The sequence below is a fragment of the Vibrio metoecus genome (genome assembly GCF_009665255.1).
In the GTDB taxonomy this organism is placed as follows: domain Bacteria; phylum Pseudomonadota; class Gammaproteobacteria; order Enterobacterales; family Vibrionaceae; genus Vibrio; species Vibrio metoecus_B.
Genome location: NZ_CP035686.1, coordinates 2050001 through 2402500, shown reverse-complemented (window position 1 = coordinate 2402500; position 352500 = coordinate 2050001). Strand labels below are relative to the sequence as shown.

Genomic DNA, 352500 nt, shown 5'->3' with positions numbered 1-352500 from the left:
GTGACTGCGTACCTTTTGTATAATGGGTCAGCGACTTATATTCAGTGGCAAGGTTAACCGTATAGGGGAGCCGTAGCGAAAGCGAGTCTTAACTGGGCGCTCAGTCTCTGGATATAGACCCGAAACCGGGTGATCTAGCCATGGGCAGGTTGAAGGTTGAGTAACATCAACTGGAGGACCGAACCGACTAATGTTGAAAAATTAGCGGATGACTTGTGGCTAGGGGTGAAAGGCCAATCAAACTCGGAGATAGCTGGTTCTCCCCGAAAGCTATTTAGGTAGCGCCTCGGACGAATACTACTGGGGGTAGAGCACTGTTAAGGCTAGGGGGTCATCCCGACTTACCAACCCTTTGCAAACTCCGAATACCAGTAAGTACTATCCGGGAGACACACGGCGGGTGCTAACGTCCGTCGTGGAGAGGGAAACAACCCAGACCGCCAGCTAAGGTCCCAAAGTATTGCTAAGTGGGAAACGATGTGGGAAGGCTCAGACAGCTAGGATGTTGGCTTAGAAGCAGCCATCATTTAAAGAAAGCGTAATAGCTCACTAGTCGAGTCGGCCTGCGCGGAAGATGTAACGGGGCTAAGCAATACACCGAAGCTGCGGCAATGTCCTTTGGACATTGGGTAGGGGAGCGTTCTGTAAGCCGTTGAAGGTGAATCGTAAGGTTTGCTGGAGGTATCAGAAGTGCGAATGCTGACATGAGTAACGACAAGGGGGGTGAAAAACCTCCCCGCCGGAAGACCAAGGGTTCCTGTCCAACGTTAATCGGGGCAGGGTGAGTCGACCCCTAAGGCGAGGCTGAAAAGCGTAGTCGATGGGAAACGGGTTAATATTCCCGTACTCAATCAAATTGCGATGGGGGGACGGAGAAGGCTAGGTGGGCCAGGCGACGGTTGTCCTGGTTCAAGTGCGTAGGCTTAAGAGTTAGGTAAATCCGGCTCTTTCTAAGGCTGAGACACGACGTCGAGCTACTACGGTAGTGAAGTCATTGATGCCATGCTTCCAGGAAAAGCCTCTAAGCTTCAGATTTGATGGAATCGTACCCCAAACCGACACAGGTGGTCGGGTAGAGAATACCAAGGCGCTTGAGAGAACTCGGGTGAAGGAACTAGGCAAAATGGTACCGTAACTTCGGGAGAAGGTACGCTCTTGATGGTGAAGTCCCTCGCGGATGGAGCTGACGAGAGTCGCAGATACCAGGTGGCTGCAACTGTTTATTAAAAACACAGCACTGTGCAAAATCGCAAGATGACGTATACGGTGTGACGCCTGCCCGGTGCCGGAAGGTTAATTGATGGGGTTAGCGTAAGCGAAGCTCTTGATCGAAGCCCCGGTAAACGGCGGCCGTAACTATAACGGTCCTAAGGTAGCGAAATTCCTTGTCGGGTAAGTTCCGACCTGCACGAATGGCGTAATGATGGCCACGCTGTCTCCACCCGAGACTCAGTGAAATTGAAATCGCTGTGAAGATGCAGTGTACCCGCGGCTAGACGGAAAGACCCCGTGAACCTTTACTACAGCTTGGCACTGAACATTGAACCTACATGTGTAGGATAGGTGGGAGGCTATGAAGACGTGACGCTAGTTGCGTTGGAGCCGTCCTTGAAATACCACCCTTGTATGTTTGATGTTCTAACTTAGACCCATTATCTGGGTTGAGGACAGTGCCTGGTGGGTAGTTTGACTGGGGCGGTCTCCTCCCAAAGAGTAACGGAGGAGCACGAAGGTGGGCTAATCACGGTTGGACATCGTGAGGTTAGTGCAATGGCATAAGCCCGCTTAACTGCGAGAATGACGGTTCGAGCAGGTGCGAAAGCAGGTCATAGTGATCCGGTGGTTCTGTATGGAAGGGCCATCGCTCAACGGATAAAAGGTACTCCGGGGATAACAGGCTGATACCGCCCAAGAGTTCATATCGACGGCGGTGTTTGGCACCTCGATGTCGGCTCATCACATCCTGGGGCTGAAGTCGGTCCCAAGGGTATGGCTGTTCGCCATTTAAAGTGGTACGCGAGCTGGGTTTAGAACGTCGTGAGACAGTTCGGTCCCTATCTGCCGTGGGCGTTGGAAGATTGAAGGGGGCTGCTCCTAGTACGAGAGGACCGGAGTGGACGAACCTCTGGTGTTCGGGTTGTGTCGCCAGACGCATTGCCCGGTAGCTAAGTTCGGAATCGATAACCGCTGAAAGCATCTAAGCGGGAAGCGAGCCCTGAGATGAGTCTTCCCTGACAGTTTAACTGTCCTAAAGGGTTGTTCGAGACTAGAACGTTGATAGGCAGGGTGTGTAAGCGTTGTGAGGCGTTGAGCTAACCTGTACTAATTGCCCGTGAGGCTTAACCATACAACACCCAAGGGGTTTTGTAGTGGACTCAAAGCTAAGCGCATAAGAATGTGTGTGAGAACGAAAACAGCTTTCCAGATTTTAAAATTTTGCTTGGCGACCATAGCGTTTTGGACCCACCTGACTCCATCCCGAACTCAGAAGTGAAACGAAACAGCGTCGATGGTAGTGTGGGGTTTCCCCATGTGAGAGTAGAACATCGCCAGGCTTTTAATTTAGCACCAAGCGCTAACCAATGCGGAGCGGTAGTTCAGTTGGTTAGAATACCGGCCTGTCACGCCGGGGGTCGCGGGTTCGAGTCCCGTCCGCTCCGCCACTTATTTGAGAAACCCAGTCTTACGACTGGGTTTTTTGCTTTCTGGGCAATCCCAATCCCACCCTCTCTCTTAAACTCTAACTTCTAAGCTTCCCACTTCTTGATAGCATGATTTTTGGGGGAGCCACGCCTTGGTTATCTTCACCTCTACGCTGTATTGTGACTCAAACCTCAAGCGAATGGGGCTCTGTTGCTATTTGCAGTTGGGCGCGTACCGCGTTTAATACTCTGCGGGCTGCAGGGTGAGAAGTGGATATTCGTGTTGGGGCTCGTGCGAATGGGACGTAGGGCGATAAGAAAAAGCCGACGCACTGGGCATCGGCTAAAGGAGATGTGTTCGGTTTCTAGAATCTAGGTTTACAAGATTTTCTTTGAATGGTTTTTTAAGTGCCGTAAGTAGGCATGCTAGTAGCTGAGTACGCCTTGTTCATTACTCCATACTCTCCATATGAGAAGCATGTTCATGCTTTCGTATTTTGCTGGAATCATTGCTGAACGCTAACGACATGATAAACAGTAGCTAATAAAAAGCCGCAGTGTGATAAGTACACTGCGGCTTTTTAGTAAAGAAAGGTAATGGTTAGTTGTGGTTCTCTTGTTGAGTGAGTGGCTGCTCGCTCTCAGGTTCAAGCTCTGCTTGCATTGCTTTCTCGGTTTTTTTCGCTTTCTCAATCATCGGGGTAATAGTAGAGCCTTGTACTAGAATTGAAAAAACAACCACAGCGTAGGTCATGACGAGAATCAGCTCTTTTACATCGATAAGCTTCTCTGGGATGACCATGATTCCTGAAGGGATAGAGAGTGCCATCGCGAGTGCTAAACCACCGCGTAAGCCACCCCAAGTCAAAATGCGGATTGACCAAGGGTTGTAGGTACGGTAGCGCTTAAAACCAATGTAAGAGACAAACACACTCAGATAACGCCCACACAGAACAACAGGAATTGCAAATGCCATCAAGATCCAATCTTCTTGGTGGAATTCGAACAACAGCATCGACATGCCGATCAGTAGGAACAAGACGCCGTTGAGGAATTCATCGACCAATTCCCAGAAGTGATCGAGATGCTCTTCGCTCTCTTTTGAGAAGCCAATAAATCGAGTCCAGTTACCAATCATGATGCCAGAAACCACCATCGCCAGTGGACCTGAAACGTGAACTACGTCGGCAAAGGCATAGCCTGCAGTTGGAATACCTATGGTTAACAACAGCTCCATCGAGTGGTCATCGGTTGCCGAAATAAGGTAGTGAAACAATAACCCGAGCAAGAAGCCGTAAACAATGCCGCCAATGGCTTCTTGCATGAAGAGCAAGGTAACACTGCCGATGGTCGGAGTTTCATGACCAAAAGCAATCGTAAAGATCGTGACAAAGATAACCAGACCAAAACCATCGTTGAAGAGTGATTCACCTTCAATCTGGGTAGAAATGCGTTTTGGTGCTTTTAGCTTCTTCACAATCGCGAGAACGGCAATTGGGTCTGTGGGGGAAATGAGAGCACCGAACAGTAGACAGTAGACCAGATCAAACTGAATGCCGATCAACTGACAGAAACCGTACAGCGCAAATCCGATAAAGAAAGTCGAGAATAAGGTAGCACCAAGTGCTAGTACGGTAATTTCCCACTTTTGATCTTTTAGATTGGGTAGCTTAATCCCCAAACCACCAGCAAAAAGTAGGAAGCCTAGAATCCCTTTGAGCAGAAAATTTTCAAAGTTGATACTGGTGACGGTTTCTGTCGCGATTTGGGAGAGATGGAACCAGTTGTTTTGACCTGCGATGAGGATTAATAAAGACAACATCATCGAACCAGCAGTAATCGCGATGGTCGTTTGCATTTTGCTGATCTTGCTGTTTAAAAAAGCAATCAACATGGCTGCCGCCGAGAGGAAGCACAAAGTGTGATAGACGGACATTCTCTTCTCAGTGTGTGTAACAATTTGTGAACGAAATTGTCTTTCTCTGTTGAGTAAATAGCAAATACTTTTTAATCATACGAGGGTGAGCTCACACACAAAATATTTTGGTTGGTTTAATCATTTTTTAGACGTCTAGATTTCTGAAATTTGTGTGATAGGATGTCATCAAAGCAAAAGGAATGAGGCGGTATAGTGAGAATGGAAGTGAGACAACAACTTGAGCAACAACTGAAACAGCGTATCCTACTGATTGATGGTGGTATGGGAACGATGATTCAGAGTTATAAGTTACAAGAGGAGGATTATCGTGGTGATCGATTTGCAAATTGGCACTGTGATTTAAAAGGAAACAACGACCTCTTAGTGCTTACTCAACCGCAAATCATTAAAGACATTCATTCGGCTTATCTCGAAGCGGGGGCTGATATTCTTGAGACCAACACGTTTAACTCGACCACGATTGCCATGGCTGACTATGACATGCAGGCGCTCAGTGATGAGATTAATTTTGCCGCTGCCAAACTGGCGCGTGAAGTTGCTGATGAATGGACAGCTAAAAATCCTAATAAGCCACGCTATGTCGCTGGTGTGCTTGGTCCAACCAACCGTACGTGTTCTATTTCTCCTGATGTGAATGATCCGGGCTTTCGTAATGTTTCCTTTGACCAGCTTGTTCAGGCCTATTCCGAATCCACCCGTGCTTTGATCAACGGCGGAAGCGATCTGATCCTCATTGAAACCATCTTCGATACACTGAACGCCAAAGCCTGTGCGTTTGCGGTCGATAGCGTATTTGAAGAACTGGGCATCAACTTACCGGTGATGATTTCCGGTACGATTACCGATGCCTCAGGCCGTACTCTGTCTGGACAGACGACGGAAGCTTTCTACAACGCCTTGCGTCATGTACGGCCGATTTCGTTTGGCTTGAACTGTGCGTTAGGCCCTGATGAGCTGCGCCAGTATGTGGAAGAGCTTTCACGCATTTCGGAATGCTATGTTTCCGCGCACCCGAATGCGGGGTTACCGAATGCGTTTGGCGAATACGATCTCTCTGCCGAGGAGATGGCAGAACATATTGCCGAATGGGCGCAAGCAGGTTTTCTTAACTTAGTCGGTGGCTGCTGTGGTACTACTCCTGAGCATATCGCCGCCATTGCCAAAGCCGTCGAGGGTGTAAAACCAAGGGCTCTGCCAGATCTGAAAGTAGAATGTCGTCTCTCGGGTTTAGAGCCGCTCAATATTGGCCCTGAAACCTTGTTTGTTAACGTGGGCGAACGTACTAACGTCACCGGTTCAGCGCGTTTTAAGCGTTTAATTAAAGAAGAGCAATACGACGAAGCGCTCGATGTGGCGCGTGAGCAAGTCGAAAACGGCGCGCAGATCATTGATATCAACATGGATGAAGGCATGTTGGACGCCGAGGCGTGCATGGTGCGCTTTTTGAATCTATGCGCCTCTGAACCAGAAATCTCCAAAGTTCCGGTGATGGTCGACTCCTCGAAATGGGAGGTGATTGAAGCGGGTCTGAAATGCATTCAGGGTAAAGGCATCGTCAACTCTATTTCTTTAAAAGAAGGCAAAGAGAAGTTTATTGCCCAAGCCAAATTGGTGCGTCGCTATGGTGCCGCCGTGATTGTGATGGCGTTTGACGAAGTGGGCCAAGCCGATACCCGTGAGCGCAAATTGGAGATCTGTCGTCGGGCTTACCATATTTTGGTCGATGAAGTGGGCTTCCCACCGGAAGATATTATTTTTGACCCTAACATCTTTGCCGTTGCGACCGGAATTGATGAGCACAATAACTATGCGTTGGATTTCATTAATGCGGTGGCAGACATTAAGCGTGATCTGCCGCATGCGATGATTTCTGGCGGTGTGTCTAACGTTTCCTTCTCTTTCCGCGGCAACAACTATGTGCGTGAAGCGATCCATGCTGTTTTCCTTTATCACTGCTTCAAACACGGTATGGACATGGGGATTGTCAACGCAGGGCAGCTTGAAATCTACGATAACGTGCCGCTGAAACTGCGCGAGGCAGTGGAAGATGTAATCCTCAATCGACGTAACGATGGCACGGAAAGATTGCTTGAAATTGCCGAAGCGTATCGCGAAAACAGTGTCGGTAAAGAAGAGGATGCTTCTGCGTTAGAGTGGCGCGCATGGCCTGTGGCTAAGCGTCTAGAACACGCTTTAGTCAAAGGCATCACCGAATTTATCGTCCAAGACACTGAAGAAGCACGTCAGCAAGCCAGCAAACCGCTGGAAGTGATTGAAGGGCCGTTGATGGATGGCATGAACGTGGTCGGTGACTTGTTCGGGGAAGGGAAAATGTTCCTCCCACAAGTCGTAAAATCAGCGCGTGTCATGAAACAAGCCGTTGCGTATCTTGAGCCTTTCATTAATGCGCAAAAAAGTGGTAGCACCTCCAATGGCAAGATCTTGCTGGCGACTGTAAAAGGCGATGTGCATGACATTGGTAAGAACATTGTTGGCGTTGTGCTGCAGTGTAATAACTTCGAGATCATCGATCTTGGTGTGATGGTGCCTTGTGAACAGATCCTCAAAGTCGCGCGCGAGCAAAATGTCGATATCATCGGTCTCTCTGGGCTTATCACGCCGTCTTTGGATGAGATGGTGCACGTGGCGAAAGAGATGGAGCGACAAGGGTTTGAACTGCCACTTTTGATTGGTGGGGCAACGACGTCTAAAGCGCATACTGCGGTGAAGATCGAGCAGAATTATCATGCGCCTGTGGTGTACGTGAATAACGCATCGCGCGCGGTGGGGGTGTGTACTTCACTACTGTCTGATGAGCTGCGTCCCGGTTTTATCGAACGTTTGGATCTCGATTATGAGCGCACGCGTGATCAGCATGCTCATAAAACGCCCAAATCGCGGCCAGTCACATTAGAGCAGGCACGTGCTAATAAAGCGGCGCTGGATTGGGCAAATTACACGCCGCCCGCTCCTGCGAAACCGGGTGTGCATGTGTTTGAAAACATTGCGTTAGCCACACTACGTCCTTACATCGACTGGACGCCTTTCTTTATGACTTGGTCGCTTATGGGCAAATACCCTGCCATTTTGGAGCATGAAGAGGTTGGTGAAGAAGCCAAACGTCTATTTCATGATGCCAATGCCTTGCTTGATAAAGTAGAGCGAGAAGGGCTACTGAAAGCCAGTGGTATGTGTGCGCTGTTCCCAGCAGCGAGCGTGGGTGATGATATTGAGGTGTACAGCGACGAATCGCGTACGCAAGTGGCGCATGTGCTGTACAACTTGCGTCAGCAGACCGAAAAGCCGAAAGGAGCCAACTACTGTTTGTCAGACTATGTCGCTCCGAAAGAGAGCGGTAAGCGCGATTGGATTGGCGCGTTTGCGGTGACAGGTGGCATTGGTGAGCGAGCATTGGCCGATGCTTATAAAGCACAAGGTGATGATTACAATGCGATCATGATCCAAGCGGTGGCCGATCGTTTGGCGGAAGCCTTTGCGGAATATCTGCATGAAAAAATGCGTAAAGAGATTTGGGGCTACGCGAGCGATGAAAATCTCTCAAATGATGAGCTGATCCGAGAGCGTTATCAGGGGATTCGACCAGCACCGGGTTATCCTGCCTGTCCAGAGCACACCGAAAAAGCGACCTTGTGGCAGATGCTGAATGTTGAAGAGACCATCGGCATGTCACTGACCACTAGCTATGCGATGTGGCCGGGCGCTTCGGTATCCGGTTGGTATTTCTCGCATCCTGATTCTCGCTATTTTGCGGTCGCGCAGATCCAGCAAGATCAGCTGCACAGCTACGCTGAGCGTAAAGGTTGGAGTTTGCAAGAAGCCGAAAAATGGCTAGCGCCGAACCTCGATGCTTAATCAGTAAAACAGTAATCCACAATAACAAGAGGCCACATGATGTGGCCTCTTAGTTTTTATCTCGTGAGTTTGAGTTTTATTCTTGCTCAAACAGCTCTTTATGCAGTTTCTGCACCGCTTGCTTAGAGACAGATTCATGCAGCAAGAAGCAGAGGTTATGCGCGCTGGCGCCATAGCAAATCATACGGAGGTTGTAATCTTCCAATACGCTGAATACTTGTTTTGCGTAGCCGCGGCTCTCTTTCATCTTGTTGCCGATCAGAGCAATCAAACACAGGTTGTATTCGACTTCTACCGTACACAGCTCTTCCAACTCGGTGCGCACCGCTTCAGGCAATTCTGGTGCACCACCTGAGGTATCGGTTTTATCCAGTGTCAGTGACACGCTGATTTCTGATGTGGTGATGAGATCGACCGAAATTTTATGCTTGGCGAGAATTTCGAACACTTTGGCGAGGAAACCGTAAGCATGGAACATCTGCGCGCTACGCAGTGTCACCATGGTTTGATTACAGCGTAGTGCAAGTGCGCGATACAGTGGCGCGCTTTCGACTTGTTTACGGATCCAAGTGCCGCCTTTTTCTGGTTCTTTTGAAGAACCAACAAACACCGGAATGCCATGACGCACGGCTGGAAGCAATGTGGATGGATGCAGTATTTTGGCACCAAAATTGGCCATTTCTGAGGCTTCGCTAAAGCTTATCTCAGGAATCGGCGCTGCTTTTGGCGCGATACGTGGATCGGTACTGTAGATCCCCGGCACGTCTGTCCAAATTTCCAAGCCACAAGCTTGCACGGCTTCGGCAATCAAAGCTGCTGAATAATCACTGCCACCGCGGCCTAAGGTCGTTGTATTGCCTTGGGCATCAGAGCCGATAAAGCCTTGAGTCACCACCACATACTGTTCACACAATGGAACCAGTTTTTCTTTGGCCAACTGAGCGATTTCTGCCAGTTGTGGCTCGGCACGACCGTAGTGGTCATCCGTACGTAGCACTTCGCGGATATCAAAACGTACCGCATCAACACCACGCTCACGCATCAGTTGAGCCAAGATATAAGTAGAAATCAGCTCACCGCACGCCACTAAGTGGTCGGTCAATTTCTTGCTCGATTGAAATGAGGCGGCTTCTGCAGCACTCGCCACAGAATCTAGCACGGCTTTGACTTCTTTTTCGACGCGTGTCGGATCGGCGAGCTGGTCGATAATCACATAATGGATATCAGCCAGTTGTTGCAAAATCGCTTGGCGACGTTCCGCTGAGGCCACGCCATTGGCGAGTTCGACCAATAAATTGGTCACCCCAGAGCAGGCGCTGCTGACTACTAAGCGTGTTTGTGGATTGTTTTCGATAATGGCCGAACAACGGCTCATGGCTTCAAAGTTGGCGACACTAGTACCACCAAATTTGGCGACGTTAAATGTGCTCACGGCAATTCTCCCAGACTTCCTGAAAAACGAGTTGTTGGTAACCCAACGTCCAATGTTGTGAAGAGAGTGTTTTTTAATAGAGCAAAATAGAGGAGTGACTATAGAAAGATTTCCCTCAGAAGCTCTTCATCAGATTCGAGCTGATGACAGTTGAAGGGATTCAGCCCATTCAACCGATAAACCAAAGCCGCAACTTTAATTCACCTCGGCACTACTCCCCCTGAATGTTCTGTTTTGGAGTTGAGGCTCCACAAAACATCTGCCTGGGCAGTGCTCCTCTTCTGCTAGATAGCTCACACATTGAACGGTGTTGGTGAAATCTTGTCAACGACAAAATGTTCCAAAAGTGCAAATAAAAATGACATTAGTGTGACAAGGATTAACACTCTGGACATAGGTCGAATTGTTGCTGCAACTTAATTGCATTACTCTGATGGTTCTGGTCGCCACAACAAGGAGTCGTTATGACAATTCGCAGTTTTATCCCCCCGCATCGGATTTTGATGGGTCCCGGGCCTTCTGATATTTCTCCGCAAGTGTTACAAGCGCTAAGTCGCCCCACAGTCGGTCATCTTGATCCTCTGTTTATCGGCATGATGGATGAGCTAAAACAGCTGTTGAAATATGCTTTCCAAACTGAAAATGAATTCACCATTGCAGTATCTGCGCCGGGCAGTGCAGGGATGGAAGCCTGTTTTGTTAACCTCATCGAGCCGGGCGATAAAGTGATTGTATGTCGCAATGGCGTGTTTGGTGAGCGGATGCGCGATAACGCTGTGCGTTGTGGGGCCGAAGTTGTGGTGGTTGATGATGAATGGGGTTGCCCAATCAGCGTTGAACAAGTGCAAGCCGCGATAGATGAGCATCCGGATGCGAAAATACTGGCTTTTGTACAAGCAGAAACGTCAACCGGAGCCTTAAGTGATGCGCAAGCGTTAGGTGCTCTAGCGAAGCAGCATGGTTTGTTGACGATTGTTGATGCGGTGACCTCGCTCGGCGGCGTTCCCCTGCTGGTGGATGAGTGGCAACTGGATGCGGTGTATTCTGGCAGCCAAAAATGTCTCTCTTGTGTGCCGGGTTTGGCTCCGTTGACGTTTTCACCTCGTGCAATTGAGAAGATTCAATCACGAAAAGCACCGATTCAAAGCTGGTTCCTTGATCAGAGCTTGGTATTAGGTTATTGGAGTGGGGCGGGTAAGCGCAGCTATCACCACACCGCACCAGTCAATAGCTTGTACGCTCTGCACGAAGCACTATTGCTGTTGCAACAAGAAGGGCTAGAGCAAGCGTGGCAGCGCCATCGTGTGATGCACGGCAAGCTCAAACAAGGCTTAGAGCAACTGGGCTTTAAGTTTGTGGTAGCTGAGCCGTATCGTTTGCCGCAGTTGAACGCGATTTATGTTCCGGAAGGCATTGATGAAGCGAAAGTGCGTAGTCACCTGCTCAATGAATACAATTTGGAAATTGGTGCAGGGCTCGGGGCATTAGCTGGCAAAGCGTGGCGGATTGGCGTAATGGGCTACGGTGCGCGCTCGGAAAACATTGCGTTATGTTTACGTGCACTGGAAGAGTCACTGCGTTAATGCAAAGCGGTGTGAAATAGAAATCAGGGTGGCTTAGGCCACCCTGATTTCTATTTGAGATTAGGGGGTTACGGCAGAAGGGGCTTGTTCTGCGCCGGATGCCGTACTTGTCGCCTTGATGGGCGCTTGATATTGAACGGTGCTGAAGTCCTGATTGGGGAACAGAAATTCCGCTTCAGTGCGAATTTGCTGCGCGCGACTCGCATCGCCCAAGCCTTGGTAGGCTAAAATTAGGTTGGTATAGAAGGCTGGGCGTGGCTTGTGTTGAATCACCTGCAATGACCAATCCACATACGGTTGGATCAGTTCTGCTTTTTGTTCATACAGTCCGAGTTCTAGGTAGGTGCTGTAGATGTCCCAATCAAATCGATCTTGCCATACCAAGGGATTGGTAACTTGTTTGAGTAATTCGGGATCTCTCGGCTTCGATTTCTCAAACTGAGTGAGTACATAATTGGTGTGTAAAGCTGTGCCCATATACAAACTGGTCACAATCGGTAATACCAAACTGGTAATACGTAGTAGGGATTTACTCAGCCCACTGAAACGGACGATGCGATAACGTGCAACCCGCTGATCGACCCAGTAGATCAAAATAATAAAAGTGATCCAGTGAATGGCTGAGTGGTAAAACGGATACTCCAATTGAGCATGCAACGTGATAGGAACGAATAGCGCCAGCATGGCTAAACGTGTACCTCGTTTGGCGGCATAGATGCGCAAAGCGCAGAAGCAAGCGGCAAGTAAAATTCCCAACACGGGCAGTAAACCGCCTTCAACCCCCCAGTACAAGATCTCATTATGCGGATGATCCATCGCCGTAAGTCCAGCGGGATAGGTGTTATTCAACTGATGTTGACGAGCGGTATAAAGTAAATATTGCGCTTCAAATTTACCGTAGCCATAACCGGTAAAGGGTTTCTCGATGATCATGTCAACCGCTTGTGGAAAAGTGTAGCGGCGTGGGCTTTCGAGATCGGCTTTATTGGCCACAAACCCAGAGGTTTCTTGACTATACATCGCTGCAAATCCGGCGCAGACACCAATCACAATGGCTAACAACCAGAGGCTAAAGCGTTGGCGTGATGCAAATCGACGAAGATATGGCGCAACGAGAATAATGCTAAGTAAGCTGGCTATCCATCCTGTGCGTGACGCAAGCACCACCAAAAGAGGGGCGGTAAGCAGTGGAGTGAGATAAAGAAGGCCAATTTTACTTAAGGGAGAATCATATTTTTCTGGTTGTCTTGCCAGTAAATAACCAGAAAGCACTAATCCAGTGGCAAGAAAACTTGCCATGACATTCGGTTGTTGAAAAATACCATAAGGACGGTTGGCGAGGGTGTCATACCCAAACGGATTTCCCGGTTCTAACCAAAAATATTGGATAAGACCAATAATGGCCTCGATTACTGTGGCCAGCAGAATGAACCACAATAAACGTTGTTTATGTTTATTGCTAAACCGAAATTGTTGCAACATCACAAACAAGCTGAACCCTGCCCACAAGCCAATCAATCGACTTGTCGCATTGAGCCAATCTGCATTCGCATACACCAGTGGTAGGGTCAGCAAAGTACAACTGATCCAAAGACCAATGGTGAGTTTTGAATAACGCAGGGCTTGATTATTGGCAAGCTGATACAGACCCACTGCAAGTGTGATGCTCAGGGCGATCCACGTGGTATTGTTAAAGGAGAGAGCGAGCCCAGCTCCGCCTGGGTTGGGCATGAAGAAATGCATAGCAACGAGGTACAAAATTGCTAATGAGAAAAGAAATGGTTTATTGAGAGGAATGCTCGGCGCGTGAGGCTCTAACCGGGTTCCACTTAATAGCAACGTTGCCATGCAGCTCACCTTAAAAAAACGAAACCAGCGCAGAGTTCGCTGGTTTCGATACTTTAGCCTTTTTTTCTAATTCAACAAAGGCTTGAGGAAGCGTGCTGTGTGTGAAGCTTCGATCTGCGCCACATCTTCTGGAGTTCCCTCTGCAATAATAAGGCCGCCACCTTGACCACCTTCTGGGCCTAAGTCGATGATCCAGTCTGCAGTTTTGATCACATCCAAGTTATGTTCGATCACCACGACCGTGTTGCCATGATTACGTAGGCGATGCAGTACAGTAAGCAGTTGTTGAATATCGTGGAAGTGTAGCCCTGTGGTTGGCTCATCCAAAATATACAAGGTTTTGCCGGTATCGCGTTTGGAAAGCTCGCGCGCTAGTTTCACCCGCTGCGCTTCACCACCGGAGAGGGTTGTTGCGGATTGACCGAGACGAACATAAGACAGCCCGACATCCATCAGTGTTTGCAGTTTACGCGCAATCACTGGAACTGGGTCAAAGAATGCTCGCGCATCTTCTACGGTCATCTCAAGCACTTCATCAATGGTGCGACCTTTGTAACGAACTTCCAGTGTCTCACGGTTATAGCGCTTGCCTTTACAGACATCACACGGAACATACACATCCGGTAAGAAGTGCATTTCAACTTTGATCACACCATCACCTTGACATGCTTCACAGCGCCCACCACGCACGTTGAAGCTAAAGCGACCTGGCTGATAACCACGAGAGCGTGACTCTTGCGTTCCGGCAAATAATTCACGGATCGGGGTAAAGATGCCCGTGTAAGTCGCGGGGTTGGAACGTGGGGTGCGCCCAATTGGGCTCTGATCAATATCGATCACTTTGTCAAAGTGCTCTAGGCCTTGGATCGCACGATAAGGTGCTGGCGTGGCGGTCGTGGCACCATTGAGTGCGGTATGTGCGATCTTAAAGAAGGTGTCATTGATCAGGGTTGATTTACCGGAGCCCGAAACGCCTGTCACACAGGTAAACAGACCGACAGGGATCGATAAATCGACATTCTTCAGGTTATTCCCTACCGCGCCTTTCAGTTCAACGGTTTTGTTCTTATCGCGTGGTGTTCGCTCAGTCGGTACGGCAATTTTTTTCACACCACTGAGATACTGGCCAGTTAATGAGTTCGGGTTGGCAATGATTTCATCGACATTACCTTCGGCAACTACCATGCCGCCGTGCACTCCTGCACCTGGGCCGATGTCGATCACATGATCCGCCATACGAATCGCATCTTCATCATGCTCAACCACTAAAACGGTATTACCGAGATTGCGTAAGTGGGTCAGGGTTTGCAGCAAACGTTCGTTGTCACGTTGGTGGAGACCGATCGAGGGTTCATCAAGGACATACATCACTCCAACTAACCCTGCACCGATCTGGCTTGCTAATCGAATGCGCTGTGCTTCACCACCGGAGAGGGTTTCGGCGCTGCGTGACAAGTTTAAGTAGTTGAGGCCCACATTGACCAAAAATTGCAGGCGATCATTGATCTCTTTCATCACTTTTTCAGCGATTTGTGCACGTTGGCCTTCGAGTTTCAGCTCTTGGAAAAACGTCAGCGCATCGGCAATACTCAGCTCAACAATGGTCGGCAGCGCAGTATCATTGATAAACACATTGCGCGCTTCAATTTTCAAACGTGTGCCATCACAGCTACCACAAGGTTTGTTGGAGATGTATTTCGCGAGATCTTCACGCACAGAATTGGATTCAGTATCGCGATAACGGCGCTCTAGATTATGCAAAATGCCTTCAAAAGCATGTTTTTTGAGGCGGATATCTCCGCGATCATTGATGTACTTAAATTCAATCTCGGTACGACCAGAGCCGTGTAGGATGATGTCCTGAATCTTTTTACTCAGCTTATTGAAGGGCGTGTGCAGGTCAAAGTCGTAGTGCTCAGCCAGCGCAGTCAGCATCTGGAAATAATAAAAGTTCTTTTGATCCCAGCCACGAATTGCCCCTTGCGCCAAACTTAAGTTGGCATCTTGGATCACTCGATCTGGATCGAAATACTGTTGTACTCCTAGGCCGTCACAGGTTGGGCAAGCACCGGCTGGGTTGTTGAAAGAGAATAGGCGTGGCTCAAGCTCGCGCATGCTGTAGCCACAATGTGGACAAGCAAAGTTAGCCGAGAAAATCTGCTCTTCGCCTTCACCCTCCATAGGCGCTACCACCACGATCCCGCCGGAAAGTTCTAAGGCTGTTTCAAAGGACTCGGCCAAGCGCTGCTGTAGATCACTGCGCACTTTGAAACGGTCGACAATCACTTCAATGGTGTGCTTTTTGTGCAGCTCAAGCTTCGGTGGATCGGTCAGGTCACAAGTTTCACCATCGATCCGTGCACGAATAAATCCTTGAGCCGCTAAGTTTTCCAATGTCTTAACGTGTTCGCCTTTACGCTCTTTGACTATGGTGGCCAGCAGCATCATTTTGCTGCCTTCGGGTAACTCCAAAACCTTATCGACCATTTGGCTTACCGTTTGTGCTTTGAGTGGCACTTGGTGCTCAGGGCAACGTGGCTCGCCGACTCGGGCATAAAGCAGACGTAAATAGTCATACACTTCTGTGATCGTACCGACGGTGGAGCGTGGGTTATGCGAAGTGGACTTTTGCTCAATCGAAATCGCGGGCGACAACCCTTCAATGTGGTCAACATCCGGCTTTTCCATTAGGGAAAGGAATTGACGCGCGTAAGCTGAAAGGGACTCGACATAACGTCGTTGCCCTTCTGCGTATAACGTATCAAAAGCCAGAGATGACTTACCTGAGCCAGAAAGGCCAGTGATGACAATCAGTTTGTCACGTGGAATGGTCAGGTTGATATTTTTGAGGTTGTGGGTACGAGCGCCGCGTACTTCGATTTTGTCCATCTGATTTGCTCTTTGCTAAACGAAGTGCAGCAAGTATTACATAGCGTGAACAAAGTGCAAGCGAATACTGGATAAAAAAACAGTCATCTTAAAAGTGAAAAAGCCAATGGATAGCGTTACCCATTGGCTTTTAAAATCACGTTTTAACTAAGAATTACTGACCTTTGTGCGTTGACTGCTTAGCAAGTTCAACTTTTTGGTCGTTCTGTTTATACATATTCTCGTAGCAGAAATTGGTCGCTTCGATATAGCCTTCTACGCTACCACAGTCAAAGCGCTTACCTTTGAATTTGTAGGCAAGTACACAACCAGACTTCGCTTGCTTGAGTAGTGCATCGGTGATTTGAATTTCGCCACCTTTGCCCGGTTCCGTTTGTTCAATCAGATCAAAAATATCTGGAGTCAGGATGTAGCGACCGATAATCGCGAGATTACTTGGCGCGGTACCTGGCTCTGGTTTTTCCACCATGTTATCCACGCGGAATAGGTCGTCTTTGATCATTTCGCCTGCAATCACGCCGTATTTGTGGGTTTCATTTTCAGGGACTTCTTGTACCGCAACGATAGAGCAACGGAACTGTTTATACAGTGCGACCATTTGTGCCAAGACACCTTGCTGTTCATTGACACACAAGTCATCCGCTAGAACCACGGCAAATGGTTCGTCTCCGACCAACTCTTTACCGGTTAAAATCGCGTGACCCAAGCCTTTCATTTCGCGTTGGCGAATAAAAGTAAAGTTAGCGGTTTCGATGATGTTACGAATATCAACCAGTAGCTCTTCTTTGTTAGTGCCGCGGATCTGATGCTCTAACTCGTAGTTCATGTCAAAGTGATCCATGATCGAGTGTTTACCACGACCCGTCACAATACACATACCTGTAATACCCGCTTGAATCGCTTCGTCAACGCCGTATTCGATCAGTGGCTTGTTAACGACAGGCATCATCTCTTTAGGCATTGATTTCGTTGCGGGTAGGAATCGCGTTCCGTAACCAGCTGCCGGAAATAGACACTTCTTAATCATAATCTTGCTCTATGGTGTGCTAGGGAGAAATTTTTGCCGACTCTATCATTTCTGATTCGCGACTGCATTACGTTGGTGTTATCGACCAAAAAAATGTGTGTGCAGTCGCATTGTTACTACATTTTTCAGTACGAAATAGATAGAGCAATGTCTAGGATAATATTGAGTTTTTTCACAATAAATTCTGGTTTACCCAAGCAATCGCTTTGACTCTATTTTTCACATTTAACTTTTTAAAAATCTGGTAAAGATGCGATTTCACTGTGAACTCACTGATAAACAAACTCTCTGCGATTTGCATGTTGGAAGCGCCAGTTTGTAAGCAGCGTAAAATTTGGATTTCACGAGCGGTGAGATCGATCGTTACCTGTGTCTGATGAGTTTGAAATGCGTAACGATAATAATGCAACAGTTGGCTGCTGACATGGCGTGGTAACCAGTTTTGTCCATTAATGATTTCACCTAACCCATGAGCCATAAAGCCGGTTTCTTCATTGGCATAGAACAGGCCTTTTAAATTCCCATAAGTGAGTAAATCTTCCGTTTTTAAGCGTTTTTCTACATTGAATAAAATTGTTTCGAAGTATGGGCTGGTGAGTTTAAGAGGACCTAGTTTATGGCGAATAGCACTACTTTCGTTATGGTCGAGCAGTAAAATTTTGTGTTTATCAGACTGGTATTCACGCAGCAGGCGCTCTGGGTCAATAACCGGAACCGGAAGATTGAGTTTGGTTATCGCCGCCTGAATATTAGGATGTAAAGCCTCGGGTTGAGTCGTGAGTAAGTAAATGGTGCGTGCGTAGTTGGCTCGTTGCATGATGGATTGCATACCTAATTGATATGAAATAATGCACTTAATATGGCGAAAAATACGTTTACGCGCTATGGGACAAAAGCAGTTTGCGGAGCACCTCAATAGACAAGGTAACCGATAGGTTTGTCAGCAGGTTATTTCGGTGAGGTGCTCTTAAAAACTGCTAAACAAGGAGGGTGAAATAGCTCACGATGCAATGAGAATCTGGGAATTCGATTGGTTCAGTGGGCAAAACGATGTTATCCTTGCCGACTACTTGAAATTGATAGACATGAGTTGATTACGGAGCAAAACATGGCAAGCCGTGGCGTGAACAAAGTAATTTTGATTGGTAACTTAGGCCAAGATCCTGAAGTGCGTTATATGCCAAGCGGCGGCGCAGTTGCGAATATCACTATCGCGACCTCCGAAACTTGGCGTGATAAAACCACGGGTGAGCAAAAGGAAAAAACCGAGTGGCACCGTGTGACGCTGTATGGAAAATTAGCCGAAGTGGCGGGTGAGTACCTACGCAAAGGTTCTCAAGTCTACATTGAAGGTCAACTGCAAACACGTAAGTGGCAAGATCAAAGCGGTCAAGATCGTTATTCAACTGAAGTGGTTGTACAAGGTTATAACGGCATCATGCAGATGCTGGGTGGCCGTACTCAACAAGGTGGCATGCCAGCTCAACAAGGTGGTATGAATGCACCACAGCAAGGTGGTTGGGGACAACCTCAACAGCCAGCGAAGCAGCATCAGCCAATGCAACAATCGGCACCTCAGCAGTATGCTCAGCCGCAATACAATGAGCCGCCAATGGATTTTGATGACGACATCCCATTCTAGAACAGCTATTGACGAAAAAAGCCGCGGATTCCGCGGCTTTTTTATATAGTTATCTCAATTGTTTAATGTAAACTTCTCGCCTCTGAGAAATAGATAGCGGCGCACATAAGGAACGTGGCACAAATGAGGTATACACCGACGTTAAAACTGAGCACTCGGCTTGTTGCCTTTGTGACCATGACGGTGATCAGTGCCATGTTTATTCTGTTCCTCGGTGGTACGTTGTCTTTTCAGCGTCTTGGGCAGGAATACCTTAATCATTATCTGCAAGGAATCGTCGACGTTGTCGACAAGGAGATGGAAGATCCCGATGCGGCATATTCGATGCAGCGTTGGATGCCGAAAATGTTACAGGCCGGTGGGATCATTGAAATGCAGCTTTCGTCGGAGGCTGGAACCGTCTACCGTTTCAAAGATACCGCGAACACTATTGAACCGGCACGCTTATATCAAGTTGCCTTACCTCTCAAACGTAATCCTGATTACGTGATGCATTTTAAAGCCATACCTCCATACCTCAGCTACAACTATTCGTTGCAAGCCATGTGGTCGACTACGTTAGCGGTCTTGCTGATCATCTTTTTCTTATTACGAGGCGTTAAGTGGCTGAAAGAGCAGCTTTTAGGCTCGGAATTACTGGAAGAGCGTGGAAGGATGATCTTAGCTGGCCGCGTTGAGCAACATGCGAAAGGCGATCCTAGAGAGTGGCCGTATACGGCCAGTGAAGCGTTGGATCTTCTGATTGAAGAGTTGCAGGATGCGCGCCAAGAACGTAGCCGTTTTGACACCTTTATTCGCAGCCAAACCTTTTTAGACCAATTGACTGGTACTGCAAATCGCGTGTTGTACGACAGCAAGCTTGAATCGGCATTGTTGGAAAGTGGGGCTCATGGTGGCGTTATGATGCTACGTTTGGATGATCTTGAATCCACGCGTGAAGAGAGCCCAAAACGTTTGGTTGATGAGTTTATTATCGAAGTTGGCGAGTGTTTATCCAATATCGTCCAGCGTTATCCAGACGCCATTCTTTCTCGTTACTACGATGATGTGTTTGCCTTATTCATTCCTCATCAGGGCAGCAAAGATGTGGCGCAAGTGGCAACACAAGCGATTAAGCTACTTGAGCGAATTGTGCCTCCGCAGCCGCTTGCGGAAGAAAATTGGTTCCATATTGGTGTCACCATGTATCAAGAAGGTGAGCGGCGTGGGCGCATTATTGATGAAATGGAGACCGCACTAAAAAGCGCACAACTCCAAGGTGTGAATGCGTGGAGTCGTTTCCAAAAACCTAAGCAGTTACAAGAAGACCGTGGCAGTGTGCGCTGGCGGACTCTATTTGAACAAGCTCTACGCCCTGATGCGATTTTGTTGTATCGGCAGGCTTGTTACCTTCTCAGCGCCAATGGTGAACGGGAATTTGTGCATTATGAGTTGTTTGCGCGAATTCAAGATCCACAACAAGGTATTCTTAAAGCGTCACGCTTTAGCTCAGCATTAGAAACGGTCGGCTATGAAGCCATGTTAGATCGTGCCGTGTTTGGTTCGGTCGTGAGTTTTCTTAAGCAGGCGGAGCGAATTGAACCAGTCTCGGTTAACTTACACGTTGTCCCGTTTAGTGATAAACGGTATGCTCGCTGGATTCGTAACGAATTGATGCAGATGCCTTTTTATCTTAGAAGTGCGTTATCTTTTGAATTTGCAGAAGCGCATCTGGTCAAGCATTTGGATTATATGCGCCCGATTATTCGCATGTTAGCGGGGTTAGGGTGCAAAGTCGTGGTCGGGCAGGCAGGACGAACAATCGTCAGCACTCACTATATCAAAGACTTAAAAATCAACTATCTTAAACTTCATCGGAGTTTGATTAAGAAAATTGATCAACGCTATGAAAACCAGTTGTTTGTACGCAGCTTAGTGGGTGTGTGCGGTGGTACACAAACTGAAGTGATTGCGGTAGGGGTTGAGACCGAACAAGAGTGGCAAACCTTACAAATGCTTGGTGTTAAGGGAGTGCAGGGGCGGTTGTTTGATGATGAACAACAAATGTTGCCGCCACTACCTCGCGAACAAACGAAGCTACCCCAGCGTATGTCTTTGATACCCGTCGGTAAACGTAATCGATGGAGAACCAAATAGCCGTGGTTAGAACATGAAAAAACCAAGTTGGATAGAAAAACTGTTTGCCTCTAAGGTTGCCTCTCAGCAGCTCTATGTTGTCGTGCAACCAGAAAGTTTGTACTTCACGACAGACGATCTGCCGCCGATCCCTCCTCAGTCATTAAATCAACAAAATTGGCAATCGGTGTTAGTGCAAACACTGCAAAAACACGCGATTCATGATGTGCAGATCCACCTCGTACTTCATTCTCAGCTTTATCAGGCTTATCAAATTGAGCAACCTAGCGTACCACGTGAAGAGTGGTCAGCCGCTTTGCCTTTTTTACTTAAAGATATGCTCAGTGAGAAAGTGACCGATGTGGTGGCAGATGCTCACCCACTACCGGGCAGTGGTAAAGTTCAAGCCTATGTGATCAGCAAGCGCACTATTTTGGAGCTGCAAAGCATGGCGTTAGCGGCGGGGTTAACGCTTGGCCGAATTATTCCAGAGCAAGCGATATGGGGAATGGCAGGGGGAGAACTGAGTCATTTCTTATTGTTGCATCGTAGCTTGGGTGGCAGCTTTAAGTTAGATGCTTTTGTGGAGCGCCAATGCAGCTTTCAGAGAACACTGCGTGGAATTACGGCTCCGGTAACGGATAATGCGGTGAGTGCACTGCAATTAGATAGCTTGGCGTTGGAATTACAACGCTCGATTGATTATCTCTCCGCTCAGTTAAAAGGTGGTTCTTTACAGCAACTTAAAGTGTGTTGTGATGGAGAAGATAGAGAAGCACTGATTGAAGGACTGAATGCACGGTTAAGTGTCCGAGCTTCAGGATTGGATGGTAATGCTGTCCTTTCCTGTGGTGAGCAATTGGCGCGTTATGTGCGTAATGTGTCGCAAGAAACCATCAATTTTTATCCTGACCATTTAAAGCCCAAACAAGACAAATTCACATTAACCAACCTATTACTGATCTGGTTAGCGTTAAGTGCCATGCTGTTGCTAGGGTATGCAGGCGTTGGTTATCAAAATATGGTGAGCGATCAACAACTGCAACAGCTGCAGGATCAGAACCAAACGTTGACAGTGCAAGCCACGAACCTGCGTCAGCAAGCTGCCAATCATCTGCCCTCGGCAGGAAAATTAGCGGCGATTGAGCGTTTGAAAAAAGAAATTGTGGCTAAACAGGAAGCCAAACAGGCGATTGGTCAGTTTGATGCAGCACAGCAAACTGGGTATTCCGGCGTTTTAAATTCATTGGCACAGTTAGCGCGCAGTGATATCTCGTTAAGCAGTATTACCTTGGATGCGCTTCAGTTGAACGTACAAGGGTTGGCACGTGATCCCGCGGCGATTCCAAACTGGATAAATCAGTTCAAACAAGAGCTGCATTTGATGGGCCGAAGCTTCGAGCAACTGAAAATCGGTCGCAATGATCAGGATATGATCACCTTTGAATTGAATACCCAGCGAGGGAATCTGAAATGAGATCACGTTGGCAAACGATGGAAAAACAGTTTTCCGCGCTTTCACCGCGTGAAAAAGGGTTGATTGCGCTTTGTGGTGTCGTGGTGGTGGTGCTGTCATTGTGGGTGGGGTTGATTGAGCCTGCATTGAAGCAAAGTGAAGCGCGCCAATTACAAGTTCAAACCTTGACTTCTAGCAATCAGGTGTTGCAAGGAGAAATCATGGCGTTGCAAGCAAAGCTCGCAAGGAACCCAGATCAGGAATTGGATGTTGAGTTATCACAGTTGACGCTACAAAGTCAGGAAATCTCATTGCAATTGGCTGAGCAGATCACGGCGATGGTGGCACCTTCAGAGATGCCGAATTTATTGGAAAATGTACTCAGACAGGGTCAACAACTGAAATTGGTATCGCTAGAGTCCTTGCCTGCTGAACCTATCGTGCGTTCGAAAGAAACCAATGTGGAATCGGAATATTATTTGCATCCAGTACGAATGGAGTTTACGGGATCTTACTTCGCCATTCGTGACTATTTGCAAACCTTAGAAGCGTTACCTGTGAAATATTATTGGCGCCGTTTTCAGTATCAAGTGGAAAACTACCCACAGGCTCGGGTGATCCTAGAAGTCTATACTTTGGGCAGTCGAGAGGAGTTTATCGGTGGTTAAATATGCAGCGCTGTTGGCGCTAATCATCGCAACGCACAGTTACGCTAATGTTGACCCAACCGCCCCTTTAGGGTGGGAAAATCCAACAAAAAACGAGCAAAAAACAACACCAACTTACCCTGTGCCAGCCCTACAAAGTATTGTGTGTGCGGAGGGTAAGAGCTGTTATGCGATTATCGAACAAACCGTGGTAGCGCAAGGGGATGTGGTGAATGGCTATCGTGTTACAGCCATCCATCCCGATCAGGTGAAACTCACCCGAGCAGGGAAAGAGTGGCGGTTGGCACTCTTTGCGCTCGATATAAAACAATAAGGTAACAAAGTCTTATGCGTAAAATCGTACTCGCGTCAGTGGTCGCCTCTTTAGTGGGATGCTCAATGGGACACCGTGATCCGGTGGAGGCCAAACAAGCACTCAACCAAGCCATTAACGAGAAGAGCAGTCGCCAGATTGACCAATTACCGCCGTCAGTGGAAGCGGATTTGATGCCCGATATGGACACGCTTACCGCTAGTGAGCCTAAAACCTTGCAGCGTTTTCGCATTCAAGCCAAAGAGGTTGAGGCCAAAGCCTTTTTTACTAGCTTGGTGCAGGGAACCGAATACAGCGCCGCGCTTCATCCTGCGGTGACTGGGCGCATTACACTGAATCTCACGGATGTCACTTTGGATGAAGCACTTAACGTTGTCCGTGATTTGTATGGCTTTGATATCGTTAAAGAAGGAAAAGTCATTCAAGTGTATCCAGCAGGGCTTCGTACGGTAACGATTCCGGTCGACTACTTGCAATTTAAGCGTACTGGGCGCTCTTTAACCGCGATTACGACAGGAACGATCACCAATACCGATACTCAAAATAGCTCTAGTAGTACCAGTAACAGTTCGAGCAACTCGTCAAATAGCAGCAGTTCTAGCAACAACCCAACGGCTCGTGGTGGTACGGAGATTGAAACGACCAACGAAAGTGATTTCTGGCCTCAACTGGAAAAAGCCGTGGCTCAGTTGCTTGGAAACAGTGGTGGGCAAACGGTCGTGGCGAACCCACAAGCGGGAGTGCTGACCTTGCGCGCTTACCCTGATGAAATTCGTCAGGTTACCGAGTTTTTAGGTATTTCTCAGCAGCGCATGCAGCGCCAAGTTATCTTGGAAGCCAAAATTCTTGAAGTCACACTCAGTGATGGCTATGAACAAGGGATTAATTGGAGTAAAGCTTTCTCCGCAAATGGAACCAATTACCAGATCGGTACCGGAACGATCGCTCAAGACACCAATGGCAATCCAATCAGCTCTATTTTACCGGGACTCGATGCGATAGGTACTCTATTGGGAGGCCAATCGAATGTGGTGGTTTCTAGCGGCAGTTTTGAGGCCGTATTGAGCTTTATGTCCACGCAGGGCGACTTAAATGTGCTCTCAAGCCCACGCGTAACCGCATCCAATAACCAGAAAGCGGTGATTAAAGTCGGTACCGATGAATATTATGTAACGGATTTATCGAGTGTCGTGGGGACTGGCGATAACGCGCAAGCCTCCCCCGATATTACTTTGACCCCGTTTTTCTCGGGTATTTCATTAGATGTGACCCCGCAAATTGACGATAAAGGGAATGTGTTACTGCATGTTCACCCAGCGGTTATCGAAGTGGAACAACAGACCAAGCGCATCACCTACAATAGCCAGCAAATAGAGCTGCCGTTAGCGAGAAGCTCGATCCGGGAGTCAGATTCAGTGATCCGAGCGAAAGATGGTGATGTGGTAGTGATCGGTGGTTTGATGAAGTCCAATACGGTGGATCGGGTTGCCAAAGTGCCATTTCTTGGGGATGTTCCGGGGTTAGGTCATCTGTTTCGTAACACCTCTAAACAGACTCAAAAAACAGAGCTGGTGATTTTGCTCAAACCGACGGTGGTTGGTGTGAATACGTGGCAAAAAGAGTTGGAGCGTTCACGTAGCTTGTTGCAAGACTGGTTCCCTGAAAACAAGTAACTCTATGTATCTATCGCACTTTGGTCTGGAGCAGCTTCCTTTTCACCTAACCCCAGATACCGAATTGTTTCTGGGGTTAGCACCACATTTTGAGGCGATTCAAACCTTAAGTGCGGCAATAGAAATGGGAGAGGGAGTGACAAAGCTGACCGGCGAAGTGGGGACTGGGAAAACCATGGTGTGCCGGATGTTGCTTACTCACCTTGGTGATGAGGTGGCACTGATTTATCTGCCCAATCCCATGCTCAGTGGCGAAGAATTACGGCAGGCGGTGGCAGCAGAATTGCAGCTTGAAGTGGTTTCGGCGGTGCGAATTGTTGAGCAAATCCAGACTCGGTTGATTGAGCTGCATCAGCAAGGCAAACGCATTGTCGCTTTGGTGGATGAAGCACAGGCACTTTCTGATGAGGCGTTAGAAACGCTGAGACTATTTGGTAACTTGGAAACCGAGCAAACCAAGCTGTTACAGATTGTTCTTATTGGGCAACCTGAATTAGATGTTAGGTTAGCACAACATCATCTACGCCAATTTCGGCAGCGGATCACCTTTAATGCGCATTTACGCCCACTGAATCAAGCCGAGACCGAAGTGTACATTGAGAGTCGTTTAAACAAAGCGAAAGCACCTTATCCCCTGTTTAATCCAGCGCTGAAAAAAGCTGTATGGCGGGCATCACAAGGGACCCCGCGTTTGATCAACCAAATTTGTCATAAGGCTTTGTTACTGGCTTGGCACGAACAAAGCCCATTGATTAATCAGCATCACCTGTTTGCCGCGATTCATGATACCTATGACAGCTGCAAACCCAGATTTAAAACCCCAGTATTGTGGGGATGGAGTAAGCCATGAGTGCGGTGAATCAAGCATTGGCCAAAAGCGCCAAACCCAATCACTCTCGTCTATCGAGCATTGAACGGATTGAGGTTGCTCCTTCTAAAGCACGTCCTGCTTGGCTATGGGCGGTGTTGGGCTTCGGTATCAGTTTAGCCGTTGGTGGTTGGTCAGTCTCTTTACAAGCCCCTGCCGTATCTCAAACGGCAACCACTATGGTGGTGCAGGAGGATCTCCCATCCCCAACGCAAAAAACGACGCAGCAAGCCGTTGCCTTATATACCGCTCCTAGCAAAAGTGAGCTGGTCGCACAGGTGCAAGCCAAACCGCGACCGATCGCTCAGCTTGAAACGACGTTGACGACTTCTAAACCGGATCCTGAGTTGACCTTGGCGGCTAATGTTCAAGCGCCAGTCTCCACCTTCGAGGAGGAAGTCCTCCCGGCAACTCAACCAGTGATGATTGTGGAACAAGTGGCACTTACGCCAGAGCAACTGGCACAAAAAGCCTTACAACGAGCACAAAAAGCCATGGAAAGTAACGATTTCCAAACTGCTGTGAATGCTTATGGCGAAGCCCTACGCTATACCCCTGAGGATGAATCCACCCGACAAAAACTGGCTGCACTTTATTATGGCAAGGGGGATGGGAGAAAAGCGTTTGATTTGATGCAAGCGGGGATTGAACGTAATCCGGATGGGGAAGTGTTGCGTCTCGCGCTTGCCAAGTTATTGGCTAGAGAAAAGCAAGATGTTGCCGCGTTAGTGCCGTTAGCCTATTTGCCCCACCAGCCCACCGTCGAATACTTATCGCTACGTGCAGCGTTGGCGCAAAAGACTAAGCAAGATGAGATGGCCTTACAAAGCTATCAGCAGTTGACTGAAAAAGAGCCCAATAACGGTCGTTGGTGGCTCGGATTGGCCATTCAGCAAGAGCGTGCGCTGCAATGGGCTGCTGCACAGCAGGCGTATCAGCAAGCTTTGAATAACGTTGGGCTCTCTAGCCAATCCCAAGCCTTTATCCAGCAGCGCTTGCAATTACTGACCAGTTTACAGGAGACACAAAGTGCCAATTAATAAACTGCGTAAACGTCTGGGTGACTTGTTGGTTGAAGAAGGTATCGTCAGTGAGACACAACTTGAGCAAGCTCTGAATACTCAGAAAAATACAGGGCGTCGCTTAGGAGATACTTTGATTTCATTAGGCTTTCTCAGTGAAAGCCAACTGCTAAACTTTTTGGCGCAGCAGCTCGGTTTGCCAGTAATTGATCTGAGCCGAGCGAATGTGGATATCGATGCTGTCCCGTTATTGCCGGAAGTCCACGCTCGCCGTTTGCGAGCCTTAGTGATTGGACGCACTGGAGATACGTTGCGTATCGCGATGAGCGATCCTGCGGATCTTTTCGCGCAAGAAGCGCTGCTTAACCAACTGCCAGAGTATGGTTTTGAGTTTGTGATTGCGCCCGAAAAGCAGCTAGTAGATGGTTTTGATCGCTACTATCGCCGCACCAAAGAAATTGTTTCGTTTGCCGAACAGCTACACGCCGAACACAAAACCAACGATACCTTCGATTTTGAGATCACCGATTCAGACAGTGATGAAGTGACGGTGGTTAAGCTGATTAATTCGTTGTTTGAAGATGCGATTCAGGTCGGAGCTTCAGATATTCATATCGAACCCGATGCCAACGTATTGCGCTTGCGCCAGCGGATCGATGGCGTATTGCATGAAACCTTATTGCATGAAGTGAATATCGCTTCTGCCTTGGTGCTGCGTTTAAAACTGATGGCGAATCTAGATATTTCGGAAAAACGCATGCCGCAAGATGGTCGATTTAACATTCGTGTCAAAGGCCAGTCGGTTGATATCCGGATGTCAACGATGCCGATCCAACATGGCGAATCGGTGGTGATGCGCTTGCTTAACCAATCTACAGGCGTTCGTAAATTAGAAGAATCCGGAATCCCACCCCATTTATTAGTTCGCCTTCGTCAGCAACTTAAACGCCCACATGGCATGATTTTAGTTACCGGCCCAACCGGCTCGGGAAAAACCACCACCTTGTATGGTGCATTGAGTGAGCTCAATACGTCCGGTAAAAAAATCATCACCGCTGAAGATCCGGTCGAATATCGTATTTCTCGGGTTAACCAAGTGCAGGTGAATCCTAAAATTAACCTCGATTTTTCCACCTTACTACGAACTTTCTTGCGGCAAGACCCCGACATCATTCTGGTAGGGGAGATGCGCGACCAGGAAACGGTGGAAATCGGCTTGCGGGCGGCATTAACGGGCCACTTAGTATTGAGCACCTTACACACCAATGATGCCGTGGACAGTGCACTGCGTTTGATTGATATGGGGGCGCCGGGTTATCTGGTGGCGAGTGCGGTACGTGCCGTGGTCGCGCAGCGCTTGGTGCGTAAAGTTTGCCCAGATTGCAGTGGGGTTGATGATGTTGATGAAGCGCGACGTCAATGGTTAGCTACCCGCTTTCCTAACCAAGTTAAGGCTCCGTTTGCTCGTGGACGAGGCTGCCAAAACTGCAACTTGACCGGTTATCGTGGTCGGATCGGGGTATTTGAAATGCTCGAACTCGATCAACCTATGATGGACTGTTTACGCGCCAATGATGCTGTTGCATTCTCCAAAGCAGCACGCAGTAATTCAGAATATAAACCGTTGCTTGCCTCTGCGATGGAGTTGGCGTTGCAAGGGGTTGTGAGCCTTGATGAAGTCATGTCGTTGGGTGAAGGTGACTCCTCCGGTCTTGTTGAACCGATTTATCTGTAGGAGTAAGCATGGCGACTTTTTATTATCAGGGGCGTAATGCGGATGGCAGTAAAGCCTCCGGATTGGTCGAGGCTGCGAGCGAAGAGCTGGCCGCTGATATGTTGCTCAATAAAGGTATCGTGCCGATATCTATCACCCAGGGTGGTTCCTCGAAAAGTAGTTGGAATATCAACTGGCAAGCTTGGTTGACCCCATCTGTCCCCTTAGAAGTCTTGGTGATTTTTTGCCGACAGATGTTTAGCCTGACCAAGGCTGGAGTTCCCTTGTTGCGTTCAATGCGCGGTTTAACCCAAAATTGTCATAATAAACAACTGAAAGCGGCGTTAGAGTCTGTGTGTAACGAGTTGACCAATGGGCGCAATCTCTCCGCTTCGATGCAGATGTATCCCGGGGTATTTAGCCCATTATTTGTTTCCATGATTCAGGTTGGCGAGAACACGGGGCGTTTAGATCAGGCATTATTACAGCTGGCTAATTATTACGAACAAGAAGTTGAAACGCGCAAGCGGATAAAAACGGCAATGCGTTATCCTACTTTTGTGATCAGCTTTGTCGTAATGGCGATGTTTATTCTCAACGTTAAAGTGATCCCGCAATTTACCAGCATGTTCAGTCGTTTTGGGGTCGATTTGCCATTACCTACCCGTATTTTGATAGCTACTTCCGATTTTTTTGTGAACTACTGGGGCTTGCTACTCGGGGTAATGGTGGGCTTATTTTTTGCATTTCGGGCGTGGATAAACACCACTGATGGGCGGATCACGTGGGATCATTTACGTCTACGTATGCCGATTGTCGGTAGCATAGTGAACCGTGCTCAGTTATCTCGCTTTTCTCGGACATTTTCGCTAATGCTTTCGGCCGGCGTGCCGCTCAACCAATCTTTAGCGCTTTCTGCTGAGGCGATTGATAATAAATTTCTTGAGCAGCGCATTTTGGAAATGAAAAGCCAGATTGAATCGGGTGTTGCCATTTCGACCACAGCAGTGAATGCGGCAATTTTTACGCCTTTAGTCATCCAAATGATCAGTGTGGGGGAAGAAACTGGGCGAATCGATGAGCTTTTATTAGAAGTCTCAGATTTTTATGACCGAGAAGTGGATTATGATTTAAAAACCCTCACTGCACGTATTGAGCCTATTCTACTGGTATTTGTTGCTGGAATGGTATTGGTGTTGGCTCTGGGTATCTTCCTGCCGATGTGGGGCATGATGGATGCCATTAAAGGCCGCTAATGAAAAAAGGTTTTGAGCGTGCTCGTTTTGCGGTTTGGCTGCTGTTAGTGTTGGTTCTGATTAGCGCTCTTTTTTCGGTTTGGCGTTCCATGTCGCGAGAAACGATGCAGACCGCAATCGAGGTGACCAAGCAACGTATGGCAGAGCGCGCTAACATCTACAGGCAAGAATGGGTGTTGCAAGGTCGTCCAGAACAACTACGATTTGAACAGGATCGGGTTTTTATGCAGAACGGGTGGGTTTTTCCCAAGTTCGATCAAGGAGTTGACTGTGAAAAAGTGTTACTTTTGCTCTATCCTGATCGTAAGGTGCTCGACTGGTTACCTAAAGTGACTAGTATTAATTTAACCAATGGTTATCGTTGCGACTATCAATATAGCGAGATAGCTCAGATTGAAGTGGAATTGAAAGACCGTTTTTTTGCAGTGAATGTCAGATTTCTGATGTAAGAATTTTCTGACACTTTGGCGACATCAAAGCCACAAAACGGCGTATAATGCACGGCATACGTTAGGTAAGTGAGTAAAATATATGAAAAAAATGCAGCAAGGCTTTTCGTTGGTTGAATTAGTGATTGTCATCGTAGTCGTTGGGCTGCTTGCGGTTGCCGCGTTGCCCCGTTTTCTCGATGTGACTGATGAAGCGAAAAAAGCCAGCATTGAAGGCGTTGCTGGGGGCTTTGCCACTGGGGTACTTTCCGCGCGAGCACAATGGGAAGCGCAAGCCAGACCCACCGCCAATCAGTACCCGTCAATCAACTATGATGGTGTGGATTTCTGGTTAACTACGTCAGATACCAGCGGGTATCGTGATGGTTACCCTTTAGGGCTGAACACGGATAACACGACTTACCCTTCAAGTATTTCTGATCAAGCTTGTATTGATTTGATGGAGAATTTACTACAAAACCCACCGCAAGTCGGCACGGTGACACAAGCCGCTAGCAGTTCAGATTATAAATATTCGGCGAAAGCCGATACGGGCGCAGCCACCTGTACTTATGTGCAGAATGAAAAAGGCAGCCAACATGAGTTTGTTTATGAAGTCAAAACTGGTCGCGTGACCGTTACCTTGCAGTAATTCTGCGTATTCACATTGAAAGAGAGAAAGTAATAATGAAAAGACAAGGCGGTTTTACCCTGATTGAATTGGTCGTGGTGATTGTCATTCTCGGTATTTTGGCAGTGACGGCAGCTCCTCGTTTCTTAAACCTGCAAAATGATGCGCGCCAAGCATCACTGCAAGGTCTAAAAGGTGCAATTGATGGGGCGGCAGGTATTGTGTATGGCAAGGCTGCTATCGAAGGTAAAGATACTATAGCGAAAACCGTATCCCCAGCTCCTGCGACTGCTGAAGGTATCACCATACATTATGGTTATCCAACAGCTGACGCTAATGGTATAGGTAAGGCGGTTGTTGGAATAAGTACAGATTGGACAAGTAATCCGTCTGCAGCATCTGGAACAATGCAATACTCGTTCAAAGGTAATACTAAATGGCTTACTGATTCAACAGGTTGTAACGTTACTTATACAGAGGCTGCTAATAGCGCATCAGCGCCGACAACTAATGTATATACCAGCGGTTGTTAACAAAAAGGCCAGCTTGTCTGGCCTTTGTTCTCTAACGATTTGAGCTAAATTTATTCGCCATGCGGCAAAGCAGGATGGAATTCCCTCAGGGTAAGACACAAGGTTTTACCCTAATCGAACTGGTAGTGGTGATTATCCTACTAGGGATACTCTCTGCTTATGCGGCAAGCCGTTTTCTTGGTCCGTCTTCTTTTGCAGTCATTACGACACAAAGCGAAGTACTGGCATCATTACGTTTAACTCAAAGCCGCGCGATGCAGCGAACAGGCTACTGCAATCGTTGGTTACTGACGAGCACGGCCGCCATTCAAGTTTCTCCGCAGGCTATGCAAGATAATTGCCTCACTACCTCTCCCAGTAATACCTCAGATCCTTCGATGGTCGATGCCGCCGCCAGCGGTGTCAGCCTTTCTTTGAGTGGGAGTGGTGGTCAATCTTTTCTGGATTTTGACCGTTTAGGTCGCGCCACTCAATGTGTTGCTACAGGTTGTGTTGTGCGCATCCGTAGTGCGACGAATAACGACGTCCGCCAAGTCTGCGTGAACACCGAAGGGTATATCTATGCCTGTTAACTCTCCCAACCTATCACGTGGTTTTACGCTGATTGAAATGGTGATCGTCATTGTGGTGCTCGGAATCGCTTTGGTTGGCGTGACGACGGCACTGTACCCGCGATCCAAACAAACGGCAGAACAAGTGATGGCGGTTAAAGCCGCAGAGTTAGGCCGAGCGGTGTTGGATGAGATTCTTGGTCGGCAGTTTGATGAACACTCAGGGCCTAACGGTGGCTTACCGGAGTGCGTGATTGTTGCTGTGTCCGGTCGTCAAGATTGCACCGCTCCCTCTGCACTTGGCAAAGAGGGCATACTGAGTAATACCGAATACAACGATGTCGATGATTACATTACGTCGACTCCCATTTCTGTCATCGATGTATTGGGGAATGATCTTTCGAGCGAATATCAACGCTTTTCTGTCGCCATTCAAGTGTTTTATGAGGCGGATAATAGCGGGCAGTTTTCCGCGACGCCTGCTTCGGTGGCGACCCACTATAAGCGGATTGCGATTGTGATTTATGATCCGCAAGGTAATGCCTATCCATTTGCTGCCATAAAAGGGAACTACTGATGAGTCGTGGTTTTACCCTGATTGAAATGGTGATCACCATTATTTTACTCGGCATCGTTGGTTTGTTCTTAGGTAATATTCTAGGGCAAGCGATGGGGATTTATGCCGATACCTCAGCGCGCGAAGCGCTCATTCAGCAAGGTCGATTTATCACAGAGCGTATGAGCCGAGAATTGCGTGAAGCCGTTCCCAATAGTGTGATGGTTGCCAACGGCTGTATTGAATTTCTACCGATTGTGAATAGTGCGATCTATCAATCTTTTCCTACGACCAGTATTAATCAATTTCGTTTATTGCCCGTGAATAAACAAATTAACGCGGGAGAGCGTTTGGTGATTTCTCCTCTGTCGGCACAAGATCTGCGAGAAGCATTGTTACCAGCGGCTGGGCAAATTGCGGAAGTAGCGAGTGCAGTGGATTTTTCAGACCCTTTGAAGATGGTCAACGTTCCTTTAGTGCAATCCACCTTGTTTACTCGCCAGTCACCAGCTAATCGCGCGTATTTTTACCAGTCACCTATCGCCTATTGTTATGAGGAAGGCAGCCGTATATACCGTTATGCCAATTATGCGTTAAACCGAACATTATTGGCTCCAGCTTATTTAGGCAACGAACGGGTGTTAATGGCAGAAAATTTAAGTGCGGCAAATTTTGCTGTGCTGCCTGCCCAGTTGCAGCGCAATGGACTCATTAAAATAGAACTCACCTTTGCCGCTCAAGGCGAAACAGTAAGGTTTGATCATGATGCCTTGGTCTACAATACGCCGTAAGCATCAGGGCAATGCCTTGATTCTGGTGGTTTTTCTTATCGTTGTTGTTGGGGTTGTCGCGCTGGTGGCTAACCGAAATCAAGAGCGTAATAGCCAACAACTGGTGTCTATGGTGCTTGGTACTCGTGCAGAAATGGCCGCGCGTTCAGCACTCAATATCGAATTGAGCCGTTTTTATCAAACCACCACAGAAGGCAGTTGCCACACTAATGCCCAGCAAAACATGGACTTTGATGGGCAAGGGTTATCTCAGTGCGAAGCCAGTGTTATATGCAATAATTTAGGTATGTTAGACAGTGGTGAACAGGTTTATCAGTTAAAAGCGTCAGGTCGTTGCCAAGTAGGAGACTGGACACTACAACGCGTTGTTGAAGTAGGAGTAAGAAGTGAAAATTAAACTATACACGTTGTTGTTACTCTTATTCGCTTACTCAATACCTGCGTTTGCCGTACCTTTGTGTTCCGATATTTTTACCGATCCACCAAGCCAAAATCACTCTCCTAATGGGCTAGTTCCGCCCTCTAATTTACCGAGTTTGGGGAATCTAAACTGCAATGGGAGTAATTGTGGCGTCTGGGGACCCGGGGACTACCAATACAACTCAGGCACGCTATCAGGCTATGCGGTTTCGGTGGCTTCTGGCAAAACTGCGCGCTTATATTTCAATACACTCACGATTAGTGATAACACCTATCTCAATACCTCTGGTGATGCAGAAAACCTGATTATTTATGTTTCTGGTTCATTAGTGCTGAATGGCAATTTACATATCAACGGAATTTTGTATGTCACGGGTTCGGTAACGATTTCTGCCAATTCCACTATTACGGGCGCCATTGCGACGGGTGGTGGACTCGCTAATTCAGGAAGCACAGTCGTGGATCTTGAGGCGGTGGAGCTTGCCGACTTCAATGGTATGTGTCAAAGCGATAAGTTAGTTGCGCGCTATCATCTGGATGAGTCGGCATGGGCCGGTAATACTGGAGAAGTGAAGAATACGGTAGCGAATGCTTTGCACGGTGTGGCGGTTAACGGGGCGAATACTGCCAATCAAACACCAGCCTTGCCGGCTGATATCGATTCAAACGGGACATGTGGTTACGGTGTTTTTAATCAGTCCCAAGCGCAGTACGTGAATATTCCGAATGACTCGGCATTGAATTTTAAAGATGCGTTTACGATTTCAGCTTGGGTCTATCCCAAGAGTTATCCTAATTCCGATCTTATGACGATTGTTTCTAAAGATGGTAACTATGAATTTCACTTAGATAGCCAAGGTCGCGTGTATTGGTATTGGGAAAGAGATACCGGAGCGGCTTTAACGCTCACCTCCACGTCATCCATCCCTCGCAATCAGTGGTCACACATTACGATTCGTTATGACCGTTATCGCGGCAGTGAGCGGCAAGCTATTTTTATTAATGGCCAGCTGAATAAATCCTCGAACACGAATTATGCACTGTTGAACAATAACTTTCCGTTGCAAATAGGAACGGATCTAAGTTCTGCTTCACGGGCGTTTAATGGGTATATTGATGAGCTGTCGATATACGGCTCTGGCTTATCTAATTCAAAAATTGCACAGCTTGCTCAACTCCGCCATTCTTGTCAGCAATCTGGTTTACAGTGTTTTTCGGACGATTTTTCTTCACCTAGCCTTAGCGATCAATGGCGGGTCTTTAAAAGTAGTGGAAACTTTACCCCTTCGATTGTGAGTCAACGTTTACGTCTCACCGAGGCGAAGGTAAATCAAGCTACGGCCTCCACATTCCAGCGTATCTTCCCTGCCGCAGGAAACCGCGTCGAGCTTGAGTTCGATTATTTTGCGCATGGCGGAAATGGTGCGGATGGTATAGCGATTGTGTTCTCTGATGCTCAAGTTACCCCACAAGTAGGGGCTTTTGGGGGACCGCTTGGCTACGGCTATAAGACTAATGAGCAAAAGCCCGGCTTTGCGGGTGGATGGCTAGGTATTGGCTTAGACGAATACGGAAACTACTCGATCGAAGGGGGAGGGAATGGCCCAGGGGCGAGACGCCAATCGGTTGTTTTGCGTGGTTCAGGAACGGGCTATTCTGGATACAATTATTTGGCAGGGACGTGTTCAAATGGAACCGCGATGAATCCGAATGGTACTTGTTTGAGCCCCGCTGTTGATGGGACGAATGGTAGTCCTCAGCACCGTTATCAGATCGTTATTGACTCAACACAGGCGTCAACCTCGATGGTGACGGTAAGGCGTAAAATTGGCACTGGTGCTTGGAGTAACTTGATTGGCCCCTTGAATGTGATGAACTTTCAGGGACAGGAATCTGTCCCCAACGAGTTGATCATGTCCATCACTGGTTCCACGGGGTCTTACACTAACTATCATGAAATTGATAACTTCCAAGTGTGTGCGCTTAATTCAAGACCCGTGGGCGAACAAATTAACCATTTTCGACTGGTATTGCCAAGTCGTGGGCTTACATGTAGTGCCAGTGATGTGGCGATTCAAGCCTGTGCAAATGCCACCTGTAGCTCGTTATTTACTGACCCAGTCAGCGCGAATTTAGTTCCAGCCTCAACACCGAATGCAGATGGTGGATGGGTTGGCGGGTATAACGCATCACTGACTAACGGTGTGGGCACCAAACAGCTGCGCCGTAATACCGCGGGGCGAGTCACTGTCGATATCTCGGGCTCAACCCCTACGGCACAGGCTTATAATGAAAACTTGTGTAGCCGAACAGGGGCTGCGGGTTCCTTTTCAAAAAGTAACTGCTACATCGACTTCGCCGACAGCGGCTTGATTGTTGATGTGCCGAATGCTTATGCCAACCAAACGGTCACAGGTACCCTAAAAGCGGTGCGTAAAGACAACATTTCGCAGCAATGCTTACCCAGTTTTCAGAATGTGCAGAAATCCGTTGCTTTTTGGAGTGATTATTTAAATCCAAGCAGTGGTAGCTCCGGATTTAATGCTTTGTCGGTGGGGGTGAATGGAACGAATGTGGGACAAAGTGCCAATAATGCTCAGCCAATTAATCTGACTTTTGACCAAAATGGTACAGCGGCATTCACGGTTTCCTATCGTGAAGCGGGGAATGTGGCTTTAAATGCTCGTTTCACTGGCAGTGGTGATGAGCAAGATCTGCTTCTCGAAGGGCAAGATAGTTTTATTCGTGTCCCTAAGGCATTGGTTTTGAGTGCAAAAAGTTTTTATAACAGTGATGGCAAATGCGCTGCAGCGGATATGAGTTGTAATGTTTTTGCGAGAGCGGATGAATACTTTGATCTGAATGTCCGAGCGGTTGCCGCTGAGCCGGTTGAAGATAATGACTTCGCTAATAATTTAACGGTTAACAACTACCAGCAGCAAAATCTCACCCTGCAACATACGCTCGTGCAACCGGCAACGGGTGTGGCCGGCAATATCGGTACAGAAAGTTATGATCATGAGATTGGTGCGATGACGACAGTGGCACAAAAAGTGAGTGAAGTCGGAGTGTTTGATTTCTCTTTGGTTGCACCCACCCATTATCTTGGCCTGGATTTAGCGAGTGCCAATCTACCGATTGCCGTTGTATCAACAGGTTCCATTGGTCGCTTTATTCCTGCTTACTTTGCGATATCGCCGATGACAGTGACCTTAGATGCGGCATGTAAAACCGGCAATGCCTTTAGTTATCTCGGTCAGCCGTTCGAGTATTCCAATAGTCCGGGACTCTATTTACAGCCTAAATCCGCCAATAATGCGGATACGCAAAACTATCTCATCGACCCTTGGTGGCGTTATAACAATCAATGGAATGGTCGCACTTACAGTGATAGCGCAAACGGTGTGAATCTTGGTTTCGATAATCTGCAGACTTCGCCCATCAGCAGACAGGCATCAAACAACAGTGGCATTGTCTTAAATGGTGAAAGGGTGTGGTATCAAAAACCGTTACAACCTAAACCTGTGTTTAATGCAGCGTTTGATTTGACTTTGAATGCCTCTAACTTAACGGATCAGGATGGGGTTTGTTACCGACAAAATGCGTCATCCCCTTGTTTGGGATATACGTTTTCACACATTGATGGAGCCATGCCGCTGTATTGGGGTAAATTGGTCATTCAAGATGTGTATGGGCCAGAGACTCAAGCCTTAGAGCAACCCATGTATGTCGAACATTTCACCAACAATGGTTTTGTTCGTACGATTGAGGACAGTTGCACCGCACTGCCTGCGATCACAGGCTTTACCTTACAATCGGATCCTAATAACAACGGTTATACCGTGTTGACCACTGGTGTTGCGGTTCCTCCCCAAGTCTTGGCTGAGCATTCGGCGGCTAATTTAAGTTCAGGTAAGCGCGCTATCCGCTTTAGTGCGCCGGGAGCGGGTGCTCGTGGGGTGATTGACTCGGTGTTGGATCTCAATGCGCACAACTTACTGTGGCTCGCTGAAGACAAAGATGGTGACGGCAGCTTTGATCAAACCACCCAAGGTCGAGTGCAATTTGGTTTGTACCGTGGCAGTGATCGGGTGATCTGGTGGCGCGAATCAAATTAATGACTAAGCACTCAATGGATCCAGATTTCTCTCATTCCGTTAGAGAACTGTTAGAAATTGCGTGTTTCAGTCCATGTTTATGGATCAACGCCTTGCTGTGATGGCAAGGCATTGGTACATTTAGTGCAATTTTCCTTTTCTCATTTCTTGCAGGACGAACGAAGAATATGTTCAAAAAACTTCGTGGCATGTTTTCTAACGACCTATCGATCGATTTAGGTACCGCCAACACACTTATTTATGTCAAAGGACAGGGAATTGTTCTTGATGAACCTTCTGTTGTTGCAATTCGTCAGGACAAAGGCCGTGGCGGTAAAACCGTTGCAGCGGTTGGCCATGCCGCAAAACAGATGCTCGGTAGAACCCCTGGTAATATTTCTGCGATTCGCCCAATGAAAGATGGTGTGATCGCAGATTTCTATGTCACAGAAAAAATGCTGCAGCATTTTATTCGCCAAGTGCACGACAACAGCGTGTTAAAGCCAAGCCCACGCGTACTGGTGTGTGTGCCTTGTGGTTCAACCCAAGTTGAACGTCGTGCGATCCGTGAATCGGCACTGGGTGCGGGCGCTCGTGAGGTTTACTTGATTGATGAGCCAATGGCGGCTGCGATTGGTGCAGGTCTGCGCGTTTCTGAGCCAACCGGTTCAATGGTGATTGATATCGGTGGTGGTACAACGGAAGTGGCGGTGATCTCGCTCAATGGCGTGGTTTACTCTTCTTCTGTGCGTATCGGTGGTGACCGCTTTGATGAAGCGATCATTAATTATGTGCGCCGTAACTACGGCAGCTTGATTGGTGAAGCGACGGCAGAAAAGATCAAACACGAAATCGGCTCCGCTTACCCAGGTGATGACGTGCAAGAGATTGAAGTACGTGGTCGTAACCTAGCAGAAGGTGTGCCGCGCAGTTTCACGTTGAACTCGAACGAAATCCTTGAAGCACTGCAAGAGCCGCTGACGGGTATCGTATCTGCAGTGATGGTTGCATTGGAACAGTGTCCACCAGAGCTCGCATCTGACATCTCTGAAAACGGTATGGTTCTCACTGGCGGTGGTGCACTGCTGAAAGATCTGGATCGTCTGCTGATGGAAGAAACCGGTATCCCAGTGGTGATCGCCGATGATCCACTAACTTGTGTGGCTCGTGGCGGTGGTAAAGCCCTAGAAATGATCGACATGCACGGTGGCGATCTGTTTAGCGAAGAATAAACCGTAGTGTCGTGCCTCATGCATGGCATTTTGCTCAGCGCTAGGATGGTTATTGGATGAAACCTATCTTTGGTCGAGGACCTTCTCTGCAGCTGCGGCTATTTTTTGCGGTTATGCTATCAGCCAGCCTTATGCTGGCTGATAGTCGTTTAGGTGCATTCTCACATGTACGCTTTCTGCTCAATAGTCTGGTTGCGCCTATTCAGTACGCAGCGGATCTGCCGCGCGTACTGTTTGACGATTTTTATGACAGCATCAGCTCCCACCAGCAGTTACGGGAAAATAACCAACTGCTCAAGCGGGAAGTGCTGACGCTAAAAAGTAATTTGCTACTGCTTGAACAGTACAAAGAAGAAAACCAACGGTTTCGTAAGTTACTCGGTTCCTCCTTTTTGCGTGATGAGAAAAAGGTCGTGACGGAAGTGATGGCTGTCGATACCTCGCCTTATCGTCACCAAGTGGTGATTGATAAAGGCCGGATTGATGGTGTGTATGAAGGTCAGCCGATCATCAACGAAAAAGGCATTGTCGGTCAGGTCACTTTTGTGGCTGCGCACAATAGCCGAGTTTTACTGCTGATTGACCCTAATACGGCCATCCCAGTACAGAACATTCGTAATGATATTCGAGTGATCGCTTCGGGGAATGGGCAAACGGATCAAATCCAACTCGAACATATCCCTACCAGTACCGATATTGAAGTCGGCGATATGCTGGTGACTTCTGGCTTAGGCGGCGTTTACCCTGAAGGCTACCCAGTGGCGATTGTGTCACAAGTAGATAAAGATACGCGCCGTGAGTTCGCCTCGATCAAGGCGGATCCTGTGGTGGAGTTTGATCGCTTGCGCTATTTGCTACTGATCTGGCCAAACGAAGATCGTTTACAGAAAGTCATGCAGGCCGATCCGCAGCTGCTTTTAGAGGAAGAAGCCAATGATCAGCAGTGATATCAAAGGCCGTATGGTCATTATGGCCTCTTTTTTATTGGCATTAGTCCTCCAAACCATTCCATGGCCAGGAACGCTAGATCTGTTCCGCCCGCCATGGTTACTGCTGGTATGTTGCTACTGGGTACTGGCACTGCCGCATCGGGTTAATGTAGGCAGTGCCTTAGTCATGGGATTGTTGTGGGATCTGCTGTTAGGTTCTACTTTGGGGATCCGCGGCATGATGATGTCGATTGTCATCTACATTGTTGCGATGAACTTCTTGGTGTTACGTAACATGGCGCTATGGCAACAGGCGATTGTGATCGGCTTACTGTCGATGACATTAGAAGTCCTGATTTTCTGTGGTGAGTACCTCATTCAGAACGTGACATTCAATCCTTTATCACTCTGGAGTGGAGTGATTGCCTGTATACTTTGGCCGTGGATGTTTTTATTACTGCGCCGAGTTCGACGCCATTGGCATGTGAAATGACAATATCGAAATTAGTTCTGGCTTCGGGTTCACCACGACGACGTGAATTGTTAGCGCAAATGGGCTACCAATTTGACGTTGTGGTACCGAATGTCGAAGAGAGACGCGCAGCGGCTGAGTCGCCTGTGCAATATGTTGAACGGCTTTCTCGCGATAAAGCCTTAGCGGGAGCTGCGTTGGTTGTGGCCGAAGCGGTCGTGGTTGGTTCAGATACGATAGTCGTGAAAGATCAACAGGTGTTGGAAAAGCCGCGTGATTTTGCTGATGCAAAACGCATGTTACTCAAGCTTTCCGGTAGCCAACATCAAGTGATGACCGCAGTGAGCGTGACTTGCCGCGGCGTCATTCACTCCGTGGTGGTGACCACGGAGGTGTGGTTTAAAACTTTGTCAGAACAAGAGATAGAAGCGTATTGGCAAAGTGGTGAGCCCTGCGATAAAGCTGGCAGTTACGGCATTCAGGGATTGGGTGGACGATTTGTTACGAGGATTGAAGGCAGCTACCACGCGGTAGTCGGATTGCCACTCTACGAGACTGACCAGCTTCTGCACAAATTCTAATCATTTTAATCATTGAGGTGCGCTCATGAGTGCAGAGTTGCTGTTAAACGTCACCCCGAGTGAAACTCGGGTGGCGATGATTGAAGGGGGAATCCTTCAAGAAATCCATATTGAACGTGAAGCCAAACGCGGCATTGTTGGCAATATTTACAAAGGCAAAGTCAGCCGGGTGTTGCCGGGTATGCAAGCGGCGTTTGTGGATATTGGGCTCGACAAAGCCGCTTTCTTACATGCCTCAGATATTGTGCCGCATACAGAATGTGTTGCGGAAAGTGAAAAGCAGCAATTCCAAGTGCGTGATATTTCCGAGCTGGTGCGCCAAGGGCAAGATATTGTGGTGCAAGTGGTGAAAGATCCACTGGGTACTAAAGGTGCGCGCCTAACTACCGATATCACGCTCCCTTCTCGTTATCTGGTCTTTATGCCGGGGGCGAGCCATGTTGGTGTATCACAACGCATTGAAAGTGAAGCCGAACGTGAGCGACTAAAAAAAGTGGTGTCTCACTACTGTGATGAGCATGGTGGATTCATTATTCGTACTGCGGCAGAAGGCGCAAATGAAAAAGAACTCACCCAAGATGCCGCCTTTCTTAAGCGTTTATGGTCAAAAGTCATCGAACGGCGTAGCAAATACAAAAATCGCTCCATGCTGTATGGCGAACTTGGCTTGGCACAACGGATTTTGCGTGATTTTGTTGGCACAGAGCTGACCAAAATTCTGGTCGATTCAAGACAAGAGTACGAAAACCTAAAAGAATTCACCTCTGAATACGTGCCTGAACTCACCGCAAAGCTTGATTTGTACCACGGTGATAAACCGATTTTTGATATGTACGATACGGAGAACGAAATCCAGCGTTCTTTGGAGCGTAAAGTGGAACTGAAATCGGGTGGATATTTGATCATCGATCAGACCGAAGCCATGACCACCATCGACATCAATACGGGGGCGTTTGTTGGCCGTCGTAATCTCGAAGAAACCATTTTCAACACCAATATCGAAGCGACTCAGGCCATTGCTCGTCAGCTGCGTCTACGCAATCTGGGTGGCATCATTATCATCGACTTTATCGATATGGCTTCGGATGAACATCGTAAGCGAGTGCTCACCTCTTTAGAAACGGCGCTGATGAAAGATCGGGTAAAAACCAACATCAATGGTTTCACTCAGCTCGGCCTGGTGGAGATGACGCGCAAAAGAACCCGCGAAAGCATTGAACATGTGCTCTGTTCGACTTGTCCAACCTGTGAAGGTCGCGGCAGTGTCAAAACCGTGGAATCCGTCTGTTTTGAAATTCTCCGTGAAATCACTCGTGTTAATCGTGCGTATGATGCAGACAAATTTGTGGTCTACGCCTCTCCGGCCGTGGCAGATACTTTGCAAGGCGAAGAGTCACACGCATTAGCCGAGTTGGAAGTGTTCATTGGCAAAGAGGTACGCATTCAAGCTGAACCCCTCTACAACCAAGAACAGTTTGATGTAGTCATGATGTAAATAGGGCATCGGGTGATTTCGACAGTAACCCGCCTCGGGCGGATCCTTATGTGGCTGCTGGTCAGCCTGTTGATTGTGCTGGCTTTAGCCGTCACTGGTCTGCGTATTTTGCTGCCTCAGATGAACCGTTTTCAGGCGGAGATTCAGGATTGGCTGAACCAAAATTCGTCGGTACAAGTGGCGATTGCTGATGTTCAAGGTTACTGGCGCAACACCCATCCTTCTCTTTCTTTACAAACTCTGCAAGCCCACTGGCCGGACAGTAATGATATTCAACTGAATGCTGCCAGTATCGAGATCGAATTTGATTTATTGCAGTCGATTTGGCAGCGACAACCAGTGATTGCAGACCTCACCATCAATGGCATGGTGTTGGATCTGCGCGCCATTGACTGGTTGGCATTAGAGCAAAACCCTAACCCTCGACAATCTCGCCAAGGGCGAGTGGTAAAACAGCTAGACGATTTGCTGTTGCGTCAGTTGGACGACTTCAGCTTAAAAAACTCTGCCATTCTTTACCGCACTTTTACCGGAGATCTACGTCAGCTCGATATCGATAAATTACGTTGGCAAAATCGTGGACAGCGTCATTTTACGGAAGGGGTGGTGAGCATTGCAGGAACCAATATCAACTCTTTGTTAGTGAGTGCCAACTTTACCGACCATGGTTCGCTGCGTGATGTTTCGGGCGATTTTTATGTGAGTGCCGACAAAGTTCGCGTGTTGCCTTGGTTGACCCGTTATCTGAAAGACCAAACTGGAATTCAAAAAGGCCAACTGAGCTTTAATGCTTGGGCAACGCTTGAACATAATCAACCGGTTGATGGTTATGTCGAACTTAAGCCTTCGGAGCTGGTGTGGCAAAACGCTGAGCAGCGTCATGAGCTGCTGCTAGAATCAGGGATTGTTGAATTAAAACCGACCAAGCTTGGTTGGCAAGTGAATGCCCACTCACTGCGTTTGCGTAGTGATGATGCACTTTGGCCGCTGATGGATGTGGCGATGGATTGGCAGCCCGACGAGTGGCGGCTTAACCTCTCCCAATTGAATATCGAGAGCTTATTGCCACTGACGAAGCTGATTCCAGAATCTCAAACCCTCAACCACTGGTTAGAGATATTAAAACCCAAAGGCATGCTGGAAGATGTGCGCATTGCTAAAGGTGCCACGCTGGAATCGCTACACTACTCGGCATCACTCATTGATGGCGGCATTGCACAATGGGAATTACTGCCACAAGTGAATGCACTGCAAGCGCAAATTCAAGGCTCACTGAGTCAAGCTCGCATTCATGCCACCTTAGTGGATGATGTGCTGCCGTATGGGCAAGTGTTCCAAGCGCCACTCAATATTCGCCAAGGCGAAGTGGATATGGTATGGCAACAAGATGAGCAGGGGTGGTCACTGTGGGCGGATAAAGTCACGGTGGCGACGCCCGATTTGCAAGCACTTGGCGCATTTCGTCTAGATTTTCCGGATAATGCTAGCCCATTTCTCTCTTTTTACACCGAAGCCGATCTGTTTAACGCGGGGGAAACGTGGCGTTATTTACCGACGCTGGCTTTGGGGCAAGAGCTGACCGATTACCTCTCGACCGCGATTCAAGCAGGGCAAGTCAATACCGCGAAGCTGGTGTGGTATGGCGCGTTAGATCAGTTTCCTTATCGGATGCACAACGGTGTTTTTCAGGCTTGGGTGGGTTTAAAACAGGCCAAATTTGCCTTTGATACGGCGTGGCCGCCGATCACTGATTTACAGCTTGATCTCTTGTTCGAAAATGATGCCATGTATCTGGACTCGAACTCAGCCACCTTGATGGATGTGACTGCAGAGCGGATCACCGGTCGCATTCCTGAATTGGCCGAGCTAGGCCATATCGAAATTGAAGCAGTGGCGAGTGCCAAACAAGGTAACGCGATCCGCAACTACATGATGGCAACACCTTTGGTGGATTCGGTTGGGGCGGCGCTCACCACGATTCAAGTCAAAGGCCCAGTGCGTTCCGAATTTCAACTGAATATTCCATTCCACAGTGGCGTAGAGCCGCGTGCGTGGGGTTTTGCTGAACTGAATAACAACTCGGTGGATATTGATACTCCCCCGATGAGTCTGAAATCCGTTTCTGGAAAAATTGAATTTGATAATGACCGAGTCAGTGCGGCGGGGCTGGATGCTCGTTTATTGAAACAACCGGTGGCGATCGACTTCAAAGGCGAAGATGCCAAACGAGGCTACACCGTCAATATTGATATATTGGGTGACTGGGAAGTAAAACCGCTGATTCCTTTCGTGGGTGAGCGCTGGTTGAGTCGTGTGAAAGGCCATGCACCTTGGCAGGCGAGTGTCGATATTCAGCTCAACGATGTGGGTTTCACTTATCAGCTTGATGGCAAAGCGGATCTCCGAGCATTAGAAAGTCGCTATCCTTTTCCTCTCAAAAAAGCGCTCAAGGTGAAAGGCCAAGCGTTGCTGCAAGCCTCAGGCAATCAAGAAATGGTTTCGGCTCGATTGCAACTGCCGCAAGCGAAATACCAAGCAGAGATTGATTTAACACCGAAAGTGCCTACGTTGAAAGCGACCAATCTGGTGCTTGGACAAGGGAGTTTCAAAATCAGTCCTGTGGTTGGCCATCATGTGCAGTTGCGCAGCCAAGCCTTTAACCTTGATGAGTGGTTGAGTATTGCCCATGAAAAACCCGCACCGAAAGCGGGAAAATCTAAGTTAGCCAGTTTAAACACGCCAACTATACCTATGCCGGAGCGCATTGACGTAGGAGTGAAAGAACTGACATTCGCGGGTTTAGAGTGGCATGATGTGGATTTAAACGCACGACGTAAAGATTTAGGCTGGTTACTCAGTGTTGATAGCCAAGAAATCAAAGGCCAAGCGAACTATATTGAACCTTATGATCTGAGTATTGCTCTGGACCGTTTGCATCTGTTTTTACCTCAGTTGGAATCGGTTGGGGAAGAAACGTTGCTGGTGGATATTGATCGCAAGAAACTACCCAAAATTTCTGATTTCGACCGTCAGTTCCATCAATGGATGCCCAACCTCACCCTGACCATCAAAGACTTTTGGTTGCAGGGTTACAAGATCGGCCAAGCGAACGTCGATTTTCAGCGTCAAGGCGATACGTTGCTATGGAAAAGCATTGATTTCACCAGCGGGACCAACCAACTGCACGTGAACGGCACTTGGACGTTGACCGATACTCAGAGCCATACCCAAATGAATTTGGACATGAAAGGCGATAACAACAGCGATCTGATGGCACGCTTTGGGATTAACACAGGCATTCAACGCGCCCCATTTGAGATCACCGCACGAACACAGTGGGATGGTGCGCCGTGGTCAATGCAGGTCAATACCCTGCAAGGTAAGGTCGACACTAAACTCGGCAAAGGGGTCATTTCCGATGTGAGTGGTGCGGCACGGTTGTTAGGTTTGTTTAGCCTTGATTCGATTATTCGCAAAATGCAGCTCGATTTCAGTGATGTATTTGATAAGGGAATGGCGTTTGATTCGATCACAGGCAGTGGTGAAATTTCGCAAGGGGTTTTCGTCACGAATAACATCAAAATGGATGCTGTGGCCGGTGATATGACGATCAAAGGTTTAGCTGATCTCAACACCCGTACTGTGGATGCCGAAGTGAATTTCGTCCCAGATATTACCTCGGGAATCCCAGTGTTGACCGCCTTTGCCGTAACGCCTCAAACGGCGCTGTATGTGTTGGCGATTACTACCGTGATTTCTCCTGTGGTGGAAGTTTTCACTCAGGTCAACTATGAAGTTAAAGGACCGCTCGATTCGCCAACGGTGAAAGAGCTTTCGCGTAGCAAAGGTGAATTTAAGTTGCCGGAAAAGCTGCGCAAACTGGCAGAATAGGGAAGAAGATGCAACGAGTTGGACTGATCCAAATGACCTCAGGGTCAGAGGTAAGTGCCAATCTGGCTTACTTGCAAGAGCAGGTTGCGCTGCTCGCTCAGCAAGGAGCACAATGGATTGTGACACCGGAAAATGCACTGCTGCTGGGCAATCGTGAACAATACCATCAGCAAGCGGAACCATTGGATAACGGGCCGGTTCAGCACGCATTGTCGAACCTCGCCAAACAACATGGCGTGTGGCTACTCATTGGCAGTATGCCGATCCGTCATGCGAATGGCGTAACCACCAGCAGTCTGTTGTGGAATGCACAAGGTGAGCGAGTGGCGGTTTACGATAAACTGCACATGTTCGATGTAGATGTCGCCGATGGCCACCAGCGTTATCGCGAGTCGGAAACCTTTACTCCAGGACAACAAGTGGTGGTGGCGGAAACTCCGTTTGGTCAACTCGGCTTGTCGATTTGCTACGATGTGCGCTTCCCGCACTTATACGCAGAATTGCGTCGCCAAAGCGCACAGATTTTGTTGGTTCCAGCGGCCTTTACCGCGGTGACTGGTCAAGCGCATTGGGAAGTGCTACTGCGCGCCCGAGCGATTGAAACTCAATGTTGGGTGATTGCAGTCGGCCAGACCGGGCGCCATCCTTGCGGACGCGAAACTTGGGGACATTCGATGGTGATTAGCCCGTGGGGCGAAGTGATCGCTAATTTAGGCCCAACAGCACAAAGTAAAGTGGTAGAGTTTGATCTCACCACACTCGATTCTGTGAGACGCGCGATGCCGATTGAACAGCACACGCGTTTTACCCATCAATTAATAGAGAACACACACTGATGACGATGAACCACATTGAAGCGGCACTGCTAGCGCCTGCCGGACTGAGCGAACAAGATATTGCCGATACCCTGTCCAGTATTGCGACTCGCCAGATTGATTATGCGGATATTTATTTCCAGTCCAGTTGGCATGAATCTCTGGTGCTGGAAGACAGCATCATTAAAGATGGCTCATTCAATATTGATTGTGGGGTCGGTGTTCGTGCGGTCAGTGGTGAAAAAACCGGTTTTGCTTATTCCGACCAAATTCAGTTAGAAGGCTTAAAGCAAAGTGCTATCGCGGCGCGTGGTATTGCTCAGCAAGGCCAAAATCTGACGGTACAAGCCTTCAAACGTGCGCAGCATCCACAGTTTTATGGTGCGAATAACCCACTGGAAAGTTGGGAAAAACAGCAAAAAACGGAACTTCTGAAACAACTGGATGCGTACATTCGTACCAAAGAGCCACTCATCACCGAAGTGTCAGTCAGCTTAAGTGGTGTGCATGAACAGATTTTAGTAGCCGCAACCGATGGCACTTATGCCGGAGATGTTCGTCCTCTGGTACGCCTTTCGATCAGTGTGTTGGCGCAAAAAGGCGATCGCCGTGAGCGTGGTAGCGCCGGTGGTGGTGGCCGCTTTGGCTATGATTACTTTTTACAAGAAGAAGCCGGACAAAAAATCGCGTTTTCTTTCGCCGATGAAGCGATTCGCCAAGCGCTAGTTAACCTTGAAGCGGTAGCGGCTCCAGCGGGTACTATGCCTGTGGTATTAGGCTCTGGTTGGCCGGGTGTTCTGCTGCATGAAGCAGTCGGTCATGGCCTTGAAGGCGACTTCAACCGTAAAGGTTCGTCTGTTTTTGCGGGTAAAGTGGGTAAAAAAGTGACTTCCGATCTGTGTACGATCGTGGATGACGGTACGCTGAAAGATCTGCGTGGCTCACTCAACGTGGATGATGAAGGGGTGAGTGGTCAATACAACGTGCTGATCGAAAAAGGCATTTTGAAAGGCTACATCCAAGACAAACTCAATGCCCGTTTAATGGGTGTGGCACCGACGGGTAACGGACGACGTGAGTCTTACGCTCATCTGCCTATGCCGCGTATGACCAATACTTACATGCTGCCGGGTGAACACTCACCAGAAGAGATCATCGCTTCGGTGAAAAAAGGCATCTACGCCCCGAACTTTGGTGGCGGTCAGGTTGATATCACCTCCGGTAAGTTTGTGTTCTCTGCCTCTGAAGCTTACTTGATTGAAAATGGCAAAATCACCCGTCCAATCAAAGGTGCCACCCTGATTGGTTCTGGAATTGAAGCCATGCAACAGGTCTCTATGGTGGGTAACGATCTGGCGCTGGATCGCGGTGTTGGCGTGTGTGGTAAAGCGGGACAAAGCGTGCCTGTTGGCGTTGGTCAGCCTACATTGAAGTTGGATGCTCTGACAGTGGGTGGCACTGAGTAATTCAGCTCCAACAAAAATCACTGAAAAAGTATGCCGCAGCCGACATCGCTGCGGCTTTTTTTATCTCGTCTTTTATTCGTCTCGTTTTTATCTCGTCTTTTATTCGTCTCGTTTTTATCTCTATAAAAAACGTTTTTCAACGCGAATAATCGAAAGTGTCAATATGACTGTATCGAGTGATATTGTTTTTATTGCTTGGTCTAATTGACACAAAAAAGTTGTGTTTATTGTGTTAAATGCATTGAAAAACAAATAAATAGAATTTGGCACGTAATATGCGATGTCTTCAGTAAATCTAAGCTATCAAAGCTTATCAATGAAACTGGAGAAGCATAATGTTCTGTATTCAATGTGAGCAAACCATTCAAACCCCAATCGCGAAAGGGTGTGCCTATGCCCAAGGGATGTGCGGTAAAACCGCAGAGGTGTCGGACTTACAAGATGTGTTGGTTTACGCGCTGCAAGGTGTCTCTTTTTGGGCCAATCTAGGTCGTGCTTGTGGTGTGGCCATTCCTGAAATTGACCAATGGGCACCGAAAGCCTTTTTCGCCACGCTCACCAACGTTAACTTTGATCCAGAACGCATTGTTGAACTAGCGCAGCAAGCGGAAAGCTATAAACAGCAGCTAGAACAACAAGTCCGTGCGGCTGCGGTATTAACCGGTTTTGAGCTTCCTGCGTTGTCACCGGCGGCGCAATTTTCTCTACCGACCGATAAAACCGACATCTTGGCATTTGCTCCAGCAGCAGCGGTAAACCGCGGCAAAGAGAGTTTGCATGAAGATGTGATTGGTTTGCGCCTGCTCTGTTTGTATGGCTTGAAAGGGGCGGCGGCTTATCTGGAACATGCGCGTGTGTTAGGGCAAACGGATGCTGAGCTGTATGCGCAGTACCATCAAATCATGGCATGGTTGGGCACCGATCCTGTGGAGTTGAGTGCGCTCTTGGATACGGCGATGCAAATTGGCCTGATGAACTACCGCATCATGGAAATCTTAGATAAAGGCGAAACCGAAACCTTTGGTCATCCAGAGCCGACTACGGTGAACGTCAAACCCGTCAAAGGCAAATGTATTCTGGTGTCTGGCCATGATCTGCATGATTTAGAGAAAATCTTGCAACAGACCCAAGGCATGGGGATCAACGTCTACACCAATGGTGAAATGTTGCCTGCACATGCTTACCCAGAACTGAAAAAATACCCGCACTTGGTAGGTAACTACGGCAGTGCTTGGCAAAACCAGCAGAAAGAATTTGCGAACTTCCCCGGCGCGATCGTGATGACCTCGAACTGCCTGCTTAACCCCAATGTGGGGCAATATGCGGATCGCCTGTTTACTCGTAGCATTGTTGGCTGGCCGGGTGTGGCGCATATCGAAGGGGACGATTTCTCAACCGTGATTGAATGTGCACTGGCACAAGAAGGTTTTAAGCACGATGAGATTGAGCATCTGATCACCGTGGGTTTTGGACGTAATGCCTTAATGGCAGCAGCGCCTGCGGTGGTTGAGCAAGTCAAATTAGGCAACATCAAGCACTTCTTCTTGGTCGGCGGCTGTGACGGTGATAAAGCGGAGCGCAATTACTATCAAGACTTTACTGCGCAAGCGCCGGAAGACAGTGTGATTCTGACCTTGGCTTGCGGTAAGTTCCGCTTCAACAAAAATGAGTTCGGCGCGATCAACGGTATTCCACGTTTGCTCGATGTGGGTCAGTGCAATGATGCGTATTCTGCCATTCAACTGGCGCTTGCGCTTGCGGAAACTTTCGAGTGTGGAGTGAACGATCTGCCGCTGACTTTGGTGCTCTCGTGGTTCGAGCAAAAAGCGATCGTGATCCTGCTTACCTTGCTCGCGCTGGGTGTAAAAGGCATTTACACCGGTCCTACCGCGCCCGCTTTCCTCACGCCAAATCTGATGGCGATCCTGCAACAGCAGTTTGATCTACGCAGTATTACCACAGCGGAAGACGATCTGCGCACCATTCTGGCGGCATAAGTGGCCACTCAGCCCCACAATGTGGGGCTGATGCCGATGAGGAGAAATAACATGTCTGCATGGGCAGAACAAGACAATGAAACCTTGGTTTGTGTGCGTAAATGGCAAGAAACCCCAGATTGTGTGAGCTTTGAGTTGGCGGATCCGCATCGTGAGCGCCACTTCAACTTTAAGCCGGGGCAGTTCGCGAATTTAGGTTTTTCCATTAATGGGCAGACGGTGTACCGCTCTTACTCCATCAGCTCGCAGGCTCAGCAGCCGTATTTACGTTTTACGGTAAAGCGAGTCGCGCAGGGGTTGGTGTCGCAACATGTGGTGGATGAGTTGACGTTGGGGGATAGCGTAACGGCCATGAAACCCCAAGGCCGCTTCAATAGCACCGATTGTGCTCCCAAATCCCGTGTATTACTGATCAGCGCGGGGTGTGGCATCACGCCAGTCATGGCGATGGCCAAAGCTTGGTTAACCGAACAGAGCGATAAACAGAACGATGCAAGAGAGATCGATTTTCTGCATATCGCACGCAATCCAGAACAAACCATCTATTGGCAAGAGTTGCAGCAGTTAGCGGCGCAGCATTCGAATTTCCACTTGAAGCTGTTACTCAAAGACGCGGGTGAGAGTGGCTTTGCCCAAGGTCGTTTAACTCAGGAAACTTTGATTGAACAGGTTCCGGATGTGTTGGAAAGAAGCGTGTATCTGTGTGGGCCGGAAGGGTTTATGCAGGATGTGAGTGGTTATTTACAAGCACTTGGCTTTGATATGGCGCATTTCCATCAAGAGAGTTTTTCTCCTGAAATGACGTCACTCAATGAGGAGGATGCTGCTCCCACTGTTCGCCAGCAAGTGAAAATTCGCGTGCCTGCCTTTGGAGTAGAGGTGGATGCGCCGAGTGAAAAAGTGCTGTTAGAAGCGTTAGAAACCGGAAAGCTGCCGATCATTGCGGCTTGTCGCAGCGGTATTTGTGGTTCGTGTAAATGCCGCGTGCTAGATGGTCGTGTCCGTCGTTTAAGCCAAGAAACGCTGAGCGAAGAGGAGATTGAGCAAGGCTATGTGTTGGCTTGTTCGACGTTGGCGGAATCGGATGTGGAATTGGCACTCAACTGAAGCCTTGAGGCGTGCTTGGCACGCCTCACTGACGTTTAAATCCCGTCACGCTCAATCGGGCAACTCATACAACGTGCGCCACCACGGCCACGCCCCAACTCATTACCGGGAATGGTCAGTACCTTAATGCCTGCTTTATCGTACTTCTCATTGGTATAGACGTTACGCTCGTAGCCAATTACCACGCCCGGTTTGACGGTCAGGACATTGTTGGCATCATTCCATTGTTCGCGCTCCGCTTCATAGCTGTTGCCGCCAGTGGTAATGATTTTGAGATAATCCAGCCCCAGCGCCGATTCAATCGCATGGATATAGCTGGGTACTTGCTCCACGCGCATTTCACTGCCATCGCCTTTAGGCGTCAGTCGCCAAGTCGCGAGATCTTTGCGCATCACTTCGGGATAGACGGAGAAAGTATCGACATCCATATGGGTCATCACCGTATCTAAATGCATGCAGGATCGATGTTTTGGCAGGCTGACCGCAATCACTTCACGAGCTTCACCATGTTTGAACAAGGCGGCTGCTAAATTTTCTACGCCTTGGGAGAGGTGCGTTCAGACATTCCAATCAATACTGCGCCTTTCCCAATCACCAGTACATCACCACCTTCAATGTTGGCATTGTCGTAGTGCAGATCATCCAGACCAAAATAGTGAATAAAGGGCTGCTGAGCAAAAGTCGGGTGCCAGCGGTAAATGGCCCGCAAATGGTTGGTTTCACGCTGACGAGCGGCTTTCATCATTGGATTGAGTGACACGCCACCATAGACCCAGCAGGAGGTATCGCGAGTGAATAGGTGATTGGGCAGCGGCTCAATCACAAAATCGAGGGGCTGACGCATTTTCGGCAGCATGGAATCGGATTCTATTTGTAGCTCAGAATAAGCCAATCCACCCAATAATACGGTGGCTAAGTGGTGATCGTCTAATGCATCCAAATAATGGCGTAGATCGTGGGCAAAGGTCGGGCCGTAGCGAAAATCCCCAATTTGCGTTTCCAGTAGCCACTGTCTGGCTTCGGGAATGGCCAGCGTCTCTTCGAGTAAATCATGCAGCAGTAACACTTCCACATCTTGAGTGCGCAAGGTATTGGCAAAAGCATCGTGCTCAACGCCTGCTGCTTCCACGGCCAGCACATCATCAAACAAAAGCTCATGGCAGTTGGAAGGCGTTAAATGAGTCAACGCTCGCTCGGGACGATTTAACAGTACACGGCGCAGTTGCCCCACTTCAGATCCTACGTACAAACGGTTCATTGAGCTTCCTCTCTCTTCCTTTCACATGCGGCAGCAGGTTTAGCTTACGTTCACCTTGTCGTTTCTAGGCAAGCATCCCGCTTACCTGTAAACCCAAGCCACTGGATATAGTTATGAACAGCTTTTTATTAAGTTGCAAGTCGACCTTTTGTTATAAAAAACCACTCATAATAAATTTGCGATATATTTTATCGTCAGTGGTCGGTTTTATGATTTTGTATTCTGATTTTGAAAGTTAGGAGGATGCCCCTTAAATTGCTTAGCTATGCGCAGCATAACTGGGTGCTTTTATGCGTTATAAGTTTAAATTTTAACTATTTATTCACAATCTATGCGTTATTGAAGCTGAGGATGGAATTTTTTCCTATTTTGGCGATTTTTTAGCTATGCATTATCGCGCCATAAACAGGCAATTTGGGGATCCGTTTTCACAGGCTTATTGAACACAGATTATGCTGAATTGGTAAGTTGCTAAAAAAATGTTAAAAACAAGGTGTGAGGGATGGATCTGAAGCCAAGCGAAAGATCTTCTCAGATCGTTTTGTGGCTAGAAATTCCTTTCAATCCATGCGATAGTGCGCCGCACAAATTTCCGATCCTATTGACTATCTGGAGCACATTATGTCTCACCAAGATGATTATCTATCTGTAGAAGAATTAATCGAGATCCAAAAGGAAGAGACTCGCGACATCATTCAGGCCCTGCTCGAAGATGGTAGTGATCCAGATGCCTTGTATGAGATCGAACACCATCTGTTTGCAGAAGAATTCGATAAGCTGGAAAAAGCCGCAGTAGAAGCATTCAAAATGGGCTTTGAAGTGCTTGAAGCAGAAGAAACTGAAGATGAAGATGGTAACAAGCTGCTGTGCTTTGATGCGACCATGCAATCGGCTTTGGATGCCAAACTGATTGATGAACAAGTGGAAAAGCTGGTTAATCTGGCCGAAAAATTCGACATCATCTACGACGGTTGGGGTACTTACTACGAAGGTGAAGACGCCTTGTACCCTGACGAAGATGAGGATGAAGACGACGAGCAGTAATACTCGTATCGAAGATACCAGCCGCAGGGCTGGTATTTTTTTGCCTGTACTAATGGATTGTAAGCCGTAACCGCTGTGTTACACCAACAATGCAATAGATTTCACTTCAGGTATAATGCGCGCAAACCAACAGGAATTGGAACGCTATGCAGCTCTCACTCGCCGGTCTTTGGCAGCTTTCACCGCTGACGGATCTCTCTATCCCCCAAGATGACATTACCTTTCCTGCACCATTAAGTGCGGTGCTACCCAAAACGCTAAGTGAAGAGGAAATCGCTGAGCAAGAGTGGCATTTAATGCATGATATTGAAGTGGATGAAGACCTACTGAGCTTTGCGGCGATTGATCTGGTGTTGGAAGGCATTGATTACCATGCGGAAGTGCGCCTCAATGGCGGCGCGCTGTTTGACTGTGATGGCTCACAAGCGATTTACCGTAAAGACATTCGCCCCTTGTTAAAACTAGGGCGTAACCGATTTGAAATTTTGTTTTTGGAAGCGGATGAGGATTGGTTGCTAGATGAAGAGGCGACAGATCTCTGCTTTTTAGGTGAGCAGGATGCACCCAGTTACGATCAGCGAATCGGGATCTGGAAAGCGCCTTACCTGCAATGTATTCGGCATCTACGCCTAAACCATGTTTCAACCGAGCAAGTTTGGCACCACAGTGGCTGTGAGTTGTTGGTGAACCTGTTTTTCACCACTTACTCCCCTGGGCTAGTTTCTGCTGCGGTAAAATTTGATGGGCGGACTTATCAAGTGCCGATTGATGTGCGCAGTGATCACGCGAGCGTGCTGTTTCAGGTTGATGCCCCCAAGATTTACGATGTACATCATCCTCGACCTGAAGATCTTTACTTGGTCTCCGTACAACTGGATGGCCAAACTAAGCGTTTTCAGTTGGGGTTGAGTGAAGCGCACTGCGTCAGCCATTTTCCTCTGTAGTTTCCTGCGTATCGAAATGCAAAACGCCTTCAGCAAGAAGGCGTTTCAATCAATATTTTAATGTGTTAGTGAGCACAACCAAAATGGCCTGAATGTTTGCTTTGCCATACTTTCTCATGGAAGTAGTAGGCACAGGTATTGATGCTCGGTTCGATCATCGCCATCACCCCACCCACTAACCAACTTCCCGTCAACAGGTAAGCTACACTAAACGCCACGCTAAAGTGGATGGTCGCGAAGCTAGCGGTTTTGATTCGGGTATCGCCCGCAAAGCGGCGCAACGTTGGCGAATTGGCCCATGCTTTTTCATGGAAGTAAAACGCGACAGTGTTCACCATAGGTTCGAGCATCGCAATCAGGCTGCCGAGAAGGACATCACCTGTCAGTACATACGCTACCGTAAATGCGATGGTAAAATGTATTGCTGCAAAACTTAATGTCTTTTTCATGATTCAGTCCACCTGATCTTGTTTGATGGAGTTATTATTGATAATAATTCTCAATTCATCAAGAAGGAAAAACCAATCAATGCGATAGGAATCGGTGAATAAAAAAGGCGCTATGAAGCGCCTTGAGTGACATATTAAAAATTGTGGTCAATTAACCTTGTGGCTTAACGACCAATACGTTGATCGGGGAGTTTTCTACCACTTTGCTTGCCACAGAGCCGAGCATGACTTTATCAATGCGTGAACGTTTGTGGCTAGGCATGACGATAAGGTCCGCACCTAAACGCTCCGCATAATCAAGGATGGTCGCGTAAGCTTTGCCTTCTGCAATGTGCAGCTTGTAAACAATCTCTTCATCAATATGTTTATCAGCAAATGCTTTGAGCTGAGCACGCACATCATTTTTCATTTGTGCTGCGGCATCTTTTGGAAAATAGGTCGCCACCATCGACATGTGAATGCCTGGCAACACGTTCAGCAAGTGAATTTCGGCGTTGGAATGTTTGGCATGCCAGACTGCAAGCTGAACCGCTTTGTCAGCAAAGCCTTGTTCATTCAAATCAACCGGAACAAGAATATGTTTATACATGACGCTCTCTAGGGTTATTCCCTATCCTTATGAGTTTAGGGGATAGGTTGGCGATGATTCATTGACGCGTTAAGTATATGCCTGATTTGACTCAGGCATATTGACGCAGCACCTTGTTATGCCTTTTTTATCCGTCTTTTTTGGTTCCAAGCCAGCAGCAGAGTGAGCAAAATTGCTGGCAGGAATACCCACTCTTTCATCGGACGATCGCTATCGACCACGACTGAACGAATTTCCCAATCAAAGTCGATACCTGCCGCTTCGGCTGGGCTACCGAATTCCACCATTTCGACCAACATGCGGTTTTTATCATTGAGCAGGGTTAAGCCCATAGACGCAATCCGTGCTTGAGCGCCGACAGCGCGATCTTCAAACGGTAACTGTACGGTTTTGGAGGTGTATTCGCCTTTGAGATTTTCCCCAGCCACAATCATTTGGATCGGTTGGCCTACAGGCGTTTGCTCCACAATCTGCTCTAACTTGGTGCCGGCATACATGACTTGAGCTGGGTAGACCATGTCCCACCAAAAACCGGGGCGGAAGAAAGTAAAGGTCAGTACCAGTAGCGCGACGATTTCCCACCATTTGGTTTTGGTTAACCACCATCCCTGTGTTGCTGCGGAAAACAACAACATGGCCGTAATGGAAGAGAGTATGGTGAGCATTAAGTGCCACCAAGTATCAATCCCCATTAGTAAGAGTTGGGTGTTAAACACAAACATGAAAGGCAGGATCGCCGTCCGTATGTCGTAAGCGAAACCTTGAATACCCGTTCGGATAGGGTCCGATTTGGCGATCGCCGCGGCAGCAAAAGCAGCGAGACCAACCGGCGGTGTATCATCAGCCAAGATACCGAAGTAGAACACGAACAGATGCACCGCAATCAGAGGGATGATCAAGCCATGCTCAGCACCTAATGTGACGATCACGGGAGCCATCAAGGTGGAGACCACAATGTAGTTGGCTGTGGTTGGCAAACCCATACCGAGGATCAAGCTGATCACCGCGGTAAAAATCAACATCATGATGACGCTACCGCCAGAGATAAACTCGACAAAGTCAGTCATCACTAGGCCAATTCCTGTGAGGGTTACCACGCCCACAACTGTACCCGCAGCAGCCGTTGCTACCCCGATACCGATCATGTTACGCGCCCCAGAGACCAAGCTTTCGAAAAGATCGGTCACACCTTCTTTGGTGGCATCACCGAGTGAGCCTGTACGGTTAAATAAAGCCATTAGTGGACGTTGGGTGAGCAGAATGAACACCATAAAGATGGTTGCCCAAAATGCAGAGAGTCCTGGAGAGAATCGTTCAACCGTTAAACACCACACCAAAACCACAATCGGCAGTAAGTAGTGCAAGCCCGATTTTAACGTTGGAGCGATATCAGGGACGAACTGTAAGTCTTCATCAATTCCTAGTCCGTCTTTCGCATACGGCGCGGAAATTTTTACCAGCCCAACGTAAGCCACTAACAAGATAACCGTCAGTAGTGGTGTAGCCGCTGCGCCAAAGGCTTCTTTGGTCCAGCCGACACCGTAATAAACCAGTGCGCTGATCACGCATAAGCCTAGAATCGTGGCGGTAAAAGAGAGTAGCTTTTGAGCGAGTGTCGATTGGTTACGACGAGGAAGGCCACTCATGCCCGCCTTACAGGCTTCAAGGTGAACAATGTAGATCAAGGCGATATAGGAAATCAGCGCTGGTAGAATGGCGGCTTTGATCACTTCGACATAAGAAATTCCGACATATTCCACCATCAAGAAAGCGGCTGCTCCCATGATTGGCGGAGTCAACTGGCCGTTGGTGGATGCGGCTACTTCCACGGCCCCCGCTTTGGTTCCGGGAAAGCCAACGCGTTTCATGAGCGGAATGGTAAAGGTGCCTGTAGTCACCACGTTGGCGATCGAAGAACCGGACACAAGTCCAGAAAGTCCTGATGCAACCACCGCAGCTTTGGCTGGACCACCACGCATATGTCCGAGCATCGAGAAAGCGACTTTGATGAAGTAAGCCCCAGCCCCAGCTCGTTCTAACATGGCGCCAAACAGTACAAATAGGAAAACAAACGAGGTAGATACCCCAAGTGCAACACCAAATACCCCTTCAGTGGTTAGCCATAAGTGTGACATCGCCTTATTTAGGCTCGCCCCTTTGTGGGCAATTACGTCAGGCATGTAAGGGCCTGCGAAGGTGTAGAGTAAAAATAAAGCCGCTACCATCATCAGCGGTGGACCTAATGCGCGGCGGGTCGCCTCCAAAAGTAGGATCATGCCTATCACAGACATAATCACATCCATTTGGGTAGGAGCTCCTGAGCGGCTGGCGAGCTCTGCATAAAACAGGTAGATGTAAGCTGCCGCAAAACTGCCAGCTAGGGCTAAAACCCAATCCATTAACGGAATGCGATCGCGCGGTGAGCCTTTCATTGCAGGGTAAGCGGTAAAAGCGAGGAAAACGGCGAAAGATAAGTGAATCGAACGTGCTTGTGTGTCGTTCAGTACGCCAAAATCGAAAATAAAGGGTAGCGGTGAGGCGTACCAAAGCTGGAACAGTGACCAACAGAGCGGCACGAACCAAAGTATACGTCCCGGAAGACCTTTCGGGTTTCTGGCTCCGGTATCCGCCTGTGCCACCATCTCTTGCACATCGGGCGACGATGTTGTTGTCTGCGTCATGTACCTTATCCTTATTATTGATGTTCCATAGACTTATCATCGGTACTGAGAGTGTTGTACCTGAAAGTAGTATCACCAAAAGGTCACGTGATACTAATGAGGAGGCGATTGCCTCCTCTTGTGTTTTACTTTGTTAGATGAACGTTTTTAAACAAAGGTTTACTTCATCAAACCCACTTCTTTGTAGTACTTCACAGCACCAGGATGGAGAGGGATCGAGTTACCTGCCGTGACCATGTCCTCTTTCTTCAGGTTGGCGAAGGCTGGGTGGAGACGCGTGAAAGTATCAAAGTTTTCAAATACTGCTTTGGTCACGTTGTATACCACCGCTTCGGAGACATCTTCAGAAGTCACTAGTGTAGCGGCCACACCGAAGCTCTTCACATCTTGGTCGGTACCGCTGTACATGCCTGCAGGCACCACGCTGTAAGCATAGTAAGGGTTGTTGGCTACGATTTTTTCGATCTCAGGACCGGTAGCGGGGACTAGTTTAGCAGCGCAAGAAGTCGTTGCTTCTTTGATTGCACCATTTGGATGGCCCACCATGTAGATAAAGGCATCAATCTTGTTGTCACACAGAGCTTGAGAACGCTCAGAGCCTTTCAGCTCAGACGCCAGTTTAAAGCTGTCGTTGGTCCAACCGAAAGCATCCATTACCACTTGCATGGTCGCACGATCACCAGAACCAGGGTTGCCGATGTTAACGCGCTTACCTGCTAGGTCTTTCACGTTTTCAATACCTGAATCTGCACGCGCGATAATGTTGAACGGCTCGGTGTGGAGTGAGAACACGGCACGCAGTTTTTTGTATGGACCTTGCTCTGCAAATTCGCTAGTACCATTATAACCATGGTATTGCCAATCGGACTGCACGATGCCGAAGTCCAATTCACCAGAACGAATGGTGTTAACGTTGTAGATAGATCCGCCAGTGGATTCAACTGAACAGCGAATGTTGTGATCTTTACGGTCTTTATTTACCAACTTACAGATAGCGCCGCCCGTTGGATAATAAACACCCGTGACCGAGCCGGTACCGATCGTAATAAAATCTTGTGCGCTGGCGATACCTGAGCCGATAACAGCGGCTGCAATAGCACCCATCTTGATTATTTTAGGTAATGACATGAATTTCCCTTCCTTCATTGTAATGTGTCCCAAAGCGTCAGCGTGGCTTCGAGCTTTCCTGCCTGAGAAACGTGGCTTTATGCGCCAAAAAAAATGATAAAGCGGTGGAATCATACCAAAAAAACAACAGATAATTACACAACTGTTAAAATTTATAGTGTGATTGACTCATTTATTAAACAGCAAGATGTTGAGTATCCTATAAACATTGTTGTTTAGTTTCAAATGGTTAGTTTTTAATGGTGCGCGGGGACGATGTGTCTAAGATGTGAGTTTGGTCACGTGAATGATACGTGACCAAAAAATATTCAATAGATAAATGGGTTTAGCCTGCGTATTCAAACAGTTCACAAACCGAGTGGAATAACTCTTTGACTGGTACATCGAGTGTCGGTGTAATGAAAATCGTATCATCGCCAGCGACTACACCTAGAATCCCTTCCGATTTACCTAGCGAATCCAACAGGCGTGCAATCAACTGTGCAGCACCAGGACCAGTACGAATGACAACTAACGCGTTGTTGTAGTCCACATCGAGTACCAACTCACGTAGTGAACTGCTGGCGGTTGGAACGCCTAACTCGGCAGGCAAGCAGTAAACCATCTCCATTTTGGCATTACGGGTACGTACCGCGCCAAACTTAGTCAGCATACGCGATACTTTAGATTGGTTAATGTTGTCAAAACCTTCATTTTTCAGGGCTTCAACGATATCGCCTTGTGAACCAAAGCGCTCTTCTTTCAGCAAAGCTTTAAAAGCTCGGACGAGGTTGTCTTGTTTATCTACGTTACGCATTGTTCTTCTTACTTTGGTTAATTGATCAATTTGTGCATATTCTCGCATACCTATGCATGACACACCAAACGACTCGCTAAATTTGTCTTAACTGTCACTGTAAATGTTTTTGATATCAGGTTAGATCGCTTTATAACTCTTTGTCTAAATTGAACATTGACCGATAATCGTCTGCTATTCTGTAACGCTTAATTCCGCAGTATTGCGCAAAGTCGCAAAGCTGACGTTAATTGATTGTAATCAGATTGTGATTACTATAGCGTTTGACGGTCGGATACACCTAATCACCCTACAAACTTATAAGAGATTACTCTCAAGGAGATTTACGATGAAAGTCGCTGTTATTGGTGCCGCTGGCGGCATTGGTCAAGCCCTTGCTCTGTTACTCAAAAATCGTCTTCCTGCTGGTTCTGATCTAGCTCTGTATGATATCGCACCGGTTACTCCAGGTGTGGCAGCAGATCTGAGTCATATTCCAACACCAGTCTCCATCAAAGGTTATGCGGGTGAAGATCCAACGCCTGCACTGGAAGGTGCGGATGTGGTATTAGTTTCTGCTGGTGTTGCTCGTAAGCCGGGTATGGATCGTGCGGATTTGTTCAATGTGAACGCTGGTATTGTCAAAGCATTAGCAGAAAAAATCGCCGTGGTGTGTCCAAAAGCGTGTGTCGGCATCATTACTAACCCAGTAAACACCACAGTGCCAATCGCAGCGGAAGTGCTGAAGAAAGCAGGTGTGTATGACAAGCGTAAACTATTTGGTATTACCACTCTGGATGTGATCCGCTCTGAAACCTTCGTTGCTGCGCTGAAAGATAAAGATCCTGGTCAAGTCCGTGTACCTGTGATTGGCGGCCACTCCGGTGTCACCATTCTGCCTTTACTATCACAAGTGGAAGGCGTGAGCTTTACCGATGAAGAAGTCGCAGCGTTGACTAAGCGTATCCAAAATGCAGGTACTGAAGTCGTTGAAGCCAAAGCGGGTGGCGGTTCTGCAACTCTGTCTATGGGTCAAGCAGCATGTCGTTTTGGTCTTGCACTGGTTAAAGCAATGCAAGGTGAAGCGAATGTGGTTGAGTATGCTTATGTAGAAGGTGAGGGTGAACACGCTCCATTCTTTGCTCAACCGATCAAGCTAGGTAAAAATGGCGTTGAAGAGCTACTGGAAATCGGCAAATTGAGCGCTTATGAGCAAGCAGCCTTGGATGGCATGCTAGATACTCTGAAAGGCGACATTCAAATCGGTGTTGAGTTTGTAAAATAAGGCGACACCTCGGTCGACCATTTAAAAATACCGCTCTTAATGAGCGGTATTTTTTTATCTGGCATTTCTCATGGTGATTTAATTAATTGTTTGATTTAACAGTATTAAATGTCGCTCTGTGTTTTACCACTAGTGAATTCTTATGTTACTTATCTAATTATCATTTCATATCACTGCTTTTCGTGTAAGATGCGCTGTTTTTTCTATTCTTCAACTCGTAAGTTGTGAGTTGATTGGTTGCCCTTCAGTCATAACCAGAGGATTTTCTTCCTGCCTGTTATTGATTTCTGGAAGGGGAAGATGGCTTTTACTTCTGTTATTGGTGATTGAAAAATAATGGATAAAAAACTGGGTTTAGGCTCTCTCACTGCGTTAGTGATCGGATCCATGATTGGCGCGGGCGTGTTTAGCCTGCCACAAAATATGGCGGCAGTCGCTAGTCCACTGGCAGTGATGATCGGCTGGTCGATCACTGGGATCGGCATGATCTTTCTTGCACTCTCTTTTCAATACTTGGCCGTCAACAAGTCCCATGTAAACAGCGGTGTATTTGGCTTCGCTCGCGAAGGTTTTGGTGATTTTGCAGGATTTTGCTCGGCATGGGGCTATTGGTTTAGTGCCATGGTCGCGAATGTCTCTTATCTAGTAATTGTGTTCAGTACCCTAGGGCTGCTGTTTGATACGCCTGATCAGATTATCTTTGGCTCTGGCAATACTTGGTGGTCAATTGGTGGTGCTTCTCTATTATTGTGGGGAGTTCACAGCTTAGTATTAAGAGGGGTGCAAACCGCCGCGCTGATCAATCTCATCACCACCATGACTAAAATGGTGCCTTTGCTGCTTTTCATTGTTTTTGCGATTACTGCCTTCAATTGGTCAACATTTAGCTTAGATTTTTCCGGTATCCACCATATTTCAGGTGCGGATCTACTCGGGCAAGTCAAAGCAACCATGCTGATCACTGTTTGGGTCTTTGTGGGAATTGAAGGTGCAGTGGTTGTTTCAAGCCGAGCTCGTCAGCGTAAAGATATTGGGCGAGCCACTATTCTTGGCTTACTTACCGCTCTGTCGATTTATGTCTTAGTTACGCTATTGTCGATGGGAGTGATTCAGGTTAATGAATTAGCGCAATATCCTAATCCTTCAATGGCGCAAGTGTTGACTGCAATTATAGGCCCATGGGGTAAGTACATTATCGCGGTTGGGCTTTTGATCTCCGTGTGTGGCGCATTTTTAAGTTGGACGGTATTGGCTTCTGAAGCCCCTTTTCTTGCAGCCAAAGATAAAGTCTTTCCTCGTCGTTTCGCTAAACAGAACCCTGCTGGGAGCCCTGTGAATGCGTTGTTTTTAACGACTTCATGTATCCAAGTGTCATTGATTCTCGTACGTTACACCGCGAGCACTTACGATACCTTGCTGGTTTTTGCTTCCGAAATGATTTTGGTACCCTATTTTCTGGTTGGGGCATTTACGCTCAAGCTGGCTCTTGAGCAGCAAGACAGAGGTAAACTTCTGCTGATTGGCCTAGGTGCTACGATCTATGGTTTGTGGTTGCTATATGCATCAGGTTTACATTATTTAATGTTATCAACACTCTTATATGTGCCTGGTTTTGCGTTTTATCTGAAAGCGAAGCGTGAACAAGGTGCTAAAGCATTCTGTGGCCGAGAAAGGGTTGGTGCTTTTACATTATTACTTTTTGCATTGGGAGCGGCAGGTATGCTGTGGCAAGGTGCTTGGTAAAGGCGTTGATGTGATCATTGACGTCGTTTGAACAATGGATAAAAGAAACCCCTCAGCTTGTGGAGCTGAGGGGTTTTTTAGTAACAAAACATAGTCCATTTTTGAGTGAGTGGCGGTTGCTATCCCACCGAGTTTGCAGACTATTTATTTACTGCGATTGACCGACATATGAGCGAGCGTGATCAACGCTTGTTTGTATTCGCTTTCTGGCAGAATAGCTAACTCAGCGATGGCTTTATCTGCTTCACGCTGTGCTTTCTCAATCGTGTATTGCAGAGAGCCAGTTTGCTCCATTGCTGCGAGAATCTCATTGAGGCGAGACATGCCATTGGCCTTCTCAATCGCTTCACGAATCATCGCTGCTTGATCGGAATTTCCGTGCTGCATCGCATAAAGCAGTGGCAGGGTAGGTTTCCCTTCCGCCAGATCGTCGCCGACGTTTTTACCCATTTCTTCGCCGTCTGAAGTGTAATCCATCACATCATCAATCAGCTGAAATGCCGTGCCGAGGTACTTGCCGTAGTTTTGCATCGCTAACTCTACTTCCGGCGGAGCGTCACACAAGATCGCACCGATCTGGGTTGCCGCTTCAAACAGACGTGCAGTTTTCGAATAGATCACCTGCATGTAGCTGGCTTCGGTAGTATCAGGATCGTTACAGTTCATTAATTGCTGCACTTCACCTTCGGCGATCACGTTTACCGCATCACTCATTAGCTTCAGGATCTTCAAGGATCCTAATTCTGTCATCATCTGAAATGAGCGAGTGTAGATAAAGTCACCGACTAATACGCTAGCGGCATTACCAAAAGCGGCATTGGCGGTCGCTTTACCGCGGCGCAGATCTGACTCATCGACTACATCATCGTGCAACAAGGTTGCCGTATGAATGAATTCAATAAAAGCAGCTGCAGTCGTGTGATGTGAGCCCTGATAACCGAGCGCTTTGGCGGATAAAACCGCCAGCAATGGGCGTAAACGCTTCCCACCACCACTGATGATATAAAAACCAAGTTGGTTGATTAGGGAAACGTCAGAATTGAGTTGAGCGTGAATCGTTTCGTTCACTTTTGCCATGTCATTGGCAGTAAGCGCTTGGATAGCTTTAAAATCCATCGTAAATCCGGCTGAAATAAGAGCGTGTAAGGCATTTAGTCTTCTGGAATTGCTGCATAATACACTAAAAATCATTGATTAATACATGGCTTAAAGGCATGATTGCGGCACTTTTGTTTGGCGATTAGCTTTTCGCCATTTTTTTCAAAATATGGCTTGTCATAGGCACATCATTCACGTAGAATCTGCGCCCTATTGATGATTAGTTTAGCGCACACCCTTATCGCATAAAATATAAGCATAGGCTGTGCGGAAAGAGCGGAGTAAAATATGTACGCTGTTTTCCAATCTGGTGGTAAACAACACCGTGTAAGCGAAGGTCAAACTCTTCGTTTAGAGAAATTAGACGTTGAAACTGGCGCAACTGTAGAATTTGATAAAGTTCTGCTGGTTGCTAACGGTGAAGACATTAAAGTAGGTGCTCCTCTTGTTGAGGGCGGTAAAGTAGTTGCTGAAGTGGTACAACACGGTCGTGGCGATAAAGTAAAAATCGTTAAGTTCCGTCGTCGTAAGCACTCTCGTAAGCAACAAGGTCACCGTCAGTGGTTCACAGAAGTGAAAATCACTGGTATCAACGCTTAAGTTATTAGGAGAGTTCAACAATGGCACACAAAAAAGCTGGTGGTTCTACTCGTAACGGCCGCGATTCAGAAAGCAAACGTCTAGGTGTTAAGCGTTTCGGTGGTGAATCTGTACTTGCAGGTAACATCATTGTTCGTCAACGTGGTACTAAGTTCCACGCTGGTACTAACGTAGGCATCGGTAAAGACCACACTCTATTCGCTCTATCTGATGGTAAAGTGAAGTTCGAGGTTAAAGGTCCTAAGAACCGTAAATTCGTTAGCATCGAAACTGCTGAATAAGCAAAGTTTCTTGATGAATTCAAAAGCCCTGCCGTTTGGTGGGGTTTTTTATTTATCGAAAGTGTGGTCGACCCTAGACCCTAGACCCTAGACCCTAGACCTGAATGTAGCCTGATCCAAGCAGGCGATTGTTTTCTGGGATCTACGTTCTCAGGTTTACTAGACTGATTAAGATTTCCCACGAGATTGAGTGGAGGAAAAATGAAATTCGTAGATGAAGCGGTAATTAAAGTTCAAGCTGGTGATGGTGGCAACGGCGTTGTCAGCTTCTGGCGTGAAAAATTCATTACCAATGGCGGCCCTGATGGCGGCGATGGCGGTGATGGTGGCGATGTGTATATGGTCGCCGATGAAAACCTTAACACCTTGATTGACTATCGTTTCCAGCGTTTTTATGAAGCTGAACGCGGTAAAAATGGTGGTGGCGGTAACTGTACCGGTAAAAGCGGTAAAGACAAAGAACTGCGCGTACCGGTAGGCACCCGTGCTGTCGATATTCACACTAATGAAATCATTGGTGAAGTCGCAGAACACGGTAAGAAGATCATGATCGCTAAGGGCGGTTGGCATGGCTTGGGTAACGCTCGCTTTAAATCTTCGGTCAACCGTTCACCACGCCAAAAAACTATGGGTACTAAAGGTGAATTGCGTGATATCCGTTTAGAGCTGCTACTGCTAGCTGATGTTGGTATGCTGGGTATGCCAAATGCGGGTAAATCAACCTTTATTCGCGCCGTTTCAGCTGCTAAGCCGAAAGTCGCGGACTATCCGTTTACGACTCTTGTGCCAAGCCTTGGTGTGGTGAGCGTGCTGCCAGAGAAAAGCTTTGTAGTCGCTGATATCCCAGGGTTGATTGAGGGTGCGGCGGAAGGCGCTGGTTTAGGGATTCGTTTCTTGAAACACCTTGAACGTTGTCGCGTGCTGCTACATATGATTGATATTCTGCCTGCGGATCAAAGCGATCCTGCGCAGAATGCTTTGACCATCATTGATGAGCTTGAGCAGTACAGTGAAAAGCTGGCGAAGAAACCACGTTGGTTGGTGTTCAACAAAGTTGATCTGATGTCAGAAGAAGAAGCTGACGAGATCATTCAAGACATCGTTGATGCACTCGCATGGGAAGGTGACTACTTCAAAATTTCTGCTGCGAATCGTCAAGGTACCAAAGAGCTGTGCATGAAGCTGGCAGAGTTTATGGATACTTTACCGCGCGAAGCGGAAGAACAGACAGAAGCGGAAAAAGTCAACTTCACATGGGATTATAACCATAAAGATGGCTTGGCCGGTCAAGAAGTGATCACGGAAGATGATGACGATTGGGATGACTGGGACGACGAAGAAGATGACGGCCACGTTATCTATGTCCGTGACTAATCAACTTACTGATAATGCCGCAACTTTGTTGCGGCTTTTTTGTGTCTAAATCATATTCCTGCTGTGTGGTTTAAGGCACACTAAGTATCACCGTTAGGTATTATTTATCTTAGGCTTTTAGGAAAGGAATCATGGAAAGCAAACAGAGAGCCGTTTCTCGTTTGATCGCTCAGGCTGGGCAAATGCTGTTAGCACATGGTGCTGAGAGTACGTTAGTGGGCGATATGATGCGCCGCATGGGGCTTGCCAGTGGTATGAGTGAGGTTGAAGTCTCTCTCTCAGCAAGTTCTTTAGTCGTTACAACGGTTTATAAAGAGCATTGCATCACTACCGCGAGACGCAGCCCAGATCGTGGGATCAATATGCGGGTGGTGACTCAGATCCAGCGTATCTGTATCATGATGGAGAAAGGTATTCTCGATCACAGCTTAGCACAGAAAAAACTCAATCAAATCAGTCCAGAACGCTATAACCGATGGTTAGTCGTAGTCATGATTGGTCTATCCTGCGCGGCCTTTAGCCGTTTAGCGGGGGGGATTGGACGGTGTTTTTGATCACGTTGATCGCATCCTCAGTGGGCATGATCGTGCGTCAAGAAATCGGTCATCGTCAGTTCAATCCGTTGATCAACTTTGCCGCAACGGCTTTTGTGACTTCTGTTATTTCGGCTCAAGCAGTGATTTATCATCTCGGCAATAAACCTACGATAGTCATGGCTTCATCGGTACTGATGCTAGTCCCTGGGTTTCCTTTAATTAATGCGGTTGCTGATATGCTCAAAGGGTATATCAATATGGGTATTGCTCGTTTTGTGATGGCGAGTTTGCTGACATTGGCGACGGCTCTTGGAATTGTTGCGGCAATGGGTGTGACTGGGATTTGGGGGTGGTAATGCTAAGTTGGGATCTATTTTTCGGGCTACTCAACGACATGTTTTTTGCCGCAATTCCGGCGGTTGGGTTTGCCTTGGTATTTAATGTGCCTGCTCCTGCATTGAAGTATTGTGCGCTTGGTGGCGCGCTTGGACATGGATTGCGTTATTTAATGATGCAATTTGGCGTCCCGATCGAATGGGCGACCTTTTTTGCTGCAACACTGGTGGGGATGGTCGGGGTATATTGGTCTCGTCGATTCTTGGCACATCCCAAAGTGTTTACAGTAGCTGCGCTCATTCCTATGGTTCCTGGTGTCTTCGCTTTTAAAGCCATGATCGCTCTCGTGGAGATTAATCATCTTGGTTTTTCACCAGAGTTGCTAGAAGCACTCATGGAGAATTTCCTCAAGGCGATGTTTATTATTGCCGGTTTAGCGGTTGGTTTAGCGGTACCTGGGCTGTTATTCTACCGCCGCAAACCGATTATTTAAGGCGATAAAAATGATGATCAGTATGATTGCCGCGATGGCAGACAACCGCATTATTGGTAAAGATAACCAGATGCCTTGGCATCTGCCTGCAGATTTTGCATGGTTTAAACGCTGCACATTAGGCAAACCTGTGATTATGGGGCGCAAAACCTACCAATCGATTGGGCGACCTTTGCCGGGGCGGCACAATATTGTGATCTCTCGTGATGAGACTTTGCAGATTGATGGGGTTGATGTGGTGACATCTATCGATGCCGCGCTAGCAAAAGCCGGAGAAGTTGATGAGGTCATGATCATTGGCGGCGGAAGTTTGTATGCGGCTTGCCTGCCGATGGCCAATAAACTGTACATTACCGAGATCAATGCGGAACTTGATGGTGATACGCAGTTTCCTGAATGGGGAAGTGATTGGCAGGAGTGTTATCGTGAGCATTACTCCGTAGATGAAAAAAATACCTATGCGATGGATTTTGTGATTTTTGAACGGAAATAGCCGGATACAAAATCGTCAGCCCCCGTTTTAACGGGGGTTTTCTTTTTCAGTTTAAAGTGCGGCTTGAACGAAATAGCGTTTATCTTCCCAACGCAGCATAGTCAGGGTTCCGCCCCACACACAGCCTGTATCCAGTCCAATCACCTCATTACTGAAATAACCTTCCAGTGCAGCCCAATGGCCAAAAATCACGGTCTTTTCTAATCGAATCCGTTGCGGTAATTGAAACCAAGGTAATAAGCTACCATCGGTGACTTCGCTAGGAGGCAGTTTACATTGCATGTCCAAACGGCCATTAGGGAAACAAAAGCGCATGCGTGTGAAAGCGTTAATGATGTAACGTAGGCGATCTATGCCTTGCAGTTCAGCATCCCACATATCGGGTTCATCACTATACATCTGTACAATCAGGCTATCCCATTGTGCACTACGCAACACTTGTTCTACTTCTTGCGCTGCTTGGCGGGCGATGGCGAGATCCCATTGTGGTGAAATACCGGCATGGCAGAGCACAAATTCTTCATGTTCAGCTAGCAAGGGTTGCTGACGTAGCCAATCAAGTAATTGCGCGGCGTCGGGCGCATCTAAAATCGGTTGGGTTTGATCGCGGCGTTTGGCCGGATGAGTGCCAAGTGACACTGCGAGCAAATGCAAATCATGATTGCCCAGTACCACTCGTGCGGCATCACCGAGTTGATGGGCAAAGCGCAGTGTTTCGAGTGATTTGGGGCCTCTTGCGACTAAATCACCGGCAAACCAGAGAGTATCTTGGCTCGGATCAAAGTGAGCTTGTTCAAGCAGTAGCTGTAACTCATCAAAACAGCCTTGAATATCCCCAACGATGTAATTAGCCACACAAACTCCGTTAATTCAGGATATGAGGAACCGCTAGACGAAACGGTTCAATTTCTACCGAGAAAGACCCACCTTGTTCATCAACCATTAGGTACTGGCCTTGCATCACACCTATCGGTGTATCCAGTGCTGTACCACTGCTGTAGGTATATTCATCGTTGGCTTGAATGTATGGCTGTTCTCCCATCACACCATCACCTTCCACTACGGTCTGCTTACCATCGGCGTCTGTGATTAGCCAACGACGGCCTAATAGCTGCACGGTTTGAGTGCTGAGATTCTTAATCGTGATCAGATAAGCAAACACAAAGCGCTGATATTCAGGATCGGATTGTTCCTCAATGTAGCGAGTTTGAACCTGAATTTTGATGCAGGGAAGCGAAACATCCATGAGCGACTCCTCGGCCTAGTTGGGTATAACCTAGTGGCGATAAACAAAGGACGACTTAATGTCGTCCTATTGGATTATGCATGAGCTTTTTGATGCTGGGCATCAAGCCAGTTCGCTACTGCCACAAACTGAGCTAAGGTCAGGTTTTCTGGGCGCATGCCTGGGTTGATACCCAATGCCTCCAGCGTTTCTGGCTCAACCAAACCTTTGTAGCAGTTACGCACGGTTTTACGGCGTTGGTTAAAGCCTTCACGTACCACGCGATCTAACCACTCTAAGCTGGTCGCTGGGTGTGGGAGATCTTCATATGGCACCAGACGTACGACCGCAGAGTCCACTTTCGGTGGTGGCACAAACGCCGTTGGCGGCACTTCCAATACAGGAACCACTTTACAATAGTATTGCGCCATCACGGTTAGGCGGCCATAAGCTTTGCTGCCAGGGCCTGCCGCTAAACGGTTGACCACCTCTTTTTGCAGCATGAAGTGCATGTCTTGAATGTCACGGTGGAATTCAAACAGGTGGAACATCAGTGGTGTTGAAATGTTGTAAGGCAAGTTACCAAACACGCGAAGTTTGTTGTTTGGTTTAACCAGCTGTTTGAAGTCAAAACGCATGGCGTCGCCTTCGTGGATCGTCAGCTTGCTTGCTAATTCGGGATGATTACGCAAGCGCTCTGCGAGATCACGGTCAAGTTCGATGACAGTGAACTTATCCACTTCACGTCCTACCGGTTCTGTGATTGCGCCTAATCCTGGGCCGATTTCAACCAAGTTTTGCCCCGGTCTTGGATTAATCGCCGACACAATACCATCAATGATGTAAGGATCATTGAGGAAGTTTTGACCAAAGCGTTTACGTGCTTTGTGCCCTAAGTGGACATCATTTCTCATAGTGTTCTCGAAGTTATTTCGCTTTTTTATCAACTAATTCTATTGCGTAAGCCAATGCGGTCCAGAAGCTTCCTGCATCGGCTTGACCCGTTCCAGCAAGATCCAATGCGGTGCCGTGATCCACTGAAGTGCGGATAAAAGGCAGTCCCAGAGTAATATTGACTGAGCGGCCAAAGCCTTTGTATTTGAGCACGGGAAGTACTTGATCGTGGTACATCCCGAGTACGGCATCGGCTTGTTGCAAGTATTTTTCACTAAAAATGGTATCAGCTGGCAGTGGGCCAACCAATTGCATGCCATATTGCTCACGCAAACGCTGTAGGGTTGGAGTGATGGTTTCGATCTCCTCCATGCCTAACACGCCGTCTTCACCTGCATGTGGGTTTAAGCCACACACGTAAATTTTAGGCTCAGCAATGGCAAATTTCTCGACTAAATCCTTGTGGAGAATGTGAATGATCTGTTCTAGACGTTCACTGGTAACAGCTTTTGGCACTTCTGCGAGAGGCAGATGAGTGGTAACTAGAGCTGTTCGTAAGCCTTCTGTGGCAAGCATCATTACCACCAAAGGGGTGTTCGATTGCTCGGCAAAAAACTCAGTATGTCCACTGAAGGTAACACCCGCACGGTTGATTACCCCCTTGTGCACAGGGCCGGTGACAATAGCATCAAACTCGCCATTCATACAGCCTTTTGCCGCTCTTTCCAGTGTTTTTAACACATAGTGTCCATTGGCAGGATTGAGTTGGCCTGCGGACACGGGCTCTGCTAGAGGAATATGCTCGACTAAAAGAGTGCCGGCTTGTTGTGGTTGTACTGGATTATTGTGTTGATAATCCAGTAGCTTAACATGAATGCCTAGTTGTTCAGCACGTTCGGCAAGCAAGGTTTTATCGGCACATACTACCAGTTGATGTGGCCAATCCTGCGCTGAGAGGGCGAGAACGAGATCTGGGCCTATCCCCGCAGGTTCTCCCGCAGTAACAATAATTCGTTTACTGCTCATCCTTTTCGTCCTTCAGAACTTCCACAAAGGCACTGGCACGCAATTCTTGCAACCAAGCACTCGCTTCTTCATTGAATTTACGGTTGAACAGGATTCGGTACGCTTTATTTTTCAGGGCGGAGTCGGTGCGATCGACTTGACGGCGATCTAAAACCTCAACAATGTGCCAACCATGTACGGTTTTAAATGGCTCACTGATTTGTCCAACCGGTAAGGTTTCAACTTGGTGCTTAAACTCTGGAACATACAGATCTGGCGTTTGATAGCCTAGCTCACCTTTTTGTGCCGCTGAACCTGGATCTTGGCTGTACTGCTGAGCGAGTTCCGCAAAAGTGACTTCCCCATTTTTGATGCGCTGTACGAATTCATTGAGCTGTTTTTGTGCACCATCATCGCTAAGAATGATTGTTGGTTTGATCAGAATATGGCGAGCATTCACTTCCGTCACGGCAACGGTTTCTAAGCCTTTTACATCGTCAATTTTTAGAATGTGAAAACCGACGCCACTGCGGAATGGGCCGATAACGCTGCCTTTGTTTTGCATTTTGATCTGATCTGCAAAGATGGTCGGCATTTCTTCTTTACGCATCCATCCCCAGTCACCACCCTGTAGCGCTTTAGGCCCCTTGGAGTAGGTATAGGCCATTTTCGCAAAATCAGAGCCCTGCTTGAGTTCCGTCACCAGTTTGTTGGCTAGCGATTCCGCTTCACTCTTGTCCTGTCCATCTTCAACGCGAAGTTGGATATGACTAATTTTGTATTGCACCGTTGCATCGGTTTCTTTAGCCAATAGCTCGGCTAAGGTGTCGACCTCGGCGGGGAGAATATTGATTCGACGACGAACGAGTGCATTACGCGCATCACTGGCGGCCATCTCTTTACGCACTTGTTCACGAAATTCAGGGTAGGTTAGGCCTTCTTGGGCTACAGCGGCAATTAATTGCTCTTGGGTTTGTTGATTGCTTTTGGCGATCTCTTTAATCGCATCGTTTAAACGATTGTCATCAATTTTTACCCCGATTCTATCGGCTTCTTGCTGCTGCAAGGTATCGATGATCAGTTTTTCCAGCACTTGTTCACGCAAAACACTTTCTTGTGGTAAAGGTTGCTTATTTTGCTTGGCATTCGCCTTCACGGTTTTCAGTGCACCATCCACGTCACTTTGTAATATCACGCCACTATTGACGATAACGGCAACACTATCCAATTGCTGAAGTTCCGCGTGAGCATTAAACAGAGTCAGTGTGCCGAGGAGGCTAATTAATGTGGGTTTCCACAATTTCATGTGCAGTCCTATCTGAAATGTTGGTAGCCTGAGTTACTCTCAGGCTAAGCGAATTAGTTGTTTAGGAAGAATGGACGTCCGTAGCCGAGAGAGTTTCCTGCGCTATCTACGCCAGCCATGCTAGAACCTGCACCTATGCTGGTGCCAAAGCCAATAATCCCAATATTGAAACTGAAGTTATTTTCATAGATTGGAGTGGCGTATGGGTCGGTCACGAAGTTGCCATCCCAGCTTTTAAGTTGGTTACTGTAGGTGAACCCCATATACCAACAATCTGAGGTATAAGTGAGGTTAGCGAGCCACTCTAACGCTTCATCGGTTGTCAGGTCATAGTAATACTGGCCGCTGGCAGACCATTTACGGCTCAGTTGGTAACCCGCCAAGATCCCTGCTTGTGAAATACCGTCTTTGGTAATGTCATTAATGTTGGTAATGCTATCTCCTACAGTATTTAGAATGTAATCCTTCGCCACATAGCGATAGTTAGTTTGAATATAACCACCGTTAGAGCGATATTCTAACGTACTGTTTCCAAGCTGAATCCCTTGGCCGTCAATGTCATATTGAACCCCACCATGGTAGAACAGATAGTCGGCAAAGTTGAAATCCATTTCAACCGCCCAAGCCGAGTAGCTCGACTGGTTATCTGGGTTTTTCACCGATGGGTTGAAGTTGCCATCGAGATAGAAAATTTGACCGAACGCGATATTGAGGCGTTCTTTATAACTATCATCAAAGAAGCGAGTCGATGCGCCATAGCTGATTTGGTTAGCGGATTCGATGCGATCTACGCCGCTGTATTTACGGCTACGGAACAGGCCATAGTAGTCAGTTTGCAACAACGTGGAGTCATACAGGCCAATATTGCTCTGATCTTCTTTGGGAACATAGAGATACTGAATTTTTGGCTCCAGAGTTTGAGTGTAATTGTCCAGTAGCACCGTATCTCGTTCAAGCACAATACCGGCTACACTACGAATCTCAGGGATAACGCGTGTCACACTCTCTTCCAGTTTGGCATCCGTGGTCTTATCAATATCTTGTTGATAGTAGGTACCTAACACACGTGCTTCGGTTGTCCAGTTGCCCCACGTATTGCTAAATGGAATTTTTAGCCCCGGTTCAATATGTACTCGAGTCGCAGAAGGTTTGCCTCTTGCGTCTGTCTCAAAGCGCGAAATATGACTGATAAGGTCAAGATCCAGATATTTCATCGTCTCTGGAGCATAGTAGTTGTAGCTGAGCTGCGGCATTAAGCGATAAGGCAAGTTAGTGCTAGTGGTATCCTTGGTCAGCAGTTGGAAATCACGCACCAACAGCGCAGCATCCCAGTTATCGCTACGGTAAGTGGCGCGCCCCTCTTGGATGAGTTGTCCATCTTCACGGTTGCCGATACCAGAGTCTAAATCTGAAAAATAGTTGATATCACTGACTTTTGAGTAATCAATTTCAAATTTCCAAGCTTGTTGGAAAATGCCACTATGCTCATATTGAAGCGCCCAGCGATTCCCTTGTTCTGTATGAAGTTGATCATCTGGTAGATACTCTGACTTGATTTGTCCTTCACCCAAATCACTCAGATAACGAAATACACTATTGAGTTGTGTACCGCGCTTTTGCATGTAGTTGAAGGTGGTTTCTAAATCGTAATTAGGTGCCAAGTTCCAGTAGATAGGTACTTCAAATTCATAACCATCTCGTGAGCCGTAAGATGCGGTTGGGTACAAGAAGCCCGTTTTACGGGTGTCCCCAATCGGCACGGTTAAATAGGGGAGATAGAACACGGGTACATTTTGCACTTCAAGACGCGGGTTATAGAAAGTGGCAATCTCTTCATTCTGGTCCACATCAATGCTGGAAGCGCGCATGCGCCACGCATTATTGCCTTCTGGGCATGAGGTGATCGATCCATCTTCAATTTCATACACCGCTTTGCCCGTTTTAGATACGTACACCGCTTCGCCGCGCCCCGGTTCACACAAGAACTTGTAGCTCGTATTTTCTAGCGTCATTTCATCCGTATTAAGATGATTGGTTGCTTTGGTCGATAGGGTTTTGATCTCACCATCACTAAACTGAACATTGCCCTCAGCCACCACAACGTTTTCTTGTTGATGTAACGTAACGTTATCAGCAGCGATACGTTTTTTGCCTTGTACGACAACAACGTTGCCTGAATAGGTCGCCTTTTGTCCATTGATTGCCTCTAGCTTATCCGCTTCGACATTGATAGGCTGTTGGCTGGGGCTAGTTGGATCAGGCTGGCTGACTAAACACTGTTCGCCATTTGGCAGGTTCGAGCGATTGTCATCCACACTCGCTTCTGCTTGTGTTTGAGGAGCAAAGAGTGCAGCGCTAATTGAGGCGGCTAAAAACGTGCGGGAAAAGCATGACATTGGGTTGTACATCCTGTTGAACTTGTGGCCTGTTGAACTTGATGGATTCCGAACTTAGGAGCCTGAAATATGAACGGTCCTTATCATAAAGGAAATTGACGCTTGCGCCACTATCAGACCACTTCACTCCAGAAAAATTCATAGATTGAGAGCACATAATGCATATTTTTGGCAAAATTTTGGGCGCTTTTTTTGGCTTCCTGTTTGGTGGGCCTTTCGGCGCTATTTTTGGACTCTTTTTAGGGCATCAATTCGATAAAGCTCGCCGTCTAAATCAGGCGGGGTTTCAAAGTGGTCCTTTTGGTACGGGACCAAGTCAAGCGGAACGTCAGGACGAGTTTTTTAAAGCTGCCTTTTCGGTGATGGGGCATGTGGCAAAAGCCAAGGGGCAAGTCACCAAAGAAGAGATCCAACTCGCGACCATTATGATGGATCGCATGAACTTGACCGTAGAGCAAAAGCGGGCGGCACAAGAGGCTTTCCGTGAGGGAAAAGACGTGGATTTTCCACTTGAGCAGGTGCTAGCACGAGTGAAAATTGCCACGGGAGGGCGTTTCGATCTGCTACAGTTTTTCCTTGAGCTGCAAGTCTCTTCAGCTTTTGCCGATGGTGATGTACACCCTAGCGAACGCAATGTACTACACCGCATTGCGCGTGGTTTAGGTTTCTCTTCTGAACAGCTAGAACGGCGTTTACGCATGCAAGAAGCCGCGTTTCGCTTTCAGCAAGGAGGCGGTTTCGGTGGTTCGCAACAGCAATCTAGTGGTGGTCAGCAATGGCAGCAGCCTTCATCACGCAACCAGTTAGCCGATGCTTATGAAGTACTTGGGGTGAGTGAAACGGCTAGCTCACAAGAGGTGAAGCGGGCTTATCGCAAGCTGATGAATGAGCACCACCCAGATAAGCTGATGGCGAAAGGTTTACCGCCAGAGATGATGAACGTAGCGAAAGAGAAATCACAGCAAATCCAACATGCTTATGAGCTGATCCGAAAGGAGAAAGGCATCAAGTAAGACCATCATTAAGCACTAACCTTTCTAAGGCAAACCTAACCGTTTGCCTTTCTTTTGAATTTAAAAGAGCGGTTAGCGTTAGGTTTTAGAGTAGGACGGATTACGACAGATAAAATAAAACCCAGTCAAAGACTGGGTTTCTAAAAGTGGCTCCTCCTGCTGGACTTGAACCAGCGACCTGCGGATTAACAGTCCGTCGCTCTACCGACTGAGCTAAGGAGGAATTATTCTTTTTAATTTAATGGTGCCGACTACCGGAATCGAACTGGTGACCTACTGATTACAAGTCAGTTGCTCTACCTACTGAGCTAAGTCGGCAAGTCAACTTGCAATGCAAGTTGGAAATTGGCTCCTCCTGCTGGACTTGAACCAGCGACCTGCGGATTAACAGTCCGTCGCTCTACCGACTGAGCTAAGGAGGAATTATTCATTTTAATTTAATGGTGCCGACTACCGGAATCGAACTGGTGACCTACTGATTACAAGTCAGTTGCTCTACCTACTGAGCTAAGTCGGCACATTTATTATTGTTCGTGCAAGCACCAACAATCAAAATTGTGGTGCCCGGAGGCGGAATCGAACCACCGACACGAGGATTTTCAATCCTCTGCTCTACCGACTGAGCTATCCGGGCGACGAGGTGTATTAAAAGGGTTTTCGTGGTAGTCGTCAACATGAAAATCCAAAAAAAATGTTGTTTGTTGCTTTTCTATACTTAATGGCCTGTTTTTGTCCATTTTGCTTGCCAAATTATCGCCGAATCGGCAACAAAGTTCATTTTCAAAAGAGAGCAATGGGTTTTATCAAACCATAAAAACAAAAAAAGCACGTAAAAATACGTGCTTGATAAACATTTCTAGTAAACAACGGTGGATACCCAGTCAGTTCAGGGCTATTACTCCCCGTAGTTGCATTTAAAATACAATCTAACGTGTTACTGAAAAGTGTGCAGCCCACTGTTCTAACTCACGTGCTAGCTTAGTGAGGGTTTGGGTGCTGTTATGGCTTTCTGTCACCACATGGCTTAATTTTGTGCCACTTTCTTCAATCATATTGATGCGACGAGAAATATCATCACTGACTTGAGTTTGTTCTGCGGCTGCGGTGGCAATTTGATGACTCATCGAAGAGACGCTCTCCAACGCATCAACAATCAATGCTAGCGCAGAAGCGGCATTTTCTGATTCTTGCACGCTGCTTTGGCTGGTTTGCCCACAAATCTGGATGGTTTGAATCGCATTACGCGAGCCTTCCTGCAGATTGTGGATCATCTGTTGGATCTCTTTAGTGCTCGTTTGCGTTCGCCCCGCTAAGTTACGCACTTCATCAGCGACCACCGCAAAGCCTCGGCCTTGTTCACCGGCACGAGCCGCTTCAATGGCCGCATTGAGTGCCAGTAAATTAGTTTGCTCTGCAATATCGCCAATTACGTCTAGCACTTTGGCGATGTTTTTCACATCCTGATCCAGATCGGCAACCGCGGTGCTCGCGGTGTGTAATTGGGTCGCTAAGCCTTGAATGTTACTCACCGTGTTGTGGATGAGTTTTTGCGTATGCTGGCTTTGCTGATCCGCTTGATCGGTGTTGAATGCGGTATCGCGCGCTGAATCGGCGACTTGGTTCGCTGAAGAGGCCATTTCGGTCATCGCGGTGGCAATCATCGCGGTGGATTGCTGCTGGCTATCCGTTAATTCGGCAATGCTTTTGGCGCGAGTGCCTGCGCTAACTAATTCAGAACGTAGAGCGACCATGGATTGCTCAAGCTTGGTCACTAAATCTGCTAGTGAGCTGCTCATCTGTTGCACGGCACCATAAATGCTCTCTTTTGGTGCTTTGGTCGCGAATTCTGTGCGAATTCGGCCTTGCGCTACGGCTTGTACTGCGCTGCGTACCTCATTCGGTTCGCCGCCAATAATCAGCAGTATTTTACGAATCGCGATCAGTAGCAGAGATAAAATCGCAACGGCGATCACCACACATAAGCTTAATTGCCATTGCGCGGTAGACCAAAAACGCGCATTCACTTCGTTAAAGCCTATCCCAGTGCCGACAACCCAGCCCCAGTGCGGCGTTTTGCGCGCGATCGAGAGCTTTTCTTCAATCGAGCCATCTGCTTGCTTTTGTGTCCACGTATATTCCACCAACTTGCCGGATTGATTACGCAGTACATCTTGAATTAAGCGGCCAACGCTATTGCCTTTGCCATCTTTAAAATCATTGAAGCTCGTATCATGCAGCTGTGGGTCGAGTGGTGTGGCGACAAATGTCATATTCTCATCCGCCACATACACATATTCATTATCTTTGTAGAGATTGTTGCGCATTAAACGCGTTGCAAGGGCTTTGGCTTCAGGTTCAGACATTTTGCCTTCTTGGGCTAGCTTCTCAACCTCGGTCAAGATGCTATAGGCGCTGTTGAACAGTTCGGTCACTCGCGCTTTGTTATCTAAATTGCTCGCTACTCGCAAAGTCCATAGCCCAGTTGCGGTTAATGCAAGTAGAGCTGTAAGTATGAGGGCAGACAATAAATAGGCTTGGGTTTTTAGTTTCATAGTTTGACCCCTATGGGGAAGGTATAAACAGATTAAATTTTGATGACAGTTTTGTGTCGGCAGGGATAGTAATGAGCTTGCTTATTTATTGATACGAAGTAAGTGTGAAAGTATGAGTTGGATTAAATTTTTGCTTCGAAATAAAAGTGAATGGTGATGTTTAGGCGGGATTTGATGGGGGGAGCCGAGAAAACCCAAATGCACAAAACGCAGATAAAGAAAAACCCAGTCGAAGACTGGGTTTTTAAAAGTGGCTCCTCCTGCTGGACTTGAACCAGCGACCTGCGGATTAACAGTCCGTCGCTCTACCGACTGAGCTAAGGAGGAACAATTTTTATTGTGTCTATGGCACAACTTTTAATAGTGGTGCCTCGAGGCGGAATCGAACCACCGACACGAGGATTTTCAATCCTCTGCTCTACCGACTGAGCTATCGAGGCAAATTTTAAGTGGTGCCGGCTGCCGGAATCGAACTGGCGACCTACTGATTACAAGTCAGTTGCTCTACCTACTGAGCTAAGCCGGCACACGTAACCTTTGCTGTTTGTGTCTTACACCAACAATCTAAAATTCGTGGTGCCCGGAGGCGGAATCGAACCACCGACACGAGGATTTTCAATCCTCTGCTCTACCGACTGAGCTATCCGGGCAACGGAGCGCTATTAAACGGATTTTCCCTTTCTCCGTCAACTTGTTTTTTAAAAAAATTCGAAAAATCAGTTTGATTGTCGCTATTTTCAGCAAAGTGCGGTTTTTTTGTTATCCCGCGTTAAATTCCTTCTTAAATTTGGTCACTTTTTCCAGATAACGACGCGCTTCCGCATTCGGATGTTTTTTGGTTAACGCCCAATAGACTTGGTTGGGTTGCAGGGCATTTAGGTCGCGCATGGCGCGTTGGCGATCGCGACTAAAGGTATTTAATACACCACCAGTTCCACCGTTGTAGGCGGAAATCATGCTGTATTCGAGAGACGTGGGGTGACGTACCTCTTTCAAATAGCGATTTTTCAGGATGTAAAAATAGGCGGTACCCGTATCAATGTTGTTTTCTGGGTTAAATAGATACTCGGGGCTGGGTTCGCCCGAACGGTTTTTGACCAGCTTAAACACATCCCGTCCTGCGGTTTTAGGCACCACTTGCATCAAACCATAGGCGTTGGCCCAACTCACAGCGTAGGGGTTGAAACTGCTTTCGGTTTTGATGATCGCGTAGATCAGATCTTCGGGAATATCGTATTTCTGAGAGGCTTTACGCACTATGTTGGCGTATTTGTAGCCACGGATGTCGATTTGATCTTTGACCATTGGGATTTCGACATAATAGGCTTTCTTGAAGTCGACTTGCTTAACTTTCAAATGGTTAGCTATGAGGTAATCGGCGTAGCGGTTAGCGCGCCATGACCACTGGATCGGTTGTCCATCTTGATCAAGCACCTGTTGATACAAAAAGGGTTGGCCTTTGAGTTCGATATCTTTCGAGGAGAAAAGATCGACATGAGCGGGATCATCGGGAGTCAGTAAGGTGGTGATGATCGCATTACGCAAGTGAGCTTTAGGGTCGGTGGGAGAAACGGTTTCGACGATGATTTTACCTTCGGTGAAGTTGACTTCAGAACGGCTTAGGTAGTTATCTATGTATTTGACGTAGTTATTTTTGCCAGCGATTTTTAGCTCGCGGCGCCCCCAACGTTTTTCGATATTGCCAGAGAAACTATTGATCAATGCATCCAGTGCGGCGGTGTCTTTCTGAAATTGTCCGGGTAATCCGGCTAGATTTTTGGCGAAACGGTTAGTGGGTTCGTAGTCGACATCGTAAATTTTTTCGATAAATTCACGACTACAGCCGCTCAATAGTAGAGCGGTGATACATAACACTAACTTTCTCATGCGCCTCCTTAAAGCGAACTTTCGCTGCTCCTGATACGAAAATGACATCATAACCGAGCGGCATGATGTCATTTTTTGCGAGCAGATGAAATCCGAAATTTCCTACTTTGCAGGCGGGGTATAACCTTCGATATGGACTTCTTTACCTTCAAACAGGAAATTAACCATCTCTTGCTCAAGCAATTTGCGGTGCTCAGGATCCATCATGTTGAGTTTTTTCTCATTGATCAGCATGGTCTGTTTGCTTTGCCATTGTGCCCAAGCTTCTTTGCAGATGTTATCGAAAATACGTTTGCCCAGTTCGCCGGGATAGAGTTGGAAATCCAAGCCGTCGGCTTCTTTCTGCAATCGGGTACAAAATACGGTGCGAGCCATTCACTCTTCCTCTTTAAATGTGGCTATCAATGTCGAAAGGTAAGCTGTGCAACAGTTGTTTCACTGGTGCCGCAAGACCAATCTCATCGGGTTGGCTTAAGTTATACCAAAGACCTTTGCTCCCTTCCATGATGATGTCCGGTTTGCGGCTTAATTCTAGCAAGATCGGCGTGATGTCGAGATGGTAGTGGCTAAAGGTGTGGCGAAATGCGATCAGGGTTTTCTGCGATGTTATTGTGCTATCGCCGATGGCGCGCTGATCTATGGTGGTTTGAATATTGGCGATCTCTGATTGGGGAAAACAGTACAAACCGCCCCAAATTCCACTTTGCGGGCGCTGCTCAAGCCAGACTGCATTGTCGTGATAGAGCATGACAAACCAAGTGGCTTTGACGGGTTTATCTATTTTCGGTTTCTTGCCCGGATACTCTTGGGGATTGCCTTGCTGCTTGGCTAGGCAAAACGATTCCACTGGGCACAGGCTGCATTTGGGCTTGCTGCGAGTGCAGATCATTGCGCCCATATCCATCATGGCTTGATTGTATTTATCAACATCCACACTTGGCGTGTGCATTTCTGCATAATGCCAAAGCTGGTTCTCGACACTTTTTTGCCCCGGCCAGCCTTGAACAGCAAAGCAACGCGCCAAAGTGCGTTTTACATTACCATCCAAAATGGCGTGTGGTTTTTTATACACAGAAGAGAGCACGGCTGCCGCGGTTGAACGGCCGACACCGGGTAGCGCATTCATCAGCTCTAAATCAGTCGGAAACTCGCCGCCATATTGATTAACTACGGTTTGCGCCGCTTTATGTAGATTGCGCGCCCTTGCGTAGTAGCCAAGCCCCGTCCAGAAATGCAGCACTTCATCTTGCGGTGCTGCCGCGAGGGCTTGTACGGTCGGGAAGCGTTCTAAAAAGCGTTCAAAGTAGGGGATCACGGTCGCGACTTGGGTCTGCTGTAACATGATTTCCGATAACCAAACGCGATACGCATTTTTATTTTGTTGCCACGGCAGGTTTTTGCGGCCGTAGGCGTCATACCAAGTAAGGATGGCCTGTGCAAAAGGAGTCACGACTTGCTCATTATTATTGTCTAAACTAGTGGAGCAAAATTGCACCACAGATTGGTGGTGAAGTAAAACCGACAAACATTGGGGATATTCTCCTCCTTCCTGTTCGAAGCTGTGGCGGTGTTGGCGGCAGCGGCAAAGAGTTTGAGGGCAGGATAGTGAACGGTCAGTAATAACACTTGCACCGTTGACGATTCTTTGGATAATTCCCGCTCTGATTTAGCAATGTGCAGGCAATAGAAATGAGCGAAGTAATCACCCAGGAATTTACCGAAGATGGCAAAGTGCTGCGTCGTATTCGTAGCTTTGTTCGTCGTGAAGGTCGTTTGACCAAAGGCCAGGAAGCCGCAATGAAAGAGTGCTGGCCAACCATGGGTATTGATTACCAGCCAGAGCTGTTGGATTGGCAACAGGTGTTTGGTAACGACAATCCGGTTGTGTTGGAGATTGGTTTTGGCATGGGCGCGTCCTTGGTCGAAATGGCGAAAAACGCACCTGAGAAAAACTTCCTCGGCATTGAAGTACACAGCCCAGGTGTCGGTGCTTGTTTGGCTTCGGCGCGTGAAGCGGGTGTGACTAACTTGCGTGTGATGTGCCATGACGCGGTGGAAGTGTTTGCACACATGATCCCAGATAACAGCCTGCACACTTTGCAATTATTCTTCCCAGATCCTTGGCACAAGAAACGCCACCACAAGCGCCGTATCGTGCAGCTTGAATTTGCTGAAATGGTACGCCAAAAGCTGATCATCGGCAGCGGTGTATTCCATATGGCAACTGACTGGGAAAACTACGCAGAACACATGGTTGAAGTGATGAATCAAGCCCCCGGTTTTGCTAACTTGGCAACCGATGGCGATTACATTCCTCGCCCTGATGAGCGCCCACTGACCAAGTTTGAGCAGCGTGGTCACCGTTTAGGCCATGGCGTGTGGGACATTAAGTACCAACGCACTGCTTAAATATCCCCTTCCTATTTGAAGCTGCAGCGGTGTTGGCTACGTTCATTCACCCCAATCACATAGTCTGTCTATGCTCATGGGGATGAACTCACTTGCCGCCTAGCTGCAACTCCAAGTAGTTTGGGTATAGAGAATTTTGCTTAAGCCAACATTTGATGTTGGCTTTTTTGACCCTAATCCTCAAGCTATTGAACAACTGAAATAGCTTGAGACAAACTAATAATAAAGAGTCAACCATGAAGCCAACAGCAGACATTTTAGCCAGCATTCTTGACGAAGTTCGCCCACTCACCGTGCAAGGTCAAGTTGCCGATTACATCCCCGCACTAGCGAAAGTACCGAGTGATAAATTGGGTATTGCGGTGTTTACCAACCAAGGGGAAGTCATCACGGCAGGCGATGCGGAAGAAGGATTTTCGATTCAGTCGATCTCCAAAGTGCTGAGTCTGACTTTGGCTATGGGCTTGTATCAACCGGATGAACTGTGGAGTCGCGTGGGTAAAGAGCCTTCCGGCCAAGCATTCAACTCGTTAATTCAGCTTGAAATGGAGCAAGGGATTCCGCGTAATCCTTTTATCAATGCTGGCGCGATTGTCGTGTGCGATATGCTGCACAGTCGCCTCTCTGCTCCTCGCCAGCGTTTGTTGGAGTTTGTACGCCAGCTCAGCGGCGAACCGCAAATTGCTTATGACAAAGTCGTGGCTGCTTCGGAGATGATGCACAGTGATCGCAACGCCGCGATTGCGTATTTGATGCGTTCATTTGGCAATTTCCACAATGAGGTTATTCCAGTACTGCACAACTATTTTCACGCCTGCGCATTGAAAATGAGCTGTGTTGAGCTGGCGAAAACCTTCAGCTATCTGGCCAACAAAGGTGTTTCTGTGGCGACGGGGGAAACGGTGATCACGCCAACCCAAAGCAAACAAACTAATGCCTTACTCGCCACGTGCGGCTTGTATGATGGGGCAGGAGAGTTTGCCTATCGAGTCGGTATGCCGGGGAAATCAGGTGTTGGCGGCGGGATTATTGCTGTCGTTCCAGGTGAGATGACGATTGCGGTATGGTCCCCCGCGTTGGATCTATCGGGTAACTCGCTCGCGGGTACTCGCGCGTTAGAGCTTTTAGCGCAGCGGATTGGCCGTTCGATTTTTTAACGCCGATGATTTAACTTCGATTTTTTAAGCACATAGGGCAGGGAAGCCGATGGCAGAAAGTAACGAGCAACAGATCCATCAATATTTGTTGGCGCAGTGTGCCGATTTCCCTCATCTGTGTCAGGTTCTAGCTCACAACGGCCCGCGCAGCCTTGCCCCTCAAACGCCAGATCGTTTTTTGCCTTATCTCTGCCGAGCGGTGGCTGGGCAACAGTTATCGGTGACAGCCGCGAAAACCATTTGGGGACGAGTGGATGAGCTATGCCAACAACACGGCTCCTTACCAGCATTGTTAGTTGAAGAGCAGTATGCTGCGCTGCGTGCCTGTGGCTTATCCAATGCCAAAGTCAAAACCCTGATTGGAATTAATCGTGCACTGCTTGATGGCACCCTTTCGGAAGCGATCTTTCAACGCCACGAAGCAGATTTTATTACTCAGCAGTTAGTGCAATTGTGGGGTGTTGGTCAGTGGACTGCCGAGATGGCTCTGATGTTTTTCTTCGCATTACCTGATGTGTGGTCGTCAGGTGATGCCGCTTTGACACGCGGTTTAAATAGGTTGGCGCAAAAAGAAGGCGTTGCACCTGAAGATATCCTCACGGCAGCAACGCCATATCGTACTTATCTGGCTCTGCATATTTGGCAGATGTTAGACGCCGATCTTCTCTCTCAATAAATCACTCTTCATCATCGGCCATAAAGGCTTCGAGCAGATCATTAAGGAACAGTTTGCCCTTTTCCGTGATTTGCCAATGCTGATCATCTTCACTGAGATAGCCTTCACTGAGCGCCCAATCTAAGGTTGGGCGGATCACGTCAATCGCCAGTCCCGTGGTGGCGGTAAAATCGGCTTTTGGGCAGGGTTCAATCAAGCGAAAGCGGTTCATAAAAAACTCAAACGGCTTGTCTTGATCGGCAACCAACTGCTCGCTATCCAAATAGGCTTTGGCCAGATTGTTCAGCGCAGCCAAGTAACCGCGCGGATGCTTGGTTTTGGTGGTACGGACAATTCGCCCATCAGCAAAACTCAGTTTGCCGTGCGCGCCGCAGCCAATCCCGAGGTAATCACCAAAGCGCCAATAGTTGAGGTTGTGCTGACACTGATAGCCCGGCTTGCTGTAGCCAGAAATCTCATACTGCACATACCCTGCATCACTGAGCTTTTGATGGCCGAGTTCGAAAATATCCCATAGCGCATCTTCATCCGGCAGCTTAGGCGGTTTCGAGTAAAACAGCGTGTTGGGTTCAATAGTCAGTTGATACCAAGAGAGATGCGGCGGATTGAGCGCGATCGCCTGATCCAAATCAGCCAGTGCTTGCTCGGGCGTTTGATCCGGTAAGCCGTGCATCAAATCCAAATTAAAGCTGTTGAGGCCAATTTGGTGTGCTAACTGTGCGGCGCGCACCGCTTCTTGTTGGCCGTGAATGCGTCCTAAACGCGCTAATTTTTCTGGCTCAAAACTCTGCACACCAATCGAAATGCGAGTGACCCCAGCGGTGCGATAGCCAGCAAAACGCTGCGCTTCAATCGTGCCGGGGTTGGCTTCCATGGTGATCTCAATGTCCGGCTTAAACGCAATACGTTCGGCAACGCCTTGCAGCAAACGCGCGATGCCTTCAGCAGAGATAAGGCTCGGTGTGCCGCCGCCAATAAATATCGAATGCAGCAGGCGAGGATCACCCTTGAGCTGGTAACGTTCGATGTCGCGATCCAGATCTTCCAACAGCGCATCCAAATACTCTTGCTCAGGAATCTCGCCTTTCTGCGCGTGCGAGTTGAAATCGCAGTACGGGCATTTCTGCACGCACCACGGAATATGAATGTATAAGCTAAGCGGTGGAGGCGTTAGCATGTACGCTGCTCTTCAATCGCTTTGAACAGTTTTTGCAGGGCTTTGCCGCGGTGTGAAAGCTGTTTTTTGCGCACCGGTTCTAGTTCAGCAGAAGCGCAGTTTTCTTCCGGAACCCAGAAAATAGGGTCGTAACCAAAGCCATTGCTGCCGTGTGGTGCGGTGAGGATTTTGCCTTCCCACTTGCCGTGGCAAACGATAGGCGTTGGGTCATCCGCGTGGCGCATCAACACCAGTACACAATGAAAACGCGCACTGCGCTGGTCGTCTGGCACATCTTGCATCGCCACTAGCAGCTTATTGAGATTGTCACCGTCGTTGGCATGCTCGCCCGCGTAGCGCGCGGAATAGATGCCCGGCGCACCGTTTAGGTAGTCCACTTCCAAACCGGAATCATCGGCAATCGCCGGTAATCCGGTAATTTGCGAGGCATGACGTGCCTTGATGATCGCATTTTCGATAAAAGTGGTGCCTGTTTCTGCCACTTCAGGGACGTTGAATTCGCTTTGCGCGACGACATCAAACCCAAAATCGGACAATAGGTCCGCCATTTCACGCACCTTGCCTTGATTGCCCGTGGCTAAAACGATCTTTTTCATGCTGTTCTCTGTGGTTTATATGGGGAAAACCGACGGCTGCGTCGTAGATTCCCCATGTTTTCTATAAAATTACTGTTCGGTATAGAACTTTTGGCTGAAGGTTAGTTTTCCCGCCCCTTTCAGACCTGCATCGACATCAATATCAAACGTCAGCATCTCTTCATTGCTGATCGGCACTTCCGCCAAGTAGTAAATCGCGTTGCCTTCTTTGACTTGCTTAAAGCTCAGTTCACGCAAGTTACCAATCAGGTTTTTGGCATGGCCGGTCAGCTTGGCTTCGGTTGCAGGTTTACCCAATGAAGCACGATCTAACACACTGATATTGAGGATCGCGGTATAACCGTTGCGCGTCAGCTGATAACTGCTCGCCACCTTCGGGGTTAAAAAGGTTGAGTTGAATGCCGAATAGTGCACTTCAATATCTTTAATGGTTTTTAGCTGCTCAGCGCTCGCTGGCAAAGCCAATAGGGTGAGCAGTAGTGACATCATCCATTTACGCATAATCGATTCTCCTTGTGAAAAAACTCCCTCAGAGAGGGAGTGTGATTATTCAATCAGTGCTGCAATTTCAGGTGGGATCTGGCTTGGCTGTAGGATACGCACTTGTTTGTGGCGTCCCAGTTCGCCCTTTTCGATCACCACCGAACCTTTCGCCACTTTGCACTGCTTGGCGAGATATTTGCTCAAGTGTGCGTTGGCTTTACCATCAATCGGCGGCGCGGTGATGGCGACTTTGAGTTCCTCACCATGCAGACCGACAATGCTGTCGCGGCTCGCTTTCGGTTGAATATAGAGCCGCAGCAGTAGATCGTCACCTTCTCGCCATATGGCGCTCATTACAACTGATACCAGATTGGACCAATCAAATCGCCCATCAGGAAGTTGGCAAATTGCAGCACAATGAAGAGTACCAGCACACTTAAATCAAAGCCGCCCATCACCGGAATAATACGGCGGATCGGTGCGAGCATAGGTTCAGTGAGTTGATTGAACACGTACTCAATTGGGCTACGGCCTTGGCTGACCCAGCTCAGGATAGCGCGGATCAAGAGAACCCAGAACAACAAGCCGCCTGCGGCTTTGATCAGAGAAAGCAAGCCGAGGAAGAGGAAATCAGCACTGAAAGTGACAGCGCCGCCGGAGGCTATCAGTACCAAAGCCACATATTTCAGCACGCAGAGTACATAGGCAAACAGCACGGTGGCGAGGTCCATGCTGCCCAATGACGGGATCACGCGGCGTAGGGGACCAACCACAGGTTGTGTGGCTTTAACAATAAATTGAGAAAACGGATTGTAGAAATCAGCGCGCGCGGCTTGCAGCCAAATGCGCAAAATGACCACCATGATGTAGAGGTCAAACAGGGTATTGATGAGAAAGCTCATTGAATTCATAAGTTGCCCTTATTGATTTGGCGGCTGCTCATCTTGATGAGAGCTGCCTTAAGATTAAAATAGTTGTTCCATTTCCTGCGCGCGAGCAACGGCCGCTTGCATCGCTTTCGCGACAATGTCGCTAAGCTGGTGATCATTAAAAGTTTGGATCGCTTGCGCTGTCGTGCCGCCTTTTGATGTTACTTGTTCACGCAGTGTCGCCAGTGATGTTTCTGGATTTGCTTTGACCATTTCTGCGGCACCGAGCGCCGATTGTTGTACCAGCAAGCGCGCGGTTGCTTCATCAAAGCCTTGTGCCATGGCTTCTTGCTGCATGGCTTGCATAAACAAGAAGAAATAAGCGGGAGCGCTCCCTGCGGCGGCAATCACGCTGTTGATGCCGGATTCGTTTTCTACCCAGCACACTTCACCGACGCTTTGCATCAGTTGAGTGGTAAAAGTTTTATCTGTTTCGCTCACCGAATCTGGCGCATACAAGCCACTCATACCACGGTTCACCAGCGAAGGGGTATTGGGCATCACACGCACTAAATTGAGCTGGGTTGCCAGCATTTCATTGAGTCGATTCACCGACACGCCTGCTGCAATCGAGATAACCAATTTTCCAGAGAAATCGACCGCTTGCAGTGGCTTACACACCTCTGCCATCAGCTGCGGTTTGACCGCTAACACCACCACATCCGCTTGTTGCGCCGCAGCAAGGTTATCGCTGGTGGTGCGAATGCCATATTGCGCTTCAAGAGGCTCGCGGCGTGTGAGTGATGGAGCGGTCGCAACGATGTTATTCGCGGCATAACCACTGGCAATCAATCCCGCAATAATGGCGCGCGCCATGTTTCCTGCGCCGATAAAGGCGATGCTTCTCTGTTCCATTCGATGCTCTCAAATCTAAAATAGTGCACTCGTCGCAACGAGTATTCCAAACGTTAAGCGTTACGGCTGTAATCGCGCTCGCCAAAAATTGCCGTACCAATCCGCACTATGGTGCTGCCAGCTTCAATCGCCGCTTGCATATCGCCACTCATGCCCATGGATAAGGTATCAATCTGTGGGTATTTCTGAGCCAATTGTTGCTGCAATTCGGCTAATTGGATAAACGCTGCCAGCTGCGCAGGGTAATCCGGTACGTTTTCAGGAATTGACATCAGCCCTCTTAACGTGAGGTTTGGCAGGCCAGAAATCAATTCAGCTAATGTAAATAATTGCTGTGGTTCGATACCGGATTTCGAGGCTTCACCGCTGGTATTGACCTGAATCAGCACTTGCAGTGGCGGCATGCCCGCAGGGCGCTGTTCATTAAGGCGCAAGGCAATTTTCTCGCGCTCAATCGTGTGTACCCAGTCAAAATGTTCCGCGACTAAGCGCGTTTTATTCGACTGTAGTGGGCCGATAAAGTGCCACTCTAACGCTAATTGTGGATGATGCTCGGCAAAATAGCGGATTTTATCGACGCCTTCTTGCACATAATTTTCACCAAAGCAGCGTTGCCCTGCTTGAGTCGCTTCAAGAATTGCCTCGACGGGTTTGGTTTTGCTTACCGCGAGAAGTTGCACAGTGCTTCGAGCGCGTCCACACTTTTGTTGTGCGCTTTCGATCTGTGCAGTGATATGTTCAATGTTTTGTTGAATACTACGCATAGCCAGACTTTATTAAGGAATTTAAATGGATATCGCTGAGTTACTGGAATTTAGTGTAAAGCATAACGCGTCAGATCTACATCTTTCCGCCGGTGTTCCGCCTATGGTACGGATTGATGGTGAAGTTAGGAAGCTTGGCGTGCCTGCTTTTACCCATTCTGACGTACATCGCTTGGTATTTGAAATTATGAATGATGCCCAGCGCAGTGAATATGAAGAAAAATTAGAAGTCGATTTTTCTTTTGAACTGCCTAATGTTGGCCGTTTCCGGGTTAACGCGTTTCACCAATCGCGCGGATGCTCTGCGGTATTTCGTACCATTCCGACGGTGATACCGACGTTAGATCAGCTTGAAGCTCCTGAGATTTTTACCAAGATCGCCAATTATGAAAAAGGCTTAGTGCTGGTCACTGGACCTACCGGTTCGGGTAAATCCACCACGCTCGCGGCGATGGTTGATTACGTGAATGCCCACCATAACAAGCACATTTTGACCATTGAAGATCCGATTGAATTTGTACATAGCAACAATAAGTGTTTGATCAACCAACGCGAAGTGCACCGTGATACCCACAGTTTTAAAAACGCACTGCGTTCGGCACTGCGTGAAGATCCGGATGTGATTCTGGTTGGTGAGCTGCGTGACCAAGAAACTATTAGCTTGGCGCTCACCGCGGCAGAAACGGGTCACTTAGTATTTGGTACTTTGCACACCAGCTCGGCGGCGAAAACCATCGACCGTATTATCGACGTTTTTCCTGGCAGTGATAAAGACATGGTGCGCTCAATGCTTTCTGAATCTCTGCGTGCAGTTATCGCGCAAAAGCTCTTAAAACGCGTGGGTGGCGGTCGTGTCGCGTGCCATGAAATCATGCTGGCGACTCCGGCAATCCGTAACTTGATCCGTGAAGATAAAGTGGCGCAGATGTATTCAATCATCCAAACCGGTGCCGCTCATGGCATGCAAACCATGGAGCAAAACGCCAAACAGCTGATCGCGCGTGGTGTGGTGGATGCGCAAGAAGTGCAGAGCAAAATCGAGTTGGATTTAAAAGCATTTTAAGTAGGTAAACAGCGATGGAGTTAAATCAATATCTGGATGGGATGCTGAGCCATAAAGCATCGGATCTTTACATCACTGTTGGTGCGCCGATTTTATATCGAGTCGATGGTGAATTGCGTGCGCAAGGTGAAGTGCTCAGTTTGGCGGATGTGACGGCCTTATTGCATGCGATGATGGACGACGCGAGACAAGCGGAATTTAAGCAGACGCGTGAAGCGAACTTTGCTGTGGTGCGTGATAGTGGCCGTTTCCGGGTGAGTGCGTTTTTCCAACGTGAATTGCCGGGGGCGGTGATCCGCCGGATTGAAACGCGTATTCCCACCTTTGAAGAGCTGAAATTACCCGAGGTACTGCAAAATTTAGCGATTGCTAAACGCGGTTTAGTTTTGGTGGTAGGCGCAACCGGTTCGGGTAAATCGACCACTATGGCGGCCATGACTGGCTATCGTAACCAGCACCGTACTGGGCATATTTTGACGGTCGAAGATCCCATTGAGTTTGTACATGAACACAAGCGTTGCATCGTGACTCAGCGAGAAGTGGGGCTCGATACCGAAAGTTATGAAATCGCGCTGAAAAACTCGCTGCGCCAAGCACCAGATATGATTTTGATTGGTGAAATTCGCAGCCGAGAAACCATGGAATACGCAATGACTTTCGCGGAAACGGGTCATCTGTGTATGGCCACGCTGCACGCCAACAACGCTAACCAAGCGTTAGAGCGGATTTTGCATTTAGTGCCGAAAGAGCAGCGTGAGCAGTTCCTGCTCGACTTGTCACTCAATCTAAAAGGGGTGGTTGGTCAGCAGTTGCTACGTGATAAAAATGGCAAAGGACGGCATGGGGTGTTTGAAGTGTTGCTTAATAGCCCACGAGTCGCGGATTTGATTCGCCGTGGCGAACTGCATGAGCTGAAAACGACCATGGCGCGCTCCAAAGAAGTAGGTATGCAGACTTTCGACCAAGCCTTATACCAGCTAGTGGTGGATGACAAAATCAGTGAGCAAGATGCCCTGCACAGTGCGGATTCTGCCAACGATCTGCGTTTGATGCTCAAAACCAAGCGTGGTGATAACTACGGCAGCGGATCTTTGCAAAATGTGAAGATTGATATGGAGTAGCGGTTGGTTGCTTTGTGCGCTTTGCTTTCACTCCCTGCAACTCAAGCGAGTTTGGGATAGAGCTTCGAGTCTGGATTGGGCATACTGCCACTTTCTCGGCTGAATGGGTGGAGTGTACATGCAGATCACGACTCAAGAATATCTCGCATTAGGTGACGCGATTGCGGCGTTAAAGACGCCGCAATTTACGTCTCGCCTCGTGGCAGTGCTGCGTTGTATTGCCGATTTTGATTGCGCGGTGATCTTGGGCTATCGCCCCAACAAACATCCGATTTATCTGTATGACTCGCTCTCAGCTCAGCGTGAGCTTCTGTTTCAGCGTTATCTGACACATGCTTATCTCGATGATCCTTTCTACAGTGCTTTGCAGCACAACACGCGCTCAGGGGTGTTTCATCTCTCTGATTTAATGCCGCTCAATTCGCAGCAAAAAGCCTATCAACACCAGTTTTATGCGCAAACCGGTTGGCAGGATGAAGTGAGTTTGGTGGTCAACCTCGATGACGAGCGTTCGATTGTAGTGTATCTCGGCTGCTTTAAGCCACGCTCTTTTCCTCGTGAACAGATAGCCGCGTTGCAACAGCGGTTTACCGTGTTGCAAGCCTTGTGTCAGCAGCATTGGCAGCAGCAGCCACTGCGGTTAGCGGAAAGTGCGCAGCCCAACCAAGAGTTACGGACTTGGGTTGAGCAGGCGATCCAGAGTTTTGGCGCGCAGCGTTTAAGCCCGCGAGAGCAGGAGATCACCGCACTGCTTATCCAAGGTTTAGACTCACAAGAGATTGCCGAGGTACTGGCCATCAGCCACGGCACAGTCAAAAATCATCGCAAACGCATCTATGCGCAGCTGCATGTCAGCTCGTTAAGCGAGCTGTTTCAACTGTTTCTCAATCATCTGATTGGCGCAGCCGCGGATTAGGTTGTCTTTCCTCCTTAGGTCATCAATTACCAAGATTGTCCCTTTAGGGACATCGCTCCCGATGTTTAAAGTTGGTTACTCTGCTTGCCAAGACTTTTAGGAGGCAGAATGAATTCACAGCAACTTTTTGATGATTTACAGCAGCGCGGTTTGATCGCGCAAAGCACGCCACTGGAGGCGCTGGTTGAGCGCTTTACTACGCCGCAAGTGCTGTATTGCGGTTTTGACCCCACTGCAGGCAGTTTGCACATCGGTCATTTGGTGCCACTGCTGATGCTTAAGCGTTTTCAAAACGCCGGACATCAAGCGATTGCGCTCATCGGTGGTGCCACAGGCATGATTGGCGATCCAAGTTTTAAAGCCAACGAGCGGGTGCTCAATAGTGCGCAAACTGTGCAGCAGTGGGTGAGTGATTTAAGCCAGCAAATCACGCAATTGATGGCCTCGCAGAGCGAAAACTGCGCATCGCTGATGACCGTCAATAATGCTGATTGGATCGGCAAGATCAATCTGATCGATTTTTTCCGCGATGTGGGTAAGCATTTTTCAGTCAATACAATGATCAATCGTGAATCGGTGAAGCAGCGTTTAGCGCGTCCGGATCAAGGCATCTCCTTTACCGAGTTCAGTTACTCTTTGCTGCAATCTTATGACTTTGCGCATCTCAATCGTGAGTTTGGTTGCGCGCTGCAAATTGGTGGCAATGATCAGTGGGGCAATATTGTCAGCGGGATTGATTTGACTCGCCGCCTCAATGGTGCCGAAGTATGTGGTTTAACTTTGCCGCTGATCACCAAATCTGATGGAACTAAATTTGGCAAAACCGAAAGTGGTGCAGTGTGGCTTGAGAGCAGTAAAACCTCGCCGTACCGCTTCTACCAGTTTTGGTTAAACAGTGATGATGCGGATGTGTACCGCTTCTTGGCGTATTACACTTTTTTGAGCACTGCTGAGATTGAGGACATTCGCCAAGCCGATACGTTACGCGAAGGCAAGCCACAAGCGCAGCAGATTTTGGCAGAGCACGTGACCCGTTTTGTGCATGATGAAGAGGGACTCGCTGCGGCGCAGCGGATTACTCAAGCGCTGTTTAGCGGGGATGTCAGCTATCTCAGCTTAAGTGAGTTGGCTCAGTTAGAGTTAGATGGTCTGCCTTGTGTGGCGGCATCACGTACCGATTCCTTACTCGATTTGCTGCTCAATTCAGGTTTAGCCAGTTCCAAGCGCCAAGCGCGCGAGTGGTTGGAGAGTGGGGCGATCCGTGTCAATGGTGAGCGAGTACAGCAAGAGGGCGTGTTATCGGGCTTTGCTCTGTTTGATCGCTACTACGTGTTGCAACGCGGTAAGAAGCAGTTTGCTTTGATCAAATTGGAAGGTTTGGCTGAGTAAAATCGTTTGATAGAAGCAGTGGGGTTAGCCCCACTGACTTTCAAACCAACTCTCTAGAATGATCACCGCCGATTGGCAGTCCACATTGCCTTTGCTCAGTGCTTTGTAACCGCCCATGGCGAACAGTTCTGCGCGCGCTTCGGTGGTGGAAAGACGCTCATCATGCAGTTCTACGGGCAAACCAAAACGGCCATGCAAACGCTGAGCGAATTTCTTTGCGCGTGGGGTGATGGTGTCCAGATCTTTGCCGTGCAGATCGGTAGGCAGGCCAACAATCAATAAATTGGGTTGCCACTCTTTGATCTGTTTTTCAATTTCATCCCAATTGGGGATGCCATCATTGGCTTTAAACGCTTTTAGCGGTGACGCCGTGCCAGTGATCTCTTGGCCGATTGCACTGCCAATGCTTTTGGTGCCGTAATCAAAGGCCATAACGGTACGTGACATGGTGTTTCTCTTTTAATAAAAAATGTTCAATAAAAATGACAGTAAAAAATGAGGCTGCGTGATCGCAGCCTTGGATTTGGTTAGGCGTGTCCGGCGTCGCTGGAAAGCTGCGCAGGGGAGATGCCGAGTTTTTGGATCGCCTTTTGCCATTTCTCATGCACGGGCGTATTAAAAATCAGCTCAGGATCCGCTTCTATGGTGAGCCAAGAGTTTTCGGTGAGTTCCACCTCTAACTGTCCAGCAGACCAACCAGAATAGCCAAGCGCGACAATGTAGCCTTCAGGCTCCGCCTCGGTACCGAGTACAGTGAGAATATCCTTCGAGGTGGTGACGGCGATGTCATCGGTCATGTTCATGCTCGATTCGTAGTGATCGCGCGGACGATGCAGAATAAACCCACGATCTTCCGATACCGGACCACCATTGAACACCGGCTTTTTCAGACTTTCTTGGTGAGACTGTGGGTAAGCCGGTTCGATATCAACCTGCTTGAGCATGCCGCCGACCGTTATATCGATCGGCGCATTGATCATTAACCCCATCGCGCCATCTTGGTTGTGCTCGCAGATATAAATCACGCTGCGCTTGAAGTAAGGATCCTTCATGCTAGGCATGGCAACCAGAAAATGATTGGTAAGATTCATACTGTGTCCAACCTCTATTTCACTGCTGTGGCTGCTCACATTGCGGCCGCTTTAAGGCGACGTTCAATGGCATCCATCAACTTGCCTGTGATTGAAATATCGTACGCAGCTTCAATCTCTCGAATACAGGTTGGGCTGGTAACGTTAATTTCGGTCAGTTTATCGCCAATGACATCCAAGCCTACAAACAGTAGCCCTTTCTCTTTTAGGGTCGGAGCGACCGCTAGAGCAATTTTCTTATCGGTTTCACTCAGTGGGCGAGGCTCACCACGACCGCCGGCAGCCAAGTTACCGCGGGTTTCACCTTTGGCTGGAATTCGCGCCAAGCAGTAAGGCATAGGTTCACCATCGACCACCAAAATGCGTTTGTCACCGTTGCTGATATCTGGCACAAAGGTCTGAGCCATGCAGTAATTCTGGCCGTGGTTGGTTAAGGTTTCGATGATCACTGAGAGGTTAGGATCGCCCTCTTTAACGCGGAAAATCGAAGCTCCGCCCATACCATCGAGGGGTTTTAGAATCACATCCCCGTGCTGTTCACGGAAGGCTTTAATCTTCTCGGCTTTACGCGTCACCATGGTGATCGGCGTCAGCTCTGGGAACCAAGCGGTGAACAGTTTTTCATTACAATCGCGTAGGCTTTGTGGTTTGTTCACTACCAATACGCCTTCATCTTCCGCGCGCTCCAAAATGTAGGTTGCGTAGATGTATTCGGTGTCGAACGGCGGATCCTTACGCATTAAAATCGCATCCAATTCAGAAAGTGCGATGGTTTGCTCGGATTTGAATTGATACCAACCGCTCGGATCTTCTTTCAGCTCGACAACTTTAGTATCGGCCAGTGCCACACCTTGCTCTAAGTGTAGATCATTCATTTCCATATAATGGATTTCATAACCGCGACGCTGCGCTTCAAGCATCATGGCAAAGCTGGAATCTTTTTTGATGTTAATGGAAGCGATGGGATCCATCACAATACCGAGTTTAATCATGGTTTATCTCCATTTAGCCAAGATCGCCGAAACGAACTTGTAGTGCAGTTATCGCTGTGAGTGCCGCAGTTTCTGTGCGCAGTACGCGTGGGCCTAACAAGGTTTCTTCAAACTGGTAACGACGTGTCATATCAATTTCTTCCGCTGACAGACCGCCTTCAGGACCAATCAGCAAACGAACTTTGCTCACTGGGGTGGGTAAGGTGTTGACCGAGTATTTAGCGCGTGGGTGCAAATTGAGTTTCAGTGCCTCGGTTGGCTCTGCACACCAAGCTTCGAGATCCATAATTGGGCGGATTTCTGGCACGGTATTACGGCCACACTGCTCGCAAGCGCTGATCGCAATTTTCTGCCACTGCTGGATCTTCTTCTCGAAGCGTTTTTCATCCAACTTCACGCCACAACGCTCAGAAAGCAGAGGGGTGATGGTGGTTACGCCCAATTCCACCGATTTTTGGATGGTGAACTCCATCTTATCGCCGCGTGAAATCACCTGACCAAGATGCAGATCGAGGGGCGATTCAATACTGTTTTCCACGCGCGCTGTGATGTTGACCAGCACCTGCTTTTTGCCGACTTCACTGATCACGGCTGGGAATTCAGCCCCAAAGCCATCGAATAGCAGCACTTCTTGTTCAGCTTGCATACGCAATACGCGACCGATATGCCCAGCGGCATCTTCACTCAGGGCTACGGTGCAAAGCTGGTGGATCGGTTCTGGATGATAAATTCGTGGGATGCGCATGCGGATAATTCCTAATCATTAAACGAGGTTACCTTCTTCCAACTTAAAGCGGCAACTTCAGTTGGAAGAGGCATATCTGGCCTCTAACATGGATGCAAGTTGGGCAAAATACAAGGGGGCAGGGTGAGATTCTGCCAATCAGTTCGGGCATTGTTCACGCACAAAGCGGTTCGAGTTGCCTTGCACTTTTTCAATCCGTTGGTCACGGATACATTCCCATTCGCTGACCGGATATTGATTGTTCCATGCCTGCATTAATTGGTTTTGCGCTTTGGAAAGTCGCAAACCGTACTGCTCACTCATGTACAGATAAGTGCGCGCAATTGCCCCGCGTGCTCGTTCTGGCGGCATGGCTGCGCGCTCTTTGAAGTTCACTTGCATTTCGCACTGGCCGTAGGTGACACCATCGACACCATTCCATTGACTGAAACCGAAGTTGGAACGATCACCATTTACTTCGCCAATCGCTGGAGTGAGGTTGTGCAGATCGGCTTCCATCTGATTGAACTCTGGGCTAGTACGAGTGCAGTTTTTGCGGCCACCTTGTTGCCAGCATTGCAGCTGATGACCAAATTGCCAAGCTGGGACTACATGTTCCCATTCAATACGCGAAGCACGATTCTCATTTTTACGTACTTGATAGCCGCAACTCTCCAAATCAGGGATGCCTTTTTTGCCTTGCCAGCGAATGTCGCAGCCACAGTAAAAAGAGACCGGATGATCACGGTAAATCTTCACCGCTTCATTTTTCGCATGACTAAAAGACATGGGGGCGGCAAAGGTGAGGAGAGGCAAGCTCGCCATAAAAGCGGTTATTAAACGGATAATCAGCATGATAGACGTAGATAAGTAGGTTTTTTATCAGTCTAACACTCATAAATTACCTTTGTCGTTGATGCTTTTGTTAGTTTTTAGCGAGGGAAAGGCAAAGCCTATAGAGGTGGCCTCTGTCAATCAAAGGTTAGGCTTGGTAGATCAAGTTTTGTTGGCAGCTTTGGCAGCGATAGGTGGCTTCACCGCGCAGCACTTTATTGTGGCGACGAATGGTGAGGGGGTATTCGCGGCACGCACAGCGGTAGTGGAAGGTTTTGCCCTGTACTGAAGCAACAGAAAACGTGTGGGTGGTTTTGGGTTCGAGTTGAAACACCTGTTTCATCACTTGTTGCCATTCGGCACCGTGTGGACGTACTCGTCCATAAAGCTGATACGTAATCAGATGAGCGATTTCGTGTGGGATCACTTGCTGGAGGAAGTCATCGACGTTTTCGGCAAACAGCACCGGATTAAGGCGGATTTCCCACAGCTGTAAATAGGCTTTACCGGCGGCGCGCCCGCGTAAACGGTAGTTGAGCTTAGGTAGTTTAAAAGGGCGTTGCAAAGCCTCGCTGGCGGTGGCGATACACTGTTTGATTTTCTGCTCAGCTTGGCAGTGCAGATCAAAACGAACCATTAGCGAATTTCTACCTCTAAAAACCCTATCATCGAACTCATAAAAAAAGCCCTTTCATGAGAAAGGGCCTTGAACTCTATTGCAATCCTCGCCGTTTGTCAGCGGTGACTTGAAATAATGCTTATTTTAGACCAGCGAAGTCACGCAGCAGCGCGGCTTTGTCTGTCGCTTCCCAAGGGAACTCTTCGCGGCCGAAGTGACCGTAAGCTGCTGTTTTCTTGTAGATAGGTTGCAGCAGGTTCAGCATCTCTTGCAGACCGTATGGACGCAGGTCGAAGAACTGGCGAACGGCTTCGATGATGATCTCTTGAGATACTTTTTCAGTACCGAAAGTTTCCACCATGATAGACGTTGGATCAGCAACACCGATTGCGTAAGACAGTTGGATTTCACAACGATCAGCCATACCCGCCGCAACGATGTTTTTCGCAACGTAACGCGCTGCGTAAGCCGCTGAACGGTCAACCTTGGATGGATCCTTACCAGAGAATGCACCACCACCGTGACGCGCTGCGCCGCCGTAGGTATCAACGATGATCTTACGACCTGTCAGACCACAGTCACCCATAGGACCACCAATCACAAAACGACCGGTTGGGTTGATGAAGTATTTGGTCTCTTTGCTCAGCCATTCTGCTGGCAGAACAGGCTTGATGATCTCTTCCATTACCGCTTCACGCAGGTCAGGCGTTGAAATAGAGTCACAGTGCTGAGTAGACAGAACCACGGCATCAATACCCACGATCTTGCCTTGGTCGTACTGGAAGGTCACTTGAGATTTCGCATCTGGACGCAACCATGGCAGCGTACCGTTTTTGCGAACTTCTGCTTGGCGCTGCATCAGACGGTGTGCGTAGGTGATTGGTGCTGGCATCAGCACTTCAGTTTCGTTAGTTGCATAACCAAACATGATGCCTTGGTCGCCCGCGCCTTGCTCTTTAGGATCGGCTTTATCAACACCTTGGTTGATGTCTGGCGATTGCTTACCGATGGTGTTCAGTACTGCACAAGAGTTGGCATCAAAGCCCATGTCTGAGTGCACGTAACCAATTTCACGAACGGTTTGACGAGTTAACTCTTCGATATCAACCCAAGCGGAAGTAGTGATTTCACCACCCACCATCACCATGCCAGTTTTTACGTAAGTTTCGCAAGCAACGCGAGCTTTAGGATCTTGCTCAAGAATTGCGTCCAACACTGCATCAGAGATCTGGTCTGCAATTTTATCTGGATGGCCTTCTGATACTGATTCTGAAGTAAACAGGTGCTTAATCGCCATGATAGCTCCAATATTTGTGGTTATTCGGTAACGGCATGAAGTGGCGCTACCGATCAATTTCGTACATTTTGTAGGCGTTTCTACATCTAGACGGCTATTCTAGTGTCGAGCGCTCAAATTACAAGCTCTTTTTCTGTTTAGCCCATAACCAAACGTTTGCTTAAAAAAGTCAGCTTTGCCACTACAAAGCGAGAATGTGCTAAAAAGTGTGACAAAATCGGAGCAAAGCACCAGTAAATCGTTTGCAGCAGCAGGGGGGCTTTGCGACAATAGCCGCCACTGATTTTCCGCATCCATTCATTTCGCTTACTTCCCATTTAGGAGTCGACATGTCTTCTCGCAAACAACTTGCCAATGCTATCCGTGCCCTGAGCATGGACGGCGTTCAAAAAGCTAACTCTGGCCACCCGGGAGCCCCAATGGGCATGGCGGATATCGCCGAAGTACTGTGGCGTTCACACTTAAACCACAACCCACAAAACCCAAACTGGGCTGACCGCGACCGTTTTGTACTGTCTAACGGTCACGGATCTATGCTGATTTACTCGCTGCTGCACCTGAGCGGTTACCAGCTGTCGATTGACGATTTGAAAAATTTCCGTCAACTGCACTCAAAAACACCGGGTCACCCAGAGTACGGTTACGCACCGGGTATCGAAACCACCACGGGCCCTCTAGGCCAAGGCATCACTAATGCCGTAGGTATGGCGATGGCTGAGAAAGCACTGGCGGCGCAGTTCAACAAACCGGGTCACGACATCGTTGACCACTTCACTTATGTGTTCATGGGTGATGGCTGTTTGATGGAAGGTATCTCGCACGAAGCGTGTTCACTGGCGGGAACACTGGGTCTGGGCAAACTGATTGCATTCTGGGATGACAACGGTATTTCTATCGACGGTCACGTGGAAGGCTGGTTCTCAGACGACACACCAAAACGTTTTGAAGCGTACGGCTGGCATGTGATCCCTGCGGTTGATGGCCACGATGCAGATGCAATTAACGCTGCGATTGAAGCGGCGAAAGCAGAAACCTCTCGCCCAACGCTGATTTGTACCAAAACCATCATCGGTTTCGGCTCACCAAACAAAGCGGGCTCACACGACTGTCACGGCGCTCCTCTGGGCAACGATGAAATCAAAGCCGCGCGTGAATTCTTGGGTTGGGAATATGCTCCATTTGAAATCCCAGCTGACATTTACGCAGAGTGGGATGCCAAAGCCGCAGGCGCAAGCAAAGAAGCCGCTTGGGATGAGAAATTCGCCGCTTACGCGAAAGCTTACCCAGCCGAAGCTGCTGAATACAAGCGCCGCGTAGCCGGTGAGCTGCCAGCGAATTGGGAAGCAGCAACCAGCGAGATTATCGCCAACCTACAAGCTAACCCTGCCAACATCGCATCGCGTAAAGCATCACAAAATGCGCTGGAAGCGTTCGGCAAACTGCTGCCAGAATTTATGGGCGGCTCAGCTGACCTAGCGCCTTCTAACCTCACCATGTGGTCTGGCTCTAAGTCTCTCACAGCAGAAGACTTCTCAGGCAACTACATCCACTACGGTGTGCGTGAGTTTGGTATGACCGCCATCATCAACGGTATCGCGCTGCACGGTGGCTTTGTGCCTTACGGCGCGACCTTCCTGATGTTTATGGAATACGCGCGTAACGCGATGCGTATGGCAGCACTGATGAAAGTGCAAAACATCCAAGTGTACACCCATGACTCTATCGGTCTGGGTGAAGATGGCCCAACCCACCAACCGGTTGAGCAAATCGCTTCCCTGCGTATGACACCAAACATGAGCACATGGCGCCCATGTGACCAAGTAGAATCAGCGATGGCGTGGAAACTGGCGATTGAGCGTAAAGATGCGCCATCTGCGCTGATTTTCTCGCGTCAAAACCTCGCGCAGCAACCACGCAGCGCAGAGCAAGTCGCGAACATCGCCAAAGGTGGTTACATCCTGAAAGATTGTGCAGGTCAACCTGAACTCATTCTGATTGCAACAGGCTCTGAAGTTGAACTCGCGGTTGCCGCTTACGAGCAACTGAGCGCCGAAGGCAAAGCGGTTCGCGTGGTCTCTATGCCATCGACCGACGCATTTGATAAGCAAGATGCAGCCTACCGTGAAGCCGTTCTGCCATCTGCAGTCACCAAGCGTATCGCGATTGAAGCGGGCATTGCCGACTTCTGGTACAAGTACGTCGGCTTTGGCGGTCGCATCATCGGTATGACCAGCTTTGGTGAATCAGCACCAGCGGGTGAGCTGTTCAAACTGTTTGGCTTCACTACTGAAAATGTCGTGAAACAAGCCAAAGAACTGCTGGCGTAATTGAAAGCCATTCTTTGTGAAGCAAAGAAAAATCGATGATAAAAAATCCCGCTGCGGCGGGATTTTTTATTGCCACTCATCAGGCCTTGCTTGGCGGAGCGCATCAATGAATAGGCGCAGCCGAAGTGGGTGACGACCGAGCGGATAGAAGCAGTTGATTTCTGTTGGCTGTGATTGCCATCCGTTGACGCAAGGAATGAGGCTGCCCGGATGCGCCGTTTCAAAACCATTGGCAAACCAAGTGGGAAGCAAACCAATACCACGACCTTTAGCAATCGCATCGGCTTGCATGGCAAGATTATCGCTTTGTAAACGACTCTCTAGTGCTGGCAGTGAATAACTGCCGAACTCTGGATGGTGCAGTTCAAGCTCCGCGCGCCGACAAGCAATAAAATCAATCCATGGGTGATGAATCAGCTCACGAGGATGGGTGGGTTTATCTCGATGGGCCAAATATTTGGGAGAGGCGTAAGCGGCATAGCGCCAATAGCCTAAGCGCTCTTTGCGATAACCCATGGGGGCGGCGTGTTCAATCCAAATGATCAAATCGGGCTCAAATACCTCATCACTGTGTTGAAACTGGCTGAGTAAACGGATCTTCAATGTCGAATGCTGCTGCATAAACTCATCCAACACTTGGCTGAGCCAACCACGGATCAAATTCGGATGCACCACCAGCGTGAGTTCGCCAGTGACTTGATTGTTCAATTCTTGCAACGCTTCCTGACTTTTATTCGCCAGTTCAAGTAACTGTTCTGAGTAAACCGCAAACACTTCCCCCGCTTTGGTGAGCGTTAAGCGGTTGCCCTGCCGCATCAACAAACTTTGTCCTAAATCCTCCTCAAGCTGTGCCAAGCGGCGACTCAGGGTGGATTTAGGTTGTTCAAGTGCTTTGGCTGCGGCAGTCAGGCTCTTATGTTGGCAAAGCGCATGGAAAGCTTTTACGGCGCTGAGATCTTGCATAGGTATTTGACCTTTAAAGAATAATTACCACAGACGTTCCATATTTGGTCCGCACTATTCCATGTGTCGATCTATCTCCAATACAGAATATATGAATAATCCGCTTCTGAAATTAAGAATAATTATCATTTAAAGGAGAGGTAAATGTCCAGACACAATCCATCCCTCGTCAGTTTATCTGTGACGCTTGGCTTAATGTTTTCGGCTAGCGCTTTTGCTCAAGAAGCGACGAAAGCGGATGAAACCATGGTGGTCACTGCGGCGGGATACGCGCAAGCCATTCAAAATGCGCCAGCCAGTATCAGTGTGATTTCAAGAGAAGATCTGGAATCTCGCTATTACCGTGATGTGACCGATGCGCTAAAAGGCGTTCCAGGCGTAACCGTGACGGGTGGTGGCGATAAAACCGACATCAGCATTCGTGGTATGGGCTCAAGCTACACTTTGATTTTGGTGGATGGTAAACGTCAAACCTCACGTCAGACCCGTCCAAACAGCGATGGTCCGGGCATTGAGCAAGGTTGGCTGCCGCCTCTGCAAGCGATTGAACGCATTGAAGTGATCCGTGGCCCGATGTCTACGCTGTACGGCTCGGATGCGATTGGCGGCGTGATCAACATCATCACTCGTAAAGATCAGCAGCAGTGGTCAGGCAATGTGCAGCTATCGACCGTGGTGCAAGAAAATCGCGCCTCAGGCGATGAACAAAGCGCTAACTTTTTTGTGACAGGACCTTTAAGTGATGCTCTATCGCTGCAAGTCTACGGGCAAACCACACAACGCGATGAAGACGAAATTGAGCATGGTTACGGCGATAAATCACTGCGCAGCTTAACCTCAAAGCTCAACTACCAGCTCAATCCAGATCATCAACTGCAACTGGAAGCCGGTTTATCAGCCCAAGATCGCGAAAATAACGTGGGCAAGTCGGCGCAATCCAGCGGCAGCAAGACGGATAATGAGTATCGTCGCAATCATATTGCCGTTTCTCACCAAGGGGATTGGCAAAACGTTGGGCAATCCGATACCTATCTGCAATACGAAGAAAATACCAATCAGTCTCGTGAGATGAGCATTGACAACACTGTGTTCAAATCCACGTTAGTGGCTCCTATTGGTGAGCATAAGTTGAGCTTTGGTGTGGAAGGTAAACACGAAAGTTTAGAGGATAAAACCTCCAACAAAATTTCATCTCGCACGCATATCTCCAACGCTCAATGGGCGGGATTCATTGAAGATGAATGGGCGCTCGCAGAGCAATTCCGCCTGACTTTTGGTGGACGTCTGGATCATGATAAAAACTACGGCAGCCACTTCAGCCCACGTGTGTATGGCGTATGGAATCTCGATCCTCTATGGACAGTAAAAGGTGGTGTTTCTACTGGCTTCCGTGCACCGCAATTACGTGAAGTGACGCCGGATTGGGGACAAGTGAGTAAGGGCGGTAATATTTATGGCAACCCGAATCTCAAGCCTGAAACTTCCGTTAATAAAGAGTTGAGCTTGGTGTACAGCGCTGGCACGGGTCTCTCGGCATCGTTAACCGCTTTCCATAATGACTTTCAAGATAAGATCACTCGCGTCGCTTGCCCTGCCAATATCTGTACCGATGGGCCAAACCAATGGGGCGCAGATCCTACTTATCGTGTGAATATTGATGAAGCCGAAACCTATGGTGCAGAGGCAACCTTAAGCTTGCCAATTACGGAAACCATTGAGTTGTCATCTAGCTACACGTACACCCACTCGGAGCAGAAAACCGGGAATTTTGCTGGCCGTCCACTATTGCAGTTACCTAAGCATCTGTTTAATGCCAACTTGAGTTGGCAAACCACAGATCGCCTAAGCAGTTGGGCTAACCTCAACTATCGTGGCAAGGAGATGCAGCCGGAAGGTGGGGCATCGAACAATGATTTCATCGCGCCAAGCTACACCTTTATCGATACTGGCGTGACTTATGCGCTCACCGATACCGCAACGCTTAAAGCCGCGGTGTACAACCTGTTTGATCAGGAAGTGAACTATGCCGAATATGGTTATGTGGAAGATGGCCGCCGCTACTGGTTGGGCTTAGACATTGCCTTCTAATTATTAGAGGTAGAGGTTCAGAGGATTGGCGGCAGCGCCAATCCTCTGCTTGTTTTGCGATCGGTGGTGGAATCATTTATTGCACAGGATCGCCGTGCCAAAGCCTAGAGTATCGGTTACTATTGCCAACCAATCTGAGAGCGATAGGCGGTACAAGATGCTGAGGGTAGCAATTAACGGTTTTGGGCGCATTGGGCGTAACGTATTACGCGCTGTGTATGAAAGTGGCAAAAGTGATCGCATCCAAGTGGTTGCGGTTAATGAACTTGCCAAACCGGATGCGATGGCGCATCTCCTTCAGTACGATACTAGCCACGGTCGCTTTGGCAAAAAAATCAGCCATGATCAGCAGCATATCTACGTTCACCATCAAAATGGTGAGTATGACTCAATCCGCATTCTGCATCTTTCTGAAATTCCTCTCTTACCTTGGCGTGATTTAGGTGTGGACTTAGTCCTCGACTGTACTGGCGTATTTGGTTGTCAGGAAGATGGTCAAAAGCATATTGATGCGGGCGCGAAGTTAGTTTTATTTTCCCATCCGGGTGCTAGCGATCTCGACAACACCATCATTTATGGTGTGAATCATGAAACCCTAACCGCTGAGCATAAAATCGTTTCTAACGGATCTTGCACCACTAACTGCATAGTGCCGATCATCAAGGTATTGGATGACGCATTTGGCATTGATTCGGGCACCATTACCACGATTCACTCATCAATGAACGATCAACAAGTGATTGATGCGTACCATACTGACTTGCGCCGTACCCGTGCCGCGAGCCAATCCATCATTCCGGTTGATACCAAGCTGCACAAAGGTATAGAAAGAATATTTCCGAAATTTTCTAACAAATTTGAAGCGATTTCAGTGCGTGTTCCCACTGTAAATGTGACCGCGATGGATTTAAGTGTCACAATTAAATCAAATGTGAAAGTTAATGACGTAAATCAAACCATTGTGAACGCATCTCAGTGTACATTACGTGGCATTGTTGACTATACTGAAGCGCCTTTGGTTTCCATCGATTTTAACCATGATCCGCACAGCGCGATTGTGGATGGAACACAAACGAGAGTCAGTAACGGGCAGTTAGTGAAAATGCTCGTTTGGTGTGATAACGAATGGGGCTTTGCCAACCGGATGTTAGATACCGCTTTGGCAATGCAAGCCACGCAGTAAAGGCTAAGCATGCACTTCAAATCAGGTTTGGATATTGAAACCTGAAGAACGCATCCCCATATCGGTAAACAGCTAAGATTTTACCGACTCGGCAGGGTCGCCGAGTTGCAGAATTTTCATTTCTTTAAATAGTTTGAGAGGACAAATCATGTCTGTAATCAAGATGATTGACCTGGATCTTGCAGGTAAACGCGTATTTATTCGTGCTGACCTGAACGTACCAGTAAAAGACGGCAAAGTGACTTCTGATGCACGTATCCTTGCGTCTCTACCAACAATCAAGCACTGCTTGGAAGCGGGCGCTAAAGTAATGGTCACTTCTCACTTGGGTCGCCCAACTGAAGGTGAGTATGCTGAGGAGTTCTCTCTACTACCAGTGGTTAACTACCTGAACGATGCACTAGACTGCGAAGTTCGCCTAGTGAAAGACTACATCGATGGCGTTGAACTGAACGCAGGTGAACTGGTTGTTCTGGAAAACGTTCGCTTCAACAAAGGCGAAAAGAAAAACGAAGAAGCGCTGTCTAAGAAATACGCAGCACTGTGTGACGTATTCGTGATGGACGCTTTTGGTACTGCGCACCGTGCTCAAGCTTCTACTCACGGCGTTGGCATGTTTGCTCCTATCGCTTGTGCAGGCCCACTGCTGGCTGACGAACTTGAAGCACTAGGCAAAGCAATGGACAAACCAGCTCGCCCAATGGTAGCGATCGTTGGTGGTTCAAAAGTATCAACGAAACTGACTGTACTTGAGTCACTGTCAAAAATCGCTGACCAACTGGTTGTTGGCGGTGGCATCGCGAACACCTTCATCGCAGCAGCAGGTCACAACGTAGGTAAGTCTCTGTACGAAGCTGACCTTGTTGAAACAGCGAAGAAACTGATGGAAGAGTGTGCAATTCCAGTTGCGACTGACGTGGCGTGTGCCAAAGCATTCGATGAGAACGCAGAAGCAGAAATCAAACACGTTTCTGAAGTTCAAGACGACGACATGATTTTCGACTTGGGTCCAAACTCAACCGCTGAACTGGCTGAGATCCTGAAAAACGCGAAAACTATCCTGTGGAACGGCCCAGTAGGCGTATTCGAATTCAAGAACTTTGAAGCGGGTACTCGTGGTATCGCAGAAGCGATCGCGAAATCTGAAGGCTTCTCTGTTGCTGGTGGCGGTGACACGCTAGCCGCGATCGACAAGTTTGGCATCAAAGCCGATGTTTCTTACATCTCAACAGGCGGCGGTGCATTCCTTGAGTTCGTTGAAGGTAAAAAACTGCCTGCAGTTGAAATGCTGGAAGCGCGCGCTAAAGCGTAATGATCAAATGAGAGCGGGAGACAACTCCCGCTTTCTTGTTTGCTGCACGGCGAGTATTTCTTTGGTAGAATGCCGCGATTGGTGAGCAAACGTTTGCAAGAATTGAAACTTACCGTTTTTATTTTTAAAACGACAGAAAATAGGATTCCATCCATGTCTAAGATCTTTGATTTTGTAAAACCTGGTGTTATTTCTGGTGATGACGTACAGAAAGTTTTTGAAGTAGCAAAACAAAATGGCTTTGCACTTCCAGCAGTAAACTGTGTAGGTACTGACTCTGTAAACGGCGTTCTAGAAGCAGCAGCAAAAGTGAAAGCGCCTGTTATCGTTCAGTTCTCTAACGGTGGCGCAGCATTCTTTGCTGGTAAAGGTCTGAAACTTGAAGGTCAAAAAGCGCAAATCCTAGGCGCGATCGCAGGTGCAAAATACGTTCACTCTGTAGCAGAAGCTTACGGTATTCCAGTGATCCTGCACACTGACCACGCAGCGAAAAACCTACTACCTTGGATCGACGGTCTGCTAGACGCAGGTGAAAAACACTTCGCAGAAACTGGCAAACCACTGTTCTCTTCTCACATGATCGATCTGTCTGAAGAGTCTCTGGAAGAGAACATCGCAATCTCTGCAAAATACCTAGAGCGCATGGCGAAAATGAACATGACTCTGGAGATCGAACTGGGTTGTACTGGTGGTGAAGAAGACGGTGTTGATAACTCAGATATGGATTCTTCTGAGCTGTACACTTCTCCAGAAGACGTTGCATACGCTTACGAGAAACTGAACGCAATCAGCCATCGTTTCACTATCGCAGCTTCTTTCGGTAACGTACACGGCGTTTACAAGCCAGGTAACGTAGTTCTGACTCCAACTATCCTACGTGATTCTCAAAAATACGTTTCTGAGAAGTTTGGTCTGCCAGAAAACTCACTGAACTTCGTATTCCACGGTGGTTCAGGTTCTTCTTTGGAAGAAATCCGTGAGTCTATCTCTTACGGTGTAATCAAAATGAACATCGATACTGATACTCAGTGGGCAACATGGGATGGTATTCGTCTGTACGAAGCGAAAAACCATGACTACCTGCAAGGTCAAATCGGTAACCCAACGGGTGAAGATGCACCGAACAAGAAATACTACGATCCACGCGTATGGCTGCGTGCTGGTCAAGCGGCAATGGTTGCTCGCCTAGAGAAAGCATTTGCTGACCTGAATGCGATTGACGTACTGTAATTTGCATTAAGTCTTTATGATTAAGAAGCCCGCCTTGAGCGGGTTTCTTTTTTTACGCTATCTCATTTTGATGGATAGCGGAGTGCTAGAATATTGTTTAACCTGTAACCGTGACGTAGCAAATTCTACGTAACCGTTTGTGATTCTTTACCAAATCCTGACTTTGCGAAAGTTTGAGTTTGCGTTATTGTGCCAAAATTCTGACATTTGGCGGTTTCTTTGTGTGTTCTCTTGCTGAGATTTCGCAATTCCCGCTGATATTTCATTTATTCTGAGAGGAAAACACTATGGCTGGTGAATCGATTGGTGTTGAAGCACCTATCGTTGAGAGTTTTAATCAGGTCAACACTTGGTTAACCAATAATTCGGATCTTTTGATTCAGTATGGTGTGAATGTCATTTCCGCTATTCTGATCTTGTTTATCGGTAACCTTGTGGTTAAAGCGGTAGCAGGTAGCGTTGCCAACGTATTGAAAAAGAAAGAGATGGATAAGGCTGTCGTGGAGTTTATCCACGGTCTTGTACGTTACACGCTATTTATTATTGTGTTGATTGCAGCGTTGAGTCGTATTGGTGTCCAGACGGCTTCTGTCGTAGCGGTGATCGGTGCTGCGGGTTTGGCTGTTGGTTTAGCTCTACAAGGTTCGCTGTCTAATTTTGCAGCCGGTGTACTGATTGTGGCATTCCGTCCATTCAAATCCGGTGATTATGTGGAAATTGGTGGTGTAGCCGGCTCGGTTGATTCTATTCAAATTTTCCAAACTGTCCTGAAAAGCCCAGATAACAAAATGGTTGTGGTACCAAACTCAGCGGTCATTGGCGGTGCGATCACTAACTATTCACGTCATGAGACGCGTCGTGTCGATATGGTGATCGGTGTGTCTTACAAGTCTGATCTGCAGAAAACTAAGCGTGTTCTGCGTGAGACGCTGGAAAAAGATCCTCGTATCCTAAAAGATCCTGATATGACCATTGGTGTGCTGACTCTGGCGGATTCATCAATCAACTTTGTCGTACGTCCATGGTGTAAAACATCGGACTACTGGGCGGTGTACTTTGATTCAATGCAAGCGATCAAAGAAGCACTGGATGCCAACGGTATTGAAATTCCATTCCCACAAATGGATGTGCATCTCAACAAACTCAACTAATTGTTGTGCAATACAAAAAAGCGGAGTGTTTACTCCGCTTTTTTTATCTTTGAAATCCTTTTCCTACTTGAAGCTGCATCAATCTTGGCCACGTACAACTCCAAGTCGTTTGGTTATAACGTGAATCTTAATTAGTTTAGCCAGTGATTGAGATATAAGTTCTTAGTCAAAGCAAAGGCAATAATGAACATCATTGCTGCGACTGCCATATCAATCACTTGTCTCACCCTCGGTTTAGAGAGTGTAGTGCTGAGTTTAGCCGCACCGAGTGATAGGGTAAAAAACCACACGAATGAGGCGAGAATGGTACCAATGGCAAATGAGATACGCTCATCACCTTGGAATTGACCACCGATTGATCCCAAGATCACCACCGTATCCAAATAGAGATGTGGGTTAAACACGGTGACGGCAAAAGCACCGAAGATCACTGCTTTACGCCCAGTCGATGTAAGGCTAGAGGATGGATTCGAGGTTTGTGTGGGCTTGAGTGCGGCACGGAGTGAGAGGAAACCATAAGCACAGAGAAACAAAATGCCGCCCAAGGTGACACCAATTAACAAGCTGGTATTTTGCGAGATGAGAGCACCACCACCAAAAATCCCCAGCGTGATAAAAATCATATCCAGCACCCCACAAGTGGCTGCGGTGGTTAAGTGATGATGACGTTTAATCCCTTGATTTAATACATAAGCATTTTGAGCGCCAATGGGAATAATCATGGTTGCACCCAAGCTGAATCCTTGTAGCAGAATCCACCAGTTCATTTTTTACCTCATACCGCATGATTGGAGTGTTATTTCGTTCCGATTTGAAGCCGCAACGCTAAGTCGGAAAGGGATAGGCTGAGCAAGATAATAATTTGAAGTGGATAAGTATAATTAATGATTTTAATATCATATTAACTTGGCTAATAAGTGGAACGGAGAAGCAATGCGTGGTCTGGATTATCGATGGATTGAAGCTCTAGATAGTGTGGTGAGTAAAGGCAGTTTTGAACGAGCGGCTGAGCAGCTGTTTATCTCTCAATCTGCAGTATCTCAACGGATTAAACAGTTAGAAAAATATTTAGCCCAGCCAGTGTTGATTCGTGAGCAGCCACCAAGGCCGACTTTGGTTGGCAAAAAGTTGCTTGGACTCTATCGCCGAGTCTGTTTAATTGAGCAAGAGTTGGTTCCAGAGTTAACTAATCAAGAACATGTACGTCCGGTTTCTATGTCTATTGCGACCAATGCGGATAGTCTAGCGACTTGGTTGTTACCGGCGCTGGATAAGATGATGAAAAGCCGCCAAGTGGAATTAAATCTGGTGATTTATGGTGAGTCACGCACCCTCGATAAGCTCAAAAATGGTGAAGTGGTGGGCGCAATCAGTTTGGAACCACAACCGATCACTGGCTGTAGTGCTGAGTATTTAGGCCAGATGGAGTATCTGTGCGTCGCAAGCCCAGAGTTCTATCAAAAATACTTTGCTAAAGGTGTCAACCCTCGCTCATTAATCAAAGCACCTGCGGTGTCTTACGATCAATATGACGAATTGCACAATAAATTCTTATGGGATTACTTTGCAGTACCGCGCGATAAAGTCATCAACCACACGGTTGGTAGCTCAGAAGCTTTTGTCCGTTTAGCGCTTTCTGGTGCGGCTTATTGTTTGATCCCTCGTTTGCAGATTATTTCGGAATTGGAAAGCGGAGCGTTAATCAATATGACTCCGGAGTTTATGTTGTCATATCCGATATTTTGGCATCATTGGCAGCTAGAAACCGGCGTGTTGCTTGAGATCAGTCAAGCGATCACTGGGTATGCGAAGAGTGTTCTTCCCCAATAATTGGCAGAGTCAAAGTTGTGTGATTTTTATGCGTAGACACTGAATCTATGCACTGCTTAGCTTATGATGTGGACAGTCGATGACATTAAGGATCGAAACGATGAAATTATTTGCACCAGTGGTTTTACTTCTCTCTGTTCTTTCAGCCCCGACCTTTGCACAGGAATGGGATTTTCCACATATTTCAACTTCAGGCTATGGTGAAGTCACTGCAGTACCTGATATGGCCGAGTTTTCGGTTAAGGTTGTTGAATCGACAATGAATGCCGAGCAAGCGAAAGCGGCGGTGGATAAAGCGGTCACTGAATTCACTTCAAAATTGGTGAAATCAGGTGTCGCGCAACAGAATGTTTCTAGCTCGAATCTTTATATTAACCCGCAATATCACTACCCAGCAGACGGCAAGCCTGAGTTAGTAGGCTATCAAGCCTCTCGTTCGATTACCGTGAGAGTGGAAGAGGTGAGTAAGCTCAATCAATATCTCGACATTGCGTTAGAGTCTGGTATCAATCAAGTTAATAGCATTCAACTTAAGGTGCGTGATCAAGAGAAATACCAGCAGCAAGCACGCATGGCGGCGATTGAAGACGCGAAGTTAAAAGCACAATCTTTGGCTAAGGGTTTTGAACGTAAATTGGAAGGTGTTTGGCGAGTGGATTACAATACACCGAGTGTTGAGCCGATCATGATGCGCTCAGCGAATCTTAGCGAAAAAATGGATGTAGCGGATACCTATCAAGAGTCATCTTTAGTGATCCGTGACCGAGTTGATGTGGTGTACAAACTGGCTCCATAGTTGGTCGCTTACCAACAAGATGAATGAAAGAGAGGTGAATGAATCATCTCTCTTTTTTGTGGGGCTAAAACCGCCAGTTCGCGTAGTCGTGACTGTGCTCTTGACCCAAGCTTACCCGATCTTTCAGCCAGTAATTACAATCAGATTCTCTATCTCATTGTGATTACATATTAATTTGATGGTTGTCATATTTTTATTACAGTTAGACTAAAGTCTAATTTTGCTGAATTATTGAGCTAAGTTGAGCAATAAGTAAACTGCTGACTTTTCCATCAGTAACGCTCATTGATTGAAAGAAAGTCATGATGACTTTCTGCCCTGCTTAGGCATCGGAAATCAAACACACTGAGCAATTGAGAGGCAGTGTATGTTGAATCATCTCCTGGTCAGGCTAACGATAGGCTGTTTGTTGGTATTAGGTATTAAGCTCAGCGCACTTTATTTTTTACCTATGGTGCTTTTGCTCAATACTCATCACAAAGAGTTTTTCGGTTGGTAATAAAAAACGGAGCCCAATGGGCTCCGTTTTTGTATCGTTTTCAGCGGCGGTACTAAATCCGCCACATCATGCGATTACAGTACGTGTACTGAAGCAGTGTTCGTTGTGCCAGAAGCAACCAGTGCACCTGAAACCATCACTACGATGTCGCCTTTCTTGCCTAGGCCAGATTGCAGAGCAATCTCTTTACCTAAGTGGTAGAAAGCGTCAGTGTTGTCAATTGACTCAACCACAACAGGTGTTACGCCTTTAGACAGCACAAGCTGAGCAGCAGTTTTCTTGTTAGTGGTTACTGCAATGATGTTTGCAGTTGGGAAGTATTTACGGATTGAACGCGCTGATTTACCCGCTTCAGTTGCTACGATGATCAGTGGAGCAGCCAGTTTCTCAGCAGTGTCTACTGCACCTTTACATACTGCTTCAGTGATACGCAGACGTGGGCTATCCAAACGTGAACCCAGCTCAGCTTTCAGTACTGAGTCAGTACGGTTAGCAATTTGCGCCATGATTTTCACCGCTTCAACTGGGTACTTACCTTTTGCAGTTTCGCCAGACAGCATCACAGCATCAGTACCATCCATGATCGCGTTAGCTACGTCACCCGCTTCTGCACGAGTTGGACGTGGGTTCTTGATCATAGAATCCAGCATTTGAGTTGCTGTGATAACTACTTTACGTGCACGGTTACACTTCTCGATCATCATCTTTTGAGCGAAGATAACTTCTTCTGCTGGGATCTCAACACCTAGGTCGCCACGAGCAACCATGATGCCGTCAGATAGCTCAAGGATCTCATCGAAGTTGTCCAAGCCTTCTTGGTTTTCGATTTTAGAGATGATTTGAATGTTTTGACCGCCGTGAGCCGCTAGAACTTCACGGATTTCTTTAACGTCAGAACCTTTACGGATGAAAGAGGCAGCAACGAAATCAACGCCTTGCTCACAACCAAATTTCAGGTCATTTTTGTCTTTTTCAGACAGTGCTGGCAGGTTTACAGAAACGCCTGGCAGGTTAACACCTTTGTTTTCACCCAGAGCGCCGTTGTTCAGAACTTTACATTTCACTTCTGTGTCTGTTGTTGCAAGTACTTCCATTTCGATCAGACCATCGTCAACCAGAATACGGTTGCCAACGTTCAGGTCTTTCGCAAAGCCAGAGTAAGTTACCGCTACGCGATCTTTGTTACCTACAACAGCAATGTCTGTTGTAAAAGTGAACTGTTGACCTGCAACCAGATCCACATCATCACCGTTTTCCAGTTTGATAGTACGGATTTCAGGGCCTTTAGTATCTAGCAAAATCGCCAGTTGTTTACCGGTCACTTCCATTACTTTACGGAAGTTTGCGATACGAGTGCCGTGTTCAACGTAGTCACCGTGAGAGAAGTTCAGGCGCATTACGTTCATGCCTGAGTTAACTAGCTCAGTTAGCTTCTCTACAGACTCAGTTTTTGGGCCAATCGTACATACGATTTTGGTCTTTTTCATGGAAGAGTTTCTCCGATAAACAAAATGATTTTGAAGTTGGTTGTTAGCTCTGAAGTGTTCTCGGTGGTGGCAACTTTATTTCGTCAATTGCCAAGTCTAGCTCACGAGTCTCTCGCACTCCAAAACTGAAAGTCTTTCAACAGATTTAGTCATTTTATGACTGACTGTTTGATCAAAAATTTCAGAAAATTCGCCACTTGGCGCCGATTTAATGGGGGCTATAGGCGTATTTTTTACTCAGTTCTGTAATTTTTTTTCTTTTCGAGGCCGAATTCTACCACTGAATGATAGCAATATCACTGTCTAAGAATTGTCTTAGGACAAGGTTTTAGCGTGAAATATTAATTTTTTGGATCGAAATAAATGGACTTAATTGTTTCGACTTAACTATAATTGCTTTCGATTCGTAACTTAAAGTGTGCTGATAAATGTCGAAACGAAATACACAATTGAGAAGACACACCATTGTGAAGTTAGTAAACGAGCAAGGTGAGGTGAGCGTTGAGGCTCTCTCTTCTCAGTTTGAAACCTCAGAAGTCACTATTCGTAAAGATCTCGCTTCCCTTGAGAAAAATGGTCAGTTGTTACGACGCTATGGTGGTGCCATCGCGCTACCAAAAGAAGTCATGCACGATGAAATGAATGAAAAAGTTTCAGTTCGAAAGATATCTCTAGCTAAAGCTGCAGCGAAATTAATCCGTGATCATAATCGGATTGTGATTGATAGCGGCAGCACCACGGCGGCGTTAATTCAGCAACTGAATGACAAGCGAGGGCTGGTCGTGATGACCAACTCATTGCATGTCGCGAATGCACTCAATGAATTAGAAAACGAACCCACACTGCTGATGACTGGCGGTACTTGGGATACTCATTCTGAATCCTTTCAAGGCAAAGTCGCAGAATCGGTACTGCGCTCTTACGATTTTGACCAACTGTTTATCGGTGCCGATGGCATCGATCTCGACCGTGGCACAACTACGTTTAATGAGTTGGTTGGGCTAAGCAAAGTGATGGCCGAAGTCTCACGCGAAGTGATAGTGATGATTGAATCAGACAAAGTCGGCCGCAAAATCCCGAACTTAGAGTTGAGTTGGGATTGTATCGATGTGTTGGTCACTGATCATGAATTGAGTGACGAATTTGCCAAACAGATTGAATCTCACCAAGTACGAGTTATTCGCGCTGCGGTGAAATAACAAATCCTTCAGCGCTCTTCACGTTGAGTAAAAGCGCGACAGTATAAAAATATGGAGTTTTAATATGTGTGGAATTGTTGGTGCGGTTGCACAACGCGATGTTGCTGAAATTTTAGTACAAGGCTTACGCCGCCTTGAATACCGTGGTTATGACTCTGCGGGCGTAGCTGTCGTGGATAGCGATAAGCAGCTCACGCGTTTACGCCGTTTGGGTAAAGTGCAAGAGCTTGCCGATGCTGTTGATGCGGCGCAAGTGGCGGGCGGAACGGGTATTGCTCATACTCGTTGGGCGACGCATGGCGAACCTTCGGAAATCAATGCTCATCCCCATATTTCAGGTGATATTACGGTGGTGCATAACGGCATCATCGAAAACCATGAAATGTTGCGTTCCATGTTGCAAGAACGTGGCTATGTATTTGATTCTCAAACCGATACCGAAGTCATTGCCCATTTAGTGGAGTGGGAACTGCGCAGCGCGGCTTCTTTATTGGAAGCCGTACAAGCAACAGTGAAGCAGCTTACTGGTGCTTATGGCACGGTAGTGATGGATCGTAATGACCCTTCGCGCTTAGTGGTGGCGCGCTCAGGTAGCCCAATTGTGATTGGTTTTGGCATCGGTGAAAACTTCCTCGCCTCAGATCAGCTTGCGCTACTTAATGTGACGCGCCGCTTTATGTACCTAGAAGAAGGTGATGTCGCAGAAATGACTCGCCGTGAAGTTCGCGTGTTTGATCTGCTGGGTAATCCCGTACAGCGTGAAATCAGTGAATCGAAATTAGAGCATGATGCTGCGGATAAAGGTCACTACCGCCACTACATGCAAAAAGAGATTTTCGAGCAGCCAAAGGCGCTGATCAACACTATGGAAGGGCGTATTACCCATGACAGCGTGGTGGTCGAAAGCATTGGTGTACACGCGGCAGAAATTCTGGCGAAAGTGGAACATGTACAAATTGTGGCTTGTGGGACCTCTTACAACGCAGGGATGACAGCACGTTACTGGTTTGAATCGTTAGCGGGTGTAAGCTGTGATGTCGAAATCGCGTCTGAATTCCGCTACCGCAAATTTGTTACTCGTCCCAACAGCTTGTTGATTACCTTATCGCAATCCGGTGAAACGGCCGATACCTTAGCTGCGCTGCGTCTAGCGAAAGAGAAAGGTTACATGGCGGCGATGACGATTTGTAACGTTGCGGGCTCTTCTCTCGTGCGTGAATCGGATTTTGCGTTTATGACCCGTGCCGGAACGGAAATTGGTGTTGCCTCAACCAAAGCCTTTACCACTCAGCTAGTTACATTGTTGATGCTGGTGACTGCACTTGGTAAGCAACAACAGCGCATTGGTCGCGAGTTAGAAGCTGAGATCGTACACGCATTGCACCAACTGCCGAAGCAGATTGAAACCGCATTGTCGTTTGAAAAGCAGATCGAAACGCTCGCGGAAGACTTTGCTGATAAACACCACACGCTATTCTTGGGGCGTGGCGAATACTACCCGATTGCGGTAGAAGCCTCTCTCAAGCTAAAAGAGATCTCTTACATTCATGCGGAAGCGTATGCCGCAGGTGAATTGAAGCATGGTCCATTGGCATTGATCGATGCTGATATGCCGGTGGTTGTGGTTGCACCGAGCAATGAACTCTTAGAAAAGCTTAAATCCAATATTGAAGAAGTACGCGCGCGCGGTGGTTTATTGTATGTGTTTGCTGATGAAGTCGCGGGCTTTGAAGCCGACGAAACGATGAAAATCATTGCAATGCCGCATGTTAGCGAAATTGTGGCTCCGATTTATTACACCATCCCGATGCAACTGCTCTCTTACCATGTGGCTTTAATCAAAGGTACCGATGTTGACCAGCCTCGTAACCTTGCCAAAGCGGTAACGGTCGAGTAAATATTCAATAAATCAAAGGGCTACCTGTGTGAGTGGAATAAAGTATCATACTAAGTAATAAAGATGCATACCAAGTATTAAAGTATCATACTAAAATGGCAGCGATCGCATCGGTACGCTGCCATTCTAAATCAAAAATTCCCCAAGACGTTTTTAAAACGCATACGTTCTAACGGCACCTAGCTGATTTTGCTATACTGCAACTAATCTAAATCTTCTGTAAGGTTGTATGGTATGAGCAAGAAAAAGTTGACCGAAAAAGTGCTGTTAGAAGGGATGACTCCTTATAATACCCACAGTAATTTGCTCGCAAAGACCGAAACAAAGCCTGATTGGATATCTTTCTTTGACGAGGTTGAACGGGTTACAGATGATTTCATGGCTAACCGAAATGAGGTTTCCATGAGCCTAGTTCCGATTTGGTGAACCCAGATATTTTTCTTTCAAATCTCAAATTAGCACTTGATAACCTTCCAGATGGTGATATTGAGCTTTGTGACTTAGGTAATGAAATTAGTCGGATCATTGCTAATTTGAACTCACCAAATAAGACACTCTTACGTGAAATAATTTATGGTGTTGAACATGGATTTGACTTAGTTAGCAAAGAAAGAGGATCTTCGAATGGGTAAGCTTGATGAATGGGTTGAAAACAATATGACATTAACCGGTATCATCATAATGGTTGCTGGGTTAACGCTCGGATACATCCTTTTCTAACATCAATTTTTATGGCTTCGACAAAAATCTCAGCAGCTGCAAATTTTATATATACAGCAACTCCTAAAAGCTCCAATGGTGTAATAGGTTGCTGCCCCAAACTTTGCCAAAGTAATGTTATTTAAAGACGAACGCATTCTTGCTTGAATATAGACACCGCCACAAGGCAAGATTCAATTAGCTGATAGTCAATTTCTAAGGCAGAGTCGTTTGATTCTGCCTTTTCTGTATGGAAGCAATTTCTAGCTCAAAATGCCCAGAAATTGTGTATTATTGCTCCCATGGCTTTTGCGGCTTCAACAACGGTGTAGTTTTGATTGAGAACAAGTTGCGCTGTTTCTAGCTAAAATTCCACACTGAAAGTGAGTTTGGTACGCTTGGCCATATATAGTTTATACCATCCATGATGTAACTATATCTTCCGAGACTTCTGAATAAAAAATTAGAACTAAGTTTACAACACATATAATCAACGTCATCTCTATATAAATAAAAAGGCGAAGAAAACTATCGCAGCTTTTCTTTATTCGGCAGTAAAAAATCAACGGCCACCTTGTCCTAGTGGATTACAACGCCTTCCGCTAGGCTTGTTACCAGAAGTCTTGATAATTCGAGATCACAGGAAAGGACCAAGGACTGCTCTCTGATTCTTCCAACTGCTTCTTTGAGGCTGGAATAGCGTTGGCTTGCAGAAAATACTGCACAAGACACTTTCGGACGGACACTTTCCTGTTTTCTAGCAATCCATATTCGCGTCTAATTAAGCCCTGTCCCTCTTCTGATAAAGCAGGGTTAACAAACAACTCAATTTCAATTTTTTCAGCGTAGTTAATATCGTCAATTGGAAGCGTCTTTGGTTTTAGATGTTTCGGTTTTGTTAAAATTCGAGACAGAACAAAGTCTCGATATTCTTTATGTTCATAACAGTATGCTCGAATATGTAGTCGGTTACTGGTGTAGATTATTACTTTTGGGTGCATTCGGCGACGCTTACCTATAGGAGTAGAGGATGAAGCGTAGATAGTTTCAATATCAGATTTATTGTCGATGGCAGCTAAAATTGAAGGGATGACACCATCAATAATGCGGCGATGAAGTAATGGTACGGTGGCCACTTCGTTACCCTCGATACAATTAAAACCTCCCGCACGGACCACTTCTATCGGATCTTGTGAAATGAGTTTAGGTGTAAAGGCATAAGCAGGCCGATACGACTTTTCTGTTGGTTCATAAGGCGCTAGGTTGTTTGGATGCATCTCAATGTAGAGTTTTATGTCTTTAATCGCTTGGTAGCGAGATATGCCGTAACTATCAACAAGCATTCGAGTTTTAAGCCCTCGCCCCCAAAGAAGTTGGCGTTCAATGAATTTTAGCCTCTGCATTTGCGCCCATGGGACAGTATCTATCTTTGTTGTCACTATTTGGCCCTTATTACTACTAACAACGTTAGTTTATCTATGATACACATTGAGTCAATAAACTTGACGTGTCAATTTTGTTGACTCATTATAAGGAGAGTTGCACTGGGATATTATAGCCTTATGTTTTTTGATCATATCAATACAGACCTTTTCAGGCCGTTAGTTTCTAAGAATGCTCGTTTATATGGTACGGGCCTTATGGCTATATATGATTCCCTAGTCAACCAGTACATTGAAGGTGAATGTACGCCGAAACAAGCTAGGCAGGTTATATACAATGCTCTTTCTTCTGGTAACCAGAATGTCGAGTGGGTTTATGAAGCGGAAGATGAGGGTGAAGAAATTCTGGATCATACATCCATGGCTGCTCAGATCTACTCAGTACTGAAGAAAACCGGCTGGATTATTGAGATGGATGACGTGGGTTACCGCCGGATAGTGTATATACCACAACAGTCTTCTCGCTTGCTACAAGCTATCAAAAGTGTTAGCGATAGACGTGACTTTTCGATAGGCGCTACCTTTCAGGGGGTATATGGAGCTTTGTTATCCGTAGAAAAAAATCCTGTTGAATACAGCGCCCAAATAATCTTTGCATCAAAAGTAACCCGTGAGCTCAGTAATGAGCTTAAGTCTGTTGCAGCAAGTGCCCGAGAAGTGACACACAAGATGCGTGAACAAAGTGTTGATGCTCATTTGTTTCAAACCTTTTTTGATGAGTTCTTGACTGAGTGTCTTGGCAGTTTTGACCATATCAAGATTAATAGTCATCCGAATCGATACCGATCTGAAACTCTTTCGGTTGTTACACGCCTCCTCAACGATGAAGAAAAACTTGACCAGATCTCGGTAAAATTAGCCAGAGAGAATAGTCATATAGATTACAGACATCAGAAGCAGCTAGTCATAAATGATCTAAATGAAATATTCAGGGTTTTTAGCGGCATCCCTAGATTGATGGATATTATTGAGCGTTATAGAAGCGTCACAATTCGGCGTACCCGAGAAGCTATGCAGTACAGCTTCCAGGCTGTGCCAGAGATAGGCAGGAAAATCGAAACTGTTACGAAGGCATTAGCTAACTTTCCATTGTGTGAATCAAGTATGTTTTTGCCGGCACCTGTAGTTCATGAAGAGTATGTAGCAGGTTATAGGCTAACGTCACCGCGTAAGCCTAAACCTGAAGCACAACCGACAAAGCAGATAATTAAAACAGTAAATAATTGGGATATCGCATACGGTCGAGTTTATGACGAGTATTTAACTCGCAGAACAGATCAGCCACAACGGCTTGAAGACTACATATTAAGAGAGCTTGGCGACAAATCATCAATAACCACTTGTGAGATGTCTATTGATGGCCTAGAGGATCTATTGGCATTTTTACAGTTAAGAGAGTTGCTACATAACAGTGTTCCAATTGATAGCCCATTTGAGCAATTGTCTAAGACATATAAGGTTTCTCGCGTAGAAGGTGTGACAACAGATAACGAATACATTACTGCCCCATCACTACGAGTGGAACGGTTTTGCGACTAAGAAGAGGTATAAATGCTTAAAGAGTTAGGACATCTAGTTGACAAATACGAGAGCAGAAAAATTTCGGAGGACGACCTTATAGGCGCAGCCGCAGAACTGCGTGCCAAGCAATTCATATGGCAGTCAGGACATGGTCAAGGGCGGTATTATGAGATTTTGCGCCACCAGGATTTTCGAGAGTATTTTGAAAACTTGTTTGGTGCATTTGGTGATACTTTCTTTGTCGATGAACAATATGCTTATTGTGGCATTATCCCTAAAAAAAGCACTCCAGCCCTCAAACTTAACGAGTCTTTTTTCCTGCTTATATTGGCTAAGCTCCATGATGGCGAACTACGGAAAGGATGCTGTGATGAAGGTCGAACAAGTCCTAGTGAAGATTTACTTCTTGATGAATATGAGAGGCTGACTGGACGTATTAAGCCTAAATCGAGTGACACTCATGAAGCGCTTGCGCGATTGGCGAAGTATGGAGTCATTGAATTGGGTCCAAAGAACACTGAAACCGATATGCGTCAAATTACTATTCTCCCTTCAATAATGAAAGTGGTTTCTCAATCATATATTGAAGAAATGCTAGATTTGTGTGGAGTAGATGGCGAAGTCACGTCATATGATGAAGACGTTGAGTTTAGTTCTGGTGGTGGTGAGGTATCTGAAAATGAGTAGGCATTTTGATAAGTTGGTTCGAATAACGTTTGTTAACTGGTACTTATTTTCTGCTGAAGATATTGAAGTCTCACCGAATAGTACATTGTTCCGCGGGCAAAATGGAGTGGGAAAAAGCTCAATTCTAGACGGTATACAAACTTGTTTAGCCGGTGCAGATGAACACCTGATGTCAATGAATGCGGCCAGTAGTAATGGTAAACGATCGGGGCGTTCTGTGCGATCTTATGTATTGGGAGAGGTTGCTGAGTCGCCAGGACATTCTGCCAGTGAACCAAGGGTGGAATCCAACAGCTATATTGCCTTAACGTTTCAAAAAAAGAATGATGGCGGTTTTTATTCTTTTGGTGTTTCGTTGCACGCCAGAGAGAAGCATTCAGAAGTGACCAAAAAGTACTTTGCTCTTGATGGCGGTGAGATCAAAGCCGACGACTTTATGCTTGAAAGTGACCAAGTTATCACATGGAAAACCTTTGAACAGCGTCTCAGAGCAGGAAAAGGAACGTACTTGGCTGCAAATAGTGCTCGCGAATACCGTGATATTTGCTCAGGTCTTATGTCTGCACCTGGTGCATCTAATCAGATATCTTCCGTAGCTATGTTCCGTGCAATCAAGAATGGCCTAACGTTCAAAGAGCGCGATAGTATGTCTGAATTTTGTCGTGACTTTATATTACCTCAGCAAAATATTGATGTAGTTAGGATAGAAAACGACTACGAAAACTTTACAAGAATTCAAAAGACTATTGCAGAGGCGCTTGAGCGATTGAAAGCGCTTCGCAGTATTAACAATTTCTTAAAACAATACGAAACGAATACGAGGAAAATGCGAGCCTTCCAGTGGGCTGAACAAGAATCTCTAGTCATTTCTTCAGATACGAATAAAAATTTCTGTGAAGAGCGACTTGAACACAAAAATGGAAGGCTCCAAGATGTTTTGGAGCGCTTAGGGGAGTTAGATACCAAGATTCCAGAGCTTCAGAAAAAGCGTGATGAAGCGTTATTGAATTATACAAGTTCCGATTATGCGAGCTCAGTAAAGCAAATTGAAGAAGATATCGAAGCCCAAAACAAAATTAAGCGGGAAAAGATAACATCGCTTTCTCGTGCGAGAGGCCTTATTTCTGAATTAATTAAGGAGTATGCACCTCTTTACGTTGACGAAACTTTAAAGTCTCAGCTCAACCAGGCAATTGATGCCTTATGTTTTGCGTCAGGTAGCACTTTGGGTATGTTTGATTCTCTGTGGCCTCAGTCAAAACAAGACATCGAAGCTGTAGAAGAGGTTTTATTACAGTTCGAGGATATTGCTTCTGATGTCGCTGAGCAGTTACTTGAGCTGAAAGTAGAAAGAAGACCGCTTGACGATGAAATTAGAAAAAAAGGGGAAGTGCTTAGTAAGCTCAGCGAAGGTCAATCTAGTTTGAACCAGTCTACGTTAGCGTTAGTTAAGGTATTGGATGCTGAAGGCATTAATTCTTCACCTGTGTGCGACTTGGCTGAAGTCATAGACACGTCGTGGCAAAAAGGAATTGAACATTTTCTCGGTAACAATCGTGAAGCCCTTGTGATTATAGGCCCTGATGGCGGAGAAGCTTCACCCGAATTGATTGAGCGCGCAATCTCTATCTATAGGGTAGCTAAGACGACTGACTCGCGAGTTCGGCGTGCCAAATTAGTAAACCCCGAAAAAATACCAACAACACCTGAAAATCAAGTGCAAGGTTATGCTGCTGGCTTGATTAAAGCCAACCACCCTACTGCAGAGCGCTACTTACATGCCCAGCTAAGAAACCTTGATTTGGTAGAAACCGAGTCTGAATTACGGCAGGCAAAACGCGCGATTACCCGTGACGGAATGGTAGCCGCAAACGGTACCATTGGGGGGGGCAATAAAATTGATTTTGTTTTGCTTGGCGAGAAGGCTCGTAAGGATAGTTCTATAGTCTTATCTGAAGAAATTGAATTGCTCAAAGTCAAACTAGACAATATCGATCAGAAAATACACGGACTTTCTTTAGTCTACAATCATTTAAATACCGTTACAGATCTCAAGCGTCAGTGTGTAGTTCTATACGATACTCTGGCGAGCTACGATGAAGTTTGCGACTTTATATATGAGCTGACAGAATCTTTGGTGCAACTGAAAGGTTCTGAAGATAGTTATTTAGAAAATACTTACCGTGCTCTCGATAAGACGTTGCAAAACGCCAACGAAGAAAAAGGGAATCTGAATATTCAGCATGCCAACCTTGTTCGAGACATCAATGAAGAGAAGGAAAGGATCTCTAAGTTTAGAGCGATAGGTCAGGAAGCAATTGATAAACGGAGAGAGATAGAAGCACGAGAAGGACACGAAACTGAAGAGAGCATACATTGCTTAGAGGTACTTCAAGAAACCTTTGGTGAAGAAAATTACGATGAAATTATTAGTGAAGCTCAGTCAAAAACGAAGGAGCACGCTAACAGGGCTCAAGACAATTTAAACTCCGGAAAATCAAAGGCTATGGCTTATGCCGTAGAATATAACGTGCCCGACCGTCGTGAATTTGATGGTCTGTCGGATACGGAACTGTATGCTCGTTGCCGGGAACATGCTGAGCGAATTGAGAAGACTGATATCGTTCGATATAAAAATGATGCGGATATTGTACGCGAAAACATGATTAAGGGTTTCCGTTCAGAAGTTGTAGCTAAGTTGAAGGATAACTTCCAAAAAGTGGAAAGTACTTTCAAAGACTTGAACGATGCACTGACGGGTATTGTTTTCAACGGTAATACTTATCAATTCAAATACCCCTTGGTTGAAGATCGCACTCTTAAACAGGTTCACGCTTATGCTACGAGTACTAGTGATATAGAGCTGGCTAGTCCAGATGGCCTTTTCGCCACACCTGAAGACCATCCTGCTATCGAGCTAATTACCAAGACGCTCGAAGAAGGTCGGCTTATGGATCTATCTGATTATCGTGCTTTCTACAATTACGACTTAGAGTCAACATCAAAGGCCACTGGTACAAAACGAGGCTTTAGCGAATTGGTCTCCAAAGGCTCTGGTGGAGAGAAAGGAACACCATACTATGTCGCACTGGGTGCTGCTTTTATGACAGCGTTCAAGATTAGGATTTCAGGAAAAGAGGCCTTTGGTGGTGCAGCTATTGCAATATTTGATGAAGCGTTTTCAAAGATTGACGGAAGTAACTCCAAGGCGGCGCTACAGTTTTTTGAGGATATAGGGCTTCAGGTGATTTTAGCCGCACCACCTGAAAGTGAGGCAAAAATCGGCCCATACGTAGAAGAAAGCTATAATGTAATCCGGTCAGCTGATGCAATGTATTTGGATCCAAAGCGATATAAGGATGCGGCTAGGAAGATATTGCAAAGTGATGACCCAAGCATCAATCCACACTTGGTGGATGAACGTGTAGCTGAAATGGAAGGATACTAACTCCATGACTTATATCATAAATGCATTGTTCAATAACCTTGCTGGAAAGGTCAATAAACCTCAAGGGTTAAAACCTTCATTGGATGTGCCGATATCAGTGTCTGGATTTAAGTTCTATCATGAAGCTAGTATCGCTGAACGGGAGTCATTGCATGCATATTTAAATGATCTCACACATCAAGTTTCATGGTTAGATATAAGTTTTATTCCTAGAGGCTTTGATGACCATGAGCTGCTTCAACGCATAAAAATCTCTTCATCCAGAGACTTTTTAAGTTACTTTGAAAAGCCTGTCGTTGCGGATCAGATCTCAGAGGCTATTCGACATGTTGTAGATGCAAGGCTTGTGTTACCTTTACGATTCGAAAACTTAGAGGTGGGGCTGAGTAATAGTTGGAAGAAGGGAAAACGGTATTTCAGCTGTGATTTTACCTCATATGGAAAGCTTATTGATGCCTTGCGAGTTATTGAGTACTTACACCAACAACCAAGCAACTATTCCATAGATTATCGAACATTGTCGGTGAAGCTTTTTAAAGACTCTAAATGGTTGGAACAGCTTAAGTTAACGATTTCCAACCTTCTTAAACCTGAGACTCCGGAATTAGATGATTTAGAACCTGATGCTGTGTTGGCTTATTGGGGGCTATACCGCTTCCCCCCTTCTCTGAAAATGAAAGGTAATTTAACGATTAAAACAACAAAAGGCCTTCTTTGCGTAGATAATGCATGGCCATTTATTGGTATTCCACCTGATGCAATTAAGGACGTTGTTGTAACAACAGAGCCTAGTTATGTATTGTTCATCGAAAACAAAACGACATTTGAACGCTACTGTCGTGAAATTGATGATGGTGGTCTAATCATTTATACCAATGGCTTTCCTTCCCGCCGTTGGCACTCAGTCTTTAAATCTTTAGATACAGCGTTAAATAATTCAGTTAACTTCTACCATTGGGGGGATATCGATCTTGGTGGCTTCAAGATTTTGCGTTTCATGGAGGAGCTTTTTGAAAGACCTTTGTTCCCTCATCAAATGGATATAATTAAAAAGTCGGATGATGCTAATGGAGTGCCAGCTAAGGAATTGCTAGCGGTCATAACCAACCCAAATCGGTTAGTTATTTCGGACAAAATTGTATCCATGCTTTCCAAGCTGGGTGATGATAAAGTGATGCTAGTTGAACAAGAAACTTTAGACTTAATTACTCCTTTGGAAAAAAGTGAGTCGAGTGCTTTTGAAAAGTCGTTTCTATCCGTTACTCAAACACAAAGCGCATAATATTGGGCTGTGGACATTGTTTGAAATGAGGTTTTCATTCAAGTGTTATCACATAACAGTTTGGTTAACTAGCATCTGTGAACCAATATGCGCGAATTGACATCAAAGATGTGATGCGATGTGGCAAGGTTGCTAATTTGACCCTGACTGTAACTTAGGTTGATGCTATCGCCAGAGTCATTAGGACATAAGTCACACTTTTGCGTCTCCGTTCATCGTGTCATGCTCGCTTGTTTATACTGATTGAATAAAGGCTCTACCCAACCTCTATTCACTACCACGATTGATAAAACCTCAAAGCAGTCGCCGTTTGGCGGCTCTTTTTTTCAATAATTAAGCGCACAGTTATCATGCCATTTTCCCAAATTACATAAAAATTGGTGAGTAATAAAGTTGCATACTAAAACTGTTGTGCTTATGCTCATTTTATGACCGAGTTGTGATAGTTTATATGGCAAAATGCAAGTATGCACCCTCTGAAACAAAATACAAACGCTGGATAAAAGAAGGCCGGGGTAATGGCTTGGGTGCTGATTATCTTCCTTGGATAAATGTTCGTGATGTCCCATCCGATGGCCGTTCTCATCGTGTATTTGGCCATAAAAGCCAGCGTACTCATCATTTGCTATCTGATTTAGAACTTGCCGTATTCTTAACCCTCGAATGGAACTCCCAAACAACCGATATTCGCGAGCAGTTTCCTCTTAGGCGCGAAGAAACGCTTGATATTGCCCTTGATAGTGGAATTAAACATCCAGTCGAAGCCGGTGTGAAAACGTACATGTCATCCGATTTTTTGGTTGATAGCTTAGATCTCCAACTTCCACAGTATGTCATTCAAGCTAAGTACACTAATGTTTTAAAAGATCCCCGTGTTGTTGAAAAACTGGAAATTGAACGCCGTTATTGGTTATTGAAAAAGGTCCCTTGGTTTCTGGTTACGGAAAACGATGTATCCCCGACTCTTGTCCAGAATATTAGCTGGATATACCCGGCTGAGCAGGATGAGATTAAGGATGAAGTCTTGTTAGACAGGACGGCGTACTACAGTGACCTTTTTCGGCAAAATCCTAATAAAACGGTTACTGATATCTGTAAGTTGACTGACCGTATTTACAATCAGCCTGATGGTTCTTCTATCTATGAAATCAGACAATTACTGGCTAATCGCTGTTTCTACTTTGATATGTTGTCCCAACCGTTCCATCTGCTAAAAGGTAAGGATTTCGTTGTTGAGAATATGGGAAACTTAATAGGAGCTCGTCATGTTTCGAATCAATGAGGTCCTGGAGTATGAGAACGAGCGATTCCGGATTTTGAGCCGATTCGGGAACAATTTTGTTTGGATATCGATCGATAATAAAAGCGCTTTCCCCAGCATTATCGACTTATATTCGCTGGATTTGGCGATACAAGATGAATCTTTACACCGAATCGAAGATCCCTATTCCTATTTGATCATGATTTCGCCAGAAGATGGCAGTACTGCTCAAGTCAAACGAGATCAAAACTATGAACTGATAAGCTCCATTATCCATCTTGAAGAATACTATCAGCCGAAACAACGTGCTAAAGCCATTGATCTGGTCATGGCAAATCACAAAACAACCAAACAAACATTGTATCGATTAATTCGCCAATACTGGCAACGAGGGCAGATTGTTAACGCGCTTCTTCCTGATTACAAAAATTCCGGTGCAAAAGGCAAAAAACGCACACCGGGAGAGAAAAAATTAGGCCGCCCTAGAAAGTATGAGCCAGGTATTGGTGTTAACGTTGACGAATTCATTGAGAAGTTATTCCGGATTGCAATCCAGAAGTATTTGTTAACAGACAAGGGTTATTCATTTCCATACGCGCACCGGCGTTTTAAAGACATGTATGAAACCTATTTCCCGGATGTGCCCGAGGCAGAAATTCCAACCAATTGGCAGATGAAGCACTTCTATCAGCGTGAATATACCCAGGTAGAAAAAATCAAAAGCCGGGCAAGTCAAAATGCCTATAACAAAGATATTCGACCTTTGACCGGAACGGCCACTATGCATGCTTTGGGGCCGGGCTCCCGCTTTGAAATTGATGCGACCATCGCAGATATTTACGTGGTTTCCGACGTGAACCGAAGTTGGATTGTTGGGCGTCCGGTTGTTTACATCGTTATCGACGTATTCAGCCGCCTGATAGTTGGGTGTTACATTGGTTTTGAAAATCCCTCTTATGTAGCCGCTATGCAGGCTTTACAAGTTGCGATGACTGATAAGGTCGAGCTATGTCGTCAATATGGGATAGAAATCGAATCTCAAGATTGGCCCGCTATCGGATTTCCAGATGCTATTTTGGCAGACAGAGGTGAATTGCTTGGCTATCAGATAGAAAATCTCGAAAAAAGTTTCTCGGTGCGAATTGAAAATACGCCTCCGTTTCGAGGCGATGCCAAGGGCATTGTTGAACGTAATTTCAAGACGTTGCAAGCAGACTTTACTCCATTTGCTCCTGGTGTCGTGACGGGAACCATCGTTAAAAAACGTGGTGGTAAGGATTATCGTCTTGATGCCAAGTTATCTATTTCGGATTTTAAAGAGATTATTCTGTCCTCAATTCTTTATCACAATCTGTACCACGTGATGAAGACCTACGACAGATCTGCCGATATGCCGGTTGATTTGCCTTCTGTGCCACTAGAACTGTGGAGCTGGGGGATTCAACACCGTACTGGCCGCTTGCGCTCAGCTCCTGAAGAAGCAGTAAGATTAAGTTTACTTCCCAGAGCAGATGCAACGGTCTCTGATTTGGGGATATGCATTTTTGGTATCTACTATACCTGCCAAGAAGCGATTGTCGAAGGTTGGATGCATCGAGCCCAAGAAGTGACTCGTCCGCAAAAAATTTTGGTGGCATATGATCCCGATCTTGCCGATGAAATTTATCTGTTTCCTAGTCGAAACAGTGCCGAGCATTGGGTTTGCAAACTCTCTGGACGATCCAGGGAGTTTGTTAATTGCACTTTCTGGGAAGTGTGGCAGCGACAAGAGCAGAAAAAATTCACTCATGCTGAAAGTAAAGTCAGAGCTGATAAGCACAAACGAAAGCATGAACAGCGAGTGATGGACAAAATCAAACAAGCAGAGAAATTAAGTCCGGATACCTCAAGTATCCCGAATACTGAACGCATCGGTGATATTCGGTCGAACCGAAAGGTTGAGCTACAAAATGAACGCGACAGTAGAAAACCGAAAATACAAACAGATGTGAAAGACACGGCAGATATCATTCCTTTGCATGGTGTTCCAGAGGAAGATTATGACTATCCGAGCTATGTCGATGAGTTATTCGATGATGAGGATGGTAACGAATGAGTTTGCCGAGTGAATATGTCACTGCTGTTTATCAGGATACCGGTAATCCTTCCTACAACGGGAATCCGTTTATCGAGGCGTTGCCTCCAATCATGGAAATTAAGCAATTAAAAGAAGGATTGGAAGGCAAAGTTACTTTCTTGTTAAATAACCTGCAAGACAAACCACGACAAAGGGCTCACATGGTTGCTGCGTTGCTTCATGACTTCTTTCAGCCTTTATCCCAGCATGTCTTACTGGAAGAACGTATTTCAATCATGATGCGGCGTGGTTACGTTGGTCGAAACCTATTGGATGGATCACTTAATAAGCATCTGCAAAATGGTTACCAGAGAGTAATGAGTGGTGATCTACAGAGTTATAAATTCAAAAATGTGTCAACGACAGCGCTCTGTTTGTCTCTTATCGGATGTTCTGGTAGTGGTAAAAGTTCAACCCTAGAGCGCATTCTTGCTACCTACCCTCAGGTTATCTATCACGATCAACATAACTTTTTTCAACTCAGCTACCTGAAAATCGAATGCCCGAATAATGGGTCGCAACAAAGCTTGTGTCTGAATTTTTTCCGTGAGGTGGATAAGCGGTTGGGTACTAATTATGAAAATACGCATGGTCGCAAGCGTCACGGAGTGCCAACGTTACTGGCTCTTATGAGCCAGGTTGCGAATGAACGTGCTATTGGTGTTCTGGTTATCGATGAAATTCAACGCTTGAAAATTCGTAAGGCGGTTGGTCGAGAGCAAATGTTGGAGTTTTTCGTCGAACTGGTTAACACCGTCGGTATTCCGGTGATATTGGTTGGTACGCCGAAAGCTCGCCCTTTGTTTGAAGTCGAATTGCAGTCTGCAAGGCGAACCACCGGCATCGGTTCTGTTTATTGGCAACCCATGCCACAGTATCCGGAAAATCCGAATGCCAAAAGTGAATGGGTTGCTTTTACGAATAAGCTTTGGAAATACCAGTGGCTCAATCGGCGTGATGAAGTACTGACCGATGAAATCAGAGATTGTTGGTATGAGTTATCTCAAGGGGTTTTGGATATCGTGGTTAAGTTGTTTGTTCTGGCTCAGCTACGGGCCATAGCGTCAAAACTGGAGCGTATCACGGTTAACGTTTTACGCTCTGTTTACAACGATGAGCTTAAGCCGGTACATCCTATGTTGGATGCTATTCGTCGTGGTAACCCAATTTTGATAGCCAAATACTCGGATTTACGAGTAGAAGACATTGATAAGCGGCTTCTCAGTCTTCACCAAAAAATCAACGAGATCCCTGATGATCCGGAATTACCTTTCAGTAATAACGAACAAGCGATGCGGCTATACAAGCTACTTGTACAAACCGATTGTCAGTCTGAAATTCTCATTCCTTTGGTTGAAAAAATATTCCGTGAACAGCCCAAACTGACGATGCGCGAAATGATGCCGGTCGTACTTGATTGGTATGATGAAAGTAAGCAGTTTGTCGATCAACAACCGAAAACACCAAAAGCGATCGTAGTTAAATGCGCCGACTGGTCTAGCCTTGAAACTGGCGATTTGCGATTTGTGTATTCACAACTGACCAAGAAAGAAGATATGTACAGTGCGCTCAAGGCCAATAAACTTATCTTGGATTTGAAAAAGATCAGTTAAATGCTCGGTTTCCCCGTTCCGTATCCAAATGAGTTGATTTACAGCTTGGTTGCGAGGGCTGGGGTTCGTAGCGGAACCATATCGCCTAAGCAGCTATTGGATGAAGTTTATGGAGATCGCAAGGTTATCGCTACGGTTGACCTACCGAGCCACCTGGCTCAAATTTCCGGGCAATATCCATCGGTTTTGAATATTACGACGGCTTCATTGATATACCAGCACACGCTTTTCCCTATTTATGCGCCTTTTATTGAAGAAGGAAAAAGACAGGCCGGTATGCGCTGGATGGTAAATCAATCCAAAGGGCTCATACACTTGGTATTCGGAATTGCCGCTTCAATTGTTAAGCAGCCGAAGCTACTCAGATATTGTCCTCAGTGTTTTGAAGAGCAACTAGCCCAATATGGTGAGCGGTATTGGATGCGAGCTTGGCAAGTGTCTGGGGCTACTTGGTGCTTAAAACACTCAATCCCTTTGTCTGAATTTTCTATTCAGCCTCATTACGAACATCGCCATGAGTTTTATGCGGCGGACACAACACCGGATGACAGGCCATTACGGCATCATAAAAGGGAATCTTTACGCATAAGCCATGTTGTCAAACAACTTCTGCAAGTGGAACCTCAAACATCGCCAACTTTTTATCAATGGGGCTGCTATTACCATGATTTGGTTGTACTAGCTGGTTGTAACAGAGGTTCCAATGTAAAACATGATGAAGTTCGGGAGCGAATCCATTCGTTCTGGAGTAGAGGTTGGTTGACGGATAACCAACTCACACTGACGAAGCGAGATACCTGCTGGGCCAGAACTATTTTACGAAAGCACCGAAAAACCTTCAGTTTTATGCAACACCTGATCATTCAGTCCAGTTTACTAGATCAAGATACTTCACCATCTGACATTTTATCTAACGTAAAGCGTTACCCGCAAAAGCAAAGAAATGTCCATCCAGTGGTTTTGCCAAAGCAGATTAATAGAGACAAAAGAATTCAATGGCTGAAGTTGTTGAAAGAGCGCGGGTGCAAACACGCTCGATTACATGGCTCGCAAGGTTTGTACATGTGGTTGTACCGACATGATTATGAGTGGTTGATGAAAATAAATCGACGCTATCAGCACCCGATAATATATGAAGATAGGCGGGTCGATTGGCCTAAGCGAGATCGCTCGCTCGTTCGTCGATTATGTCAGTTACGACAGGAGTGTGAACAAGATGATTTTTCTCCCCGTATAACGAGTACTTTCTTGCTGTCAAAACTAAAGTTGGGTGCAATGCCGGAAAGGAAGTTTAGGTATTTACCTTTAACTAAGCAATTTCTTGCTAAGTATTCGGAATCGGTCGCTCAATACCAAATTCGGCGATTGGGTAGTCAGTACATCTCACTCTATTTACAAAATATTCAGATTGAACGGTGGCGTTTACTGCGAGGCTCAGGGCTGAGTGAGGAGCGTTTAACGCCACTGGCTCGATGTTTTTTGACAGGAATAACGGAAGGTATATGGGCGATTACAGATTTAAGCACATCCCAGAAGATGCGTTAGTGTTGGGTGTGGGTTCTTTGTTTAAGAAAAATAGTAATGTGTTTTGGGGAATTAACCTCAGCTTTTCAAAAAAACTTGATCGTCCATCAATTCCCATTGCTGGTGTTCCATTGATCCGACGCTACAAACCATTAAGTGCTAATCAATCTAATCAGTTAAAAGGAAGACCGTTAACTTTTACCATTAGGGATGCTCAGCAGTGGAGAAGAAAGCGTTTAAGGGACTGCCCAGCTTATCATTCTATGGGGAATGGGCACGATTCTGAACAGTGGTGCTTTGAATTTGATGTGCCTGATGGTCCAACTATTTTCCTACCTCAGCTTGAACTAGCGCGTGTTCTTTTTCTGCATGATAACTATATGTCTAGAATCTGTTTGGAACACGGAAAGCTGTCATCAGACTTCAATATCACCAATATAAACGGGCATTGGCAGATTGATGTGATGCCTAGTTCTAGCTATCCGATTGCTGCTTTTAATGATGAACGTTCACGACGATTCTTAAGTTGGATACTGATGGACCCTGAGGCTCGAACTTCATTTGAAAGTATTCACCAGACAATGATGAGAGAGCATACATCCAGTGGGCAGTATAAATTTTGGGATTTCTCTTTTGCACCTCCTCGCTTAAATAGAACAAAAATAGAAGTGTCAGGGTGGCACGACTGGAATAGTAACAGCTTTTTTGTCTGGGAAATTAGAAGGGTGGAAGACTTGCCATCGAGTATGCCTGATGAACTAGATTTTTATCACCCTGATTTTAAAAGGCAGGTAATAGGTCAAGGTAGCGGAGCTAATTCAGGTAGGCCTAAACGTCCGGAATTGCATGAACTTGATGATGAAGAAGATGCGGATCCTGATAAAAAACGCGTAGTGTTAGATACTGAATCTGTTGGCTTGTCATTTCGTAAGCCATTCAAGACTAATCGTGTGACAAATAAAACTCAGAAAGCTAATCGCGTTAAGTCCAATGATAGTGAACCTTGCGAACTACCCAATAAGCTATCTCCGAATGGTGATAATGCTACTGGTACAATTGCAGGTGCCAATTATGATGTTTTGAATGATGAAAGTAACGATTCATATTTATATGAAAGTAAATTCAATTGCTTTCTTGATATGATCGAGAGATTGGAGATAAATCACGGGTGTAATACGTATCGTCATCCGTTAAGAAAGTTGCCTAAACTTTCCCGATGTACAAAACATATGATGGTGGATGATGCAAACCCGAGATGTTTGGCTGTCGTAGAGTTGAATTATCAAGGGCAAATATATCACCTTGTTGAGGTGGACACTTCTGATGCGAAAAATTCAATATCGACCATGCTTATGAAGCTAAAAGATACCAGTGGTCTTTTAGAACAAATTACAGAGTTGGAAATCCGACTGCTTAAAAAGTCGTTATCGTGGCCTCGTGATTACATTGAAGTGATTTGTGGTGAAGGTAACTTTGATGGGATTTCGCATCCACCTAGTAAGCACAAAGGGTTAATTGATCCTGCTGATATCGATAAGTGGGCTGATAGGGTAATGGTGTGGTTGGATAGCTAATTAATATAAACTGGATGCATATCAAGTTAATTGATCTTCTGCCTTGGTAGTTTAGTAAAGCTAAGTTCAGTTATATGTTAGTTGGAACGTAAAAGGAGAAAAAATGTACTATCCAAATATACGATGGAAGCAAGGTGAGATTAGAGCTCTGGAGAATGCCCCAGGTGATTGGGCAGATAAGATTTGCCCTATTTGGATCGTTGAAAATCCGCAAGAGGGATTAGTCGATGCTGCATTAGGTATTGTTTCTCTTTGGAGTGGAGAGCAAATTTTAGATATGAGTCGGGCTGATATTGAAGAGATCGAGGACGATTTGTATATTGCGGCCCTATCAACGCAGATACCATTTTGTATTGCTCCACTTAGCTTACCTCATATGAGTGTTGCTTTACGCGACGTTTTTAAGAATCATCCATGTTTTCGCATTGCCATTTCTTCTTCACTTGAGGAAGCGCTCGACCTTAATGTCCATCAAGAGAACTTAAAACACATCATTCAATTCATCGATAACTCAGAGCTAAAGGTGATTTTAGACTTTGGGACAGTTGGAGAGCGCTATGTGGCGGAGGCTAATCGTTTAGCTAAAATTGTCGATGTTTACATCAGCTCTGGAGTTAAAACGCTTATTGTTTCCGGTGGTAGTTTCCCGAAAACGCTACAAGAGGTACAGGGTGTTGAGCATATCATTAGATATGAAAAACGGCTATACAATGGCTTATCCGAAAAAATTCCCCATCCGATTAATTATAGTGACTATGCTACTTTGAGCCCCGATTGGAGTCAGTCGGAAATTATGCGTAGTAAGCACATCAATATCAGATATACCCATGATGACTATTGGGTAGTACTACGACAACTAGGCAAAGATAAAGCGGCTATATATGAATTGACAAAGTTGCTTGTGTTGCAGAATGAGTTCAGAGGAGAAGACTTTTCTTGGGCTGATAAAGTATGGGCACAAAGAGCTGAAGAACCACCTTTGGTCGGCCCCGGTAATTCAACTTTTCATGTTTCAGAGTTTATCCATCACCATATAGCACAAGTCATAATATTTGGGTAAAGCGTATGGAGGTGCCAGAATAATTATGGCATGGCTCCCTTAATTGTGTAATTCATAGACATCCTTTCAACTATACTGGATGTCTATGAACAGAGAAATCCAACAAAGATTGCAGTGGGTAAAAATGTATGAGGGATGTGGTGATGCAGGTCTCGTATGTCGACGCTGTGGTATTTCTATACCAACATTACGTAAATGGGTGAAGCAGCGTGGAATCAGTGGTCTGGAAAGCCAGATCAAACGCCCTCATTCTTCTCCTGGTGCCAAGCTCACTGATGAACTTAGAGTATTAATCCTTGAGATGCGTGAAAAACGCAATTTAGGGGCGAGGCGTTTACAAACAGAGTTAATCCGACTTCACCAAGTACACCTAAGCACAGCGACACTCCATAAAGTTTTGTACGAAGCATCAGTCAAACCCATCGTAACTTACCGACGCAAAAAGATTTCCACAGATACGAGCGCCCAATCCCTGGTGATAGAGTCCAGATGGAAACCTGTAAAACAGCGCCTAGAAATTATCAGTATACAGTTATCGATGATTGCTCCCGCTATCGTGTTCTGATGTGCTACTCTCGGCGCACAGCGGCAAATACAGTCGATTTTATCGAATGTGTAGTGGAAGAGATGCCATTTCCTATTCAGCGCATTCAGACGGACAGAGGGCGTGAATTTTTTTGCTGAGAACGTCCTAGAAACAACTTATGACTTATGGAATACAGTTTCGCCCAAATAAGCCTGGCTCACCTCACTTGAATGGAAAAGTGGAACGCTCACAGAAAATAGATAAAAGTGAGTTCTATCCGACCATAGATGTCTCGGTGAGGTTGGAAGAACTGGATCTGCGGATAGCTGAATGGCAACACTACTACAACTGGGAACTGCCTTACAGCTCGTTAAAGGGCTAACACCTATAGACAGGGTTACTGAGAGCCTCTGTCTGAAGAGGTATCTCAGCACTACCAGATCAGGAAAGAGAGGTTTCAAGAGCAGACTTACAAACTCGATCTTCAGCTAAGAAAATTGAAACCATCTCTATGAATCACACATCTTAGTAAACTAGCTGTAGCTCTTGAGCTAATCGGCTACGAATGCTCGGTTTCCATGTCGCTTTTCGTTTTGGTAGAGTGTTTAAAATCCATTGTCGCAATGATGCTATAGTTGCAACCTCTTGAATTTTTGTTCTTAATTGTGAGTGAGACAGTCTGCTTATACCTGTACCATGACCAATTGATGTGAGGAATTGTTTTGATTCATCATTGGTCAGCGCATCAACCATTCCAGAAATACTTATATTTGGATTGGACTTTGCCCTTCTGATTGATTTCAGTGCCCCACTTTTTGTTACCTCAATTAATCCCCACCATTCAGGAATCATATCAAGCGCTGGCGATAAATGTTTTGTAGCACAAACAAGTGTAACTAAGTCGAATGATTGTTCGTATTGCCAACCTTGTGAAACAAGACGTTTTAAAGAGTCATTGTGACTTTTTATCTCAAAGCACTCGAGTTTATTTGAGCAATAAACAACATCCGCCCTGATTACACCGTTTTGCAATGCGACTTCTTCTAACAATCTTTCATTTGCAAATGATTTTCTTTTGCCAAGGCGAGAGATTAAAAGTTGTCTGATATCTGGATCGTTCATAGTTTCTAAATTTTCTATTTGACCTACCTACAGTATAACATTAACATAATTATGCGATTATGCAAAATTTATGGTGTCTATGAATATTGAATGTTTGCAAAATGACTTGAAAAAATTCTTCAAGAAGAAAGGATGTTCATCTTCTGTTTCTATCGCTGAGCTAGTTGGTATGCAACAAACCACAGTCTATCGTAGTCTATATCAAAACAGGCCCAAACTTACTCGTGGTTTGATTGAGTTATGCGATTATGCAAATTTTAATGCATCAGATTATCTCCAGAAAGATCCTGCATCTAATAAAGATTTGATGCAGGCACTGAGAGTTGTATGGAATGGAACGGATTCACACGCAAAGCAGTTGAGTAAGCTTTTATTAACAGCACATTCCTGTAAACTAAATGGAAGCCGAATTTGAAGCATAGGGAGTGGTGATGGAACAATTTAAACTTCCTTCAAAAACAACTATATATAAAAAGGTAAGAGAGTGTGGCCCTAGTAAGGCTATTCTGAAAAGAATTTTGCCTGAATGGTGGGATGATGATTTACTTCAAACAAATGCAGGACTGCTACAGTTTGCTCTCCTACTAAAAAACCGGCTTGGTATCCAGATGGATTTTGACCAATCTGGGGCTGTTAGTTTTCATCTATTGCCAGTTTCGCTTCAATTTAAAAAGCGCTCTACAACAGATTTAGATAAGTTATCTGATTCGTCTTTATTGATACAGGCTATAGGAAAAACATTTATCAGATCTCTCCGGTATAATGAGTTGGAACAAGATCTTGAACAATTTTTTAGTACATTGTCTCTAGTTAAGCATATTGACTTGGACCGTGTAGTTGGTCTCCTCTGGAAATATAATATCCCTGTTTTATATTTAGAAAATTTTCCTACATCTTTTTCTCGCCCTGCTGGAACCATTGTGCGCGATGGTGATTTGTTCGCAATTATTTTAAGCCATAAGCATAAGAGTCCATCAACTCAATTATTTGTGTTGCTTCATGAAATAGGACATATGAAGTTTGGTCATTTGAATAACTCGGGTCTTCTTACTGATGTGAGTATCTCGGCACTTGGTGAATCACTTAAAGAGGAAACCGATCAGCAAGAAATCGAAGCTGATAATTTTGCATTAGATGTATTAAGAAATGGCATTGATATTCAAAGAGTAATTAAAGAAATCGGGTTCATACAGCGACCTGCCGAACTAGCTTTGCATGCGCAGAAGATGAATAAGGAAATGGATGTTAATCCAGGACACTTTGCTTTGACCTATGGTAGAGAAACCCGAAATTGGCCTTTAGCCCATCAGGCTCTTAAATTTTTGGAACAGGGGGATGCTCAAAGTATTTTCAAAAAGCATTACTTAGGTGCAATAGAAAAGTTTGAGTTTAAAAAAGACGACCTTGAATTACTAGAACGCATGCAGTAGAAACAAGGGAATGAAATGTTGTTATTTGTTGATAATGATGTAGTTATTAAGCTTGCCGAGTACGAGTTACTGCTATCTCTGCATGAAATCGTTTCAAATTCAGGGCATGTAGTGCATGTACTTGAAAGCCTCCCGTATGTTGTTGGTGTGAACAACCCAATACGTTCGAATAAAGTTTTTTCTACAGAATCAAGTTTAGATCAGTTGAAACAGTTTTTAGATAAGGCGCATTTAGCTCGTATTGAGCTGGTTTCTACTATGCAGCTTATAAACTCGATAGATGACCCAAACTTGGATGAAGGGGAGTTGACTTTAATCGGATGTGCGATGGAGTCCGAGGATCCTGGATTTTGTTCTGGAGACAAGAGGGCTATTAGAGCCGTAAATAAGCTTGTTTCTGCACAAACACTGACATTAGATCACTGTATTATTATCATCCTTGAGCATACTTTGCACATGTTAGTTAGGGCTTTGGGGACTGACGTTCTTGAATGTGTTATTCGTAAGCCCAATGTAGATAAAGCAGTTAAGCTGTGTTTCCAAGGTGCAACAGTAGATACGATTGAACATGCTATTTCTGCATTAGAGAGCTATATCAATGACCTTAAGAGGAAATGCCCATCTCTTGTTTTCATTGAATTAGGTGATTTTATTTAGATGCTAGTATGATACTTTATTACTTAAATTTTTGTGTCGGACAAGGACTAATACTGATTTAGTATGATACTTTATTTTTATTCTCAGATTTAAGCCCCTTATAGAAAGAGGCTTAAGAAAGTTTGTAGTATGATACTTTATTTCACTCTCACACTACCATCCGATAGCCCTTTGTTTATCCGGTGCATTGCGATTAAGGATTGGTATTTAAGTAAGCCTGAGTGGAAATACGAGTCCAATCACGCACTTTGCTTAAGTAAGCTTGTTGAGATTCGATGATCTCTTTAGCGAGCGGATCGCTTGCTGCTTGCTCTTGCAGAAGTTCATTGTTGGCTTGGCGTAGCGCGGCAAGTACTGCGGGTGGAAAGTCACGAACTTTGATGTCTGGGTACTCACTTTTCATCGCTGCCCAGCTCGTCGCATTCGCATCGATCGCTTGGTTGTACATATCGAAAGCGGCGACACGGAAAGCGGTTTCTAAGATCACTTGAATATCTTTCGGTAGCGTATCCCATTTCTTTTTGTTGACCAGAAATTGGGTTTCTGAGCCAGGCTCATGCCATGCGCTGTAGTAATAAGGGGCAATTTTATGAAAGCCCATTCGCAGATCAAAGGCTGGGCCAACCCATTCCAGTGCGTCGATGGTGCCGCGCTCCAGTGATGTGTACAGTTCTCCCGGCGCGATGTTGGTGGGCTTAGCCCCGACTTTTGCTAACACTTCACCTGCGAATCCAGGGATGCGCATTTTCAGTCCCTGCAGATCATCAATACTGTTGATCTCTTTTTTAAACCAGCCGCCCATTTGAATATCTGAGTTTCCGCCAGGGAAGGAGAGCAGATTGTGTGGCGCGTACACTTTCTCCATCAACTGCATGCCACCACCATAGTAGAACCAAGCGTACTGCTCTGTGGCAATCATCCCAAATGGCATCGAAGAGAAAAAGAGAGTATTGGGTACCTTGCCTTTCCAATAATAAGAGCTGGAGTGACCGAGATCGTATTGACCAGATTTCACCATGTCAAACACACCTAATGGTGCTTTGTGTTTGTTAGCCGAATCGATACGAATTTGAATGCGGCCATTGGACATTTCAGCAGCCAACTTCGCCATGTTTTTTGGCGCATCACCAAGAATGGGAGTATTTGCCCCCCAAGTTTCGGCGAGAGTTAATTTATAGATAGGTTTATCGTCAGCTTGCGCAGTACCGAGAAGAGCACCCAGAATAAGCGTCAACGCTACGCGACTTTTCTTGAAATAGGTTGTGATTGGCATAACTTCCTCGTTGTTATCATTATTGAAGCTGTAGAGTCTAAGCTGCTGAAAAAAGAGTCAATCAAGCTACGTCATAAATCGAGAGGATAATTTAGTGTGAATCACTAACCGTGAGTGAAAAGTAAGCATGATAAGTTGTTCTGTTGGTTAAAAATCCAGAACACAGGGATAGTCTCATCAAAGACTAGTATTTTATTTTGATTAAAGAAGTGTCTGATAGGTCACGCCAAAATCGGAGGATCTTGGCGTGATGAGTTAAATTGCGCTGAAATATTGGTGCATCTCAAGATAGCTTTGTGCTTCTTTTTGCCCCATGTAGCGTGCGAGCGTTTTGGTTGGCACATTGCGCAGATCAACTACAATGAGCCCATCTAGCGCGTTATTGAATGCTGGATCGATATTAAAGCTGACCAGCTTACCATTTAGACCAAGATATTGACGCAAGAGAACAGGAATGCCTTTCCCTTCATCAATGCGGGCAATGACTCGCGACAGCAGCTGTAAATCGGCAAGAGAGGTCAATAGACTCGCGTTCCATTGTACTTGGTCGATAGGTAGTGGATTGCTAGCCATCACCAGTTCGGCTTGTTCGGTGTCGTAGTAGTGCAAGGTCATGGTATCGGCGAGTAAACGCCGAGCTTGTTCACTGTAGTCATTACTGATGCTCACTGGACCAAAGAGATGGGTGTATTGAGGGTTATGTTGAATGTAGGTGCCAATCCCTTTCCAGAGCAAAAGCAGCGCTGCCACGCTTTTTTGGTATTGGCTATCAATCACTGAGCGACCCATCTCAATTGCACCGTCCATTTTTGCCAGAAAACGCTGATCATAGTGAAACAGCGTGCTGGAATAGAGACCATCGATCCCTTTGGTCTGCATGAGGTGATCGATCAACCCTAAGCGGTAGGCTCCAACCAGTTGGTTTTGCTCGCGATCCCAAATAAACAGATGTAAATAATCGCGATCAAATCGATCAATATCCAAGGCGCAACCCGTGCCTTCTCCTACCGCACGAAAATTGATTTCACGAACTCGACCAATTTCATGCATTAACGATGGAATGTTTTCGGCGGTTGTACAGTACACATCGAACTGATTGTGGCGCAACATATGGTCGCGATAAGGCAGCTGAGCAATGTCTTCCAGCAAAACCTCTAAGGGCAGGCGCTCTGCAACGGGTGGCAAAGATTGATCATTGGCCGTCTTATTGCGCGCAGGAGAGGGCTGTAAAAGGTAAGTGTTGAGACGCAGATAATTAACCAACTGCTGATCACACAGATGTTGTATTTCATTGTGTGAGATGGTTTCGCCGAGCGCAATACGAATAGCCGCATCTTTTTTATTCAGTAGTTCGCGGCCGAGCATTAGAGTGCGCAGCATCGGGTGAATTTTCCCCGCCAGATAAAATGGAGTTGAGTTTTGTCCATCAATATAAACAGGTACGGTGTGAGCTTGGTGTTTTTTGACTAATCGACTAACGGATTGGCTCCACTCTTTATCTTCCAATCGACCTTGCTTACTGTCGACCAATTGGGAAACCTCACCAGCTGGGAACATGAGTAACAATCCACCTTGTTCTAAGTGCTTATGAGCTTGGCGTAGTGCATGCAGATTGGCTTTTGTGGCCTCAGTACCTTCAAACACATCCACCCCAATAAACAAAGAAGCGAGTTCAGGAACCAGTTTTAAATATTGATTGGCTAGGATCTGCACATCCGATCTCACCGAAAGCAGTAGCTCAGCCAGAATAACGCCTTCTACACAACCGAGAGGATGATTAGCGACGACGATAGTCGCACCCTGTGATGGCACATTGGTGAGCTGGCCGCGTACCACCTGATAATCAATCCCGAGGACATCGAGAGTAAAGCGTAGAAATTCGCGAGTATCACCGCCAGCTGGGCGTTGTGCGTAGAATTGATTGAGACGCTTCAATCCAGTAGCCCATTCTGCTAAGTGCTCACCTAAACCAAATGGGGTTTTTCGTGGTAAAACGAATGGTGAAGTAGAAAGCATAGCAACCTCTTATTTGATGAATTATCCAGAGGCTAGTGTGAGCAGATTGCAAAATGGCGACAGTCTGATGAGATTTTTATTGCGCGAGTGAGATGGATGAAAATTAACTGAAATACACGAAGCATTTTCAGAAATAAGTCCGATTGCTCACAACTTGTACAAAAAATGTGATGTAAAGAGAATTTTAGTGCTAGTTTATTTGAGCGGGTAAAACGCAACTAACGACAACGATATTACACCTTTGTTTTGCTGATCTGGAATAGACGGGAGCTGATGCTCCCGTTGCTTTTTATAGAGGCATCAATGCGATTCAAAGGGTAAGAGCTGGCGCTAGGAGCTGTCTGACCCATTACCTGACCCAAAATCGTCAAGTACAAAAAAAGGTTAGTAAAGACTACGTTTACTAACCTTCTGGAATTTGGTGGCCCCTCCCAGGTTCGAACTGGGGACCAAGCGATTATGAGTCGCCTGCTCTAACCACTGAGCTAAGGGGCCAAATTAGGTGTCAGATTATATTGGAAGGGGTTAGGTGTGTCTAGCCAAAGCGGGTTCAATAATGCTTACAATTTATTCACTTAGCTTGTATAAAAAAGAAAAGGTGAGCTCAGCTCACCTTTTCCAGTTCATAACCAACTTGAATTATTCATCCAAGAAGCTGCGCAGAGTCTCTGAGCGGCTTGGATGACGCAGTTTGCGCAGTGCTTTTGCTTCGATCTGACGGATACGTTCACGAGTTACGTCGAACTGTTTACCCACTTCTTCCAAAGTGTGGTCGGTATTCATGTCGATACCAAAGCGCATACGCAGCACTTTTGCTTCGCGAGGCGTTAGGCCAGCTAATACATCGCGGGTTGCAGCTTTAAGGCTAGTTGCGGTCGCTGAATCCAGTGGCAGTTCGAGGGTTGTATCCTCGATGAAATCACCCAGATGCGAATCTTCATCATCACCGATCGGTGTCTCCATGGAGATTGGCTCTTTTGCGATTTTCAGCACTTTACGGATCTTGTCTTCTGGCATCTGCATGCGTTCTGCCAATTCTTCAGGCAGAGGCTCACGACCCATTTCTTGTAGCATTTGACGTGAAATTCGATTCAGTTTGTTGATCGTTTCGATCATGTGTACTGGAATACGAATTGTACGTGCTTGGTCTGCAATAGAACGGGTGATCGCTTGGCGGATCCACCATGTCGCATAAGTTGAGAACTTATAGCCACGACGGTATTCAAACTTGTCTACAGCTTTCATCAGGCCGATGTTACCTTCTTGGATCAAATCCAAGAATTGCAGACCGCGGTTGGTGTATTTCTTAGCAATCGAAATAACCAGACGTAAGTTCGCTTCGACCATCTCTTTCTTCGCACGGCGAGCTTTTGCTTCACCGATTGACATACGACGACTGATGTCTTTGATGCGTTCAACAGACAGTGAAGTCTCTTGTTCGATCATTTGCAGTTTCTGGATAGAACGACGGATATCTTCTTCTTGATCACGTACTTTCGCTACGTAAGGCTTATCAGAAGCGAGGACTTTGTCTAGCCACTCTTCGTTCGATTCGTTGCCAGTAAACAGAGCAATAAACGATTTTTTTGGCATTTTCGCGATTTCAACAACCGCTTTCATCACTAAGCGTTCTTGAGTACGCACACGATCCATTGAAGTACGCAGCGTTTCAACCAAATGGTCAAATTGCTTTGGTGTTAGGCGGAATTCGCGGAAAATATCCAATACTAGGCCGGAAGCTTCAGAGGCTTGGTTACTGTCACGACCAAATTCATTCACTGCTAATTGCAGGTTTTGGAATTTACCGCGCAGCTCATTGAATTTTTCACGAGCGAGTTCAGGATCGATGCCGACTTCTTCTTCGCTGTCGCTGCTTTCGCCATCGCCGTTTTCGTCTTCATCCTCGTCTTCATCATCTTCTTCAGCGGCGATCTCGTCATCTTCATCGGCGAGATCGGCTTCAGAAAGTTCTGAACCGATATGAGTAGCAGTTGGTGCTTCGGTTTCCATATCATTAGGATCAACGAAACCCGAAATTAGATCTGTTAGGCGGAGTTCTTCTGCCTGAACGCGATCAAACTGCTCAAGAATGTAAGGGATGGTTCCAGGATACTCAGCAATCGCACTTTGAACTTGGTTAATACCATCTTCAATGCGCTTGGCGATATCGATTTCACCTTCACGTGTCAAAAGCTCAACCGTACCCATTTCACGCATGTACATACGTACTGGGTCGGTGGTGCGGCCAATCTCACTCTCTACGCTAGAAAGTGCCGCGGCTGCCGCTTCGGCAGCATCTTCGTCAGTGATGGTGGTATCATCGCTGAGGGCAAGATCATCGGCATCAGGAGCAGTTTCAACTACCTTGATACCCATGTCATTGATCATCTGAATAATATCTTCCACCTGCTCTGAATCAACGATTTCAGCAGGCAAGTGGTCATTTACTTCGGCGTAGGTCAGATAGCCCTGTTCCTTGCCACGTAGGACAAGTTGTTTAAGCTGTGACTGCGGATTTTGATCCATAGACGGTATCCAACTTCGTATCTGGTGAAGGAATAAGTATGCGCAATGCAAACCACGTATACTAACAAATTTATTCTTTGCTGACTATCTCAACAGGGTTACGCTTTCAAGCCTTTTAAGATCAAATCTTGGAGCTCCCTTCTTTCTTCGGTTGATAAACCGACACTTCGCGCTTTAGCCTGCAAATTTTCAATTTGTTTTTCTACGCACTGGGCAAGAATTTTGTCCAATGAGTCTAAAAATAGTTCTTCTTGATTGTCTTCGACAAGGGGAATATCCCAACTTGCTAGACGAGACAGAAGCGTCTCATTTTTTGAGTCTCGCCAATGTTCGAGCAATTGACCCGTAGTGATATGGGGATATTGTCGACATTTCTCAAGTACTTCACTGAAGGTATCGAGCCCTGGAAGCATTAAATGACGAACACTTGCGAGGTCGGGTACCAATTCAGCATAGCTTGGATTTTGTACTAAGAGCGCAATAACATCACGCATTGGCGTACGTTTTATTGCTTTATGTGGTGCGGGTCGATTTTCTGGATTACGCGCTTTTTTACGGCGTAGCTGGTGATCAAATCCCGTCCGTTCATCGAGTAATTTTTCTAGGATCTCTTGTAAAAAAGGATCCGGTATCTTGTCGATAAGTGGTGTTGCTAATGCGCGTAATGCCGATTTACCTTCATGGGATCCCAAGTTGAGCTGGTGAAGTTCAATAAGGTTATCAAACAAGTATTGTGAAAGCGGCGTTGCGTTAGCAAGCTGCTGTTCGAAATCTGCTTTACCGTATTTACGTACGTAGCTGTCAGGGTCTTCACCATCCGGCAAAAAAAGAAACTTTAAGATATTTCCACTTTTGAGATAGCTCAGTGCGTTTTCGAGCGCACGCCATGCAGCATCACGTCCAGCTCGGTCACCATCATAACAGCACACCACTTGGTTAGTTTGGCGAAACAGCAGTTGCAAGTGATCACCCGTGGTTGAGGTACCAAGAGAGGCGACGGAATAATCTACGCCATATTGAGCGAGTGCCACGACATCCATATAGCCTTCCACCACTAGGATTTGTGGTGGTTCACGGTATGCCTGCAGGACTTCATAAAGGCCATACAGCTCTTTGCCTTTATGGAAAATCGGTGTTTCTGGTGAGTTTAGGTATTTTGGCGTGCCTTGCTCGGTAATCCGCCCGCCAAAGCCGATCACTCTGCCACGACGATCGCGGATCGGGAACATCACTCGGCCACGAAAACGGTCATAGCGGCGGCCATTATCACTCTCAATCAGCATACCAGCGGTAACGAGCATGTCTTCGCTGTTTCGTTGTTGGCCAAAGTTGCGACGTACAAGATCCCATTCATCAGCCACGTAACCGATACCAAACTTTTGGACTATTTCACCGGATAACCCGCGATTTTTTAAATACTCGATCGCGTGCTTGTTGGTCGGTACTTTGAGTTGTTGACGATAAAATTGTGCGATGCTGCCCATGAGATCATACAGGCTGCGTTTCTCTTCACTTTTTACCGTTGGAGTATTCTTAGCAAATGGGCTTGAAGGCGTGCGTTCTTCACGCTCCACCTCCAGCCCTACTGTCGAGGCAAGTTCTTCAATGGCTTCAGGAAACTCCATTCGCTCGAATTCCATGACAAAGTCGATGGCATTACCATGCGCACCACAGCCGAAGCAGTGATAGAACTGTTTTTCCTGACTGACACTGAATGAAGGGGTTTTTTCGTTATGGAAAGGGCAGCAAGCACCGTAGTTTTTGCCCTTTTTCTTCAGTTTTACGCGTGCGTCAATGACGTCGACAATATCGAGTCGAGCGAGGAGACCATCAATAAAACTGCGTGGGATGTGTCCTGCCATAAATCTTGCGTGCACCGAAAACGAGAGGATCAAATACAAACAAGCCGTGCGTTCCAGAGGATTGCACGGCTTGCTGTAATTGGGTTGGGATTAAGCCAGTTTAGCGCGGACTAAACCGCTTACTTTACCCATGTCTGCACGCCCTTGAATGTGCGGTTTCAGTACAGCCATCACTTTGCCCATGTCTTGCATGCCAGTGGCGGAAGAGTCGGTTATCGCACTGTCAATCAATGCACTCACTTCTTCATCCGTCAAAGGTTGAGGCATAAATTCCTCAAGCACGGTGATTTCTATCTTTTCCGCATCAGCTAAATCTTGACGATTGGCTGCTTCGTATTGGCTTACAGAGTCGCGACGTTGTTTGACCATTTTGGTCAGCACGCCAACAATGTCGTCATCGCTCAGAGTGATCTGTTCATCGACTTCACGTTGTTTAATTGCGGCCAACGCTAAACGGATAGTGCCAAGGCGTTGTTTATCCTTGGCTTTCATCGCTAGTTTTTGCTCTTCTTTGAGACTATCAATCAGAGCCATAACAAATTCCTTAGTTTAGGAAATTGCTATTAGTACAGACGAACGCGACGTGCGTTTTCGCGAGCCAGCTTCTTAGCGTGACGCTTTTGAGCAGCTGCTTTAGCGCGTTTGCGAACGGTAGTTGGCTTTTCGTAGTGCTCACGACGACGCACTTCAGAAAGGATACCTGCTTTTTCGCAAGAGCGTTTGAAACGACGCAGAGCTACGTCGAACGGTTCGTTTTCACGTACTTTAACTACTGGCATATGCCTTTCACCTCAGGGGTTAATTCGTTAATGCTGATATTTTGGTGACCCGAGCAGCAAGAACTCTTGTGCGCCAAGTCGATAATCAGCTAGATCAAAATGGTGCGGAATTTTAATCCGATCGCCCTTCCTTTGTAAAGCACTTTGTCGCTTACATTCTGGACAAGGTTTGTTTGTCGCGCCAAGGCGAGGTAACATGAGGCCATATTTGATTTTTAATGGCAGCGTGCTGAGAAAACTATGCGCATTATTGGTATTGAAACCTCTTGTGATGAAACGGGTGTCGCGATTTACGATGACGAAAAAGGACTACTGTCTCATAAGCTCTACAGTCAGGTAAAACTTCACGCCGATTACGGTGGTGTCGTGCCGGAGTTGGCATCACGTGACCATGTTAAAAAAACCATTCCACTGATCAAAGCGGCGATGGAAGAGGCGAATGTGACGCCACAAGATTTAGATGGCGTAGCGTTCACCGCCGGCCCTGGTTTAGTGGGCGCTCTGTTGGTTGGAGCCACCATCGGACGTAGTTTGGCTTACGCATGGAATGTGCCTGCGGTGCCGGTTCATCATATGGAAGGGCATCTGCTGGCTCCGATGTTGGAAGACAATCCGCCGCCATTTCCTTTTGTCGCTTTGCTGGTATCGGGTGGTCACACCATGCTAGTTGAGGTGAAAAATATCGGTGAATACCGAATTTTAGGGGAATCGATTGATGATGCCGCAGGCGAAGCCTTTGATAAAACGGCTAAGTTGATGGGGCTGGATTACCCTGGTGGACCTCTACTGGCGAAGTTGGCGGAAAAAGGAACCGCTGGGCGCTTTAAATTCCCGCGTCCAATGACGGACAGACCAGGACTTGATATGAGTTTCTCTGGTTTAAAAACCTTTACCGCTAACACGATTGCCGCCAACGGTGATGATGAACAGACGCGCGCCGATATTGCCTACGCTTTCCAAGAAGCGGTGTGTGACACTTTGGTCATTAAGTGTCGACGTGCGTTGGAAGAAACCGGTTTAAAACGCGTGGTGATTGCAGGTGGTGTGAGTGCCAATAAGCAGCTGCGTGCGGATTTGGAAAAGCTTGCGAAAAAAATCGGTGGCGAAGTGTATTATCCGCGCACTGAGTTTTGTACCGATAACGGTGCAATGATCGCTTATGCCGGAATGCAGCGTTTGAAGAATGGTGATGTGTGTGAACTTGGCTTGCAAGCTCGCCCGCGTTGGCCGATTGATCAGTTAACGTCAATTCAGAAATAAGTACTACGAAATGGTATTGAAACGGTCGCGCTAGCGGCCGTTTTTTCTAAACAAAAGAATGAATTAGCGAAAGCTTACTTTCTGTTCCGACTTGTCTAAACCGCCCTTCGTGTTAGAGTCAGTTTCTATTTTTAATGATGGAAGTATAACTAAAATGAATTCGTGGTTTATTGATGGCCAAAAAATGGCTTACCTTGATGTCGGTGAAGGAGAAGTGCTGGTGTTTGGGCACAGTTATCTGTGGGATCATCAAATGTGGGCTCCGCAAATTGCTGAGTTGAGCCAGCATTATCGTTGTATTGTGCCGGATTTTTGGGCGCATGGTGATTCAGATTCGGCTCCCGCTTCGATGAATAACCTCAAAGATTATGCGCAGCATATTCTTGCGCTGATGGATCACTTGCAGATAGAGCAATTCTCAATCGTTGGTCTGTCTGTTGGCGGCATGTGGGGTGCAGAATTAGCTGTGTTGGCGCCAGCGCGCGTTAAATCACTGGTGATGATGGATACCTTTGTGGGGCTTGAACCTGAAGTCACGCATAAAAAATATTTTTCGATGCTTGATGCAATTACTCAGCTTCAAGCAGTGCCAGCACCGATTGTTGATGCGGTTGTGCCGATGTTTTTTGCATCCGACACCCTGAAAAATGAGTTGCCTGTGGTTACTCAGTTCCGTTCTGCACTTCAAAAGTTATCCGGTGAGCGCGCAGTTGAAGTGGCGCGTCTAGGCCGCATGATTTTTGGACGTCGCGATTTGATGGATGAGATTGAAAACTTAACACTGCCTGTGCTGATCATGGTGGGTAGTGAAGACACTCCTCGCCCAGTTTTAGAATCTTATCTGATGCAAGATGCAATTCGTGGCAGCGGACTTGAGGTGATTGATGGCGCGGGACATATCAGTAGCCTAGAGCAACCGGATCAGGTCATCCATCATTTAAGTGCGTTTTTCTTGAGCGTGTACTGATCGCTGTTGTTTGAAATCGCCGCTGATATGTTCTGAAGGTTGAGCGGTAGGCGGCGTTTCTTTTGAGCAGGAAGCCGAACCTTAAGATTGGTGACTTTTTTTCTCACCCACTTTCGGCTCAGTACCAGCAAACAGACGCTTTACGTTTTGATGATGGCGCAGCACGATCAAGCAGCACAGCATCGCAACCGGAAGCGTGTATTGTGGTTTGATAAGCCAAGTATAGAGTGGCGCAAGCAGCACAGTGACTAAAGCTGCAAGTGAAGAGTAGCGAAACAAAACAACCACGACTAACCACGTCGCTATCACCATTCCCGTTAAATCGAGTCCAATCGGAGCGATTGCTCCTAACGCGGTTGCCACGCCTTTTCCACCTTTGAAATGGAAAAAAATCGGGTACATATGCCCAAGGCAAGCGGCAATCGCCACCAATCCCAACATAAAAGGTTCAATATTGAGGAAGTAGCCGCCCCAGACAGGGATGGTGCCTTTGAGCATGTCACACAATAAAACGGCGACTGCGGCCTTTTTGCCGCCGATACGCAGCACATTGGTCGCTCCGGGGTTTTGTGAACCCACATCGCGTGGATCGGGCAGACGCAATACTCGGCAGATCAGCACCGCACTGGAGATTGACCCCAGTAGATAGGCAAAAATGATCATGCTGAGCGCCAGTGGAGTCATAACAGCCTCAAAGTGCGTGTTTCGAAAAGTTATCTCGAATAAGTATTTGTATTCCCTGTCGAATAAGAAAAAATCTTTTAGGATTTAGCATCTTGAACAGGTTTGGGTATATCATATCGCGATTGAGTGGATAGTACGATTTTTTCATTGGTTTGGGTATCCGACCTGTGAACAGGAAGCGATTGAGCATGGATAAAGTCTTTATTGAGCAGTTGGAAGTGATCACCACGATCGGTGTCTACGACTGGGAACAGCAGATCAAGCAGAAATTGGTGCTGGATTTGGAAATGGCGCACGACAACCGTCCTGCGGGTAAAAGTGATGACGTGGCAGATGCTTTGGATTATGCCCAAGTCAGCCAAGCGGTGATTGAGCATATTGAGCAAGGTCGTTTTCTGCTGGTTGAGCGAGTTGCTGAAGAAGTCGCAGAACTGATCATGATGCGTTTCTCTGTGCCTTGGATCCGCATTCGTTTGACCAAGCCGGGTGCAGTGCCGCAAGCCCAAGGGGTGGGTGTGATTATCGAGCGAGCGCGTGGATGATCACCGCTTATATTGGTGTGGGATCAAATCAAGATCGCCATCAGTCGATTGAAGCTGGAGTGCGAGCGCTGACTCAGCTCGCGAGCACTTCACGCATCTCAACCATTTATGAGTGCCCGTCAGTAGGTTTTGCTAGTCATCCCTTTTTTAATTTGATGGTAGAGATAGAAACGAAATTATCTCTATCAGAGCTTATTGCACATTTGAAAGCGATAGAGCTGCAGTATGGCCGTTTGCCAAATGCGCAAAAGTATCAAGATCGAACACTGGATCTTGATATTGTGTTGTACGGTGATTGTGTATCGGAGAGGGATCCTGTGTTACCTCGACCCGATATCTATCGTTACCCATTTGTGATCCAACCTTTATATGAGCTTTGCCCGCGACGAGTGATTGCTGGTGATGATCGAACTGTTGAGCAGATTTGGCAGCAAGCGCAGGGTTTAGCATCACTCACCCCTGTACCTATTTGGTTTTCTATTGAAGAGAAGAAACAATCATGAGTTATTTCGAGTCATTCATTCTGGCTTTAATTCAAGGTTTTACCGAGTTTTTACCGATTTCGAGTTCTGCACACCTGATTTTGCCTTCGGCGATTTTGGGCTGGGCAGATCAAGGTTTAGCCTTTGATGTCGCGGTACATCTTGGCACGCTAGCGGCGGTTGTTATCTATTTTCGCAAGGAAGTGGTTTCTCTACTGAGTGCTTTTTTCGCCTCAATATTTAAAGGTGATCGCAGTAAAGAAGCCAAATTGGCCTGGTTGATTATCTTAGCGACCATTCCTGCTTGTGTGTTTGGTTTCTTGATGAAAGACATCGTCGAAGTGTATTTGCGTAGTGCTTGGGTGATCGCGACTACCACCATCGTGTTTGGCCTTTTGCTATGGTATGTCGATAAGAACTCGGCACTCAACGCGGATGAGTATCAAGCGGATTGGAAAAAGGCACTGTTTATCGGTCTTGCTCAAGCGGTGGCGATCATTCCTGGTACATCGCGTTCAGGGGCAACCATTACCGCTGCGCTCTATCTTGGCTTTACTCGTGAGGCTGCGGCGCGTTTTTCTTTTTTAATGTCGATCCCAATTATTGTTCTGGCTGGTAGCTATCTTGGCTTGAAACTAGTGACCAGTGGTGAACCTATCCATGTTGGCTTTTTGCTCACCGGCATTATTACTTCATTTGTTAGTGCTTATATCTGTATTCATTTCTTCCTTAAGCTGATTTCTCGCATGGGAATGACCCCATTTGTGATCTACCGTTTATTGCTCGGTGCTGGCTTGTTTGCGTTTTTATTAACTCAATAATCACTAGCCTGCGAGCTCATTTTCTGGGCTTTGTGGTATAAATAGGCTGTATTCGAACTAATGACCAACGCCACGATCTTGTGGCGTTGGTTTTGAAAGATGGATTGGTTATGCGAGTCTTTGCTTTGACCCTGAGCCTACTACTGGTCTGGCTGCTTTATACCCTGATGTGGGGAAAAAACGGTGTGATGGATTTTCGGGCTGTGCAGTCAGAAATTGAGGTGCAGCAGCAAGTGAATGCCAACTTACATCTGCGCAATCAAGAGATGTTTGCTGAAATTGACGATCTACGCCAAGGGCTAGATGCCATTGAAGAACGCGCCCGTAATGAACTCGGCATGGTCAAAGATGGTGAGACCTTTTACCGCATCATTGGTGAGGAATCACGTCAATGAATAAGATGATTGCGATTGTGCCAGCCGCAGGTGTGGGGAGTCGAATGAAAGCCGACCGACCCAAGCAGTATTTAACCTTGCTCGGTAAAACGGTTCTCGAACATACCATTGAACATCTTTTAGGACACCCGCAAATCGAGCAAGTGGTGGTCGCCATTAGTGTCGATGACCCTTATTTTTCCACCCTGTCACTCGCGCAGGATCCTCGTGTCATTCGGGTTGCGGGGGGAAAGAGCGTGCTGATTCCGTCTTATCCGCACTTCACTATATTTGCCAACATGCGCTTAGTGAGTGGGTATTGGTGCACGATGCCGCGCGCCCTTGTGTGACTCACGCTGATATTTCTCAATTGATCGCCAGGGCTTTAGAGCACCCAGTCGGGGCGATTCTTGCCGCCCCAGTGCGCGATACCATGAAGCGAGGCGACAATACACAGCAGATTGATCATACCGTTGATCGCACAGCCTTGTGGCACGCCCTTACGCCACAAATGTTTCGTGCCGAGCCGCTGCGCAGTGCTTTGATTGAAGCGCTACAAAATAAGGTGTCGATTACCGATGAAGCTTCCGCTTTTGAATGGCGTGGCGAAAAGCCGGCCTTAGTGACGGGGCGTGCCGATAACCTTAAAATCACTCAACCTGAAGATCTCGCGTTGGCCGAGTTCTATTTAAGTCGTAATAAGGAAAAATCATGATCAGAATTGGCCACGGCTTTGATGTACACCGTTTTGGCGGTGAAGGTCCCATCATTATTGGTGGAGTGAAGATCCCTTATGAGCAAGGATTGATTGCCCATTCTGATGGCGATGTGGCACTGCACGCGTTAAGTGATGCCTTGCTCGGCGCGATTGCCGCGGGAGACATTGGCCGCCACTTCCCTGACACCGATGATAAATGGAAAGGGGCAGACAGCCGCGAGCTCCTCAAAGATGTGTATCGTCGAGTGAAAGAGCAAGGCTATGTGCTCGGTAATGCCGATGTCACGATCATTGCCCAAGCGCCGAAAATGGCTCCTTATATTCAGGCGATGTGCGCGGCGATTGCCGAAGATCTGGAAACCGATCTGGGCAACATCAATGTCAAAGCGACCACGACAGAAAAACTGGGTTTTACCGGACGTAAAGAAGGTATTGCCTGTGAAGCGGTTGTACTTTTGCGCAAAGCTTAACTCAGCCTATAAAAAATTTTGGAATTAAGATGACTGATATTCTCTCTCCTCTGGCTTATTTGTGCGGTAAACCGACTGCGAAGGCCAAACTCAAAGCGCTGCCAGAACACTTCCAAGTCAATGAAGTGTTGGGCTACTCCTTAACGGGACACGGCGAGCACTTGATGGTGCGTATTCGTAAGACAGGGGAGAACACCAGCTTTGTGGCCAATGAATTAGCCAAAGCCTGTGGCGTACCTTCACGCGCGGTGAGCTGGGCGGGTTTAAAAGACAGGCATGCCGTTACCGAGCAGTGGTTGAGTGTGCATCTGCCGAATGGCGAAACGCCGGATTTCTCTGCGTTTCTAGCACAATACCCTAGCATTGAAATTCTTGAGGTGACTCGCCACGACAAAAAGCTTCGTCCGGGTGATTTGCAAGGCAATGAATTTGTCGTCACCTTATCGGAAGTAAGCGATGTTGCAGCGGTATTAAGCCGTTTAGAAACGGTTGCTGAATTGGGCGTTCCCAATTACTTCGGTAGCCAGCGTTTTGGACGTCATGGCAATAACCTCAGTGAGGCTCGCCGTTGGGGGCGTGACAATGTCCGTTCGCGCAATCAGAATCAGCGCAGCTTATATCTGTCTGCGGCTCGTTCGTGGATTTTCAACCAGATTGTCTCAAAGCGAATTGAACAAGGCTGTTTTGCCCGCTTTATCGAAGGTGATATCGCTTTAGCTGAGCAGCAAATGTTTAATGTTGATGGTGATTTAGCCCTTTGGGATCAGCGTTTGCAAGCTGGAGAAGCGGCGATTTCAGCAGCTTTGGCAGGCGATAATGCCTTGCCGACATCCGGCCAAGCCTTGCAACTGGAACAAGCCGAATTGGATGCTGAGCCCGATTTAATGGCGCTGATCCGTGGTAACCGTATGCGCCATGATCGCCGTGCCATTGCTCTCAAGGCACAAAACTTAAGCTGGCAAGTGCAAGACGATCAAATCACCCTGCGTTTTGCATTGGATGCGGGTAGCTTTGCGACGTCACTGGTACGTGAATTGATCGAAGAGATCCCTGTGGTGCGTCATTACGATCAAAGCAATGAGCAAGAAAACCGCGATTCTGAGAGTGAAGATTAAGATGAAGATTCTGCTCAGTAACGACGATGGCGTTTACGCACAAGGCATTCATGCTTTGGCGGATGCATTACGTGATTTAGCGGAGATTGTGATTGTCGCGCCGGATCGTAACCGCAGTGGCGCTTCCAATTCACTGACCTTAGAGCATCCATTGCGTGTTTCGAAAATCGCCGACAACACCTATTCCGTACAAGGGACCCCGACCGATTGCGTGCATTTTGCACTCAACGAACTGATGAAAGATGATCTGCCGGATCTGGTTCTGAGCGGAATTAATCATGGTGCCAATTTGGGTGATGATGTGCTTTATTCGGGAACGGTTGCAGCAGCGATGGAAGGGCATTTTCTTGGCGTGCAGTCGATCGCATTCTCCCTTACGGGCTCGACGCATTTTGCTACGGCTGCGCACTTCGTGCGTCAACTGGTCGAGCAACATCTCGCTAACCCAATTCCAACCAATCGCTTGCTTAATGTGAATATTCCGGATCGGCCTTTAGAACAAATTCAAGGTATTGAAGTCACTCGCTTAGGTGCGCGGCATCACGCGGAAAGCATGATAAAGCAGAAAGATCCACGCGGGCATGATATTTATTGGCTAGGCCCTCCAGGCAAAGAGCAAGATGCAGGCCCAGGTACCGATTTTCATGCTATTGAGCGCGGTTTGGTGTCACTAACGCCACTACAGGTTGACCTTACAGCACATGAATCGCTGCGCAGCATGGATCACTGGTTAAAGGAAAAGGTGAATGGCTAACCCAAAAGCCGACAGACTGATTCAATTTTTAACAGAGCAGGGGATTGCCTCGCCACAAGTGTTGGCGGCGATCCACGCACTGCCACGCGAATTTTTTGTTGCACCAGCGATGATGCATCAAGCCTATGACAACAATGCGTTACCGATTGGCCAAGGGCAAACCATTTCACAGCCTTACATTGTGGCGAGAATGACCGAGTTGCTGGATCTGACGCCAGAAACCAAAGTGCTAGAAATCGGTACGGGTTCTGGCTATCAAACCGCAGTGCTCGCCAAATTAGTCAATCATGTGTTTACCGTTGAACGAATCAAGACCCTACAATGGGATGCGAAACGACGTCTTAAGCAGCTCGATATCTATAATGTATCGTCCAAACATGGCGATGGTTGGCAAGGTTGGTCTGCGCGTGCACCCTTTGATGCTATTTTAGTGACCGCGGCGGCAGCACAAGTGCCACAAGGCTTATTGGATCAGCTCGCAGAAGGTGGCCGAATGGTGATCCCTGTGGGAGAAGATGAACAGCATTTGTATAAAATCGTGCGCCAAGGTGCCCAATTTCTCTCTGAACGAGTGGAAGCGGTTCGCTTTGTTCCTCTTGTGGCGGGAGATTTAGCGTAATGAGGCTTTACTCTTTCCGTTTGGTTGTCTTGTTGTTGCTAAGCGGTCTTTTGATTGGCTGCACAGCTCATACACCTGCGCCAGTTTCCGGATTGGGTAAAGATTATAATGCGATAGAACGAGGAAGTTATCGCGGAAGTTACTATGAAGTTAAAAAAGGCGACACGCTCTATTTTATCGCTTACCTCACAGATAAAGATGTAAACGATCTGATTAATTACAACGATCTTTCCGCCCCTTACACCATTCATCCTGGACAAAAACTGAAGTTATGGCTCCCCAACTACACTCCTCCTGCTTATGGTGGAATCGGTGGTGCAGCTAATGTGGCTGCCGTTTCAAGCGTTACTGTCGCGACTGGAAAAGCCGCTTCTGCGACCAATGCTGCACAATCAGTGAGTAAAAGCTCTAATGCCAAAAATACACAAAAAGGATCAAACAATAGTCAAAATTTGACTAAAAAAGATCCAGTTAAGGCGGTTGATCAAACAAAAACAAAGGAGTATGTTGAACCTGTCGGTAAACAAAATGTTAATGTTAATGTAGCAAATGCTAAACCTTCGAATGAGAAGATAGCGAAGTGGCTATGGCCGACCAAAGGTAGAGTCATAAAAAACTTTTCTGCGGGTGATCAAGGCAACAAAGGGATAGACATCGCTGGCCAACGCGGTCAGGCTGTCGTTGCCACTGCAGATGGAACGGTAGTGTACTCGGGCAACGCACTACGTGGTTATGGCAACCTAATCATCATAAAACATAATGAGCACTATCTAAGTGCCTATGCCCACAATGATCAGCTGCTAGCAAAGGAAGGACAAATAGTGCAAGCAGGCCAGAAAATCGCCACCATGGGAAGCTCTGGAACCAATAGTGTACGCTTGCATTTTGAGATCCGTTATCAAGGGAAGTCAGTGAATCCTAAACGCTACTTACCTTAACTCATATTGCTAAGGTCATACTGCAAAGGTTGTATCTCGCAATGACTCGCAAAGTTGCCAGGGGGAGGCCGCTATGAGTGTCAGCAATACTGTAACCAAAGTAGAAGAGTTCGATTTTGAAGATGAAGCACTGGAAGTGCTAGAAGCGGATGATGAGCTCTCCAGTGATGAAGAATTAGTTGCTGTTGAAGGGGCAAGTGACGATGCTCGTGAGGAGTTTGATGCTTCTGCGAAAAGTCTTGATGCCACACAAATGTATCTCAGCGAGATTGGTTTTTCACCACTCCTTACCGCCGAAGAAGAAGTGCTCTATGCTCGCCGCGCTCTACGTGGTGACGAAGCAGCGCGCAAACGTATGATTGAAAGTAACTTGCGCTTGGTTGTTAAAATTTCACGTCGCTACAGCAACCGTGGGTTAGCCCTGCTTGATTTGATTGAAGAAGGCAATCTCGGCTTGATTCGTGCGGTTGAAAAATTCGATCCTGAACGTGGTTTTCGCTTTTCAACTTACGCAACATGGTGGATTCGTCAAACCATCGAACGTGCGCTGATGAATCAAACCCGCACCATTCGTCTACCAATCCATGTCGTCAAAGAGCTGAATATTTACCTGCGTACTGCGCGTGAATTGTCACAACGTCTTGACCACGAACCTACGCCAGAAGAAATAGCCCTTGAGCTGGATCGTCCCGTCGATGATGTGACCAAAATGCTGCGACTCAACGAGCGTATCAGCTCTGTAGATACACCAATTGGTGGCGATGGTGATAAAGCTTTGTTGGATATCTTGCCAGATTCCAATAACGCGGATCCTGAGTTTTCTACTCAAGATGATGACATTCGTGAATCGCTGCTCAACTGGTTAGATGAACTCAATCCAAAACAGAAAGAAGTATTGGCTCGTCGTTTTGGTCTGTTGGGTTATGAGCCGTCCACCTTGGAAGAAGTGGGGCGTGAGATCAATCTAACTCGTGAACGTGTGCGTCAAATTCAAGTGGAAGGCTTACGTCGTCTGCGTGAGATTCTGGTGAAACAAGGTTTGAATATGGAAGCTCTATTTAACGTTGAGTACGACGTCAACTAACCCATTTTTCTTCTGTATTTAAATTCAAAGGCACTCTTTAAGAGTGCCTTTGGTTTTTCCTAGGCTGAGAAAAAGGCGTTACAGCATTTTTTTCAAGCGATACAACGCATCGAGTGCCTGACGTGGCGTCAGTTCATCGGGGTCCAGCTCCGCTAACGCTTGTTCAACAACACTTGGCTCCGGAATTAAGCTCAGTTGGTTGGCGATATCCACTCGGCTGGGTTTACGAGTCTCGGCAGGTTGTGAGCTTAATAGCTCAAGTTGTTGTAACTTGGCGCGCGCATTTTTAATCACGGGCTTGGGTACGCCAGCCAGTCCTGCTACGGCTAAACCATACGATTTACTCGCGGCACCCTCTTGCACTGCGTGCATAAAGGCGATGCCATCACCATGTTCAACCGCATCTAAATGAACATTCGCTAGATGGGGTAACACATTCGGCAGTTCGGTTAACTCAAAATAGTGAGTGGCAAACAGCGTCATGGCACCAATCTCTTTGGCAAGCCACTCGGCACTCGCCCAAGCGAGCGAGAGTCCGTCATAAGTACTGGTACCGCGGCCAATCTCATCCATCAACACCAAACTGTTACGAGTCGCATTGTGCAAAATATTGGCGGTCTCCGTCATCTCCACCATAAAGGTTGAGCGACCTGAGGCGAGATCGTCCGAAGCACCGATACGGGTAAAAATACGATCCAGTGGGCCGATTGACGCACTTTCAGCCGGCACATAACTACCGATATGCGCCATCAGTGCAATCAAGGCGGTTTGACGCATGTAAGTCGATTTACCGCCCATATTCGGGCCAGTAATGATCAGCATGCGTCGCTGTGGATTAAACTCGATCGGGTTGGCGATAAACGGCTCATTCATTACTCGCTCTACCACAGGGTGGCGACCACCTTGGATGTGAATGCCCGCTTCTTGAACCAGCGTTGGGCGACAATATTCCAAGTTTTCTGCGCGCTCTGCGAGGTTTTGCAGCACATCCAATTGAGCAACGGAAGCCGCCAGTTGTTGCAGCTGCTCAAGATGAGGCAACAGCAAATCGAATAACTCTTCCCACAACTGTTTCTCGACCGCTAAAGCACGAGATTTGGAGTTGAGTACCTTATCCTCGTGCTGCTTGAGTTCTTCGATGATGTAACGCTCGGCATTCTTTAAGGTTTGACGGCGCACATAATGTGGCGGCACAAGGTGGCTTTGACCACGGCTAACCTGAATGTAGAAACCGTGCACATTGTTATAACCCACTTTCAGGGTATCAATGCCGTGACGATCGCGTTCTTCGGCTTCCAAGCGTTCCAGAAATTCGGTTGCGCCATTGGCTAAATCGCGCCATTCATCGAGTTCGGCACTGTAACCATCGGCGATCACGCCACCATCGCGGATCACTACGGGTGGGTTTTCTTTGATCGCACGTTCGAGTAAATCGCACAATGCATCCATCGGCTCGGCATGGGTGCGTAGCTCTGTAAGGTGAGACTGCTCAAGCTCGCTCATGACCGAGTGCAATTCTGGTAACTGCTGCATGGCGTGGCGTAGGCGAGCTAAATCGCGCGGCCGCGCTGAACGCAGCGCTAGACGGGCGAGGATCCGTTCAATATCGCCAATCTGTTTGAGCACGGGATGCAGTTCCCCATACAAAGCGGTTTCTTTGAGCTCAGTGATCGCATCTAAACGCTGATTGAGAGTGGCGTTATCGCGCATCGGTTGGTGGATCCAACGTTTGAGCATGCGGCTGCCCATGGGGGTAGCACAATGGTCGAGCACATCGGCCAATGTATTGTCCGTTCCACCAGCTAAGTTATAAGTGAGCTCAAGATTGCGCCGCGTCGCGGCATCCAAAATCACCGATTGATCTTGGCGATCCCAAGTCAGTGAACGAATGTGTGGCAAAGCGGTACGCTGAGTATCTTTGACGTATTGGATCAAGCAGCCTGCTGCGCACAAACCAAGTTTTGCTTGCTCAACCCCAAAGCCAACCAGATCGCGCGTGCCAAATTGCTGGTTGAGCTGCTGTTTCGCAGTATCGAGTTCAAACTCCCAAATCGGGCGACGGCGGTTGCCTTGGCGGCTTGCCATTAGATGCACTGGCGAAAAATCTTCAGGAAACAACAGTTCACGAGGCGAAGTGCGTTGCAGTTCTGCCGCCATCTCTTCTTCGGTTTGCGGTTCACTGAGCTGAAAACGGCCGGAGGTGATATCCATGGTCGCGTAGCCAAAGCGGCCGTTATGGTGATAAATCGCCGCGATCAGGTTATCGACTCGCTCTGAGAGCAGGGCTTCATCGGTCACGGTTCCCGGGGTCACAATCCGCACTACTTTGCGCTCAACGGGGCCTTTGCTGGTGGCTGGATCGCCAATCTGTTCACAGATCGCGACCGATTCGCCCATTTGTACCAATTTTGCTAAGTAACCTTCTACCGCATGAAACGGCACACCCGCCATCGGGATGGGTTCACCCGCTGAAGCGCCGCGCTTGGTTAAGGAAATATCTAGCAGTTCAGAGGCGCGTTTCGCATCGTCATAAAACAGTTCGTAAAAATCACCCATGCGATAAAACAGCAGAATATCTGGGTTTTCCGCCTTGAGTCTTAAATATTGCTGCATCATCGGGGTGTGGTGCGAAAGAGACTCGCTCGGTGAGGCGTTCGATTTCATCATAATCTTATATCGCTGCTTATCATCATCTGCGTAGGCCTTGCGGCATTTCATCACAAGGCGGGCATGGGTCACTTAAAAACGGTTACAGAGAATAGCAAACCTGACTAGGGCGGGGCAATTGAGCTCTTGCTTTGCATGGTGATGACCTTACGGCCCATCAGGCCATCGCCGCAAGAGGTTTACCGAAAAGCGCGTAGGGAGCGTGATATGGATACCAAGTCAAACCGGTTTCGACACTCAGCCTAAGCTGAGTGTGGGAAAGCTCAGTTAGGAAAATAATCCTGAGGATAAATAACGGTCGCCACGATCGCACACAATCGCTACCACTACGGATCCCGGATTTTGCTGGGCAATCTGCAAAGCGGCAAACACGGCTCCGCCAGAGCTGACGCCGGCGCAAATTCCTTCTTCACGAGCAAGGGCGCGAGCGGTCTGTTCGGCGTCAGTTTGAGTCACATCCAGTACCTGATCGACTCTTGCAGCATCAAAAATGCCGGGGAGGTAGGCTTGCGGCCAACGGCGAATACCGGGAATCGCACTGCCTTCCGAGGGTTGTAAGCCGATGATCTGGATCTGCGGATTTTGCTGTTTCAGGTAGCGAGAGACGCCCATGATGGTGCCTGTGGTGCCCATGCTCGAAACAAAATGGGTGATTTTGCCTTGGCTTTGCTGCCAGATTTCCGGCCCGGTTGAACGAAAATGTGCGTCAGGGTTATCCAAGTTATTGAATTGATCCAATACCTTACCTTTACCTTCTTGCTGCATCTGTAAGGCTAAATCGCGTGCGCCTTCCATCCCTTGTTCTTTGCTAACCAAAATCAGCTCAGCGCCATACGCGCGCATTGAATCTTTGCGCTCTTGAGTAGCGTTATCGGGCATGATCAGAATCATCTTGTAGCCTTTGATGGCGGCGGCCATGGCTAGCGCTATGCCAGTATTACCACTGGTGGCTTCAATAATGGTATCGCCGGGCTGCAAACTGCCGCGCGCTTCGGCTTGCACAATCATATTAAGGGCTGGTCTATCTTTCACGGAACCCGCTGGATTATTGCCTTCGAGTTTCACCAATACCGTAGAACGGCCTGCATTGAGGCGCTGTAAACGCACCAAGGGCGTTTGACCTACATAATCTTCAAGAGTGGGGAAATCAGACACAGGGCGATCCTTCTATTCTAATAGTGACAACCGATAAAGCTTCTGTTGATTGACGGCGCAAGCGTAAGACGACTCTTTGCCAGCGGCGTTATTTTCATGTCAGCAGTATAAGAATGACTTTATCTTCGGCATACAATTTATTGCTAGAAATTATTCCAAAACGTTCTATTAATGTTCTTTTTTATAAACGATTTTCCTCATAATCTAGCAGCATAAAGGAAGCCATCTTGGCACTTGTGATTCTGGAGTAGAACAACATGAACCGAATTAAATCGACATTAACAGCGTTACTGCTAGCAGGCTCATTCCAAGCCTCTGCGGCCGATCAAACCATTCTCAACTCATCTTATGATATTGCTCGTGAGCTGTTTGTGGCTTACAACCCCGTGTTTGCTGAGCATTGGCAACAAAAAACAGGGAAGACGGTCGAAATTAAACAGTCTCACGCGGGATCATCGGCTCAAGCGCGTTCTATTCTGCAAGGCCTAGCGGCAGATGTGGTGACGTTTAACCAAGTGACCGATGTGCAAATTCTGCACGACAAAGGCAAGCTGATCCCAGCAAACTGGCAAACCCTGCTACCAAACGCGAGCTCGCCTTATTACTCCACCACCGCATTTTTGGTGCGCAAAGGCAACCCAAAAAACATCCAAGATTGGAGTGATTTGGTACGTGATGATGTGAAAAGTGTATTCCCGAACCCGAAAACCTCAGGTAATGCGCGTTACACCTACTTGGCAGCGCTAGGCTTTGCACAAAAACAATTTGGTCAGGATAACCAAGCGCAGCAAGATGAGTTTTTGAAGAAGTTTCTGGCTAACGTCGCGGTATTTGATACTGGCGGCCGTGGTGCAACCACGTCATTCGTTGAGCGTGGAATTGGCGATGTGCTGATCACCTTTGAATCGGAAGTGAATAACATTCGTCAACAATACGGTGCGGATGATTACCAAGTGGTGGTGCCGAAAACCTCGATTTTGGCTGAATTCCCAGTCGCGGTAGTGGAGAAAGTGGCAAAACGTAATGGGACTTATGATGTGGCGACAGAATACGTTTCATACCTGTACAGTGAGCCAGCACAGCGTTTGCTTGCAGAATTTAACTACCGTGTGCACGATGCCAAGGTACAAGCTGAGTTTGCTGAGCGTTTTCCTGCCGTTGAATTGCTGACTGTGGAAGGGATCGCCGGTGGTTGGGAACAAGCGATGAAAACCCAGTTCGCCAATGGGGCAAAGTTGGATCAACTGCTGCGCCGCTAATCTTGTCCGACATTTCTCTAGGTTGCCCAATGGATGGGCAACCATAATTCCACCCTGATGTATCGAAAGAGGTTTTATGGGTCAAACGCTTGCACACTCTCGCCCGCGCCAGCAACGGGTTTTACCCGGTTTTGCGTTGAGCCTCGGTGTCTCTTTGCTGTTTGTCAGCTTGATCCTGCTGCTACCTGCCACTGGACTTATTATGCAGACCAGCAACATGACCTTTAGCGAGTATTGGCAAGTGATTGCCGACCCTCGTGTGGTGGCAAGTTATAAGGTGACGGTTGGCTCGGCCTTGATTGCTTCACTGTTTAATGGCTTGTTTGGTTTGCTGCTTGCTTGGGTGTTGGTGCGTTACACTTTTCCCGGCAAACGTATTCTTGATGCGCTGGTCGATCTTCCTTTTGCGCTTCCCACCGCGGTGGCTGGGATTACCTTGGCAACGCTGTATTCGGCCAATGGCTGGATTGGTAGCGTACTTGCCGAGTTAGGCATCAAGGTCGCTTATACGCCACTCGGTATTATTGTGGCGATGGCTTTTACCAGTATTCCCTTTGTGGTGCGCACGGTTCAGCCAGTGTTAGAAGAAATATCCCGTGAGGAAGAAGAAGCGGGCATGACGTTAGGCGCATCCGATGCTGCTGTGTTTTGGAAAGTGATTCTCCCTTCACTCAAACCCGCTTTATTGGTCGGAACGGCGTTGTCTTTTACGCGCAGTTTAGGGGAGTTCGGAGCGGTGATCTTTATTGCCGGCAATATGCCTTACATCAGCGAAATTACCTCGCTAATGATCTTCGTGCGTCTGCAAGAGTTTGATTTCCCAGCGGCGAGTGCGATTGCCTCGGTTGTGCTGCTGACTTCACTTTTGTTACTGCTGATAATTAACCTCTGGCAAGGCGCTTATCTGCGTCGCATTCACGGACGATAGGAATCAGTTTATGGCACATTCTCAGCCTTTACGTGTCGGTGAAAAGCCGTGGGTGAAATGGAGTTTGATCGCATTGGCTCTGTTATTGGTGGCCGTACTGCTGCTGATCCCACTGCTGAGCATTTTCCAACAAGCGTTTGCTAACGGCATTGGCGCTTATTTTAGTTACTTTAATGACCCCGATACGCGCCACGCGATTGGGTTAACGCTAGTGGTGGCACTACTGACAGTGCCAATCAATCTGGTGTTTGGTGTGCTGCTCTCTTGGCTAGTGACCCGCTTTGAATTTGTTGGTCGCAAGTTTTTGATCACCTTGATTGATATTCCGTTCGCTGTTTCTCCGGTGGTGGCGGGGCTACTTTACCTGCTGCTCTATGGCACCAGTGGCTGGTTGGGCGAATGGTTGTATGAGCGCGATCTGCAAATCATGTTTGCTTGGCCGGGCATTGTACTGGTGACTGTGTTTGTGACCTGTCCGTTTGTGGCGCGTGAGCTAATTCCACTTATGCAGCAGCAAGGACGCTCGGATGAAGAAGCCGCGGTGATTTTGGGCGCATCATGGTGGCAACTGTTTCGCCGAGTCACTCTGCCTAACATTAAGTGGGCGTTGATTTATGGCGTGATCCTCACCAATGCTCGCGCGGTGGGGGAGTTTGGCGCGGTAGCCGTCGTTTCAGGAAATATTCGCGGTGAAACCAATACCTTGCCTTTGCATGTACAGCTTCTGTACGAGGATTATCAGTCGCAAGCAGCTTTTGCTAGCGCTTCGCTACTGGCGTTTATCGCCTTATTAACACTATTACTGAAAGCTTTGGTCGAGTGGCGTCAAGAACGCCTTCAGGCGGTCGAGCATAATGAGCAGGGAACCTTATGAGCATTCGTCTAGATAATATCTCTAAACATTTTGGCCAGTTTCAGGCGCTTGCCCCGCTTTCTCTCAAGATTGAAGATGGTGAAATGATTGGTTTGTTAGGGCCATCTGGTTCAGGAAAAACCACTTTGCTGCGTATTATTGCCGGTTTGGAAGGGGCGGATTCCGGTACAATTCATTTTCGAAATCGTGACGTAACGAATGTGCATGTGCGCGATCGTCGAGTCGGCTTTGTGTTCCAAAACTATGCGCTGTTTCGTCATATGACGGTGGCCGATAACGTAGCGTTTGGCTTGCAGGTGATGGAGCGTACTAAGCGCCCTCATCCGGCGGAAATTCAAAAGCGTGTGAAGCAACTGCTTGAAATCGTACAGCTTGGCCATTTGGCGCATCGTTATCCAGAGCAGCTTTCTGGTGGTCAAAAACAGCGTATTGCACTGGCTCGCGCACTGGCAACCCAACCTGAAGTGCTACTGTTGGATGAGCCGTTTGGCGCTTTGGATGCCAAAGTGCGTAAAGAGCTGCGCCGTTGGCTGCGTAGCCTGCATGACGAGTTAGGTTTTACCAGCGTGTTTGTGACCCACGATCAGGATGAAGCGTTGGAGCTTTCCGATCGCGTGGTGGTGATGAGTAATGGCCGCATTGAGCAGATCGACTCGCCGGTTGAGCTTTACGCTCAGCCCAATAGCCGCTTTGTGTTTGATTTCTTTGGGAACGTTAATCAGTTTGCGGGTGAGTGGCAAAATGGCCAGTGGGTCAATGGCTCTGCCTTTATTCAGCCACCAGAGAATGACGCGACGCGTCAAAGTGGTTTGCTGTATGTGCGCAGCCATGAGTTGGCGCTGTCGGATAAAGAGAACAGCCAAGCCTCATTGCCGTTTGTAGTGGTCTCCATTAACCCTGTTGGGGCAGAAGTGCGCGTTGAGCTAGCGCCTGTCGGTTGGCAAAGCCAAGAGTTGTGGGAAGCCAAACTTTCACATCGTTCTTTAAGCGAAAAACGCTTGAGTCGCGGCGATCAAGTCTTCGCCACACCGCAAGTGGGCTATTTCTTTGCCAGTGAAGGGCAAAGTAGCCCGAGCGTCCTACGCTGGCCATTCTTGGCTCCGGGTAGTTTGATGTTTGAAATCTGATTGAGAGGAGTGCCAAAAGGCACTCTTTGTTTTTATGAAGATTGCAATTCCCTCTTAATGCGGTAGTTTTGCTGATGTTTTTACCCAATAACATTCAAATGTTGTGAAAAAGCAAACCTGAAGGGGGACAGTATGGCGCAATTAATGTTAACAATTGGGCTTCCTATCGCGCTCGCTTGGATGATGTTTTGTGTCGGTATTACCTTATCAGTGGCAGACTTCAAGCGAGTGAGTGAATACCCAGGCAAAATTGCCCTTGGACTTACCGCGCAGTTAGTTGGGTTACCGCTTATCGCTTATCTGCTGATCCATACTTTCGCTTTGCCAGAAGTGGTGGCCGTTGGATTGTGGATTTTAGCCTTGGCTCCGGGTGGGGCGTCATCAAATGCGATTAGCCACTTAGCGGGAGGGGATGCGGCACTTTCGATCACGATGACGGCAGTGAGTAGCTTAATTATTCCTTTCAGTCTGCCGTTGCTATTACCTCTGGTGCTAACGGATGTCTCTACGGTTATTCCTTTAAAAACCGCCATCTTACAGCTGATGGTCGTGACTCTGTTGCCTGTCACTTTGGGCATGTTGTTACACCATTTCTGCAAAGGTGAGCGCTTTCACCAGTTCTCGGCATTCGCCGGAAAAACGGCGTTGTGGGCATTGTTCTTTACCGTTGCTGTGACTCTGGCGGCGAATACCGCCGTTTTTACACAGCTATTTTCCGTTGCCGCATTAATGGTACTGCTGCTTTGCCTCTTAGGCATGGGGCTTGGGGTGGTTTGCGCTAAGCTTCTGTCTGGTGATGCGAAACTAACCAAAACCTTTGCCATTGAAGTGGGGATACAAAACGCGGGCACGGCAATTTTTGTAGCGATTGTCCAACTTCAGCAGCCCGAATTGGCATTAACGCCTTTATTATATGGTGTGCTGATGAACCTTCCGGCGGTCATTTTAATTGCATGGAATAAACAAAAAACAGTGAAGGCCTAGGCGTGTTTTTGGGCTAATGCTAAACAGACGAGAAAACTGAGCATGAGAACACCATTATTAATGAGTCAACAGCTAGGACTCTTACTTGCCAAGCAGCAGCAGATCCTTACCACGGCGGAATCTTGCACCGGCGGTGGTGTGGCTTATTGGGTGACTGAAGTGGCCGGAAGCTCTGCATGGTTTGATCGCAGTTTTGTGACTTACAGTAATGAAGCCAAACAAGAAATGCTCGGTGTTCGGCAAGCAACATTACAACAATTTGGTGCAGTTTCTGAACAGACCGTTGAAGAGATGGCGCTTGGTGCGCTCTTGCATTCAAGGGCTACGCTAGCAGCTTCGATTAGCGGCATTGCTGGCCCCGGTGGCGGTAGCGTAGAAAAGCCAGTTGGCACCGTTTGCTTCGGCTTTGCCAGTGTTCAAGGTTGGCTCAAAGTGGAAACCTGCCATTTTGCAGGCGATCGCGAACAAGTGCGTCAGCAAGCCATAGCGCATGTGTTGCAAAGCTTGATTGAACATCTCGCAGCAGATCAGGTTCAAAACGTTAACTGAGCCAAACTTTTTTCTATACAGGGGTGGACACTGTACAAATCAACAGTATAATGAGTCCCAACATGACAAATCAGCGTCGACCCGATTTCGACACAATTACCTATCACCTGAGAGTGACTATCCGGAGAGAGTAATGGACGAGAATAAACAGAAGGCACTTGCGGCCGCCCTCGGTCAAATTGAAAAGCAATTTGGTAAAGGCTCCATCATGCGCTTAGGCGACAACCGCGCGATGGATGTAGAAACCATTTCGACCGGTTCTCTGTCTCTGGATATCGCGTTGGGTGCTGGTGGCTTACCAATGGGACGTATCGTTGAGATCTTCGGCCCTGAATCTTCGGGTAAAACGACACTGACTCTGGAACTGATTGCTGCTGCACAACGTGAAGGTAAAACCTGTGCGTTTATCGATGCCGAGCACGCACTGGATCCGGTTTATGCCAAAAAATTGGGCGTGAATATCGATGAGCTACTGGTTTCTCAGCCAGATACCGGCGAGCAAGCACTGGAAATTTGTGATGCACTGGCTCGCTCTGGTGCCGTGGATGTGATTGTTGTCGACTCAGTAGCGGCTTTGACACCAAAAGCGGAAATTGAAGGCGAAATGGGCGATAGCCACATGGGGCTACAAGCGCGTATGTTGTCGCAAGCGATGCGTAAACTGACGGGTAACCTCAAGCAGTCCAACTGTATGTGTATCTTTATCAACCAAATTCGTATGAAGATTGGTGTGATGTTTGGTAACCCAGAAACTACCACTGGCGGTAACGCACTGAAATTCTACGCTTCTGTTCGTCTGGATATTCGCCGTACTGGCGCAATTAAAGAAGGCGAAGAAGTGGTAGGCAACGAAACGCGCATCAAAGTAGTAAAGAACAAGATTGCGGCGCCGTTTAAAGAAGCCAACACTCAAATTATGTATGGACAAGGTTTCAACCGCGAAGGCGAGCTAATCGATCTTGGTGTGAAACACAAAATGGTTGAGAAGTCAGGCGCTTGGTACAGCTACAACGGCGATAAAATCGGCCAAGGTAAAGCGAATGCGTGCAAATATCTGAAAGAAAATCCAGAGATTGCTAAGACGCTAGACAAAAAACTGCGTGAAATGCTGCTTAACCCAGAAAATATGCAACTGACTGGTGAAACGGCTTCCGCTGCTGATGATGTAGAATTTGGTGCTGTGCCAGAAGAGTTTTAATCGACTGGCTGAACTCAGAGAGTTTCAGCGTCTAAATATCGATTTTATGAAGCCCTGCGATGCAGGGCTTCTTTTTGGCTGCAAATCGTGAGTGAATCCAAACTCACTTTTAGTCTAACAGGAGAGTTCCATGAGCCTCGACTTAGCTACTTGCCGACAAAGTGCCTTGCAGCTACTGAGTCGCCGCGATCATAGCGAATATGAGTTACACCAAAAATTAGCCCTCAAAGGTCATCCTGCTGAAGTGATTGATGAGGTTGTGAAGTACGTTTTAGAGCTAGGGTATTTGAGTGATGCCCGTTACGCAGCCAGTCAGGCTCGACAAATCGTTCATAAAGGTTACGGTGAGCAGCGTTTGCGCCAGCAACTCAAAGAAAAGCGGGTCGCGGAAGAGGTGATTGAGCAAGCCCTCGCCGAGCAAACGATAGATTGGTTTGAACTAGCGAAAGAGGTCGCACACAAGAAATTCAAAAGCGGCATCAGCCACGAGCGCTCGCAATACGCCAAACAAGTTCGGTACTTACAGTACCGTGGTTTCAACTTTGAGCAAATCCGTTATGCGCTTCAAGCCAGTGAGAGTGATGAGTAATCGCTTTCACCCTCTACATTCCGCTTATTAATCCCGCTCTGGATTTTATGCATCTTGGCTGAGCTGCCGCTCGACACACATTCAGTTTGCTGAAGAGAAGAAACTAGGCGAACTGTTATCCTTGCTTTACAATAGCGCAAAATTCTAACTTGAGTATTTCAGGAAGAGCTGCATGTTTATGAGCACGGATGAGGTGCGCCGCGCGTTCCTCTCATTCTTTGAAAGCAAAGGTCACCAAATTGTAGAAAGTTCTTCTCTGGTGCCTGCTAACGATCCGACCCTGTTGTTTACCAACGCAGGGATGAACCAATTTAAAGACTGTTTCTTGGGCTTGGAAAAGCGCGCCTACACTCGCGCGACGACTGCTCAACGTTGTGTCCGCGCGGGCGGCAAGCACAACGATCTAGAAAACGTCGGTTTCACCGCACGTCACCACACTTTCTTCGAAATGCTGGGTAACTTCAGTTTCGGTGACTATTTCAAAGAAGATGCGATCCAGTATGCATGGGAATTTCTGACTGACGTTCTGCAACTGCCGAAAGAGCGCTTGCTTGTGACGGTTTATGAAACCGATGATGAAGCCTTTGATATTTGGAATAAAAAAGTCGGCATTCCTGCTGATCGCATTATTCGTATCGGCGATAAAAAAGGTGGCAAGAAGTTCGATTCTGACAACTTCTGGCAGATGGGTGACACTGGTCCTTGCGGCCCATGTACCGAAATCTTCTATGACCACGGTGACCACATTTGGGGCGGACCTCCGGGTTCACCTGAAGAAGATGGTGATCGCTTCATCGAAATTTGGAACAACGTTTTCATGCAGTTCAACCGTCATGCGGATGGCACGATGGAGCCGCTACCTAAGCCGTCTGTGGATACGGGCATGGGTATCGAGCGTATCTCGGCGATCATGCAAGGCGTGCACTCCAACTACGAAATCGACGTATTCCAAATACTGATCAAAGCAGCCGCAGACGCAATTGGTTACCAAGATTTGACTAATCAATCGCTGCGTGTTGTGGCTGACCACATTCGTTCTTGCGCATTTTTGATCGTTGATGGTGTGATGCCTTCGAATGAAGGTCGTGGTTATGTGCTGCGCCGTATCATTCGTCGTGCAGTTCGTCATGGCAATAAGCTCGGTGCACAAGGTGCGTTCTTCCACAAGTTGGTGGGGCCATTGGCAGAAGTGATGGGTACCGCTGGCGCTGAGCTGAAAAAGCAGCAAGCTCTGGTTGAAAAAGTCCTTCGCATTGAAGAAGAAAACTTTGGTCGTACTCTTGATCGCGGTATGAGCATTCTGAATGATGCACTGGATCAACTGTCAGGCAAGGTGCTAGACGGAGAAACCGTATTTAAACTGTACGATACCTACGGCTTCCCTGCGGATTTAACTAATGATGTGGCGCGTGAGCGCGGTTTTAGCATTGATGAAGCCGGTTTTGAAAAAGCGATGGAAGAGCAGCGCCAGCGTGCTCGTGAGGCGGGCCAGTTTGGGACTGACTATAACTCGCTGATCAAATCGGCAACCAATACTGAATTCTGCGGTTACACGGCGAGTCGTGGCCAAAGTGTGGTACGCGAAATGTTCGTTGAGGGCGCAGAAGTATCTGCACTGTCAGCCGGTGATAAAGCCATCATCGTATTGGACAACACGCCATTCTACGCTGAGTCTGGTGGCCAATGTGGCGATACTGGCGTGCTGAAAACAGAAGCGGGAATCTTCCATGTGGAAGATACGCACAAGTTGGGTAACGCAATTGCGCATCACGGTGTTTTGGCACAAGGTGTGTTAGCCAAAGGCGATCAGGTGGATGCCATCGTCGATGAACAGCGCCGTGCGGCAATTTCACTGAACCACTCGGCGACTCACTTGCTGCATGCAGCACTCCGTAAAGTGCTAGGAGAACACGTGGCGCAGAAAGGCTCTCTAGTGCGTGCCGAAACACTGCGTTTTGACTTCTCACATCTGGAAGCGATGACCGCTGCAGAGATTAAAGAAGTAGAACGCTTAGTGAACCAAGAAATTCGTCGTAACCACAGTATCGAAACCAACATCATGAATATTGATGAAGCGAAAGCGAAAGGTGCGATGGCGCTGTTTGGTGAGAAATATGACGACCAAGTTCGTGTGCTCTCAATGGGCGATTTCTCAACTGAGCTGTGTGGTGGTATCCACGCGAGCAACACGGGTGATATTGGTCTGTTTAAGATCATCTCTGAAGGTGGTATTGCTGCGGGTATTCGTCGTATTGAAGCGGTGACTGGCGAAGGTGCGCTTGATTATATCGAAGCGCAGCAAGAGCAGCATGACGCAAAAATTGTTGAGATGGCCGCTAAAGCCAAATTGCTAGAGAAAGAAATTCAGCAACTGAAAGATAAACTGGCCGCTAAAGAGAGCGCAGGACTAATCAATCAAGTTAAGCAGATCGCGGGTGTGAATGTGTTGGTTGCAGGGTTGAATGGCGCTGACAACAAAGCACTGCGTGGCATGGTGGACGATCTGAAAAATCAACTAGGTAGCGGCATCATCATGCTAGGTAACGTGGCGGATGGCAAAGTGGGCTTGATCGCTGGCGTAACCAACGATTTAACCAGCAAAGTCAAAGCGGGTGAGCTGGTCAACATGGTCGCGCTACAAGTCGGTGGTAAAGGCGGTGGTCGCCCTGATATGGCTCAAGCTGGAGGGACGGATGCTCACGCTCTGCCATCGGCCTTAGAGTCAGTTGACGCTTGGATTGCCGAGCGTCTATAACAGTGATAAATAGTTTACGCTCAATCAATATTTGTTGATTGAGCGTAATTTTATCGAGCAAACCAAGTGGTTTAATTGGCGCAAGTAAAGACGAAGCCAATTAGCCGCTTGGTTTTATTTTAGTAACGATCAAATATTTTCCGACAAGTATGTCAGAGCATTTTGATCCCGATGAGACTTTGGTCTTGGGAAGGTGAATACTGGTGAAAAAGCCCCTTATCGTGCAAAAGTTCGGTGGAACTTCGGTGGGTTCAATTGAAAGCATGCAAACCGTAGCCGAACACATCATTAAGGCGAAAAATGATGGCAATCAAGTTGTAGTAGTTGTTTCTGCCATGGCAGGAGAAACCAATCGACTGGTGAGTTTAGCTCAGCAAGTCGATAGTGTGCCAAACGCTAGAGAACTTGATGTTTTGCTCTCTGCTGGTGAGCAGGTGTCAATGGCTTTAGTGGCAATGACACTGCACAAAATGGGCTATGCAGCCCGCTCACTAACCGGAGCTCAAGCGAAAATTGTGACGGATAATCAACACAATGACGCGACGATTAAACATATTGATACTCGAACGATTACTGAGCTGCTAGAACAAGATTTTATTGTGATAGTCGCGGGTTTTCAGGGCATTAATGAAAATGGGGATATCACCACTTTGGGTCGTGGTGGCTCAGATACCAGTGCGGTAGCATTGGCTGGGGCGCTTAACGCCGATGAGTGTCAAATCTTCACGGATGTCGATGGCGTATACACCTGTGATCCTAGAGTAGTGCCTACTGCACGTAAATTGGACGTAATTGATTTTCCCTCAATGGAAGAAATGGCGCGCAAAGGGGCTAAAGTCCTACATTTACCGTGTGTGCAGTATGCTTGGAAATATTCGGTACCGTTACGAGTGCTTTCTACTTTTGAAGTCAATCAAGGTAGCTTAATAAAAGGTAATACTGTCACTCATGCGGTGTGTGGTATTGCAATTCAGCGTGATATGACCTTGGTTACGGTAGAGAAAGAGGCTTTATCGAATATACTCAAACAATGCCAAATGCTCGGTGTCGAAGTCTTTACGACACTCGAAGAGCTTGAAAATAGTGCATTGGTGATTAAGCGTGATGCCTATGCCAAATTACAATTGGTTTGTGCAGATAAAATCCGAGGTTTAGAACCAGTCAGTCTGCTCACTAAAGTTGGACTTCAAGCGAGTGCGTTAGTGCCTCATGCGCGTAAGACCTTGTCTGAACATGGCATCGATGTGCGTTATGTCTCGGCCTCGGAACAATCATCTATGCTAATGTTAGATCCTACAAATGTGGATCGTGCTGCTAATCTGTTGCACGACACCTATGTGGCATCAGAAATCCCCCAAGAGTTTGCTATAAAACAAACCTTTTTAGGTTAAACGGGCACCTTTGAGAGTTTACGATGTCATAACTTTTGATGGATAATAGTGTAGTTGCAAGAAAATACAGAGATTACTCAAGGAGCTAAGAATGCTTATTTTGACTCGCCGTGTTGGCGAAACCCTGATGATCGGTGACGAAGTGACCGTGACAGTATTGGGCGTAAAAGGTAACCAGGTTCGTATTGGTGTTAATGCACCAAAAGAAGTGTCTGTGCACCGTGAAGAAATCTACATGCGAATTCAAGCTGAAAAAGGTAATGGTGGCGTTGCGTCTGGCAACTACTAATTATCGAAGAAAGGTCGGCCGCTAACGCCGACCTTTTTGTTTATCCCCGTGTTTTTATTTAGAAAGTGCAAATTCTCATCGCTTTGGTCAATTTGCCAACGGTTGAGTTGTTTTGCCGAGTTTTCTCCAAGAAAGTGTTTGACATATTTTTGGTAAATCGTAATATGTGCCTCCGCAAGACGGTGAGGTGGCCGAGAGGCTGAAGGCGCTCCCCTGCTAAGGGAGTATACGGTTTATAGCCGTATCGAGGGTTCGAATCCCTCCTTCACCGCCATTTCTTGCAATGCTTATTTCGATAAGCCACAGCGCGTCCGTAGCTCAGCTGGATAGAGTACCTGGCTACGAACCAGGCGGTCAGAGGTTCGAATCCTCTCGGACGCGCCATATTCTTCTAGAATATGAAAGTGGTGAGGTGGCCGAGAGGCTGAAGGCGCTCCCCTGCTAAGGGAGTATACGGTTTATAGCCGTATCGAGGGTTCGAATCCCTCCCTCACCGCCATTTATTGGCCTATGGTCAATTTTTTTGTTCTAGAAGAAAATATTTGTGATATAGTTCACAACCTGCGCGCTCGTAGCTCAGCTGGATAGAGTACCTGGCTACGAACCAGGCGGTCAGAGGTTCGAATCCTCTCGAGCGCGCCACTATTTAAAACTCCTGAAATTTCGGGAGTTGATTGTGAAAGCAATCAAAGCCTGCGCGTCCGTAGCTCAGCTGGATAGAGTACCTGGCTACGAACCAGGCGGTCAGAGGTTCGAATCCTCTCGGACGCGCCACTCTTATCTCGTAAGAGAGAAGGGTAATACCCTGATACTGAAATATCGGTATCGAATCATTAAATATTGCGCGCTCGTAGCTCAGCTGGATAGAGTACCTGGCTACGAACCAGGCGGTCAGAGGTTCGAATCCTCTCGAGCGCGCCACTATTTAAAACTCCTGAAATATCGGGAGTCGGTTGTGAAAGCAATCAAAGCCTGCGCGTCCGTAGCTCAGCTGGATAGAGTACCTGGCTACGAACCAGGCGGTCAGAGGTTCGAATCCTCTCGGACGCGCCACTCTTATCTCGTAAGAGAGAAGGGTAATACCCTGATACTGAAATATCGGTATTGAATCATTAAATATTGCGCGCTCGTAGCTCAGCTGGATAGAGTACCTGGCTACGAACCAGGCGGTCAGAGGTTCGAATCCTCTCGAGCGCGCCACCATTGAAAGCCCTGCATTAAAATGCAGGGCTTTTTTACATCTCTCGATCACTTCATTTACTCTTGATTTACAACTTATTGTTTTGTTGAGAGTATTTCCCGCTATATTAACTTCATCGCAGAATTTAGCCCTTTTTCGCTGTAACTTAAATGAAACGGGTGAAAAAACAGCCTCTTTTCTTTGTTCTTTTGAGAGATCTTGGTGCTGGATTTGATGAATTATTGTTCCAGTTTGTGTCCAAGCTAAAAGAGTGCTTGTAACCAAATTGACAATTATTGTTCAGTCGAGATAATCCAGTACTTCTGTAATGTGAATGAAAAATAAGCATTAGCAGAAAATGTCAGGATGACACGCAAAGGAAGCAACATGATACATATTGGAAGTCTACTTATGGATGCCGCCACTCTGATGGTCACCGGAATGGCTGTGGTGTTCCTATTTCTTACTGTTCTCGTTTATCTCGTTCAGCTCATGTCTCGTTTGATACCTCAAGAGGCTCCTGAAGCAGCTGTAACGCCCAAGAAAAGTCAAAAAGTTCAACCGATCACTGATTCTGTCAACCCACAAGTTGTAGCCGCTATTTCTGCTGCGGTGCATCAATACCGTGCAGCGGCAGTGAAACAGTAGTCTGGATTAAAAGGAGTTAATGAGCATGTCTAAACCACTAGCCATCACTGATGTAGTCCTTCGCGACGCCCATCAATCACTCTTTGCTACGCGTATGCGTATTGAAGATATGTTACCAATTGCGGCTGAGCTGGATAAAATCGGTTATTGGTCTTTGGAAACTTGGGGGGGCGCTACATTTGATGCCTGTATTCGTTTCTTGGGTGAAGATCCTTGGGAGCGCCTACGTGCTTTGAAAAAAGCGATGCCGAATACCCCGATGCAGATGTTACTGCGTGGGCAAAATTTGCTAGGTTACCGCCACTATGCTGATGATGTGGTTGAAAAATTTGTTGAACGAGCTCATGTCAACGGTATGGATGTGTTCCGTATTTTTGATGCGATGAACGATGTCCGCAATTTCCAAAAAGCGGTGAAAGCCACGATTGATGTCGGTGCGCATGCACAAGGTACACTCTCTTATACCACGAGTCCTGTGCACAATACGCAGACTTGGGTGGATTTAGCAAAGCGTCTTGAAGATCTCGGCTGCCACTCTTTATGTATCAAAGACATGTCGGGTCTGCTCAAACCTTATGAAGCCGAAGAGTTAATCACGCGTATTAAAGAATCTTGTGCGGTACCTTTGGCGCTGCATTGTCACGCGACAACGGGTTTATCTACGGCTACGGCAGTAAAAGCGGTGGAAGCGGGGATTGATATTCTTGATACTGCGATTTCCTCAATGAGCCAAACGTATGGGCATACACCGACGGAAACTGTGGTTGCGATGCTACAAGGCACGCCACGTGATACTCAACTGAAGCTGGAACAGCTTGAACCGATCGCGGCTTATTTCCGTGACGTGCGCAAGAAATACGCGAAGTTTGAAGGTCAGTTGAAAGGTGTTGATTCACGAATTCTGATTGCGCAAGTGCCGGGCGGTATGCTGACCAATATGGAAAGCCAGTTGAAAGAGCAAGGTGCAGCCCATCGGATTGATGAGGTATTGGAAGAAATCCCACGTGTGCGCCAAGACCTAGGTTTTATCCCATTAGTGACGCCAACCTCTCAGATTGTCGGTTCTCAAGCGGTGATTAACGTTTTAACGGGCGAAAGATACAAGAGCATTACCAAAGAAACTGCCGGTGTGCTGAAAGGGGAATACGGTGCAACACCTGCTAGCGTGAATGCTGAATTGCAAGCGCGAGTGTTAGATGGATCACAAGCGATTACTTGCCGTCCCGCCGATCTTTTGCAAGATGAACTTGAGCACCTGACCAAAGAGTTGCTTGAAAAAGCGCAGGCAGAAAAAATTACCTTAGCGGAAGAGTCCGTTGATGATGTACTGACTTATGCGCTGTTCCCACAAGTTGGGCTTAAGTTTCTGAAAAATCGCCACAATCCAGAGGCATTTGAGCCTGCACCAGGTAAAGAGCCAGTATCAGCGGAGGCTCCAGTTACTGCCAAACTTGCGGCGGGTATCGAAACTTATAGCGTGAAAGTCGACGGTGTGGTGTATGACGTTGAAGTTGGTCCGCAAGGTCAACTGACCTCGGTTGTACCTGCAGTGCAAAAAGCGGCGTTACAGCCAGTGACACCGACAAGTTCTCAATCCTCAGAAGCGGTTGCAGCACCACTTGCGGGAACTATTTTCAAAATTGAAGTGGAACAAGGCGCTGAAGTGGCTGAAGGCGATGTGCTGATAGTGCTAGAAGCGATGAAGATGGAGACCGAAATTCGTGCTGCGCGCAATGGGGTGGTTCATGAGCTGCATGTGAAAGAAGGCGACAGTGTTCGTGTTGGCGCCTCACTGCTGAGCTTGGCATAAGGGAAAATCATGGACGGATTAATTACCTTATGGCAAGAAACAGGGATTGCTAACTTTGAGTTAGGGCAGATCATCATGATCATGGTCGGCTGCCTGCTGCTATTTTTGGCGATCCGTAAAGGATTTGAACCGCTACTGCTGTTGCCGATAGGTTTTGGTGCTGTGCTCGCGAATATCCCAGAAGCGGGTTTCACGGAGCCGGGCGGTTTACTGTATTACATTTATCACGTAGGGATTGAATCTGGCGTGTTCCCATTGCTGATTTTTATGGGCGTAGGAGCAATGACGGATTTTGGCGCGTTGATCGCCAACCCGAAAACTTTGTGGTTAGGGGCTGCGGCTCAGTTAGGCATTTTCGCCACCTTGTTTGGTGCGATCTTGCTGAACTTTGTACCAGGCATGGAGTTTACCATGGCGGACGCTTCATCGATTGCGATTATCGGTGGTGCGGATGGCCCGACGGCGATTTTCCTCGCGAGCCGTCTGTCTCCAGATTTGCTAGGAGCCATTGCAGTGGCGGCGTATAGCTATATGGCGCTCGTCCCCATCATTCAGCCACCGATCATGAAAGCACTTACCACGCCAGAAGAGCGCAAAATTAAAATGGCTCAACTGCGTCATGTGGGCAAAACCGAAAAGATCATTTTTCCATTAGTCGTGCTTTTGATGACCATTCTGTTTTTACCCGCAGCAACGCCTCTAGTGGGAATGTTCTGCTTAGGAAACTTAATGCGTGAATCGGGAGTGGTGGATCGCTTATCCAAAACCGCCCAAAACGAGTTGATCAATATTGTGACCATCTTCCTTGGGCTTGGTGTTGGGTCAAAACTGCAAGCGGACAAATTCTTGAATTTGGAAACGCTAGGTATTCTTGCTCTCGGTGCAGCGGCATTCAGTATTGGTACTGCGGGCGGGGTGATCATGGCGAAAATTCTCAATAAATTTTCCAAAGAGGATATCAATCCACTGATCGGTGCGGCTGGGGTTTCAGCTGTTCCGATGGCGGCTCGTGTGGTGAACAAAGTCGGTTTAGAGGCAAACCCACAAAACTTCTTGTTGATGCATGCTATGGGGCCAAACGTCGCAGGGGTTTTAGGTTCAGCGGTTGCAGCTGGGGTGTTATTGGCCTTAGTTGGCTAAAATTGCATTGGTTAACTTATGCTCAAAACTGCGATGCAAAGTTAACGACTTAAAAGAAATTGGTATATATTCAAAGGGATGCTTCGGCATCCCTTTTTATTCGCGCGATAGGGATAGTGGAAATGGAAAACAAACAGATCGTCATTACTCAATTTGGTACACCAGAGGTGCTGGCTGTGCACACTTTACCGATCCCAACGCCCAAAGCGGGGGAAGTGTTAGTGAAAGTTGCTTTTGCGAGTGTTAACCCTATCGATGTGAAAACCCGAGCTGGTTTAGGTTGGGCGGCTGCGCAAAACAAAGATAAGTTGCCGTGGACGCCGGGTTACGATATCTCCGGACGAGTTGTGGCATTAGGCGAGGGAGTTAGCCGCCTTAAAGAGCGTGATAACGTAGCAGGGTTTATTGGATTTCCACTGCGAGGTGGAGGTTATAGCCAATACATCTGTGTGCCTGAGCAAGAACTGAGTTTAGTGCCAGATGCTGTGACGCTTGAAGCCGCTGCAGCTTTGCCTTTGGCTGGGCAAACGGCAGCGCAAGCACTCAGTAAAGCACAAGTACAAGAAGGTGAGCGAGTCTTGATATTAGCCGGCGCTGGCGGTGTGGGTCATATCGCGGTACAAATTGCGCTAGCGGCTAAAGCGGAAGTATTTACCACCTGCAGCGAAGCGAATTTAGATTACCTTGCTACGCTCGGTGCACATGCCATCAATTATCAATTTGCTCCGGTATCACAGCGTTTGGAAGAGGTGGATGTGCTGATTGATTTGGTTGGTGGCGATGCTGCCTTGGATGCTCTGAAATGCTTAAAAGATAATGCTCGAGTGATCACTGTACCAACGTTAACCGCAGAGTTGATTTGTGAAAAAGCGAAATTACTGGGTTTTGAAGCTACGGGCATGCTGGTAGATCCGAATCCAGAGCAGCTCGATACCATGCTATATATGGTCAGTGTCGGGCTACTGAAAATCGAAATTCAGCACATCTATTCACTGTTAGACGCGGCGCAAGCGCATGAACAGATCGAATCCGGACACACGCGAGGCAAGTTGCTTCTTGATATGAAATGCTAGAGTGGTGGAATGACTATTCTGCGCTACTTACCTCTCTCTTTACTGAATCGCCACTGAGCTTACTGTTTTGGAGTGGTTTTCTCAGTGCAACATTATTACCGGGCGGTTCAGAAGCGGCGTTGTTGGCGAGTTTATCGCTCGCTCAACATCCGGTTTGGCTCATCGTAGCGGTGTCAACGGCCGGGAACACTTTAGGTGGCATGACCAACTATGCGATAGGTTTATGGCTGCCGCATCGAACTGATTCACAAAAACAAGGTCATAAAGCCAAGCTCTGGTTGCAGCGTTACGGTTATTGGGCGTTGCTTGGGAGTTGGTTGCCGATTATTGGAGACCCACTCTGTTTAGCGGCAGGTTGGCTGCGTTTAAAAGTACTCCCTGCTTTTTTGATGATATTGATTGGTAAGGCGCTGCGTTATTCATTGCTTGCTGCGTTGTATTACGGTTTGTTTTAAGGAGATGTGATGAGAAAAGTCTCGTTGTTTGGATTTTCTCTGCTGTTGTTGGTGGGATGTAGTGCTTCAGATTCCTCATTCCCTCTGTTTTCTTCTCTGCCGAAAGGTGTCACCTTAGTTGAAGAGGTCAAAGCCGAGCCGGGGAAAGTGATGATCCCGTACTCGAAGTATCGTTTAGATAATGGGCTTACCGTGATCTTGTCGCCTGATGATTCCGATCCCTTAGTACATGTTGATGTGACCTATCACGTGGGGTCAGCCCGAGAAGAAATCGGTAAATCGGGCTTTGCCCATTTCTTTGAGCACATGATGTTTCAAGGTTCTAAGCATGTGGGCGATCAGCAGCATTTTCGTTTGATCACTGAAGCGGGCGGCTCATTAAATGGCACCACAAACCGCGACCGTACCAATTATTTTGAAACCGTTCCTGCTAACCAATTGGAAAAAATGCTATGGCTAGAAGCCGATCGAATGGGCTTTTTGCTTGATGCGGTTTCGCAGCGCAAGTTTGAAATCCAGCGTGACACCGTCAAAAACGAGCGCGCTCAGAATTATGACAACCGCCCTTATGGTTTGATGTGGGAAAAAATGGGTGAGGCACTTTATCCCGAAGGGCACCCTTATTCTTGGCAAACGATTGGTTATGTCAGCGATTTAGACCGAGTTGATGTCAATGATTTAAAAGCCTTTTTCCTACGTTGGTATGGCCCGAATAATGCGGTGTTAACCATAGGTGGTGATCTGGATGTCAGCCAGACCTTGGCTTGGGTGCAAAAATATTTTGGTTCGATTCCCAAAGGTCCAGAAGTGGTCGATGCACCAAAGCAACCAGCCCGATTGACTGAAAATCGCTACATCACCTTAGAAGATCGAGTACAACAGCCGATGCTGCTGATCGGTTGGCCCACTCAATATTCAGGGGCGGATGATGAAGTTGCGCTAGATGCACTGGCCAGTGTGTTGGGCAGTGGTAACAACAGCTTTTTGTACCAAGAGTTAGTCAAAACCCAAAAAGCGGTGGATGCAGGCGCATTCCAAGACTGTGCTGAGCTTGCTTGTACTTTTTATGTGTATGCGATGGCACCTTCTGGTGCGGAAGGTAAGTTGGCACCCTTGTATCAAGAAACCATGCAAGCGTTAGAAAAGTTTAAGCAACAAGGCGTTTCCGCACAACGCTTAGAGCAAATCACAGGAATGGAAGAGGCCAATGCGGTATTTGCGTTAGAGAGTGTCAAAGGCAAAGTCAGCCAATTGGCAGCCAATCAAACTTTCTTTAATCAGCCAGATCGCATCGAAAGCCAGCTTGAGAAAATCCGCGCAGTCACACCCACATCAGTACAGCAAGTGTTTACCCGTTACCTTGATGGCCAACCTAAAGTGACCTTAAGTGTGGTAGCAAAAGGCAAAACTGATTTCGCGGTGCGTCCTGCAACATTTATTACCCCCGCTCGTAAGCTGTCTGAGCACCAAAAAATTAGTGATGACCAGCTCGCATATCGTGAAGTGAAAGACAGCTTTGATCGCTCACAAATGCCACAAGTCGCTGAAGCGGTGCAGGCTCGTTCACCAACGTTATACGATGTTTATTTTGACAATGGTGCGCAGCTACTTGGTACTCAAACCAGCGAAACCCCCACGGTACTGATTGAGATCGAATTACCAGCGGGTGAGCGCCAAGTCGCGATCGGTAAAGAAGGGCTGGCTAATTTGACCGCGAGCTTACTGCAAGAAGGTAGCCAAAGCCGTAGCGCAGAACAAATTCAAGCTCAGCTGGATACGTTAGGTTCGAGTATTCAAGTCGCCGCTGGACCTTATTCAACCAGTATTGTTGTCTCTAGCTTGAAGAAAAACCTACCTGAAACGTTAAACGTGGTGCAAGAAATACTGTTAACCCCTGCTTTTAGCAAAGCCGATTTTGCTCGCTTACAGCAACAGATGTTGCAAGGACTGGTGTACCAACACCAGCAACCGAGCTGGTTGGCCTCGCAAGCTACACGTCAAGTGTTATGGGTTAAGAGCCTGTTTGCTCGTGCTGGGGATGGAACGGAAGCGTCCGTTGCGTCATTGACCCTTAACGATGTCCAGCAATTCTACCGTCAGCATTATACACCTCATGGCGCACAAATTGCGGTAGTGGGTGACATCAGTGCGCGAGACATTCGCCAGCAACTGCAGTTTATTGCCGATTGGAAAGGTGAGGCGGCGCCACTGATCAACCCTCAAGTCGTGCCCAATTTAACCCAACAAAAAATCTATTTAGTCGATAAACCGGGAGCACCACAAAGTATTGTTCGTATGGTACGTAAAGGGCTTCCTTTTGATGCAACGGATGAGCTTTACTTAACTCAGTTGGCCAACTTTAACCTAGCGGGTAACTTTAATAGCCGCATTAATCTCAACTTGCGTGAGGATAAGGGTTATACCTACGGTGCTGGGAGTTATTTTGCGAGCAATCGTGAAATTGGTGCGATTGTGTTCAATGCGCCAGTACGGGCGGACGTGACGGTGGACGCGATCCAAGAAATGATCAAGGAGATGCGTCAATTCAGCCAAAACGGCATCACGGAAGAAGAAATGAAATTCTTACGTTTGGCAGTCGGTCAACAAGATGCGTTGTTGTATGAAACACCAGCGCAAAAAGCACAGCTGATTTCAAGCATTTTGACCTATAGCTTAGATCGTGACTATTTGCAGCAGCGTAATGAGATAGTGAAAAGCGTAAAGCGTTCTACACTCAATCAGTTAGCGGCGAAATGGTTTAACCCCGATGACTATCAGATCATTGTGGTCGGTGATGCTAAGCAACTTAAGCCCCAGTTGGAAAAGTTAGGTATCGCGCTAGAAGAGCTTGAAATCATCCGCTAGAGTACACATTTATTAATGGGGTGTTTTACGCCCCAAACTCGCTATGCTACTTAAGCTGTCAGCTTAAGAGACGGCATTCGATTATAACCACCGACATAAGCGAAGCGTATTTTGAGTAAATTTGCCGAGCGACTACAAACAGTTGCAAATAAACCAGAAGTATTTCAAAACTTTAGCCGTGGACTGGAGCGCGAATCATTGCGTTACACGCCGGAAGGTGCACTCACGCAAACGCCACACCCGAAAGAACTGGGCTCAGCATTAACACACCGTTGGATCACCACCGACTTTGCCGAATCTTTGCTTGAATTCATTACTCCGGTTTCACACGAGGTGGATACGCTTATCGCCCAGATGTCGGATATTCATCATTTCGCGCAAACCAAACTGGGCGATGAAAAACTGTGGCCATTGTCGATGCCTTGTTATGTGGGCAGCGAAGAGGGCATAGTGTTGGCGCAATACGGTTCATCCAATACGGGGAAAATGAAAACCTTGTATCGGGAAGGTCTGAAACGACGCTATGGTAGCCTAATGCAGATTATCTCCGGCGTGCATTTCAATTTCTCATTCCCGGATTCTTTTTGGGATGCGCTGTATGGCGAGCAAGATCCACAAGCACGCCAAGCCAGTAAATCTGCCGCTTATTTTGGTGTCATTCGTAACTATTACCGCTTTGGTTGGTTGATCCCGTATTTGTTTGGTGCATCGCCAGCCATTTGCTCTTCTTTCTTACAGGGGCGCAAAACGGATCTACCGTTTGAGTCGATTGGTAAAACGCTCTATTTACCTTATGCCACATCACTGCGCTTGAGTGATTTGGGTTATACCAACAGTGCGCAAAGTGTGCTGCAAATTGGTTTCAACAGCATTGAACAGTACCTGCAAGGATTGAATGAGGCGATCCGCACTCCATCACAAGAGTTTGCAAAACTTGGGGTGAAGGTTGAGGGGGAATACCGCCAGCTCAATAGCAACGTGCTGCAAATCGAAAATGAACTGTATGCACCGATTCGCCCGAAACGCGTGGCGCAAAGTGGTGAACGCCCATCTCAAGCTCTAGCGCGCGCTGGGGTTGAGTATATTGAAGTGCGCTCACTTGATGTGAACCCATTTAGCCCAATCGGTATCGATGAAGATCAGGTGCGTTTCCTTGATCTATTTTTGGCTTGGACGGCACTCTCAGACTCTGATCCGATGGATGGCTGTGAACTCGGATGTTGGCGTGATAACTGGCGTAAAGTGGTGTTGGAAGGTCGTAAACCGGGCTTAGAATTGCAAATTGGTTGTCACGGCGAAGTGTTAACCTTACAAGCATGGGCGAAGCGAGTGTTTGCCGATTTACGTGTGATAGCGGAAACGATGGATGCATCATTAGGCGGTACCGCTTATCAGGATGTGTGCGAGAAGTTGGAGAGTTGGATTGATCACCCTGAGCTAACGCTTTCTGCTCAGATTTTAGCGGAGATTAAACAGCACGGCGGTCTAGGTAAAACGGGGTGTGCGCTAGGCAACAAATATCGAGCAGCTAATTTACAGCATCAATATCAATTTTATTCGCAAGCAGAAATGGAACAGGAAGTGAGTCGCTCAACAGAAGCGCAAGCGCAGATTGAAGCGCAAGATACGCTCAGTTTTGATGCTTACTTAACGCAATATTTTGCGTATTTGCAGGCGACAGTTTAGGGTTAGCTATTGATTGGCACGCGTTAAGACGAGCCAGAAAGGGAGAAAGGAAATGCCATTACTAGACAGTTTTACGGTTGATCACACGCGGATGAATGCCCCGGCTGTGCGTGTTGCGAAAACCATGCAAACCCCAAAAGGGGATACGATTACCGTATTTGATTTGCGTTTTACCGTGCCTAACAAAGACATTCTGTCTGAGCGCGGTATTCATACCTTAGAGCATTTGTACGCAGGCTTTATGCGTGCTCACCTTAACGGCAGCCAAGTGGAGATCATCGATATTTCACCAATGGGTTGCCGTACAGGTTTCTACATGAGCTTGATTGGTGCACCGACAGAGCAGCAAGTAGCACAAGCATGGCTAGCCGCAATGCAAGATGTGTTAAAAGTGGAAAGCCAAGATAAAATTCCTGAGCTCAACGAATACCAGTGCGGCACAGCCGCAATGCATTCGCTAGAAGAAGCCAAAGGCATTGCGCAGAAAGTGATTGCGGCAGGTATCTCTGTTAACCGTAACGATGAGCTGGCGCTGCCTGACGCTATGCTTAATGAACTCAAGGTTCACTAAGTCGATTACAGTCCACTTTTCGATGAACACGCAAAATGAAAAAAGCCCGAATGTTTGTTCGGGCTTTTGTTTGGGCGTTTACATTAAACCAGACTGGCTTTGGTTTTTCTTGGGTAAACCTTCACCAACTTAATTCGGTTTTCTTCCAATTCGATGATCTCCATTTTGTGCTGTGCTACTTTCACACTCAGGTGGCTGGCCGGGATCTCTTCAAGGTGCTCTAGAATCAAACCATTCAAGGTACGAGGTCCATCAGTAGGGAGTTTCCATTTGAGGCTTTTGTTGATATCTCGAATGTTGGCACTGCCTTCTATTAAGAAGCTGCCGTCGCTTTGTGGAGTAATTTCGTCCGCTAAGCTCGGTGACATTGAGGTAGTAAACTCACCGACAATCTCTTCCAAAATATCTTCCAACGTCGTTAAGCCAATGATTTCACCGTATTCATCCACGATTAAACCAATGCGCTCTTTATTGCGTTGGAATTTGAGCAACTGAACGTTGAGTGGCGTCCCTTCAGGAATAAAGTAAATCTCATCGGCTGCACGCAGCAGCATCTCTTTATTAAAGTCGTTCTTCTCTAGCATAAAGCGTGAGGCTTCACGCAAACGCAGGATCCCCACTACTTCATCAATCTTGTCGCGGTACAGCACTACACGCCCATGAGGGGAGTGTGCGAGCTGACGAGTGATCGACTTCCAATCATCGTTGATGTTGATCCCTGAGATCTCATTACGTGGGATCATGATGTCGTTTACGGTGACATGTTCAAGATCGAGGATCGACAACAACATATCTTGGTGACGACGAGGAATAAGGCCTCCGGCTTCATTCACAACGGTGCGCAGTTCTTCCGAGCTTAGGTGATCACCTTTGCTATGCTTCGGTGAAATACCAAGAATACGGATCAGACCATTGGTGATGACATTGATAAACAGAACCAGCGGTGAGAGCACTTTCATCAAAATGGTCAACAATACGCTGCTCGCGTAAGAAACACGTTCAGGGTAGAGTGCGGCTAAGGTTTTTGGGGTCACCTCAGCAAATACCAAGATGACTAAGGTCAAGGCACCTGTCGCAATCGCGACGCCTAAATCACCATACAAACGCATACCAATAATGGTCGCAATTGCAGATGCGAGAATATTGACTAGGTTATTACCAATCAGAATTAAGCCAATCAAACGATCTGGGCGATCCAAGAGCTTTTCAACTCGTTTGGCACCTTTGTGGCCACTGTTGGCTAAATGCTTTAAACGATAACGGTTGAGAGCCATCATGCCGGTTTCAGAACCGGAGAAGTAGGCAGAAATAATAATGAGACACGCGAGTAGCGCAAATAAGATACCCGTTGATATGTCGTCCAAAACGCGAATTTTCCTTATGACAGATTTTTAATTAAAGGCTGAATTTATCTTATGTGTCAAATGACAGGTTGATGAATCTTGTTCAGCGCAAAATGATCTCACGTACAAAGCGGCTACCAAAATACGCCAAGGTGAGTAAAGTGGCCCCCGCGACGGCAAACCAAGTGACTTTTTTGCCGCGCCAACCTTTACGGTAATGACCCCACAGTAAAATTGAATACACAACCCAAGCCACAAACGACAAAATGGCTTTATGTGCTTTACCTTGGGCAAACATATCCTGAACGAAGATAAATCCGCTGAGTAGTGTCCCAGTCAGTAATAGATTGCCAATCAGAATGATTTTGAACAGTTGCCGTTCAACCATGAGTAGCGGTGGCAGGTTGGGATTGATAGAGAAGACTTTTTTACTTTTCAACTTATGGTCGAGCCAAGCCAGTTGTAACGCGTATAAAGCCCCGATGCTCAACGTGGAGTATGAGAATAATGCCAAAGAAATGTGTAACAGCAGCTTGGGGTCATTCTCTAAATGAGTAATAAAGGTGCCAGGTAAAAAAGTGGCTGCAGAAAGATTGATTGCCGAAAAACTGTAAGCGACGGGTAACAAAAACCATAACCGAGTTTTGAACATGGCAACGCTCATCACCAAAGAGATAATGAAGCTGATTAACGATGCAACATTGAGGATACTCAGATTTTGTCCACCGCTGTGTAGGATCAAATCACTCAGTAGCCAACCATGAAACAACAGTGCGATCGCAGCACTGATAAACACGGTTTTCGCTCGGATCCCGGTTTGATTAACCAATCCGGGTACGATAGTCGCAATCGACAAGAGATATAACATCGCCGCGGCAATCGCGATTAAGTTGTCCATACCTGCCACATAGATAAGGGTTAAGTGGGCGAATTATACCTTGCTCTGTGCCAATGGGCTACTTTGGATCACCTTCGTTTTTGAGAGCATAGAACACAAAAAACAGGTCAATTGAACTTTCGTGAATCTCCGCAATGCGCTACGGGTATGCCTGTCCGTTTGTCTAAGGTATACTCACGCCAATTTATCGCCGCTTAGCGAAGAGAAAAAAGATGTTTGAGAATTTAACCGATCGATTGTCCAAAACGCTGAAAAATATCAGCGGCAAAGGTCGTCTTACTGAAGACAACATTAAAGATACCCTGCGCGAAGTGCGCATGGCGCTGTTAGAGGCGGACGTTGCGCTGCCTGTTGTTCGTGATTTTGTTAATCGCGTCAAAGAAGGTGCCGTTGGTGTCGAAGTTTCTAAATCTCTGACTCCGGGTCAAGAGTTCATCAAAATCGTCCGTCAACAATTAGAAGCGGTGATGGGCGAATCCAACGAAGCCTTGAATCTTGCCGCTCAGCCACCGGCGGTTATTTTGATGGCCGGTTTGCAAGGTGCGGGTAAAACCACGTCCGTTGGCAAACTCTCTAAGCTCCTAAAAGAGCGTGATAAGAAGAAAGTGTTGGTGGTTTCCGCTGACGTGTATCGCCCTGCGGCGATCAAGCAGCTCGAAACATTAGCCAATGATTTAGGCGTTGATTTCTTCCCGTCCACACCGGATCAAAAACCGATTGATATCGCTAACGCTGCGATTGACCACGCTAAGAAGAAATTCTACGACGTACTGATTGTCGATACCGCGGGTCGTTTGGCGATCGACGAACAGATGATGGCCGAAATTCAGGCGCTGCATAAAGCGATCAATCCGGTTGAAACGCTGTTCGTGGTCGATGCCATGACCGGCCAAGATGCCGCGAATACCGCGAAAGCGTTTGGTGATGCATTGCCGCTAACAGGGGTGATCCTGACCAAGGTCGATGGTGATGCGCGTGGCGGTGCGGCGTTGTCGGTACGCCATATTACCGGTAAACCGATTAAATTTATCGGTGTCGGCGAGAAAACCGATGCGTTGGAGCCTTTCCACCCTGATCGTATTGCTTCACGTATTCTCGGTATGGGTGATGTTCTGTCGCTGATCGAGGATCTGCAGCGCAACGTTGACCAAGAGAAAGCTGAAAAACTCGCGAAAAAATTCAAAGAGAAGAAAGGCTTTGATTTAGAAGACTTTCGTGAGCAGTTAGGTCAGATGAAAAACATGGGCGGCATGATGGGGATGCTTGATAAACTGCCCGGAATGTCTCAACTGCCGGCGGATATGAAAGATAAAGTGGATGATCGCGTTTTCAAGCAGATGGAAGCCATCATCAACTCAATGACCATGAAAGAGCGTCAAAACCCCGATCTCATCAAGGGCTCACGTAAAAAGCGGATTGCTGCGGGTTCAGGTACCCAAGTGCAAGACGTAAACCGCCTGCTCAAGCAGTTTACCCAGATGCAGAAGATGATGAAGAAAATGCAACAAGGTGGCATGAAAGGCATGATGCGTAACATGCAAGGCCTAATGGGTGGCGGTGGTCGTGGTGGTTTTGGCGGCGGTTTCTTCGGGCGTTAGTCCACTCGCACGCAGCCACTTGAGTGATCAGTGAGCTTTTCAATCTGTTAGCTGAATCACGGTAATTCGTAGCACTTTTTGCTGGTGAAAAAGTAGCTAAACCCCTTGCAAAGCCTCGGAATAAGAGTAGAATTCCGAGGCTTTATTTTGGCACGAGACCCTAAACTGATTTTGTGAATTTTTTTGCAAGATGGTTTTCGGGGTTAATTTTATTTTTGAAAAGCAAAGAGGACGACATGGTAACCATTCGTTTGGCACGTCACGGCGCGAAAAAGCGTCCATTCTATCAAATCGTTGTAGCTGACAGCCGCAACTCAGCAACTGGCCGTTTCATCGAGAAAGTAGGTTTCTTTAACCCTACTGCTACTGGTCAAGAAGAAGGCCTGCGCCTAGACCTAGATCGCGTGAACCATTGGGTTTCACAAGGCGCATCTCTGTCTGATCGCGTAGCACAGCTAGTTAAAACCGCTCAAAAAGCGGCTTAATTATTACTGTTAAGTAGTAACTAGTTTATGTCGATGAAAGGTAAAGAGACGATGGGCAAGCAAAACGAAAGATTGGTTGTGGGAAAATTAGGTTCTTCTTACGGCATTCGTGGCTGGCTTAAAGTTTTTTCCTACACAGACAATCCAGAAAGTATTTTTGATTACAGTCCTTGGTTTATTGACCAAAAGGGCGAGTGGGTTGAGCACAAAGTAGAAGGCTGGAAACGCCACAACAAAGGTTGGGTAGTAAAACTTCAAGGGCTTGATGTCCGTGAAGATGCACACCTGCTGACTAACTTTGAAATTGCTATTGACCCCGCATCACTACCAGAATTGTCAGAAGATGAATTCTACTGGCGTGAATTGTTTGGTATGCAAGTAGTGACCACTAACGGCTACGACCTTGGCGTGGTAACCGATATGATGGAAACAGGCTCCAACGATGTTCTCGTGGTGAAAGCGAATCTGAAAGATGCTTTCGGCCAAAAGGAACGGTTAATTCCGTTTCTTGAAGAGCAAGTGATCAAAGTTGTTGATCGCCAAGCTCAACGGATCGAAGTTGACTGGGATCCTGCGTTTTAACTCTTAAAATCGAATAAGCGAGGAAACATGTGGGTTGGCATTGTTAGCCTATTTCCTGAAATGTTCCGCAGCGTTACCGATTTTGGAGTAACAGGTCAGGCGGTTAAAAAAGGGTTGTTGTCAGTTGAAGCTTGGAATCCTCGTGATTTCGCTCATGACAAACGTCGCACTGTCGATGATAAACCCTACGGTGGCGGCCCCGGCATGTTGATGATGGTGCAACCTTTGCGCGATGCCATCCATGCTGCGAAACAAGCGTCACCGGGTAAGACGAAAGTGATTTACCTCTCTCCGCAAGGTCGAAAACTCGACCAACAAGGTGTGGAAGAGCTGGCGCAAAACCAGAATCTGATTCTGATTTGCGGTCGCTATGAAGGGGTAGATGAACGCATTATTGAGTCTGAAGTTGACGAAGAATGGTCAATTGGAGATTTCGTAATGACGGGTGGGGAGCTCCCAGCCATGACGCTGATTGATTCTGTCTCGCGGTTTATTCCGGGAGTATTAGGGGATTTCGCGTCAGCAGAAGAAGACTCTTTTGCCAATGGTTTGTTGGATTGTCCGCACTATACGCGTCCTGAAGTATTGGATGGAAAAGAGGTACCAGCGGTACTGAAATCCGGCAATCACGAGGACATTCGTCGTTGGCGACTCAAGCAGTCGCTTGGCCGTACCTGGCTTAGAAGACCGGAGCTCCTGGAAAACCTAGCTCTGACTGACGAACAGGAACAATTACTGACCGAGTACATTAAAGAGACTCGCCATCAGTAACCTATTAAATTTAGTATCAGTTTATTCTAGGAATTTAGACAATGAGTAACATCATCAAGGCTCTAGAACAAGAGCAAATGAAACAAGACCTGCCTCAATTTGCACCAGGCGACACTGTTGTGGTTCAAGTTAAGGTAAAAGAAGGTGACCGTGAGCGTCTACAGGCTTTTGAAGGCATCGTAATCGCAATCCGTAACCGTGGTCTGCACTCAGCATTCACCGTTCGTAAAATTTCTAACGGCGAAGGTGTTGAGCGTACGTTCCAAACTCACTCTCCAGTAGTTGATAGCATCGAAGTTAAGCGTCGCGGTGCAGTACGTCGTGCCAAACTGTACTACCTGCGTGACCTATCTGGTAAAGCTGCTCGTATCAAAGAGAAGCTGGCTAAGAAGTAATGCTAGAACTCTCGTTCTCGTAGTAAAAAGCGGAGCCCAAGGGCTCCGCTTTTTTGTGTTCATTGATTACTAAATTGCTTTAGCGAAAACGTAAATCCCCGTTACTCGCGAGCATCTTCTCCAATCGTAACAGGTAGCACAATCTCTTCGCCTTTACGCAGTAAGGTGAAATCGACTACGGTGCCGGGGCGTAAATCGGTCACGGTATCGGTTACATTTTGGCGACCATTGACTTTTTTTCCATCAATTTTCAGTAAGATATCTTGTTCTAGGAACCCAGCTCGCGCTGCGGGGCCATTTGGGTCAACACCTAAAACAATGATCCCGCCAACATGCTCATTACCCAGTAAGCGTGAGGTCATAGAATTAATATCTTGACCATCAACCCCGATATAACCGCGGATAACGCGTCCATCTGCGATGATTTTAGCCATAATTTTACTGGCGAGTGAATACGGAATCGCAAATGAAATACCATAGGTTTCGAGATCGGTGGCTTGTTGGAAAGAAGCGGTATTGATACCGACAAGTTCACCTTGAGTATTGACCAATGCGCCGCCTGAGTTGCCGTCATTGATTGCGGCATCAGTTTGGATAAAGGCTTGGCGACCATCAGCGCTGATCGAGGAACGACCTGTCGCTGAAATTATGCCAAAGGTAGTCGTTTGTCCCAGATTATAAGGGTTGCCGATAGCTAACACGACATCGCCAACTTTGGGGTGATAGTCTGGATTGAGTGGAATGATGGGCAAGCCCGTGCCTTCTACTCTTAATATTGCAATATCAGTACGTCGATCTTTCCCCACTAATTGCGCGGCCGCCGCTCTGCCATCTTGTAGAGCAACAACAATTTGATCCGCTTGGGCAACCACATGGTAGTTAGTAATGATGTAGCCTTTCTCACTGACTATCACCCCAGAGCCTAAGCCTTGGGTCGATAATTTCTGGCGATCATTCTCACTGTATTTTCGGTTATAAATATTCACCACCGCAGGAGCCGCTTTACGAACTGCTTCGTTAAACGATATCTGTAATGCGCCAATGTTACGTGGCTGAGAATGAACAACAGGAATGAGTTTTGAACGCAGTGAGGGCGTGACAAAAATGATGATAATCGCAGCCAATAGCCCGAAGCCGATTGAGCGAACCCAAAATTTCAGCATAGTTTCCTCAACTCAATATTGAATAAATTCCTCACTGTGAGTCGCCAAGAATAACACTGGAAATGAATTTCGCCAAAGTTGCATTGGAACCAGGATGAATAAGGGATAAATAGGGGGGGAGAGATGACGGAAGAGTGGGTTACCGCCCTATTGGGCGGTAACAGTGAAGTACATTAACGAACCACAAGATAAATTGTACGATCTCCGCGTTGAATGTTTAATGCTAGAATATTCGGTGATTTCTCCATAATCGCCCGTAATTCAGCAATATTCTTCACTCGTTTGCGGTTTACGCCGATGATGATGTCATCTTTTTGCAGTTGATAGGATTCTGCTGCCGAACCTTTTTGAACCTCAGTGACTTTAACACCTTGGATTGGATCACTCTCAGTGGTATTGCTTAGCTCTGCGCCGCTCAATCCTTGATGAAGTGATTCCGCTTTGGTTTTGGAGTTTTGCTGCTCACCCAAAGTGACATCAATATTCTTGGTTTGTCCATCACGTAATACGCCAAGCGTAATCGTTTTTCCTGCACCAAGTGTCGCGACTTTAGCGCGTAATTCAGAGAAGGTATCTACTTTTTTGCCATTGAGTGAGGTGATGATATCACCAGCCTTAATACCTGCTTTATCCGCGGCACTGTCTTGAACGACCTGACTCACAAAAGCGCCTTTGGACGATTCATAGCCTAGAGCATCGGCAAGCTCGGAAGTTATCTCTCCACCTTGAACGCCAAGCATGCCGCGTTTCACTTCACCAAACTCTAAGATCTGATCGGCAAGGTTTTTCATCATATTGGAGGGGATTGCAAAACCGATTCCAACGTTCCCGCCGTTAGGACCAAGAATGGCAGTGTTGATTCCGATCAATTCACCATTGAGATTGACCAAGGCACCACCAGAGTTACCACTATTGATGGCGGCATCGGTTTGAATGAAGTTCTCGAAATTTTCGATATTTAGACCGCTACGGCCTAAAGCGGAAACAATTCCAGACGTCACTGTCTGTCCAAGGCCAAAGGGGTTACCAATTGCAACCGCAAAGTCACCGACTCGCAGGACGTCAGAGTCGGCAATTTTAATTTCTGTTAGGTTTTTGGTTTTACTGAGCTTTAACAAGGCGATGTCAGACATCTCATCACCTCCAACGAGCTCTGCATCAATTTCTCTGCCATCATGCAGTTTGACGCGGATTTTCTCAGCACCATTAATGACATGATAGTTAGTGACGATATAGCCTTTATCTGCATTAATGATGACGCCTGAACCTAAACCACGGAAAGGTCGTTCTTGGAGTTGCTCGGTTGGGAAATCAGGACCGAAGAAAAAACGAAATTGGTCTGGCAAGCGCTGCCTTGAAACCTGAGTTCCTTCCACTGCAATACTCACAACGGCTGGAGTAACTTTTTCGAGCATAGGGGCTAGGCTAGGGACTTGTTCTCCACTAACAGAGAGAGGGAGCGCTGCTGTTGCCGATAATGGCGTGAGAATGGAACTCAAGCTGAGTGACAGAGCAGTCAAAACAAGTAAAGGTTTTTTCATCATAAACTCCTCGTGCAATTTAACGTCTGGTTGAAGTAAAAATATGTTCACTTAAAGAAACTTCAACTGACAGTCTGCGAGTTATGACTCAAAAACCTTTACAAAGTTCACCACAGAATGTGTGAATTGATTAACTAGCTTTGGCATTCACCAAATCAGCCGAACGGATAATGGCTTTTTCTTCGCCACGCAATAAACCCGTAGCACCTAAAGCGTAATCTTTTGGTGGCTGTTCCAGTTCTTCTGGTTGTTTGCTTTCGCTCTCTTTTTGCTGAGCTAATTTACTGAATGGGTTGTCTTGCTCTGGCAAATTTGGAATCAAATCGGTAGCCGTTTTCGCCATATGTTGATACAGCTTAGTGTAATCTTTTCCTAGGGTGTCGAGCATTTCTGCTGTTTGAGCAAAGTGATCAGACAGCTCTTGGCGCTGTTGCTCTAAAGTGAATTTAGTGCTCTCGAGTTCTTTTTGCAGGTTCTTCTGCGTCTTATATTGAGGGGTAGTCAAACGAGCAATCAGCATCCCGACAGCAATCCCCACTAGCAATCCAGCAATGGCATAGATCCAAGGCATAATAGCTCCTTATTGTTGTTATTTAACATGTTTTTTACCCATCGGTTACACATGTACGAGGGACATGTTACTATGAGAGTCAGGTTGGATAAAGCAAAATGCATGTGAGTGGTTTTGCGTTTATGGCTCTCATTGTAACTGTAGTAGACCAGTATGACTCCGAAGCAGCGATATAAAAAAGATTTGCAACGCACTGATTTTTATAGTGATGAAGCGCAGGCTCGTGCCGTGGATGCCCTAGATAATCTGTATCACCAGTGGATTGATTATCTAAATCAGCCAGTGGTACGACCTTCTTTGTGGCATAAGTTATTGGGTAAGCGTATCGAACCCACGCCTCCTCCTAAAGGCCTGTATATGTGGGGAGGTGTCGGTCGTGGCAAAACCTACCTGATGGATACTTTTTTTGAATCCTTGCCGAATGACAAGAAATTACGAGTCCATTTTCATCGTTTCATGTATCGAGTTCATGATGAGCTGCGCTCGCTATCGGAAGTGAGTGATCCGCTCGAAATTGTTGCGGATCGTTTTTGTGCCGAAGCGAATATTATCTGTTTTGATGAGTTCTTTGTCTCAGATATTACCGACGCAATGATTCTAGGCACCTTGTTCGAAGCACTATTTAGACGCGGAGTGGTCTTGGTCGCTACCTCAAATATTGCTCCGCAAGATCTGTATCGTAATGGGCTGCAACGCGCTCGCTTTTTACCTGCGATTGCTCTGGTCGAAACTCATTGCCATATTCTAAATGTCGATAGTGGTGTGGATTACCGTCTGAGAACCTTACAACAAGCCGAAATTTATCATTATCCATTAGATGAAAAAGCGTCAGATAACTTGCAACGTTATTTCCGGCAGTTGATCAGTTCTGAGCATAAACCAGATGATCATATTGAAGTGAATCACCGTTTAGTGCCAGTTAATGCGGCTTGTGATGGCGTGTTGTATGCGACGTTTGCTCAATTATGCCAAACCGCACGTAGTCAGTATGACTATATCGAGTTGTCGAAAATCTACCACACCGTTCTTCTTGCTGATGTAAAGCAGATGAATAAAAACAACGATGATGCGGCTAGACGTTTTATTGCCTTGGTGGATGAATTTTACGAACGACATGTAAAATTGATTGTGTCTGCAGAAGTGGCTGTTTCTGAACTTTACTCACATGGTTTATTAGAGTTTGAGTTTAAACGCTGCCAATCACGACTGATCGAGATGCAAAGTCATGATTATTTGGCGAAAGAGCACCTAGTTTAAACAGAAAAACATCAGGCAGCTTTGGCGTCGGATTTTTTTCAGATTTTACGTAAAAAGAGGTGATTTTTTCTGCGCTCTTCTCTATAATCCTGCGACCCACCGTTACTGCAGGTCCTTTGTGGCCGAGAGTGCCACCCACTCGAAGGGGTGATGACTGGGCTCTTAGACAGTGGGAGCGAAAGCTCCTTGAAGTGTAAATTTAAATTAACGGGTTATTATTAGCATGAAAACTTTCGTTGCTAAACCAGAAACTGTAAAACGCGACTGGTACGTTGTAGACGCTGAAGGTAAAACTCTTGGCCGTCTAGCAAGTGAAATTGCATCTCGCCTACGTGGCAAACACAAAGCTGAATACACTCCTCACGTTGACACTGGTGATTACATCATCGTTGTTAATGCGGAGAAAGTTACTGTTACAGGTAACAAGGCTAAGAACAAAATGTACCACCGTCACTCTGAGTTCCCAGGTGGCCTGAAATCATTCAGCTTCGAGAAGCTGATTGAGCGTAAGCCAGAGATGGTACTTGAGTTAGCGGTTAAAGGTATGTTGCCAAAAGGTCCTCTAGGCCGTGCTATGTACCGTAAGCTAAAAGTTTACGCTGGCGCTGAGCACAACCATGCTGCTCAACAACCAAAAGTACTGGACATCTAATCGGGGATTTCGGAAATGGCAGAGAATCAATACTACGGCACTGGCCGTCGCAAAAGCTCAGCTGCTCGTGTTTTTATTAAACCAGGCAGCGGCAACATCGTAATCAACAAGCGTAGCCTTGAAGAGTACTTCGGTCGTCCAACTTCTTGCATGGTTGTTAAACAACCTCTTGAACTGGTAGACATGGTAGAAAAACTGGATCTGTACATCACTGTTAAAGGTGGTGGTATTTCTGGTCAAGCAGGTGCTATCCGTCACGGTATCACTCGCGCTCTGATGGAATACGATGAGTCTCTACGTCCTGTTCTACGTGCTGCTGGCTACGTTACTCGTGACGCTCGTCGCGTTGAACGTAAGAAAGTGGGTCTACGTAAAGCACGTCGTCGTCCACAGTTCTCTAAGCGTTAATTTTCCTTTTTGGAAAAATGCGCTCCAGTGTTACTGGATGTGGTTCAAAAACCCGGCTACTCAGCCGGGTTTTTTACATTCTAAAATCTTCCCCAAAGGCTTTACGCTATTCTCCTCTTTATACTCTATAAATAAGTTGTTCCTTTTGTGATGCCGCAAGCGATTTGAATTGACAAATGTTACAGAAAGGTAGCTTTATCTTGTCAAAAAGTAGGGTTTTATTTATCATTTGCTATCAAATAAATACAAAATAAACTCGTGTTTGTTAGCCTTGCTCTTTAAACGGAATAAGCAGGATCCATAAGGAGCAAATGGGAGAATGTCTGGATGAGTAATGCGCCTCTAAACCAAGGTCGCAGACGATTTCTTACCGCCACAACGGCTGTTGTGGGTGGTTTAGGAGCTGTCGCGGTCGCCGTACCTTTTATTAAATCATGGAATCCAAGTGCTAAGGCTAAAGCTGCCGGTGCCCCTGTCGAAGTTGATGTCAGCAAACTCGAAGAAGGGCAGATGGTACGTGTGGAATGGCGTGGTAAGCCTGTATGGGTTGTACGCCGTGCACAGTCGGTAGTGGATAGCCTTAAGGATCACGATAATCAACTTCGCGATCCAAGTTCGCAAGAAGAACAGCAGCCTAACTATGCACAAAATGGCTACCGTTCAATTAAACCTGAATATTTTATTGCCGTCGGTATCTGTACTCACCTTGGGTGCTCTCCAACTTATCTTCCTGACTCTTTCAGTGAGCAAGTTCAAGGGGTGAAATCAGGTTTCTTCTGCCCATGTCATGGCTCTAAGTTTGATATGGCTGGTCGTGTATTCCAAGGAGTACCCGCACCGCTTAACTTGGTTATTCCAAAACACATGTATCTGACTGACACAAAAATTGTCATCGGTCTTGATGAGACTGGGGAGGCATAATGCAAGCGCTACTTGATTGGGTAGAAAAACGCCTACCGGCAATGAATGCGTATAAAAAACACCTTTCTGAGTACCCAATGCCAAAAAATTTCAATTTTTGGTATTTGTTTGGTTCGCTTGCGATGCTGGTGTTGGTTAACCAACTTCTTACTGGGGTTTGGTTGACGATGAATTATGTACCTTCAGGTGAAGGTGCCTTTGCCTCTGTTGAATACATCATGCGTGATGTGGAGTATGGTTGGTTATTGCGTTATATGCATTCAACCGGTGCTTCGGCATTCTTCATTGTGGTGTATCTGCATATGTTCCGTGGTTTGATCTATGGTTCATATCAGAAACCTCGTGAGTTACTTTGGATCTTCGGTATGTTGATTTTCCTCGTGCTGATGGCAGAAGCCTTTATGGGCTACTTGCTGCCTTGGGGGCAAATGTCTTACTGGGGAGCTCAGGTTATCATTTCACTGTTTGGTGCGATTCCTGTCATTGGGGATGATCTAACTCTGTGGATTCGTGGTGACTATGTCATTTCTGGTGCGACACTAAACCGTTTCTTTGCCTTGCATGTGATCGCGTTACCAATCGTATTGCTGCTTTTGATCGTGTTGCATATTTTGGCTCTGCACGAAGTTGGTTCAAACAACCCTGATGGTATTGAAACTAAGTTGCCAAAAGGCTCAATGGGTGATGACTACCAGACACAGTTTAAGTTTCATGAGTATTACACCAAGAAGTACGACATCATCGACTCTATTCCTTTCCATCCTTATGGAACGGTGAAAGACTTGATTGGTGTGGCAGGATTCTTGTTCTTGTTCTGCTATGTGCTGTTTTTTAACCCAGAAATGGGTGGATACTTCCTTGAGCCGCCCAACTTTGAGGCTGCTAACCCATTAAAAACGCCTCCGCACATTGCACCGGTTTGGTACTTCACGCCATTTTATGCCATTTTGCGTGCAGTTCCTGACAAGTTACTCGGTGTTATCGCAATGGGGGCATCGATAGTGGTGCTATTCCTATTGCCTTGGCTAGATCGCTGTAAAGTTCGTTCTTACCGTTATCGCAGTAAGCTTCATTTGCTCAATATTGCGCAATTCACTGTATGTTTCATTGCGTTAGGTGTACTAGGTGCTTTACCTGCAACCCCAACGTATACCTTACTGGCTAGAATTTTTAGTTTGGGTTACTTCATGTTCTTTGTATTGCTATTTATTTACAGCAAAAATGAAGCAACCAAGCCATTACCAACAAGGGTGACGTACAAATGAAAAAATGGATTGTAATTTTGTTTGCTATGTTGCCATCGCTGGTGATGGCAGCAGGTGCAAATGTACATTTAGATAAAGCGAATAACGATTTAACGGATAAAGCATCACTACAAAATGGTGCCAAACTGTTTATGAACTACTGTTTTGGTTGTCACTCAACGCAATATCAACGTTATGAGCGAGTGGCGAACGATCTCGGTATTCCAGCTGATTTGATGAAGGAAAACCTCATTTTTAATCCTGCAACCAAGATTGGTGAATTGATGGAAAATGCGATTCCTGATAAGTCCGCAGCAAAGTGGTTTGGGGCGCCACCGCCTGATTTGACCTTAGTCGCTCGAGTACGAGGCACGGATTGGTTATACACTTATCTACGCTCTTTCTATGCAGATCCTTCTCGTCCATTTGGTGTCAACAACATCGTATTTCCAAGTGTTGGTATGCCGCATGTACTGGAAGAGTTGCAAGGTACACCGGATCCGATCATTGAAACGCATATGGTGGATGGTAACGAAGTTCAACATGTTGTCGGTGTAAAATCTCGTGGTAATGGTGAGCTGAGTGAAGGGGAATATAACCAAGCAGTACGTGATTTGGTGAACTTCCTACAATACTCGGGTGAACCAATGAAACTTGAGCGTCAAAGTTTAGGTTGGTGGGCGATGGCATTTTTGGTGATATTTACCATTGTCGTTGTAGCACTGAAGAAAGAGTATTGGCGCGATGTGCACTAATTGTGCTATTATGCTGCGCTAATTCCCGATTGTTAACTCATCAGTGGAGGCTTTAGCCTCCATTGATTTTTTGTACCCGCATCTGTACTGGAGGGCTCCATGGCTGTAGCTGCCAACAAACGTTCTGTGATGACTCTGTTTTCAAGTGCATCTGACATGTATAGCCATCAGGTTCGCATTGTGCTAGCTGAAAAAGGCGTCAGTTTTGAAGTTGAGTTGGTTGATGAGAACAACCTTCCTGCGGAATTGATTGAGCTGAATCCTTATAAAACAGTTCCTACTCTAGTTGATCGTGAGCTTGCTCTGTATGACTCAAAGATCATCATGGAATATTTGGATGAGCGTTTCCCTCATCCACCACTTATGCCTGTTTATCCAGTCGCTCGTGGTAACAGCCGTTTGATGATCTACCGTATTGAAAGAAACTGGTACTCATTGGCTGAGAAAGTCGTTAATGGTTCCCCTGAAGTGGCAGAAAATGCACGTAATAAATTACGTAACGATTTGCTGACTCTTGGACCTGTGTTTGCTGAGTATGAATACTTCATGAGTGAAGAATTCAGCTTGATTGACTGTTATTTAGCTCCACTACTGTGGCGTTTACCTGTTCTTGGTATTGACTTGATTGGTCCTGGTTCTAAAGAACTGAAAGTCTATATGAACCGTGTATTCGAACGTGATTCATTCCTTGCTTCTCTCACTGAAGCTGAACGCGAGATGCGTCTGGCTCGCTAATGGATGCCGGAATGGATATTGGTCAAATGACACCACGCCGACCCTATTTGTTAAGAGCATTTTATGATTGGCTACTGGAAAACGAACTTACGCCGCACTTAGTGGTGGATGCCACATTACCAGGTGTGAAGGTGCCACTTGAATACGTTCAAGATGGTCAAATCATTCTTAATGTGGCTCCGCGCGCGGTCGGGCACTTAGAGCTTGGGAATGAGGAAGTGACTTTCAATGCCCGTTTTGGTGGCCGTCCTCACTTGGTGATCGTACCGATTTACGCTGTACAAGCTATTTATGCGCGTGAAAATGGTGCTGGTACTATGTTCGAGCCTGAACCTGCTTACCTTGAAACGATGGAGTTTGAGGAAGATTTGGATTCAGAAGACTCCCTTGTTGAGCTGGAAAGTGATTTAGGTGATGAGCCTTTTGAGGATTCACCTAGACCCAAAGGTCGACCAAGTTTGCGTGTCGTGAAGTAAGTGGATTCAAGATACTAAAAAGGCAGCGTTTACCGCTGCCTTTTCTATTTTCATCATGTGATTTATCACTTACTGGGCGTATTCAAAAGCCTTGACGACTTGTTTGACTCCGATGATATTTCTTGCAACCTCAATCGCCATATCGGCATGTTCAGGTGATACGTAGCCAAAGAGATAAACCACACGATCTTCTGTGACTACTTTCACTTTAATGCCGTTTAACTCTGCTTTTGTGAGGAGAGCTGATTTGACCTTAGTGGTTATCCAACTATCGTTACTGATTTCTCCTACAGACAGTGGTGCTTTGATCTGTACTTGATTGTGTAACTCTTTGACCCCTTTTACTTGACGGGCTTGAGCAATGAACTGGTCAAGAATCGCATCACTACGTGATTGTCCCAGTAATACTACCGTGCCTCGGTAGGCAACAGCAGAAATACGAGTATCTTTACGGTATGGCTCTTTGTTGGCGAGTCCTGCAACTTCTAACTCGACATTGTTGTCTTGCCAGATCTCTTGGGTACTGCGGGGATCCGTAACAATTGTCGCTGTTGTTGCTGCACCGGCAATAAATAACCCTGCACAACCAGTGAGGTTAACAAGTAAAACGCAAAGAATTAGTCGTTTAATGCTTTTCATAATCACTCTTCATGAGCTGGGAATAACACTTGGTCAATCAAATCACATAGGCAGTGCAGTGTCACCATGTGAACTTCATGGATGCGAGCGGTGCGGTGTGATGGAATACGGATTTCTACATCATTTTCGCCGAGTAATCCTGCCATTTCGCCGCCATCTTTGCCAGTAAGAGCAATAATGGTCATATCCCGAGTTACTGCTGCTTCCATGGCTTTGATGATGTTTTTACTATTACCACTCGTCGAAATGGCTAGTAGAATATCGCCAGGTTGGCCAAAAGCACGCACTTGTTTAGAAAAAATTTCTTGGTAGTGATAGTCATTGGCTACTGCGGTTAATGTCGTGTTATCTGCAGTAAGTGCCATACCCGGTAAACTAGGACGTTCGGTTTCAAAGCGATTAAGAAGACAAGAAACAAATTGTTGTGCATTGACGGACGAGCCGCCGTTACCACAACAGAGAATCTTATGGCCATTGAGTAAACTAGCAACCATAGCTTGTGCCGCATGCATGATCGCATCCGGCAGGGCTTCTGCAGCCGCGATCTGTATTTGAATGCTTTCGGTAAAACTGTCTTTAATGCTATCGAGCATCATTTATCCTTCAGTAATTGCGTTTTTCAGCCATTCAATATGTTGCCCTTGCTGGTGAATGGCAATCACATCAAAACGAAAATCAGCACTATGGCTATTTATTTTATTGGCGAGCATCCAACAATTTGCTGCTTTGATCAAGCGTGCTTGTTTGCTTGATGTGATGGTTTCAGCGGCGTGGCCGTGATGAACGTTAGCTCGGTAGCGTACCTCAACAAACACAAGAGCCGTTCCATCACTCATCACTAAATCTAATTCGCCAAAGCGATAATTTATATTTTGAGCTACGAGCTTAAGTCCGTGGCGGCGGAGATACTCCGCCGCCATCTGTTCGTAATGATGACCTTGCTGCCGGGAGTTAACGAACCCCATGCTCTGCCCAACTGATTTCACGTTGAACGACACATTGTTCATCAATGCTTAACACGCCAGTTTGTCCATCAACCGTGTAACCATCGACGATTTTCATTTGTGGAAGCTCCACCATTAGCTGGTAGGCATCCATCCCTAGTGCTTGCAAGCGTCGCTCGGCATTGGAGCTTTCTGGCCAGATTTGGGTCAGCTGTTCTTTGATGCTTGGGGTTGGATGAACCAACAATGGAATATCGCTGTAAGTAACGCCAGATAAATCTTCGTATTGGCGACCACCAGTATTACTGTTGGAGTTTGAGAACAGTTTTGGTGGGCGTGTATCCGGGTTTATCGCCACTTCAATGAAAGGCTTGATTAAGGTTAGCTCTGCACTGTTGGCTACGATATAGACTGCATCAATATCACGGCGGCTACGAGGTTGGCTTTCCATGCTAATCCCAAGTAGTGATTCCATTTGAGCGATATTTTGTTGGCTATCTTGAAGGCCGAAAATGGAATTGATGTTGCGCTGTAATTGGCGTTTATCACCAAACAGATTTACCGCAACTTTGTTTTTACTGTAGCGACGCCACTCTTCATTAAAGGCTTCGACTACTCGTTCACCATAGCTGTTCTGTGGTGCGAGGATCAGTGGGTAACGGTAGCCTTGAGTGAACAGATGTTTCGCCGCTTGAGCAACCTCTTGCTCTGGTGATAAAGCTAGGTAGCAAGTCCCGGCTGCTGTATCAATTTGATCTGGGATGTTAAGCGCGAGAGTGGGAATTGTCTGGCCGCGGTTTTGTTGGAACTGCTGTAGTTTTTCGATATTACTTTTGATCAGCGGCCCCACGACAAAGTCAATTTGCTTACTGGTGAGAATGGCATCTGCCGATTCCAATGTCTCTGCATTGGTATCAATAATCGTCAGTGTGGCTTCTGGTTGGCGATCGGCATCGTTCATCATTGCAAACACAAAACCATCACGAATAAATTGAGCCTGTTTTGCAAACTTTCCCGTTAAAGGCAGTAGCAGGGCTGTGTGGGTTGGTTTGACGATCTCAAGCGCAAGAATATCTGAGATGGCTTTAGGTGTATAAATTGCGGCTGGGTGTTGTGGGTTCTCAGCTAACCATTTTTCTAATGTATTTTTCAATTGTGGCAGATTGCTGCCTAGCGTTTTCATATATACCGCGAGTTGTAACCAACCATCCAACTGCGCTTCGTCTGGTTCTGCAGAAAGTTTAATAATTTTGCTAGCAGAGTAATGGTTTAAATTGGCCCAAATTTGATCGGCTAAAGCTTCTTGTTCTTTACTCGAAGACATGCCATAGAGCGCAATCAATTCGCGTGTTGAGTCAAAAGAACGATCCAGCGCGGTAAATATATCAGCGCGCAATTGGTGGTATTGTTGCCATTGAACCTGTGGCAATGACCAATTTGCTTGGAAACTCAGTTGATCGAGAGCTTCTTGATACTGCTCGGTATTCACTAGCAATTGAGCTCGCAATAATTGCCATTGTGCCTGCTGTGTTGGTGTCAGGGGTTGCTTAGCAAGACGCATAATCAATAACTGGGCTTGATCTGTGCTGTTTTCTTCAATGGCGGCTTTTAGGGCCATGATCAACCAGTCATTTTGCTGAGAGCCCTGACTGGCATCGGCACGCATCAAATAAGTTTGTGCTGTTAACAGCGGTTGAGCGGTAATATCGACCACATCCGGTGACGAAGGCTGAGTCGAACAGGCCGATAAAACGATTGATAATGCAATCGGAGTGAGTAAGCGTGGTACACTGCGTCGCTGATGGTGGTTCATAGCCATGAGTTCTTTCGTTAGTCCGTGTAAAATTGTCTCTATATTAATCGTTGATGTGATGGTAAACAAATGACAGATAATAAAACCGTGCCAAATGGTGCTCCAACTCTTTATATTGTCCCAACCCCGATTGGTAATCTGGGTGACATCACACAACGAGCCCTAGACGTGTTAGCCAGTGTGGATCTGATTGCCGCAGAAGATACACGTCATACCGGTAAATTGTTATCTCACTTTAACATCACAACCAAAACCTTTGCATTACATGACCACAATGAGCAGCAAAAAGCGCAAGTGTTGGTGGATAAACTACTGTCCGGGTTGTCGATTGCTTTGGTGTCAGATGCCGGTACACCGCTGATCAGTGATCCAGGTTATCATTTAGTCACCCAATGTCGTCAAGCGGGGGTTAAAGTTGTGCCACTTCCTGGTCCATGTGCGGTGATCACTGCGCTGAGCGCATCTGGTTTGCCATCCGATAGTTTCAGTTTCGAAGGCTTTTTACCTGCGAAAAGCAAAGCACGTAAAGATAAGTTGCTCGACATTGCGAAAGTAGCGCGTACGTGCATTTTTTATGAATCACCACATCGAATCTGCGAGTCACTGCAAGATATGCTCGAAGTGCTTGGCGGGGAGCGTGAGGTGGTACTAGCACGTGAACTGACCAAAACGTTTGAAACCATTCAAGGTATGCCTTTGGCCGAACTTATCGAGTGGATCGCTGAAGATGATAATCGTAAAAAAGGTGAGATGGTGCTGCTTGTGCATGGCTATCGTGACGCAGGAGAACAGACCTTACCCGATGATGCCTTACGTACCTTAACGATTTTGACCAAAGAGTTACCATTGAAGAAAGCGGCGGCTTTAGTGGCAGAAATTCACCAACTGAAAAAAAATGCATTGTATAAATGGGGTTTGGACAATCTGGGGGAATAAATGATTCGCTAGATTTACCTAGACCAAAATAAAAAAGGGCGCTTGAGGCGCCCTAAGTCTTGTTGGATATGACAAAAACTAGTTTTTGTAGATACACAACATATTGAGATAGCTATCGACCAATTTATACACGGCTTCTTGATCACCCAAGCGGTTTACTTGCAAGAAGATGGAGTAGAAAATGCCGTGGAACAAGCTCGCCATATTGTCTACATCGTGCTTTTCACACAATTCACCACGCTCCATGGCTTTGATGAACATGTTTTTGATCAGTAGCTGATTAGTACGGTTCGTCGAAACAAATAACGGCCATACCTCATCACGAGTCGATGCGCTCCATTCAAACCATACTTTTAGCCAATGGCAGTCGTTCATGGTCAGTTTGACCATCTCTTTGCACAATGTTTGTAGGTTACTTTTAACATCCAAGTCCAAATCGATGTGATCGGTGAGGAAGTTGGAGTATTGGCGAACCACAAAGTTCAGTACATCGTCGACTAAGTCTTCGCGAGTAGGAAAGTAGTTAAACACCGTTGCTACTGAGACTTGCGCAATCTCTGCGATGTCTGCGTGACCACCGCGGCCTATTCCACGCTTTGCAAACACTTCTAATGCGATTTCCATCAGTTGCAGTTTACGTTTTTGTGGAGATAGCCGAGTTCGAGGGCGTTTTTCGATTGATGCGTCCATAGGGGTATATCCTTGCCAATTGAGTTGATTGAGCATTTTGCTCTAATGATTATTTTGTTATTTGCTACTAAAAGCCCTATGAGTGTAATGGTGCATATCAGAGAGGTCAATCTTTGTTGGGTGAAAAAATGCTCAATTATGTTAATTATTTGTCGTTTCAATTCTTTTTATTGAGTAAGCGTATAACAGTGAGGGGATGAGCAGGGAAACGATTAACAGGATTTGAGTGAGGTGATACTATACGCGCCACCAAGGTCAGCGATGCTGGCATCGCCTAACACAACGAGAATGGTATGAAACACACAGTTGAAGTCATGATTTCTGAGCAAGAAGTCGCCAAGCGCATCCACGAATTAGGTCAACAGATCACAGAGCATTATCAAGGTAGTGACGATTTGGTTTTGGTTGGATTGTTGCGTGGTTCCTTTGTTTTTATGGCCGATCTCGCTCGTCAAATTCATCTGACTCATCAAGTCGATTTTATGACGGCTTCTAGCTACGGCAATAGCATGGAAAGTTCACGTGATGTACGCATCCTGAAAGATCTGGACGACGACATCAAAGGCAAAGATGTACTCTTGGTGGAAGACATCATCGATACGGGCAATACGCTCAATAAAGTGAAAGAGATCTTGGCGTTGCGTGAGCCGAAATCGATCCGTATTTGTACTTTGCTCGATAAACCGACTCGTCGTGAAGTTGATGTTGAAGTGAACTGGGTAGGTTTTGAAATTCCAGATGAATTCGTGGTGGGTGTTGGTATCGATTACGCGCAGAAATACCGTCATTTACCTTACATTGGCAAAGTGGTTCCTTTGGCTGAATAAATGTAATGCCACGGCTAAAAATTTAGTTTATAAAAACGCCCACGGTTACGTGGGCGTTGTCATTCTTACCTAGCAGTAGAAAACACTAGCGACACAGCAAACGATGTTCAGGATTGAGGATCATCTCTAACGCTTTGTGATAGTTATCTTCAACGGCGGCTCTTGAAGCGCAGCGTACGCCGAGATATTCCAATCGACCATCTTCTATCCCGTAAACAAAACCGTGCACTTCTACCGCTTGCCCGCGTTCCCATGCGTTTTGCAGTATCGTTGAGTTGGCTAAGTTGTATACTTGCTCGGCGACATTGATTTCAGCCAGCTTATCGGAGCGGTCTTCGGCCGGCATCTTATCGAGATATTCACGATGTTTAAGGTAGTAATCGCGAATATGCAGTAACCAGTTATTGATTAAGCCGAGCTGTGGATTATCGATGGCTGCGGTCACACCACCACATCCATAGTGACCACAGACAATGATGTGTTTGACTTGCAATACATCCACTGCGTACTGGACCACCGATAAACAGTTAAGGTCGGTATGGATCACCTGATTCGCCACATTGCGGTGCACAAACAGTTCACCGGAATAAAGGCCCGTTAAGCGTTCAGCAGGAACTCGACTGTCAGCGCACCCTATCCATAAAAAATCCGGATTTTGCCCTTTGGCTAGCTTGGCAAAGTATTCCGGACTTTCGGCTTTGATCGACTCAGACCATTTTGAGTTGTTCTCAAAAAGTTGTTTAATTTCTGGCATCTTACTTCCCTTCATTAATTGCCAACAATATACACAATGTTACAAATTCAATCCCATAAAATTTACCTTCTGATTAACTCATCTGACGTGTTTTTACAACATTCGACTTAAACTAAGGCATTCGATAGCACCGAGAGGAAGGGGATGTGTTTCAGGCTCGATTTGCGGATCTTAATTTACGTGGTGACCTGTTTGGAGGGGTAACCACCGCGATTATCTCACTGCCATTGGCGTTGGCATTTGGTGTGGCCTCTGGTGCGGGGGCAGAAGCTGGTTTATGGGGAGCGATACTGGTTGGTCTATTTGCCGCTTTGTTTGGTGGCTCTTCAACGCTGATTTCAGAACCAACTGGGCCAATGACAGTAATTATGACGGCGATACTGACCACTATGGTGTCACGTTATCCTGAATCTGGTGCGGCCATTGCGTTTACCGTGGTGATGATGGCGGGGGCGTTTCAGATTCTGCTCGGTACACTCAAACTCGGAAAATACATCACGCTCATGCCTTACAGTGTGGTATCAGGTTTTATGTCTGGTATCGGGGTGATACTGATTATTCTGCAACTTTCTCCACTACTTGGTCATCCTTCTCCCGGTGGTGGTGTGCTGGGAACTTTATCAGCACTGCCGGAGTTGCTCGCCAACCTAAAATTCAGTGAGCTGTTTTTAGGGGGGCTGACACTCGGAATTTTGTTTTTTTTACCACAAAAATACCGCAAACAAGTCCCCGCACAGTTGGTGGCACTGGTGGCGGTAACGCTGTTTTCAGTCATTTTCTTTGATACTGACGATATTCGTCGTATTGGCGAAATTCCTGCCGGATTACCCCATATTGTTGTCCCTACCTTTAGCAGTGAAATTTTTGTCACTATGGTGATTGATGCTCTAGTGCTCGGTACTTTGGGCTGTATCGATACACTGTTAACCGCGGTGATCGGCGATTCTCTCACGCGTAAAGAGCATGATTCCGATCGCGAACTGCAAGGACAGGGCATGGCCAATATGGTGGCTGGGCTTTTTGGCGCTTTACCCGGTGCAGGGGCAACCATGGGCACGGTGACTAACATTCAAGTTGGTGCGCGCTCACCACTCTCTGGAGTGACACGAGCCTTAGTATTAGCACTGGTGGTTTTGGTTGCTGGCGGTTTAACCGAGCCTATCCCAATGGCGGTGTTGGCTGGCATCGCAGTGTATGTCGGGGTGAATATACTCGACTGGGCGTTTATCCAACGAGCGCACAAAATCAGCATACAAGGCATGGCCATCATGTACGGTGTGATGCTGTTGACTGTGTTTGTGGATTTGATTGTGGCGGTTGGCCTTGGTGTGTTCATCTCCAACATTCTGGTTATTGAACGTTTAAGCCGTGAACAGGCGCGTCAAGTGAAGGCGATCAGTGATGCTGATGACGATGATGTGCCGTTGACCGAAAGTGAGCGCAAGTTGCTCGATAAAGCGAATGGTAAGGTGCTGTTTTTCTATCTGTCGGGACCGATGATTTTTAGTGTGTCGAAAGCCATTACTCGCCAGCACAGCAGTGTTGATCAGTATCAAGCGATGATCCTCGATCTGACCGATGTGCCGATGATCGATGTCACTGTCGGGTTGGCGCTAGAAAACGCGATTCGCGATGCTCAGGAAGCAAATTGTGAAGTCTATTTGCTTTGTCCAAATGAGAAAACTCGTGCGGAGTTAGAAAAATTCCATGTCATCGACTTGGTACCTGATCAGAACATGTTTACTTTCCGCTATGAAGCGCTTAATGCGGCGGTAAAACAGGTCACGGTTAGTGAGTGATAAATAGAAATAGCCTATAAATCGTCAAGTAAAGTGCCGCAGTGATGCGGCATTTTTATGTGTAAAAATCATGAAATGGAAAACTATATTAGCTATTTCTGTATTAATGATTGCCCTTATCCAATAAAGGGTTGAAAAAGCGCCATAAAAGCGCAACATCGTGGTTGTTATCGATAACAAGGTTTCTGCCATGTACGCACTGGAAATAGAACAACTTAAAAAAACTTACGCAGGTGGCTTTGAAGCGCTCAAAGGTATTAGTCTGCAAGTCAAAAAAGGCGATTTTTACGCACTGCTGGGGCCGAATGGGGCTGGTAAATCGACCACGATTGGAATCATTTCATCACTGGTCAACAAAACCTCCGGCAAGGTGACCGTGTTTGGTTACGATCTCGATTCGCAGCTGGAACTTGCCAAACAGCAACTTGGTTTGGTGCCGCAAGAATTTAACTTCAACCCGTTTGAAACGGTCGAGCAGATCGTACTTCAGCAAGCGGGTTACTACGGTGTGCCTAAAGCGTTAGCCAAAGAGCGCGCAAAAAAGTACCTGACTCAGCTTGATTTGTGGGAAAAACGCAGCGAACGAGCAAGAAACCTCTCCGGTGGTATGAAACGCCGTTTGATGATTGCGCGCGCTTTAATGCATGAGCCGCAACTGCTGATCCTTGATGAACCAACGGCGGGAGTCGATATTGAACTGCGTCGCTCGATGTGGGAGTTCCTCAAGCAAATTAACGCGCAAGGAGTGACGATTATTCTCACCACTCACTATCTCGAAGAAGCGGAAATGCTCTGTCGTCACATTGGCATCATTCAACGCGGCGAGCTGATAGAAAACACCACCATGAAATCTCTGCTTGGTAAGCTGCATGTTGAAACCTTCGTGTTGGATGTCGATGGCACCGAAACCATTGCGCCGCTGCAAGGTGTGGTGAAACAGCAGATGGTGGAAGGTTCGCTGGAAATCGAATTAGAAAAAAGCCAAGGGATCAACCATGTGTTTACTCAACTCACCGAGCAAGGGGTGAAGGTGCTTTCCATGCGCAACAAAGTAAACCGTTTGGAAGAGCTGTTTGTCAGCATAGTCAATAGTGGTAAGCGAGGTTAATCAGCATGTATCAAATTTATTGGACGGCATTTTGCAGTCTGCTGGGTAAAGAAATTAATCGTTTTACCCGTATTTGGGTACAAACTTTGGTTCCACCAGCCATCACTATGACGCTGTACTTCATCATTTTTGGTAACTTGATCGGCTCTCGAATCGGTGAAATGAACGGTTTCAGCTACATGGAATACATAGTGCCTGGCCTCATCATGATGTCGGTGATCACTAACTCTTATTCCAATGTGGCTTCGTCTTTCTTTAGTTCTAAGTTTCAAAAGAACATTGAAGAGCTGTTGGTCGCTCCAGTGCCAAACTATGTGATTATCGCTGGCTACGTAATGGGTGGTGTGGCGCGTGGCTTACTGGTTGGGGCTATGGTGACGGCGGTTTCGCTGCTGTTTGTTGATCTGAAAGTCGATCATTGGGGCATCATTATCGCGACCGTATTTTTAACGTCCGTAGTCTTTTCACTCGGTGGGTTGATTAACGCGGTGTTTGCCAAAACGTTTGATGACATCTCGATTGTTCCAACCTTTGTCCTCACGCCGCTGACTTACCTCGGTGGAGTGTTCTACTCGATCAGTCTGCTGCCTGAATTTTGGCAGGGTGTCTCGAAGATCAATCCCATCGTCTACATGGTTAATGCCTTTCGCTACGGTTTCCTTGGCGTGTCGGATGTGGATATCACGACTTCGTTTGCAGTGTTAATGGCCTTTGTGGTGGCGCTGTACTGTGTGGCACATTATTTGGTGACCAAAGGCAAAGGGCTGCGCAGCTAACTGAATGAATAGATATAAAAAAGGTCAACCGAGGTTGACCTTTTTTGATCCAGAAGAGAGAGGGATTATTCTTCTTCGCTGCTGGCTTTGGTATCTGTTTGCAGATCGAGAACTTGGTTATCAATCAAGCGTACCTTACCTAAGAAAGCCGACATCAGAATCACCGCTTGCTTACTTTCACTGCTGATTGGCAATAGAGTACGAGCATCACGGATAAAGATCTCATCAGGCTCCAGATCGGCTGCGCGCAGTTGATCCACAGCATCTTCAATGATCGATGGATAATCGTCACGGCCACCACGGATCGCACTGTTAATCCAGCGCATGGTGCGAGCCAATACTGGCGCGCGTTGGCGCTCATCAAGCGTCAGTAAATTATTACGTGAACTCATCGCAAGACCATCCAATTCACGAACGGTAGCAACGCCGACAATTTCGATATCCATGCACAGATCTTCCACCATTTGACGGATCACCGCCAATTGTTGGAAATCTTTTTCGCCAAAGCAGGCCACATCAGGCTGCACAATGTTAAACAGCTTAGTGACGATTGTGGCGACACCACGGAAATGACCTGGACGAGAAGCGCCTTCCAGCATGAAGGACAGTCCCGGTACTTCAACAAAGGTTTGTTTATCCAAACCTTGTGGGTACATGGTTTCCGGGGTCGGCGTTAATACGAGATCAACCCCTTCACCATTGAGTTTACTCAAATCGTCTTCTAGGGTGCGCGGATAGTTTTTCAAATCTTCCGCGCGGTCAAATTGCATTGGGTTGACGAAAATACTCACGACGACCACATCGGCCAGTTCACGAGCTTTACGAACCAGAGTTAAATGGCCTTCATGTAAATTACCCATGGTCGGCACAAAAGCGACTCGGCGGCCCTCACGCTTGATCTGTTTGATTTGCTCGCGAAGAACGGCAATGTCAGCAAAAACTTGCATGAATGACTCCTTAGGCAATGGTATGAGCGAGATCTGGGAAAGCGCCACTCTCGACATCTTCGATATACTTGGCAACGGCTTGGCGAATGTCGCCCGTCTCAGCCAAGAAATTTTTCGAGAATTTTGGCATGTAGTTCGCCGAAATTCCAAACATATCGTGCATGACGAGGATTTGACCATCTGTGCCGTTGCCAGCACCAATACCAATCACAGGGACATCAAGAAGTTGAGTGATGCGGTTTGCCAATTCGGCAGGAACGCATTCCAGCAGGACAATTTGTGCGCCCGCTTCTTGCAGAGCCAACGCATCACGTACCATGCGATCCGCTTTATCTTGCTCGCGGCCTTGTACTTTGTAGCCACCAAAAATATTGACCGACTGCGGCGTTAAACCGAGGTGAGCACACACTGGCACTGCACGTTCAGTCAACATTTTTACGGTGTCGACTAACCAATCGCCACCTTCAATTTTCACCATGTTCGCACCGGCGCGAACCAGTTTGGCCGCGTTTTCACACGCTTGTTCTGGTGTGGCATAGCTCATGAAAGGCATATCCGCCATGAGCAAACAATTTGGGCTGCCTTTACGTACACAACGGGTGTGGTAGGCAATCTCATCCACCGTCACGGGTAAGGTGTCGGCTTCTCCTTGTAACACCATGCCAAGCGAATCACCGACCAACAGGACCGGCATTTCTTGGCTCTCAAATAACTGAGCAAAACTCGCATCATAAGCGGTTGATGTAGCAAATTTGCGACCTTCCTGCTTCCATTTCATCAGGTCGTTTATGGTAATTTTTTTCATTGTTAGTCCTTACTCGACGTTGGCGAATGCCAAATGCTGAGCCCATTGAGCGGTACTTGTTGCAATAGCGCTTGGATTTCAGTCCCGTCAGGGAGAGTTAAATTTGGTGCGATTTCCGCGAGCGGATACAGTACGAATTCACGTACTTTCATTCCATAGTGAGGAATGGTGAGGCGCTCGGTCTCTATCACCTCATTGCCGTAAAGCACAATATCGAGATCGAGGGTTCTCGGTCCCCATCGTTCGTCTTTACGGACACGCCCCTGTTCCAGTTCAATGCGTTGTGTGCAATCGAGCAGTTCCAGTGGCGTTAATTCGGTTTCAATGGCCGCGACCGCATTAATGTAATCCGGCTGATTTTGCGGTCCCATTGGTGTGCTGCTATAGAGCGATGAAGCCGCGATAAGGCGCGACTTCGGTAATTGAGTAAGCTGTTGTATGGCTTGTTGGGCTTGAGCGACAGGGTCGCCCAAGTTACTGCCAATCGCAATGTAGGCAAGCATCATTCGCTCGATTTACTCTTTGGCTTATTACGTGATGGTTTACGGCGGCGTGAGCTCGGTTTACCTGTGCCAGTCGTGTTCCCCATGTCACCGACCATCGCCTGACGCATATTGCGCCCCGCGTTTTGGAAAGTGGCCCACCATTCAGCTAATTGTTTGGTTTCTCCACCTTCAATTTCGCCACGCATTTCGAGGAAATCAAAGCCTGCGCGGAACTTGCTCAGTTCCAACAAACGGAAGGCACGTTTGCCACTGCGACGGGGTAAGCGTTGTTGTAACTGCCAGATATCACGAATGGTTGTGGTGTGGCGACGCGGGATCGCGATGCGTTTGACTACTTCATCTAAGATGCGGTTACTGGCTTCCGTCATCGCATCAAACTCGTGGAGGCTGAGTGACTCCATCAGTTGGTCGGCGAGCTTGATCATCGGATACCACAACATGGCGGCAAACATAAACGCTGGGTTGATACGCAGATCTTCTTCGATACGAATATCGGTCGCATCCAGCACCAAATCCAACATCTGCTCGGTTTGCGAGCTGTGATCGGCGGTAAAATGTTCCGCGATGGTTGGGAAAAGCTGCTGGAACAGATTGTATTGACGCATCAAGTGGTAAGTCTCTAAACCATGACCCGCTTGCAGCATTTTGAGCGACTCTTCATAAAGACGAGCGGCAGGAATATCACGCAGCAGAGGAGCAAGGTGCTCAATTGGCTCGGCCGTGTCTTCCTCAATATCAAAATCGAGTTTGACCGCAAAACGCACCGCACGCAGCATACGCACCGGATCCTCGCGATAGCGTGTTTCCGGGTCGCCAATCAGACGCACTAGGCGATCTTCAAGATCTTCCATGCCGCCGGCATAGTCGTGAATGCTGTAGTCCGCAATGTTGTAATACATCGCATTGATGGTGAAGTCGCGGCGCTCGGCATCTTCATCAATCGTGCCGTACACGTTGTCGCGCAGCAGCATGCCAGCTTCCGATTGCGCAGCAATATTTTGGCTTTGGCTCGTCTCTTGATGATGGCCACGGAAAGTGGCCACTTCGACGATGTCACGTCCAAACATAATGTGAGCCAGACGAAAACGGCGACCAATCAGACGACAGTTACGAAACAGTTGGCGCAGCTGCTCTGGCGTGGCGTTGGTGGCCACATCAAAGTCTTTTGGCTTGCCGCCAAGGAGTAAGTCACGCACACCGCCGCCGACAAGAAAGGCTTCAAACCCTGCGCTATGCAAGCGATAGAGCACTTTCAGAGCATTTTCGCTGATCTGCTGACGCGAGATAGGGTGTGCCTGACGCGGAATAATAGTCAAAGCTAAGTCTGGATATGTGCGAGTGTTGCTCGGTTCAAAATCTTTATTATTCATGTGCTTCTGACAATGATTGCTGTTGCCGCTGTAAGCGTTACGCTGCTTAATTTAACGCTCACACGGACGGAATTTGACGCTAATAATAGCTTAAGCCAGACCATTTGAGAATCTTGGTGTGATCTCGATCGCTTCCGGCAGTTGGCTCACCTGCCAATGTTGGCATCCCCAAGCCAGCATTTGCTCAGTATTTGCATCGGAAAAATCCGCAGGTAATACAAAGCCTAGAAACTGCATAGCATGCGAAATCGTCTGTCTAGGATGTACTGATTCAATCGCTGGAGCGTGATTCTGTTTCGAGAGTTTATTCCCGTTACCATCCATCGCCAAAGGCAAATGTAAGTAGCTGACCGGCTTTTGTTTTAAAGTGTGATACAGGCTGATTTGCCGACCTGTGGGTTCAATCAAATCTGCTCCACGCACCACTTGAGTGACACCTTGGTCAATATCATCTAACACCACCGCGAGGTTATACGCAAACAGGCCATCACGACGTTTTATGATGAAATCTTCTTCAGCTAAGGCTTTGGGTATGGTGATTGAGCCGTGTTTCAAATCAATGAATTCTTGTATTGGATTATCCATCCGCAGCCGAATCGAGCAGTCTTGCTGCTGAGCCGGCGGATGGCTTTTGCAGTGGCCGTTATAAAAGCCGCCCATGGCTTTAATCTCTTTACGAGTGCATTGGCAGTAGTAGGCCTGTCCTGTGGCGAGCCATTGATTAATTTGGTCTTGATACAAAGCATGACGCTGGCTTTGGTAAACCACTGAGTCATCCCAATGCAGGCCATAGGCTTCTAATGTGCGCAGGATATGTGCTGCCGCTCCCTGCATTTCGCGGGGCGGGTCAAGGTCTTCAATACGAACCAGCCATTTACCTTGATGGGCTTTGGCTTGGAAATAGCTCCCTAAAGCCGCAATCAACGAACCAAAATGTAAGGGGCCTGAAGGGGAGGGGGCGAAGCGACCAATATAGTTCATAGGGCGATTTACCTTTCAAATGCAAAGAAACAAGAAAAGGGAGCGTGTGCTCCCTTTTCTTTACTGCTTTATCTTAGCCAAGCATTTGCTTTTCTTTGATTTCAGCGAGTGTTTTGCAATCGATACACAGATCTGCGGTTGGGCGCGCTTCTAGACGACGAATACCAATTTCCACACCACATGAATCACAGAAACCGAAATCCTCTTCTTTAATTTTGTCGAGAGTCTTTTCGATTTTCTTGATCAGGCGGCGTTCGCGATCACGGTTACGCAGTTCTAGGCTGAACTCTTCTTCTTGAGAAGCACGGTCAACAGGGTCTGGGAAGTTGGCTGCTTCATCCTGCATGTGGTGAACGGTGCGGTCCACTTCTTCTCTCAGTTGGTTGCGCCACGCTTCCAAAATTTTTGTAAAATGAATAACTTGCGCAGGTGACATATATTCTTCACCCGGCTTTTCCTGATATGGCTCAACACCAGCAATGGCTAGGATGCCTAGCGTTTTCTTTTTAGACTCTGTCATACAGATCTCCTACTAACCCTAGTCAACTGCGAGAGCAGTTAAATTTAAGGCGGGTATCTATAGCAAAAAGAAGTGGGTGAGGCAAACAATCCAACGTAAAGTTATCGTCAATGTGAAGACACCATCAATTTTTTGTCACTTGATGGGCAAATTTGACCTCAGATACCATTTGGATTTCGAACTCTGAAAGTGACGCCTTGTAGCACAACACTTCCACCCCGGCTTCTTGTGCCGCTTTTAGTAACTGTGAATAGTTCGCGTCTATATGGAGAGCGGGAGAGACTTTTTCAATCCCCGAATGTAAAACGGCAAACAAAAGTACCGACCTGCTTCCATCTTTGGCCATTTCCGCTAATTCACGCAGATGTTTTTGCCCGCGAGTTGTGACGGCATCAGGGAAGTAACCTTGTCCTTTATCGCCTTGAATCTCATCCAAAAGAGTGACGCTTTTTACTTCTATAAAGCAGTTTGGTTGAGAATCAGACTTTAGCAAGATGTCGATACGGCTATTTTCATGGCCGTACTTCACTTCTGTGCGGAGCTCAGCATAACCCTGCAACTGAGGAATACGCCCAGCCAAGATGGCTTCCACGACTAACGTGTTGGCACGTGCGGTGTTCACGCAAATCCAGTGACCTTTTTTTGTCTCCGTTAGTTCCCAACTGTGGGCGTATTTACGTTTGGGATTATCCGATGTAGAAAACCACACCGTACTGCCCGGCTCGGCGCAGCCAGTCATGCCTCCCGTGTTCGCGCAGTGCATGGTGATCACTGAACCATCTTCTAGCATCACATCAGCTAAAAAGCGTTTGTAACGTTTGAGTAAGGTTCCTTTTTGCAGAGGTGGGGAAAAGTGCATGTTTCTCTTCTTATTCATACCCAATGGCGAGGACATTTAAACATACCCTAGTGGCTTTTGTCACAATCGCATCCCCTTCCTATTGGAAGCTATAGCCATGGTGTTTCAAGGTGTTAAATGGCAATGCCATCGAGAGGTTAGCGGCAGGTGAGAAAGTCCATCATTCCGCCTCTGGTGAAGCATTGAAGTTGAACATATAATTGCCGCCCGCCCGAGTCTGGGTATCTGTTTTTTTGGTAAGATTCCTTGCGTAAGTTTTTGAAAAATATAGCCATATTTAAGGTTGTATTGTTGGCTGTTCTCGCGTTGTCAATTTGGTCTACCCGTATTCCTGATATGCCCTATCATCAGGTGACGCCTGAACTGAGTCAGTCTGATTTCCATGTCATTGAATTCAATGATAATGGTGAAATGCACCTGCCGGGGCAATATCAAGCGTTAAAGGCGCGACTGGCAAAAAAACCTGGGGCAGAACTGCTGATCTTTATCCATGGCTGGCATCACAATGCTGCACCGACTGACGATAATTTTGTCGCTTTTCAACGTTTTCATCGTGAAATGGCTAAAAGCCATCCCGGTTTGATTGGGCTGTATATTGGTTGGCGTGGTGATCAATACGATCCTTTCTGGCTGGATGGTTCTGATGACCCTACCAGTCAAGTGGAAGCGCTGGACTTCCCGACGATTTTGACCAGTAAGCAGGTGGCTCGGCGAGTTGGTGAGCATGGAGTAAGAAATCTGCTGAATTCTCTGGAAGATCTGCGTCGTCAAGGAACACTTGGTCGCTATATTTTGGTGGGACACAGCCTCGGTGGCGTGGTTGCGCTTCATGCGCGTAAACAGGCAATTTTGGACAATCTGGCTGCTGGTCGTGGTGAAACGAATTTGACCGTACTTTTAAATCCCGCGGCCTCCGCCAAAGAGTACCAACCGCTGGATAAATGGCTCAGCCCAAAAGGCTTTGGGCCGTCCATGCTGGTATTGCAGTCGAAAACGGACTTTGCGGTGCGTGAAGCTTTTAACTGGATTAAGGATGGTGAGCGCGCCGTGGGGAATTCTTGGGCAATCACTCATGACGTGGATCCGTGTTCGGGCATGATTGCAATAAGTCAGTTAAGATCCCTCAGTGGCTAGTCGAGCACGATGCCAAACCGGGGTGCATGCAAATATTGGATGGCGCTGGCTGGAAAATTCGCGCTAGGCTTTATGCACGAAAAACCGTTGAAAGCTGTGAAGATGCGAATCGTCAAGCGGTGTGGGTGCTGGCGGTTGCGGACGGCATTATTGCAGGACATAACGGCATTTTGACTCACGATCAAGCCTTAGCACTCAATGCTTGGATGAAGTTAAAACCCGAGTCAATGAGTGAGGCCTCGACTTCTGAACGATTAGAACCGTCGAGCGTGCTGCTCGATGATCAGGCATTCAGCAACGCTGAAAATGCACGTGCTAACGCCGCGAATGAACATGATCTGAACACCGAACCGGCGTTAGTTGAATCGCAAGAGGCTGAACCGCAACAAAGCGCATCGCCTCTGTCAGAGTCGCTTCTCGTTGTTCCTGGAGCTATTCAACCGGAAGAGCCTGTCTCTGCCGCGCAATAAGTTTAATCTCAGTCGTGCATTCAGGTTTTACCGGAATGCACTTTGGGCGCTTACTCAGTTTTATGTACAATGGCGCGGTCATTTCATGTTGTAGGAACCGCCCTTGTCACCACTGCCCATTATTGAGGTGATGCCGAAGCTGTTGTCCGGTATCACCGACTTTCCACAACTCATCCTCAAAGCCGCGCCCGGTGCCGGTAAGTCCACCTACTTTCCGTTGCAGTTACTGCAAGCGGGGCTGTTCCACGGCAAAATCATTATGCTGGAGCCACGGCGTTTGGCTGCGCGCAACATTGCCCGCTATTTGGCGCAGCAACTGGGTGAAGAGGTTGGGCAGAGCGTAGGGTATCGGGTGCGTGGTGAAAACCGAGTCAGCCGAGCCACTCAGTTGGAGATTGTGACTGAAGGCGTTATGACGCGCATGCTACAAAACGATCCGGAACTGGATGGCGTAGATGTGCTGATTTTCGATGAATTTCATGAGCGCAGCATTCACGCTGATACTGCCTTGGCGTTGGCGCTTGAAGTGCAGTCTGCGCTGCGGGAAGATTTAAAAATCGTGGTGATGTCGGCCACACTCGATCAGCAAGCTTTGCAAAACTTACTGCCGCAAGCGAGTTATGTTGAGTCACAAGGTCGTGGTTTCCCGATAGAGATTCGCTATCAAGCTATGCGGGTTGATGAACCGTTGGTGGCGGCGATGCAGCGACAAATTCGTCATCTTTTGCAGCACGAAACGGGCTCATTGCTGGCCTTTTTGCCCGGTGCCGCCAGCATCAACCAGTTAACCGAACAGTTAAGTGATTTGGCTAGCGAGGTTGAAATCTGCCCTTTGTATGGACAGATGGAGTTCGCCGCGCAGCAACGTGCGATTGCTCCCGCGGCGGCGGGGCGGCGCAAAGTGGTCTTGGCGACCAATATTGCTGAAACCTCGCTGACCATCGAAGGTATTCGCATAGTGCTAGATAGTGGACTTGAGCGCAGTGCGCGGTTTGACCTCAAAACTGGCATTACCCGCCTTGAACAAGTGCGGATTGCGCAGTCTTCAGCTGAACAGCGGGCAGGGCGTGCCGGACGTTTAGAGCCGGGGATTTGTGTGCGTTTATACAGCGAAGCGCAGCTTAAGCAGCAGCCTTGGGTGCCGGAGCCCGAAATGCTACACACGGACTTAGCGCCACTGGCGTTAGAACTCGCGCAATGGGGTGCGCAACCTAGCGACTTGGCTTGGTTGAACTTGCCACCGAGCAGTGCGTTTGTGCAGGCGCAGCAACTGTTGCAGCGTCTTGGTCTTTTGGATGCACGCACGCAACTCACTGCGGCGGGTAAAGAGGCGCACTCACTGGGCGTTGATCCGCGGATTGCCGCGATGCTGCTGCGCGCCGATCGCTTAGGTGAGTCGGCCTTGCAAAGCGCTTTAGCGTTGGCGGTGTTACTTGAAGAGCCGGAACGGCAAGTGATTGATGTACAACATAGCTTGCACCGCTGGCAGCAAGGTCGTCATCCCAAACAAAAACTGCTAATTCAACGCGCCCAATCTTTGGCGCACAAACTCGATACGGCATTTTCACTCTCCTCTGTTGAGTCAGCATGGCTGCCTTTAGTGGCGTGTTTGGCCTTTCCAGATCGAATTGCCCAGCAGCGTGGCCAACAAACAGGGCAATTTTTACTCGCCAATGGTCACGGCGCTTGGCTAGCGATGGAAGAACGTTTGTCCGCCGCCGATTATCTGGTCGCCTTGGATTTAATGCGCGGCCAAACCCAAGCCAGTCAAATTTTCAGCGCGCTTGAGCTCGATATCCACGCGCTTGAGCGCCTATTGCCAGCGCTGATTTCTCGTGTCGAACAAGTGGATTGGGATGAAAAAGCCGGCCGCCTGAGCGCGGAAGCGCAGTGGCGAATCGATCAACTGGTGCTTCGCCGTGAAAAGCTGCCAGAACCCGATAAACAAAAAATGACACAAGCTTTGCTGAGCTATGTACGGCGCAAAGGCTTAACAGTGTTACAGTGGAGCGAAGACGCGAGCGAGTGGCTTGCCCGTGCACGCTGCGCCGCCGAATGGCTGCCGGAAGAGGCATGGCCAGATCTGGATGATGAAGCGCTACTTGCGCACCTCGAACTGTGGTTAGAGCCGTATTTGGCCGGCGTAACCTCGGTGAAAGGTTTGCAGAATGTCTCTGTTCTTCAAGCGCTCAAACATTATCTTGGCTGGGATCTCAGTCAGCAGCTTGACGAGTGGCTGCCAACCCATCATTTGCTGCCAACGGGGAATCATAAAAAAATCCGTTATCAGTTAGGGATGGAGCCTACGCTCTCGGTGCGCATGCAGGAAGTGTTTGGCGAGCAAAGTTCACCGCGTGTTGCCAAAGGGACGCGTGCGGTGGTGATGGAATTGCTTTCTCCCGCGCAGCGCCCGTTGCAAGTTACCCGCGATCTCGCCAGTTTTTGGGCGGGAGCGTATAAAGAAGTGCAAAAAGAGATGAAAGGCCGCTACCCGAAACATGTGTGGCCGGATGATCCTGCCAATCATGTGGCAACCAGTAAAACCAAACGACAATTGAACGCATGACAAGAAAAAGTAGTAACAAGCCGCGCACCCGCAAAGCGCGCAGTGGTAAAAGCGCCTCTTCCTCCAAGCTGCAAGTTTGGCTAGGTCGGATCTGGAGCATCGGTTGGAAAGTGGCACTGGCGCTAGCCGCCGTGTTGGTTTTTATTGGTATTTATCTCGATTCGATGATCAAACAGCGCTTTGAAGGGCAGTTGTTTGATTTGCCAACCGTGGTGTATGCGCGCATTTTGACGCTTGAACCTGGCGGTGGCTTGAGCTTACCAGAGCTACGTAATGAGCTCGATGTGCTTAATTACCGTAAGGTCGCGCAGCCCCGTTTTCCCGGAGAATACTCTTCTTCTTCCACTCGAATTGAACTGATCCGCCGTCCGTTTGAATTTGCCGATGGTCCAGAGCCGGATCGCCGCGTTATGCTCACCTTTGATGGTAGCGGTTTAAGCAAAATCGAATCATTAGAGCAAAAGCGCGAGTTAGGCTACTTGCGTTTAGAGCCGAAATTGATGGGGATGCTAGAAAAAGATTCGTCAGAGCAGCGACTTTTTTTACGCCGTGAGCAATTCCCCGAAGTGTTGGTAGATGCACTCTTAGTGACCGAAGATCGCGATTTTTATCAGCACGATGGTGTATCACCACTCGCGATTGGTCGCGCTATGGTGGTCAACCTTAAAGCGGGGCGCACGGTGCAAGGGGGGAGTACCTTGACCCAGCAGCTTGCTAAAAACATCTTCCTTTCCAGTGATCGCACCTTGTGGCGCAAGCTGCGCGAAGCCTATATGGCCCTGATCATCGATTATCGCTACAGCAAAGATCGCATTCTTGAAGCCTATCTCAATGAGGTTTATTTAGGTCAAAGTGGCGCGGATGCGATCCACGGTTTTGGGCTGGCTTCACGGCTCTATTTTGGTCAGCCGCTGCAAGAGTTACGGATTGATCAATTGGCATTGTTGGTCGGCATGGTCAAAGGGCCTTCTTATTACAATCCGATGCGCTTTGCTGAGCGCGCTCGTGAGCGGCGCGATCTGGTGCTCAAGTTGATGATGGAGCACGATATTCTGACCGCGCAAGAGTACCAACAGGCTGTGACTCGTCCGTTGGATGTGCAGAAAACGGCGCAAATTGCCGGTCGGCAGCCAGCCTACTTTCAGCAAGTCTCAATTGAGCTAAAAGAAAAACTGGGGGACAAATTCAAAGCCGACTCTGGGTTGCGTGTGTTCACCTCGCTGGATCCAGTTTCTCAGTCCAAGCTTGAGCAAGCGATTAACGATCAGATCCCGCAATTAGCCAAAACAGCAGGGAAAGATCTCGAAGCTGCGGCGATTTCGGTGGATCGTAACAGTGGAGAAATTCGCGCCATGGTTGGCGGTAAGCGCACGGGTTACGATGGTTTTAACCGCGTGCTTAATGCCAGCCGACAAATCGGCTCTCTGGTTAAGCCTGCGGTTTATCTCACGGCGCTAACTCATCCTGATCAATACAATCTGGCCACGACACTGGAAGATAAACCGATCACTTTAAAAGGCAGTGAAGGTAGCGCGTGGACACCGAGAAACTACGACCGAAAATATCGTGGCGAAGTGCCACTCTACCAAGCGCTTGCTCAATCACTGAATGTACCGACCGTGGCTTTGGGGATGAAGCTTGGGATTGATCAAGTCTCAGCCACCTTGGGTAAACTCGGTGTGAATCGCGACGAAATTCGCCCTGTACCTTCCATGTTGCTCGGTTCGTTCTCGCTTACGCCGTATCAAGTGGCGCAGATGTACCAAACGCTAACCAATTCCGGCAAAAAAGCCCCACTTTCGGCGCTGCGTTCCGTACTCGATTTGGATGGCAACGTGTTGTATGAGTCGCTACCTAAAGTGTCGCAAGCGGTCGATCAGCAAGCAGCATGGCTCACCACTTACGCGATGAAACAAGGGGTGCAAGAAGGCACTGGACGTTACTTGAATGCGCAATTCAGCAGTGCTGCCTTGGCGGGTAAAACCGGTACGACTAACGATAACCGTGACAGTTGGTTTGTTGGGGTCGATGGCCGTGAAGTGACCACCATTTGGCTTGGCCGTGACGATAACCAACCGACCAAGCTCACCGGTGCTAGTGGGGCATTACGTGTTTATGCGCAGTATTTGAAATATCGCATTCCAGAGAAATTACAGTTACCTTGGCCGGAAGGTATTACCACTTTCGGTTTTGCGAAACAGGCACAAGGTGGTTTAACGCTCGATTGTGATAACGCGTTTAAACTGCCGATCTGGGATAATCAGCAGCAATTGAAACAGCAGTGTGAAAACCGCCCGACCGAATGGCTGAAAAAGCTTTTCCCTTGGTAGGCTAGCGATAAGAGTCAATCAAGGATAGGCAGTACCGCGATTTATCACTGACCTAAAACTTCAAGTTGTTTGGCTGAATTTAGGCGTTTATAGTGGTTTGATTCTTAAGGATTTAGAGGGTAACTCACGTGATGAAATGGGCGGTGTCATTCAGCGTTATGTTCGGAGTATTACTTGCTCCGTTGGCGTTGGCGCAAGAAACCAATGCTCAGGCGGCTCAGCGCCCTAAAATCGCGTTAGTGCTGGCGGGTGGTGGCGCGAAAGGTGCAGCGCATATGGGTGTGTTAAGAGCGCTGGAGGAGCTGCACGTTCCCGTCGATATCATCACAGGAACCAGTATGGGCGCGTATGTCGGTGGTTTATATGCCACTGGCATGAGCGCAGAAGAGATCGAAGCACTGATATACAGCGTGGATTGGAACCGTGGGTATCGCGATCGCGTTGATCGTAGCCAACGTCGGGTTCGTGACAAAGAGTACGAAGATCGCTACCAAATCACCACAGATCTTGGTTTGCACTGGGGGAAGTTCGCGCACCCAAAGGCGTGGTGCAAGGACAAAACATGCTGCGCATGTTGCGTGAAACCACAGGCAATTTGCCCGCTTTTGATTCTTTTGACCAGTTGGTGATCCCTTATCGTGCTGTCGCGACCGATATCATCCATCTACAAGAAGTGGTGCTTGATAAAGGCTTTTTAGTCGATGCGATGATGGCCAGTATGTCAGTGCCAGGGGCGTTACCTCCTTACGAGATTGATGGTTTATGGTTGGTGGACGGCGGTGTCACCAACAACATGCCGGTTGATGTGGCGCGAGCGATGGGCGCAGACATTGTTATCGCTGTCGATATCAGTACCGACTATAAAACCCAAGAAGATTTCACTAATCTGTTTACGGTGGCCGATCAGCTATCCAATTATCTTGTTCGTCGTAGCACCGAAAAGCAGAGTGACAACCTGACTGAGCACGATCTGCTGTTGCGTCCTCAGGTGGGAAAAATGGAAACCACCGAGTTTGATAAAATGCCCGATGCTTTTGCGATGGGCTATCAGGTCGCGATGGATAACCAAGCCTTTTTACAGAAAATCGCCTTAAGTTCAGCACAATACCAAAACTACATAGATGCCAAAGAAGAACGCCGTAAAACGTTGCGTTATGGTGATAATGTTAAAGTTGACGAAATTGTTCTGCAAAACAATACCCACTACAGCGATCTGCTATTACTGAACCGACTCAATTTAGAACCCGCGCAAAAGCTCAGCACCGAAGAGATTGAAACCAGTATCGAAGATCTTTATGCGTTAGATCGGTTCGAGCTGGTGCGCTATCAATACGAGCAGCAACAAGACACAGAACAGCTAGTGATCGATGTTCGCGAAAAGTCGTGGGGGCCGAATTACGTTAACTTTCGCTTCTTTCTGGAAGATGATTTTGAAACCGAAAGCCAATATGCTTTGGGAGTTTCTACCAATTTTACCGACATCAATTCGCATGGTGCGGAATTGGCTCTCAATATGGATATGGGAACCGACAAACTGATTGAAGCAGAACTCTATTCTCCTTTGCTATCGGGACAAAAAACCTTTACTACGGCTTCGCTGCGTTACAGTAATGAACGACGCAATGCCCCGATTGCTGGATTTGAAGATACGTCACTCAGTGCGACCGAAAATTACTTACCGATCACCTATTCAGAGTGGATAGGGGAGATTGCACTCGGTTATCAAATTGAGTTGTGGCGAGAAATCAAACTCGGCACACGCTACAGTAAGGGCAATGGGCAAGCATCCTCCTTACCAGCATTTGGCGATTTTTCATTTAATCGGCGTGGAGTATTTTTCGATTATCGACACGACACTTTGGATGATTTCAGCTTGCCACAACAAGGTATCTATTTTGATTTGGAATATCTGATCTCCAGAGACAGCTTTGAGGGTAGTAATCCACTGTCGAATGATGCGCTCTCTTCAGATACGGTGTACGAACTTTCCGGACGATTTGTCGCTGCGCAGACCATTTCGCGCCATACTTTAGTCGCAAATCTTGATCTTGGTGTGGTGAAAAGTAAGCACTCATCGACCCCGATCGACCCGAAAAGTATCGGGGGTTTTCTTAATTTGTCTGGCATCCCGCGTAATAGCTTGATAGGTCAAAACAAAGTGTACGGAAATTTGGTTTACCGCTACCGTTGGTTTGATAATGATTTCGGAATGTTCACCTCGCCGGTTTACCTCGGTGCTTCGATAGAATATGGCGGCGTATGGTCAGATACCAACCTGAGTTTGCAAGACGCACCCTTATATGCCGCGGGTTCAGTCTTTGCTGGAGTCAACTCACCGATTGGACCGATTATGTTTGGGTATGGGCGTACCGAACAGAATTATGACTCGATCTATTTCATTATTGGCACCACATTTAAATAGCCAAAGTGAGCGACTAAGGCATATTGGGCGCTTTTCACTCAGTGAGAAAGCTAAAACTTTAGTCTCAAGTTGCTATGTTGGTCAAAATGATGAGATTTTAATTTATCGTTAAACTTGCTATTCTGACGCCCACAGTTTGGCCTCTATGGCGCTGTTTCTCAGTCAATTTGAGTGAAAACAAGGGCTAGGGAGAGCCAAGTTTCCAAGGATGTTCGCTCGTATTTTTATAATCAACTGAGTGAACCGCAATGAGAGGAAAAAGTCGTGCTTGAAGCCTACCGTAAACACGTCGCAGAGCGTGCCGCTGAAGGAGTTGTACCTAAACCCCTAGACGCAGAGCAAGTCGCAGGACTTGTCGAACTTCTGAAAAATCCCCCACAAGGTGAAGAAGCCTTCATTCTTGATCTACTTGAAAATCGTATTCCTCCTGGTGTTGATGAAGCGGCTTACGTGAAAGCGGGTTTCTTGACTGCTGTAACCAAAGGACAAGTGACATCGCCTTTGGTGAGTCGTGAAAAAGCGGCAGAGCTACTGGGTACGATGCAAGGTGGTTACAACATTGAACCGCTGATTGAATTACTTGACGATAATGCACTCGCGCCAATTGCTGCGAAAGCGTTATCTCATACCTTATTGATGTTTGATAACTTCTACGATGTAGAAGAAAAAGCCAAAGCGGGTAATGCATTCGCCAAACAAGTGCTGCAATCTTGGGCGGATGCTGAATGGTTCCTGTCTAAGCCAGCGTTGGCCGAAAAAGTCACTTTAACCGTATTTAAAGTGACCGGTGAAACCAACACAGACGATCTGTCTCCGGCGCCGGATGCATGGTCACGCCCTGATATTCCTGTGCATGCGTTAGCCATGCTGAAAAACGCTCGTGATGGCATTGAACCAGATGTAGCGGGCAAAGTTGGCCCGATCAAACAGATCGAAGCTCTCAAAACCAAAGGTCACCAACTGGTTTATGTGGGTGACGTGGTGGGTACTGGCTCATCGCGTAAATCTGCAACCAACTCCGTGTTGTGGTTTATGGGAGACGACATTCCGAACGTACCGAACAAACGTACTGGAGGTTATGTTTTGGGCGGTAAAATTGCCCCAATCTTCTTTAACACGATGGAAGATGCTGGCGCGCTGCCGATCGAAGTGGATGTCTCCAAGCTTAATATGGGCGATGTGATCGACGTTTACCCATTCGAAGGCAAAGTGTGTAACCACGCGACGGGCGAAGTGTTGGCGACTTTCAAACTGAAAACCGATGTACTGTACGATGAAGTACGTGCGGGCGGCCGTATTCCATTGATCGTTGGACGTGGTTTGACCGATAAAGCGCGTCACGCGTTAGGTTTGGAAGCATCAAAAGAATTCCGTCGCCCAGTGGCGGTGGCCGATAACGGTAAAGGTTACTCGCTGGCACAGAAAATGGTGGGTAAAGCGTGTGGTGTGCAAGGCATTCGCCCAGGTACGTACTGCGAACCTAAGATGACCACTGTGGGTTCGCAAGATACCACAGGCCCAATGACGCGTGATGAACTGAAAGATTTGGCGTGTTTGGGCTTCTCTGCTGATTTAGTGATGCAGTCTTTCTGTCACACTTCCGCGTATCCAAAACCGGTTGACGTTCAAACGCATCACACACTGCCGGATTTCATCATGAACCGCGGTGGTGTTTCACTGCGTCCGGGGGATGGTGTTATCCACTCATGGCTAAACCGTATGTTGCTCCCTGATACAGTTGGTACCGGCGGTGACTCACATACGCGTTTCCCATTGGGTATTTCTTTCCCTGCGGGTTCTGGTCTGGTGGCGTTTGCGGCTGCGACTGGGGTAATGCCTCTGGATATGCCGGAATCGATTCTGGTGCGCTTCAAAGGAAAAATGCAACCTGGGATCACCTTGCGTGATCTGGTGCATGCCATCCCTTACTACGGCATCAAACAAGGTCTGCTCACGGTAGAAAAAGCGGGCAAGATCAACGAATTCTCTGGTCGTATTCTGGAGATCGAAGGGGTTGAACACCTGACGGTTGAACAAGCTTTTGAACTTTCAGATGCGTCTGCAGAACGTTCTGCGGCAGGTTGTACCGTGAAGCTTTCACAAGCGTCAATTGAAGAGTACCTCAACTCGAACATCGTGATGTTGAAGTGGATGATTGCTGAAGGTTATGGCGATCGCCGTACCATTGAACGCCGCATTAAAGCGATGGAAGCGTGGTTAGCCAACCCTGCATTGATGGAAGCAGACAAAGATGCCGAATACGCGCATGTGATTGAAATTGATCTGGCAGACATCAAAGAGCCTATCTTGTGTGCACCAAACGATCCGGATGATGCACGTCTGCTCTCTGAGTGCGCGGGTGAAACCATCAACGAAGTCTTCATTGGATCTTGTATGACCAATATTGGTCATTTCCGTGCCGCCGGTAAATTGCTTGATAAATTCAACGGTCAGTTGAACACACGCCTGTGGGTGGCTCCGCCAACTAAGATGGATCGTGACCAACTGACGGAAGAAGGTTACTACGGTATTTTTGGTCGCGCTGGGGTGCGTATTGAAACTCCGGGATGTTCGCTGTGTATGGGTAACCAAGCGCGCGTAGCGGACAAAGCAACGGTGATGTCAACTTCAACACGTAACTTCCCGAACCGTTTGGGTACTGGTGCTAACGTGTACCTCTCTTCTGCTGAATTAGCGGCAGTTGGGGCGATTCTGGGCCGCATCCCAAGCGTGGCAGAGTACATGGAGTACGCGAAGCAGATTGATGCGGCGGCAGCGGATACCTACCGTTACCTCAACTTCCACCGTATGGGGCAATACACCAGCAAAGCGGATTCAGTGATTTTCCAAGAACCTGCATAAGCAGAGTGATTAAATCCTCTTTTAGAGCCGCGCCTGTCGCGGCTTTATTTTTTCCAGTCATTTGACTGTCTCCAACCTATGGATCTCACTTGTCTCAATGCCGTGAAGCCGTTTTGCGATATACTCGCGACATGGTTTATCTGTGGAGAGTTCACCATGGAATTTGAATTTATTAAAAATACCTTGTTGGGTGAGTATTCCGTGCGATGCAGTATGGAGCATCAAATTGTCGGACGTTGGCTACAAGAAGAGATTGGTCAAGATCAAGCTAAACTGCATCAAGTTTTTGCACTGATTGAACAAGCAGAGCATTCGCCAGCTCAAGAGTTTCTATGGACTGGTCGAGAGATTTCTCTACTGATCCAGGGGGATGAGATCACGGTGCAAGACAATGCACTTGCCTATGAGAGTGAGCATGAGCTAGAAACGGATTTTTCACTGTACGACAGTGAAAGTGTCGCAGCCTGTGGGCGAGAGGACTTTATGGCACTCTTGAACCAATGGCAGAATTTTGTGCATCGAAAATAACTGGCAAGCTCGTTATTTGTTAAAATTTGTGCGTTATTGTTGGGAAAAGGCTGCACCTTATCGGTGCGGCCTTTTGTTTTTTATTCAATAATTTATTTATTTCTCTTTAAAAATCATGTAATTAAAAACTTGGCACGCCACTTGGATAATGAATAGCAAATGGACGACTGCTTCAGAGAGGAAGAGATGAAACTGATTAGCGCAATCATTAAACCATTCAAGTTGGATGATGTTCGTGAGGCACTTGCGGATGTAGGTATCGAGGGGATGACGGTGTCTGAAGTGAAAGGCTTTGGACGTCAGAAAGGGCACACAGAGTTGTATCGTGGTGCAGAATATCAAGTGGACTTTCTCCCTAAAGTCAAAATTGAAATCGCTACGCAAAGCGACAATGTGGATCGCGTGGTGGAGGCGATCATTAAAGCGGCACACACCGGAAAAATTGGTGATGGCAAAATCTTTGTGTATGACCTAAGCCAAGCGGTACGTATCCGCACTGGTGAAATGGATTCTGAAGCCCTTTAATTTCAAGGATGGGAGATTTGATTATGGAACTATCAACAACCGTGACAGAGCTGCGTTACGCACTCGACACCTTTTTCTTCCTGATTTCAGGAGCTCTAGTGATGTGGATGGCCGCTGGGTTTGCCATGCTCGAAGCAGGATTGGTTCGCTCCAAGAACACCACCGAAATTTTGACGAAAAACTTTGTTCTCTACGCGATTGCTTGTACCACTTATTTAATTGTTGGCTACAACATCATGTATGTCGATAACAGCGAAGGGGGTTGGCTGCCTTCGATTGGTGCGCTGATTGGTTCACAAGCCGACGGTGCGGATCACTCTTTGGAGTCAGACTTTTTCTTCCAAGTGGTGTTTGTGGCAACCGCGATGTCAGTGGTATCCGGTGCGGTGGCTGAGCGCATGAAGCTTTGGGCATTTTTGATTTTCTCTGCGATTTTGACGGCGTTCATTTACCCAATGGAAGGTTACTGGACTTGGGGTGGTGGTTTCCTTTCTGCGGCAGGTTTTAGTGATTTTGCGGGCTCAGGCATCGTACATTTGGCGGGAGCTTCTGCGGCATTAGCCGGTGTACTTCTGCTAGGGGCGCGCAAGGGTAAATATGGCAAGAATGGCGAAATTTACCCAATCCCAGGCTCAAACATGCCATTGGCTACCTTAGGTACGTTCATTTTGTGGTTTGGCTGGTTTGGTTTTAACGGTGGCTCACAACTGATGTTATCGGATTTTGAAAACGCCACCTCCGTCGGTAAGATTTTCCTTAATACCAATGCCGCTGCCGCGGCGGGTTCTATCGCCGCACTGTTGGTGTGTAAAACCACCTGGGGTAAAGCAGACCTGACTATGGTACTCAACGGCGCTTTAGCTGGCTTGGTAGCGATTACCGCGGATCCATTATCACCATCTCCTTTATATGCGGTGGCGATTGGTGTGGTTGCCGGTGCTCTGGTGGTGTTTAGCATTATCGCGCTTGATAAAGTCAAAATTGATGATCCAGTGGGTGCGATTTCCGTTCACGGTGTGTGTGGTTTCTTCGGTCTGATGGTGGTGCCACTGAGCAATGCTGATGCAACTTTTGGTGCACAATTGTTGGGTGCTGCAGTGATCTTCGCGTGGGTATTTGGGGCAAGCCTACTGGTGTGGGGCGTACTCAAAGCGACGATGGGGATCCGAGTCTCTGAAGAAGAAGAGATGGAAGGAATGGATATGCACGATTGTGGTGTCGGAGCTTACCCTGAATTCGTGACCGTTAAGTAACATTTAGTTACCAAGTTCACTTTCGAGAACCTGCCCTTTGGGCAGGTTTTTTATTTCTGCTGATTGTTTTCTTAATAATCATTCTTATAATGCATTGAAACTGATAAACGTTATCATTAGTAATTATAAAGGATTTTAAGATGAAAAAGCTGCTCACGTTGTCTGCGATTGCTTGTGGTGTACTGGCTCCTTCGGCAATGGCCGCCGAAGAAGTGAATGTTTACTCTTACCGCCAACCGTTTCTGATTGAACCTATGTTCCAAGAGTTCACTAAAGAAACGGGCATCAAAGTTAACGTGAAATTTGCTAAGGAAGGCATTGCTGAAAAACTTGCGCAAGAAGGCGAATACAGCCCAGCGGATGTGATTTTAACTGCCGAATTCAGCCGTCTGTTTGAGCTGACGGAAAAAGGCCTGACTCAACCACTGGATAGCAAAGTGATTGAAGAGAATATTCCAGCTCAATACCGTGATAGTGGTGATGAGTGGTTCGCACTGACGCAGCGTACTCGTAGTGTGTATTCTTCACGCGACCGCGTAGGCAAGTTGGGTGATGATTTCGATTATATGGATCTCGCTAAGCCAGAGTTCAAAGGCAAAATTTGTACTCGTAGCGGTAAGCATCCGTACAACATCGCGCTTGTGGCTTCTATCATCGCTAACCATGGTGAAGCCGAAGCAAAAACTTGGCTGGAAGGTGTAAAGGCGAATCTGGCTCGTAAACCACAAGGCAATGACCGCGACCAAGTTCGCGCGATCAAAGAAGGTCTGTGTGATGTGTCATTGGGTAACAGCTACTACTTAGGTGCAATGCTTAACGACGAGAAGCAAAAATCGTGGGCAGAAGCAGTATACATCAACTTCCCAGGTCAAAATGCGCAAGGCACTCATGTGAACGTGAGTGGTATGGCAATGGCGAAATACTCACCAAACCGTGACAACGCGGTTAAGCTGATGGAGTTTTTGACGGGGGCGACGGCACAGCAAATGTATGCAGAAGTGAACTACGAATACCCAATTAAAGAGGGTGTAAAGCGTTCAGAATTGGTGACTTCTTGGGGTGACTTTAAAGCGGACAGCCTGCCTCTTGAAAAAGTGGCGGATAACAATGCTGCTGCGATCAAATTGATCGACGAAGTCAAATTTGACCTGTAAGTAAAATCAGGGGTATAACGTACCCCTATTTTATTTGAGGGATGCAGCGCTGTGAGCGTTGTTCAAGCCTTGTACTGTTAGGCGATGAAAGAAAAATATTTTGCATGGAAAACCAGCAGCCTTGTGTTAACCACTCTGCTGGTTTTACCGATCTTAGCGATCTTCTATACCGCATTTGGCAACAGTGATGAGGTTTTTGCTCATCTACTGGCGACTGTGATGCCCACCTATATTTTCAATACCTTAGTATTGACGATCTCCGTACTGCTATTGGCTTTGCTATTTGGCGTGCCCTCTGCATGGCTTATCGCCATGTGCAAGCTTCCGGGCGAGCGTTGGCTGCAGTGGGCGCTTGTCTTACCCTTGGCGATGCCTGCCTACATTATTGGTTATCTGTTCACTCATTGGTTTGATTACGCCGGCCCTATTCAAATCGTTTTGCGCGATCTAACAGGTTGGCAAGCTGGCAGCTATTGGTTTCCCGATATTCGAAGTTTAGGCGGCGCGAGTGTGGTGCTAGCGCTGGTACTTTATCCTTACGTGTATCTACTGTGCCGTGCGGCCTTTATGGAACAGAACGTCACTTTGCTCCAATCGGCTCGTTTACTGAGATGCACACCGTGGCAGAGCTTTTGGCGTATCTCTTTGCCATTAGCGCGCCCTGCGATTGCGGTGGGCTTGTCTTTGGTGGCAATGGAAACCATTGGGGATTTCGGCACCGTAAGCCTGTTTGCGGTGAATACCTTAACTACAGCGGTTTACGATACTTGGCTTGGATACTCAAACCTCAATGCGGCGGCGAAAATCTCAGCAGTTATGTTGGTGATCGTGCTATTGCTGCTCAGTAGCGAACGCTATAGCCGACGTCGACAAAAACTGTATCAAACCCAATTTAATAGCCATGAAGAGTATCGCTATACCTTAAAAGGCTGGCGCTTGTGGGCGGCCTTAGTCTGGTGTTGGGGATTGGTGGCGGTGGCGTTTATTTTGCCACTGTTGCAATTAATCAGTTACGCATGGACTTACTTTGCGCAAAGTTGGACAACGCAGTTTAGAGAGTACGCACTGAATAGTTTTACTGTCTCGATCAGTGCGGCTGTCATTGCTGTGTTGGTGGCTTTGATCGCCAATTTTTATGCCCGCTTGCAAAACAACCGTACCAGTGTTGCGTTGATGCGCCTTTCTTCCATGGGTTATGCGGTGCCGGGAACGGTGCTGGCGATTGGTATTTTGGTACCAGTGCTCGCTCTGGATCATCTGGTCAACGATATCGCTAAAATGATGGAGTGGGGACGTCCGGGGTTGATCTTCTCCGGAAGTGTGTTCGCGATTGTGTTTGCGCTGGTGGTGCGTTTTTCGGCGGTGGCGATTGGCAGTATTGAAAGTAGCTTAAGTAAAGTCTCACCTTCTTTGGATATGGCCGCACGTACCATGGGTTGCCATGCCAACCAAATGCTTAAACGTGTACACCTGCCGCTGATCCGCCGTGGTGCGTTAATTGCAGGATTGTTGGTGTTTATTGAATCGATGAAGGAGTTAAACGCGGCGATTTTATTACGCCCGTTTAACTTTGAAACGCTCGCCACTTACGTTTATAACTACGCTTCAGATGAGCGTTTGGAATTGGCTGCATTGCCTGCCATTTTACTCGTGTTGGTTGGGCTTATCCCACTTGTTATCGTTAACCGTTCTTTGGAGCAAAAGCACTGATGAGCTGCGCACTGCTGATTGAAAATCTTACTTGCCAATACGATGCACAAACCGTATTGAAATCGTTATCATTGCAAGTCAATCCGGGCGAAATCGTCTGCCTGTTGGGTGCTAGCGGTTGTGGTAAAACCACCTTGCTTAAAGCGATTGCCGGTTTGCTGCCTTTGGCTTCCGGTCAGCTTAGCCTTAACTGTGTCACCTTGGATGACGGTAAACACTGGTTGCCGCCTGAGCAGCGCAATATCGGAATGATTTTCCAAGATTACGCATTGTTTCCCCATTTAACCGTGGCGCAGAACGTTGGTTTTGGTTTGAATGCGATGCCCGCGAAGCAAAAGCAGGCCAAAATTACCGAGATGCTCTCTTTGGTTCATCTTGGTGCTTTCGCTGAACGCTATCCGCACCAACTCTCGGGTGGTCAGCAGCAGCGTGTCGCCATTGCTCGTGCCTTAGCGTATAAGCCAGATCTGCTGCTGCTTGATGAACCGTTTTCGAATATCGACACGCAAGTGCGCCATGAGCTGATCATTGAGATTCGCAAGATCTTTAAACAACAGGGCGTGACGGCGATTTTCGTGACTCACTCACGAGAAGAAGCGTTTGCTTTCGCCGATAAAATGGCAGTGATGAATCGAGGTGTGATTGAACAGTACGGCACCGCTGCAGAGCTATATTACCAACCGTCGAGCCAGTTCGTAGCCGATTTTCTGGGTGGTGGCAGTTATCTGAATGCCACGCGGATCAGCGAAACTCAATACCAAACCGCTCTTGGGGTTGTGGAAGCGATTGCGCGCCAACCCATCGCGGTAGAGGCGGAGTGTAAGTTGCTACTGCGTCCACAGCAGGTGCAAATTCGCGCGGAAGAGGAGAGCAGTGTGACGGTAACGGAGCAGCAGTTTATGGGCGATCATTGCCGCTATCTGATTGATGCGCATGGCACTCAGCTTATCGCGACCTCATCGCAACCGCTGGAATTAGGGCAGGCGGTGTCAGTCAATATTGATACGCAAGGGGTATTGGCTTTCGCCTAATCGATCTCGCCACTGAGCTTTCTCATTCCAAGCATATTTTCCCTGCAATAAAAAAGCCCGACGTCGAGCGTCGGGCAAATGTTCTTCTCCGCTGAGGGGACTTAACCTCAGGGGATGATTACAACGCCAAGAAGGCTTTCATCTGTTGAAGAACACGCTCCGCAGTATCTTTGTCGGCCATTTCGGCAAAAATACGTAGTAGAGGCTCAGTTCCGGAGAAGCGGGCAATCACCCAGCCACCGTTCTTGAAGTAGACCTTAGCCCCATCTTCATAGCTGACCTTGTCGATTTCGAATTCAAACTCAGGCAGTTTTTTCTCAATGTAGACTTTGTTGTAGATCTCATCGCGCTGGGCGGGTTTAAATTTGCAATCACCTTCCGCCGTGTAGGCATAGCCATAACGATCGTAGATCTCGGTTAATAGCTCAGAGAGTTTCTTGCCCGTCACGCTGATCATTTCCACCAATAGGCTAGAGGCGAACACGCCATCTTTACCCTTGATGTGACCACGAATCGTCAAACCGCCAGAGCTTTCACCACCGATCAGAGAGTCGTCCGCTTCCATTTGCGAAGAGATGTGCTTAAAGCCCACAGGGACTTCAAAGCATTGCTCACCATGATCGGTTGCGATCTTATCCAACAAGTGAGTGGTGGCGATGTTACGTACTACAGAACCTTTCCAGCCTTTGTACTCCAGTAAATAGTAGTAAAGCAGGATCAGCACTTCGTTAGGATGAATAAAGTTACCTTTTTCATCAATGATACCAAGGCGGTCAGCATCGCCATCGGTACCGATACCGATGTCATAACCTTCGTGTTTAACCAGATGCTTCAAGCGATACAAGGTAGCAGCACTTGGAGAAGGCATCAAACCACCGAAGTCAGGGTTTTTGCCATCGTTGATCACGTCCACGTCGCAGCGGCCATTGATCAGTACTGTTTGCAGTGCGTTTTTCGCCACCCCAAACATCGGGTCGATCAACACACGCAGATTGGCTTTTTTGATCGCTTCAATATCGATGAAGTTGATGATGCTATCAACGAACTCGTTCATCGGGTTGATGATGTCGATCAGTTTGTCATTGACGGCTTGATCAAAATCGATCGATTTAACGTCTTGCACCGTCAGTGTGGCGATTTGCTGCTCGATCTTCTGGGTGATCACTTCATCTGCGTCACGACCACCACGAATAAACACTTTAATACCGTTGTAGTCGGCAGGGTTGTGCGAAGCGGTAATACACGCTGAATACGCACAATCCATTTCTTTGGCTTTAAACATCACCACAGGTGTAGGCACAAACTTGTCGATAAAGCTCACCACAACGCCATTCGCGGCTAATACTTCGGCAAACCAACAACCTGCTTTATCAGATAAGAAGCGACGGTCATAGCCGATTACAAATCCGTTGGCGGCAGCTTGTTCATGATTGATGATGTTAGCTAATGCTTGAGCGACCAAACGCACGTTATCTTTAGTGAACTCTTCACCAATAAACGCACGCCAGCCGCCAGTACCAAATTTAATCATTTTCTCCCCCTATCCCTTCCCACTGACGCTGCAAGAGTGCTGGCTGCAACGAAAAATGGTCTGGGTATATACATGCGTAGGTATTAGAAAACGGGCACTCAGCGAGTGCCCGAAAATGGATTAACCTAGAACAACCACGACTTGGTTGACGCTGCCCGCGGCTTGCACAGGGACTGCGCCTTCAATCGCTTGGCCATTCAGGGTGATGGATTTCACGCCTTTTGACACGCCTTGTGGGTTTTCAACTTTGATCTGGTAAGTCGCATCGCGCCATTCGCGAGTCACTTCAAAACCAGGCCATGATGTTGGGATACAAGGATCGATTTCCAGTGTGTCGAAGCCGGCTTTAACACCTAGGATGTAGTTGGTCGTTGCGTGGTATGCCCAGCCAGAAGTACCGGTTAACCATGGGTGGTTAGCACGGCCGTGATCTTGGTGGTCGCGACCCATGATGAACTGTACGTAAGAGTAAGGTTCAGCAATACGGGTTTCGATGATGTCGTTTTGGTTGTATGGGTTAAGTGCGTCATACAGCTCCATCGCACGATCACCACGGCCCAGTTTCGCTTCCGCTACCCATGCCCATGGGTTTGGATGCGAGAAGATCGCGCCGTTCTCTTTCACGCCTTGGTAAACGCGAGTCACGAAACCGATGTCATCATTTGGAGTCGCGAATGATGGAGCGTTCAGGTGTAGACCGTATTTGGAGAACAGGTATTTGTACACCGCATCCATTGCTTTGATGCCGCGCTCATGGCTTACAGTGCCTGACAGAACAGCCAGAGAGTTAGACTCTAAGTGAACTTTGCCTTCCACTTGATCGAAGGTACCGATCTTGTCGCCATTTTTGGTCAGGCCACGGATGTACCATTCGCCTTGTTCATCCCACAAGTGATTTTCACACGCTTCGCGTACGCCATCAGCCATCGCTTGGTACTTGTCGGTGGCCGCTTCATCATTGCGATAGCGTGACAGTTCAAGGAAAGATTCCAACGCCCAGAAGTGTAGGAAAGAGACCATAGAGGACTCGCCGCCACCGAGGTTCAAACAGTCGTTCCAGTCTGCACGCAGACCCTTACAGATACCGGTTTGACCTACGTATTCTGCAGAGAAATCCAATGCTGCCATCATGTGCTCGTACACAGTTGCGTTGCCGCCATCCGCGTAAGGGATCACTTCGTCGATAAAGGCGAAGTCACCGGTCTCTTTCACATAGCTGAGGATGGTTGGCACAATCCACAGGTGATCGTCAGAACAGGTATCTTTGATACCGTGGATCTTGTCTTCATCCGATGGGGTTGGCACGACGGTTGGTGATTTAGACGGTTTAACATCCGCTTTTTCTGGATCGAACCAGTCAGGATCAAACAGGTGCAGACCGTAACCCGCTTTCACTTGACCACGCAGTAGGTCTACTAGGCGCTTACGGGTCATTGCTGGGTTAGTGTGCGGTACAGAGATCGCGTCTTGCGCAGTATCACGGTAGCCCAGACCTGTACGGCCGCCGACTTCAATGAAAGAAGCGAAACGAGACCAAACCACACAAGTTTCCGCTTGGTACAGAGTCCAAGCGTTGATCATGGTGTTCAGACCTTCGTTTGGCGATTTCACTTGGAACTTCGCACAACGCTCATCCCAGTGTGCTTTGATTCCTGCAAAGGCAGCATCCACTTTGCTCAGATCTTGGTATTTTTCACGCAGTTTTGCGCCGTTGCCTTTACCTACCCCTAAGATCACTGCGAAGCGAACTTTTTCGCCTGGTTGCAGAACGAATTGCTTATGCAGTGCACCACAATGGTTGTAACAAGTTTGCGCACTGTTCGAGCACTTACCTTGCGCTACGGCGATTGGGTTGGCTTCATCACGGTACATGCCAAGGAATTGGTCACGTTGGCCATCGTAGCTGTCGGCATCGAAAGTTGCAGTCAGGTAGTAGAAGCCTAAGAAATCGTCTGTGTTGTAGTACAGGTCATACTCAATTACGCCATCTTTGAACGCTGTACCCGCTGAGTAGAGCGACATCTGATGGTTTTGGTTGTCTGACTTGATGTGGCTGAAAGAAAACTCAACGTAGTTGAACGCACTGATAGTACGCACTTCATTGGAGGTGTTTTCGATCACAACATCCCAAACTTCTGCATCTTCGCCTTTAGGAACAAACAGGGTTTTGGTCGCGTGAATGCCGTTGTATTCACACTTGAATTTTGAGTAAGACAAACCGTGGCGAACTTCGTATTTCGCTTGTTCAAGGCTCTTCGCAACAGGTTGCCAAGAGATTGACCAGAAATCTCCAGTTGCATCATCGCGCAGGTAAACATAGTGCCCTGGACGATCTTGGGTAAAGTTTGGACGGAACTTGGTGACGCGGTTGTACTCAGGTGAGTGATAGAACGAGTAACCACCTGCGTTGTGAGAAATCACAGTACAGAACTTTTCAGTACCGAGATAGTTAGTCCAAGGTGCGGGTACGTCAGGGCGAGTGATGACGTATTCGCGATTATCATTATCGAAATAGCCGTATTTCATTGTGCTTTCCTTTTAAACCAGCTGCCTTGTGACAGCTAAAAATTTTGCTAGTGAAAACCAGCGTGAGTTCCGTCACGCCGTCGTTACGATTTCCGGAAGAATTACTTTCAAGGCAGAATTACTTCCAAGGCGCGCGATAAGGTATTTTCTGCTTATCAAGCAGTGGTAAATGGCCTTTCAAACGCGCTAGATAATCCAACCAGTCACGCTGGGATTTCTCTGTCCAACCGCCTTCTGCTAATGCCGTGAGACGTGGATAGAGCATGTATTCCATGCGTTCTGAGTTATTGATCAATTCACACCACAAGGCGCATTGAATACCTAAAATGCGTTTACGCAGTGGGTCATTGGCCGGAACGTCGGCTAACGGTTCATAACCGTAAGCGCGTTCTAGCGGAGTAACACCCGCCCAATCCACGCCCGGTTCTTCAGGAGCGTAGTCTTGAACGATATCGAGATAGGTAAATTGTCCCGGCTGCAAAATCACGTCAAAGCCTTGTTTGGCGCAATCCAAGGCGGCTTTTTCCGATAGCCAAGAGTAAATCACCGTATCTTTACTCACTTTGTCGCCATGATGTGCTTCTTCCCAGCCCACCATGCGTTTACCTAAACTCTTGAGTTTTTTCTCTGCGTAGCGCAGCAAATGGCCTTGCAGCTCTTTCGGGTCGGTATAGCCATTCTCTTGCATTAAGGCTTGGCATTTCGGGCTGTCTACCCAAACACCACTTGGAACTTCATCGGCACCAATATGGATAAATTGGCTTGGGAACAGTTCTGCAACTTCTTCTAATACGATATCGAGGAATTGGTAAGTGCCCGGCAAAGCGGGGGAGAGTACGTTGTCGTTGTAGTACTGAATACTGCGATATTGCGAGCGATCTTCCTCATCGACTAGCCATTGCGGTAGTGCTTTAATTGCGGCGCGGCTGTGTCCTGGTACATCAATTTCAGGGATGACAGTGATACCACGATCGCTAGCGTATTCAATGACAGAACGGATCTCATCTTGGGTATAAAAACCGCCATGACGTTCCGTGAGTAAGCTGTATTGAGGTTCGAGAACTTCATCCATGCCACGCCATGCACCAATGTCGGTTAGCTGTGGTAGGCGTTTAATCTCAATTCGCCATCCTTCATCATCGGTCAGATGCCAGTGGAATACGTTAAATTTGTAGTGTGCTAATTGGTTGATGACCCGTTTGACCTGCTCAATTGAGTGAAAATGGCGGGCGCAATCGAGCATCATGCCGCGATATTTAAAGCGCGGTGCATCGACAATTTTGACCAGCGGGAAGCGCAATGAGCCCTGATGCGCTTGTGCCAGTTGCAGCAACGTCGCGCTGGCGTGCATAAAGCCTCTATGGCTACCTGATTCAATTTTGATGCCTTGTGCATCAATGTTGAGTTGATAACGGCCCTCATCCAACATTGGATTGCTACGGTAGACGATGTCGCTATGACCAACAGCATTGAGGGTAAAACCATGTAGGTTATACAGTTCTTTATCGAGCCAGTGTGCCGCACGCGTGGCTAAGTCGGACTGTAAAGAGATTTGGCTTGAACTGCTGACCACAAATTCACCATTGAAGCGCTGAAGTGAATTGGGTTTTGGAATTAGGCACAGCTCGGCGGCCTCAACGTGTGGGATTTGGCTACGTTCACGAAATGGAGAAGCAAGAACGATCGGGTTGACGGCGACATCAATACGCTCAACAGGCTGCTGATCATTGAGTTGTACAAAGGCATGCTTCACCCCATCGGTATAGAAGTGGTAAGGTGCCGTTTTAATGATGAATTCACAGTAGAAGTGGCCATTGGCCGCCAATACTTTTTCCGTTGGTACGATTGAACATAAGCTGCCGACTTGGGTTAGTTGACCATTCGTAACACTGGTTGGCTGAATATAACGATCGATAACAAAATGCAGCGACCAGTCTTGCAGATCTTGATCACTCAGGTTGTGTAAAGTTAAACCAAAACGACAATCAGGCTTTTGTTCCGAGAGCACAGCAAATTCAATTCGATAACTCATAAATCATCCTTAATACAGGTTGTGCTCGGGTTTACCGGCAAACATTAGTGCCCCTTCAATAGCATCGGACTGAGGCTTAACAATCCACTGCTGAACCGGTGGAGAGAGCCAGTCATGAATGCGTTCGGCAATGCTGCCCATCAAGCAAATACGCTCTGCACCTTTGTGGTGTAAGGCGATTAAGAAGATTTCTATATCGGCGGCGGTTTGTTTGAGAAGCTCAATCGCTAAACCATCACCCGCATAAGCATGGCTAAAAATCTGCGGTGAAAATTGACCGTAATCGCGAGGCAGGGCGGTTTTTGACCAAGTAACAATGGCATCAATGTCTTGGTTAAAATGGCCCATCACCACATCACACAAGGGACTATGAGGGCGAATGTCATCTTGAGCGAGTAACACTTGTTGGATAAGGCGTAATCCCATGACGGCACCGCTGCCTTGATCAGAAATCGGGAACTCACGACCACCAACCACGTACTGTTTTCCCGCTTTGAGCAAAATGCCGCAAGAACCGGTTCCAGCGATCATGATCGCGCCATCCTCACCTAGATGTGCGCCAAGGCAAGCGCCATAAGCATCAGTATTCAAGGTGATGGAAGCAAATGGATGAGGTTGCTGCATAAAAGCGTGCCACGCTTCTTTTTGCTCGGCTCCTGCTAATGCTAGACCAACATGCATCTTGGCAAAATCATTTTGGGATAACCCACCTTGTTCAGCGGCTTGAGTAATCGCATTAATTACCGAGTGCAGAGCCACATCGACCCCCAACATAATGTTGGCGCTGCCACTTTTTGCTTCGCCAATCCATTCACCTTGCTGATTACGAATGCGAGCACGGCAGGATGTACCGCCACCATCAATGCCTACGTAGTAATTCATCAGATCTCCTCCCCATGGGCAGTAAAGTGATCATACTGACTGATGATAGCGAGCAAATACCAAGCACCATGCGGGATCCATTGTTCTCCCCAGCGCCAGTTTTGCAGCATGTCGTCTTTTTGCCCATCAGGATTAAAAGCAATATCTTGTGGATCATCAAACCCCGCAGTAATACCGTTGCACACTCCCCCCTTGGCATTAAAGAAGCCTAAATGAGGGAGGTAGTCAGGGTTGTTGTGACCATGTCCATCGAGCATGCACATGTCGTATGGGTTGAGGCCGACAATCCAGTTCAGAGCATTTTGTGCCCAATGTTGTAGCTGTTCTGCAGTCTCGGTGCTCAAGTGAGGTTGAGCGAGATAAGCCATGCTGGCGAGTGAAGCTAAGCGCGCATTTTCACCCTGCCACCAGTAACCACTTTCGTTGTCTTGTGCGATAAAGAAACTGGTGCGTTTCGCGCTTTCTACGCCTTTTACATACTGGCGTGGATAACCAAACGGATTAGTGACTTGTTGGGTGATGGTTAGTTCGAATTGGCAGGCTTGCTCGATAACCCGTTGTAGCTGGGCATAGTTAGCCGTATCCGTTTCAATATTCAGATACTCGCAAAGTGCAATGACAGGCAAACCCGCATCGGAGGCGTGGAAGTATGGGCGCTCACCGTTGCTGGTGGCAGACCAGTAGTGCGTAACCTGCTCGTCACTGGATTGGCGCTTCGCCAAACGCTCAGCCCACTCGCGTGCTTGAGTCAGGTATTGAGTGTTCTCTGTGCTACGGTAAAGTTCGCAACACGCTAGTAGCGCACAATATTCATCGATAATGTTTTCAATACCATCATCAAGGTATTGAGTATTGTGTTGCTTTAGGTGCCAATAACCCGTTTCTGCCGCTTGTAAATACTCCGCTTGAGTAAACTCACCGTGAGTATCTAAACGCGCTGCCGCAGCAAGTGCCGCGATCGCCATGCCACCGCCTTGACGGAAACCCGCTTGATAATCATCGGATTTATGTCCTTTTTGGGTCGCGTAGGCGCAAATCTCTCGTTGCTTGATGTCTTTGCTCCATTTGTCAAAGACGGTCATATAAAAAAATCCCTCGGAGTTTTGCATACGGCGTAGAAAATCAGCACCAAACAACGCTTCATCCTTGAGGCGAGTGCGAGAAAAAGGCGCAAAACCCGAGTGATGTTGTAAAACCGCTAACCCTTTGAGCATGTTCCAGACCACCATAGGTGTTTGTTGTGGGTTCAAGTAATTAGCGTAAGAAAGGTGACTGAGATACTTGCTAACGTCACCTGAAGCATCGTACCAGCCGCCGCGCACATCGGCAGTGGTTGATGTGCCCAGCAGCGGTACTTGCTTGTCTTGTTGATCAAACTGCCCTGTGCAGCGTTGCGATTTAAAGTAATGCAGCACATCAGAAAATGTACGCTGCATGAGTACGCCTTGCGCAATGGTAAAGGTGGCAGAATGAGTGTGATCCAGACGCAAATAGTAGTCGCCCGGAGTTGTAAAATTCGAGAAATCGATACGATGAAATTGTCCCTGATGCCAGTTGTCCACGCTACCGTGCCGCTCAATCGGGAGCGTTGCTACGGTTTGGTGGCTACGAGCGCAAACCAAAAGCACACAATCATCCATTAATTGTGCTTGCCCGCAGAGCAATACTGCTTGTTTGGGGCCTTTGATTTCATAGCCAATGTGGTTGGTCAGTAACTGCATTCATTTTCTCCACAGTATGGATTGAGTAAGCTCCCTGCTAGGCAGGGAGCTAATGGTTTTTTACTTTTCAAACAGATAACAACGTACAAAGTGGTTGTCAGACAGTTGCGTGACTTCCGGTAAGGCTTCACGGCATTTGGCTGATGCGTGTAAGCAGCGGCCTGCAAATGGACAGCCAACAGAATTCGGAGTCCATAATGGGATCTCGCCTTTGTTGCCTTCCAATTTTTCATGGATCGACTTTTTCGGATCCGGCACAGCAGACACTAACAGCTTGGTGTAAGGGTGTTGTGGATCGTGAATGATCTCATCAGTGTCGCCCCATTCCACCATGTGTCCTACGTACATAACGGCCAAGTCTTCAGCGATGTAGCGAGCGGTCGCGATGTCGTGCGTGATGTACAGCAGTGACATTTGACGCTCGAACTTCATCTCTTCCATTAGGTTGAGTACGCCAGCGCGGATTGACACATCGAGCATTGAAGTGGGTTCATCAGCCAGAACTACCTCAGCACCAACAGCAATGTTACGTGCCAAGTTAACGCGTTGACGTTGGCCACCGGAAAGTTGATGTGGGTACTTAGCGGCAGTGGCTTTGGGTGGGATGAGCCCCACTTGCTCAAGCAGTTCGTAAACACGCTCTTCTAGCTCTTTTTTGTTGCCCGGAGTGACCTTTTTGTGGATCAGCAATGGGCGTGCAATATGGTGGAAAATGGTATGGGTTGGGTTGAGAGAACCAAACGGGTCTTGCCATACCATTTGCACGCCTTCGCGGTAGTGCATCAGATCATCACGTGAAGTGATCTCTTGGATATCACGACCTTTGTACTCGATGATACCTGAGGTTGGAGCGTACATTTTGGCGATCATTTTGGCGGTGGTGGATTTGCCTGAACCAGATTCGCCCACTACCGATAAACCGCGGCTTTTGTACATTTTGAATGACACGTCGTTGATTGCACGCATCATCGGTTGTTTGAGTGCGTTACTGTTGATGGCAAAATCCTTAACCAGATTTTTTCCCTCAACCAGTAATTCGCCAAGTGGTTTGCTCATAATTGTCTCCAGAAATTCTTTGCTACTGCTTGCTGTGCGCCTTAGCGTTTTATTGTGGCGCTTGCTCCATAGAGATGGCAGTTAGAAAAACGACCACTCTCGATTTGGCGCAGTACGGTCGGTACCTTAGTACAAGCTTCATGAACTCGGTCGCAGCGAGCTTGGAAACGGCAGCCTTGTGGAATCTCCAACAAGTTGAGTGGGTTTCCTGGGATCCCTGTGAGTTTCGTTTTTGGTCCAGTTAATGGTGGAAAAGAACTTCCCAATCCTTTGGTATAAGGGTGGTAAGGGGTTTCCAGAATTTGTTTTGAAGGTGCAACTTCAATCAATTCACCGGAGTACATAATGCCAATACGGTCGGAGAACTCGACCATGAGTGACAAGTCGTGAGTAATGAACAAAATAGAGAAACCAAACTCTTCTTTGAGTGCGTAAATCTTTTGCAGAATTTCACGCTGAACAACCACGTCTAGGGCGGTCGTAGGTTCATCCATAATGATCATTTTTGGATTGAGCGCGAGCGCAATCGCAATCACTAAGCGTTGACGCATACCACCAGAGAACTGGTGTGGGTAGTCGTTGAGTCGGCTTGGATGAATATCTACGATCTCTAACAGTCCTTCGGCACGACGTTTTGCTTGTTCACGCGTCATATTGGTATGGCGCATGATCACATCGCAAAACTGCTCTTCCATCGTCAGAACGGGGTTCAGTGCGTTCATTGCACTTTGGAACACCATCGACATTTCTTTCCAGCGGAAGGATTGCATACGTTCATCGCTGTATTTTAGGATGTCTTCACCGTTGAAGATGACCTCGCCACCAGTGATAAATGCGGGCGGCTTATGCAGGCGCATTAGCGAGAAAGCGACGGTTGATTTACCACAACCGGATTCACCGGCAAGGCCAAACACCTCGCCTGGCGCTAAATCAAAGCTCACATTGTTACAGGCACGGACATCACCCGCATCGGTAATGTAGTCCACGCATAAGTTGCGGATTGAGATTAGTGGTGCAGTCATGATTATTTATCTCCGCTCCAAAGTGCATTTTGTGGTGGTAAATTTGGCTGACGCGCTTTTTGATCTTGCTTAGCAAGGTTTTTCCAACGCTTCATGCCTTTGTGTGAACGCAATTGTGGGTTAGCAATTTCATCAACTGCAAAGTTCAGCAGAGCAAGGCCTGTGACTAATACTGTCAGTGAGATACAAGGTGCTAACAGTTCCCACCAAGCGCCGATCAGCATGGATGATGAGGTTTGTACGTTGTACAGCATGATGCCCCAACTGATGGTGTTTGGATCGCCCAAGCCTAAGAAGGAAATCGTCGCTTCCATCATGATGGCGTACATCACCGAACCGATAAAACTTGCACCTACGATGGAGATAAGGTTTGGCAGAATCTCAACAAAGATGATGCGCCATGAAGATTCACCCAGAACTTCAGCAGCTTTTACGAACTCTTTTTCACGCAGTGCCATGGTTTGTGAACGAACCACCCGCGCACCCCAAGCCCAGGAGGTACACCCGATAATCAAAGCGATGGTTAAAGGCCCTGCCTCACCGATAAAGGCGGCCAATACGAACAACAATGGGTACTGTGGAATCACCAGCATGATGTTCATTGCGGCAGTGAGGAAGTCATCAATTTTTCCACCAAAATAGCCCGCTGAAACACCGATGACTGTGGCCAAGAAACACACGGTGATACCAGCGCCGAAGCCTACTGCTAACGATACGCGAGCACCGTAAGCCACTTGAGACCACACATCACGTCCCATACGGGTGGTACCGAGTATGTGATCGGCTTTTTTAGACATCGCCAATGTGCGGCGATCGGTTGCTAAGTGTTCAGCTACCCAGCCATCTGGGTTTGCTTTGGCTGCTTTCACAACAAACGCTGGGTATTCATGTGGGTTACCCGTGCGTTTATCAGGAGCATGAGAGGTAATAAAAGGCGCTGCGACCGCGAGCAGAAAAAACAGGCTTAAGATGGTCACGCCAATCATCGCCATACGGTTGCCGCGTAAGAGTTTCCAAAGTGCTTTCATGATTATTTACCTCCCTTGCGTAAGCGAGGGTCTAGAACAACGTATAACATGTCAGCCAGTAGGTTAAAGAACAGCATGAACAGAGTCATGATCAGTAACTGGCCTTGCAGAACTTGATAGTCACGCGCGGTGATAGCGTTAAATAGCACAGTGCCTAAACCTGGATAGTTGAAGATGATTTCAATAATCAACTGACCACCAATCGCCATACCGAGAGACATAGACAGTGCAGTGACACTAGGTAACAGAGCATTACGTGCTGCATAGTTAAAGACCACGCGGTTTTCGCTCAAGCCTTTACCTTTTGCCATGGTGATATAGTCTTCAGCGAGCAGGTTAATCATGTTGTTACGCATGTTGACCAAGAAGCCACCGATTTGCACAATCGAAGCACAGACCAAAGGAAGTACGGCGTGATAGCTGACATCTTTAATGAATGCCCAGCTTGTCCAATCAGGCATTGTCCCTGCGGTGTAAGCGTAACCGGTTGGGAACCAACCTAAGCCGATAGCGAAAGTGAACATCGCCAACATCGCAATAACCACTTGAGGCACGGCTTGAATAACCAACATCCCTGGTGTGATAAAAGTGTCGTAACGGCTACCACGTTTCCACGCGGCAAAGATACCGAGCACAGAACCGATGGAGAAAGAGATAATAACTGCGGTACCCGCAAGGAACAGTGACCAGCCAAAAGCGCCACCAAGCAGTTCATTCACACTCAAAGGGTAGAATTTGATTGAGGTGCCGAGCTCCCAAGTCAGGATGCTTTTAATGTATGTCATGTATTGGACATACCAAGGACCATCCACAAAGCCAAGAAGCTGTTTCATTGCTTCAATACGCTCTGGGGTAACTTGTGCGGTTGCGTTAGCAAACATCATGGTGACGGGATCACCAGGCATGGCACGCGGAATAATAAAGTTTAATGTTGCTGCAACCAGCAACGCGGCAAAATAGAACGACAATCGTCTTAAAAAGTAACCCATAACTTACACCTTACTCACCCAGTTTTGTCCTGTCTCTGGTTTCAGGTCTCGCCCCTAGCGAATTTGAGAGCGAGAAATCCCCTGACGACGAGCGCCATATGTTTGCTTAACAACATGAGGGGATTTAGATAGGCGGCGCACAGCGTGCGCCGCAAGAAATGAACGTGTATTACTTAACTGGTTTTAGATCCAGTACGTGTAGTAGACGCTCTGGGATACCAGCCCAAACGCTTGGACGGCCCTTCGGATTTTCTTCATTCCACCAGCCAGTGAAGCGAGTGGTGTTGTACTGATACATCCATGCACCAGACATAACAGGGATAGTCACTTGGTTTTCAGCAATGATCTTCTGAATACCATGAGCGATCGCTAGCTGCTCGTTCTTGTCTGCGGTTTTGTAGAAGCTGTCTAGCAAGCCATCAAGCTTCTTGTCTTTGAAGTAGTGCATTGCGAAGCGTGGCATACCATCACCAGATTGCAGTGCTGAGTTGTATGCACTGTTCCAGTAAGTGTATGGATCTGCGCCGTGGAAGTAGTTGGTGTACGCAACGTCGTAAGTACCTTCCAGCATTGCTTGGTTATAAACCGCGAACTCTGGAGTACGTGCTTTCGCTTTGATACCCACTTCTTGTAGCTGTTCTACTGCAAGTTGAACTGTATTGTTGAAGTCAGTCCAGCCATTTGGAGATTGGATCAGCAGTTCGAAAGATTTGCCTGATGGAGTTTCAACGAAACCGTCACCGTTCACATCTTTGAAGCCTGCTTTTGCCAGTAGTTTCTTAGAGCCTTCAACGTCATACGTGTTGAAGCCTTTGTACTTGTTGTGCGTCGCTTCATCAGACCATGCTTCAAATGCGTAGCCTAGACCTGATGCGTAATCGTTCACTGTACCGCTGCCGTAGAAGGCGATATCGATGATGGTTTGACGATCAAGAGCCATAGAGAACGCACGACGGAAATCTACGTTATCCAATGCTTCTTTTTTCGCTGCATCTGGGTTTTTGAAGTTAACCATGAACGCCTGAGTACCTGCTGCTGGGTACCAGTAGTGGTGGTTAGGGTTCGCTGCTGCGTAAGTACGGTCGATATCTGGAACGAATGAAGAAGTCCAGTCAAGTTCAGAGTTTACGATTTTGCCCAACAGTTGGTCGTTGTTTGCGATCTGTGGAACACGCAGACAGTCAACTTCCAAATTCGCAGCATCCCAGTAGTTCGGGTTGCGACATTGAATGTACAGTTGTGGGGTAAAAGTATCGATTACAGTGAAAGGACCAGTACCCACAGGGTTTTCGTTAGTGAAGGTAGTTGGATCTTTCACTTCTTTCCATACGTGCTCAGCAACGATAGGAATCAGAGAAATCTCATAAGGTACGTTAGAGTTTGCTTCAGACAGACGGAAACGCACTTTGTAATCGTCTACTTTCTCAACGCTGGTTACCCATTTGTTGATACCACGTTGGTCAAGTTCTGGTTTCGCTTTCAGCAGATTGAAAGAGTAAACCACGTCATTTGCTGTGAATGCTTCACCATCAGACCACTTAACGCCTTTACGGATATCGAAAGTTACGCTCATCAGGTCGTCAGCCATTTTGTAGCTTTCAGCCAGACGGAATACAGGCGTATTACCTTTCATCTCATTGAATACAACCAGAGGTTCATAGATAAAGTCAGTGGTTGTACGCAGGTTGGTTGCTAGGTACGGGTTGAAGTTACGTACCATTGTAGGGTAGAAATCTGGCACGATGGTTAGCTCACTACGTGCAAACGCTGGAGCTGAGACACTGGTTGCTGCTGCGATTACTGCGGCGGCTAGTGCTGTCTTTTTAATATTGGCAAGCATAGCTGTTCCTTACTAGTTGCTTTCATTTCACTAATGGATGGAATGTCATCAATTGATAAACACTCTCCAAGACCTACCTCATGTTATTTTTCGCCCGTCGGAGGGAAGGGGAAGAAATGAGTGGCCTGTAGGCCTTTGGCAGGAGTAAGAAGACACCTTGCCAAGAAATTTATCAATTCCCTTTCCCGTTAAAAACGTCAAAACCTATCCACCTCTCGTTATTAACGTCAAAATACACGTTGATGTGTGATTTTTGTGCAAAAAGCAAGAGGTGATTCACCTCGCAAAAGTGACGAGTTAAAATTGGGCTTGTTAGTGTTTACTAACTCGTGATTACTTTCTTATATTGGGTTTGTTTGTGGTTTTTCAGTAACGAGATCTCGCTCACTAGCCCTATTTTACGTTAATTTAATCGATTGAATTAAATCTGGCGAATTGTTGTGACTCCCTTCGCAATCTCAAACAAATACTCAGTTTTGGCTTAGTTTAAGTCCTTTCTTACGGTGGTTTTACCTTTTTTGTGAACAAGTTTGTCAGTCAATTAAGTGCTTTTTTAGCTACGTAAATCAAGTTGGTATCATGGATTGTTTATGTAAAACCGGAGAGAGAAAAGCGAAGGGATTTGTTTAACGATACCAATAAAAAACCCACCTATCGGTGGGTTTGGTTATGTCTTGCAGAACTATTCAGAGGTCAATAACTTCTGTAGTTTATCGCGCTGCATCTCGATATGAGTGCGATCTGGGCTTGACTCTTTACAGTGCTCAAGGATGTAATCGAGCGAGTTAAGCACCGTTCTCCAGCGTGGTGTTTTAGGTAATGTCTCAATGCGTAAATATTTATCTAGGGTGCGAGTTTGTAAGGTGCTGCGGTCAAGATACACACGCCACAAGCCACTTTGCTCTGCAAAGGTAAATTTGCTTTGTCCTGAGACTCGCTCCCAATAATCAAGAGCACTGGTCATGGCTTCGACCAAGACACTACGCATCAAATCTTGTTTGGATTGATACTCACCGGATGCTTTATCGGCAAGGCGAGTGAACTCACCACCCAACTCTTTGAGTTGCTGCAATTTATCTTTATCACCTTCGAAAGCGTAGCTAGAGAGGGCTTCTACCGCGGTTTCCAGATTATATATACGCGCAGCATTAATACTGCCCCCGACATTAAAAATGTACATGGCTTGCAATCCAGAGCCTTCTGGTAAGCGTAGTACGTCAGCGGATAAATGTTGGCGTACATCATCAACGTAAACATCAATATTGCCGCAGTAATGTTCTTGATCGATGTTGAGGTATTTCGGTGCAATCAACTCTTCTGCATTCGATCGTTTAAGCTGCTCTGGCGTGCGTCTAAATAGGCGTGATGCGGCCTCGTTGGCAAAGCGTATTTTATTTCCTTCTTTGACACACAGTATTGCTTCTGGTGCGGATTCTAGCTGCTCTAATAAGCGTCCTTGGGTTTCGAGGAGGCTCGCTTCAACCATCGCACGGTGTTTTAGTTCTTTTTGTAGCTGGGCATTTTCAATACGACGCAATTCGGCTTTGCTAGCGGTAAGGTGAGCTACGATACGAGCCGCCAGCTCTTGTTTGTTAAATGGTTTTGATAAGTAGTCGTTAGCGCCGGCTTCAAAACCACGTACTCGGTCATCGGACTGATTCAGGGCCGTTAGCATAATGATGGGGAGCTCTGCATGGTCGTAGCTTTGTCTGAGTTTTTCACACACTTGATAGCCGCTCATGCCTGGCATCATGATGTCGAGTAACAATAGTTCAGGCTTTTCACGTTTCACGGCTTCAAGCACTTCATGGCCATCTTGTACGGTATGCACACGGTAACCTTCAAGACGTAAGAAGCTGTCTAATACTCTGAGGTTAACCGGTTCATCATCGGCGACTAAAAGTAATGGACCGTGCTCATTTTCAGGCAGTGTGCTCTGCTCTGGAAGTTCGGCATCCAAAACTTCTGGGGCTTGGAAGTGGGGGAGTTCAGTCAAACGTGCTTGAGCAATCTCATCTTGAGTCGCTAGCGGTAGAGTAAAGCTAAATGTCGTCCCAACCATCGGTTGGCTGCTAACATAAAGCGTACCATTCATCAGCTCAATAAGCTGGCGGCTGATAGACAACCCTAATCCCGCGCCCTGACGGTAGCGGCTTGCATCTCGGCCTGCTTGGATCAGAGGTTCAAAAATTTGCTCCAGTTGCTCGGCAGGAATGCCTTGGCCTGTATCCACTACCTGTACGCGAATTTTATCGTCCATATAGGTTGCGGAGATAACGATCTTGCCTTCTGACGTATATTTAATCGCATTACCAATCAGGTTATACAGCACTTGCTCCAAGCGTTGTGGATCCGCGGAAACCCAGACTGGCAGCTCTGGAACTTGGTTAATAATACGCAGCGTTTTTTTGCCGAGTAAGTGATGCGAGAGCTCCAGTACTAACCGCGTCGCACTGGATAAATCGACGGCGCATTTTTGAATATCCAACGCGCCATAGCGCATTTTGTGATAATCCAATAAATCATCCACCAAGGTAGCTAAGCGTTGGCCACTGCTAATAATGATATCGAGTTGATATTTATGAGCGGCGGTCAGTGGGCCATTGGCACCGGAAACTAATGCTTCGGCAATGCCAATCATACCGTGTAGTGGAGTACGCAATTCGTGTGATGTGGTGGCGAGGAATTCATCTTTGAGCTTGTTCGCGAGCTGCAATTCATCGTTCTGTTTACGGATGATCAGCAGGTTGCTTTCTAACTCTTTATTTTGTGATTTGATGAGTGAGATTTTTTCACGGATAGAGCGTTGCATTCGCTCGAAACTGACGGCCAAACGACCAATTTCATCTTTCCGCTCGGTATTGATCATCGCCTCATCAAGATCTCCGGCAGAGACACGTTCTGCAGCCCAAGTGAGTTTTAATAGTGGGGCGGTAATAAAGTTAGAGAGATAATGTGAAGCTATCACCACCAATACAATCGCAGTCAACATGGCAAACACAAAGAGCTTTTCCAATTGTCGTACACGGGCAAACGCTTCTTTTTCTGGAAGCTCAACCACTAAGGCCCAATGAATGCTTTTCAAATTGATAGGGGCATAAGCAGCAATGACTTGTTCACCATCGGTATTGGTATAGGTACCTACCGAACGTTTGCCAGACAAGGCTAGCTCGACCACTTGTTTGCTCTTTTCAACGGCGATTTCTGCAGACGTTAACGTTCGTGAACGCAGATCTTGGCCGACGAGTATGGTTTGCATTGATGGATTATTGTTGCCATCGGCGATCAGTTTGGTGATGGCATTGCTGGGTAGACGGAACATGGCATAGCTGTGTAAGTAGCCTTGTTGAATAATTGGTGCGCCGAGCCAAGCGTACTGTTTTCCGTCTTCCTCGACAAAATCTGAGATGACCACTGGGGTGAAGTCTTCATTGGTTTTGCGTTGTTCATTAACCGTTTGTTCTAGACGTTTAAACGTATGCCCTAGGTTGGCATCTTGATATTTGCCCGTTAATAAATTAGTGCCAAAGTTGTCGTATTTATAAATGGAGTAAACGACGTTGCCTTCAATATCAACTAAGAGAATGTCATCGAAATCTGAGCGTTTTAACAGCTCTAAAAAGGCCCAATGATAGCGTTTGTGTAGTAACCGGTAACGTTCGCTTCCCACATAACCGCTGGATTGTGGCAGCACAGACGTTTTTATTTGATCGCCGGATCCGGGGATATAACGCTGTTGGGCATGTTCACGAGCCGCTTCGATACTGACATCTAAGCGTTGGAAAGCATTGACTAACCCATAAAAACGTCCACCACTGGCATAAGCAAGCTCGGAACGGACAAATCCCATGACTTCCGACTCTTTGGCCATCATGTAATCGATCACCTGCTGTTGTTTGGTATCACGTACCGAAACGAGGTACGAGGTACTTTGTTCTTCCAAGTCTTTACTGTGTGAATGGAGGAAAAACAGCGCGGTAATCGTCAATGGAATAATGCTAAGAGCCAAAAAGGCCGCCATCAGGGTATTCTGCAGGCGCTTGAATTTTTGTTTTCGATAGAACCTAAACATAATTAAGGCGTTACTTTTGGTGATACTCGTTGGCGCTCGCGAGCCATGAGCAGGTGAATGACAAGAAAAACCTAAAGTAACGAAATTAACGAGTTTTTTTACTTTGACAAGTAAGTCCAAGCTAAAGCGTGGGCATAGGCGCAAAAAACGTGAGGCAAGTGCCGCTTTTTGTGCATATTTACGTCAAAAGCGGCAAAATGTAAGAAGTTATTTTTTTGCGTGATAGATGGCAAACTTAGTCGTTTTCGCTGCAATCTCGCAGTGCCCAAACGCTTGCTCAATGATTGGTGGATATTTCAAAAAGCTGTTGGCCACAACCCAAAGTGAGCCTGCGGCGGCTAAATGGTTGATGGACTCAGCCAAGAGCTGTTCCGTTGGGCTATAGCGTGTGTCTAACCCTGAATGGAAAGGTGGATTTGTGACGATATAGTGGTATTGGCTTCCTACATTCGAGAGCATATCAGACGGATAGACTCGACCACTTAGTTGATTCGCGATAAGGGTTTCTTGACTAGAGCGAATCGCCAGAGCACTAATATCGGTCATCTCTAGCTCAATGTCAGGGTTGAGTTTTGCCATAACACAGCCCAACACCCCAGCGCCGCAGCCAATATCGATCACCTTGCCACTGAGAGCGGGTAACGTATCCAGTAGCAGTCGGCTACCCAGATCAAATTCGCCATGACTAAACACGCCTGGTAGGCTGCGAATCGTTAATTCATGGCCTTGATAGATTACGGAGTAAGATTTAAACCACTGAGTAATATCAAACTCATCAGGTTTATTTTCACATTGTCCCCAATAAAATGAGCAGCGACGAGCCGAATCGTATTTGTAAATCGAACCATAAGGTGTAAACATTTTCTCAATGCTTTTCACACCAGAACGATTTTCCCCGATCACTACAAGTTCAGTGCCTGTACCGAACTTGGAAAGCAACATTGCGAGTAAATATTCAGCTTCTTGTTTGGCTTTTGGCCAGTAGAGCAAAATCAAATCTGCGTTGATTTCGTCCGTGAGCTGTTCGCCAAAATAGCAGTTAATTTCAGCAAACGGTTTGAGTTGAGAATAGTAGCCGTAGTGAGTGGTAAATACAGATACAGAGGCGCAATGTTGACGAAGTTCGATTGGAAAGCGATCTTCTGCTTCACCCGCCACCAGAACATGTTTACCAGCAAAATAGTCGAGTTGGCGAAGGGCAATTTCAGTCGGGGCGGTATAGTGTTGCATGGCGCGTTCTACTCAAGAAAAGGGGGCAGATTTTCGCATAATCTGCCCTTTGAATGAAGCCTTTACTCTGGATTAGCTTTGATCTTGTTGATCTAAAAAGCTGCGAAATTCCTCTTCATAGATATTAAACAGCACCATGGTGATGGCAAAAATCAGTGGGCCATAAATTAAGCCGATCAAACCAAATAGCTGAATACCGCCGAGCAGCGAGAAAAAAATCATCAGCGTATTCATGCCAGCACTGCCTTGCATCAAGAATGGGCGTAGTAAGTTATCAATCGAGCCCACCACCGCAATACTCCATATTGTAAGGAAGAAAGCCCAAGTGGTTTCGCCAATTAAAAAGAGGTAGAGCGTCGCGGGGATCCAAATTAAAGCGGTGCCAATCACGGGTATAAATGAGGCAAACCCCATCATGGTTCCCCAAAACAACCCTGGGAATCCTGCTAACCACATACCAATTCCCCCCGCTAAACCTTGTGCGATCGCGGTTAAAAACGAGCCCATCACTGCCGACTTTGAGACGTTTTCAATTTCATTGAGCAAACGATCTTCTTGGCTACGTGATAGGGGAAGAATATGGCGGATTGCGCTGATGATTTTGTCGTGATCACGCAATAAAAAAAACAACACAAATAACATCAGGAAAAAATTCATCACGAAGCTGGTAGCATCTCCGAGAATTTTGGCGCTTATGCTGACTAAATTACTGCCAAAGGTTGTAGCAAATTGTGCAACACGCTGCGCGATTTGTTGTGGGCTAATTTCTTCAAAAGGAAGATATTGATTGGCGAGACCAAGTGCTTTTACTACCCAAGGATGACTCAATAATTCCTGAATGCCGCCATGGGTAACCCAAGAATAAAGGTTTTGAGAGAATTTAGATCCTTGTTGCACGATGGCGCCGAAGATAAACAACAGCGGAATGACCACGATGACGGTCAGCACCACGCAGGATAAAAAGGCAGAGATGTTATGGTGTGCAGGGAGCTTTTTATCAAGCCAATCATGGATAGGGAACATCAATAACGAGATGATGAACGCCATGACAATCGAGTTGATATAAGGCTCGACTAACCAGTAACAGGCGAGTGCAGAAGCCAGTAGAGCCACAACTAATACGCGATGGCTGGAGGCTAATTTGATTTTTTCTGACACGAGAGTTATCCACCTTAAGTACATTGAGGAGCTATAATGACGCCAATTCAGTTGCTTATCAATCTAGAGGTCAAGATGGGCTGTTGTGATAAAAACGAATGTTGTGACAAAAAAGCGAAACGTAGACCGATCCCGTGGTTTGGCGTAGTGATTTGCGCTCTCGTGCTGATGAGTATTTATTATTGGCAATAAATCGTCGTTGAATGAAAAAGGCAGCCGAGGCTGCCTTTGAAGAGTGGGATCACACGGTTTGTTAAGCTTTCGCTTCCGCTGCCAAAATGGCAAAGCTGCGATCGGCGGCTTCTAACGTGGCTTCAATCTCTTTTGAACCGTGAGCCAATGAGGTAAAGCTAGCTTCAAAGGCAGACGGTGCGAGATAAACGCCGTGTTGCAACATCAAATGGAAGAAACGTTTGAAACGCTCTACATCGCAACGCGCGACATCTTCATAGCAAGTGACTTTCTCTTGTTCGGTGAAGAAGAAGCCAAACATGCCGCCAACTTGGTGTACCAAAAGTGGAATACCATGTTGATCAGCCAGTGATTTAAAGCCGTCAGCCAGTTGTTTGGTTTTTGCGGCTAAGCGTTTTTCGTTGCCTTCTTCACGAAGTAGCCTCAGACAGGCATAGCCCGCAGCCATCGCGATTGGGTTGCCTGATAGTGTACCAGCTTGGTAAACCGGGCCTGTTGGAGCAATGTATTGCATCACTTCACGACGGCCACCAAAAGCACCGACGGGCATACCACCACCGATCACTTTACCGAGAGTGGTTAAGTCTGGTTTGATGTTGTAGTGGGCTTGAGCGCCACCTAGTGCAACGCGGAAACCAGTCATCACTTCATCAAAAATCAGCAGTGCGCCTTCTTGGTCACAGATTTCACGTAACCCTTCGTGGAAACCTTCTACAGGCGGGATACAGTTCATGTTGCCGGCAACGGGTTCAACAATAATACACGCGATTTCGCCTTTATTAGCGGCAAATAGTTCGTGAACGGAGTCTAAGTCGTTAAAACGAGCTGTTAAAGTATGTTTGGCGAAATCGGCAGGTACACCCGGAGAGCTTGGTTGGCCAAGAGTTAGCGCGCCAGATCCAGCTTTAACTAATAAGCTATCTGCGTGGCCGTGGTAACAGCCTTCAAACTTGACGATTTTATCGCGACCGGTGTAACCACGAGCAAGGCGGATGGCACTCATCGTGGCTTCCGTTCCCGAGTTCACCATACGCAGTTGCTCCATCGAAGGAACCAGCTCAGACACCAACTCTGCCATGGTGATTTCCATTTCGGTAGGTGCACCGAAACTTAAACCACGTTGTGCCGCTTGGATCACTGCTTCACGGATCACTGCATGGTTGTGGCCGAGAATCATTGGACCCCAAGATCCCACGTAGTCAATGTATGCTTTACCATCGGCATCAAAAATCAGCGCGCCATCGGCACGATCAATGAAAATCGGTGAACCACCTACTCCGTTAAAGGCACGAACTGGAGAATTCACTCCACCCGGAATAGTGGTTTGCGCCTTTTGATACAACTCGGCTGATTTGGTCATGCTAGTTTCCTCTTATGATGAATCGGACCAATTTTGGGGCGCATTGTACGCCGATGCTTTGGGGGGTGAAATGTTTTCGCTACATTTTGATCGATTTTCCCTGTCTGCAACCCAAAAACCACGAGGAGTGAAGTGAATTTATCGGTCAAAATCATTCGGATTAAGGCTAATACTTGAACGGCCAACTCAGGTATTAGATAATCGCTGCCATTATCACTATTAAATGTGCTGCGCATCGAATTTCAGAATGTTGTGGCACTTTCCACGAATGAGAGAGGTCATCGTGAGCGAAGTTAATGTACCATTATCCTTTTCTGATGCGGCGGCAACGCGTGTTAAAGCGTTGATCGCTGAAGAAGAAAATCCATCGTTGATGCTACGTGTTTATATTACCGGTGGTGGTTGTAGCGGTTTTCAATACGGTTTTACTTTTGATGAAACCGTAAATGAAGGTGATACCACGATTGAGAATAGTGGTGTTGTTTTGGTGGTTGACCCGATGAGTCTGCAGTATTTGATCGGTGGTGTGGTTGACTACACCGAAGGGCTTGAAGGTTCAAGATTCTTCGTGAATAACCCCAATGCAACAACAACTTGTGGTTGCGGCGCATCATTTAGCGTCTAATCCTGAGTCACAGAATCAGGAAAAATCTGGCCAGTCGAGCACTTCGATTGGCCCAAACTGCGTATCAGGATGTAACGTAGTCATTACTATAAGGAATAGTTATGTTTCCGGTGAAAACCTCCGTTCGTCAGGTTCGCGATTATTTTCTTCATCAACCTTGGTTGATTTCCCTCTTCTTCGTTGTGGTGTTGGTGGCATGGCTTGGTTTAGGGCGCCCCAATGCTCAAGAACCCCAAACCTCGACAGAAATTCAAGTACCTTTGGCCAAAGTTGGCTATCAAACCTTTACGGCTGAACAAACGGACAAAGTGATTGAGCTTTATGGCCGAACGGCTCCGGATCGACAAGCCAATATTGGTGCCGAGATCGCTGGGCGAATTATCGATATCAAAATCGTTAAAGGCCAAGCGGTAAACAAAGATCAAGTGATTGCTTTGATTGATCGAGGCGATCTGGATGCTCAGTTAGAGCGAGCCAAAGCACAGTTGAAAGTGCGGCAACAAGAATTTAATGCGGCGAGTGCTTTAAAAAATAAAGGTTTACAAGGAGAGGTTGCTTTTACTAATGCCGCTGCCGCATTGACGGATGCTCAATCCTCGTTAAGTACAGTGCAGCGTCTATTGGAGAATACTCAAGTACGAGCCCCCTTTGAGGGCGTTGTCGAAACTTTGCCGATTGAAAAAGGCGATTTTGTGTCGATTGGTGATCCCGTCGCATCGATTATTGATCTGCATCGATTGGTGATCGAGGCCGATGTGAGTGAGCGACACATACAGCATGTTCAGCTTGGACAGCCAGCAGTAATTCGCTTTATGGATGGAAGTCAGGCTGAAGGTAAAGTCCGTTATATTTCAAGACTTTCATCTCCGGCTACCAATACATTTACCATTGAAGTTGCAATGGATAACCCACAACAAACGATCCCTGCTGGGGTGAGTGCCGAAGTTTCATTGAGTTTAATGACACAGTCAGCAATTAAGATTACGCCGGCAATGCTTGCTCTGGACGATGTTGGGAATCTTGGCGTAAAAACGCTGCGGGGAGATGTTGTTCACTTTGTGCCTATTCAATTAGTGAAAGCAGAGCAAGATGGCGTTTGGCTGACCGGATTGGGTGAAAAAGTGGAAATCATCACTCGTGGGCAAGGCTTTGTGCGTGATGGGGATAAGGTTATCGCCACTCCGCTAGTGACGACTAACTAGGAGCCACCCATGTTTACTCTGATTGATGCGGCGTTGTCTCGTACACGAACCATGTTAACGTTGTTGGTGTTTATTCTGGTTGCAGGTATTGCAACGTATGTGACCATTCCGAAAGAATCCAGCCCTGATGTCACTATCCCGATTATTTACGTTTCCGTTAGTCACCAAGGCATCTCTCCCAGTGATGCGGAGCGTTTGATTGTTCGACCTTTAGAGCAAGAACTGCGTTCTATCGAAGGTGTGAAAGAGATGACCGCAACCGCTTCAGAAGGGCATGCTTCTGTTGTACTGGAGTTTAATGTTGGCGTTGATCTAGCGAAAGCGATGGCGGATGTGCGTGATGCGGTAGATTTGGCAAAACCGAAACTGCCTGCGGATACCGATGAGCCAATCGTGAATGAAGTCACTCTTGCTGCTGAACAACCGATTCTCTCTGTGGTGCTTTATGGCACGGTTCCGGAACGCACAGCCGTGCAAATTGCACGTCAACTGCGCGATAAACTCGAAAGTTATCGGCAAATACTCTCCGTAGATATAGCCGGTGATCGGGAGGAGATTGTTGAAATCGTTGTGGACCCTCTACTCATGGAGAGTTATGGGCTAGATCAAGGCGATATTTATAACCTGATTGCGCTCAATAACCGCGTGGTTGCAGCAGGATTTGTCGATACTGGATACGGACGTTTTTCGGTCAAAGTGCCTTCAGTTTTTGAATCGTTAAAAGATATGCTTGAACTCCCGATTAAAGTTGATGGCAAACAAGTCATTACCTTTGGTGATGTGGCGACGGTACGACAATCTTTCCGAGACCCAGAAAGCTATGCCAGATTGGATGGTAAACCTGCGATTGTTTTGGATATAAAAAAACGCTCGGGTGAAAACATTATTGAAACGGTTGAGTTGGTGAAAGCCGTATTAACCGAGGCACAAGCTCGTGAAGAATGGCCAAGTAACCTACTGGTTAAAACCATTTGGGATGAGTCGAAAGATGTCAAACTCATGCTCAACGATCTGCAAAACAATATCCTGTCAGCAATCATTCTCGTCGTGATTGTCATTATTGCGATCTTAGGGATGCGTACCTCTTTGTTGGTTGGTGTCTCAATTCCGGGTTCATTTCTCACTGGCTTATTAGTGTTGGCAGTATTTGGTTTAACGGTGAATATCGTTGTGCTGTTTGCCTTAATTATGGCCGTAGGAATGTTGGTGGATGGTGCCATAGTAGTTACCGAGTTTGCCGATCGGCGTATGCAAGAGGGAATGCATCGTAGTGAAGCTTACCGAGATGCAGCCAAGCGCATGGCGTGGCCGATCACTGCATCAACGGCGACGACATTAGCCGCGTTTGCTCCTTTACTTTTTTGGCCGGATGTCACGGGCGAATTTATGAAATATCTCCCGCTCACATTAATGGCAACCTTAGCGGCTTCCTTGGTGATGGCACTACTGTTCGTGCCGGTTCTCGGTGGGTTATTTGGTCGACCACAACAAGTCTCCCAAGCTAATCAGGTACGTATGGTTGCGCTGCATAATGGCGATTTTTCACAAGCGACTGGGATTACCAAAGCGTACTACCTGACTCTAGCGATCGCTATCCGTCATCCGATCAAAATATTATGTGCAGCCTTATTGATGTCGGCGGCGATTGCTTTTGCTTACGCTAAAGCCGGTTTAGGCGCGGAGTTTTTCCCTGAGGTAGATCCCCCGTTCTTCTCTGTCAAAGTGCGTTCTTATGGCGATCTCTCATTAGATGAAAAAGATCAGATAATGAGCGATGTAGAACAGGTGATGCTCGGCCACAAAGAGTTTGAAAGTGTTTATACACGTACTGGTGGTGATGATGAAATTGGTGTGGTGCAGATAACACCGGTCGATTGGCAGTATCGGCGCAGTGTAAAAACCATTATTGATGAGTTGAAGCAAGTGACGGATGCTTTTCCGGGCGTGGAAATTGAGTACAAATTTCCGGATGCTGGGCCTCCCGTTGAGCATGATTTGGATATTGAGCTTTCATCTCGCGTTCCTGCCGAACTTGAAAAGGCCACTCAACAAGTCCGCTTGTGGGCTGAAGCGAATGCCGCATTAACAAACTTGAGTGATAACGGTAGTAAGCCGGGGATTGATTGGAAAATTGATATTCGGCGTGATGACGCTTCACGTTTTGCTGCGGATGCCACATTAGTTGGCAATACCGTGCAGTTTGTGACAAACGGCCTCAAGATTGGCGATTATCTTCCAGATGATAGTGATGAGGAAGTCGATATTTTAGTGCGTTATCCAAGTGAATATCGCGACATCGGGCGTTTTGACCAGCTACGAGTGAAAACGCCACAAGGTTTGGTGCCGCTGACCAATTTTGCGCAAATAACGCCAGAGCCTAAGCAAGATACGATTCACCGTATCGATGGGCGAAGAGTGATCAACGTCATGGCGGATCTTAAGGAAGGCTACAATTTGGCCTTAGAGTTACCCGCCATTGAGCAAGCCCTCAAAGGGCTCAATTTACCAAGTAGTGTTGAATTTCGCATTCGCGGCCAAAATGAAGAGCAGGAGCACTCTGCAGCCTTTTTAGAAAAAGCCTTTTTGGTGGCATTAGCGGCCATGGCGATCATCTTGATTACCCAGTTTAATAGCTTCTATCAAGCATTCTTGATTTTGACCGCAGTGATATTTTCTACTGTTGGGGTCTTTGCTGGTTTGCTTATTTTTCAAAAGCCGTTTGGGATTATTATGTCCGGGATTGGGGTGATTGCATTGGCAGGTATTGTCGTTAATAACAATATTGTGTTGATCGATACATACAACCAGTTACTCAAACGCGGATTGAGCCGTGAGGAGGCCATTTTACGTACCGGAGTGCAGCGCTTGCGGCCAGTATTACTGACGACAATTACCACTATTCTTGGTTTGATGCCGATGGTGCTTGAGATGAATATTGACATCATCAATCAGAAAATTGAGTTTGGTGCACCAAGTACCCAGTGGTGGTCTCAGCTTGCGACCGCCGTTGCAGGTGGATTAGCCTTTGCGACAGTACTAACCTTAGTGCTCACGCCTTGCTTACTGATGTTGGGGCGACGAAAAAGCACGGAGAGTGAAGAGCTTGAAGTCACAGATGAAGTTAGCAGTTAATCTTCATCTTTCCCAAATCATTAAGGCCAGCGAAATGCTGGCCTTATTTTTAGGGGAATAGGAAGCCGTTATTTTTGGTTGGCATACAGCAGTTGGCTATAACGTTCCAGTTTGGCCATGCGCTGTTTGGCGTTAGCAATAAAGGTTTCTTTGGCTTTACCACTCAGTGATTGCGCTTGTGGCAATTCAACCGTACGAGGGTTTTTATGCACGCCGTTCACTAAGAATTCGTAGTGTAAATGTGGTCCGGTAACACGCCCAGTGCCTCCTAGTGTACCAATACTTTGTCCTTGTTTTACACGTTGCCCTGTTTTGACCAGTCGGCGTTGCAAGTGCAAGTATTTCGTTATGTAAGTATTACTGTGGCGGATATAGACATAGTTACCGTTAAATTGGTTGTAGCTTGATTTTTCAACCACGCCATCGCCTGCCGCCCAGATTGGGGTGCCTACAGGCGCTGCGTAATCAGTACCTCGGTGCGCTTTAACTTGCCCCGTGACGGGATGGAGGCGACGAGGGTTAAAGTTAGAAGATACACGGCGAAAATCGAGAGGAGAGCGCAAAAAGGCTTTTTTCATCGCGCGACCATTCTCATCGTAATAGTTACCTGTGTTGTCATCTAGAATGGCCGTAAAAGTAGACCCTTGGTTGGTAAATGTTGCGGCAATAATATTACCGCGACCGATAACGGCACCTTCTACTATGTTTTCTTGGTACAGCAATTTGAACTGATCTCCCTCACGGATATCGAGGGCAAAATCGATATCCCAACCGAACAATCCTGCGAGTTCCATAATTTGATTGGCGCTTAAACCCGCTGACATACCTGCATTCCAGAAGCTAGAGGTGATTTTTGCTTCTGCATAGTTGTATTGGTAGAAGATCTCTTTCTTATCAAACTCTGACGTAAAGCCTGATTCAGAACGAGTGATGACAAAGGTTTCGTAAGGACTGATTGTGCGTTTGAGTTTTACTAATTGGTTATTTTCATCAAATCCGAATTTCAATTCATCTTTGGGCATTAACTTGGAGAGTTGGCTGTTGATGTCACTATTACTGGACGTTAATTCATACAGTACGCGAGAAGATAGCCCGGCACGCTGGAACAAGACGGCAGCACTTTCACCATTGCGTACTTGATAAACCTCCCAACGCAGTAGAGCACTAGGAGCTTCTGTCTCATTAGTGGTTGAAAGTAGCTGGTTATCAAGAGAAAGTGGATAATGACGTCCGACTTCTAATTGAGATTCCGGTTTATGTAAACGTTCAGCATTAGGAAGAAAAAAAACGGCGAAGGCAATGACGGCACTAAAAACGGTGATTAACACACGGTGCAGCCACGGAAGACGAGTGAAAAGTGAAAGCATATTCAGTTCAAATTCATTTAATTATTAACAAAATCGCTGTCGGGTAGTCTAACTGGTTTCAAAATGCATCGCTATTCAAGTAATATGTTCCACTATCAAATTTTTGCCAAATCTGTGGGAGTGAACAAGAATGGCGAGTATTGAAGCCGCTTTAGCTGAGATTAAACGTGGTGTTGAAGAGCTGATCCCTGAAGAAGAGTTGATCGCGAAGCTCAAAGAAAACCGTCCGCTGCGAATTAAACTGGGTGCAGACCCAACGGCTCCGGATATCCATCTAGGCCACACGGTAATCCTCAATAAGCTTCGTACTTTCCAGGATTTGGGTCATGACGTAACATTTTTGATTGGTGACTTTACCGGTATGGTGGGCGATCCAACAGGAAAAAATACCACACGCCCACCGTTGACTCGTGAAGACGTTCTGCGTAATGCGGAAACCTATAAACAGCAAGTATTTAAGATTCTTGATCCGGCGAAAACCAAGATCCAATTTAACTCAGAATGGTTATCACAACTGGGTGCAGAAGGTATGATCCGCCTCGCTTCAAACCAGACTGTTGCTCGTATGTTAGAACGTGATGACTTTAAAAAGCGTTACAACAATGGTCAGCCGATTGCGATCCATGAGTTTATGTACCCATTACTGCAAGGTTATGACTCAGTGGCTATGGAGACGGACGTTGAGCTAGGCGGTACCGACCAGAAGTTCAACTTGCTGATGGGGCGTGAACTACAAAAATCCAATGGTCAAAAACCACAAGTCGTATTGATGATGCCGCTGCTGGTAGGATTGGATGGCGAAAAGAAAATGTCCAAATCAGCGCACAACTACATTGGTGTGAGTGAAGCACCGAGCGAAATGTTTGGCAAGATCATGTCGATCTCTGATGATTTGATGTGGAGCTACTACGAGCTGCTCTCTTTCCGCCCATTAGAACAAATTGCTCAGTTCAAAGCTGATGTGAAAAATGGCACAAATCCTCGAGACATCAAAATCTTGTTAGCAAAAGAGATTATTGCTCGTTTCCATAGTGAAGCAGATGCGGATGCCGCAGAACAAGAGTTCATCAACCGCTTCCAAAAAGGCGCAATGCCAGAGGAAATGCCGGAGTTTGAATTTGCTGCCGGTATTGCGATTTCAAATCTGTTGAAAGAGGCAGGATTAGTGGGATCGACATCGGATGCTCTGCGCATGATTAAGCAAGGTGCCGTGAAGCTTGATGGCGAGAAGTTAGAGGATGCGAAACTCGTACCTGCTTGTGGCACATCGGTTTATCAAGTGGGTAAGCGTAAGTTTGCTCGCGTTACCATTAAGTAAGCTAGCACAAGACAATAAAAAAGCGCCTAAGGCGCTTTTTTATTGTCTTGTGAACCGTATTTGAATCCTTGTAGTTGGCGCTGAAAAGGGGAATCGGCTCAATGGGGTTTAGACGCTAAACGATTGAGCTGGATAAGCTCCTGATAAAGCTGTGTTTCAAATTGAACGATTGGTGGCTCAACCGCAGCTTGGGCGCCATTTTTGGGCGGGAAATAGTCAGTCACAAATTGTACGAAAAGTGTGGTTGGGCGATGGTTTTCATCGACAACGAATCCCACCATATTATACGTGCCATACAACGAACCACTCTTGGCTTTCATTTGTCCACTCATTTGAGGCGCACGCATGCTACGGCGATATTGCAGTGTGCCAGATTCCCCTGCCGAAGGTAGCAGAGCAATCAAGCCTAGTTGCTCATCATGTTGGTAAAGGTAGCGCAATGTCTCGATCATGACCTGTGGGCGCATTCGATTATTCCGAGAGAGGCCAGAGCCATCGGCTAATTGGGTGTCTTCTAATGAGATGCCTGTTCTCGAATAAAAAACCTGTTTGATGGCTTGAGTGCCATTCGAGAAGCTGCCGGGTTGTAGATAAAAACGGTGACCTAAAGTTTTTGTTAATGTGTCTGCAATCAGGTTGTCCGATTCTTGCAGCATCGTTTTTAGCAGCACTGGTAAGGGTTCAGATTGATGATAAGCGACTTTCTGAGGTTGGTTAAATGCAGAATTGCCCACCTTTACTTCGCCTTTGAGTTCGATATTGAGCTGTGCCAGTAAGCGATAGACGATGCGCTGGGCATACAACCCAGTATCTTGCACGGCAAATTTTAGTGGTAATGGTTTATCTCTTTGAGTTAGGCATCCTGCTAGTTGGTAGTGGTTTTCTGAGGTTGCAGTGAGTTCTAAATCACACAGTAGGCTTTCTTGCTCATTTTTACTGACGCTGATGGCCCGTGTTTGAACATGTACCGGATACTGCTCCGGTACGTACACGCGAGTTCGTCCTTGTGGCTCAGTATAAATAGACGCTTGGATACAATTGCCATCTAAATTGATGGCACTGGCAGGAGCGCTATAGCAAACACCCAGAATATCCCAAGGCCAACCAACCGCACGTTCGTAACCGCTAAAAATGCTGTTATCTAACCATAAGTCACCTTCAATTTTCCCACCTGTTTGTGACTTAAGCTGCTTAAGTAACGCGGTGAGATCTGCCGTGGTGAAAGTGGGATCTCCTGAAAAACGAATAGCCCAATCGTCACCAGAGCGAATTAATTCTGTGCGAAAGCGAAACTCATCGCCCAATTCGAGTTTGGCAGCGAGGGCGGTTAGAATTTTTTGTGTGCTCGCAGGGGGATAATAAAGATGCGTATTCAGATCGAGAATGGTTTGTTTTGAGCTGATATCCTCAATCAGTAATGCATAACGAGCTCCAGCGGGAAGTTGATCCGTAGCCGAACTGAATTGAGTTTCCGCATGGGTGCTTGGCAAAAAGAGAGCAAAACAAAAAACAAGTCGCCAAATTGGCGAGGATGAAAACGGCATAACCAAAAACTTCCAGAAAGGGCAGTTGCGAAAGTATAGCCAGATAGAAAAACGCCTGCTAGTGAGCAGGCGTTTGGCGTGTGACTTTAAGTCAACAATTAGAAGTCGTAACGTAGACCGATAGCCAGTTCGTCTTCTGCTTTAGTCTTACCAACTTTATCTGCATCTAGCAGGTTAAAGTTATAAGAGACATAAGAGCGGAAGTTTGGCTTAAAGTAGTAAGTTGCATCAATTGCGATGAAGTCAGCATTGTCGCTCTTCACACCAGAAGTTTTTTCTTCTTGGTAGTTATAAGTTGTTGTAAATACGGTTTGATCCATTGTGTATTTAGCTGCTAACTCATAACCAGTTTTGTCTGTTTTTGCTGCATTTGCTGGCTTATCTTGACCATCAACGAAAGCACCAGCGAAGTAGAAATCAGAGAAAGCGTAAGATGCAGCAAGAATGTATTGATCTGCTGTATCTTGATCTGCGTAACCCGCACCTACATTGAAACCAGTATCACCAAAGGCGTAGATAGCAGATAGAGAGTAGCCATCTTGTTCATTTTTAGTGATTGAATTTGCTGACTCTTGACGATCAGCAAAACGGTAGCTTGCTTTAACACCTAGGTCACCAAATTGACCCTTGTAAGCCAGCATGTTGTCGACACGATCTGCCACTGCCAGTTTGTAAGTACCATTCGCACCGTGGTAAGCCATGATATCGGTAAAGTCAGTGATTACGCCTAATGCACCATCGTTTTTACCGTAAGTTACTTCACCGTAAGTACCGCCCATACCTGCATAAGTGTAACGGTTGTCTAGGTTGTTGTTAGACGCGTTTGTACCTTGGTCGTCAGTAGTAAACTCACCTTCATAGAAGCCAACGCCGTACAGGCTGTCATTGATAGCCACTTTACCTAGGAAGTTTAGACGTACACGAGATTTATCATCTGCTTTACCGTCTTTTAAAGATAGGCGTGCTTCAGCACGGCCACCCATAGTCAGAGAAGCGCCATCTTTATTGTAGATTTCGCCAGCATTTACACCAGTAGCCACTGCAGCAGCTGAAACAGCAAGAGCAATTAGAGTCTTGTTCATCTTATTAAGTCCTAATTTATTGTCCATAAATTTGATTTTTGTACGACGTAAGCCACGTCAATCGAAATAGGTGATGCATCAAGCTTCATTGGTCACTGTTGTGTTGAAACCATAAAGCATAAGAAATTTGATGGTTCAGCCATTTTCGTGGCTATTTTTTTACTCCCAAAGTTCCGCTATCAGTTAGTAAAATGATATAAATCAGACTTATGAACAGTGTTTTATTGTTGGTAAAAAATTGTCAAAGTATTGTTTTATATGGATTTGTTTTCGTTTTATTAGTTTTTCTTTTTTATTCAATAAGTTGTATTTTTTATTTTTTTTTACCGATATTGAGCAAAATACACACGATCTAATTGTGCTAAAGATCACATATAAAATGTGAAAATTGGATTTTGAGTAAATTCGCCTCGCAAATCTTGAATTTGGATGATTTAGCTCTTAACTTTGTTTACACTTTCGATTAATCAAAATGGTTCAACACTGACCCGACCCGATTTAGGATGTTGGGAATCTTTTTATTGTCCAAAGAAAACTTTGGCGCAGAGGTAGACGATGGAAAAAGTTCCAATGACATTACGTGGTGAGAAACTCCTACGTGAAGAACTCGATAGACTGTTAAAGCTCAGACCAAAAATTACAGAAGCGATTGCGGAAGCTCGCGAATTGGGTGATCTCAAAGAGAATGCGGAATACCATGCGGCACGTGAAGAGCAAGGGATCTGTGAAGCGCAAATTCGTGATATTGAATACAAGCTGTCTGTCGCCCAAGTGATTGATGTCACTACAATGGAAAACAACGGTAAAGTCATTTTTGGTGCGACCGTGACAGTGATCGATGTCAATACAGATGAAGAGAAAACGTATCAAATCGTTGGAGATGATGAAGCGGATATTAAATCTGGCCGTATTTCGGTTAACTCACCGATTGCTCGTGGCTTGATTGGTAAGATGGAAGGTGACGAGGTTGCGATTGTTACCCCAGGTGGCAATAAAGATTTCGAAATCGATCGCGTTGAATACCTATAAGCTCGATCATTCAAAAAGTAAAAAGGTCGCTAATGCGACCTTTTTTGTTCATCCAATGGCTGATTATTTGCGCGGCAATTCGATCTTGCGTTGCTGAGACTGGCGATAAAGTACCAGAACTTTACCAATTACCTGTACTTTTTCGGCACCAGTTTCACGAACAATTGCGTCAACGATCAATTGCTTAGTCTCACGATCTTCCGAAACGACTTTCACTTTAATCAGTTCGTGGTGATCGAGCGCAATTTCGATTTCCGCTAGCACAGCTTCTGTTAATCCGTTTGCGCCCATTAACACAACAGGTTTTAAGTTGTGTGCCAAGGCTTTCAGATGCTGCTTTTGTTTGTTGCTTAGGTTCATTACGCGGCCAAATTTATTTAATATTAGGGTTGAAAACCGTCATTTTAACGCCATCTATTCTAGAAGACTATATTTTCTACCAGACTTTCTTGGATAGCGGTGACTGAGTTAGGAACAAAATGAGTAAACAGAAACACTCGGCGAGCTCAACTCGCTGGTTAAAAGAGCATTTTGACGACAAATATGCTAACGAAGCGAGGAAGAAAGGCTTTCGTTCTCGTGCTATCTTCAAAATAGAAGAGATCCAAAATAAAGACAAACTACTAAAAGCTGGTATGACTGTCGTCGATCTTGGTGCTGCACCAGGTGGATGGTCACAGTTTGCTGCGAAAGTCGTGGGTGATAGTGGTCGAGTGATTGCTTGCGACCTTTTACCGATGGAATCCATTGCCGGTGTTTCTTTCTTGCAAGGAGATTTCCGTGAAGAAGCCGTATTGAATGCATTACTGGAGCGTATTCAACCAGAGATGGTTGATGTGGTGATGTCTGATATGGCACCGAATATGGCGGGGAACCTATCGGTTGACCAACCGCGGGCTATGTACCTTGTCGAATTGGCACTGGATATGTGTCGACAAGTTCTGGCTCAGAATGGTAGTTTTGTGGTGAAAGTGTTTCAAGGAGAGGGCTTTGATGATTATGTCAAAGCAGTCAGAGACCTGTTTAAAGTGGTTAAAATTCGTAAACCGGACTCATCTCGATCACGTTCACGCGAAGTTTTTATCGTAGCGACTGGTTACAAAGGTTAACTATTTCACCATTTGGTGCCCAAGTTGAACCTATAGCCGCTAGCTATAAACTGTAGTACCCTACCTTTTAATTACAATTAGTTATCGAGAGGCTTACACCTTGAGTGACATGGCAAAAAATTTAATTCTGTGGCTTGTGATTGCTGTCGTTTTAATGTCTGTATTCCAGAGTTTCGGCCCTGGCGAGAACAACGGTAAAGCAGTCGACTACACCACATTCGTAAAGGAAGTTGGTCAAGGCCAGATTCAGGAAGCCCAATTCAACAACGGTGAAATTACTTTCATGCGTCGTGGCGGGGGCAGCCGTTATGTAACTTACATGCCGGTTTATGATCAAAAGCTCCTCGATGACTTGATTAATCAAGATGTCAAAGTGCAAGGCACGCCTCCTGAAGAGCAAAGCTTGCTTGGTACTATTTTCATTTCTTGGTTCCCAATGATTCTGCTGATTGGGGTTTGGATCTTCTTCATGCGTCAGATGCAAGGTGGCGGTGGCAAAGGTGCCATGTCATTTGGTAAGAGCAAAGCGCGTATGATGAGTGAAGACCAGATAAAAACCACTTTCAGTGATGTCGCGGGTTGTGACGAAGCCAAAGAAGATGTGAAAGAACTGGTGGACTACCTGCGCGATCCTAGCCGTTTCCAAAAATTGGGCGGTAAGATCCCAACAGGTGTCTTAATGGTGGGGCCTCCTGGTACGGGTAAAACACTGCTAGCAAAAGCCATTGCAGGTGAGGCGAAAGTACCTTTCTTTACTATTTCGGGTTCTGATTTCGTAGAGATGTTCGTTGGTGTCGGTGCATCTCGCGTGCGTGACATGTTTGAACAAGCGAAGAAAGCCTCTCCATGCATCATTTTTATTGATGAAATTGATGCTGTGGGTCGCCAACGTGGCGCAGGTGTTGGTGGTGGTCACGATGAACGTGAGCAAACCCTCAACCAAATGCTGGTTGAGATGGATGGTTTTGAAGGCAATGAAGGCATTATTGTCATCGCGGCAACCAACCGTCCTGACGTGTTGGACCCAGCATTGCTGCGTCCGGGACGTTTTGACCGTCAAGTGGTAGTGGGCCTGCCAGATGTGCGTGGTCGTGAGCAAATTCTTAAAGTGCATATGCGCAAAGTGCCTTTGGCGAATGATGTTGAGCCATCACTGATAGCGCGTGGTACTCCGGGGTTCTCGGGGGCGGATTTGGCGAACTTAGTCAACGAAGCGGCACTGTTTGCAGCCCGTGGTAACAAGCGCAACGTCTCTATGGTTGAGTTTGAACTGGCAAAAGACAAGATCATGATGGGTGCAGAGCGCCGTTCAATGGTGATGTCGGAAGAGATCAAAGAATCCACCGCTTACCATGAAGCGGGCCATGCGGTAGTGGGTCGCTTAGTGCCAGAGCATGATCCTGTGTATAAGGTTTCAATCATCCCTCGTGGACGTGCTTTGGGTGTCACCATGTATCTGCCTGAGCAAGATCGCGTGAGTATGTCTAAGCAGCATCTGGAATCGATGATCTCTAGCTTGTACGGTGGCCGTCTGGCTGAAGAGTTGATTTACGGCAAAGACAAAGTATCAACAGGTGCTTCAAACGATATCGAACGTGCCACTGAAATTGCCCGTAAGATGGTGACCCAATGGGGCTTCTCTGAAAAATTGGGTCCTATGCTATATGCAGAAGATGAAGGCGAAGTTTTCCTTGGACGCAGTGTGACACAGACAAAACACATGTCTGATGACACTGCAAAGTTGATTGACGACGAAGTCCGACAACTTATTGATCGCAACTACGAACGAGCTCGCCAAATCATCATCGATAATATGGATATCATGCATGCAATGAAAGATGCCTTGATGAAGTATGAAACGATCGATGCAGGTCAAATTGATGACTTAATGGCGCGTAAGCCCGTGATTCGTGAGCCGGCTGGTTGGGCGGATCAAACCAAAGAACAACCAGAAGTGAAAGCGGTGGAACCTGAAGTGAAAGCCGAACCCGCCTCTGATGTCATCGCGGATGATGTGGCGACATCAAGCGAGAAAAAAGACGCAGAATAACGTTACTTTTAACTCTAAACCCCGACTTGTTCGGGGTTTTGTGTTTGCAAGGGAGCAAATTTTAAAACGATGAAAATCAGTTATGCCAATAAGCAACTTAATTTGAACTCTCCCGTTGTCATGGGGATTTTAAACACCACTCCAGACTCTTTCTCAGATGGTGGAAGCTACATTCAGCTCGATAAAGCACTCATGAAAGCGCAACAGATGATTGATGCTGGTGTCACGATCATTGATATCGGTGGCGAATCGACTCGGCCTGGAGCTCCGGATGTGAGCTTAGAAGAGGAATTACAACGTGTGATTCCATTAATCACCGCAATTCGTCAACAAAATGCACAGGTATGGATTTCCATTGATACCAGTAAAGCTGAAGTAATGCGCCAAGCGATTGTAGCGGGAGCGGATCTGATTAATGATGTTCGAGCTTTGCAAGAGCCAGGAGCTCTAGATGTTGCAGCTCAGGCTCAGGTTCCCGTCTGTATTATGCATATGCAAGGGCAACCACGTACCATGCAAATGGCTCCTCAATACGACAATGTGGTTGAAGACGTTTGCGCGTTTTTAGTTGAGCGCATTGCCGCCTGTGAGGCCGCCGGTATTAAGCGTGAGAATATTATCTTGGATCCCGGTTTTGGCTTTGGAAAATCGATTCAACACAATTATCATTTGCTCGCTCACTTAGAACAGTTTCATCGTTTTGGATTGCCTGTTTTGGCTGGAATGTCGCGTAAATCAATGATTTTCAAAACACTGAATAAACAACCAGCAGAGTGTGTAGCGGGGAGCGTGGCTTGTGCGACTTTAGCCGCAAGTAAAGGGGCGCAAATCATTCGGGTACATGATGTAGAACAAACGCTAGATGCACTAAAAATAGTGCAACTGACGTACGAAAATTTGTAAAACAATAATGTAAAGGAAAAACAAATGTCTGATAAAAGACGTTATTTTGGTACTGATGGGGTACGAGGCAAAGTTGGCCAATACCCAATTACACCTGATTTTGTACTTAAGCTTGGCTGGGCTGCTGGACGTGTTTTGGCAAAACAAGGCACAAAGAAAGTCATCATTGGTAAAGATACTCGTATTTCTGGCTATATGCTGGAATCCGCTTTGGAAGCTGGTTTGGCGGCGGCGGGGTTGAAAGCGACATTCACCGGCCCCATGCCAACACCTGCGGTGGCTTATCTAACCCAAACATTCCGTGCGGAAGCTGGGATCGTTATTTCTGCATCACACAATCCGTACTATGACAACGGCATCAAATTTTTCTCTTATGAGGGAACCAAACTGCCGGATGAAATTGAGTTAGCGATTGAAGCAGAGTTGGATAAAGACATCGAATGCGTTGAATCTGCAGAACTTGGTAAGGCCTCACGTATGGTGGACGCTGCGGGTCGTTACATCGAATTTTGTAAAAGCACTTTCCCTTCAAAACTCAGTTTGTCTGGGGTGAAGTTAGTCGTGGATTGCGCGAATGGTGCCACCTACCATATTGCTCCGAATGTTTTTCGTGAGTTAGGTGCCGATGTGATTGCAATGGGCGTTGAGCCAAATGGCTTGAACATTAATGATCAAGTTGGGGCAACCGATGTCCGTGCTCTGCAAAAACGCGTTGTTGAAGAAAAAGCACATCTTGGCTTAGCGTTTGATGGTGATGGCGATCGCATCATCATGGTTGACCATTTGGGGAATAAAGTCGATGGTGACCAAATTGCTTACATTATCGCGCGCGATGCATTGCGCCGTGGTGAACTCAAAGGCGGCGTTGTTGGGACACTGATGACCAACCTTGGTATGGAAAATGGCCTGAAACAACTTGGTATTCCTTTTGCCCGTGCCGCGGTAGGTGATCGCTATGTTATGGAAAAGCTGCAGGAAAAAGGCTGGAAAATTGGAGCGGAAAACTCAGGTCACGTCATTTTACTTGATAAAGTGACCACCGGTGATGCGATTGTCGCTGGTCTACAAGTGCTTGCCTCCGTCGTCGGTAGTGAAATGACTCTGCATGAGTTAGCCAAAGGCATGACCCTTTACCCGCAAGTATTGGAGAATGTTCGTTTTGCGGGGGAGAATAATCCACTTGAAGCGGAAGCGGTGAAAGCCGCGGTCGCTGAGGTAGAAGCAGAGCTAGGCTCGAAAGGCCGAGTATTGCTGCGTAAATCGGGGACAGAACCTCTAATCCGCGTGATGGTGGAAGGCGAGGATGATGCGCTAGTGAAACAGTCTGCGCTGAAAATAGCTCAAGCCGTCAAAGATAACTGCTAATTTGAGTGCTGGTTTCTACAGTTCCTAGTTGATTGATTTCGCGCTAGGAATTGTAGAAATGCTTGAAAAATCGTTGTTGTGCGAGTTTTTTGAGCGATCAAATCGGAAAGTGATTTTTTTTAGAAAATACCTCTTGTCAGCCTTGGAACCATTCGTTAGTATTGCGTCCGCTTTCGGAGAGAAAGGTCGCTGGCCTTGTTCGAGTCTGATGATACGAACGGCGCTAGCTCAACAAATATGAACATAGGTGGAAGTAATGTTTACAGTTCTACTTGTGATTTACCTGTTGGCAGCGGTTGCTATCATTGGCCTAGTGTTGATTCAACAAGGTAAAGGCGCAGACATGGGAGCCTCATTCGGTGCCGGCGCGTCAAACACTGTGTTTGGTGCTGGTGGCTCAGGTAATTTCTTAACCCGAATGACTGCAATTTTTGCAACAGTATTTTTTGTTATCAGCCTTGTGCTTGGCAATATGTCAACTCACAAAACTGAGTCACAATGGGTTGACCCGTCACAAGGTCAAGTGATTCAACAAGCTGGTGACACAGTGGGTGAAGCTCCTGCTAAAAGCAGCGACGAGATTCCTCACTAAGCTATCTAAATTAGATAGACGAAATATGCCGAGATGGTGAAATTGGTAGACACACTAGCATGAGGTGCTAGCGCCTTAGGTGTGAGGGTTCGAGTCCCTCTCTCGGCACCATATTTACAAACTTGTAAATCACTTTGTTGAGCGTATAATGCTCGCAAGTCGGACGCGGGGTGGAGCAGCTTGGTAGCTCGTCGGGCTCATAACCCGAAGGTCGTCGGTTCAAATCCGGCCCCCGCAACCAATCTCTCCTAACGATTAGAGAGACAAGTTTGGCAGTGTTAACCTCACTGCAGTTGAGAAGCGATTCTCAATTTATCAGGGTCCAGCAATAAAAAACCCCGACTTAATCGGGGTTTTTTATTATCTAAATTTCCTTTTTCGGGAGTTTTAGATATTTGCTTGGTATTTAAATTGGGCTCTAAGCCCTTTTTTTGTTTCTGGAGTGGTTTAGATGACTGGTTTAGAAAGACAACTTACTGAAATGCTTGAAGCTCCGGTGGTTGCTGCAGGTTACGAGTTGGTTGGATTAGAGTTCGTCCGTGCAGGGCAACATTCCACACTACGTATCTTTATTGATCACGCAAACGGTATCACAGTGGAAGACTGCGCAGAAGTGAGTCGCCAAGTGAGTGCAGTTTTGGATGTTGAAGACCCAATTTCGGTCGTTTATAACCTCGAAGTGTCTTCGCCTGGTCTGGAAAGACCACTCTTTAAAGCAGCACATTACGAGCAGTTTATTGGTCACGAGGTCAGCATCGTTTTGAAAATGGCTGTTGCTAACCGTCGCAAGTGGAAAGGGTTCATCCAATCAATTGATGGTGAAACCGTAGCCGTGATGGTTGATGGGCAAGAAGAACATTTTGCTCTGAGCAACATTTCAAAAGCTAACCTGATCCCTAAATTTTAAGTCTTTGAGGCTAGAACAATGAGTAAAGAAATTTTAGCGGTAGTTGAGGCGGTTTCTAACGAGAAAGCGGTACCTCGTGAGCGTATTTTTGAAGCGCTGGAAACTGCGTTAGCGACTTCAACGAAAAAGAAGTATGAGATTGAGATCGATGTTCGCGTTGCGATCGATCGTAAAACTGGCGCATTTGAAACTTTCCGTCGCTGGTTAGTGGTTGAGAATGTTGAACATCCAACCAAAGAGATTTCATTTGAAGCGGCAAACTTTGATGATGAATCTGTGCAGATGGGTGACTACATTGAAGATCAGATCGAATCTGTCACCTTCGACCGTATTACTACCCAAACAGCTAAGCAAGTGATCGTACAAAAAGTACGTGAAGCTGAGCGTGCACAGATCGTTGAACAATTCATCGATAACGAAGGTGAGTTGGTGACTGGTGTGGTGAAGAAAGTAAACCGCGAGACAGTGATTCTCGATCTGGGTAACAACGCCGAAGCGGTTATCCTACGTGAAGATCAACTGCCACGTGAAAACTTCCGTCCAGGTGATCGCGTGCGTGGTCTGCTGTACAAAGTGGCTCCGGAGGCTCGTGGCTTCCAACTGTTCATCACCCGCTCTAAACCAGAAATGCTGACCGAGCTGTTCCGCGTGGAAGTTCCTGAAATCGGTGAAGAGCTGATTGAATTGAAAGCTGCCGCGCGTGACCCAGGCTCTCGTGCCAAGATCGCTGTGAAAACCAACGACAAGCGTATTGACCCTGTGGGTGCGTGTGTGGGTATGCGTGGTGCACGTGTACAAGCGGTTTCGGGTGAACTCGGTGGCGAGCGTATTGATATCGTGCTGTGGGACGATAACCCAGCGCAATTCGTCATTAACGCCATGGCTCCGGCTGATGTTGCTTCAATCATTATGGATGAAGATACACATTCAATGGATATCGCTGTTGAGGCGGATAACCTTGCGCAAGCGATCGGCCGTAACGGCCAGAACGTACGTCTTGCCTCTCAACTGACTGGTTGGGAACTGAACGTAATGACGGTCGCGGATCTGCAGAAGAAACACCAAGAAGAATCAATGGCATCTATCGAGAACTTCATGAAGTACCTCGATATTGAGCAAGACTTTGCTGAGCTTCTGGTTGAAGAAGGTTTCTCTACGCTAGAAGAGATTGCTTACGTACCAATGAACGAGCTACTTGATGTTGATGGTATGGATGAAGATCTAGCCGAAGAACTGCGTAGCCGTGCAAAAGAAGCACTGACGACGATTGCTCTGGCAAAAGAAGAATCGTTCGAAGGTCTTGAGCCAGCAGAAGATCTGCTTGCACTAGCAGGACTGGAACGCGAAATGGCATTCAAACTGGCGGCAAAAGGTGTTGCGACACTGGAAGATCTGGCTGACCAAGGTGTGGATGATTTAGAAGGTATTGAAGGTCTGACCGAACAACGTGCGGGTGAGCTCATTATGGCTGCTCGTAACATCTGTTGGTTTGGTGAAGACGCATAATTTTCAGCAAGGGGAGGAAGCGGCATGACACAAATTACCGTTAAAGCACTGAGTGAAGAAATTGGTACACCAGTAGACCGCTTATTAGAGCAACTTGCTGATGCAGGAATGAACAAGGCTGTTGCAGATCATGTATCTGAAGATGAGAAGCAGAAATTGCTCGCTCATTTGCGTAAAGAGCACGGCGATGCGGCTGGCTCTGAGCCAACGCGTTTGACACTCCAGCGTAAAACCCGTAGCACACTGAGCGTGAATGCCGGTGGCGGTAAAAGTAAGAATGTTCAGGTTGAAGTGCGCAAAAAACGTACGTATGTTAAGCGCAGTTCTGTTGAAGATGATGCGACTCGTGAAGCGGAAGAAGCCGCAATGCGCGCCGCAGAAGAGCAAGCACAGCGTGAAGCTGAAGAAGCAGCGAAACGTGCGGCTGAGGAAAAAGCCAAGCGTGAAGCAGAAGAGTCAGTAAAACGTGAAGCAGAAGCAAAACGTGTGGCGGAAGAGAAGGCGAAGCGCGAAGCGCAAGCTGCAGCTCAACCACGTTCTGACGAAGAAAAATTGAAGCAAGAAGCAGCGCGCAAAGAAGCCGAGGCGCTAAAACGTCGCCAGGAAGAAGAAGCAAGACGTAAGGCCGAAGAGGAAAGTCGCCGTCAACTTGAAAAAGTACGCGAATTGGCTGAAAAAAATGGTGAGCGTTGGTCTGCTGAAAAAGAGACTGTAGGTGATATGCAAGAAAACACTGATTACCATGTAACGACTTCGCAATATGCACGCGAAGCGGAAGATGAGGCAGACCTCCACGAGGAAGGTGCTCGTCGTCGCTCCACAAAAGCGAATAAGAGAAAGATGTCTTCTCGCGATGACAACCAAGAACGTGATTCTCGCCCTCGTGGTGGCAAAGCGGGTCGTAAAGGCCGCATCAACAAGCCAATGTCTATGCAGCACGGTTTTGATAAAACCGCTGTGGTAGCAAAAGCGGATGTTGTGGTTGGTGAAACCATCATCGTTTCTGAACTGGCACAAAAAATGTCAGTGAAAGCGACTGAAGTTATCAAAGTGATGATGAAAATGGGCGCAATGGCGACCATTAACCAAGTGATCGATCAAGAAACTGCTCAACTGGTAGCAGAAGAAATGGGTCACAAAGTGGTACTGCGTAAAGAAAACGAACTGGAAGAAGCGATTCTGTCGGATCGTGATGACAAGTTCGACGAAGTTTCTCGTGCGCCAGTTGTGACCATCATGGGTCACGTTGACCACGGTAAAACTTCAACGCTGGACTACATTCGTCGTACACACGTTGCCTCTGGTGAAGCGGGTGGTATTACTCAGCACATCGGTGCTTACCACGTTGAAACACCAAATGGCATGATCACCTTCCTCGATACTCCTGGACACGCGGCGTTTACCGCAATGCGTGCTCGTGGTGCGCAAGCAACGGATATCGTAGTGCTGGTTGTGGCTGCGGACGATGGCGTAATGCCACAAACTGTGGAAGCGATCCAACACGCGAAAGCGGCGGGTGTTCCACTGATCGTTGCAGTAAACAAGATCGATAAAGACACGGCTAACCCAGATAACGTGAAAAACGAACTGGCGCAGTACAACGTTATGCCTGAAGAGTGGGGCGGTGAGAACATGTTTGTTCACATCTCTGCAAAACAAGGTACGAACATTGAAGGTCTTCTAGAAGCGATCCTGCTACAAGCTGAAGTTCTTGAACTGAAAGCGGTGAAACAAGGTATGGCGTCTGGCGTGGTCATCGAATCTCGTCTAGATAAAGGCCGTGGTCCTGTAGCAACGGTTCTGGTTCAATCAGGTACACTGCGTAAGGGTGACATCGTACTGTGTGGTCAAGAGTATGGCCGCGTTCGTGCAATGCGTGATGAAATCGGTAACGAAGTTGAAGAAGCGGGTCCATCGATCCCAGTTGAAATCCTCGGTCTGTCTGGTGTTCCAGCTGCCGGTGATGAAGCAACCGTAGTACGTGATGAGCGTAAAGCACGTGAAGTGGCTAACTACCGTGCTGGTAAGTTCCGCGAAGTGAAACTGGCGCGTCAACAGAAGTCTAAACTGGAGAACATGTTCTCTAACATGACTGCTGGTGATGTGGCTGAGCTGAACATTGTACTGAAAGCGGACGTACAAGGTTCTGTCGAAGCGATTGCCGATTCTCTGCGTAAACTTTCTACCGAAGAAGTGAAAGTGAACATCGTAGGTTCTGGTGTAGGTGGTATCACAGAAACGGATGTGGTGCTGGCTGCAGCTTCTAACGCTATCGTGGTAGGCTTTAACGTACGTGCTGATGCCTCCGCTCGCCGTACCATTGAAGCTGAAAATATCGATCTGCGTTACTACTCAATCATTTACCAATTGATCGACGAAGTGAAACAGGCGATGAGCGGTATGCTTTCTCCTGAATTCAAACAAGAGATCATCGGTCTGGCGGAAGTTCGTGACGTATTTAAGTCACCAAAACTGGGCGCGATTGCAGGCTGTATGGTTACTGAAGGCGTTATCAAGCGTAATGCTCCGATCCGCGTTCTACGTGATAACGTGGTTATCTACGAAGGTGAACTGGAATCTCTGCGTCGCTTTAAAGATGACGTTGCAGAAGTTAAGAATGGTTACGAGTGTGGTATCGGCGTTAAGAACTACAACGACGTTCGCGTTGGCGACCAGATCGAAGTGTTCGAAACGATCGAAATCCAACGTACCATCGACTAATCAACTACTGTTGCATTAATCAAGGCAATGTAGGTTGTTGAATACACCATGGGGGGCTGGCTAAGACCATCCCCCCATTCTTTCTATCAGTGAGAAACGATATGCCGAAAGAATTTAGCCGCACACAGCGTGTGGCACAGCAATTACAAAAAGAACTGGCGATGATCCTGCAACGTGAAGTGCGCGATTCTCGTCTGGGTATGGTGACTATTTCTGATGTAGAAGTGTCGCGCGATCTGGCTTACGCCAAAGTGTTCGTGACTTTCCTTTGCATCGGTGAGCAAACACCAGAATCTTGCTTGGCTGCTTTGCGTGAGCACGAAGTGCAGATTCGCATGATGCTAGGTAAGCAAATCCGCTTACGTTTGACGCCAGAAATTCGCTTCTACTACGACAACACTTTGGTTGAAGGTATGCGTATGTCAAACCTAGTAACGGAAGTGATCAACAGTGATAAGCGTCGTATGCACGAAGCTGGTCGCGACGAGGACGAAGCGTAATGGCTCGTCGACGTAAAGGTCGGGTTATCCACGGTGTGATTCTGTTGGATAAGCCGACAGGCATTTCCTCCAACGACGCTTTGCAAAAAGTTAAACGTCTCTATGGCGCTGAAAAAGCTGGCCATACGGGCGCTCTTGACCCTCTGGCGACCGGCATGCTGCCGATCTGTCTCGGTGAAGCCACAAAGTTTTCCCAATTTCTGCTTGATTCCGATAAACGTTATCGCGTGATCGCAAAATTGGGCGAACGTACCGATACGTCAGACTCTGACGGTCAAGTGGTGCAAACGCGTCCTGTCAACGTGGAGCGCGATACTCTTCTTGCGTGTATTGAAAAATTTCGCGGTGAAACGGATCAAGTTCCGTCCATGTTCTCCGCGTTGAAATACCAAGGCCGTCCACTCTACGAATACGCTCGACAGGGCATTGAAGTGCCGCGTGAAGCACGCAAGATCACCGTGTATGAAATCGAGCTGCATCGTTTCGAAGGCGATGAAGTGGAGATGGAAGTGCACTGCTCAAAAGGTACTTACATCCGCACCATCGTCGATGATTTGGGTGAAATGCTCGGTTGCGGCGCGCATGTGACTATGCTGCGCCGTGTTGGTGTCGCTAACTATCCGTATGAACGGATGGTGACACTAGAGCAGCTCAATGCATTAGTTGAACAAGCCCATCGTGATGAAAAGACGGTTTCCGAAGTTCTCGATCCGCTATTACTGCCGATGGACACCGCCGTGGAAGCTCTACCTGAAGTTAACGTTATCCCAGAATTGATGCAGCTTGTGCAGCATGGACAAGCGGTGCAGGTGTTTGGTGCGCCAACCGATGGTATGGTGCGCATTACTGGCGGTGAGCAGAAGTTGTTCCTTGGCGTTGGCGAGATTGACGATAACGGTAAGGTAGCGCCGAAACGCTTAGTCGTTTACGGCGAATAAACCCGCTGGATGGCTCGTTTTATGGCGAGACATTCCGCTTGTGTGCGTCAGGATTATTCCCTATAATTCGCGCTTCTCGTGTCGGCTGAATCAGAGATTGGCTGGCACAAACTTAAACCTCAAACTCTTTAGGAGAGAATTATGTCTCTGAATGCAGAAACTAAAGCAGCAATCGTTGCTGAATACGCACGTTGTGAAAATGACACTGGTTCACCAGAAGTACAAGTAGCTCTGCTGACTGCTTCTATCAACCACCTGCAAGGTCACTTCCAAGCACACAAAGGCGATCACCACAGCCGTCGTGGTCTGCTGCGCATGGTTTCAAGCCGTCGTAAGCTGCTGGACTACCTGAAAGGCAAAGATCTGTCTCGTTACCAAGATCTGATCAAACGTCTAGGCCTGCGTCGTTAATTCGTCGCTGCAAAGCACAGTTTGTACAGAAAAGGGGCGAAAGCCCCTTTTTTGCACTCTAAATTAGCTATCCTTCCGTTAAGTAGTTTATACTACCCGCCGTTCAGTCTGCGTGACTGAGCAAGTTTGTACTCATGGCATTACCGTCACCGCAGTCGACCAAAAGGTCGCGGCTATTAAAAACAGATTGTTCTCTCGACTATTTCCCCAAGTTTCAGTCTTTTTTTACTAGTCGCGATTCGTAGTGCTTTGAGTATTGATGATTTGATTTCAGGCTTGTCCTGAGAATAAGGAATACTCATGTTCGAAAAACCAGTAGTAAAAACGTTTCAGTACGGTAACCACACCGTTACTCTAGAAACCGGTGTTATGGCTCGCCAAGCAACGGCAGCCGTTATGGCAACCATGGACGACACCGCAGTGTTCGTCAGCGTAGTTGGTAAGAAAGAAGCTGTTGTGGGTCAAGATTTCTTCCCTCTGACGGTAAACTACCAAGAGCGTACTTACGCTGCAGGTAAAATCCCTGGCGGTTTCTTTAAGCGCGAAGGTCGTCCTTCTGAAGGTGAAACGCTGACTGCACGTCTGATCGACCGCCCAATTCGCCCACTGTTCCCTGATGGTTTCACTAACGAAGTACAAGTAATTGTCACTGTCGTTTCTGTTAACCCAGATGTACAACCTGACATCATTTCTATGATCGGTACTTCAGCAGCGCTAGCGATTTCTGGCCTTCCATTCAATGGCCCAATCGGTGCCGCTCGTGTTGGCCACATTGATGGTCAACTGGTTCTGAACCCAAGTGAAAAAGAGCTGAAACAGTCTCGTCTGGATCTAGTGGTTGCGGGTACTGACAACGCAGTTCTGATGGTTGAATCAGAAGCACAAATTCTGACTGAAGAAGAGATGCTGGCAGCGGTTGTGTTTGGTCACGATCAACAACAAGCTGTTATCAATGCGATCAACGAATTCGCAGCCGAAGTGGCAACACCTGCATGGGAATGGGTTGCTCCAGCTGAAAACACTGAGCTGAAAGCGAAAGTCGCTGCTCTAGCAGAAACACGTCTGGTTGAAGCGTACCAAATCACTGAAAAAATGGCGCGTTATGCTCGTATCCATGAAATCAGTGCTGAAGTGAGCGCAGCTCTGCTGGCTGAAAACGAAGCGTTGGATGCAAAAGAAATTCACACTATTTTCCACGATTTGGAAAAAACCGTTGTACGTCGCAGCATCATCGCGGGTAATCCACGTATTGATGGCCGTGAAAAAGACATGGTTCGTGCTCTGGATGTACGTACTGGCGTTCTGCCACGTACCCACGGTTCAGCTCTGTTCACGCGCGGTGAAACTCAGGCTCTAGTAACAGCGACTCTGGGTACTCAACGTGACGCACAGATCATCGATGAACTGACTGGCGAGAAGAAAGACCACTTCCTACTGCACTACAACTTCCCTCCATACTGTGTAGGTGAAACTGGTTTTGTAGGTTCTCCTAAGCGTCGTGAAATCGGTCACGGTCGTTTAGCGAAGCGTGGTATCGCAGCAGTTATGCCTTCAGTAGACGAGTTCCCATACACTGTACGTGTGGTTTCTGAGATCACTGAATCGAACGGCTCATCTTCAATGGCTTCTGTGTGTGGTTCATCTCTGGCTCTGATGGATGCTGGTGTACCAATCAAGGCTTCTGTTGCGGGTATCGCAATGGGTCTAGTGAAAGAAGAAGATGATTTCGTAGTTCTGTCTGACATTCTGGGTGACGAAGACCACCTAGGTGACATGGACTTTAAAGTAGCGGGTACCGCAACGGGTGTGACTGCACTGCAGATGGACATCAAGATTGAAGGTATCACCAAAGAGATCATGCAAATCGCACTGAACCAAGCAAAAGGTGCTCGTCTGCACATTCTGTCAGTGATGGATCAAGCTATCTCTGCTGCACGTAGCGATATCTCTGAATTTGCGCCACGTATCCACACGATGAAAATCAGTGTAGATAAGATCAAAGACGTGATCGGTAAAGGCGGTGCGGTAATTCGTCAGCTGACGGAAGAAACTGGCACTACGATCGAGATCGAAGATGACGGTACGATCAAGATCGCAGCGACTGACGGTGATCAAGCGAAAGAAGCGATTCGTCGTATTCAAGAAATCACTGCAGAAGTTGAAGTGGGCGTTATCTACACAGGTAAAGTTGCTCGTCTTGCGGACTTCGGTGCGTTTGTAACGATTCTTCCTGGTAAAGATGGCCTGGTACACATCTCTCAAATCGCTGACAAGCGCGTAGAGAAAGTGTCTGACTATCTGACTGAAGGTCAAGAAGTTCAAGTTAAAGTACTTGAAATCGACCGCCAAGGCCGTGTTCGTCTAAGTATGAAAGAAGCGGTTGAAACGTCAGCAGAAGCGGCAGCTGAAGTAGCACCACAAGCGGAATAAGTTTCCGTTTACGGCAAAATCAACATGGCTTTTCCTTTTCTGACGAAAAGCATGTTATAAAGGGGAGCGTTATTCGCTCCCTTTTTTATGCGAAATCCCACAGGAGTATGATGAGTGAAATGGTTTCGATTCCCTGCCGCAGTGATTGGATTGGCTTTGTTGTCTGGCTGTGCCTCGCAACCTGAATCTACAACGCAGTGGATTTACCCCCAATGGCGGTGCCATTACAAGCCTCTGTTCAGCAAGAAGTTCAAATCGCTCGCTTAACTCAATTATTGCAGCGTTCGGATCTTGAGCCAGAATTACGTGCCAAAATGCTTTTTGAGCGTGGTAACTACTACGACAGTGTAGGGTTACGTGATTTGGCTCGGCTCGATTTTACTCAATCACTGTCGATTAATCCGGTGCAGCCTGATGTGTTTAACTTGCTTGGGGTGTATTACACCGAGGTGGGGGAGTTTGATGCGGCTTATGAATCCTTTGATTCTACTGTAGAGCTAGACCCTGGTAACGAATACGCAGTACGCAACCGTGCTATAGCATTGTATTACGGAGAGCGTCCACGATTGGCTCTGGAAGAGATCCAGCAGCACTATCAACAAGACCCTAAAGATCCTTTCCGTGCTCTGTGGTTATATATCATTGAAAGTGATGTCGATGCGGTGAAAGCGCGCTCCGATCTTCTCGCGCGTTATCAACAGCATGATGAACAGTGGGGCTGGGTATTGGTCGGTTTGATGCTCGATCAGCTTTCAGAAGAAGTGGCCTTTAAAGCCATTATTGCAGGCTCGCGGGAAAATGATCTATTGGCTCAACGCCTGACCGAAGCGTATTTCTACCTAGGCAAGCGTTATCAGATGCAAGGGGAGTTAGCGCACGCGTTGTCTCTTTATAAGCTTGCGATTTCATTCAATGTTTATGAATACGTTGAACATCGCTACGCATTTATCGAACTCGGACGTATTTTCGAGCAGGCTCGTGAAGAGCGTTTAGCAAGAGCTAAAGCTGAATCACTGACACAATAACGTCATCCATCCATGATAAAAAGCCGCTGATTGCGGCTTTTTTTATGCCTGTTTTTTTGGCAAAATAGTTAGTCTTGCTAACTATTTGCTATCAATCATGCTAGAAAAAAATTTAGAGAAGATGGAACGTTTTGCCGCCAAGGTTTGGCGTAAATATGGCAAAGAAGATCCGCTTGCCCAGCTTAGTTTCAACGAATACGACTATCTGAAAGTGATCCAAAATTCACCGCAAGCAATTCGTTTGACCGATCTAGCTATTGCTCTGGAAGTGACCAAGCCTTCGGCATCGAACATGATCAAAAAGCTAGAAAGGCGCGGTTTGGTAAAACGAGTGCAGTGCGCAGAGGATGCTCGTTCACAGCTTTTTGAACTCACAGAGCAAGCGGGATTACATTTAGCCAGTGAGGCTCGGGTTTACCAAGTCTTGGCGCAGCAAGTGGTGCAACATTTGTCTCCAGAAGAGGCCATTATGTTGGATTTATTGCTCGGCAAAGCTCTGCGCTAGAAATTTTATTAGATAAACTAACTAAATAGATATGTGTTTATGATGAATCGATCGATTTACCGACAGTTTGTTCGCTACACCATTCCGACGGTGGCTGCGATGCTGGTTAATGGTCTGTATCAAGTGGTGGATGGGATTTTCATCGGCCACTATGTTGGGGCGGAAGGGCTAGCGGGAATTAATGTTGCTTGGCCTGTGATCGGCACTATTCTTGGTCTCGGGATGCTGGTTGGCGTGGGAACCGGAGCACTTTCTTCAATTAAACAAGGTGAAGGGCATCCTGACAGTGCTAAGCGTATTCTGGCCACTGGATTGATGAGTTTACTGCTACTTGCCCCTATCGTGGCTGTGATCTTGTGGTTTATGGCGGATGATTTTCTGCATTGGCAAGGAGCACAAGGCCGAGTGTTTGAGTTGGGCTTGCAGTATCTGCAAGTATTGATTGTTGGCTGTGTATTTACGTTAGGTTCCATAGCCATGCCATTTCTGCTGCGCAATGATCACAGCCCCAATTTGGCTACCTTGTTGATGGTGATTGGTGCTCTCACTAATATTGCCCTCGACTATATCTTCATTGCATGGCTTGGTTGGGAGCTGACGGGGGCGGCGATCGCTACGACGATCGCTCAACTCGTGGTGACCTCATTGGGATTGGCCTATTTTTTCTCAAAGCGAGCCAATATGCGTTTAACACGTCGTTGTCTGAGGTTGGAGTGGCAGATGTTGCCCAAGATCTTCGCGATTGGTGTTTCAAGTTTTTTCATGTATGCCTATGGTTCAACCATGGTCGCGCTGCATAACACCTTGATGATCGAGTATGGTAACGCGGTGATGGTCGGCGCTTATGCAGTGATGGGCTATATCGTGACAATTTACTATCTGACGGTAGAAGGCATTGCCAATGGCATGCAGCCGTTGGCCAGTTACCATTTTGGTGCACGTAACTATGACCATATTCGTAAGCTATTACGCTTGGCAATGGGAATCGCGGTATTGGGAGGCATGATGTTTGTGGTGGTGCTCAACCTATTTCCTGAGCAGGCGATTGCGATCTTTAATTCGACGGACAGTGATTTGATGTCGGGTGCGAAAATGGGCATCAAGCTGCACCTGTTTGCTATGTATCTCGATGGTTTCTTGGTGGTGAGTGCAGCGTATTATCAGTCGACGAATCGTGGTGGAAAAGCCATGTTTATCACGGTAGGTAATATGTCGATCATGCTGCCATTTTTGTTTGTTTTGCCTCAATTCTTTGGGTTAAACGGCGTGTGGATTGCTCTGCCCATTTCCAATATTGTGCTGAGTACTGGGGTGGCCATTATGCTATGGCGTGATGTGAGGAAAATGGGTCATACCGCGCAGGCCTCCTACGCGTAGTGGTTGTGAAAAAAGTAAAAAGGGTTGCTGTAAGCAACCCTTTTTAGTGAAAGTCAACTTAGTTATTTTTTACGGCTAAGCCTGCCAGTTGGTGCCAGTAACCGTTGCATTGATGATGTTCAATCGGCTGCGGCTTCTGACCTTGTTCATTGGCTTTGAACTGCTGGAGATGCTGGAAGGTTTCGATGCCTAATGGGCTTAAACGAACGACATCTACTAATCCAGTCATGCTTGGCAAATCATTGACCAAGTTGTAGCAATAACCTGACTGGGTTTGAATGCCGTTGAGGTTAAATACCGATTGTCCCTCTTGGCTTGCGACTTGAATCCCTGTTGGGTAACGAATACAGCAGGTTTCGCATTCATCTTTCGCACGGTTTTCTGCTCGCGCCGTAAAACAACGTGCCGAGTAAGCCAGTGGTAAGTAACCGTGACTGAATACCTCGACTTCAAATTTGCCGCGGATACCCAAATCATCACACTGTTGTAAGGTGTTAATCAACCAATCACGCGAGAGTTCTACCGGCATGCACCAACGGATCATGCCTTGTTTTAAAAACAGCTTCAGTGTGTGCGCGTTGTAGGTATTAACAGCTGGCCCCACGATGAAAGGAATGCCTTTCTCATGAGCCATTTGAATGGCTGAAACATCGTTGGCTTCTATCGCAAAGTCACCGTTATCGATGTATTTTTTCATCACATTGATTTCACTTGGTGCTTCGAGCAGTGCCATCGTGGAAAGTACCACCTGCTTACCTGCATCCGAGAGGGATTTGGCAATTTCAAACCAATGCTGAGGTTTCAGTTCACGACGTTTCGAGCAGACCGTTTCACCGAGATAAATGACATCGGCTACACTGGCAGCCGCTTGAGCATAGAAACTCTCGACGTCTTGTTTTGGCCAGAAATAGAGTAGGGGACCTAAAGCATATTTCATAATCGCTTGTCCTTATTGCCATTGACGGTGATAAGCACCGAGCGTGGTTTGAGTACCTTCTGACACATTGGCCAGTGCGGCATCCCATTTGGGTTCCACATGATATTGTGTCGGATTTGCCAAATAGCGATCGATCGCAGCACGCCAGGTACGCGTCACTTGTTCGACATACGCTGGGCTACGTTGCCGACCTTCAATTTTGACGGAAGCCACATTCGCGGCAAACAGCTCAGGTAGTAGTGATAAGGTATTTAAGCTGGTGGGTTCTTCGAGTGCGTGGTAGCACTTACTTTCACCCTCAAGCTCAGTAATGAAACGACCTTTACACAGAGTGGGGTAACCTGCATTTTCCCCTGCCGCGTACTTATCAATCAAAATTTCGTTCAAACGCGATTCAAGGCCGGATTCCGTTTCTTGCCAACGAACGTACTTGGCTGGAGAGCAAGCACCGACAGTATTTGGGGATTCCCCCGTCATGTAAGAGGAGAGATAGCAACGCCCTTCCGACATGATGCACAAACTGCCAAAGGCGAACACTTCCAACTCAACGCCTTGCGGGATGTTGCGTGAAAGCTGTTTGACTTGATGAATAGAAAGTACGCGCGGAAGCACGACACGTTTCACATTAAAATTCTGATGATAAAACTCAACCGCTTTCACGTTGGTAGCAGAAGCTTGTACGGAAAGGTGCAATTCAAGGTACGGGTATTTACGCGCCGCATATTCAAGCACCGCAATATCGGCAACGATCAAAGCGTCCACACCCAGATCCGCAGCCTGATCAACCGCGTTAGTCCAACGCTCAAAGCCATTTGGGTGTGCAAAGGTGTTGAGAGCTATATGAATTTTTTTACGGTGGTCATGGACATACTGAATCGCTTTTTCTAGTTTTTTGCCGCTAAAATTAAGGCCAGCAAAATGGCGAGCATTCGTATCATCTTTGAAACCGATGTAAACCGCATCGGCACCACAATCAATCGCTGTTTTCAGGGCCGGCAAATTTCCGGCCGGACAGAGTAGTTCCATAGCGTAAGGCTCTGAATTCAGGGAATAGTGGATGCATTTTAGAAAGGATTGAATCAGGCAGATTTGATGTAAGGCAGGTTTCAGACAATCAGAGCAAAATTAACCCCTTAGAGGGATTTTCGATGACGACGATTTTGCGCAAACAACTCTTCAACTTCATGTTTGGGTTGCGGGCGATAGAAATGGAAGCCTTGAATAGAATGGCAATTGAGATTGGAAAGCAAAGTGGCTTGCTGTTGGGTTTCGACCCCTTCTGCCACGACCGTTAAGTTCAATGAACGGCCTAAGTTGATGATGTTCTCAATGACGGTGAGCTGTTTCGGCAGAGTATCGATATTACTGATAAACGCGCGGTCAATTTTCAGTTCGTCAATCGGGAAGCGGGCTAAATAAGCGAGTGAAGAGTAACCGGTACCGAAATCGTCAATCGATAAAGTAAAGCCCAGTTTTTTAATGGCATTGAGCATTTGCTGGGTGTGTTCACTGTCACTCATGACTGCGCTTTCGGTCAGTTCAAAGGTGATGTTGTTTGGATCTAGTCCGGTTGTTCTGAGTAGTTTTTCCAGATAATCAATCAGTTGTGGGTTGCCAAATTGCTCAGGTGAAATGTTAATTGCTACGCGTCCAGGCAGAATGCCTTGCAGTTTCCAACGTTTGACGGTGGCAAACACTTCACGCATCACCACTCGTCCTAAATGCTCGATCAAGCCTGCTTTTTCTGCCACCGGAATGAAAGCCCCTGGGCTGATGTAGCCTTCGACGGGATGTTTCCAACGTACCAGAGCCTCTGCGCCATTGATGCTAAAATCGCGCGCGTTGACTTTCGGTTGGTACCATACTTCCAATCCGTTTTGTTGCAGCGCTTTTTGCAGTTCAATTTCCAACCAAAGCCGCATGCGTGCTTCTTTATTCATCTGATCGTTAAATTTGATCAGTCGGTTGCGGCCACGTTCTTTGGCTTCATACATCGCGGTATCGGCATTTTGCAGCAGAACGCGAGCATCGTTACCGTCGCCAGGGTAGCGTACGCTACCGATAGAACAGGCTAAACGTTTACTGAAATGATGAAGATCAAAGGGTTGATTAATCAAGGAGATGATGCGATCGGCCAGCATTTCCGCTGAACGGTTGTGTTCTGGTTCCGGCAAAATTAAACCAAACTCGTCACCGCCTAAATGGCCAAGTACCGCTTGTTGCGGCAGAAGACGTTTAAGACGTGCCGCCACTTCTTTGATCACCTTGTCACCGATGTGGTGACCAAGGGAGTCATTAATATTTTTAAAGTTGTCGATATCCAGATAGAGCATCACCAAAGGTGTTTCATTGTGAATTAATTGCTCTAAACGCTTGGTGAAACCGTGTCGATTGTACAGCCCGGTTAAACTATCCATGTGGGCATCGACTTGAGTCGTTGCTGAAAGCTGTTTTGGTGCCTCATCTGCATCTTGTAATAGAATCAGCTGCGAGTGGTTGCCGAGTAGGGAGGTGCTGCCCGCATGCAACTGGATCTTACGTTCAAATCCACATCGAGGACCGGTGAGGCATACCAAGGGTTTCTCGGTAAGTAGAGTCGCCAATTGTGTGGAAAACACCGTTTTGGTTTTCTCATCAATAAACAAGCGCGATAGATTTTCACCCAAGAGCTTTTGCGCATCGTCAAAACCGAGCAGACGAGCTGCTGAAGGGTTGGCGGAGATGATGCAGTCGTTTTCGACCATCATCAAACCATCGGGTAGCAACGTTGTCAGAAGCGCGTACTTGCTTTCTGACTCTTCTAAAGAACGCACCAAAATTTGTTTTTCAGAGGTATCTATCGCATGAAATACAATGTATTGCACTTGGTCGTGCATCACGATAGGCGATAAAGAAAAGTGCAAACTGGTTTCGAGATCGATTTCACTGAGCGTCAGTTCGGATTCGATGTGTTCGTTTTTAAAGGCACGGTCGTAGAAAGGTTTGAGGTGCTGATAAAAATGTTCACCCAGAACTAGATTGTCACTCATCCCGACCATCTCTTCGCTTGAGAGGCCCGCGATATCGCAATAGCGCTCGTTGACCATCACATACTTGTGTTGGTCATTAAGGATGGCAAAAAAGAACGGACTGTGTGCCGTGATTTTTGCAAACCAATGCTTGAGCTGAGATGAGGTTTGAGCAGGCATTTAAAATACTACCAACTGTCCGTGCGCGATGACATTTATAATATCCCCTCTAACAATGACTAACAGTTTGCACGACGGTATTTTAGGTTGATGAGCGTACCTAATTCCGTTCATCTAACTTTACATCTTAGCAATGTCGGCAGTGATAATGTTGTTGGGGGTATAGCGTTACCAATTCGGTAACTCACTAACTATAACTGTGATTTCCACAGTAGAAAAGGTTCTCGGCCTGAAGTTATTTTTTGATACATAACAGGAATCCGTCTTTTGACATCCAGTATGATGATCGCAGAATGACTAACAAGGTAACGGATAACGCTCGTGTTAAACAAGATTCGCACTCAACTGGTTCAGAACGCTGCTTCAATTTTGCGATCTCCAATCCACTTATTGCCTCAAAACGTTCAAAAAAAAGCCTTGCTTGATGCAATGGGTTTAGTATTCCGCGAGGCCTTGCAAGACGGGGACTTTGAGTTTCTCGAAGAGAAATGGCTCAAGGTCGAAGTGAAGGACATGGATTTACGTTGGTTTATTAGCTACCAAAACGAACAGTTGGTGGTAGCAGATGCTCCGGTTCAGGAAGATGTCAGCTTTAGCGGTAGTTTGAATGATTTGGTGCTGATCGCGGGACGTAAAGAGGATCCTGATACTTTATTTTTCCAGCGTCGCCTTTCGATTGAGGGCGATACGGAACTCGGGTTGGAAGTGAAAAACCTGATGGATAGCGTGGATCTGCAACAATTGCCAAAGCCACTGCAAATTTTGCTTCAACAGTTGGCGGATTTTGTGCATAAAGGGATGCAAAAGCCGAATTTATCCCAAGAGGTTATTAATGCTTATTCGAACTGAAGCACCTGCCGATATTTTGGCTGTTGATGAACTGTTGAAAAATGTCTTTGCCACTGAAGCTGAGGCAAATTTAGTGATGGCGCTGCGTGAAAATGGCAAGCGAACGTTGTCATTGGTTGCTTGCGATGATGACGGGGAAATCTTTGGGCATGTGATGTTTAGCCCCGTGACTGTCGCAGGGGAAGACTTGAATTGGCAAGGCTTAGCACCACTGGCGGTGAAAGAAGAGTACCGTCGCCAAGGCATTGGGGCTGAATTGGTTAAAGAAGGACTCAGTTCTCTGGGAGAGCTGGGTTATCCTGCCTGTGTGGTTCTGGGTGATCCCGCCTACTACGCACGTTTTGGCTTTGAAGATGCCTCATCCTATCAGTTGCATTGTGCTTGGGATGTGCCGCAAGGGGCGTTTCGTGTGGTTGCACTGTGGGAAAGGGAGCTGGATGGCCGATCTGGGCTTATCGAATACAGCCCAGAATTTGCTGCTGTCTAAATAGCGTTTCAAAAAAGGGGCATTTATGCTCCTTTTTCTCTCTAGCGCTTGAGTCGTCAATCACCTGTTTGTTAGCATTGTCGCTCAGATGGGCTGCGAGTAATACCATGCTTTCTTCTTCACACTATTTGTCCGCGATGGGCATTCAACAATGGGAATTGATCCATCCCGACCGTTTGTCGGGTTTTCAACCAGTGACTCAAGCGTTGGATCAAGGTTGCCGACTCTTGTTGGTCGCCAATACACCGCCGCAAGGCGCTGAAATCCTATTGCTGGAGAAGATCCTCAAAAGTATTCAGCTTGAACTTTCAATGGTTCGTCATATCGCTCCAGCACAGCTCGTTAACCTTGTTTATGAGGGGCTCGAATGGATCTGGTTTGCCGATTGTGAGCCAGCGCCTCATCACGCTCAAAAGCAACTGCATTCACCGCGGTTAAGTGAGATTGACGGGCATACCCAATATCGCCGCGCTCTGTGGCAACAAATTTGTGCTTACCAAGGAACCACATCATGAGTTCATTCTTTACGGCTATGCAATCTGAGCATTTGGATGCCGTTTGGCGCATTGAGCGCATAGCTCACTCCCATCCTTGGACAGAATCCATGGTGCGAGAGCTCAATAGTCGTGGTGCGCGTCATCAGATTATGTTGGTGGATGAGCAGGTAGTCGGGTATTTTTATGCGCAGAATATTGTTGGCGAAGTAACGTTGCTGAATATTGCGATTGATCCTGCCATGCAGGGTAAAGGCTACGGTAAGCAACTGCTGGAGCATTTTATTGCTCAGTGTGAGCAACAGAATGCAGAAAGCGCTTGGTTAGAGGTGCGCGAAAGCAATCTACGCGCTTTTCATTTGTATCAGCAAGCGGGTTTTAATGAAATTGATCGGCGCATCAATTACTACCCTGCGGGCAATGGTAAAAGTGAAGATGCGATCATCATGAGTTACCTATTTTTGTAAGCTATTTGTGGCGATCGGTAAGGTTTGAATTTTCCGATAACTGTTGCTCACAAACCGCTGTGCAATCTCTTCTGCGCGCAGCGGTTTATCAAACAGGTAGCCTTGGAATTGGTTACAACCAAGCTGTTTGAGCGCCGCTAGCTCAGAGGTATCTTCAACCCCCTCGGCAATCACTTCCAAGTTTAGCTTTCTGGCAATCGCCAAAATGGTATCGACGATGGCTTGGTCGTTATCATCCAGATGCAGTTGATTGACAAATGAGCGATCAATTTTCAGCACATCCACCGCGAGATGTTTTAGATAACGCAATGAAGAGTAACCCGTACCAAAATCATCGATCGAAATACTGATCTGACTCTCTTTGAGCTTAGCCATTTTCTGAATCGCACTTTCTACATTCTCAAGCAGTAAACTTTCCGTAATCTCCAGTTCAATTGGTTCCCCAGTGATCCCAGCTTGGCGCAGCGCATGGTTAACCTGTTCGATAAACGAGTCTTGAGCAAATTGTAGTGGGCTAATATTGATCGCCAAGCGGCGAAAATGCGGTGGCAAAATGCCTTGTTTTTTCCACTGAGCGTATTGATAACAGGCTTGCTCAATAATCCAAGTTCCGATGGGTAAAATCTGCCCGGTTTCTTCGGCGATTGGCATAAAAACACCGGGAGGCAGTAACCCGCGTTTCGGGTGATTCCAACGAATCAGTGCTTCAACCCCAATGATATGGTGTTGGTCATCGACTTGAGGTTGATAATACAACTCAAGCTGATGTTGATTGAGGGCTTCGTGAAGCCCTTTTTCAATCTCTAAGAATGATTCGACCTGCGCCTGCATTTCTGGCTCATAAAACATGAATTTATTACGTCCGCTGGCTTTAGCTCGATAAAGCGCAGTATCGGCTTGGCGTAACACATCAATATTACTGATCCCAACCGAAGGAAAAATCGAGATGCCGATACTCACCGTACAATAAAGTTGGTGATCGTCTACGGTATAAGGGTTAGAAATTAGGGTCAGCAACTGTTTGGCCACTTCTTCCGCTTTGTTGGGGGATAAATAGGGGATGAGCACCACAAATTCATCACCGCCAATCCGCGCTGAGAGATAGTCGTTCTTTGTCCAAGCTTCCATGCGCAGTGCGACGGCTTTAATCAACTGATCGCCAATCGTGTGGCCAAGCGAATCATTGATGGTTTTGAAGCGATCGAGATCTAGATAGAACAGTGCTCCGGTCGTGTGTGCATTTTGTGCTGTCGTAATGGCATCACTGAGCTTTTGCAGCAATAAACTGCGATTGGCTAGCCCTGTTAAGCTATCGTAATAGGCGAGTTGATTGAGTTTAGATTCGGCCAGCTCTTTACCTTTCCACATTGATTGAAAGGTAGAAGCCAGCTCGCTGAGTTCATCATCGTGGGTTAGGCGAGGTGGCAGCGGTGAACGCTGAGTATCATTAAGTGAGTTTACCCAGCCAATCAACATGGTGATTGGACGAGATAACTTTTGGTAGAAAAAGATCAGTAAAATCGTTGTGAGCAAAGTATTACGCAAAAGGTCGAACAAAAGCACTCGTGTAGTTTTGGCAATGAATTCTTTGGCGATCGAAGATCCATCGATGTAGAAACTCAATTTACCGACCACCACATTCGAGTTGGGTTGATGCAGCTCGGCACTGAATACGGAGACTGAAGGCGTCAGGTAATTTGCTAATGCATTGACCAGTTCACTCTGCTTACCAATCTCCCGCTCTTTGCGGGTCATGACATCCCCGAAATCATCGACAATTTCAACTTTAAAAATTCCAGTGTCGAGCATTAAGGTTGTGGCGACCTGTTCCGCCAGCAAATTATTCAGATGATAAGCGGCTTGGCTGGCATTCTCGTAACTTTGTACCAGTTTAAAGTTGTAGTGTTCCTGAACCTTGCTCTGTTCTTGATGTAAATCAGACAGAGTATGGTAGAGGCTAAAACACAGCCCCAATAGCACGGAAACTAAAAAAACACTTTTGGCTTGCTTAAAGGCCAACGAATGAATCTTACGAAATTTGGTCATAGGCCGACTTCATTTTTATTTACTCTCTACAGTTATAGTTCATGTTTATTGATAAATTAATTAAAACGGTGATGAGAAAATATGAAATCACTCATTAATTGCAGTGAAGTTGCTCCCAGAGCCAAGATAAGGGAGAATACCGCGCAAATTTGAACCGAAACGCTAGTCAGTTCACGTAAGCTGACTCAAGCACAAAGAGAATCTGTTGATGTCAACTACACCCTATTTCGGCGAAGTGTCAAAACGCCGCACATTTGCGATCATTTCGCACCCTGACGCGGGTAAAACCACGATCACTGAAAAAGTTCTGCTCTTCGGACGTGCGATTCAAGTCGCAGGTACAGTAAAAGGTCGTGGCTCGAACCAGCACGCGAAATCAGACTGGATGGAAATGGAAAAAGAGCGTGGTATTTCGGTGACCACCTCTGTGATGCAGTTTCCGTACGGCGATAGTCTGGTTAACCTTTTAGATACCCCAGGACACGAAGACTTCTCGGAAGATACTTACCGTACTCTGACCGCGGTGGACTCTTGCTTGATGGTGATTGATGCCGCGAAAGGGGTTGAGGATCGTACGCGTAAATTAATGGAAGTCACTCGTCTGCGTGATACGCCGATCGTCACGTTCATGAACAAGCTGGACCGTGAAATCCGTGATCCTATGGAATTGCTGGATGAAGTGGAAAATGAGCTGAAAATTGCTTGTTCACCGATCACATGGCCTATCGGCTGTGGTAAAGAGTTTAAAGGCGTGTATCACATCCATCGTGATGAGACGATCTTGTACTCAACGGGTCAAGGCCACACCATTCAAGACGAGCGCATCGTGAAAGGCTTGGATAATCCAGAGCTGGATAAAGCGGTGGGTGAAGACTTAGCCGCGCAACTGCGTGAAGAACTGGAATTGGTACTGGGAGCTTCCCATGAGTTTGATCGTGAGCTATTCCTAAGCGGTGAACTCACTCCGGTTTTCTTTGGTACGGCACTGGGTAACTTTGGTGTTGACCATATGCTTGATGGCCTGACGCAATGGGCTCCATCGCCCATGCCTCGCCAAGCGGCAGAGCGGGTAGTGGACGCGAGCGAAGAGAAGTTCAGTGGCTTCGTGTTTAAAATTCAAGCCAACATGGATCCAAAGCACCGCGACCGTATTGCTTTCGTACGTATTGTATCGGGCACCTACAAGCAAGGCATGAAGATGAACCATGTGCGCCTTGGCAAGCAGATCAACATTTCGGATGCGGTGACTTTCATGGCAGGTGACCGTGCGCGTGCAGAAGAAGCCTTTGCGGGTGACATTATTGGTCTGCATAACCACGGTACGATCCAGATTGGCGATACCTTTACTCAAGGCGAAACGCTGAAGTTTACCGGTATTCCGAACTTTGCCCCGGAACTGTTCCGTCGTATCCGTCTGCGTGATCCACTTAAACAAAAGCAACTACTGAAAGGCTTAGTGCAGCTTTCGGAAGAGGGTGCAGTACAGGTTTTCCGTCCACTCCAAAACAATGATCTCATCGTTGGAGCGGTGGGTGTGCTGCAGTTTGATGTGGTGGTATCGCGTCTGAAATCGGAATATAACGTTGAAGCGATCTATGAAGGCGTTAACGTTGCAACCGCACGCTGGGTTGAGTGTGACGATGTGAAGAAGTTTGAAGAATTCAAACGTAAGAACCAGAGCAACCTTGCGCTGGATGGGGGCGATAATCTTGCGTATATCGCACCAACCATGGTGAATTTGAACTTGGCGCAGGAGCGTTCACCTGAGGTGAAATTCCGTGCGACTCGTGAACACTAAGGATTAAGCTCAACGCGCGCTGAATGTGGTGCGCGTTGAGTTAAGCCAATAAAAAAGCCGATGAAAATTCATCGGCTTTTTCGTAACAAGATTACCTATCTTATTTAGGCTTTGGTCGCGGCTTTCTTCTTCGTGGCTTTTGCTTTTGGCTTGCTGGTGGCTTTTTTCTTCACCGCGCCTTTATCTGCCGGTTTTTTGCTGTCCTTCTTCTTTTTCTTAAACACAGGCTTTTTGTGTTTAGGACGCAGGCCATCGATAAAGCGTTCTTTAACTTCTTCTTTGATATAACGCTCAACTCGCGCCATCATTGGTTGGTCGTGCGCTTCAACCAGTGAAATGGCGATACCTTTTTTCCCTGCACGCCCAGTACGGCCGATACGGTGTAGGTAAACGTCTGCACTGCGTGGCAAGTCAAAGTTGATCACATGGCTGATGTCAGGCACGTCGATACCCCGAGCCGCGACGTCAGTGGCGAGCAGGATATTCACATCGCCTTCACGGAAACGGGTGATCGCATTGTTACGACGATCTTGTGGCATTTCCCCTTGGATCCATGCACACGGGATCTGAGCTTTTTCCAATTCAGCACGTAGGTCTGCGAGACGCTCACGAGTTTTTAAGAACACGATCGAACGTTCGGCTTGCTCGGTCAGGATCTTTTTCAGCAGTTCCACTTTATGCGGCATGTCATCAGCGCGGTGGTACCACTGCGAAATTTTCTTACGCTCACGACGTGGTGGTTCCGCATCGACATGGGCGGGATCTTTTAACAGATCGGCAGTAAACCCTTCTACACCACGGCCTTCTAAAGTTGCCGAGAACAGTAGGGTTTGTTTACGCCAGCGGCACTCGGTCGAGAGGCGATCAACCGTTGGGCCAAAGCCCATGTCCAACATGCGATCCGCTTCATCGAGGATCAACCACTCAATCGCACGACAGTCAAAACGCTCTGCATCAATGTATTCCAGCAGACGTCCCGGTGTGGCGACCACTATATCTTGGGTGGTTGCTAGAATATCGGCGTGCTCTTGGTACTGCACACCACCGGTAATGGTGAAAATATTCAGACGAGTATTTTTAGCCAGCGCTTGCGCTTGTTCGGCCACCTGCATCGCCAGTTCACGGGTTGGCGTTAAAATCAGAATTCGCGCAGGGCCTGCTTTACGGCGTGGGAAATCGAGCAAATATTGCAGCGCTGGAATGGCAAACGCGGCTGTTTTACCTGTACCCGTAGGGGCAGAGGCTAAGACATCACGACCATCCAGAGCTTGCGGAATTGCTTCAGCCTGAACTTGGGTTGGGCGGCTAAGGCCCATTTCTTCGATCGCTTCAAGCAATATTGGATCGAGTTCGAGGTCGGCAAAGGTTTTAATCACAAATAATTACTCCACAAGCGTTGAAAGGCTCTGTCTTAAAACAGGGCGCACATTATAGATGGATCACGCTTTAGATCACATCTTTAATTGCTACATCTTCAGATAAAAATCACGGGTTAGGTGCTGGAACTCTTCACTGTAGCCATCCTTTTCGCGGATCACCAGTACGGAATCCTCCGTCGTACAAGGGGAGATATGTAGCTCAAACAATAATCGATGTACGGGTTTGCTTGAGGTCGGCTGTACTTGACAATAACGCCCCAAGTGAAGCCCTGCTTGTTTGGCTAGGGCGATGAAATCTTCACCTTCCGCTTTTGGGAGAATAAAACTCGCGACACCATCGGGCTTGAGAAGCTTAGGTATGTGTTCAATCAAGGCTTGATGCTGCAAGCTGATGGTATGGCGAGCAGTGGCTCTGATCTGCTGTTGAGCGGTTTCACCACTGTTGAAATAAGGTGGATTACAAATAATTGCCGCAAAACGCTGTTCGGGTTGCCAGTGCAAAATATCGTGATGGTGGCAGGTTATGCGGTCTGCCCAAGGACTATTCTTTCGATTTTGCTCTGAGGCGTGAAAAGCGCTGAGTTCAATATCCAGGGCAGTAATGTCCGCCTCTGGGAAGCGTTGCGCACACATGATGCTGAGTAGGCCGGTTCCACTTCCTATATCCAAAATCGAGCGTGGGGGTATGGTAAATGCCCAAGCGCCTAATAGCACGCCATCGGTGCTGATCGGCATGCCGCACTCCCTTTCTTCTATACAGAATTGTTTAAATCGAAAGTGCTTATTCATTAATTTATTGGTTTTCATCGTAATTCTGTGCCAAATGAGAGTTAAGCGAAAAGCTCTAGTCTGTAGAGGATTGCTAATATTTTATTCTGTCGATTGGTGAAAAAATGCGCTTCATTTGTAGTCTGTAATTCTGGGTTTTTACATTCATCTAGCATATGACACTGCATTATTGTTGTGAATATAAATTATTGTGGCGTTTTTTGCTTTGTGGTTGCGAAATACAAGCGCATTCGTCATTATTCGGCTTCACACCGCTTAGCGTGATATCGATTTAAGCAGTGAGATGCATACACAACATTCATTACATTTATAAATAAGGGTTATCTGTGAAGCAGACGTTAAAACTAGCAGATATTTTAGCTTTGGGCTTTATGCTGTTCGCGTTCTTTTTGGGCGCCGGTAATATCATTTTTCCACCACTCGCAGGCCAATTAGCGGGTGAGAACATTACTCCTGCCATGTTTGGCTTTTTGCTGACAGCGGTCGGTTTACCACTGATCACTATCATTGCGATTGCAGTGGCGGGTGGCAGTTGGGAGCACCTAACCAAAGATTTGCCTGTGAAAGCATCGGTATTGATGGCAGCGTTGATTTTGATCGTGATTGGTCCTGCGTTTGCGGCACCGCGTACAGGTCTTGTGGCATTTGAAATGGCGGTAAAACCGTTTTTCACAGAGAGCACTCAATTTGACTTAGCCGTTTTCTCTGTGCTGTTTTTTAGCGTTGCGATGTTTTTCTCATGGTCACAAGGCAAGTTGGTCGATTTAATTGGTAAATTACTGACTCCAGCTCTGTTTATTGGTTTGATCATTCTTGCGCTTGGGGTATTTATGAATCCACAAGGTGAGATGATTGCGGCGCAAGGTGACTACCTGACTCAACCGCTGACCAAAGGTTTCTTGGAAGGCTACAACACAATGGATACGTTTGCATCGCTGATGTTTGGTATCTTGATTGTGGATGCACTGCGTAGCAAAGGGATTACCGATCGGGCGGCGACTACCCGTTACTTGATTACTTCTGCGGTGATTGCGGCAGTAGGTCTAGCTCTGGTTTACGGTTCACTGTTCTACCTTGGTGCTACGAGCTCAAGTGTGGCAGCAGGCGCAAACAACGGCGGTGCGATTCTAAGCCAATACGTAAAAGCACTGTTTGGTCACAACGGTCAATTTGTTCTGTCTGTGATCGTCATGTTGGCTTGTTTAACTACGGCCGTCGGTTTGATTTCGGCATGTTCAGATTTCTTCAGCAAGCATACGTCACTGTCATACAAGCAATGGGTTGTGATTAATGGTGTGGCGTGTGGTGTGGTGGCTAACGTTGGCTTGGCACAGTTGATCACCTTGTCTATTCCTGTGCTGTTTGCTCTGTACCCGGTCGCGATCGCATTGGTAGCGTTAACTTTTGTTCGTCAAAAACTACCAAACCCTCGCATTGCTTACCGCGTTGTATTGGCGGTGTCTCTGTTGGTAGCCTTATTGGATGCTGCCAAAGTGGCAGGTGTCGATGTTTCAGCCTTTGATTTCTTGCCTTTCTTTGAATACGGTATGGGTTGGTTACTGCCAACAAGTGCAACGTTGATCTGTATGTTTTTTATCTCAGGTTCATCATCACCAGCACTAGAAGAAGAGCTCGCATAAGTCTCTTGAATCATCGAAAAGCGGAAGCCAAAGCTTCCGCTTTTTTATGCCTATCTTTCGAGGGTTATCCTGACTTACCCGCCAGAATAGAGTATTTTTTCCTGTATCTTCATCACATTTTTCAGTAGAATTCCGCGGTTAATTTCTATTCATAAACCGTAAGCCAACATGTTTGAAATCAATCCTATTAAAAATCGCCTGCAGGATGTGTCTGAACGCACAAATATCCTGAGGGGGTATCTTTGACTATGACGCCAAGAAAGAGCGTCTTGAAGAAGTTAATGCCGAGTTAGAACAACCCGATGTCTGGACCCAACCTGAGCGTGCGCAAGCCTTAGGCAAAGAGCGTTCTGCGTTAGAAGCGGTAGTTGATACTATCGATCAACTGGATCGTGGTGTCGACGATGTCGAAGGTTTGCTTGAACTGGCCATCGAAGCGGAAGATCAAGAAACGTTCGACGAAATTGGTCCCGAGCTGGATGAGTTAGAAGTGAAACTCGAACAGTTAGAGTTCCGTCGTATGTTCTCGGGTGATCATGACTCATCCGATTGTTACTTAGATCTACAAGCAGGCTCTGGTGGTACAGAAGCGCAAGACTGGACTTCTATGCTGCTGCGCATGTATTTGCGTTGGGCTGATGCTAAAGGTTTTAAAACCGAAGTGATTGAAGTTTCAGAAGGCGACGTAGCAGGGTTGAAATCCGCGACAGTGCGTATCATTGGTGATCACGCTTATGGTTGGCTGCGTACAGAAACGGGTGTACACCGTTTAGTGCGTAAATCACCTTTCGATTCAGGCGGTCGTCGTCATACGTCGTTTGCTTCGGCGTTCATCTACCCTGAAGTGGATGAAAACATAGATATCGAAATTAATCCTGCCGATCTGCGTATAGACGTGTATCGTGCTTCTGGTGCGGGTGGTCAGCACGTTAACACCACCGAATCTGCTGTTCGTATTACGCACGTACCGACCAATACAGTCGTACAATGCCAAAACGATCGCTCACAGCACAAAAACAAAGACCAAGCGATGAAGCAACTTCGCGCCAAACTGTTTGAACTGGAACTGCAAAAGCAGAACGCCGAAAAACAAGCGAACGAAGACGCCAAATCTGACATTGGTTGGGGTAGCCAAATCCGTTCTTACGTGTTGGATGATTCAAGAATCAAGGATTTACGTACAGGTATTGAAAACCGCAACACGCAAGCGGTACTCGATGGTGACTTAGACAAATTTATCGAAGCTAGCCTGAAATCAGGCCTCTAAGCTTTTTACCGACAAACAAGGTACATGCAAATGACTGATGCTGTTCAAAACGAGATTAATCAAGAGCAAATCACGCAAGAAGAAAACAAACTGATTGCAGAGCGTCGCAGCAAGTTGGATCACATCCGCAAGGACTGTAAAGCAAACGGACACCCAAACTCGTTCCGTCGTGACAGCCTAGCCGGTGATCTGCAGAAGGAGTTCGGTGAAAAGAGTAAGGAAGAGCTAGAAGCATTAAATCATGTTGTATCTATCGCCGGTCGTGTGATGGCAAAACGTGGTCCATTCCTCGTGATTCAGGAAACTTCTGGCCGTATTCAGGCTTATGCATCGAAAGACGTTCAGCAAGAACTGAAAGACAAATACCAAGGTTTGGATATCGGTGACATCATCGGTGTACAAGGTGCACTGCACAAATCTGGTAAAGGTGACCTGTACGTCAACATGGAACAATTCCAACTGCTGACCAAAGCACTGCGTCCACTGCCAGAGAAATTCCACGGTCTGACTGACCAAGAAATGCGTTACCGCCAGCGTTACGTTGACTTGATCGTCAACGAAGACTCGCGCAACGCTTTCGTTGTACGTTCTAAAGTGATGTCAGCCATTCGTAATTTCATGATCTCCAAACAGTTCATGGAAGTAGAAACGCCGATGATGCACGTGATCCCTGGCGGTGCGAGTGCGCGCCCATTCATCACGCATCACAATGCACTCGACATGCCGATGTACCTACGTATCGCGCCTGAGCTGTACCTGAAGCGTCTGGTTGTGGGTGGTTTTGATCGCGTATTCGAAATCAACCGTAACTTCCGTAACGAAGGTCTTTCTCCACGTCACAACCCAGAATTCACTATGATGGAATTCTATATGGCGTACGCAGATTACAAAGATCTGATGGATTTGACGGAAGAGCTGCTCAGCTCTGTAGCGTTAGAAGTTCTTGGTTCAACTTCAATGCCTTACGGTGAATATACCGTTGAATTTGGTGGTAAATACGCGCGCATGAGTATGTTTGATGCGATCAAGCACTACAATCCAAATCACGCGCAGATCCAAGCACTTACCGAAGATGATATTCAAAACCGTGACCTGATGGTTTCTATCGCGAAATCGGTTCACGTTGATGTTGAACCTTTCTGGACATGTGGCCAGCTTCTCGAAGAGATCTTTGGTGAAACGGCCGAACCTAAACTGATGCAGCCAACCTTTATCACTGGCTACCCTGCGGATATTTCTCCACTGGCGCGCCGTAGTGATGATAACCCGTTCTTCACTGACCGCTTTGAATTCTTCATCGGCGGTCGTGAAGTAGCAAACGGCTTCTCAGAGCTTAACGATGCTGAAGACCAAGATGCACGTTTCAAAGCACAAGTCGAAGCGAAAGAGTCCGGTGATGATGAAGCGATGTTCTACGATGCCGACTACATTACCGCTTTAGAACATGGTCTACCGCCAACAGCAGGCCAAGGTATTGGTATTGACCGTCTGGTCATGCTACTGACCAATACACACACCATTCGTGATGTGATCTTGTTCCCTGCGATGCGCCCTCAGCAATAATTACTGCGCAAATGATAAAAGCCGCTCTCATTGAGCGGCTTTTTTTATCTCATTTTTATTCCATCTGAAAGAATCATGCCAACTCAACCGAATGTAAGTCGTTCTTTTCTCTGAATTATGATTTTCTCCCACAACTTGATTAGAAAGTTTTGAATTTGTTGTCTAGTCTTATCTATGAGACAGATTATCGTGCAAAGTCTCGTTAATGTAACGTTCGTAACAAGTAGTGGGTGCGAATAGAATAATCCGCATCGTAACAATAACAATAAGGAATATAGGTTCATGAGCACTCAATTCCGTATGGATTCAGTACCTGGCTCTCTCGTTGTGGTGGGAGGTACCTATGAACCCTGGCTAGCTGTGTTGGAAAAAGTAGGTTGGCGTTGTACCCAAGTTGCGGATTTGCGTAAAGCGGATGCGCTGTTTGTAGAAACCGGTCCCTGTATCGGTATTGTGGATTTAAGCCATGACGAGTTTAGCTTAAACGGAATTGCCAATTTGGTGAGTAGCCATAAGCAGGTGCGTTGGCTGGCATTTATTCGTGAAGCACAGCTAAGCTCAGACACCATTTGCCAGTTTATCGTTAACTTTTGTATCGATTTTTTTACCGCGCCAATCCCAGATGCGCAGTTATTAAGCACCATCGGGCATCAGTTAGGCATGCTGAAGCTGGAAAAGAAAGTTTGGCCACATTTTGGTTCAGCCGGCAATATGGGCTTGATTGGTGAATCCATGCCAATGAAGCGCTTGCGCGACCAGATCAAACGTATTGGACCGACAGACGTCAGTATTTTGATTTATGGTGAAAGCGGAACTGGCAAAGAAACCGTAGCAAAAGCGATTCATAAAACGTCATCGAGAGCGCAAAAGCCGTTTATCTCGGTCAATTGTCGAGCTATGTCGGAGAAACGACTGGAAAGCGAATTGTTTGGCATCGGAGAGAGTGATGATGTTCAGCAACCGCTTTTGTTGCAAGCTGATGGTGGAACCTTGCTACTCAATGACATTTTGACGCTACCCAAAAGTCAGCAGCTTAACCTACTGCGTTTCTTGCAAGAAGGCACTGTTGAAACCAAACAAGGTGTCGTAGAAGTCGATGTACGGATTTTGGCAGCCAACTCCTCTGATATTGAAAAAGCCTTGATTGATGGCGATTTCAATGAAGAACTCTACCACTACATTAATGTGCTACGAATTAATGTACCGAGCCTGAAGGAACGTGCTGCAGATATTGTTCTGCTCGCAAAACATTTTCTACAGGAATATTCCAAAGAATATAACGCCCAAGCGCGTAGCTTCTCTGAAGATGCAGTACGAGGCTTAACTCGTTACCATTGGCCAGGTAATGTGCGCGAACTGATGAACCAAATTAAACGAGTGGTGCTGATGTCTGATACTGTGGTATTGGATGAATCACAGCTTGATTTGCCAAAACGCAGTGATGGTCGTCGTAGCTTGAAAAGTATCCGTGAACGCTCAGAGCGTGATGCGCTGTTGTTGGTTCTTGAATCACATTCTGGTCAAGTATCAACGGCAGCGAAAGAGCTGGGAGTGTCACGAGCAACTATGTACCGTTTGCTGAATAAGCATAATTTGATCACCGATGAAAATTTCTAGCTTCGCAGTTTTAATGTGACAGACATTCAGCCACTTAACAGTGGCTGAATTTTTTATGTGGTTATAGGCTTGGGGCTGATATCGCCATCAGATGTTGCTGTGTTAGAGCTGGATTGGATGCATATTCGGTTGCTGATTTATTGCTCAGATGAATATGTTATTCACATCAGTAATAACACCACTGGCTAGTAAAAAACGCTGTATTCTCGAACACATGCAATAAAAAGTTGAATTTGATAGGCGGAGTTGTTTAGAATTTAACCGTAAGTTTCACTTACACAACACATTTCTTTGGATTAATTGACTTTGCTTGGAGGCGCATCATGGCACATTTCGTATCTGCATCATTGCTTTGCGCTTCTGATCTTAATTCAACCCATCAAACCGCACACCGAGGCTTTCCCGTGCGCGTAATGGGCGATGATTTGAGCAAAGATAACTGAATTAATCCGTAACCTCTTATTAGGCTGCGGAAAATGGCAGCTGAGTAAGAGCGTATTCTGACTTTTACCTTCCGATCGTCATTTTCCCCAGCAAACAAACTGGAGAAAATTACCATGCGTCAATCTATTTACTTACAACTAGCCGTATTACTAGTTCGTGCTGATCTACGTCGTGAAGAACGAGAGTGGAAACGTCAAGTTCGAAGAAGTAGCTACCATTTACCTTGGCATAATCCACACTTGTTACGTGACATTGGTTTGCAAGAAGACGGTCGTCCTATCGGCTGGAGTCTACCGGATGCTGTTGTCGCTGAACGTCGTGTGAGACATATCCGCCGTGTGTTAAATGCGCGAATACCGACGTAATGCAAAGGAGCTGGTGAGTTAACTCACCAGCTCCTTACCCCTAAGGACAGGGATTGGAATAAGTGGTTCCAATCTCTTGAATTTTCTGCAGTAGTTCTGCACTTAATGAAATCTCTAAACTATCCAAATTTGATTTTAACTGCGTCATGCTCGTGGCTCCAATGATGTTTGATGCCACAAATGGACGCTGATTGACAAATGCCAACGCCATTTGTGCGGGGTCTAAGCCAAACTGCTGTGCCAGTTCCACATAAGCTTGCGTTGCAAGTATTCCTTGTGGTGTAAAGTAGCGTGAGAAGCGCTGATGCAATGAACAGCGAGCCCCAGCAGGACGAGCCCCATTGAGGTATTTTCCACTTAAGGTACCAAAGGCGAGTGGTGAATAAGCGAGAAGCTTTACTCCTTCGAGATGACTAATCTCGGCAAGCCCGACTTCAAAGCTGCGATTGAGTAGATTGTAAGGGTTTTGGATGGAGACTATTCTCGGCAGTTCATGCTTTTCCGCTAAACGCAGATAACTCATGACTCCCCAAGGCGTTTCATTCGAGACGCCGATATAACGAACTTTACCCATGCGTACCAGATCACTCAGCGCTTCGAGTGTTTCAACCAGTGTCACTTCTTCCTGTTTGTCTGGATAGGGGTAATTGAGCTGGCCAAAGGTGTTGGTTTGTCGCTGTGGCCAGTGAATTTGGTAAAGGTCGATATAGTCGGTTTGTAAGCGGCGCAAGCTATCATCAATGGCTTGGTGAATATTGCGATGATCTAACGCCATTTTGTCGCGAATGTAAGGAACGTTGCGTGGTCCTGCTACCTTGGTTGCCAGCACAATTTTTTCACGCTTGCCTGATTTGGCCAGCCAATTGCCAATAAACTCTTCGGTTTTACCTTGAGTTTCTGCTGTTGGAGGAACCGGGTACATCTCCGCAGTATCGATAAAGTTAACGCCACGTTCTAATGCGTAATCGAGCTGTTGAAAAGCATCCGCTTGTGAGTTCTGTTCACCAAAAGTCATGGTGCCTAAACAGATCTTGCTGATTTCGAGGCTGGAGTGGGGCAGCTTGGTATATTGCATAGTACTTCCTTGTCTGAGAGCCAAAGAACGAATACAAGTCCCTTTAGGTTGACGTCTTGGCACAGTGCCGAGCACTCTACGTCATAGGGATGAGAAAACACAATGTGCGATTGAGTCCTGAATCCATGCCATTATGAAATTACAAAAGGGAGACAGGATTTTCACTATAAGCGACTCGTGGCGACACGAAAACAAAAATGTCGCCGCACTAAGAATTAGGCGTAGTAACGTTGCAGAATTTGCGCGGTAAATTGAGTGCGTAAGTAAAAACCACGCGGTAAGGTTTTGATTGGACGGCCATTTGCACCGTAGGCTTCCGTCTGTGCACGACCATTGGCCGCTTTAGGACGCAGTTGTAATACCTCACCATGTTTGGCGGTAATTTGTGCTACTTTGCCAAGTACGATCAACTCCATCAACTCTTCCCAATCTGCTTTGAGTTGTGCTTCTTCTTCTACAGAAGGACTCCACAGTAGCGGTGAGCCAACGCAACGATCCGCAAGGGGTATCTCTCGCTCGCCCTGCACTGGGATCCAAAGTACTTTTGACAGTTTATTGCGAACATGGCTTTGCTCCCACGTTAAACCATGCACGCCTGTGAGAGGCGCCACGCAGACGAATGTCGTTTCTAGTGGTTTTCCTGTGTAACTGACAGGGATACTTTTCAGTTCAATACCCAAATGCTCAAAATCTTGTTGTGGTTTACTGCCTGCGGTGGCCCCCAAGTGCCATTCCAGTAATTGGCCAACCCAACCTTTGTCTTTACGTAGATCTGGCGGTACGGTCATTCCTGCTTCATCGGCGAGTTCTGCGAAACTTAGCCCCGCAATTTCTTGAGCGCGAGTTAATAATTCTTGTTGGGAAGTTGGTGTGGGTTTCATGTTCGTTATCGGCGTTACACATTCCTAACGTGATTGTACCGATTTTGCATTCACTTGCCATTTTTGCCCCTGTTTTTTAGTTGCAATATCGATGATTAAAGAGGAATGGGAAGTCAGAAAAAGCGATGATTTATCGACACCTTGTGTTTCACCATCAGGTTATCCACAGTTTTATTTTCTATTGCTGAAAAGGAATTAACTCATGGATCAATACACAGTAGGTCAATACGCTTCAAGAGAGGGCGATGGGCTTGCCATTAGGTAAATACAGGGAGTTAAGGTTAATGAGTGCATGGATTGATGGATCTTTGACCGGCAGAGTAGGATCTTTTCCCAGTTTGATTTGCAATGTTTGCCATAATGCTGGATTTTAATTTAATTAATTGTTTTTAAAGTATTTATTATTGATTTTGTCGTGATTTGTTTTCTCGCGATTTGTTGATAAGTGACTTTTTTTGCACAACTTCAAAGTTTCTGCACACGGTTATTCACAGAAAACGTGAATAAATGCGCTGTATGTCTCATAAATTTGTTGATAACTTGGTTCTGAAGCCGAACTTATCCTTTTTTGTCCGATTTACTAATAAATATCGGGCGAATCACAATAGTAAGTTTGCTCCGCTTGGGGATATGTGGAAAAATCAACGCAATTAAAGAATTTATTAGAGGTTTGCCAGTGATCGATGGCGATGGTTACCGGCTGAATGTCGGGATTGTGATTTGTAACAACCATGGTCAGGTTTTCTGGGCGAAACGATACGGGCAACACTCATGGCAATTTCCTCAAGGGGGAATTGATGATGGAGAGTCTCCAGAACAAGCCATGTACCGTGAATTGTATGAAGAGGTTGGGTTAACCAAGAAAGACGTTAAAGTGATTGCGACCAGTCGTCATTGGCTGCGTTATAAATTACCCAAGCGTTTGGTGCGTTGGGATTCTCAACCTGTCTGTATCGGACAAAAACAGAAATGGTTCTTGCTGCGTTTGGAATGTGATGAATCCAGAATCAACATGCAACGTGGCAGTTCCCCTGAGTTTGATGGTTGGCGTTGGGTAACTTACTGGTATCCAGTGAGGCAAGTGGTGTCCTTTAAGCGTGATGTTTATCGCCGTGCAATGAAGGAGTTCGCGTCATTGGCGATGCCATTTAAGGAACGGAAAGTGAAAGGTAAACGTAACACTCACAGAGGTTAGGCATGCTTTCTCAGCTAAGGGATATAGTAGAACAGGTTTCAAAGGTAGAAGATGTCTATCAGGCGTTGGATATTTTTGTAAAACAGACGTGCGAAGCGATGAGCACAGAGTGTTGTACGGTCTACTTAGCGAATGAGGAGATGCACCGCCTTGAGTTGATGGCGACTCAAGGCCTCAAATTCAAAGGCGATAAAATCCACATTGATTTTGATGAAGGTTTGGTGGGGCTCGTAAAACGTTCTGCTGAGCCTATCAACCTTGCAGAAGCATCAAAACACCCTAGTTTCAAATATTTCAAACAGCTTGGGGAGGAGGTTTACCACTCTTTCCTCGGCACACCCATCATCCACCGTAAGCAAGTGCTTGGTGTGTTGGTGGTACAGCAAAAGTCCCCGCGCTTATTCAGTGAAATGGAAGTCTCGTTTTTGGTGACTTTAGCCGCACAGCTTGCGGTGTTAGTTGCGCATGCTCAAACCCAAGGGCATTGGCGTTTATCCAAAAAACTGCAGGCAATCACTGGGGTTCCTGCTTCCTCAGGCGTCGCGATTGGCGAATTCTGGTGGGATGATACTCAGCCCGACCTTTCAGAAGTTTTACCGGCTTCAACCTTGGATATCGACATAGAGCAAGAACGAATTGCTTTAGCGGTTGAGAGCGCATTGGCTGATTTTCGCCGCATGCGTAAAAAACTCGATGGTGATATCAATAAAGAAGCATTGGCGATTTTTGACCTCTTTACCCACCTTCTCAATGATCCGATGCTGCGTAAAGATCTCAAAGCGCAGATCCAAAAAGGGGATCGTGCCGATTGGGCGCTCAGACAAGTGGTCGAAAGTTACTCGAATCGTTTTGCGCGTATGTCGGATGTTTATTTACGTGAACGTGCGCAAGATGTGCGAGAGTTGGGGCAGCGTTTGCTGTTTTTCTTGCTCAATACGGAATCAAGTCAGCCCAAAATCGACAAACCTGTGATCTTGGTGGTGCGAGAGCTGACTGCGAGTATTTTGGCTGCGCTCCCTAAAGATAAGCTGTTAGCGGTAGTCTCTCTTGAAGGCGCGGCAAATTCTCATGCCGCGATTTTGTCGCGTGCTTTAGGGATCCCTGCTGTCATGGGCGTTTCCCTGAATTTACGAGATATCAACGGTAAGAAAGGGATTGTGGATGGCTATAGTGGCAAAGTTTTTATCTCGCCATCCAAAACCATTCTCAATGAATATCGTGCGTTAGCGACAGAAGAGCGTGAGCTGTCACGCATGGTTAACGATGCGATTCGTGAGCCCGCGTTTACGCTTGATGGAGAACGAATTGAGCTACTATTGAACGCTGGGCTGAGTGCTGATACTAGCATTGCTGTCAATCAGGGCGTGGATGGTGTTGGCTTGTATCGCACTGAAATTTCGTTCTTGTTACAACATCGTTTTCCTTCTGAAGAAGAACAAACCCAGCAATATCGCCATGTACTGAATATGTACCCACATCAACGCGTTGTGATGCGTACTTTGGATATCGGGGGTGATAAGCCTTTGCCTTATTTACCGATTGAGGAAGATAACCCGTTTCTCGGTTGGCGTGGCATTCGTTTTACCTTAGACCATCCGGATATTTTCATTATTCAGTTGAGAGCGATGATCAAAGCCAGTGCGGAATCTGGCAATTTATCGATTTTGTTACCGATGATTTCTGGCGCAAAAGAGCTCGATGATGCGTTGAGGTTTATTTACCAAGCATATCAAGAAGTATCGCAGCTCGATCCGCGAGTGGTCATGCCGCAAATTGGCATCATGATCGAAGTGCCTTCGATGCTGTATCTGTTACCACTGATTGCAGATAAAATTGATTTCGTCTCCGTAGGGACCAACGATCTCACTCAATATCTGTTAGCCGTGGATCGTAACAATGCGCGTGTAGCAGATGTCTACGAATCCATGCATCCTGCCGTAGTGATGGCACTCAAGCAGATCCAAGTAACTTGTGCTACTCACCAGATCCCTGTCTGTGTCTGTGGGGAATTAGCCGGCGATCCGATTGGCGCTTTGCTGTTGATTGGCTTAGGCTATACCACCTTGAGTATGAACACTTCCAACGTTGCGAAAGTGAAATATCTGGTGCGCCATTCTGAACTGGCTGAACTTAAACAGCTGGCTGACCATGCGTTAACTCAACCTTATGGGCGAGAAATCTATAACATGATGCTCGCTTATATCGAAAAGCATGGCTTTGCGGGTTTTGTGCGCGCAGGTAAAAAATAGGAACCAAATGTGAATATTGAACTCTTAGCTTTACTGCTGCTTTTAGGGGCGGTAGTGGGTGTGCTTGCTGGTCTGCTTGGTATTGGTGGTGGCTTAGTGGTTGTTCCTGCTTTGCTGTTTTTATTACCTTATGCGGGGATATCTGCGGATATTGTCATGCAGCTTGCTTTGGCAACGTCATTGGCAACCATCATTCTCACCTCGGGTTCATCGGCGTTAAACCACCTAAAATTAGGCAACGTTGATCTCTTTGTCGTCAAATGGCTGATGCCCGGGGTGGTAGTTGGGGGCTTTTTCGGATCGGTTGTTGCCGAGTGGATTCCAAGCCAATATTTACCCAAAGTATTTGGGGTGATTGTCTTTTTCTTGAGCGTGCAGATGTTTCGCTCCATTCGCATGCAACATCATTACCCAATGCCGAATGCGTTGATCACAACATTGTGTGGTACAGGGATTGGTGTGGTTTCCAGCCTTGCGGGGATTGGCGGCGGTTCACTCTCTGTGCCTTTTTTGAATCGACATGGCATTGAGATGAAAAAAGCGGTAGGTTCTTCATCGGTGTGCGGTTTTGCGATAGCGATTTCGGGAATGATTGGTTTTATCTTACATGGCTATCAGGTGGACAATCTGCCGCAATACAGTATTGGCTACGTTTACATTCCGGCACTGCTTGCGATTGCTAGCACCTCGATACTAACCACGCGTATTGGTGCTAAGCTTGCCACCCAAATGCCTACCGCGAGACTCAAAAGATTTTTTGCGGTGTTTTTGATGTGCGTTGCTGCGACCATGTTGTTTCAGTAATCTCACTAATTTTTTAAGAGAAGGTTTGCTATGTCTCAGGGTTATCTGCAGTTTCCCAATATAGACCCCGTATTGTTTTCTATCGGCCCTCTGTCTGTACGTTGGTATGGCTTGATGTATCTGGTTGGTTTTCTTTTTGCGATGTGGCTAGCCAATCGACGCGCTGATCGTGCTGACAGTGGCTGGACACGTGAGCAAGTCTCTGATTTGTTGTTCGCGGGTTTCCTTGGTGTGGTGGTGGGGGGGCGTGTCGGCTATGTGATTTTCTATAACTTTGATCTGTTCCTTGCTGACCCTCTTTATCTTTTTAAAGTCTGGACTGGCGGTATGTCCTTCCACGGTGGCTTATTGGGTGTGATTACCGCTATGTTCTGGTATGCCCATAAAAACCAACGAACGTTCTTTGGGGTGGCAGATTTTGTTGCTCCTTTGGTTCCGTTTGGTTTAGGAATGGGACGTATTGGTAACTTTATGAACAGTGAGCTTTGGGGACGAGTGACGGATGTACCTTGGGCTTTTGTATTTCCAAATGGTGGACCACTGCCACGTCATCCTTCTCAGCTTTATGAATTCGCCTTAGAAGGTGTGGTTCTGTTCTTTATCCTCAATTGGTTTATCCGTAAACCTCGTCCATTAGGCAGTGTGTCTGGATTGTTTTTAGCCGGTTACGGTACATTCCGTTTCCTCGTGGAATACGTCCGTGAGCCAGATGCTCAATTGGGCTTGTTTGGTGGCTTCATTTCGATGGGGCAGATTCTTTCTTTACCAATGGTGATCATTGGTATTTTGATGATGGTTTGGTCTTATAAGCGCGGTTTATATCAAGATCGTGTTGCAGCAAAATAGGGTAGTCAGGTGAAACAGTATTTAGAACTTTGTCAGCGCATCGTCGATCAAGGTGTTTGGGTTGAAAATGAACGCACAGCAAAACGTTGTTTGACCGTGATTAACGCCGATTTGACTTATGATGTGGGCAACAATCAGTTTCCCTTAGTGACCACGCGTAAGAGCTTTTGGAAAGCCGCTGTCGCTGAGCTACTGGGCTACATTCGTGGTTATGATAATGCCGAAGACTTTCGCAAGTTAGGTACCAAAACGTGGGATGCTAATGCCAACCTGAATCAGGCATGGCTCAATAACCCTTACCGTAAAGGTGAGGATGACATGGGACGAGTGTATGGAGTTCAAGGCAGAGCTTGGGCAAAACCGGATGGCGGCCAGATCGACCAACTGAAAAAAATTGTCGATGATCTGACGCGTGGCGTGGATGACCGAGGTGAAATCCTCAACTTTTACAATCCAGGCGAATTCCATATGGGGTGTCTGCGCCCTTGTATGTACAGCCACCACTTTTCGCTGTTGGGGGATACCTTATATCTCAATAGTACCCAACGTTCATGTGATGTGCCTTTAGGGCTCAATTTCAACATGGTTCAGGTTTATGTGTTCCTTGCACTGATGGCGCAGATCACCGGTAAAAAGCCGGGCATGGCTTATCACAAAATTGTTAATGCACATATTTACGAAGATCAGTTGCCATTGATGCGAGATGTGCAGCTCAAACGTGAACCATTTGCAGCGCCCCAGTTTCACATCAATCCAGACATTAAAACGCTGCATGATTTGGAAACGTGGGTGACGTTAGATGACTTTGAAGTGACCGGATATCAGTTCCACGATACGATTCAGTATCCCTTCTCGGTTTAAGCTTACGTTGTTAGAGCTGGAATGAAATCAGTAAAAATAAAAAAGCTCCCGATTAGGGAGCTTTTTTGTCACTCTGCGCTGGTGCAAAGCTTATGCGGTGAGGGCAAGGATACTACCCGGAATTACCACAAACACTCCAAGAAGGTAACCCACCACGACCATCTTGCTTTTACAAGCCCAAGTTGAGATTAACTCAGCTCCTTTCACTGGCAATTCACGTAAGAAAGGAATGCCATAGATGAGCACGGTCGCCATGATATTAAAAGTTAAGTGAACCAGAGCGATTTGCAGAGCAAATACGGCAAACTCACCTGAAACCGCAGTTGCTGCCAGCAAGGCTGTAATACAAGTACCGATGTTAGCACCTAGCGTAAATGGGTAGATTTCACGTACTTTCAGAACACCTGAACCTACGAGAGGTACCATAAGGCTAGTTGTTGTAGAAGAAGACTGTACCAGAACCGTTACTACGGTACCGGAGGCAATCCCGTGGAGTGGGCCGCGGCCAATAGCGTTTTGTAAAATCTCACGTGCACGGCCAACCATCAGGCCTTTCATTAGTTTGCCCATCACAGTAATGGCAACGAAAATAGTCGCAATACCCAATACGATGAGTGCAACACCACCGAACGTATCACCCAATACAGAAAGTTGTGCTTCAAGGCTGCTGATCACTGGTTTTGTGATGGGTTTGATGAAATCGAAGCCTTTCATGCTCATATCGCCAGTCGCAAGCAAAGGAGAAACCAGCCAATGAGAGACTTTCTCTAAAATGCCGAACATCATTTCCAAAGGAAGGAAGATCAGTACCGCGAGTAGATTGAAGAAGTCATGAATTGTGGCACTGGCAAAGGCGCGACGAAACTCTTCTTTACAACGCATGTGACCAAGGCTGACGAGGGTGTTGGTTACCGTTGTACCAATATTGGCACCCATGACCATAGGAATGGCTGTTTCAACAGGCAAGCCACCCGCGACTAAACCTACAATGATCGAAGTAACAGTGCTTGAAGACTGTATCAGTGCGGTTGCCACCAAACCAATCATCAGACCAGCAACAGGGTGAGAGGCAAATTCAAACAGGACTTTGGCTTGGTCGCCGGTTGCCCATTTAAAACCGCTGCCGACCATTGCGACAGCAAGAAGTAGTAGATACAGCATGAAAGCCAAGTTTGCCCAACGTAGGCCTTTCGTCGTCAGCGAAATTGGCGCTGTTGGGGAAGTTGCTTGGTTTATCATCATTTTCTCCGTGGACCGTTTTTTTAAAGGTATCGGTCGGTTGTTGAATTCGAGGCAATCGTAGAGAGGAAATATTTCACTAATATGACATTTAGATGTAACTGGTGAGTTATTGCGCAGTCTTACTGGTGGCGAAAAGATTTAATGATAGATCTAATTTTATCTCACTGTTTTTAAAGGATTCGTAAGGTGGATGATAAATAGCACTTGGTTGTAACAAAGTGTAAATAACTGGGAAGTGTGCGAAATAACACCCGCCATTTATGACAGCGGTTTTATTTAAACTGTGAAAAATTCAGCCTAAGATGACGATTACTTCGGTTTGAACGAATTTATTGTTGTTAAAGATCGTATCTGCTATAAAAAAACATCGGTTTTCAGCGCAGAACAATCTATGTCTCATCTTAATTACAACCACCTCTATTACTTTTGGATGGTGTGCAAACAAGGCTCTGTCACTAAAGCGGCCGATGCTCTATTTTTAACCCCACAAACTGTGACAGGTCAGATTAAAGCTTTGGAAGATCGGCTTGATGGTAAGCTCACCAAACGAAATGGTCGTAGCATTGAACCGACCGAGTTAGGTCAGTTGGTCTTTAAGTACGCTGATCGCATGTTTGGTTTGAGTTATGAGATGCTCGATATTGTGAATTACAGCCAGCGCTCAAACCTGCTTTTTGATGTTGGCGTTGCGGATGCACTCTCTAAAAGGTTAGTCAGTAAAATTCTGCTAACTTCTGTGCCGGGTGATAACCGCATTCATCTGCGCTGTTTTGAATCAACCCATGAAATGTTGCTAGAACAGCTGGCGCAGCACAAATTGGATATGATCTTGTCTGATTGCCCCGTCGACTCTAGCCAAAGTCCCGGCCTCTTTAGTAAAAAACTAGGGGAAAGCCGAATGAGCTTCTTTAGCTTTGGAGAAGTTGACTTTGCTCCTTTTCCGGCCATTTTAGAGAGTAAAAAGTTACTCGTGCCAGGCAGCAGGACAGCAATGGGGCGCAAAGTGAGACAGTGGTTCGATCGGCAAGGATTACAACCGCATATTCTCGGTGAATTTGATGACTCTGCTTTAATGAAAGCGTTTGCCATCTATCACAGTGATGCCGTGTTTATGGCTCCCTCTTTTTATGTCTCAGAAGTGGATGCGGAATCATCATTGAAACTCATCGGACATGTGGATGAGATTAAAGAGGAGTATTATGTCATCTTCGCTGAACGCATGATCCAGCACCCAGCAGTAAAAAATGTCTGTGATGCTGATTTTACTAACTTATTTTTGTGAATAATTATCACTGTTAAGTCTTTGATCACTACCCAATGATAAGTGAAAACAATAAACTAGCGTTCTTGATTAGTTTTTTATCATTATCAGCGAGTTTTCTCCGCTTTCACCATTTCGACCCATCATGATCACTCAACCGAATGACGACATCGGTGATTAGAACGACAGAGAAAAGTGAATGAATGGGTTGGAATTAAAATGCCGTATTTAAAGGGGGCACCAATGAATCTCCAAGAGATGGAAAAAAATTCTGCCAAAGCGGTAGTTTTGCTCAAAGCGATGGCCAATGAGCGGCGACTGCAAATCTTATGTATGTTACTGGACAATGAACTGTCGGTAGGGGAGCTCAGTAGCCGTTTGGAACTCAGCCAATCTGCTCTGTCTCAACATTTAGCGTGGCTACGTCGTGATGGTTTAGTTAACACTCGTAAAGAAGCGCAAACCGTGTTTTATACGCTGAGTAGTACAGAGGTAAAAGCCATGATTGAGCTTTTACATCGTCTTTATTGCCAAAACTCATGAAAGTTGGCGAAAAAAGAGATAAAAAAACCGGCATAAGCCGGTTTTTTGTTGCTGATGAGCAAACTCTATTACAGAGCGTTGATCGCAGCAAAGAAGCGAGACTTGTGACGAGCTGCTTTATTCTTGTGAATAAGGCCTTTAGTCGCCATGCGGTCTAGGATTGGTGTAACTACAGCGAATGCAGCAGTTGCAGCTTCTTTGTCGCCAGCAGCGATTGCAGCAACAGTTTTCTTCATGTAAGTGCGCATCATAGAACGACGGCTAGCGTTGTGCTGGCGACGTTTCTCAGCTTGGATAGCGCGCTTCTTAGCAGATTTGTTATTTGCCAAGGGTCTAACTCCCAAAAACTTAGTTCGGTGACATTTTAAGGGCGGGAAATATCCCCGATTTGCTCTTTAATGTCAAATGATTTGTGCAAAAACCCAACTGAACCAAACAAACTTGGTATCGAAGAGCCTTCGCGGTTAAGATGGCGGGGATTCTATCAGCATTTTTTTACCAATGCTAATACTTATCTGATCTCACTATGACATTCTTATTCTTTCGAATCAGATAATGTGGTTTTGACTCTTTGTTCGAGGTTACCGTGAGTAAACGCTTACTCAAGTCTGGCATCATTGTAAGTGCTATGACTTTGATTTCTCGTGTTTTAGGTTTAGTGCGCGATGTGGTTGTGGCCAATTTGATGGGCGCTGGCGCAAGTGCTGACGTATTCTTTTTTGCCAACCGAATTCCCAATTTTTTACGCCGATTATTCGCGGAAGGGGCATTTTCCCAAGCTTTTGTCCCTGTATTAACCGAATATCATGCCTCCGGTGATATCAACAAGACCCGAGAATTGATCGCTAGAGCGTCAGGTACTCTTGGTGTTTTGGTGACTATCGTCACTTTAGTTGGGGTACTGGGATCTGGCGCTGTGACCGCATTATTTGGCGCGGGTTGGTTTCTCGATTGGCTTAATGGTGGTCCGGGGGCTGAAAAATTCGAGCTAGCCAGTCTGCTGCTGAAAATTACTTTTCCCTATTTGTGGTTTATTACCTTTGTTGCCTTGTCTGGGGCAATTTTAAACACCTTAGGTAAGTTTGCCGTCTCCTCTTTCACGCCTGTTTTCTTAAACGTGATGATGATCCTCTGTGCTTGGTACCTCTCGCCAAATCTAGCACAACCAGAAGTCGGTCTGGCAATTGGTGTATTTTTAGGTGGTTTAGTTCAGTTTCTATTTCAACTGCCATTTTTGATCAAAGCTGGAATGCTGGTTAGGCCTAAATGGGGCTGGAAAGATCCTGGAGTGATGAAAATTCGCACACTGATGATTCCTGCACTGTTTGGGGTATCGGTTAGCCAGATCAACCTGTTGTTTGACTCGTTTGTCGCCAGTTTTCTGCAAACCGGTTCGATCAGTTGGCTCTATTATTCGGATCGCCTGCTGGAGTTTCCCCTCGGCTTATTTGGAATTGCCATCGCGACGGTGATTTTGCCTGCTTTGTCGCGTAAACATGTGGATGCTCATAGTGATGGTTTTGCTCACACTATGGATTGGGGGATTCGCATGGTCACTTTTCTCGGTATTCCGGCCATGCTTGGTCTGATGGTACTGGCGAAACCGATGCTGATGGTGCTGTTTATGCGCGGTGAATTTACCCCTAGTGATGTAGAGCAGGCTTCTTACTCGCTACTGGCTTACTCTTCCGGTCTGCTCAGTTTTATGCTGATCAAAGTGTTAGCGCCGGGTTATTACTCTCGCCAAGATACCAAAACCCCAGTGCGTTATGGCATTGTCGCGATGGTCAGTAACATCGTACTCAACGCGATCTTTGCGTGGTTTTACGGCTATGTCGGCTTGGCGGTCGCGACTTCGATGTCCGCTTTCCTGAATATGGCACTGCTTTATCGTGGTTTGCACTTACAAGGCGTCTATCACTTAACTCGTAAAACCGTATGGTTTGTTGCGCGGCTAGTGATGGCGGGAGCGGTAATGACTGGCGCTCTCTTGTGGCAATTAGACAACATGGCGACATGGTTGAGTTGGGGTATCAGCCAGCGTGCACTTATGCTGACAGCTTTGATTGGCCTTGGCGTCGTATCTTATCTGGCCATTTTGTTGCTATTGGGTGTTCGCCTCAAAGATCTAAAAGCGGCGACAGAGTAGCGAGCTTTAGGTATAATCCGCCAGTTTCGCACCATGAGAATGAAAATATAGGTTTTAAGCATCTCCCGATGGAATTAATACGCGGTATTCATAACATTCAATCTCGCCATCAGGGCTGTGTATTGACGATTGGCAACTTTGATGGTGTTCATCTTGGCCATCAACAAGTGCTCAGTCAGGTAGTGCAGCGTGCCCAGCAGATGGGGTTACCTTCGGTGGTGATGACGTTTGAACCTCAGCCTTTAGAGCTATTTGCCAAACAACAAGCGCCCGCTCGCTTGACTCGTCTGCGTGATAAGTTTGTCCAACTGAGCAAACTGGGTGTGGATCGCTTGTTGTGTGTGAATTTTAATCACCACTTTGCCCAGTTGGATCCGCACACGTTTATTCGTGACTTGTTGGTGGCTCGTTTGGGTGTTAAGTTTCTGGTTGTTGGTGACGATTTCTGTTTTGGCAAAGAACGCAAAGGTAACTTTGCTCTATTACAGCAAGCGGGGCAGGCTCTCGGCTTTGAGGTGGTCAGCACCCAAAGTTTCTGTTTACAACAGCTAAGAGTGAGTAGCACTGCGATTCGTGAAGCCCTAGCAGCAGATGAGTTGACTAGCGCAGCCGATATGTTGGGGCGTCATTACAGCATCAGTGGTCGTGTCTCGCATGGCCAAAAACTGGGTCGAACCATAGGCTTTCCTACCGCGAATATTCCGCTGAAGCGTTGTGTATCCCCCGTTTCTGGTGTGTATGTGGTTGAAGCGTATGGTTTAGGCCCAACGCCAGTCGGTGGGGTTGCCAATATCGGTAATCGCCCGACGGTTGATGGCATTCGCCAACAGCTTGAAGTGCACTTTTTTGACTTCCAAGGCAACCTGTATGGTAAGCAGTTGGAAGTCGCGCTGTTACATAAACTACGTGATGAGCGCAAATTCGCCTCTTTTGAGGCATTAAAGCAACAAATTGAATTGGATGCTGAAGCAGCAAGGGTGTGGCTGCGTCAGCTTAAGAATTGTTCGGTTGATTCCACCAAACAACAACATGTCTAACTTCGCCCAATATAACGGAATTAAGAATCGATGAGTGAGTATAAAGATACCCTGAACCTTCCTGAAACAGGGTTTCCAATGCGCGGCGATCTGGCCAAACGCGAGCCAGAAATGCTGCAACGTTGGTACAAAGAAGACCTGTACGGTGCGATCCGTCAGGCTAAAAAAGGCAAAAAATCTTTCGTATTGCACGATGGCCCTCCTTACGCCAACGGTGATATTCATATTGGCCACGCTCTGAACAAGATTCTTAAAGACGTCATTATTAAATCCAAAACCCTTTCTGGTTTTGATGCGCCTTATGTACCAGGTTGGGATTGCCATGGTCTGCCTATCGAATTGATGGTAGAGAAAAAAGTGGGCAAACCGGGTCAAAAAGTCACCGCTGCTGAATTCCGTGAAAAATGTCGTGAATACGCGGCAGGTCAAGTTGAAGGCCAAAAAGAGAGCTTCAAACGTCTTGGTATCATGGGTGAGTGGGATAAACCTTACCGCACGATGGACTTTGTAACTGAAGCCAACATCATCCGTGCACTAGGCAAAATTGCTGATAACGGCCACCTGCTGAAAGGTTTTAAACCGGTTCACTGGTGTACCGACTGTGGTTCAGCACTGGCTGAAGCGGAAGTCGAGTACAAAAACAAAGTTTCTCCTTCGATTGACGTTCGTTTTAAAGCTGCTGATGAAGCGGCAGTTCTGGCTAAGTTTGGTCTGAATGCTGGTCATGAAGGCAAAGGCGACGTGTCGATCGTTATCTGGACAACCACGCCTTGGACGCTACCTGCAAACCGTGCAGTGTGTCTGCGTGAAGATTTAGAGTACGTACTGATCCAAGTTGAAGGTGAGCAACCAGAGCGCATTATCGTGGCTTCTGAGCTGGCAAAATCGGTGATGGATCGTGCGGGTATTGAGCATTTCCATAACCTTGGTTTTGCGAAAGGTGAGGATCTTGAACTGGTTCAGTTCCAACATCCATTCTACGCCTTCAATGTGCCAGCCATTTTGGGCGATCACGTAACGACCGATTCAGGTACGGGTGTGGTTCACACTGCGCCGGGTCACGGTCAAGAAGACTTTGCAGTAGGTCAAAAATACGGTCTAGAAGTGGCGAACCCTGTAGGTTCAAACGGCGTGTATCTTTCTGATACTGAGCTGTTTGCGGGTCAACATGTATTCAAAGCCAATGACTCTGTGTTGGAAGTGCTGAAAGAAAAAGGCGCGTTGTTGCATCATCACGCGTATGAGCACAGCTACCCACACTGTTGGCGTCATAAAACGCCGATCATCTTCCGTGCGACACCACAATGGTTCGTATCCATGGAACAAGCCGGTCTGCGTGAACAAGCTCTGACGGCAATCAAAGGCGTACAATGGATGCCAGATTGGGGTCAAAGCCGTATCGAAGGTATGGTGGCTGGTCGCCCTGAGTGGTGTATCTCTCGTCAACGTACTTGGGGCGTGCCAATTGCACTGTTCGTGCACAAAGAAACCGCCGAACTGCATCCAAACAGTGCCGAGCTGATTGAGAAAGTGGCGCAACTGGTTGAGCAAAAAGGTATTCAAGCATGGTGGGATCTTGATTCTGCTGAGCTGCTTGGCGCAGACGACGCGGCCAACTATGAGAAAGTTCTGGATACGCTAGATGTATGGTTTGACTCAGGTGTGACTCACTCTGCGGTTGTGGATGCGCGTAGCGAATTCAACGGCGCAGAAGCGGATATGTACCTAGAGGGTTCAGACCAACACCGTGGTTGGTTCCAATCATCTCTCATCTCTTCTGTGGCGATGAAAGGCAAAGCGCCTTACAAAGAAGTGTTGACGCACGGTTTCGTGGTTGATGGTCAAGGCCGTAAGATGTCGAAATCGATCGGTAACGTGGTTGCTCCACAAGATGTGACCAACAAGCTGGGTGCGGATATTCTGCGTCTGTGGGTTGCTTCAACCGATTACACTGGTGAAGTGGCGGTATCAGATGAGATCCTCAAGCGTTCTGCGGATGCGTATCGTCGTATTCGTAACACCGCACGCTTCTTCCTTGCTAACCTGAATGGCTTCAACCCAACCACAGACATCATTCCTGTTGAAGACATGGTGGCGTTGGATCGTTGGGCTGTAGGCCGCGCACTGGCTGCTCAGCAAGAAATCATCCAAGCGTATCAGGATTACAACCTGCACGCGGTAGTACAGCGTTTGATGAACTTCTGTTCAATCGAGATGGGGTCATTCTATCTGGATGTGATCAAAGACCGTCAATACACAGCGAAACGTGGTGGCCATGCACAGCGTAGCTGTCAAACTGCACTGTTCTTCATCGTTGAAGCTCTGGTTCGTTGGATGGCGCCTATCATGTCATTCACCGCTGATGAAATTTGGAACGCGATGCCAGCGCAGAAAGCGGACGGCAGCGCTCGTGACAAGTTTGTATTTACCACTGAATGGTTCGATGGCCTATTTGGTCTGGCAGAGGGTGAAGAGCTGAACAACGCGTTCTGGAATGATATTCAGAAAGTGCGTGGCTCAGTCAACAAACTGTTGGAAAACGCTCGTAACGAAAAACTGATCGGCGGCTCACTGCAAGCGGAATTGGTGCTGTTTGCCGATGATGCACTGGCGAGCAAGCTGGCGAAACTGGGCGATGAGCTGCGTTTTGTCCTGCTGACTTCAAAAGCAGTGGTGAAACCACTGGCTGAGAAGAGTGAGTCTGCGCACGCAACAGACATTGATGGCCTGTTTGTTCAAGTGAACAAAACGGAAGCTGAGAAGTGTGACCGTTGCTGGCACCACACTCCTGATGTAGGCACGATTGCGGGTCACACTACGATTTGTGGCCGCTGTGTGTCTAACGTCGAGGGTGAAGGCGAAGTACGCAAGTTTGCGTAACTTGGGCTAACCATCATGTCGAATTCGTCTCTGACTCTTAAACAATCCGGAGTGCGCTGGCTGTGGCTGGCGCTTCTGGTGTTCGTTACCGATATTGCGATTAAGCTAGTGGTGATGAATAACATGGGCTATGGCTGGGCAAACCGAATTGAGGTTCTGCCTTTCTTTAACCTGCTTTATGTACATAACTACGGTGCTGCGTTTAGCTTTCTGAGTGATCAGGAAGGGTGGCAGCGTTGGTTGTTTACTGGCATTGCCTTTGTGGTCACTGGCATGCTCGCTTACTGGATGCGTCGCCTTCCGGCGAGTGATAAGTGGAACAATATTGCTTATGCGCTGATCATTGGCGGTGCCGTGGGCAATGTGTTTGATCGCATCGTGCATGGTTTTGTGGTCGATTATCTCGATTTTTATTGGGGTACTTACCACTGGCCAGCGTTCAATCTGGCGGATAGCGCGATCTGCATCGGTGCAGCGATGATTATTCTCGATGGTTTTCGCGCTAAGAAAAGTGCACCAAGTCAGCCTTAGTGCTCTGCTTTGCGCCGTAAGGCAAAGACACTACGGCAAATAACCACAAGCGCCGTCCGTTGATTCGGAGGGCGCTTTTTACTATAAAGGCTGGCATCAGCGCCCGCCCGTCTCCGATAAAGTGAAGCGGCGTTCGTTAAACAATAACAAGGTAGTGATAACGTGAACCCTATTGCCTCTAACTCTGCAGTTACCCTGCATTTTACGATCAAGCTCAAGGATGGCTCTGTTGCTGACAGTACCCATAATCAAGGAAAACCGGCCAAGCTAGTGATGGGCGATGGTAGCCTGAGCCCCAATTTCGAGCAGTGTTTATTCGGAATGCTGCCGGGTGAAAAAAAATCGGTTTCTCTCGCCGCGCAAGATGCATTCGGCGCACCTAATCCTGATCACATTCATTATATGGATCGCAGTAAGTTTATCGGTGGCGATCTGGAATTAGAGGTAGGCACCATCATGGCTTTTAGTGGCCCAGATGGTATGGAAATTCCGGGCATCATTACTGAAATTGCCGGCGATTCTGTCACGGTCGACTTTAACCATCCTCTCGCAGGTCAAGACATCACCTTTGATGTTGAGATCTTGTCTGTTGAGTGACTTTCCTTACAATAGCCAACCATAATGACTAGCAATGAGCAAACCAATGAAAATACTGTTAGCCAACCCTCGCGGTTTCTGCGCGGGTGTGGATCGCGCGATCAGCATTGTTGAGCGTGCGCTGGAGCTTTATCAGCCGCCGATTTATGTGCGTCATGAAGTGGTGCACAACCGCTTTGTGGTCGAGGGGTTAAAGCAGCGTGGAGCCCGCTTTGTTGAGGAATTAAATGAAGTTCCCGACGATAACATTGTGATTTTTTCGGCTCATGGCGTGTCGCAAGCGGTTCGCCAAGAAGCGAAAGAGCGTTCACTGACGGTATTTGATGCGACTTGTCCACTGGTGACTAAAGTGCATATGGAAGTCGCGCGTGCCAGTCGTAAACATATGGAAGTGGTGTTGATTGGTCATGCTGGTCATCCTGAAGTGGAAGGCACGATGGGGCAGTATGCCAGTGATACAGGCGGCATGTATCTGGTCGAAAAGCCAGAAGATGTCGTATCACTGCAAGCTAAGGTGAAAGATCCAAGTAACCTACACTACGTGAGCCAAACAACGTTGTCAGTGGATGAAACGGCGGATGTGATTGATGAGCTGCGCCGTGTATTTCCGAAGATCCAAGGCCCGCGTAAAGATGACATTTGTTATGCCACCCAAAACCGTCAAGATGCGGTGCGTATCTTGGCTGAGCAAGTGGATGTGATGGTGGTGGTGGGCTCGAAAAACTCATCGAATTCGACTCGATTAAAGGAGTTGGCTGAGAAGTTGGGCACTCCCGGTTACTTGATTGACTGCCCACAGGATATCGACCCTGAGTGGTTCGTTGATGCGCAGTTAATTGGGGTGACTGCGGGCGCTTCGGCACCAGAAGAGTTGGTAAACCAAATCTTGGATCGCATCAAAGCGCTCGGCGCAACTTCGGTAGAAGAGGTGCTTGGCCGCGAAGAGAACATGTTCTTTGAAGTGCCTAAAGAGCTGCAAATTAAGCAAGTCGACTAATCATTTCGCCATCCATCCTGTGAATCCAAGATGGATGGTTTCTTTGCAAAGGAATATCGCATAAAAAATGGCTCCCAGATTGGGAGCCATTTTCGTTTTTCAATCACGTGATTGAAGATTCGATATTAAGCGGTTTTCGTCACGCCTTGTGGTTTCTCTTCATCGGCAAGATCGGTTTCCCCTTTGCCTTTTGATACTTTCGCTACGTAAGCCAGAGCACCCAGAGAAGCCAGTACACCTGCAATGGTTGAAATCTGCATTGGTAAGCCAAAACCTAACGTGCTGCTGTTAAGGATGAAGCTGATACACACGGTAGTCATAAACAGCGCAGGTACCGTACAGATCCAGTGCAGTTTGTTGTGACGCATTAGGTAAGCGGTGGCGGTCCACAGCATCATTACCGCAGTGGCTTGGTTTGCAAAGCCGAAGTAACGCCAGATGATACCGAAATCGACTTGAGTCAGCACTGCACCGATGACGAACAGAGGTACAGCCATCAGTAGGCGGTTACGCAGTGTTTTTTGCTCCATGTTGAAGTATTCAGCCAAGATAAGACGGCTTGAACGGAACGCGGTATCACCCGAAGTGATAGGCAGGATCACCACGCCAAGGAAAGCAATCACACCACCAAACACACCCAGCAGGCCGAAAGAAGCACCGTAAACCACGTTACCTGGGCCACCGTTTTTCACTGCTTCAGACAGCGCTTCCAGTGAGCCGAAGAAAGACAGGGCAATGGTACACCAGATAAGAGCAATAATGCCTTCGCCAATCATCGCGCCGTAAAACACGAAGCGACCGTTCTTCTCATTTTCCATACAGCGTGCCATCAGCGGAGACTGAGTCGCGTGGAAGCCAGAAATAGCACCACAAGCGATGGTGATGAACAGAGCTGGCCACAGAGGCATGTCGTTCGGGTTGAGGTTTTTCACCATATCGCTGATTTCAAATCCGCCCAACACTTGGTGCTCAGAAGAGAACGCAATCGCCGTCATCAAACCAACCGACATGAAAATCAGTAGCGCACCAAACAGAGGGTAGAAACGGCCGATGATTTTATCAACAGGAACGATAGTCGCTAGAATGTAGTAAGCGAAGATGATCACGACCATGGTGGTCATGCTGACGGTGAAGTCAGTTTGTTGGTTAATCAGGTTTGTGATCATGCCAGCAGGGGCTGAAACGAACACCACACCAACCAGAAGCAGCAACACAATGGCAAAAATGTTCATAAAGTGTTTTGCGCCATTGCCTAAGTAACGCCCCGTGATGGCCGGAACCGAGGCGCCACCATTACGGATAGAAAGCATTCCAGAGAAGTAGTCGTGCACTGCTCCGGCGAAGATACAGCCCACCACGATCCACAACATAGCCGCAGGACCGTATAGTGCACCCATGATAGGACCAAAGATAGGACCCACACCGGCGATGTTCAGCAGTTGAACGAGATAGACTTTTTTAGTGGGCATCGGTACATAGTCGACGCCGTCAGTTTTTGTATGGGCAGGGGTTTGACGCTTTTCGTTGATGCCAAATACTTTCTCTACGAAAGCTCCGTAAATAAAGTAACCGCCAACGAGGGCTACGACACAGGTAAGAAACCACAACATAGCGTTTGTCCTTTTGTTAATGAATTAAGCTCACTGTGGATAGTAAGTTATCAATAAGCGAGCTTCACTGGCTTTCCTAGTCAGTGGTCGTGTGGTGAATTAAGCGGTATTTAGCTCGTTTGAGTGGTGCAAACGAATCCTCAGCGGTAGCTAATAAATTTAAGTGACAGCCAGTGCTATTCAGTGGCATGCTCATTTCATCGTCAGATTGAGAACTGATTAACTCAAGGTAAAACATGAAAAAATGGATTCTGATTAGCGTTGTTTTGCTGCTCTCCGGTTGTGCTGCCAGCGAGTCAACGTGGGAGAAAGAAGGCAATTGGTACCAAGTTGGTTACCACGATGCGTTAGCTGGGCATTCTCAGCGCAGTTATAAAAGCTTAGTCACATTAGGCTCGATAAAGTTGAGCGATTACGAGCAAGGCTATCAGCAAGGATTGGATCAATATTGCAATCCGAATGCGGCCTATCAAATCGGTTTAAGTGGTCAATACTATGAAGGGATTTGTGAAGGTACTGAGCAATCTCTACGTTTTCGTATGGAGTGGCAACGCGGTTGGAATGAGTACAATCAATAATGAGCACGAGAGCCTATAAGGCTCTCGTTTTTCTCTGGCTAATTACTCTTCGTGCTCTTCCATGGCGCGGCGTAAGAAGCCGTTCGACTGCGAGAGTTTCGCAGTCGCTTGCTCGTAGTTCATGCGGGTCAGATGCATCAAAATCGCCAGTTTCGCGTTGTTGTGGCTCTCTTTGAGTAGTGCTTCTGCTTCTTCGCGTTGGCAATCGGTCGCTTGCATGACAATTCGCACCGCTCGGGCAATCAGCTTGCGGTTGGTGGCTCGGACATCGACCATCAGATTTTGATAGCTTTTACCAAGACGGATCATGCTCGCAGTCGTGAGCATATTGAGCACCAACTTCTGCGCTGTACCGGATTTAAGTCGGGTTGAACCCGTTAACGCTTCCGGCCCGACGACCGGAGAAATGGCAATCTGGGCGATTTCGGCAATCGGAGAATCAGGGTTGCACGAGAGTGCGATGGTCGTCGCGCCTAAATCATTGGCGTACTCTAACGCGCCAATCACATAAGGTGTGCGGCCACTCGCCGCAATCCCGACGAGCACATCTTTGCTGCTAAAGTCGATTTGCTGTAAATCATGTGCGCCCAGCGTGGCGTTATCTTCCGCTCCCTCTTGCGCGGTAAACATCGCCTCTTTGCCGCCGGCAATCAGGCCAATCACCATTTGATCGCTCACTCCGAAAGTGGGTGGGCATTCTGAGGCATCCAGCACACCCAGACGACCGCTGGTACCTGCCCCTAAGTAGATCAAGCGGCCACCTTGTTTGAAGGCGGCAGTGATTTTATCAACCGCTTGGGCAATCTGCGGCAATACCGCTTCCACCGCCAGTGGCACTTGTTTGTCTTGTTGATTAAGCCGCTCGACAATTTCTTGCGATGAGAGCAAATCAATATCCATCGTATCGGGGTTACGACCTTCGGAAACCAGATGAGAAAGCGCGGCGATAAGTGCATCGTTGGTCATAAAAATTCCTGTAGCGATTAATCGGGGTAGTAAATCACGCCAAGACTCGCAAGGCGTGATGCGCCCGTCACCGCGGGCAAATTACTGGGTAAACCGTGTATACGCCGTTGTGCCAGCCAAGCGAAAGCCATGGCTTCCATATTATCGCCATCCACGCCCATTTGGGTGGTTGGGGCAACTTGCCAGCTTGGCAGCAAGGCTTGTAAGCGTTCCATGAGTAAAGGATTTTGCGCACCGCCGCCACACACTAAAAGCTGTGGTTGTGGCCCTTCGGCGAATGGTGCGACTTGCTCAACAATGGTTTGCGCGGTGAATTCACACAAGGTGCGTTGCACATCAGTGGCATCAACCGAAAACGTGGCGAGCTGCGTTTCTAACCAAGGCAGATTAAACAGCTCGCGGCCTGTGCTTTTGGGTGCTGGAAGAGCAAAGTAATGGTCTTGTTTTAAATGGCTAAGTAATGCGGCATTCACGCTGCCTTGTTTGGCCCACAGGGCATCTTTATCGTAAGGCTGGTTACGTTCTTTTTGGCACCAGCTGTCCATCAGCATATTGCCGGGGCCGGTGTCATAGCCCACCACTTCACCATTGGGCTTGAGCACCGAAATATTGGCAATCCCCCCGATATTGAGCACGACCACGGTCGATTGCTCAGCATGAAAAATTGTGCGATGAAACGCGGGAACTAACGGTGCGCCTTGCCCTCCTAGCGCAACATCTTTGCGCCGAAAATCGGCGACAGTCGTGATGCCTGTGCGCGTAGCGATAATGTTGGCATCGCCAATTTGCATGGTAAAAGGTTTGGTGCCGGTAGGCTGATGGAACACGGTTTGTCCATGACAGCCGATCGCACGGATGTGCTCGGCACGATAACTGCTGTGCTGCAAAAGCGCCAGCACCGCATCACTGAACAAATGCCCCAGATCGTGCTCCAATTCACCCATTGCAATCAAGGTGGTTGGTTGGCCGATGCAGACATTGAGCAGCCGCTGCTTGAGGTCGGCTGGCATAGGGTAGTCGTGGTGAGCCAGCAGTTCGATGTTATCGTCTTGCAGCGCCACTAAAGCGGTATCCACACCATCCAAACTGGTTCCCGACATCACACCGATATAGAGTTCGCGTTCTGCCATTTGGTTATCCCTCTGTCATATTCAAACAAAGGCATTGTAATTGAAAAATAAACTGAATAACCTCGTGGCTTGTGACAATTTTGCCAATTTTTTCAAGGAGCAAGCATGGGACCGCTTTGGTTGGATGTGGCCGGTTACGAACTGAGTGCCGAAGATCGCGAAATTCTGCAGCACCCAACGGTGGGTGGTGTGATTCTGTTTGGTCGCAACTATCACGATAACCAGCAATTGCTGGCTCTCAATAAAGCGATCCGCCAAGCGGCGAAAAGACCGATTTTGATTGGTGTCGATCAAGAAGGTGGCCGCGTGCAGCGTTTCCGTGAAGGCTTTTCTCGCATTCCCCCTGCGCAGTATTATGCGCGTGCTGAGAATGGCGTTGAGCTCGCTGAACAAGGCGGTTGGTTGATGGCGGCAGAGCTGATTGCACACGATGTCGATTTGAGTTTTGCTCCAGTGCTCGATATGGGCTTTGTTTGTAAAGCGATTGGTAACCGCGCTTTTGGTGAAGATGTACAAACCGTACTTAAGCACAGCAGTGCTTTTCTGCGCGGCATGAAAGCGGTAGGCATGGCGACCACTGGCAAACACTTCCCCGGTCATGGTGCTGTGATTGCCGATTCCCATTTAGAAACCCCTTACGATGAGCGAGAGACGATTGCGCAAGATATGGCGATTTTCCGTGCGCAAATTGAGGCAGGAGTGTTGGATGCCATGATGCCAGCGCATGTGGTGTATCCGCATTACGATGCTCAACCCGCGAGCGGTTCGAGCTACTGGTTAAAACAAGTGTTACGTGAAGAACTCGGTTTTAAAGGCATCGTGTTCTCTGATGATTTGAGCATGGAAGGCGCAGCCGTGATGGGTGGGCCAGTTGAGCGATCTCATCAAGCCTTGGTCGCGGGTTGTGACATGATTTTGATGTGTAACAAGCGTGAAGCGGCAGTCGAAGTGCTGGATAACCTTCCGATCATGGAAGTGCCGCAAGCCGAAGCACTGCTGAAAAAACAGCAATTCAGCTACAGTGAACTGAAGCGCTCAGAGCGTTGGCAGCAAGCGTCAGCCAATATGCAGCGCTTCATCGAGCAGTTCTCCGAATAGTTTGGCTCATCGAAGTGGTGCTGGGATCAGTAAAATCCCAGCATCTCTTTCAGCTCTTTAAGATAACGACGGCTGACCGGAACCTTATGTCCTGCATGAGTGATCATCTCCGCCAGCCCGTTTTCTAACAATTTTATTTCGCGAATCGCTTTCAAATTCACCAAGTACTGGCGATGGCAGCGCACTAACGCGGTTTTCTCTTCCAACACCTTCAAGGTCAATTGACTGGTCGCTTTTTGCTGCGCAGTCTGCACATTGACGCCACTGATATCGCTGTAGGCAAATTCCACTTCATTAATCGGCAGTAGCACAATTCGGTTTAAACCCGTGCAAGGAATCTGATCTAAGCTCGGTTGCGTTAGTGGTGAGTAATCACTTTTCTTATGTTGGCGCAGCAAACGCTGCACGGTTTTGGCTAAACGTTCGGTGTCGACCGGCTTGAGCAGATAATCAAACGCGTTATCTTCAAACGCTTGCAGCGCATATTGATCGTAGGCGGTAACAAACACCACCTCAGGCATGGTCTCTGGGTCAAGCATACTCAGCAGCTCAATGCCCGAAATTTGCGGCATCTGAATATCCAAAAACACCACATCTGGCTTGAGCTGATTGATTTTTTTCAACCCTTCAATTGCATTGCTGGCTTGGCCGATGACCTCAATCTGGCCACTTTCCGCTAAGAGTTCCGCGAGCTCTTCACGGGCAAAGCGTTCATCGTCAATGACTAATGCAGATAACATGTTAATCCCTTAGTAGGTTCCTTGTTCGGGAATGATAAAGCTCATTCGCGTGTACTCTTGTGGTGCTACTTCAATCTGTAGCCCTGATTTTGTACCGAATTTATTGGTTAGGCGCTTTTCAACAATTTGCATCCCTAAACCATCATAATCTTCACTCGGTGGTTGATAGAGTCCGGCGTTGTCTTCCACCACGACGCGCATTCCCCCTTCAACCATTTCACTGTAAATGCGCACTTTGCCAGCTTCGAGTAGGTTAGAGGTGCCGTGTTTGATGGCATTTTCCACCAAAGGCTGCAAAGTGAAGCTGGGGACATTACGTTCTAGCAGGGCATCATCAATCGCAATTTCCACATCGAGCCTGTCACTAAAGCGCGCTTTTTCAATAGTGAGGTAAGCGTTCACGTGGGCAAGCTCTTCACGCAAAGTGACGGTTTCGACGTTCTGTTTGAGGTTGCTGCGGAAAAATTGCGACAGATGCAAAATCAGCTCGCGAGCTTTATCTGGCTCACGGCGGATCACCGCACTGATGGTATTGAGTGCGTTAAACAAAAAATGCGGATTGACCTGCGCTTGCAGGAGTTTGATTTCCGCTCGCGAGAGCAGGATTTGTTTTTGCTGATATTCGCCGTACAGAATTTGGCTGGATAGCAGTTGGGCGATGCCTTGTGCCATTGACATATTGATGGTGGAAAACAGCTTACGTTTTGGCTCGTAGAGCTTGATGGTTCCGATCACCCGATCGCCTGCTCGCAACGGAATGATTAACGCAGACCCCAGTTTGCAGGTCGGAGACAAAGAACATTGATAAGGATGCTCTTTGCCATCGAGATAGATGATGGCGTTGCGATTAATCGCATCGAGCGTGCTTTGCGAGCTGATCGGTGTATTCGGTTTATGGTGATCATCGCCAATCCCGACAAAGGCGAGAATCTTTTCGCGATCGGTGATCGAGACCGCGCCGACATTGGTCTGTTCATACACGATTCGGGCAATTTTGTTGGCGTTTTCTGGGTTAAAACCGGCAGCAAGGATACCAACAGAACGCTCGGCAATATTCAGAGCGCGGCGTGAAAACGTCGCGGAATACTCTTCAAAAATGGTTTTGCGATCGAGCAGGATGCTCATAAACAGTGCGGCACCGACTGAGTTAGCAATGATCATCGGCGCGGCGATGGTGGAAACCAGTGCGTAAGACTGTTCAAACGGTTTAGCCACGACCAAGATGATCAGCATCTGCACAATTTCGGCAAATAAGGTGACCGCAAAGACAATACTTGGGCTAAACAGTAACTTCCCTTTGCCTTTGCGCAGCAAATAGGTGTGTAGCAAGCCGCCAATTAAACCTTCAGCGGTGGTGGAAATTGCGCAGGCGAGATCGGTAAATCCTCCTAAGGTATAGCGGTGTAAGCCTCCGGTGAGGCCCACCGCAAAACCAATCACAGGTCCACCAAACAGACCTCCCATCACAGCGCCGATGGCACGCGTATTGGCAATCGCATCATTGATCTGCAGGCCAAAGTAGGTGCCCATAATGCAAAACAGTGAAAACAGAACATAAACACTGATTTTGTGGTCAAACCGACCAGAAATGTTAAGTAAAGGAATGAAGATCGGCGTTTTACTCAACATATAGGCGAGAACAAGGTAAACACACATCTGTTGCAGTAATGAGAGGATGAGATCCATAACCTGTCCATCGTCTGAGCGGAAAAACGGCTTATTTTAAGATACTCAAAGCGAACAAAACACGCTTTATTCCCCAGTTTGTGTGCCAAGTGTCATTAAATGAGTGGTGTAATTTTTAATTTACATTAAATGTCGGTTTAAATTTACGCTTGCATTGTTTTTAAAGCCTGTTAACGTGTTTTCTGTTTAAGTTTCCAGCTCACCTTGTTAGGTGTGTAAATAATAAATTACAGGTGATGAGATGAAAAAAAGTGAATTGAGTGATGTGAATATCAGTGATGAACAGATATTGATCACCCCAGATGCCTTAAAAGCCAAGATTCCACTCAGTGACAAGGCGCGTAAGTTTATTCGTGAGTCACGTCAGACGGTGGCGGACATTATCCACAAACGCGATCCTCGCTTGCTGATCGTCTGTGGTCCTTGCTCAATTCATGATGTGGATGCGGCGAAAGAGTACGCCAAAAAACTCAAAGCACTCTCGGCGCAGCTGAGCGACCAGCTCTACATCGTAATGCGCGTGTACTTTGAAAAACCGCGTACTACGGTCGGTTGGAAAGGGCTGATTAACGATCCGCATCTTGATGGCAGTTTTGATATCGAACACGGTCTGCATGTTGGGCGTCAACTCTTGGTCGATTTAGCAGAAATGGAAATCCCACTGGCAACCGAAGCGTTGGACCCGATTAGCCCGCAATACTTGGCGGATACTTTTAGTTGGGCGGCGATTGGTGCGCGCACCACGGAATCACAAACTCACCGCGAGATGGCAAGTGGCCTTTCTATGCCGATTGGCTTTAAAAATGGCACGGATGGCAACTTGGCAACGGCGATTAATGCGATGCAGGCCGCTTCATCCAGTCACCGCTTTATGGGAATTAACCGCGAAGGACAAGTGGCACTGCTCACTACACAAGGCAACCCGAATGGGCATGTCATTTTACGTGGTGGCAAACAGACCAACTACGATTCGGTTTCTGTCGCGGAATGTGAAGAAGAGATGCAAAAAGCGCGTTTGGAACCCTCTTTGATGGTGGATTGCAGCCATGCGAACTCACGTAAAGATTACCGCCGCCAGCCGTTGGTGGCAGAAGATGTGATTCATCAAATCCGTGAAGGCAATCGCTCGATCATTGGCCTGATGATTGAAAGCCATCTCAATGAAGGAAATCAGTCTTCGGATCTGCCTCGTGAAAAAATGCAATACGGAGTCTCGATCACTGACGGCTGTATAAATTGGTCAACGACTGAGGCATTATTACGTCGTGCGCATCAGGAACTTATTCCCTTTTTGCACAATCGTTTGCAAGGATAACAAGGATAGAACATGGCCGTAGAGTTGAATCAGTTACGCGACCAAATCGATGAAGTCGATAAGCAGATGGTGGAGCTACTGGCGCGCCGTCTGGCATTGGTGGAGCAGGTCGGGCAAGTGAAAAGTCGGTATGGGTTACCGATTTATGCCCCCGATCGTGAAGCGGCAATGCTCGCTTCACGTCGAGCGGAAGCGGAAAGCAAAGGTGTTCCGCCCCAACTGATTGAAGATATTTTGCGCCGAACCATGCGTGAATCCTACGCCAGTGAAAAGGACTCCGGCTTTAAATGCCTTAATCCTGAGTTACGTTCCGTGGTGATCATCGGTGGTAACGGTCAGCTTGGGCGACTATTTGGCCGTATGTTTAAACTCTCTGGCTATCAAGTCAAAGTGCTGGGCAGCCAAGATTGGGACAAAGCGGATGAACTGCTCAGTGATGCAGGCTTAGTGGTAGTCACGGTACCTATCCATTTGACGCTCGGTGTTATCGAAAAGCTGCGCCAGTTACCGGACGATTGCATTTTGTGCGATCTCACCTCAATCAAAGCCAAGCCGCTTGCCGCCATGCTACAAGTGCACAAAGGTCCAGTGGTTGGGCTGCACCCTATGTTTGGTCCAGACGTTCCAAGCTTGGCGAAGCAGGTGATTGTTTACTGTGATGGTCGAGGCAATGAACACTACCAATGGCTCTTGCAACAGTTTGCTATTTGGGGCGCAAGCTTGTGTCAGATTGATGCGACTGAACATGATCGTGGTATGACGCTTATTCAAGCTCTGCGCCACTTCACTTCCTTTGCTTATGGCTTGCATCTGACCAAAGAGAACCCGAACTTGGCACAACTGCTGAAACTCAGTTCACCGATTTACCGTTTAGAGCTTGCTATGGTCGGACGGCTATTTGGGCAAGATCCCCATCTATACGGCGATATTATTCTCTCATCACCAGAAAATATTGAGATGATCCAGCGTTTTCATCGCTGCTTAAGCGAGGCGGTTGAGTTGGTGAGCGCGGGCGATAAGGCGAGTTTTGTGGCTCAATTTGAACGAGTTAGCCAGTGGTTTGGTGATTATTCACAGCAGTTTATGCATGAGAGCCAAAACTTGCTCAAACAAGCGAATGATGCGATCCACAGAGGTTAACGCATCATTCGCCTCTCACTGTCACTCTCACTGTCAATAACATCCCAAGTCGATTTGGGCTTGGGATTACTCATGCAGTCCCAAATCAGAAAGATGCTCTAAGTCTCGGTGCAGTAAGCTGTCATCGCCCACATTCAACTCCACTAAGCGACGTAAGTGCGCAATGCTTTCAATATCAATATGGCTGATCGCCATTCGAATGATCCGCTCTTGGATGCTGATGACTTTTGCGCTGAGGGATATGGTTACATCGCTTTCTGGTAGGCTAAAAACCACATCCACTAAAGCGTGAGTATCTAAATCCGGCTCATCTTCTGACCAGAGCAGCAAGCCGTGTAGCGATAGATCCTGAATGCAAGTCGACAGTTGTTTATCGCCTTGGCTTAGGGTGGCTGGCGCTTGATACAGGATGCGTGAAAAGCGACGTTTTTCGATCATGGCGTTCTCTCTGACAAAGACGACGTATAGATAGGATAAGCATAGCAAAGGGTACATTAAATCACCGGATGTATGCTGAAATAAGCTTACTCAATCACAAACTCGGTTTATGTGGAGCAAAAGAAAAGGCCGCATGGCGACCTTTTCTGAGTATGATACCCGACGGTATTTTATTTGGTAATGCGCTTGTACTTAATACGGTGAGGCTCTGCTGCTTGCGCGCCCAGAGTCTGCTTCAGCCACTCCATGTACTCGGTGTAGTTACCTTCGTAGAAGTTCACTTTACCTTCATCACGGTAATCTAGGATGTGGGTGGCAATACGGTCTAGGAACCAACGGTCATGCGAGATCACCATGGCACAGCCCGGGAATTCTAGCAGCGCTTCTTCCAGAGCACGCAGGGTTTCGACGTCCAGATCGTTGGTAGGTTCGTCGAGTAACAGCACGTTGCCGCCCGCTTTAAGCAGTTTTGCCAAGTGGACGCGGTTACGCTCACCACCAGACAGCTCGCCAATCACTTTTTGCTGATCAACGCCTTTGAAGTTAAAGCGTGAACAGTAAGCACGAGCAGGGATTTCGAAGTTGTTGATGCGAATGATATCCGCACCTTCAGAAATCTCTTGGAATACGGTGTGCTTGTCGTTCATGCTGTCACGGAACTGATCCACTGACGCCAGTTTCACAGTATCACCTAGCTCGATGGTGCCTGAATCCGGTTGTTCCACACCACTCAACATCTTGAATAGGGTTGATTTACCGGCTCCGTTCGGGCCGATGATGCCGACAATCGCACCTTTTGGCATGCTAAAAGACAGGTCATCAATCAGAACACGACCATCGAATGATTTGGTGAGGTTTTTCACTTCAATCACTTTGTCGCCTAGGCGCTCACCAGGCGGGATGAACAGCTCGTTGGTTTCGTTACGTTTTTGGTGCTCAGTATTTTGCAGCTCTTCAAAACGTGCCATACGCGCTTTCGATTTAGCCTGACGGCCCTTTGGATTCTGACGAACCCATTCCAGTTCTTTCTCAATGGTTTTTTGGCGCGCTTTCTCTTGAGAGGCTTCTTGCTTCAGACGAGCATCTTTTTGCTCTAGCCATGAAGTGTAGTTACCTTGCCATGGAATACCTTCACCACGGTCAAGTTCCAGAATCCAGCCTGCCGCGTTATCGAGGAAGTAACGGTCGTGGGTAATCGCGACCACAGTCCCTGCGTAATCGACCAAGAAACGCTCCAGCCAAGCTACCGATTCGGCATCCAAGTGGTTGGTGGGTTCGTCGAGCAGCAGCATGTCTGGATTTTCCAGCAGTAGACGACAGATCGCCACACGACGGCGCTCACCACCAGAGAGGAATTTCACTTGCGCATCCCATTCCGGCAGACGCAGTGCATCGGCGGCACGCTCTAGAGCGTTATCTAGGTTGTGGCCATTTTTCGCTTGGATCAGCGCTTCCAGTTCACCTTGCTCTTTTGCCAAAGCGTCAAAATCTGCATCTGGCTCGGCGTATGCGGCGTAAACTTCATCAAGTCGCTTTAGTGCATGAGCAACATCAGCAACGGCTTCTTCAACCACTTCACGTACGGTTTTACTCTCATCCAGTTTTGGCTCTTGCGGTAGGTAACCCACCTTAAGACCTGGTTGTGGGCGAGCCTCACCATCGATGTCTTTGTCAATGCCTGCCATGATACGCAGCAGGGTTGATTTACCCGCACCGTTAAGACCCAGAACACCAATTTTGGCACCTGGGAAGAAACTCAAGGAGATATCTTTCAGAATTTGACGCTTGGGCGGCACAATCTTGCTCACCCGAGACATGGTATATACGTATTCAGCCATTGCCGATCGTTCCTAATCTTTCAAACGGAATAAAGTCGTCATTCTATACCAAAGTGGGGCGTTTTGTTACTAGGGTTAAGGGTTTTAGGCTTGCGTAAAATTTTCTTAATGGCTTTCTTATCTAATGAGAGTTGAGCGCGAACTCTTTGCACTCAGTTAATACAATTAATGCCGAGCCATCGCGGCCTTAGTGACGAATAAATCCATTAGCATTCAAGGGTTTTATTTCACTGCTCGCGATAATCGAAAATTCAAAAAATGTTGCATTATTTGCGTTAAGTTTACTTCGCTTGTCTTTACATTTAATGCGAGATTAAGCGTAATAATTTGTTATCACACTGATTTTAAGGATGAGATCTCATGACGCGCCTGACGGTATTTAAGCCGCGTAGCCTTGTTTCGATCTTGATGTTCACCACGGTATGTGCAGTGGGTTCTGCTAGCGCGAGTGCTTTGGATTTAGAGGCGCAGAGAGCTCAATACGATAAAGCGCAGCGTTGGTTGGATGAAAAGAATATTCAACAATATCAACGTATTCGTAAGCAGATCGACAGTTATCCGTTGAGTCCTTATCTCGATTACCGAGCTTTTCTGATCGATCTCGGCAGCAAACCGCCGATCGCGGTACGCAATTTTATTGATAGTCATAAAGAGTTTCCATTTTCCGCTCGGATCGCCGCTCCTTATTTAGATGCGTTGGCGAGCAATAAAAAATGGTCGGCATTGCTGCAATTTCAAACGCAACTGCCCAATGGCGAAACTTACCAATGCCATTACTACAATGCCAAACTGCAAACCGGAAAACGCAATGAGGCGTTTGAAGGGGCGAAAAAGCTGTGGCTCAACGGAGCGAGCATCGCTGATGCCTGTGATCCACTATTTAAAGAGTGGGAGCGAGTTGGTGGCCTGAACGATGACTGGGTCTTGAAACGTGCGTTATTGGCGTTTGAAGGGCGCAACCGTAACCTGATGGTTTACCTTCAGAAAAAGCTGAATGGACAAAAATCGCAAGCGAAAGCGAAAGCCATGGTGGAGTTGTTTGATAACCCTGAGCGAGTGGTTGCCTATGGTCGGAAAGCCTCTCAAGATCCACTCAATCAAAAGTTAGCAGAATTGGCGCTGCAAAAATGGGCAAGAGAAGATCCTCAGCAGGCGCAAGCTGCGTTGAATGATGTAGCTAAAGCACTGGGATGGAGCCGAGAACACAAAAGCCGATTAGCACATTTTATTGCGATTCGTTTGATGGATAGTGATAATCAAGCGATTACTCAATGGCGTGATGACGTGACTCGCGCTAGCCAAGATGTGCGTTTGATTGAAGCGCGTATTCGTCTAGCTCTGCGTGAGAATGATTGGCGAGATCTGAATCAATGGATTGCGGTGTTACCGGAGCAAGAGCGTAAAACGCTGCGCTGGCAATATTGGCAGGGAAGAAGTGAGATTGCGTTAGGCAAAAAGAAAGAAGGTACCGAACGGCTTAAAGGTCTGCTTGGACAACGCAGCTTTTACAGCGTGGCTGCGGCCAAATTTTTGCAGCAATCCGTTAATTATCCAACCAGTACTGTCACGTTAGACATGAAGTTGGTGAAAGCGCATAAGAAAGCGCTAGCGCGCATCGATGAACTGATAGCACTTGATAAAATCACTGCGGCAAAAAGTGAATGGCGCTGGTTACTTGAGCGAGTTTCTCAGAAAGAAAAAGAAATGTTGGCAGCCTACGCAGCGAATGCCGGATGGTATCAAATGACTATTGCCGCAACAATTTCTGCAAGTCTTTGGGACAATAACCAATTGCGCTTCCCTGTCGTTCATCAAAACCTATTTACCTTACATGGTAAGAAAAATGGCATAGATCCGATCACATTAATGTCTTTAGCCAGACAAGAAAGTGCGCTTAACCCAGATGCGCAATCTCCAGTTGGCGCGCGAGGCTTAATGCAAATCATGCCGGACACCGCGCGTTACACGGCGAGAAAATATCAGTTGAGTTATTCCAATCCTGATGAGTTGTATCAAGTGGGTAAGAATATTGAAATTGGAAGCCGTTATTTGAGTAGCTTGCTCGAACGTTATGATCAGAATCGGATTTTGGCTTTTGCGGCTTATAACGCGGGGCCGAGTCGAGTGGATAGCTGGTTGAAACGCAGTGAAGGTAAGCTAGATGCGTACGGCTTTATTGAAGCGATTCCTTTTGCTGAAACTCGTGGTTATGTACAGAACATTTTGATGTTTGAAACCTATTATCGTGACTTGATGGGGGTGCAAGGTCGTTTTCTGAATGAGCACGAATTGAATACAAGGTATTGATTCCTCACTTTGCTGCACTACAATAAGCCGGTGTATCACTTAACGAGTACAACCATGGTACAACAACCTTATTACAGTGAGTGGCAGCAAGTGCTCGATTTGGTCAAGCAAGCCGTGAACCAAGATCAGCATGAGATGTTGCTGACCATGTTGATGACGCCTGATGAGCGTGATGCGCTGATTGCTCGGGTGAATATCGTGCATGAGTTATTGAGTGGTGAGATGTCTCAGCGTCAGATCAGCCAAATGCTCGGGGTGGGGATTGCAACCATCACTCGTGGCTCCAATGAACTGAAGTCGCGTTCAGACGAAGAAAAAGCCGCATTAATCGAACTATTAACGCCGCCCAAGTAGCCCCTCAGCACAATGGGCAGGCGTGACAAAATCGGGCTTGGAGTCGGTCATGGCTTCAAGCCCGATTCATTAGTGCTGAGAATAGTGTTCGGGATTAATAAATGGGATAAGTGCTAGAATCAAGGCTTGATGATAGACGGTACTTCGAGTCAGATGATGCTGGGTTAATAAACCAATCGCCCCACCTTTTTGTTTTATATTTTCAGTGCCAAACACTTCATCCATCACATCGCCGAGTTCTTTAGCTTGGCGTAAACGCTCCAATACCAATGGTGGTAACATCAAGCAGGCACTGCGAGATTCGCCGCGTTGATGGTCTGATTCAACGATCATCCACGCAAAGGTTTTGTTCTCTTCAATCCCTGCCTCTAGGCCGACATAGTAGTCGGCGTTCGGATATTGCCGTTTGGCATTACGAACTCGATTCATCGCCCCTTGTTTAGTCTCTGCATCACTCATGGGTTGATCCGCCACCTCGCTGGCGACAGAAACGCCGACAAACTCCCACTCTTGGTCAGGAAATACGGTTGTAAAAGCACTTCTAACGGCATTCACTTTGGCTGGGTTCTGTGAAGCAATAATGATCTTGCGCATAACTCTTCTTTTTCTGGTTTGGGGAATGCAACCACTGATGGATCGCCACGAGACTCATTGGATGACCAAAATAAAAGCCTTGCATGTAGTCACATCCATAATCGGCTAACCATTGATGCATGGTTTCACTTTCAATGCCTTCTGCGGTCACTTTCATAGATTGTGAATGGCAAAGATCAATCAGCGGGCGGATAACATTTTGTTTGTTGGTGGCAATCAGTGTATCTAAAAACTGACGATCAAACTTAATCTTTTGTACTGGGTATTGAACCAACTGAGTAATGGACGTGTATCCGGAACCAAAATCATCAATGGTTAAGCCATAACCGAGACGAGAGAGTTCATGCAGTAATGGGAAGCTTTGTGAATCTGCCGCAAAGGTTTCGGTAATCTCAAAATCAATCCACTGTGGAGGAACGTCGTATGTCCTCGCTTGCTGATGAATAAACTGGGCCAATTTCAGTGAATTGAGTTCCGCAGAAGAGAGATTGATGGAAACCTGAATAGGTTCATTAAACATGGCTTGTAGGTCGGCAAATTCTCGAAAGGCTTGGGAAACCACCCAGCGATCGATCGTGCCAAATAACCCTGTTTGTTCTGCAATCGGAATAAACTCATCAGGTGAAATATCCCCGAGCAATTCCGATTGCCAACGCAATAACACTTCAAACCCCACTAAGCGTTTTCCGGAGCAGGTGAAATAGGGTTGATATACCAAATGGAATTCTTGGTCGAATAAACCCAAACGTAGTGCTCGTTCAATATTATTCCGTCGCTGCACGATTTGGTCTAACGCTTGCGAGTAGTAGGCAATCTGATTTTTTCCCGCATTTTTAGCTTGATACATGGCGGTATCAGCATTGAGGAGTAATTTCTCAATGTGATCCCCATCTTTGGGGAACGTGGCAATTCCAATGCTCGCCGTGATCGGAAAGCGGCTTAAAGGAGAGTTATCTTGACTTTGAATTGGGTCAAGAACCCGTTGTGCGAAGATATTTGCACAGTCATGGAGTCGTTTGGGGGCGACGAGGAGAATGGCAAACTCATCACCCGACAAACGAGCGGCGATGCTGTATGCGTTATGGCTCGCCTCGAAATTTTTACACAGCTGGCGAATGTGTGTAGCAAAACTGACGAGAAGTGAGTCACCGATCTGGTGACCATATTTGTCATTAACGTATTTGAAGTTATCTAAATCGATATAAAGAACCCAGATATGCTGGGTGTCGTAACAGCGGGAAAGTAAGAGATCTGCCTGAACTTGAAACTGATAGCGATTGGCTAACTTGGTTAGATGATCATTTTCAGCCAGTGCTTTTGTTCGTTGATAGGTGGAGTGAAGTTCTGTGTACATCGCGTAGAAACGCGAGGAGAGTCGGCCGATCTCATCATCCGTATGCAGTTTTTCGATGTTCTTTCGTTTATTGCTTTCTACTTCGGCGAGCTGCTTGTCTAAATTGAGGATGGGATTGATGACATGACGATAAAGGAGCAGCAGAAGCAGCAGAACCGTAACAAGTGCCGACACGCCAAAAGAGAGTAACAGTTCACGTTGAATGGAGTGCAGTTTCTCGTTAATTAGCTTGGGGGCCGGGTCTAAAATTGCATAAAATCCCGGTTGTAATTCAATCGATTGGGTTAGCCCCTTTTTGTAAAGCGGCGGAGAATGAGTAAAAAAGATCGGGCTTTGATTATCAAACTCAATTTTTTTACGCAGTTGATTGAACTGTTCTAATACCACATACACCACAACAAAAAAGACATCTTGCCGGTTATAACTGAGCGGCGTCGAGAGTGTCTGTCTATCTAACATGTCATAGCGAACCAAGATATCTTCGCCAGCGGAGTTAACGGTATAACTGATGTCTGAAGTGCTTTGCGTTGAGGAAAAACGCTGTTTGACATACGCCATGACTTTGGGGTCAAGCTCGGCAAATGGATCGGCGCTGTTTTCTGCGTAGTACAGTAGCTCTTCATTACCATTAAGAATCGACAGTGACACTAACTGTTTTTCGCTAGGTTGTAAGATATGCAAAGTTTCTCGAAGGTTATCCACGAGTTCTAACTCGCGGTAAGGATTTTTTTCCAAAGAGAAGTAGTGGCGGATAATGTCGCTTTTCGCCAGTGTGAATGCATAACTACTGACCAAGGCTTGCGCTTGCCGATAATGGCTGGCTAATTTCTCTATATTGAGCTGCAAATAGCTGTCAGTTCTTTTAAGCAGAGCATTTTTCTGACTGGCGTAAATAATGTAACTTGACGCTGCTGCACTGAGCAGAATCACTGGCGCAATCAGTAACAGGATTCTATGGTTTAGCTTCATATTGGTGAGTCACACTGCTGATGATTTTGGCACGCAGGCTAAGGTTTTTCGCCGAGAGTTCGCTGTCGATAATTCCCTCAGCAAGCCGTTGTTCTGGTAGATAAATGGAGCCATCTTCACGATGCTCCTGAGGCAACAAGGCTCTTGCTTTAGAGTTTGGGCTTGCAGCACGAATATATTCAGCATTGAGTGCGGCGATTTCTGGGGTCATCAAGAAGTTGAGAAACGCTTTGGCTTGAGCGGGATTGGGGGATGAAGTATTCACGGCCATACAATCGACCCATAAATAAGGCCGACCTTCTGGAACCGTAAAATCCCAATCTTGATGATTGAAAAAGCGGTTTAATGAATAGTGGTCACCACTGTAAGCGACCGCCATATGTAGATTATCCGTCTGCGGATGGCTGCGCACGTAACTCAGCACATATTCATACGTCAAAATATTAGGATTGGCAGACTCTAACAGCTGATAGGCCTGTTTTAAGGTATCAATAGACTCGGTGATTGGAGAGGCTTTTAGCATATACAGCGCGGGCAATAGTGTTTCCACACTGTCTTTAAGCATACCAACATGGCCACGATGTTGTGGGGCAATCTCGATCACCTCACTCCATTGGGTTGGTGGTTTATCAAAGAGGCTTTTACGATAGGCAATACCTACCGCTCCCCAAAAATAGGGAATGGCGTGAGTGCCACAAGCTTGGAGCCACATGGGGTCATTATTGCTGCGATTGCTTAACGCGGTGAGATCTTCAAACGCATTCTGCCTTGAAAAAATAAAGGCTGATACATTGTCCAATACCATAATATCAAACGGTAACTGAACGCTCTTTAACATAAGTAGGCTGCGTTCATCATCGTTATCAAAATGATAAAGATTGACAGACACACCGGTTTGCTTGTGCCAGGTTTCGAGCACGCTTGGTGCAATCGTATCTTCCCAGAGGTAGACATTCAGTTCCAAAGCGCTGGCCTGATGACAGAGAAAGCTCAACATCATCAGCGAAAGAAAGCGTTTGTTCATTTGTGAATACGGTACCCATTCATGACAAAATTTGGTGACGATCCGACAAATGAAAAAACAGCGTAAGAGCCAAAAAATTGGCTACGCCGACAGCCTGGATCACCTAACTATTTGTATAATTTGGTGGCATTATAGTCAGAGCTTATGCGACTGTCAGCTTAATTGGTTCAAATTATTGACGCTATATAAATTTAACTTGAGTGGGTTTGACGTTTTCGCTTGGATAACAACCGAGCACTTTAAGGTGTCGAGTCAACTGGGTTAGCTCAGCTAAAGCTTGCTGCATCTCGTCTGAATCAATGTGTGCTTCTAAATCAACGTAGAACATTTCTTCCCACGGATTACCCATGATCGGCCGCGATTCGAGTTTGGTCATATTGATCCCATAACGTTGTAAAACCAACAATGTGGAAACGAGCGAACCTGCATCTTGAGCCGTCGACATAATCAACGTGGTTTTCGCCGGGATCTGAGGGGAAACCTCCACTGGCTTGCGAGCCACCACAATAAAGCGAGTATGGTTTTCTGTTTGGTTAGCAATATTGCCTTGGATCGGTTGTAAACCATACAACTTACCGCTGGTCGAGTTGCCAATTGCCGCCACATCAGTACGGTTAAGCTCTTTGACTTTCTTCATGGCATCGGCAGTGCTGGCACAGCTTTCAAGCTTCACACCCTTTAAACGGCTAAGAAATTCACTACATTGTTGATGAGGCTGTGGATGTGAATAGAGCACTTTGAGATCTTCTAGACGAATATCTTGTGTTGCGACCAAGCAATGTTCAATCGGTTGAGTTAGTTCGCCAACGATGTACAAGGTGGTGTGCTGGAGTAAATCATAGACTTCGTTAATTGAACCAGAGCTAGTGTTTTCAATTGGCAATACACCATAATCGGCATGCCCAGATTCAACTGTTCTTGCCACTTCTTTGAAATGATCGCAGTTAAGCTCAATCAATTCTGTATTTTTACGGCTGAAATATTCGCGAGTCGCAAGATGGGAGTAGGAACCTTTCGCACCTAAAAAAGCGACTCTTGCCAATGGCTTACGACTTTGCGGATTGGCTAAGTTTTGCAAATAAGCCTGCTGGAGCAAAACTGAGTCTTCAATGATGGTGTGAAATAGCTTAGTGATATATTGGGCATCAAGCTGATATTGCTGTTTCCCAGTGTTAATTAACTTAACCAACAACTGCTGTTCACGAATGGGATCCCGTACCGGTTTTGCAGTTTCGACTTTGCTTTTCGCTACTTCAATACTTAATTGACGCCGCTCTGAAAGGAGTTGCAATAGGCGATTATCGATGTCGTTAAGACGTAGACGAATATCATCGAGAGAAAGAGGTTGGTCGGTCATTACAATAATCCTTATAAAAAAAGCCTCCTAGTTAGGAGGCTTTCTGTTCGTTTTTGACTTTTCTTTCTTAAACGAGCAAGCCTCCGAAGCTAGCGGAGCAAAAAGAAGTCAAAAAAGGACAGTAGATTAGACATATTTGTTGAATATTTATCCATAGGTTTTGCCACACAATAAGCAAGCCAACCAAGAGCGTCAAGCAAAAAAATAGCGCCGAAACGGCGCTATTTTTATGAGTCTATTGTTCGGTCTCCTCGGTTAGCTCAGGCTTATCTGTCCGACGAGCTTCCGGTTTATGGCGTAATTTGTTGAGTTGACGCTCTAGCTTTTGTTCTACCTCGTTGATTGCTGCGTACAAATCTTCATGAATGGCGGAGGCGACTAACTGACCACGTGGAATGCTCATCACCGCTTCAAATTTTTTCTGCTTATTGGGTTCTTCACTAAAGCATGCTTGGCAACCAATGATATCCACTTGCCATTTTTCTAATTTCTTGAATTTACCCTCAATATGATTACGGATTGCAGAGGTGATTTCGATGTTTTTACCAGTGATATTCATTTTCATAGTGCTTGTTCCTCTGTGTCATCCCTTATGGGCTGAGTTCAGATTACCTCGCTACAGACTAAATAATGTGATCTAAGTCACCTTTGTGTTGCGGTCTTTTAGGAAGTGAAATAAACGTGATCTGTCGCAAATCTTGTGTTGAAGAGGTAAAGAAAAAGCTTGTTATCTGATGCAAAAACGCTAGATTCGAGTAAGTAGAGACTAAAAATTTCCGATTTTTTAGTGCTTCGTTTCGGCTTTAAAACGCTAAATGAATGAAAATTCACCACATTAATTTTGTGATAATAGTCACTTTTTGCTTGGCTGTACTGATGTGAGTGAAATAGTTTCAAAAAGAGAATCATAAAAAAGAGCCACAATGATAGTGGCTCTTTTTACTTTGATATTTTTCTAACATTTATAACGGGTTAAGCTGCATTAGTTGCTTAGTGCGTTCAACCGCTTCCGTCAAACCCAATTGCTGATAGGCTTCGAGCTGAATGTCTAATGCTTTGCGTGCCGCTTCAGTATCGGGGTAGGTTTTTTGCAATTCTTGGGTTCGGTTAATTGCTGCAATCCATGCTTCTCGGCGTAAGTAGAAATCGGCTGTTGCTAAGTCATATTCTGCTAAACGGTTTTTGAGTGCATACATTCGACGTTGAGCATCTTCGGCGTATGGGCTATTCGGGTAGCGTTGCAGAAGTTTCTTAAAATCCGCAAAAGCCGCTTTCACCGGCTCTGGATCTCGATCAAAACGGTCCACATTGAACAGGTCGTGCATAAAGTTACGATCCTGCGCCATGTGTGTTAGGCCGCGCATATACAAGACCCAATCCATTTTTTCATGAGTAGGATTAAGACGAGTGAAACGTTCAATCGTGGCGAGGCCAAGCGCAAGATCATCATTTTTGTAATAGGCATAAATCAGATCGAGTTGTACTTGCTCTGAATACGCACCAAATGGATAGCGTGAATCGAGTGCTTCTAATTTTTCGATGGCGGTTAACCAAGTGCCGCTTTGCAGCGCGGTTTGCGCTTCAGAGTACAGCTGTGATGGCGGTACATCTGGCACCACATCTGGGCTGCTAGAGCAACCAAATAACAGGGATAACGCGAGTAGGCCTGATAAAGTCTGGTATTTCATGTCAGGGTGGAGTTCCTTGCAAATCTTGCTTTTCAAATAGGTGCGTAAACCGCGCGCAAATCGTTTCGTTACTTTCTTTGCAGTAACAGATACAATGTCGGCGTATTTTTCCATACTAGTGACTATTAGTCTCACGGTTTTTTAAAAAGTTCGATATGGCTCATCAGATTGAATTAACTCAAACAGTAAAAGATAGCCAGCTTGGTCAACGTCTTGATCAAGCTGTGGCTGAATTATTTACCGATTTTTCCCGCTCACGTTTAAAAGAGTGGTTGTTGGAAGGTAAGATTGCCGTAAATGGTGAAGTGATCACTAAGCCGCGCATGAAAGTGATGGGGGGGAGGTGATTGTCGTTCAGGCTGAACTGGAAGACGAACAGCGTTGGGAAGCGCAGGATTTGCCATTGAACATCGTGTATGAAGATGACGATATTATCGTTATTAACAAACCGCGCGACTTTGTGGTGCATCCTGGTGCGGGACAAGCGGATAGTACAGTTCTTAATGCTTTGTTATTCCATTATCCGCCGATCGCTGAAGTGCCACGAGCGGGTATCGTACATCGTCTTGATAAAGACACCACGGGTTTGATGGTGGTCGCAAAAACGGTTCCTGCGCAAACTCATCTTGTACGTGCTCTGCAAAAGCGCGATGTGACTCGTGAGTACGAAGCGATTGTGATTGGCACGATGACCGCAGGCGGCATGATTGATAAGCCGATTGGTCGTCACTCGACTAAGCGTACTTTGATGTCTGTTTCACCAATGGGTAAACATGCCGTCACGCATTACCGTGTTGCGGAACATTTCCGTGAACACACTCGTTTGCGTTTGCGTTTAGAAACAGGGCGTACGCATCAAATTCGTGTGCACATGGCTTATTTGCAGCATCCACTATTAGGTGACACTGCCTATGGTGGTCGTGCGCGTATTCCGAAAGGGGCGTCAGAAGAGTTAACGGAGATGATTCGTGGCTTTGATCGCCAAGCGCTGCACGCGGTGATGCTGAAATTTGAGCACCCAATTACGGGTGAAGAGCTCGAATTCCACGCACCAGTACCTGACGACATGGTCGAGATGACGCTCGCATTGCGTGAAGATGCGAAGCTAAACCACACTGAAGAGTATTAAGCATGATTTTCCCCAACTGGAATGCCCCCAAACAAGTCAAAGCGTTTAGTTCGACTCGCCACGGTGGTTTTTCACAAGGTGCTTATCAAGGGCTAAACCTAGGTATGCATGTTGGGGATGATCCTGAACTTGTACTGCGTAATCGGCAATCGTTGGTGGCAACGTCAGCGATGCCAAGTTCACCCATTTGGCTCAATCAAACGCATTCCACGGTGGTACTCAATGTTGATACTCCGACCGAGCAAGTGTTGGACGCCGATGGGCTGATCACTGCTACTCCGAACGTGGTGTGCTCAGCGATGACGGCGGATTGTCTGCCGGTATTGATGACCAATCGTGCTGGCACCCAAGTCGCTGCGGTTCATGCTGGCTGGCGTGGTTTGGTTAATGGCATTGTTGAACAAACGGCGGCAAGAATGTCCGGTGATGTCATGGTGTGGCTTGGTCCCGCTATTGGCTCGCAAGCGTTTGAAGTGGGCGAAGATGTCTTCATGGCTTTTGTTGCTCACCATCCTCAAGCTGAACACGCTTTCACTCCTTGTACACAACAAGGGAAATGGCTGGCGGATATGAGTCAGTTAGTCAAACTGCGTTTGCATGAATTAGGTATTGAGCAAATCTTTGATAGTGGCTTATGTACCTATCAGGATGCGGATCGCTTCTATTCCTATCGCCGAGATGGAGTGACGGGGCGGCAAGCGGCTTTTATTTGGCTTGAAGAGTAAGTCTTCATCCATACCCATATCAAACAACAAGAAAGTTTCCTCAACTTCCCTTGAAAATCTGGCTCGTGATAACCATCTTTCCTAACGTATTCAATTTATCTCAGATGAGGTTAGGAAGGTTTGTATGCGTCTTGACAGATTTACGAGCAAATTTCAGATCGCGATTTCCGATGCCCAGTCATTAGCGCTCGGGCGTGATCATCAATATATCGAACCTGTGCACCTGATGGTGGCACTGTTGGACCAAAACGGCAGTCCGATCCGCCCATTACTCACCATGCTAAATGTGGATGTGATGCAACTGCGCTCTAAGTTGAGCGAGATGCTGGATCGACTCCCGAAAGTGAGTGGTATTGGTGGTGATGTACAGCTCTCTTCGGCGTTAGGCACACTATTTAATCTGTGTGATAAAGTCGCGCAAAAGCGTCAAGATGCCTACATCTCCTCTGAAATCTATCTACTTGCTGCGATTGAGGACAAAGGGCCACTGGGTCACTTACTCAAAGAATTTGGACTGACCGAGAAAAAGGTCTCTGATGCAATTGAAAAAATTCGTGGAGGCCAGAAGGTCAATGACCCGAATGCGGAAGAGCTGCGTCAAGCGTTGGAAAAATTCACCATCGATCTGACTGAACGTGCTGAGCAGGGCAAGCTCGATCCTGTGATCGGTCGTGATGATGAAATTCGCCGCACCATTCAAGTGCTGCAGCGTCGTACCAAGAATAACCCTGTGATTATTGGTGAGCCCGGTGTCGGTAAAACTGCGATTGTGGAAGGCTTGGCGCAGCGCATCATTAATAATGAAGTCCCAGAAGGCCTTC

The 352500-nt window shown here is 47.0% G+C and carries 287 protein-coding genes, 21 tRNA genes, 2 rRNA genes, 9 pseudogenes, 1 riboswitch and 1 other annotated feature (2 of these 321 only partly in view); of the genes and pseudogenes, 199 read left to right on the top strand and 120 right to left on the bottom strand.

All coding sequences use genetic code 11. From position 1 onward, the window contains the following. The 3 genes from EPB59_RS10870 to EPB59_RS10860 all read left to right on the top strand — a co-directional run. A 23S ribosomal RNA gene (locus EPB59_RS10870) occupies nucleotides 1–2347 on the top strand; it begins 540 nt to the left of the window's first position. A gap of 92 nt (nucleotides 2348–2439) precedes the next feature. After that, a 5S ribosomal RNA gene (rrf, locus tag EPB59_RS10865) occupies nucleotides 2440–2555 on the top strand. Between the two features lie 31 nt (nucleotides 2556–2586). After that, nucleotides 2587–2663 (top strand) — tRNA-Asp (locus tag EPB59_RS10860). Between the two features lie 580 nt (nucleotides 2664–3243). Here the strand turns inward: EPB59_RS10860 and EPB59_RS10855 are convergent. Continuing rightward, entirely contained in the window at nucleotides 3244–4578 is a 1335-nt protein-coding gene (locus EPB59_RS10855; RefSeq protein ID WP_154172723.1) for a cation:proton antiporter, read from the bottom strand. Nucleotides 4579–4773: 195 nt separating this feature from the next. On the opposite strand from EPB59_RS10855, the gene metH reads away from it, so the two are divergent. After that, nucleotides 4774–8454 carry a methionine synthase gene (gene metH / locus EPB59_RS10850; RefSeq protein ID WP_154172721.1) on the top strand — a complete coding sequence of 1227 codons (3681 nt, stop codon included), beginning with the start codon at nucleotides 4774–4776 and terminating at the stop codon, nucleotides 8452–8454. A 76-nt stretch (nucleotides 8455–8530) separates the two neighbouring features. On the opposite strand, the gene lysC is transcribed toward metH, so the two are convergent. After that, on the bottom strand, nucleotides 8531–9886 hold the full coding sequence (gene lysC, locus EPB59_RS10845) for a lysine-sensitive aspartokinase 3 (RefSeq protein ID WP_154172719.1): 1356 nt from the start codon (nucleotides 9884–9886) through the stop codon (nucleotides 8531–8533). 111 nt (nucleotides 9887–9997) lie between these two features. Next, nucleotides 9998–10175: riboswitch (Lysine riboswitch) on the bottom strand. A gap of 175 nt (nucleotides 10176–10350) precedes the next feature. Here lysC and EPB59_RS10840 point away from each other — a divergent pair. Then, entirely contained in the window at nucleotides 10351–11469 is a 1119-nt protein-coding gene (locus tag EPB59_RS10840) for a pyridoxal-phosphate-dependent aminotransferase family protein (RefSeq protein WP_154172716.1), read from the top strand. A 60-nt stretch (nucleotides 11470–11529) separates the two neighbouring features. Here the strand turns inward: EPB59_RS10840 and EPB59_RS10835 are convergent, their stop codons facing one another. The 4 genes from EPB59_RS10835 to EPB59_RS10820 all read right to left on the bottom strand — a co-directional run bounded on the left by EPB59_RS10835 (nucleotide 11530) and on the right by EPB59_RS10820 (nucleotide 18050). Then, the gene (locus tag EPB59_RS10835) at nucleotides 11530–13317 is read right to left on the bottom strand and encodes a PglL family O-oligosaccharyltransferase (RefSeq protein WP_195706988.1); all 1788 of its coding nucleotides are present in this window, start codon (nucleotides 13315–13317) and stop codon (nucleotides 11530–11532) included. Nucleotides 13318–13383: 66 nt separating this feature from the next. Continuing rightward, complete coding sequence (gene uvrA / locus EPB59_RS10830; RefSeq protein WP_154172713.1) at nucleotides 13384–16206, bottom strand: excinuclease ABC subunit UvrA; 2823 nt, start codon at nucleotides 16204–16206, stop codon at nucleotides 13384–13386. A 154-nt stretch (nucleotides 16207–16360) separates the two neighbouring features. Beyond that, nucleotides 16361–17233, bottom strand: a complete 873-nt coding sequence (galU, locus tag EPB59_RS10825; RefSeq protein ID WP_055052008.1) for a UTP--glucose-1-phosphate uridylyltransferase GalU — start codon at nucleotides 17231–17233, stop codon at nucleotides 16361–16363. Between the two features lie 172 nt (nucleotides 17234–17405). Beyond that, entirely contained in the window at nucleotides 17406–18050 is a 645-nt protein-coding gene (locus EPB59_RS10820) for a LuxR C-terminal-related transcriptional regulator (RefSeq protein WP_055052009.1), read from the bottom strand. 291 nt (nucleotides 18051–18341) lie between these two features. Between EPB59_RS10820 and EPB59_RS10815 the strand changes: the two genes are divergently transcribed. The 28 genes from EPB59_RS10815 (at nucleotide 18342) to EPB59_RS10680 (ending at nucleotide 51952) form a co-directional block, all read left to right on the top strand. After that, the gene (locus EPB59_RS10815) at nucleotides 18342–18875 is read left to right on the top strand and encodes a single-stranded DNA-binding protein (protein ID WP_000168293.1); all 534 of its coding nucleotides are present in this window, start codon (nucleotides 18342–18344) and stop codon (nucleotides 18873–18875) included. A 177-nt stretch (nucleotides 18876–19052) separates the two neighbouring features. After that, nucleotides 19053–21011, top strand: a complete 1959-nt coding sequence (gene csrD / locus EPB59_RS10810; protein WP_233420241.1) for an RNase E specificity factor CsrD — start codon at nucleotides 19053–19055, stop codon at nucleotides 21009–21011. Between the two features lie 13 nt (nucleotides 21012–21024). Beyond that, nucleotides 21025–22467, top strand: coding sequence for a PilN domain-containing protein (locus EPB59_RS10805; RefSeq protein ID WP_055052011.1), 1443 nt, complete (start codon nucleotides 21025–21027; stop codon nucleotides 22465–22467). Further along, complete coding sequence (gspM, locus tag EPB59_RS10800; RefSeq protein WP_055052012.1) at nucleotides 22464–23114, top strand: type II secretion system protein GspM; 651 nt, start codon at nucleotides 22464–22466, stop codon at nucleotides 23112–23114. The genes EPB59_RS10805 and gspM overlap by 4 nt, the downstream gene beginning before the upstream one ends. Next, nucleotides 23107–23427: an MSHA biogenesis protein MshK gene (locus tag EPB59_RS10795; RefSeq protein ID WP_055052013.1), complete on the top strand. Its 321-nt coding sequence runs from the start codon at nucleotides 23107–23109 to the stop codon at nucleotides 23425–23427. The genes gspM and EPB59_RS10795 overlap by 8 nt, the downstream gene beginning before the upstream one ends. 14 nt (nucleotides 23428–23441) lie before the next feature. Beyond that, the gene (gene mshL / locus EPB59_RS10790) at nucleotides 23442–25100 is read left to right on the top strand and encodes a pilus (MSHA type) biogenesis protein MshL (RefSeq protein ID WP_055052014.1); all 1659 of its coding nucleotides are present in this window, start codon (nucleotides 23442–23444) and stop codon (nucleotides 25098–25100) included. 4 nt (nucleotides 25101–25104) lie between these two features. Beyond that, on the top strand, nucleotides 25105–25950 hold the full coding sequence (locus EPB59_RS10785) for an ExeA family protein (protein WP_154172709.1): 846 nt from the start codon (nucleotides 25105–25107) through the stop codon (nucleotides 25948–25950). After that, entirely contained in the window at nucleotides 25947–27008 is a 1062-nt protein-coding gene (locus EPB59_RS10780; RefSeq protein WP_055052016.1) for a tetratricopeptide repeat protein, read from the top strand. Before EPB59_RS10785 ends, EPB59_RS10780 begins: the two co-directional genes overlap by 4 nt. Continuing rightward, the gene (locus EPB59_RS10775; RefSeq protein ID WP_154172707.1) at nucleotides 26998–28725 is read left to right on the top strand and encodes a GspE/PulE family protein; all 1728 of its coding nucleotides are present in this window, start codon (nucleotides 26998–27000) and stop codon (nucleotides 28723–28725) included. Before EPB59_RS10780 ends, EPB59_RS10775 begins: the two co-directional genes overlap by 11 nt. A gap of 8 nt (nucleotides 28726–28733) precedes the next feature. Further along, nucleotides 28734–29960, top strand: coding sequence for a type II secretion system F family protein (locus EPB59_RS10770; protein ID WP_154172704.1), 1227 nt, complete (start codon nucleotides 28734–28736; stop codon nucleotides 29958–29960). Then, nucleotides 29960–30409, top strand: a complete 450-nt coding sequence (locus EPB59_RS10765; RefSeq protein ID WP_195706987.1) for an MSHA biogenesis protein MshF — start codon at nucleotides 29960–29962, stop codon at nucleotides 30407–30409. Before EPB59_RS10770 ends, EPB59_RS10765 begins: the two co-directional genes overlap by 1 nt. A gap of 82 nt (nucleotides 30410–30491) precedes the next feature. Then, nucleotides 30492–31040 (top strand): prepilin-type N-terminal cleavage/methylation domain-containing protein, encoded by a 549-nt coding sequence (locus tag EPB59_RS10760; RefSeq protein WP_154172702.1) that lies wholly within the window; start codon nucleotides 30492–30494, stop codon nucleotides 31038–31040. A 35-nt stretch (nucleotides 31041–31075) separates the two neighbouring features. Beyond that, nucleotides 31076–31552, top strand: coding sequence for a type II secretion system protein (locus tag EPB59_RS10755; protein WP_032482599.1), 477 nt, complete (start codon nucleotides 31076–31078; stop codon nucleotides 31550–31552). A gap of 59 nt (nucleotides 31553–31611) precedes the next feature. Then, nucleotides 31612–32124, top strand: a complete 513-nt coding sequence (locus EPB59_RS10750; protein WP_195706986.1) for a pilus assembly FimT family protein — start codon at nucleotides 31612–31614, stop codon at nucleotides 32122–32124. Further along, the gene (locus tag EPB59_RS10745) at nucleotides 32114–32680 is read left to right on the top strand and encodes a type IV pilus modification PilV family protein (RefSeq protein WP_095459387.1); all 567 of its coding nucleotides are present in this window, start codon (nucleotides 32114–32116) and stop codon (nucleotides 32678–32680) included. Before EPB59_RS10750 ends, EPB59_RS10745 begins: the two co-directional genes overlap by 11 nt. Next, nucleotides 32680–33450, top strand: a complete 771-nt coding sequence (locus EPB59_RS10740) for a PilW family protein (protein WP_154172698.1) — start codon at nucleotides 32680–32682, stop codon at nucleotides 33448–33450. Before EPB59_RS10745 ends, EPB59_RS10740 begins: the two co-directional genes overlap by 1 nt. Next, on the top strand, nucleotides 33425–33847 hold the full coding sequence (locus EPB59_RS10735; RefSeq protein WP_195707112.1) for an MSHA biogenesis protein MshP: 423 nt from the start codon (nucleotides 33425–33427) through the stop codon (nucleotides 33845–33847). Before EPB59_RS10740 ends, EPB59_RS10735 begins: the two co-directional genes overlap by 26 nt. Beyond that, the gene (locus tag EPB59_RS10730) at nucleotides 33837–37988 is read left to right on the top strand and encodes a DUF6701 domain-containing protein (RefSeq protein WP_154172695.1); all 4152 of its coding nucleotides are present in this window, start codon (nucleotides 33837–33839) and stop codon (nucleotides 37986–37988) included. The genes EPB59_RS10735 and EPB59_RS10730 overlap by 11 nt, the downstream gene beginning before the upstream one ends. A gap of 167 nt (nucleotides 37989–38155) precedes the next feature. After that, nucleotides 38156–39199, top strand: a complete 1044-nt coding sequence (locus EPB59_RS10725) for a rod shape-determining protein (protein WP_000473772.1) — start codon at nucleotides 38156–38158, stop codon at nucleotides 39197–39199. A 56-nt stretch (nucleotides 39200–39255) separates the two neighbouring features. Beyond that, nucleotides 39256–40146 carry a rod shape-determining protein MreC gene (gene mreC, locus EPB59_RS10720; protein WP_000802446.1) on the top strand — a complete coding sequence of 297 codons (891 nt, stop codon included), beginning with the start codon at nucleotides 39256–39258 and terminating at the stop codon, nucleotides 40144–40146. Further along, nucleotides 40133–40621, top strand: coding sequence for a rod shape-determining protein MreD (mreD, locus tag EPB59_RS10715; protein WP_000625722.1), 489 nt, complete (start codon nucleotides 40133–40135; stop codon nucleotides 40619–40621). The genes mreC and mreD overlap by 14 nt, the downstream gene beginning before the upstream one ends. Before the next feature lie 59 nt (nucleotides 40622–40680). Further along, a complete protein-coding gene (locus EPB59_RS10710) occupies nucleotides 40681–41181 on the top strand; it encodes a Maf family protein (RefSeq protein WP_241666232.1) in 501 nt (166 codons plus the stop codon). Nucleotides 41182–41206: 25 nt separating this feature from the next. After that, nucleotides 41207–42676, top strand: a complete 1470-nt coding sequence (gene rng, locus EPB59_RS10705) for a ribonuclease G (RefSeq protein WP_001271883.1) — start codon at nucleotides 41207–41209, stop codon at nucleotides 42674–42676. 12 nt (nucleotides 42677–42688) lie between these two features. After that, on the top strand, nucleotides 42689–46567 hold the full coding sequence (locus tag EPB59_RS10700; RefSeq protein ID WP_154172691.1) for a YhdP family protein: 3879 nt from the start codon (nucleotides 42689–42691) through the stop codon (nucleotides 46565–46567). A gap of 8 nt (nucleotides 46568–46575) precedes the next feature. Then, nucleotides 46576–47403, top strand: coding sequence for a carbon-nitrogen hydrolase family protein (locus EPB59_RS10695; protein WP_154172689.1), 828 nt, complete (start codon nucleotides 46576–46578; stop codon nucleotides 47401–47403). Next, nucleotides 47403–48848 carry a metalloprotease TldD gene (tldD, locus tag EPB59_RS10690; protein ID WP_154172687.1) on the top strand — a complete coding sequence of 482 codons (1446 nt, stop codon included), beginning with the start codon at nucleotides 47403–47405 and terminating at the stop codon, nucleotides 48846–48848. The genes EPB59_RS10695 and tldD overlap by 1 nt, the downstream gene beginning before the upstream one ends. A 335-nt stretch (nucleotides 48849–49183) precedes the next feature. Beyond that, the gene (hcp, locus tag EPB59_RS10685) at nucleotides 49184–50845 is read left to right on the top strand and encodes a hydroxylamine reductase (RefSeq protein WP_154172685.1); all 1662 of its coding nucleotides are present in this window, start codon (nucleotides 49184–49186) and stop codon (nucleotides 50843–50845) included. A 51-nt stretch (nucleotides 50846–50896) separates the two neighbouring features. Continuing rightward, complete coding sequence (locus EPB59_RS10680; protein WP_154172683.1) at nucleotides 50897–51952, top strand: hybrid-cluster NAD(P)-dependent oxidoreductase; 1056 nt, start codon at nucleotides 50897–50899, stop codon at nucleotides 51950–51952. 35 nt (nucleotides 51953–51987) lie between these two features. Here EPB59_RS10680 and arcA read toward each other — a convergent pair. Next, nucleotides 51988–53210 (bottom strand): annotated as a pseudogene (arcA, locus tag EPB59_RS10675) (arginine deiminase). A gap of 621 nt (nucleotides 53211–53831) precedes the next feature. Between arcA and rraB the strand changes: the two are divergent. Both rraB and EPB59_RS10665 read left to right on the top strand, forming a co-directional pair. After that, nucleotides 53832–54254 (top strand): ribonuclease E inhibitor RraB, encoded by a 423-nt coding sequence (gene rraB, locus EPB59_RS10670; RefSeq protein WP_055052031.1) that lies wholly within the window; start codon nucleotides 53832–53834, stop codon nucleotides 54252–54254. Nucleotides 54255–54400: 146 nt separating this feature from the next. After that, nucleotides 54401–55198, top strand: a complete 798-nt coding sequence (locus EPB59_RS10665; RefSeq protein ID WP_154172681.1) for a glycosyl hydrolase 2 galactose-binding domain-containing protein — start codon at nucleotides 54401–54403, stop codon at nucleotides 55196–55198. Nucleotides 55199–55263: 65 nt separating this feature from the next. Here the strand turns inward: EPB59_RS10665 and EPB59_RS10660 are convergent, their stop codons facing one another. The 5 genes from EPB59_RS10660 to argR all read right to left on the bottom strand — a co-directional run bounded on the left by EPB59_RS10660 (nucleotide 55264) and on the right by argR (nucleotide 60841). Further along, on the bottom strand, nucleotides 55264–55647 hold the full coding sequence (locus EPB59_RS10660; RefSeq protein ID WP_055031026.1) for a DUF2061 domain-containing protein: 384 nt from the start codon (nucleotides 55645–55647) through the stop codon (nucleotides 55264–55266). Between the two features lie 151 nt (nucleotides 55648–55798). Further along, on the bottom strand, nucleotides 55799–56236 hold the full coding sequence (locus EPB59_RS10655; protein WP_000276484.1) for a universal stress protein: 438 nt from the start codon (nucleotides 56234–56236) through the stop codon (nucleotides 55799–55801). A gap of 116 nt (nucleotides 56237–56352) precedes the next feature. Continuing rightward, a complete protein-coding gene (locus EPB59_RS10650) occupies nucleotides 56353–58917 on the bottom strand; it encodes a TRAP transporter permease (RefSeq protein ID WP_154172680.1) in 2565 nt (854 codons plus the stop codon). A 159-nt stretch (nucleotides 58918–59076) separates the two neighbouring features. Then, a complete protein-coding gene (locus EPB59_RS10645; RefSeq protein WP_009355179.1) occupies nucleotides 59077–60045 on the bottom strand; it encodes a TAXI family TRAP transporter solute-binding subunit in 969 nt (322 codons plus the stop codon). 325 nt (nucleotides 60046–60370) lie between these two features. Continuing rightward, nucleotides 60371–60841 carry a transcriptional regulator ArgR gene (gene argR, locus EPB59_RS10640; RefSeq protein WP_001246635.1) on the bottom strand — a complete coding sequence of 157 codons (471 nt, stop codon included), beginning with the start codon at nucleotides 60839–60841 and terminating at the stop codon, nucleotides 60371–60373. Between the two features lie 328 nt (nucleotides 60842–61169). Here argR and mdh point away from each other — a divergent pair, with 328 nt between their 5' ends. Next, nucleotides 61170–62105: a malate dehydrogenase gene (mdh, locus tag EPB59_RS10635; RefSeq protein WP_154172678.1), complete on the top strand. Its 936-nt coding sequence runs from the start codon at nucleotides 61170–61172 to the stop codon at nucleotides 62103–62105. 336 nt (nucleotides 62106–62441) lie between these two features. Continuing rightward, nucleotides 62442–63848, top strand: a complete 1407-nt coding sequence (locus tag EPB59_RS10630; protein WP_055052035.1) for a basic amino acid/polyamine antiporter — start codon at nucleotides 62442–62444, stop codon at nucleotides 63846–63848. Between the two features lie 144 nt (nucleotides 63849–63992). Here EPB59_RS10630 and ispB read toward each other — a convergent pair whose 3' ends face one another. Then, entirely contained in the window at nucleotides 63993–64964 is a 972-nt protein-coding gene (gene ispB, locus EPB59_RS10625) for an octaprenyl diphosphate synthase (RefSeq protein ID WP_055052036.1), read from the bottom strand. Between the two features lie 270 nt (nucleotides 64965–65234). On the opposite strand from ispB, the gene rplU reads away from it, so the two are divergent. From rplU to folA, 6 genes and pseudogenes are all read left to right on the top strand, one after another. Beyond that, on the top strand, nucleotides 65235–65546 hold the full coding sequence (gene rplU, locus EPB59_RS10620; RefSeq protein ID WP_000271393.1) for a 50S ribosomal protein L21: 312 nt from the start codon (nucleotides 65235–65237) through the stop codon (nucleotides 65544–65546). Between the two features lie 20 nt (nucleotides 65547–65566). After that, nucleotides 65567–65827: a 50S ribosomal protein L27 gene (gene rpmA, locus EPB59_RS10615; protein WP_055028210.1), complete on the top strand. Its 261-nt coding sequence runs from the start codon at nucleotides 65567–65569 to the stop codon at nucleotides 65825–65827. Nucleotides 65828–66028: 201 nt separating this feature from the next. Then, nucleotides 66029–67201, top strand: coding sequence for an Obg family GTPase CgtA (gene cgtA, locus EPB59_RS10610; RefSeq protein ID WP_000673583.1), 1173 nt, complete (start codon nucleotides 66029–66031; stop codon nucleotides 67199–67201). A 131-nt stretch (nucleotides 67202–67332) separates the two neighbouring features. After that, nucleotides 67333–68093: pseudogene (locus EPB59_RS10605) on the top strand (threonine/serine exporter family protein). Beyond that, nucleotides 68093–68566: a threonine/serine exporter family protein gene (locus EPB59_RS10600; protein WP_195706985.1), complete on the top strand. Its 474-nt coding sequence runs from the start codon at nucleotides 68093–68095 to the stop codon at nucleotides 68564–68566. Before EPB59_RS10605 ends, EPB59_RS10600 begins: the two are co-directional and overlap by 1 nt. Before the next feature lie 10 nt (nucleotides 68567–68576). Next, nucleotides 68577–69059 carry a type 3 dihydrofolate reductase gene (gene folA, locus EPB59_RS10595; protein ID WP_154172674.1) on the top strand — a complete coding sequence of 161 codons (483 nt, stop codon included), beginning with the start codon at nucleotides 68577–68579 and terminating at the stop codon, nucleotides 69057–69059. A gap of 51 nt (nucleotides 69060–69110) precedes the next feature. Here folA and EPB59_RS10590 read toward each other — a convergent pair whose 3' ends face one another. The 6 genes from EPB59_RS10590 to lptD all read right to left on the bottom strand — a co-directional run bounded on the left by EPB59_RS10590 (nucleotide 69111) and on the right by lptD (nucleotide 75885). After that, nucleotides 69111–69914 carry a symmetrical bis(5'-nucleosyl)-tetraphosphatase gene (locus EPB59_RS10590; RefSeq protein WP_154172672.1) on the bottom strand — a complete coding sequence of 268 codons (804 nt, stop codon included), beginning with the start codon at nucleotides 69912–69914 and terminating at the stop codon, nucleotides 69111–69113. Nucleotides 69915–69924: 10 nt separating this feature from the next. Next, nucleotides 69925–70305 carry a Co2+/Mg2+ efflux protein ApaG gene (gene apaG, locus EPB59_RS10585; RefSeq protein WP_154172670.1) on the bottom strand — a complete coding sequence of 127 codons (381 nt, stop codon included), beginning with the start codon at nucleotides 70303–70305 and terminating at the stop codon, nucleotides 69925–69927. A 74-nt stretch (nucleotides 70306–70379) separates the two neighbouring features. Beyond that, nucleotides 70380–71198, bottom strand: coding sequence for a 16S rRNA (adenine(1518)-N(6)/adenine(1519)-N(6))-dimethyltransferase RsmA (rsmA, locus tag EPB59_RS10580; protein WP_154172668.1), 819 nt, complete (start codon nucleotides 71196–71198; stop codon nucleotides 70380–70382). 13 nt (nucleotides 71199–71211) lie between these two features. Next, nucleotides 71212–72204 carry a 4-hydroxythreonine-4-phosphate dehydrogenase PdxA gene (pdxA, locus tag EPB59_RS10575; RefSeq protein WP_154172666.1) on the bottom strand — a complete coding sequence of 331 codons (993 nt, stop codon included), beginning with the start codon at nucleotides 72202–72204 and terminating at the stop codon, nucleotides 71212–71214. Continuing rightward, on the bottom strand, nucleotides 72194–73489 hold the full coding sequence (gene surA, locus EPB59_RS10570; RefSeq protein ID WP_154172664.1) for a peptidylprolyl isomerase SurA: 1296 nt from the start codon (nucleotides 73487–73489) through the stop codon (nucleotides 72194–72196). The genes pdxA and surA overlap by 11 nt, the downstream gene beginning before the upstream one ends. A 53-nt stretch (nucleotides 73490–73542) precedes the next feature. Beyond that, entirely contained in the window at nucleotides 73543–75885 is a 2343-nt protein-coding gene (gene lptD, locus EPB59_RS10565; protein ID WP_195706984.1) for an LPS assembly protein LptD, read from the bottom strand. A 158-nt stretch (nucleotides 75886–76043) separates the two neighbouring features. Between lptD and djlA the strand changes: the two genes are divergently transcribed. Continuing rightward, entirely contained in the window at nucleotides 76044–76898 is an 855-nt protein-coding gene (gene djlA / locus EPB59_RS10560) for a co-chaperone DjlA (RefSeq protein ID WP_154172660.1), read from the top strand. Between the two features lie 147 nt (nucleotides 76899–77045). Here djlA and EPB59_RS10555 read toward each other — a convergent pair. The 13 genes from EPB59_RS10555 to mutY all read right to left on the bottom strand — a co-directional run bounded on the left by EPB59_RS10555 (nucleotide 77046) and on the right by mutY (nucleotide 82787). Continuing rightward, nucleotides 77046–77121: transfer RNA gene (locus EPB59_RS10555), tRNA-Asn, on the bottom strand. 19 nt (nucleotides 77122–77140) lie between these two features. Beyond that, nucleotides 77141–77216: transfer RNA gene (locus EPB59_RS10550), tRNA-Thr, on the bottom strand. A gap of 28 nt (nucleotides 77217–77244) precedes the next feature. Next, nucleotides 77245–77320: transfer RNA gene (locus EPB59_RS10545), tRNA-Asn, on the bottom strand. A 19-nt stretch (nucleotides 77321–77339) separates the two neighbouring features. Further along, a tRNA-Thr gene (locus EPB59_RS10540) sits at nucleotides 77340–77415 on the bottom strand. A 41-nt stretch (nucleotides 77416–77456) separates the two neighbouring features. Then, nucleotides 77457–77532, bottom strand: a tRNA-Phe gene (locus tag EPB59_RS10535). 292 nt (nucleotides 77533–77824) lie between these two features. Further along, nucleotides 77825–79450: a methyl-accepting chemotaxis protein gene (locus EPB59_RS10530; protein ID WP_154172658.1), complete on the bottom strand. Its 1626-nt coding sequence runs from the start codon at nucleotides 79448–79450 to the stop codon at nucleotides 77825–77827. Nucleotides 79451–79701: 251 nt separating this feature from the next. Further along, nucleotides 79702–79777 (bottom strand) — tRNA-Asn (locus EPB59_RS10525). 37 nt (nucleotides 79778–79814) lie between these two features. After that, nucleotides 79815–79890 (bottom strand) — tRNA-Phe (locus tag EPB59_RS10520). A gap of 10 nt (nucleotides 79891–79900) precedes the next feature. Continuing rightward, nucleotides 79901–79976: transfer RNA gene (locus EPB59_RS10515), tRNA-Thr, on the bottom strand. A gap of 48 nt (nucleotides 79977–80024) precedes the next feature. Beyond that, nucleotides 80025–80100 (bottom strand) — tRNA-Phe (locus tag EPB59_RS10510). 109 nt (nucleotides 80101–80209) lie between these two features. After that, entirely contained in the window at nucleotides 80210–81337 is a 1128-nt protein-coding gene (gene mltC / locus EPB59_RS10505) for a membrane-bound lytic murein transglycosylase MltC (RefSeq protein WP_154172656.1), read from the bottom strand. A 102-nt stretch (nucleotides 81338–81439) separates the two neighbouring features. Continuing rightward, the gene (locus EPB59_RS10500; protein WP_000124737.1) at nucleotides 81440–81712 is read right to left on the bottom strand and encodes an oxidative damage protection protein; all 273 of its coding nucleotides are present in this window, start codon (nucleotides 81710–81712) and stop codon (nucleotides 81440–81442) included. Between the two features lie 13 nt (nucleotides 81713–81725). Beyond that, the gene (gene mutY, locus EPB59_RS10495) at nucleotides 81726–82787 is read right to left on the bottom strand and encodes an A/G-specific adenine glycosylase (RefSeq protein WP_154172654.1); all 1062 of its coding nucleotides are present in this window, start codon (nucleotides 82785–82787) and stop codon (nucleotides 81726–81728) included. Nucleotides 82788–83026: 239 nt separating this feature from the next. Between mutY and trmB the strand changes: the two genes are divergently transcribed. From trmB to EPB59_RS10480, 3 genes are all read left to right on the top strand, one after another. Beyond that, complete coding sequence (gene trmB / locus EPB59_RS10490) at nucleotides 83027–83746, top strand: tRNA (guanosine(46)-N7)-methyltransferase TrmB (protein ID WP_154172652.1); 720 nt, start codon at nucleotides 83027–83029, stop codon at nucleotides 83744–83746. 236 nt (nucleotides 83747–83982) lie between these two features. Next, nucleotides 83983–84903 carry a glutaminase B gene (gene glsB / locus EPB59_RS10485; RefSeq protein ID WP_154172650.1) on the top strand — a complete coding sequence of 307 codons (921 nt, stop codon included), beginning with the start codon at nucleotides 83983–83985 and terminating at the stop codon, nucleotides 84901–84903. A gap of 49 nt (nucleotides 84904–84952) precedes the next feature. Next, nucleotides 84953–85579 carry a DNA-3-methyladenine glycosylase family protein gene (locus tag EPB59_RS10480; protein WP_154172648.1) on the top strand — a complete coding sequence of 209 codons (627 nt, stop codon included), beginning with the start codon at nucleotides 84953–84955 and terminating at the stop codon, nucleotides 85577–85579. A 1-nt stretch (nucleotide 85580) separates the two neighbouring features. On the opposite strand, the gene hemW is transcribed toward EPB59_RS10480, so the two are convergent. The 7 genes from hemW to EPB59_RS10445 all read right to left on the bottom strand — a co-directional run bounded on the left by hemW (nucleotide 85581) and on the right by EPB59_RS10445 (nucleotide 90383). Then, the gene (gene hemW, locus EPB59_RS10475) at nucleotides 85581–86756 is read right to left on the bottom strand and encodes a radical SAM family heme chaperone HemW (protein ID WP_154172646.1); all 1176 of its coding nucleotides are present in this window, start codon (nucleotides 86754–86756) and stop codon (nucleotides 85581–85583) included. Next, nucleotides 86750–87352: an XTP/dITP diphosphatase gene (locus EPB59_RS10470; RefSeq protein ID WP_154172644.1), complete on the bottom strand. Its 603-nt coding sequence runs from the start codon at nucleotides 87350–87352 to the stop codon at nucleotides 86750–86752. The genes hemW and EPB59_RS10470 overlap by 7 nt, the downstream gene beginning before the upstream one ends. A 69-nt stretch (nucleotides 87353–87421) precedes the next feature. After that, nucleotides 87422–87853 (bottom strand): DUF4426 domain-containing protein, encoded by a 432-nt coding sequence (locus EPB59_RS10465; RefSeq protein ID WP_002046367.1) that lies wholly within the window; start codon nucleotides 87851–87853, stop codon nucleotides 87422–87424. Nucleotides 87854–87898: 45 nt separating this feature from the next. After that, on the bottom strand, nucleotides 87899–88189 hold the full coding sequence (gene yggU, locus EPB59_RS10460) for a DUF167 family protein YggU (RefSeq protein ID WP_154172642.1): 291 nt from the start codon (nucleotides 88187–88189) through the stop codon (nucleotides 87899–87901). Then, nucleotides 88189–88746, bottom strand: a complete 558-nt coding sequence (locus tag EPB59_RS10455; RefSeq protein WP_009356065.1) for a YggT family protein — start codon at nucleotides 88744–88746, stop codon at nucleotides 88189–88191. The genes yggU and EPB59_RS10455 overlap by 1 nt, the downstream gene beginning before the upstream one ends. A gap of 54 nt (nucleotides 88747–88800) precedes the next feature. Then, nucleotides 88801–89619 carry a pyrroline-5-carboxylate reductase gene (gene proC / locus EPB59_RS10450; RefSeq protein WP_154172640.1) on the bottom strand — a complete coding sequence of 273 codons (819 nt, stop codon included), beginning with the start codon at nucleotides 89617–89619 and terminating at the stop codon, nucleotides 88801–88803. Nucleotides 89620–89672: 53 nt separating this feature from the next. Then, complete coding sequence (locus EPB59_RS10445) at nucleotides 89673–90383, bottom strand: YggS family pyridoxal phosphate-dependent enzyme (protein WP_154172638.1); 711 nt, start codon at nucleotides 90381–90383, stop codon at nucleotides 89673–89675. Between the two features lie 25 nt (nucleotides 90384–90408). On the opposite strand from EPB59_RS10445, the gene EPB59_RS10440 reads away from it, so the two are divergent. The 4 genes from EPB59_RS10440 (at nucleotide 90409) to tyrS (EPB59_RS10425) (ending at nucleotide 94872) form a co-directional block, all read left to right on the top strand. Continuing rightward, nucleotides 90409–91446 carry a type IV pilus twitching motility protein PilT gene (locus tag EPB59_RS10440; protein ID WP_000350205.1) on the top strand — a complete coding sequence of 346 codons (1038 nt, stop codon included), beginning with the start codon at nucleotides 90409–90411 and terminating at the stop codon, nucleotides 91444–91446. Nucleotides 91447–91460: 14 nt separating this feature from the next. Next, nucleotides 91461–92567, top strand: coding sequence for a PilT/PilU family type 4a pilus ATPase (locus EPB59_RS10435; RefSeq protein ID WP_154172636.1), 1107 nt, complete (start codon nucleotides 91461–91463; stop codon nucleotides 92565–92567). A gap of 118 nt (nucleotides 92568–92685) precedes the next feature. After that, nucleotides 92686–93483 carry a helix-turn-helix transcriptional regulator gene (locus EPB59_RS10430; RefSeq protein ID WP_195706983.1) on the top strand — a complete coding sequence of 266 codons (798 nt, stop codon included), beginning with the start codon at nucleotides 92686–92688 and terminating at the stop codon, nucleotides 93481–93483. Between the two features lie 108 nt (nucleotides 93484–93591). Beyond that, nucleotides 93592–94872: a tyrosine--tRNA ligase gene (gene tyrS, locus EPB59_RS10425; RefSeq protein WP_154172632.1), complete on the top strand. Its 1281-nt coding sequence runs from the start codon at nucleotides 93592–93594 to the stop codon at nucleotides 94870–94872. 24 nt (nucleotides 94873–94896) lie between these two features. Here the strand turns inward: tyrS (EPB59_RS10425) and ruvX are convergent, their stop codons facing one another. The 7 genes from ruvX to metK all read right to left on the bottom strand — a co-directional run bounded on the left by ruvX (nucleotide 94897) and on the right by metK (nucleotide 100429). Next, nucleotides 94897–95319, bottom strand: a complete 423-nt coding sequence (gene ruvX / locus EPB59_RS10420) for a Holliday junction resolvase RuvX (protein ID WP_000091869.1) — start codon at nucleotides 95317–95319, stop codon at nucleotides 94897–94899. Nucleotides 95320–95399: 80 nt separating this feature from the next. Then, nucleotides 95400–95963: a YqgE/AlgH family protein gene (locus EPB59_RS10415; RefSeq protein ID WP_005526767.1), complete on the bottom strand. Its 564-nt coding sequence runs from the start codon at nucleotides 95961–95963 to the stop codon at nucleotides 95400–95402. A 35-nt stretch (nucleotides 95964–95998) separates the two neighbouring features. Further along, entirely contained in the window at nucleotides 95999–96955 is a 957-nt protein-coding gene (gene gshB / locus EPB59_RS10410) for a glutathione synthase (protein ID WP_154172630.1), read from the bottom strand. A 13-nt stretch (nucleotides 96956–96968) separates the two neighbouring features. Further along, nucleotides 96969–97700, bottom strand: a complete 732-nt coding sequence (gene rsmE, locus EPB59_RS10405; protein WP_154172628.1) for a 16S rRNA (uracil(1498)-N(3))-methyltransferase — start codon at nucleotides 97698–97700, stop codon at nucleotides 96969–96971. A gap of 138 nt (nucleotides 97701–97838) precedes the next feature. Further along, the gene (gene xds, locus EPB59_RS10400) at nucleotides 97839–98534 is read right to left on the bottom strand and encodes an extracellular deoxyribonuclease Dns (RefSeq protein ID WP_154172626.1); all 696 of its coding nucleotides are present in this window, start codon (nucleotides 98532–98534) and stop codon (nucleotides 97839–97841) included. 127 nt (nucleotides 98535–98661) lie between these two features. Next, nucleotides 98662–99150: a SprT family zinc-dependent metalloprotease gene (locus EPB59_RS10395; RefSeq protein WP_000251280.1), complete on the bottom strand. Its 489-nt coding sequence runs from the start codon at nucleotides 99148–99150 to the stop codon at nucleotides 98662–98664. A gap of 121 nt (nucleotides 99151–99271) precedes the next feature. Then, entirely contained in the window at nucleotides 99272–100429 is a 1158-nt protein-coding gene (metK, locus tag EPB59_RS10390; protein ID WP_000985187.1) for a methionine adenosyltransferase, read from the bottom strand. Nucleotides 100430–100758: 329 nt separating this feature from the next. Between metK and tkt the strand changes: the two genes are divergently transcribed. Then, the gene (gene tkt, locus EPB59_RS10385) at nucleotides 100759–102756 is read left to right on the top strand and encodes a transketolase (RefSeq protein ID WP_195706982.1); all 1998 of its coding nucleotides are present in this window, start codon (nucleotides 100759–100761) and stop codon (nucleotides 102754–102756) included. A 66-nt stretch (nucleotides 102757–102822) separates the two neighbouring features. Here the strand turns inward: tkt and EPB59_RS10380 are convergent, their stop codons facing one another. Next, nucleotides 102823–103719 carry a LysR family transcriptional regulator gene (locus EPB59_RS10380; RefSeq protein ID WP_001153529.1) on the bottom strand — a complete coding sequence of 299 codons (897 nt, stop codon included), beginning with the start codon at nucleotides 103717–103719 and terminating at the stop codon, nucleotides 102823–102825. 144 nt (nucleotides 103720–103863) lie between these two features. Here EPB59_RS10380 and EPB59_RS10375 point away from each other — a divergent pair, with 144 nt between their 5' ends. The 5 genes from EPB59_RS10375 (at nucleotide 103864) to mscS (ending at nucleotide 110683) form a co-directional block, all read left to right on the top strand. Further along, the gene (locus tag EPB59_RS10375) at nucleotides 103864–105807 is read left to right on the top strand and encodes a ligand-gated channel protein (RefSeq protein ID WP_154172622.1); all 1944 of its coding nucleotides are present in this window, start codon (nucleotides 103864–103866) and stop codon (nucleotides 105805–105807) included. A 157-nt stretch (nucleotides 105808–105964) separates the two neighbouring features. Continuing rightward, nucleotides 105965–106990 (top strand): erythrose-4-phosphate dehydrogenase, encoded by a 1026-nt coding sequence (gene epd / locus EPB59_RS10370; protein WP_055051681.1) that lies wholly within the window; start codon nucleotides 105965–105967, stop codon nucleotides 106988–106990. 148 nt (nucleotides 106991–107138) lie between these two features. Further along, the gene (locus EPB59_RS10365; protein WP_000111264.1) at nucleotides 107139–108302 is read left to right on the top strand and encodes a phosphoglycerate kinase; all 1164 of its coding nucleotides are present in this window, start codon (nucleotides 107139–107141) and stop codon (nucleotides 108300–108302) included. Between the two features lie 153 nt (nucleotides 108303–108455). After that, entirely contained in the window at nucleotides 108456–109532 is a 1077-nt protein-coding gene (fbaA, locus tag EPB59_RS10360) for a class II fructose-bisphosphate aldolase (RefSeq protein WP_055028334.1), read from the top strand. A gap of 287 nt (nucleotides 109533–109819) precedes the next feature. Continuing rightward, nucleotides 109820–110683, top strand: a complete 864-nt coding sequence (mscS, locus tag EPB59_RS10355; RefSeq protein WP_055051682.1) for a small-conductance mechanosensitive channel MscS — start codon at nucleotides 109820–109822, stop codon at nucleotides 110681–110683. 131 nt (nucleotides 110684–110814) lie between these two features. Here mscS and EPB59_RS10350 read toward each other — a convergent pair whose 3' ends face one another. Then, nucleotides 110815–111450: a LysE/ArgO family amino acid transporter gene (locus EPB59_RS10350; RefSeq protein ID WP_055051683.1), complete on the bottom strand. Its 636-nt coding sequence runs from the start codon at nucleotides 111448–111450 to the stop codon at nucleotides 110815–110817. Nucleotides 111451–111616: 166 nt separating this feature from the next. Here EPB59_RS10350 and EPB59_RS10345 point away from each other — a divergent pair, with 166 nt between their 5' ends. Together EPB59_RS10345 and EPB59_RS10340 are read left to right on the top strand one after the other, a co-directional pair. Then, nucleotides 111617–112513 (top strand): LysR family transcriptional regulator ArgP, encoded by an 897-nt coding sequence (locus EPB59_RS10345; protein ID WP_154172620.1) that lies wholly within the window; start codon nucleotides 111617–111619, stop codon nucleotides 112511–112513. Nucleotides 112514–112613: 100 nt separating this feature from the next. Next, entirely contained in the window at nucleotides 112614–113309 is a 696-nt protein-coding gene (locus tag EPB59_RS10340; RefSeq protein WP_055051684.1) for an oxidative stress defense protein, read from the top strand. Nucleotides 113310–113882: 573 nt separating this feature from the next. Here EPB59_RS10340 and pykF read toward each other — a convergent pair. Continuing rightward, entirely contained in the window at nucleotides 113883–115295 is a 1413-nt protein-coding gene (gene pykF, locus EPB59_RS10335; protein WP_154172618.1) for a pyruvate kinase PykF, read from the bottom strand. A gap of 428 nt (nucleotides 115296–115723) precedes the next feature. On the opposite strand from pykF, the gene EPB59_RS10330 reads away from it, so the two are divergent. The 3 genes and pseudogenes from EPB59_RS10330 (at nucleotide 115724) to EPB59_RS18880 (ending at nucleotide 119023) form a co-directional block, all read left to right on the top strand. Further along, entirely contained in the window at nucleotides 115724–116494 is a 771-nt protein-coding gene (locus tag EPB59_RS10330) for a DeoR/GlpR family DNA-binding transcription regulator (RefSeq protein WP_154172616.1), read from the top strand. Nucleotides 116495–116558: 64 nt separating this feature from the next. Beyond that, a complete protein-coding gene (glmS, locus tag EPB59_RS10325) occupies nucleotides 116559–118391 on the top strand; it encodes a glutamine--fructose-6-phosphate transaminase (isomerizing) (protein WP_154172614.1) in 1833 nt (610 codons plus the stop codon). Between the two features lie 234 nt (nucleotides 118392–118625). Next, nucleotides 118626–119023: pseudogene (locus tag EPB59_RS18880) on the top strand (hypothetical protein). A 678-nt stretch (nucleotides 119024–119701) separates the two neighbouring features. Here the strand turns inward: EPB59_RS18880 and EPB59_RS10315 are convergent. Beyond that, nucleotides 119702–120529, bottom strand: coding sequence for a WYL domain-containing protein (locus EPB59_RS10315; RefSeq protein ID WP_141237667.1), 828 nt, complete (start codon nucleotides 120527–120529; stop codon nucleotides 119702–119704). 201 nt (nucleotides 120530–120730) lie between these two features. Here EPB59_RS10315 and EPB59_RS10310 point away from each other — a divergent pair, with 201 nt between their 5' ends. The 11 genes and pseudogenes from EPB59_RS10310 to EPB59_RS10260 all read left to right on the top strand — a co-directional run bounded on the left by EPB59_RS10310 (nucleotide 120731) and on the right by EPB59_RS10260 (nucleotide 137659). Then, on the top strand, nucleotides 120731–122071 hold the full coding sequence (locus EPB59_RS10310; protein ID WP_141237668.1) for a Wadjet anti-phage system protein JetA family protein: 1341 nt from the start codon (nucleotides 120731–120733) through the stop codon (nucleotides 122069–122071). Nucleotides 122072–122083: 12 nt separating this feature from the next. Next, complete coding sequence (locus EPB59_RS10305; protein ID WP_055043683.1) at nucleotides 122084–122740, top strand: DUF4194 domain-containing protein; 657 nt, start codon at nucleotides 122084–122086, stop codon at nucleotides 122738–122740. Further along, on the top strand, nucleotides 122667–126188 hold the full coding sequence (locus EPB59_RS10300) for an SbcC/MukB-like Walker B domain-containing protein (protein ID WP_154172612.1): 3522 nt from the start codon (nucleotides 122667–122669) through the stop codon (nucleotides 126186–126188). Before EPB59_RS10305 ends, EPB59_RS10300 begins: the two co-directional genes overlap by 74 nt. Nucleotides 126189–126192: 4 nt before the next feature. After that, entirely contained in the window at nucleotides 126193–127470 is a 1278-nt protein-coding gene (locus tag EPB59_RS10295) for a Wadjet anti-phage system protein JetD domain-containing protein (RefSeq protein WP_055043681.1), read from the top strand. A gap of 451 nt (nucleotides 127471–127921) precedes the next feature. Beyond that, nucleotides 127922–128752: a heteromeric transposase endonuclease subunit TnsA gene (locus EPB59_RS10290; RefSeq protein ID WP_055043680.1), complete on the top strand. Its 831-nt coding sequence runs from the start codon at nucleotides 127922–127924 to the stop codon at nucleotides 128750–128752. Further along, entirely contained in the window at nucleotides 128736–130826 is a 2091-nt protein-coding gene (locus EPB59_RS10285) for a Mu transposase C-terminal domain-containing protein (RefSeq protein ID WP_055043679.1), read from the top strand. Before EPB59_RS10290 ends, EPB59_RS10285 begins: the two co-directional genes overlap by 17 nt. Next, the gene (locus EPB59_RS10280) at nucleotides 130823–132460 is read left to right on the top strand and encodes an AAA family ATPase (protein ID WP_055043678.1); all 1638 of its coding nucleotides are present in this window, start codon (nucleotides 130823–130825) and stop codon (nucleotides 132458–132460) included. The genes EPB59_RS10285 and EPB59_RS10280 overlap by 4 nt, the downstream gene beginning before the upstream one ends. Next, a complete protein-coding gene (locus EPB59_RS10275; RefSeq protein WP_055043677.1) occupies nucleotides 132461–134005 on the top strand; it encodes a TnsD family Tn7-like transposition protein in 1545 nt (514 codons plus the stop codon). After that, a complete protein-coding gene (locus tag EPB59_RS10270) occupies nucleotides 133963–135558 on the top strand; it encodes a Tn7-like element transposition protein TnsE (RefSeq protein ID WP_055043676.1) in 1596 nt (531 codons plus the stop codon). Before EPB59_RS10275 ends, EPB59_RS10270 begins: the two co-directional genes overlap by 43 nt. Nucleotides 135559–135661: 103 nt before the next feature. After that, nucleotides 135662–136618 carry a beta family protein gene (locus EPB59_RS10265; protein WP_055043675.1) on the top strand — a complete coding sequence of 319 codons (957 nt, stop codon included), beginning with the start codon at nucleotides 135662–135664 and terminating at the stop codon, nucleotides 136616–136618. Nucleotides 136619–136703: 85 nt separating this feature from the next. Then, nucleotides 136704–137659 (top strand): annotated as a pseudogene (locus EPB59_RS10260) (DDE-type integrase/transposase/recombinase). Between the two features lie 10 nt (nucleotides 137660–137669). Here the strand turns inward: EPB59_RS10260 and EPB59_RS10255 are convergent. Further along, a complete protein-coding gene (locus tag EPB59_RS10255) occupies nucleotides 137670–138266 on the bottom strand; it encodes a sce7726 family protein (RefSeq protein ID WP_055043674.1) in 597 nt (198 codons plus the stop codon). 79 nt (nucleotides 138267–138345) lie between these two features. Between EPB59_RS10255 and EPB59_RS10250 the strand changes: the two genes are divergently transcribed. From EPB59_RS10250 to EPB59_RS10240, 3 genes are read left to right on the top strand one after another with little or no spacing between them, the layout of a single operon-like run. Continuing rightward, nucleotides 138346–138681 (top strand): hypothetical protein, encoded by a 336-nt coding sequence (locus tag EPB59_RS10250; protein WP_141237669.1) that lies wholly within the window; start codon nucleotides 138346–138348, stop codon nucleotides 138679–138681. A gap of 16 nt (nucleotides 138682–138697) precedes the next feature. Beyond that, the gene (locus tag EPB59_RS10245) at nucleotides 138698–139696 is read left to right on the top strand and encodes an ImmA/IrrE family metallo-endopeptidase (RefSeq protein WP_055043672.1); all 999 of its coding nucleotides are present in this window, start codon (nucleotides 138698–138700) and stop codon (nucleotides 139694–139696) included. Nucleotides 139697–139711: 15 nt separating this feature from the next. Further along, a complete protein-coding gene (locus EPB59_RS10240) occupies nucleotides 139712–140353 on the top strand; it encodes a hypothetical protein (RefSeq protein ID WP_055043671.1) in 642 nt (213 codons plus the stop codon). Nucleotides 140354–140546: 193 nt separating this feature from the next. Here the strand turns inward: EPB59_RS10240 and EPB59_RS10235 are convergent, their stop codons facing one another. The 7 genes from EPB59_RS10235 to rpsU form a co-directional block, all read right to left on the bottom strand. Beyond that, entirely contained in the window at nucleotides 140547–141626 is a 1080-nt protein-coding gene (locus tag EPB59_RS10235) for a TRAP transporter substrate-binding protein (RefSeq protein WP_154172610.1), read from the bottom strand. A 255-nt stretch (nucleotides 141627–141881) separates the two neighbouring features. Next, nucleotides 141882–143642: a lysophospholipid acyltransferase family protein gene (locus tag EPB59_RS10230; RefSeq protein ID WP_154172608.1), complete on the bottom strand. Its 1761-nt coding sequence runs from the start codon at nucleotides 143640–143642 to the stop codon at nucleotides 141882–141884. 419 nt (nucleotides 143643–144061) lie between these two features. Further along, nucleotides 144062–144137 (bottom strand) — tRNA-Ile (locus EPB59_RS10225). Nucleotides 144138–144281: 144 nt separating this feature from the next. After that, entirely contained in the window at nucleotides 144282–146168 is a 1887-nt protein-coding gene (gene rpoD, locus EPB59_RS10220; protein WP_154172606.1) for an RNA polymerase sigma factor RpoD, read from the bottom strand. A gap of 98 nt (nucleotides 146169–146266) precedes the next feature. Then, entirely contained in the window at nucleotides 146267–148030 is a 1764-nt protein-coding gene (dnaG, locus tag EPB59_RS10215) for a DNA primase (protein ID WP_055051689.1), read from the bottom strand. A 90-nt stretch (nucleotides 148031–148120) separates the two neighbouring features. Continuing rightward, nucleotides 148121–148564, bottom strand: coding sequence for a GatB/YqeY domain-containing protein (locus tag EPB59_RS10210; RefSeq protein WP_001173865.1), 444 nt, complete (start codon nucleotides 148562–148564; stop codon nucleotides 148121–148123). Nucleotides 148565–148593: 29 nt separating this feature from the next. Further along, nucleotides 148594–148809, bottom strand: a complete 216-nt coding sequence (gene rpsU / locus EPB59_RS10205; protein ID WP_001145625.1) for a 30S ribosomal protein S21 — start codon at nucleotides 148807–148809, stop codon at nucleotides 148594–148596. A 240-nt stretch (nucleotides 148810–149049) separates the two neighbouring features. Between rpsU and tsaD the strand changes: the two genes are divergently transcribed. Together tsaD and EPB59_RS10195 are read left to right on the top strand one after the other, a co-directional pair. After that, nucleotides 149050–150069, top strand: coding sequence for a tRNA (adenosine(37)-N6)-threonylcarbamoyltransferase complex transferase subunit TsaD (gene tsaD / locus EPB59_RS10200; protein ID WP_055029816.1), 1020 nt, complete (start codon nucleotides 149050–149052; stop codon nucleotides 150067–150069). A 154-nt stretch (nucleotides 150070–150223) separates the two neighbouring features. Beyond that, the gene (locus tag EPB59_RS10195; protein WP_154172604.1) at nucleotides 150224–151036 is read left to right on the top strand and encodes an alpha/beta fold hydrolase; all 813 of its coding nucleotides are present in this window, start codon (nucleotides 150224–150226) and stop codon (nucleotides 151034–151036) included. A gap of 81 nt (nucleotides 151037–151117) precedes the next feature. On the opposite strand, the gene plsY is transcribed toward EPB59_RS10195, so the two are convergent. After that, on the bottom strand, nucleotides 151118–151720 hold the full coding sequence (gene plsY, locus EPB59_RS10190; RefSeq protein WP_000188023.1) for a glycerol-3-phosphate 1-O-acyltransferase PlsY: 603 nt from the start codon (nucleotides 151718–151720) through the stop codon (nucleotides 151118–151120). A gap of 188 nt (nucleotides 151721–151908) precedes the next feature. Here plsY and folB point away from each other — a divergent pair, with 188 nt between their 5' ends. The 11 genes and pseudogenes from folB to rpoS all read left to right on the top strand — a co-directional run bounded on the left by folB (nucleotide 151909) and on the right by rpoS (nucleotide 159637). Continuing rightward, entirely contained in the window at nucleotides 151909–152262 is a 354-nt protein-coding gene (gene folB, locus EPB59_RS10185; RefSeq protein WP_154172603.1) for a bifunctional dihydroneopterin aldolase/7,8-dihydroneopterin epimerase, read from the top strand. Then, complete coding sequence (gene folK / locus EPB59_RS10180) at nucleotides 152259–152765, top strand: 2-amino-4-hydroxy-6-hydroxymethyldihydropteridine diphosphokinase (RefSeq protein WP_154172601.1); 507 nt, start codon at nucleotides 152259–152261, stop codon at nucleotides 152763–152765. The genes folB and folK (EPB59_RS10180) overlap by 4 nt, the downstream gene beginning before the upstream one ends. After that, nucleotides 152762–153565, top strand: coding sequence for an undecaprenyl-diphosphate phosphatase (locus EPB59_RS10175; RefSeq protein ID WP_055051692.1), 804 nt, complete (start codon nucleotides 152762–152764; stop codon nucleotides 153563–153565). Before folK (EPB59_RS10180) ends, EPB59_RS10175 begins: the two co-directional genes overlap by 4 nt. A gap of 110 nt (nucleotides 153566–153675) precedes the next feature. Beyond that, nucleotides 153676–153960 (top strand): cell division protein FtsB, encoded by a 285-nt coding sequence (gene ftsB, locus EPB59_RS10170; RefSeq protein ID WP_001263190.1) that lies wholly within the window; start codon nucleotides 153676–153678, stop codon nucleotides 153958–153960. Next, nucleotides 153957–154654 (top strand): annotated as a pseudogene (gene ispD, locus EPB59_RS10165) (2-C-methyl-D-erythritol 4-phosphate cytidylyltransferase). The gene ftsB and the pseudogene ispD overlap by 4 nt, the downstream one beginning before the upstream one ends. After that, entirely contained in the window at nucleotides 154651–155127 is a 477-nt protein-coding gene (ispF, locus tag EPB59_RS10160; protein ID WP_000619212.1) for a 2-C-methyl-D-erythritol 2,4-cyclodiphosphate synthase, read from the top strand. Before ispD ends, ispF begins: the two are co-directional and overlap by 4 nt. A gap of 29 nt (nucleotides 155128–155156) precedes the next feature. Further along, nucleotides 155157–156242: a tRNA pseudouridine(13) synthase TruD gene (gene truD, locus EPB59_RS10155; RefSeq protein WP_000129751.1), complete on the top strand. Its 1086-nt coding sequence runs from the start codon at nucleotides 155157–155159 to the stop codon at nucleotides 156240–156242. A 1-nt stretch (nucleotide 156243) separates the two neighbouring features. Further along, nucleotides 156244–156996, top strand: a complete 753-nt coding sequence (gene surE / locus EPB59_RS10150) for a 5'/3'-nucleotidase SurE (protein ID WP_055043664.1) — start codon at nucleotides 156244–156246, stop codon at nucleotides 156994–156996. Next, complete coding sequence (locus EPB59_RS10145) at nucleotides 156989–157615, top strand: protein-L-isoaspartate(D-aspartate) O-methyltransferase (protein ID WP_154172599.1); 627 nt, start codon at nucleotides 156989–156991, stop codon at nucleotides 157613–157615. Before surE ends, EPB59_RS10145 begins: the two co-directional genes overlap by 8 nt. Continuing rightward, nucleotides 157615–158553 carry a murein hydrolase activator NlpD gene (nlpD, locus tag EPB59_RS10140; RefSeq protein WP_001242135.1) on the top strand — a complete coding sequence of 313 codons (939 nt, stop codon included), beginning with the start codon at nucleotides 157615–157617 and terminating at the stop codon, nucleotides 158551–158553. The genes EPB59_RS10145 and nlpD overlap by 1 nt, the downstream gene beginning before the upstream one ends. 73 nt (nucleotides 158554–158626) lie before the next feature. Continuing rightward, nucleotides 158627–159637, top strand: a complete 1011-nt coding sequence (gene rpoS / locus EPB59_RS10135; protein ID WP_000116729.1) for an RNA polymerase sigma factor RpoS — start codon at nucleotides 158627–158629, stop codon at nucleotides 159635–159637. Between the two features lie 78 nt (nucleotides 159638–159715). Here rpoS and mutS read toward each other — a convergent pair whose 3' ends face one another. Together mutS and cysM are read right to left on the bottom strand one after the other, a co-directional pair. Further along, nucleotides 159716–162304 (bottom strand): DNA mismatch repair protein MutS, encoded by a 2589-nt coding sequence (mutS, locus tag EPB59_RS10130; protein ID WP_154172597.1) that lies wholly within the window; start codon nucleotides 162302–162304, stop codon nucleotides 159716–159718. Between the two features lie 267 nt (nucleotides 162305–162571). Beyond that, on the bottom strand, nucleotides 162572–163459 hold the full coding sequence (gene cysM / locus EPB59_RS10125; protein ID WP_001279364.1) for a cysteine synthase CysM: 888 nt from the start codon (nucleotides 163457–163459) through the stop codon (nucleotides 162572–162574). A 257-nt stretch (nucleotides 163460–163716) separates the two neighbouring features. Between cysM and cysP the strand changes: the two genes are divergently transcribed. From cysP to luxS, 27 genes are all read left to right on the top strand, one after another. Then, the gene (cysP, locus tag EPB59_RS10120) at nucleotides 163717–164718 is read left to right on the top strand and encodes a thiosulfate ABC transporter substrate-binding protein CysP (protein ID WP_001079830.1); all 1002 of its coding nucleotides are present in this window, start codon (nucleotides 163717–163719) and stop codon (nucleotides 164716–164718) included. Nucleotides 164719–164794: 76 nt separating this feature from the next. Further along, complete coding sequence (gene cysT, locus EPB59_RS10115; RefSeq protein ID WP_000531808.1) at nucleotides 164795–165646, top strand: sulfate/thiosulfate ABC transporter permease CysT; 852 nt, start codon at nucleotides 164795–164797, stop codon at nucleotides 165644–165646. Between the two features lie 10 nt (nucleotides 165647–165656). Beyond that, entirely contained in the window at nucleotides 165657–166520 is an 864-nt protein-coding gene (cysW, locus tag EPB59_RS10110; RefSeq protein WP_000951359.1) for a sulfate ABC transporter permease subunit CysW, read from the top strand. Beyond that, nucleotides 166517–167647 (top strand): sulfate/molybdate ABC transporter ATP-binding protein, encoded by a 1131-nt coding sequence (locus EPB59_RS10105; RefSeq protein WP_154172595.1) that lies wholly within the window; start codon nucleotides 166517–166519, stop codon nucleotides 167645–167647. Before cysW ends, EPB59_RS10105 begins: the two co-directional genes overlap by 4 nt. 132 nt (nucleotides 167648–167779) lie before the next feature. Then, nucleotides 167780–168631, top strand: coding sequence for a bile acid:sodium symporter family protein (locus EPB59_RS10100; protein WP_055051696.1), 852 nt, complete (start codon nucleotides 167780–167782; stop codon nucleotides 168629–168631). 42 nt (nucleotides 168632–168673) lie between these two features. Beyond that, on the top strand, nucleotides 168674–169180 hold the full coding sequence (gene pncC, locus EPB59_RS10095) for a nicotinamide-nucleotide amidase (RefSeq protein ID WP_154172593.1): 507 nt from the start codon (nucleotides 168674–168676) through the stop codon (nucleotides 169178–169180). 133 nt (nucleotides 169181–169313) lie between these two features. Continuing rightward, a complete protein-coding gene (gene recA, locus EPB59_RS10090) occupies nucleotides 169314–170378 on the top strand; it encodes a recombinase RecA (protein WP_000344156.1) in 1065 nt (354 codons plus the stop codon). 130 nt (nucleotides 170379–170508) lie between these two features. Beyond that, a complete protein-coding gene (gene recX / locus EPB59_RS10085) occupies nucleotides 170509–170967 on the top strand; it encodes a recombination regulator RecX (RefSeq protein ID WP_154172591.1) in 459 nt (152 codons plus the stop codon). 172 nt (nucleotides 170968–171139) lie between these two features. Continuing rightward, a complete protein-coding gene (alaS, locus tag EPB59_RS10080; RefSeq protein WP_154172590.1) occupies nucleotides 171140–173722 on the top strand; it encodes an alanine--tRNA ligase in 2583 nt (860 codons plus the stop codon). A gap of 203 nt (nucleotides 173723–173925) precedes the next feature. Then, nucleotides 173926–175113, top strand: coding sequence for an aspartate kinase (locus EPB59_RS10075; RefSeq protein ID WP_154172588.1), 1188 nt, complete (start codon nucleotides 173926–173928; stop codon nucleotides 175111–175113). 91 nt (nucleotides 175114–175204) lie between these two features. Further along, a complete protein-coding gene (gene csrA, locus EPB59_RS10070; RefSeq protein ID WP_000906485.1) occupies nucleotides 175205–175402 on the top strand; it encodes a carbon storage regulator CsrA in 198 nt (65 codons plus the stop codon). A gap of 181 nt (nucleotides 175403–175583) precedes the next feature. Then, nucleotides 175584–175676 (top strand) — tRNA-Ser (locus EPB59_RS10065). Between the two features lie 33 nt (nucleotides 175677–175709). Further along, nucleotides 175710–175786 (top strand) — tRNA-Arg (locus EPB59_RS10060). A gap of 22 nt (nucleotides 175787–175808) precedes the next feature. Beyond that, a tRNA-Ser gene (locus EPB59_RS10055) sits at nucleotides 175809–175901 on the top strand. 66 nt (nucleotides 175902–175967) lie between these two features. Beyond that, nucleotides 175968–176044 (top strand) — tRNA-Arg (locus EPB59_RS10050). Nucleotides 176045–176099: 55 nt separating this feature from the next. Continuing rightward, a tRNA-Arg gene (locus tag EPB59_RS10045) sits at nucleotides 176100–176176 on the top strand. 70 nt (nucleotides 176177–176246) lie between these two features. Beyond that, nucleotides 176247–176323, top strand: a tRNA-Arg gene (locus EPB59_RS10040). 55 nt (nucleotides 176324–176378) lie between these two features. Then, nucleotides 176379–176455 (top strand) — tRNA-Arg (locus tag EPB59_RS10035). Between the two features lie 70 nt (nucleotides 176456–176525). Further along, nucleotides 176526–176602: transfer RNA gene (locus EPB59_RS10030), tRNA-Arg, on the top strand. 367 nt (nucleotides 176603–176969) lie between these two features. Continuing rightward, nucleotides 176970–177230 (top strand): oxaloacetate decarboxylase subunit gamma, encoded by a 261-nt coding sequence (locus EPB59_RS10025; RefSeq protein ID WP_055051700.1) that lies wholly within the window; start codon nucleotides 176970–176972, stop codon nucleotides 177228–177230. 25 nt (nucleotides 177231–177255) lie between these two features. After that, nucleotides 177256–179040 carry a sodium-extruding oxaloacetate decarboxylase subunit alpha gene (gene oadA / locus EPB59_RS10020; RefSeq protein WP_195706981.1) on the top strand — a complete coding sequence of 595 codons (1785 nt, stop codon included), beginning with the start codon at nucleotides 177256–177258 and terminating at the stop codon, nucleotides 179038–179040. Between the two features lie 9 nt (nucleotides 179041–179049). After that, a complete protein-coding gene (locus EPB59_RS10015) occupies nucleotides 179050–180180 on the top strand; it encodes a sodium ion-translocating decarboxylase subunit beta (RefSeq protein ID WP_055029838.1) in 1131 nt (376 codons plus the stop codon). Between the two features lie 122 nt (nucleotides 180181–180302). Further along, nucleotides 180303–181253 carry an NADP-dependent oxidoreductase gene (locus EPB59_RS10010; protein ID WP_154172584.1) on the top strand — a complete coding sequence of 317 codons (951 nt, stop codon included), beginning with the start codon at nucleotides 180303–180305 and terminating at the stop codon, nucleotides 181251–181253. Further along, nucleotides 181247–181708 (top strand): YqaA family protein, encoded by a 462-nt coding sequence (locus EPB59_RS10005; protein ID WP_154172582.1) that lies wholly within the window; start codon nucleotides 181247–181249, stop codon nucleotides 181706–181708. The genes EPB59_RS10010 and EPB59_RS10005 overlap by 7 nt, the downstream gene beginning before the upstream one ends. A gap of 9 nt (nucleotides 181709–181717) precedes the next feature. Beyond that, the gene (locus EPB59_RS10000) at nucleotides 181718–184573 is read left to right on the top strand and encodes a M16 family metallopeptidase (protein WP_195706980.1); all 2856 of its coding nucleotides are present in this window, start codon (nucleotides 181718–181720) and stop codon (nucleotides 184571–184573) included. Between the two features lie 111 nt (nucleotides 184574–184684). Further along, nucleotides 184685–186259, top strand: coding sequence for a glutamate--cysteine ligase (gene gshA / locus EPB59_RS09995; RefSeq protein WP_154172578.1), 1575 nt, complete (start codon nucleotides 184685–184687; stop codon nucleotides 186257–186259). A 52-nt stretch (nucleotides 186260–186311) separates the two neighbouring features. Continuing rightward, entirely contained in the window at nucleotides 186312–186830 is a 519-nt protein-coding gene (gene luxS / locus EPB59_RS09990) for an S-ribosylhomocysteine lyase (RefSeq protein ID WP_055051706.1), read from the top strand. Nucleotides 186831–186913: 83 nt separating this feature from the next. Here luxS and EPB59_RS09985 read toward each other — a convergent pair whose 3' ends face one another. Together EPB59_RS09985 and EPB59_RS09980 are read right to left on the bottom strand one after the other, a co-directional pair. Next, nucleotides 186914–188194, bottom strand: a complete 1281-nt coding sequence (locus EPB59_RS09985) for an HlyC/CorC family transporter (RefSeq protein ID WP_055027861.1) — start codon at nucleotides 188192–188194, stop codon at nucleotides 186914–186916. A gap of 82 nt (nucleotides 188195–188276) precedes the next feature. After that, nucleotides 188277–189071: a cytochrome C assembly family protein gene (locus EPB59_RS09980; protein WP_055051707.1), complete on the bottom strand. Its 795-nt coding sequence runs from the start codon at nucleotides 189069–189071 to the stop codon at nucleotides 188277–188279. Nucleotides 189072–189283: 212 nt separating this feature from the next. Here EPB59_RS09980 and ffh point away from each other — a divergent pair, with 212 nt between their 5' ends. From ffh to rplS, 5 genes are all read left to right on the top strand, one after another. Further along, nucleotides 189284–190669 carry a signal recognition particle protein gene (gene ffh / locus EPB59_RS09975; protein ID WP_000462721.1) on the top strand — a complete coding sequence of 462 codons (1386 nt, stop codon included), beginning with the start codon at nucleotides 189284–189286 and terminating at the stop codon, nucleotides 190667–190669. A 236-nt stretch (nucleotides 190670–190905) separates the two neighbouring features. Further along, nucleotides 190906–191154, top strand: coding sequence for a 30S ribosomal protein S16 (gene rpsP, locus EPB59_RS09970; protein ID WP_000256449.1), 249 nt, complete (start codon nucleotides 190906–190908; stop codon nucleotides 191152–191154). 27 nt (nucleotides 191155–191181) lie between these two features. After that, the gene (gene rimM, locus EPB59_RS09965) at nucleotides 191182–191736 is read left to right on the top strand and encodes a ribosome maturation factor RimM (RefSeq protein WP_055051708.1); all 555 of its coding nucleotides are present in this window, start codon (nucleotides 191182–191184) and stop codon (nucleotides 191734–191736) included. Between the two features lie 27 nt (nucleotides 191737–191763). Beyond that, a complete protein-coding gene (gene trmD / locus EPB59_RS09960; RefSeq protein ID WP_000270017.1) occupies nucleotides 191764–192507 on the top strand; it encodes a tRNA (guanosine(37)-N1)-methyltransferase TrmD in 744 nt (247 codons plus the stop codon). A 41-nt stretch (nucleotides 192508–192548) separates the two neighbouring features. Continuing rightward, nucleotides 192549–192902 (top strand): 50S ribosomal protein L19, encoded by a 354-nt coding sequence (gene rplS, locus EPB59_RS09955; RefSeq protein ID WP_000065250.1) that lies wholly within the window; start codon nucleotides 192549–192551, stop codon nucleotides 192900–192902. A gap of 101 nt (nucleotides 192903–193003) precedes the next feature. Here the strand turns inward: rplS and degS are convergent, their stop codons facing one another. The 3 genes from degS to zapG all read right to left on the bottom strand — a co-directional run bounded on the left by degS (nucleotide 193004) and on the right by zapG (nucleotide 196177). Further along, complete coding sequence (degS, locus tag EPB59_RS09950; RefSeq protein WP_154172576.1) at nucleotides 193004–194065, bottom strand: outer membrane-stress sensor serine endopeptidase DegS; 1062 nt, start codon at nucleotides 194063–194065, stop codon at nucleotides 193004–193006. Between the two features lie 173 nt (nucleotides 194066–194238). Then, entirely contained in the window at nucleotides 194239–195606 is a 1368-nt protein-coding gene (locus tag EPB59_RS09945; protein ID WP_195706979.1) for a DegQ family serine endoprotease, read from the bottom strand. A gap of 130 nt (nucleotides 195607–195736) precedes the next feature. After that, entirely contained in the window at nucleotides 195737–196177 is a 441-nt protein-coding gene (gene zapG, locus EPB59_RS09940) for a Z-ring associated protein ZapG (protein ID WP_055051710.1), read from the bottom strand. 153 nt (nucleotides 196178–196330) lie between these two features. Here zapG and zapE point away from each other — a divergent pair, with 153 nt between their 5' ends. The 8 genes from zapE (at nucleotide 196331) to sspB (ending at nucleotide 202625) form a co-directional block, all read left to right on the top strand. Beyond that, complete coding sequence (gene zapE / locus EPB59_RS09935) at nucleotides 196331–197434, top strand: cell division protein ZapE (RefSeq protein ID WP_154172572.1); 1104 nt, start codon at nucleotides 196331–196333, stop codon at nucleotides 197432–197434. A 223-nt stretch (nucleotides 197435–197657) separates the two neighbouring features. Next, complete coding sequence (gene rplM / locus EPB59_RS09930; RefSeq protein ID WP_000847599.1) at nucleotides 197658–198086, top strand: 50S ribosomal protein L13; 429 nt, start codon at nucleotides 197658–197660, stop codon at nucleotides 198084–198086. A 15-nt stretch (nucleotides 198087–198101) separates the two neighbouring features. Further along, complete coding sequence (rpsI, locus tag EPB59_RS09925; RefSeq protein WP_000829823.1) at nucleotides 198102–198494, top strand: 30S ribosomal protein S9; 393 nt, start codon at nucleotides 198102–198104, stop codon at nucleotides 198492–198494. A 327-nt stretch (nucleotides 198495–198821) separates the two neighbouring features. Further along, nucleotides 198822–199415: a ubiquinol-cytochrome c reductase iron-sulfur subunit gene (gene petA, locus EPB59_RS09920; protein WP_055029849.1), complete on the top strand. Its 594-nt coding sequence runs from the start codon at nucleotides 198822–198824 to the stop codon at nucleotides 199413–199415. Further along, a complete protein-coding gene (locus EPB59_RS09915; RefSeq protein ID WP_001148357.1) occupies nucleotides 199415–200680 on the top strand; it encodes a cytochrome b in 1266 nt (421 codons plus the stop codon). Before petA ends, EPB59_RS09915 begins: the two co-directional genes overlap by 1 nt. Further along, on the top strand, nucleotides 200677–201414 hold the full coding sequence (locus tag EPB59_RS09910; protein WP_055051712.1) for a cytochrome c1: 738 nt from the start codon (nucleotides 200677–200679) through the stop codon (nucleotides 201412–201414). Before EPB59_RS09915 ends, EPB59_RS09910 begins: the two co-directional genes overlap by 4 nt. Nucleotides 201415–201513: 99 nt before the next feature. Continuing rightward, complete coding sequence (gene sspA / locus EPB59_RS09905; protein ID WP_000257305.1) at nucleotides 201514–202149, top strand: stringent starvation protein SspA; 636 nt, start codon at nucleotides 201514–201516, stop codon at nucleotides 202147–202149. 11 nt (nucleotides 202150–202160) lie between these two features. Next, nucleotides 202161–202625: a ClpXP protease specificity-enhancing factor gene (gene sspB, locus EPB59_RS09900; protein WP_055051713.1), complete on the top strand. Its 465-nt coding sequence runs from the start codon at nucleotides 202161–202163 to the stop codon at nucleotides 202623–202625. Nucleotides 202626–202694: 69 nt separating this feature from the next. Here the strand turns inward: sspB and EPB59_RS09895 are convergent, their stop codons facing one another. From EPB59_RS09895 to EPB59_RS09880, 4 genes are read right to left on the bottom strand one after another with little or no spacing between them, the layout of a single operon-like run. After that, entirely contained in the window at nucleotides 202695–203264 is a 570-nt protein-coding gene (locus tag EPB59_RS09895) for a BON domain-containing protein (protein WP_154172570.1), read from the bottom strand. Between the two features lie 2 nt (nucleotides 203265–203266). Next, nucleotides 203267–203857, bottom strand: coding sequence for a phosphoheptose isomerase (locus EPB59_RS09890; protein WP_000887295.1), 591 nt, complete (start codon nucleotides 203855–203857; stop codon nucleotides 203267–203269). A 3-nt stretch (nucleotides 203858–203860) separates the two neighbouring features. Continuing rightward, nucleotides 203861–204229, bottom strand: coding sequence for a YraN family protein (locus EPB59_RS09885; protein ID WP_055051715.1), 369 nt, complete (start codon nucleotides 204227–204229; stop codon nucleotides 203861–203863). Beyond that, nucleotides 204216–206021: a penicillin-binding protein activator gene (locus tag EPB59_RS09880; RefSeq protein WP_154173211.1), complete on the bottom strand. Its 1806-nt coding sequence runs from the start codon at nucleotides 206019–206021 to the stop codon at nucleotides 204216–204218. Before EPB59_RS09880 ends, EPB59_RS09885 begins: the two co-directional genes overlap by 14 nt. Nucleotides 206022–206090: 69 nt before the next feature. Between EPB59_RS09880 and rsmI the strand changes: the two genes are divergently transcribed. Further along, nucleotides 206091–206957: a 16S rRNA (cytidine(1402)-2'-O)-methyltransferase gene (gene rsmI / locus EPB59_RS09875; protein ID WP_154172568.1), complete on the top strand. Its 867-nt coding sequence runs from the start codon at nucleotides 206091–206093 to the stop codon at nucleotides 206955–206957. A gap of 78 nt (nucleotides 206958–207035) precedes the next feature. Here rsmI and hapR read toward each other — a convergent pair whose 3' ends face one another. Beyond that, nucleotides 207036–207647 carry a quorum-sensing master transcriptional regulator HapR gene (gene hapR / locus EPB59_RS09870; protein WP_000340092.1) on the bottom strand — a complete coding sequence of 204 codons (612 nt, stop codon included), beginning with the start codon at nucleotides 207645–207647 and terminating at the stop codon, nucleotides 207036–207038. Between the two features lie 293 nt (nucleotides 207648–207940). Between hapR and hpt the strand changes: the two genes are divergently transcribed. Beyond that, the gene (gene hpt, locus EPB59_RS09865) at nucleotides 207941–208474 is read left to right on the top strand and encodes a hypoxanthine phosphoribosyltransferase (RefSeq protein ID WP_000683344.1); all 534 of its coding nucleotides are present in this window, start codon (nucleotides 207941–207943) and stop codon (nucleotides 208472–208474) included. Nucleotides 208475–208559: 85 nt separating this feature from the next. On the opposite strand, the gene can is transcribed toward hpt, so the two are convergent. Next, nucleotides 208560–209228 (bottom strand): carbonate dehydratase, encoded by a 669-nt coding sequence (can, locus tag EPB59_RS09860; protein WP_001114114.1) that lies wholly within the window; start codon nucleotides 209226–209228, stop codon nucleotides 208560–208562. Nucleotides 209229–209374: 146 nt separating this feature from the next. On the opposite strand from can, the gene EPB59_RS09855 reads away from it, so the two are divergent. The 3 genes from EPB59_RS09855 to EPB59_RS09845 all read left to right on the top strand — a co-directional run bounded on the left by EPB59_RS09855 (nucleotide 209375) and on the right by EPB59_RS09845 (nucleotide 212911). Beyond that, complete coding sequence (locus EPB59_RS09855) at nucleotides 209375–211027, top strand: SulP family inorganic anion transporter (protein WP_154172566.1); 1653 nt, start codon at nucleotides 209375–209377, stop codon at nucleotides 211025–211027. 190 nt (nucleotides 211028–211217) lie between these two features. Further along, nucleotides 211218–212135: an ABC transporter ATP-binding protein gene (locus EPB59_RS09850; RefSeq protein WP_000271060.1), complete on the top strand. Its 918-nt coding sequence runs from the start codon at nucleotides 211218–211220 to the stop codon at nucleotides 212133–212135. A gap of 5 nt (nucleotides 212136–212140) precedes the next feature. After that, entirely contained in the window at nucleotides 212141–212911 is a 771-nt protein-coding gene (locus tag EPB59_RS09845; protein WP_000284375.1) for an ABC transporter permease, read from the top strand. 65 nt (nucleotides 212912–212976) lie between these two features. On the opposite strand, the gene panC is transcribed toward EPB59_RS09845, so the two are convergent. From panC to sfsA, 7 genes are all read right to left on the bottom strand, one after another. After that, nucleotides 212977–213858 carry a pantoate--beta-alanine ligase gene (gene panC / locus EPB59_RS09840; protein ID WP_154172564.1) on the bottom strand — a complete coding sequence of 294 codons (882 nt, stop codon included), beginning with the start codon at nucleotides 213856–213858 and terminating at the stop codon, nucleotides 212977–212979. 10 nt (nucleotides 213859–213868) lie between these two features. Continuing rightward, nucleotides 213869–214663 (bottom strand): 3-methyl-2-oxobutanoate hydroxymethyltransferase, encoded by a 795-nt coding sequence (panB, locus tag EPB59_RS09835; RefSeq protein ID WP_000724410.1) that lies wholly within the window; start codon nucleotides 214661–214663, stop codon nucleotides 213869–213871. Nucleotides 214664–214665: 2 nt separating this feature from the next. After that, nucleotides 214666–215169 carry a 2-amino-4-hydroxy-6-hydroxymethyldihydropteridine diphosphokinase gene (gene folK / locus EPB59_RS09830; protein WP_000978984.1) on the bottom strand — a complete coding sequence of 168 codons (504 nt, stop codon included), beginning with the start codon at nucleotides 215167–215169 and terminating at the stop codon, nucleotides 214666–214668. Further along, on the bottom strand, nucleotides 215166–216539 hold the full coding sequence (gene pcnB / locus EPB59_RS09825) for a polynucleotide adenylyltransferase PcnB (protein ID WP_154172562.1): 1374 nt from the start codon (nucleotides 216537–216539) through the stop codon (nucleotides 215166–215168). Before pcnB ends, folK (EPB59_RS09830) begins: the two co-directional genes overlap by 4 nt. A gap of 90 nt (nucleotides 216540–216629) precedes the next feature. Then, nucleotides 216630–217520 (bottom strand): tRNA glutamyl-Q(34) synthetase GluQRS, encoded by an 891-nt coding sequence (gluQRS, locus tag EPB59_RS09820; protein WP_154172560.1) that lies wholly within the window; start codon nucleotides 217518–217520, stop codon nucleotides 216630–216632. 73 nt (nucleotides 217521–217593) lie between these two features. After that, nucleotides 217594–218040 carry an RNA polymerase-binding protein DksA gene (gene dksA / locus EPB59_RS09815; RefSeq protein ID WP_000140365.1) on the bottom strand — a complete coding sequence of 149 codons (447 nt, stop codon included), beginning with the start codon at nucleotides 218038–218040 and terminating at the stop codon, nucleotides 217594–217596. 124 nt (nucleotides 218041–218164) lie between these two features. Further along, nucleotides 218165–218899, bottom strand: coding sequence for a DNA/RNA nuclease SfsA (gene sfsA, locus EPB59_RS09810; protein WP_055051724.1), 735 nt, complete (start codon nucleotides 218897–218899; stop codon nucleotides 218165–218167). A gap of 273 nt (nucleotides 218900–219172) precedes the next feature. Here sfsA and EPB59_RS09805 point away from each other — a divergent pair. The 11 genes and pseudogenes from EPB59_RS09805 to EPB59_RS09755 all read left to right on the top strand — a co-directional run bounded on the left by EPB59_RS09805 (nucleotide 219173) and on the right by EPB59_RS09755 (nucleotide 236884). After that, nucleotides 219173–220503, top strand: a pseudogene (locus EPB59_RS09805) (alpha/beta hydrolase). 103 nt (nucleotides 220504–220606) lie between these two features. Continuing rightward, nucleotides 220607–223069 carry an ATP-dependent helicase HrpB gene (gene hrpB, locus EPB59_RS09800; protein WP_154172558.1) on the top strand — a complete coding sequence of 821 codons (2463 nt, stop codon included), beginning with the start codon at nucleotides 220607–220609 and terminating at the stop codon, nucleotides 223067–223069. Beyond that, on the top strand, nucleotides 223066–225399 hold the full coding sequence (gene mrcB, locus EPB59_RS09795; protein WP_154172556.1) for a penicillin-binding protein 1B: 2334 nt from the start codon (nucleotides 223066–223068) through the stop codon (nucleotides 225397–225399). Before hrpB ends, mrcB begins: the two co-directional genes overlap by 4 nt. A gap of 131 nt (nucleotides 225400–225530) precedes the next feature. Next, a pseudogene (locus EPB59_RS09790) lies at nucleotides 225531–227821 on the top strand (patatin-like phospholipase family protein). A gap of 264 nt (nucleotides 227822–228085) precedes the next feature. Continuing rightward, on the top strand, nucleotides 228086–230683 hold the full coding sequence (gene acnB, locus EPB59_RS09785; RefSeq protein WP_000888593.1) for a bifunctional aconitate hydratase 2/2-methylisocitrate dehydratase: 2598 nt from the start codon (nucleotides 228086–228088) through the stop codon (nucleotides 230681–230683). A gap of 156 nt (nucleotides 230684–230839) precedes the next feature. After that, nucleotides 230840–231211 carry a YacL family protein gene (locus EPB59_RS09780; RefSeq protein WP_055051729.1) on the top strand — a complete coding sequence of 124 codons (372 nt, stop codon included), beginning with the start codon at nucleotides 230840–230842 and terminating at the stop codon, nucleotides 231209–231211. 186 nt (nucleotides 231212–231397) lie between these two features. After that, nucleotides 231398–231736 (top strand): P-II family nitrogen regulator, encoded by a 339-nt coding sequence (glnK, locus tag EPB59_RS09775; protein ID WP_009355525.1) that lies wholly within the window; start codon nucleotides 231398–231400, stop codon nucleotides 231734–231736. A gap of 23 nt (nucleotides 231737–231759) precedes the next feature. Continuing rightward, nucleotides 231760–232989, top strand: a complete 1230-nt coding sequence (locus EPB59_RS09770; protein WP_055029699.1) for an ammonium transporter — start codon at nucleotides 231760–231762, stop codon at nucleotides 232987–232989. 140 nt (nucleotides 232990–233129) lie between these two features. Then, entirely contained in the window at nucleotides 233130–234143 is a 1014-nt protein-coding gene (locus EPB59_RS09765) for a Fe(3+) ABC transporter substrate-binding protein (RefSeq protein WP_154172554.1), read from the top strand. A gap of 84 nt (nucleotides 234144–234227) precedes the next feature. Then, the gene (locus EPB59_RS09760) at nucleotides 234228–235853 is read left to right on the top strand and encodes an ABC transporter permease (RefSeq protein WP_154172552.1); all 1626 of its coding nucleotides are present in this window, start codon (nucleotides 234228–234230) and stop codon (nucleotides 235851–235853) included. Further along, the gene (locus tag EPB59_RS09755) at nucleotides 235853–236884 is read left to right on the top strand and encodes an ABC transporter ATP-binding protein (RefSeq protein ID WP_055051732.1); all 1032 of its coding nucleotides are present in this window, start codon (nucleotides 235853–235855) and stop codon (nucleotides 236882–236884) included. Before EPB59_RS09760 ends, EPB59_RS09755 begins: the two co-directional genes overlap by 1 nt. 118 nt (nucleotides 236885–237002) lie before the next feature. On the opposite strand, the gene EPB59_RS09750 is transcribed toward EPB59_RS09755, so the two are convergent. The 14 genes from EPB59_RS09750 to hemL all read right to left on the bottom strand — a co-directional run bounded on the left by EPB59_RS09750 (nucleotide 237003) and on the right by hemL (nucleotide 259523). Continuing rightward, a complete protein-coding gene (locus EPB59_RS09750) occupies nucleotides 237003–238415 on the bottom strand; it encodes a phosphoglucomutase/phosphomannomutase family protein (protein ID WP_055051733.1) in 1413 nt (470 codons plus the stop codon). A gap of 120 nt (nucleotides 238416–238535) precedes the next feature. After that, a complete protein-coding gene (locus EPB59_RS09745) occupies nucleotides 238536–240941 on the bottom strand; it encodes a GH36-type glycosyl hydrolase domain-containing protein (protein WP_154172550.1) in 2406 nt (801 codons plus the stop codon). A gap of 118 nt (nucleotides 240942–241059) precedes the next feature. Beyond that, on the bottom strand, nucleotides 241060–242973 hold the full coding sequence (locus EPB59_RS09740; protein WP_154172549.1) for a beta-N-acetylhexosaminidase: 1914 nt from the start codon (nucleotides 242971–242973) through the stop codon (nucleotides 241060–241062). Between the two features lie 9 nt (nucleotides 242974–242982). Continuing rightward, nucleotides 242983–243855 (bottom strand): N-acetylglucosamine kinase, encoded by an 873-nt coding sequence (locus tag EPB59_RS09735; protein ID WP_154172547.1) that lies wholly within the window; start codon nucleotides 243853–243855, stop codon nucleotides 242983–242985. Further along, nucleotides 243855–245576, bottom strand: coding sequence for a glycoside hydrolase family 9 protein (locus EPB59_RS09730; protein WP_154172545.1), 1722 nt, complete (start codon nucleotides 245574–245576; stop codon nucleotides 243855–243857). The genes EPB59_RS09735 and EPB59_RS09730 overlap by 1 nt, the downstream gene beginning before the upstream one ends. Before the next feature lie 60 nt (nucleotides 245577–245636). After that, entirely contained in the window at nucleotides 245637–246632 is a 996-nt protein-coding gene (locus tag EPB59_RS09725) for an ABC transporter ATP-binding protein (protein ID WP_154172543.1), read from the bottom strand. A gap of 41 nt (nucleotides 246633–246673) precedes the next feature. Further along, on the bottom strand, nucleotides 246674–247654 hold the full coding sequence (locus EPB59_RS09720; RefSeq protein ID WP_055051739.1) for an ABC transporter ATP-binding protein: 981 nt from the start codon (nucleotides 247652–247654) through the stop codon (nucleotides 246674–246676). A gap of 2 nt (nucleotides 247655–247656) precedes the next feature. Further along, a complete protein-coding gene (locus EPB59_RS09715) occupies nucleotides 247657–248682 on the bottom strand; it encodes an ABC transporter permease (RefSeq protein ID WP_055051740.1) in 1026 nt (341 codons plus the stop codon). Nucleotides 248683–248684: 2 nt separating this feature from the next. After that, nucleotides 248685–249671 (bottom strand): ABC transporter permease, encoded by a 987-nt coding sequence (locus EPB59_RS09710; RefSeq protein WP_000540340.1) that lies wholly within the window; start codon nucleotides 249669–249671, stop codon nucleotides 248685–248687. A gap of 169 nt (nucleotides 249672–249840) precedes the next feature. Then, nucleotides 249841–251511, bottom strand: a complete 1671-nt coding sequence (locus tag EPB59_RS09705) for an ABC transporter substrate-binding protein (protein ID WP_154172541.1) — start codon at nucleotides 251509–251511, stop codon at nucleotides 249841–249843. A gap of 682 nt (nucleotides 251512–252193) precedes the next feature. Next, nucleotides 252194–255727 carry a two-component system sensor histidine kinase ChiS gene (gene chiS, locus EPB59_RS09700; protein WP_195706978.1) on the bottom strand — a complete coding sequence of 1178 codons (3534 nt, stop codon included), beginning with the start codon at nucleotides 255725–255727 and terminating at the stop codon, nucleotides 252194–252196. A gap of 63 nt (nucleotides 255728–255790) precedes the next feature. Next, nucleotides 255791–256813: a 16S rRNA (guanine(1207)-N(2))-methyltransferase RsmC gene (gene rsmC, locus EPB59_RS09695; protein WP_154172537.1), complete on the bottom strand. Its 1023-nt coding sequence runs from the start codon at nucleotides 256811–256813 to the stop codon at nucleotides 255791–255793. A 72-nt stretch (nucleotides 256814–256885) separates the two neighbouring features. Then, the gene (locus tag EPB59_RS09690) at nucleotides 256886–257971 is read right to left on the bottom strand and encodes an AI-2E family transporter (RefSeq protein ID WP_154172535.1); all 1086 of its coding nucleotides are present in this window, start codon (nucleotides 257969–257971) and stop codon (nucleotides 256886–256888) included. A 253-nt stretch (nucleotides 257972–258224) separates the two neighbouring features. Further along, a complete protein-coding gene (gene hemL, locus EPB59_RS09680) occupies nucleotides 258225–259523 on the bottom strand; it encodes a glutamate-1-semialdehyde 2,1-aminomutase (protein ID WP_154172531.1) in 1299 nt (432 codons plus the stop codon). 283 nt (nucleotides 259524–259806) lie between these two features. On the opposite strand from hemL, the gene erpA reads away from it, so the two are divergent. The 3 genes from erpA (at nucleotide 259807) to EPB59_RS09665 (ending at nucleotide 264482) form a co-directional block, all read left to right on the top strand. Then, a complete protein-coding gene (gene erpA, locus EPB59_RS09675) occupies nucleotides 259807–260148 on the top strand; it encodes an iron-sulfur cluster insertion protein ErpA (protein WP_000005744.1) in 342 nt (113 codons plus the stop codon). Nucleotides 260149–260249: 101 nt separating this feature from the next. Beyond that, nucleotides 260250–261350 carry an efflux RND transporter periplasmic adaptor subunit gene (locus tag EPB59_RS09670; protein WP_154172529.1) on the top strand — a complete coding sequence of 367 codons (1101 nt, stop codon included), beginning with the start codon at nucleotides 260250–260252 and terminating at the stop codon, nucleotides 261348–261350. Between the two features lie 9 nt (nucleotides 261351–261359). Beyond that, complete coding sequence (locus EPB59_RS09665) at nucleotides 261360–264482, top strand: efflux RND transporter permease subunit (protein ID WP_154172527.1); 3123 nt, start codon at nucleotides 261360–261362, stop codon at nucleotides 264480–264482. A 68-nt stretch (nucleotides 264483–264550) separates the two neighbouring features. On the opposite strand, the gene EPB59_RS09660 is transcribed toward EPB59_RS09665, so the two are convergent. Continuing rightward, complete coding sequence (locus EPB59_RS09660) at nucleotides 264551–265849, bottom strand: peptidoglycan DD-metalloendopeptidase family protein (RefSeq protein ID WP_055064066.1); 1299 nt, start codon at nucleotides 265847–265849, stop codon at nucleotides 264551–264553. Nucleotides 265850–265979: 130 nt separating this feature from the next. Here EPB59_RS09660 and tyrS (EPB59_RS09655) point away from each other — a divergent pair, with 130 nt between their 5' ends. Further along, nucleotides 265980–267167, top strand: coding sequence for a tyrosine--tRNA ligase (gene tyrS, locus EPB59_RS09655; RefSeq protein ID WP_154172525.1), 1188 nt, complete (start codon nucleotides 265980–265982; stop codon nucleotides 267165–267167). A gap of 98 nt (nucleotides 267168–267265) precedes the next feature. Here tyrS (EPB59_RS09655) and dacB read toward each other — a convergent pair whose 3' ends face one another. Then, nucleotides 267266–268711, bottom strand: coding sequence for a serine-type D-Ala-D-Ala carboxypeptidase (gene dacB, locus EPB59_RS09650; protein WP_154172523.1), 1446 nt, complete (start codon nucleotides 268709–268711; stop codon nucleotides 267266–267268). Nucleotides 268712–268809: 98 nt separating this feature from the next. Next, on the bottom strand, nucleotides 268810–269793 hold the full coding sequence (gene ompU / locus EPB59_RS09645) for a porin OmpU (protein WP_195706977.1): 984 nt from the start codon (nucleotides 269791–269793) through the stop codon (nucleotides 268810–268812). A 555-nt stretch (nucleotides 269794–270348) separates the two neighbouring features. Between ompU and greA the strand changes: the two genes are divergently transcribed. After that, nucleotides 270349–270822 carry a transcription elongation factor GreA gene (gene greA, locus EPB59_RS09640; protein ID WP_055051751.1) on the top strand — a complete coding sequence of 158 codons (474 nt, stop codon included), beginning with the start codon at nucleotides 270349–270351 and terminating at the stop codon, nucleotides 270820–270822. A 63-nt stretch (nucleotides 270823–270885) separates the two neighbouring features. Here the strand turns inward: greA and yhbY are convergent, their stop codons facing one another. Next, nucleotides 270886–271182 (bottom strand): ribosome assembly RNA-binding protein YhbY, encoded by a 297-nt coding sequence (gene yhbY / locus EPB59_RS09635; RefSeq protein ID WP_001054289.1) that lies wholly within the window; start codon nucleotides 271180–271182, stop codon nucleotides 270886–270888. 119 nt (nucleotides 271183–271301) lie between these two features. On the opposite strand from yhbY, the gene rlmE reads away from it, so the two are divergent. The 17 genes and pseudogenes from rlmE to EPB59_RS09550 all read left to right on the top strand — a co-directional run bounded on the left by rlmE (nucleotide 271302) and on the right by EPB59_RS09550 (nucleotide 289161). Then, complete coding sequence (rlmE, locus tag EPB59_RS09630; RefSeq protein ID WP_000043217.1) at nucleotides 271302–271931, top strand: 23S rRNA (uridine(2552)-2'-O)-methyltransferase RlmE; 630 nt, start codon at nucleotides 271302–271304, stop codon at nucleotides 271929–271931. A gap of 109 nt (nucleotides 271932–272040) precedes the next feature. After that, on the top strand, nucleotides 272041–273981 hold the full coding sequence (ftsH, locus tag EPB59_RS09625) for an ATP-dependent zinc metalloprotease FtsH (protein ID WP_055051753.1): 1941 nt from the start codon (nucleotides 272041–272043) through the stop codon (nucleotides 273979–273981). A 69-nt stretch (nucleotides 273982–274050) separates the two neighbouring features. Beyond that, on the top strand, nucleotides 274051–274884 hold the full coding sequence (folP, locus tag EPB59_RS09620; RefSeq protein ID WP_154172519.1) for a dihydropteroate synthase: 834 nt from the start codon (nucleotides 274051–274053) through the stop codon (nucleotides 274882–274884). Between the two features lie 24 nt (nucleotides 274885–274908). Next, nucleotides 274909–276249, top strand: a complete 1341-nt coding sequence (glmM, locus tag EPB59_RS09615; protein ID WP_154172517.1) for a phosphoglucosamine mutase — start codon at nucleotides 274909–274911, stop codon at nucleotides 276247–276249. A 256-nt stretch (nucleotides 276250–276505) separates the two neighbouring features. Further along, complete coding sequence (gene secG, locus EPB59_RS09610; protein ID WP_055051756.1) at nucleotides 276506–276841, top strand: preprotein translocase subunit SecG; 336 nt, start codon at nucleotides 276506–276508, stop codon at nucleotides 276839–276841. Between the two features lie 27 nt (nucleotides 276842–276868). Beyond that, a tRNA-Leu gene (locus EPB59_RS09605) sits at nucleotides 276869–276952 on the top strand. 53 nt (nucleotides 276953–277005) lie between these two features. Further along, nucleotides 277006–277082 (top strand) — tRNA-Met (locus EPB59_RS09600). Nucleotides 277083–277292: 210 nt separating this feature from the next. After that, nucleotides 277293–277748, top strand: coding sequence for a ribosome maturation factor RimP (gene rimP / locus EPB59_RS09595; RefSeq protein ID WP_055051905.1), 456 nt, complete (start codon nucleotides 277293–277295; stop codon nucleotides 277746–277748). Between the two features lie 18 nt (nucleotides 277749–277766). Beyond that, nucleotides 277767–279254: a transcription termination factor NusA gene (gene nusA / locus EPB59_RS09590; RefSeq protein ID WP_000031600.1), complete on the top strand. Its 1488-nt coding sequence runs from the start codon at nucleotides 277767–277769 to the stop codon at nucleotides 279252–279254. Between the two features lie 24 nt (nucleotides 279255–279278). After that, nucleotides 279279–281975 (top strand): translation initiation factor IF-2, encoded by a 2697-nt coding sequence (gene infB / locus EPB59_RS09585; RefSeq protein ID WP_154172515.1) that lies wholly within the window; start codon nucleotides 279279–279281, stop codon nucleotides 281973–281975. A gap of 101 nt (nucleotides 281976–282076) precedes the next feature. Then, complete coding sequence (rbfA, locus tag EPB59_RS09580; RefSeq protein ID WP_001123658.1) at nucleotides 282077–282475, top strand: 30S ribosome-binding factor RbfA; 399 nt, start codon at nucleotides 282077–282079, stop codon at nucleotides 282473–282475. Continuing rightward, nucleotides 282475–283413: a tRNA pseudouridine(55) synthase TruB gene (gene truB / locus EPB59_RS09575; RefSeq protein ID WP_148545611.1), complete on the top strand. Its 939-nt coding sequence runs from the start codon at nucleotides 282475–282477 to the stop codon at nucleotides 283411–283413. Before rbfA ends, truB begins: the two co-directional genes overlap by 1 nt. A gap of 141 nt (nucleotides 283414–283554) precedes the next feature. After that, nucleotides 283555–283824 (top strand): 30S ribosomal protein S15, encoded by a 270-nt coding sequence (gene rpsO, locus EPB59_RS09570; RefSeq protein ID WP_000055655.1) that lies wholly within the window; start codon nucleotides 283555–283557, stop codon nucleotides 283822–283824. 300 nt (nucleotides 283825–284124) lie between these two features. Beyond that, nucleotides 284125–286254, top strand: a complete 2130-nt coding sequence (gene pnp / locus EPB59_RS09565; RefSeq protein ID WP_055051908.1) for a polyribonucleotide nucleotidyltransferase — start codon at nucleotides 284125–284127, stop codon at nucleotides 286252–286254. A 114-nt stretch (nucleotides 286255–286368) separates the two neighbouring features. Continuing rightward, a pseudogene (gene nlpI, locus EPB59_RS09560) lies at nucleotides 286369–287279 on the top strand (lipoprotein NlpI). A 97-nt stretch (nucleotides 287280–287376) separates the two neighbouring features. Continuing rightward, nucleotides 287377–287784, top strand: coding sequence for a MarR family winged helix-turn-helix transcriptional regulator (locus EPB59_RS09555; protein WP_195706976.1), 408 nt, complete (start codon nucleotides 287377–287379; stop codon nucleotides 287782–287784). A gap of 39 nt (nucleotides 287785–287823) precedes the next feature. Then, complete coding sequence (locus EPB59_RS09550; protein WP_154172509.1) at nucleotides 287824–289161, top strand: MATE family efflux transporter; 1338 nt, start codon at nucleotides 287824–287826, stop codon at nucleotides 289159–289161. A gap of 58 nt (nucleotides 289162–289219) precedes the next feature. Here EPB59_RS09550 and EPB59_RS09545 read toward each other — a convergent pair whose 3' ends face one another. The 3 genes from EPB59_RS09545 to EPB59_RS09535 form a co-directional block, all read right to left on the bottom strand. Further along, nucleotides 289220–290098, bottom strand: coding sequence for a U32 family peptidase (locus tag EPB59_RS09545; RefSeq protein WP_154172507.1), 879 nt, complete (start codon nucleotides 290096–290098; stop codon nucleotides 289220–289222). 12 nt (nucleotides 290099–290110) lie between these two features. Continuing rightward, entirely contained in the window at nucleotides 290111–291124 is a 1014-nt protein-coding gene (ubiU, locus tag EPB59_RS09540) for a ubiquinone anaerobic biosynthesis protein UbiU (RefSeq protein ID WP_154172505.1), read from the bottom strand. Between the two features lie 107 nt (nucleotides 291125–291231). Then, nucleotides 291232–293286: a putative bifunctional diguanylate cyclase/phosphodiesterase gene (locus tag EPB59_RS09535; protein WP_154172503.1), complete on the bottom strand. Its 2055-nt coding sequence runs from the start codon at nucleotides 293284–293286 to the stop codon at nucleotides 291232–291234. Nucleotides 293287–293607: 321 nt separating this feature from the next. Between EPB59_RS09535 and ubiT the strand changes: the two genes are divergently transcribed. From ubiT to rimI, 4 genes are all read left to right on the top strand, one after another. Further along, nucleotides 293608–294135, top strand: coding sequence for a ubiquinone anaerobic biosynthesis accessory factor UbiT (gene ubiT / locus EPB59_RS09530; RefSeq protein ID WP_055051914.1), 528 nt, complete (start codon nucleotides 293608–293610; stop codon nucleotides 294133–294135). Further along, nucleotides 294119–294622, top strand: a complete 504-nt coding sequence (locus tag EPB59_RS09525; RefSeq protein ID WP_055051915.1) for a GNAT family N-acetyltransferase — start codon at nucleotides 294119–294121, stop codon at nucleotides 294620–294622. The genes ubiT and EPB59_RS09525 overlap by 17 nt, the downstream gene beginning before the upstream one ends. A gap of 107 nt (nucleotides 294623–294729) precedes the next feature. Further along, on the top strand, nucleotides 294730–295137 hold the full coding sequence (locus EPB59_RS09520) for a DNA polymerase III subunit psi (RefSeq protein ID WP_154172501.1): 408 nt from the start codon (nucleotides 294730–294732) through the stop codon (nucleotides 295135–295137). Continuing rightward, nucleotides 295134–295583 (top strand): ribosomal protein S18-alanine N-acetyltransferase, encoded by a 450-nt coding sequence (rimI, locus tag EPB59_RS09515; protein WP_195706975.1) that lies wholly within the window; start codon nucleotides 295134–295136, stop codon nucleotides 295581–295583. The genes EPB59_RS09520 and rimI overlap by 4 nt, the downstream gene beginning before the upstream one ends. On the opposite strand, the gene EPB59_RS09510 is transcribed toward rimI, so the two are convergent. Beyond that, nucleotides 295572–297629 (bottom strand): putative bifunctional diguanylate cyclase/phosphodiesterase, encoded by a 2058-nt coding sequence (locus EPB59_RS09510; RefSeq protein ID WP_055051918.1) that lies wholly within the window; start codon nucleotides 297627–297629, stop codon nucleotides 295572–295574. The genes rimI and EPB59_RS09510 overlap by 12 nt on opposite strands. Nucleotides 297630–297837: 208 nt before the next feature. Here EPB59_RS09510 and prfC point away from each other — a divergent pair, with 208 nt between their 5' ends. Beyond that, nucleotides 297838–299427 carry a peptide chain release factor 3 gene (gene prfC, locus EPB59_RS09505; RefSeq protein WP_055051919.1) on the top strand — a complete coding sequence of 530 codons (1590 nt, stop codon included), beginning with the start codon at nucleotides 297838–297840 and terminating at the stop codon, nucleotides 299425–299427. Between the two features lie 104 nt (nucleotides 299428–299531). Here the strand turns inward: prfC and srmB are convergent, their stop codons facing one another. Then, nucleotides 299532–300803, bottom strand: a complete 1272-nt coding sequence (gene srmB / locus EPB59_RS09500; RefSeq protein WP_154172497.1) for an ATP-dependent RNA helicase SrmB — start codon at nucleotides 300801–300803, stop codon at nucleotides 299532–299534. A gap of 90 nt (nucleotides 300804–300893) precedes the next feature. Further along, a complete protein-coding gene (locus tag EPB59_RS09495) occupies nucleotides 300894–301613 on the bottom strand; it encodes a tRNA1(Val) (adenine(37)-N6)-methyltransferase (protein ID WP_154172495.1) in 720 nt (239 codons plus the stop codon). 308 nt (nucleotides 301614–301921) lie between these two features. On the opposite strand from EPB59_RS09495, the gene brnQ reads away from it, so the two are divergent. From brnQ to EPB59_RS09470, 5 genes are all read left to right on the top strand, one after another. Further along, the gene (gene brnQ / locus EPB59_RS09490; protein WP_055043618.1) at nucleotides 301922–303235 is read left to right on the top strand and encodes a branched-chain amino acid transport system II carrier protein; all 1314 of its coding nucleotides are present in this window, start codon (nucleotides 301922–301924) and stop codon (nucleotides 303233–303235) included. A 168-nt stretch (nucleotides 303236–303403) separates the two neighbouring features. Beyond that, nucleotides 303404–304502 (top strand): peptide chain release factor 2 gene (gene prfB / locus EPB59_RS09485; RefSeq protein ID WP_154172493.1). Its coding sequence is split into 2 segments (ribosomal slippage): nucleotides 303404–303478 and nucleotides 303480–304502, totalling 1098 coding nucleotides; the frame shifts between segments, so codons are not numbered across the junction. A 30-nt stretch (nucleotides 304503–304532) separates the two neighbouring features. Then, on the top strand, nucleotides 304533–306065 hold the full coding sequence (gene lysS / locus EPB59_RS09480) for a lysine--tRNA ligase (protein ID WP_154172491.1): 1533 nt from the start codon (nucleotides 304533–304535) through the stop codon (nucleotides 306063–306065). A 282-nt stretch (nucleotides 306066–306347) separates the two neighbouring features. After that, a complete protein-coding gene (gene vpsR / locus EPB59_RS09475; protein WP_055051923.1) occupies nucleotides 306348–307682 on the top strand; it encodes a cyclic-di-GMP-binding transcriptional regulator VpsR in 1335 nt (444 codons plus the stop codon). A gap of 557 nt (nucleotides 307683–308239) precedes the next feature. Further along, complete coding sequence (locus tag EPB59_RS09470) at nucleotides 308240–308491, top strand: hypothetical protein (protein WP_055051925.1); 252 nt, start codon at nucleotides 308240–308242, stop codon at nucleotides 308489–308491. A 40-nt stretch (nucleotides 308492–308531) separates the two neighbouring features. Here EPB59_RS09470 and EPB59_RS09465 read toward each other — a convergent pair whose 3' ends face one another. Together EPB59_RS09465 and mutH are read right to left on the bottom strand one after the other, a co-directional pair. Continuing rightward, on the bottom strand, nucleotides 308532–309566 hold the full coding sequence (locus EPB59_RS09465; RefSeq protein WP_095469814.1) for an NADP(H)-dependent aldo-keto reductase: 1035 nt from the start codon (nucleotides 309564–309566) through the stop codon (nucleotides 308532–308534). Nucleotides 309567–309781: 215 nt separating this feature from the next. Then, the gene (mutH, locus tag EPB59_RS09460) at nucleotides 309782–310447 is read right to left on the bottom strand and encodes a DNA mismatch repair endonuclease MutH (RefSeq protein ID WP_055051927.1); all 666 of its coding nucleotides are present in this window, start codon (nucleotides 310445–310447) and stop codon (nucleotides 309782–309784) included. Nucleotides 310448–311123: 676 nt separating this feature from the next. Here mutH and rppH point away from each other — a divergent pair. The 5 genes from rppH to EPB59_RS09435 are packed head-to-tail and all read left to right on the top strand — an operon-like array spanning nucleotide 311124 to nucleotide 316402. Next, a complete protein-coding gene (gene rppH, locus EPB59_RS09455) occupies nucleotides 311124–311642 on the top strand; it encodes an RNA pyrophosphohydrolase (RefSeq protein WP_009355516.1) in 519 nt (172 codons plus the stop codon). A 2-nt stretch (nucleotides 311643–311644) separates the two neighbouring features. Beyond that, the gene (ptsP, locus tag EPB59_RS09450) at nucleotides 311645–313891 is read left to right on the top strand and encodes a phosphoenolpyruvate--protein phosphotransferase (protein WP_055051928.1); all 2247 of its coding nucleotides are present in this window, start codon (nucleotides 311645–311647) and stop codon (nucleotides 313889–313891) included. Nucleotides 313892–313900: 9 nt separating this feature from the next. Further along, nucleotides 313901–314695 carry a sulfite exporter TauE/SafE family protein gene (locus tag EPB59_RS09445; protein WP_055051929.1) on the top strand — a complete coding sequence of 265 codons (795 nt, stop codon included), beginning with the start codon at nucleotides 313901–313903 and terminating at the stop codon, nucleotides 314693–314695. A 30-nt stretch (nucleotides 314696–314725) separates the two neighbouring features. Then, a complete protein-coding gene (gene lgt, locus EPB59_RS09440) occupies nucleotides 314726–315541 on the top strand; it encodes a prolipoprotein diacylglyceryl transferase (RefSeq protein WP_000077640.1) in 816 nt (271 codons plus the stop codon). A gap of 9 nt (nucleotides 315542–315550) precedes the next feature. Continuing rightward, entirely contained in the window at nucleotides 315551–316402 is an 852-nt protein-coding gene (locus tag EPB59_RS09435; RefSeq protein ID WP_154172489.1) for a thymidylate synthase, read from the top strand. Between the two features lie 90 nt (nucleotides 316403–316492). On the opposite strand, the gene EPB59_RS09430 is transcribed toward EPB59_RS09435, so the two are convergent. Further along, entirely contained in the window at nucleotides 316493–317641 is a 1149-nt protein-coding gene (locus EPB59_RS09430) for a Na/Pi symporter (protein WP_055051931.1), read from the bottom strand. A gap of 394 nt (nucleotides 317642–318035) precedes the next feature. On the opposite strand from EPB59_RS09430, the gene nhaR reads away from it, so the two are divergent. Together nhaR and EPB59_RS09420 are read left to right on the top strand one after the other, a co-directional pair. Continuing rightward, the gene (gene nhaR / locus EPB59_RS09425) at nucleotides 318036–318926 is read left to right on the top strand and encodes a transcriptional activator NhaR (RefSeq protein ID WP_055051955.1); all 891 of its coding nucleotides are present in this window, start codon (nucleotides 318036–318038) and stop codon (nucleotides 318924–318926) included. A gap of 222 nt (nucleotides 318927–319148) precedes the next feature. Then, nucleotides 319149–319448 carry an ArsR/SmtB family transcription factor gene (locus EPB59_RS09420; protein WP_055028254.1) on the top strand — a complete coding sequence of 100 codons (300 nt, stop codon included), beginning with the start codon at nucleotides 319149–319151 and terminating at the stop codon, nucleotides 319446–319448. A 68-nt stretch (nucleotides 319449–319516) separates the two neighbouring features. Here the strand turns inward: EPB59_RS09420 and rpsT are convergent, their stop codons facing one another. Beyond that, on the bottom strand, nucleotides 319517–319777 hold the full coding sequence (gene rpsT / locus EPB59_RS09415; RefSeq protein ID WP_000002742.1) for a 30S ribosomal protein S20: 261 nt from the start codon (nucleotides 319775–319777) through the stop codon (nucleotides 319517–319519). A 257-nt stretch (nucleotides 319778–320034) separates the two neighbouring features. On the opposite strand from rpsT, the gene murJ reads away from it, so the two are divergent. The 6 genes from murJ (at nucleotide 320035) to ispH (ending at nucleotide 327639) form a co-directional block, all read left to right on the top strand. Next, the gene (gene murJ, locus EPB59_RS09410) at nucleotides 320035–321597 is read left to right on the top strand and encodes a murein biosynthesis integral membrane protein MurJ (protein WP_195706974.1); all 1563 of its coding nucleotides are present in this window, start codon (nucleotides 320035–320037) and stop codon (nucleotides 321595–321597) included. A gap of 68 nt (nucleotides 321598–321665) precedes the next feature. Beyond that, nucleotides 321666–322634 (top strand): bifunctional riboflavin kinase/FAD synthetase, encoded by a 969-nt coding sequence (gene ribF, locus EPB59_RS09405; protein ID WP_055051933.1) that lies wholly within the window; start codon nucleotides 321666–321668, stop codon nucleotides 322632–322634. 30 nt (nucleotides 322635–322664) lie between these two features. Next, nucleotides 322665–325514 carry an isoleucine--tRNA ligase gene (ileS, locus tag EPB59_RS09400; RefSeq protein WP_154172487.1) on the top strand — a complete coding sequence of 950 codons (2850 nt, stop codon included), beginning with the start codon at nucleotides 322665–322667 and terminating at the stop codon, nucleotides 325512–325514. A 15-nt stretch (nucleotides 325515–325529) separates the two neighbouring features. Beyond that, complete coding sequence (gene lspA, locus EPB59_RS09395; protein WP_001897507.1) at nucleotides 325530–326045, top strand: signal peptidase II; 516 nt, start codon at nucleotides 325530–325532, stop codon at nucleotides 326043–326045. Nucleotides 326046–326207: 162 nt separating this feature from the next. Then, the gene (gene fkpB, locus EPB59_RS09390; protein ID WP_154172485.1) at nucleotides 326208–326642 is read left to right on the top strand and encodes an FKBP-type peptidyl-prolyl cis-trans isomerase; all 435 of its coding nucleotides are present in this window, start codon (nucleotides 326208–326210) and stop codon (nucleotides 326640–326642) included. 46 nt (nucleotides 326643–326688) lie between these two features. Then, nucleotides 326689–327639, top strand: a complete 951-nt coding sequence (gene ispH / locus EPB59_RS09385; protein ID WP_081017880.1) for a 4-hydroxy-3-methylbut-2-enyl diphosphate reductase — start codon at nucleotides 326689–326691, stop codon at nucleotides 327637–327639. A 125-nt stretch (nucleotides 327640–327764) separates the two neighbouring features. On the opposite strand, the gene EPB59_RS09380 is transcribed toward ispH, so the two are convergent. Beyond that, nucleotides 327765–329249: a carbon starvation CstA family protein gene (locus tag EPB59_RS09380; RefSeq protein ID WP_154172483.1), complete on the bottom strand. Its 1485-nt coding sequence runs from the start codon at nucleotides 329247–329249 to the stop codon at nucleotides 327765–327767. Between the two features lie 236 nt (nucleotides 329250–329485). Here EPB59_RS09380 and EPB59_RS09375 point away from each other — a divergent pair, with 236 nt between their 5' ends. Beyond that, on the top strand, nucleotides 329486–329827 hold the full coding sequence (locus EPB59_RS09375) for a DUF2799 domain-containing protein (RefSeq protein ID WP_055051938.1): 342 nt from the start codon (nucleotides 329486–329488) through the stop codon (nucleotides 329825–329827). A 42-nt stretch (nucleotides 329828–329869) separates the two neighbouring features. Here the strand turns inward: EPB59_RS09375 and murQ are convergent, their stop codons facing one another. Together murQ and EPB59_RS09365 are read right to left on the bottom strand one after the other, a co-directional pair. Beyond that, nucleotides 329870–330793, bottom strand: a complete 924-nt coding sequence (gene murQ, locus EPB59_RS09370) for an N-acetylmuramic acid 6-phosphate etherase (RefSeq protein WP_154172481.1) — start codon at nucleotides 330791–330793, stop codon at nucleotides 329870–329872. 17 nt (nucleotides 330794–330810) lie between these two features. Then, a complete protein-coding gene (locus EPB59_RS09365; protein WP_060780443.1) occupies nucleotides 330811–331923 on the bottom strand; it encodes an anhydro-N-acetylmuramic acid kinase in 1113 nt (370 codons plus the stop codon). Between the two features lie 105 nt (nucleotides 331924–332028). On the opposite strand from EPB59_RS09365, the gene nagZ reads away from it, so the two are divergent. Beyond that, entirely contained in the window at nucleotides 332029–333021 is a 993-nt protein-coding gene (nagZ, locus tag EPB59_RS09360) for a beta-N-acetylhexosaminidase (protein WP_154172479.1), read from the top strand. 26 nt (nucleotides 333022–333047) lie between these two features. On the opposite strand, the gene btsR is transcribed toward nagZ, so the two are convergent. Both btsR and EPB59_RS09350 read right to left on the bottom strand, forming a co-directional pair. Beyond that, nucleotides 333048–333761, bottom strand: a complete 714-nt coding sequence (gene btsR, locus EPB59_RS09355) for a two-component system response regulator BtsR (RefSeq protein WP_001914893.1) — start codon at nucleotides 333759–333761, stop codon at nucleotides 333048–333050. A gap of 9 nt (nucleotides 333762–333770) precedes the next feature. Beyond that, the gene (locus EPB59_RS09350) at nucleotides 333771–335447 is read right to left on the bottom strand and encodes a sensor histidine kinase (RefSeq protein WP_149560467.1); all 1677 of its coding nucleotides are present in this window, start codon (nucleotides 335445–335447) and stop codon (nucleotides 333771–333773) included. Nucleotides 335448–335688: 241 nt separating this feature from the next. Here EPB59_RS09350 and EPB59_RS09345 point away from each other — a divergent pair, with 241 nt between their 5' ends. Both EPB59_RS09345 and tyrA read left to right on the top strand, forming a co-directional pair. After that, nucleotides 335689–336762: a 3-deoxy-7-phosphoheptulonate synthase gene (locus EPB59_RS09345; RefSeq protein WP_000747931.1), complete on the top strand. Its 1074-nt coding sequence runs from the start codon at nucleotides 335689–335691 to the stop codon at nucleotides 336760–336762. Nucleotides 336763–336774: 12 nt separating this feature from the next. Further along, nucleotides 336775–337902 (top strand): bifunctional chorismate mutase/prephenate dehydrogenase, encoded by a 1128-nt coding sequence (gene tyrA, locus EPB59_RS09340; protein WP_000257625.1) that lies wholly within the window; start codon nucleotides 336775–336777, stop codon nucleotides 337900–337902. 66 nt (nucleotides 337903–337968) lie between these two features. On the opposite strand, the gene EPB59_RS09335 is transcribed toward tyrA, so the two are convergent. Together EPB59_RS09335 and ettA are read right to left on the bottom strand one after the other, a co-directional pair. After that, nucleotides 337969–338340: a PilZ domain-containing protein gene (locus EPB59_RS09335; RefSeq protein WP_000570784.1), complete on the bottom strand. Its 372-nt coding sequence runs from the start codon at nucleotides 338338–338340 to the stop codon at nucleotides 337969–337971. Nucleotides 338341–338510: 170 nt separating this feature from the next. Next, on the bottom strand, nucleotides 338511–340178 hold the full coding sequence (ettA, locus tag EPB59_RS09330) for an energy-dependent translational throttle protein EttA (protein WP_055051945.1): 1668 nt from the start codon (nucleotides 340176–340178) through the stop codon (nucleotides 338511–338513). Nucleotides 340179–340538: 360 nt separating this feature from the next. Here ettA and sltY point away from each other — a divergent pair, with 360 nt between their 5' ends. Both sltY and trpR read left to right on the top strand, forming a co-directional pair. Then, nucleotides 340539–342485: a murein transglycosylase gene (gene sltY / locus EPB59_RS09325; protein ID WP_154172477.1), complete on the top strand. Its 1947-nt coding sequence runs from the start codon at nucleotides 340539–340541 to the stop codon at nucleotides 342483–342485. A gap of 54 nt (nucleotides 342486–342539) precedes the next feature. Beyond that, complete coding sequence (trpR, locus tag EPB59_RS09320) at nucleotides 342540–342839, top strand: trp operon repressor (protein WP_195706973.1); 300 nt, start codon at nucleotides 342540–342542, stop codon at nucleotides 342837–342839. Between the two features lie 69 nt (nucleotides 342840–342908). Here the strand turns inward: trpR and yjjX are convergent, their stop codons facing one another. The 6 genes from yjjX to EPB59_RS09290 form a co-directional block, all read right to left on the bottom strand. Continuing rightward, complete coding sequence (gene yjjX / locus EPB59_RS09315; RefSeq protein ID WP_241666231.1) at nucleotides 342909–343394, bottom strand: inosine/xanthosine triphosphatase; 486 nt, start codon at nucleotides 343392–343394, stop codon at nucleotides 342909–342911. Beyond that, a complete protein-coding gene (mbaA, locus tag EPB59_RS09310; protein WP_154172471.1) occupies nucleotides 343381–345756 on the bottom strand; it encodes a biofilm architecture maintenance protein MbaA in 2376 nt (791 codons plus the stop codon). The genes yjjX and mbaA overlap by 14 nt, the downstream gene beginning before the upstream one ends. Beyond that, a complete protein-coding gene (locus EPB59_RS09305; RefSeq protein ID WP_055051950.1) occupies nucleotides 345740–346780 on the bottom strand; it encodes a polyamine ABC transporter substrate-binding protein in 1041 nt (346 codons plus the stop codon). Before EPB59_RS09305 ends, mbaA begins: the two co-directional genes overlap by 17 nt. A 181-nt stretch (nucleotides 346781–346961) precedes the next feature. Continuing rightward, nucleotides 346962–348137, bottom strand: coding sequence for a prephenate dehydratase (gene pheA, locus EPB59_RS09300; RefSeq protein WP_055051951.1), 1176 nt, complete (start codon nucleotides 348135–348137; stop codon nucleotides 346962–346964). A gap of 13 nt (nucleotides 348138–348150) precedes the next feature. Further along, nucleotides 348151–348272, bottom strand: a sequence feature (Phe leader region). 100 nt (nucleotides 348273–348372) lie between these two features. Continuing rightward, nucleotides 348373–348702 (bottom strand): ribosome hibernation-promoting factor, HPF/YfiA family, encoded by a 330-nt coding sequence (gene hpf, locus EPB59_RS09295; protein WP_154172469.1) that lies wholly within the window; start codon nucleotides 348700–348702, stop codon nucleotides 348373–348375. Nucleotides 348703–349099: 397 nt separating this feature from the next. Then, nucleotides 349100–349825, bottom strand: coding sequence for an outer membrane protein assembly factor BamD (locus tag EPB59_RS09290; RefSeq protein ID WP_055043601.1), 726 nt, complete (start codon nucleotides 349823–349825; stop codon nucleotides 349100–349102). A gap of 155 nt (nucleotides 349826–349980) precedes the next feature. Between EPB59_RS09290 and rluD the strand changes: the two are divergent. From rluD to clpB, 3 genes and pseudogenes are all read left to right on the top strand, one after another. Further along, a pseudogene (gene rluD / locus EPB59_RS09285) lies at nucleotides 349981–350954 on the top strand (23S rRNA pseudouridine(1911/1915/1917) synthase RluD). Between the two features lie 2 nt (nucleotides 350955–350956). Then, nucleotides 350957–351679, top strand: a complete 723-nt coding sequence (gene pgeF, locus EPB59_RS09280) for a peptidoglycan editing factor PgeF (protein ID WP_154172467.1) — start codon at nucleotides 350957–350959, stop codon at nucleotides 351677–351679. Nucleotides 351680–351803: 124 nt separating this feature from the next. Then, on the top strand, nucleotides 351804–352500 hold the 5' end (the start) of the coding sequence (clpB, locus tag EPB59_RS09275) for an ATP-dependent chaperone ClpB (protein WP_154172465.1). The gene runs 1877 nt beyond the window's last position; the window shows 697 of its 2574 coding nt (coding positions 1–697); it begins with the start codon at nucleotides 351804–351806; its stop codon lies off the right edge, out of view.

Excerpts from the sequence above, each read along its gene's own strand:
- EPB59_RS10415 (WP_005526767.1), bottom strand. The coding sequence starts at position 95,963 with ATGAATCTTACCAATCATTTTCTGGTTGCCATGCCTAGCATGAAGGAT.
- EPB59_RS10785 (WP_154172709.1), top strand. The coding sequence starts at position 25,105 with ATGTATCTATCGCACTTTGGTCTGGAGCAGCTTCCTTTTCACCTAACC.
- sfsA (WP_055051724.1), bottom strand. The coding sequence starts at position 218,899 with ATGCACTTTTCCCCACCTCTGCAAAAAGGAACCTTACTCAAACGTTAC.
- surA (WP_154172664.1), bottom strand. The coding sequence starts at position 73,489 with ATGAAATTGTGGAAACCCACATTAATTAGCCTCCTCGGCACACTGACT.
- btsR (WP_001914893.1), bottom strand. The coding sequence starts at position 333,761 with ATGTTATCTGCATTAGTCATTGACGATGAACGCTTTGCCCGTGAAGAG.
- EPB59_RS10365 (WP_000111264.1), top strand. The coding sequence starts at position 107,139 with ATGTCTGTAATCAAGATGATTGACCTGGATCTTGCAGGTAAACGCGTA.
- fbaA (WP_055028334.1), top strand. The coding sequence starts at position 108,456 with ATGTCTAAGATCTTTGATTTTGTAAAACCTGGTGTTATTTCTGGTGAT.
- EPB59_RS10375 (WP_154172622.1), top strand. The coding sequence starts at position 103,864 with ATGTCCAGACACAATCCATCCCTCGTCAGTTTATCTGTGACGCTTGGC.
- EPB59_RS09350 (WP_149560467.1), bottom strand. The coding sequence starts at position 335,447 with ATGGATCTCATCCTCTCATTACTGCAACAGATGTGTGTTTACCTTGTT.
- EPB59_RS10345 (WP_154172620.1), top strand. The coding sequence starts at position 111,617 with ATGCGTGGTCTGGATTATCGATGGATTGAAGCTCTAGATAGTGTGGTG.
- ispF (WP_000619212.1), top strand. The coding sequence starts at position 154,651 with ATGATCAGAATTGGCCACGGCTTTGATGTACACCGTTTTGGCGGTGAA.
- hemL (WP_154172531.1), bottom strand. The coding sequence starts at position 259,523 with ATGACCAAATCAGCCGAGTTGTATCAAAAGGCGCAAACCACTATTCCG.
- EPB59_RS10295 (WP_055043681.1), top strand. The coding sequence starts at position 126,193 with ATGACTTATATCATAAATGCATTGTTCAATAACCTTGCTGGAAAGGTC.
- EPB59_RS10750 (WP_195706986.1), top strand. The coding sequence starts at position 31,612 with ATGCGGCAAAGCAGGATGGAATTCCCTCAGGGTAAGACACAAGGTTTT.
- EPB59_RS10235 (WP_154172610.1), bottom strand. The coding sequence starts at position 141,626 with ATGCCAATCACAACCTATTTCAAGAAAAGTCGCGTAGCGTTGACGCTT.
- EPB59_RS10855 (WP_154172723.1), bottom strand. The coding sequence starts at position 4,578 with ATGTCCGTCTATCACACTTTGTGCTTCCTCTCGGCGGCAGCCATGTTG.
- rpsO (WP_000055655.1), top strand. The coding sequence starts at position 283,555 with ATGTCTCTGAATGCAGAAACTAAAGCAGCAATCGTTGCTGAATACGCA.
- EPB59_RS10310 (WP_141237668.1), top strand. The coding sequence starts at position 120,731 with ATGGCTATATATGATTCCCTAGTCAACCAGTACATTGAAGGTGAATGT.
- EPB59_RS10145 (WP_154172599.1), top strand. The coding sequence starts at position 156,989 with ATGGCTAACCCAAAAGCCGACAGACTGATTCAATTTTTAACAGAGCAG.
- EPB59_RS10660 (WP_055031026.1), bottom strand. The coding sequence starts at position 55,647 with ATGAAAAAGACATTAAGTTTTGCAGCAATACATTTTACCATCGCATTT.
- EPB59_RS09345 (WP_000747931.1), top strand. The coding sequence starts at position 335,689 with ATGAAAAAAAGTGAATTGAGTGATGTGAATATCAGTGATGAACAGATA.
- EPB59_RS09545 (WP_154172507.1), bottom strand. The coding sequence starts at position 290,098 with ATGAAATATGCTTTAGGTCCCCTACTCTATTTCTGGCCAAAACAAGAC.
- EPB59_RS10290 (WP_055043680.1), top strand. The coding sequence starts at position 127,922 with ATGGCAAAATGCAAGTATGCACCCTCTGAAACAAAATACAAACGCTGG.
- EPB59_RS09915 (WP_001148357.1), top strand. The coding sequence starts at position 199,415 with ATGCAAGCGCTACTTGATTGGGTAGAAAAACGCCTACCGGCAATGAAT.
- EPB59_RS10195 (WP_154172604.1), top strand. The coding sequence starts at position 150,224 with ATGAATTCGTGGTTTATTGATGGCCAAAAAATGGCTTACCTTGATGTC.
- mdh (WP_154172678.1), top strand. The coding sequence starts at position 61,170 with ATGAAAGTCGCTGTTATTGGTGCCGCTGGCGGCATTGGTCAAGCCCTT.
- uvrA (WP_154172713.1), bottom strand. The coding sequence starts at position 16,206 with ATGGACAAAATCGAAGTACGCGGCGCTCGTACCCACAACCTCAAAAAT.
- EPB59_RS10480 (WP_154172648.1), top strand. The coding sequence starts at position 84,953 with ATGGCAGAAAGTAACGAGCAACAGATCCATCAATATTTGTTGGCGCAG.
- zapE (WP_154172572.1), top strand. The coding sequence starts at position 196,331 with ATGACTCCGAAGCAGCGATATAAAAAAGATTTGCAACGCACTGATTTT.
- EPB59_RS09880 (WP_154173211.1), bottom strand. The coding sequence starts at position 206,021 with ATGAACCACCATCAGCGACGCAGTGTACCACGCTTACTCACTCCGATT.
- EPB59_RS10330 (WP_154172616.1), top strand. The coding sequence starts at position 115,724 with ATGTCGAAACGAAATACACAATTGAGAAGACACACCATTGTGAAGTTA.
- mreC (WP_000802446.1), top strand. The coding sequence starts at position 39,256 with ATGAAACCTATCTTTGGTCGAGGACCTTCTCTGCAGCTGCGGCTATTT.
- cysW (WP_000951359.1), top strand. The coding sequence starts at position 165,657 with ATGGCACATTCTCAGCCTTTACGTGTCGGTGAAAAGCCGTGGGTGAAA.
- ompU (WP_195706977.1), bottom strand. The coding sequence starts at position 269,793 with ATGAACAAGACTCTAATTGCTCTTGCTGTTTCAGCTGCTGCAGTGGCT.
- EPB59_RS10265 (WP_055043675.1), top strand. The coding sequence starts at position 135,662 with ATGTACTATCCAAATATACGATGGAAGCAAGGTGAGATTAGAGCTCTG.
- mutH (WP_055051927.1), bottom strand. The coding sequence starts at position 310,447 with ATGAAACCCACACCAACTTCCCAACAAGAATTATTAACTCGCGCTCAA.
- EPB59_RS10655 (WP_000276484.1), bottom strand. The coding sequence starts at position 56,236 with ATGTATAAACATATTCTTGTTCCGGTTGATTTGAATGAACAAGGCTTT.
- EPB59_RS10530 (WP_154172658.1), bottom strand. The coding sequence starts at position 79,450 with ATGAAACTAAAAACCCAAGCCTATTTATTGTCTGCCCTCATACTTACA.
- pykF (WP_154172618.1), bottom strand. The coding sequence starts at position 115,295 with ATGAAAAAGACCAAAATCGTATGTACGATTGGCCCAAAAACTGAGTCT.
- cysT (WP_000531808.1), top strand. The coding sequence starts at position 164,795 with ATGGGTCAAACGCTTGCACACTCTCGCCCGCGCCAGCAACGGGTTTTA.
- EPB59_RS10630 (WP_055052035.1), top strand. The coding sequence starts at position 62,442 with ATGGATAAAAAACTGGGTTTAGGCTCTCTCACTGCGTTAGTGATCGGA.
- EPB59_RS10695 (WP_154172689.1), top strand. The coding sequence starts at position 46,576 with ATGCAACGAGTTGGACTGATCCAAATGACCTCAGGGTCAGAGGTAAGT.
- EPB59_RS09365 (WP_060780443.1), bottom strand. The coding sequence starts at position 331,923 with ATGGCAGAACGCGAACTCTATATCGGTGTGATGTCGGGAACCAGTTTG.
- ribF (WP_055051933.1), top strand. The coding sequence starts at position 321,666 with ATGGAATTAATACGCGGTATTCATAACATTCAATCTCGCCATCAGGGC.
- yggU (WP_154172642.1), bottom strand. The coding sequence starts at position 88,189 with ATGAGCGCCATATGGCGAGAAGGTGACGATCTACTGCTGCGGCTCTAT.
- EPB59_RS09755 (WP_055051732.1), top strand. The coding sequence starts at position 235,853 with ATGAGCTGCGCACTGCTGATTGAAAATCTTACTTGCCAATACGATGCA.
- EPB59_RS10805 (WP_055052011.1), top strand. The coding sequence starts at position 21,025 with ATGAAAAAACCAAGTTGGATAGAAAAACTGTTTGCCTCTAAGGTTGCC.
- EPB59_RS10270 (WP_055043676.1), top strand. The coding sequence starts at position 133,963 with ATGGGCGATTACAGATTTAAGCACATCCCAGAAGATGCGTTAGTGTTG.
- EPB59_RS10650 (WP_154172680.1), bottom strand. The coding sequence starts at position 58,917 with ATGACGCAGACAACAACATCGTCGCCCGATGTGCAAGAGATGGTGGCA.
- EPB59_RS09895 (WP_154172570.1), bottom strand. The coding sequence starts at position 203,264 with ATGAAAAGCATTAAACGACTAATTCTTTGCGTTTTACTTGTTAACCTC.
- EPB59_RS09525 (WP_055051915.1), top strand. The coding sequence starts at position 294,119 with ATGCTTATTCGAACTGAAGCACCTGCCGATATTTTGGCTGTTGATGAA.
- rsmI (WP_154172568.1), top strand. The coding sequence starts at position 206,091 with ATGACAGATAATAAAACCGTGCCAAATGGTGCTCCAACTCTTTATATT.
- zapG (WP_055051710.1), bottom strand. The coding sequence starts at position 196,177 with ATGCCTTGGATCTATGCCATTGCTGGATTGCTAGTGGGGATTGCTGTC.
- tyrA (WP_000257625.1), top strand. The coding sequence starts at position 336,775 with ATGGCCGTAGAGTTGAATCAGTTACGCGACCAAATCGATGAAGTCGAT.
- nagZ (WP_154172479.1), top strand. The coding sequence starts at position 332,029 with ATGGGACCGCTTTGGTTGGATGTGGCCGGTTACGAACTGAGTGCCGAA.
- sspA (WP_000257305.1), top strand. The coding sequence starts at position 201,514 with ATGGCTGTAGCTGCCAACAAACGTTCTGTGATGACTCTGTTTTCAAGT.
- rplM (WP_000847599.1), top strand. The coding sequence starts at position 197,658 with ATGAAAACTTTCGTTGCTAAACCAGAAACTGTAAAACGCGACTGGTAC.
- EPB59_RS10255 (WP_055043674.1), bottom strand. The coding sequence starts at position 138,266 with ATGAACGATCCAGATATCAGACAACTTTTAATCTCTCGCCTTGGCAAA.
- EPB59_RS10645 (WP_009355179.1), bottom strand. The coding sequence starts at position 60,045 with ATGTCATTACCTAAAATAATCAAGATGGGTGCTATTGCAGCCGCTGTT.
- EPB59_RS09740 (WP_154172549.1), bottom strand. The coding sequence starts at position 242,973 with ATGAGTTATCGAATTGAATTTGCTGTGCTCTCGGAACAAAAGCCTGAT.
- rpsP (WP_000256449.1), top strand. The coding sequence starts at position 190,906 with ATGGTAACCATTCGTTTGGCACGTCACGGCGCGAAAAAGCGTCCATTC.
- rsmE (WP_154172628.1), bottom strand. The coding sequence starts at position 97,700 with ATGCGCATCCCACGAATTTATCATCCAGAACCGATCCACCAGCTTTGC.
- hpf (WP_154172469.1), bottom strand. The coding sequence starts at position 348,702 with ATGAAAATGAATATCACTGGTAAAAACATCGAAATCACCTCTGCAATC.
- EPB59_RS10300 (WP_154172612.1), top strand. The coding sequence starts at position 122,667 with ATGGCGAAGTCACGTCATATGATGAAGACGTTGAGTTTAGTTCTGGTG.
- mrcB (WP_154172556.1), top strand. The coding sequence starts at position 223,066 with ATGACAAGAAAAAGTAGTAACAAGCCGCGCACCCGCAAAGCGCGCAGT.
- pdxA (WP_154172666.1), bottom strand. The coding sequence starts at position 72,204 with ATGAGCAGTAAACGAATTATTGTTACTGCGGGAGAACCTGCGGGGATA.
- ptsP (WP_055051928.1), top strand. The coding sequence starts at position 311,645 with ATGCTTTCTCAGCTAAGGGATATAGTAGAACAGGTTTCAAAGGTAGAA.
- EPB59_RS09885 (WP_055051715.1), bottom strand. The coding sequence starts at position 204,229 with ATGGGGTTCGTTAACTCCCGGCAGCAAGGTCATCATTACGAACAGATG.
- ftsH (WP_055051753.1), top strand. The coding sequence starts at position 272,041 with ATGGCAAAAAATTTAATTCTGTGGCTTGTGATTGCTGTCGTTTTAATG.
- glnK (WP_009355525.1), top strand. The coding sequence starts at position 231,398 with ATGAAACTGATTAGCGCAATCATTAAACCATTCAAGTTGGATGATGTT.
- EPB59_RS10010 (WP_154172584.1), top strand. The coding sequence starts at position 180,303 with ATGGAAAACAAACAGATCGTCATTACTCAATTTGGTACACCAGAGGTG.
- EPB59_RS09735 (WP_154172547.1), bottom strand. The coding sequence starts at position 243,855 with ATGAATTACTACGTAGGCATTGATGGTGGCGGTACATCCTGCCGTGCT.
- tldD (WP_154172687.1), top strand. The coding sequence starts at position 47,403 with ATGACGATGAACCACATTGAAGCGGCACTGCTAGCGCCTGCCGGACTG.
- pcnB (WP_154172562.1), bottom strand. The coding sequence starts at position 216,539 with ATGAATAATAAAGATTTTGAACCGAGCAACACTCGCACATATCCAGAC.
- EPB59_RS09495 (WP_154172495.1), bottom strand. The coding sequence starts at position 301,613 with ATGAAAACCAATAAATTAATGAATAAGCACTTTCGATTTAAACAATTC.
- EPB59_RS10350 (WP_055051683.1), bottom strand. The coding sequence starts at position 111,450 with ATGAACTGGTGGATTCTGCTACAAGGATTCAGCTTGGGTGCAACCATG.
- epd (WP_055051681.1), top strand. The coding sequence starts at position 105,965 with ATGCTGAGGGTAGCAATTAACGGTTTTGGGCGCATTGGGCGTAACGTA.
- pheA (WP_055051951.1), bottom strand. The coding sequence starts at position 348,137 with ATGACCGACCAACCTCTTTCTCTCGATGATATTCGTCTACGTCTTAAC.
- EPB59_RS09535 (WP_154172503.1), bottom strand. The coding sequence starts at position 293,286 with ATGCCTGCTCAAACCTCATCTCAGCTCAAGCATTGGTTTGCAAAAATC.
- EPB59_RS10735 (WP_195707112.1), top strand. The coding sequence starts at position 33,425 with ATGCCTTGGTCTACAATACGCCGTAAGCATCAGGGCAATGCCTTGATT.
- EPB59_RS10725 (WP_000473772.1), top strand. The coding sequence starts at position 38,156 with ATGTTCAAAAAACTTCGTGGCATGTTTTCTAACGACCTATCGATCGAT.
- djlA (WP_154172660.1), top strand. The coding sequence starts at position 76,044 with ATGCATATTTTTGGCAAAATTTTGGGCGCTTTTTTTGGCTTCCTGTTT.
- luxS (WP_055051706.1), top strand. The coding sequence starts at position 186,312 with ATGCCATTACTAGACAGTTTTACGGTTGATCACACGCGGATGAATGCC.
- EPB59_RS10760 (WP_154172702.1), top strand. The coding sequence starts at position 30,492 with ATGAAAAAAATGCAGCAAGGCTTTTCGTTGGTTGAATTAGTGATTGTC.
- glmS (WP_154172614.1), top strand. The coding sequence starts at position 116,559 with ATGTGTGGAATTGTTGGTGCGGTTGCACAACGCGATGTTGCTGAAATT.
- lspA (WP_001897507.1), top strand. The coding sequence starts at position 325,530 with ATGTCGAATTCGTCTCTGACTCTTAAACAATCCGGAGTGCGCTGGCTG.
- rpmA (WP_055028210.1), top strand. The coding sequence starts at position 65,567 with ATGGCACACAAAAAAGCTGGTGGTTCTACTCGTAACGGCCGCGATTCA.
- EPB59_RS09420 (WP_055028254.1), top strand. The coding sequence starts at position 319,149 with ATGAATCTCCAAGAGATGGAAAAAAATTCTGCCAAAGCGGTAGTTTTG.
- EPB59_RS10305 (WP_055043683.1), top strand. The coding sequence starts at position 122,084 with ATGCTTAAAGAGTTAGGACATCTAGTTGACAAATACGAGAGCAGAAAA.
- xds (WP_154172626.1), bottom strand. The coding sequence starts at position 98,534 with ATGCTGATTATCCGTTTAATAACCGCTTTTATGGCGAGCTTGCCTCTC.
- trpR (WP_195706973.1), top strand. The coding sequence starts at position 342,540 with ATGGTACAACAACCTTATTACAGTGAGTGGCAGCAAGTGCTCGATTTG.
- EPB59_RS10815 (WP_000168293.1), top strand. The coding sequence starts at position 18,342 with ATGGCAAGCCGTGGCGTGAACAAAGTAATTTTGATTGGTAACTTAGGC.
- EPB59_RS09715 (WP_055051740.1), bottom strand. The coding sequence starts at position 248,682 with ATGAAAGCACTTTGGAAACTCTTACGCGGCAACCGTATGGCGATGATT.
- galU (WP_055052008.1), bottom strand. The coding sequence starts at position 17,233 with ATGATTAAGAAGTGTCTATTTCCGGCAGCTGGTTACGGAACGCGATTC.
- EPB59_RS09555 (WP_195706976.1), top strand. The coding sequence starts at position 287,377 with ATGCTAGAAAAAAATTTAGAGAAGATGGAACGTTTTGCCGCCAAGGTT.
- EPB59_RS09945 (WP_195706979.1), bottom strand. The coding sequence starts at position 195,606 with ATGAAAAAACCTTTACTTGTTTTGACTGCTCTGTCACTCAGCTTGAGT.
- folK (WP_000978984.1), bottom strand. The coding sequence starts at position 215,169 with ATGATGCTTGCCTACATTGCGATTGGCAGTAACTTGGGCGACCCTGTC.
- rpsU (WP_001145625.1), bottom strand. The coding sequence starts at position 148,809 with ATGCCAGTAGTTAAAGTACGTGAAAACGAACCGTTCGACGTAGCTCTG.
- lgt (WP_000077640.1), top strand. The coding sequence starts at position 314,726 with ATGTCTCAGGGTTATCTGCAGTTTCCCAATATAGACCCCGTATTGTTT.
- trmB (WP_154172652.1), top strand. The coding sequence starts at position 83,027 with ATGAGCGAAGTAATCACCCAGGAATTTACCGAAGATGGCAAAGTGCTG.
- EPB59_RS10470 (WP_154172644.1), bottom strand. The coding sequence starts at position 87,352 with ATGAAAAAGATCGTTTTAGCCACGGGCAATCAAGGCAAGGTGCGTGAA.
- EPB59_RS09665 (WP_154172527.1), top strand. The coding sequence starts at position 261,360 with ATGTTTACTCTGATTGATGCGGCGTTGTCTCGTACACGAACCATGTTA.
- EPB59_RS10280 (WP_055043678.1), top strand. The coding sequence starts at position 130,823 with ATGAGTTTGCCGAGTGAATATGTCACTGCTGTTTATCAGGATACCGGT.
- csrD (WP_233420241.1), top strand. The coding sequence starts at position 19,053 with ATGACGGTGATCAGTGCCATGTTTATTCTGTTCCTCGGTGGTACGTTG.
- EPB59_RS10755 (WP_032482599.1), top strand. The coding sequence starts at position 31,076 with ATGAAAAGACAAGGCGGTTTTACCCTGATTGAATTGGTCGTGGTGATT.
- EPB59_RS09335 (WP_000570784.1), bottom strand. The coding sequence starts at position 338,340 with ATGATCGAAAAACGTCGCTTTTCACGCATCCTGTATCAAGCGCCAGCC.
- rraB (WP_055052031.1), top strand. The coding sequence starts at position 53,832 with ATGTCTCACCAAGATGATTATCTATCTGTAGAAGAATTAATCGAGATC.
- EPB59_RS09705 (WP_154172541.1), bottom strand. The coding sequence starts at position 251,511 with ATGCTTGCCAATATTAAAAAGACAGCACTAGCCGCCGCAGTAATCGCA.
- greA (WP_055051751.1), top strand. The coding sequence starts at position 270,349 with ATGGAAAAAGTTCCAATGACATTACGTGGTGAGAAACTCCTACGTGAA.
- EPB59_RS09725 (WP_154172543.1), bottom strand. The coding sequence starts at position 246,632 with ATGAGCAAACCACTTGGCGAATTACTGGTTGAGGGAAAAAATCTGGTT.
- ubiU (WP_154172505.1), bottom strand. The coding sequence starts at position 291,124 with ATGGAACTACTCTGTCCGGCCGGAAATTTGCCGGCCCTGAAAACAGCG.
- petA (WP_055029849.1), top strand. The coding sequence starts at position 198,822 with ATGAGTAATGCGCCTCTAAACCAAGGTCGCAGACGATTTCTTACCGCC.
- EPB59_RS10430 (WP_195706983.1), top strand. The coding sequence starts at position 92,686 with ATGCAGATCACGACTCAAGAATATCTCGCATTAGGTGACGCGATTGCG.
- ruvX (WP_000091869.1), bottom strand. The coding sequence starts at position 95,319 with ATGTCACGTACCGTTATGGCCTTTGATTACGGCACCAAAAGCATTGGC.
- secG (WP_055051756.1), top strand. The coding sequence starts at position 276,506 with ATGTTTACAGTTCTACTTGTGATTTACCTGTTGGCAGCGGTTGCTATC.
- pnp (WP_055051908.1), top strand. The coding sequence starts at position 284,125 with ATGTTCGAAAAACCAGTAGTAAAAACGTTTCAGTACGGTAACCACACC.
- EPB59_RS09890 (WP_000887295.1), bottom strand. The coding sequence starts at position 203,857 with ATGCTCGATAGCATTAAAGACAGTTTTACCGAAAGCATTCAAATACAG.
- rplU (WP_000271393.1), top strand. The coding sequence starts at position 65,235 with ATGTACGCTGTTTTCCAATCTGGTGGTAAACAACACCGTGTAAGCGAA.
- EPB59_RS10465 (WP_002046367.1), bottom strand. The coding sequence starts at position 87,853 with ATGCGTAAATGGATGATGTCACTACTGCTCACCCTATTGGCTTTGCCA.
- apaG (WP_154172670.1), bottom strand. The coding sequence starts at position 70,305 with ATGGATGTTTCGCTTCCCTGCATCAAAATTCAGGTTCAAACTCGCTAC.
- EPB59_RS09760 (WP_154172552.1), top strand. The coding sequence starts at position 234,228 with ATGAAAGAAAAATATTTTGCATGGAAAACCAGCAGCCTTGTGTTAACC.
- ettA (WP_055051945.1), bottom strand. The coding sequence starts at position 340,178 with ATGGCTGAATACGTATATACCATGTCTCGGGTGAGCAAGATTGTGCCG.
- can (WP_001114114.1), bottom strand. The coding sequence starts at position 209,228 with ATGCCAGAAATTAAACAACTTTTTGAGAACAACTCAAAATGGTCTGAG.
- gshB (WP_154172630.1), bottom strand. The coding sequence starts at position 96,955 with ATGATTAAACTCGGTATTGTGATGGATCCCATCGCTTCCATTAACATC.
- EPB59_RS10745 (WP_095459387.1), top strand. The coding sequence starts at position 32,114 with ATGCCTGTTAACTCTCCCAACCTATCACGTGGTTTTACGCTGATTGAA.
- EPB59_RS10740 (WP_154172698.1), top strand. The coding sequence starts at position 32,680 with ATGAGTCGTGGTTTTACCCTGATTGAAATGGTGATCACCATTATTTTA.
- EPB59_RS10820 (WP_055052009.1), bottom strand. The coding sequence starts at position 18,050 with ATGCAACGAGCCAACTACGCACGCACCATTTACTTACTCACGACTCAA.
- hapR (WP_000340092.1), bottom strand. The coding sequence starts at position 207,647 with ATGGACGCATCAATCGAAAAACGCCCTCGAACTCGGCTATCTCCACAA.
- pgeF (WP_154172467.1), top strand. The coding sequence starts at position 350,957 with ATGATTTTCCCCAACTGGAATGCCCCCAAACAAGTCAAAGCGTTTAGT.
- pncC (WP_154172593.1), top strand. The coding sequence starts at position 168,674 with ATGAGAACACCATTATTAATGAGTCAACAGCTAGGACTCTTACTTGCC.
- rimM (WP_055051708.1), top strand. The coding sequence starts at position 191,182 with ATGTCGATGAAAGGTAAAGAGACGATGGGCAAGCAAAACGAAAGATTG.
- metK (WP_000985187.1), bottom strand. The coding sequence starts at position 100,429 with ATGGCGATTAAGCACCTGTTTACTTCAGAATCAGTATCAGAAGGCCAT.
- lysS (WP_154172491.1), top strand. The coding sequence starts at position 304,533 with ATGACTGATGCTGTTCAAAACGAGATTAATCAAGAGCAAATCACGCAA.
- rpoD (WP_154172606.1), bottom strand. The coding sequence starts at position 146,168 with ATGGATCAAAATCCGCAGTCACAGCTTAAACAACTTGTCCTACGTGGC.
- EPB59_RS09375 (WP_055051938.1), top strand. The coding sequence starts at position 329,486 with ATGAAAAAATGGATTCTGATTAGCGTTGTTTTGCTGCTCTCCGGTTGT.
- EPB59_RS10230 (WP_154172608.1), bottom strand. The coding sequence starts at position 143,642 with ATGCTTTCTACTTCACCATTCGTTTTACCACGAAAAACCCCATTTGGT.
- csrA (WP_000906485.1), top strand. The coding sequence starts at position 175,205 with ATGCTTATTTTGACTCGCCGTGTTGGCGAAACCCTGATGATCGGTGAC.
- ffh (WP_000462721.1), top strand. The coding sequence starts at position 189,284 with ATGTTTGAGAATTTAACCGATCGATTGTCCAAAACGCTGAAAAATATC.
- EPB59_RS09290 (WP_055043601.1), bottom strand. The coding sequence starts at position 349,825 with ATGAAATACCAGACTTTATCAGGCCTACTCGCGTTATCCCTGTTATTT.
- alaS (WP_154172590.1), top strand. The coding sequence starts at position 171,140 with ATGTTTATGAGCACGGATGAGGTGCGCCGCGCGTTCCTCTCATTCTTT.
- EPB59_RS09720 (WP_055051739.1), bottom strand. The coding sequence starts at position 247,654 with ATGACTGCACCACTAATCTCAATCCGCAACTTATGCGTGGACTACATT.
- EPB59_RS10005 (WP_154172582.1), top strand. The coding sequence starts at position 181,247 with ATGCTAGAGTGGTGGAATGACTATTCTGCGCTACTTACCTCTCTCTTT.
- sspB (WP_055051713.1), top strand. The coding sequence starts at position 202,161 with ATGGATATTGGTCAAATGACACCACGCCGACCCTATTTGTTAAGAGCA.
- EPB59_RS09670 (WP_154172529.1), top strand. The coding sequence starts at position 260,250 with ATGTTTCCGGTGAAAACCTCCGTTCGTCAGGTTCGCGATTATTTTCTT.
- ileS (WP_154172487.1), top strand. The coding sequence starts at position 322,665 with ATGAGTGAGTATAAAGATACCCTGAACCTTCCTGAAACAGGGTTTCCA.
- EPB59_RS10395 (WP_000251280.1), bottom strand. The coding sequence starts at position 99,150 with ATGGTTCGTTTTGATCTGCACTGCCAAGCTGAGCAGAAAATCAAACAG.
- EPB59_RS10435 (WP_154172636.1), top strand. The coding sequence starts at position 91,461 with ATGGAGTTAAATCAATATCTGGATGGGATGCTGAGCCATAAAGCATCG.
- rimI (WP_195706975.1), top strand. The coding sequence starts at position 295,134 with ATGAGTTCATTCTTTACGGCTATGCAATCTGAGCATTTGGATGCCGTT.
- surE (WP_055043664.1), top strand. The coding sequence starts at position 156,244 with ATGAAGATTCTGCTCAGTAACGACGATGGCGTTTACGCACAAGGCATT.
- mscS (WP_055051682.1), top strand. The coding sequence starts at position 109,820 with ATGGCTGGTGAATCGATTGGTGTTGAAGCACCTATCGTTGAGAGTTTT.
- rpsI (WP_000829823.1), top strand. The coding sequence starts at position 198,102 with ATGGCAGAGAATCAATACTACGGCACTGGCCGTCGCAAAAGCTCAGCT.
- lptD (WP_195706984.1), bottom strand. The coding sequence starts at position 75,885 with ATGTCATGCTTTTCCCGCACGTTTTTAGCCGCCTCAATTAGCGCTGCA.
- EPB59_RS10175 (WP_055051692.1), top strand. The coding sequence starts at position 152,762 with ATGAGTTATTTCGAGTCATTCATTCTGGCTTTAATTCAAGGTTTTACC.
- EPB59_RS09520 (WP_154172501.1), top strand. The coding sequence starts at position 294,730 with ATGCTTTCTTCTTCACACTATTTGTCCGCGATGGGCATTCAACAATGG.
- hcp (WP_154172685.1), top strand. The coding sequence starts at position 49,184 with ATGTTCTGTATTCAATGTGAGCAAACCATTCAAACCCCAATCGCGAAA.
- EPB59_RS09305 (WP_055051950.1), bottom strand. The coding sequence starts at position 346,780 with ATGAACAAACGCTTTCTTTCGCTGATGATGTTGAGCTTTCTCTGTCAT.
- EPB59_RS10780 (WP_055052016.1), top strand. The coding sequence starts at position 25,947 with ATGAGTGCGGTGAATCAAGCATTGGCCAAAAGCGCCAAACCCAATCAC.
- EPB59_RS10600 (WP_195706985.1), top strand. The coding sequence starts at position 68,093 with ATGCTAAGTTGGGATCTATTTTTCGGGCTACTCAACGACATGTTTTTT.
- rimP (WP_055051905.1), top strand. The coding sequence starts at position 277,293 with ATGACTGGTTTAGAAAGACAACTTACTGAAATGCTTGAAGCTCCGGTG.
- rpoS (WP_000116729.1), top strand. The coding sequence starts at position 158,627 with ATGAGTGTCAGCAATACTGTAACCAAAGTAGAAGAGTTCGATTTTGAA.
- EPB59_RS10275 (WP_055043677.1), top strand. The coding sequence starts at position 132,461 with ATGCTCGGTTTCCCCGTTCCGTATCCAAATGAGTTGATTTACAGCTTG.
- EPB59_RS10840 (WP_154172716.1), top strand. The coding sequence starts at position 10,351 with ATGACAATTCGCAGTTTTATCCCCCCGCATCGGATTTTGATGGGTCCC.
- EPB59_RS09510 (WP_055051918.1), bottom strand. The coding sequence starts at position 297,629 with ATGACCAAATTTCGTAAGATTCATTCGTTGGCCTTTAAGCAAGCCAAA.
- rplS (WP_000065250.1), top strand. The coding sequence starts at position 192,549 with ATGAGTAACATCATCAAGGCTCTAGAACAAGAGCAAATGAAACAAGAC.
- EPB59_RS10455 (WP_009356065.1), bottom strand. The coding sequence starts at position 88,746 with ATGAATTCAATGAGCTTTCTCATCAATACCCTGTTTGACCTCTACATC.
- EPB59_RS09980 (WP_055051707.1), bottom strand. The coding sequence starts at position 189,071 with ATGGACAACTTAATCGCGATTGCCGCGGCGATGTTATATCTCTTGTCG.
- cysP (WP_001079830.1), top strand. The coding sequence starts at position 163,717 with ATGAACCGAATTAAATCGACATTAACAGCGTTACTGCTAGCAGGCTCA.
- EPB59_RS09745 (WP_154172550.1), bottom strand. The coding sequence starts at position 240,941 with ATGAAATACGGCTATTTCGATAATGATAATCGCGAATACGTCATCACT.
- EPB59_RS10000 (WP_195706980.1), top strand. The coding sequence starts at position 181,718 with ATGAGAAAAGTCTCGTTGTTTGGATTTTCTCTGCTGTTGTTGGTGGGA.
- EPB59_RS09470 (WP_055051925.1), top strand. The coding sequence starts at position 308,240 with ATGCGTCAATCTATTTACTTACAACTAGCCGTATTACTAGTTCGTGCT.
- rlmE (WP_000043217.1), top strand. The coding sequence starts at position 271,302 with ATGAGTAAACAGAAACACTCGGCGAGCTCAACTCGCTGGTTAAAAGAG.
- EPB59_RS09910 (WP_055051712.1), top strand. The coding sequence starts at position 200,677 with ATGAAAAAATGGATTGTAATTTTGTTTGCTATGTTGCCATCGCTGGTG.
- murQ (WP_154172481.1), bottom strand. The coding sequence starts at position 330,793 with ATGACCAACGATGCACTTATCGCCGCGCTTTCTCATCTGGTTTCCGAA.
- dksA (WP_000140365.1), bottom strand. The coding sequence starts at position 218,040 with ATGACAGAGTCTAAAAAGAAAACGCTAGGCATCCTAGCCATTGCTGGT.
- degS (WP_154172576.1), bottom strand. The coding sequence starts at position 194,065 with ATGCTGAAATTTTGGGTTCGCTCAATCGGCTTCGGGCTATTGGCTGCG.
- EPB59_RS10765 (WP_195706987.1), top strand. The coding sequence starts at position 29,960 with ATGAAAAAAGGTTTTGAGCGTGCTCGTTTTGCGGTTTGGCTGCTGTTA.
- truD (WP_000129751.1), top strand. The coding sequence starts at position 155,157 with ATGACTGATATTCTCTCTCCTCTGGCTTATTTGTGCGGTAAACCGACT.
- tkt (WP_195706982.1), top strand. The coding sequence starts at position 100,759 with ATGTCTTCTCGCAAACAACTTGCCAATGCTATCCGTGCCCTGAGCATG.
- EPB59_RS10665 (WP_154172681.1), top strand. The coding sequence starts at position 54,401 with ATGCAGCTCTCACTCGCCGGTCTTTGGCAGCTTTCACCGCTGACGGAT.
- EPB59_RS10015 (WP_055029838.1), top strand. The coding sequence starts at position 179,050 with ATGGACGGATTAATTACCTTATGGCAAGAAACAGGGATTGCTAACTTT.
- rsmC (WP_154172537.1), bottom strand. The coding sequence starts at position 256,813 with ATGCAACACTATACCGCCCCGACTGAAATTGCCCTTCGCCAACTCGAC.
- EPB59_RS10285 (WP_055043679.1), top strand. The coding sequence starts at position 128,736 with ATGTTTCGAATCAATGAGGTCCTGGAGTATGAGAACGAGCGATTCCGG.
- EPB59_RS10100 (WP_055051696.1), top strand. The coding sequence starts at position 167,780 with ATGGCGCAATTAATGTTAACAATTGGGCTTCCTATCGCGCTCGCTTGG.
- EPB59_RS10240 (WP_055043671.1), top strand. The coding sequence starts at position 139,712 with ATGTTGTTATTTGTTGATAATGATGTAGTTATTAAGCTTGCCGAGTAC.
- proC (WP_154172640.1), bottom strand. The coding sequence starts at position 89,619 with ATGGAACAGAGAAGCATCGCCTTTATCGGCGCAGGAAACATGGCGCGC.
- nhaR (WP_055051955.1), top strand. The coding sequence starts at position 318,036 with ATGTCTCATCTTAATTACAACCACCTCTATTACTTTTGGATGGTGTGC.
- panC (WP_154172564.1), bottom strand. The coding sequence starts at position 213,858 with ATGCAAGTTTTTGCTGACATTGCCGTTCTTCGCGAGCAAATCAAACAG.
- EPB59_RS10440 (WP_000350205.1), top strand. The coding sequence starts at position 90,409 with ATGGATATCGCTGAGTTACTGGAATTTAGTGTAAAGCATAACGCGTCA.
- nusA (WP_000031600.1), top strand. The coding sequence starts at position 277,767 with ATGAGTAAAGAAATTTTAGCGGTAGTTGAGGCGGTTTCTAACGAGAAA.
- vpsR (WP_055051923.1), top strand. The coding sequence starts at position 306,348 with ATGAGCACTCAATTCCGTATGGATTCAGTACCTGGCTCTCTCGTTGTG.
- dacB (WP_154172523.1), bottom strand. The coding sequence starts at position 268,711 with ATGCCGTTTTCATCCTCGCCAATTTGGCGACTTGTTTTTTGTTTTGCT.
- EPB59_RS09850 (WP_000271060.1), top strand. The coding sequence starts at position 211,218 with ATGTACGCACTGGAAATAGAACAACTTAAAAAAACTTACGCAGGTGGC.
- prfC (WP_055051919.1), top strand. The coding sequence starts at position 297,838 with ATGTCAACTACACCCTATTTCGGCGAAGTGTCAAAACGCCGCACATTT.
- mshL (WP_055052014.1), top strand. The coding sequence starts at position 23,442 with ATGCGTAAAATCGTACTCGCGTCAGTGGTCGCCTCTTTAGTGGGATGC.
- recX (WP_154172591.1), top strand. The coding sequence starts at position 170,509 with ATGAGCCTCGACTTAGCTACTTGCCGACAAAGTGCCTTGCAGCTACTG.
- EPB59_RS09380 (WP_154172483.1), bottom strand. The coding sequence starts at position 329,249 with ATGTTGTGGTTTCTTACCTGTGTCGTAGCCCTCGTTGGCGGTTACTTT.
- hemW (WP_154172646.1), bottom strand. The coding sequence starts at position 86,756 with ATGCTAACGCCTCCACCGCTTAGCTTATACATTCATATTCCGTGGTGC.
- EPB59_RS09770 (WP_055029699.1), top strand. The coding sequence starts at position 231,760 with ATGGAACTATCAACAACCGTGACAGAGCTGCGTTACGCACTCGACACC.
- EPB59_RS10770 (WP_154172704.1), top strand. The coding sequence starts at position 28,734 with ATGGCGACTTTTTATTATCAGGGGCGTAATGCGGATGGCAGTAAAGCC.
- EPB59_RS09730 (WP_154172545.1), bottom strand. The coding sequence starts at position 245,576 with ATGCAGTTACTGACCAACCACATTGGCTATGAAATCAAAGGCCCCAAA.
- mltC (WP_154172656.1), bottom strand. The coding sequence starts at position 81,337 with ATGAGAAAGTTAGTGTTATGTATCACCGCTCTACTATTGAGCGGCTGT.
- hpt (WP_000683344.1), top strand. The coding sequence starts at position 207,941 with ATGAAACACACAGTTGAAGTCATGATTTCTGAGCAAGAAGTCGCCAAG.
- panB (WP_000724410.1), bottom strand. The coding sequence starts at position 214,663 with ATGAAAAAAATTACCATAAACGACCTGATGAAATGGAAGCAGGAAGGT.
- tyrS (WP_154172632.1), top strand. The coding sequence starts at position 93,592 with ATGAATTCACAGCAACTTTTTGATGATTTACAGCAGCGCGGTTTGATC.
- truB (WP_148545611.1), top strand. The coding sequence starts at position 282,475 with ATGGCTCGTCGACGTAAAGGTCGGGTTATCCACGGTGTGATTCTGTTG.
- glmM (WP_154172517.1), top strand. The coding sequence starts at position 274,909 with ATGTCTGATAAAAGACGTTATTTTGGTACTGATGGGGTACGAGGCAAA.
- EPB59_RS09465 (WP_095469814.1), bottom strand. The coding sequence starts at position 309,566 with ATGCAATATACCAAGCTGCCCCACTCCAGCCTCGAAATCAGCAAGATC.
- EPB59_RS09430 (WP_055051931.1), bottom strand. The coding sequence starts at position 317,641 with ATGATAAACCAAGCAACTTCCCCAACAGCGCCAATTTCGCTGACGACG.
- plsY (WP_000188023.1), bottom strand. The coding sequence starts at position 151,720 with ATGACTCCACTGGCGCTCAGCATGATCATTTTTGCCTATCTACTGGGG.
- EPB59_RS10835 (WP_195706988.1), bottom strand. The coding sequence starts at position 13,317 with ATGGCAACGTTGCTATTAAGTGGAACCCGGTTAGAGCCTCACGCGCCG.
- EPB59_RS10105 (WP_154172595.1), top strand. The coding sequence starts at position 166,517 with ATGAGCATTCGTCTAGATAATATCTCTAAACATTTTGGCCAGTTTCAG.
- EPB59_RS10245 (WP_055043672.1), top strand. The coding sequence starts at position 138,698 with ATGGAACAATTTAAACTTCCTTCAAAAACAACTATATATAAAAAGGTA.
- rbfA (WP_001123658.1), top strand. The coding sequence starts at position 282,077 with ATGCCGAAAGAATTTAGCCGCACACAGCGTGTGGCACAGCAATTACAA.
- tyrS (WP_154172525.1), top strand. The coding sequence starts at position 265,980 with ATGGCGAGTATTGAAGCCGCTTTAGCTGAGATTAAACGTGGTGTTGAA.
- EPB59_RS10680 (WP_154172683.1), top strand. The coding sequence starts at position 50,897 with ATGTCTGCATGGGCAGAACAAGACAATGAAACCTTGGTTTGTGTGCGT.
- argR (WP_001246635.1), bottom strand. The coding sequence starts at position 60,841 with ATGCGTAACGTAGATAAACAAGACAACCTCGTCCGAGCTTTTAAAGCT.
- EPB59_RS09550 (WP_154172509.1), top strand. The coding sequence starts at position 287,824 with ATGATGAATCGATCGATTTACCGACAGTTTGTTCGCTACACCATTCCG.
- mbaA (WP_154172471.1), bottom strand. The coding sequence starts at position 345,756 with ATGAAGCTAAACCATAGAATCCTGTTACTGATTGCGCCAGTGATTCTG.
- gspM (WP_055052012.1), top strand. The coding sequence starts at position 22,464 with ATGAGATCACGTTGGCAAACGATGGAAAAACAGTTTTCCGCGCTTTCA.
- trmD (WP_000270017.1), top strand. The coding sequence starts at position 191,764 with ATGTGGGTTGGCATTGTTAGCCTATTTCCTGAAATGTTCCGCAGCGTT.
- EPB59_RS10210 (WP_001173865.1), bottom strand. The coding sequence starts at position 148,564 with ATGGCTCTGATTGATAGTCTCAAAGAAGAGCAAAAACTAGCGATGAAA.
- rng (WP_001271883.1), top strand. The coding sequence starts at position 41,207 with ATGAGTGCAGAGTTGCTGTTAAACGTCACCCCGAGTGAAACTCGGGTG.
- EPB59_RS10380 (WP_001153529.1), bottom strand. The coding sequence starts at position 103,719 with ATGCAAGATCTCAGCGCCGTAAAAGCTTTCCATGCGCTTTGCCAACAT.
- mreD (WP_000625722.1), top strand. The coding sequence starts at position 40,133 with ATGATCAGCAGTGATATCAAAGGCCGTATGGTCATTATGGCCTCTTTT.
- EPB59_RS10710 (WP_241666232.1), top strand. The coding sequence starts at position 40,681 with ATGGGCTACCAATTTGACGTTGTGGTACCGAATGTCGAAGAGAGACGC.
- glsB (WP_154172650.1), top strand. The coding sequence starts at position 83,983 with ATGAAGCCAACAGCAGACATTTTAGCCAGCATTCTTGACGAAGTTCGC.
- EPB59_RS09750 (WP_055051733.1), bottom strand. The coding sequence starts at position 238,415 with ATGATTAAATTTGGTACTGGCGGCTGGCGTGCGTTTATTGGTGAAGAG.
- mutS (WP_154172597.1), bottom strand. The coding sequence starts at position 162,304 with ATGATGAAATCGAACGCCTCACCGAGCGAGTCTCTTTCGCACCACACC.
- recA (WP_000344156.1), top strand. The coding sequence starts at position 169,314 with ATGGACGAGAATAAACAGAAGGCACTTGCGGCCGCCCTCGGTCAAATT.
- folP (WP_154172519.1), top strand. The coding sequence starts at position 274,051 with ATGAAAATCAGTTATGCCAATAAGCAACTTAATTTGAACTCTCCCGTT.
- EPB59_RS09660 (WP_055064066.1), bottom strand. The coding sequence starts at position 265,849 with ATGCTTTCACTTTTCACTCGTCTTCCGTGGCTGCACCGTGTGTTAATC.
- ftsB (WP_001263190.1), top strand. The coding sequence starts at position 153,676 with ATGCGAGTCTTTGCTTTGACCCTGAGCCTACTACTGGTCTGGCTGCTT.
- EPB59_RS09710 (WP_000540340.1), bottom strand. The coding sequence starts at position 249,671 with ATGGGTTACTTTTTAAGACGATTGTCGTTCTATTTTGCCGCGTTGCTG.
- tsaD (WP_055029816.1), top strand. The coding sequence starts at position 149,050 with ATGCGCATTATTGGTATTGAAACCTCTTGTGATGAAACGGGTGTCGCG.
- folK (WP_154172601.1), top strand. The coding sequence starts at position 152,259 with ATGATCACCGCTTATATTGGTGTGGGATCAAATCAAGATCGCCATCAG.
- EPB59_RS10025 (WP_055051700.1), top strand. The coding sequence starts at position 176,970 with ATGATACATATTGGAAGTCTACTTATGGATGCCGCCACTCTGATGGTC.
- infB (WP_154172515.1), top strand. The coding sequence starts at position 279,279 with ATGACACAAATTACCGTTAAAGCACTGAGTGAAGAAATTGGTACACCA.
- folA (WP_154172674.1), top strand. The coding sequence starts at position 68,577 with ATGATGATCAGTATGATTGCCGCGATGGCAGACAACCGCATTATTGGT.
- gluQRS (WP_154172560.1), bottom strand. The coding sequence starts at position 217,520 with ATGAACTATATTGGTCGCTTCGCCCCCTCCCCTTCAGGCCCCTTACAT.
- yhbY (WP_001054289.1), bottom strand. The coding sequence starts at position 271,182 with ATGAACCTAAGCAACAAACAAAAGCAGCATCTGAAAGCCTTGGCACAC.
- EPB59_RS10340 (WP_055051684.1), top strand. The coding sequence starts at position 112,614 with ATGAAATTATTTGCACCAGTGGTTTTACTTCTCTCTGTTCTTTCAGCC.
- EPB59_RS10250 (WP_141237669.1), top strand. The coding sequence starts at position 138,346 with ATGAATATTGAATGTTTGCAAAATGACTTGAAAAAATTCTTCAAGAAG.
- folB (WP_154172603.1), top strand. The coding sequence starts at position 151,909 with ATGGATAAAGTCTTTATTGAGCAGTTGGAAGTGATCACCACGATCGGT.
- cgtA (WP_000673583.1), top strand. The coding sequence starts at position 66,029 with ATGAAATTCGTAGATGAAGCGGTAATTAAAGTTCAAGCTGGTGATGGT.
- dnaG (WP_055051689.1), bottom strand. The coding sequence starts at position 148,030 with ATGGCAGGACACATCCCACGCAGTTTTATTGATGGTCTCCTCGCTCGA.
- sltY (WP_154172477.1), top strand. The coding sequence starts at position 340,539 with ATGACGCGCCTGACGGTATTTAAGCCGCGTAGCCTTGTTTCGATCTTG.
- EPB59_RS09765 (WP_154172554.1), top strand. The coding sequence starts at position 233,130 with ATGAAAAAGCTGCTCACGTTGTCTGCGATTGCTTGTGGTGTACTGGCT.
- ispB (WP_055052036.1), bottom strand. The coding sequence starts at position 64,964 with ATGGATTTTAAAGCTATCCAAGCGCTTACTGCCAATGACATGGCAAAA.
- EPB59_RS09780 (WP_055051729.1), top strand. The coding sequence starts at position 230,840 with ATGGAATTTGAATTTATTAAAAATACCTTGTTGGGTGAGTATTCCGTG.
- EPB59_RS10445 (WP_154172638.1), bottom strand. The coding sequence starts at position 90,383 with ATGCGTAGTATTCAACAAAACATTGAACATATCACTGCACAGATCGAA.
- EPB59_RS10500 (WP_000124737.1), bottom strand. The coding sequence starts at position 81,712 with ATGGCTCGCACCGTATTTTGTACCCGATTGCAGAAAGAAGCCGACGGC.
- ispH (WP_081017880.1), top strand. The coding sequence starts at position 326,689 with ATGAAAATACTGTTAGCCAACCCTCGCGGTTTCTGCGCGGGTGTGGAT.
- nlpD (WP_001242135.1), top strand. The coding sequence starts at position 157,615 with ATGAGGCTTTACTCTTTCCGTTTGGTTGTCTTGTTGTTGCTAAGCGGT.
- EPB59_RS09845 (WP_000284375.1), top strand. The coding sequence starts at position 212,141 with ATGTATCAAATTTATTGGACGGCATTTTGCAGTCTGCTGGGTAAAGAA.
- rsmA (WP_154172668.1), bottom strand. The coding sequence starts at position 71,198 with ATGAGAAATGATGTCCACTTAGGGCACAAAGCACGTAAACGCTTTGGT.
- oadA (WP_195706981.1), top strand. The coding sequence starts at position 177,256 with ATGTCTAAACCACTAGCCATCACTGATGTAGTCCTTCGCGACGCCCAT.